The 458,998-nt window shown below is 70.3% G+C and carries 404 protein-coding genes, 2 tRNA genes, 9 pseudogenes and 6 riboswitches (1 of these 421 only partly in view); of the genes and pseudogenes, 179 read left to right on the forward strand and 236 right to left on the reverse strand.

Translation table 11 applies throughout. The features are described from left to right. The 3 genes from OG623_RS00985 to OG623_RS00995 all read right to left on the reverse strand — a co-directional run. Positions 1-774: the 5' portion of a phytoene/squalene synthase family protein gene (locus OG623_RS00985; RefSeq protein ID WP_406143387.1), read on the reverse strand. The gene continues 213 nt to the left of window position 1, outside the view; 774 of the gene's 987 nt are visible here — the first part of the coding sequence; the start codon lies at positions 772-774; the stop codon falls past the left edge of the window. Beyond that, positions 771-2,306: a phytoene desaturase family protein gene (gene crtI, locus OG623_RS00990; RefSeq protein WP_406143388.1), complete on the reverse strand. Its 1,536-nt coding sequence runs from the start codon at positions 2,304-2,306 to the stop codon at positions 771-773. Before crtI ends, OG623_RS00985 begins: the two co-directional genes overlap by 4 nt. An 88-nt stretch (positions 2,307-2,394) precedes the next feature. Next, positions 2,395-2,958 carry a TetR/AcrR family transcriptional regulator gene (locus tag OG623_RS00995; RefSeq protein WP_406143389.1) on the reverse strand — a complete coding sequence of 188 codons (564 nt, stop codon included), beginning with the start codon at positions 2,956-2,958 and terminating at the stop codon, positions 2,395-2,397. 105 nt (positions 2,959-3,063) lie between these two features. Here OG623_RS00995 and OG623_RS01000 point away from each other — a divergent pair, with 105 nt between their 5' ends. Then, positions 3,064-3,975: an NmrA/HSCARG family protein gene (locus OG623_RS01000; protein ID WP_406143390.1), complete on the forward strand. Its 912-nt coding sequence runs from the start codon at positions 3,064-3,066 to the stop codon at positions 3,973-3,975. 27 nt (positions 3,976-4,002) lie between these two features. Here the strand turns inward: OG623_RS01000 and OG623_RS01005 are convergent, their stop codons facing one another. Next, the gene (locus OG623_RS01005) at positions 4,003-5,577 is read right to left on the reverse strand and encodes a glycoside hydrolase family 43 protein (protein ID WP_406143392.1); all 1,575 of its coding nucleotides are present in this window, start codon (positions 5,575-5,577) and stop codon (positions 4,003-4,005) included. A 196-nt stretch (positions 5,578-5,773) separates the two neighbouring features. Here OG623_RS01005 and OG623_RS01010 point away from each other — a divergent pair, with 196 nt between their 5' ends. The 3 genes from OG623_RS01010 (at position 5,774) to OG623_RS01020 (ending at position 10,494) form a co-directional block, all read left to right on the forward strand. Next, the gene (locus OG623_RS01010; RefSeq protein WP_406143394.1) at positions 5,774-6,736 is read left to right on the forward strand and encodes a polysaccharide deacetylase family protein; all 963 of its coding nucleotides are present in this window, start codon (positions 5,774-5,776) and stop codon (positions 6,734-6,736) included. A gap of 13 nt (positions 6,737-6,749) precedes the next feature. Next, positions 6,750-6,941, forward strand: a riboswitch (cobalamin riboswitch). A gap of 175 nt (positions 6,942-7,116) precedes the next feature. Then, positions 7,117-9,435: a 5-methyltetrahydropteroyltriglutamate--homocysteine S-methyltransferase gene (gene metE, locus OG623_RS01015; RefSeq protein ID WP_406143395.1), complete on the forward strand. Its 2,319-nt coding sequence runs from the start codon at positions 7,117-7,119 to the stop codon at positions 9,433-9,435. 231 nt (positions 9,436-9,666) lie between these two features. After that, positions 9,667-10,494, forward strand: a complete 828-nt coding sequence (locus OG623_RS01020; RefSeq protein WP_406143396.1) for an aldo/keto reductase — start codon at positions 9,667-9,669, stop codon at positions 10,492-10,494. Positions 10,495-10,565: 71 nt separating this feature from the next. Here OG623_RS01020 and OG623_RS01025 read toward each other — a convergent pair whose 3' ends face one another. Next, the gene (locus OG623_RS01025) at positions 10,566-12,914 is read right to left on the reverse strand and encodes a GH92 family glycosyl hydrolase (RefSeq protein WP_406143397.1); all 2,349 of its coding nucleotides are present in this window, start codon (positions 12,912-12,914) and stop codon (positions 10,566-10,568) included. Between the two features lie 203 nt (positions 12,915-13,117). On the opposite strand from OG623_RS01025, the gene OG623_RS01030 reads away from it, so the two are divergent. Then, the gene (locus OG623_RS01030; protein WP_406143398.1) at positions 13,118-14,311 is read left to right on the forward strand and encodes a PP2C family protein-serine/threonine phosphatase; all 1,194 of its coding nucleotides are present in this window, start codon (positions 13,118-13,120) and stop codon (positions 14,309-14,311) included. A 12-nt stretch (positions 14,312-14,323) separates the two neighbouring features. On the opposite strand, the gene OG623_RS01035 is transcribed toward OG623_RS01030, so the two are convergent. The 5 genes from OG623_RS01035 to OG623_RS01055 form a co-directional block, all read right to left on the reverse strand. Further along, positions 14,324-14,941 (reverse strand): class F sortase, encoded by a 618-nt coding sequence (locus OG623_RS01035; RefSeq protein WP_406143400.1) that lies wholly within the window; start codon positions 14,939-14,941, stop codon positions 14,324-14,326. Between the two features lie 94 nt (positions 14,942-15,035). Then, positions 15,036-15,395, reverse strand: coding sequence for a hypothetical protein (locus OG623_RS01040; RefSeq protein ID WP_406151617.1), 360 nt, complete (start codon positions 15,393-15,395; stop codon positions 15,036-15,038). Between the two features lie 101 nt (positions 15,396-15,496). After that, positions 15,497-17,530 carry a sensor histidine kinase gene (locus tag OG623_RS01045; protein ID WP_406143401.1) on the reverse strand — a complete coding sequence of 678 codons (2,034 nt, stop codon included), beginning with the start codon at positions 17,528-17,530 and terminating at the stop codon, positions 15,497-15,499. Further along, positions 17,514-18,233, reverse strand: a complete 720-nt coding sequence (locus OG623_RS01050) for a response regulator transcription factor (protein WP_406143402.1) — start codon at positions 18,231-18,233, stop codon at positions 17,514-17,516. The genes OG623_RS01045 and OG623_RS01050 overlap by 17 nt, the downstream gene beginning before the upstream one ends. A gap of 46 nt (positions 18,234-18,279) precedes the next feature. Beyond that, on the reverse strand, positions 18,280-19,572 hold the full coding sequence (locus tag OG623_RS01055) for a YeeE/YedE family protein (protein WP_406143404.1): 1,293 nt from the start codon (positions 19,570-19,572) through the stop codon (positions 18,280-18,282). A 368-nt stretch (positions 19,573-19,940) separates the two neighbouring features. On the opposite strand from OG623_RS01055, the gene OG623_RS01060 reads away from it, so the two are divergent. The 8 genes from OG623_RS01060 (at position 19,941) to OG623_RS01095 (ending at position 28,135) form a co-directional block, all read left to right on the forward strand. Beyond that, complete coding sequence (locus tag OG623_RS01060) at positions 19,941-20,621, forward strand: hypothetical protein (RefSeq protein ID WP_406143406.1); 681 nt, start codon at positions 19,941-19,943, stop codon at positions 20,619-20,621. An 82-nt stretch (positions 20,622-20,703) separates the two neighbouring features. Then, on the forward strand, positions 20,704-21,660 hold the full coding sequence (locus tag OG623_RS01065; RefSeq protein ID WP_406143407.1) for a LysR family transcriptional regulator: 957 nt from the start codon (positions 20,704-20,706) through the stop codon (positions 21,658-21,660). 55 nt (positions 21,661-21,715) lie between these two features. Further along, complete coding sequence (locus OG623_RS01070) at positions 21,716-22,258, forward strand: DapH/DapD/GlmU-related protein (RefSeq protein ID WP_406143408.1); 543 nt, start codon at positions 21,716-21,718, stop codon at positions 22,256-22,258. A gap of 149 nt (positions 22,259-22,407) precedes the next feature. After that, a complete protein-coding gene (locus OG623_RS01075; RefSeq protein WP_406143409.1) occupies positions 22,408-23,940 on the forward strand; it encodes an ABC transporter substrate-binding protein in 1,533 nt (510 codons plus the stop codon). A gap of 1 nt (position 23,941) precedes the next feature. Next, entirely contained in the window at positions 23,942-24,886 is a 945-nt protein-coding gene (locus OG623_RS01080; RefSeq protein WP_406143411.1) for an ABC transporter permease, read from the forward strand. Then, positions 24,883-25,773: an ABC transporter permease gene (locus tag OG623_RS01085; RefSeq protein WP_406143413.1), complete on the forward strand. Its 891-nt coding sequence runs from the start codon at positions 24,883-24,885 to the stop codon at positions 25,771-25,773. The genes OG623_RS01080 and OG623_RS01085 overlap by 4 nt, the downstream gene beginning before the upstream one ends. Next, the gene (locus OG623_RS01090) at positions 25,761-27,356 is read left to right on the forward strand and encodes an ABC transporter ATP-binding protein (protein ID WP_406143415.1); all 1,596 of its coding nucleotides are present in this window, start codon (positions 25,761-25,763) and stop codon (positions 27,354-27,356) included. Before OG623_RS01085 ends, OG623_RS01090 begins: the two co-directional genes overlap by 13 nt. Beyond that, positions 27,353-28,135 carry a class I SAM-dependent methyltransferase gene (locus tag OG623_RS01095; RefSeq protein ID WP_406143416.1) on the forward strand — a complete coding sequence of 261 codons (783 nt, stop codon included), beginning with the start codon at positions 27,353-27,355 and terminating at the stop codon, positions 28,133-28,135. Before OG623_RS01090 ends, OG623_RS01095 begins: the two co-directional genes overlap by 4 nt. Before the next feature lie 15 nt (positions 28,136-28,150). Here OG623_RS01095 and OG623_RS01100 read toward each other — a convergent pair whose 3' ends face one another. Further along, on the reverse strand, positions 28,151-29,299 hold the full coding sequence (locus OG623_RS01100) for an FAD-dependent oxidoreductase (protein WP_406143418.1): 1,149 nt from the start codon (positions 29,297-29,299) through the stop codon (positions 28,151-28,153). Between the two features lie 142 nt (positions 29,300-29,441). Here OG623_RS01100 and OG623_RS01105 point away from each other — a divergent pair, with 142 nt between their 5' ends. Further along, on the forward strand, positions 29,442-30,053 hold the full coding sequence (locus tag OG623_RS01105) for a TetR/AcrR family transcriptional regulator (RefSeq protein ID WP_406143419.1): 612 nt from the start codon (positions 29,442-29,444) through the stop codon (positions 30,051-30,053). A gap of 66 nt (positions 30,054-30,119) precedes the next feature. Here OG623_RS01105 and OG623_RS01110 read toward each other — a convergent pair whose 3' ends face one another. Further along, a complete protein-coding gene (locus tag OG623_RS01110; protein WP_406143420.1) occupies positions 30,120-31,160 on the reverse strand; it encodes an NAD(P)-dependent alcohol dehydrogenase in 1,041 nt (346 codons plus the stop codon). Positions 31,161-31,330: 170 nt separating this feature from the next. Between OG623_RS01110 and OG623_RS01115 the strand changes: the two genes are divergently transcribed. Continuing rightward, entirely contained in the window at positions 31,331-32,323 is a 993-nt protein-coding gene (locus OG623_RS01115) for a helix-turn-helix domain-containing protein (RefSeq protein WP_406143421.1), read from the forward strand. A gap of 107 nt (positions 32,324-32,430) precedes the next feature. Here OG623_RS01115 and OG623_RS01120 read toward each other — a convergent pair whose 3' ends face one another. Then, positions 32,431-36,393 (reverse strand): glycoside hydrolase family 2 TIM barrel-domain containing protein, encoded by a 3,963-nt coding sequence (locus OG623_RS01120; RefSeq protein WP_406143423.1) that lies wholly within the window; start codon positions 36,391-36,393, stop codon positions 32,431-32,433. 268 nt (positions 36,394-36,661) lie between these two features. Between OG623_RS01120 and OG623_RS01125 the strand changes: the two genes are divergently transcribed. The 3 genes from OG623_RS01125 (at position 36,662) to OG623_RS01135 (ending at position 39,035) form a co-directional block, all read left to right on the forward strand. Continuing rightward, on the forward strand, positions 36,662-37,891 hold the full coding sequence (locus tag OG623_RS01125) for a WS/DGAT domain-containing protein (protein ID WP_406143425.1): 1,230 nt from the start codon (positions 36,662-36,664) through the stop codon (positions 37,889-37,891). Positions 37,892-37,968: 77 nt separating this feature from the next. Continuing rightward, a complete protein-coding gene (locus OG623_RS01130; protein WP_406143426.1) occupies positions 37,969-38,421 on the forward strand; it encodes a hypothetical protein in 453 nt (150 codons plus the stop codon). 11 nt (positions 38,422-38,432) lie between these two features. Next, entirely contained in the window at positions 38,433-39,035 is a 603-nt protein-coding gene (locus tag OG623_RS01135) for a histidine phosphatase family protein (RefSeq protein ID WP_406143427.1), read from the forward strand. A 59-nt stretch (positions 39,036-39,094) separates the two neighbouring features. Here the strand turns inward: OG623_RS01135 and OG623_RS01140 are convergent, their stop codons facing one another. The 4 genes from OG623_RS01140 to OG623_RS01155 all read right to left on the reverse strand — a co-directional run bounded on the left by OG623_RS01140 (position 39,095) and on the right by OG623_RS01155 (position 41,180). Next, positions 39,095-39,853: a CbtA family protein gene (locus OG623_RS01140; RefSeq protein WP_406143429.1), complete on the reverse strand. Its 759-nt coding sequence runs from the start codon at positions 39,851-39,853 to the stop codon at positions 39,095-39,097. A gap of 22 nt (positions 39,854-39,875) precedes the next feature. Beyond that, positions 39,876-40,097: a CbtB-domain containing protein gene (locus tag OG623_RS01145; RefSeq protein ID WP_406143431.1), complete on the reverse strand. Its 222-nt coding sequence runs from the start codon at positions 40,095-40,097 to the stop codon at positions 39,876-39,878. A 61-nt stretch (positions 40,098-40,158) separates the two neighbouring features. Further along, positions 40,159-40,236, reverse strand: a riboswitch (cobalamin riboswitch). 119 nt (positions 40,237-40,355) lie between these two features. Further along, positions 40,356-40,919 carry a CGNR zinc finger domain-containing protein gene (locus OG623_RS01150; RefSeq protein WP_406143433.1) on the reverse strand — a complete coding sequence of 188 codons (564 nt, stop codon included), beginning with the start codon at positions 40,917-40,919 and terminating at the stop codon, positions 40,356-40,358. A 60-nt stretch (positions 40,920-40,979) separates the two neighbouring features. Continuing rightward, complete coding sequence (locus OG623_RS01155) at positions 40,980-41,180, reverse strand: hypothetical protein (protein WP_406143435.1); 201 nt, start codon at positions 41,178-41,180, stop codon at positions 40,980-40,982. 233 nt (positions 41,181-41,413) lie between these two features. Between OG623_RS01155 and OG623_RS01160 the strand changes: the two genes are divergently transcribed. Next, complete coding sequence (locus tag OG623_RS01160; RefSeq protein ID WP_406143437.1) at positions 41,414-42,478, forward strand: alpha/beta fold hydrolase; 1,065 nt, start codon at positions 41,414-41,416, stop codon at positions 42,476-42,478. Between the two features lie 7 nt (positions 42,479-42,485). On the opposite strand, the gene OG623_RS01165 is transcribed toward OG623_RS01160, so the two are convergent. Continuing rightward, entirely contained in the window at positions 42,486-43,466 is a 981-nt protein-coding gene (locus OG623_RS01165) for a TIGR03557 family F420-dependent LLM class oxidoreductase (RefSeq protein WP_406143439.1), read from the reverse strand. Positions 43,467-43,588: 122 nt separating this feature from the next. Beyond that, positions 43,589-44,476, reverse strand: a complete 888-nt coding sequence (locus OG623_RS01170) for a helix-turn-helix domain-containing protein (RefSeq protein ID WP_406143441.1) — start codon at positions 44,474-44,476, stop codon at positions 43,589-43,591. Between the two features lie 154 nt (positions 44,477-44,630). Between OG623_RS01170 and OG623_RS01175 the strand changes: the two genes are divergently transcribed. Further along, complete coding sequence (locus OG623_RS01175; protein ID WP_406143442.1) at positions 44,631-46,400, forward strand: glycoside hydrolase family 35 protein; 1,770 nt, start codon at positions 44,631-44,633, stop codon at positions 46,398-46,400. A 92-nt stretch (positions 46,401-46,492) separates the two neighbouring features. Here the strand turns inward: OG623_RS01175 and OG623_RS01180 are convergent, their stop codons facing one another. Beyond that, the gene (locus OG623_RS01180) at positions 46,493-49,561 is read right to left on the reverse strand and encodes an endo-alpha-N-acetylgalactosaminidase family protein (RefSeq protein ID WP_406143443.1); all 3,069 of its coding nucleotides are present in this window, start codon (positions 49,559-49,561) and stop codon (positions 46,493-46,495) included. 206 nt (positions 49,562-49,767) lie between these two features. On the opposite strand from OG623_RS01180, the gene rpmF reads away from it, so the two are divergent. Further along, complete coding sequence (rpmF, locus tag OG623_RS01185; RefSeq protein ID WP_406143444.1) at positions 49,768-49,938, forward strand: 50S ribosomal protein L32; 171 nt, start codon at positions 49,768-49,770, stop codon at positions 49,936-49,938. Between the two features lie 83 nt (positions 49,939-50,021). Here the strand turns inward: rpmF and rpsN are convergent, their stop codons facing one another. Together rpsN and rpmB are read right to left on the reverse strand one after the other, a co-directional pair. Further along, the gene (gene rpsN / locus OG623_RS01190) at positions 50,022-50,327 is read right to left on the reverse strand and encodes a 30S ribosomal protein S14 (protein ID WP_406143446.1); all 306 of its coding nucleotides are present in this window, start codon (positions 50,325-50,327) and stop codon (positions 50,022-50,024) included. Further along, the gene (gene rpmB / locus OG623_RS01195) at positions 50,327-50,563 is read right to left on the reverse strand and encodes a 50S ribosomal protein L28 (protein WP_406143447.1); all 237 of its coding nucleotides are present in this window, start codon (positions 50,561-50,563) and stop codon (positions 50,327-50,329) included. Before rpmB ends, rpsN begins: the two co-directional genes overlap by 1 nt. 68 nt (positions 50,564-50,631) lie before the next feature. Here rpmB and rpmG point away from each other — a divergent pair, with 68 nt between their 5' ends. The 8 genes from rpmG to OG623_RS01235 all read left to right on the forward strand — a co-directional run bounded on the left by rpmG (position 50,632) and on the right by OG623_RS01235 (position 57,505). Continuing rightward, the gene (rpmG, locus tag OG623_RS01200; protein WP_203183923.1) at positions 50,632-50,796 is read left to right on the forward strand and encodes a 50S ribosomal protein L33; all 165 of its coding nucleotides are present in this window, start codon (positions 50,632-50,634) and stop codon (positions 50,794-50,796) included. A 40-nt stretch (positions 50,797-50,836) separates the two neighbouring features. Then, complete coding sequence (locus OG623_RS01205; protein ID WP_406143449.1) at positions 50,837-51,091, forward strand: type B 50S ribosomal protein L31; 255 nt, start codon at positions 50,837-50,839, stop codon at positions 51,089-51,091. Then, positions 51,091-52,245: a CobW family GTP-binding protein gene (locus tag OG623_RS01210; protein ID WP_406143450.1), complete on the forward strand. Its 1,155-nt coding sequence runs from the start codon at positions 51,091-51,093 to the stop codon at positions 52,243-52,245. The genes OG623_RS01205 and OG623_RS01210 overlap by 1 nt, the downstream gene beginning before the upstream one ends. An 18-nt stretch (positions 52,246-52,263) precedes the next feature. After that, on the forward strand, positions 52,264-52,509 hold the full coding sequence (gene rpsR / locus OG623_RS01215; RefSeq protein WP_406143452.1) for a 30S ribosomal protein S18: 246 nt from the start codon (positions 52,264-52,266) through the stop codon (positions 52,507-52,509). A gap of 144 nt (positions 52,510-52,653) precedes the next feature. After that, positions 52,654-54,141, forward strand: coding sequence for a Y4yA family PLP-dependent enzyme (locus tag OG623_RS01220; protein ID WP_406143454.1), 1,488 nt, complete (start codon positions 52,654-52,656; stop codon positions 54,139-54,141). Then, complete coding sequence (locus OG623_RS01225) at positions 54,131-55,450, forward strand: pyridoxal-phosphate dependent enzyme (protein WP_406143456.1); 1,320 nt, start codon at positions 54,131-54,133, stop codon at positions 55,448-55,450. The genes OG623_RS01220 and OG623_RS01225 overlap by 11 nt, the downstream gene beginning before the upstream one ends. Beyond that, positions 55,450-56,652, forward strand: a complete 1,203-nt coding sequence (locus tag OG623_RS01230; protein ID WP_406151619.1) for an aminotransferase class V-fold PLP-dependent enzyme — start codon at positions 55,450-55,452, stop codon at positions 56,650-56,652. The genes OG623_RS01225 and OG623_RS01230 overlap by 1 nt, the downstream gene beginning before the upstream one ends. Positions 56,653-56,749: 97 nt before the next feature. Then, a complete protein-coding gene (locus OG623_RS01235) occupies positions 56,750-57,505 on the forward strand; it encodes a class I SAM-dependent methyltransferase (RefSeq protein ID WP_406143457.1) in 756 nt (251 codons plus the stop codon). Between the two features lie 51 nt (positions 57,506-57,556). On the opposite strand, the gene OG623_RS01240 is transcribed toward OG623_RS01235, so the two are convergent. Genes OG623_RS01240 through OG623_RS01285 form a run of 10 tightly spaced genes read right to left on the reverse strand, consistent with a single transcriptional unit; the run spans position 57,557 to position 80,625 of the window. Continuing rightward, complete coding sequence (locus OG623_RS01240; RefSeq protein WP_406151620.1) at positions 57,557-58,960, reverse strand: salicylate synthase; 1,404 nt, start codon at positions 58,958-58,960, stop codon at positions 57,557-57,559. A 26-nt stretch (positions 58,961-58,986) separates the two neighbouring features. Beyond that, positions 58,987-60,744: an ABC transporter ATP-binding protein gene (locus tag OG623_RS01245; protein WP_406143459.1), complete on the reverse strand. Its 1,758-nt coding sequence runs from the start codon at positions 60,742-60,744 to the stop codon at positions 58,987-58,989. Continuing rightward, on the reverse strand, positions 60,741-62,552 hold the full coding sequence (locus OG623_RS01250; RefSeq protein ID WP_406143460.1) for an ABC transporter ATP-binding protein: 1,812 nt from the start codon (positions 62,550-62,552) through the stop codon (positions 60,741-60,743). Before OG623_RS01250 ends, OG623_RS01245 begins: the two co-directional genes overlap by 4 nt. Then, positions 62,549-63,277 (reverse strand): class I SAM-dependent methyltransferase, encoded by a 729-nt coding sequence (locus OG623_RS01255; RefSeq protein WP_406151622.1) that lies wholly within the window; start codon positions 63,275-63,277, stop codon positions 62,549-62,551. Before OG623_RS01255 ends, OG623_RS01250 begins: the two co-directional genes overlap by 4 nt. 52 nt (positions 63,278-63,329) lie before the next feature. After that, positions 63,330-64,109 (reverse strand): thioesterase II family protein, encoded by a 780-nt coding sequence (locus OG623_RS01260; protein WP_406143462.1) that lies wholly within the window; start codon positions 64,107-64,109, stop codon positions 63,330-63,332. After that, positions 64,106-65,299, reverse strand: a complete 1,194-nt coding sequence (locus tag OG623_RS01265) for a cytochrome P450 (RefSeq protein WP_406143464.1) — start codon at positions 65,297-65,299, stop codon at positions 64,106-64,108. The genes OG623_RS01260 and OG623_RS01265 overlap by 4 nt, the downstream gene beginning before the upstream one ends. After that, positions 65,296-67,308, reverse strand: coding sequence for a Gfo/Idh/MocA family oxidoreductase (locus OG623_RS01270; protein WP_406143465.1), 2,013 nt, complete (start codon positions 67,306-67,308; stop codon positions 65,296-65,298). Before OG623_RS01270 ends, OG623_RS01265 begins: the two co-directional genes overlap by 4 nt. Then, positions 67,305-68,462: a saccharopine dehydrogenase NADP-binding domain-containing protein gene (locus tag OG623_RS01275; RefSeq protein WP_406143466.1), complete on the reverse strand. Its 1,158-nt coding sequence runs from the start codon at positions 68,460-68,462 to the stop codon at positions 67,305-67,307. The genes OG623_RS01270 and OG623_RS01275 overlap by 4 nt, the downstream gene beginning before the upstream one ends. Beyond that, complete coding sequence (locus tag OG623_RS01280) at positions 68,459-73,957, reverse strand: amino acid adenylation domain-containing protein (RefSeq protein WP_406143468.1); 5,499 nt, start codon at positions 73,955-73,957, stop codon at positions 68,459-68,461. Before OG623_RS01280 ends, OG623_RS01275 begins: the two co-directional genes overlap by 4 nt. Next, entirely contained in the window at positions 73,954-80,625 is a 6,672-nt protein-coding gene (locus OG623_RS01285; RefSeq protein WP_406143470.1) for an amino acid adenylation domain-containing protein, read from the reverse strand. Before OG623_RS01285 ends, OG623_RS01280 begins: the two co-directional genes overlap by 4 nt. Before the next feature lie 146 nt (positions 80,626-80,771). Here OG623_RS01285 and OG623_RS01290 point away from each other — a divergent pair, with 146 nt between their 5' ends. Further along, entirely contained in the window at positions 80,772-82,406 is a 1,635-nt protein-coding gene (locus OG623_RS01290) for a (2,3-dihydroxybenzoyl)adenylate synthase (RefSeq protein WP_406143472.1), read from the forward strand. Positions 82,407-82,475: 69 nt separating this feature from the next. Here OG623_RS01290 and OG623_RS01295 read toward each other — a convergent pair whose 3' ends face one another. Beyond that, positions 82,476-83,369 carry an NADP-dependent oxidoreductase gene (locus OG623_RS01295; RefSeq protein WP_406143474.1) on the reverse strand — a complete coding sequence of 298 codons (894 nt, stop codon included), beginning with the start codon at positions 83,367-83,369 and terminating at the stop codon, positions 82,476-82,478. A 70-nt stretch (positions 83,370-83,439) separates the two neighbouring features. Between OG623_RS01295 and OG623_RS01300 the strand changes: the two genes are divergently transcribed. After that, on the forward strand, positions 83,440-84,027 hold the full coding sequence (locus tag OG623_RS01300) for a TetR/AcrR family transcriptional regulator (RefSeq protein ID WP_406143475.1): 588 nt from the start codon (positions 83,440-83,442) through the stop codon (positions 84,025-84,027). Here OG623_RS01300 and OG623_RS01305 read toward each other — a convergent pair. The 5 genes from OG623_RS01305 to OG623_RS01325 are packed head-to-tail and all read right to left on the reverse strand — an operon-like array spanning position 84,002 to position 89,231. Then, positions 84,002-85,549: an ABC transporter ATP-binding protein gene (locus tag OG623_RS01305; protein WP_406143477.1), complete on the reverse strand. Its 1,548-nt coding sequence runs from the start codon at positions 85,547-85,549 to the stop codon at positions 84,002-84,004. The genes OG623_RS01300 and OG623_RS01305 overlap by 26 nt on opposite strands. Continuing rightward, positions 85,546-86,400 carry an ABC transporter permease gene (locus OG623_RS01310; RefSeq protein ID WP_406143479.1) on the reverse strand — a complete coding sequence of 285 codons (855 nt, stop codon included), beginning with the start codon at positions 86,398-86,400 and terminating at the stop codon, positions 85,546-85,548. The genes OG623_RS01305 and OG623_RS01310 overlap by 4 nt, the downstream gene beginning before the upstream one ends. Then, positions 86,397-87,347 carry an ABC transporter permease gene (locus OG623_RS01315; RefSeq protein WP_406143481.1) on the reverse strand — a complete coding sequence of 317 codons (951 nt, stop codon included), beginning with the start codon at positions 87,345-87,347 and terminating at the stop codon, positions 86,397-86,399. Before OG623_RS01315 ends, OG623_RS01310 begins: the two co-directional genes overlap by 4 nt. Beyond that, positions 87,344-88,930 (reverse strand): ABC transporter substrate-binding protein, encoded by a 1,587-nt coding sequence (locus tag OG623_RS01320; protein ID WP_406143483.1) that lies wholly within the window; start codon positions 88,928-88,930, stop codon positions 87,344-87,346. Before OG623_RS01320 ends, OG623_RS01315 begins: the two co-directional genes overlap by 4 nt. Before the next feature lie 55 nt (positions 88,931-88,985). Next, positions 88,986-89,231, reverse strand: a complete 246-nt coding sequence (locus OG623_RS01325) for a ferredoxin (RefSeq protein WP_406143485.1) — start codon at positions 89,229-89,231, stop codon at positions 88,986-88,988. A 105-nt stretch (positions 89,232-89,336) separates the two neighbouring features. Here OG623_RS01325 and OG623_RS01330 point away from each other — a divergent pair, with 105 nt between their 5' ends. Beyond that, positions 89,337-89,957, forward strand: a complete 621-nt coding sequence (locus OG623_RS01330) for a YdcF family protein (RefSeq protein ID WP_406143487.1) — start codon at positions 89,337-89,339, stop codon at positions 89,955-89,957. Here OG623_RS01330 and OG623_RS01335 read toward each other — a convergent pair. The 3 genes from OG623_RS01335 to OG623_RS01345 form a co-directional block, all read right to left on the reverse strand. After that, complete coding sequence (locus OG623_RS01335) at positions 89,905-90,786, reverse strand: SDR family NAD(P)-dependent oxidoreductase (RefSeq protein WP_406151624.1); 882 nt, start codon at positions 90,784-90,786, stop codon at positions 89,905-89,907. The two genes, OG623_RS01330 and OG623_RS01335, sit on opposite strands and share 53 nt — an antisense overlap. Positions 90,787-90,911: 125 nt before the next feature. Continuing rightward, positions 90,912-91,484 carry a TetR/AcrR family transcriptional regulator gene (locus OG623_RS01340; protein WP_406143489.1) on the reverse strand — a complete coding sequence of 191 codons (573 nt, stop codon included), beginning with the start codon at positions 91,482-91,484 and terminating at the stop codon, positions 90,912-90,914. An 85-nt stretch (positions 91,485-91,569) separates the two neighbouring features. After that, complete coding sequence (locus tag OG623_RS01345) at positions 91,570-93,015, reverse strand: dihydrolipoyl dehydrogenase family protein (protein WP_406143491.1); 1,446 nt, start codon at positions 93,013-93,015, stop codon at positions 91,570-91,572. 115 nt (positions 93,016-93,130) lie between these two features. Between OG623_RS01345 and trxA the strand changes: the two genes are divergently transcribed. Continuing rightward, complete coding sequence (gene trxA, locus OG623_RS01350) at positions 93,131-93,526, forward strand: thioredoxin (protein WP_406143493.1); 396 nt, start codon at positions 93,131-93,133, stop codon at positions 93,524-93,526. Positions 93,527-93,607: 81 nt separating this feature from the next. Here trxA and OG623_RS01355 read toward each other — a convergent pair whose 3' ends face one another. Both OG623_RS01355 and OG623_RS01360 read right to left on the reverse strand, forming a co-directional pair. Next, on the reverse strand, positions 93,608-93,934 hold the full coding sequence (locus OG623_RS01355) for a hypothetical protein (RefSeq protein WP_406143495.1): 327 nt from the start codon (positions 93,932-93,934) through the stop codon (positions 93,608-93,610). Between the two features lie 62 nt (positions 93,935-93,996). After that, positions 93,997-95,025, reverse strand: coding sequence for a LacI family DNA-binding transcriptional regulator (locus tag OG623_RS01360; RefSeq protein WP_406143497.1), 1,029 nt, complete (start codon positions 95,023-95,025; stop codon positions 93,997-93,999). Positions 95,026-95,248: 223 nt separating this feature from the next. Between OG623_RS01360 and OG623_RS01365 the strand changes: the two genes are divergently transcribed. The 7 genes from OG623_RS01365 (at position 95,249) to egtD (ending at position 103,325) form a co-directional block, all read left to right on the forward strand. Continuing rightward, entirely contained in the window at positions 95,249-96,793 is a 1,545-nt protein-coding gene (locus OG623_RS01365; protein ID WP_406151626.1) for a Re/Si-specific NAD(P)(+) transhydrogenase subunit alpha, read from the forward strand. Between the two features lies 1 nt (position 96,794). Then, positions 96,795-98,216, forward strand: a complete 1,422-nt coding sequence (gene pntB / locus OG623_RS01370; protein WP_406143499.1) for a Re/Si-specific NAD(P)(+) transhydrogenase subunit beta — start codon at positions 96,795-96,797, stop codon at positions 98,214-98,216. A 90-nt stretch (positions 98,217-98,306) separates the two neighbouring features. Beyond that, positions 98,307-98,774 (forward strand): type II toxin-antitoxin system PemK/MazF family toxin, encoded by a 468-nt coding sequence (locus OG623_RS01375; protein ID WP_406143501.1) that lies wholly within the window; start codon positions 98,307-98,309, stop codon positions 98,772-98,774. Between the two features lie 201 nt (positions 98,775-98,975). Then, positions 98,976-100,274, forward strand: coding sequence for an ergothioneine biosynthesis glutamate--cysteine ligase EgtA (egtA, locus tag OG623_RS01380; RefSeq protein ID WP_406143503.1), 1,299 nt, complete (start codon positions 98,976-98,978; stop codon positions 100,272-100,274). Then, positions 100,271-101,611 carry an ergothioneine biosynthesis protein EgtB gene (egtB, locus tag OG623_RS01385; protein ID WP_406143505.1) on the forward strand — a complete coding sequence of 447 codons (1,341 nt, stop codon included), beginning with the start codon at positions 100,271-100,273 and terminating at the stop codon, positions 101,609-101,611. The genes egtA and egtB overlap by 4 nt, the downstream gene beginning before the upstream one ends. Continuing rightward, the gene (egtC, locus tag OG623_RS01390) at positions 101,611-102,366 is read left to right on the forward strand and encodes an ergothioneine biosynthesis protein EgtC (RefSeq protein WP_406143507.1); all 756 of its coding nucleotides are present in this window, start codon (positions 101,611-101,613) and stop codon (positions 102,364-102,366) included. The genes egtB and egtC overlap by 1 nt, the downstream gene beginning before the upstream one ends. Next, the gene (gene egtD, locus OG623_RS01395) at positions 102,363-103,325 is read left to right on the forward strand and encodes an L-histidine N(alpha)-methyltransferase (RefSeq protein ID WP_406143509.1); all 963 of its coding nucleotides are present in this window, start codon (positions 102,363-102,365) and stop codon (positions 103,323-103,325) included. Before egtC ends, egtD begins: the two co-directional genes overlap by 4 nt. On the opposite strand, the gene OG623_RS01400 is transcribed toward egtD, so the two are convergent. The 3 genes from OG623_RS01400 to OG623_RS01410 form a co-directional block, all read right to left on the reverse strand. Beyond that, complete coding sequence (locus tag OG623_RS01400) at positions 103,268-104,134, reverse strand: lysophospholipid acyltransferase family protein (protein ID WP_406143511.1); 867 nt, start codon at positions 104,132-104,134, stop codon at positions 103,268-103,270. The two genes, egtD and OG623_RS01400, sit on opposite strands and share 58 nt — an antisense overlap. After that, positions 104,131-104,955, reverse strand: a complete 825-nt coding sequence (locus tag OG623_RS01405) for a GNAT family N-acetyltransferase (RefSeq protein ID WP_406143513.1) — start codon at positions 104,953-104,955, stop codon at positions 104,131-104,133. The genes OG623_RS01400 and OG623_RS01405 overlap by 4 nt, the downstream gene beginning before the upstream one ends. Positions 104,956-105,158: 203 nt before the next feature. Further along, positions 105,159-106,412, reverse strand: a complete 1,254-nt coding sequence (locus tag OG623_RS01410) for an extracellular solute-binding protein (protein ID WP_406143515.1) — start codon at positions 106,410-106,412, stop codon at positions 105,159-105,161. Between the two features lie 204 nt (positions 106,413-106,616). On the opposite strand from OG623_RS01410, the gene OG623_RS01415 reads away from it, so the two are divergent. Beyond that, positions 106,617-106,832, forward strand: a complete 216-nt coding sequence (locus OG623_RS01415; protein ID WP_406143517.1) for a dodecin — start codon at positions 106,617-106,619, stop codon at positions 106,830-106,832. A gap of 18 nt (positions 106,833-106,850) precedes the next feature. On the opposite strand, the gene OG623_RS01420 is transcribed toward OG623_RS01415, so the two are convergent. Next, positions 106,851-107,339 (reverse strand): hypothetical protein, encoded by a 489-nt coding sequence (locus OG623_RS01420; protein ID WP_406143519.1) that lies wholly within the window; start codon positions 107,337-107,339, stop codon positions 106,851-106,853. A 61-nt stretch (positions 107,340-107,400) separates the two neighbouring features. Beyond that, positions 107,401-107,727 carry a plasmid stabilization protein gene (locus OG623_RS01425; RefSeq protein WP_406143521.1) on the reverse strand — a complete coding sequence of 109 codons (327 nt, stop codon included), beginning with the start codon at positions 107,725-107,727 and terminating at the stop codon, positions 107,401-107,403. A gap of 225 nt (positions 107,728-107,952) precedes the next feature. On the opposite strand from OG623_RS01425, the gene OG623_RS01430 reads away from it, so the two are divergent. After that, the gene (locus OG623_RS01430) at positions 107,953-108,144 is read left to right on the forward strand and encodes a DUF6381 family protein (RefSeq protein WP_362890968.1); all 192 of its coding nucleotides are present in this window, start codon (positions 107,953-107,955) and stop codon (positions 108,142-108,144) included. 94 nt (positions 108,145-108,238) lie between these two features. Then, complete coding sequence (locus OG623_RS01435) at positions 108,239-110,659, forward strand: ABC transporter (protein WP_406143523.1); 2,421 nt, start codon at positions 108,239-108,241, stop codon at positions 110,657-110,659. 46 nt (positions 110,660-110,705) lie between these two features. Here the strand turns inward: OG623_RS01435 and OG623_RS01440 are convergent, their stop codons facing one another. From OG623_RS01440 to OG623_RS01460, 5 genes are all read right to left on the reverse strand, one after another. After that, on the reverse strand, positions 110,706-111,821 hold the full coding sequence (locus tag OG623_RS01440; RefSeq protein ID WP_406143524.1) for an SPFH domain-containing protein: 1,116 nt from the start codon (positions 111,819-111,821) through the stop codon (positions 110,706-110,708). Positions 111,822-111,867: 46 nt separating this feature from the next. After that, positions 111,868-112,305 carry an NfeD family protein gene (locus OG623_RS01445; protein ID WP_406143526.1) on the reverse strand — a complete coding sequence of 146 codons (438 nt, stop codon included), beginning with the start codon at positions 112,303-112,305 and terminating at the stop codon, positions 111,868-111,870. 136 nt (positions 112,306-112,441) lie between these two features. After that, the gene (locus OG623_RS01450) at positions 112,442-113,227 is read right to left on the reverse strand and encodes a succinate dehydrogenase/fumarate reductase iron-sulfur subunit (RefSeq protein WP_406143528.1); all 786 of its coding nucleotides are present in this window, start codon (positions 113,225-113,227) and stop codon (positions 112,442-112,444) included. Beyond that, positions 113,224-115,173, reverse strand: coding sequence for a fumarate reductase/succinate dehydrogenase flavoprotein subunit (locus OG623_RS01455; RefSeq protein WP_406143530.1), 1,950 nt, complete (start codon positions 115,171-115,173; stop codon positions 113,224-113,226). Before OG623_RS01455 ends, OG623_RS01450 begins: the two co-directional genes overlap by 4 nt. Position 115,174: 1 nt before the next feature. Continuing rightward, positions 115,175-115,879 carry a succinate dehydrogenase gene (locus OG623_RS01460; RefSeq protein WP_406143532.1) on the reverse strand — a complete coding sequence of 235 codons (705 nt, stop codon included), beginning with the start codon at positions 115,877-115,879 and terminating at the stop codon, positions 115,175-115,177. Between the two features lie 95 nt (positions 115,880-115,974). Here OG623_RS01460 and OG623_RS01465 point away from each other — a divergent pair, with 95 nt between their 5' ends. Further along, a complete protein-coding gene (locus tag OG623_RS01465; protein ID WP_406143534.1) occupies positions 115,975-116,910 on the forward strand; it encodes a LysR family transcriptional regulator in 936 nt (311 codons plus the stop codon). Between the two features lie 10 nt (positions 116,911-116,920). On the opposite strand, the gene OG623_RS01470 is transcribed toward OG623_RS01465, so the two are convergent. Continuing rightward, a complete protein-coding gene (locus OG623_RS01470; RefSeq protein ID WP_406143535.1) occupies positions 116,921-119,095 on the reverse strand; it encodes a putative bifunctional diguanylate cyclase/phosphodiesterase in 2,175 nt (724 codons plus the stop codon). Further along, the gene (locus OG623_RS01475) at positions 119,092-119,910 is read right to left on the reverse strand and encodes an SAM-dependent methyltransferase (RefSeq protein WP_406143537.1); all 819 of its coding nucleotides are present in this window, start codon (positions 119,908-119,910) and stop codon (positions 119,092-119,094) included. Before OG623_RS01475 ends, OG623_RS01470 begins: the two co-directional genes overlap by 4 nt. A 452-nt stretch (positions 119,911-120,362) precedes the next feature. Here OG623_RS01475 and OG623_RS01480 point away from each other — a divergent pair, with 452 nt between their 5' ends. From OG623_RS01480 to OG623_RS01490, 3 genes are all read left to right on the forward strand, one after another. Next, a complete protein-coding gene (locus OG623_RS01480) occupies positions 120,363-120,884 on the forward strand; it encodes a hypothetical protein (protein WP_406143539.1) in 522 nt (173 codons plus the stop codon). Positions 120,885-120,900: 16 nt separating this feature from the next. Next, positions 120,901-121,668: a DUF4239 domain-containing protein gene (locus tag OG623_RS01485; RefSeq protein WP_406143541.1), complete on the forward strand. Its 768-nt coding sequence runs from the start codon at positions 120,901-120,903 to the stop codon at positions 121,666-121,668. Between the two features lie 183 nt (positions 121,669-121,851). Continuing rightward, positions 121,852-122,400, forward strand: a complete 549-nt coding sequence (locus tag OG623_RS01490) for a hypothetical protein (RefSeq protein WP_406143543.1) — start codon at positions 121,852-121,854, stop codon at positions 122,398-122,400. 98 nt (positions 122,401-122,498) lie between these two features. Here the strand turns inward: OG623_RS01490 and OG623_RS01495 are convergent, their stop codons facing one another. After that, complete coding sequence (locus tag OG623_RS01495) at positions 122,499-123,128, reverse strand: hypothetical protein (protein WP_406143545.1); 630 nt, start codon at positions 123,126-123,128, stop codon at positions 122,499-122,501. Positions 123,129-123,448: 320 nt separating this feature from the next. On the opposite strand from OG623_RS01495, the gene OG623_RS01500 reads away from it, so the two are divergent. Continuing rightward, positions 123,449-124,111 (forward strand): class F sortase, encoded by a 663-nt coding sequence (locus OG623_RS01500; RefSeq protein WP_406143547.1) that lies wholly within the window; start codon positions 123,449-123,451, stop codon positions 124,109-124,111. A gap of 17 nt (positions 124,112-124,128) precedes the next feature. Here the strand turns inward: OG623_RS01500 and OG623_RS01505 are convergent, their stop codons facing one another. After that, positions 124,129-124,974: a polysaccharide deacetylase family protein gene (locus OG623_RS01505; protein WP_406143548.1), complete on the reverse strand. Its 846-nt coding sequence runs from the start codon at positions 124,972-124,974 to the stop codon at positions 124,129-124,131. A gap of 154 nt (positions 124,975-125,128) precedes the next feature. Between OG623_RS01505 and OG623_RS01510 the strand changes: the two genes are divergently transcribed. After that, positions 125,129-125,590 carry a universal stress protein gene (locus OG623_RS01510; RefSeq protein WP_406143550.1) on the forward strand — a complete coding sequence of 154 codons (462 nt, stop codon included), beginning with the start codon at positions 125,129-125,131 and terminating at the stop codon, positions 125,588-125,590. Positions 125,591-125,602: 12 nt separating this feature from the next. Here OG623_RS01510 and OG623_RS01515 read toward each other — a convergent pair whose 3' ends face one another. Then, entirely contained in the window at positions 125,603-126,817 is a 1,215-nt protein-coding gene (locus OG623_RS01515) for a CapA family protein (RefSeq protein WP_406143551.1), read from the reverse strand. 256 nt (positions 126,818-127,073) lie between these two features. On the opposite strand from OG623_RS01515, the gene OG623_RS01520 reads away from it, so the two are divergent. Next, entirely contained in the window at positions 127,074-127,643 is a 570-nt protein-coding gene (locus OG623_RS01520) for a sigma-70 family RNA polymerase sigma factor (RefSeq protein ID WP_406143552.1), read from the forward strand. Here OG623_RS01520 and OG623_RS01525 read toward each other — a convergent pair. Beyond that, entirely contained in the window at positions 127,577-127,774 is a 198-nt protein-coding gene (locus tag OG623_RS01525; RefSeq protein WP_406143554.1) for a zf-HC2 domain-containing protein, read from the reverse strand. The two genes, OG623_RS01520 and OG623_RS01525, sit on opposite strands and share 67 nt — an antisense overlap. A 111-nt stretch (positions 127,775-127,885) precedes the next feature. On the opposite strand from OG623_RS01525, the gene OG623_RS01530 reads away from it, so the two are divergent. Next, positions 127,886-128,419 carry a hypothetical protein gene (locus OG623_RS01530; RefSeq protein ID WP_406143556.1) on the forward strand — a complete coding sequence of 178 codons (534 nt, stop codon included), beginning with the start codon at positions 127,886-127,888 and terminating at the stop codon, positions 128,417-128,419. Positions 128,420-128,438: 19 nt separating this feature from the next. Here the strand turns inward: OG623_RS01530 and OG623_RS01535 are convergent, their stop codons facing one another. The 9 genes from OG623_RS01535 to OG623_RS01575 form a co-directional block, all read right to left on the reverse strand. Beyond that, positions 128,439-129,662, reverse strand: a complete 1,224-nt coding sequence (locus OG623_RS01535) for a sensor histidine kinase (protein WP_406143557.1) — start codon at positions 129,660-129,662, stop codon at positions 128,439-128,441. Beyond that, positions 129,659-131,149 (reverse strand): cation acetate symporter, encoded by a 1,491-nt coding sequence (locus tag OG623_RS01540; RefSeq protein WP_406143558.1) that lies wholly within the window; start codon positions 131,147-131,149, stop codon positions 129,659-129,661. The genes OG623_RS01535 and OG623_RS01540 overlap by 4 nt, the downstream gene beginning before the upstream one ends. Continuing rightward, on the reverse strand, positions 131,146-131,508 hold the full coding sequence (locus OG623_RS01545) for a hypothetical protein (protein WP_362890931.1): 363 nt from the start codon (positions 131,506-131,508) through the stop codon (positions 131,146-131,148). Before OG623_RS01545 ends, OG623_RS01540 begins: the two co-directional genes overlap by 4 nt. 62 nt (positions 131,509-131,570) lie before the next feature. Next, positions 131,571-132,323, reverse strand: coding sequence for a LytR/AlgR family response regulator transcription factor (locus OG623_RS01550; RefSeq protein ID WP_406143560.1), 753 nt, complete (start codon positions 132,321-132,323; stop codon positions 131,571-131,573). Between the two features lie 60 nt (positions 132,324-132,383). Further along, complete coding sequence (locus OG623_RS01555; RefSeq protein ID WP_406143562.1) at positions 132,384-133,244, reverse strand: Fpg/Nei family DNA glycosylase; 861 nt, start codon at positions 133,242-133,244, stop codon at positions 132,384-132,386. A 54-nt stretch (positions 133,245-133,298) separates the two neighbouring features. Further along, positions 133,299-134,159: an amidohydrolase family protein gene (locus OG623_RS01560; protein ID WP_406143564.1), complete on the reverse strand. Its 861-nt coding sequence runs from the start codon at positions 134,157-134,159 to the stop codon at positions 133,299-133,301. Position 134,160: 1 nt separating this feature from the next. Next, a complete protein-coding gene (locus tag OG623_RS01565) occupies positions 134,161-135,129 on the reverse strand; it encodes an aldo/keto reductase (protein ID WP_406143566.1) in 969 nt (322 codons plus the stop codon). A gap of 93 nt (positions 135,130-135,222) precedes the next feature. Then, positions 135,223-136,581, reverse strand: a complete 1,359-nt coding sequence (locus OG623_RS01570; protein WP_406143568.1) for a wax ester/triacylglycerol synthase family O-acyltransferase — start codon at positions 136,579-136,581, stop codon at positions 135,223-135,225. A gap of 120 nt (positions 136,582-136,701) precedes the next feature. Further along, positions 136,702-138,768 carry a SpoIIE family protein phosphatase gene (locus OG623_RS01575; protein ID WP_406143570.1) on the reverse strand — a complete coding sequence of 689 codons (2,067 nt, stop codon included), beginning with the start codon at positions 138,766-138,768 and terminating at the stop codon, positions 136,702-136,704. A gap of 164 nt (positions 138,769-138,932) precedes the next feature. Between OG623_RS01575 and OG623_RS01580 the strand changes: the two genes are divergently transcribed. Then, positions 138,933-140,384: a lipase maturation factor family protein gene (locus OG623_RS01580; protein WP_406151628.1), complete on the forward strand. Its 1,452-nt coding sequence runs from the start codon at positions 138,933-138,935 to the stop codon at positions 140,382-140,384. Between the two features lie 27 nt (positions 140,385-140,411). Here the strand turns inward: OG623_RS01580 and OG623_RS01585 are convergent, their stop codons facing one another. Next, on the reverse strand, positions 140,412-140,585 hold the full coding sequence (locus OG623_RS01585; RefSeq protein WP_406143572.1) for a hypothetical protein: 174 nt from the start codon (positions 140,583-140,585) through the stop codon (positions 140,412-140,414). 284 nt (positions 140,586-140,869) lie between these two features. Further along, the gene (locus OG623_RS01590) at positions 140,870-142,360 is read right to left on the reverse strand and encodes an SDR family NAD(P)-dependent oxidoreductase (RefSeq protein WP_406143573.1); all 1,491 of its coding nucleotides are present in this window, start codon (positions 142,358-142,360) and stop codon (positions 140,870-140,872) included. A gap of 302 nt (positions 142,361-142,662) precedes the next feature. Here OG623_RS01590 and OG623_RS01595 point away from each other — a divergent pair, with 302 nt between their 5' ends. The 6 genes from OG623_RS01595 (at position 142,663) to OG623_RS01620 (ending at position 148,902) form a co-directional block, all read left to right on the forward strand. Continuing rightward, complete coding sequence (locus tag OG623_RS01595) at positions 142,663-143,559, forward strand: RNA polymerase sigma factor SigF (protein WP_406143574.1); 897 nt, start codon at positions 142,663-142,665, stop codon at positions 143,557-143,559. 121 nt (positions 143,560-143,680) lie between these two features. Then, complete coding sequence (locus OG623_RS01600; RefSeq protein WP_406143575.1) at positions 143,681-144,940, forward strand: PP2C family protein-serine/threonine phosphatase; 1,260 nt, start codon at positions 143,681-143,683, stop codon at positions 144,938-144,940. Continuing rightward, entirely contained in the window at positions 144,937-146,562 is a 1,626-nt protein-coding gene (locus OG623_RS01605) for an ATP-binding protein (RefSeq protein WP_406143576.1), read from the forward strand. The genes OG623_RS01600 and OG623_RS01605 overlap by 4 nt, the downstream gene beginning before the upstream one ends. Next, positions 146,559-147,002 carry a response regulator gene (locus OG623_RS01610; protein WP_406143578.1) on the forward strand — a complete coding sequence of 148 codons (444 nt, stop codon included), beginning with the start codon at positions 146,559-146,561 and terminating at the stop codon, positions 147,000-147,002. The genes OG623_RS01605 and OG623_RS01610 overlap by 4 nt, the downstream gene beginning before the upstream one ends. Before the next feature lie 99 nt (positions 147,003-147,101). Continuing rightward, positions 147,102-147,557, forward strand: a complete 456-nt coding sequence (locus tag OG623_RS01615; protein WP_406143580.1) for an ATP-binding protein — start codon at positions 147,102-147,104, stop codon at positions 147,555-147,557. A 202-nt stretch (positions 147,558-147,759) separates the two neighbouring features. After that, complete coding sequence (locus tag OG623_RS01620) at positions 147,760-148,902, forward strand: DMT family transporter (protein ID WP_406143582.1); 1,143 nt, start codon at positions 147,760-147,762, stop codon at positions 148,900-148,902. Here the strand turns inward: OG623_RS01620 and OG623_RS01625 are convergent. After that, on the reverse strand, positions 148,872-150,188 hold the full coding sequence (locus tag OG623_RS01625) for a transglycosylase family protein (protein ID WP_406143584.1): 1,317 nt from the start codon (positions 150,186-150,188) through the stop codon (positions 148,872-148,874). The genes OG623_RS01620 and OG623_RS01625 overlap by 31 nt on opposite strands. Positions 150,189-150,398: 210 nt before the next feature. Here OG623_RS01625 and OG623_RS01630 point away from each other — a divergent pair, with 210 nt between their 5' ends. Together OG623_RS01630 and OG623_RS01635 are read left to right on the forward strand one after the other, a co-directional pair. Next, complete coding sequence (locus tag OG623_RS01630) at positions 150,399-151,469, forward strand: LacI family DNA-binding transcriptional regulator (RefSeq protein ID WP_406143586.1); 1,071 nt, start codon at positions 150,399-150,401, stop codon at positions 151,467-151,469. Positions 151,470-151,557: 88 nt separating this feature from the next. Next, positions 151,558-151,935: a hypothetical protein gene (locus OG623_RS01635; RefSeq protein ID WP_406143588.1), complete on the forward strand. Its 378-nt coding sequence runs from the start codon at positions 151,558-151,560 to the stop codon at positions 151,933-151,935. Positions 151,936-152,154: 219 nt separating this feature from the next. Here OG623_RS01635 and OG623_RS01640 read toward each other — a convergent pair whose 3' ends face one another. The 4 genes from OG623_RS01640 to OG623_RS01655 all read right to left on the reverse strand — a co-directional run bounded on the left by OG623_RS01640 (position 152,155) and on the right by OG623_RS01655 (position 157,268). Further along, positions 152,155-153,921 carry a discoidin domain-containing protein gene (locus tag OG623_RS01640; protein ID WP_406143589.1) on the reverse strand — a complete coding sequence of 589 codons (1,767 nt, stop codon included), beginning with the start codon at positions 153,919-153,921 and terminating at the stop codon, positions 152,155-152,157. Between the two features lie 86 nt (positions 153,922-154,007). Further along, the gene (locus OG623_RS01645) at positions 154,008-155,135 is read right to left on the reverse strand and encodes a DUF1996 domain-containing protein (protein ID WP_406143590.1); all 1,128 of its coding nucleotides are present in this window, start codon (positions 155,133-155,135) and stop codon (positions 154,008-154,010) included. Positions 155,136-155,400: 265 nt separating this feature from the next. Continuing rightward, a complete protein-coding gene (locus OG623_RS01650; RefSeq protein WP_406143592.1) occupies positions 155,401-155,910 on the reverse strand; it encodes a hypothetical protein in 510 nt (169 codons plus the stop codon). A 209-nt stretch (positions 155,911-156,119) separates the two neighbouring features. Next, entirely contained in the window at positions 156,120-157,268 is a 1,149-nt protein-coding gene (locus tag OG623_RS01655; protein ID WP_406143594.1) for a S1 family peptidase, read from the reverse strand. A gap of 265 nt (positions 157,269-157,533) precedes the next feature. Here OG623_RS01655 and OG623_RS01660 point away from each other — a divergent pair, with 265 nt between their 5' ends. Both OG623_RS01660 and OG623_RS01665 read left to right on the forward strand, forming a co-directional pair. Beyond that, positions 157,534-158,181, forward strand: a complete 648-nt coding sequence (locus tag OG623_RS01660) for an HD domain-containing protein (protein ID WP_406143596.1) — start codon at positions 157,534-157,536, stop codon at positions 158,179-158,181. 101 nt (positions 158,182-158,282) lie between these two features. Next, positions 158,283-158,744 carry a DUF5709 domain-containing protein gene (locus tag OG623_RS01665; RefSeq protein ID WP_406143598.1) on the forward strand — a complete coding sequence of 154 codons (462 nt, stop codon included), beginning with the start codon at positions 158,283-158,285 and terminating at the stop codon, positions 158,742-158,744. 53 nt (positions 158,745-158,797) lie between these two features. Here OG623_RS01665 and OG623_RS01670 read toward each other — a convergent pair whose 3' ends face one another. The 3 genes from OG623_RS01670 to OG623_RS01680 all read right to left on the reverse strand — a co-directional run bounded on the left by OG623_RS01670 (position 158,798) and on the right by OG623_RS01680 (position 161,304). Beyond that, positions 158,798-159,352 (reverse strand): cysteine hydrolase family protein, encoded by a 555-nt coding sequence (locus tag OG623_RS01670; RefSeq protein WP_406143600.1) that lies wholly within the window; start codon positions 159,350-159,352, stop codon positions 158,798-158,800. 103 nt (positions 159,353-159,455) lie between these two features. Further along, positions 159,456-160,793 carry an MFS transporter gene (locus OG623_RS01675; RefSeq protein WP_406151630.1) on the reverse strand — a complete coding sequence of 446 codons (1,338 nt, stop codon included), beginning with the start codon at positions 160,791-160,793 and terminating at the stop codon, positions 159,456-159,458. A 64-nt stretch (positions 160,794-160,857) separates the two neighbouring features. Further along, positions 160,858-161,304, reverse strand: a complete 447-nt coding sequence (locus OG623_RS01680; RefSeq protein ID WP_406143601.1) for a MarR family winged helix-turn-helix transcriptional regulator — start codon at positions 161,302-161,304, stop codon at positions 160,858-160,860. A gap of 225 nt (positions 161,305-161,529) precedes the next feature. Between OG623_RS01680 and OG623_RS01685 the strand changes: the two genes are divergently transcribed. After that, entirely contained in the window at positions 161,530-163,362 is a 1,833-nt protein-coding gene (locus OG623_RS01685; protein ID WP_406143603.1) for an ABC transporter ATP-binding protein, read from the forward strand. A 293-nt stretch (positions 163,363-163,655) separates the two neighbouring features. Beyond that, the gene (gndA, locus tag OG623_RS01690) at positions 163,656-165,113 is read left to right on the forward strand and encodes an NADP-dependent phosphogluconate dehydrogenase (protein ID WP_406143605.1); all 1,458 of its coding nucleotides are present in this window, start codon (positions 163,656-163,658) and stop codon (positions 165,111-165,113) included. A 481-nt stretch (positions 165,114-165,594) separates the two neighbouring features. Here the strand turns inward: gndA and OG623_RS01695 are convergent. The 6 genes and pseudogenes from OG623_RS01695 to OG623_RS01720 form a co-directional block, all read right to left on the reverse strand. After that, positions 165,595-165,868, reverse strand: a pseudogene (locus OG623_RS01695) (glutamate-cysteine ligase family protein); the annotation flags it as partial. A gap of 99 nt (positions 165,869-165,967) precedes the next feature. Continuing rightward, positions 165,968-166,573, reverse strand: a complete 606-nt coding sequence (locus tag OG623_RS01700; protein ID WP_406143607.1) for a flavodoxin family protein — start codon at positions 166,571-166,573, stop codon at positions 165,968-165,970. 305 nt (positions 166,574-166,878) lie between these two features. Beyond that, entirely contained in the window at positions 166,879-167,850 is a 972-nt protein-coding gene (locus OG623_RS01705) for an iron-containing redox enzyme family protein (protein WP_406143609.1), read from the reverse strand. Positions 167,851-167,878: 28 nt separating this feature from the next. Further along, positions 167,879-168,157: a CDGSH iron-sulfur domain-containing protein gene (locus OG623_RS01710; protein ID WP_406143610.1), complete on the reverse strand. Its 279-nt coding sequence runs from the start codon at positions 168,155-168,157 to the stop codon at positions 167,879-167,881. Then, positions 168,141-168,827 (reverse strand): HemK2/MTQ2 family protein methyltransferase, encoded by a 687-nt coding sequence (locus tag OG623_RS01715; protein ID WP_406143611.1) that lies wholly within the window; start codon positions 168,825-168,827, stop codon positions 168,141-168,143. Before OG623_RS01715 ends, OG623_RS01710 begins: the two co-directional genes overlap by 17 nt. A 95-nt stretch (positions 168,828-168,922) precedes the next feature. Next, a complete protein-coding gene (locus OG623_RS01720; protein WP_406143613.1) occupies positions 168,923-169,459 on the reverse strand; it encodes an isochorismatase family cysteine hydrolase in 537 nt (178 codons plus the stop codon). 424 nt (positions 169,460-169,883) lie between these two features. Between OG623_RS01720 and OG623_RS01725 the strand changes: the two genes are divergently transcribed. After that, positions 169,884-170,363 carry an SRPBCC family protein gene (locus OG623_RS01725; RefSeq protein ID WP_406143614.1) on the forward strand — a complete coding sequence of 160 codons (480 nt, stop codon included), beginning with the start codon at positions 169,884-169,886 and terminating at the stop codon, positions 170,361-170,363. A gap of 94 nt (positions 170,364-170,457) precedes the next feature. Continuing rightward, complete coding sequence (locus tag OG623_RS01730) at positions 170,458-172,089, forward strand: phytoene desaturase family protein (RefSeq protein ID WP_406143615.1); 1,632 nt, start codon at positions 170,458-170,460, stop codon at positions 172,087-172,089. On the opposite strand, the pseudogene OG623_RS01735 reads toward OG623_RS01730, so the two are convergent. After that, positions 172,086-172,849 (reverse strand): annotated as a pseudogene (locus OG623_RS01735) (class II glutamine amidotransferase). The gene OG623_RS01730 and the pseudogene OG623_RS01735 overlap by 4 nt on opposite strands. Before the next feature lie 472 nt (positions 172,850-173,321). After that, a pseudogene (locus OG623_RS01740) lies at positions 173,322-174,068 on the reverse strand (glutamate-cysteine ligase family protein). Between the two features lie 616 nt (positions 174,069-174,684). On the opposite strand from OG623_RS01740, the gene OG623_RS01745 reads away from it, so the two are divergent. From OG623_RS01745 to OG623_RS01755, 3 genes are all read left to right on the forward strand, one after another. Then, a complete protein-coding gene (locus OG623_RS01745; protein ID WP_406143617.1) occupies positions 174,685-175,893 on the forward strand; it encodes an IS110 family transposase in 1,209 nt (402 codons plus the stop codon). A gap of 649 nt (positions 175,894-176,542) precedes the next feature. Next, the gene (locus OG623_RS01750) at positions 176,543-178,009 is read left to right on the forward strand and encodes an aminotransferase class I/II-fold pyridoxal phosphate-dependent enzyme (RefSeq protein WP_406143618.1); all 1,467 of its coding nucleotides are present in this window, start codon (positions 176,543-176,545) and stop codon (positions 178,007-178,009) included. A gap of 465 nt (positions 178,010-178,474) precedes the next feature. Beyond that, positions 178,475-180,748 carry a catalase gene (locus OG623_RS01755; RefSeq protein WP_406143620.1) on the forward strand — a complete coding sequence of 758 codons (2,274 nt, stop codon included), beginning with the start codon at positions 178,475-178,477 and terminating at the stop codon, positions 180,746-180,748. A gap of 120 nt (positions 180,749-180,868) precedes the next feature. Here OG623_RS01755 and OG623_RS01760 read toward each other — a convergent pair. Next, positions 180,869-181,367 (reverse strand): annotated as a pseudogene (locus tag OG623_RS01760) (hemerythrin domain-containing protein); the annotation flags it as partial. 670 nt (positions 181,368-182,037) lie between these two features. Between OG623_RS01760 and OG623_RS01765 the strand changes: the two are divergent. After that, positions 182,038-183,096, forward strand: a complete 1,059-nt coding sequence (locus OG623_RS01765) for an aromatic acid exporter family protein (protein WP_406143621.1) — start codon at positions 182,038-182,040, stop codon at positions 183,094-183,096. Between the two features lie 97 nt (positions 183,097-183,193). Here OG623_RS01765 and OG623_RS01770 read toward each other — a convergent pair whose 3' ends face one another. The 8 genes from OG623_RS01770 to OG623_RS01805 all read right to left on the reverse strand — a co-directional run bounded on the left by OG623_RS01770 (position 183,194) and on the right by OG623_RS01805 (position 189,257). Continuing rightward, on the reverse strand, positions 183,194-183,592 hold the full coding sequence (locus OG623_RS01770) for a VOC family protein (protein ID WP_406143623.1): 399 nt from the start codon (positions 183,590-183,592) through the stop codon (positions 183,194-183,196). A gap of 8 nt (positions 183,593-183,600) precedes the next feature. Next, positions 183,601-183,882 carry a hypothetical protein gene (locus OG623_RS01775; protein ID WP_406143625.1) on the reverse strand — a complete coding sequence of 94 codons (282 nt, stop codon included), beginning with the start codon at positions 183,880-183,882 and terminating at the stop codon, positions 183,601-183,603. A 782-nt stretch (positions 183,883-184,664) separates the two neighbouring features. Beyond that, on the reverse strand, positions 184,665-185,849 hold the full coding sequence (locus OG623_RS01780) for an alcohol dehydrogenase catalytic domain-containing protein (protein ID WP_406143626.1): 1,185 nt from the start codon (positions 185,847-185,849) through the stop codon (positions 184,665-184,667). A gap of 201 nt (positions 185,850-186,050) precedes the next feature. Further along, positions 186,051-186,443: a VOC family protein gene (locus tag OG623_RS01785; RefSeq protein ID WP_406143627.1), complete on the reverse strand. Its 393-nt coding sequence runs from the start codon at positions 186,441-186,443 to the stop codon at positions 186,051-186,053. 174 nt (positions 186,444-186,617) lie between these two features. Then, positions 186,618-187,598, reverse strand: coding sequence for a TIGR03557 family F420-dependent LLM class oxidoreductase (locus OG623_RS01790; RefSeq protein WP_406151632.1), 981 nt, complete (start codon positions 187,596-187,598; stop codon positions 186,618-186,620). 118 nt (positions 187,599-187,716) lie between these two features. Further along, entirely contained in the window at positions 187,717-188,406 is a 690-nt protein-coding gene (locus OG623_RS01795; protein WP_406143628.1) for an HAD family hydrolase, read from the reverse strand. Beyond that, positions 188,406-188,879, reverse strand: coding sequence for a DUF5709 domain-containing protein (locus tag OG623_RS01800; protein ID WP_406143629.1), 474 nt, complete (start codon positions 188,877-188,879; stop codon positions 188,406-188,408). Before OG623_RS01800 ends, OG623_RS01795 begins: the two co-directional genes overlap by 1 nt. 51 nt (positions 188,880-188,930) lie before the next feature. Further along, positions 188,931-189,257, reverse strand: coding sequence for a plasmid stabilization protein (locus OG623_RS01805; protein WP_406143630.1), 327 nt, complete (start codon positions 189,255-189,257; stop codon positions 188,931-188,933). Positions 189,258-189,748: 491 nt separating this feature from the next. Here OG623_RS01805 and OG623_RS01810 point away from each other — a divergent pair, with 491 nt between their 5' ends. After that, positions 189,749-190,483 carry an Lrp/AsnC family transcriptional regulator gene (locus OG623_RS01810; protein WP_406151634.1) on the forward strand — a complete coding sequence of 245 codons (735 nt, stop codon included), beginning with the start codon at positions 189,749-189,751 and terminating at the stop codon, positions 190,481-190,483. Then, entirely contained in the window at positions 190,387-190,941 is a 555-nt protein-coding gene (locus tag OG623_RS01815; protein WP_406143632.1) for a cupin domain-containing protein, read from the forward strand. Before OG623_RS01810 ends, OG623_RS01815 begins: the two co-directional genes overlap by 97 nt. 62 nt (positions 190,942-191,003) lie before the next feature. Here the strand turns inward: OG623_RS01815 and OG623_RS01820 are convergent, their stop codons facing one another. Further along, a complete protein-coding gene (locus OG623_RS01820) occupies positions 191,004-191,768 on the reverse strand; it encodes an SDR family oxidoreductase (RefSeq protein WP_406143633.1) in 765 nt (254 codons plus the stop codon). Between the two features lie 101 nt (positions 191,769-191,869). Here OG623_RS01820 and OG623_RS01825 point away from each other — a divergent pair, with 101 nt between their 5' ends. Then, positions 191,870-192,718 (forward strand): helix-turn-helix transcriptional regulator, encoded by an 849-nt coding sequence (locus tag OG623_RS01825; protein ID WP_406143635.1) that lies wholly within the window; start codon positions 191,870-191,872, stop codon positions 192,716-192,718. 57 nt (positions 192,719-192,775) lie between these two features. On the opposite strand, the gene OG623_RS01830 is transcribed toward OG623_RS01825, so the two are convergent. Further along, complete coding sequence (locus OG623_RS01830; protein ID WP_406143636.1) at positions 192,776-193,519, reverse strand: SDR family oxidoreductase; 744 nt, start codon at positions 193,517-193,519, stop codon at positions 192,776-192,778. Positions 193,520-193,707: 188 nt separating this feature from the next. On the opposite strand from OG623_RS01830, the gene OG623_RS01835 reads away from it, so the two are divergent. Continuing rightward, positions 193,708-194,634: a LysR family transcriptional regulator gene (locus OG623_RS01835; RefSeq protein ID WP_406143638.1), complete on the forward strand. Its 927-nt coding sequence runs from the start codon at positions 193,708-193,710 to the stop codon at positions 194,632-194,634. A gap of 202 nt (positions 194,635-194,836) precedes the next feature. On the opposite strand, the gene OG623_RS01840 is transcribed toward OG623_RS01835, so the two are convergent. After that, complete coding sequence (locus tag OG623_RS01840; RefSeq protein ID WP_406143640.1) at positions 194,837-195,442, reverse strand: TetR/AcrR family transcriptional regulator; 606 nt, start codon at positions 195,440-195,442, stop codon at positions 194,837-194,839. 171 nt (positions 195,443-195,613) lie between these two features. Between OG623_RS01840 and OG623_RS01845 the strand changes: the two genes are divergently transcribed. From OG623_RS01845 to OG623_RS01860, 4 genes are all read left to right on the forward strand, one after another. Continuing rightward, positions 195,614-196,672 (forward strand): SMP-30/gluconolactonase/LRE family protein, encoded by a 1,059-nt coding sequence (locus OG623_RS01845; protein WP_406143642.1) that lies wholly within the window; start codon positions 195,614-195,616, stop codon positions 196,670-196,672. A gap of 209 nt (positions 196,673-196,881) precedes the next feature. Further along, positions 196,882-197,502: a GPP34 family phosphoprotein gene (locus tag OG623_RS01850; RefSeq protein ID WP_406143643.1), complete on the forward strand. Its 621-nt coding sequence runs from the start codon at positions 196,882-196,884 to the stop codon at positions 197,500-197,502. Between the two features lie 142 nt (positions 197,503-197,644). Then, positions 197,645-198,205: a cysteine hydrolase family protein gene (locus tag OG623_RS01855; RefSeq protein WP_406143644.1), complete on the forward strand. Its 561-nt coding sequence runs from the start codon at positions 197,645-197,647 to the stop codon at positions 198,203-198,205. Between the two features lie 185 nt (positions 198,206-198,390). Next, entirely contained in the window at positions 198,391-199,509 is a 1,119-nt protein-coding gene (locus OG623_RS01860) for a cytochrome P450 (RefSeq protein WP_406151635.1), read from the forward strand. A 90-nt stretch (positions 199,510-199,599) separates the two neighbouring features. Here OG623_RS01860 and OG623_RS01865 read toward each other — a convergent pair. Then, positions 199,600-200,826, reverse strand: a pseudogene (locus OG623_RS01865) (glycoside hydrolase family 27 protein); the annotation flags it as partial. Between the two features lie 639 nt (positions 200,827-201,465). Here OG623_RS01865 and OG623_RS01870 point away from each other — a divergent pair. Then, complete coding sequence (locus tag OG623_RS01870) at positions 201,466-204,507, forward strand: TIM-barrel domain-containing protein (protein ID WP_406143646.1); 3,042 nt, start codon at positions 201,466-201,468, stop codon at positions 204,505-204,507. Between the two features lie 45 nt (positions 204,508-204,552). Here OG623_RS01870 and OG623_RS01875 read toward each other — a convergent pair whose 3' ends face one another. After that, positions 204,553-206,298 carry a CocE/NonD family hydrolase gene (locus OG623_RS01875; RefSeq protein WP_406143647.1) on the reverse strand — a complete coding sequence of 582 codons (1,746 nt, stop codon included), beginning with the start codon at positions 206,296-206,298 and terminating at the stop codon, positions 204,553-204,555. 122 nt (positions 206,299-206,420) lie between these two features. Here OG623_RS01875 and OG623_RS01880 point away from each other — a divergent pair, with 122 nt between their 5' ends. Further along, positions 206,421-207,056 (forward strand): TetR family transcriptional regulator, encoded by a 636-nt coding sequence (locus OG623_RS01880; protein WP_406143649.1) that lies wholly within the window; start codon positions 206,421-206,423, stop codon positions 207,054-207,056. Between the two features lie 7 nt (positions 207,057-207,063). Here the strand turns inward: OG623_RS01880 and OG623_RS01885 are convergent, their stop codons facing one another. After that, positions 207,064-207,741 (reverse strand): TetR/AcrR family transcriptional regulator, encoded by a 678-nt coding sequence (locus tag OG623_RS01885; RefSeq protein ID WP_406143651.1) that lies wholly within the window; start codon positions 207,739-207,741, stop codon positions 207,064-207,066. Positions 207,742-207,856: 115 nt separating this feature from the next. Between OG623_RS01885 and OG623_RS01890 the strand changes: the two genes are divergently transcribed. Continuing rightward, positions 207,857-208,555 carry a hypothetical protein gene (locus OG623_RS01890; protein WP_406143652.1) on the forward strand — a complete coding sequence of 233 codons (699 nt, stop codon included), beginning with the start codon at positions 207,857-207,859 and terminating at the stop codon, positions 208,553-208,555. Between the two features lie 216 nt (positions 208,556-208,771). Then, the gene (gene acs, locus OG623_RS01895; RefSeq protein ID WP_406143654.1) at positions 208,772-210,754 is read left to right on the forward strand and encodes an acetate--CoA ligase; all 1,983 of its coding nucleotides are present in this window, start codon (positions 208,772-208,774) and stop codon (positions 210,752-210,754) included. A gap of 9 nt (positions 210,755-210,763) precedes the next feature. Here the strand turns inward: acs and OG623_RS01900 are convergent, their stop codons facing one another. After that, positions 210,764-211,492, reverse strand: a complete 729-nt coding sequence (locus tag OG623_RS01900) for a GntR family transcriptional regulator (protein ID WP_406143656.1) — start codon at positions 211,490-211,492, stop codon at positions 210,764-210,766. Positions 211,493-211,736: 244 nt separating this feature from the next. On the opposite strand from OG623_RS01900, the gene OG623_RS01905 reads away from it, so the two are divergent. Then, entirely contained in the window at positions 211,737-213,521 is a 1,785-nt protein-coding gene (locus tag OG623_RS01905; protein WP_406143657.1) for a methylmalonyl-CoA mutase family protein, read from the forward strand. Next, complete coding sequence (gene scpA, locus OG623_RS01910) at positions 213,521-215,701, forward strand: methylmalonyl-CoA mutase (RefSeq protein WP_406143658.1); 2,181 nt, start codon at positions 213,521-213,523, stop codon at positions 215,699-215,701. Before OG623_RS01905 ends, scpA begins: the two co-directional genes overlap by 1 nt. Before the next feature lie 69 nt (positions 215,702-215,770). Here scpA and OG623_RS01915 read toward each other — a convergent pair whose 3' ends face one another. From OG623_RS01915 to OG623_RS01965, 11 genes and pseudogenes are all read right to left on the reverse strand, one after another. Continuing rightward, positions 215,771-216,133 carry a fibronectin type III-like domain-contianing protein gene (locus OG623_RS01915; protein WP_406143660.1) on the reverse strand — a complete coding sequence of 121 codons (363 nt, stop codon included), beginning with the start codon at positions 216,131-216,133 and terminating at the stop codon, positions 215,771-215,773. A gap of 28 nt (positions 216,134-216,161) precedes the next feature. Continuing rightward, positions 216,162-216,458: pseudogene (locus tag OG623_RS01920) on the reverse strand (glycoside hydrolase family 3 N-terminal domain-containing protein); the annotation flags it as partial. Between the two features lie 112 nt (positions 216,459-216,570). After that, positions 216,571-217,455 carry a fumarylacetoacetate hydrolase family protein gene (locus OG623_RS01925; protein WP_406143662.1) on the reverse strand — a complete coding sequence of 295 codons (885 nt, stop codon included), beginning with the start codon at positions 217,453-217,455 and terminating at the stop codon, positions 216,571-216,573. Positions 217,456-217,556: 101 nt separating this feature from the next. Beyond that, positions 217,557-218,696 (reverse strand): DUF3500 domain-containing protein, encoded by a 1,140-nt coding sequence (locus OG623_RS01930; RefSeq protein ID WP_406143663.1) that lies wholly within the window; start codon positions 218,694-218,696, stop codon positions 217,557-217,559. A gap of 85 nt (positions 218,697-218,781) precedes the next feature. Next, the gene (locus tag OG623_RS01935) at positions 218,782-220,026 is read right to left on the reverse strand and encodes an MFS transporter (protein ID WP_406143665.1); all 1,245 of its coding nucleotides are present in this window, start codon (positions 220,024-220,026) and stop codon (positions 218,782-218,784) included. A gap of 84 nt (positions 220,027-220,110) precedes the next feature. Continuing rightward, positions 220,111-221,796, reverse strand: coding sequence for a bifunctional 3-(3-hydroxy-phenyl)propionate/3-hydroxycinnamic acid hydroxylase (locus OG623_RS01940; RefSeq protein ID WP_406143666.1), 1,686 nt, complete (start codon positions 221,794-221,796; stop codon positions 220,111-220,113). Then, entirely contained in the window at positions 221,721-222,776 is a 1,056-nt protein-coding gene (locus OG623_RS01945) for a zinc-binding alcohol dehydrogenase family protein (RefSeq protein ID WP_406143668.1), read from the reverse strand. Before OG623_RS01945 ends, OG623_RS01940 begins: the two co-directional genes overlap by 76 nt. Positions 222,777-222,804: 28 nt before the next feature. Next, positions 222,805-224,085: an acyl-CoA dehydrogenase family protein gene (locus tag OG623_RS01950; RefSeq protein ID WP_406143670.1), complete on the reverse strand. Its 1,281-nt coding sequence runs from the start codon at positions 224,083-224,085 to the stop codon at positions 222,805-222,807. 45 nt (positions 224,086-224,130) lie between these two features. Then, positions 224,131-224,733: a flavin reductase family protein gene (locus OG623_RS01955; protein ID WP_406143672.1), complete on the reverse strand. Its 603-nt coding sequence runs from the start codon at positions 224,731-224,733 to the stop codon at positions 224,131-224,133. Between the two features lie 27 nt (positions 224,734-224,760). Next, complete coding sequence (locus OG623_RS01960; protein WP_406143674.1) at positions 224,761-225,945, reverse strand: CaiB/BaiF CoA transferase family protein; 1,185 nt, start codon at positions 225,943-225,945, stop codon at positions 224,761-224,763. Next, positions 225,942-226,319, reverse strand: coding sequence for a cupin domain-containing protein (locus OG623_RS01965; RefSeq protein WP_406143676.1), 378 nt, complete (start codon positions 226,317-226,319; stop codon positions 225,942-225,944). Before OG623_RS01965 ends, OG623_RS01960 begins: the two co-directional genes overlap by 4 nt. A 627-nt stretch (positions 226,320-226,946) precedes the next feature. On the opposite strand from OG623_RS01965, the gene OG623_RS01970 reads away from it, so the two are divergent. The 6 genes from OG623_RS01970 (at position 226,947) to OG623_RS01995 (ending at position 234,700) form a co-directional block, all read left to right on the forward strand. After that, entirely contained in the window at positions 226,947-227,468 is a 522-nt protein-coding gene (locus tag OG623_RS01970) for a nuclear transport factor 2 family protein (protein WP_406143677.1), read from the forward strand. Positions 227,469-227,619: 151 nt separating this feature from the next. Beyond that, the gene (locus OG623_RS01975) at positions 227,620-228,828 is read left to right on the forward strand and encodes an acyl-CoA dehydrogenase family protein (RefSeq protein WP_406143679.1); all 1,209 of its coding nucleotides are present in this window, start codon (positions 227,620-227,622) and stop codon (positions 228,826-228,828) included. 166 nt (positions 228,829-228,994) lie between these two features. Continuing rightward, positions 228,995-231,367, forward strand: coding sequence for a SpoIIE family protein phosphatase (locus OG623_RS01980; protein ID WP_406143681.1), 2,373 nt, complete (start codon positions 228,995-228,997; stop codon positions 231,365-231,367). Between the two features lie 106 nt (positions 231,368-231,473). Next, positions 231,474-231,842: a hypothetical protein gene (locus OG623_RS01985; RefSeq protein ID WP_406143683.1), complete on the forward strand. Its 369-nt coding sequence runs from the start codon at positions 231,474-231,476 to the stop codon at positions 231,840-231,842. Then, positions 231,839-233,458, forward strand: coding sequence for a sodium:solute symporter family transporter (locus tag OG623_RS01990; protein ID WP_406143685.1), 1,620 nt, complete (start codon positions 231,839-231,841; stop codon positions 233,456-233,458). Before OG623_RS01985 ends, OG623_RS01990 begins: the two co-directional genes overlap by 4 nt. A 189-nt stretch (positions 233,459-233,647) precedes the next feature. Next, positions 233,648-234,700, forward strand: coding sequence for a hypothetical protein (locus tag OG623_RS01995; protein WP_406143687.1), 1,053 nt, complete (start codon positions 233,648-233,650; stop codon positions 234,698-234,700). 112 nt (positions 234,701-234,812) lie between these two features. On the opposite strand, the gene OG623_RS02000 is transcribed toward OG623_RS01995, so the two are convergent. Both OG623_RS02000 and OG623_RS02005 read right to left on the reverse strand, forming a co-directional pair. After that, positions 234,813-235,679 carry a TetR/AcrR family transcriptional regulator gene (locus OG623_RS02000; RefSeq protein ID WP_406143689.1) on the reverse strand — a complete coding sequence of 289 codons (867 nt, stop codon included), beginning with the start codon at positions 235,677-235,679 and terminating at the stop codon, positions 234,813-234,815. A gap of 37 nt (positions 235,680-235,716) precedes the next feature. Continuing rightward, positions 235,717-236,118 (reverse strand): hypothetical protein, encoded by a 402-nt coding sequence (locus tag OG623_RS02005; RefSeq protein WP_406143691.1) that lies wholly within the window; start codon positions 236,116-236,118, stop codon positions 235,717-235,719. Between the two features lie 218 nt (positions 236,119-236,336). On the opposite strand from OG623_RS02005, the gene OG623_RS02010 reads away from it, so the two are divergent. Together OG623_RS02010 and OG623_RS02015 are read left to right on the forward strand one after the other, a co-directional pair. Further along, positions 236,337-237,539 (forward strand): PucR family transcriptional regulator, encoded by a 1,203-nt coding sequence (locus tag OG623_RS02010; RefSeq protein WP_406143693.1) that lies wholly within the window; start codon positions 236,337-236,339, stop codon positions 237,537-237,539. Between the two features lie 922 nt (positions 237,540-238,461). Beyond that, a complete protein-coding gene (locus tag OG623_RS02015; RefSeq protein ID WP_406143695.1) occupies positions 238,462-241,104 on the forward strand; it encodes a glycoside hydrolase family 97 catalytic domain-containing protein in 2,643 nt (880 codons plus the stop codon). Between the two features lie 79 nt (positions 241,105-241,183). Here OG623_RS02015 and OG623_RS02020 read toward each other — a convergent pair whose 3' ends face one another. Further along, positions 241,184-242,839 carry a glycoside hydrolase family 27 protein gene (locus OG623_RS02020; RefSeq protein ID WP_406143697.1) on the reverse strand — a complete coding sequence of 552 codons (1,656 nt, stop codon included), beginning with the start codon at positions 242,837-242,839 and terminating at the stop codon, positions 241,184-241,186. Here OG623_RS02020 and OG623_RS02025 point away from each other — a divergent pair. Next, positions 242,829-243,092, forward strand: coding sequence for a hypothetical protein (locus OG623_RS02025; protein ID WP_406143699.1), 264 nt, complete (start codon positions 242,829-242,831; stop codon positions 243,090-243,092). The genes OG623_RS02020 and OG623_RS02025 overlap by 11 nt on opposite strands. After that, positions 243,089-243,364: a MarR family winged helix-turn-helix transcriptional regulator gene (locus OG623_RS02030; RefSeq protein ID WP_406151637.1), complete on the forward strand. Its 276-nt coding sequence runs from the start codon at positions 243,089-243,091 to the stop codon at positions 243,362-243,364. Before OG623_RS02025 ends, OG623_RS02030 begins: the two co-directional genes overlap by 4 nt. On the opposite strand, the gene OG623_RS02035 is transcribed toward OG623_RS02030, so the two are convergent. Beyond that, positions 243,249-244,085 (reverse strand): IclR family transcriptional regulator, encoded by an 837-nt coding sequence (locus OG623_RS02035; RefSeq protein WP_406143701.1) that lies wholly within the window; start codon positions 244,083-244,085, stop codon positions 243,249-243,251. The two genes, OG623_RS02030 and OG623_RS02035, sit on opposite strands and share 116 nt — an antisense overlap. Positions 244,086-244,158: 73 nt before the next feature. Here OG623_RS02035 and OG623_RS02040 point away from each other — a divergent pair, with 73 nt between their 5' ends. Continuing rightward, a complete protein-coding gene (locus tag OG623_RS02040; RefSeq protein ID WP_406143703.1) occupies positions 244,159-245,121 on the forward strand; it encodes an amidohydrolase family protein in 963 nt (320 codons plus the stop codon). Between the two features lie 67 nt (positions 245,122-245,188). Further along, entirely contained in the window at positions 245,189-246,634 is a 1,446-nt protein-coding gene (locus OG623_RS02045) for an amidohydrolase family protein (protein ID WP_406143705.1), read from the forward strand. 426 nt (positions 246,635-247,060) lie between these two features. Here OG623_RS02045 and OG623_RS02050 read toward each other — a convergent pair whose 3' ends face one another. From OG623_RS02050 to OG623_RS02060, 3 genes are all read right to left on the reverse strand, one after another. After that, positions 247,061-247,417 carry a GNAT family N-acetyltransferase gene (locus OG623_RS02050; RefSeq protein ID WP_406143707.1) on the reverse strand — a complete coding sequence of 119 codons (357 nt, stop codon included), beginning with the start codon at positions 247,415-247,417 and terminating at the stop codon, positions 247,061-247,063. A gap of 38 nt (positions 247,418-247,455) precedes the next feature. Next, a complete protein-coding gene (gene panD / locus OG623_RS02055) occupies positions 247,456-247,881 on the reverse strand; it encodes an aspartate 1-decarboxylase (protein ID WP_406143709.1) in 426 nt (141 codons plus the stop codon). A 67-nt stretch (positions 247,882-247,948) separates the two neighbouring features. Next, positions 247,949-248,713 (reverse strand): DeoR/GlpR family DNA-binding transcription regulator, encoded by a 765-nt coding sequence (locus tag OG623_RS02060; RefSeq protein WP_406151639.1) that lies wholly within the window; start codon positions 248,711-248,713, stop codon positions 247,949-247,951. A gap of 305 nt (positions 248,714-249,018) precedes the next feature. On the opposite strand from OG623_RS02060, the gene OG623_RS02065 reads away from it, so the two are divergent. From OG623_RS02065 to OG623_RS02100, 8 genes are all read left to right on the forward strand, one after another. Continuing rightward, positions 249,019-250,101 carry a sugar ABC transporter substrate-binding protein gene (locus OG623_RS02065; protein ID WP_406143711.1) on the forward strand — a complete coding sequence of 361 codons (1,083 nt, stop codon included), beginning with the start codon at positions 249,019-249,021 and terminating at the stop codon, positions 250,099-250,101. 45 nt (positions 250,102-250,146) lie between these two features. Further along, a complete protein-coding gene (locus OG623_RS02070) occupies positions 250,147-251,385 on the forward strand; it encodes a sugar ABC transporter permease (protein ID WP_406143713.1) in 1,239 nt (412 codons plus the stop codon). Between the two features lie 4 nt (positions 251,386-251,389). Continuing rightward, positions 251,390-252,901: an FGGY family carbohydrate kinase gene (locus tag OG623_RS02075; protein WP_406143715.1), complete on the forward strand. Its 1,512-nt coding sequence runs from the start codon at positions 251,390-251,392 to the stop codon at positions 252,899-252,901. Beyond that, positions 252,898-254,397, forward strand: coding sequence for an FGGY-family carbohydrate kinase (locus OG623_RS02080; RefSeq protein WP_406143717.1), 1,500 nt, complete (start codon positions 252,898-252,900; stop codon positions 254,395-254,397). The genes OG623_RS02075 and OG623_RS02080 overlap by 4 nt, the downstream gene beginning before the upstream one ends. Beyond that, positions 254,394-255,017, forward strand: a complete 624-nt coding sequence (locus tag OG623_RS02085; RefSeq protein ID WP_406143719.1) for a histidine phosphatase family protein — start codon at positions 254,394-254,396, stop codon at positions 255,015-255,017. Before OG623_RS02080 ends, OG623_RS02085 begins: the two co-directional genes overlap by 4 nt. Continuing rightward, positions 255,014-256,057, forward strand: coding sequence for a 2-hydroxyacid dehydrogenase (locus tag OG623_RS02090; protein ID WP_406143721.1), 1,044 nt, complete (start codon positions 255,014-255,016; stop codon positions 256,055-256,057). The genes OG623_RS02085 and OG623_RS02090 overlap by 4 nt, the downstream gene beginning before the upstream one ends. A 96-nt stretch (positions 256,058-256,153) precedes the next feature. Further along, entirely contained in the window at positions 256,154-257,665 is a 1,512-nt protein-coding gene (locus OG623_RS02095; RefSeq protein ID WP_406143723.1) for an MFS transporter, read from the forward strand. Between the two features lie 31 nt (positions 257,666-257,696). Beyond that, complete coding sequence (locus tag OG623_RS02100) at positions 257,697-258,323, forward strand: TetR/AcrR family transcriptional regulator (RefSeq protein ID WP_406143725.1); 627 nt, start codon at positions 257,697-257,699, stop codon at positions 258,321-258,323. Between the two features lie 39 nt (positions 258,324-258,362). Here OG623_RS02100 and OG623_RS02105 read toward each other — a convergent pair whose 3' ends face one another. From OG623_RS02105 to OG623_RS02190, 18 genes are all read right to left on the reverse strand, one after another. After that, positions 258,363-259,211, reverse strand: a complete 849-nt coding sequence (locus OG623_RS02105) for an ABC transporter permease (protein ID WP_406143727.1) — start codon at positions 259,209-259,211, stop codon at positions 258,363-258,365. Positions 259,212-259,243: 32 nt separating this feature from the next. Continuing rightward, the gene (locus OG623_RS02110) at positions 259,244-260,302 is read right to left on the reverse strand and encodes an ABC transporter substrate-binding protein (RefSeq protein ID WP_406143729.1); all 1,059 of its coding nucleotides are present in this window, start codon (positions 260,300-260,302) and stop codon (positions 259,244-259,246) included. Between the two features lie 14 nt (positions 260,303-260,316). Then, positions 260,317-261,909, reverse strand: coding sequence for a carboxylesterase/lipase family protein (locus OG623_RS02115; RefSeq protein WP_406143731.1), 1,593 nt, complete (start codon positions 261,907-261,909; stop codon positions 260,317-260,319). 26 nt (positions 261,910-261,935) lie between these two features. Further along, positions 261,936-262,628 carry a GntR family transcriptional regulator gene (locus OG623_RS02120; RefSeq protein ID WP_406143733.1) on the reverse strand — a complete coding sequence of 231 codons (693 nt, stop codon included), beginning with the start codon at positions 262,626-262,628 and terminating at the stop codon, positions 261,936-261,938. A 66-nt stretch (positions 262,629-262,694) separates the two neighbouring features. Continuing rightward, the gene (locus OG623_RS02125) at positions 262,695-263,555 is read right to left on the reverse strand and encodes an amidohydrolase family protein (RefSeq protein WP_406143735.1); all 861 of its coding nucleotides are present in this window, start codon (positions 263,553-263,555) and stop codon (positions 262,695-262,697) included. A gap of 43 nt (positions 263,556-263,598) precedes the next feature. Next, the gene (locus tag OG623_RS02130; protein ID WP_406143737.1) at positions 263,599-264,582 is read right to left on the reverse strand and encodes an ABC transporter substrate-binding protein; all 984 of its coding nucleotides are present in this window, start codon (positions 264,580-264,582) and stop codon (positions 263,599-263,601) included. A gap of 39 nt (positions 264,583-264,621) precedes the next feature. After that, positions 264,622-265,500 (reverse strand): hypothetical protein, encoded by an 879-nt coding sequence (locus tag OG623_RS02135; RefSeq protein WP_406143739.1) that lies wholly within the window; start codon positions 265,498-265,500, stop codon positions 264,622-264,624. A 15-nt stretch (positions 265,501-265,515) separates the two neighbouring features. Beyond that, positions 265,516-266,697, reverse strand: a complete 1,182-nt coding sequence (locus OG623_RS02140; RefSeq protein WP_406143741.1) for a DUF3500 domain-containing protein — start codon at positions 266,695-266,697, stop codon at positions 265,516-265,518. Positions 266,698-266,766: 69 nt separating this feature from the next. Further along, positions 266,767-267,678, reverse strand: coding sequence for a hypothetical protein (locus OG623_RS02145; protein ID WP_406143743.1), 912 nt, complete (start codon positions 267,676-267,678; stop codon positions 266,767-266,769). Between the two features lie 5 nt (positions 267,679-267,683). Next, entirely contained in the window at positions 267,684-269,336 is a 1,653-nt protein-coding gene (locus OG623_RS02150; protein ID WP_406143745.1) for a thiamine pyrophosphate-binding protein, read from the reverse strand. Next, positions 269,333-270,403 carry an amidohydrolase family protein gene (locus OG623_RS02155; protein ID WP_406143747.1) on the reverse strand — a complete coding sequence of 357 codons (1,071 nt, stop codon included), beginning with the start codon at positions 270,401-270,403 and terminating at the stop codon, positions 269,333-269,335. Before OG623_RS02155 ends, OG623_RS02150 begins: the two co-directional genes overlap by 4 nt. Positions 270,404-270,462: 59 nt before the next feature. Further along, the gene (locus OG623_RS02160) at positions 270,463-271,323 is read right to left on the reverse strand and encodes an HpcH/HpaI aldolase/citrate lyase family protein (RefSeq protein ID WP_406143749.1); all 861 of its coding nucleotides are present in this window, start codon (positions 271,321-271,323) and stop codon (positions 270,463-270,465) included. Then, positions 271,320-272,012: an SRPBCC domain-containing protein gene (locus OG623_RS02165; protein WP_406143751.1), complete on the reverse strand. Its 693-nt coding sequence runs from the start codon at positions 272,010-272,012 to the stop codon at positions 271,320-271,322. The genes OG623_RS02160 and OG623_RS02165 overlap by 4 nt, the downstream gene beginning before the upstream one ends. 105 nt (positions 272,013-272,117) lie before the next feature. Beyond that, positions 272,118-272,912: an ABC transporter ATP-binding protein gene (locus OG623_RS02170; protein WP_406143753.1), complete on the reverse strand. Its 795-nt coding sequence runs from the start codon at positions 272,910-272,912 to the stop codon at positions 272,118-272,120. A gap of 205 nt (positions 272,913-273,117) precedes the next feature. Then, positions 273,118-274,455: an MFS transporter gene (locus OG623_RS02175; protein WP_406143755.1), complete on the reverse strand. Its 1,338-nt coding sequence runs from the start codon at positions 274,453-274,455 to the stop codon at positions 273,118-273,120. Then, on the reverse strand, positions 274,448-275,539 hold the full coding sequence (locus OG623_RS02180; protein ID WP_406143757.1) for an ABC transporter substrate-binding protein: 1,092 nt from the start codon (positions 275,537-275,539) through the stop codon (positions 274,448-274,450). The genes OG623_RS02175 and OG623_RS02180 overlap by 8 nt, the downstream gene beginning before the upstream one ends. Before the next feature lie 55 nt (positions 275,540-275,594). Next, complete coding sequence (locus tag OG623_RS02185) at positions 275,595-276,467, reverse strand: amidohydrolase family protein (RefSeq protein ID WP_406143759.1); 873 nt, start codon at positions 276,465-276,467, stop codon at positions 275,595-275,597. 53 nt (positions 276,468-276,520) lie between these two features. Further along, entirely contained in the window at positions 276,521-277,420 is a 900-nt protein-coding gene (locus OG623_RS02190; RefSeq protein WP_406143761.1) for a hypothetical protein, read from the reverse strand. A gap of 700 nt (positions 277,421-278,120) precedes the next feature. On the opposite strand from OG623_RS02190, the gene OG623_RS02195 reads away from it, so the two are divergent. The 3 genes from OG623_RS02195 (at position 278,121) to OG623_RS02205 (ending at position 282,181) form a co-directional block, all read left to right on the forward strand. Beyond that, positions 278,121-279,209, forward strand: a complete 1,089-nt coding sequence (locus OG623_RS02195; RefSeq protein WP_406143763.1) for an ABC transporter substrate-binding protein — start codon at positions 278,121-278,123, stop codon at positions 279,207-279,209. Between the two features lie 138 nt (positions 279,210-279,347). Further along, positions 279,348-281,027, forward strand: coding sequence for an ABC transporter permease (locus tag OG623_RS02200; RefSeq protein WP_406143765.1), 1,680 nt, complete (start codon positions 279,348-279,350; stop codon positions 281,025-281,027). A gap of 17 nt (positions 281,028-281,044) precedes the next feature. Continuing rightward, positions 281,045-282,181 carry an ABC transporter ATP-binding protein gene (locus OG623_RS02205; RefSeq protein WP_406143767.1) on the forward strand — a complete coding sequence of 379 codons (1,137 nt, stop codon included), beginning with the start codon at positions 281,045-281,047 and terminating at the stop codon, positions 282,179-282,181. Between the two features lie 54 nt (positions 282,182-282,235). Here OG623_RS02205 and OG623_RS02210 read toward each other — a convergent pair whose 3' ends face one another. Then, positions 282,236-282,892: a response regulator gene (locus tag OG623_RS02210; RefSeq protein ID WP_406143769.1), complete on the reverse strand. Its 657-nt coding sequence runs from the start codon at positions 282,890-282,892 to the stop codon at positions 282,236-282,238. Beyond that, positions 282,889-284,112 (reverse strand): sensor histidine kinase, encoded by a 1,224-nt coding sequence (locus tag OG623_RS02215; protein WP_406143771.1) that lies wholly within the window; start codon positions 284,110-284,112, stop codon positions 282,889-282,891. Before OG623_RS02215 ends, OG623_RS02210 begins: the two co-directional genes overlap by 4 nt. A gap of 198 nt (positions 284,113-284,310) precedes the next feature. Between OG623_RS02215 and OG623_RS02220 the strand changes: the two genes are divergently transcribed. Together OG623_RS02220 and OG623_RS02225 are read left to right on the forward strand one after the other, a co-directional pair. Next, positions 284,311-285,297 (forward strand): ABC transporter ATP-binding protein, encoded by a 987-nt coding sequence (locus OG623_RS02220; RefSeq protein WP_406151641.1) that lies wholly within the window; start codon positions 284,311-284,313, stop codon positions 285,295-285,297. Next, positions 285,294-286,316, forward strand: a complete 1,023-nt coding sequence (locus OG623_RS02225; RefSeq protein ID WP_406143773.1) for an ABC transporter permease subunit — start codon at positions 285,294-285,296, stop codon at positions 286,314-286,316. Before OG623_RS02220 ends, OG623_RS02225 begins: the two co-directional genes overlap by 4 nt. Before the next feature lie 131 nt (positions 286,317-286,447). On the opposite strand, the gene OG623_RS02230 is transcribed toward OG623_RS02225, so the two are convergent. Then, on the reverse strand, positions 286,448-288,070 hold the full coding sequence (locus OG623_RS02230) for a VWA domain-containing protein (RefSeq protein ID WP_406143775.1): 1,623 nt from the start codon (positions 288,068-288,070) through the stop codon (positions 286,448-286,450). 20 nt (positions 288,071-288,090) lie between these two features. Then, a complete protein-coding gene (locus OG623_RS02235; RefSeq protein WP_406151643.1) occupies positions 288,091-289,287 on the reverse strand; it encodes an AAA family ATPase in 1,197 nt (398 codons plus the stop codon). A 234-nt stretch (positions 289,288-289,521) separates the two neighbouring features. Here OG623_RS02235 and OG623_RS02240 point away from each other — a divergent pair, with 234 nt between their 5' ends. Next, the gene (locus OG623_RS02240; protein WP_406143777.1) at positions 289,522-289,905 is read left to right on the forward strand and encodes a hypothetical protein; all 384 of its coding nucleotides are present in this window, start codon (positions 289,522-289,524) and stop codon (positions 289,903-289,905) included. 143 nt (positions 289,906-290,048) lie between these two features. Further along, positions 290,049-291,536, forward strand: coding sequence for a SulP family inorganic anion transporter (locus OG623_RS02245; RefSeq protein WP_406143779.1), 1,488 nt, complete (start codon positions 290,049-290,051; stop codon positions 291,534-291,536). Between the two features lie 19 nt (positions 291,537-291,555). Here the strand turns inward: OG623_RS02245 and OG623_RS02250 are convergent, their stop codons facing one another. The 5 genes from OG623_RS02250 to OG623_RS02270 form a co-directional block, all read right to left on the reverse strand. Next, positions 291,556-292,596 (reverse strand): NAD(P)-dependent alcohol dehydrogenase, encoded by a 1,041-nt coding sequence (locus tag OG623_RS02250; protein ID WP_406143781.1) that lies wholly within the window; start codon positions 292,594-292,596, stop codon positions 291,556-291,558. A 64-nt stretch (positions 292,597-292,660) separates the two neighbouring features. Continuing rightward, the gene (locus OG623_RS02255; RefSeq protein ID WP_406143783.1) at positions 292,661-293,437 is read right to left on the reverse strand and encodes an SDR family NAD(P)-dependent oxidoreductase; all 777 of its coding nucleotides are present in this window, start codon (positions 293,435-293,437) and stop codon (positions 292,661-292,663) included. Then, entirely contained in the window at positions 293,434-294,105 is a 672-nt protein-coding gene (locus OG623_RS02260) for a TetR family transcriptional regulator (RefSeq protein ID WP_406143785.1), read from the reverse strand. The genes OG623_RS02255 and OG623_RS02260 overlap by 4 nt, the downstream gene beginning before the upstream one ends. Positions 294,106-294,122: 17 nt before the next feature. After that, a complete protein-coding gene (locus OG623_RS02265) occupies positions 294,123-296,276 on the reverse strand; it encodes an MMPL family transporter (protein ID WP_406143786.1) in 2,154 nt (717 codons plus the stop codon). Positions 296,277-296,379: 103 nt separating this feature from the next. Next, positions 296,380-296,874 (reverse strand): MarR family winged helix-turn-helix transcriptional regulator, encoded by a 495-nt coding sequence (locus tag OG623_RS02270; RefSeq protein ID WP_406143788.1) that lies wholly within the window; start codon positions 296,872-296,874, stop codon positions 296,380-296,382. A 61-nt stretch (positions 296,875-296,935) separates the two neighbouring features. Here OG623_RS02270 and OG623_RS02275 point away from each other — a divergent pair, with 61 nt between their 5' ends. From OG623_RS02275 to OG623_RS02285, 3 genes are all read left to right on the forward strand, one after another. Further along, positions 296,936-297,175: a twin-arginine translocase TatA/TatE family subunit gene (locus OG623_RS02275; protein WP_406143790.1), complete on the forward strand. Its 240-nt coding sequence runs from the start codon at positions 296,936-296,938 to the stop codon at positions 297,173-297,175. Between the two features lie 118 nt (positions 297,176-297,293). Further along, complete coding sequence (locus OG623_RS02280; RefSeq protein ID WP_406143792.1) at positions 297,294-298,805, forward strand: SDR family oxidoreductase; 1,512 nt, start codon at positions 297,294-297,296, stop codon at positions 298,803-298,805. Continuing rightward, entirely contained in the window at positions 298,802-300,181 is a 1,380-nt protein-coding gene (locus tag OG623_RS02285; RefSeq protein WP_406143794.1) for a cryptochrome/photolyase family protein, read from the forward strand. The genes OG623_RS02280 and OG623_RS02285 overlap by 4 nt, the downstream gene beginning before the upstream one ends. Before the next feature lie 34 nt (positions 300,182-300,215). Here the strand turns inward: OG623_RS02285 and OG623_RS02290 are convergent, their stop codons facing one another. Both OG623_RS02290 and OG623_RS02295 read right to left on the reverse strand, forming a co-directional pair. Then, a complete protein-coding gene (locus OG623_RS02290; RefSeq protein WP_406143796.1) occupies positions 300,216-301,058 on the reverse strand; it encodes a DUF1206 domain-containing protein in 843 nt (280 codons plus the stop codon). Positions 301,059-301,100: 42 nt separating this feature from the next. After that, positions 301,101-301,637 (reverse strand): DoxX family protein, encoded by a 537-nt coding sequence (locus OG623_RS02295; protein ID WP_406143798.1) that lies wholly within the window; start codon positions 301,635-301,637, stop codon positions 301,101-301,103. Positions 301,638-301,845: 208 nt separating this feature from the next. Here OG623_RS02295 and OG623_RS02300 point away from each other — a divergent pair, with 208 nt between their 5' ends. Both OG623_RS02300 and OG623_RS02305 read left to right on the forward strand, forming a co-directional pair. Then, entirely contained in the window at positions 301,846-303,861 is a 2,016-nt protein-coding gene (locus tag OG623_RS02300; RefSeq protein WP_406143800.1) for an FAD-dependent oxidoreductase, read from the forward strand. Positions 303,862-303,894: 33 nt separating this feature from the next. Beyond that, the gene (locus OG623_RS02305; RefSeq protein WP_406143802.1) at positions 303,895-304,428 is read left to right on the forward strand and encodes a PadR family transcriptional regulator; all 534 of its coding nucleotides are present in this window, start codon (positions 303,895-303,897) and stop codon (positions 304,426-304,428) included. Positions 304,429-304,464: 36 nt separating this feature from the next. Here OG623_RS02305 and OG623_RS02310 read toward each other — a convergent pair whose 3' ends face one another. Together OG623_RS02310 and OG623_RS02315 are read right to left on the reverse strand one after the other, a co-directional pair. Further along, positions 304,465-305,472: a DMT family transporter gene (locus OG623_RS02310; RefSeq protein ID WP_406143803.1), complete on the reverse strand. Its 1,008-nt coding sequence runs from the start codon at positions 305,470-305,472 to the stop codon at positions 304,465-304,467. Further along, positions 305,469-306,356 carry a phosphatase PAP2 family protein gene (locus tag OG623_RS02315; protein WP_406143805.1) on the reverse strand — a complete coding sequence of 296 codons (888 nt, stop codon included), beginning with the start codon at positions 306,354-306,356 and terminating at the stop codon, positions 305,469-305,471. Before OG623_RS02315 ends, OG623_RS02310 begins: the two co-directional genes overlap by 4 nt. Before the next feature lie 167 nt (positions 306,357-306,523). Here OG623_RS02315 and OG623_RS02320 point away from each other — a divergent pair, with 167 nt between their 5' ends. The 5 genes from OG623_RS02320 (at position 306,524) to OG623_RS02340 (ending at position 310,412) form a co-directional block, all read left to right on the forward strand. Further along, complete coding sequence (locus tag OG623_RS02320; RefSeq protein ID WP_406143806.1) at positions 306,524-307,168, forward strand: TetR/AcrR family transcriptional regulator; 645 nt, start codon at positions 306,524-306,526, stop codon at positions 307,166-307,168. Between the two features lie 209 nt (positions 307,169-307,377). Further along, a complete protein-coding gene (locus OG623_RS02325; RefSeq protein WP_406143807.1) occupies positions 307,378-308,391 on the forward strand; it encodes an SPFH domain-containing protein in 1,014 nt (337 codons plus the stop codon). Then, complete coding sequence (locus OG623_RS02330; protein WP_406143809.1) at positions 308,388-309,287, forward strand: hypothetical protein; 900 nt, start codon at positions 308,388-308,390, stop codon at positions 309,285-309,287. The genes OG623_RS02325 and OG623_RS02330 overlap by 4 nt, the downstream gene beginning before the upstream one ends. Before the next feature lie 67 nt (positions 309,288-309,354). Then, complete coding sequence (locus OG623_RS02335) at positions 309,355-309,867, forward strand: NUDIX hydrolase (protein ID WP_406143811.1); 513 nt, start codon at positions 309,355-309,357, stop codon at positions 309,865-309,867. A 50-nt stretch (positions 309,868-309,917) separates the two neighbouring features. Next, a complete protein-coding gene (locus OG623_RS02340) occupies positions 309,918-310,412 on the forward strand; it encodes an FBP domain-containing protein (RefSeq protein WP_406143813.1) in 495 nt (164 codons plus the stop codon). A gap of 24 nt (positions 310,413-310,436) precedes the next feature. On the opposite strand, the gene OG623_RS02345 is transcribed toward OG623_RS02340, so the two are convergent. Beyond that, positions 310,437-311,105, reverse strand: coding sequence for a GntR family transcriptional regulator (locus tag OG623_RS02345; protein WP_406143815.1), 669 nt, complete (start codon positions 311,103-311,105; stop codon positions 310,437-310,439). A gap of 413 nt (positions 311,106-311,518) precedes the next feature. Here OG623_RS02345 and OG623_RS02350 point away from each other — a divergent pair, with 413 nt between their 5' ends. Genes OG623_RS02350 through OG623_RS02375 form a run of 6 tightly spaced genes read left to right on the forward strand, consistent with a single transcriptional unit; the run spans position 311,519 to position 319,969 of the window. Beyond that, positions 311,519-312,307, forward strand: a complete 789-nt coding sequence (locus OG623_RS02350; protein WP_406143816.1) for a 2,3-dihydro-2,3-dihydroxybenzoate dehydrogenase — start codon at positions 311,519-311,521, stop codon at positions 312,305-312,307. A gap of 59 nt (positions 312,308-312,366) precedes the next feature. Continuing rightward, positions 312,367-313,566 carry an isochorismate synthase gene (locus tag OG623_RS02355; RefSeq protein WP_406143818.1) on the forward strand — a complete coding sequence of 400 codons (1,200 nt, stop codon included), beginning with the start codon at positions 312,367-312,369 and terminating at the stop codon, positions 313,564-313,566. Beyond that, entirely contained in the window at positions 313,563-315,209 is a 1,647-nt protein-coding gene (locus OG623_RS02360) for a (2,3-dihydroxybenzoyl)adenylate synthase (RefSeq protein ID WP_406143820.1), read from the forward strand. The genes OG623_RS02355 and OG623_RS02360 overlap by 4 nt, the downstream gene beginning before the upstream one ends. 47 nt (positions 315,210-315,256) lie before the next feature. Next, the gene (locus tag OG623_RS02365) at positions 315,257-315,889 is read left to right on the forward strand and encodes an isochorismatase family protein (RefSeq protein WP_406143821.1); all 633 of its coding nucleotides are present in this window, start codon (positions 315,257-315,259) and stop codon (positions 315,887-315,889) included. A gap of 4 nt (positions 315,890-315,893) precedes the next feature. Continuing rightward, the gene (locus OG623_RS02370; RefSeq protein ID WP_406143823.1) at positions 315,894-316,040 is read left to right on the forward strand and encodes a hypothetical protein; all 147 of its coding nucleotides are present in this window, start codon (positions 315,894-315,896) and stop codon (positions 316,038-316,040) included. Further along, complete coding sequence (locus OG623_RS02375; protein WP_406143825.1) at positions 316,037-319,969, forward strand: amino acid adenylation domain-containing protein; 3,933 nt, start codon at positions 316,037-316,039, stop codon at positions 319,967-319,969. Before OG623_RS02370 ends, OG623_RS02375 begins: the two co-directional genes overlap by 4 nt. A 119-nt stretch (positions 319,970-320,088) precedes the next feature. Here OG623_RS02375 and OG623_RS02380 read toward each other — a convergent pair whose 3' ends face one another. From OG623_RS02380 to OG623_RS02400, 5 genes are all read right to left on the reverse strand, one after another. Then, positions 320,089-321,171: an Ldh family oxidoreductase gene (locus OG623_RS02380; protein ID WP_406143827.1), complete on the reverse strand. Its 1,083-nt coding sequence runs from the start codon at positions 321,169-321,171 to the stop codon at positions 320,089-320,091. 20 nt (positions 321,172-321,191) lie between these two features. Further along, positions 321,192-322,901: a thiamine pyrophosphate-dependent enzyme gene (locus OG623_RS02385; RefSeq protein WP_406143829.1), complete on the reverse strand. Its 1,710-nt coding sequence runs from the start codon at positions 322,899-322,901 to the stop codon at positions 321,192-321,194. 13 nt (positions 322,902-322,914) lie between these two features. Continuing rightward, entirely contained in the window at positions 322,915-323,775 is an 861-nt protein-coding gene (locus tag OG623_RS02390; RefSeq protein ID WP_406143830.1) for an amidohydrolase family protein, read from the reverse strand. A 129-nt stretch (positions 323,776-323,904) separates the two neighbouring features. Continuing rightward, positions 323,905-325,116 (reverse strand): L-2-hydroxyglutarate oxidase, encoded by a 1,212-nt coding sequence (lhgO, locus tag OG623_RS02395; protein ID WP_406143832.1) that lies wholly within the window; start codon positions 325,114-325,116, stop codon positions 323,905-323,907. Between the two features lie 30 nt (positions 325,117-325,146). Then, positions 325,147-326,595: an aldehyde dehydrogenase family protein gene (locus tag OG623_RS02400; RefSeq protein ID WP_406143834.1), complete on the reverse strand. Its 1,449-nt coding sequence runs from the start codon at positions 326,593-326,595 to the stop codon at positions 325,147-325,149. A gap of 239 nt (positions 326,596-326,834) precedes the next feature. Between OG623_RS02400 and OG623_RS02405 the strand changes: the two genes are divergently transcribed. Continuing rightward, positions 326,835-327,122 (forward strand): putative quinol monooxygenase, encoded by a 288-nt coding sequence (locus OG623_RS02405; protein WP_406143835.1) that lies wholly within the window; start codon positions 326,835-326,837, stop codon positions 327,120-327,122. A gap of 97 nt (positions 327,123-327,219) precedes the next feature. Here the strand turns inward: OG623_RS02405 and OG623_RS02410 are convergent, their stop codons facing one another. The 12 genes from OG623_RS02410 to OG623_RS02465 all read right to left on the reverse strand — a co-directional run bounded on the left by OG623_RS02410 (position 327,220) and on the right by OG623_RS02465 (position 338,479). After that, on the reverse strand, positions 327,220-328,272 hold the full coding sequence (locus OG623_RS02410) for a methionine synthase II (cobalamin-independent)-like protein (RefSeq protein WP_406143837.1): 1,053 nt from the start codon (positions 328,270-328,272) through the stop codon (positions 327,220-327,222). Positions 328,273-328,275: 3 nt separating this feature from the next. After that, positions 328,276-328,746 carry a heme-binding protein gene (locus OG623_RS02415; protein ID WP_406143839.1) on the reverse strand — a complete coding sequence of 157 codons (471 nt, stop codon included), beginning with the start codon at positions 328,744-328,746 and terminating at the stop codon, positions 328,276-328,278. After that, positions 328,743-329,534, reverse strand: coding sequence for an alpha/beta fold hydrolase (locus OG623_RS02420; protein ID WP_406143841.1), 792 nt, complete (start codon positions 329,532-329,534; stop codon positions 328,743-328,745). The genes OG623_RS02415 and OG623_RS02420 overlap by 4 nt, the downstream gene beginning before the upstream one ends. A gap of 32 nt (positions 329,535-329,566) precedes the next feature. Further along, positions 329,567-329,938 (reverse strand): VOC family protein, encoded by a 372-nt coding sequence (locus OG623_RS02425; RefSeq protein ID WP_406143843.1) that lies wholly within the window; start codon positions 329,936-329,938, stop codon positions 329,567-329,569. Next, a complete protein-coding gene (locus OG623_RS02430) occupies positions 329,935-330,753 on the reverse strand; it encodes a fumarylacetoacetate hydrolase family protein (RefSeq protein WP_406143845.1) in 819 nt (272 codons plus the stop codon). Before OG623_RS02430 ends, OG623_RS02425 begins: the two co-directional genes overlap by 4 nt. Before the next feature lie 6 nt (positions 330,754-330,759). Further along, a complete protein-coding gene (locus OG623_RS02435; RefSeq protein WP_406143846.1) occupies positions 330,760-332,208 on the reverse strand; it encodes an NAD-dependent succinate-semialdehyde dehydrogenase in 1,449 nt (482 codons plus the stop codon). Between the two features lie 38 nt (positions 332,209-332,246). Beyond that, complete coding sequence (locus OG623_RS02440) at positions 332,247-333,170, reverse strand: VOC family protein (protein ID WP_406143847.1); 924 nt, start codon at positions 333,168-333,170, stop codon at positions 332,247-332,249. Between the two features lie 157 nt (positions 333,171-333,327). Continuing rightward, on the reverse strand, positions 333,328-334,239 hold the full coding sequence (locus OG623_RS02445; RefSeq protein WP_406143849.1) for a LysR family transcriptional regulator: 912 nt from the start codon (positions 334,237-334,239) through the stop codon (positions 333,328-333,330). A gap of 114 nt (positions 334,240-334,353) precedes the next feature. Beyond that, complete coding sequence (locus OG623_RS02450) at positions 334,354-335,313, reverse strand: sugar ABC transporter substrate-binding protein (protein ID WP_406143851.1); 960 nt, start codon at positions 335,311-335,313, stop codon at positions 334,354-334,356. Between the two features lie 33 nt (positions 335,314-335,346). Continuing rightward, a complete protein-coding gene (locus tag OG623_RS02455; protein ID WP_406143853.1) occupies positions 335,347-336,354 on the reverse strand; it encodes an ABC transporter permease in 1,008 nt (335 codons plus the stop codon). Further along, positions 336,351-337,889 carry a sugar ABC transporter ATP-binding protein gene (locus OG623_RS02460; RefSeq protein WP_406143855.1) on the reverse strand — a complete coding sequence of 513 codons (1,539 nt, stop codon included), beginning with the start codon at positions 337,887-337,889 and terminating at the stop codon, positions 336,351-336,353. The genes OG623_RS02455 and OG623_RS02460 overlap by 4 nt, the downstream gene beginning before the upstream one ends. After that, positions 337,886-338,479: a carboxymuconolactone decarboxylase family protein gene (locus OG623_RS02465; RefSeq protein ID WP_406143856.1), complete on the reverse strand. Its 594-nt coding sequence runs from the start codon at positions 338,477-338,479 to the stop codon at positions 337,886-337,888. The genes OG623_RS02460 and OG623_RS02465 overlap by 4 nt, the downstream gene beginning before the upstream one ends. Before the next feature lie 185 nt (positions 338,480-338,664). Here OG623_RS02465 and OG623_RS02470 point away from each other — a divergent pair, with 185 nt between their 5' ends. Further along, complete coding sequence (locus OG623_RS02470; RefSeq protein WP_406143858.1) at positions 338,665-339,069, forward strand: cupin domain-containing protein; 405 nt, start codon at positions 338,665-338,667, stop codon at positions 339,067-339,069. 23 nt (positions 339,070-339,092) lie between these two features. On the opposite strand, the gene OG623_RS02475 is transcribed toward OG623_RS02470, so the two are convergent. Beyond that, complete coding sequence (locus OG623_RS02475; protein ID WP_406143860.1) at positions 339,093-339,719, reverse strand: alpha-ketoglutarate-dependent dioxygenase AlkB; 627 nt, start codon at positions 339,717-339,719, stop codon at positions 339,093-339,095. A 151-nt stretch (positions 339,720-339,870) separates the two neighbouring features. On the opposite strand from OG623_RS02475, the gene OG623_RS02480 reads away from it, so the two are divergent. Beyond that, the gene (locus tag OG623_RS02480) at positions 339,871-340,332 is read left to right on the forward strand and encodes a DUF5709 domain-containing protein (protein WP_406143861.1); all 462 of its coding nucleotides are present in this window, start codon (positions 339,871-339,873) and stop codon (positions 340,330-340,332) included. A 42-nt stretch (positions 340,333-340,374) separates the two neighbouring features. Next, positions 340,375-340,941 (forward strand): type 1 glutamine amidotransferase domain-containing protein, encoded by a 567-nt coding sequence (locus OG623_RS02485; RefSeq protein ID WP_406143863.1) that lies wholly within the window; start codon positions 340,375-340,377, stop codon positions 340,939-340,941. Positions 340,942-340,973: 32 nt separating this feature from the next. Here OG623_RS02485 and OG623_RS02490 read toward each other — a convergent pair whose 3' ends face one another. From OG623_RS02490 to OG623_RS02505, 4 genes are read right to left on the reverse strand one after another with little or no spacing between them, the layout of a single operon-like run. Beyond that, entirely contained in the window at positions 340,974-342,578 is a 1,605-nt protein-coding gene (locus OG623_RS02490) for an ABC transporter ATP-binding protein (RefSeq protein WP_406143865.1), read from the reverse strand. Next, complete coding sequence (locus OG623_RS02495) at positions 342,575-343,408, reverse strand: ABC transporter permease (protein ID WP_406143867.1); 834 nt, start codon at positions 343,406-343,408, stop codon at positions 342,575-342,577. Before OG623_RS02495 ends, OG623_RS02490 begins: the two co-directional genes overlap by 4 nt. Next, positions 343,405-344,352, reverse strand: a complete 948-nt coding sequence (locus tag OG623_RS02500; protein ID WP_406143869.1) for an ABC transporter permease — start codon at positions 344,350-344,352, stop codon at positions 343,405-343,407. The genes OG623_RS02495 and OG623_RS02500 overlap by 4 nt, the downstream gene beginning before the upstream one ends. Before the next feature lies 1 nt (position 344,353). After that, complete coding sequence (locus OG623_RS02505; RefSeq protein ID WP_406143870.1) at positions 344,354-345,868, reverse strand: ABC transporter substrate-binding protein; 1,515 nt, start codon at positions 345,866-345,868, stop codon at positions 344,354-344,356. A gap of 106 nt (positions 345,869-345,974) precedes the next feature. Beyond that, a riboswitch (cobalamin riboswitch) is annotated at positions 345,975-346,161 on the reverse strand. Positions 346,162-346,676: 515 nt separating this feature from the next. On the opposite strand from OG623_RS02505, the gene OG623_RS02510 reads away from it, so the two are divergent. From OG623_RS02510 to OG623_RS02525, 4 genes are read left to right on the forward strand one after another with little or no spacing between them, the layout of a single operon-like run. Next, entirely contained in the window at positions 346,677-347,660 is a 984-nt protein-coding gene (locus OG623_RS02510) for an ABC transporter permease (protein WP_406143872.1), read from the forward strand. A gap of 1 nt (position 347,661) precedes the next feature. Then, positions 347,662-348,618: an ABC transporter permease gene (locus OG623_RS02515; RefSeq protein WP_406143874.1), complete on the forward strand. Its 957-nt coding sequence runs from the start codon at positions 347,662-347,664 to the stop codon at positions 348,616-348,618. Further along, entirely contained in the window at positions 348,615-350,750 is a 2,136-nt protein-coding gene (locus OG623_RS02520; protein ID WP_406143875.1) for a dipeptide ABC transporter ATP-binding protein, read from the forward strand. Before OG623_RS02515 ends, OG623_RS02520 begins: the two co-directional genes overlap by 4 nt. Positions 350,751-350,764: 14 nt before the next feature. Beyond that, entirely contained in the window at positions 350,765-352,471 is a 1,707-nt protein-coding gene (locus OG623_RS02525; protein ID WP_406143876.1) for an ABC transporter substrate-binding protein, read from the forward strand. Between the two features lie 164 nt (positions 352,472-352,635). On the opposite strand, the gene OG623_RS02530 is transcribed toward OG623_RS02525, so the two are convergent. Further along, complete coding sequence (locus tag OG623_RS02530) at positions 352,636-353,598, reverse strand: helix-turn-helix domain-containing protein (RefSeq protein WP_406143878.1); 963 nt, start codon at positions 353,596-353,598, stop codon at positions 352,636-352,638. Positions 353,599-353,922: 324 nt separating this feature from the next. Between OG623_RS02530 and OG623_RS02535 the strand changes: the two genes are divergently transcribed. Further along, positions 353,923-354,354 (forward strand): peptidoglycan-binding protein, encoded by a 432-nt coding sequence (locus tag OG623_RS02535; RefSeq protein WP_406143879.1) that lies wholly within the window; start codon positions 353,923-353,925, stop codon positions 354,352-354,354. A gap of 169 nt (positions 354,355-354,523) precedes the next feature. On the opposite strand, the gene OG623_RS02540 is transcribed toward OG623_RS02535, so the two are convergent. Continuing rightward, positions 354,524-354,597, reverse strand: a tRNA-Pro gene (locus OG623_RS02540). A 50-nt stretch (positions 354,598-354,647) separates the two neighbouring features. Further along, entirely contained in the window at positions 354,648-357,302 is a 2,655-nt protein-coding gene (locus OG623_RS02545; protein WP_406143881.1) for an ATP-binding protein, read from the reverse strand. 108 nt (positions 357,303-357,410) lie between these two features. On the opposite strand from OG623_RS02545, the gene OG623_RS02550 reads away from it, so the two are divergent. Continuing rightward, complete coding sequence (locus OG623_RS02550) at positions 357,411-357,974, forward strand: DUF309 domain-containing protein (RefSeq protein WP_406143883.1); 564 nt, start codon at positions 357,411-357,413, stop codon at positions 357,972-357,974. A gap of 75 nt (positions 357,975-358,049) precedes the next feature. Next, positions 358,050-358,562, forward strand: a complete 513-nt coding sequence (locus OG623_RS02555) for a hypothetical protein (protein WP_406143885.1) — start codon at positions 358,050-358,052, stop codon at positions 358,560-358,562. Between the two features lie 40 nt (positions 358,563-358,602). On the opposite strand, the gene OG623_RS02560 is transcribed toward OG623_RS02555, so the two are convergent. Next, the gene (locus tag OG623_RS02560; RefSeq protein ID WP_406143887.1) at positions 358,603-359,433 is read right to left on the reverse strand and encodes a sulfite exporter TauE/SafE family protein; all 831 of its coding nucleotides are present in this window, start codon (positions 359,431-359,433) and stop codon (positions 358,603-358,605) included. Between the two features lie 144 nt (positions 359,434-359,577). Between OG623_RS02560 and OG623_RS02565 the strand changes: the two genes are divergently transcribed. The 6 genes from OG623_RS02565 (at position 359,578) to OG623_RS02590 (ending at position 367,063) form a co-directional block, all read left to right on the forward strand. Next, on the forward strand, positions 359,578-360,699 hold the full coding sequence (locus tag OG623_RS02565; protein WP_406143889.1) for a substrate-binding domain-containing protein: 1,122 nt from the start codon (positions 359,578-359,580) through the stop codon (positions 360,697-360,699). A 102-nt stretch (positions 360,700-360,801) separates the two neighbouring features. After that, positions 360,802-362,172, forward strand: a complete 1,371-nt coding sequence (locus tag OG623_RS02570) for an ABC transporter substrate-binding protein (protein WP_406143891.1) — start codon at positions 360,802-360,804, stop codon at positions 362,170-362,172. Between the two features lie 44 nt (positions 362,173-362,216). Further along, positions 362,217-363,218, forward strand: coding sequence for a carbohydrate ABC transporter permease (locus OG623_RS02575; protein WP_406143893.1), 1,002 nt, complete (start codon positions 362,217-362,219; stop codon positions 363,216-363,218). Beyond that, complete coding sequence (locus OG623_RS02580) at positions 363,215-364,090, forward strand: carbohydrate ABC transporter permease (RefSeq protein WP_406143895.1); 876 nt, start codon at positions 363,215-363,217, stop codon at positions 364,088-364,090. The genes OG623_RS02575 and OG623_RS02580 overlap by 4 nt, the downstream gene beginning before the upstream one ends. Before the next feature lie 52 nt (positions 364,091-364,142). Then, the gene (locus OG623_RS02585) at positions 364,143-365,171 is read left to right on the forward strand and encodes a hydroxyacid dehydrogenase (RefSeq protein ID WP_406143896.1); all 1,029 of its coding nucleotides are present in this window, start codon (positions 364,143-364,145) and stop codon (positions 365,169-365,171) included. Beyond that, on the forward strand, positions 365,168-367,063 hold the full coding sequence (locus tag OG623_RS02590) for a DUF2264 domain-containing protein (protein ID WP_406143898.1): 1,896 nt from the start codon (positions 365,168-365,170) through the stop codon (positions 367,061-367,063). The genes OG623_RS02585 and OG623_RS02590 overlap by 4 nt, the downstream gene beginning before the upstream one ends. 57 nt (positions 367,064-367,120) lie before the next feature. Here the strand turns inward: OG623_RS02590 and OG623_RS02595 are convergent, their stop codons facing one another. From OG623_RS02595 to OG623_RS02615, 5 genes are all read right to left on the reverse strand, one after another. Continuing rightward, positions 367,121-367,756 (reverse strand): lactate utilization protein C, encoded by a 636-nt coding sequence (locus OG623_RS02595; RefSeq protein ID WP_406143899.1) that lies wholly within the window; start codon positions 367,754-367,756, stop codon positions 367,121-367,123. After that, complete coding sequence (locus OG623_RS02600) at positions 367,753-369,303, reverse strand: lactate utilization protein B (protein WP_406143901.1); 1,551 nt, start codon at positions 369,301-369,303, stop codon at positions 367,753-367,755. Before OG623_RS02600 ends, OG623_RS02595 begins: the two co-directional genes overlap by 4 nt. After that, positions 369,300-370,067, reverse strand: coding sequence for a (Fe-S)-binding protein (locus OG623_RS02605; protein WP_406143902.1), 768 nt, complete (start codon positions 370,065-370,067; stop codon positions 369,300-369,302). Before OG623_RS02605 ends, OG623_RS02600 begins: the two co-directional genes overlap by 4 nt. Positions 370,068-370,221: 154 nt before the next feature. Next, the gene (locus OG623_RS02610; protein WP_406143904.1) at positions 370,222-370,959 is read right to left on the reverse strand and encodes a FadR/GntR family transcriptional regulator; all 738 of its coding nucleotides are present in this window, start codon (positions 370,957-370,959) and stop codon (positions 370,222-370,224) included. A gap of 82 nt (positions 370,960-371,041) precedes the next feature. Continuing rightward, complete coding sequence (locus OG623_RS02615; protein ID WP_406143906.1) at positions 371,042-371,338, reverse strand: DUF3040 domain-containing protein; 297 nt, start codon at positions 371,336-371,338, stop codon at positions 371,042-371,044. 224 nt (positions 371,339-371,562) lie between these two features. Between OG623_RS02615 and OG623_RS02620 the strand changes: the two genes are divergently transcribed. The 4 genes from OG623_RS02620 (at position 371,563) to OG623_RS02635 (ending at position 374,990) form a co-directional block, all read left to right on the forward strand. After that, positions 371,563-372,516, forward strand: a complete 954-nt coding sequence (locus tag OG623_RS02620) for a HAMP domain-containing sensor histidine kinase (RefSeq protein ID WP_406143907.1) — start codon at positions 371,563-371,565, stop codon at positions 372,514-372,516. 2 nt (positions 372,517-372,518) lie between these two features. Then, entirely contained in the window at positions 372,519-373,190 is a 672-nt protein-coding gene (locus OG623_RS02625) for a response regulator (protein WP_406143909.1), read from the forward strand. Between the two features lie 69 nt (positions 373,191-373,259). Continuing rightward, the gene (locus OG623_RS02630; protein WP_406143911.1) at positions 373,260-374,171 is read left to right on the forward strand and encodes a DUF2510 domain-containing protein; all 912 of its coding nucleotides are present in this window, start codon (positions 373,260-373,262) and stop codon (positions 374,169-374,171) included. A 210-nt stretch (positions 374,172-374,381) separates the two neighbouring features. Then, positions 374,382-374,990, forward strand: a complete 609-nt coding sequence (locus OG623_RS02635; protein WP_406143912.1) for a hypothetical protein — start codon at positions 374,382-374,384, stop codon at positions 374,988-374,990. A 9-nt stretch (positions 374,991-374,999) separates the two neighbouring features. On the opposite strand, the gene OG623_RS02640 is transcribed toward OG623_RS02635, so the two are convergent. The 4 genes and pseudogenes from OG623_RS02640 to OG623_RS02655 form a co-directional block, all read right to left on the reverse strand. Further along, positions 375,000-375,428 (reverse strand): transposase, encoded by a 429-nt coding sequence (locus OG623_RS02640; protein ID WP_406143914.1) that lies wholly within the window; start codon positions 375,426-375,428, stop codon positions 375,000-375,002. Between the two features lie 104 nt (positions 375,429-375,532). Continuing rightward, positions 375,533-375,718 (reverse strand): annotated as a pseudogene (locus OG623_RS02645) (transposase); the annotation flags it as partial. Positions 375,719-375,765: 47 nt separating this feature from the next. Further along, entirely contained in the window at positions 375,766-376,254 is a 489-nt protein-coding gene (locus OG623_RS02650; protein ID WP_406143916.1) for a GNAT family N-acetyltransferase, read from the reverse strand. Positions 376,255-376,380: 126 nt separating this feature from the next. After that, positions 376,381-376,454: transfer RNA gene (locus tag OG623_RS02655), tRNA-Pro, on the reverse strand. Between the two features lie 129 nt (positions 376,455-376,583). On the opposite strand from OG623_RS02655, the gene OG623_RS02660 reads away from it, so the two are divergent. Together OG623_RS02660 and OG623_RS02665 are read left to right on the forward strand one after the other, a co-directional pair. Further along, entirely contained in the window at positions 376,584-377,297 is a 714-nt protein-coding gene (locus OG623_RS02660; RefSeq protein WP_406143918.1) for a transketolase, read from the forward strand. Positions 377,298-377,349: 52 nt separating this feature from the next. Then, on the forward strand, positions 377,350-378,249 hold the full coding sequence (locus OG623_RS02665; RefSeq protein WP_406143919.1) for a transketolase family protein: 900 nt from the start codon (positions 377,350-377,352) through the stop codon (positions 378,247-378,249). Positions 378,250-378,263: 14 nt separating this feature from the next. Here the strand turns inward: OG623_RS02665 and OG623_RS02670 are convergent, their stop codons facing one another. Next, positions 378,264-379,211, reverse strand: a complete 948-nt coding sequence (locus OG623_RS02670) for an NAD-dependent epimerase/dehydratase family protein (protein WP_406143921.1) — start codon at positions 379,209-379,211, stop codon at positions 378,264-378,266. Positions 379,212-379,372: 161 nt separating this feature from the next. Here OG623_RS02670 and OG623_RS02675 point away from each other — a divergent pair, with 161 nt between their 5' ends. Next, on the forward strand, positions 379,373-380,098 hold the full coding sequence (locus tag OG623_RS02675; RefSeq protein WP_406143922.1) for a TetR/AcrR family transcriptional regulator: 726 nt from the start codon (positions 379,373-379,375) through the stop codon (positions 380,096-380,098). A 20-nt stretch (positions 380,099-380,118) separates the two neighbouring features. Here the strand turns inward: OG623_RS02675 and OG623_RS02680 are convergent, their stop codons facing one another. From OG623_RS02680 to OG623_RS02705, 6 genes are all read right to left on the reverse strand, one after another. Further along, positions 380,119-380,700, reverse strand: coding sequence for a GAF domain-containing protein (locus tag OG623_RS02680; RefSeq protein ID WP_406143924.1), 582 nt, complete (start codon positions 380,698-380,700; stop codon positions 380,119-380,121). Beyond that, positions 380,697-381,317 carry an ATP/GTP-binding protein gene (locus OG623_RS02685; RefSeq protein WP_362895477.1) on the reverse strand — a complete coding sequence of 207 codons (621 nt, stop codon included), beginning with the start codon at positions 381,315-381,317 and terminating at the stop codon, positions 380,697-380,699. The genes OG623_RS02680 and OG623_RS02685 overlap by 4 nt, the downstream gene beginning before the upstream one ends. Beyond that, positions 381,295-381,666 (reverse strand): DUF742 domain-containing protein, encoded by a 372-nt coding sequence (locus OG623_RS02690; protein ID WP_406143926.1) that lies wholly within the window; start codon positions 381,664-381,666, stop codon positions 381,295-381,297. Before OG623_RS02690 ends, OG623_RS02685 begins: the two co-directional genes overlap by 23 nt. A 2-nt stretch (positions 381,667-381,668) precedes the next feature. Next, a complete protein-coding gene (locus OG623_RS02695) occupies positions 381,669-382,103 on the reverse strand; it encodes a roadblock/LC7 domain-containing protein (protein ID WP_406143927.1) in 435 nt (144 codons plus the stop codon). A 7-nt stretch (positions 382,104-382,110) separates the two neighbouring features. After that, positions 382,111-384,189 carry an ATP-binding protein gene (locus tag OG623_RS02700; RefSeq protein WP_406143928.1) on the reverse strand — a complete coding sequence of 693 codons (2,079 nt, stop codon included), beginning with the start codon at positions 384,187-384,189 and terminating at the stop codon, positions 382,111-382,113. A 296-nt stretch (positions 384,190-384,485) separates the two neighbouring features. After that, a complete protein-coding gene (locus OG623_RS02705) occupies positions 384,486-386,282 on the reverse strand; it encodes an ABC transporter ATP-binding protein (protein ID WP_406143929.1) in 1,797 nt (598 codons plus the stop codon). A 575-nt stretch (positions 386,283-386,857) separates the two neighbouring features. Here OG623_RS02705 and OG623_RS02710 point away from each other — a divergent pair. From OG623_RS02710 to OG623_RS02730, 5 genes are all read left to right on the forward strand, one after another. Beyond that, positions 386,858-387,703: an MIP/aquaporin family protein gene (locus tag OG623_RS02710; RefSeq protein ID WP_406143930.1), complete on the forward strand. Its 846-nt coding sequence runs from the start codon at positions 386,858-386,860 to the stop codon at positions 387,701-387,703. Between the two features lie 27 nt (positions 387,704-387,730). Then, complete coding sequence (glpK, locus tag OG623_RS02715; RefSeq protein WP_406143932.1) at positions 387,731-389,248, forward strand: glycerol kinase GlpK; 1,518 nt, start codon at positions 387,731-387,733, stop codon at positions 389,246-389,248. Between the two features lie 97 nt (positions 389,249-389,345). Further along, the gene (locus tag OG623_RS02720; RefSeq protein ID WP_406143933.1) at positions 389,346-389,816 is read left to right on the forward strand and encodes a hypothetical protein; all 471 of its coding nucleotides are present in this window, start codon (positions 389,346-389,348) and stop codon (positions 389,814-389,816) included. A 128-nt stretch (positions 389,817-389,944) separates the two neighbouring features. After that, positions 389,945-390,082 (forward strand): hypothetical protein, encoded by a 138-nt coding sequence (locus OG623_RS02725; RefSeq protein WP_406143935.1) that lies wholly within the window; start codon positions 389,945-389,947, stop codon positions 390,080-390,082. 94 nt (positions 390,083-390,176) lie between these two features. Further along, positions 390,177-391,322 (forward strand): glutathione-independent formaldehyde dehydrogenase, encoded by a 1,146-nt coding sequence (locus OG623_RS02730; protein WP_406151644.1) that lies wholly within the window; start codon positions 390,177-390,179, stop codon positions 391,320-391,322. Between the two features lie 167 nt (positions 391,323-391,489). Here OG623_RS02730 and OG623_RS02735 read toward each other — a convergent pair whose 3' ends face one another. Together OG623_RS02735 and OG623_RS02740 are read right to left on the reverse strand one after the other, a co-directional pair. After that, positions 391,490-392,143, reverse strand: a complete 654-nt coding sequence (locus OG623_RS02735) for a (2Fe-2S)-binding protein (RefSeq protein ID WP_406143936.1) — start codon at positions 392,141-392,143, stop codon at positions 391,490-391,492. Positions 392,144-392,172: 29 nt separating this feature from the next. After that, positions 392,173-392,523: a (2Fe-2S) ferredoxin domain-containing protein gene (locus OG623_RS02740; protein WP_406151646.1), complete on the reverse strand. Its 351-nt coding sequence runs from the start codon at positions 392,521-392,523 to the stop codon at positions 392,173-392,175. Between the two features lie 138 nt (positions 392,524-392,661). Beyond that, positions 392,662-392,785, reverse strand: a riboswitch (cobalamin riboswitch). Positions 392,786-393,044: 259 nt separating this feature from the next. Between OG623_RS02740 and OG623_RS02745 the strand changes: the two genes are divergently transcribed. Beyond that, entirely contained in the window at positions 393,045-394,598 is a 1,554-nt protein-coding gene (locus OG623_RS02745) for a hypothetical protein (protein ID WP_406143938.1), read from the forward strand. Here the strand turns inward: OG623_RS02745 and OG623_RS02750 are convergent. The 7 genes from OG623_RS02750 to OG623_RS02780 are packed head-to-tail and all read right to left on the reverse strand — an operon-like array spanning position 394,522 to position 402,917. Next, positions 394,522-395,001, reverse strand: a complete 480-nt coding sequence (locus OG623_RS02750) for an FAD-binding protein (RefSeq protein ID WP_406143940.1) — start codon at positions 394,999-395,001, stop codon at positions 394,522-394,524. The genes OG623_RS02745 and OG623_RS02750 overlap by 77 nt on opposite strands. A gap of 6 nt (positions 395,002-395,007) precedes the next feature. Then, positions 395,008-395,760: an ABC transporter ATP-binding protein gene (locus OG623_RS02755; RefSeq protein ID WP_406143942.1), complete on the reverse strand. Its 753-nt coding sequence runs from the start codon at positions 395,758-395,760 to the stop codon at positions 395,008-395,010. Then, positions 395,757-397,592 (reverse strand): ABC transporter permease subunit, encoded by a 1,836-nt coding sequence (locus OG623_RS02760; RefSeq protein ID WP_406143944.1) that lies wholly within the window; start codon positions 397,590-397,592, stop codon positions 395,757-395,759. The genes OG623_RS02755 and OG623_RS02760 overlap by 4 nt, the downstream gene beginning before the upstream one ends. Then, on the reverse strand, positions 397,589-398,458 hold the full coding sequence (locus tag OG623_RS02765) for a branched-chain amino acid ABC transporter permease (RefSeq protein WP_406143946.1): 870 nt from the start codon (positions 398,456-398,458) through the stop codon (positions 397,589-397,591). Before OG623_RS02765 ends, OG623_RS02760 begins: the two co-directional genes overlap by 4 nt. Positions 398,459-398,509: 51 nt before the next feature. Next, positions 398,510-399,664: an ABC transporter substrate-binding protein gene (locus OG623_RS02770; protein ID WP_406143948.1), complete on the reverse strand. Its 1,155-nt coding sequence runs from the start codon at positions 399,662-399,664 to the stop codon at positions 398,510-398,512. A gap of 5 nt (positions 399,665-399,669) precedes the next feature. Then, entirely contained in the window at positions 399,670-401,418 is a 1,749-nt protein-coding gene (locus OG623_RS02775) for a thiamine pyrophosphate-binding protein (RefSeq protein WP_406143950.1), read from the reverse strand. After that, positions 401,415-402,917, reverse strand: a complete 1,503-nt coding sequence (locus OG623_RS02780; RefSeq protein ID WP_406143952.1) for an aldehyde dehydrogenase family protein — start codon at positions 402,915-402,917, stop codon at positions 401,415-401,417. The genes OG623_RS02775 and OG623_RS02780 overlap by 4 nt, the downstream gene beginning before the upstream one ends. A 223-nt stretch (positions 402,918-403,140) precedes the next feature. On the opposite strand from OG623_RS02780, the gene OG623_RS02785 reads away from it, so the two are divergent. From OG623_RS02785 to pqqE, 10 genes are all read left to right on the forward strand, one after another. Next, positions 403,141-403,908, forward strand: coding sequence for an IclR family transcriptional regulator (locus OG623_RS02785; protein WP_406143953.1), 768 nt, complete (start codon positions 403,141-403,143; stop codon positions 403,906-403,908). Positions 403,909-403,962: 54 nt separating this feature from the next. Then, positions 403,963-405,168 carry a CaiB/BaiF CoA transferase family protein gene (locus OG623_RS02790; protein ID WP_406143955.1) on the forward strand — a complete coding sequence of 402 codons (1,206 nt, stop codon included), beginning with the start codon at positions 403,963-403,965 and terminating at the stop codon, positions 405,166-405,168. Continuing rightward, positions 405,165-406,013: a citryl-CoA lyase gene (locus tag OG623_RS02795; RefSeq protein WP_406143956.1), complete on the forward strand. Its 849-nt coding sequence runs from the start codon at positions 405,165-405,167 to the stop codon at positions 406,011-406,013. Before OG623_RS02790 ends, OG623_RS02795 begins: the two co-directional genes overlap by 4 nt. Positions 406,014-406,190: 177 nt before the next feature. Continuing rightward, positions 406,191-408,341: a PQQ-binding-like beta-propeller repeat protein gene (locus OG623_RS02800; protein ID WP_406143958.1), complete on the forward strand. Its 2,151-nt coding sequence runs from the start codon at positions 406,191-406,193 to the stop codon at positions 408,339-408,341. 49 nt (positions 408,342-408,390) lie between these two features. Next, positions 408,391-409,383, forward strand: coding sequence for a ThuA domain-containing protein (locus OG623_RS02805; RefSeq protein ID WP_406143960.1), 993 nt, complete (start codon positions 408,391-408,393; stop codon positions 409,381-409,383). Between the two features lie 272 nt (positions 409,384-409,655). Then, on the forward strand, positions 409,656-409,805 hold the full coding sequence (gene pqqA, locus OG623_RS02810; RefSeq protein ID WP_406143962.1) for a pyrroloquinoline quinone precursor peptide PqqA: 150 nt from the start codon (positions 409,656-409,658) through the stop codon (positions 409,803-409,805). Positions 409,806-409,816: 11 nt separating this feature from the next. Then, on the forward strand, positions 409,817-410,713 hold the full coding sequence (gene pqqB / locus OG623_RS02815) for a pyrroloquinoline quinone biosynthesis protein PqqB (protein WP_406143963.1): 897 nt from the start codon (positions 409,817-409,819) through the stop codon (positions 410,711-410,713). After that, positions 410,710-411,468: a pyrroloquinoline-quinone synthase PqqC gene (pqqC, locus tag OG623_RS02820; protein WP_406143965.1), complete on the forward strand. Its 759-nt coding sequence runs from the start codon at positions 410,710-410,712 to the stop codon at positions 411,466-411,468. The genes pqqB and pqqC overlap by 4 nt, the downstream gene beginning before the upstream one ends. Then, entirely contained in the window at positions 411,465-411,737 is a 273-nt protein-coding gene (pqqD, locus tag OG623_RS02825) for a pyrroloquinoline quinone biosynthesis peptide chaperone PqqD (RefSeq protein ID WP_406143966.1), read from the forward strand. The genes pqqC and pqqD overlap by 4 nt, the downstream gene beginning before the upstream one ends. Continuing rightward, entirely contained in the window at positions 411,734-412,840 is a 1,107-nt protein-coding gene (gene pqqE, locus OG623_RS02830) for a pyrroloquinoline quinone biosynthesis protein PqqE (RefSeq protein ID WP_406143968.1), read from the forward strand. Before pqqD ends, pqqE begins: the two co-directional genes overlap by 4 nt. Before the next feature lie 21 nt (positions 412,841-412,861). On the opposite strand, the gene OG623_RS02835 is transcribed toward pqqE, so the two are convergent. Then, complete coding sequence (locus tag OG623_RS02835; RefSeq protein ID WP_406143969.1) at positions 412,862-414,661, reverse strand: bifunctional sugar phosphate isomerase/epimerase/4-hydroxyphenylpyruvate dioxygenase family protein; 1,800 nt, start codon at positions 414,659-414,661, stop codon at positions 412,862-412,864. Positions 414,662-414,680: 19 nt separating this feature from the next. Continuing rightward, the gene (locus OG623_RS02840) at positions 414,681-415,556 is read right to left on the reverse strand and encodes a shikimate dehydrogenase (RefSeq protein ID WP_406151648.1); all 876 of its coding nucleotides are present in this window, start codon (positions 415,554-415,556) and stop codon (positions 414,681-414,683) included. A 139-nt stretch (positions 415,557-415,695) separates the two neighbouring features. Between OG623_RS02840 and OG623_RS02845 the strand changes: the two genes are divergently transcribed. Both OG623_RS02845 and OG623_RS02850 read left to right on the forward strand, forming a co-directional pair. Further along, entirely contained in the window at positions 415,696-416,382 is a 687-nt protein-coding gene (locus OG623_RS02845) for a TetR family transcriptional regulator (RefSeq protein WP_406143971.1), read from the forward strand. Positions 416,383-416,510: 128 nt separating this feature from the next. Then, positions 416,511-416,605, forward strand: a riboswitch (TPP riboswitch). After that, positions 416,596-417,996, forward strand: a complete 1,401-nt coding sequence (locus OG623_RS02850) for a purine-cytosine permease family protein (protein ID WP_406143973.1) — start codon at positions 416,596-416,598, stop codon at positions 417,994-417,996. Its footprint overlaps the riboswitch before it by 10 nt. Before the next feature lie 181 nt (positions 417,997-418,177). On the opposite strand, the gene OG623_RS02855 is transcribed toward OG623_RS02850, so the two are convergent. From OG623_RS02855 to OG623_RS02880, 6 genes are all read right to left on the reverse strand, one after another. Then, positions 418,178-419,515, reverse strand: coding sequence for a protein kinase domain-containing protein (locus OG623_RS02855; RefSeq protein WP_406143974.1), 1,338 nt, complete (start codon positions 419,513-419,515; stop codon positions 418,178-418,180). Then, positions 419,512-420,252 (reverse strand): FHA domain-containing protein, encoded by a 741-nt coding sequence (locus OG623_RS02860; protein WP_406151650.1) that lies wholly within the window; start codon positions 420,250-420,252, stop codon positions 419,512-419,514. Before OG623_RS02860 ends, OG623_RS02855 begins: the two co-directional genes overlap by 4 nt. 281 nt (positions 420,253-420,533) lie before the next feature. After that, positions 420,534-421,004 (reverse strand): MFS transporter, encoded by a 471-nt coding sequence (locus tag OG623_RS02865; RefSeq protein WP_406143975.1) that lies wholly within the window; start codon positions 421,002-421,004, stop codon positions 420,534-420,536. 20 nt (positions 421,005-421,024) lie between these two features. After that, positions 421,025-421,390, reverse strand: coding sequence for a hypothetical protein (locus tag OG623_RS02870; RefSeq protein ID WP_406143977.1), 366 nt, complete (start codon positions 421,388-421,390; stop codon positions 421,025-421,027). Between the two features lie 21 nt (positions 421,391-421,411). Beyond that, entirely contained in the window at positions 421,412-421,684 is a 273-nt protein-coding gene (locus tag OG623_RS02875) for an MFS transporter (protein ID WP_406143979.1), read from the reverse strand. 145 nt (positions 421,685-421,829) lie between these two features. Further along, positions 421,830-422,216, reverse strand: a complete 387-nt coding sequence (locus tag OG623_RS02880) for a hypothetical protein (RefSeq protein ID WP_406151651.1) — start codon at positions 422,214-422,216, stop codon at positions 421,830-421,832. Positions 422,217-422,289: 73 nt separating this feature from the next. On the opposite strand from OG623_RS02880, the pseudogene OG623_RS02885 reads away from it, so the two are divergent. Further along, positions 422,290-422,472, forward strand: a pseudogene (locus OG623_RS02885) (leucine zipper domain-containing protein); the annotation flags it as partial. Beyond that, positions 422,417-422,773: pseudogene (locus OG623_RS02890) on the forward strand (hypothetical protein); the annotation flags it as partial. The pseudogenes OG623_RS02885 and OG623_RS02890, both read left to right, overlap by 56 nt. 786 nt (positions 422,774-423,559) lie before the next feature. On the opposite strand, the gene OG623_RS02895 reads toward OG623_RS02890, so the two are convergent. Together OG623_RS02895 and OG623_RS02900 are read right to left on the reverse strand one after the other, a co-directional pair. Continuing rightward, on the reverse strand, positions 423,560-424,756 hold the full coding sequence (locus tag OG623_RS02895; RefSeq protein ID WP_406143981.1) for an MBL fold metallo-hydrolase: 1,197 nt from the start codon (positions 424,754-424,756) through the stop codon (positions 423,560-423,562). 122 nt (positions 424,757-424,878) lie between these two features. After that, entirely contained in the window at positions 424,879-425,313 is a 435-nt protein-coding gene (locus tag OG623_RS02900) for a PPOX class F420-dependent oxidoreductase (RefSeq protein ID WP_406143983.1), read from the reverse strand. 64 nt (positions 425,314-425,377) lie between these two features. Between OG623_RS02900 and OG623_RS02905 the strand changes: the two genes are divergently transcribed. Beyond that, the gene (locus OG623_RS02905) at positions 425,378-425,989 is read left to right on the forward strand and encodes a TetR/AcrR family transcriptional regulator (RefSeq protein ID WP_406143985.1); all 612 of its coding nucleotides are present in this window, start codon (positions 425,378-425,380) and stop codon (positions 425,987-425,989) included. Between the two features lie 53 nt (positions 425,990-426,042). Here OG623_RS02905 and OG623_RS02910 read toward each other — a convergent pair whose 3' ends face one another. After that, on the reverse strand, positions 426,043-427,044 hold the full coding sequence (locus OG623_RS02910; RefSeq protein ID WP_406143986.1) for a DUF6745 domain-containing protein: 1,002 nt from the start codon (positions 427,042-427,044) through the stop codon (positions 426,043-426,045). A 95-nt stretch (positions 427,045-427,139) separates the two neighbouring features. Next, positions 427,140-427,466 (reverse strand): hypothetical protein, encoded by a 327-nt coding sequence (locus OG623_RS02915; RefSeq protein ID WP_406143987.1) that lies wholly within the window; start codon positions 427,464-427,466, stop codon positions 427,140-427,142. 175 nt (positions 427,467-427,641) lie between these two features. Here OG623_RS02915 and OG623_RS02920 point away from each other — a divergent pair, with 175 nt between their 5' ends. From OG623_RS02920 to OG623_RS02940, 5 genes are read left to right on the forward strand one after another with little or no spacing between them, the layout of a single operon-like run. After that, positions 427,642-428,598: an STM4015 family protein gene (locus OG623_RS02920; RefSeq protein WP_406143988.1), complete on the forward strand. Its 957-nt coding sequence runs from the start codon at positions 427,642-427,644 to the stop codon at positions 428,596-428,598. Positions 428,599-428,630: 32 nt separating this feature from the next. Then, a complete protein-coding gene (locus tag OG623_RS02925; protein ID WP_406151652.1) occupies positions 428,631-429,821 on the forward strand; it encodes an STM4014 family protein in 1,191 nt (396 codons plus the stop codon). Between the two features lie 37 nt (positions 429,822-429,858). Then, on the forward strand, positions 429,859-430,671 hold the full coding sequence (locus OG623_RS02930; RefSeq protein ID WP_406151654.1) for an STM4013/SEN3800 family hydrolase: 813 nt from the start codon (positions 429,859-429,861) through the stop codon (positions 430,669-430,671). After that, entirely contained in the window at positions 430,668-432,035 is a 1,368-nt protein-coding gene (locus tag OG623_RS02935) for an STM4012 family radical SAM protein (RefSeq protein WP_406143990.1), read from the forward strand. The genes OG623_RS02930 and OG623_RS02935 overlap by 4 nt, the downstream gene beginning before the upstream one ends. 14 nt (positions 432,036-432,049) lie before the next feature. After that, the gene (locus OG623_RS02940) at positions 432,050-432,967 is read left to right on the forward strand and encodes an STM4011 family radical SAM protein (protein ID WP_406143992.1); all 918 of its coding nucleotides are present in this window, start codon (positions 432,050-432,052) and stop codon (positions 432,965-432,967) included. 39 nt (positions 432,968-433,006) lie between these two features. On the opposite strand, the gene OG623_RS02945 is transcribed toward OG623_RS02940, so the two are convergent. Then, positions 433,007-433,834: an SGNH/GDSL hydrolase family protein gene (locus tag OG623_RS02945; protein ID WP_406143994.1), complete on the reverse strand. Its 828-nt coding sequence runs from the start codon at positions 433,832-433,834 to the stop codon at positions 433,007-433,009. Positions 433,835-433,994: 160 nt separating this feature from the next. Further along, entirely contained in the window at positions 433,995-434,918 is a 924-nt protein-coding gene (locus OG623_RS02950) for a peptidoglycan DD-metalloendopeptidase family protein (RefSeq protein ID WP_406143996.1), read from the reverse strand. 5 nt (positions 434,919-434,923) lie between these two features. After that, a riboswitch (cyclic di-AMP (ydaO/yuaA leader) is annotated at positions 434,924-435,082 on the reverse strand. 412 nt (positions 435,083-435,494) lie between these two features. Here OG623_RS02950 and OG623_RS02955 point away from each other — a divergent pair. Continuing rightward, entirely contained in the window at positions 435,495-436,319 is an 825-nt protein-coding gene (locus tag OG623_RS02955) for a tyrosine-protein phosphatase (protein ID WP_406143997.1), read from the forward strand. 18 nt (positions 436,320-436,337) lie between these two features. On the opposite strand, the gene OG623_RS02960 is transcribed toward OG623_RS02955, so the two are convergent. The 19 genes from OG623_RS02960 to OG623_RS03050 all read right to left on the reverse strand — a co-directional run bounded on the left by OG623_RS02960 (position 436,338) and on the right by OG623_RS03050 (position 457,527). Next, positions 436,338-436,511: a DUF6126 family protein gene (locus OG623_RS02960; RefSeq protein WP_406143998.1), complete on the reverse strand. Its 174-nt coding sequence runs from the start codon at positions 436,509-436,511 to the stop codon at positions 436,338-436,340. A gap of 130 nt (positions 436,512-436,641) precedes the next feature. Beyond that, positions 436,642-437,262, reverse strand: coding sequence for a helix-turn-helix domain-containing protein (locus OG623_RS02965; RefSeq protein WP_406143999.1), 621 nt, complete (start codon positions 437,260-437,262; stop codon positions 436,642-436,644). A gap of 84 nt (positions 437,263-437,346) precedes the next feature. After that, a complete protein-coding gene (locus OG623_RS02970; RefSeq protein ID WP_406144001.1) occupies positions 437,347-438,741 on the reverse strand; it encodes an aspartate aminotransferase family protein in 1,395 nt (464 codons plus the stop codon). Then, a complete protein-coding gene (gene dxs, locus OG623_RS02975) occupies positions 438,738-440,651 on the reverse strand; it encodes a 1-deoxy-D-xylulose-5-phosphate synthase (protein WP_406144003.1) in 1,914 nt (637 codons plus the stop codon). The genes OG623_RS02970 and dxs overlap by 4 nt, the downstream gene beginning before the upstream one ends. Positions 440,652-440,676: 25 nt before the next feature. After that, the gene (gene ispG, locus OG623_RS02980; protein WP_406144005.1) at positions 440,677-441,846 is read right to left on the reverse strand and encodes a flavodoxin-dependent (E)-4-hydroxy-3-methylbut-2-enyl-diphosphate synthase; all 1,170 of its coding nucleotides are present in this window, start codon (positions 441,844-441,846) and stop codon (positions 440,677-440,679) included. A 4-nt stretch (positions 441,847-441,850) separates the two neighbouring features. Further along, positions 441,851-442,870: an adenosyl-hopene transferase HpnH gene (gene hpnH, locus OG623_RS02985; RefSeq protein ID WP_406144007.1), complete on the reverse strand. Its 1,020-nt coding sequence runs from the start codon at positions 442,868-442,870 to the stop codon at positions 441,851-441,853. 6 nt (positions 442,871-442,876) lie between these two features. Next, positions 442,877-443,536 carry a 1-hydroxy-2-methyl-2-butenyl 4-diphosphate reductase gene (locus OG623_RS02990; RefSeq protein ID WP_406144009.1) on the reverse strand — a complete coding sequence of 220 codons (660 nt, stop codon included), beginning with the start codon at positions 443,534-443,536 and terminating at the stop codon, positions 442,877-442,879. 4 nt (positions 443,537-443,540) lie between these two features. Beyond that, positions 443,541-445,553, reverse strand: a complete 2,013-nt coding sequence (shc, locus tag OG623_RS02995; RefSeq protein WP_406144011.1) for a squalene--hopene cyclase — start codon at positions 445,551-445,553, stop codon at positions 443,541-443,543. Positions 445,554-445,661: 108 nt separating this feature from the next. Next, positions 445,662-446,765, reverse strand: coding sequence for a polyprenyl synthetase family protein (locus OG623_RS03000; RefSeq protein WP_406144013.1), 1,104 nt, complete (start codon positions 446,763-446,765; stop codon positions 445,662-445,664). Then, positions 446,762-448,150 (reverse strand): hydroxysqualene dehydroxylase HpnE, encoded by a 1,389-nt coding sequence (gene hpnE, locus OG623_RS03005; RefSeq protein WP_406144015.1) that lies wholly within the window; start codon positions 448,148-448,150, stop codon positions 446,762-446,764. The genes OG623_RS03000 and hpnE overlap by 4 nt, the downstream gene beginning before the upstream one ends. Positions 448,151-448,241: 91 nt before the next feature. Further along, positions 448,242-449,195, reverse strand: a complete 954-nt coding sequence (hpnD, locus tag OG623_RS03010) for a presqualene diphosphate synthase HpnD (RefSeq protein ID WP_406144017.1) — start codon at positions 449,193-449,195, stop codon at positions 448,242-448,244. Beyond that, a complete protein-coding gene (gene hpnC / locus OG623_RS03015) occupies positions 449,192-450,112 on the reverse strand; it encodes a squalene synthase HpnC (protein ID WP_406144018.1) in 921 nt (306 codons plus the stop codon). Before hpnC ends, hpnD begins: the two co-directional genes overlap by 4 nt. Before the next feature lie 423 nt (positions 450,113-450,535). Continuing rightward, the gene (locus OG623_RS03020) at positions 450,536-451,321 is read right to left on the reverse strand and encodes an ABC transporter ATP-binding protein (protein ID WP_362894511.1); all 786 of its coding nucleotides are present in this window, start codon (positions 451,319-451,321) and stop codon (positions 450,536-450,538) included. Continuing rightward, on the reverse strand, positions 451,314-452,243 hold the full coding sequence (locus tag OG623_RS03025) for an ABC transporter permease (RefSeq protein WP_406144020.1): 930 nt from the start codon (positions 452,241-452,243) through the stop codon (positions 451,314-451,316). Before OG623_RS03025 ends, OG623_RS03020 begins: the two co-directional genes overlap by 8 nt. Before the next feature lie 108 nt (positions 452,244-452,351). Further along, positions 452,352-453,224 (reverse strand): glycosyltransferase family 2 protein, encoded by an 873-nt coding sequence (locus tag OG623_RS03030; protein ID WP_406144022.1) that lies wholly within the window; start codon positions 453,222-453,224, stop codon positions 452,352-452,354. Positions 453,225-453,232: 8 nt separating this feature from the next. Continuing rightward, positions 453,233-454,012, reverse strand: a complete 780-nt coding sequence (locus OG623_RS03035; protein WP_406144023.1) for a CDP-alcohol phosphatidyltransferase family protein — start codon at positions 454,010-454,012, stop codon at positions 453,233-453,235. Further along, positions 453,990-455,051 carry an iron-containing alcohol dehydrogenase family protein gene (locus OG623_RS03040; protein WP_406144025.1) on the reverse strand — a complete coding sequence of 354 codons (1,062 nt, stop codon included), beginning with the start codon at positions 455,049-455,051 and terminating at the stop codon, positions 453,990-453,992. The genes OG623_RS03035 and OG623_RS03040 overlap by 23 nt, the downstream gene beginning before the upstream one ends. After that, positions 455,039-455,776, reverse strand: a complete 738-nt coding sequence (locus tag OG623_RS03045; protein WP_406144027.1) for a sugar phosphate nucleotidyltransferase — start codon at positions 455,774-455,776, stop codon at positions 455,039-455,041. Before OG623_RS03045 ends, OG623_RS03040 begins: the two co-directional genes overlap by 13 nt. Next, entirely contained in the window at positions 455,773-457,527 is a 1,755-nt protein-coding gene (locus OG623_RS03050) for a DUF5941 domain-containing protein (RefSeq protein ID WP_406144029.1), read from the reverse strand. Before OG623_RS03050 ends, OG623_RS03045 begins: the two co-directional genes overlap by 4 nt. Positions 457,528-457,831: 304 nt before the next feature. Between OG623_RS03050 and galE the strand changes: the two genes are divergently transcribed. After that, the gene (gene galE / locus OG623_RS03055) at positions 457,832-458,818 is read left to right on the forward strand and encodes a UDP-glucose 4-epimerase GalE (protein WP_406144031.1); all 987 of its coding nucleotides are present in this window, start codon (positions 457,832-457,834) and stop codon (positions 458,816-458,818) included. The last annotated feature ends 180 nt before the right edge of the window (positions 458,819-458,998 follow it).

Genomic DNA, 458,998 nt, shown 5'->3' on the forward strand with positions numbered 1-458,998 from the left:
GCACGGCCGTACCCGTGGTTCCAGCAGGGCGATGCCCGGCTCCGCCTCGCGGTACACGGTCCGCACGAGCCGGTCGGCGTCGGCGAAGGCCGCCAGGAGACGCGGGTCGTGCCGTCCGGTGCGGCGGCTCCATTCGAGCAGGGAGCGGTCGACGCCATGGGCTCCGAGCAGGTCGGCGGGCAGGTAGACGCGCCCCCGGTCCAGGTCCTCGCCCACGTCGCGCAGGAAGTTGGTGAGCTGGAACGCCACGCCGAGCGCGGCGGCGTGCGGTGCCGCCTCCTCGCGGGCCACGACCGTCCCGAGTACGGGCAGCATCTGGAGCCCGATCACCGCTGCCGAACCGTGCATGTAGACCCGCAGATCCGCGTACGTCGGATAGTCGGTGACCGTCAGGTCGCTGCGCATGGACGCCAGGAAGTCGGCGAACAGGCTGTGGTCGATGGCATAGCGCTCCGCGGTGTCGGCGACGGCCCTGACCACCGGCTCCTCGGCGTCTCCCGTACGCAGGCCATGGGCCAGGTCGCTCTCCAGCAGACGCAGCAGACGGTCGCGTTCCGCGGGGGGCTGCCTGCGGTCCAGGTCGTCCACGATGTCGTCCGCCCACCGGGCGAAGCCGTAGAGCGCGTGCACGGCGCAGCGTCGTTCGACCGGGAGCAGCCGCGTGGCGAGGAAGTACGTGCGGCCGTGCTGCGCGTTCAGCTGTCGGCACCGGGCGTAGGCGGCGCGCAGAACGGGCCCGGTGATCCCGGCTGCGTCCAGCTCACGGGTGTTCATCGGCTGTGCCCTTCGAGGACGGGGGTACGGCGGTGCGCGCCTGTCGCGCCCGGACTGCCTGTGATGCGGGCGGCGGCGAGCTTGCCGCTCACGAGTACGGTCGGGACGCCCACCCCTGGTGTGGTTCCGCATCCGGCGAGGACGACGTTGTCGTATCCGCGGACGAGGTTGCGTGGCCGGAAGGGACCGGTCTGCGCGAAGGTGTGGGACACGGAGAACGGAGTGCCGGCCGCGTGGCCGTCGGCCGTCCAGTCCACCGGGGTGACCAGCAGCTCCCGGTCGACGGATGCCTCGAATCCGTCGAGCCCCCGGCGCTCCAGCTCGGCCAGCAGCCGGTCGCGGTAGCGCGGGCCGAGACCGCGCCAGGTGCCCGCCGATGGGCCGGTCGCGGTGTTGGGGCACGGGGCGAGTACGTAGTGCAGGTGTCTGCCTTCGGGGGCCAGCGTCGGATCGTGGGTCGTCGGCCGGGTGATCAGCAGTGAGGGGTCGCTCATGACTCGGCCTGTCCGGGTGAGTTCGTCGAAGGTGCGTTCCCAGGCGGCGCCGAAGGAGAGGGTGTGGTGCGCGAGGTCGGGCCAGGTGCGGTCCGTGCCGGCGTGCAGGACTACGGCCGACGGCGCGTGCCGCAGTCGCACGGGACGTCGCGGTGCCCGGCCCAGGAGCCGGTGGGCGACGGGCAGATCCGGTGTCAGGACGACCGCGTCGCAGGCGATGCGCTCCCCCGAAGCCAGCCGGACGGCTCGCACCCGCCCGGCGGTGGTCTCGAGCCGGGTCGCCTCGGCCGACCAGCGGAACTCTCCTCCGGCGTCGGCCGCCGCGTCCGCCATGGCCCGGGGCAGCGCGTACATGCCGCCCTTCGGGAACCAGACGCCCGCGACCGTGTCCATGTAGGCGATGACGGCGTAGGCGGCGAGCGCACGGGCCGGGGCGACTCCCGCGTACAGCGACTGGAAGGAGAACACCCGGCGCAGCCGCGGGTCGGACAGGAATCTGCCGATCTGCGGGTCGAGCCGGCCGAAGCCGCCCAGGGCCGCCAGCCGGGCGAGGTCGGGGTGCACGAGCTGGAAGGGCGAGTCGAAGTTGGTGTCGATGAAGCGGCGCATCTGCGCCCGGTACATCCGCTCCAGCCAGTGGCGCAGCCGCCGGTACCCCTCGGCCTCCGTGGCCCCGGCGAACCGGCGGACCTCGGCCTCCATGACGTCGCCGTCCGTGTGTACGTCCAGCCGGCTGCCGTCCGCGAAGCGGGCACGGTAGGCCGGGTGCAGGCCGACCAGCTCCACCCGCCGGTAAAGGCTGTCGCCGACGGCGGCGAAGGCCTCGTCGGCCAGGTGGGGCATGGTCAGGACCGTCGGCCCCGTGTCCACGCGGTAGCCGCCGAGTTCCAGCCGCCCCGCACGGCCTCCGGGTGCGGCGTCCCGCTCGACGACGGTCACCCGGCGGCCCGCGCCGAGCAGATGGAGGGTGGCGGCGAGGCCGGACAGGCCGGCGCCGACCACCACCACGTGGTCCGTGGGGCCGGACACGGTCCTCATGCGCGCTCCTCGTTCCGGGCGGTGACCACGGCGCAGGGCCGTTGATCCCCCTATGCCTGCCCGGCGACCTGCCTGGTCGGAGCGGAGTTCACCCGGACGGCGGACAGATGCCCCGCACGGTCAGGGCGAGCAGCCGGTCCGCCTCGGCGGCGGGGTCGGGGTGGTGCTCCGTGGCCAGCGCGATGCCCGTGACGAGTGTGATCAGGTCGGTGATGGTCACGTCCGGTGCCACCACGCCGGCCTCGGCGGCGCGCCGCAGCAGGGGGGCGGCCGCGCCGGTCAGCTTGGCCGAGCAGGCGTTCACATAGTCCGGGCCCTCCGTCTCCGCGTGGGTCAGCGTGTCGGCCAGGCCTCGTGCCGAGGTGGCGTAGGAGGTGAGCGCGCTCAGCCAGTCGAGGAGGGCGGACCTGGCGTCGGGGGCGTCGGCCAGCTCATCGGCACGGGTGCGCAGGGCCTCGATCCGCTCGCTGAACACGGCTTGGAGCAGGGCGCCCCGGTTGGGGAAGTGCCGGCGCACGGTGGCCGATCCGACTCCGGCGACCCGGGCGATCTGCTCCAGGGATGCCTCGGCGCCGTGCGCGGCGACCTCCTCCTCGGCCACGGCGAGGATGCGCGCGTAGTTGCGCCGGGCGTCCGCACGCTGGGCGGTCATCTGTCATCTCCTGGGCTTGCTAAGTGGCGGGGCCCTCCGTATCGTAACCGAACATAAGCGGCGGGCCCCGCCGCTTATCAGAGCGACACCTGCCCGAGGAACACCATGACTTCAGATTCCAAGCCTGTCCTGGTCGTCGGCTCCACCGGCCAGCAGGGCGGCGCCACCGCCCGGGCCCTGCTCGCGAAGGGGGTGCCGGTCCGGGCGCTGGTCCGTGACCCGGCCGGCGCCCGGGCGAAGGCCGTCGAGGCGCTCGGCGCCGAGCTGGTCGCCGGCGACCTGGACGACCGTGACTCCCTGACCCGGGCCGCCGAAGGAGCCCGAGCCGTCTTCTCCGTCCAGATGCCCGATCTGGACGGCCGCGGCTTCGAAGGCGAGCTCGACCAGGCCATCCGCCTGATCGAGAGCGCACGGGCCGCCGGCGTGCCTCAGTTCGTCCACACATCCGTCTCGGGCGCCGGGCAGCACACCAGCTGGGTCAAGGACCGCTGGAGCTGGATGGAGCCCTACTACACCGCGAAGGCCGGGGTCCAGGACCGGGTACGCGAGGCGGGCTTCACGCACTGGACGCTCATCAAGCCCGGCTACTTCATGGAGAACCTTCTCCCCTCCAAGGAGATCGTGTTTCCCCGCGGGGTGGAGGGCGGCCTGGTGACCCTGCTGAAGCCCACGACCCGGCTGTCCCTCGTCGCCGTCGACGACATCGGCAGGGCGGCGGCCGCCGCCGTCGCCGCACCGGAGCGTTTCCACGAGGTCGAGCTGGAGCTGGCGAGCGACTGCCTGCCCATGACGGACATCGCCGCGGTCCTCTCGCGCCGTCTCGGTGTCGAGCTGACAGCTCCCGACATGACAGCGGAGGAGGCGACCGCCGCGGGGATGCCCGACATGGGCTTCGGCCAGTCGGGCATGAACGAGCACCCCCAGCCCGCCCGCCCGGAATTCGCGCGGGAGCTCGGCATCCCCCTCACCTCCTTCGACGAGTGGGCCGAGGCCCACCTGCGGCCGGCCTCGTCCTGAGGCCTGTCCGGCGCCGGTGGCGCTCCGTCAGGCGGGCCGCAGGTCGAACCAGTCGAAGGCCGGGGCGCCACGGGTCGCGTACATGCCGACCACCCGGCCGGTGAAACCCCCCGCGACCTCGGTGGTGAGGTAGCGCCCGTCGAGTTCGGCGAGTACCTCGAAGTCCCCGTCGGCAGTCTCGTACCCCATGCGCAGGGTGTCGGGGCCGCCGACCCGGAGGCCGGAGGCCTCCACGGTGCCGTCACCCTCGGGACGCACGACGACGGTGGGCGGCAGTACATCTGTTGTGGTCACATCGATCCGCAGGACCAAGGGGCCGGTGGGTACCGTCCGTTCGGCCACGGTCCGACGCAACGGACCTATGCGCGCGACCGCACGCACCCTGCCGCCCTCGGCCTCCACCTCGTAGTGGTGGGCCTCGTCGAGCCGTACGGCCATCCCGCCCCTGCCTCCTTCACCAGGGTCGGCCAGCACCCGCGCGCTGCAGTCCGGATCACGCTGGCGCCTCCCGACGAACAGGGCGCCCGGCCGGTCCAGGCTGTCCGCGCGGGCGTGCAGCACCAGATGTCCGGGGCGCTCGTCGAGGCGTACGGCGCCCGGGTCCTGCCTGCGTGGCGACACCCAGCAGGGCGCGAGTACCGCGGAGTCGAAGTCGTCCCGGTACGGCTCCTCGGGCCAGGGGCGCGGGGGCAGCGCCGGAGCCTCGGCACGCAGCTCCAGCGGGCCGGGCAGGGGCCACTCGTCCACCCAGCGCACCGGCGCCAGGAACGTCTCCCGGCCCAGGCCGTGGTATCCGGGCGTGTCACCACGGGGCCTGGTGCCCAGCAGGACCATCCACCATGTTCCGTCGTGGGCCTCCACCAGATCCCCGTGACCGGTGTTCTGCACGGGGTGGCCTGTACTGCGGTGGGACAGCACGGGGTTGTCCGGGTGTGGTTCGAAGGGACCCGGCAGCGTCCGCGCCCTGGCCACCGACATCGCGTGCCCGCGTTCCGTCCCGCCCTCCGACAGGAGCAGATACCACCAGTCGCCGATCCGGTAGAGGTGCGGCCCCTCGGGATACTGGAGCCCGCTCCCCGACCACATGTCCACCGGCTCACCGAGCAGTTCACCCGTCTCCGGCTCGATGCGCACCCCACGGATGCCGTCGTGGGAGAACACGCACCAGCAGTTGCCCTCGTCGTCCCAGGCCAGATCGGGGTCGATGCCCGGGATGCCGACCGGCACGGGCTCCGACCACGGGCCTGCGGGGTCCTCTGCGGTCGCCAGGACGGTGCCCGCGCCTGCCACCACGGTCGTGATCATCCAGAAACGGCCGTCATGGTGGCGCAGCGTGGGCGCGTACACCCCGCAGGAGGACGGAGCCGTGTCGGCCAGCGCCAACCGCGAAGGGCGGTCAAGGGCATGTCCGATCAGCCGCCAGTGCACGAGATCCCTGCTGTGCCACAGCGGGACCCCGGGGACGTACTCGAAGCTGGACGTCGCCACGTAGTAGTCCTCGCCCACGCGGCAGACACTCGGATCCGGACTGAAGCCGGGTATCACGGGATTGTCGAAGAGCACCTGGACCGTCCTCGGGTCAGGCCCCGAGTCGCAGGGCATGATCGTTGAAGCGCTTCGAAGATGGCAGTCGTGCAGGTGGGTGTCAAGCGAGCGGGGCGGACCTTCGACAACCTGTGCGGGCGTGTGAGTTGGCCGTATTGAAGCGCTTCGACTCACCCTTGGCTCGGAGGAGAGTGGGTTCCTGCGGGTCCACAACCATGTGCGCGACCGTCGGGGTGGGGAGCAGACTGCGGGCATGGACCAAGAAGCTGTCGGATCTTCCGGTGTGAACCCTTCGGCGCGGTGGAACCGCGTGCTCGGGTTCCCGCCGGACGCCCGCCTGTTGATCGTCAACTGCGACGACTTCGGCATGTATCCCGCGATCAACACCGCGGTGATCGAATCGATCGAGCAGGGGATCGCGGGGTCGTGCAGCCTCATGACCGTGTGTCCAGCGGCGCAGGACGCCGTACGGCTGCTGCGGCGACGGCCGGACGTCCCGTTCGGGATCCATCTCACCCTGGTGTGTGAGATGCCCGGGCACCCGTGGGGTCCCCTGGCCGCGAAGGACAAGGTGCCCTCGCTGCTCGACCCCGCGGGCAACTTCTTCGCGCCGACGCCGGCAGGACGGACCGCCCTACTCGGCCGTGCCCGGCCCGACGAGGTCGAGACCGAGTTCCGCGCGCAGCTGGACGCCGTGACCGAGAAGGGGCTCACGCCCACCCATCTGGACTTCCACTGCCTGGCCGACGGAGGCCGCGACGACATCCTGGACCTGACCGTGGAACTGGCCCGGGAGTACGGCCTCGCCGTCCGCGTATGGCTGGAGCCGGGCCTTCGGGCGATGCGGCGGCGGGGGCTGCCCGTCGTCGACCACGACTTCCTGGACAGCTTCTCCCTGGCGACCGAGGACAAGGCGGCACGGTATGCCCGACTGCTCCAGGCGCTGCCGATCGGTCTCAGCGAATGGGCCGTGCATCCCGGTCTCGGCGACCGTGAGGCGACAACCGTCGACAGCGGATGGCGGGTGCGCCGTGCCGACCACGACTTCCTCACGTCACCCGAGGCCCGTGAGGCCGTGGAACGGGAGGGCATCACGGTGATCGACCACCGGGCCCTTCAGCGTGTCTGGGCACGCGACGCCGGGGCCACCGTGGGCCGCCGCCCCGGCCATCCGCATGCTGGACCTGGCGCACCGGACGCCCGGACGGACCCGTAGGCTGGCGGGTGCAGCTGGTTCGCCCCGTCCGCCAGACGGGATGCGTCGCAAGAGGGAACCCGGTGGAATTCCGGGACTGCCCCGCAGCGGTGAGCGGGAACGACCGCCGTCATACGCACTGGGTCCGACGTACCGGGCCTGGGAAGCGACGGCCATTAGGTGTCCTCCTTGAGGGCGTGCCCGCGAGTCCGAAGACCTGCCATCTGCCCGCGCGCGGACGAACCGTGCGCGGACCATCCCGGTGACCTCGTGGGCGGGTCGGCGTACATACCAGGCGGATCACCGCGTCGTCCGGCGCGCCTCCCGTCCGGTACGTCACCCCTTCGCGCTCTCGTCCCGTCTCCGGGATCTCAGGGATTCATCTCGCGAAGGAGATCTCCGTGACCACCGAGCACCCGACCGCGGCAGCGCGGTCCACCGTGTACGGCTACCCCCGGCAGGGACAGAACCGGGAACTGAAGAAGGCCGTCGAGGGCTACTGGAAGGGACGGGTCACCGCGGACGCCCTCCGCGCCACCGCGGCGGAGCTACGTCGTACCACCTGGCAGCAGCTGGGCGCCGACGGTATCGACGAGGTCCCGACCGGGGACTTCTCGTACTACGACCATGTGCTGGACACCACCGTCATGGTCGGTGCCGTCCCCGCACGCCATCGCGAGGCGGTCGCAGCCGACCCGCTCGACGGCTACTTCGCGATGGCGCGTGGCACGCAGGACGTCGCACCACTGGAGATGACCAAGTGGTTCGACACCAACTACCACTATCTGGTCCCGGAGCTGGGCCCGGACACGGTCTTCACGGCGAACTCGGCCAAGCAGGTGGCCGAGCTCAAGGAGGCGGTAGCCCTGGGGGCCACCGCCAGGCCGGTCCTGGTGGGTCCGGTGACGTATCTGCTCCTGGCCAAGCCCGCCCCGGGTGTCGCCGCGGACTTCGACACGCTCACGCTCCTGGACCGCCTGCTGCCGGTGTACGCCGAGGTGCTCGGCGACCTGCGTGCGGCCGGCGCCGAGTGGGTGCAGCTCGACGAGCCCGCACTCGTCCAGGACCGCGGCCAGGCCGAACTGGCCGCCGTCGAGCGCGCCTACCAGCTGCTGGGCACGCTCGCCGACCGGCCCAAGCTGCTGGTCGCCTCCTACTTCGGCCGGCTGGGCGAAGCCCTTCCCGTCCTCGCCAAGGCACCGGTGGACGGGCTCGCGCTGGACTTCACCGAGGCCGCCGCCGCGAATCTGGACGCTCTGGCCGCGGTCGGCGGGCTTCCCGGCAAGCGCCTGGTCGCGGGGGTCGTCAACGGGCGCAACATCTGGATCAACGACCTGGAGAAGTCGCTCTCCACGCTCGGCACCCTGCTCGGGCTCGCCGGACGCGTCGACGTGGCGCCCTCCTGCTCCCTGCTGCACGTCCCCCTGGACACCACGGCCGAACGCGACATCGACCCGCAGCTCCTGCGCTGGCTGGCCTTCGCCCGGCAGAAGACCGCCGAAGTCGTGACTCTGGCCCGGGGAATCACCCGGGGCACCGGCGCCATCACCGCCGAACTCGCCGCCAACCGGGCCGACCTTGCCTCCCGCACGCACTCCCCGGTCACCCGGGACCCCGCTGTCCGCACCAGGACAGCCGCGGTGACCGAGGGCGACGCCCGCCGCTCGCAGCCGTACAGCGAACGGGCCTCTGCCCAGCGTGCGCACCTCGGGCTGCCCCTGCTGCCGACGACCACCATCGGCTCGTTCCCGCAGACGGACGAACTGCGCACCGCCCGGGCCGACCTGCGCGCCGGACGTATCGACGCGGCCGGGTACGAGGAGCGCATCAAGGCCGAGATCCAGGAGGTCATCTCCTTCCAGGAGGAGACCGGGCTGGACGTCCTGGTGCACGGCGAGGCCGAACGCAATGACATGGTGCAGTACTTCGCGGAGCGGCTGACCGGGTACCTCGCCACCCAGCACGGCTGGGTCCAGTCCTACGGCACCCGCTATGTCCGTCCTCCGGTACTGGCGGGCGACATCTCCCGCCCCGAGCCGATGACGGTGGGCTGGACGACGTATGCCCAGTCGCTCACCGACCGTCCGGTCAAGGGCATGCTCACCGGGCCTGTCACCATGCTCGCCTGGTCCTTCGTCCGCGACGACCAGCCTCTCGGGGACACCGCCCGCCAGGTCGCGCTCGCTCTCCGGGACGAGGTGAACGATCTGGAGGCCGCGGGGACTTCGGTCATCCAGGTGGACGAGCCCGCACTGCGCGAGACACTGCCGCTGCGCGCCGCCGACCACCAGGAGTATCTCGCCTGGGCGACGGAGTCGTTCCGGCTCACCACCGGCGGGGTGCGACCGGACACCCAGATCCACACCCATATGTGCTATGCCGAGTTCGGTGACATCGTCCAGGCCATCGACGACCTCGACGCCGACGTCATCAGCCTGGAGGCCGCACGCTCCCACATGCAGGTCGCCCACGAGCTGGCGGACCACGGATACCCGCGTGAAGCGGGACCCGGCGTGTACGACATCCACTCGCCCCGTGTTCCGAGCGCCGATGAGGCCGCCGAGCTGCTGCGCACCGGACTGAAGGCGATCCCGGCCGGCCGGCTGTGGGTCAATCCGGACTGCGGGCTCAAGACCCGTGGCTGGCCGGAGACCCGCGTCTCGCTGGAGAACCTCGTGTCCGCGGCCCGTACGGTCCGCGGCGAGCTGCCGGCGTCCTGACCCTCAGGGCCGGCTCGGGGCGCCCCCGTGGCCCCCGGGCCGGTCCCACCAGGTCATATCCCCAGGCCACTGATTACCTGTTTCAACCTGTTTGCGGTGGTTGGTGTCGGGTACCCCACAGAGAGGGCGGAATGCAGCGTTCCGCTGCGGGGCCGTAAGGATCCACGGGCTGAGCCGTCACCCGTGGCCACCGGTGCCGCCGACCCGAACACCGACGAGAAGGAGTCATCCGTGTCCTCGGTACCCGCCATCACGCTCAACAACGGTGTGGAGATCCCCCAGCTCGGCTTCGGGACCTTCCAGATCCCGCCGGAAGAGACCCGCGAAACCACCCTGGCGGCCCTGGAGACCGGCTACCGGCACATCGACACGGCGCAGATGTACGGCAACGAACAGGAGGTCGGCCAGGCGGTCCGTGACTCGGGCCTCGACCGTTCCGACGTCTTCGTCACCAGCAAGCTGGACAACGACGCCCATCCGTACGACGACGCCCTCAAGGCGTTCGAGCGCACCATGGAGAGGCTCCAGCTCGGCCATCTCGACCTCTTCCTCATCCACTGGCCGCTGCCCGACAAGGGCGACTTCGTGGAGACCTGGAAGGCGCTGGAGGAGATCTACCGCTCAGGCCGTGTCAAGGCCATCGGCGTATCGAACTTCCAGCCGCACCACCTGCGCCGGCTGCTGGACGGCGGCACCGTGGTGCCCGCCGTCAACCAGATCGAGGTGCATCCCTACCTCACCCAGGACACCGTCAGGTCCTTCGACGCCGAACACGGCATCGCGACGGAGGCCTGGTCGCCGATCGCACAGGGCAAGGTGCTCGACGACCCCACGCTCGCGCGTATCGCGGAGCGGGTGGGCAAGTCGACGGCGCAGGTCACACTGCGCTGGCATCTGCAGCGCGGGGACATCGTGTTCCCCAAGTCGGTGACCCTGCGGCGTATCCAGCAGAACTTCGACCTCTTCGACTTCGAGCTCACCGAAGGGGACATGGGCGAGATCAGTGCCCTGAACCGCGACGAGCGCACCGGGTTCGACCCGGACCGGTTCAACGGCTGAACGTCTCCACGCAGCGCGGGACCCGCCCCTCGGCGAGAGGCGGGTCCCGCGGCACGGAGAGCTTCAGCGTGTCACTTCAGGGCGGGCGGTGCCGAGTCCGCCGATGTGCCCCATTGCGAGGGTTCCGTGCCGACCTCGAAGGACAGGTCGCGGGTGCGGCGGATGTCCTCGGTGGTCAGATACGTCTTCCCGTACGCGTCCCCGTCCGTCCGCGCCGACTGGATGTAGCGCGCGGAGTCGGAGGTGCCCGGGGCCTTCACGGTCAGGCTGCCCTTGGGGTAGTAACGCCGGTCGAGGGTCAGGTCCACCCTTTCGAAGACGGGGGTCGACAGGCCCCAGGTGTCGGTCCCCGGCTGGACCGGGAAGATCCCGATCGAGGAGAGGACGTTCCAGGCGGACATCGTCCCCAGGTCGTCGTTCCCCGTCATCCCGGTCGGGGTGTCCGTGAAGAGCGTGAGCGCGGCGTGCACCACGTCGGTCGTCTTCCAGGGCTGACCGGTGGAGAGGTAGGTGTACGGGGCGATCAGGTCGGGTTCGTTCTGCGGGTTGTACTTGTCCGCGTTGTAGTAGTCGTACGGTCCGTTCACCCACACCTCGGCGGCGGTCTTCGCCGGGTCCTCGAGCAGCTGCTCGTAGGCGAAGAAGGAGTCGAGCCGTTCGTTGGCGGACGCGGTGCCACCGATCAGGTCGACCATGCCGGGCAGGTCCTGCGGCACGAGCCACTGGTACTGCCAGGACGTGCCCTCGTGGAAGCCCTCGCTCTCCGCCGGGTCCACGGGTCCTGTGAAGTCACCGTTCTCGTCCCGGGCCCGGAAGAAGCCGGTGGAACTGTCGAAGATCTTGCGGTAGTTCTGCGCCCGCTCCGTGTACCGCGCCGCGTCGTCCTCGTGCCCCAGTTCCTTGGCCATCTGCCCGAGCATCGCGTCGGACAGCGCGTACTCCAGGGTCGCGGAGGCACCGTGGTCGTAGTCGGAGTCACCGGGCTTCACATGGGCGCGGTCCTTGATGTACGGCGCGAAGCCGTCGGCGAGGTACTCCTTGTTGGCCTCGCGGCCCACGGGAGCGGAGTCGGCGGGAGGCACACCGTCGGCGTTCTTCTTCAGCGCGCGGTAGGCCTGTTCCTCGTACCCCTTGAGCAGCCCCTGCTGGTAGGCGTTGGTGAGGAACGGCGTGACCGGGTCACCGGTCATGATGTTCGTCTCGACCGTGCCGTAGCCCCACTTGGGCAGCCAGCCGCTGTCCTCGTCGATCTTGATGACGGAGATGGCCATGTCACGGGACTCGTGCGGTGCGAGCAGCGACAGGAGCTGGGCCTGGGTCCGGTAGGTGTCCCAGAGCGACCAGTTCTGGTAGTAGGTGAATCCCTTGGCCCGGTGGGTCTTCTGGTCCCAGCCGGTGTAGCGGCCGTCGACGTCGCTGCCGATGTTCGGCGCGAGGAAGGACCGGTAGAGCGACGAGTAGAAGGTCCGCCGCAGGGTCTCGCTGCCGCCCTGCGCCCGGACGTCGCCGAGGCGGTCCTCCCAGGCGGCCCGCGCGGCGTGCGCGACACCGTCGTACGAACGGCCGCCTTCGGCGTGGAGGTTGCGTGCGGCACCCTCGGCGTCCACGTAGGAGATCGCGGTGGTCGCCTCGACCGTGCGGTCCTTGGACGTGTCGAACCGTACGAACGCGCCGTTTCGCTCGTCGTCCGCCGATGAGGACGTGGACCCGGTGGTGACCTTGTCACCCTTCCAGGTGCCGGATGTGGTGAACGGCCGGTCGAAGCGGGTGATGGTGTAGACCGTGTACGGCTTGGTGTCCTGGCAGAAGCCGCTGCCGGTGATGGCCGTACGCACGGTGCGGTTGTCGAGGATCTCGACGTCGGTGTTCTCGGTCTTGTGCAGCGACTGGCCGGCGTTGATGAGGACGTTGGCCTTGTCCGTGGCGGGGAAGGTGTAGCGCTGCACTCCGGTGCGCTCGGTGGCGCTCAGCTCCGCCTTGATGCCCGTCTTGAGGGCGACCTCGTAGGTGCCGGGGCTCGCCTTCTCGTCGTCATGGCTGAACTCGGCCTCGTACTGCGCGTTGTCCGTCGAGGTGATGTCACCGGTCGTCGGCAGCACCGGGAGGTCACCGCCGAGGCCGCAGCCCACACCGGAGATATGGACGGTGGAGAAGCCCCTGATGTGGTTCTCCGAGTAGTCGTAGCCCGTGTTGTGCCCGGTGTCGGGCGAGAACTGCACCATGCCGAAGGGCACCGCGGCGCCCGGGTAGGTGTTGCCCTCGTTCTCGGTGCCGATGAAGGGATTGACGAGATCGGTGAGCCGGGCACGCTCGGCGTGCCGCCCTCCGTCCGCCACGGCAGGTGCGGCGACGGCGCCGCCGATGAGGGCGGCCGTGGCGGCCACCGTCCCCGCACCGCGAATCCAGTGGGTCCATCTCATGGAATGAGCGCCTCTCGACCGTAGACAACGTTGTCAGCGCACTGCGCGATCATTCTTCGCCCGGCTGCGTGTACTCGTCAAGACTCGCGACGGACCGCGAACACCCGTTCCGCGTGCGGGAGCGGGCTCCCCGTACCAAGATCGAGCGAGAACGCACGGCCTGCCTTGCGGCGGCCTGCCCGTTTCACCCCGGAGGCGACCCCGTGAGCCCGTACCGCCGCGCGACAGGGCTGCCCTCGCACGCACCGCAGAACGAGAGCGACCTGCTCCCCCGGTGGACACCGTTCGCGCCGTTGGCGATGGTGGCGCTCGCGCTGGCGGTCGACCTGCCCACGCCGGGAGCGATCAGCGGGGACGTGTTCCTGATCCTCAGCTCCATGATCGCGGCCTGTGTGTACTCGATGCGGGCCGTGGTCGCGGTCGCCGCGCTCAACAGTCTGGCCGGTCTGGTGTTCCTCTTCGCGAGGCACCTGGCGTCCGACGGTGAGCACGCCGTGGTCGACTACATCGCCCTGCTGGTCCTCGCCTGGGCGTCCGTACCGCTGTGCGGGCTACGGCTGTCGGTGCAGCGCCGGCTGGTGGGCGCCGAGCGGGTGGCGGAGAGCGCCCAGCGCGCGGTGCTGCCACCCGTACGGGCGTGGTGGGGAAACACCTGGATCGCGGTGCGCTACGAGGCCGCGTCCGCCGCCGCGTCCGTCGGGGGCGACCTGTACGCGGCGGAGCACACTCCGCACGGTGTGCGCCTGCTCATCGGGGACGTACGCGGCAAGGGCCTGCACTCCATTCCCGACGTGGCGGCCCTGGTGGGCAGCTTCCACGAAGCCGCCCACCACACCCCGACCCTCGTCGAGCTGGCCCGCCGGCTCGACGAGGCGGTGGCCCGTCACACCCAGGAGACCGCCGCGGTCAGCGATGGCGGTGACCGCGACAGGAGCGGTGCGCACTTCGATGAGCACTTCATCACGGCCGCCATCGCGCAGATCTCGGACGACGGCACGGAGGTGCGCCTGATCAGCCGCGGACACTGTCCGGCCTATCTGGTGAGCGGGACCGCCCTGCGGGTCTGGGAGCCCGAACATCCAGGGCTTCCCCTGGGGCTGGGCGAATTCGACACAGGCCCGTGGATGGAGGAGTCACGTCCCTTCGGGCCGGGGAATCTGCTCCTGCTGTGCACCGACGGGCTCCTGGAGGCCCGCGACGCCGACGGGCGTTTCTACGCACCGGACGCGGACCTGCGGGAGTCGTGGCGCCGTGGACCACAGGCCGTCGTGGACAGGCTCGCCCTGGCGGTCCACGCCCATACGGACGGCGTGCTGGCCGATGATCTGGCCCTGGTCGCCGTCACCCGTGCGGAGCACGATCCGCCGCCCCGGCGGGCGGCTCCGCCGGGGCCGTGAGAGCCGCTCCCGTCAGCGCAGCCGCGCGTAGACGATGAGGTTGTCCACGGGGTGACCGTCGGGGTCGAAGTCTCCGTCGCAGGTGATCAGGCGCAGCACCGGCTCGCCCGTGGCGCCGTAGACCTTCTTCGTGGGGAAGGCCTGCTTGCTCACGCTCTCCGTGCCGGTGACCGTGAAATGAGCCTCCTTCCCTCCCCCGTCGGACACGGCGATGTCGGCACCCTTGGCGATCTTGTGCAGGTCGTGGAAGACGGCCTTGCCGAACCGTGTGTCGTTGTGGCCGATGAGCACCGCGGCACCGGGCTGACCGGGCACGGCACCGCCCGCGTACCAGCCGGCGGTCATGCCCTTGTCGGCCGGTGGGACCTCGACCGTGCCGTCGTCGTTGAGTCCCAGCCTCAGGAGCTCACTGTCTATCCCGAGCGACGGGACGGACAGCTGTGTGGGTGCCGCTGCCTTGGGCGCGTCGGGTGACGGCGGAGCCTCCGACGACTGGGCCGCGTGCGATGCCATCCGCCCGGACGGTTCGGGCGCGTCGGCCCCGCCGCAGCCGGTGACCGGGGCGAGCAGCAGAGCGGCTGCCGCGACGGACAGGACCGTCCGACGTGACGAGTGGGGTGTAAAGGGCATGAGCACTCCGGTGCGAGGGCGGGCGAAAAGCAGGGGGAGCCTGACGGCGGATGGCGCCGCTCCCCGGCGGGGAGCGGCGCCACCGTGCGGGATATCAGCCGTTGCGCTGTGCGGCGGACCGGCGGCGCATCACGAGGACGCCGGCGCCCGCGAGCAGCACCGCGCCGGCCGCGGAACCGTACAGCGCGGTGTCGTCGGCTCCTTGGGCCGGACGCTCCCCCGCGTCGACGCCGCCCCGCGGCACCGTGCCGGCCGGCACGGACTCGGCGGGGACGGCGGTCGGCTCCTCGCTGGGCTCGGCGCCCCTGGGGGCGGCGCTGGGGGACTCGCTGCGCTCGGCGGGCACCGCCTTGGGGGTGCTGTCGTCCGCGACGGCGGCGGCGGACGGGAGCAGCACAGCTCCGAGTCCGACAGCGGCGAGGACTGCGGTGCGCAGGGTCGGGCGAATGGACATGAAGAACTCCGATTCCAGCTCGGCGTTGGTGGTGCCCACGCACGGATGCGCGTCGGGCGCCGGGCATGCCCACAGCCTGGTGTGGAGTTGTGAGGAAGCTGTCAGACCGCTGTGTTCATCGGATCAGGGCCGGCCGACGGGAGCCGCAGCGTGAACACCGTCCCCTGGCCCACCGTGCTGACCACACCGGCCGTGCCGCCGTGCGCCTCGATGAGTTTGCGGACGATCGCCAGCCCGAGGCCGCTGCCTCCGGTACGGCGGCTGCGTGACTTCTCCGCGCGCCAGAACCGGTCGAAGACGTAGGGCAGGTCATCGGGTGCTATGCCGCTGCCGGTGTCGGCGACCTCGAGCACCACTTCCCGGTCGGCTCCGCCGGACCCGGTTTCGGACCCGGACCCTGCTCCGGTCCCGTAGGCGCGCAGCGTCACCCGCCCTCCCGGCGCGGTGTGGCGTACGGCGTTGGAGACCAGGTTGCCGATCGCCTGCCGCAGCCGGACCGGGTCGGCCGTGAGCTCGGGGGCAGGCTCGTCGCCGTCCGGGGCTGCCACGGCGAGCCCGACTCCGGCTGCCTCGGCCTGCGTCCGGTGGGCCGCCACCGCATGGCTGAGCAGGTCCTCGATCCGTACGGGTTCGGGGTGCAGACGCAGCGCGCCGGCGTCGGCCGCCGACAGGTCCTGGAGGTCGTCGATGATGTGCTGCAACTGCACCGCCTCCTCCAGGAGCGAGGAGATGAGCGTCGCGTCCACCTCGGCGATGCCGTCCTGGGCGCCCTCCAGCCACCCCCGGATGGTGCTCAGCGGGGTGCGCAGTTCGTGCGCGACGTCGCTGACCATCACCTTGCGCTGCTCCTCCAGCCTGGCGCGGTGTGCCGACATGTCGTTGAAGGCGGTGGCCAGGCGGCCGATCTCGTTGTCGGCGGCGACCACCACCTGCGAGGGATCCTCTCCGTCCCGCATGCGCTGGGCCGCACCCGTGAGCGCGTGCAGCGGCCGCACCAGCCGGATGCCCGCAAGGACCGACGCGCCGACGGTGAGCGCGAGGACGAGCGCCGCTGCCCCGATGATGTTGACGGTGTTCGCGGGGGACAGCTCGAAGCCGGGCACCGCGCCGCCGCCCGGGTCGCTGATGAACAGCAGCGCCGGCGAGGCCACGTAGGAACTGAGCTGCTCCTGACGGGCGATGGCGACGCATGAGGCGATGTCGCGGTCGTTCTCGCTGTCCAGGGAGGTGGGGGCCGCCGACGGCGATTCCCTCGGGACGCTGACGTCCGGACGCGCCGTCGGCACGGGCGACGCGACGGCCGGCTCCTCCGTGCCCGTGTTCCACGAGAGGTCGAGATCGAGCTGTACGGCTTCACGCCCCTGCCGGTCCAGGCAGGCATTGACCAACTCGTTGAGTGCGGTCAGCGCCTTGGTCTCCGTTCTGGTGGGGGTGTCCAGGGCATCCGTCGAACACAGGCTGCCGCGCACGCGGTCGGGGTCGTTGCCCACGACCTGGATACGGGGCCTGCCGCTCGGGCCCTCGACGACGTCCGAGGCGATCCCCGAACGGCTGAGGCAGCGCACCGCCTCCTCTGCGGTGCGCGTCAGCGACGTACGTTCCGCCTTCGGCAGCCTGAACGGTCCGACGGCCCGCGGGTCGACCCGGTCGCTGCCGGAGCGCTGCTCCCCGTCCGTGCCGGGCGCCGCTACGGTCACGGAACCCGAACCGGAATCCGCTCCCGAGGACGTGGCCGCCACGGACAGCGGATCCACGACCGCCGACGCCTCGGGCGGAAGCGCCGGGGGCGGGGGCGAGGAGGCGGCGGAGTCGGCGAGGATCTCGCGGCTCTGCGTCGTCAGCGTGATCCGCCGGTCGGACGAGTCGGCCAGCTCGGCCACCGTGTCGCCCACGCCGTCCCAGGAGGGGTGTTCGGCCGCGTAGCCGAGCAGGGCGTCGAGGACGCGGGTGTCGGCGGCGAGGTTGCGGCCCTGCTCCTGCTCGATCGCGCCGGATGTGGTCTGCACGGCCAGCCACGCGGTCGCGGCGACCGAACAGGCCGCGACGAGCGCGGACACCGCCAGGAGCCGGCCGAGGAGGCTCTTGCGCAGAGGGAGCCGCAGGCGCTTCCCGCCTCGCTCAGCGCGCCGGGACATGGGAGCCCTTCAACGGGTCCATGAGTTTGTAGCCCACTCCGAAGACGGTGAGCAGCCGTGTCGGGCGCCGGGGCTCGCGCTCGATCTTCTTGCGGAGGTTCATGATGTGCACATCGACGGTGCGGCTGCTGATGTACCGGTCGAATCCGTGGAGTTCGGCGAGCAGCTGCTCCCGGGTGAATACCCGTTCGGGCTCGGCGGCCATCGCCGAGAGGAGCCGGAACTCCCCCGGTGTGCACTCGACGCCCGTGCCTTCGACGGCCACCTCGTGACGAACGGGGTCGACGGCGAGTGAGCCCACCCGCAGCACATGCGTCTGTTCGGGGCCGCTGTCCCGCCGGGTGCGGCGCAGGAGCGTACGCACGCGCGCCATGAGCTCGCGCGGGCTGTAGGGCTTGGTCATGTAGTCGTCCGCCCCCAGGTCGAGCCCGAGCAGCAGATCGTCCTCCGTGGCACGGGCGGTCAGCATGAGGACCGCCAGCTCGCGTCCCTCGGCGCGCAGTACACGCACCACGTCGAGGCCGTCGGCGCGCGGCATCATCACGTCGAGCACGAGCAGGTCCGGCGCCCCCTGCCGCGCCTGTTCGAGGGCGGAGAGCCCGTCGGACACCAACGTGACGGCATGGCCCTCACGTTCGAGGTAGCGGCGGACCAGCTCGGCCTGTTTCGCGTCGTCTTCAGCGACTATGACGTTTGCGCACACGCGGACGATCGTAGAGGAGGCGCGGAGCGGCCCGGAGGGCCGGCGATCAGCAGACGCCGTCGCCCGGCTTGGGGTTGCCCAGGCCGAACAGGGGGCGCAGCTTGAGCCCGAGCCAGGTACCCACCAGTGCGACCGCGCCCCACAGCCAGCCGCTGAGGCTGCCCGAGGCGACACCCGCCAGGTAGGCGCCGATGTTGCAGCCTCCGGCCAGCCGTGCGCCCACGCCCATCAGCACTCCGCCGAGCACCGACGCGGCTGCCGTACGCCACGGGATGCCACGGTGCAGGGCCCAGGTGCCGCCGAGCGCCGCGGCGACCGCCGCGCCGATCATGATGCCGATGTCGGTGAGGCTGGTCTTGTCGGCCAGGACAGGGCCCGCCAGCATCTCCTTGTTGCCTGCCTGCTGCCACCAGCTCCAGTTCTCCGGGTGGCCGCCGAGTGCTCCCACGAGTTCCGAACCCCACAGGCTGAACGCGCTGGTGACACCCCATGCGCCGCCGGACACCAGCAGCACGCCGGCGCCGAGGACGGCCAGCACCAGGGCTCCCGCTGCGAGCGGCCAGGACCCACGGAAGGCGCGTACGGCGGCGGTGCGGGCGGAGGGTACGGCGCCGAGGGGAGGCGGGTTGCGGCGGGCCTGCACGCGCCGGGTGACCACGACCACCAGCAGCAGCGCGGCGATCGTCACCGCCCACGAGCCGAACCAGCCGATGTGGTCGGAGAGTACGACCGGTTCCCAAGCGGGAAGGTCCTTCCACAGGTCGAACTGCCAGGCGGCGAGCGTGGCACCCGCGATGAAGCCGCCGAGGGTCAGGAGCACCGACGTCTGTCCCGAGCCGACGGCGAACAGGGTGCCCGAGGCGCAGGCGCCGCCGAGTTGCATCCCGATGGCGAAGAGCAGGGATCCGACGACGAGACCGGCTCCGATCGATCCGGCTGAAGGCGCCGGCTGCGAGCCGAACAGCCCGGTACTCGTACCGATGATCAGCGCGAAGAGTGTGGCGGTGGTCCCGAGCAGCAGTGCGTGTGCCCGAAGCCCGGCACCGTTGCCTACGGCGATCAGCTGCCGCCAGGCGGAGGTGAAGCCGAACCGGGAGTGGAAGAGCGCCACGCCCAGGCCGAGGCCCAGCAGGAGCAGCACGCCCGGTGCGGCGCCGTGCGCGGACCACACGTACACGGTGAGAGCGACGGCGAGCAGGCCGGACACGACGAGCGGTGTCCTGCGCACCGGGGGCAGCGGCGGCGCCTCGGGGCGCGGTACCGAGGTGGGTGAAGGAACGAACAGGGCGGGCAGTGCGCGCGGCGGCGCGGCCGGCCCGGCAGGTGGCGCGGTGGTCACGAAGGTCTCCGGGGTGATGCTCGGCGGACGGCGGCAGATGGCTGTCGACGGCGCGGCACGGCGCCGCCGACGCGGGGTTCAGCCGCGACAGAGGCCGTCGTCGACGCACCATGCCGAGTGCGCGAACAGCGCGAGGCACAGGGGCAGGGCCGATGCAGACATGCGTACGAATATACGGATGGCGGGGCTCCGGATGCCTGGCTGTCTCGGCATGCGGAAGGTTCCTCGGACAGCTCCCTGCGCGCCTGGTCGGCTCGTACCGATGCAAGGGCGAGCTGCGAGGGCCATCGGACCAATCCGTGGGGCCTTCGGGACCGAATCTCTGAAGGCAGGGTCCGGCACGGTGACGCAGAGGGAGAAGTAGACGCATGGGCATGGTCGGGGCGGAAGCGAGCGAAATACGGGACGACGAGGGCGAGGCAGGCAGAGGCGGCCACCAGAGCACGGGCGGCGGGCCGGTGTTCGTCGACTCCACCGGGAGACGCAACCGGACCTGGCGCCGTGCGGGGACGGTCGCCGCGCTCTGCTGTGCCTGCTACGCCACGACCGTCGCGGTCGCCCTGGTCGGAGGTGATTCCAGCGCACCGTTCCTCCAACTGCCCCGGGCGATGGGCGCGGAACGCCAGCCGGAGGCACAGCCGTCCGCCGGCCCCACGCTCGGCACTCCGGGCTCGTCGGCACCTGCCCCTCCGGCGCAGCCGTCCGGGGCGGCTCCGTCCACCGTGCGGCTGCCACTCGCGCCATCTTCCGGTGCGTCTCCCGGGCCCACCGCACCCCCCTCCGGCGCCCGGACCTCCGCACCCACGTCCGGGGAGGCCGAGCTGACCGGTGCGGACGACGAGGCAGCCGAGACCACCCCTGCGAAGGAGCCCACCGCCCCCGCACCCGAGGACGGCAGCGGCACCGGATCCGAACCTCCGGCGGACGATGGTGAAGCCGGCCAGTCCTCGCCGGAGACCGGCGGAGACGCCGACACCTCGGGCGAGACCTCAGGAGGGCTGGGCGGTGTACTGGGAGGGCTGCTCGGAGGGTTGCTGGGCGGCACCTGACAGCTTGGGGGCGCGCGGGCGGCCGCGACAACCGGTCCCCGCCGAGCCACAACGATCAGTTGTGGCTGCCTAAGGTGGACCGGTGGACACAGAGGCACTGCGATCGTTCGTCCGGGCGGCCGAGCTCGGGCAGCTGGGACATGCCGCCGACGAGCTGGGCGTGACGCAGCAGGCGGTCTCGAAGCGTATCGCCGCCCTGGAGCGCGAGCTCGAAGTCCGCCTGTTCACGCGTACCCCCCGAGGGGTCGAGCTGACGCTCGACGGCCAGGCGTTCCTGCCGCACGCGCGGAGCGTCGTCGCGGGTGTCGAGCGCGCGGTCGCCGCGGTCAGCCCACGCTCACGAGCCCTGCGGATCGATGTCCTCGGCCTGCGGAGCGCGCAGGCCGTTGTTCTGCACGAGTACTGGCAGTCACGTCCCGGCACCGACCTCGATGTGGTGACCCTTCGGGTCGACGACCCACGCGTGGCGGTCGCCGCTGTCGAGGCGGGCGATGTCGACGCCTCGTTCCGCACGGTCACCGACCCGACGGAGCTGCCGCCCGAGGTACGGATGATCCACGCGTTCGACTCACCGCTGGAACTCCTCGTCGGTCCGGGGCATCCGCTCGCTTCGGCGCGCCGGCTGACACCGTCGCAGCTGCGCACGCACCGGATCTGGGTTCCTGGCATCGCACCCGGAAGCGAGTGGGCGGAGTTCTACGATCAGCTCGCCACCGACTTCGATCTGCGTATCGACGCGGCGGGCCCACACTTCGGGGACGAAGTACTCCTGGACGCCCTCGCGGCCTCCACGGATGTGGCCACCCTCGTCGGGGCGCGCGACCGGTACATCTGGCCGTCGCACCACGATCTGCGCCGTATCCCTGTCGTGAACCCGACGCTCGCCTACCCGCTCTCGCTGCTCCTGCGACGGACGCATCCCCATCCAGGGCTTCGCGGAGTGATCACCCATCTCGGAACCCTGCCCAGGCCCTCGGACCCGGTCTGGCTCCCGTCCTGGGCCACGACGCCACAGCACGGCAGGGCACGGCAGAAATGACCGGCCGGCGTGCTCCGTGCAGGCCGGCCACCCGTACACCGGAAAGGATCGTGGCATGTCCAGCGACCACCTGATGCGCATCCACAGCCCTGAGTTCCAGGCCATGGCCGAGAGGGTCCTGCGGGCCACCGAGCTCACTTCCCGTCTGAACGTCCTGCCTTTCGAGGACGAAGCCGGCAAGGCTGATCTGTTCGAACAGCTCCTCGGCAGGCCGATGCCGGCGAAGGCCACCGTCCACCCGCCCTTCTACACCGACCACGGACTCCATCTCGACCTCGCCGAGCGCGTGTTCATCAACCAGAACTGCACGTTCCTGGACTACGCGGGCATCCGCCTCGGCGAACGCGTGATGGTCGGGCCGAAGGCCACGTTCATCACCGTCGGCCATCCGGTCGACCCCGGGGAGCGGCGGGAATGGCTGAGCGGCGGGCCGATCGACGTGGCGGAGAACGTATGGATCGGAGCCGGTGCCACGATCCTGCCGGGCGTCACCATCGGCCGTGATGCCGTCGTGGCCGCCGGTGCGGTCGTGGCCGAGGACGTTCCACCGGCAAGTCTGGTGACCGGCAGCAAGGCGGCCGTGCGGCGTCAGTGGTGACGCGCCCGGTGCCCGGCCCGGACCAGGGGCAGAAGTGCCGGGCCGCGTCCGCACCGAGTGATCCATTCAACAGAAAGCACTGTTGCACATAGTTGGCAATAACCTATGAGACGCACATACTGTTCGAGTCGATCAGGAAGGTGCGCCCCATGCCGGTCACCCATACCCGCCGGAGTGTTCTCACCCTGGCTGCGACCGCCGGTGCCGGCCTGCTCGTCGGCTGCTCGTCCGGCGGCTCCGCGTCCTCGTCCCCCAAGAAGGGCGGGAGCCTGAGCGCGGCCTTCCCCGGCGGGGGTGTCAAGGAGACGATGGACCCGCACGCGCAACGGCAGTTCGTCGACATCGCGCGCCACAAGGCCGTCTTCGACAAGCTGGTCGACCTGGACATGGAGCTGCGTCCCGTCCCGCGGCTGGCCACGGAGTGGTCGAGTGACAAGTCGGCTCGCGTCTGGCGGTTCGACCTGCGGACAGCCCGGTTCCACGACGGGCACGTCCTCGATGCCGACGACGTGCTCTACAGCCTGTCGCGGATCCTCACCCCGAAGGCCGCCGACCACCTGGCGAAGAAGTCTCTCTCCGATGTGGACCTCGCCAACTGCCGTGCGGTGGGCAAGCGAAGCGTGGAGATCAGGCTCACCAGGCCCAACGCGGAGTTCCCCGCACTTCTGGCCATGACAGGGACCGCGATCGTCCGCGACGGCTGGGACGATCCGAAGCTGCCTGTCGGGACAGGGCCGTTCAAGTTCGTCTCCTTCACCGCGGGACGTTCCTTCACCGCCCGTCGCTTCGACGACCACTGGAACGGCGCTCCGCACCTGGACGAGGTGCGCATCCTGTCCGCCGAGAGCGAGGCACGGGCCGCCGCCGTGCGCAGCGGTGAGGTGCACTACGCGCACGAGATGACTCCCACCTTCGCCCGGACGGTCGAGCACGACAGCCGGGTACGGGTGGTGGCCACGGCGCGCAGCGGAGTTCAGGGCTTCGCCCTCAAGACGGACCGGGCACCGTTCGACGATCCGGACGCGGCGATGGCCGTCAAGCTGCTCGTCGACCGCAAGCAACTGGTGGACGTCGTCTGCGCCGGCCGCGCCGAGGTGGGCAACGACCTCTACGGCGAGGGGTACATGTACTACCCCGAAGGCCTGGAGCAGCGCGAGCGGGATGTGGCCGAAGCGAGGCGACTGCTGCGGCGGACCGGCCTGCTCAACAAGACGGTGTCGTTCTACACCTCGACCGCCGCGGACGGCTTCACGCAGGCTGCCCACCTCTTCGCGGAGCAGGCCGGTGAGGCGGGACTGCGGGTGAAGACAACCAACGGGCCTCCGGAGTCGTACTTCACCGATGCGCTGACCACGGGCACGGTGATCAACCACCGCTGCGGGTCCATGCCCATCCCCACCTACATCAGCGAACGGCTGCTGACCGAGTCGCCACAGAACGCCAGCGCCTGGAAACACCGTGACTTCGACGATGCCTTCGCCGCGGCTCAGACGGTCACGGACGACGAACGGCGCAATCAGCGGTACGGGGCCGTGCAGAAGACGATCCGGGACCGAGGGGGGCTGGTCCTGTGGGCGCACCCCGAGTGGCTGAACGCGATCTCCCACACCGTGCGGGGTGTGAAGGAGGCTCAGCCCAACACCGTGGACTGGGCCAGGTTCGACACGGTGTGGCTGGACTGAGGTGCTGCGCTACGCCCTGCGCCGGAGCGGCTGGACCGTTGTGCAGCTCGCCGTCCTCAGCGTCCTCGTCTTCCTCCTGACCAACCTGCTGCCGGGCGACGCGGCGACGGTCGACTTCAACGAGCAGGCCGGCCTTGACCAGGTCGCCCAGCTGCGCGAACAGATGGGGCTCGACCGGCCTCTGGTGGAACGCTTCGTCGACTGGGCGCAGGGCGTGTTCACCGGTGACCTGGGCACCTCGCTGGTCGGCGGCGGACAGGTCGCCGACCTGCTGTCCCGCTCCGTCGGGGCGACCGCCGCTCTCGCCGCCGTCACGATCCTGCTGCTCGTCCCCACGGCCGTCGTCATCGGTCTGGTGTCGGGCCTACGGGCCGGTGGTCGCACCGACCGTGCGCTGTCCGCCGTGACACTGACCCTGACGTCCGTGCCCGACTTCGTCCTTGCACTGCTGCTGGTGGCGTTGTTCTCGCTGCGCCTGGGCTGGCTGCCGTCCACCTGGGTGGGGGCCGATGACCTGTGGTGGCAGCGGCCCGAGCTGTTCGTCCTGCCGGTGGCGGTCCTGCTGGCCCGCACGGTGTGTGTGCTGTCCCGGCAGATCCGGGCCGGCACCGTCGCCTCGCTCGGCGCCGGCTACACCGTGCAGGCCCGTCGGCTGGGCGTGCCAGGGCTGCGGCTGGTGCTGCGGCACGTCCTTCCCAACGCCGCCGTTCCCGGGGTGCAGGAACTGGCCCGTACCGGTGACCAGTTGCTGGGTGGCGTCCTCGTGGTCGAGGCGGTGTTCGCCATCCCCGGCACCGCGACGGCGTTGGTGGAGGCCGTGCAGAACCGTGACGTACCCGTGGTCCAGGCACTCACCCTGACCCTGGCGGCCGTCGCGTGTCTGCTGAACCTGGCCGCGGACCTGGTCAGCCAGCGGCTGGCGCCCCGTACGGAGGTGTTGCGGTGAAGGCCGGGCGGCTCGTACGCGGCCGGCGGCGCGCGTGGGGCGGGGTGGTGCTGCTGCTCCTGCCGTGCACCGCTGCCGTGGCCGGCCCGTTCGTGGTGGACGCGGACATTCCGTCCGGCGGCATGCCGTACGCCGGCGGGGGGTCGGACGGGCACCCTCTCGGCACGGACGCGCTGGGCCGTGATGTCCTGGCCCTGATCCTGCGTGGGGGTACCAGCGCGTTGGGTGTGGCATGCGCCGCGGTGGCCCTGGCCATGCTGATCGGCGGCGCACTCGGTCTGACGGCTGCCGCGTCCCGCAGCCGTTGGCTCGACGATCTACTCATGCGGCCGGTCGAGTTGCTGCTGCCTCTCCCCTCGCTCCTGGTGATCAGTGTCATCGGTGTCGGCTGGCGCGGGCATCCGGTCGCTGTCGCGCTGGCGGTGGCCGCTCTCAATGTGCCGGCTGTGGCGCGTCTGCTGCGGGCTTCGGCTCTGGACGCGGCCAGCGGGCCGGTGGCGGAGGCCATGCGGCTGCAGGGCGAGTCGTCCGCGCGGATCCTGGTCACACACGTGGGGCGTGCGGTGCTGCCGGTGGCGGCGGCCGACGCCGGTACGCGGGTCGGAACGGCGGTCTTCACCGTGGCGGCCGCCAACTTCCTCGGGCTCGGCCTTGATCCGACGTCTCCGGACTGGGGTGTGGTGATCGCCGCGAGCAGGGAGGCACTGTTCGTGCAGCCGTGGGCGGTCTGCGCGCCCGCGTTGATGCTGGTGATGTTCACCGTCGGCGTCAACCTGTTGGCCGACGGCCTGCTGCCGCGCGCGGAACGCAAGGAACGCAAGGAACGCAAGGAACGACCCGACAGGACGGACAGCGCGCGCAGGAAGGCGACGGCATGGAACCGGTGATCGAGATCCGCGGGCTGTCCGCACGGGCAGGGGCGGTCGGCCTGCTGAACGGTGTCGACCTGACCGTCATACCCGGCGAGGTGACCGCTCTCGTGGGTCCGTCGGGCAGTGGGAAGACCACGGTCGCCCTGGCCCTGCTGGGCGAGTCGCCCCCCGGTGTCCGGCTCACCGGGTCGGTCGAGGTCGCGGGGACCGAGGTGGTGTCCGCCGAGGGGCCGGCGCCCGACGCGTCGGGCGTACGCAGCCGACTGGTCGCCTACATGCCGCAGCACCCGGCGCACGCCCTCAATCCGGCCCGGCGGACAGGGTCCGTACTCACCGAACTCGCCCGTCTCCACCGCCCGGAAGCCGACCGGCGTTCCACTGCCGTGGGGTACGCCGCCCAGGCGTTGCGCACCGCCGGGCTGGCGGACGACAGGGCAACGCTGCGCCGCTTTCCGCACCAGTTCTCCGGTGGGCAGCGGCAGCGGGTGGCACTGGCCCAGGTGCTGGCCTGCGGACCGCGTGTCGTGGTGCTCGACGAGCCCAGTACGGGCCTCGACACCGTGGCGCGCATGCGGCTGGCGGGTGAGCTGAACCGGCTGACCGACGAGGGGATCACCGTCCTGCTGCTCAGCCACGACCACGAACTGGTACGCGCTGTCGCCACCCGCACGGTGCTCCTGGACCGGGGGCGGGTGACCGCCGCCGGCCTGACCGCGGACCTCCTGCCCGCCCGGCCCCTCGCCGCTCCCCCACCCCGGCAGAGCGGCGCCTCCCCCGCCGTCAGAGCCGCGCTGGAGGTGGAGGGACTGTCGGCGTGGCTGCGACCGGGGCACAGGGGGCAGGTGCTCCATGACGTCACGGTGCGGGTTCCGGAAGGCGGTTGCACGGCGGTCGTGGGCCCGTCGGGCAGCGGCAAGACGGTCCTCGCCCGGTGTCTCGCCGGACTGCACGAACGCCGTACGGGCCACCTCGCCCTGTTCGGCGATCCCCTGCCGGTCCTACGGCACAGGACCCGGCGTCAGGTCCGGTCCGTGCAGTACGTATGGCAGGAGGTCCGGAACTCCTTCGACGAGCGGCGCACCGTCCTCGACCAGGTGGCCCGCACAGCGGTTCTGCTGCACGGACTGTCCCCGCGGGAGGCCGGACAGCGGGCGATGCTTCTCTGGGAGCGGCTCGGTCTGACCTCGGAACACGCGACGCGGCACGCCGGTTCGTTGTCCGGCGGGGAGTTGCAACGCGCGGCGCTCGCCCGGGCCCTGCTCGCCGAGCCCGACGTACTGATCTGCGACGAGATCACCACCGCGCTCGACGCGGTGAGCACCGAGCTGGTGACGTCGGAGATCATCAGGATCCGCCAGGAGAGCGGAACAGCTGTGCTGTGGATCAGTCACGATCTCCGACTGGTCGAGCAGCTGGCCGAGGACCTGGTGGTCCTCGACGCGGGCACCGTCGTGGAGCACGGCGACCGGGACGCGGTACTCGCCGCCCCGAGCGCACGCACCACCCGCCTGCTGCTCAGCGCCCGGCACCTGGGCGTCGGCTCCGCGGGCCCGTCAGCCCCGCACCTGGTACACGGAAGGGAACATCCTCACTCATGACAGTAACGGCCACCTCCGAATGGCAGCGTTGGCAGACCAGTTGGGACCGCCAGCAGGAGTGGTACATGCCGGACAGGGAGGAGCGCTTCCGGGTCATGCTCGACACGGTCGAGGCCGTCGCGGGCCCCACCCCTCGCGTCCTCGACCTGGCCTGCGGCACCGGCAGCATCTCCGACCGGCTGCTGCGGCGGCTGCCCGGAGCCCGCACCACCTGCCTCGACATCGACCCGACGCTGCTGACGATCGCGCGCGGTCACTTCGCCGACGACGACCGGGTCACCTTCGTGGAGGCGGACCTCACGGACCCCGCCTGGACCGGCCGTCTTCCCCACACGTCCTACGACGCCGTGGTGACGGCCACCGCCCTGCACTGGCTGGACACCGAGCCGCTGCGTCGTCTCTACGGTGCCCTTGCGGGTGTCCTGCGTGAGGGCGGCGTCTTCCTCAACGCCGACCACATGCGTGACGAGTCCGCTCCCCGCATCAACGCGGCCCTGGCTTCCCTGAACGCCGTCCGCCAGGAGCAGGCGCGCGGACAGGGTGCGGTGGACTGGGCGGACTGGTGGGACGCGGCGTCCCGTGACCCTCTCCTCGCCGATGCCACGGCCGAGCGCTTCGCGCTGCTGGGCGATCCACGGCAGCCGAAGTCGGACGGCACCCCGCGTGACCGCCCCACACTCACCGGCTGGCACATCGAGACGCTGCGGGAGGCGGGTTTCGGCGAGGCCCGGCAGGTCTGGTGCTCCGCGAGCGACGCGCTGGTGGCCGCGCTTCGCTGAGCGCGCGGAGCGCCGTCAGTACCGGCCCTGGCGGGACGGCTCCGCCTCGTCGGGGCCGGGGGCGGCCAGAAGGAACTCGGCGCCGCCTTCGAGCTTGCGGGCGATGTCCGCCGAACGCGGGAGCATCGACTTCTCGTACAGGTGCACGGCGTCGTCGACGGTGGAGGCGTCCGCGAGCGCCAGCGCGAGTTCGCTCGCGTCGAGCATGGCGAGGTTGACTCCAACACCCAGCGGCGGCATGAGGTGTGCGGCATCCCCCAGGAGTGCCACGGTGGGCGAGTGCTCCCATGTGTGGGGCACGGGCAGGGCGAGGATGGGACGGTCGACATAGGGGCCGTCGTTCTCGGTGATCAGGCGGAGCATCCGCGGCGACCAGGCCGCGTACGCGTCCAGCAGCTGTGCGCGGATGCCTTCGGTGTCATCGGGCCCGAGTCCGCTCGCGGCGAGCCAGTCGGCGGGGACGCGCCGCATGATGTAGACGCGCATGTGGCCGCCGCTGTTGCGCTGCGCGAAGAGGCCCCGCTCGCCGTCGCCGGCGTGGGCGCCCCCCTTGCCCACGAGTTCGCAGAGCTCGGGGTGGGCACTCTCCATGTCGTCGAACCACGCCTCCAGGAAGCTGACCCCGCTGTAGCGCGGTGTCGCGGAGGACACCGCACGGCGGACGCGGGAGAAGGCTCCGTCCGCGCCGATCACGAGATCGGTCTCGACGGTCGTCCCGTCGGTGAATGTCAGTGTGCGCGGCCCGTCGGACGGCCCGCCGACCGATTCGAGAGCACGTCCCCACCGGACCGTCCCCGCGTCGAGTGAGCGCACCAGGAGGTCACGGAGCTGTCCTCGGTCGATCTCGGGGCGGGCGGTCTCGCCCTCGTCCGGCAGATGGTGGGCGACGACGCGCCCCGACCGGTCCATGTCGCGCATTTCCTGCCCCTCGATCCGGGCGAGGGCGAAGAACTCCGCGAGCAGACCCGCTTCGCGGAGTGCGAGCTGGCCGTCCTCCTCGTGCAGGTCAAGGGAGCCTCCCTGATCACGGGCGGCGGCATCCGGATCCCGGTCGTACACCGTCACCGCGATGCCGTGCTTCTGGAGGATGCGTGCGCAGGTGAGGCCGCCGGGGCCGGCGCCGATGATGCTGATCCGCGCGTTCGCGGGCGTCGGAGAGTGCATGGCTGGTTCCGTTCGTCGATAGAGGTGACGGAGCTGATGGAGGTACCGGTGCGGTACCTGCACCCCAGCAAAGCAGAAACGAGTCAATAACTGAAACCATTCCAGTTTCTGGTTCGTTCCACTCATGCGCTACGGTGGTCCCATGCCCGAAACTCCGACCGTCGGCCGCCGCGAGCGCAAGAAGGCCGCGACGAGGCAGGCCATCGCCGACGCCGCCCTTGAGCTCTTCCTCGAGCACGGTTTCGACCACGTGAGCGTCCGCGACATCGCCGAGAGAGCCGACGTGTCGACGACCACGCTCTTCGCACACTTCCCTGGCAAGGAGTCACTGGTCTTCGACCGCGAGGCGGAGGTCGAGGCGGCCCTGGTCGCCGCCGTACGGGAACGGCCCCCGGGGCGGGATGTGATCGACGCGCTCCGCGCCCACGCGCTGAAATCCTGGGTGTCCCTCGCGTCGGATCCACGCCGGGACCGCTTCACGGCGCTGGTGGACGAGACACCGGCGCTCCGCGAGTACGGGGAGCGCATGTGGATGCGGCACGCGGGCGCTCTCGGCGCCGCGATCGCGGAGGAGACCGGCCGGGATGCGGATGATCTCGCCTGCTCGGCACTGGCCCGGTTCGTCCTGGAGATCCCGGCCCTGGCCAAGGGCGGGCACGATCCGCAGACGGTGGTGGACACGGTGTTCGACCTGCTGGTCAACGGCTGGCAGCCACAGCACGGATCGGGCGGGACGAGCCAGATGTTCATCTGAGCCGCATACCGGACAGCCGCGCCCCGGGACGATCCCGGGGCGCGGCTGTTGGGCGGTCGGTGAACCTCAGATGGTCGCGGCGTCGATCACGAACCGGTACCGCACATCGCTGTTCAGCACGCGCTCGTACGCCTCGTTGACCTCGGAGGCGCCGATCAGTTCGATCTCGGCGCCCAGTCCGTGCTCGGCGCAGAAGTCCAGCATGTCCTGGGTCTCCTGGATACCGCCGATGCCGGAACCCGACAGGGACTTACGGCCCCCGATCAGGGAGAAGAGATTGACGGATATGGGCTCCTCGGGCGCGCCGACGTTCACCAGAGCGCCGTCCGTCTTGAGGAGGGAGAGGTAGGCCCCGAAGTCCAGCGGCGCCGACACCGTGGACAGGATGATGTCGAACGTGCCGCGTAGATCCTCGAAGGTCTTCGGGTCGCTGGTGGCGTAGTAGTGGTCGGCTCCCAGCTTCAGCCCGTCCTCCTGCTTGCGCAGGGACTGCGAGAGTACGGTCACCTCCGCACCGAGGGCGTGCGCGATCTTGACGCCCATGTGTCCGAGGCCTCCCATGCCGAGGACGGCGACCTTCTTTCCGGGCCCAGCGTTCCAGTGCTTCAGCGGGGAGTAGGTGGTGATCCCGGCGCAGAGCAGCGGCGCGGCCTTGTCGAGCGACAGACCGTCGGGGATGCGCAGGGTGTAGTTCTCGTCCACGACGATGTGCGTGGAGTAGCCGCCGTAGGTGGGGGCGCCGCTCCTGTCGATGGCGTTGTACGTGCCGGTGTTGCCCTGTGCGCAGTACTGCTCCAGGCCGGCCTTGCAGTTGTCGCACTCACGGCAGGAGTCGACCATGCAGCCGACACCCACCCGGTCGCCCACGGCGAACTTGGTGACTCCGGAGCCGGTCTCGGTGACGATTCCGGCGATCTCGTGACCGGGGACCATCGGGAAGATGCCCTCTCCCCAGCCGTCGCGGGCCTGGTGGATGTCCGAGTGGCAGATACCGGCGAACTTGATGTCGATCAGGACGTCGAACTCACCGACCGCGCGTCGCTCGATGGTGGTGCGCTCCAGCGGAGCCTTCGCGGCAGGGGCGGCGTACGCAGCGACAGTGGTCATAACGGAATTCTCCTAAGGAGTGGTCTGCGCCCGGCAGCTTTCGGTCCGGGCACGCGGTCCACCGTCCTCCTTCCCACCACATTCGCCCAGGCCACGGTTCTGCCTACGTCCAGTGGTCCTACTACTGGCGGGGTCAGGACCGTGTGCGTACGACGGTGGATACTGGATGCATGGAGGAGCAGCCTGTACCCGAGCCGTGGTCCGACGGCGGTCCGGCCACCGACGCCGGTCCCGCCAGCGACGCCGGTGCCGCTGCGGACGCCCGATCCGGTGGCGGCACGGGGCGCGGCCTGGACCGGCGTGCCGAGCTCAGCGAGTTCCTGCGCAGCCGGCGTGCCCGGCTGAAGCCCGAGGACGTGGGCCTGCCCGACTTCGGACGGCACCGCAGGGTCCCGGGGCTGCGCCGCGAGGAGCTGGCACAGCTGGCCGGAGTGTCCGTGGCGTATTACACACGTCTTGAGCAGGGCAACGGACAGAACGTCTCCGCGGAGGTGCTGGGCGCCATCGCGACCGCGCTGAGGCTGACCAATGCCGAGCAGGCGCATCTCACACACCTCGCGAAGCCGAAGCAGCACAAGAAGAAGCCCTCGACGCGGCAGCAGCGGGTGCGTGCGCCGCTCAGTCAGCTGCTCGACACGATGGACGGCGTTCCCGCGTACGTCATCGGGCGGCGTTCGGAGATCCTGGCCTGGAACCGGATGGCCGCGGCGGTCTTCGGTGACTGGTCACAGCTGCCGCCGCAGGAGCGGAACTGGGCGCGGCTGACATTCCTGAAACCGGAGTACCGGGACCTGTTCGTGGAGTGGGACCAGAAGGCCTCCGACATCGTCAGCTACCTGCGGATGGACGCGGGCTGTCACCCCGACGACCCTCGGCTTTCCGCGCTCGTCGGTGAACTGTCCGTGAAGAGCGACGAGTTCCGGAAGCTGTGGGCCAGGCACGACGTCAAGGAGAAGAGCCACGGCGTCAAGCGGCTGCACCATCCACTGGTGGGTGAACTCACCCTCTCCTACGAGACGTTCGCTCTGCCCGACGACGCGGAACAGTCGATGATCGCGTATCACCCGGAGCCCGGCTCGGCGTCCGCCGACGCACTGCGCCTGCTGGCGAGCTGGGGCGCGGACGCGGCGCGGGCGGGCTCGTCCGTTCCCGGGATGCCCTGACCGGGGCGAAGGGCATCCCGTGCTCTGCGGCTTCGCCGCCGCACGCGGGACCGGCCACGACTGGTGACCGGTCCCGCGTGCGGACGGCGCTACGTTCGGAACACGCCCTACGCCGAGAGCTCCGTGGACGTCGGCCGGCGCGACGCCTCCATCGCTCCGTCGGGGTCGGTCAGCGGGCGCAGCCGGTAGGTGTAGGAGTAGTCCTGGTCGGCGAACAGCTTGAACTCGTCGTGGACAGGCGCACCCCAGCTGTCGTCACCGCCCACCCCCATCTGCCGGTGGTTCAGCCGTAGGACGACTTCGTCCCGTGGGGTCAGCTGGAAGTCGTGCCGGACGCCCGTCGACAGGTCCTCCGGGGTGTAGTGGGAGGCGCTGAACTCGATCAGCGGCTCGCCGGACGCGAGCAGCCCCTTGCCGCTGCTGTCCGTCAGCGCGACCCACCGCACATCGGTCCTGTTGCCGTGCTCCTGCGGACGCAGGTACGGAGTGCGGCTCCTGGGAACGGTGGCCGAGTGGAGCCCCGTCTGCGTGCCGTTGTTGCGGTCCCAGTAGTTCTCGTCCGGCCCGCGGCCGTAGTACCGCAGGTGCTCCAGGCGAGCGGGCAGGAGGAGCAGTGCGCCGACCTCCGGGATGTACGGGAGGTCCGCGGCGCCCGGGTGCAGGGTGTGGTCGACCTTGATCTCGCCGTTGCCGAAGACCGTGTACGTGGTGGTGTACGTGGACTCGGTCGTGGTGGGCAGGGTGCCGCTGACGGAGATCTCGACGGCCCGGTCCCCCATCTCGCGGACCTCGAATCCGGTCACCTCGCGCTCGCTGCCCGCGTAGCGCCAGGTGCCGTTCCGGGCCGGCTGGCCGTTGCCGACATCGTTGTCCGTGGGGGCGCGCCAGAAGTTCGGGGCCGGGCCCGAGCTGATCAGCTGGTCGCCACCCGCCTCGTAGGAGGTGATGACTCCGCTGCTCCTGTCGACGGTGACGGAGAAGTCCTCACCGGTGACCGTCACGGAGCCGTCGTCGTCCTGGTGGCTCAGCGCGGGCACGGAGTCCAGCGGTACGGGTGTCACGGCCGGGCTGCCCGCGTCGAGGGCGAGTTGCTGCCTGGCCACCTCGAATCCGGCCTTCGCCCACCGCGTGGGCTCCTTGGTGGTGAAGGACAGCTCGATGAAGTACTCGGCGCCGGGCGCCGGATCCTCGGGCAGCGTGAGGGGCACGGTGATCGTCTTGTGGGCCAGGGGCGCGATGTCCAGCTGCGCCCGGGTGAGCTTTCCGCGCTGTACCTCCTTGCCGTCGGCGACCAGGGCCCAGCTCCCGTTGAACTCACGCAGGTTGGTGAACAGGTACTCGTTGGTGACGGTGATCCGCCCGGCCGCCGCGTCGCCGTCGCCGACCGTCGCCTGGATCGCCTGGTAGATCTGCTTGATCTCCGTGGCCTTGCCGGTGTGCCCGCGGTCGGCGGTGACGATGCCGTCACCGGAGAAGTTGCCGTCGTTGGGGTTGTCGCCCCAGTCACCGCCGAAGGCGAAGAACGTCCGCTCGGCCGGCTTGCGCTCCTTGAAGCCGACGGTGGCGGCGTCGAACCAGAACCGCACGTCGTCGTCGCCCGGGCCCCGGGAGCTCGATGCCAACTCGGTGGCGCTCAGGGCGCGGGCGTAGACGCGCGCCCGCCGGACCGTGCCGCTGAACTCACGGGTCCAGGTGTCCGCGTCGGTGGCGATCGCCAGGGGTGCGGAGTTGCTGTCGGCAGGTTTGGAAGCGGCCCGGGTGGCCTTGACCTCGCCGTCGACGTAGAGAGTCAGTGTGCCCGCCTCGGCGTCGAAGACGCCCGCGATGTGGTGCTCGCTGCCGGTCCAGTCGTCCGGGAGCTCCCAGGTCGCGCTGACCCACTCGCCGTCGGAGTAGATGAAGAAGTCCAGTGCCGCATTGGTCTGCTTCAGGGCGTACTGGGTGTCGCCCTTGGCCAGAATCGGCTGATGACCGCCCAGCGCCTTCGATGTGGCCCAGGCTTCGAGCGTCAGCGATCCGGTGATGTCGAGGTCCTCGTCACGGTCGAAGACCGTACCCCCGTACACCCCCTTGTCCCGGTCGAAGGTGCCGCTGGGAGCGAGGATCTGGCCGCTCACGGCACCGGGCCCTGCCTCCGTGAAGAGTTTGCGTGTGGGGGTGGGCCAGGTGAGCGCCTGGTCGGCGAAGTCCCAGATCCAGCCGCCCTGCAGGACGTCGAAGCGGCGGATGAGGTCCCAGTACTTCTTGAAGTTTCCGTTCGAGTTGCCCATCGCGTGGGAGTACTCGATCAGGACGAACGGCCGGGTGTCGGCGGTGTCCTCGGCGCGCTCCCGGACCTGGGCGGGCCGGGTGTACATCTCCGAGCAGATGTCGCTGACCCCGGGGCTGTCGTCGCCCTCGTACTGGATGACACGCGTCGTGTCGTAGGAGCGGATCCAGTCGTGCATGGCGACGAAGGCGGAGCCGCTGCCCGCCTCGTTGCCGAGCGACCAGATGACGGCGGAGGCGTGGTTCTTGTCGCGGTGGACCATGTTCCTGGCGCGGGCCACACACACCTCCGTCCAGTCCGCGTGGTCTCCCGGGTAGCGGTCGTTGACGCCGTGGGTCTCGAGGTTGGTCTCGGCCACCAGGTACAGGCCGTACACGTCGGCCAGTTCCAGCCACAGCGGGTTGTTCGGGTAGTGCGAGGTGCGGACGGTGTTCATGTTGAGCCGCTTGACGGTCTCGATGTCCGTGACCATGTCCGCGCGGGTCAGCGCCATGCCCCGCTCGGGGTGCATCTCGTGCCGGTTGGTGCCGCGTAGGGAGACGGGTCTGCCGTTGATGCGCATCAGCCCGTCCACGAGGGCGAATTCGCGGAAGCCCACCCGGTGCGACAGCGTCTCGGTCACCCGGCCGGCGGGGTCGCGCAGCCGCAGGACGGCGGTGTAGAGATGCGGGTGCTCGGCCGACCACAGATCCGGCTTCGGCACGGCCTTGGCCGACTGTACGGTCACGTCCTTCCCGGCCGGCGCTGAACCGACATCGGCGGACTGCCGCAGCGGGCGGGACCAGACCGGGTGCCCGTCCGCGTCGTACAGCTGGGTCTCGACGGTGTACTTCCCGCTCCCGGAGGCCTCACCGTACGCGCGCACGGAGGCGGTGACGGACAGTTCGGCGGCCGTGTAACCGTCGCTGAGCGGGGTATCGAGCTTGAAGTCGCGCAGATGCACGGCAGGGGTGGAGAAGAGGTGGACCGAGCGGAAGATCCCGCTCAGCCGGATCATGTCCTGGTCCTCCATCCAGTCACCGTCGGAGAAACGGTAGACCTCCACGGCGATCTGGTTGCGGCCCTGTTGGAGATGCGGGGTGATGTCGTACTCGGCGGAGGTGTAGGAGTCCTCGCGGTAGCCCACGGGCTTGCCGTTGATCCATACGTAGTGGGCGGACTTCACGCCCTCGAAGTGCAGGAACACCTGTCGTCCGGCCCAGCCGCGCGGGACGGTGAAGGTGCGCCTGTACTGCCCGACGGGGTTGTAGCGGGTGGGGGCGAAGGGCGGTTGCGCGTCCTCGCCCAGGCCGTTGGCGCCCGCCCAGGGATAGGTGATGTTGGTGTAGATCGGGAAGTCGTGACCGTGCAGCTGCCAGCAGGACGGCACGGGGATGGTGCCCCAGGAGTGATCGTCGAGGTCGGTCCTGTGGAAGTCCGGGTCGCGGTCGTCAGGACGGTCGGCATAGGCGAACTTCCACGTCCCGTCGAGGTCGAGCCGCCACGGGGAACGTGTCCGGTCGCAGGCCAGGGCCTGGCCGACGTCCGCGTACGGCATGAGCGTGGTGTGGGGAGGCTCCGAACCGACGTCGAAGACCGTGAGGTTGTTGTTCCACTCCGGGTAGCCGTTGGCCGGCGGGTCGAAGGCGGCGGGGGCGGCGTCGGCACGTGCGACCGCGCCTGCGGAGAGGGCGGCGGGGAGAGCGGAGAGGGCGAGTGCGCCGAAACCGGCGGCTCCGCCCTCCAGAAGCCGGCGACGGCTGACGCTCCAGGGCCCGGGCCTGCTCCACTGTCCGCCGTCGTGCGTGCTGCTGGCTGTCATGTCGATGCGGCTCCTTGCGGGGGAAGTTGCCTCTTCGTCACGTTCGATATTTCGTTGGGCGTCCGAAATCCTGCCGTGACCGTAGTGACGGGTGGTGAGAGGTGTCAACGGTCGTGCCTGTCACCTACGCGAGTGATCTCGGCGGCGATCGTGCGCGGAGGGCGCCACCTCAAGGCCCCACGCCTGTTGTCCGGTTGGACACACAACCGGCTGAACAGACACCCGGCCGAACAGACAGCCGGTCGGGCAGACAGGACGTGACGGACTCATGCGGTCGAGGATTCCCCTTCCGGCTCAGCCGGGTGACGCGGCGCTCATGGACATGGCGCCGCTGACCCACGCGGCACAGATGTACCTCTCCACGGCACTGATCCTGGAGGGCGACGCACCGGACGCGGCGGAGGTGGCCGCCCACATCGCATCGCGTGCGGGGCGGGTTCCCGGCCTCGGGCACCGCTATGCCGAGCGCGCGGGACGCCCCGTCTGGCAGCCGCAGCGGGTACGCGTCGCCGAGCACATCGCGCGGCTCACGCTTGACGCCACGGCCGCGGACGCCGGTGTCGAAGGGCTGATGAGCGAGGCCCGACGACGACCGCCCGTTTCCCCCGCCGGAGCGCCGATGTGGGACGTTCTGATCGTCACAGGATTCGTGCCCCGGCGCTGGGCGCTCGTCTTTCGCTGCCATCACACGCAGATGGACGGCGGGGCCGTCTCTCACACCCTCGGCCTGCTGTTCGGCGACAGCCCGGTGGCCAGGCGCCGTCCCCTGATGAGCCGGGCGGTCGCCTCCGCTCTGCCGCGTCTTCCGTCCGCGGCCGCCGCCCTGCTTCGGGCGGCCCGGCCCACCGCCCCGTGGCCCGCACCGGCGACCGCACGCCTGGAGGGCGAGGCGACCTATGCGGTGACCGATCCCGTGGAGGTGGATGCCGTCAAGCAGCCAGGCGCCAAGCTCTCCCAGGTCTTCACCGCCTGCTTCGCGCTGGCCGCCGACTCCTGGTGGCCGCTTCCCGGTGACCGCCGGGTCCACGTCGTGGTTCCGATGGATCTCAGGGAGCCGGGCGAACACCGGACACTGGGCAACCACTTCGCGCCGATGCGTCTGGCGCTGCCCACCGGAGCCGCGGACCACGTCCTGCGTGAGACCGGTGCGCAGATGGCCACTTGGCAGACGTCCGGGTTCCGCACGGCACTCGACATGACGATGCGGCGGATCACACCCTTCCCCGTGGCGCACGGTCTGGGCAGGCGGATGGGGTCGGGGGCGTGCTGCAGGGGGGTGGTCTCCTCGGTGCGCTGTGTGAGCCCCCTGTCCTTCGGAGGCACTCCGGTCGTGGACCTGGTGGCCGCCATGCCCACGTTTCCTGGACATGCCCTGTCGTGCCTCCTCGTCTCGTACCAGGGGCGGGCCCGGATCTCCTTCGCCTCCCACACCTCTCTGCCGGCGGTCGGCACGCTGCCCCAGGCATGGGAGCAAGCACTCAAATCGATCAAGGCATGAGCACCGCCGGCCTCACCGGTATCCTGGCGGTCCGGCGTCAAGGCCGAATTGGCCGAGATCAAGGAGAAGGCACACCGATGAGCGAAGAATCCCGGACCGACATAGGCGCCACCGACCCCTCCGAACCCGAGGAGGCGCACGAGCAGGCCGAGCGGACCGCCGAAGCACTGGCGGCCGAGGCCGACATCAAGGCGCAGGCGAAGGAGAAGGCCGCCGCCGCGAGGGAACAGGCCACGGAACGGGTGGCCCTCGCGGCCGACCAGCTCCGCGGCAAGGCGGAGCAGGCCACCCAGCTCGTCAAGGGCAAGACGCCTGACCCCGTCCTGGAGAAGTCCGCCCAAGCCGCGGCCCAGGTACGGCAGACAGCGACCCGGGCGGGTCAGTACGCGGCCGACAAGGCCCCTGATCCGCTGGTGGAAACGGCCGGCCGGGCGGCGTCGTTCGCCCGCGCCAACCGCAATCAGCTTCTCGCGGGCGGCACACTGCTGGCCACCGTCCTGCTGGTGCGGCGTGCGCGGGGTCGCCGGTAGGTGGTCACGACGTGACCAGTCGCGTCACCCTGATCTCGCCGGCGATGAACGCGTCATTGCGCCGGGCCCGCTTCGACGACGGTGCCTCGATCGACGCGGAGGGGGCCGCACGGGCCCGCGCGGCGGCCGGCGCACTGCCCACATCGGTGCGTGTCGCCGTGTCGCCCGTGGTGCGGTGCCGGGAGACGGCGACCGCGCTCGGGCTCCACGGGGCCGAGCCGGCCGAGTTGGCCGGGCTGGACGTGGGCCGCTGGCGTGGCTCGGACCTCTCCGAGGTCAGCGCGGCGGAACCGGAGGCCGTCGCGCGATGGCTCGCGGATCCCGCGTCCGCTCCCCACGGGGGTGAGTCGGTCGAGAGCCTGTGCGGGCGGGTGGCGCTCTGGCTCGAAACGGCGCAGGACACCGAGGGCCGTACCCTCGCGGTCGTGGAACCGGAGGTCGTACGGGCCGCTGTCACGCTGGTGCTGGGCGCGCCCCCGGCGGCTTTCTGGCGGCTCGACGTCCCCCCACTGACCGCGACCACCCTCAGTGGGCGCGGTGGCCGTTGGAACCTGGGACTCGGGCGCCCGCTGGAATCGTCCGTGGCGGTCCCGGAGGACCGAGCGGTGATCTGACCCGTACGACGAGAGGGCCCCTGGAACAGTCCGGGGCCCTCTCGTCCGTGTCGGTCAGGTCACCGCGGGGCGGTCACCGCCGTGCCCGTGGACACCGCCGCGGGCTTCGGATCCAGAAGCCGCTCGGCCAGTTCGCCGAAGACGAGGCCGAATCCGCCCCACAGAGTGACCTGCATGGCCAGTGCGGACAGCCTGAACCGCCACAGCAACGTCGCGGGGAAGTCGTCCGGCACCTCGTTGATCACGGGCAGGGCCTCGTAGGCCAGCCCGGCCACCACGGCGAATCCGAGTACGGCGACGACGGTGGCGTACCAGGCGCCGAGTTTCGGCGCGAGTCGTTTGCCCACGATCACCGCGACGATCGTGAGCAGCACGCTCAGCAGCATCATCAGGACGTACAGGGTGGTCCGCTTCCCGATGGTGTCGGGGTCACCGACCGCGGGCGGGTTGGCGGGGTACTTCAGGAACGGCACCACGTACACGGCGAGCAGGGCGATTCCCGCGAGCAGCAGCGCCGTGGCCCGCGGGCCGAAGCGGCCCACCCGGCCGAGCGCGAAGCAGAAGGCGAGGGCGGCGATGCCGCCGAACGCCACTCCGTAGATCAGGATTCCGGTGGCGAGGCCCGCGGTGGACTGCAGGCTGCGGGAGACGAGTTCGACCTCGTGCTCGTGGGAGTGCGCGTGGGATTCCTCGAGGCCGATGGCGCTGTCCACGGAGGGTTCACCGAGGAAGTAGGCGACGATCAGGGCGATCACGCCGGCAGCGAGGCCGGCGAGCATGCCCCGCACGAGCAGATTTCTCACAGTTGCGGAGTTCATGAGGGTGCTGTGTCCGTCCTCGTCAGTGGCAGGGGAAGCCGAGGAGATGACGGGCATCGTGTACCCACTCGTGGACGCCCTCGCCCGAGACGACAGCTGTGGCGCCCTGCTCCGCGCCGACGAAGTACAGCAGGACAAGCATCAGGATGCCGAAGAAGACCGCCCAGGGGGCTATGTCCTTCAGGGGCAACTTCAGGGGCACGACAGGATCGGTGGCTGTCGGCTGAACGGCATGCTGGGCCATGGAGTGGCCTCCTCTGGGAGTTCGCGTCCCAACTCGGTGGTGCACAGGACGACGGCCCCGGGTCTGACTCGCGACGCTCTCCCCCGGAGGGCTGCGTCGTCCACAGTGGCGCGACCGTGCCGGATTCCCACCGGCTTCCATGATGCCGTCGTCGATATCAGAGCGACAGTACCGTGTGCCGCTCCGGCGGCCAATACCGCCTCACCTGGCGTGATCCAGGGCGATCCCACCGGTCGGGCCGGTCTCGCCGGGGGCGGTTCAGTGAGCGCGAGAGGCGGGCGCGCCCTTCTTGCGCGCGCGGTAGGCGGCCGCCTTGATCTTGTTGCCGCAGGAGTCCATGCCGCACCACTGCCGCCGCATGCCGTGGGAACGGTCGACGTAGACGCGGGTGCACTCGGGGTTGCCGCACTCCTTCATCAAGGGCACCTCGGGCCCGCTGAGCAGCTCGACCGCCAGCCGGGCGACGGTCGACAGGGCCTCGTCAGACGTCGCCTCGGTCCGCCGCCCGGTGCGGGTGAGCTGCGGTGTGGCGGAGGGCCTGCGCGCGGCCGCGTTGACGACGGCGAGCGCGTCCCCGCCGAACCTCTCCCCCAGGCGGCGGGCGGTGACCAGCTCGTAGATCGCCTCCCGCACGGCCCTCGCCTGCCGTACGTCGCTGTCGCGGGCAGGGGTGATCGCGTCGACGACGCCGGATTCCAGATACCAGGCGCCCAGCCGCTCCGGGGTCACGAACATCTCGAAGCGCGCCGAACGGCGGGCCCTGAGGGTCGCGGCGAAGTCGAGGGCCGGGTTTCCGCAGACGAAGACATGATCGAGATTCACATCACCATCCTGACAAGTGACGGCCCGAGGCCGCAAGGCACTCCCCCACGGCCGGATTCCTCACAGGCCGAGGTCCAGGGCCAGGCAGGAGAAGTAGTTCCACGAGCCCTCGGGGTTGTAACGCTCGCCGGGGCCGCGCTCCGGAGCTGCGGCCTTCTCCTCGATCAGGTGCTCGTGCCGGACGCGGTCGGGCAGTTTCCCGAAACGCGTCTGCCGCTCCATCGCCGCGGCGCGGTCGCCCTGCGCCTCTTCGCTCTTCACAGCCGGTCTCCACTCGTCCGGGTGGCGCGGTGCGCTGCGCCACGGCTCCCCGAGTACAGCCCCGGGTAGAGCCAGGATGCACTTGACTTCGTCACCGGTCAAGCCGGTGACGAAGGGCACCCGCCACACCGATCCACCTCGGCGTCACCTGCTTGACCGGTGACGCGGGCTGTGCCAGGGTCGGCGTGCGGCAGCGGCCGTCGGCAGCACTCGGCAGAGGAAGGGTCACTCGGATGATCAACAGGCGTGTGTTCGGCAGGGCGGTCGGTATCGGCACCGGCACGGCAGCCATGTCACTGGCCGGACTGCGGGGCGCGTCCGCCGCCGAACCGGCCGGCGCGCCCTCCCGGCGGTCCGGCCCCACCGCGCCCGCGGCTGCCGCAGGCGCCCACACCTCGTTCGCCGCCCTGAAGCAGGTGCGGGCGGGTGTGCTGGACGTCGGTTACGCCGAGGCGGGCCCTCAGCACGGCCCCGTGGTGATCTGTCTGCACGGCTGGCCCTACGACATCCACAGCTACGTCGATGTGGCGCCCCGCCTGGCCGAGCAGGGCTACCGGGTGATCGTCCCGTACCTCCGCGGTCACGGCACGACGCGCTTCCTGTCCTCGCGCACGGTCCGCAATGCCCAGCAGTCGGCGGTCGCGCTCGACATCATCGCCCTGATGGACGTCCTCAAGATCGAGAGGGCCGTGCTCGCCGGCTTCGACTGGGGATCGCGCACCGCCGACATCATCGCCGCCCTGTGGCCCGAGCGCGTCGCGGCTCTGGTCTCGGTGAGCGGTTACCTCATCACCGATGTCGAGGCGCAGAAGACACCGCTGCCCGCGAAGGCCGAGTACAGCTGGTGGTACCAGTACTACTTCTCCACCGAGCGGGGCCGCACCGCCATGGCGACGCCGGACGACCGCGACGCCCTGTGCCGGCTGGTCTGGGAGACCGTCTCGCCGACCTGGCAGTTCGACGACGCCACCTTCGAACGCACCGCCGCCGCCTTCACCAACCCCGACTACGCGGCCGTCGTCATCCACAACTACCGCTGGCGTCTGGGCCTCGCCGACGGCGAACCCCGCTACGACCGCTACGAGCGGCAGCTCGCGGCCCGCCCCCACATCCACACCCCGACCATCACCCTCGACGCGGAGCTCGACCCCTTCACCGTCCCCGACGACGGTGCCTCCTACCGAGACTTCTTCACCGGCCCCTATGACCACCGCACGCTCGCGGGCGTCGGCCACAACCTGCCCCAGGAGGCCCCGGACGCCTTCGCCCGGGCGGTCGTCGACGCCACCCGTCTCTGAACCCCGGTCAGGCGGCTCGGCCGTCGGGCTTCAGCTGTCGGAGGGGGCCGTCGAGTTCACTCCGGTAGAAGTCGATGAAGCCGTCGGGGTCGGGGCCGGCATTCTGCATGACCAGCCGGTCGAATCCCGCGTCGACGAACGTGCGGGCCACCTCGATGTATCGGGCGGGGTCGGCGCCACAGGCGAACTTCTTCAGCACGTCCTCCTCGCGCACGGTCGCTGTCGCGGCGTCGAAATTGACCGGGTTGGGCAGTTCACTCATGACCTTCCAGCCGGTCAGGGCCCACCGCGAGGTCGACAGGGCGGCCGCGGCCGCGGTGTGCTCGTCCGGGGCCCAGGCCATCGGCACCTCCGCGTAGCGCGGGCCGCTGCCGCCCGCGTCCCGGTAGTGCCGGACGATGTCCGGCTTGTTCTCGGTGGCGAAGAGACCGTCGCCGAGTTCCGCGGCGATACGTGTCGAGTCCCGGCCGCTCGCGGCCACCGCGATCAGCGGGAGCTGCTCAGGAAGATCGAACACCCGGGCGTCCCGCAGTTGCAGGTGCTTGCCCTCGTAGGACCGGTATCCGCCGCTCCAGAGCAAACGGATGATCTCCAGGGCTTCCCTGAGCAGCTCGTGCCGGGTGCTGACCGCGTCGGGGAAGCCACTGCCGACCACGTGCTCGTTGAGGCGCTCGCCGGAGCCCACCCCGAGGACGAAGCGCCCTTCCGACAGCAGAGCCAGAGTCGCGGCGGCCTGGGCGATGACCGCGGGGTGGTAGCGCACCGTCGGGCACGTCACCCCGGTCGCAAGACCGATCCGTGAGGTCTTCGCCGCGATGCTGCCCAGCACGGTCCAGGCGAACGGCGAGTGCCCCTGGTTGTCGAGCCAGGGATGGTAGTGGTCGCTGATCTCGACGAAGTCGAATCCTGCCCGCTCTGCGAGGACCGCCTGCCTCACCAGTTCCGCCGGGCCGAAGGCCTCTGCGGCCAGCTTGTACCCCACGTGCATGTGTTTCTCGTCTCCCGAAGCGTCAAGGGCGTTTTGTCCGCACAGAGGTACCCGTCGACGCAGGGACGTAACGCGTGTCCGGCCGATTGCCCTACCGGTGAACCGCTGCGTGATCCGCGCGACTACGGCGGCGGTGCCGCGATGGTCGGAGGGTGCTCGGGATCCGGTATCCGGTCGCTCCAGCCACCGGGGACCGCGCGGCCCTGCTGGTCGCGGAAGCGGACGGGGGCCATGCCGACGCGGCGGGTGAACAGGCGCGAGAAGTAGGCGGGGTCGTCGTAGCCGACGCGGCGGGCGACGGCGGCCACGGGGAGCTCGGTGGCCACCAGGAGTTCCTTGGCGCGCCCGAGGCGGATACCGAGGAGGTAGTCCTTGGGACTGCATCCGGCGCCCCGGCGCACGGCGGTGCGCAGCTCGGCCGGGGTCATCCCGTGGCGGGAGGCGTGTTCGGCGACGGACAGGGGCTGGAAGGCGTCGCGGGCAAGGGCGCCCAGCACGGAGTCTCCGTCCGCACCGACGTCCGCGCGGGCACGGCGAAGCGCGACGAGCAGTTCGTGCACGGCGGCGCCGGTCTCCACTTCGAGGAGGGGATTGCCGAGCCGGGCGGCGCGGGCGATGCGGCTCACGGCGGCGCGGGCGGACGCGGTGTCCGACAGGGGGACGACGGGACGGTCGTGTTCGATGTAGCCGAGCTCGGTGTACGGGGCGGTGGCCGGGCCCGTGAAGTCGACGAAGCTCTCGTCCCACCCGGTGGCCGGGTCCGGGCCGTAGTGGTGCGGGATGCCCGGAAGCAGCCAGATCAGCGCGGGGGCGGTCACCCGGGTGTGCTTGCCGTCGGGGCCGCGGTACCAGCCGCTGCCCGCATTGACGACGACGGCGACATGGTGGTCGAGGGTGCGGGGTCCGACGGCGGGCAGTGTGCCGTGCTGGAGGCCGACCCCGAGGCAGACGAGACCCAGCCTGTGGTGGGTGGGGCCGGGCGTGAAATAGCGCATCCAGGTGTGGTACATCCGCTTCCGCTTCCTCCCCGCCCGAACGGCCGACGTGCCGTTGTGTCCTGACAACGCCGATCGTTGTGTCCAAACAACGCTGATCTTTGTCCATGGACCCGCCCCGCCGCCAGGGGGTGAGGTGGGGTGGTGGAGGAACGAGAGGCGGCGGACCATGGCTGTGTTCACGATGGGTGAGCGGGATTTTGAGCTGGACGGGCGGCCCGTACGGCTGTTGTCGGGCGCACTGCACTATTTCCGGGTGCACGAGGGCCAGTGGGAGCACCGGCTTGCGATGCTGCGTGCCATGGGGCTGAACTGCGTCGAGACGTACGTCCCATGGAATCTGCACGAGCCGCGGGAGGGGACCTACCGCGATGTGGAGGCGCTGGGGCGCTTCCTCGACGCGGCGCACGCCGCGGGGCTGTGGGCGATCGTGCGGCCGGGGCCGTACATCTGCGCGGAGTGGGAGAACGGCGGTCTGCCGCACTGGCTGACGGGGGCGCTCGGCACCCGGGTGCGGACCCGGGACGCGGAGTACCTCGGGCAGGTGGAGCGCTGGTTCGGGCGGCTGCTGCCTCAGGTGGTGCGGCGGCAGACGGACCGGGGCGGTCCGGTGATCATGGTGCAGGTCGAGAACGAGTACGGCAGTTACGGGTCCGACCAGGTGTATCTGGGCCGTCTGACGGAGCTGCTGCGCGAGCTGGACGTCACCGTGCCGCTGTTCACCTCCGACGGGCCGGAGGATCACATGCTGACGGGCGGTTCGGTGCCGGGGGTGCTGGCGACGGCCAACTTCGGTTCGGCGGCCGGGGAGGGCTTCGCGACGCTGCGGCGGCACCGTCCGGACGGGCCGCTGATGTGCATGGAGTTCTGGTGCGGGTGGTTCGGGCACTGGGGTGCGGAGCCGGTGGTACGGGACCCCGCCGACGCGGCTGCCGCGCTGGAGGAGATCCTGCGGAGCGGCGCGTCCGTCAATATCTACATGGCGCACGGCGGTACGAATTTCGGCGGCTGGTCGGGGGCGAACCGTGCCGGGGCACTGCACAACGGCGAGCTCCAGCCGGTCATCACGTCGTACGACTACGACTCCCCCATCGACGAGTACGGCCGCCCCACGGAGAAGTTCTGGCTGTTCCGGGAGGTCCTCGCATCCCACCGGGAGGGCGATGCCCCGCTGCCGGACGTACCGAGGGCTCCCGCCGCTCTGGCCGGTCCGGCAGGCGCGGAGCTCATGGAGTGGGCACCGCTGGGTGAGGTCATGGACGCCCTGGGCGGTCCGGAGACCGAGCAGGCGGTTCCGCCGACGTTCGAGGAGCTGGGGGTGGACCGCGGGGTGGTCCGCTACCGGGTGGACGTGCCGGGCCCGCGTCAGCCGTATCCGCTGGGGGTGACCGGGCTGCGGGACCGTGCGGTGGTGTACGTCGACGGGGCGCGGGCCGGGTCGCTGGAGGGCGGACCGGGCGAGGCCGGCTCGTACACGGCGCTGGACGCACCGGTGGCCGGTCCGGCGGCGGTGGAGCTGTGGGTGGAGTCGCTGGGACGGGTCAACTACGGTCCGCGGCTCGCCGAGCCGAAGGGGATCACGGGCGGCATCCTGCACGAGCGGCAGTTCCTGCACGGGGTGCGGGCGCGGGGGCTGGCTCTGGACGCGTTCGAGGAGACGGACGCACTCGGGAAGGTGGCGTTCCGCTCCCCTGAGCCGGGCGCGGCCGGCCTGTTCCGGGGAACGTTCGACGTGCGCGGCGCGGGGGACGCCGGGCTCGCCCTGCCGGGGTGGGAGCGAGGCTTCGTCTGGGTGAACGGCTTCTGCCTGGGGCGCTACTGGAGTGTGGGGCCGCAGGACTCGCTGTATGTCCCCGGGCCTCTGCTGCACGAGGGTGTGAACGAGGTGTGGGTCCTGGAGCTGGAACGCTCGGGCGAGCGCCTGCTGACCTTCGGCTGAGGGGCAGGTCCGTAAGCCCCGGAGGGCCGGTCCCGTTCGCCGGGACCGGCCCTCCGGCTCGGTGCTCATGGCCTCATGGCCTCATGGTGCCGTCATGCCTCGCGCACTTCGAAGGAGTCGATGACGAACTCCGCCGTCCCGTCGTCGCCGGTCCTGCGCAGGCCGACCCACGTCTCGCCCTCGGCGGGCGCGGTGAATTCGTAGCTCAGCACGGCAGGTGAGGTGGCGACGGGAAGTTCCCTGCGGTCGAGTTCACGGGATGCCGGTGCGTCGACCCCGGTGATCCACGCGTACTGTCCCGCCTTCTCGTTCTCGTACCGGAAGGAGACCCGGTAGCGTTTGCCCGCCTCGAAGCGGACGGTGTGCTGCACCGTGCGGTGGACGAGACCGCTGTTCTCACCGCGTGACTTGAGCGACTGGGTGCCGTCGACCACGTCGTCGATCGCCTTGCCGTTCCAGCCGCGCCGGGTGAACGGGGCGTGCCGCTGAGCGATGTGGGTGCGCGGATCCGTCGAGCCGCCCGCGTCGCCCTTGACGAACACGCCCCAGCCCTGGGGAACGTGCTGGAAGTCCTCGAAGGCCACGGCGCCGGCCTTGGTGGTGCGCTGTGCGGCGACGATCCGTACATTGTCGAAGCGGACCCTGGCGTCCCCCGCCTCGGCCCGCAGGGTGAGGTCCACGGGGCCCGCACCGTCCGGCACGGTGAAATAGGTGAACATGCGCTGGAAGCGGGTGTCGTGCTTCCGGTCCGCCGCGACGAAGTTGACGGCGGTGGAGGTCTCCGTCCAGTTCTCGGCGATGGTTCCGTCGGCGGTACGGACGGTGAGCGCGGCCCGCCGCCGCTCGCCCGCCTCATGGCCCACCTCCACCTGCACGGACGCGGCATAGGTGCCCGGCGCGATACGGGAGAGCCGCTGTCCGACGGCGGCAGCGGCGCCGGATCCGATGACCAGTTCGTAGTCGCCGAGGTCGCTCAGCTCGACCGACGCCGGACCGCTGACCTTCCAGCCGTCCAGGGAACCCGAGTTGAAGCCGGGGTCGTGGAGCGGTGTCGCCTGTCCCCAGTCCGGGTCCGGGGTGGCGGGCATCCGGGTCCGGTGGACGACGTACGGCTGCTTCGCCTCGGCCTCGATGGTGACGCTGCCCGAGCGGACGGGCACCGCACCGACGTATTCACGTCCCTGGTCGGTGAGCCGGTGGACCGCGACCCGTGACCGGCCGGCCCAGCCGCGTGGCAGCTGCCAGGTGCTGCTGCCGCCCGTCGGGTTGTAGTGGTAGAGCCGGTCCGGGTCGGTCGCCTCGCGCGGCTCCCAGGGCAGCAGATAGCGTCCCCCTGCGTACACGAGACGCCCGTCCGTGGTGATGCGGCGGGTGCCGTCGGTGTCGTCCACGGATGTCTTCGTCGGGCCGGAGAAGGTGATCGTGTGGTCGCCCCAGGTGCTGACGGGGTACGCCTGGAGGTATTTGGCCGGCAGGCTGTCGGTCCAGATCTGCTGGTAGAAGGTGTTCCAGTCCGTCTTGTTGACCCAGCCCTCGAAGTTGCCGGTGCGCGGTATGCCGAGGAGCGTCGGCCACTTGTCGGCGAAGACGTCCTTCTGGTGGTTGCGGATGAATCGGATCAGCCGCGAGTTGATACCCCGGGACGTGTCGGCGCCGTAGTCGGTCTCGGTGGCCCAGTGGGACCACAGGGAGGAGCGTTCGAGTCCGTGGCCCCACTCCGTGGTGACCTGCCACCCCTGGTCCCGCAGGGCCCGCTGGAGTCGGTCGGAGTTCCAGCCCGACTCGCGGAACACATCGATGTAGAGCGTGTTCAGGGCGGGGTCCGTCTCGTCCCTGAGGTCCTTGAAGCGCTTGATGATGTCCCCGGACACGAGGTCACGGCGGGGGTCGATGCGGTAGCTCTGGTCCAGCCAGTCCCACTGTTCGTCGCTCTTGTCGACGAGAGTCTCGGAGAACGCGTTCGCGACTGGGTAGGACTCGGTGGCGTTCACATGGACGCCGAAGTCACTGCCCCAGCTGCGTCCCTCGCGTAGGAGCGTGTTGAGGTCCTTCAGGCCACCCGCGCGTTCGTTGTGGTTGCCCGCGTAGTCCGGGTGGGCCGAGTCGTGGCCCTCCGACTGGTAGCCCTTGAGGAGCGTGTACTGGCGCAGGCCGTCCGTCGCCAGGGAGATCCGCTTGACGTTGTCGAGCGTCACGAGGAACGGATTGGTGGCCTGGCTGGCGAAGTTGAACGGGATGTGCGGGACGACCCGTAGGTGCTGCTCGTCCGCGCCCAGCGGGTCGACCATGATGTCGCGGAAGGCGATGGCGGCGTCCTGCCAGTCCACCGCCCCGTCGCCGTTGCGGTCACCGGTGATGATCACGGTGGCGTACGGGAGAGGCTCGGTGGCGTCCAGGGGCGCGGTCGCCGCACGGTGCGTCCACTGCCCGCAGGCGAGCTGCGCCTTGACGTAGCCGTCCCTGCCGACGGTCTGACGCCACAGCCGCCCGTTCTCCCAGGTGGCACCGGGCGCGCTGTCGGGCTTGTCGTACGTCGTGTTGGTCTCCAGCGCGCCGCCAAGACCGTCGTGGGCGAGCACGGCGTACGCGCAGCCCGTCGGCGCGGCATCGGGCACGGTGTCGGGTGTGAGCTCGACCAGGGTGTCGCCGCTGCCGTCCTTGTCGAGGTCGATCCGTGCGGCGAGGAGCGCGGCGCCCGGCTGGTCGCTGCGTACCGAGAGGAACGCCAGCTTCGGGATCTGGAGTGTGCCGACGCGCAGGGCGGCGGTGTCGGCGATCCTGGTGATCCGCCAGTCGACCCGGCGGCCGGTGACACGGATCTCGGCCCGGATCTCGGTTCCGCCGTCGAAGACCAGGGTGTACGTCGCCCTGTCCCGGCCCGAGCGCGAGGTCACCCGCGGGGTGCGGTCGGTCCCGTCGATCAGCACGGAGGTGACCGTGTCCTCCTGCCCGTGGAGTACGGCGCCGGCGGCGCGGTCGGTGTACGAGATGATGCGCGGGAAGTCGGGATCGACGCGCACCTCGAGGTCATGGGAGCGCAGCACGGTCTCCCGCTGCGCCGCGAGCGCGGTGCCGGGGCCCGCGAGAGCCAGTCCGGCCCCCGCCAGCGCGGTGGCGGCCACCACACTCCTGCGGCTCGGTCCGGGATCTTGTGCGTGCATGCTCGCTCTCCTGACGCTTGGACGGCTTCCCTGCACGCCAAGATGCGTGGCCGGAGGTGAACGGCCCATGGACAAAGGCGGAGCGGGTGTTGGACTAACGCGTCAGGCCCTGCCCCGTCGGCCCTCCGGGGACCCCCCACCACCCCACTTGGTAGCGACTATCGTTTTCATGTAGCGTTTCGCCCCCGACGACAGAGGTGGTACCCATGGCAGTCCCGAAGCGGAAGATGTCCCGCAGCAACACCCGTCACCGTCGCGCCCAGTGGAAGGCCACGACGCCGCAGTTGGTATCCGTCACGGTCGACGGCACCGTCCACCAGGTGCCGCAGCGACTGGTGAAGGCCTACGAGCGTGGACTTCTGCTCCCCGAGGGCTGACCTCGCCCGCGCCCGGGGTGGACCCCGTCGACCGGACGCCGGTCGACGGGGTTCACCTGTTGGGCGTCATCGATGCCGGGGTGTCACCAGGAGGACTTGGTCACTCCGGGCAGGAATCCGGCGTGCGCCTGTTCGCGCATCCGCACCCGCGACAGCCCGAACTTCCGAAGGTGGCCGCGTGGCCGGCCGTCCACGCTGTCCCTGTTCCGCACCCGGGTGGCGCTGGCGTCACGCGGCTGACGGCGCAGCTCCCCGACCGCGGCCGCCCGCTCGGCCTCCGTGGTGCCCGGCCGACGAATGATCTCCTTCAGCTCCGCGCGCCGCGCGGCGTACCGCTCGACGGTCGCCTTGCGCTTCTCGTTCTGCGCGATCTTGCTCTTCCTGGCCATCAGACCTTCACTCCCCGCGCCCGAATGCGGGCGACGGCCGCCTCGATACCGATGACATCGACCGTCTTGATCGCCCGGGCGCTCAGCACCAGGCGCACATGCCGCCCCTCACTGGGCAGCCAGTAGCGCTTGCGCTGGATGTTCGGGTCGAACCGACGCGATGTGCGCCGGTGCGAGTGGGAGATGTTGTTGCCGAAGCCCGGCTGTGCGCCGGTCAGTTGACAGTGGGCGGACACGGGTTCCCTACCTCTCGTCGAGTCGGCCCCCATATTGAAAATGGAAACCATTGCCATATAGTAGCGGTATGGCACGCAACGAACTACGCCCGATCATCAAGCTCCGCTCCACCGCGGGAACGGGCTACACCTACGTCACCCGGAAGAACAGGCGGAACAACCCGGACCGCCTGGTGCTGCGCAAGTTCGACCCGCTGGTCCGTCGCCACGTCGACTTCCGCGAAGAGCGCTGACACCACACCACCCCACTCGCCCCACATCGAGGACACCGCGATGAAGCCCGGAATCCACCCCTCCTACGCTCCTGTCGTCTTCCGCGACAAGGCAGCCGACTTCGCCTTCCTGACCCGCTCCACCCTGACCAGCGAGCGCACGGTCGAGTGGGAGGACGGCAACACCTACCCCGTCGTCGAGGTGGAGATCTCCTCCGCGAGCCACCCCTTCTACACCGGCACCGCCCGCGTCCTGGACACCGCGGGCCGCGTGGAGCGCTTCGAGCGTCGCTACGGCCGACGTGAGGGCCGGTGATGGCGAGCGACCACACGCTTCCCGTCGTCATCGTCTGCGGTATGCACGCGGACGCGCGTCACGAGGTCGTGGAGGGACTGCTGAGGGATGTGCCCCACAGCGTCGCGCTGCACCACGACCTGGCGACGGCGCAGCGGGGGACGGTGCACCGGACCGTGCGGGACGCCTCAGGGGTGCTCTCCAGCGGCGATGCCCCCCTGGTGAACGACTGCGCCTGCTGCGCCCTGCGCGAGGATCTGATGCCCGAGCTGGAGCGTCTGGCGGCCGACGGAGTGACCAGAGCGGCCGTCGTGGAGCTCTGGGACTCCGTCGAGCCCGCAGCGATGGCCGAGGTGATCGCCGCGCACGGCGAGGGCCGGCTCCAGGTGCGCGGTGTCGTCACGGCCGTCGACCCCACCCTCGTGCTCCCCTGCCTCGCCAACGGCGACGACCTCGCCGAGGCGGGTCTGGCAGCCGCGACCAGGGACCGGCGCACCGTCGGGGACACCTGGGCCAGGCAGTTGGAGTACGCGTCGACGGTGGCCCTCGTGGACAACGACGCGGCGGACGAGGAGGACCACGCGCTGATCCGCCAGCTGCATCCGACGGCGCCGCGGGCAGCGGCCGGATCGCGGGAGCTGACGAAGCTGGCTCTCGCGGGGTTCGACGTCGAGGCGGCCGCGGCCGGCCAGCATCCGGCCTGCGCCCTGCTGCCCCAGGAGGCGGAGGAGGCGGGCGTCAGCACGCTCGTGTGGCGCGGGCACCGTCCGTTCCATCCGGAACGCCTGTACGACGCGCTGGAGGAGCTGAGCTGTGCGGCCGCACGCAGCCGGGGACGCTTCTGGCTCGCCGACCGCCCCGACACCCTGCTGTCGTGGGACGCGGCGGGCGGCGCGCTCTGCGTCGAGGACAACGGCCCCTGGCTCGCGTCCCTGCCGGACGCCGCCTGGGACCTGGTCCCGCCGGTCCGGCGAGCCGCCGCCGCACTGGACTGGCACCCGGAGAACGGCGACTGCTGCCAGCACCTGGTCTTCATCTCTCCCGGCCTCGACCGGGAGGGACTGATCGCCGTGCTCGACTCCTGCCTGCTGAGCGACGACGAGTACACAGCGGGCCGTGCGGCGTGGAAGACCCTGCCGGCCGCGTTCGACGCACTTCTCGACCCGGTCCACTGACCCCCGAAAGGAAGACCCGTGGCACGACGCCAGGAACCCCGCAAGCCGGCCACCCGGCCGAACCCGCTCGACGCGGCGAGGATCACGTACATCGATTACAAGGACACCGATCTGCTGCGGAGGTTCATCTCCGACCGCGGCAAGATCCGCAGCCGCAGGGTCACCCGGATCAGCGCACAGCAGCAACGGCAGATGGCCGCGGCCATCAAGAACGCACGCGAGATGGCGCTGCTGCCCTACTCCGGCTCCAGCACCAGCAGGTGACCGGAACGGCACCAGCGGGTATGACGGGCGCCGGTGCGGACCCCCGCACCGGCGCTCCTCGCTCTCCAACATCGGACAGCGGCCAGGCATAGAGGTCAGCCGGCCTGGACATTATGGATATGACAATCATCCCGATGAAGGCGAGTGCCGCTGTTGGCCGCCCCCTTGTTCCTCGACCCGAAGCTCGAACAACCCCTCACGTCCTTACTGACCTCCGACCGCTTCCTGCACGGCCTCGTGGACGGGCTGGGCTCGCCCCTCAACGTGGTCGTGCCGGACCGGATCGCGGAGAACGTCTCACGGTTCCGGTCCGTCTACCGCCGCCACCATCTGGAAGGGGAGATCAGTTTCGCCCACAAGGCCAACAGGTCGAGCGCGCTGGTACGCCGGCTGGCGACGACCGACGCGACGATGGATGTCGCCTCGCTCGACGAACTGCGGCACGCGCTGTCCTGCGGATTCACCCCGGACCGCATCGGTGCGACCGGGCCCAAGGAGCCCGAATTCCTCTGGCTGGCCGCACGCACCGGTGTCACGGTCAACGTCGAGGGGCAGGCCGAACTGGAGTCACTGGCCGCGCTGGTGCGCCGCCACGGACTGAGCCGTGTGCGTGTGCTGCTGAGACTCTCGGACTTCTCCGGCACCGCGGTGACGTTCCTGAGCCACCGCAGCAGATTCGGCTCCCCCGCGTCGGAGCTGGACGGTCTCCTGGACACCTGCGAGCGGCTCCACGACGCGGTGGAGGTCGTCGGTGTCTCCTACCACCTCGACACCACCAGCCTCGATGAGAAGGCCCTCGCACTGGAGGGCTGCGTACACGCCATGGACGCGTGCCGGGCCCGGGGGATGCGTCCGCGGGTGATCGACATCGGTGGCGGATTCGGGACCAGCTACCTCGCCGACGGGGCGCAGTGGGAGCGCTACACCAGCCAGCTGACCCTGGCGGCCATGGGCAGACGCGAGGCACTGGCCTGGCGCGATCACTCGTACGGGCTGAGCAGCGAGGGAGGCACCCTTCGCGGAAGCCTGGAGCTCTATCCCTCCCATCGCCCGGTCGCCGGGGCCGGCTACCTGGACGAGCTGCTGCGCGGCCCGGCCCCCGCACTCGGCCTCCCGCTGGCGACCCTGCTCCTGGAGAACCTGTACGACCTCTGTGTCGAGCCCGGCCGGGCGCTGCTTGACCAGTGCGGGCTCACTCTGGCGCGGGTGCTGGAGACACGGCGCGAGACGGACGGCACACACACGATTCGCCTGGCGATGAACGCCGACGACTGCGCCCTGGAGGAGCACGGCATCCTCATGGATCCGATCGTCCTGCACCGGGACCGGGCATGGGAGGCGACGGCGGCCTCCGCGGATTCCGCCGTCGGTGTCCATCTCCATGGAAACCTGTGCCTCGAATCCGACCTCATCACCCGCAGGCTCGTCTTCCTCCCCCGCCTTCCGGCGCCAGGTGACCTTCTGGCGTTCGTCAACACCGCCGGATACTGCATGGACTTCAACGCCCACCACGCGCAGCTACGACCACCGGCCCGCAAGGTGGCGGCCTATCGGAACGCCGACGGCTGGCAGTGGCGACTCGACGATCAGTACTGGCCCATACACTCCGCAGGGGACGTACATGAGGTATGACAGCATCATCGAAACAATCGGCGACACGCCCCTGGTGCGTATCGATCCTCACGTCCACGGTCTGCGGAACATCGATCTCTACGCGAAGCTCGAATTCTGCAATCCCTTCGGTTCGCTGAAGGACCGGGCCGCCTGGAACATGGTCCGGCCGGGTCTTTCCACGGTGGCCGAGCAGGGCGGGCAGATCGTCGAACTGTCCAGCGGGAACACGGCGAAGGCCCTCGCCGCGATAGCCGGAATGCACGGGGTCGGCTTCAGGAGCGTCACCAACCGGATGAAGATTCCGGAGATCAAGGAGCTGCTGCTCCTGCTGGGGGCCGAGATCGAGGAGCTTCCGGGGCAGAGCGAATGCCTCGATCCCACGAACTCGAACGACCCTCTGACGCTGTTCCACCGCAGCCTCGGCGAACCGGGAAGCACCCACCTCCACACCGATCAGTACTACAACGCGCGCAACCCGCAGGCCCATGAATCCGGCACCGGGCCCGAGATCGTGGCCGACCTGGACGGCCGCGCCCCTGACTGGTTCATCGCCGGGGTCGGCACAGCAGGTTCCTCCACCGGAGTGGCGCGGGCGTTACGGGAGAACAATCCGAAGGTCCAGGTCGTCGGACTCGTCGCGGACAAGTCGGATTTCATTCCGGGGATCAGGAACATCGACGAGGTGCAGGAAGTCGGGATCTTTGATCCGCTCACCTACGACACGCTGGAGAAGGTCACCTCGTCCGAGGCCATCGACGGAATGATGACGCTCGTCAGGAAATGCGGAATTCTGGCCGGCCCGACGGGCGGAGCGGCATACTTCGGCGCGGTGCGGCACCTTCGGGAGACGGCGCCGCAGCTCACCGGACCCGCGACCGCGGTCTTCATCGTGTGCGACCGTGTCGAGAGCTATCTCAGTTACATCAGGAAGCGTCGCCCGGAGCTTCTGGGGCAGCGGCCACGGAACAATTCGGCCGGGTCGGTCTCTGCCGATGAGCTGAGCGCCGCCACCGCGGTGGGCGTCGCCGAGGCCCGGAAATGGATGGCCGAGGAGAAGCCCCTCGTCGTGGACATGCGCAGCCCCTACGCCTATGCCGCTCTGCATATCGCGGGGTCGGTCAATATCGTCGACGAGCTGTTCGAGGACCTCGTGCGGGGCGGGCTGCCCTTCAGCAAGTCCCAGCCGGTACTGCTCGCGTGTCCCGTCGGCGAGAAGTCCTTGAAGTACGCGGCCCTTCTGACCCGGATGGGCCACCCCGATGTCCGCAGTCTCGCCGGGGGTGTCATCGCCTGGCGTGACGCGGGCGCGCCGCTGGTGCGGGAGTGATCCCGGTGGCACCCGAGCCGCAGGGGGAGGATCTGGCTGCCTGGAGCAGTGCCCTGCGCGCGCAGTTCCCGATCGTCGCCGGCAACCCCGGTCTGGCGTATCTGGACAGTGCGGCGACCGCGCAGAAGCCCCAGGCGGTCCTGGACGTGGTCCAGGAGTACCTGACGACCTCCAACGCGAACGCGGGGCGAGGTACCTACCCGTGGGCCAACAGGACCACAAGCCTGATCGAGGAGACCAGAGGGCGGGTCAAGGCGTTCCTCGACGACCCGGATCCGGACACCTCGACGGTGCATTTCGTCAGCGGCACCACCGAGGGGCTGCGCCGGGTGGCCCTGGACTGGCTCGTCCGTGAACTCCGCGAAGGGGACGAGATCATCGTCCCCTTCGCCGACCACGAGGCGAACGCCTCGCCCTGGCTGGAGGCGGTCGGCGCACTGGCCCGCCAGGGCACCCGCGTCACCGTCCTGGAGATGCCCTACCAGAGCGCGTCCCGCGACTACGACACGGAGCGGCTCGCGGAACTCGTCTCGCCGCGTACGCGGTTCGTGGCCGTCACCCACGTCCACCATGTCTACGGCGCTGACATGAACGTGCACCGGGTCCGCCGGGCGGTGGGCGACGACGTGGTTCTCTGCATGGACGCGGCCCAGAGTGTCGGCCATCTCCCCGTCTCCATGACGGCTCTGGACGTCGACTTCGCCGTGTTCTCCGGGCACAAGGCTCTGGCACTGCCCGGATCCGGGGTTGTCTGGTCCCGGGGGAAGCGCGGGGCCGCCTTCGCCCCGCTCGGCTGGAGCGGCACGCCGAACACCGTGGGCATCGCGAGCCTGGGGGCCGCACTCGACTGGCTGGACCGGGCCGGGCCTGAGCGCATCGAGCGCTGGACCGTGCGGCTGGCCGCACGGCTGACGGACGGGCTGCGCACACTGGCGCCGTACGAGGTGCTGGGGTGCCAACTGAGCCTGGCCGAGCAGTCGTCCGTGCAGCAGCGGCACGGCATCGTGACGTTCAGACACCGGGACATCGATGCGGCGGACCTCGGGTTCATCCTCTTCAGCCACGGCTTCATGGTGCGGGCCGACGGCCTCTGCCAGGGCCGGGGCGGTGAGACCCGCAGCTCCGTACGGGTCAGTCTGCACGCCTACAGCAGCCGGGAGGAGGTAGACCGGTTGTTGGAGGTGCTCGCGGGACTCGCCTAGGGCCGGACGAGAGACCCTAGGGCTGATGACAATCGTTTTCAAGTGTAGATTCGGGGTCGCCGCACGGAACCGAGCGCGTAGAGGGTGGTACAGCAGGATGAGCGTGAGCATGTCGACGGCCCAGTTGTGGGTGGACCGTTGGGAGCAGCAGCAACAGCGGTACGCGATCGATCGCGAAGAGCGCTTCACCGTGGTCGCGGATGTCGTGGAGCATGTGACGGCCGGCCGCGCGGTCCCCCGCGTGCTGGATCTGGGGTGCGGGCCCGGGTCGCTGCCCGCGCGCCTGATCGAGCGTCTGCCGGGGGCCGAGATCGTCGCCGTCGACATGGACCCGCTGTTGCTGGCCCTCGCCCGCGCCCGTCACCCCGACGCCGCCCGGTACGTCGAGGCCGTCATCGGCGAGAGGGGCTGGACGAACACGCTCGGTCTCCAGGGACCGGTCGACGCGGTCGTCTCCACCACGGCCCTCCACTATCTCCCCGAGGGGATACTGCGCAGCACCTACGCGGAGCTCACCGCACTGCTACGGCCCGGCGGCGTGCTGATCAACGCGGACCATCTGTCCCAGGACGGCGCCGGGTTCGCGGAGATCGCCGAGTTCGTCGGGGTGCGCAGGGCCGAGCGCCGGCACGCCTTCGACCACGAGGACTGGGAGGCGTGGTGGTCCGCCGTCGAGAACGAGCCCGAGCTGACGGAACTGTGCGCGGAGCGCCGTAAGCCGGGCTTCGTCCACGCGGACTGCGCCGTCACGCTCGGCCGGCACGTCGAGTTGCTGGCCGAGGCGGGCTTCGGACCCGCAAGCCCCGTCTGGCAGGTCGGCAACAGCTATGTCCTGGTGGCCATCCGGGAGTAGCGGCGGACGGACGGGGCGGGGGCGGCGCGGAATTCCGCGCCGCCCCCGCCCTCACCTCGCGTATCTGAGGTGAGGAGCGACGCTGCGCAGCTTCTCGCACGTCTCCTCGATCTCCCTCTCCGGCACGGACTGGCCGGTGACACCGGCGCCCGCACGGAGCCACGTCCTGTCCCCCTCGCCGAGCAGGGTGCGAAGGACCAGGGCGGCGTCCAGCGAACCGTCCGTGCTGCCCCGGAAGACCGCGCCGCCGTACAGGCCCCTGGGCCCCTCCTCGTACCGCGCGAGTGTGCCGAGGGCGGCACGCTTCCCCGAGCCCGTGGCGGTGATCGCGGGGAAGAGCGCGGCGAAGGCCGCCCAGGGCCCGGTGCCGGGCCTGAGCCGGCCCGTGACGCGCGAGGCGAGGTGCTGCACCGACCCGCGCGGCCTGACCGCCATGAACTCCTCGACCACGACGGAGCGCCGGCGGCAGACCGCCTCCATCTCGTCGCAGGCCAGGCGTACGGAGACGGCGTGCTCGTGGATCTCCTTCGGGTCGGTGAGCAGGTCCCTGCGCCTCCGGTCGTTCTCCACCGGATCGGCCCCCAGTGCGCGGGTTCCCGCCAGCGGCTGCGTGCTGACGCGGCCGTCGTGCCCGACCTCCAGCACCGTCTCCGGACTGAATCCGGCCGCCCTGCGTCCGCCGAGGTCGACGAGGAACGAGCGCGCGGGGGTGTTGGCCCGCCGGCCGGCCAGATAGGTCGCGGCGAAGTCGGCGACGGATCCCGTGGGCAGCACCACCGCCCGTGAGAGGACGGCCTTCTCCAACAGGCCCGCCCTGATGTCCGCGACGGTCCGGGCGACCGCGTCACCGTAGGCGTCGGTGGAGCGGGTGATGAGCTGTTCGGCCCGGTCCTCCCCCAGCTCGACAGGTCCTGGCCCGGGTGCGGGCGCAGGGAACTCCGTGAGCAGTTCGCCGGCCTTGCGGGCCCAGGCCTCGTCGACGGCCCGTATCCCGGCTCTGCCGGGGGTGAGGGACACCTCCACGCAGGGCACCAGCGCGTGCAGGAGGGGTCCGGTGCCGGCTGCCGCCGCCGGGTCGCCGTGCAGGAGGTGCGCGAGCTCGAAGGCGGACCAGCCGTAGAAGCCTCGGTCCCGGTGACCGGCCTCGGCCAGGGAGTCGAGCGCGGCGGCGAACACATCGAGCGGCCGCGTCGCCGCGTCGGCGGTCCAGGTCCGTCCGGCGGCCCTCGCGGTGACCCGGTCGGCGTCGGCGGTGAGCGTCACCGCGGAACCTGCCGCGAAGTACCAGGTGCCCTCCTGCTCGTAGACCGCGTACTGCTCGGCCAGGCCGGCCTTCGTGAGGTGTACGGCGGCGTCGGACGGGTCCTCGTAGGGGATGTCCAGGCCGTGGGCGCACCGGAGTGCGGGTACGGACCTCGCCCATTGCGCCCAGTCGTGCGGGGAGCCTGTCGTCATGCTCGGATGCCTCTCGTGTTCGGTGGTCATGACGCCGCCTCGATCCGCCGGCCGTGGGCGCGGGCGCGCTGCTCCCAGAAGGAGGCATAGGTGCCGCCCGCGGTGACCAGCTCGCTGTGGGTGCCGCGCTCGGTGATCCCGCCGTCCTCCAGGACGAGGATCTGGTCGGCGTGGACGACGGTGCCGATCCGGTGGGCGATGACCAGCAGTGTCTTCTCGGCGGCCAGCGCGCGGACCGTCTCGGCGAGCAGGGCCTCGTTCTCCTGGTCCAGCGCTGCGGTGGCCTCGTCGAGGATGAGGATCGGGGCGTCCTTGAGCAGGGCGCGGGCGATGGACACACGCTGGCGCTGACCGCCGGAGAGCGCGATGCCGCCCTCGCCCACCCTGGTGGCCCAGCCGTCGGGCAGTTCGTCCACCACACGGTCGAGACCGGAGAGTGCCGCGGCTTCGGCGAGCCGCTCACGGCCGGCGTCGGGGGAACCGATCCGGACGTTGTCCTCGATCGTGCCCTCGAAGAGATAGACGTCCTGGAAGACCACGGAGACTTGAGCGGCGAGTTCGTCCGGAGCGATGTGCCGCACGTCGACGCCCCCGATGCGTACCGTGCCGCGGGTGGTGTCCCAGAAGCGGGCGAGCAGTCCGGCGACGGTGGTCTTGCCCGCCCCGGAGGGGCCGACGAGAGCGGTCATGCCACGCTCGGGCAGACGGAAACTGATGTCGGTCAGGACGGGGCGCTGTGCTTCCCGCCGGTCCGCTTCCTTCTCCCCGTACCGGAACTCCACCCCGTCGAACTCCACCTCGGTCCCCCGGGGTGTCCGTGGCTCGGCGGGCTGCGGGAACGGCTGCGCGTCGAGGACGGCGCCGAGCCGTTCCAGGCTGTTGCGGGCGATACGCATCCCGGCGCCGACGTCGGCGGCCCCCGCGAGGCTGTCGATCAGCCGGGCCGCGAGGACCAGAAGTGCCAGCAGGGTGGGGGCGGTCAGCGAACCGTCCAGCTGCCAGGACACACCCAGGGCCAGCAGCAGGGCGAACACCACCCTGGCGGCGAACGCGAACGAGACCAGTCCTGGCAGTCCCCGCACGATGAGGCGGCGGTCCGCGTGTGCGTGGGCGGCCAGGGCGTCGTCCAGCGCGACGTAGCCTTCGGCCGTACGGCCGAAGGCCCGCAGGACGGGCTGGTTCCGCGCGAACTCCAGTACCCGGTCGGCGGCTTCACCGATCGCGGCGTCCCGGCCCGCGTCGAGTCGGCGCATGACGGCGGTGCTCACCATGTGTACGGCCAGCAGTACGGGGGCGCAGACCAGCAGCACCAGCGCGGTGCGGGGGTCGAAGAAGAAGGTGGCGATCACCAGGGTGACCGGGGTCAACAGGGAGCTGACGAAGGGCCGCAGCAGATGGGCGGGCATGTTCATCACCTGGATGACGTTCTGTCCGGCCAGTCTGCTGAACTCGGCGGCCCGTCCGGCGGTGAACCAGCCGAGCGGCAGGTCGTGTGCCCGGGTCGCGAGCCGGCGGTGCAGGACCCGGGAGAGCTGCGAGCCGACGGTGAACCCGCCCCTGAGCGCGGCACCCTGCACAACGGCGTGGCCGATCGAGCTCGCCACGAGTGCGCTCAGCCACGGCCAGGCATCGGCCGGGTGGTCGCCGAGCAGGGCGCGCAGCACGGGCACCAGCAGGGCGAAGGCGACGCCTTGCAGGACGGCGCCTGCGGCGAGGAGGGCGAGCAGGGCATTCAGCGGACGTGACCCCTCACGCCCCAGAACTCTGTAGAGACGGCGGATCATCGTGGGCTTCCCTCTCGGATGTCGTCCCGTGTGCGGGGTGCGGGGATCGCGTCGGCGCCGGACGGCGTGGCCGCCTGCTGGGCCTCCCACAGCCGGGTGTATCTGCCGCCCCGGCTCACCAGGTCCTCGTGCCGGCCCTGCTCCGTGACGCGTCCTGCTTCCAGGACCACGATCCGGTCGGCGCCACGGACGGTCGCCAGCCGATGCGCGACGACCAGCAGGGTGCGGCCCCGTGTCAGTTCGGACAACGCGTCCTGGATCAGTGCCTCGGAGTGCGGATCGGCGTACGCGGTGGCCTCGTCCAGGACGAGGACGGGGGTGTCGGCGAGCAGGGCCCGCGCGATGGACAGCCGCTGGGCCTCGCCACCGGAGAAGGTGACAGCGGTTCCGACCTCGGTCGCGTAACCGTCGGGGAGTTCCATGACACGGTCGTGGACACGGGCGGCGCGGGCGCACCGCTCGACCTCCGCGTCGGTGGCGTCGGGGCGGCCGAGGCGGATGTTGTCGGCGACGCTCGCCCGCAGCAGCCGTACGTCCTGGAGGACGAAGCCGATATGACGGTAGAGCTCGCCCGCGGGGATGTCCCTGATGTCGGCGCCGCCGACGGAGACCGTGCCGGCCGTGACGTCGTGGAACCTGGGCAGCAGCGAGGCCAGGGTCGACTTGCCGGACCCGGAGGGGCCGACGAGCGCGGTGACGGTGCCGGGGGTGAGGTCCAGGTCGATCTCGCTGAGGGCGTCGGTGCGGCCGTCGTAGGAGAAGGACACCCCGCGCAGCGAGACGGTGTGGCCCTGAGGGGTGCTCGGCGTCCCCGGCTCCGGCAGGACCGGCGTGTCCAGAGTCGCGGAGATGCGGACCGCCGCCGCCTGCCCGGCGCGGATCTGCTGGATGCGGGGGCCGACCACACCCATGGGGGCGGCGACGACCGGTCCGAGCAGCAGGAAGGGGACCAGTTCGGCCCCTGTCGTCCAGCCGTTGGTCACGGACACGGCTCCCACCACGGACAGCAGGAGCAGCACCACCACCGGGGAGACGACGAGCAGTGCGGCGGTCGAGACGGTGAGCGTCGCGCGGACCCAGCGGGCGAAGAAGTCGGCGAAGCCGTCGGTGGCGCTCAGGAAACGCTCGTACGCCGTGCGTCCGCGCCCGAAGGTCCTCAGGACGGCGATGCCGTTGGCGAACTCGACGGCCGCGGAGGAGATGCGGCTCAGCGCGCCTCCGTACTCGGCCATCTGCGCCGCGGCTCCGGACATGGCCCTGCTGAACAGGAACACCCCGAGTGCCAGTGGCAGGAGGCTGATCAGCGCCAGGCGCGGGTCGACGGTGAACAGGTAGACCAGGGCGAGCGCGGGGGCGGTCAGGACGGCGACGACATCGAGCAGTGTGTGGGCGACCAGGGTGTGCAGGGCATGCACGTCGTCCTGTACGGCCTGCTTGACCTCGCCGGTCCCCTTGGTCGTGATCCAGCCCAGCGGGAGGCGCCCGATGTGCTGGGCGAGCCGTCGGCGCAGCGCCAGCTGGAGGTCGTTGTCCGCCAGATGGCTGACAGCTCCGGCCGCCGCACCGCACACCAGGGCGACCAGGCCCGACACACAGGCGAGGGTGACCAGCGGCCAGAGGTCGTCGGCGTCGGCCCCGGAGGAACCGGTGAGACGGTTCGCGATCCGGGAGACCGCGATGAACGGGACGACTCCGGCGAGAGAGGCGACGGCCTGGAGGCCGGTCGCGAGGGCGAGTCGCCCCCTGACTCCCCGCAACAGGGCGTACAGCGCGGGGCGCGGGCGGCGGTCGGGCGGGGTCGGCTTCACTTGACCAGGACTCCGATCTCGGGGATGGCCTGTCCGCCGGCTTCGGTGATGCGGCGACTGGTCATCCCGGCCTCCGCGGCGAGCTGGGCGACGTCGAAGGTGTGCCAGACATAGCTGTCGCTCACCTCGCGTACGGTGCGGCCCTCGCGCAGCACCTTCCAGGTGGTGGTGAAGCGCATGGCGTCACCCTCGGTGGGTTCGCCGCCGATCCACCACTCGTACGTCTGGCGTCCGATGGTCTCCCTGAGGGACATCACCGGCGGGATGACACGGGGTGAGGAGACGCCCATCAGTTCCACGACGATGGGCGCGCCGGGAGGCAGGCGGGCGGCGAGCCGCTTCCACAGGGACACACGCTCGGGAGCCGTGAGATGGCCCGCGACGCCGAAGATGACCACGGCCGAGAGCTTCTCGGGGAGGGCCAGGTCCTGGGCGGAGCCGTCGACCACGGTGACCCTGCGGCGCAGATCGGCGTCACGGGCGACCCGTGAGGTGAGCACGGCACGCATCGTGGCGGAGGGCTCCGCCACGATGATCTCGGTGTGCGGCAGCGCGGCGGCGATGACCTCGGTGACGCGTCCGGTGCCGCCGCCGATCTCGAGCACCGGGCCGTAGGAGGTGTCGACACCGTCGAGTACACGGCTGAGCGGGGGCCCGCTGCTTGCGGTGTGCCGGGTGGCGACCAGTTCGTAGAACTCGGCCGAGACCGAGTAGAAGTCGATCAATGGAGTCTCCAGGAACACGGGGAGGGAGGGGCGGAAGGACACGTCGGCCGGCTCACGGGGTGCTCGGCCACGTCTGTCCGCCCGTGATCAGCGAGGGGTCCATCCGCCGCAGGACGGTGGCGACCACTTCGCGGCGCCGGGGTGTGAGGTAGAAGTGGTCGCCGGGGAAGGTGCGTACCTCGGTGCGGGCGGTCGTGAGGTCCGCCCAGCCGCCGGCCCTCTCCAGGACCCGCTCCCGGTCGAGTTCCGGGTCATCGGCGCCGGTGAGCACGTGCACGGGGCAGTCCAGCAGTGGACGGACGTCCGGCCGGTACGTCTCGATGAGCCGGTAGTCGTTGCGCACGATCCCCAGGACCAGGGAGCGCAGCCCAGGGTCGTCGAGGACCTCGCCGCTGGTGCCGCCGAGCCGGCGCAGTTCGGCGCAGAGCACGTCGTCGTCCCGGCGGTGTACGTCTCCGGCCACCGCGGTGTGCGGAGCGGCACGGCCCGAGACGAACATCCTGCGCGGCTGCGGTGCACCGCGTCGGCTCAGCTCGTGGGCCAGCTCCCAGGCGACGGCCGATCCCATGCTGTGCCCGAACAGGGCGTACGGCCGGTCGAGCAGGGGTGGCAGGGCGTCGGCGAGTGCGGTGACCAGCTCGCCCATCGTGTCGATCATGGGGTCCTGGAGGCGGTCCTCGCGGCCCGGGTACTGCACGCCGAGCAGTTCGGCCTCGGGGGGCAGCAGGGCCGCCCAGGGGCGGTAGAAGCTCGCGCTGCCGCCCGCGTGGGGAAGGCAGATCAGCCGGATCCGGGCACCTGCCCCGCTGTTCCAGCGCCTGATCCAGGTCACCAGGTCACCATCAGCTCTTCGAGGCCGAAGGTGGCCGAGTCGTGCTTGAAGCCGACCTGCTCGCGGTCGCAGGCGAGGCGCAGGGTCGGTACCCGGCGCAGGAGTGTCTCCAGGGCGATCTCCAGTTCCAGCCGGGCCAGATGCTGTCCGACGCACTGGTGGACGCCGTATCCGAAGGCGATGTGGTGGTTGTCCGGCCGGTGGAAGTCCACCCGCCCGGGGTGCTCGAAGCGTTCGGGGTCGTGGTTGGCACCGGCGAGGAGTCCGATGACGCCGTCGTCGGCGGGTATCACCCGGCCGGAGAGCTCGATGTCATCGGCGGCCACGCGCAGGGGGATGGAGTCGGCGATGGACAGGACGCGCAGGAGTTCGTCGACCGCACGGGGCATCAGCGAGGGCTCGGCCCGTAGTTCCTCCTTGAGGTCGGGACGGTCCAGGAGGAGCAGCGTGCTCAGGGCGATCATGTTGGTGCTGGTCTCGCGTCCGGCGTTGATGGTGATGCCGACGGTGGACAGCAGTTCGTCCAGTGTGATGGCGCCGGTGTTCAGGTGCTCGACGACGAGCTTGGACAGCAGGTCGTCGCCCGGGTTCTTCCGGCGCTCGGCCACCAGGTCGGCGATCAGCCCGAAGAGGCCGCCGAGCGCTTCGGAGACCTGTTCGGCGGTGCTGTGACGGGAGCCGGAGATCCGGGTCACGTCGCGGAAGAACTCGAGGTTCTCCCGTGGGATGCCGAGCAGTTCGCAGATCACCGATGTGGAGACGGCGTTGGCGTACACGGAGACGAAGTCGACCGGCTGCTCGGCGGCGAGCATGTCGTCCAGCAGTTCGTCCACCCGGGCCTGTACGGCGGGCCGCATGGTGCGGACCTGACGGACGGTGAACTCCGGGAGGAGCATGCGGCGGTAGCGGGTGTGCTCGGGGGCGTCGGTGCGGATGAAGGGGCGGAATCTTGCCCCCGCCTCCTGCTCCCCCTCACCGAGCGCGGGGAAGCCCGGCCGGCGGATGTCCGCGCTGACCCGTGGGTCGGCGAGCAGGGCGCGTACGTCGTCGTAGCGCGACACCACCCATGCCTCGCGCGCGGTCGGCAGCGTCACACGGGCCACCGGTTCTTCGGTGCGCAGGGCGTCGTACTCCTCGGGCGCGGCGAAGGGGCAGCCGCGCCGGATCGGGAAGTCGTGGGGCGTGTTCATCGGTGGTCCTCGGTGGGTCGTGACGGAGAGGGACGGCGTTCGGCGGCGGTCGCCGCCGTGCCGGGCTCGTGGGTGAGTACGGCCAGCGGCGGTGCGCCGGACCGGGTGGGCAGGGTGCGCACGCTCATGCCGGACTCGGCGGCGACGTCGTTCAGGCCGAAGGGTGTCCAGCGGTAGGAGTCGTGCACCTCGCGCACCACGTCCGGTGTGTCGTCCCGATGGACACGCCAGGTGCTGTACAGCCGCATCGCGGACGGGTCCGCCTCGTCCGGTGCTCCCGCGAACGACCAGGTGTAGCGGTGGTGTCCGGCACCGGCCGTGGCGAGCCTGGTCTCCGGGAGGGTCAGCGGCGTGTCGAATCCCATGAGCTCGACGACGACGAGGCCCCCGGGTGCCAGACGCTGTCTCAGCCTGGCCCAGAGCGTGCGGCGCTCCCCCGCGTCGAGGTGGCCGAGTACCCCGCTCAGGAGGACGGCGCCGATGCGGTCGGGGAGTTCGAGGTCCGGGGCGGCGTCCGCCGTGACGGTGACCCGGGTGCGCAGGTCGGGGTCGCTGAAGACCCGGCTGGTCAGTACGGCGCGCATGCCGACCGCGGGCTCGCAGGCGAGGATCTCCACGTCCGGCCTGGCGCGTGCGACGGCTTCGGTCAGGAGGCCGGTCCCCGCGCCGATGTCGAGCACCGGTCCTGCACCGAGGTCGGCGTCGGCGAACAGTGCGGCGACGGCCGAAGCACTCGCGGTCGCGGTGTGCCGTGCCGCGACGAGATCGAAGAACTCGGCGGAGGGGGTGTAGGGCGCCACTCCCCCGGTGGCGTCGGCCTGAGCGGACCCCTGCGGAGCGGGCGGGGCGGGCGGAGCGGGCGGAGCGGGCGGGTCGGGAGCCGCACAGGGCGTGGGATCCGGGAACAGGTCACCGGCCGCGAGCGGGCGCGGAGTCGCCGGCCGGACGATCTCGGGTGGCCCGAGCCGTGCCGCAAGGTCGGACCAGGTGCGGCACACGGCGAGGTCGTACTGGCCGGCTCGAAGGGCGTCGCCGTTGCGGACCGCCGCGTCGCGCAGGCCGTCGAGGGCGCTGCCGATCGCCTGCGGCCACAGCTCGGTGAACACATCGCGGAAGGTCCCGGTGTTCCCGACCACCGCGGTGGTCCCGAGGCCGAGCCCTCCGGTGCCGGGGCCGTCCAGGACGAACCTGCGGTCGGTGTCCCTGGTGATGTGCAGCCGCGGGCTCCACAGGACCGGTCCGTGCGTGTCGGCCAGGGCGAGGACACCGCCCTCGGTGCCGAGGGAGATCCGGTGCCAGTGCAGTGCGTGGTTGTCCCGGTCGGACGGATCGAGCTGGTGGTGTACCCGCACGGTGGCGGGTACACCGGCGATCATGCCCTGCAGTACGCGGAAGGGCTGCGGCCCGATGTCCGCGGGCAGGGCGGGCGGATCGGCGAAGCGCCAGGGCCGCAGGGATCCGAGCGCCTGCCCCAGGATGTCGACCATCGGGTGCATCAGATGGACGGGGGTGGCCGCGTCCACGAACAGCGGTTTCTGCAGACCGGTGAGCCTGCGGGCCGCGTCGATGAAGGCACGGACGGGACCGACGTGCGGATAGTGGGTGTTGACGCGGAACTGCACTCCTCGGCGGCGCGCGTGCTTCAGACTGCCGGTCAGTTCCGCGAGGTGTACGGGGTGTTCCTGGAGCACATGGATACCCCGGTCCATCAGGGCCCTGGCAAGACCGGTGCCCTCCCCTCCGGAGATCGAGGAGCTGACCGCCACACACGCGGCGTCGATGTCGTCGGGCAGCTGGTCGACGTCCGTCCAGCAGGGCACACCCGCGCTCTGCGCGTACGCCTGTGAGGCGGCGGAGCCCCGGCTCAGGATGCCGGCCAGTACGTATCCGGGCCGCCGCCGGACGGCATCGGCGTAGAAACGGCCGAAGTTGGTGCCGCAGACCAGGACGCGGAAGGGCGGTGCGGCGGTCTGCGCGGCGGGCGGTGCGGCGGGCGGTGCGGCGGTCACAGCACCCCCTCCTCGACCGCTCCGCTGTCCGCCGCCGCGGTGCCGGTGAGCCGTAGCTCGCCGGCGCCGCCCGCACGCAGGTGGCCGACCACGGTGTTCGGGTCGAGCACGTCGCACGCGAAGTGAATGCCCGGGGGCACGGCGGCGTTCAGGACGGCGTCCACGGCGAGTGCTCCGACGGCGGCCGTGAGCCGGTAGCTGCTCGCGGCGCGCAGTGTCAGTCCGGCGGTCGCGGGCCGTCCTGACGCGGTCCCCGCCAGCTCGAAGTCCATGACGTAGTAGGGCTTGCGGCCGGCCAGGTCGAGTTCGGCGGCGAGGATCAGCCGGCGTGCCAGGTCGTCGGGGTCCGCGCCTTCGGCGAGACGGCCCGGCAGGAGGCTGAGCAGGGCGCGCACCTGCGGGCCCGGGTGGACGTTGTACCAGTCGAGCCGTTCGAGGCCCAGTTCACCGGCGAGGCGTTCGCTCTCGCCGCTGAGGTAGGGCTGGAGGGCGACCCGGCCGGGGAACCCGTCCCGTCGTGCGTCCTCGGTGGTGCGCAGCGCGCGTGGGACGCGTCGGCCGCCCCGGACGGCCGCGAGCGGCTCGCCGTAGGCCGCGCCGTCCGCGCCCCCCGAGGTGAGCGAGAGCATGAGGTCCTGCGCCACCGTGGGCGAGCAGTTCTCCAGGCCGCCGCAGTGCGCGGTGAGCCCGGTGGGCCGGTCGATGCCCTGCCGGGCCAGCCAGCGCGGCAGCAGACTGGACAGCCCTGGCAGCGCGCCCGCCGAAAGGATCACGGTCCGGCCGTCGCGGACGGGGTCGCCGTGCCGGATGAGGTCCTCGGCCGCCGGGTCGTCCCCGGCCACGTCCACGCAGTGCGCACCCGCGGCGAGCGCGGCCGACGCCACGGTGGCCCGCAGCCGGTAGGTGGGGCCCACGCAGTTGAGGACGATGTCGCATCCGTCGGTGAAGGCGCGCAGACCGTCCGGCACGTCGGCGTCCGCCCGTACGGTCTCGTCGGGGTTGCAGGGGGCCGGATCGGCGATCGGGCGGAGCGCCGAAGGGTTACGTCCGCCCAGCCGCAGTCCGCCGTGCCCGAGGGCCCGCAGCTCGCGTACGGCCGCCCGGCCCACGGCTCCGGACGCGCCCAGGACACCGATGAGGGGTCTCTTCGTCATCGGGTGATCGCTCCCCGGGTCAGCTCGCTGAGGGTCTTGAGGATGCCGGGGGCGTGTTCGACCGAGAGACAGCTGTAGTGGTCGCCACCGATGTCGACGATGTCGAGGTCGCCCAGGGCCAGTTCGTGCCAGTAGGCGGTGACGGCGTCCTTGCTCCCCGGGAAGGGGTAGGCGCCGTCGTGACGCAGGAAGGTGATGTCGCCCGCGTACGGCTCTGCGTCGTAACGGGTGATGGCGAACACGCTCTGCCGGAAGGCGAGGAACAGACGTGTCATGTGGTCGGGTTCGTAGCTGCCCGCCGACGCCGGAACCGCCTCGCACATCCGGGCGATGCGCGTGGCGCGCGGCACATCGGCCAGGGCGCGGAAGCGGTGGGCGACGTCGTCGAACTCGGCGGGCAGCGCGGCGAGTCCGCCGTCGGGCAGGACCCCGGGGCTGCCGGCCAGGACCGCGTCGGCCGCGGCGGCCACCCGGTACTGGTCGCCGGGGAAGCCCAGCGCCTTGGGGTCGATGCCCATCATGACGGCGAAGGAGTACTCGGAGAGCAGTTCGTCGTCCAGCCTGAAGCGCGGACTGTGGCTGCTGATGACGGTGAGGCTCTCCACCTCGGCCCCGGACTCGGCCAGCTGGCGCGCCACCTCGGTGGCGATCAGTCCGCCCAGGCAGTAGCCCACGACATGGAAGCGGCTCCGGCCGCCTGCCCGCAGGGCGCGTGCGTAGTCGGCGGCCAGCCGTTCGATGAGTCCTTCCGGCGGGGCGGCGAGGAATCCGTTCAGATCCGGGACCTCCACGCCGACCACCTCGGCGAGTCCGGGGGAACGCCGTCTGATCTCGGTGATCAGCGCCCGGTACGGCATGATCGTGGCCGTCCCCGCGTGCACCAGCACCGTCGTCGGTTCGTCCGCCGACCTTGCGCCGTGCAGATGGATGACGGGGTCGGTGCGTATCGCGTTCGCGTCCCCCGGGTTCTCCTCCTCGTCCGAGAGCCCACGCAGGAAACCCGCGAGACCGGCCACGGTGGGGCGGCGGAGCATGTGCCGCAGGACCACTTCCCATTCGAGTGCGGCGGTCCGCGGTACGCGGTCGCGGAGCTGGGCCACCATGCGGGCGACCAGCAGCGAGTCCCCTCCCAGGGCGAAGAAGTCGTCGTTCCTGGTGACGCGTGGGGCCGACAGGAGTTCCGCCCAGAGCTGCGCCAGGCTGCTCTCCAGTTCGTCCATCGGCTGCTCGTCCACCACGGGCTGCTCGGTCTCCCCGGGGAGCCAGGTGCGCAGCAGTGCCCGGTCGGTCTTGCCGTTGGCAGTGCGGGGCAGGGCGTCGACGACCTGCCAGACCGTGGGGAGCATGTAGTCGGGCAGACGGTTGGCGGCGGCGCGTGCCAGCTCGCCCACGGGCACATGGTGCCGGTCGCCCTTCATGGTGGCGATGAACACCTCCTGCCCGGTGGCTGCCAGGGGGTCTCCGGGTTCCGGCAGGGAGACGGCATCCGTCGCCCCGTGCCGGCCGAGGAGCTCCCGCCACTGTGTGTGGGTCAGGAAGGACTGGCCGGTGTGCGCGCGTACGTCGGTCCAGGTGTGTCCGGCGACCTCCAGGAACTCCATCGAGACCAGCAGCGGACAGTTCTCGTCGCGGGTGTTCTCGACGAACACCAGCTGTCCGCCGGGGACCAGCAGTTCCCGCAGTCGGCCCACCGCCGCGTCGGCGTCAGCTGCGGCGTGCAGGGTGTTGGCGCACACCACGACGTCGAAGGTGTTGGGAAGGAGGCCCTGGGCGCGAGGGTCGTCGTCGACGTCGAAGCGCTGGTAGCGCATCCAGGTGTGGTCGGCGAAGCGTTCCCGTGCCTCGTTGAGGAAGAACGCCGACGGGTCGGTGAAGAGGTAGTCGACCCCGTACTCGGCGAGTGCGGGCGCCAGTTCGCCCGTGGTGCCGCCGACGCCCCCGCCCACCTCGAGGACGCGCAGCCGGTCCTCACCGGTGTGTGCGGCGGCGATCTCCCGCAGCGCGGTGACGACGGCGCGGTTGAGGTGACGGATGGCGAGGTTGTCGCGGTAGGCGGCGTCCGCGGCCTCCAGGGCGGCGCCGGGGAAGAGCAGTTCCCTGATGCCGGTGTCTCCCGCGATCAGCTCGGGCAGCCGCTCGGTACAGGTCCGCATGACGGTGAGCAGTTCGGTGCTCCACCCGACGTGGCGCTCCAGCTCGGCGGCGCGCTGCCGGGCGCGTTCCGCCTCGGCTGCGGTGACGGCGGTGAGGCCGCCGTAGGTGTCGTCGGCGTCGTGGTGCGTGAGCCTGCCCCGGCGGACCAGGGCGCGCAGCCAGCGCCGCACGATGTGCCGGTGGCGGGGGGTGGAACGCAGGGTGGTGCACACCTCGTCCGCTGTGTGCGCGGTGCCGTCGGCGAAGAGCCCTGCCGTCGTGAGCACGCGTGTCATCGCGGCGAGCGCGACCTCGTCCAGTGCGTCGAGGAACTCCGTCAGCCGGGTGGGGTCCACCGCGTCGGACGCCTCGCGCACGGCCTCGGCGGCCGCCTTGTGGACCTTGTCCGGGCGGGAGTGTGCCGGCGCGTCGCCGTCCCGGCGGGCCGTCTCCACGAAGGCGGCGAGGCGCCTTCCGCCGGAGGCGGAGTCGTCGACGACGACCGCGCCCGCGGCCACGTGCGGGTGTGCCTGCACGGCGGCTTCGACCTCGGCCAGTTCCACCCGGTAGCCGCGGATCTTCACCTGTGCGTCCTCGCGGCCGAGGAACTCGATGGTGCCGTCGGGGAGATAGCGTCCGAGGTCGCCCGTACGGTAGATGCGTTCGCCGTCGGCGGGGTGCTCGACGAACCGCTCCGCGGTGCGCTCCTCGTCGCCGAGGTAGCCGAGGGCGACCCCGGCTCCGGCGATGTACAGCTCGCCCGGCACCCATTCGGGGCACGGGCGCAGCTGCTTGTCGAGCACCGCGAACCTCTGGTTCGTCAGCGGCTTGCCGTAGGGGATGCTCGGGCGGGCGGTGTCCACATCGCCGACGGGGTGCGCGATGGACCAGATGGAGCCTTCGGTGGCGCCGCCGAGGGAGATGACCTCAAGGCCGGGCAGGACGGCACGGGCCTCGTCGGGCAGGGCGACCGGGACCCAGTCGCCGGAGATCAGGGCCAGCCTCGGGGTGCTGTCGTCGGCGGGAGGTTCCGCGCGGAGCCAGTCGCACAGCATGTGCAGTTGGCCGGGTACGGAGTTCCAGACCGTGACACCGAAGTCACGGATGAGTTCGGCCCAGTGGGACGGGTCGCCGCGCCGTTCGGCCTGGGGCAGGACGAGTGTCGCGCCGGCCGAGAGCGTACCGAACAGGTCGTAGACGGAGAGGTCGAAGCTGAGCCCCGCGATGCCGAGGACACGGTCCCGGTCGGTGACGCCGTAGCGGCGGTTGATGTCCTGGACGGTGTTGAGCGCGGCGCGGTGGCTGATCATCACGCCCTTGGGCGTGCCCGTGGAGCCCGATGTGTAGATGACGTAGGCGAGGTCGTCGGGGTCGCGGTGGGCGCGGGGGCGCCCCGACCCGACGCCCTCCGCCGGCGCGTCGACGGCGATGGACGACAGGTGTGCCGGAAGGTCGTCGGTCTCGGCGAGCCAGGACTGCGTCAGGACCGTACGCACTCCGGCGTCCGCCATGATCGTGTCCCGGCGGGCCGACGGCTGCGCCGTGTCGACGGGGAGGTACGCGCCGCCCGCGATGAGGACGCCGAGCACGGCGACGGCCTGCTCCCATCCCTTGTCCATCCAGACGGCCACCGGCTCGCCCGGCCGCAGCCCGGACTCCTCCAGCGCGTCGGCCAGGGCGTTCCCGCGGGCGACGAGTTGCCGGTACGAGAGGGCCAGTTCGGGTGTGCGGACCGCGACGGCGTCCGGTGCGGCCTCGGCCCTGGCGAGTACGGGTTCATGGAGCAGGGCGTCCGGCAGGGGGCCGTCGGTCGCGTTCGCCTCGGCCCTGCGGGCCACCTGGGTGGCCGGCAGCTCGATACGGGCCGGTTCGTCCCAGGCCGCCTCGCTCGCGGACCCTTCGCCCGCGAGCAGGCGTACCAGGCCGGTCCATGCGGCGAACATGTCCTGGGCGACCGAGTCGCTGAGCGCACCGTCGCGGATGTCCCAGGACAGGATCAGCGCGTCGCCGCGCCGCATGACCTGGCAGTCGAGCCATACCTGCGGTGTCCGGGTGAGGGCACAGGTCACCTCCGGGGGCACGCCGTCGGCGGTGGCTCCCGTGCCGAGCGCGCCGGTGAAGACGACCGGCATCAGGACCGGGGCTCCGGCCTTGCGGGAGAGCTCGGCCAGCACCTCCGATCCGGTGAACAGCGGGTGGCTCAGGTCCTCCAGGAGCTGGGCTCCGATGGCGGCGACCCGGTCGCGGAAGGCCGCGGGGGTGTCGAGGTCCACGGCCAGCAGTTCGAGTGAGGTGAAGTCACCGACGAGCCGGCCGATGTCCTCGTGCAGCGGGGGCCGGTCGACCGTCGGCACGTTGAGGGTGAACCGTGTGGTCCGCGACCAGCGGCCGACGGTCTCGGCGTACGCGGTGAGCAGGGCGGTCGAGACGGTCAGTCCACGGCGGGCGGCGCGCTCGGTGAAGCGTTCCCGGTCGGCGGAGGACAGCGGGCACTCCAGGCGGGAGAACGCCACGGTGCCGGCAGGCCCGGGCTCCCAGGCCTCCGCGAGGGGCAGCTCGGGTGCGGGCGGGAGCGTGTCGAGCCGCTCCGTCCAGTAGGCCCGGTCCCTGGAGTGGTCGGCGCTGTCGGCCAGGGCACGCCGGGCCAGTACGTAGTCGCGGAAGGAGATGCGGGGCTCCTGCGACAAAGCGGAGCCGCCGTAACGCGTCCGGAACTCGGCGAGCAGGATCCTCAGACTGGCGTGGTCGACGGTCAGCATGTCGAAGGACAGATGCAGGACGGCCCGCGAGGGCGTCAGGCTGACCTGCACCTCGAACAGCGGCCAGCGGTCGGTGGGCCGTCCGCCCGCGGACATCCGTGCCCTGGTGCGCTCGACGGCCGCTTCGGCCTCGCTCGCGTCGGTGAGCGAGGACAGGTCTTCGACCGTCACATCGAGGGCGGGTACCTCGGGCAGCACCTGCTGGTAGCCGTCGCCGTGGATGACTGCGCGCAGCATGTCGTGCCGCTGGACCAGCTCATCCCACACGGTGGCGACGCGTGCCACGTCGAGCTCGCCGTATTCCAGTTCGACGTAGGCATGGCAGCCGACACCGCCGTAGGCGTAGGCGTCGGTGCGGCCGATGAGGTACGCCGCCTGGATGTCGGTCAGCGGGAAGGGGTCGTGGCGGCCGGCCTCGTCGCTCCGCAGGACTGCCCGGTCCGCCTCCAGGTGCCGAAGGATCGCTTCCTTGTGTGTACGCAGCGCTGCCCGGAGTTCGTCCGTGAGCCGGCCCTGCGGTGCGCGGAAGCGGAGTTGTCCGTCCTGCGCCCACAGGTGCACGCCTTCGTCGGTGCAGCGGGCCAGCAGTTCAGTGGCTGTCACAGTTCTCCTGTTTCATAGGCGGTCGTGTCGGCGGCGAGGGTGCGGCTGATGTCCGCGCCGAGTGCGGCGATGGTCGGAGCGGCGTACAGGAGCCGTGCGGGCACGGCGACCCCGAGCCGTTTCTCGACCGCGCCGACCAGGCGGAGCGCGGAGAGGCTGTCCCCGCCGATCGTGAAGAAGTTGGCGTTGCGGTCCGGTGCGTGGCCGGGTGCGTACGTCTGCCAGAGGTCCGCGAGTACGGTCTCGACCTCGCCCCTGGGCGGTTCGGCGCCGGTGACGGCGGTCTCCTGCTCCGCCGTGCGGACCAGGGCGTTCCGGTCCACCTTGCCGTTGCCCGTGAGCGGCAGGGCGGGCAGTGACAGCACACGGGAGGGGACGGCGTAGGCCGCAAGACGTTCGGCCAGCCAGTCGGGGATGGACGGTGTGAATCCGTCGGCTGCGGCTTCGCGTGGTACGACGAAGCCGACGAGACGTCTCGCGGTGCGCTCGCCCACCGCGACCACGGCGGCGCGTGCGACGTCGGGGTGCGCTTCGATGGCGGTCTCGATCTCACCGGCCTCGATGCGGTGGCCGGCGATCTTCAGCTGGCTGTCGAGGCGGCCGAGGAATTCGAGTGTCCCGTCGTCCCGGTAGCGCCCGAGGTCGCCCGTGCGGTACCAACGGCGTCCGTCGCGCACGACGAACTTGTCGGCTGTGCGCCGAGGGTCCGACAGATAGCCACGGGCAAGACCGAGGCCGCCGATCCACAGCTCGCCGGGGGTCCAGTCCGGGCAGTCGCGCCCGGTCGGGTCGACCACCCGGTAGTGCTGTCCGGTCAGGGGCCGCCCGTACGGGATGGAGGCCCACTCGGGGTCCACCGTGTCGACCGTCAGGGTGTTCGACCAGACGGATGCCTCGGTGGCGCCGCCCATGGCGACGAACTCGCACGGACGCGCAGTCCGTTGCCTCAGGCGTCCGGGGAGATCGAGGCCGATCCAGTCCCCCGAGACAAGAGCGGTACGCAGGCCACGGATGGCGCCGCTGCCCGGTGCGGCCCGTTCGTCGGCGTCGAGCAGCAGTCCCAGCAGGGCGGGCACGGTGTTCCACACCGTCACGTCGTGTCGGTCCACCAGTCCTGGCCAGCGGGACGGTTCACGGCGCAGCTCCTCGGTGGGCAGCAGCAGCGAGCCGCCGGCGGAGAGCAGTCCGAAGATGTCGTAGACGGACAGGTCGAAGTCCAGCGCCGACAGGGCGAACACCCGGTCGTCGGCACAGACGCCGTGGCGGGCCGTGACATCGGCGACGGTGTTCCAGGCCGCGGCGTGGGTGATCTCGACGCCCTTGGGCTCACCCGTCGAACCCGATGTGAAGATCACATAGGCGAGTGCGTCGGGATGGGACTCCCTGGGGGCGGACAGCGGCGGGCTCTCCTGGGTCTCCGGGAACGACAGCGCGCGAGGCGCCGCCGGGCCGCCCGCACCGGGCCAGCCGCCCACCACGAGGCGGAACCCTGCCGTGGCCCGTACCCGCTCCAGCCGGGCGGCGGGCTGATCGGGGCCGAGCGGCACATAGGCGGCGCCGGCGGCGGCCACCCCCAGCACGGCGGCGATCTGTTCCGGGCCCTTGGGCAGGGTGACGGCGACCGGCTCGCCCGCACCCACTCCGGCTGCCACCAGAGCGGCGGCCGTACGCAGTGCCTGCCCGGCCAGCACCCCGTACCCGGTCGTCGCACCGTCCGCGGTGACCAGTGCCGTGCGGCCGGGGCTGTTCCGGGCGTGCGCGAAGAAGGCCTCGTGCAGCAGGGCGGGGACCGGCTGTTCGCGTCGGGACTCCAGCGCCGCGGCCTCGCGCCGCTCCCGCTGTGCGGCGGGCAGCAGGTCGGGCAGGGGGGCCGCCGCCCAGTCGCTCGTCACCAGATGGTGCAGCAGCCCGGTGTGGGCGTCGAACATGGCGTCCAGGACACCGGCGCCGAACAGTTCCTCCACCGCGTCCCAGGTGACGACGAGCGCCCCGGCCTCCTCGGTGACCTGGTTGTCGAGACAGACCTGCGGGGACTGCGAGATGCCCCAGACCTTCGCGGGGAAACCGCTGCCGGGATCCGACAGGGCCGCGTCACCGACGCCCACCGCGCTGGTGAACACGACGGGGGCGACGGACTCCACGGTCCCCGCACGGCGGCCGAACTCCCGCAGCAGCCAGTCGATCGGCACGTCCCTGTGGTCGAGATCCTCGGCCTGGCGCCGCTGCAGGGCGCGCGCGGACGCCAGCCAGCCCTCCTTGTCCCTGCGGTGACCCGCCAGCGACAGCGAGGTGAAGTCGCCCAGCACCCGGTGGATATGAGGGTGTGCGTCACGTCGGTTGAACAGGGTCAGCGTGACGGTGACGGCGTCCGTGCCGCTCCAGGCGGCCAGCACCTCGCAGTACAGCGCGAGCAGGACGGTGGAGGGTGTCAGCCCGTGGCGGGCGGCGCCTTCCTTCAGCACCTGCCAGTCCGCCGGCTCCAGCCGCAGCCGCCGCCGGGTGAAGGAGGGGGCTCCGAGCGTCGCGGGATCACGGGCGAAGGGCAGCGCGGGGCTCGGGGGCAGCTCGGCGAGCCTTCCCCGCCAGTGCGCGCGGGCGCGCTCGGCCGCGGCGGGATCCTTGGGCAGCTGGGTGAGGTAGTCGCGGAACGAGACGTCGATGGGCGGGAGTTGCCGGTCCGGGTCGGCGTAGAGGGCGTTGAGCTCGGCATAGAGCGTGGTGATGGACAGCGCGTCGAGGACGAGGTAGTCGAGGCCTATGCCGAGCCGGGTCCTGGTCGTGCCCGAGGCATCCGGGTGGCGCACCGCCTCGACCGCGAACAGGGGCCATTGCCCGGGGTCGCGCACCTGGTGGGCCAGGCGCTCGCGCAGCCGGGCCAGGGCCGCGGGGGCACCTTCGACGTCGGTGTGCTCGGTGGGGATGTGGAAGGCCGGGACCTCGGGGAGAACCCGCTGCTCCGCACCGGTGACGACGGCGCGCAGCATGCCGTGCCGGTTCACGAGCGCCTGCCAGGCCCGTTCCATCCGGTCGAGGTCGACATCTGTCCCGTCGAACTCGCTGTAGTGCCAGGTGCCGACGCCGCCGAGGGTGAAGCCGGGGTCCCGCCCGGTGTGGTAGGCGGCCTGGACGTCGGTCAGCGGGAACGGCTCATGGGCGTGGTCCGGGTCGGGGATCAGGACCTGCCGGGCCCCTCCGTCCCCTGTGTCCTCGTCGGCCGCCGACGCGGGCCGCAGCGTCGCGCAGAAGTCGCGCAGCACGGGGTGGGTGAACAGGGTGGCGACGCGTGCGCCGGTGAGACCGGCGGCGCGCAGCCGGCCGATCATGCGGGTGGCGACGAGCGAGTCACCGCCGAGGTGGAAGAAGCTGCTCTCCCGGCCGACGTCGTCGACTCCGAGCAGGGCCGACCACTCGGCGGCGACCGCGCTCTCCACCGGCCCTAGCGGTGCTCGTACCGGAACGGCCTCCTCGCCGGCGGTCTCCGTCAGCAGCTGGTGGATCGCACTTCGGTCGAGCTTGCCGTTGGCGGTGAGCGGCAGATCGGCCAGGACCACGATCCGGTCCGGAACCATGTAGGCCGGCAGCCGTTCGGCGGCGCGGGCGCGCACGGCGTCCGCCGAGGGGAGGGTGCCGTGCGCACGGACGGCAGCGGCGAGCCGCCTGACCGGGGTGTTGAGGACCGTGGCCACCGCGTACCGGACGGCGGGGTCGTCCTCGAGTGCCGACTCGACCTCGCCCAGTTCGATGCGGTGGCCGCCGATCTTGACCTGGTGGTCGGCGCGGCCGAGGAACTCGATGATGCCGTCGGGCCGGTAGCGTGCCAGGTCGCCGCTGCGGTACCAGCGCTCGCCGTCGTGCTCGACGAAGCGTTCCGCGGTGCGTTCGGGGTCCGCCCGGTAGCCGGTCGCGACACCTCGGCCGCCGACCCACAGTTCCCCCGGGACGTGGTCAGGACAGTCCCGTCCCCGGCCGTCGACCACGCGTGCCTTCGTGTTCCGCAGGGGCCGTCCGTACGGCACGGACCTCCACCCCGGCTCGGGTGCGTCCACCTCGAAGGCCGTCGAGTGCACCGCGGCTTCCGTCATGCCTCCGAGCGCGACGAACCGGCAGCCGGGCACGAGTGAGCGCAGACGGTCCGGCTGGTCGAGTCCGACCCAGTCACCGCCGAGCAGGACCATGCGCGGCGTGTCCCCGAGGCCCGCCTCCTCCCCGGCCGCCAACAGCAGGTCCAGCAGGGCCGGTACGCATTGCACGAGGGTCACCCCGTGGTCGCGGACCAGGCGTGCCCAGTGGTGGGCGTCCCTGCGGTGCTCCTGTCCGACCGCGACGACCTGCCCGCCGACGGAGAGAGGGGTGAAGATGTCCCAGGTGGCGAGGTCGAAGTCCAGGGCCGATATCGCCAGGGTGCGGTCGCCCGGACCGAATCCGAACTGCGCCTCCATCGCCTCGACGGTGTTGACGACGGCGCGGTGCGGGACTTCGACACCCTTGGGCAGTCCGGTGGAGCCGGAGGTGAACAGCACATAGGCAGTCAGTTCCGGGTCGGTCCCGGCGACCGGTCCCGGGGTCTCCTCCGCCGCGTCCTCCAGGAGAAGGACGGGCACATCCGCGCTCAGGTGGCGGTGGGCCCGGTCGGTGAGTACGGCCGACGGGCCGGCGACGGTGTGGATCCGCGCACGCCGGACAGCGGGCTGTTCCACCCCGACGGGTGCGTACGCGGCGCCGGCTGCCAGCACCCCGAGCACCGCGGTGATCTGGTCGGCGCCCTTGGGCAGCGTCACCGTCACGGTGTCGCCCTCGCGCACGCCGTGACGGCGCAGCAGGGCCGCCACCTGCCGTGCCTCGTGGGCGAGCCGGCCGTAGGTCAGGGTCGTGCCGTCCTCACGGACGACGGCGGTCCGTGAGGGTTCGGTCGCGGCGAGCCGGAAGAACCGGGAGTGCAGGGCGTGCTCGGGCCGCGGGGTGGGCGGCAGTGCCGCGACGGCGCGCCGGGGCAGCACCTCGGGGCCGAGCAGGTCTCCCACCGGCCGGGTCCAGGCGGAGGGTTCGGTGACGAGCCCGGTGACGAGACGGCGGTATGCGTCGAAGGCCGCTTCGGGGACGCCGGGCTCGAACAGGCCGTCGCGGACGTCCCAGTTGAGGAGGAAGCCGCCGTCGAGCTCGGTGACCTGTGCGTCCAGGAAGACCTGGGGACCCTGCGAGATGATCCAGACGGGCCGGCCGAAGGACTTCTGTACGTCCTGCTCGAAGATCTCGCCGAGTCCGATGGCACTGGTGTGGACGACGGGTGCGAGTACCGGGGCGCCTTCGACGCGTGCGAGGTCGCGTAGGACTTCCACTCCGCTGTACGAACCGTGGGCGATGCCGGCCTGGAGCCGTTCCTGTGTCTGCCCCGCCTGGCGGAAGAACGGCAGTGAGGCGCTCATGTCCGCGTCGAGCAGGACCGAGCTGCTGAAGTCGCCCACGAGTGAGCCGACTTCGGGAGCGAACATCTCCCGGTCGAAGAGCGGGAGATTGAGCAGGAACCTCGGGCTGCCGCTCCAGGCCGCGATGACTTCGGCGAAGGCGGTGGTGAGCGCGGCGGCGGGCGTGACCCCGTACCGGCGGGACCGGCTGATCAGCGCGGCCTTGGCCTCCGGGCCGAGCCAGTGGTGCAGGCGCCTTGAGTGGGTGAGCGAGGTGTCCCGCGCGTGGACGGGTGTGAGGGGATCGACGGTGGTCGGCAGGCGCGGTGCGCGCGGCAGTTCGCCCAGCCGTTCGCGCCACCAGGCCGCGTCCTGTTCCCGGCCGGGGCCCCGTCCGCGCTCGCGTTCGGCGAGGTACCGGCGGTAGTCGAGGCCGAGTGCGGCGGGCGCCGTGTCCGGGGACTCGTAGAGCTCCCGGAGGTCGTTCAGCAGGACCCGCAGGCTCAGGGCGTCCCCGGCCATCATGTCGAGGTCGAGCTGAAGTCGCGTGCCACCGCCCGGGAGCAGGCACAGGGCGGTCCGGAAGACATCGCCCGCGGCGAGGTCCGCGCGGGCGTGGGTGTTGCCCTCCCGCATACGCTCCAGCTCGGCCGCCGCCTCGTCCGCGCTCAGCGCACGGAGATCGTGGACCGTGAGTCCGGGGTGCGACGCGCCGAAGCTCTGGCGGCCCTCGTCGTCGAAGACGGCCCGCAGCATGCCGTGCCGGCCGACGAGCGCCTTCACCGCCGTGTCCAGACGGGCCGGGTCGATGGCGCCGCCGTCCAACTCGACGTAGAAGTGGGCGGCGACGCCGCCGAGGGGCTGTCCGTCCTGCCGGCCGATCCAGTAGGCGTGCTGCATCGTCGCCAGCGGGAACGGCTCCGTCTCCTCCGCCCGCCCGGAAGCGAGCGGCAGGGGGCGCCCGTCGGACGGTTCGCCGCCCCGGTTCTTCTCCGCGAGCAGGCGCGTCCAGGCGTCGAGAGTGGGCTCGCGGGTGAGGTCCTGGAACGTGACGGTGCTGCCGGCCCGGCGCCACGCACCGACAAGGGCCATCAGCGTCAGCGAGTCCAGACCCAGTTCGTAGAGGTCCCGGTCACCGGTCGGCTCCTGGGGTGCCGCCCGGAGCGCGCGTGCCACGGCTTCCCGAACGGCGCCCGGTGCGAAGACGTCGCGGTCGACGGAGCCACCTCGCGGGACCTGTGTGTCGAGGGCCGGTTCATCGCTCACTGATGGGTGTCCTTACGTGCGGAGGGGGTGGGTGAGGGAGGTGCGGAGACCTCAGTTAGAAATGATTATCATTTCTAAAACTGTACCTTAGCCATCGGAACCTCTGGGCGCCAGCACCTGACGCACAGTGACGAAAGGCGGACGTCATGAACGAGACACAACCCGGCTGGTCCGCAGCCGAGTCGGAGCGCTACCGCAAGGCCGGACACTGGGCGGGGGTGACGTTCGGCTCCTGGCTGCGCCGCTGGGCGGTGGCCAGGCCCACCGGCGTCGCACTGGTCGACGGGGACCGGCGCTGGACCTACGCGGAGCTGGACGCCGAGGCGGACCGCGTCGCGCACGGGCTGCGCGGACTCGGCCTGGGCAGGGGGGACAGGGTGGTGGTCCAGCTGCCCAACCGTGCGGAGTTCGTGCTGATCTGGTTCGGTCTTCAGCGGCTGGGCGCGGTCCCCGTCCACGCCATGCCCGGCCACCGCCGGGCCGAGATCGGCCACCTCGTACGCACCTCCGGGGCGGCGGCCTGCGTCATACCCGACCTGCACGCGCGGTTCGACCACCGCGAGCTGGTGCGGGACGTGCGCGCCGACCAGGGGGCAGGAGGCTCCCTGCGCAGCGTCGTCGTGGTCGGGGACCCCGGGCCGTACGAGGGTTTCGTCCGGTTCGACGAACTGTGCGCTGCGGGCGGCGAGGAGGGCCCCTTCCCCGACGACGCGGAGATCCAGGCGGGTGATGTCGCCCTGCTCCTCCTCTCCGGCGGAACGACAGGGCTGCCCAAGCTGATCCCACGCACCCATGACGACTACGCGTACAACGCGCGTGCGGGCGCCACTGTCTGTGCGTTCGGTACCGGCACGGTGTATCTGGCGGCCCTGCCGGTCGCCTTCAACTTCACCCTGGCGTGTCCCGGTGTGCTCGGCACCCTCTTCAGCGGCGGGACGGTGGTGGTGGCTCCCGACCCGAGTCCGCAGACCGCCTTCGCCCTCATCGAGCGTGAGGGGGTGACCGTCACCTCGCTGAGCCCGCCGCTCGTCCCGCACTGGATGGACGAGGCGGCCACAGGCCCGGCGGACATCAGCAGCCTCGCCGTGGTCCAGGTCGGCGGCGCCCGGTTGCCCGACGACCTCGCGCGCAGGCTCGGGCCCTCACTCGGTGTGACGGTGCAGCAGGTCTTCGGCATGGCGGAGGGGCTGGTCAATCTGACGCGCCTCGACGATCCGGAGGAGCTCGTCTGCACCACGCAGGGCCGGCCGCTCTCGCCCGACGACGAGATCCTCGTCGTGGACGCGGAGGGCGAGCCGGTACCGGCGGGAGCCCCCGGGGAGCTGCTGACCCGTGGGCCGTACACGCTGCGCGGCTACTACAGGGCCGAGGCACACAACCGGACGGCGTTCACCGAGGACGGCTACTACCGCACGGGAGACCTCGTGCGGCGCCTTCCCTCCGGGCACCTTGTCGTGGTCGGCCGGATCAAGGACCAGATAAACCGCGGAGGCGAGAAGATCGGTGCGACCGAGGTGGAGGAACTGCTGCTGACCCACCCCTCGATCACCTCCGCCGCGCTGATCGGCATGCCCGACGAGCGCTGGGGCGAACGTGCGGTCGCCTGTGTCACGTGCACGGGGAGCGCTCCGGGGCCGAGGGAGCTCGCCGTCCTCCTCAAGGAGCACGGCCTCGCGGACCACAAGGCCCCGGACGAGGTGGTCGAGGTCGGGCAGATGCCGCTGACCGCGGTGGGGAAGATCGACAAGGCGGCGCTGGCCAGGCGGCTGTCACAGGCGTGAACGTCCCGGGGGGGCGGGAAGAAGCACCCCGCCCTCCCCCGGGCCCGGTTCACGCGCGGGGGCGGCGGATCAGAGGATCACGACCCGGCGTCCGCGCGTGTGGCCTGCCTGGCTGTCGGCGTGGGCCACCGCAGCGTCGGCGAGTGCGTACGACTTCTCGACCGGGATGTGGAGCTTCCCCCGCGAGATGAGACCGGCCGCCTCGGCAAGCGCGTCCGGCACGCTCCCGGCCGTGCCGGAGAACCGGACACCGAGCGCGGGCGCGTCCAGATCGGCGATGGAGATCACCTTGTCCAGGTCCCCGGTCAGCTCGACGAGTTCCCGGATCACACCCGAGCCGGCCAGATCGAGAGCCGCGTCGACCGTCCCCAACTGCCGGACCCGCTCAGCCCAGCCCTCGCCGTACGTCGTGGCGAGGGCGCCCAGGCTCCGCAGATAGTCCTGGTTCGCGGCTCCCGCGGTCCCGATCACCGTGATGCCGCGTTCGCGGGCGATCTGCAGCACCGCCGACCCGACTCCCCCGGACGCGCCGCTGACCAGCAGTGTCTGTCCGGGCCGCACACCGACCTCGTGGATGACGCGCAGCGCGGTCTCCACCACGGAGGGATACCCGGCGGCCTCCTCGAACGTCAGCCCCTCGGGCATACGGGCCCAGGCCGACAGCACGGCGAACTCGGCGTAGGTGTCGGCCCCTTCGCCGAACACCTGGTCGCCGATCCCGACCCCTTCGACGCCCTCGCCGATCTCGTCCACCACCCCCGCCGCGTCCAGCCCCACTCCGGCGGGCAGCACCGTCGGATGGGCACCCAGGACCTGGCCCTCACGGATCCTCCAGTCGACGGGATTCACACCTGCCGCCCGCACGGCGATACGTATCCGGCCCGGCCCCGCGTGGGGCTCGTCGGCATCCAGGATCCGCAGAACGTCCGGACCGCCGAATTCGGCGAAGCTCACTTTTCTCATGCCGTGGACCGTAACACTAACGGTTAGTATTTTGGAACGGATACGGCTTCGTACCTGATAGCGTGAGGTCATGACCGTGCCGACCGGGCGCCGTGAGCGCAAGAAAGCCGCGACCCGCCAGAAGATCGCCGACACCGCCCTGCGGCTCTTCCTGGACCGCGGGTTCGACGCGGTGGGCATCCGCGAAGTGGCCGCCGAGGCCGATGTGGCCGTGACCACGCTCTTCTCCCACTTCGCCGCCAAAGAGGCGCTGGTGTTCGAGCAGGACGAGGACTTCGAGCAGCGCCTCACGCGGGCGGTCACCGGCCGGGCGCCTGACGAACCGCTCATCCCTCGGCTGCGCCAGGAGATCCAGGCCCTGGTACGGCACTGCACCGCGGCCGGTGCCGCCCCGACCTGGCATCTGATCGACGCCTCGCCCGCCCTGCGGAGGTACGAGGAGTCGATGAGGCTGCGTCACGCGGAGACACTGGCCGCGGCCATCGCGGCCGATCCCGGACTGGGCAGGACCGGGACGGCGAGCCGGTCGATCGCGAGGTTCGTGATCGATGCCTACGCGCTGGCGCGCGAGGCGGCCGATCCGGATGCCGCGGTGGACGAGATCTTCGGGATGATCGAGGCGGCCTGGGAGGTCACCGGCCCTGCTCCGGGTGTGTGAGGAGCCGCTCATCCGGGCCGGCCAGGAGCCTGTCGGAGCCGACCAGTTCGCGTGTCACCGGGTGCTCCGGGTGACCGAGGACGCGGTCAGCACGTCCTGACTCGACCACGCGCCCCGCGTCCAGGACGACGACGCGGTCGGCGCAGCGGGCGGCGGCGGCCAGGTCGTGGGTCACCATCACGAGGGTCAGCCCCAGCGTCCGCCGCAGGGTGTCGAGCAGCGCCAGGATGCCGCTCCCGGTGTCCCGGTCGAGCGCCGAGGTGATCTCGTCACACACCAGGACACGCGGCCCGGCGGCCAACGCCCTGGCCAGCGCCACCCGTTGACGCTGTCCACCCGACAGCTCGCCGGGCCGGCGCCCCAGCATCCGGGGCTCCAGACCGACCAGGCCGAGCAGTCCTGCGGCCTCGTCCGTCGCCTGCTCGCCACGCCGCATTCCCCGCAGCCCGGTCAGCGGCCGGGTCAGCGCCGTACGCACGGATTCGCGTGGGTTGAGCGCGCCCCGCGCGTCCTGGGCGACGAGCTGGACCGCGGCGCCGTCTCCCGTGTCCCGGGTGTCCTCCCGCCAGGAGACGCTCCCCTCGGTGGGGCGGTGCAGCCCGGCGAGACAGCGGGCGAGTGTGGTCTTGCCCGAGCCCGAGGGGCCGACCACAGCGGTGCAGCTGCCGCCTTCGACGCTCAGGGTGACCCCGTGCAGCACGGTCTCCCGTCCGTGGACGGCCAGCAGCCCCTCCACCGAGAGCAACCCCCCGGTCGGAGCGGCCGGGGGTGGGTCCGGTGCGGCCGGGGGCGCCGGTCGTGGCGATGAGGTGCGGGGCGTGACGATCAGGCCGTCCTCGATGCGGATCACATCGTCCGCGACGGAGGCGATCCAGGCCGGGTCGTGGCTGACCAGCACCGCGGCGCGCTCGCCGCCGCCGAGCACCTCGGCCAGCAGTCCGCGCATCCGCGCCGCCAGCGCCGTGTCGAGGCTGCTGGTGGGTTCGTCCAGGACCAGCAGGTCCGGAGAGCCCGCCAGAGCGAGGGCGAGAGCGACGCGTTGGGCCTGCCCGCCGGAGAGCTGATGCGGCAGCCGTCGCTGGAAGGCCCGGTCGGCGGGGAGTCGTACGGAGAGCAGCAGCGACTCGGTCTCCGTGACGACCGCTGCCCCGCCGGGCCTGCCGGCCCGCAGTCGCACGGCTTCGGCGATCTGTGTGCCGATCCGCAGCACGGGGTTGAGGGAGGAGGCGGGGTCCTGGCCGAGGAAGGACACCACGCGTCCCCGGAGCCGCCGGACACCCTGGCGGGTGAACGGGTCGAGTCCGGCCACCCTGACAGCCCCGTGGCGCCGCTCCAGACCGGGCCTGACATGTCCGAGCAGACCGAACGCCAGGCTGCTCTTGCCCGACCCCGACCTCCCCGTCACTCCGAGCACCTGCCCCCGCGCCACGGAGAGATGAGCGTCGAACAGCACGGGCGGTCCCCCGGCTGCCGGGCCGATGGTCAGCCCCTCGACCTCGACGAATGCCCCGGGGCCTGTCATGCCGCGCTCCTGCCTGCTTCGTCCGCCAGCCGTCCCGCCAGCAGCCCGACGCACACGGACAGCAGGACGAGCAGCAGAGCAGGTGCGAGGAAGGGGGCGAGCGCGAGGGTCGCCCCCGGGATGTTCTCGTTGACCATGCGCCCCCAGTCGGGCGCAGGACCGCCACGCCCGAGGCCGAGAAACCCCGCGGTGGCGGCGAGGTGCAGCGAGGCGACGAGGCGCACCGCGCTGTCCAGAAGGGCAGGTCCGGCGATGTTGGGCAGCACGTCGTGGCGCAGTACGGCGGACCTGCTGTCGCCGCGGGCCCGGGCGGCCTCGACGTATCCGCTGGTCAGGACGGAGTCCGCCGCGGCGCGCAGAACCCTGACGGAGAACGGCGCGGTGGCCAGTGCGACGGCCGCCACGAGTGCGGCGTCGCTGCCGGGGAATCCCGCGGCCAGCACCAGGATGAGCAGGAGGGGCGGCAGCACCGCCAGCGCGTCGACGGCACGGAGCACGAAGTCGCCGAAGCGGGGGCCGACCATCGCGGCCAGTACACCGGCGGTCACCCCGATGAGACCGGCGAGCACCGTCCCGGCCATGGCGATGAGCACGATCGTCCGGCCCCCGCTCAGCACCCGGCTGGCCACGTCCCGACCCAGGACGTCCGTACCGAGGAGGAAGTCACCTCCCGGCTGCTGGAAGGGCGCTCCCAGCTGCTCGGTCGGGGCGTACGGCGCCAACAGCGGCCCCAGCAGCGCGAGTACGAGCACGAGCAGTGCCGTCCCGCCCGCGAGGTACGGCGGTCGGCGTCGCAGCGCCCGGGTGCCGGCCGCACGGGGGCTCCGGCCCGTTGTCAGGACCGTGGTCATGCGTCGCTTCTCCCTTGTCCGCCGAGCAGCCGGGCGCAGAGGTCGCCCAGCAGGAGGATCGCCAGCATGACCGCGGCGAGCGCGGTGGCGATGCCCTGGACCATCGGTATGTCCCGTGCCGTCACGGCCAGTTGAAGTTCGCGTCCGATCCCCGGGTAGTCGAAGACGCTCTCCACCACCACCCCGGACCCGACCAGCGCCCCGGTGGTGAGGGTGAGCGCCTGGACGGCGGGACCCGCCGCGTTGGGAAGGATGTGCCGCACCGCGAGACGCACTCCGCGCACACCGTTCAGCCGGGCCGACTCGCCGTACGGTGTCGCCGCCACCTCCGCGACGGAGACGCGGAACAGCCTGGTGGCGACGGCCAGTCCGACCGCGCAGAGCGTCAGGACCGGCAGGACGAGCGCACGCGGCACATCGAGCGGCGTACCGCCCAGAGGGATGAGCGAGACGCGTGGCAGGACCGGGAACCGGACCGCGAGGACCGCGATCAGCAGGGACGCGAGGACGAACTCGGGCACACCGGCGACCGCGTGCATGGCCTTGGAGACCCAGCGGTCGGCGGCGCCGCCGCGCAGTCCGGTCCAGAGACCGAGCAGCGCGGCGAGCGGTGCGGTGACCGAGAGCGTCAGTCCCGCCAGCAACAGGCTGTTCGGCAGCCGCGTGGCGAGGACGTCGAGAACCGGCCGGTGACCGATGAAGCCGGTCCCGAGGTCTCCCCTGGCGGCGCCGGACGCCCAGGATGCGTACCGCTCGGCCAAAGACCTGTCCAGGCCGAGGCGTGTGCGGACCTCTGCGCGTTCCGCCGGGGAGGCGTCCACCCCTGCCACGGCGCTGACCGCGTCCCCCGGCAGCACCGCCGTGATCGTGAAGACCGCCGCCGACAGCAGGACCAGCAGGGCGGCCGCGCCCACGAGCCTGCGGGCGGCGAAGGAGAGCAGGCTCACGCCAACGACGCCTGGGCGAAGCCGGGGAACTGTTCGAAGAGGTCGTCCCGGATTCCGCTGACGCCCTTGGTCTGCGCGTCGAGGTTCGGCTTGAAGACGGGCAGCACCTGGTTCCCTTCGTCCCAGCGTATGCGCTGTGCCTGCGCGCCGAGCTTCCTGGCGGCGGTCCCGTCGCGCTCCGCGCGGGCCTTCGCCACCAGGGCGTCGACCTCGTCCTGCTTCCAGCCGAAGGCGGAGGGCGAGCCGCCCGCCGTGTTCATCTGGTAGGTCGACAGTGCGGGGATGGGCATCTGGTACGAGGCGGCGAGCTGCATACGGCTGTACGCCGTGAAGTCCGCGTAGAGCTGGCCCGCGGGCAGTTCACGGACGGAGGCCCGGACGCCCACCTTCTTCAGGTCCTCGACGAACAGCGTGGCCAGCTCCACCATCCCGGGTGTCTCGGGGCCCGTGGTCAGTACGACCTCCACCCCATCGGCCCCGGCCGCCTTGAGCAGCTTCCTGGCCCTTTCCGGGTCGTAGGCACGCTGGGGCACACTCTCCGCGTAGTCGGGGAAGCCGATGGACGGCAGGTCGTTGCCCACCACCGCGTCGCCGTCGAACACGGTCTTCACCATCGCCTCGCGGTTGGCCGCGAGCCTGAACGCCTCACGCACCCGCGGGTCGTCGAACGGTTCGACGCTCATGTTCATCTGGAACGACAGGCCGACCACGTACGGACTTCTCGTGGGGACGACCTCGACGTTCCCGTCGTCCGCGTGTGTGCGGGCGGTCACCGGCGAGAGGTCATGGGCGAAGTCGATCTCACCGCTGGTGAGAGCCCCGGCCCGGGCGGTCGAGTCCGCGATCGACCGGAGTTCCAGACCGTCGAGATGGGGCACATGGCCGTAGTGCTCGTCGTAGCGCGTGAACACGGAGCCCTGGCCCGGTGTGAACGCGTCGAGCCGGAACGGGCCACAGCTGGGCATTCCCTTGCCGAACCGGCGTGTCCCGTCCTTCACGATCAGGAAGTTGCCCTGACACAGGATCATGCGGCCGTCGGCGACGGGCCGGAGCGTGGGCAGGACGACCTTGAGGTCACCGTCCGCCCTGGCGGAGGGGAGGTCGAAGTTCGCGGCAGCCATCTTGTGGACGGGCAGCATGCTCTTGCCCGCGAGGACGGACAGCGAATGCAGGATGTCCGCCGAGGTCAGCTGCGAGCCGTCGGTGAAACGGACGCCCGGCCGCACGTGCAGGGTGTACGTGGACAGGTCGTCGGACATGTCGATCCCCTTCAGCACGCCGTACCGCACGCCGTCGGGGGCCGAGGGGTCGAGATTGCCGAGGGTGCCGTGCCACGCACGGGCGCGGACCAGGTCCAGGGCCGAGGGGCCGTTGAAGAAGTCGAGCGTCTCCGAGGCTCCGCCCCCGACGAAGGCCGCCCGCAGTGTGCCACCCGAGCGGGGTGAGGAGCCGCCGCCCGCCTTCGCCGACGCGGAGGTGTCATCGGTGGAGCACGCCGCCAGCAGGCCGGGCCCCACCGCCAGGGCCACAGCTCCCGTGGCGCCGCGGCGCAGGAAGGCACGGCGGTCGAACTGTCTGGACATGCTTCTCCTTGACGGAATGCTCGAATGCTGACCGGAGACGGAAGGGAACACGCGCTCAGGAATGGCCGGCCTGTGTATGGGGGCTCAGGGTGACGGCACCCGAGGGGCATGCCCACACCGCGTCGCGTACGGCAGGCAGTTCGGCGGCGGACGGCACGTCTTCCAGCACGAGCACCAGCCCGTCGTCGACGGCCTGGTCGAAGACGGCCGGCGCGGCGAGCACGCACTGTCCCGCACCCACGCACAGGTCCCGCCGGGCACTGACCCGCTCCGGCCCGCCCGGCCCGTTCGTCGCGCTCACGCGGACTCCTCCCCTGCGTCTCACGTGACGCCGGTGACGCCACCCTCCGCACAGTACTTGAGAACGATATTCATATTCAATACTGGGGTGCCCTAGAGTCACGGCATGCGACGAACGACAGGACTTGCGGTGGCCGGGGTCGCGGTCCTGGCCTGGGGCGAGTGGCTGAACCGGCGCTGGTCCCGGGCCCTGACGGGGAACGCGGGAGGCACCACCGAAGCGGTGGTGGTGCTGGGTTACCGGAACCCCGGAGCGACGGCGAACTTCATCAACCGCCGGCGCGTACGCATGGGGATCCGTTCCATCAGCGCCGACCGCGCGCGTGAGACCCGCCTGATCTTCAGCGGGGGCGCGGCCGCCGGCTCCATCGCGGAGGCCCGGTTGCTGGCCGACTACGCGAAGTCGGTGCTCGACTTCGACGGCACGGTGCTCATCGAGGACCGGTCCAGAACGACCTGGGAGAACATCACCAACGTGATCCCGCTGCTCGAGGACGTCGACCGCATCAAGATCGCCTCCCAGCCGGCCCACGCCCTCAAGGCCCGGGCGTACTTGCTACGACAGCGCCCCGACCTCGCCGAGAGACTCGTACGCGCGGACGACTACCGCCTCGGCGAATGGACCGTCGCCAAACCGCTGCTGGCCCTGTACGGGCTCCGGACACTGCGCGGCCTCACACGCGCCGGGCATCGTGATCCTCGCCCGTGGGAGCCAACTCCCGGCTGAGCCTGAGCACGTTCTCCGCGATCCGGGGATCCGCGGCACCGCGGAAGAGAGGGACGGGCCGGGCCTCGGACCCGATGACGAGGCCGGTCCGCCCGTCGAGCGAGACATCGGTGGCGGCGAAGACGGACGACCTGGCGGCCGTCGACGCGGAGCCGGAGGTGGAGCGTTCGAAGACTCGGCGGACCAGCGGCCACAGCAGGCGCAGCGGCGGGGAGACGATCTTCGGTGAGGTCATGGTGCCGTCCGTCATCCCGGTGGCGGCCCCGCCGGGATCGGCCGCGAAGACCGACACCCCGGTATCGCGGAGGCGTTCGGCCAGGTGCAGGGTGTAGGCCAGGTTGGCGAGCTTGGCCCTGCCGTACCGGTGGAAGCCGTAGTAGCCGCCCGGAGGTTCCACGGCGTCGAAGTCGCGCTTGGCGGCCCTGACCGCGGCTGAGGTGACATTGACGATCCGGCTCGGCGCGTCCGCCCGGAGCCGGTCGAGCAGCAGCTCGGTCAGCAGGTACGGCGAGAGGTGATTGACGGCGAACGACGCCTCGATACCCTCGACGGTTCGCTGTCGTTCGGCGAACATCGCACCGACGTTGTTGACCAGCACCCCCAGCGGCCCTTCGGCCGCCAGTCGCGCGGCCAGCGCACGGACATCGTCGAGCGATGCCAGGTCGGCGGCCACGAATCGCGGTGTGCCGCCGCGCGCGGACTCCGCGATCTCCCGGACGGCGCTCGCCCCTCGCTCGGGGTTACGTCCGACCACCGTGACGGCGTAGCCGTGGTGGGCGAGCCCCTTCGCGGTCTCCAGACCGATGCCCCCGGTACCTGCCGTCACTATCGCCCGTCGACTCACTTGGACCCGCCCCTTCGCCGCCACACAACCGGATAACTATCCGTTTCGATGCGGCACGCTAACACATACGGATAGCTATCCGGTTTGGGGTGGGTGACGGGATACCGCGGTCAGCGCGGCGGGCGCAGGCCTTCCAGCAGAACGTCGAGGTAGAGATCCCTGACGTCGCCGCTGCCGGAGCGCACCGCGTGTCCCACGCCGCACAGCAGACGGCGTACGTCCTCGGCCCCGACGGACCCCCGGACCGCTCCGGCCAGGCGGGCGCCGTCCAGCAGGCTCATGACCGTCCGGTCGAGCTCGGCCTTCATCTGCGAGGTCCGCACGTCGGCATCGCCCGCGGACTCCAGCACGGTCGCGAAGTCGGGGTCGTCCAGCATCCGGTCGAGCGTGAAGCGCAGCAGCCGGCGCAGGCCCGTCATCGGGTCCTCCACGGCTGCCGCCGCCTCTGCCTCTTCGAGCAGCTCCCGGAAGCGTTCCGCCGAGAGCGCCTCCACCAGCGCATGCCGATTGGGGAAGTGCCGGTAGACCGTCCCGACGCCCACTCCGGCGAGCCGGGCGACGGTGTTCAGCTGAAGCGAGTTGTCACCGGCGGTCAACTGCCCGCGGGCGACCTGGAGGATCCGGGCACGATTGCGCGCGGCATCGGCCCTCAGCTCCTTCTCCTGCCCCGCTCGCGGTGTCACCACCCCAGCATAGGCAGCCGCCGCACGGTCGATCACCGTCCCCGCTCCGCCCAAGGCCCGGCCGGCCAGGGCGGAGTGAGAAGCCCTAGCCTCGGTACCCCTCCAGCAGCCGCAGCCACACCTCGCTGATCGTCGGGTAGGCGGGCACCGCGTGCCACAGCCGCCCGATGGGGACCTCACCCGCGACGGCGATCGTCGCCGAGTGCAGGAGTTCACCGATGCCGGGGCCGACGAAGGTGACGCCGAGCAGGATCTCGCGGTCCAGGTCGACGACCATCCTGGCCCGCCCCTTGTAGCCCTGCGCGTACAGGCCGGAGCCCGCGACCGCGGCCAGGTCCTGGTCGACGGCGCGGACCCGGTGGCCCGCGGCTTCCGCCTCGGCGAGCGTGAGGCCGACCGACGCGGCCTCCGGGTCCGTGAAGACGACCTGGGGGACGGCGGCGTGGTCGGCGGTGGCCGCGTGCGCGCCCCAGGGGGCGGTCTCCAGCGGAGGGACGCCCTGCGCACGGGCCGCCATCGCGGCTCCCGCGATACGGGCCTGGTACTTGCCCTGGTGGGTGAGGAGAGCGCGGTGGTTGACGTCTCCGACCGCGTACAGCCAGTCGCTGCCCTCCACACGGCAGCTGTCGTCCACGTCGAGCCATGACCCGGGGCTGAGGCCCACCGTGTCGAGGCCGAGGTCGTCGGTGCGTGGGGCACGGCCGGTGGCGAAGAGGATCTCGTCGGTCTCCAGCCGTTGCCCGTCGTCCAGCTCGACGGTGACCGGCCCGTCGTGTCCCGCCCTGCTCACCCGGGTGGCCGAGACCCCGGTCAGGATCCGCGCCCCGGCCTCGGTCAGCGCCTCCGCGACCAGCTCACCCGCGAAGGGCTCCATCTTCGGGAGCAGCCTGCTGCCACGGATCAGCATCGTCACCTCGGCGCCGAGCCCCTGCCAGACGGTGGCCATCTCCACCCCGACGACTCCCCCGCCCACCACGACGAGCCGGTCCGGGACCTCCTTGGCGCTGGTCGCCTCGCGGCTGGTCCACGGCCGGACGTCGGCGACACCGGGCAGCGCGGGGACCACGGCCCGGCTCCCGGTGCAGACGGCGACGGCGTGCCGGGCGGTGAGGTGCCGTACGGATCCGTCGGCGGCCGTGACGGACACCTGCCGGACTCCCGTCAGCCGGCCCACGCCGCGGTAGATGTCCGCGCCGATACCGTCCAGCCACCCGACCTGGCCGTCGTCCTTCCAGTGCGAGGCCTCGTCGTCACGGTGGGCGAGCACGGCGTCCGCGTCGAGCGGTCCCTGCACCGCGCCGCTGAGACCGGGTACGCGGCGCGCGTCGGCGCGTGCGACGACCGGGCGGAGCAGGGCCTTGCTGGGCATGCACGCCCAGTACGAACACTCGCCGCCGATGAGCTCGGACTCGATCACCGCGGTGCTCAGCCCGGCGGCCCTGGCACGGTCCGCCACGTTCTCCCCCACGGGGCCCGCCCCGATGACCAGGACGTCGTACTCGCTTTCCCGCACACCATCATCATCAGTCATGCGAACAGTGTGCTCGTGGGTGTGCGCAGCGGCCACATGGGCAGGCGGAATAGCGCAAGTGACGTCACCGTTGTGCCCCACAGGTCCGAACGGTCCCAGGAAGAGGTATCAGAGTATGAGCACCGTAGAGCTCACCAAGGAAAACTTCGATCAGGTCGTGAGCGAGAACGAGTTTCTGCTGATCGACTTCTGGGCTTCCTGGTGTGGTCCGTGCAAGCAGTTCGCCCCGGTCTACGACTCGGCGTCCGAGCGCCACCCCGACCTGGTATTCGCCAAGGTCGACACGGAGGCGCAGCAGGAGCTGGCGGCTGCCTTCGAGATCCGGTCCATCCCGACGCTGATGATCGTCCGTGAAAACGTGGCGGTCTTCTCGCAGCCGGGGGCGCTCCCCGAGTCGGCGTTGGAGGATGTCATCGGTCAGGCGCGCAACCTGGACATGGACGAGGTACGCAAGTCCGTCGAGGAGCAGAAGCAGGCGCAGCAGGGCCAGGCACAGCAGGAGCAGCAGTAGTCCCTGTCCATGTGCGACAGACGGGATGAAGGCCCGGCCGTTCGAACGGCCGGGCCTTCGTCATGCGGCGGCGGAACCGGTTCAGCTGTCTGTGCCCGCCTGCCCCGGATCGGTCCGCTCCGCCCCGGCCTCCCGCTGCTCCGTCCCCCGGATCCGGTCGGCGATCCTGGCCGTCAGCCCGACGTCCAGCTCCGCGCCGTCCACCAGCAGCGCTTCCACCGTGTGCGAGGCGGGGTCGATGTCCGCCTCCATGCCGTTCCCGGTGTAGCGCGGATAGCCCGACGCCCCCGTGTCCCCGGTGGCCGCCACGACCGCTGAGCGGATGGCGGTGCCTGGCGCCGGCGCCTCGGGGACGGGCTCCTCCGGTTCCGGGAACAGCAGGATCTCGTAGCTCTGCGGATGGCTCATGCCGTCGACGCTAGACATCCGCGGCCACCCGCGCATGTCGCAACGCCGCCCGGCGCACCCGGTCAGCTGGATTCACGTGGCACAGCCGCGGCACGCAGCAGTTCGTGGCGCTCCGGCGCGCCACCGGGATTCCGTACCAGACGGTCGATCATCTCGGCCGGTGACTGCGCGGTCGCCAGTTCCAGGGTGACGCTGCTGAGCCGGGGCCGCAGAAGCCTGCCGAGCATCAGATCGTCGGCGCCGACCATCGCCGTCTCGACGGGTACGTCGATCCCGGCGTCCTGGAGTGCCCGCATCAGCAGCATCGCGTATTCGTCGTTGTACGCGAACACGGCGTCCAGACCCAGCGTCCGCCAGCGGGCTGCGAGCTCCTGGGCCGACTCCTCCGCGTACCGCAGGGGCAGCGGCCTGACCTGGGCGTCCGCATCGGACTCCTCCACCGCGCGCACCGCTCCGGCCAGCCGTGGTTCGGCGAACAGCGCGAGACCGGGCTCCTGGGGCATGACCACCCCGACCCTGCGCCGTCCGCGCGCGAGCAGATGCCGCACGGCGCAGCCGCCGACCTCGCGCTGGTCCATGACCAGGGCGTGCGCGCCCTCCACCGGTTGCGGGCCCAGCGTGATCACGGCCTTGGCCCCGGAGCGGGTGAGCACCCCTGTGCCGTACGCGGTGAGGGTGATGCTCCCGGGCGACACGACGGCGACGGGGCGCAGTTCCGCCCACGCCCTGGCCGCCTCGTCGGCGTCCAGGCCGGCGCTGCCGTACTGCACGACGGTGTAGTCGAGGCGGCGCAGACCCGACTCGAGCCCGGCGAAGAAGCGCTGGTAGGCGGGCCCCGCCTGGGCCTGCCCCGCGGGCAGCAGCACCATCCCGGTGTGCCCGGCCCGAAGGCTCCGGGCCGCCGCGTGCGGGACGTAGCCGAGGTCCGCGGCGGCCTCTCTGACCCGGCGGCGGGTGGATTCACTGATCCGCACGCTCGTGTTGTTGTTCAGTACGTAGGACACGGTGGCCCGGGACACTCCTGCGAGTCGCGCCACATCGGCGCTGGTCGGTACGGAGATGCCCGCGGGCTGCTCGGATAACTGGCTCATGGCGTCCGGCAGTCTTCCAGACCACGACGACGTGTCGACGGGCCGGGGGCGGCTGCCTGTGGTGGGCTCAACAATCCGCCCCTCCTGCACTGATCGCCTGCCTAATCGCGTGTGAGGCGTGAAACTGGTCTGGTGCAGGCCGAGTTGTGTTACCGACACAGAGACCGGCACAGAATTCTCCCCCGCACAGCTTCCATGCGTGAAGGACCTGAAGGAGTCGACGATGCTCATCGGAGTGCCCCGCGAACCGGCCGGGGAGACGCGGGCAGCCGCGACCCCCGCGACGGTCGGACAGCTGAAGGGCCTGGGCTACGAGGTGGTGGTCGCGGCCGGGGCAGGTGAGCTCTCCGCCTTCGGCGACACCGCGTACGCCGAGGCGGGGGCCCGGATCGGCACCGACGACGAGGCGTGGGCGGCCGAAGTCGTCCTCCGCGTCAACGGCCCCTCGCTCGACGAGATCACCCGGCCCAAGGACGGCGCCACGCTCGTCTCGACGCTGGCGCCGGCCGCCAACCCCGAACTGATCGACGCACTCGCCTCCCGCAAGGTCACGGTGCTCGCGATGGACGCGGTACCGCGCATCAGCCGCGCGCAGTCGCTCGACGTGCTCTCCTCGATGGCCAACATCGCCGGCTATCGCGCGGTCGTCGAGGCGGCCCACCAGTTCCGCCGCTTCTTCACCGGACAGGTGACGGCCGCGGGCAAGGTTCCGCCCGCGAAGGTGCTCGTCGCCGGTGCCGGGGTCGCGGGTCTGGCCGCGATCGGCGCCGCGTCGTCGCTGGGTGCGATCGTACGGGCCACCGACCCACGCCCCGAGGTCGCCGACCAGGTGGCATCGCTGGGCGGCGAGTATCTCCCCGTCGTCGTCGCGGAGGAGGCCCAGCAGTCGACGGACGGCTACGCGAAGGCGACGTCCGAGCGCTACAACGAGGCTGCCGCCCGGCTCTACACCGAGCAGGCCGCGGACGTCGACATCATCATCACCACCGCGCTGGTCCAGGGCCGTCCCGCGCCTCGGCTGATCACCGCGGCCGACGTGGCGTCGATGAAGCCGGGCAGCGTCATCGTCGACATGGCAGCGGGCATGGGCGGCAACGTCGAGGGGAGCGTCGCGGGCGAGAAGGTCGTCACCGCCGGCGGCGTCACGATCCTGGGTTACACCGATCTCGCCGGCCGTCTCCCCACCCAGGCGAGCCAGTTGTACGGCACCAACCTCGTCAACCTGATGAAGCTGCTGACCCCGGGCAAGGACGGCCGGCTCGTGCTCGACCTCGATGACGAGGTGCAGCGCGGGATCACCGTCGTACGCGAGGGTGAGAAGCTGTGGCCGCCGCCGCCCGTCCAGGTGTCGGCGGCGCCGGTGGCGGCCCCCACGACCGTGGCAGCCGTTCAGCCGGCCGCGCAGGAGACGAAGCACCTCTCCCGGGGCGCGAAGCTCGGTCTCGTCCTCGCCGGCCTGGCCGCCTTCTTCCTCGTCAACACCTTCGCCCCGGCGCCCTTACCCCAGCACTTCACCGTGCTGTCACTCGCGGTCGTCATCGGCTACTACGTCATCGGCAAGGTGGCTCACGCGCTGCACACCCCGCTGATGTCGGTCACCAACGCGATCTCCGGCGTCATCGTCGTCGGAGCGCTCCTCCAGGTCGGCATGGACCACACGCCGATCCAGATCATGGCCGGCATCGCCATCCTGCTCGCCTCCATCAACATCTTCGGCGGCTTCGCCGTCACCCGGCGCATGCTCGCCATGTTCTCGAAGGGTGCCTGACATGTCCGCCGGCTCGATCGCGACCGCGGCCTACCTGGTCGCGGCCCTCCTGTTCGTCCTCAGCCTCGCGGGGCTCTCCAAGAACGAGTCCGCCAGAGGGGGCCTGACCTACGGGGTGATCGGCATGGCCGTCGCCCTGGCCGCCACCATCGGTCTGTGCCTGCACGACTCGACCGCACGCGGCCGGGTCGTGGTGATCCTGGTGGCCGCCGTCGTCATCGGCGCGGCCATCGGTCTGTGGCGGGCCCGGGTCGTGCAGATGACCGGTATGCCCGAACTGATCGCGCTTCTCCACTCCTTCGTCGGTCTGGCGGCCGTGCTGGTCGGCTGGGCGTCGTACGTCGAGGTCGAACGCGAGGGCCTGGCGACCTTCACCGGGTCCCTGCTGCGCATCCATCACGCCGAGGTCCTCATCGGCATCTTCATCGGCGCGGTCACCTTCACCGGCTCGGTCGTCGCCTACCTCAAGCTGAGCGCGAAGATCAAGTCGGCGCCGCTCGTCCTGCCGGGCAAGAACGTCCTCAACCTGGGCGCGCTCGTCGCCTTCGCCGCGCTGACCGTGCGCTTCGTGATCTCCCCGGACGCGTGGCCGATCATCGCGGCCACCGCCGTCGCGCTGCTCTTCGGCTGGCACCTGGTCGCCTCCATCGGCGGCGGCGACATGCCGGTCGTGGTCTCGATGCTCAACAGCTACTCGGGCTGGGCGGCCGCGGCCTCGGGCTTCCTGCTCGACAACGACCTGCTGATCGTCACCGGTGCGCTCGTCGGCTCCAGCGGTGCGTATCTCTCGTACATCATGTGCCGGGCGATGAACCGCTCCTTCCTCTCGGTCATCGCCGGTGGCTTCGGCATCGAGGCCGGCCCTTCGGGCGACGTCGAGCAGGGCGAGCACCGTGAGATCACCGCGGAGGAGACCGCGGAGCTGCTGACCGCTGCCTCACGCGTCGTGATCACACCGGGCTACGGCATGGCCGTCGCGCAGGCGCAGTACCCGGTGGCCGACCTCACCCGCACCCTGCGCGAGCGGGGCGTCGACGTCCGCTTCGGCATCCACCCGGTCGCCGGCCGTCTGCCGGGCCACATGAACGTGCTCCTGGCCGAGGCGAAGGTGCCCTACGACATCGTGCTCGAGATGGACGAGATCAACGACGACCTGGCCGACACCGACGTCGTCCTGGTCATCGGCGCCAACGACACCGTGAACCCGGCCGCCCTGGAGGACCCGGGCAGCCCCATCGCCGGCATGCCGGTCCTGCGCGTGTGGGAGGCGCGGAAGGCCATCGTCTTCAAGCGGTCGATGGCCGTCGGTTACGCGGGCGTGCAGAACCCGCTCTTCTTCCGGGAGAACACGCAGATGCTCTTCGGTAACGCCAGGACGAAGGTCGAGGAAATCCTCCACGCGTTGCAGCGGGTGCCGGTCTGACGGTGTGTCGATCCCGTACGCCGGCCACCGCGCGGCACGTTCCGGCGACCCGCTCCACGGATCCGGCCGTACAGGTTCTACGGTATTGCGATGACGTTCCAGCACACCAATCACAGCAGCGACAGCACGACCGACTTCCCCGGCCGCAGCGGTCCGGCCGCCACCACGGAGGCCGAACCGCTCGAGGTGGGGCCCGTCCGCACCTCGTACGCCCCCGACCGCGACGGCGATCCCGACCCCGGCGAAATCGTCTGGACCTGGGTGCCGTTCGAGGAGAACGACGGCCGGGGCAAGGACCGGCCGGTTCTCGTCGTGGCCAGGGAGGAGCGTGGCACGCTCCTGGCGGTGCAGCTGTCCAGCAAGCAGCATGACGGAGACCACGAGTGGGTCTCCCTGGGCGCGGGGCCGTGGGACAGCTCGGGGCGGCCGTCCTGGGTGGACCTGGACCGGGTCCTTCGGCTGCACGAGGACGGGATGCGGCGCGAGGCCTGTGCGCTGGACCGGGGCAGGTTCGACCTGGTCGTGGGGCGGCTGCGGGAGCGCTACGGCTGGAACTGACCGCCGGCCGGGGAGGGCCGTGCCCCGGCGTGACGGCGCCCGGCCGGGCGCTCGTGCGGGTGCGCCCGTGTGGTGCATACGGGGCATGCTGGACGCCGTGACGGCATGGGCGCGACCGGTTCCGGGCGCGCAGGGGCACCCTTGTGCGAAATCCCGGTAAGGGTTTGGGTGGGAAGGAAGCACCCGAAGAGGAGGCCCAGCATGCCCCCGGAAACTCTCGGTCAGCACGGCCCGCCCGTCGAGGCGGCGCCGCTCGGTGAGGAAGAGGCGGAGGATCTGCTCCGCGGCATATGTTTCAAGACCGGGCCGCCCCGGACGGTCGGTGTGGAGCTCGAATGGCTCATCCACGACCGTGAACATCCCGAGGACGCCGTCTCCCCCGACCGGCTCCGCGCCGCGGCCGACGCCGTCCGCGCCACCCCGCTGGACGCCGCCCTGACCTTCGAGCCCGGGGGCCAGCTGGAGCTCAGCTCCCGGCCGGCGGAGTCCCTGATGGCGTGCGTCGACGCCGCGGCCACCGATCTGGCGTCCGTACGCGACACGCTCGACCAGGCCGGGCTGACCCTGGCCGGCCTGGGCGTGGACCCGTGGCATCCACCGCGCCGGCTGCTCAGGGAACCGCGCTACGACGCCATGGAGGCGGCGCTGGACCGCTCGGGCACCGAGGGCCGCGCCATGATGTGCACCTCCGCGTCCGTCCAGGTCTGCCTGGACGCCGGTGAGGAGGAGCCCGGCCCGCTGGGTTACGGGCGGCGCTGGCAGCTCGGTCATCTGCTGGGCGCGGTCCTGGTCGCCGCGTTCGCCAATTCGCCGTACCGGGAGGGCCGGCGCACCGGCTGGCGGTCCACGCGCCAGGCGCTGTGGGCCGGACTCGATCCGCACAGGACGCTCGCGCCGCAGGGCCGTCTCGCGCCCCGGGACGCCTGGACCACACATGTGCTCGCCACGCCGGTGATGTGCGTCCGGAACGACGACGGGCCCTGGGCCGTACCCGAGGGTCTGACGTTCCGGGACTGGATCAGGGGCGGTGGTCCGAGGCCGCCGGTGCGGGCCGATCTCGACTATCACCTCACCACGCTGTTCCCGCCGATGCGCCCGCGCGGCCACCTTGAACTGCGCATGATCGACGCCCAGTCCGGCACCGACGGCTGGCTCGTCCCGCTGGCCGTCACCACCGCTCTGTTCGACGACCCGGAGGCGGCGGAGACCGTGTACCGCACCGTGAAGCCTCTCGCCGAGACCGCGGGGCTGCCTGCCGCGCCCCGCAACCCGCTCTGGACGGCCGCCGCCCGTGACGGCCTCAGCGATCCGGAGCTGGCGGCCGCGGCGCTCGCCTGCTTCACGGCCGCGCTGGAGGCGCTGCCGAGGATCGGGGCGAGTGACCACGTCATCGCGACGGTTGCCGCCTTCCATGACCGCTATGTGGCCCGGGGCCGATGTCCGGCCGACGATTTCCCCGACCCGGCGCAGGTCCCGTACGGAAAGGGCTTGGTCCGATGACAGACACCTCTGCTCCGCACCCCGGCGGGGAACTCGACGCGGAGACGCTCCGCGAGCGGGCCCTGGCCGCGCTTCTCACCGCCCGCGAGCGCACCGCACTGCTCACCGACAGCGTCGACGACCACGATCTCACGGCGCAGCACTCCCCCCTGATGTCACCCCTGGTGTGGGACCTGGCGCACATCGGGAACCAGGAGGAGCTGTGGTTGCTGCGGGCCGTGGGAGGCCGCGACGCGATGCGCCCCGAGATCGACGGGCTGTACGACGCCTTCGAGCACTCCCGGGCCAGCCGGCCCTCACTGCCCCTGCTGGCACCCGCCGAGGCACGGACGTACGCCGCCGATGTGCGCGGCAGGGCACTGGACATCCTCGGTGGCGCGCCGCTGCACGGCGGGGGCCGCCCGCTGGAGCGGGCCGGGTTCGCCTTCGGCATGGTCGCCCAGCACGAACAGCAGCACGACGAAACGATGCTGATCACCCATCAGCTGCGTTCGGGGCCTGCGGTGCTCAACGCCCCCGAGCCCCCGGAGCCCGTCTCTCCCGTCCCGCTTCCCTCCGAAGTGCTGGTTCCTGGAGGTCCGTTCACCATGGGGACCTCCACCGAGCCCTGGGCCCTGGACAACGAACGTCCCGCGCACCGGCGCGAGGTGGCCGCGTTCCACATCGACACCGCCCCGGTCACCTGCGGTGCCTACCAGCGCTTCATCGAGGACGGCGGCTACACCGAGGAGCGCTGGTGGGCGCCCGAGGGCTGGGCCATGGTGCGTGAACACGAGCTGACCGCACCCCTGTTCTGGCACCGTGACGCCGGTCAGTGGCTGCGGCGGCGCTTCGGGGTGACCGAGCCCGTGCGGGCGGACGAGCCGGTGCTCCACGTCAGCTGGTACGAGGCGGACGCGTACGCCCGCTGGGCGGGCCGGCGTCTGCCGACCGAGCCGGAGTGGGAGAAGGCCGCCCGGCACGACCCCGCGTCGGGGCGTTCGCTGCGCTATCCGTGGGGCGACGAGGACCCGACACCCGAGCGGGCCAATCTGGGCCAGCGCCATCTGCGGCCCGCGGCGGCCGGAGCGTACCCGGGCGGCCGCTCGCCTGCGGGCGCCGGCCAGCTGATCGGGGACGTGTGGGAGTGGACGTCGAGCGACTTCCTGCCGTACCCGGGCTTCGCCGCGTTCCCGTACCGCGAGTACTCGGAGGTGTTCTTCGGTCCTGGGCACAAGGTGCTCCGCGGTGGTTCGTTCGCCGTCGACGCGGTGGCCTGCCGGGGCACCTTCCGCAACTGGGACCTTCCCGTCCGGCGGCAGATCTTCTCCGGTCTCCGTACGGCGAGGGACGCCTGATGTGCCGTCATATCGCTTATGTGGGGCCTCCGGTGGCACTGGGCGAGGTGCTGTCCTCGCCCTCCCACGGGCTGGTGCGCCAGTCCTGGGAGCCCCGGCGTCAGCGGTCGGGCACGGTCAACGCCGACGGGTTCGGTGTCGGCTGGTACGCGGACGGGGACCCGGTGCCCGGCCGCTACCGCCGTGCGGGACCGGTCTGGGGCGACGAGACCTTCGCCGATCTGGCCCGGGTGGTGCGCAGCACGGCGCTGCTCGCCGCGGTCCGTGACGCGACGTTCGCCGGGGCGGACGGGGAGGCCGCCGCGGCTCCCTTCGCGGACGGACGGCTGCTGTTCAGCCACAACGGCGCGGTGCGGGGCTGGCCCGGCTCGCTGGCGCCGCTGGCCGGGGAGCTGCCGCCCGAGAGGCTGCTGGCCCTGGCGGCGCGGAGCGACTCGGCGCTGATCTGGGCGCTGGTGCTCCACCGGGTGGCTCAGGGTGACGAGACGGCGCGGGCGGTCGCCGACACGGTGCGCGACATCGGCGCGGTCGCCCCCGGTTCACGACTCAATCTGCTGCTCACCGACGGCTCCAGGATCGTGGCGACCACCTGGGGCGACTCCCTCTGGTATCTCCACGAGGCGGGCCGCCGCACCGTGGTGGCCTCGGAGCCGTACGACGACGATCCGCACTGGCGCGAGGTCGCCGACCGCACTCTGCTGACCGCGACGCGCGACGACGTCCTGCTGACCCCGCTCAAGGAGCCCACCGCGTGAGTCCCTTCCTGCTGACCCGCACCCTGCCCGCCGACGCGACGGACGCGGCACTGCGCGCCGATGTGCTCGGCGGTCTGACGCGGCACCCGAAGACGCTGCCGCCCAAGTGGTTCTACGACGCGCGCGGCAGTGATCTGTTCGAGGAGATCACCCGGCTGGACGAGTACTACCCGACGCGTGCCGAGCGGGAGATCCTGATCGCCCGCGCCGGGGAGATCGCGGCGGCCTCCGGGGCGCGGACCCTGATCGAGCTGGGGTCGGGTTCGTCGGACAAGACGAGGCATCTGCTGGAAGCGCTGCCTGAGCTGGACACGTACGTACCGGTCGATGTCAGTGAGAGCGCGCTCGCCGGCGCGGCCGACGCACTGCTCGCCGAGCGTCCCGAGCTCTCCGTGCACGCACTCGTCGCGGACTTCACGCATGTCCTGGAGCTGCCCGAGAGCCCCGGGCCGCGGCTGGTGGTGTTCCTCGGCGGGACGCTGGGCAATCTGCTCCCGGCGGAGCGCGCGGAGTTCCTGCGGTCGGTACGCGCGCGGCTCGCGCCGGGTGACGGACTGCTGCTGGGCACGGACCTGGTCAAGGACGAGGCGACCCTCGTCGCGGCGTACGACGACGCGGCGGGGGTGACGGCCGCGTTCAACAAGAACGTGCTGGCCGTGGTGAACCGGGAGCTGGGGGCGGACTTCCCGCCCGACGACTTCGCCCATGTGGCGCTCTGGGATCCGGACAACGAGTGGATCGAGATGCGGCTGCGTGCCCGCAGGGCGCTGACGGTCAAGATCCGGGAGCTGGATCTGGTGGTGCGGTTCGACGAGGGTGAGGAGCTGCGCACGGAGGTCTCGGCGAAGTTCCGTGAGGACAGGGTGCGGGACGAGCTGGCGGCGGCCGGCCTGCGGCTGGATCAGTGGTGGACGGATGAGGCGGGCAGGTTCGCGCTGTCGCTGGCGACGGCCGACTGAGCCGCCCGTGCCAGGCCCCGCCGTCCGGTCCCGCCGCCGCCCCGGACGGCGGGGACGGCAGGGACGGCGGGGAGCTGAGGCAGGACATGGATCTCGGCGGTGAGCCCCGCGGCGGTCACCACGCGCCACAGCGATGCGGCCAGCGGATCGTCCCCGACGAACGCGGCGGCACCCGCCGCGTTCGCCGTCGCCGTGCGGTAACGGATGCGGACCGGGCGAACGGCGGAGCCGGCGTCGATCGCCGCCTGGAAGGCGGCGGCCCTGAACCGGCCGCCGCCGCTCCGGCCGCACCAGGTGCTGCCCTGCGGGAACACCGCGACCCGTGACCCGGACGCCAGCGCCCCGGCGAGGGCCCGCACCGCGTCCGGCAGGGCCCGCAGCCGGTCCCGCTCGATGAACAGGGTGCCGCCCAGGGCGGCGAGCGGCCCGAGCAGCGGCCAGGTCCTTATCTCGCTCTTGGCGACCATGCGGGCGGGGAACACCCCGGCCACGAGCGGGATGTCCAGCCACGAGACGTGGTTGGCGACGACGAGCTCGCCCGCCGGTGGCCGGCCCCGGCCCACGGGGAGCCCGGTGACCCGGACGCGTACGCCGAAGGCGCGCACCACCGCACGGGCCCACCGGCGGACCAGCAGGTCGCGCCAGGCCGGTCCCAGGAGCAGCACCGCCGGCACGCTCAGCACCCCGAGGAGGGTGAGGGAGCACCCGGCGACGAGCAGGGCGACGGCGTGCGGTGTCGGGCGCCGGGCGCCCTCGTGGTGTGCGCAGTCGCGCGGGGTGCAGGGGGCGACGGGCAGCCAGGCGCTCATCGCAGCGGGGCCAGGGACAGGAAGTGGCGCAGATAGCGCGGGTCCGTGCGGTGCATCGGGAGCAGGACGTAGAGGTCGGCGACGTCGAAGTCCGGGTCGTGGGCGGGCGCTCCGCAGACCCAGGCGCCGAGGCGGAGATAGCCGCGCAGCAGCGGCGGAAGTCCGGCGCGGCCGCCCGCCCCGCCGCCGGGGTGTCCCGTGGTGTCCCAGAGGCGGTGCGGGGTGACCCAGTACTCCTCGGGGGCGAGGTTGTGGGCCCGTACGGTGTCCCAGCTCCTCGCGGCCAGCGCCCCTCCGTCGGCCAGCGGTATGGAGCAGCAGCCGGCCAGCCAGCTGTGCCCGGTGCGCTCCATGTAGCGGGCCAGGCCCGCCCAGATCAGGGCGATGACGGCGCCGTCCCGGTGGGCGGGGTGGACGCAGGACCTGCCCACCTCGACGAGGTCGTCGCGGATCGGGGCGAGCCGGCCGAGGTCGAACTCGCCCTCCGCGTAGAGGCCGCCCGCCGGCTTGGCTCCTTCGGGCGGCAGCAGCCGGTAGGTGGCGACGACCTCTCCGGTGGCCACCTCGCGCACCAGCAGGTGGTCGCAGTACGCGTCGAAGGCGTCGATGTCCAGACCGGGTTCGGTGCTGTCGAGCCGGGCGCCCAGCTCACCTGCGAACACGAGGTGCCGCAGGCGCTGGGCGGCGCGTACGTCGTCCTCGCAGGTGGCCAGGGAGACCCGGTAGCCCGAGGGGGCGTCGGCGGTGGCCGGACGCTGAGCGGGCACATCGGCGGGAGTGAGGGGTGCGGGGGCTGAGGAGGTGAGCGGCAGCACGGTCATGGCGGTCTCCGGGGGACGGATCAGCGGGGGCCGGCTGCCGCCGCGGGGGTGCGACGGCCCGGCCCCCTACTTCTTCCGTGACCGGCTGGATTCGACATGACCGCCGTGGAGCGAGGGGATGTGCGACGGCTGAATCCCCGGGTCGCCGCGGATCGCAGGCGCCGGTCAGCCGTTCCGTTCAGCGGTTACGGTCACCGTTCCGTTCAGCCGGTGATCAGCTTGGAGGTGATGCTGTCGGACGCCTTCCTGGCTTCCTCCGCCGGATCTCCGCCCTCCAGCACCGCCGTCATGTACGGCTTGATCGGGTTGTCCTCCTCGACGGCCGGCCAGTAGGGCGAGTTGGGGGTGGCGCGGCCCTCGGTGGCGCCCCGCGCCATCGCCGCGGTCCCTTCCTGGCCTTCGACGGCCTTCGCGAGGGCGGGCTTGTTCGGTACGTAGCTCATGGCGCGGGCGAGTTCGGTCTGCCACTTCTCCCCCGCGAGTGCCTTCACCACGTCGATGCCCTCGCTCCGCCGGTCGGCGCCCTCGGGCACGATCAGGTCGGACCCTCCGGTGAAGACGGCGCCGGGCTTCCTGGTGCTCTTGCCGGGGATGGGGAAGTAGCCCAGTTTCCCTTTGAGTTCGGGGTTCTGCTGTGCGATGAGCGCGGCGCTGCCGGGCACGGCGATGATCTGGGCGACGTTCCCCTCCGCGAACACATCGGTCTCCGGGGGCGTCTGCTCGTCGGCGTCCTTGGGGCCGGCGCCGAGTGCCTGGAGCGTCGTGTAGAAGTCCATGCCGCGCAGGGCGGCCGGCGAGTCGAGCGCGCCCTCCCAGTCGCCGCCGCCCTCGTCGGCGAGCTCACCGCCCTCGTCCCAGATGAACCCGGCGAGCACGTACCAGTTCTGCCCGGCGAGATAGATGCCCTGCCGGCCCGCGGTGTTCAGCCGCTCGCTGATGTCCACCCACTCCGCGCGGGTCCTGGGGGGTTCGGTGATCCCGGCCTCCTCGAAGAGGTCCTTGTTGTAGATCACGACGCGGTTGGCCGCGTACCAGGGGATTCCGTACTGTCCGCCGTTGACCTTGCCCGGGTCGGCGAGTCCCGGCAGCCAGTCGTCGCCGCCCAGGTCGCGTATCGACTCCAGGGTGAGATCGCGCAGCTTGCCACTCTGCGCGTACTGGGCGACCTGGGTGTTGCCGACCTCGATGACGTCGGGTGCGTCATCGGACCCGAGCGCCTTGAGCACCTTCGGGCCGATGCCTCCCCACTCCTGGAGGGTGAACTCCAGTTCGATCGATGGGTGCTCGGACTCGTACGACTCCTTGAAGCGGTCGAGGAAGCTCTCGGAGGCGCTGCCCTTCATCAGCCACACCGTCACCGTGCTGCTGCCCGCGCCCGTGCCGGGCAGGTAGCCGCAGCCGCTCAGCGTGACGACGGAAACGAGCGCGACGGCTCCGGCCAGTTTGCGGATCTTCACGGGTGTCACCTTCTGCGGAACGGCACAACGACATGACAGGACCCGGGTGGGGGACTGCGGGCGGCGCTCGCACGGGCGTATGGAGCGGAGTTTGGTATGGACCAATGAGCAGGTCAAGCCCCGCCGGGCCTCGAATCGCGGGAGCGGACACCTCGCGCGCCACCACGGAGTGAGGCACCGTGGAACCACGAAAGGAGACATTAGATGTCTAATCACACCTACCGGGTCACCGAGATCGTAGGAACCTCCGAGGAGGGTCTGGACGCGGCGATCCGGAACGGCGTCGCACGAGCTTCCGAAACGTTGCACAATCTCGACTGGTTCGAGATGACGCAGGTCCGGGGCCATATCGAGGACGGGCGCATCGCCCACTACCAGGTGGGACTCAAGGTCGGCTTCCGGCTCGACGAGGACGCCTGACCCGTCCGGACGGTCCTGTCAGGTACGTCCCTCGCGCTCCTGCGCGTCCTTCAGTGAGGGAGAAGCCACGGCCCACCGGGCGCGGACGACCGTGAACCCGGCCTTCTCGGCCGCATCGCACACCAGCTCGTCGTCGTCGACGAGCACGCGCACCTCTCGCTTCCGGGCCAGCTGTTCAAGAATCTCCAGCTTGGTGCGGCGGGCCGGCCGCCGGTCGGCATCGCGCCGCATGTGCACACTGCCCCTCGGCAGCCCCTGCCGCTCCAGCCAGGCCAGGGTGTCCCTGCGGCACCGCTCCGGCCTGCCGGTCAGATAGACGACCTCGCACTCCTCGGCGCTCGCCAGGGCCAGGCTCACGCCCTCCTCCAGCGGAGGATCATGGGGTGCGGCCGAGAAGAACCCGTTCCAGTCGCGCCGCGAACCCTCGAGGAAGTGCTGCCGATGGCCGCTGTCGGCGAGCGTGCCGTCAAGGTCGAATACGGCCAGCGGCCGGGTGTCGTCACTCACGACACCCAGCTTACGAGCGCGGGTGAGCCCGTAGGGGAACGCGGAGGTCGCTGGAGGGCGTTCAGCGCCCCAGGGCCTTGCGCAGCTGCTCCTTGTTCATCGAGGAACGGCCCTCGATGTTGCGCTTCCTGGCCTCCTCGTACATCTGGTCCCTGGTCGGCCCCTGCGCTCCGCTGTGCGAGCGCATCCCACCGCGCTCGGAGGCCGACTTGGGGTCCTTGACCGATGTGCGGCTGGCGCTGCGGGACTCCCCCGAGCGGGCCCGCTCCTTGTTGACGGTGCGCGCCGCGATCTCCTCGGCCCGCTTCGTGGACGTGCCGCGCTTCTCGGCACCCTCCTTGACGTGCTCGTACTGGCGCTCGCGCTTGGGGCTTGATCCTGCGGGCATGGCACTTCTCCCTCATGGTCGGAGCCGCCGACGGACTCGTCGGCGGCCTCACCGGCGGACTCACCGGCGGACGACGGTGGTGACCCGCCGCACCCACCACCCCACACCTTCGCCCTCACGCCTGCCGGACGGGAGGTCCGAACGGGGCACGGCGCTCGAGATGCAGACGGGCCCCGCCGCTGTTTCGCTGAAGGGGTCCGCTCCCCCACAGATCCAGGAGTGATCATGAGCGTTGCAGGTGAGTCAGGCGGCCGTGCCCAGCAGCTGCGTGCCAAGGCCCAGGAACTCAACGAGGCCGCGGAGCGCGCCACCGATCCGGAGCAGCGCCGGCGCCTCCAGGACAAGGCCCGCCGTCTCCGGGAGCAGGGCGAGCAGGAGAGCTCCATGACGGACCGCGGCATGGACCCGATGGTGTAGGTCCGCCCCCGCGCTGCCGGTGGTGCTTCCGCGTGCGGGAGGATCGCCGGCAGAAGCATGTCCCCTCCACCGATCCCCACGGAGCCGCACGCCGATGTCCACCCCCCATGATCCGTACGTCCGGGTACGCGGTGCGCGTGAGCACAATCTGCGCGACGTGGACGTCGACATTCCACGCGACAGCCTCGTGGTCTTCACCGGGGTCTCCGGCTCGGGGAAGTCCTCCCTGGCGTTCGGGACGGTCTACGCGGAGGCCCAGCGCCGGTACTTCGAGTCCGTCGCGCCGTACGCCCGGCGGCTGATCCACCAGGTCGGCGCGCCCGACGTCGGGGAGATCACCGGCCTGCCTCCCGCCGTGTCCCTGGAACAGCGGCGCTCGGCGCCCGGGTCACGCTCCTCGGTGGGTACGGTCACCACCCTGTCCAACTCCCTGCGCATGCTCTTCTCGCGTGCCGGTGACTATTCGCCGGGCGCCGAACGCCTCGACTCGGACTCCTTCTCACCGAACACGGCTGCCGGCGCGTGCCCCGAGTGCCACGGCCTGGGGCTGATCCACCGCACCACCGAGGAACTGCTCGTCCCCGACCCGTCGTTGTCCGTCCGGGAGGGTGCGATCGCCGCCTGGCCCGGAGCCTGGCAGGGCAAGAATCTGCGCGATGTGCTGGACGCGCTCGGATACGACATCGAGCGGCCCTGGCGGGAGCTGGCGCCCGCGGACCGCGAGTGGATCCTGTTCACCGACGAGCAGCCGGTGGTGACGGTCCATCCGGTACGCGACGCGGGCCGCATCCAACGCCCGTACCAGGGTACGTACATGAGCGCGCGCCGCTATGTGATGCACACGTTCGCGGATTCCAGGAGCCGGGCGCTGCGGGCGAAGGCGGAGCGTTTCCTGACGAGCGCGCCGTGTCCGGTGTGCGGGGGTGGCCGGCTGCGGCCGGAGGCCATGGCGGTCACGTTCGCCGGCCGTACGATCGCCGACTTCGTCGCGCTGCCGCTCACCGCCCTGACCGAGGTGCTGCTGGAGGCGGGCGGCGCGAGTGACACGGCACGGGTGCTGACAGCTGACCTGCTGGCCAGGATCGGACCTGTCACCGAGCTGGGGCTCGGCTATCTCAGCCTCGACCGTACGGCCCCGACGCTGTCCTCGGGCGAACTGCAGAGGCTGCGGCTCGCCACCCAGCTGCGCTCGGGTCTGTTCGGCGTCGTCTACGTACTGGACGAGCCGTCGGCAGGCCTGCACCCGGCCGACACCGAGGCACTGCTCGGGGTGCTGGGCAGGCTCAGAGAGGCCGGCAACTCGGTGTTCGTGGTGGAGCACCAGATGGATGTGGTGCGGCAGGCCGACTGGCTGGTGGATGTGGGCCCACTGGCCGGTGAACACGGGGGCCGGGTCCTGCACAGCGGTCCTCCGGCGGAGCTCGCCGGGGTCGCCGGATCCGCCACGCGGCGCTTTCTCTTCGACGAGGACCCGGCGCCGGCGCGGGAGCCGCGCACCCCGTCGGGTTGGATCACGCTGCGCGGGGTCGACCTGCACAATGTGCACGGCATCGATGCCGCGTTCCCCCTCGGTGTGCTGACGGCGGTCACGGGTGTGTCGGGTTCCGGCAAGTCGACGCTGGTCGGCCAGGTGCTGGCGGGGGTGCTCGCCGACCGGCGGACGGCGGAGGCCGGGGAGGATCCTGCCGCGCCGGTGGTGCGGGGGTGCGCGTCCGCGGAGGGCCTGGACGCGGTGGACCGGCTCGTGCAGGTCGACCAGCGGCCCATCGGCCGTACACCCCGGTCCAACCTGGCCACCTACACCGGGCTGTTCGACGTCGTGCGGAAGCTGTTCGCCGAGACGGAGACGGCGCGGGGCCGGGGGTACCGGGCGGGCCGGTTCTCGTTCAATGTGGCGGGCGGTCGGTGCGAGACCTGCCAGGGCGAGGGGTTCGTCTCGGTCGAACTGCTCTTCCTGCCCAGTACGTACGCACCCTGCCCCGACTGTCACGGCGCGCGCTACAACCCGCGGACGCTGGACGTCACCCTGCGCGGGCTGACGATCGCCGAGGTGCTGGACCTGACCGTGGAGGCGGCGGCCGACTTCCTCGCCGGGACTCCGGCGGCCGAGCGCAGTCTGCGGGCGCTGCTGGACGTGGGGCTCGGCTATCTGCGTCTGGGCCAGCCCGCGACGGAACTCTCGGGCGGCGAGGCGCAGCGGATCAAGCTCGCCACGGAGCTCCAGCGTGCCCGGCGCGGTCACACGCTCTATCTGCTGGACGAGCCGACGACGGGGCTGCATCCGGCCGATGTGGAGGTGCTGACGCGGCAGTTGCACGGGCTGGTGGACGCGGGGAACACGGTGGTGGTCGTCGAGCACGACATGGCCGTGGTGGCCGGCGCCGACCGGGTGATCGACCTGGGCCCCGGGGGCGGTGACCGTGGCGGCCGGATCGTCGCCACCGGCACACCCCAGGAGGTCGCCCGCGCGGCGGGGAGCCGCACGGCCGGCTACCTGGCGAAGGCGCTCGGGTAGCCGGCCGGCGGGGGCGCGCCAGGACCGGCCGGCGCGGGGTGCGGGCTCAGTCGCCGGATGTCCGGCCCCGGCCCGGCAGCTGGGACGACTGTGCGGCCTGCGCCTCCGCCTTCGCGTCGTTCACCGCGGCGGCAGCCTGTTTCTTGGCCTCGTCGGTGGCCTTGGCCGCGTCGAGCGAGAGAGCCGACGGGGCGTTGAGTCCCGGCGTCCCGCCGGGGCCCGACACCTCCTCGGCCTCGTCGGCCTCGGTGAGCGCTTCGTCGGCCTGGGCGGCCGGCGACGTACCACCCTTCGACTCGTCGGTGAACGCGCTGGTGACCGTCCTGATCGCCTCGGTCAGTTCGCCCGGGATCACCCAGAAGGTGTTGTTGTCGCTGCTCGCCAGGTGAGGAAGCGTCTCGAGATACTTGTAGGCGAGGACCTTGGCGTCCGCGTTGTTGCGGTGGACGGACTGGAAGACGAGCTCCACGGCCTTCGCCTCGCCGTCCGCCCGTAGGATCGTGGCCTGCTGGGTGCCCTGGGCCTCCAGGATGTCCTTCTGCCTCGTGCCTTCCGCAGTGAGGATCTTGGCCTGCCGCTCCCCCTCCGCGTGCAGGATGGCCGCGCGCTTGTCGCGCTCGGCACGCATCTGCTTCTCCATCGCCTCCTTGATGGTGTTCGGCGGGTCGATGGCCTTGATCTCGACGCGGTTGACCCGGATGCCCCACTTGCCGGTGGCGTCGTCGAGGACGGCCCGGAGCCGGGCGTTGATCTCCTCACGCGAGGTGAGCGTGCCCTCCAGGTCCAAGGAGCCGATGACATTCCTCAGCGTGGTGACGGTGAGCTGATCGATCGCGTGCAGATAGTCGGCGACCTCGTAGGCCGCCGACCGCGGGTCGGTGATCTGGTAGTAGAGCACGGTGTCGATGTTCACCACGAGGTTGTCCTCGGTGATCACCGGCTTGGGCTCGGACGAGTAGACCTGCTCGCGCACGTCGAGTTTGGAATTGATGCGGTCCGCCACCGGCAGGACCAGGTTCAGGCCCGGCTGCAATGTCCTGCGGTACCGGCCGAACCGTTCGACGTTGTAGCGGCGCGCCTGCGGGACGATCCGCACGGTCGACGCCACGAGAAAGATGACGACGATGGCCGCCACGAGAATGGGGATGACAACGGGATCCACAATGCCTCCGTCGCTCTGCGTTCAGCGGGTCACTGCGTTCAGCCGGTCACGGGAGGAGCTCTCTGGGGTAGACGACAGCGGTGGCACCGTCGATCTCCATGACGTCGACCCGGGCGCCCACCGGGATCACGAGGTCCTCGTCGAAGGCGCGGGCGGACCACTCCTCACCGGCGAGTTTGATCAGGCCGTGGGTGCCGGTGACCTCCCGCACGACCTCCGCCTGCTTGCCGATCAGCGCGTCGCTGCCCTCACGTGTGAGCGGTTGCTGGGCCATATGGCGCAGTGCGACGGGGCGGACGAGGAGGAGCCCCAGCGCCGCGGCGCCCGCCAGGGCCACGAGCTGGCCCAGGAGCCCGACGCCGACACCGGCGACCACGGCGGCGACCAGCGCGGCGCCGGCGAGCAGCCCGAGTACCAGGGTCAGGGTGAAGAACTCCGCGGCACCCAGCGCCGCGGCGGCGAGCAGCCAGAGGAACCACGGCATCGGGTCACCCGCCCTCCTTCAGGGGCCTACCTTCCCTTCCAAAGTACCGTGCGGAACCCCGGGAAGGGTCGGGCAGGACGGGCCTGATTCCTGCGGTCCGGGGGATCCACCCGTACACGGAGCGATGGCGGGCGGGTCAGCGGCGCACCTTGCGGTTGGCGCGCAGCCACTCCTTGTTCATGGCTGTGATCGACGGCAGCGGGATGCCCTTGGGGCAGGCCGTGGCGCATTCGCCGGTCAGCGTGCAGCCGCCGAAGCCCTCGTCGTCCATGGTGGCGACCATGTCGAGCACCCTGGTCTCGCGCTCGGGCGCGCCCTGCGGGAGCACATTGAGGTGGTTGATCTTGGCGGAGGTGAAGAGCATCGCCGAGCCGTTCGGGCAGGCGGCGACGCAGGCGCCGCAGCCGATGCACTCGGCGTGCTCGAAGGCCGAGTCGGCGTCCGGCTTGGGCACCGGGGTGGCGTGCGCGTCAGGCGCGGTGCCGGTGGGCGCCGAGATGTAGCCGCCCGCCTGGATGATCCGGTCGAAGGAGGAGCGGTCGACGACGAGGTCCTTGACGACCGGGAAGGCCGAGGCGCGCCAGGGTTCGATGTCGATGGTGTCGCCGTCCTGGAAGGACCGCATGTGGAGCTGGCAGGTGGTCGTCCTTCCCCAAGCTCTCGAATCCGCTTGAGCAGGGGAGACCCCACTCGGGCCGTGGGCGTCGCCGTTGATGACGAGGCTGCAGGCACCGCAGATGCCCTCACGGCAGTCGTGGTCGAAGGCGACGGGCTCGTCCCCGCCGAGGATGAGCTCCTCGTTGAGGGTGTCGAGCATCTCCAGGAACGACATGTCCTGGGAGATGCCGTCGACTTCGTAGGTGGCCATGGCGCCGGGCGCCTCGGCGTTCTGCTGGCGCCAGACGCGCAGGGTGAGCTTCATGCGTAGCTCCGCTGAGTGGGGTGGACGTACTCGAAGACGAGGTCTTCCTTGTGCAGGACGGGGGCCTCGCCGGTGGCGCTGAACTCCCAGGCCGCCGCGTAGGAGAACTCCTCGTCGCGGCGGGCGGCCTCGCCGTCGGGGGTCTGGGACTCCTCACGGAAGTGGCCGCCGCAGGACTCGGCGCGGTGCAGGGCGTCGAGGCACATGAGCTCGGCGAGCTCCAGGTAGTCGACGACGCGGTTGGCCTTCTCCAGCGACTGGTTGAACTGTTCGCCGGTGCCGGGCACCTTGATGCGGCGCCAGAACTCCTCACGGATACGCGGGATCCGGTCGAGAGCCGTGCGCAGGCCCTCCTCGGTGCGGGCCATCCCGCAGAACTCCCACATGAGTTCGCCGATCTCCCGGTGGAAGGAGTCCGGGGTACGGTCCCCGTCGACCGCGAGGAGGAGGTTGAGCCGGTCCTCGGTCTCGGCGAGTGCCTCGGTGACCGCCGGGTGGCCGGCGTCGATCTCCTCGCTGTGCGGGTTGCGGGCGAGGTAGTCGTTGATGGTCGACGGCAGGACGAAGTAGCCGTCGGCGAGGCCCTGCATCAGTGCGGAGGCACCGAGTCGGTTGGCTCCGTGGTCGGAGAAGTTGGCCTCGCCCACGGCGAAGAGGCCGGGGATCGTGGTCTGCAGGTCGTAGTCGACCCAGAGGCCACCCATCGTGTAATGCACGGCGGGGTAGATGCGCATCGGCGTCTCGTACGGGTTCTCCGCCGTGATCCGCGCGTACATGTCGAAGAGGTTGCCGTACTTCTCCTCGACCGCCCTGCGGCCCATGCGCGCGATGGCCTCGGCGAAGTCGAGGTAGACGCCCTGGCCGCCGGGGCCGACGCCACGGCCCTCGTCGCAGACGTTCTTCGCGGCGCGCGAGGCGATGTCGCGGGGCACGAGGTTGCCGAAGGCCGGGTAGATCCGCTCCAGGTAGTAGTCCCGCTCGTCCTCCGGGATCTGGTTGGCGGGGCGGTCGTCGCCCTTGGCCTTCGGGACCCAGATGCGTCCGTCGTTGCGCAGCGACTCGCTCATCAGGGTGAGCTTCGACTGGTGGTCGCCGGTACGCGGGATGCAGGTGGGGTGGATCTGGGTGAAGCAGGGGTTCGCGAAGTACGCGCCGCGCCGGTGGGCGCGCCAGATCGCGGTGGCGTTGGAGTTCATGGCGTTCGTCGACAGGTAGAAGACGTTGCCGTAGCCACCACTGGCCAGGACGACCGCGTCGGCGAAGTAGGTGTCGGTCTTCCCGGTGACGAGGTCGCGGGCCACGATGCCGCGGGCCTTGCCGTCGACGACGATCAGGTCGAGCATCTCGGTGCGGGAGTGCAGTTCGACGTTGCCCGCGGCGATCTGGCGGGAGAGCGCCTGGTAGGCGCCGAGGAGCAGCTGCTGCCCCGTCTGGCCGCGGGCGTAGAAGGTGCGGGAGACCTGGACGCCGCCGAAGGAGCGGTTGTCGAGGAGACCGCCGTACTCGCGGGCGAAGGGGACGCCCTGGGCGACGCACTGGTCGATGATCTCCACCGAGATCTCGGCCAGCCGGTGGACGTTGGACTCCCGGGCGCGGAAGTCCCCGCCCTTGACGGTGTCGTAGAAGAGGCGGTGCACGGAGTCGCCGTCGTTGCGGTAGTTCTTGGCCGCGTTGATGCCGCCCTGCGCTGCGACGGAGTGGGCTCGCCTGGGCGAGTCCTGGAAGCAGAACTGGACGACGTGGTAGCCCTGTTCGGCGAGGGTCGCACCGGCCGAGCCGCCCGCTAGGCCGGTGCCGACGACGATGACGGTGTGCTTGCGGCGGTTGGCGGGGTTGACGAGCTTCGCCTCGAAGCGGCGGGTGTCCCAGCGGTCGGCGACGGGGCCCTCGGGCGCCTTGGTGTCGACGACGGGTTCGCCCGTGCGGTAGTTCGTGTAGTCGCTCATGTCAGCTCACCACTCCGGTCATCACGGCGACGGGCACGGAGACGAAACCCGCCGTCAGCACCACTGCGAAGACATTGGCGAGGGTCTTCAGGACACGGTCACGGGTCGCGCTGCCCACGCCGAGGGTCTGCGCCGCGCTCCAGAACCCGTGCTGGACGTGCAGACCGAGGGCGAGCACGGCGACGATGTAGATGACGTTGCCGTACCAGGTCGAGAAGGTGTCGAGGACGTTCTGGTAGGGGTGACCGGGCTGGAATCCGCTGTGCACGGTGCCGGTCGTGAGGTCCAGGAGGTGCCAGACGATGAACAGCGCGAGGATGACGCCGCCGTAGCGCATGGTCCGCGTGGCATAGCTGGAGCGCGCCTTCTTGTGGACGTACGCCGTCGGGCGTGCCCTGAGGTCGCGCCGGCTCAGCTGGTACGCCGAGACCGCGTGCAGGACGACGGCCGCGACGAGCACCACGCGGATGATCCACAGCGCCCACTCGTAGTGCAGGAAAGGCTCGCCGAGGGTCCTGAGCCAGTGCGCGTAGTGATTGAACTCGCCGGATCCGAAGAAGATCTTCAGGTTGCCCAGCATGTGGACGACCAGATAACCGAGCATGATCAGGCCGCTCACAGCCATGATCGTCTTCTTGCCGACGGACGAGTCCCAGAGCGTACGCGTCATGGACGGCCGTCGGTCCGTCCGCGTTGCCAATGCCATGGACACGACGCTAGGGCCGCAGGGCATCATCAGTCCAAGACATGAAATGACTCATCTCCATAGGTATTGGCTATGGACTCGTTATGCTCGGAGGTATGCACTTCCAGCAGCTCGCCTATTTCGTGGCCGTCGCCGAGGCACGGCACTTCACCCGGGCCGCCGAGGAGGTGCATGTGTCACAGCCCTCCCTCTCCCAGCAGATCAAGGCCCTGGAGAACGAGCTGGGCGCCGAGCTGTTCAGCCGGGCACGCGGCAACATCGCGCTGACCGACGCGGGTGAGGCACTTCTGCCGCTCGCCCGCAGGATCCTCGCGGACGCGGACACCGCCCGGCACGAGGTGCAGGAGCTCGTACAGCTGCGCCGGGGGCGGATCAGGCTCGGCGCCACCCCCAGCGTCTGCACGGGCCTGCTGCCCGAGGTGCTGCGCGCCTTCCACGGCACACACCCGGGGATCCAGCTCCTGATCGAGGAGGGCGGCTCCCACGACCTCGTACGGCAGCTGGCTCGGGGCGCCCTGGATCTCGCCCTGCTCGTGCTGCCGCTGCCCGCGGGCTCGCCCGCCCTCACCACGGTGGAGCTGCTCCACGAGGACCTGGTGGTGGTGTCGTCGGCGTCCCGGCCCGCGCCGGGACGGAAGGGGTCGGTGCACGTCGCCGACCTGGAGAACGAGCCCCTTGTGATGTTCCGGCACGGCTACGACCTGAGGGAGCTGACCGTCGCCGCGTGCCGGGCCGAGGGCTTCGAGCCGTCGTTCACGGTGGAGGGCGGCGAGATGGACGCCGTGCTCGGCTTCGTACGGGCGGGGCTGGGGATCGCCGTCGTGCCTCATATGGTCGCCGCGCGAGCGGGCCAGGGCCTGCGGACGACACCGCTGGCGTCTCCGGCTCTGCGGCGCACCATCGCGCTGGCGCACCGCAGCGACGTCGAGCCGCCGCGGGCGGCGCGTGAGCTCCAGCGGATGCTTCTGGGCGCGGGGCCGCCTGCCGCGTCCTCGGCCGCCGCCGGTGGGCCGGGTCCGGGCGGCGGCTGAGGACGGGGCGTCAGACCGCGTCGGCCAGCAGCAGCGAGTGGATCCGGTCCGGCGCTCCCGGACGCGCGTAGTACCAGCCCTGAGCGGTGTCGCAGCCGATCTTCCGCAGCTGTTCGGCCTGGGCACCGGTCTCGACCCCCTCCACCGTGACCGCGAGGTCCAGGCTGTGGGCGAGCGACACGATGCCTTCGACGATCTTCAGGTCGACCGGGTCGGCCGGATGCTGCTGCATTCCCTGGGTGAAGGAACGATCCAGCTTGAGGATGCTCACCGGCAGCCGGCGCAGGTTCGCCAGATTCGAGTAGCCGGTGCCGAAGTCGTCGAGCGCGATGTCGACGCCCATCTCCGCAAGCTGACGCAGCGGCTTGAGCAGGTCGTCGTCGGCGCCGATCAGGGCGGACTCGGTGACCTCGAGGCAGAGGGCGCCGGACTCCAGGCCGGAGCGCTCCAGCACGTCCACGATCTCGGCGACCAGTCCCGGGTGGTGCAGCTGGGTCGGCGAAAGGTTGACGTTGATCCGCAGGGGCCCGCCGTCGGTGTGACGTTCCTGCCAGAAGTTCGCCTGCTTGACGGACTCCTCCAGGACCCAGCGGCCGAGCGGAATGATGAGCCCGGTGTGCTCGGCGAGCGGGATGAACCGGTCGGGCCCCAGCACACCGTGCTGCGGATGGCACCAGCGCACCAGCGCCTCGGCGCCGTGCACGCTGCCGTCCCCGAGGTGCACCAGCGGCTGGTACTCGATGAAGAACTCGCCGCGGTCCAGCGCCGCCGGCAGCGCCGTGGTCAGCCCGTGCCGGGTGATGGCGCGGGCGTCGGCCTCGGCGTCGGCGAGCGCGAAGCGGTTCCCGCCGGCCGCCTTGGCCCGGTACATCGTGATGTCGGCGCTGCGGAGCACCTCGGCCGCGGTGCGTTCACCCGAGGGGCCTTCGACGATGCCGATGGATCCCCGTACGGTCAGCTCCCGGCCGTCGAGACGGACGGGTGTGGCCAGTGCCGACAGGATGCGCCCGGCCAGCTCGTGCACCTCCTCCTGGGTGCTCGGTCCGGTCGTGAGCGCCACGAACTCGTCACCGCCGAGCCGCGCGACCATCTCGCCGGGGGCGGTCGCACAGCTCTGCAGCCGGTCCGCGATCTCGACCAGGAGACGGTCCCCCGCCGCGTGGCCCAGACTGTCGTTGATCGCCTTGAAGCCGTCCAGATCGAGATAGCAGAGCCCGAAGCGCATGGACTCCCTGGGCGCGAGCGCCTTCTCCAGGCGCTCGAAGAACAGCGTCCTGTTGGGCAGGCCCGTGAGCGCGTCGTGGGTGGCCTCGTAACGCAGCCGCAGATTGAGCAGCCGCCGCTCGGTGGTGTCCTCCATGAGGGCGAGCTGGTACTCAGGCCTGCCCTCCGCGTCGCGCAGCAGCGACACGGTGAGGTTCGTCCACAGGACCGTGCCGTCGTTGCGGTAGTACGCCTTCTCGACGCTGTAGTGCTCGCGCTCGCCCCGCACCAGCTCCTCGTAGTACTTCCATACGTGCGGCGAGTCCTCGGGGTGCACCCATTCCGGCACCTTGTGGCTGCGGACATGGTTCTCCAGTCCGCCGAACATCCGGGTGAGCGTGTCGTTGATCTCCAGGATGTTGCCTTCGAGGTCGGCGATGCTGATCCCGATGGCGGCGTCCTTGAAGACCGCGCGGAACCGCGCCTCGGTGGCGTGGAGTGCCTGCTCGGCGTCCGTGCGGGCGGTGAGCGCGGAGCGGGCGATCGATTCCTGCTCGGCCAGGGTCCGTTCACGCAGCGCCTGGGTGAACCCGCCGGCCAGGGCATGCTGGATCCGCGCGGACCTGGCCCGGCTGTCCTCGGTCGACAGCTCCACCGGGCCGTTGCCGCCGCAGTAGAGGACCAGGTAGGAGTCGATGACACCGAGCGTGGAGCTCAGTGCGTCGGGGTCCGTGCAGTGCGCGGCGACCAGCGAGGCTCCGACGCCGTGCGCGGGCGTCGCGTCGAAGATCCGGGTGTGCAGGATGTCGTTGAGCTCCCGGGCGAGCGGCAGCAGATGTTCCTCGAATTCGGGGCGGGACATGGAGGTGGCCGTGGACGGGAAGATCGCCCGGCTCCAGATGGTGGCGAATCTCCGGAGCCGGCCCTCGGGGCCGTCGGGTTCCGAGTCCGGCGCGCCTGACGGCTGGGCGGGAATACTCACGCCTTGCGCCCAACCCCGGCGAAGCCCGAGAAGGCGAACGGGTCCTCCTGTGCGAGCGTTCCCGAGGACTCGGGTCGCCACTCGGGCATCGCGACGAGCCCGGGCTCGACCATCTCGTATCCGTCGAAGAAGCGGCTGATCTCCGCGGGTGAGCGCATGATCAGCGGATTGCGAATGGTGCGGTAGACACCGACCGTCCCGTCCGCCTCCTCCTGACTGAGCGGAATGCCCTCGTACGAGGCGTGGGTGAGGACCAGCAGGCTGCCGGGGGCCAGCGCGTCGCGCAGCTCGGCGACCGCGGCGTACGGGTCGTCGGCGTCCTCGATGAAGTGGAGCACCGCCACCAGGAGCAGCGCCACCGGCTTTGTCAGGTCGAGGAGTTCATTGATCTGCGGGTTCTCCAGGATCTCCTGGGGCTTGCGCAGATCCGCGGCGGCGATGACCGCCCGGTCGTTGCCCTCGAGCACCGCCTGGCTGTGTGCGACGGCGACCGAGTCGTGGTCGACGTAGACGATCCGTGCCTCGGGGTCGGCCGCCTGGGCGACTTCGTGGACATTGCCGAAGGTCGGTATGCCGGAACCTATGTCCAGGAACTGGTTGACGCCCGAAGTGGTGGCGTAGTGCACGGCGCGTCGCATAAAGGCCCTATTGGCCTGCATGGCCTTGGGCAGGCCCGGCATGAACTCCATGGCCTTGCGGGCCGCTTCCCTGTCCACCTCGAAATTGTGCGAACCGCCCAGATAGAAGTCGTACATGCGAGACACGCTCGGCACCGAGATGTCAATGCCTTGCGGTGCCCAGGCGGGACGCTCCATCGATGTCTCCAACAAGTCGCCACGGCGATCCGGCCATGTTCATGGTCAGTGTTGACCAGAGGCTACTGATCGACCGCCAAGAGAGCGAGTGGAAACGGAAATTAGAGATCCGTTATTGGTCACACACCGCAGGCATGTGCGGCCTCACCGTCGCTGCCTGTGCACATTCGGCGACGCAACGGCATCACGAAGGGTCGCTCGCGCGCGAATTCGGGGTGCGGCCGTCTTCGCGCCGACGGGCCCGGGTGTCATATGCCGCCGACGTCACGGCCGTTGGCCTCCGGGCTTCACCCTCCGGTGAATTGGTACGAGGTGTCCGGCGCCCGGATGTTCAACGGGCGTCCGGGAGTGTTCCGGCGGGCGCAAACGCGAATTGCCGAATGTCCCCTCCATCAGGCGAATCGACCCCTCACGCCGCGTGTCCAGTGGTTCGGAGGAACATGCTCCCGGGCGTGTACGGATCACGCATATGGCGGCTGACAGCCGCCACCCTGCTCCTGCTGCTCGCCGTCCCCCTGCCGGCGGCGACCGCGGACGACTGCGCGGTCGCCTCCATCGGCCAGGACGGCGGCTCGTCCGTCGCCGTGGCGGGCGAGGGGCGCTGCGGGGCGGTCGTCGCGGAGCCCGAGCCGGAGCCGGAACCCGCGCCACCTCCTCCTCCTCCTCCTCCTCCTCCACCACCGCCGCTCCCGCCACCTCCAGCTCCACCGCCTCCACCGCCCCCTCCGCCCCCTCCTACTCCCGCACCACCCGAGCCCAGCCCGACGCCGACCCCGACGCCGACGCCCACCCCCTCCCCGACGCCGACCGTCCGCCCCACGCCCACGGCCGCGGCTCGCGTCGCGCTGCCCTCCTACAGAAGGCCGGTCCGCAAGGAACCCAGGACCGGGCCGTCACTGGTCACGCTCACCCTTCTCATCACCGCGCCCGCCGTTTTCGCCGTGGCCGTGCTGCGGCCCCGCTCGTCCCGCTGACCGAAGAGGGGAACCCATGTCGGAATGGCTTGTTCTGACCATTGCGATGGCGTCGGCATGCGCTGTCGTCCTGACCACCGCCGTTCTCAGCAACCGCCGTATCCCCGAGGACGACGACCCGTCCGAGACCCCCGACGTCATCGAGTACATGACGATGATGATCGGCGTGGTGTACGCGATCGTCCTCGGCCTCGCCATCGCGGGCGTCTGGGAGGGCCGTAGCGCCGCCCAGGAGTCGGTGCGTCTTGAGGCCCAGGCCCTGCACGAGGTGAGCGCACGCTCGGCCGTCTATCCGGCCGAGGTACGCGACCGCATCCGGGCCGACGTCGACGCCTACGTGGCTCACGTCATCGGAGACGAATGGAAGTCGATGACGGACCACCAGCGCCTCACCGACGAGGGCACCACGCTCCTCGACCAGGTGCGGGCCGACGTGACGGAGTACGAGCCTCGGACGGACCACGAGGGGGAGGCGTACCAGCCGCTGGTGGACGAGGTGGCGGCCGTCGACGACGCACGGACGGCCCGCGCGCAGAACGCGGGCGCGACCATGCCGGGGGTCGTCTGGTTCGGCCTGATCACCGGGGCGGTGGTCACCGTGGGGCTGATCTTCACGCTCCAGATCCGCAGAACCTTCCGTGAACTGCTCCTGGCGGGCCTCTTCAGCGTGCTGATCGCCTTCCTCCTCTTCCTCATCTGGGACTTCGACGCCCCGTTCGGCCGGGGCATCTCGGCGACCACCGCTCCCTTCATCCATCTGTTCCCGCACGCCGCGGGTGGATAGGAGCACACCTTCTCGGGGCTCTCCCCCGGCCGGTGAGCCGGCCGGGGGACAAAGCTGCCCCATTCGCCTGACACCGATCGCGGGTGATATGCGGCACTTCTACGGTTTCGACCATCGAGGTGCATTTTCATGCCTCGCGGAAATCCGTTCCGCGGCTGCTCCTCGGGACCCGGAGGATTCACCATGCGCGCGATACGTGTCGCACCCGTCGCCCTGCTGGGCGCCGCCGCCTGCGTTCTGACGGCACCGGCCGCGTCGGCCGATGTGCTGGGCGGCGGCCCGTCCACCTCGTTCACACCGAGCATCACCCCGTCGAGCGTCGCGCCGGGGGGTCAGGTGACGCTCGGGGCCACGGGGTGCACCACCGATGCGACCGCGTTCTCGGGCGTGTTCGACACGACCACCATCCCGAGCGGAAGGTCGGCCACGGCCACGGTCGACTGGGATGCCAAACGGGGTGCGTCCTACGAGGTGACCTTCCGCTGCGGCACCGCCACCCGGACCGCGAATCTGACCATCACGAGCGGCGCCACCAGCTCCCCCACGGCCAGCCCCACCACGGCTCCCACGACCAGCTCCACGGCCTCACCCAGCGGTGTGCTGGGTGGTCTCGGCGGCAGCGTCGACACGATGGACCCCGCCGAGATCGCGGCCGGCTCCGCACTGGTTGCGGTCGCGTCGGCCGGCGCCTTCTACGTCCTGCGCAGGCGCCGTACCCACCGTCAGCACTGACAGCTCCTCACCGCACGCAGGCCGACGACAGTCGCCCCGGGTCCTGATCCAGGACTCGGGGCGACGGGCGTATCGGGCCGGACGGGACGTTCGACGCGTCAGATCGCCGCATTGTTCATCCGACGACGACGGACAATGAAGACAGCTCCACCGATGGCCGCCGCCGCGACGAGGCCACCGCCGACCTGCGTCTCGACGGAGCTGGGACCCATCGAGCCGCCGAGGCCGCCCTGCGAGCCCCGCGAGGGAAGCACGGTGAAGCGTGCCGTCGCGACCGGGTCGCCCTGGTCACCACGGCCACCGTTCCCACCCTGGCCGCCCTCGCCGCGCTGGTCCCCGTTGCCACCCTGGCCGCCGTTGCCGCCCTGGCCGCCGCCACCGTTGCCGCCGCCGAAGTTGTTGTCGCTGTCGTTGCACTTCACGGACAGGCTGTACTGACCGGGCGTCGCGTTGTTCCTGATGTGCGCGGTGGCGTAGCCGACCCGGCCCGGCGAGAGGTTCACCGTCGGGAAGGCGTTCGACCACACCTTTCCGCCGGAGTTGCCGCATCCCTCCGCGCTGACCTTCATCGTGGCGCCCTGGTGCACCGAGGACGGGTTGACCGTGACATTGGTCGGGACGTTGCTCGGGTTGCTGCCCGGCCCGCCTCCGGCGGCGGCCAGCGGGGCAGCGAGCCCGACCGCCGCGAAGGCGGTAGCGGTCACCGCGAGAGTGCGTGAAGCACGCATCTTTGAACCTCCAGCGGGAAGCGCCCCGGAGTCCTGCCCTCCGGGAGTCGATGAGAACGCATCCCATGACGAACCCTCACCAGATACCGGAGGAGTCGCATTTCGGCACTGCTCCACCCCGGTGATCCGACACGCCGTCAGTCGCGTGCGAGATCTGACGGAGCCGCAGGTCACGGACCGTCAGAACTTTTATCCGCTCATTACTCCGAAGTGAAGAAGTCGTCATGGCCGCACGATCGGCCTCCACCCGTTCGCTCGTCCCTGATCGCCGCCGCGCGTACCCGCGCCTAGCGTGACGATGTCGCGACGAAGGGAGAACCATGGGCCGGGACCAGTGGGGCGCCGGGCGGAGCAGACGCACACCGTGGGGCGCCATCGCCCTGGTGATGCTGACCGGACTCGCCCTCATGCGCAACGGCGTGGAGACGTCCCCCGGGCCGCCGCAGCCGGCCGCAGCGGCCTCCGTCGCCGGGCCCCGGGACACCCCGGCGTCCGCCCCGGCCGACGGCGACCCGGTGCAGCCGCTCGCCTACGCCCCCGCGGAACGCATCCAGATTCCGTCGATCGACGTGGACGCGCCCGTCGTCGATGTGAACCTGGACCCGGCCGGCTGGATCGAGGCCCCGCCCGCCCAGGACCCGAACCTCGCCGGCTGGTACCAGAACGGCATCTCCCCCGGCGAGCGCGGCACCTCCGTGGTGGTCGGGCACGTCGACAACCTGGCGGGTCCCGCGGTCTTCTACGGACTGGGCTCCCTGAGCAAGGGGCAGCAGATCGAGGTGTCCCGCTACGACAACCGGGTCGCGGTGTTCGAGATCTACGGCATCGAGGTCTTCGCCAAGAACGACTTCCCCGGGCCCCGGGTGTACGGCGACACCGGTCACGCCGAACTCCGGGTCATCACCTGCGGCGGGGGTTACTCGAAGGCCAACGGCTACGACGGGAACGTCGTGGTCTTCGCCCGGCTGGTCGAGACCCGCTAGCCGGGCGGCGCCCGCAGTCAGCTGCGGCGCGGGACGGTGGGGCGGTAGCCCCTCTCGATGAGCGCGGGCAGATACCGGCGCAGTGCGGCCACGCTCTGGGACCGGTTTCCGCCCGCGTCGTGCGACAGCACCACGACACCGGGCCCAGCGCCCTGCTCGACCCGGCGGACGATGGTGTCGGTGCCCGGGGTGGTCCAGTCCGTCGTGTCGAGGGTCCAGGCCATCGGTTCCATGCCCATCTCGGCGCCGATCTCGAAGGAATTGCGGTTCCAGGCGCCGTACGGAGCCCGGTACCAGAGCGGCGGGGCACCCAGCGTCTTCTCGATCACCTCGCTGGTGCTGCCCAGTTCGTCGCGGATGGCGCCACGGGAGAGCTTCGGGACGAGGGGGTGCGACCAGGAGTGGTTGCCGATCACATGCCCGTCGTCCGCCATCTCCCGGAGCAGGTCACGGTTGTGGGCCGCCATCTCCCCGCAGACGAAGAACATCGCCCGGACGTCGTATCCGCGCAGCGTAGCGAGGATGGCGGGGGTGTACACGGGGTCGGGGCCGTCGTCGAAGCTGAGCACCATGGCGTCGCTCCCCAGCTCGGGCAGCTCCTCGAAGGGCCGGGTGCGCACGGGCGGCGCGGCCGGCCGGAAGCGGGGCGGTGTGATCGCCGTCATGGGCCGCAGCCGGTAGGCGCTGGGGTTCGCCCGGGCCTGCGCAGGAGGTCCGGCGGCCGGGGCCGGTGGTGCACCGCCGGGGCGGGTGGGGGTCCCTGCGGGATCCGCCGCGATCGTGTGGACGGCGGTGGCGGCCCCCAGTGCGAGGGCGAGGCGCAGAAAGGTACGGCGTTCCGTCGGAATCTGATCATGTTTCATGACCAACTGCTTGCACGGAGCGACGTCACCGACTGCCGCCGACACCGGAGATGCGATGTTTTGCACCCGATGGATGGAGTGCGCGGGCGGGCAGCGACCGGGCTCCCCGGAGGCGCCCGGAGGGCGGCAGCCGGCAGCGGCTACCCTCGGGGCCGTGACTGACCAGCAACACCACCGCTTCGAGCGTGGCACCGACGGCCCCAAGGTGATCGTCGCGGGCATCGACGGGTCCGAGTCCTCGATGCGGTCCGCGGCGTACGCGGCGGGCCTCGCCCGTCGGCAGAACGCCATGCTCGCCCTTGTCTACGTCCAGCCCGTGCTGTCGGCCGGAGCCGCCATGGGAGCTCCGGTCGCCGACACGACCAGTGAGGTCGCCGAGGGGCTGGTGACCGAGATCAGGACATCGGCCGCGCGGCTCAGGGACATATGGAATGTCCGGTGGGAGTTCCACACGTTCCACGGGGATCCGTACAACGGGCTCGTGACGGCGGCCGACGAGCTGAAGGCGGACGCGGTGATCGTCGGCGCGTCCGAGTCCGCCGGGCACCGCTTCATCGGGTCGGTGGCGGTCCGGCTCGTCAAGGCGGGGCGCTGGCCGGTCACCGTCGTACCGTGACGCTCCGGGGTGTCACTTTCCGGCCACGAGTCCGTCCTTGGCCGCGCCACGGCTGAGGACGACGGACTGGATCCGGTCGTGGATCTCGCGCAGTCCGTCGCCGTTCTCCCCCGCCCTGCCTGACGCCTCGGGGTCGAGGTTCACGACGCGACCGGCCTCGGGGTCGAACCACCGCGGAATGAATTCGGCCTTCTTGACATCCCACCGCTGCCCCGGCTTCGCGGGCGGCTCGAAGGTGAAGCGGCCCATCGAGCTCTCGTTGCCGCGGGGGTCCTGCGCCCCCTCCTCGTTGACCATGGCTCCGGCGACCTGGTCGCCCATGCCGTAGACGATCCAGGTGCCGTTGACCTTCTCGTACGCCTGGGGGACATGGGCGTGGGTGCCGATGATCAGGTCGATGTCGGGGCGGTCGCCGGTGCTCGACGCGGTGAGTTCACGGCCGAGGCGGAGCTGGGTCTCGTCGGGGGCGTCCTGCCACTCGGTGCCCCAGTGCATGGAGACGACGACCACGTCGGCACCCGCCTTGCGGGCCCCACGGGCGTCCGCGACGATCCGGTCCTTGTCGATCAGACGGACCGCCCAGGGCTGCCCGTCGGGCAGCGGGATGTCGTTGGTGCCGTAGGTGTAGGCGAGGTGCGCGACCTTCGCCGCATCCTTGCCCTTGCCCGCCCTGAGCAGGGTGGGCCGGGACGCCTCGGCGGCCGAGCGCGCGGATCCGGCGTGCGCCACGCCGGCGCTGTCCAGCGCGTCGAGTGTGCGTCCGATCCCCTCGGCCCCGTCGTCCACGGTGTGGTTGGAGGCGGTGGAGCAGGAGTCGAAGCCGGTGGCGCGCAGTGCGTCGGCCACCTGGGGCGGTGACTTGAAGGACGGATAACCGGTGTAGGGGCCGCCGGCCCGGCCGTACACCGTCTCCATGTGGCAGATGGCGAGATCCGCGCCCGAGACTGCGGGCGCGGCACCCTTGAGCATCGGACGGAAGTCGAAGCCCTGTCCGTCGGCGTCGGCGGCGGCCCGGTCGATGACCGAGTCGTGCGGCAGGATGTCGCCCGAGGCCAGCAGCGTGAAGCCACGGGACTCCTGCGCTCCCCCGCCGCCCGCACCCCGCTCGCCGCCGAGGTGCCGGCCGGCGAAACCGGGGGTCGAGGACGGTCCGCCGCCGCAGGCCGTCGCGGTGGCGAGCAGACCGGCGACGGCGACCGCCGCGCCCAGTCGAATGCGCTTGGTCATCTGCACGACTCCCAGTTCGGATGATTTCGGCCATCCGAATACACATATATTCATACCGACGAGTCAAGAACAAAAGCGACTAAGTACCTGAATCAGCCGTATCGGTCCTGCCGACCGTTCACCGCACCACTCGCCGCTCCGTGCGACCGCTCGGCGCACACCTCGGTGCACCGGCTGTTCCCCCACGCCCCGATGCGTTCGTATACGCCAGGCGGGAGCGAGGCGTCAGGGGCCTCTTCGGGAAGGGACGTTCACGATGACCACGGCGACAACCGATGAGCGGGCCCTCGCCCAGCTCCAGCGGGAGCACGGGCCCGCGCTGCTCCACTTCCTGCTGGGGCTGACCTTCGGTGACCGGCAGCGGGCGGAGGACCTGTTGCAGGAGACGCTCGTACGCGCCTGGCAGCACCCGGAGGCGTTCGACGCCCCCTACGACTCGATGCGCCCCTGGCTCTTCACCGTCGCGCGGCGCCTGGCCATCGACGCCCGCAGGTCACGGCAGGCCCGCCCGGCCGAGGTCAGCGACGCGGTGCTGGAGAGCGCCCCAGCCCAGGACGACACCGCGGACACGGCGGTCCACGCCCTGGACGTGCGCGAGGCCGTGAGCACGCTCAGTCCCGAACACCGGGCGGTGCTCGTGCAGATCTACTTCCGGGGGCTCAGCGTGGGCGAGACCGCGCAGGTGCTCGGCATACCCGCGGGCACCGTCAAGTCGCGCTCGTACTACGCGCTACGGCTGCTGAGCCGCAATCTGCCCGGTTATTCCAGCAGGTCGTCCACGTTGAGCAGGGCCAGCAGGGACACCGCGTCCGCGACCTCCACATAGGCCTCGGCGCATGCCTCGCACCGCTGGAGATGCCGGGCGACCGACCGGCACTCGTCCGCTTCCAGAGCATCGAGTACATAGGCGCCCAGCAGCTGCCGTACATGCGGGTCGTCGCCGCGGTCGGCGGTCATCGCACCTCGAATCTCCGGACGGATCCTGCCCTTCTGCCCACGCGGGGCGCGCGTCCCCGGTTCAATGCTGCGTGTAGCCCGGTGCCGAGCCGAGAGAAGAGGCGAGACGGGATGCGTCCCGAACAACACGAAGGAACCAGCGGGGGCGGGCTGCTGGTTCCGATGGCATGGACGTACTCGGAGTACATCGCGGACGAGGTCCTGGTGACCGGCGACCTGATGGAGCCGACGACCCTGGAGTACCGCGCGGGGCGCGACGCGCTCGCGCTGACGATCTTCCTCTCCGACGGAGCGGGCGCCGACGAGCTCCCCGCGGCGCGGGTGGACGAGCTACGGCTGCTCACGGCCTACGGCGCGGCCTGGCGACGCTGGGTCTGCGCGCGCCTCGACGCGCTGGAGCGGCCGACCGTCCCCGCCCGGCTCCCGGATCCCGACCTCGCGCTGGCGCGGGCCGCCTGGCGGTGGCTGGAGGAGACGGAGCTGCTGGCCGCGGACCTCGACGCGATCGGCCCGCCCGCATGGGAGCCGGTCGACGAGGAGACGTACGACGCGGAGGCGCGGGACGAGGAGGCCGAGACACGGGTGTGGACGCCGGCGTGGCAGCTGGGGCTGCCACTGGGCCATCTGGCCGTCCATCTGTACTGAGCGGCGGCCGGGCGGCCCGTCATGAACCGTGGACGCCCGCACGGTACTTGGGGAGCCGCACAGTGATCTTCATGCCCGCTCCGACGCCCGTCTCGATGACGAGGCCGTAATCGTCCCCGTACACCTGGCGCAGCCGCTCGTCCACGTTGAGCAGCCCGATGCCGGTGGAGGTGCCGCCCGCACCGCGCAGGATCTCGCGGAGGCGTTCGGGCTCCATCCCGGTGCCGTCGTCCTCGATGACGACCTCCGCCTCGGCACCGGCGTCCAGCGCGCTGATCGTGATGCGGATCGGTGCGTCAGCAGGGGCGTTGCCCAGCGGCCTGGCCGGGGTGACGGCGCCTTCCAGACCGTGTTTGACGGCGTTCTCGACCAGGGGCTGGAGGCAGAGGAACGGGAGCGAGACGGGAAGCACCTCGGGTGCGACCTGGAGGGTCACGGAGAGCCGCTCACCGAAGCGCGCCCGCACGAGCGCCAGATACTGGTCGATCGAGTGGAGTTCATCGGCCAGCGTGGTGAACTCCCCGTGCCTGCGGAACGAGTAGCGGGTGAAGTCGGCGAATTCCAGCAGCAGTTCACGTGCCCGCTCCGGGTCGGTGCGGACGAACGACGCGATGGCCGCCAGTGAGTTGAAGATGAAGTGCGGGGAGATCTGCGCCCGCAGCGCCTTGATCTCGGCCTCGATGAGCTGCGTACGGGAGCGGTCGAGCTCGGCGAGCTCCAGCTGTACGCAGACCCAGCGGGCCACCTCTCCCGCCGCCCTGGCGAGCACCGCGGACTCCCTGGGGGCGTAGGCGACGAGCGTGCCGAGCACCCGGTGGTCGACCGTCAGCGGGACGGCGACGGCCCAGCGCAGCGGGCAGTCGAGGTCACCGCAGTCGCTGTGGAAGGCGGTGTCCCTGCCGCTGGCGAGCAGCCCCTCTACCTGGTGCATCACGTCCTCGCCGTGGTGGTCCCCCTCGCCGTCCCACACGAGCACCCGGTCGCGGTCGGTGAGGCACAGGGCGTCGGTGCCGAGCAGCGAGCGCAGACCGCGCGCCGACCTGCGCGCGCTCTCCTCGGTGAGCCCGGCGCGCAGCGGGGGCGCCGCGAGGGATGCCGTGTGCAGGGTCTCGAAGGTGGCGTGCTCGACGGGTGTACCCACATCGCTGGTGCGTACGGGACGGGCGGTGCGGCCCAGCAGGAAGCCGGTGCCGAACAGCAGCAGGGCGAGCACGGCGATGACGGCGATCCCGGCCCCGGTCATCGCACGCGCCCCGAGGTCAGCGCCTCCGGCAGATGGAAGCGGGTCATGGCCGCGTTGGTGCCCGGCGGTATCCGTCCCGGAGTGGCCAGGGACACCAGGATCATCGCGAGGAACCCGACCGGCACCGACCAGACGGCGGGCCAGGCCAGCAGGGCGTGCGGCCAGCCCGGCGGGCGCACCGCTCCGCTGACGGTGATGGCCACGGACAGCAGCGCGGACCCGCCGCCGAGCAGCAGCCCCGCGATGGCGCCGGGCGGGGTGAGCCGCCGCCACCAGATGCCGAGGACGAGCAAGGGGCAGAAGGACGAAGCGGAGACGGCGAAGGCCATGCCGACGGCGTCGGCCACCGGTACCCGGCTGACCACCAGCGAGCCGGCGAGCGGTACGGCGATGGCCAGGACGGTGGCGAGCCTGAACTGGCGTACGCCCCGTGAGGGCAGGACGTCCTGGGTGATCACTCCGGCGACGGCCATGGTGAGCCCGGAGGCCGTGGACAGGAACGCGGCGAAGGCACCGCCCGCGAGGAGCGCGCCGAGCAGATCACCGCCGAGGCCGCCGATCACCCGGGCGGGCAGCAGCAGTACGGCGGCGTCGGCGTCACCGCCGTGCATGAGTTCGGGCGCGTACAGGCGGCCGAGTGCCCCGTACACCGGGGGCAGCAGATAGAACAGGCCGACCAGGGCGAGCACCGCGACCGTGGTGCGGCGGGCGTCGCGGCCGTTGGGGCTGGTGTAGAAGCGGACCACCACATGGGGCAGGCCCATGGTGCCGAGGAAGGTCGCCACGATCAGGCCGTACGTCGCGTAGAGCGGATGGTCGGCGCGGAAGACGGAGAGCTGCTCGTCGAAGCTGACCCGGGGCCGTCCGTCGCCCTGCCAGGCCAGCACCAGGAAGATCGCGGGCACCAGCAGCGCGGTCAGCTTCAGCCAGTACTGGAACACCTGGACGAAGGTGATCGAGCGCATCCCGCCCGCGGCCACGGCGACCACCACGACGGAGGCGACGAGCACATCGCCGAGCCAGCCGGGCGCACCCGTGAGGATCTTCAGGGTGAGTCCCGCGCCCTGGAGCTGCGGCACCAGGTACACCCAGCCGGCGCCGACGACGAACACGCTGACAAGACGGCGCACCTGCCGTGACTCCAGCCGCCCCTCGGCGAAGTCGGGAAGGGTGTACGCCCCCGAGCGGCGCAGCGGAGCGGCGACGAACACCAGCAGCACAAGATATCCGGCGGTGTAGCCGACCGGATACCAGAGCATGTCGGGACCGTGCACCAGCACCAGACCCGCGATACCGAGGAAGGACGCCGCCGACAGGTACTCGCCGCTGATGGCCGCGGCGTTGAGCCTCGGCCGTACGGTGCGCGACGCCACGTAGAAGTCGGAGGTGGTGCGGGAGATCCGCAGCCCGAAGCCGCCGACGAGGACGGTGGCCAGGACGACGAGGGCGACCGCCGCCACCGCCGCGGGGTGGCCGGGTGCGCTCACGGTGCGGGGAGGCCTTCCACGAGTCGGGCGAAGTCACGCTCGTTGCGCTCGGCCCTGCGCACGTACCACCAGGCGGTCAGGGTGAGCGGCGGATAGGTGGCGAAGCCGAGCACCGCCCAGACCAGGGCGTTGCTGTGCAGTGCCTCGAAGACCAGGGGAAGGGTTCCGGCGACGAGGGCCAGGACGGCGAAGGCGGTGAGCCCGGCGCGGAGCTGACTGCGCATCAGCGAACGGACGTAGGCACCGCCCAGCGCGGTCTGCTCGTCGATCTCCGACTGGGCACGGTAACGGGGCAGTGGACGCACCCGCCGGGGCTCGCCCATGACCACTTCGCGCCGGGGCGTGCTCTCTGCGGACATGGGCCCGGAGTGTAGGCGGCAGAGGCCCGGGGTGGGAAGGGCCGGCCATGGGTCGAGCCAGGTCAGCGGCCGGTCTGGCGCATCAGGAGGTCGCGCAGCGCACGCGTGTGACGCCGGCTGACCGCGAGCTCCGCGGTCCCGATGCGGACGCTCATGCTGCCCGCGTCCAGCCTGAGTTCGTCGATGCGGTTCAGCGCCACGAGATGGCGGCGGTGGATGCGTACGAAGCCCCTGCTGCGCCAGCGCTCCTCCAGGGTGGTCAACGGGATCCGGACGAGATGGCTGCCGGTCGAGGTGTGCAGCCGGGCGTAGTCGCCCTGTGCCTCGGCGTAGGCGATGTCGTCGACCGGCACGAAGCGGATGACCCCGCCCAGCTCCACGGCGACCTGGTCGGCGGCCGCGTCGTGCAGGGACGCGGAGCGCTCGCCGACCTGCTCGGCGACCCGGCGGACGGCCTCGGCCAGACGCTCGCGGCGGACGGGCTTGAGTACGTAGTCGACGGCCTTGAGATCGAAGGCGTGCACGGCGAAGCCTTCGTGGGCGGTGACGAAGACGATCAGCGGGGGCGAGGCGAACCCGGCGAGGAGCTGGGCGACATCGAGGCCGGTGAGCCCCGCCATGTGGATGTCGAGGAACACGACATCGATCGCCGAGGCGTCCTCGGGCCCCGCGTCGACGGCGCTGCCGATCCGTCGCAGTGCCTCGGTGGCACCCGTGGCGCCCTCGGCGCTCCGGATGCGGGGATCGGCGCGCAGGAGGTAGAGGAGTTCCTCCAGGGCGGGTTCTTCGTCGTCGACGGCGAGTACGCGCAACATGAGGCCGGAGTTTAGGGGGTCGGGCGCCGGGGTGGCGGCGTCACGGGGCCTTTCCCCGGATCACTTGAGCAGGCGGGACAGGCGCCGGTCCGCGAGTGGCTTGCCCCCGGTCTGGCAGGTGGGGCAGTACTGCAACGACGAGTCGCTGAACGACACCTCGAGCACGGTGTCGCCGCAGACGGGACAGGGCTGACCTGTGCGGCCGTGGACGCGCATGCCGCTCTTCTTCTCGGCCTTGAGCCGGCCCGCCGCGACACCCCGGGAGCGTTCGACCGCGTCCTTCAGGGTGGTGCGCATGGCGTTGTACAGATGGGTGATGTCGTTCTCGCCGAGTGCGGTGGTGAGCTTGAAGGGCGACATCTTCGCGACGTGCAGGATCTCGTCGCTGTACGCGTTGCCGATGCCCGCGATCAGCGACTGGTCGCGCAGGGCGCCCTTGATCTGCCGGCGCACCCCGCCGAGCACCGTCGCGAACGCCTCCCGGTCGAAGGAGTCCGCCAGCGGATCGGGCCCCAGACGTGCCACCCCCGGCACATCGGCCGGATCGTGCACCAGATGGACGGCCAGGCGCTTGGTGGTGCCCATCTCGGTCAGATCGAAGCCGTCGCCGCCGGTGAGCACCGTCCGCAGGGCGAGCGGTCCCTTGCCGGGCCGCGGCGGGGTCGCGGGGAAGCTGTCCTTCCACCGGAGCCAGCCGGCCCGCGCGAGATGGATGAGCAGATGGAGCTGCCCGGCCGTGATGTCGAGGAACTTGCCGTGCCGCTCCACGGAGGTCACGGTGGCGCCTTCGAGCGCGGTGGGCGGTGGGTCGTACGTCTTCAGGACGCTGATCGCGAGCGGCAGGACGCGGGCGATCTCCTTGCCGACGAGTTGATCGTCGAGGAAGTCCCGCAGTGCTTCGACCTCGGGCAGTTCGGGCATGACTCCAGCCTGCCGCAACGGCCTCGTCCGTGCCCACCGGTGTACGGCACGCGTTCAGCCGGCGGGCAGCTTGTAGACCCGCTGCGCGGTGCCCGCGAAGACGGCCCGCCGCGCGTCGGGCCCGAGCGTGCCGGTCAGCTCGCGTGCCGCGTCCAGGACCTCGGTGTAGCCGGCGGCCAGCCGGCACACGGGCCAGTCCGAGCCGAACATCAGCCGGCCGGGTCCGAAGGCCTCGATGAGGATGTCCGTGTAGGGACGCAGGTCCTCGACGGTCCAGGACCTCGGGTCCGCCTCGGTGACCAGGCCGGAGAGCTTGCAGACGGTGTTGGGCAGCGCGGCGAGCGCCCGCAGACGGCCGGCCCATGGACGGGTCGCGTGCCGCGCCACGGGCGGTTTGCCCGCGTGGTCGAGTACGAAGGTGAGCTCGGGCAGCAGCGCGGCGGCGCGGGCTGCCGCGGGCAGTTGGTGGGGCAGGACGATCAGGTCGTAGACGAGTCCTGCGGCGGCGACGGCCCGCAGCCCACGCAGGACGTCGGGGCGCAGCAGCCACTCCGGGTCCTCCTCGCCCTGGACCTGGTGACGGATCCCGACGAGCCGCCCGCCGCCGGGCAGGGCGCGAAGGGCGGCGAGGGTGTCGGCGATGTCCGGCGCGGTGAGGTCGCTCCAGCCGACGACGCCCGCGACGAGCGTGCCGCGGTCGGCGAGCGCGAGGAGTTCGGGGGTCTCGTCGGCGACGGTGACCGTCTGGACGAGCACGGTGGCGACGACCCCGGCGGCCCGTGCCTCGGGCTCCAGGTCGGCGAGGGTGAAGGTGCGGCGGATGGGGGCGAGTTCCTCGCCGGTGATCCAGTCCTGGTCGCGCACCGAGAGGTCCCACACATGGTGGTGGGCGTCGACGACCGGCAGGGGTGTCATGTCACAGCAGCCCTTCCGCGCGCAGGTCGTCCCAGAGCGCGTCCGGTATCGGTGTGCGCAGCCGCGCCGCCGCGTCCCTCGCCTCGTCCGGCGAGCGCATCCCGACGAGGGCCCCGGCGACGGCGGGGTGGCGCAGCGGGAAGTGCAGGGCGGCGGCGCGCAGCGGAACGCCGTGCCCCTCGGTGACGGCCCTGATGCGTACGGCCCGCTCCAGGAGGGGCGCGGGGGCCGTCGCGTAGTCGTACATCGCGCCGGGGCGCGGGTCGACGAGCAGCCCGGAGTTGAAGACACCTCCGACCACGACGCTGCGGCCCCGGGCGAGAGCCTCGGGCAACAGGGTGTCGAGGGCGCTCCGGTCGAGCAGGGTGAAGCGGCCGGCGCAGAGAACGGCGTCCACGTCGGTCTCGCGCAGGAAGCGGGTGAGCATCGCGGTCTGGTTCATGCCGGCTCCGATGGCGCCGACCATGCCCTCGGCGCGGAGCCTCTCCAGCGCCGGGTAACCCTCGCGGAACGCGGCTTCCCCGTGGTCGTCGGGGTCGTGCAGATGGACGATGTCGACCCGGTCGAGGCCGAGGCGTTCGAGGCTGTCCTCGACGCTGCGGCGGATGCCGTCGGCGCTGAAGTCCCAGCGGCGCCCGTGGGTGTGCGGCACGGCGTATCCCTCGGACAGTCCGTGCAGGCCCGCCGCCTGGGCCGGGGGCAGCGGGTCGAGCAGGCGGCCCGCTTTCGTGGACACCGTGTAGGCGTCCCGGGGCCGGTCGCGCAGGGCCTCGCCGAGGCGTCGTTCGGAGAGTCCGAGGCCGTAGTGCGGCGCGGTGTCGAAGTGGCGGACGCCCTCGTCCCAGGCGGCGTCGACTGCGGCGGCGGCCTGCCCGGGATCGACCTCGGTGAAGAGATTGCCGATGGCCGCCGCGCCGAAGCCGAGTTCGGTGATCTCGACCGTGCTGGTTCCGAGTCTGGTGCGCCGCATGCCCTGCCGCCCTCGCCGGTGATCCCTGATGGTCCGTAAAGGGACTATTCATCGGATCAATCGACCGCGTCAACAGGTCGGACGGATCGGCGCTCACGCCGGTGCGGGCACCGTGGGGACGAGTGTGTGCAGGTCGTCCAGCTCCTCACGGACCGCGCGGGCCAACTGGTCCAGATCGGGCAACGCCTTACCGTCGGCCACCAGTCCGACCTGTACCCCTCCGCCGTACGTCGTCAGGGCGACCGCCAAGGACTGCCCGCGTGCCAGCGGCGCCATGGGGTAGAGGGCGCGCAGCGGGCAGCCGGCGAGCGAGAGCGCCGAGCGGGGCAGGGGCACGCTGGTGACCAGGACGTCGAAGAGCATCCGGGCCGCGTTCCCCGCCAGCGGCGCTCCGAACCGGTGGGCCAGCGCGGGCAGCTGGTCGGCCAGTACGGCGACGGCACCGGCCCCGCGCAGCGGTCCCGCCGCCTTGTTGCGGTCCATGCCCGTCCGTACGAGGCGCAGACGCTCCCGAGGGTCGGGTTCGCCGACGGGCAGCCCGAGCAGATACGCGGAGAGCCTGTTCCCGGTGGCGCCGCCGCCGGGACGCCGCCGGGAGACGGGGACCAGGGCACGGGGGTCGGCGCCGGGGAGCGGCTCGCCGCGTTCGAGCATCCAGCGGCGCAGCGCACCGGCGACCACGGCGAGCAGGACGTCGTTGGCCGTACCTCCCACGGTGCGCCGGATCCGCTGAACCGTTTCGGCGTCCAGCTCGGCGGTGGCCATCCTGCGTGTGCCGCTGGAGCGCGCGGTCAGCGCCGTGCCCGCGCGCAGGTCGAGGCGGCTGGCGCGTACGACGGAAGCACCGACCCCCAACGCCCGGCGCACCTCCCCGAGGCGGTCCATCGCCATCCCCGCGGCCTCGTAGGGTCCGGGCAGCCAGGACCGGGGCGGCACGGGCTTCCGGCGGCGCACCGTGCCACGGCCCGCGCCGGCGGAGGCGATCTGGTCGAAGATCCCGGCTCCGATGGCGACGGCCCGCATCCCGTCGGCGAGCGCGTGGTGCAGCTTCACGAGTACGGCGAACGGGCCGTCGCCCGGGCTGTCGAGGAGGAACATCTGCCAGGGCGGCAGGCCCCGCCCGAGCGGTCGCTCCATGAGCTCTCCGGCGAGCCGGGTCGCCTCCGTCATGAAGTCGCCCTCGGGGAGCACCACCCGTGTGACATGCCGCTGCACGTCGAAGTCCTTGTCGGTGAACCAGGCCGCACCGCCGACCGGCAGCAGTACGTCGCGCACCCGCATCCGCAGCCGGGGAATCGCCGCCGCGCGGGCTCCGAGCAGCTCCAGCAGGTCCTGCGGGACCACGCCGGGTACCGGGTCGAAGACGGCGAGCGCGCCGAGGTGCATCGGGTGGGCGTCTGATTCGAGGTGCCAGAACGCCAGATCAAGGGGTGCCAGGAGCTCGGTACTCAACGGGGCCTCGCGTCGTCGACAGCGGAACGGCGGGATCGCAGTCAATCCCGCACGGTCGGTTACGGTCAAGTACGGACATGTTACGTACTGTTACAGTCTCGCGCTGTCGCGGTGGCCGCGCTACCGGCGCTCCGGGATGCGGAACTCGCACCACACGCACTTGCCGTTGCCCCGGGACTCCACCCCCCAGATGTCGGCCATCCGGTCGACGAGCATGAGCCCGCGGCCCGATACGCCCGACTCCCCCGCGTCCCGGCGGCGCGGCAGCGCACTGGAGCGGTCCTCGACGTCGACCCTGAGGCGGCGATCGGGTCCGGTGAGCATCCGGATGGTGACGATGGCACCGCCGTCGGTGTGCATCAGCGCGTTGGTGATCAGCTCGTCGGCCGCGAGCTCGACCTCGTCCGCACGGCCCTTGGCGCCCCAGGCGCGCACCGCCGCCCTGATCATGTGGCGGGCGGACGTCAGCGCCTCCGGGTCGTTCTGCGCGACATGCTGCTGGAGCCGGCCGCCCGGATGCGGCGCGTGGGCCGCGTTGCGGCGCAGCAGCAGCAGCGCCATGTCGTCCCCGCCGCCACGCTCGTCGACGACCTCGCAGAGCCGGTCGGCCAGGTTCTGGAGGTCCTGCGGACCCTCGCGGACCGTGGAGGTCAGCAGCCGCATGCCTTCGTCGAGGTCGGTGCCGGGCAGCTCCACCATCCCGTCGGTGTAGAGGATCATCGTCTGGCCCGGGTCCAGGTCGACGGTGCTGACCGGGTATTCGAGCTGCCCGAACTCCGCGGAGAGGCCCAGCGGCATGCCACCGTCGACCGGGAGCTTGCGGCAGCTCCCGTCGACGTCCCGAAGGACCGGATCGACGTGCCCCGCCCTGACCAGCTGCACCACCCCGGTGGTCAGATCGGCTTCGGCGTAGGTACAGGTCGCGAAGCGGTCGGTGTCGAGCTCATGGAGGAAGACCGAGGCCCTGGCCATGACCGTGGGCGGGCTGTGCCCCTCGGCCGCGTAGGCGCGCAGCACGATCCGAAGCTGCCCCATGACGGCCGCCGCGTGCGTGTCGTGCCCCTGTACGTCGCCGATGACGGCGCCGACCCGGCCTCCGGGCAGCGGGATGATGTCGTACCAGTCGCCGCCGATGTCCTGTCCGAGCCGCGCCGAGCGGTAGCGGACGGCGACCTGCGCCCCGGCCACCTCCGGGATCCGGCGCGGCAGCATCGCCTGCTGGAGCCCTTCGGCGAGGTCGTGCTCCTGTTCGTAGAGCATGGCCCGCTGGAGGCTCTGGGCGATCGAGCTGCCGAGGGCGACCAGCAGGTTCCGCTCGTCCCCGGTGAAGCCGGCCTTGTTGCCGTAGAGGAGACCCAGCGCGCCGATCGGGCGCGCCTGGGCGATGAGCGGCATGTAGGCGGCTGCGGTGATGCCGAGGTGGCTGATGTGCGGCCACAGGATGGGGTACGAGGCCGCGAAGTCCTCGGGCGTCTCGATGAAACGGGGTGTGAGCGTACGGATGACCTCACTCATCGGGTAGGGCTCGTCCGTGCGGGTGTAGCGGGTGCCCTGCACGAACGCCCCCTCCGGCCCGTCCGCCACCAGATGGATGCGCCCGGACTCGAGGAGTCCCATGACGAGACTGGTGGCACCGAGGTCGGCCAGACCACGGGAGCTCTTCAGCACATCGGTGACGTCCTGGACCGTCCTGGCATGGGCCAGGGCCGCCGTGGTGCCCTCCACCAGGCTCGTACGACGCCGGCGCTCCTCGTCGACGGTCCGGCGGGCCGTGGACTCGGCCAGTTCCTGCGTGGCGTCACGGACGATCCCGATGATGCGGCGGGGCCGCCCGGTGCCGTCACGGCGGATGAACCCCTGGGTGTGGGTCCAGGACAGGGCGCCGTCGCGCTGCATCCTGCGGAAGTACGCGCCGTAGTTGCTGCGGCCGCTCTTGAGGGCCTGCGAGACCAGTGAGTCGAGCCGGGTCGCCTCGTCGGCGGGCACGCGCCGGGCGAGCCCCGCCGGCCGCCCGTCGTATTCGTCCGGGCGCAGATCGAACACTTCGAGCGCGGGCTCGTCCATGTGCATGAGGCCGCTGTCCAGATCCCAGTCGAAGCTGCCCATTCGGTTCAGGGCGAGGCTGAGGTCCGGGTGGGCGGGCCAGTCGTCCGGGAGTGACAGGGCACCCGCTACCCGATCATCCATGTGCCACACTCTGCCACCGTTTGTCCGATTCCTCGACCGAAATGCCCTTCATCTCCACCGTGAACACCGTCGAAGCGGCCCCTGGTACGCCCGACGGCTCGATCCTGCACCGCACCGGGCCGTGTCGGCCCTCCGCGGGCCCTGACCGGCGGATACTGGGAGCGATGGAGTGGTTCACCGCAGACGGCTACTGGCTGAGCAGGCTGGTCTTCCAGCGGGCGCTCGCCGGTGTCTATCTGGTGGCGTTCGTCGCCGCGGCGTTGCAGTTCAGGGCGCTGATCGGCTCCCACGGCATGCTCCCGGTGCCCGATCTCCTGCGGCGCACCCCGTGGCGGGCGGCGCCCGGCCTCTTCCGGCTGCACTACTCGGACCGCTTCTTCGCACTGGTCGCCTGGACGGGCATCGCGGTGTCGCTGGCGCTCCTGGCCGGCCTGGACGCCCATGTCCCGCTGGGGGCCGCGATGGCACTGTGGGCCGCCCCCTGGGTGCTGTACCTGTCGATCGTCCAGGTCGGCCAGGTCTGGTACGGCTTCGGCTGGGAGTCGCTCCTGCTGGAGACGGGCTTCCTCGCCGTGTTCCTCGGCAACGACAGCACGGGCGCCCCGGTACTGGTGCTGTGGCTGCTGCGCTGGCTGCTCTTCCGGGTGGAATTCGGCGCGGGACTCATCAAGATCCGCGGGGACGAGTGCTGGCGGCGGCTGACCTGTCTGGATTTCCACCATGAGACCCAGCCGATGCCGGGACCGCTGAGCTGGTTCTTCCACCGTCTCCCGAGGCCCGTGCACCGGGTGGAGACCGCCGCCAACCACGTCACCCAGCTCGCGGTGCCCTTCCTGCTGTTCACCCCGCAGCCGGTGGCGAGCGTCGCGGCCGGGCTGATGGTGCTCACCCAGCTGTGGCTGGTGCTGTCGGGGAACTTCGCCTGGCTGAACTGGCTGACGATCACCCTGGCCCTCGCCGCGGTCGACTGGTCACCGGTCGCAGGACCGCCACCCGCGCAGCAGGGGGCGCCCCTCTGGTACGAGGCGCTGGTCATCGCCGTCAGCGTCCTCGTCCTGGCCCTCAGCTACCGCCCGGCCCGCAATCTGGTCTCCCGCCGGCAGGCGATGAACCGCTCCTTCGACCCGCTGCACCTGGTCAACACCTACGGAGCCTTCGGGAGCATCAGCAGGATGCGGCTGGAGGTGGTCGTCGAGGGGACCGCCGATGCCGTGATCCACGAGGGGAGCCGCTGGCTCGAGTACGGCTTCCGGGGCAAGCCGGGTGATCCGCGCCGGCTGCCGCGCCAGTTCGCCCCGTACCATCTGCGGCTGGACTGGATGATGTGGTTCGCGGCGCTCTCCCCCGCCTACGCACGCTCCTGGTTCGAGCCGTTCGTCGAACGGCTGCTGCGGGGCGACCGCGACACCCTGCGGCTGTTGGGCCGCAACCCGTTTCCCGACGGCCCGCCCGCCCACATCAGGGCGAGGGTCTTCCACTACAGGTACACGGACCCGCAGGAGCTGCGAGCCACCGGATGCTGGTGGGACCGCACCTATGTACGGGATTTCATGAGGCCGGTGGCCAGGCCCGTGAACGCGTCGCCGCCCCCGTCCGGGGGCGGCGGCGGGAGCTGAGGCGCCGTTCGAACAGACAGGCCTGGATCAGTCGATTCCGGGCAGGATGTGCGGCTCGGCGAGGTCGTCCTCGTAGCCGGCCAGCCTGATCGGTGCCGACCTCGCCCAGACCTCGATGTTCCGGAGTTTCTCGGGCCCATGGCCCTGCTCTCCGGCCGGCTCGGTCCGGCGCGTCTCGGTCTTCGTCATGTCTGGTGTCACCGCGGACTCCTTAGTGTCGCGTAACCCCGGGGCGGTGGCGACGCTGCGGCTGATGAGAACCGTGTCGACCGCCCTCTGCGGGGCAGGGGCAGAAACAGTTCGGTCGCGGTGGCGCCGTTACGGGGTGGGACGGCAGACTGCTTACAGACCTGTCCCAGGACGGCCGAGGAAGCTTCGTGGATCCCTTGGTGGCGTCCGTTCACCTCAGACTAACCAAATGAGCGCTGTCCCGCTCGACAGAACGTGTGGCCTGGGTCACTTTCAGCCAACGGAAAGAGCCGCGGTCACCAGGCGGCGGGGGCGTAGTCCTTCAGGAAGCAGCCGTAGAGCTCCTCGCCCGCCTCGCCGCGGACGATCGGGTCGTAGACCCGGGCGGCGCCGTCGACGAGGTCCAGGGGAGCGTGAAAACCCTCCTCCGCGAGACGGATCTTGTCGGGGTGCGGACGCTCGTCGGTGATCCAGCCGGTGTCGACGGCCGTCATGAAGATGCGGTCCTTCTCGAACATCTCCTGGGCGCTGGTGCGGGTCAGCATGTTCAGCGCGGCCTTGGCCATGTTGGTGTGCGGGTGCCCCGCGCCCTTGTAACCGCGGCCGAACACGCCCTCCATCGCGGAGACGTTCACCACGTAGGCACGCTCGGACGCGGTCCTGGACATCGCGGGGCGCAGCCGGCTGATCAGGATGAAGGGTGCCGTGGAGTTGCAGAGCTGGACCTCGAGGAGCTCGATCGGCTCGACCTCCTCGACGGTCTGGATCCAGCTGTTCGTGTCGTGCAGGTCGGGGACGAGCCCGCCTGCGTCGATGGCGGTGCCCGCGGCGATACGGGCGGGCGAGGCGGACCCCGTCACCAGGGCGAGATCCGTGACGTCCTGAGCGCTCAGGCCCTGCCCCTCCTTGCGGGCGGCGGGCAGCGCGGCGACCCGGTCGACGGTGCCGCTGCCGAAGGTGCCGATGACCTCGGCCGCCGGGAGCTCACCCGCGGGCAGCGGGGAGGACTCGGCGGCGAGCAGCTCGCTGTAGGCCCCCGGCGAGCGGCGGACGGTCTGCGCGGCGTTGTTGATCAGGATGTCGAGCGGCCCCTCGGCGGCCACCGAATCGGCGAGCGCGACGACCTGGGCGGGGTCACGCAGGTCGATACCGACGATCTTCAGCCGGTGGATCCATTCGTCGCTGTCCGGCATCGCCTTGAAGCGGCGGATGGCGTCGTTGGGGAAGCGGGTGGTGATGGTGGTGTGCGCGCCGTCGCGCAGCAGCCTCAGCGCGATGTACATGCCGATCTTGGCGCGGCCGCCGGTGAGCAGGGCGCGGCGTCCGGTGAGGTCGGCGCGCGCCTCGCGGCGGCCGCGGTTCTCCTTGGCGCACGGCGGGCAGAGCTGGTGGTAGAAGGCGTCCACCTCGACGTAGCGGGTCTTGCAGATGTAGCAGGACCTGGGGCGCTGGAGTATGCCCGCGATCTCGGCGGCGGCCGACGAGGACGGGAGTACGCCCTGCGTCTCGTCGTCGATGCGCTCGGCCGAGCCGGTCGCCGTGGCTTCGGTGACGGCCTTGTCGTGCGCGGTCTTGGCGGCGCGGCGCTCCTGGCGACGGCGCTGCTTCACCGTGCGATAGATGCCCGCGGTGGCCCTGCGTACGGCGATGGCGTCGGGGTGGTCCACCTCGATGGTGTCCAGCTCGTCGAGCACGCTCAGGCAGACGGCAAGCCGCTCCGGGTCGATACCGGGACCGAACGCGTCGACACCGGGAGCGAACTCCTGGCTGTCCTCTGTCACCGTCATGTGCCGTTCCTCTGTCACTCGTCGCTCGTGCCGCCGCCGGGGCTTCGGTGGGCAGTGGTCCGGCCGGGAGCCGACGAGGGCGGGCGCGCACGGGCGGAACGCCCCGGTCAAGTCTGCCATGAGCCGGACGTCGTCCGGTTCGGCGACGGAAGGCATCCAAACCCTCACACACCGTCACATTCAAGGGTGTCATTCGGCCTTGTCTTGCGTTTCCGGGAAAATCTTCGGCCGTCGGTGGCATTACTTCCGGTACTCCGGGCATGCGCCCCGTCAGTGCATCGGACACCAGGGAGGGTGACACCATGACGACCATGTCAGTGCGGACCACCGAAGCGATCGGCACGGCGGACACGCGGTGCGACGAGGCGGGGGCGGTTCCCGACGTGGCGGCGCTTCCCTGGATCGAGGACGCGGGCAAGGTGGCCCCGCAGGACGCGCGGACCATGTCGAAGCTCTTCTTCGACCGGCTCCAGGTCCTCGAGGAGGGGACCCACGAGTACCAGTACGCGCGCAACACGCTGATCGAGATGAACCTCTCGCTGGTGCGCTTCGCCGCCTCACGGTTCCGTAACAGGGGCGGCGACGACACCGAGGACATCATCCAGGTGGGCACGATCGGCCTGATCAAGGCCATCGACCGGTTCGACCTGTCGCGCGAGGTCGAGTTCGCGACCTTCGCGGTGCCCTACATCGTCGGCGAGATCAAGCGGTTCTTCCGCGACACGACCTGGTCCGTGCATGTGCCGCGGCGCCTGCAGGAGCTGCGGGTCGAGCTGGCCAAGGCCAAGGAGCAGCTGTCCGCCGAACTGGACCGTGACCCGACGGTCGCGGAGCTGGCCGCGCACCTGGATCTCCCGGAGGAGGAGATCATCGAGGGCCTCGTCGCCGCCAACGGCTACTCGGCGGGCTCGCTGGACACCCCGAGCGCCGACAGCGAATCGGGCAGCGACCAGCGGGCGTACGCCGATCTCCTGGGCGATGACGACCCGGGCATGGAGAACGTCGAGAATCTGCACACCCTGGCTCCGCTGCTGCGGCAGCTTGACGACCGGGAGCGGAAGATCGTCCGTATGCGCTTCGGGCAGGAGATGACCCAGGCACAGATCGGCGAGGAGCTGGGTGTTTCGCAGATGCATGTGTCGCGTCTGCTCAGCAGGATCGTCCAGCGTCTGCGCACGGGTATGAGCGTCGAGGTCTGACCCACGGCGCACACACGGAATCTTGGGGGCCCGGCTGCGTGCCGGGCCTCAGCCGTGTCACATATGCTTCCTGCCGATACGGCCGTGGGTGTCCCGTGCCGTCCGTCAAAGGGGGTGGAGTGTGGCCGACGCGCCGTTGGGCACCTCTGCGCGTGCGAAGCAGCCCGGCGTGTTCCCGGAACAGCAGAGGCCACCGGCCGGTGCCGACGCCTCCGTCTGGGACGTCGACGCGGCCCTGCTTCTGGTCGAGGACGACTCCGGGGACGCGCTCCTGGTCGAGGAGATGCTCACCGACAGCGAGCTGGACGCCCCGCTCACCTGGTGCAAGACACTGGCCGAGGCGCGACGGTTCCTGCTGGAGGCCCGTACGTCGGTCTGCGTCCTGCTGGACCTGCACCTGCCCGATGTGAACGGCCTCGACGCCGTCCGCCAGCTCGTCGAGTCCGCCCCCGACGCGGCCGTCATCGTGCTGACGGGCCTCGACGAGTCCGAGACGGGGCTGTCTTCGGTGGCGCAGGGCGCCCAGGACTACCTCGTCAAGGGCCGGATAGATCCGCATGTGCTGGGCCGCGCGGTCCGTTACGCCCTCCAGCGCAAGCACGCCGAGCGGTCGGCGGCCGCGATGCGCACCAGCCGTCTGATCGCCCAGGAGAACGCCCGTCTGGAGCGCGCCCTGCTGCCGATTCCGCTGCTGCGGGACGACAGCTTCCAGGTCGCGGCGCGCTACGAGGCCGGGCGCGCCCACGGGTTGCTGAGCGGCGACTTCTACGACGTGGTGCAGACCGCCGACGGCGCGGTGCACGCGGTGATCGGCGATGTGTCCGGGCACGGCGCCGCCGAGGCCGCCCTGGGGGTCTGTCTGCGGGTCGCCTGGCGCACGGCTGTGCTGACCGGTGTCACACAGCTGGAGAAGATCGGCCTGCTGGAGGGGATACTCGTCGCCGAGCGCTCCGATCCCCATGTGTTCGCCACCCTGACCTCGCTCGTCTTCCCGCCCGGCCGGGACAAGGTGCTCATCGCACGGGCCGGGCACCCCGGGCTGCTGACCCGGCGCGGCACGGACGTCGCCTGGGTGGAACCGGACGCGGGCATGGCCCTCGGGCTGCTCCCCGGCACCGGCCGCTGGACGACCACGGAGCTGGAGCTCTTCCCCGACAGCGAACTCGTCCTGTTCACCGACGGTCTGTTCGAGGGGCGTACGGGGCCCAGCACGCGGCTCGGCGAGGACGGTCTGCTGGCGATGGCCGGCAAGTACGGCGGGCTGGGACGCCGCGCGTTCGTCGACGCGCTGGTCGCCGAGGCCACCGAGAGCGCCGCCCCGTACGGCGGGCTCGCCGACGACGTCGCCGTCCTGCACCTGGGCTGGAAGGCGCGGGCATGAGCCCGGAGGAACCATCGGCCGGACGGCCCGGCCCGATAGCCCGCCTCTCGGTGCAGAACTGGGTGCATCTGATCCTGGCCGGCTTCGTGCTGGTGGTCTGCGGATGCCTGGTCGTGGGCGGACTCGTCCTGTCCCGTATCTCCGACCGCACCACCGATCTGGTGGACCGCATCCAGCCCGCCCGCTCGGCGTCGTTCCAGCTGCAGAACGCCCTCCTCGACCAGGAGGGCGGGGTACGCGGCTTCGCGCTCACCGGCGACACCTCCTTCCTCGCGCCCTACGAGGAGGGCATGCGGACCGAGCGGGAGCGGCTGTCCCGGGTGCGCGCACTGGTCCGGGGCGAGGAGCCGTACACCGGTGACCTGGACCGGCTGGCGCGCGCGTCCGAGCAGTGGCGAAGGATCAGGGCCGAACCCCTGATCGCGGCGGTGCGCACCGGCGGGCCCACGGTCGACACCGCGGCCCCGGTCCTGCGGAGCAAGGCGGAGTTCGACGCGATGCGCGCCCTGTACAGGGCCCAACAGGACCATCTGGACGACGCGCGCGACACGGCGCGCGCCGATCTGGGTGAGGCACGTGTAACCCGCGACCGGGTCCTCATCGCCCTGGTGATCGGCTTCGTGCTGGCCGTCGTGTCGCTGAGTCTGCTGCTGCACCGCATGGTGGGCCGCCCCCTGGCCTCGCTGACCGCGGCGTCCAACAAGGTGCGGTCGGGCGCCTTCACCAGCAGGATCGAGGTCCGCGGCCCGTCGGACGTCAGAGCGGTGGCCGCTGCGGCCGAGGACATGCGCCGGCGCCTGGCCGCCGAGCTGGCCGAGTCGAAGGAGCGGGAGACGCTGCTGGCCGAGCAGACCGCGGAGCTGCGCCGTTCCAACTCCGAACTGGAACAGTTCGCCTACGTGGCCTCGCACGACCTCCAGGAACCGCTGCGGAAGGTGGCGTCCTTCTGCCGGCTGCTGGACAAGCGCTACAGCACGGAGCTGGACGAACGAGGACGGCAGTACATCGACTTCGCGGTCGACGGCGCCAAGCGGATGCAGGTGCTCATCAACGACCTGCTGACCTTCTCCCGGGTGGGCCGCGTGCAGCAGGTCTGGAAGCCCGTGGACCTCGGCGCCGCCCTGGACCGCGCCCTGTCCAACCTCACCCTGGTCGTCGAGGAGTCCGAGACCGTCGTCGTACGCGAGGACCCGCTGCCCGAGCTGCTCGGTGACTCGACGTCGCTGACCATGGTGTGGCAGAACCTGATCGGCAACGCGGTCAAGTTCCGCCGGCCCGATGTGCCCTGCCGGATCACCGTCGGGTGCGTACGGGAGGACGGCGACTGGCATCTCACGGTCGCCGACAACGGCATCGGGATCGCGCCGGAGTTCGCCGACAAGGTGTTCGTCATCTTCCAGCGCCTGCACGCCCGTGACGAGTACGAGGGAACCGGGATCGGGCTCTCCCTCTGCCGCAAGATCATCGAGTTCCACGGTGGCCTGATCTGGCTGGACCCCGAGCCGGCCGAGGGCACACTGATCCACTTCACCCTGCCCGTACTCCCCGAGGCCCCCACACACACCACGGCGGAGCTCCTCGCCCCCGCCCCGCTCACCCCCCGGTCGGGAGACCACCTGTGAACGACGTCGTCCAGCCCATAGAGGTCCTGCTCGTCGAGGACGATCCCGGCGACGAGCTGATGACCCGTGAGGCCTTCGCGGACAACAAGATCCGCAACACCCTCCATGTCGTCCGCGACGGCCAGGAGGCGCTGGACTTCCTCTACCGCAAGGGCGAGCACACCGAGGCGCCGCGGCCCGATCTGGTCCTTCTCGATCTGAATCTGCCGAAGTACGACGGCCGGCAGGTCCTGGAGCGCATCAAGACCGACCCGGAACTGGCTCTGATCCCGGTCGTGGTGCTCACCACGTCCTCGGCCGAGGAGGACATCCTGCGCAGCTACAAACTGCACGCCAACGCCTACGTCACCAAGCCCGTGGACCTGGAGCAGTTCATCGGCGCGGTGCGCCAGATCGACGACTTCTTCGTGAGCGTGGTCCGGCTGCCTCCGCGTGCGTAAGATCTGAGGAGATCTCCCGGAGTGGGATCTCTCGGCGCGGGTAGACGAACGGCGAGAAGAGGTCGACGACCTCCCCTGCGGCGCCCCTGGCTGGAGCACATGAACGAACAGGCCACCTCCCGGCCGGACGACTCCTTGCCCGAGTCCACGTCCACGGAGGTTCTGCTCACCGCCGAGGTGTTCGACGGCGAGCCCGGATGCATCGCGCAGGCCCGTGCCCTCGCCGACCGCTTCCTCGCCCGGCTGGTGGCGGAGTGGCTGGCGGTCCTCCGCGAGCACACCCGCAGCGATCTGATGCTGGCGGTCAGCGAGCTCATCACCAACGCGGACCGCTACAGCCACGGTCCGTATCTGCTGGAGCTGGAGGGCGACGCCCGGCGGATCAGCGTCACCGTCTACGACAGCAGCACGGCGCTCCCGGTGCTCTACTCCCCCGACCCCGCCCGCCTCGGCGGTCACGGCATGGAGATCGTGGTCGCGCTCTGCGACCGACTCACGGCCGAGCGGGTGCCCGTCGGCAAACGCATCCGCGCCGAGTTCATGCTCAGCACCTGAGCGGACCGTCCCTTTTCGGACACCCGGTGCGGTCGGGCGGCGGCATGGCGTCACCTCCCCGGCGAACTTCTGAGCCCTCGGGCGAGGAGGTCTACCGTCGGAAGAGGGACCCTGGAGGGATGGACGTACTACTGGAGCAGTACGCCGAATCGCCGCCTCAGGGACGACGACGCGGCGCCTCCGACGCGACATCGTGGTGTACATGAGTTCCCTTGCGCTTTCCGTGCTGCTGTCACTGGTCTCCGCGGTCGCCTACGCGGCCGGGGCGATCGTCCAGGAGCGCGTGGCCGCGGCCGGCGACAGCCGCCCGTACGCACCGCTGCGTAACGGCGTCTGGTGGGTGGCGGTGGCGCTGAACGGCGTGGGCGCGGTGCTCCACGTCGTGGCCCTGGCGTACGGGCCGCTCAGCCTCGTACAGCCGCTCGGGGCCCTGACGATCGTCTTCGCGCTGCCGATGGCGGCGCTGTTCGTGCGCCGCAGGGCGGGGCGGACGGCCTGGCGCGGCGCGCTGATGGCCACGGTCGGCCTCGCCGGACTGCTGGCGCTCACGGGGAACGCCGGCTCCCACACGCTTGCGGGGCCGGAGCAGCTGGTGCTGGCGACCGGGACCTTCGGTGGCGTGGCGGCCGTCCTGGTGCTCTCCAAGGGCCTTCACCGGCCGATGCTGCGGAGCGTGGTGCTGGCCACCGGCGCGGGTGGCGCCTTCGGCATGGCGTCGGTGTTCACCAAGACGGTGGCCGTGGAGTGGACCTCGGGCTCGGTGACCTCGGGGCTGCCGACCCTCCTGGTGATCGCGGCGCTGGCGGCCGCGGGGCTGCTGATCTCGCAGGCCGCGTACCGGGGCGCGGGGCTGACGGCGCCGCTCGCCACGGTCACCGTGGTCAACCCGGTGGTCGCGGCCGCCGTGGGCATCACGATGTTCGGGGAGCAGTTCCGCTACGGCCTGACGGGCACGCTGCTCGCCCTCGCCTGCGGAGCACTGGCGGCGGCCGGGCTCGTGCTGCTGACCACCGAGCGGGTGGGGGCGGAACGGCGCAGGGCGGAATCGGCCGATGGCGCCCCGGCGGACTCCGCCGGCGGCCCGCAGGGCCATCGCACGGTGGTGCTGCCCGAGCAGCCCGAGCCGGCGGCCGTCCCGAAGCCCGCGACCGTCCGGAGGGGGACGGTGTTGCCCGACCCTTTCCCGGCGCCCACGGGACTCTCCCTCCCGCTGACCCTGCCGCCGGACCACCGGGGCGGCCGGGTGGAGTTCGCCGGAAGGCTGCCCGCCGCCGGTTCTGCCCGCCGGGGTGACTTAGAGGCCGGTGCCGGTGTTCAGATGCTGACGCCGCCGGCCCTGAGGTAGGCCAGGGGGTCGATGTCGGATCCGTACCCGGGCCCTGTGCGGATCTCGAAGTGCAGGTGCGGACCGGTGCTGTTGCCCGTGGTTCCCGAGCGGGCGATCCGCTGGCCGCTGCTCACCTGCTGGCCGGCGCGCACATGGAGGGCGGAGAGATGGGCGTACTGGCTGTACTTCCCGTCGCTGTGCCGGATGACGACCTCGTAGCCGTACGCGCCCGCCCAGCCGGCCGAGACGACCTTCCCGGACGCCACGGCCTTGACCGAGGTGCCGGTGGGTACCGGGAAGTCGACCCCCGTGTGGTAGCCGCTGGACCAGGACCCGGCCTGGTGGTACGGGGTCCCGGTCCGGGCGGACACGGGCACGACGACGGTGGAGCGCGGCTTGGACGCCTTCTTCGCGGCCGGGGCGGCGGGCTTGGTGGTCTTCTTGGGTGCGGCGTGCTCCGTGGCCTTGGGAGTGGCCTTGGGAGCCGCCTTCTCCGTGGCCTTGGCCGCGGGCTTCGGGGTGGCCTTGGGGGTCGACTTCGGGGTGGCCTTGGGTGTGGCCTTCCGCTCGGCCTCCGGTGCGGCCTTCGGCTTCGGGGCGGTCTTCGTCGCCCTTGCCACGTCGAGGGTCAGCCGCTGGCCCGGGAGGATCAGATCGGGGTCGTCGCCCACCACGCCGCGGTTGGCCGTGTACAGCCGCTGCCAGCCGCCCTTGACCCGCTCTGCGGACGCGATCCCGGACAGGGAGTCGCCGCGTGCGACGGTGTACGACTCGCGCTTGCCCGGTACCCCCGTCGGTGACGCCTTCGCGGCAATGTTGCCCAGGGCCGTCTTCCCGGCCGTCCCCGACGTCGGTCGGGAGTCCGTCGCGCTGTCCCGCGCGGCCTTCGTGGCCGTGGACGGGTCGTCGACGGCGGGCGCGTCGCCGCCCTGCTTCAGCCCGGCCCGCACGGAGCACGTCGGCCAGGCTCCCGGCCCCTGCCCGTCGAGCACCTTCTCGGCGACCGCCATCTGCTGGTCCTTGGTCGCCAGGTCGGCCCGTGCCGCGTAGGCCGTGCCCCCGTAGGCGGCCCAGGTCGACCGGGTGAACTGCAGGCCCCCGTAGTAACCGTTGCCCGTGTTGATGTGCCAATTGCCCGTCGACTCGCAGGCGGCGACCTTCTCCCACACATCGGTCGACGCGGCACCCGCCGAGGCAGCGGTGAGCAGGGGAAGCGCGATCCCCGCGCCTCCCGCCGTCACCGTGAGCGAGGCACGGTTGATCCGGCTGGGCTGATATCTGCGGTGCCGTCCGTTAGCGGCCATGATCAGGCTCCCCCACTGGCAGTAGGACACGTCGCAAGCGGCCAACGTATGGGCAGACAAAGGGTGGTGACAAGTGAACAGTTGATACGCGCCACCCACGCGCCCGGCGCACCACCCCGGCGGGCCCGCTGGTGGCCGCTCGGCGATCTCCTGCGGCCGGGCTGGGAGAGCGCTCTATCCCGGCGCCTTCCTGATGCTATAAAGGCCCACATGACGGATGCTCTGCGACCAGCCGGCGCGACCCCCACCCTGGAGGACGTGGCCCGCGCGGCCGGTGTCTCGCGCGCGACGGTCTCCCGGGTCATCAACGGGATCCGCAACGTCGACCCGGCGATCCAGGAGGCCGTGCGGCAGGCGGTGTCGGTCACCGGCTACACGCCCAATCGCGCCGCCCGCTCGCTCGTCACCCGGCGCACGGACGCCATCGCGCTGGTGGTGTCGGGCGCGGGTGTGGAGCCGGACGGCGAGGGCCCCGCCGATGAGGGGGCCTTCACCGCCCAGGTCTTCGCCGACCCGTTCTTCGGCCGGGTGGTGACCGGCGTGGTCAACTTCCTCCGGCCTCGCGGAATGCATCCGGTGCTGATGTTCGCCGAGTCCTCCCGCGCCCGTGAGGACGTGGTGGCGTATCTGCGTCAGGGCAGCGCCGACGGTGCGCTGATCGTGTCGACCCATGCGCAGGACCCGCTGCCCGGCCTGCTCACGGAAGCCGGGCTGCCCGCCGTGCTGTACGCACGCCCCACCCGCCCCGTACGGATCAGTTATGTCGATCTGGCCCACCGGGACGGGGCGCGGCTCGCCGCGGACCATCTGCTGGCACGCGGCTGCCGCCGGATCACCACGATCAGCGGACCGCTGGACATACCCGCGGGGCAGGAGAGGCTCGCGGGGTTCCAGGCCGCGATGGAACGGCACGGGTACCCGGACGTCCCGGTCGCGGAGGGGCAGTTCACCCAGGAGAGCGGCGAGGCGGCGATGGAACGACTGCTCGCGGAACAACCCGGGCTTGACGGGGTGTTCGCGGGGAACGACCTGATGGCGACGGGTGCGTGCCATGTGCTGCGGGAGCACGGCAGGCGGGTGCCGGAGGACGTCGCGGTGATCGGATTCGACGACAGCAGCGCCGCGTCGGCCTGCCGTCCTCCGCTCACGACGGTGCGGCAGCCGGTGGAGGACATGTCGGCGGAGATGGCGGGCCTGCTGCTCGACAGGCTGGCCACGCCGACGAGGCCGGCGACGTCTGTGATCTTCGAACCGGTGCTGGTCGTCAGGGATTCCGCGTAGTACGCGCAGTTCCGGGGCCCGGGAGGACGGCGCCGGGCACCGCCGGAGGGCGATCCGACGTGGGAGGTCCGGCGCTTATGCTCGCCGTATGGATCAGAGCGAAGTCCTCAAGCGAGTGATCGGCATCCTCACGGAGGCGGGCGAGATGCAGCGCCAGGCCGAGGAGGACATCGATGGCGACCTGGACGCGGGCGAGAACATGGTGACGACCCTCCTCAACGAGACGATGCCGCACATCGCGATCCCCTCCGACGCCACCGTCGAGGAGATGGCCGCTCTGGTGGGACGCGAGGTCGGCGGCGCCGTCGAACAGCTGGTCGGAGCCTTCACTCTGGCCTTCATCGCACTGGCCCAGGTCCATGACTCCGGGCAGGAGGACGTGACCTCCACCGATGTGCTCCAGGATCTGGCCCTGCGGGCGGAGGAGCTGAGCTCGGGCGAGGAGGGGCCGGACGAGCCGCTCTAGGGTCTGTCTGACCATTCCCGCTTGCCTCGCGACGCCATGCACGCACTCTCGCCGCACCGCTCGACACACAGCGCGCTCCGTTCGCCGCGTACCGCGCACGTTCGACGGAGGGCGGAGACAGGTCCGCGGCGGGCCACGGGGTTGGTTCCGTGACCCGCCGCGGACTTTCGGTCGCACCGACGGCGGGGACCGGGACGGTGCGACGGATCCAGCGGGCGGTCAGCTCCGGTAGACACCGAATTCGTAGAGTGAGTAGCCCCACGGAGTGCCGCGCTCGGTGGCGTTCACCCGTACGTAACGCGCCTCGCCCGTGACGTCGATGTCGTCGATACCGCCGTTGCCGTCGGTGACGGTCTCGATGGTGGTCCAGTTCTCACCGTCGTCCGAGGTCTCCAGGGTGTACCCCTTGGCGTACGCGGCCTCCCAGGCAAGCTGCACATGGTCGAACGCGCTCTTCTCACCGAGGTCCACCTGCAGCCACTGCTGGTCATCCCAGTCGCTGGCCCACCGGGTGTCGAAGGATCCGTCGACCGCGTTGCCCGCGGGGCAGGGGCAGCCGGTGCTGTCCGGCTGGAAGGTGGACGCGGTCGCCTCCTTGCCCTCCGCCACGTTCGTGCCGCTGACCTCGGGCGCGATGACCCGGAAGGACTTCGTCTCGATCCCGACGTTGCCGTTGCCGTCCGAACTCTTGATGTAGACCTTCCACACACCGAGGCGGTCGGGGGCGGTGACCTCGAAGGTGCCGTCGCCGTTGTCCGTGAACTCCGCGTCCACGAGCTGCTCGTTCTCGTCCACGTACTTGCTGTTCAGCAGGACCTCGTTCGTGAGCGCGTCACCGTCGGGGTCGGAGATCGAGGCCTTGACGGTGAACGGCTTGCCCGCCTGGACGGCCGAGTCGTTGTCCACCGTCAGGTCGGTGATCACCGGCGGCGTGTTGTCGCCCGAGGTGTCGGCGCCGTACGCCTCCTTCACCGCGTAGTACGAGAGCCGCTTCTGGCCCGCGGGGAGCAGGTTGAACCAGACACCGCCGAAGTCGTACTCGGTGCCGTAGTGGAAGAGCGTCGCGCCGAGCGCCACTCCGGTGTGGTCCGTGACGCACTGCCACGCCTTGCCGTACCCCTCGGCCTTCGCGACATCGGTCGGCTCGTCCGGTATGCCGTTGCCGTCGTCGGGCACCTCCCACTCACCCGCGGGGCCGCCCTCCGTGACGATGTAGGGCTTGTCGAAGCCTCCCTCCTCCCAGGTCTGCTTGATGTCACAGACGGCGTCGTAGGAGTTCACGGCGTACAGGTCGAGGTCCGGCGCGTTCTTCTTGTAGTACGGCCAGGCCCCGGTCCACGCGTCGGTCGAGGTGACCGGGTGGTTGGGGTCCACCTCGTGGATCTTCTTGGTGATGTCGTTGACGAACGTCGTGTAGGCGTCGCGCTGCTGTTCGAGGACATCCCCGCTGTAACAGTTCTGCAGGCCGAGCACGGATTCGTTGCCCACGTTCCACATGAGGACGCCCGGGTGGTCCTTGTAGGCGTCCACCCACTTGGGGAACTCGGCGAGCATGTCGTTCTTGTAGTCGGTGTCGGTCAGATAGTCGACGCAGCCGCCGCTGCCGGGACCGCCGCCGGGCTGCAGCCAGAAGCCGGCGACGACCTTGATGCCGTTCTCGGCCGCGCTGTCGAGCAGTGGTTCCGTCGTGGCGTCGGTGCCCCAGGTCCGGATGGTGTTGACGCCCATCGACTTGACGTCGGGCATGTACTTCCCGGCGTCGGCGACGTCCGGACCCCAGGTGAGGCCCTTCACGGTGTACGGCGAACCGTCGACGGTCAGGCTCCAGGCGCCCTGCGAGCCCTCGACCTTCACCACACTGCCGGCCGCCTGCGCGGCGGGCAGGGGCAGGGCTGCCGCTCCCGCGGCGACGAGGGCGGCGACGGCGAGACGCGCCGTCGTACGTCTGCGGCCGTGGGCCGAGGGGGTGAGACGTGGCAATTTCATCAGGGGAGAGCTCCTCGTGGGGGAATGAGTAGGAGAGCGCTCTCCCTCATGAGCACGGTGCGCCCACGAGGGAGAGCGAGGGGCGGTCAGGGAAGTTCGTAGTTCTCGTCCAGGGCGGCCCCCTCGTCGGGGTTGGTCTCGTCGTAGCCCCGGGCGTCGCACTGGAGGCCGCCCACGATGCAGTGGCCGACCAGCGCGTCCAGGGTCGCGTCGTCCCAGGCGTTGAAGAAGTCGTAGTGGAAGGAGTGGCCCGTGCCGCTGGCCAGCCTCACCTGTGACATGTCACCGTTGACCGGCCAGGCCATCTTGAACTCGATCATCGGCAGGGCCACGGGGTGGCTCTCCGGGCAGACGTTCTGATTGGCACCCATCTGGATCGGATAGGCCATGTGGGCCTGGTGGTCCGGGGTGTCCAGATGCTGGCCGTCCCAGCAACTGGGCGCCTGCATACGGAGGTTCAACTGCGTGTCCTGGCTGGTCGGGCAGGTCTCCGGGAACTCGTAGTTGAAGTAGTCCTCACCGCACTCGTACCCCTCGACCATGCCCGGGTGGTTGCGGAACTCGTCGGCGGTCTGCATCGGGTTACCGACGACGAAGCGCAGCCCCTTGGGGAACGGCCGTACGGTGCGGTAGTCGGTGACGCCCGCCTTGTAGTAGATGGTCTGCGGGCCGATCGGGCGCACCTCGTCGTCCCCGTTGTACAGGGTCGGCATCCAGTACGCGGAGAGGTCGCCGGGCGCCTTGCAGGCCGTGCCACCCTCGCCGAGCGAGGCCGTGGTGCTGTTCTCGTCGGTGGAGTCGTTCCCCATGAACGTGTGGTTGTGGGACTTGTCGGTCGCACCGGGGAAGACGATCGGGTCGACCGAACCGGTGTGGGTGACCGAGCAGTTCGCCTGGAACTCGTGGAAGTACCGGTGGGGCGGGATCTCGGTGGACGGCTCCACCCCGGTGACCGGCGGATCTGCCGGAATGTACCCGTCGCCGTCGGGATCGTCTCCCGAAGGTACGGGGTCGGCCGCCGCCATGACGTGACCCTGCTGCATCCCCTTCATGACGTGTGACGCCGCGGCCGGCTCACCGGCCGCCTTCGTGGCAGCCTCGGCCGTCGGGACACCGGCGCGAGTGATCGCCGTGAGCCCCATGACGACCAGGGCGAGCGCTGTCGCCACGACGAGGGTGGACACCAGGGTGGTTCTGCTGAATCTTTCGGCCATGCGGACCTCCATGCCGCTCTGCGTCCGCACACATCGGGTGCGCGGTGGGGGGAGAGTGGAGCTGGATGGTGCGTTGTACGGAACTTTGGGAGAGCGCTCTCCCAAGGCGGTGCCAGTGTTACGCCGCAGCTGCGAACATGTCAAGAGTGCGTGAACGGTGCGCCGTGCAACGGAAGTTGCCGCGAAAGACATCAGGCCCTTGTCCCGAAGAGCTCTTCGGGACAAGGGCCTGATTGCCTCGACCGCGGTTCAGCGGTCATGCGGTTCAGGCGGGCGGGTCCTCCAGGTCACCGATGACGAGGTCCGCCGTGCGGACGGAGTACCAGACGTCCTGGGTCCCACCGGTCCCCCAGTTCTCGGTCAGCACCACGGTGGTGTGTCCGGCTCCGCTGCCCGCGTAACGCAGCGACCAGCTCGCCGGTACGTTCTGTGCGCGGAAGACGGGGTCCGCGCCGTGCTGGTCCGCCCATGCGTCCAGCCGTGTGTCCAGCTCGGGAGCGAGATACCGGGCGCGCACCTGCCCGGGACTCAGGTCCCCCTGGCCCAGTACCGCCTGACGGTAGGCATGGAAGAAGGCGTCGACCCGGGCCTCGGCGCGCGTTTCCCGGAGGAACGCGCCGCTGTCCGGCGGCGATGCGGCTTCATGGCCGGCCGCCTGCCCGGCGGGAGCGGCGACAAGGACGACGGCCGCGGCCGCGAGGTACGACACCAGACCCCGCGAGCCCGAGCCCGGCCTGATCGGAACGAAAGACCGTGGGGCGGAGCGCAGCTTCACGTGACTCTCCTGGAATGGGGAACACTTCCGCTGCCAGGCAACACGGCGGAGCCACCGCGCGGGCGTTACGACGCGGCCCTTCACCCGCACGGGGCCGCCGGGACGCCACACGCACGCGGACCCGGCGCCGCTGCGGCAGGGAGTGGCTCCCTGCCGCAGCGGACCGGTCACGCCCCGCCCGGGCGGACCGGAACCCGGAGGGTTCGCTGTCAGGCCGTGTGGAGGGTCAGCCCGTAGGTGTTGAGGATCTCGTTGATCGGCTGGTGCCAGGTCTCACCACCGCCGCTGCAGTCACCCCAGCCGCCCGAGGTGACGCCCTGCGCCTGGTCGCCGCTGATGAACGAGCCACCGGAGTCGCCCGGTTCGGCGCAGACGCTGGTCTTGGTCATCTCGTGGACGGCGCCCTCGCTGTAGTTCACGGTCTCGTTGGTGGCGAGGACGTTGCCGCAGTGCCAGCCGCTGGTGGAGCCCGAGCGGCAGATCGAGGCGCCGATCGGGGCCTCGGCCGAGCCGCGTACCAGCTGGTCGGAGACGGCTCCCCAGCCCAGGACCACGGGTTCCGTCCACCAGCCGTTGCCCACGCTCACCCAGGCGTAGTCGTTGCCGGGGAAGGACGAGCCCTGGAAGGTGCCGATGTCCGAACCGTCCCAGCCCCTGACCGCTCCGCCGGCCTGGCCGCAGTGGCCGGCCGTGACGAAGCCGCCCTGCACCGAGAAGCCTATGGAGCAGCGGACGTTGCCGGTGTAGTACGGGTCGCCGCCCACCGTTCCGGCGGCGAAGGTGCGGGGGGCCTCGGCGGTCTGCTTCACCGTGACGGGGCCGGCTTCGCGTGCCTTCGCGACAAATGCCCGGACATCGTTGTCAGCCTGTTCGGATGCGACGACGTTCACCACGACGCTGTTCGCCCGGGGGTCGACGTGCCAGCTGCTCACCCCGCCGGGTGCGGGCAGCGCGTCCAGCTGGTCCTTGACGGCGTCCAGCTCGCGCGCGGTGTGATCGACGATCCGGACCTCGGCGCCGGTCGCCCGGACGTCGTCGGCCTTGGCGCTGTCCGTGACGGCGACGGCCAGCCGGCCGCTGTCCTCGTCGTACCACGAGCCGCCGAACGACGTCCCGGCCGCGCCACGCGCCTTGCCCTGCAGAGCCGTTGCCGCGTTTTCCGAGGTGAGCCGCGCCTTGGCCTGACTCTGCGTCAGTCCGAGGTCGCGCTGCATGGCCGTGATCAGTCCTGCCGATGCCTGAGGCGCGGAGGAGGAGTCGGAGTCCGCCGCGGAGGCCTGGGTGAGGCCGGCGGTCGCACAGGTGCCGATGATGAGCAGTGCGGAAAGACCGGTCCGCACCAGCGTCGTCTGTCTCAAGGGAGTGCCCCTTCTGTTGTTCCAGCTTCGTGGGGGTGGAACAGAAAGCATCCGAGAGCGAGCTGAGAGCGCTCTCAGCTGTGCCACTACGGACTGTAGTCCAGTTCGATAGGCAGGTCCATGCCAATGACGATGCCCTCCGTCCGACACGTCGCCGAGGTGAATCAGTCGCGTCCACGGCCTGTCGGTCCGGCACAGGACCGCACGGCGCAGATCCTGGGCGTACCCTTCCCCGACCCCGTCGCACAGGAAGCTCGGTGAGAACATGACAGCGAACCCGTCCCCGGCAGCCGGCGTACACGTACCGGACACGAAGCTCGCGGCCGATGCCACCGCGCTCGTACGGGACACGACCGACGAACTCGTCTACCACCACTCGCACCGGGTCTTCCTCTTCGGCGCTCTGCAGGGGCGCCGGCGTGATCTCTCCTTCGATCCGGAACTCCTCTACATCGGCGCCCTGTTCCACGACCTGGGGCTGGGCGAACGCTTCCGTGACAGCGGCCGGCGCTTCGAGGTGGACAGTGCGGACGAGGCGCGTCGTTTCCTCCAGTCCCATGGGGTGCCGGAGGACAGCGTGCGGCGGGTGTGGACGGCCATCGCCCTGCACACCACCCCGGGCATCCCGCAGTTCATGGAACCCGAGGTGGCGCTGGTGACCGCCGGCGTGGAGTACGACGTGCTCGGCATCGGGTACGAGCATGTCTCCGACGCCGACAGGGCCGCGATCGTCGCGCTCCATCCACGGCCGGACTTCAAGCGGCGGATCCTCGCCTCGTTCACCGAGGGCATCAGCCCGAAACCGGAGACGACGTTCGGCAACGTCAAGGCCGATGTCCTCCAGCACTATGTTCCCGGCTTCGAGCGTAAGGACTTCGTGCGCACGATCCTCGAATCACCCTGGCCCGAGTGAGGTGCGGTGCCGGGCCCCCGGCCGGGGGCCCGCTTCCGTTGCGTACGTGGCCGGACCGGAGTGGAATTGCGTACAGGGGGACCCGGAGGAAGGGGTACGCCATGACCGACAGCGACCGGGGGGACGACGTCTACCAGCCGCAGGAGCCGGAGGCCTCCGACCCCGATGATCTGCTGGACATCGAGGACACCCTGGAGACGACCGGGATCACCGACGTCCTGGACGAGGGGTACTCCCCGCCGGAGCGGCCCTGGGCGGTCCAGGACAAGGGCACCACCGCCTCGGAGCAGCACACGGGCGAGTCCCTCGACAGCCGCTTGACCAGGGAGGTTCCCGAGGACACCGAGCCCGCGCAGGACGGCCCCGGGGATCTGGCGGACGGGGACGGGGAGCTGTATGACACCGAGGTGGGTACGGACCGCGCGGGCAGGCTCACCCAGGAGGGGGACGGGCATGTGCCGTCCACCCTCACCGCGCAGGACGTCGGTATCGACGGTGCGGCGGCGTCCGCCGAGGAGGCAGCGATGCACCTGGTCCCTGAGGAGCGGGACCTGTTCGGGTAGCGGCCACCGTGCGAGGCACCCCTGACGGCGGACGGCCGGGCCCGGGGTGCCGTTCAGGCGGCTTCGAGGCTGTCGCGCCACGCGTCGATGCTGCTGACCTCGACGCGCCGCGCGAGGACGTGGGTGATGAGGGTGTCGTGGAGCGCCGGGTCGGGGTCGACGCAGGCGTCCGACAGGACCGTGACCCGGTGGTCGAGGTCGGCGGCCTGGAGGGCGGTGGACAGGACCACACCCGCGGTGGAGATTCCGGCCAGGACGAGGTGGCTGATGTCCTGGGCGGCCAGGATCTGCTGGAGGTTGTTGCCGGCGAAGGCGCTCACGCGGTTCTTGTGGACGACGATCTCGCCCTCCGCGGGCGCGACGGCGGGGTGGATGGCGGCGCCGGGGTCGTCGGCCGTGAAGAGCTGCGCCGGAAGAGCGCCGAAGATCTTGTTGCGGGGGTGGGCGTCGGTGTGGCCTTCGCGGAATCGCAGGGCTATGTGGATGACCGGGACACCCGCGGCACGGGCCGTGTCCAGGGCACGCTCGGCACGGGACACGTAGTCGTCGGGCACCTGGGCGATATTGCTGTTCTGGAGGTCCATGAGCAGGAGTGCGGTACGGGACATGGTTCTGCCTTTCGTGTGCGTACAGCGTGTTCGGGAGTGGCAGCGTGTTGGGAAGTGGCAGCGTGTTCGGGAGTGACGGCGCGTTCGGAAGTGACGCACGGTCCTACTTCGCCGGGGGAATGCCCACGCGGCCGACCGTGCGGTCGAAGGCGGTCAACAGGAGGTAGAGCACGCCGGCGCCGAGCATGACCCAGGCGAGCTCGTGCATTCCGCCGGTGTCCGCGCGCTGCCCGAACGAGGCGGCGGCTGTGGCGGAGGCGACCATCGAGCCTATGTAGGCGAAGGTACGCAGCAGGCCGGCGGAGGAGGCGGTGCGTTCCGGATCGGACTGGAAGTAGACGGAGTTCTGAAGGGCCAGGTTGTTCAGCCCCTGCGGGACTCCGAAGATCAGGGCGACCAGGACCAGCATCCACACGGGGCTCTCGCCGGTGAGCGTCAGCATGACCACGCACGCGACGATCTGCCCGGCCGCGCCGACGAGCAGCTTGCCACGCACACCCTTGCGCCGCCCGGAGACGACCGAGACACCGATGGCCAGCAGGAACATGGGAATCTGCACGAGTCCTGCGTGGAAGGGTGAGAGCCCGAAGCCCTCCTCCGTCCACTGTGTGAACCCGTAGAGGAAGGAGTAGGCGACGACGTACGCGACCAGCGCACGGCCGTAGGTGATCAGCAGCGGTGTGTTGCCGCCCAGGACACGCAGGTCGATGAACGGGGTGGCGGCCCGCAGCTCCCGCACCGCGAAGGCGGCGCCCATGACGACGGCGATCACCAGCAGATACCAGTCGCGCAGATGCAGGTTCATCAGGAAGAGCAGCAGCGAGATGAGCATCACCGCGAACAGGCCCATGCCGGGCAGGTCGAGCTGGGCGCTCAGCCGTCCACGCCGGCGGGAAGCGCCCGTCCCCGCTGTCCTGGGCAGCCGCAGGAACCCCAGCAGCACGGCGGCGGCGGCCAGCGGCACATTCAGCGCGAAGGTGGTGCGCCAGCCGCCCAGCCCGATCAGGAGGCCGCCCAGCAGCGGGCCGACGACGGCGATGGTCTGGTTGGCGACCGCCAGGGCGGTCAGCACTCCCCCGGGGCTGTCCCGCCCGGTGCGCTCGGCCTCGCTCCGCACCAGCGCCATCGCGGCGGGATAGCCGGCGCAGGTGCCGAAACCGAGCAGGACGCGTGCCCCGATCAAGACCCCCAGATTCGGTGCCAGGGTGCCCACGACACCGGCGAGGCCGACGAGCCCGGTACTGAGGAGGAAGAGCCTGCGCGGCCCGAAGATGTCGATGAGCCGTCCCACGACCGGCTGCCCTATGGCGGTGGCGAGATAGAGGGCGGAGACCAGCCACGCGGTCTGCGAGACGGGCGCGCCCAGGGCCCTGCCGACGGGCACGAGGGCGACGGCGATGATCGTCGAGTTGATCGGGTTCAGGACCGAGCCCAGCATCATCGGCGGTAGAAGCCGCCGGTCGAATCCCGGCTTGTCCGACTCCTTGGCGTCCTGCGTCCTGGCGTCAGTCACGGGTCAGCCGCTCCAGTACGGACATGGCGGCGATCACGGTCCTGCGTTCCTCTTCCGTGCACTTGTCCTGCAACTGTCCGGCCAGCCATTCGGTCCTGGCCTGCCGTCCCTCCTCCACCCGCCGGCGTCCCTCCGCGGTCAGCGCGATCAGCAGGCGCCGCCCGTCCTCCGGATCGGGGCTCCGCTCCACCAGCCCCCTGGCGGCGAGCGAGGTGACCGTCGACGTCATCGACTGGTGGCGCACCCCCTCTGCGGAGGCCAGCGCACTGGCCGTGACGCCCTCCTTGCCCGACAGACGGGCCATGACGGACGCCTGGCCCAGGGTGATGTCCTCGACCTCGGAGGCGTTCAGGATGCGGCGCCGCAGGCGGCTGATGACCGCGCGGACCTCACGCGACGCCTGGATCGCCGAGGGTGGCAGGCCGGGATTCTCGCTCATGTCTCCACGCTAACTCCCACAGTCCCACTTGTACAGTTTCACCTGTACAGCATGTGCTGGATATTTCCCGGCCTCCGGCGAGCTCATCCGACCGGCCGAAAGCCGTCGCCGGGCCGCCCCGAGCCCCGAAAACGCTTGGACGCCGACAACCCGCCCACGGGAGACTCCTCTTCCCCCGGATCTCTCGCCCCGGAGCAACCGCCCGCGAAACGACATGAGGACGGCATGGGATCGCAGCAGTCTCACAGCACCGGACCGGGCAAGGGCCCGGTCCGGCTCGCACTCCGCCACTACCTTCGGGAGCTGTCCCGCCAGCGCCGGCTCTCCGTTCCCGCGCTCGCACTCCCCGCCCTCGGCAACATCGGCATCACCTACATCGCGCCCCTGGTCGTGGCCAAACTCGTCGGCCGGATCGCCGATGACGGGTCCATAGGCGTCCGCGAGGCGCTCCCCTACGTCGGCGTCTTCGCCGGAGTGCTGCTCCTGGCGGAAGCCATGTGGCGGGTGGGTCTGCACTGTCTCAACCGCGTCGACGCCCGAGGCATCGAGCACCTGTATGTGACCGGCATGGACGAACTGTTCGCCAAGGACGCCTCGTTCTACCAGGACAACTTCGCAGGATCGCTGACCAAGAGGGTGCTGAGCTTCGCCTCCCGCTTCGAGGAGTTCATCGACACCCTCACGTTCAACGTGGTCGGCAGCCTGGCACCGCTGCTGTTCGGCACGGTGATCCTCTGGAGCTACGATCCCCTGCTGGTGGCGGGCCTGCTGACGATGATCGCGCTGACCGCCGTGTGCGCCGCGCCGCTCATCCGACGCCGCCAGAGGCTGGTCAACCGGCGTGAGGAGGCAATCGCCCGGGTGTCGGGCCATGTGTCGGACGCGCTGATGAACATGGACACCGTGCGCGCGTTCGCGGCCGAGGAACGCGAGGCGGCCGAGCACCGGGCACGCGTCGCCGAGTCCCGGCGGCTGATGCTGCGCTCGTGGGACTACGGCAATCTCCGTATCGACACCCTCGTCGCGCCGATGTCCGTGCTCACCAACGGACTCGGCCTGCTTCTCGCCGTCGGGATCGGGGCAGGCACCGGCAGTGTGGAGGCGATCGTCGTCGCCTTCACGTACTACACGGGGTCGACCCGCATCATGTTCGAGTTCAACCAGATCTACCGTCGCATCGAGAGCTCGATGACCGAGGCGGCCCAGTTCACCGAGCTGCTCCTCGTCCCGCCCACCGTGCTCGACCCCGAGACGCCCGAGCCGTTGGCCCGGAAGGCCGCTGACGTCCGCTTCGAGAACGTCACCTTCGCCCACGACGGGGGCGAGCCGATCTTCGACGGACTGGAACTGGACGTGCACAGCGGGGCGAGAATCGGCCTCGTCGGGCGGTCAGGCGGTGGCAAGACCACGCTCACCCGGCTGCTGCTGCGGATGGCCGATGTCAGGTCGGGGCGGATCCTGATCGGGGGTCAGGACATCAGCAGGCTGCGCCAGTCCGACCTGCGGAGCCTGATCGCGTACGTCCCGCAGGACCCTGCCATGTTCCACCGCACCCTGCGCGAGAACATCCACTTCGCCCGCCCCGGAGCGACGGACGCCGAGATCCGCGCAGCCGCGGACGCCGCTCATGTCACCGAGTTCGCCGACCAGCTCCCGGCCGGCTTCGACACGATGGTCGGGGAACGCGGCGTCAAGCTCTCCGGCGGGCAGCGCCAACGGGTCGCTCTCGCGCGTGCGATCCTGCGCGACGCGCCGATCCTACTGTTGGACGAGGCGACCAGCGCGCTGGACTCCGAGAGCGAGACCCTCGTACAGCAGGCGCTGTGGCAGCTGATGGAGGGCCGGACCGCGCTGGTCGTGGCGCACCGCCTGAGTACGGTCGCCGCGATGGACCAGCTCATCGTGCTCGACCAGGGCCGCATCGTCGAACAGGGCACGCATCATGAGCTCCTGCTCACCGACGGCGCCTACGCCAAGCTGTGGCACCACCAGTCCGGCGGATTCCTCATGGACACCGCCAACGGGGCGGCGGCCGCCACGGCCGATCGGGCGGGGTGAGAGGACGACACCACGACCGGCTGGGGGTCCATCGAGTACTCGACGTTCCTCGCCCGCACGGCGGAGGCACACGGCTGGGGCGGCGCCCTGCTCGGTACCCGCCGGGGCCACCCCTCCCCCCTCCGGGAGGGGACACCCCGGCCCACTCCCCCGCGTCCGACGTCGTCACCCGTACCGGGCGTGCGAACATGACCGGGCTGCGTACGGATACCCGCCCGGGCGCCGCCCGTCCGTCCCCGGCTCGGGCCCCGCCCGGCGACAGAGCTCGTCGACCGCAAGGAGTGGACCACCGCATGCCCACCAGTCCTTCGTCCGGACCCACCGCACAGATCGGCGTCACCGGACTCGCCGTCATGGGCAGTAATCTCGCCCGCAACTTCGCCCGTCACGGCCACAGCGTGGCCGTCCACAACCGCACGGCGGCCCGCACCCGGGCTCTCGTCGACGCCCACGGCTCCGAGGGGGACTTCGTCCCCGCCGAGACCGCCGAGGAGTTCGTCGCCTCGCTCGAGAAGCCGCGCCGCATCGTGATCATGGTCAAGGCCGGTGAGCCGACCGACGCCGTCATCGAGGAGTTCGCCGCTCTGCTGGAGGACGGCGACGTCCTCATCGACGGCGGCAACGCCCACTTCCAGGACACACGGCGCCGTGAGAAGGCCATGCGGGAGCGAGGCATCCACTTCGTCGGCACCGGCATCTCCGGGGGTGAGGAGGGCGCGCTGAACGGGCCGAGCATGATGCCCGGCGGATCGGTGGAGTCCTACGCCTCGCTCGGGCCGCTCCTCGAAAGCATCGCCGCCAAGGCCGACGACGGAACGCCCTGCTGCACGCACATCGGCCCTGACGGCGCCGGACACTTCGTCAAGATGGTGCACAACGGCATCGAGTACGCGGACATGCAGCTCATCGCGGAGGCGTACCAGCTGCTCCGCGACGTGGCGGGCTACTCCCCCGCGCAGATCGCGGACATCTTCCGCACCTGGAACACCGGGCGCCTGGACTCCTACCTCATCGAGATCACCGCGGAGGTGCTCTCGCACGTCGACGAGGCGACCGGGAAGCCCTTCGTGGATGTGGTGCTCGACCAGGCGGAGCAGAAGGGCACAGGCCGCTGGACCGTGCAGATCGCCCTCGACCTGGGCGTACCGGTCTCCGGCATCGCCGAGGCCGTCTTCGCCCGCTCCGTCTCAGGCCACGCCGCCCTCCGCGAGGCCTCACGCCACCTCGCGGGACCGACCGCCCAGAAGCTCGGCAAGGACGAGGCGGCGGCCTTCGCCGACCAGGTCGAGCAGGCGCTGTACGCCTCGAAGATCGTCGCCTACACCCAGGGGTTCCACGAGATCGCGGCGGGCAGCGAGCAGTACGACTGGAACATCGACCTCGGCAAGGTCGCCGCGATCTGGCGCGGCGGATGCATCATCCGGGCCGCGTTCCTCGACAGGATCACCGAAGCCTACGGAGCCCAGCCGCAGCTTCCGAGCCTTCTCGCGGCCAAGGGGTTCGCCGAGGAGATCGCCGCCGCACAGGACGACTGGCGCACCGTGATCTCCACCGCCGTCACCAAGGGCGTCCCCACCCCGGCCTTCGCCGCCACCCTCGCGTACTACGACTCCCTGCGCGCCGAACGCCTCCCGGCCGCGCTCACCCAGGGCCAGCGCGACTACTTCGGTGCACACACCTACCACCGCACCGACCGCGACGGCAGCTTCCACACCCTCTGGGGTGGCGATCACTCAGAAGTCAACGCTTGATCCATCTCCTGACTCCACGCCAAGACAGCAGCCTCGAACGAACCCGAGGAGGGGGCCTTCAATGAGGCAACCGATACGTTGACGCGCCTGGTTCCACCGGTGGTCCGGCACGACTCCTGCCATGGCCCCGCCGACAGGTGATCGTGATCGTGGACGCCCTGCTGCGGTCAACGGCCGGACGTGGTATTCGGCTGAAAGTGGCAGCATCATCCGGATTCACGGGGCCGGGGCCACGGGCGGCCTGTGGCCGCCCTGCTTCAGCCCTGCGTTACCCCTGATCCTGGCGAGCCATGAGGCGGATGTCCGTTGGGGAGGGCCGGGCCGGTGGCGATGGCTCGCATGCTGTCCGCCAAGTCAGGTTGTTCGTAGCGGGTGATGATCTGAGCCAGACTCTCCTACATAGCCAACCTCCAAGTTCTGCAGGGCGTACGAAAGCGCGAGGCCAGGATGCTCAAGCTTGTCGAGTCCGGCGGGGAACCGGCCTGCCAGCCGCGGGCTGCCGATAGCCGCTGCAGGGGCTGTCCCGGCCTTGCCAGAACGGCGAATTCGGGCTGACGGCCGGGAGAGTCGGCAACCAGAGTCGCGCCGGTCAAGTACCGCGACGCCCTCTTCGTCCGGGTCGACCGATACATGCACATGGCACCCGGGCGTCAAGTTGCTCCTTTGCGACAAGACCGAACTGGCCCCGCCAGCCAGCGAAACCGGCTGCCCGCCAGCTGTGCAGTCGCCGGAGCAGCCACGGATGCGCCGGCTTCGCGCGTCGCCGAGCAACAGCTCCTCCTCGGCTCCGACCGTCCGTGCGCAGCATGAGCCCTCCCAGTTGTCGGCGTCACATACCCGTCCGGTGCCGGTGCCTACGAGCTGGGCGGCAACGGCGCGTCCGCGAGCACCCCGGCGAGGTGCGCCGCGTTGACGGCGAGGGTGTGTGTAGTGGCGGCGACCGCCTTGGGTGTCTGGTCCAGGTCCTGGTAGTCGGTTCCCTGCTGTGCTTCGCCGACCCAGTAGGTAACAGCACCCGGTGCCAAGGTGAAACCGAGGTCGTTGAGTCCCTGGAAGAGGTCGGCGCTGACCTTGTGCGCTCCGTCCTCGTTACCGACCACGGCAGCGATGCCGACCTTGCCGTAGGTCAGCTGGCGGCCTTTTTCGTCGGTTTCGGAAATGTCCGCGTTCAGTCGTTCCAGGACGCGCTGACACACGCTCGAGGGGTGTCCCAGCCAGATGGGAGTGGACACCAGCACGATGTCCGCGGCCAGCACCTTCTCGCGCAGTGCGGGCCACGCGTCTCCGTCTCCCATGTCCTGTGCGACTCCCGGACGCACGTCATGGTCGACGACACGCACGGTTTCTCCCTGGACACCCAGTGCGGAGAGCTCAGCCATGATCTGATCCGCCAGCAGGTGGCTGCTGGAACGCTTCGGCGACGGCGACAGGGTGCAGACGAGTGCCAGAGCACGCGACATGTCGATCAGCTCCTTCTGTGTGACGAATGGGGCGAGCGCCCCGTGTGTCCGGTCCGAACGCGGACGTAGGTCGATTCACTGCGTTGTCTCGGGATCGGGTCCGATGTCGGCCCCATGAATAGACATCGGCTTCGTGGCCATGATCGCAGCCGGCCGGCCGAGGTCAGCGGCAAAGCAGTGCCCGCCGCACTGCGGCGTCGGGAGCTTCACCTGCCTGGGCGTCCCAGGTCCGGCGATGCGAACCGGGTGACCGACGGACAGCCCTCGAAACGCGCGCTCTACGCAAAAAACGCCTCACTAGTGATTCAGAGCTGCTCGCTGAACAGCGCCGACCGACCCGTCTGCCAGTGGTTCAGGAGGTGAGATGCCAATCGGTTCTCCACATGCACGGTGGCGTCGGCTCCGAAAGCCACGTCCGAATCGAGATGCGGCTCATCAGCGAGGAGACCACCGATCACTTCTCGCCGTACGACCTGTTCATGTACGGCATCCGCCTCCACGTGCTCGTCATAGAAGCGCTCCGCCGCAGAGCCGGCGCCGGTGCGAACCATCGCCGCGGCGAGGCGACGTGAACCGGGCGACGAGGTGACCTCGACGCATGCGAAGTGGCCGACCAGCGCGCCGCGCAACGCCCGGTGCAACCCGAACAGTGTCATCACGTTCACGACAGCGAGGGCGGGGGCGGGGGCTGCCGCCAAGTAGTGGCCGTAGTTCGTGTTCAGGCCCAGGTCCGTCATCAGGTCGGCGAAGAGCTGGGCGTGGACGTTCTCGGCGCGTCCGGCACCGAACTCGTCGTATTCGATGGCGACCATGCCCGCCTTGGCCCGGCCACGGAGCCTCGGGATCACCCAGGCGTGTGGATCCGCCTCTTTGAGATGGTACAGAGAGCGCAGGGCGGCGTATTCGCGGATCTGCCACAATTCGCCCTCATGCTCAAGGTAGTGGGCGACGCTGCCCTGCTGATCGGTGGCCTCGATCAGCAGCTCACCGAACGCCTCGTCGGTCGAGCGGCCGGAGAGCACATCGGCCCGCAGAGCGCTGAGGAAGCGCCCCTCCAGGGCCTGGCGCAACGGCATGAGCACGGGGTCCCACTCACGGTCGTCGGCGACACCGGCGAAGCCGCGGTAGTGCAACTCGTAGAGCGCATAGAGGGCCAGCTGCAGGTCCTCCCCGTACGGGTCGGCGGCCGCGGCCACGTCCACCGTCGGCGGGGTCCGGCCCGACGAGCCGAGGGCAGCGAACAGACCGGCCGAAATCGGCCCCCTCGGGTAGGGCATGGCGGGATCGGTAGTGCTGTTGCTGTGATCAGTGGACGTCGCGGTCATGGGAACCCTTTGAGTCGCTGTCGGAGGACGGGGCGCAGCCTGCACGGCGGCCGGTGCCGGGATGTTTCCTGCGGCGGCGGTGGCTGGTGTCGCACCACGGGTACGCCCGGCTGCGACGACAGGTGCAGAGGGCGACGACGAACCGGTCGGAGGTGGCGATCGTGCCGTCCTCCCGGACGATCTCCACCGGCCCTTCGATCAGGATCGGGCCGTCCCGGACAACGGTCACGCGCCTGGCGCGGTCAGCTTCGTTCGGCACGGATGATCACCAGTTCCTCGGAGTCCTCGCCTGCGCCGATCAGCCCCTGGGCCCGCAGCCAGGGCAACCGCCGGGTGATCACGGGGCCGAAGGGTACGGAGGACCGGTCGGTCACTGAGCAGCGCAGACCGGTTCCGGTCAGTTGCCTGAGTGTTTCCTCCACGCCACAGAGCCCGGAGTGCACCAGGAGCAGTGCACCGCCCGGCCGGAGCACGTGCCGGGCCTGGGCGCAGATCCGGTCCAGGGTCTGCCGTCCGCCATGGCCGGCGTCCCAGGCAACCGCCGAGCCATGACTGCGGGAGCGACGTACCCCCGGGGTGGGCACGTACGGTGGGTTGCTCATCACCAGATCGAAGCGCTGCTCAGCGACCGGCGCGGTCAGGTCCCCGTGCAGCACCCGGATGCGATGGCCGTCGCGGGCAGCGTTCATCCGCGCGGTCAGCACCGCCCGCCAGGAGATGTCGGTCGCCGTCACTCGGGCACCCATGCCTGCGGCCAGCACGGCGAGCGCGCCGCTCCCCGTGCAGAGGTCGAGGACGTCCGTCCCCGCTCTGATCCCCTCGTCACGAAGAGCGTTGGCAAGCAGGTAGGTGTCCGACTGCGGAGCGTATACCCCGGGCAGTGTCCGCAGGTTCCCGATTCCGGTGGTCCGTGAGGTAGCAGTCGTCATCCGAATTCCTCCAGGTGAGAATTGACAGCTTCGGCTCTCTGCTCGCCCCGCCAGGTGCGTGTACCCAGCACACTGGCCCTGCGACCAGGCCCGGCTCACCACACGACTTCCGCGGCCTGGGTGATGTCGGCGTCCATGTTCCGCCCCATCATCGAGAGCGCAGCCTCCGCGAGTTCGGGGTGGATGGCTGCCACGGCGTCGGCGGGTACGGTCACGCCGAGATGACGGATGTGCGCGTCGAGCGCCGAGTAAAGGATGCACTGTTCCGTCACCTGGCCGGTCAGAACGAGTTGATGCACGCCCAGCTGTCCCAGCAGATATGTCAGGGGCGTCTCGTAGAAGATGGAGTGTCTGGCTTTGACGATGAACAGGGAGTCGGCGTCCGGGCGCAGTGGCTCCACGAGGGCAGCGTGCGGCTTCGACAGCGCGTGGTCGAGCAGCTCCCCGTGATGGGAGCGCCACTGGCCCCAGTTGTCGTTGGCGTAGATGACCGGGGCACCGGCCGCGCGTGCACGGTCGAGCAACGACACGATCCCGGGGAGCGCCGCCTCCGCGGCCGGCAGCAGGAGTTCCGCGTCCTGGTGCTCATAGGTGTTGATCATGTCGATGATGATGAGTGCCGAGCCCGTCATGCCAACACCATCTCCCTGTTCGTCGTACGTCGTGGCTCGCGGTTACCGGGACGGCACGAGTACCCTCAGCCTCCGTCGCGAATCGGTCTGCGGCAGGAATCCCTCAGCGGGCCGGTCGCAGCGATGCCGCCGTCGTTCTCCCACTGCCGCGCGAGCCGCGCCCACCCACTGCGTGGCGCAGACCGAGGCGTAACGTCGTCGGTCACGGCCCTCGTGCGGCCGGTCAGGGCACTCGCGGCGGACATAGCACCTCCACGCAGCCGACGGTCCAGCGTCTTCACCCAGGATGGCCCCCGCGCCGGGCGGCCGCGCTCCGACAGCCGACCGACGCTGCCGGCAGCTTCTCCCCGCGCGAAAACGCGCGCACGCGCCTAGCGTGGAATGGCGTGGAGAGCGACGCGACAGCTGGAGCAACGGAGGGGTCATGGCCGTCCGGCACCGATTGATCAGGACGTCTCCCGCCAACGTCTGGAGAACGCTGTCGGACGTCGAGCGGTACGGGGAGTGGGTGGTCGGTACCTCGCGGGCCGGACTGGACGAGGGGCGGTGGCCGGAGCTGGGAGCGGCTCTCCGCTACGAGATCAAGTTCGGACCGCTCGCCCTCCACAACCGGACCGTCGTGCGGCGCAGCGAACCGGACACCGCCCTCGAACTGGAGGTGGACAGCGGCGCGCTGGGGACCGCGAGGATCGCGATCGAGATCCGGCCCTGGGGGAAGGACACGCTGATCATCTTCGACGAACACCCGTTGCGCGGAGCGGGGGGTGCCCTGCACAACGGCCTCTTGGACGCGGCGCAGCAATTGCGGCACCGCGCGATGCTGGGCCGGCTCGCCCGGCTGTGCGAGGACAACGAGGGGCCGGTCCACCCTGCTCCCGGGCGGCCGCGACCGCGCCGGGCGTGAAACAAGGCGGGCCTGGACACCGGGAGTGTGCAACGGGACGGGCCTGCACGCAGCCGCTCCGCCGGGGGCGGCCCTACTGAGCCGGGAGCGACGCATGCCGGACGCCGTAGTGATCGGGGCGGGCCCCAATGGGCTGGTCGCAGCCAATCTCTTGGCCGAAGCGGGCTGGAGCGTCGAGGTGCTGGAGGCACAGGACGAGCCCGGAGGCGCGGTTCGGCACGACCGGGGGGCGGACCCCGAGTTCACCAGCGACCTCTTCAGCGCCTTCTATCCTCTGGCGGCCGCCTCCCCGGTCCTGGCCGGCCTGCACCTGGAGCGGGAAGGGCTGAGCTGGAGCCATGCCCCGAAGGTGCTCGCTCATCCCCTGCGGGATGGCCGCTGCGCCGTCCTCAGCCGCGACGTGGAGGAGACGGCCGCAAGTCTGGAGGCGTTCGCCCCGAGGGACGGTGCCGCGTGGAAGGAACTCGAAAGAGTCTGGGAGGCGCTGCGGCCCGACCTGCTGGACGCCCTGTTCACGGCGTTCCCGCCAGTCCGCGCCGGAGCCCGGCTGGCCTTCCGGCTGCGCGCTGCGGGCGGGCTTCGACTGGCCAGGACGATGGTGCTGCCGGTTCGGCGCCTGGGAGAGGAGGAGTTCCGCGGCGAGGGCGGCAGGCTTCTTCTCGCGGGCAACGCACTGCATGCGGACCTCGCGCCGGAGGCGGCCGGCAGCGGTGGTTTCGGCTGGCTCATGGCCATGCTCGGCCAGACCTACGGCTTTCCCGTTCCCACCGGCGGCTCCGGGGCCCTCACCGCCGCCCTCGTCAGCCGACTGGCACAGCACGGCGGCGCCGTCCGCTGCGGGGAAGAGGTCACCGAGGTCATCGTCCGCGGCAGCCGTGCCGTCGGCGTCCGCACTGCGAGCGGCGAGGCGGTCCCGGCCCGCAAGGCGGTCCTGGCCGATGTCTCCGCGCCCCAGCTCTACGGCCCCCTGGTGCCCGAACACCACCTCCCGGGACGGCTGCTCGCCGACCTGGAGCGCTTCCAGTGGGACTTCGCCACATTCAAGGTCGACTGGGCTCTGGACGGTTCAGTTCCCTGGACCTGCCCCGAGGCCGCGCAGGCTGGAACCGTCCACCTCGCGGACGGCATCGACGCCCTCACCCGCTTCGCCGCGCAGATCGCCATGGGCCGCATCCCTGACACGCCCTTCGCGCTCTTCGGCCAGATGACCACGACAGACCCCAGCCGCTCGCCCCGTGGCACCGAATCCGCTTGGGCCTATACCCATGTACCGCACCTGGTGAAGGGCGACGCCGGAGACGATGGGCTCACCGGCGCCTGGAACGCCCGCGAGCAAGAGATCATGGCTGACCGGATCGAGGCACAGGTCGAGCGGTACGCCCCTGGTTTCCGCAGCCACATCAGAGCCCGGCGCATCCTTGCCCCGCCCACGTTGGAGAGCCTGGACGCCAACCTGCACGGTGGCGCCATCAACGGCGGAACCACCGCCATGCACCAGCAACTGATCTTCCGCCCCTCCCCCGGCACCGGCCGCCCGGAGACCCCTGTCGCCGGCCTCTATCTCGCCTCCGCCTCCGCGCACCCCGGCGGAGGAGTCCACGGGGCCCCCGGAGCCAACGCCGCCCGGGCCGCGTTGCGGCGGCAGCGCACCGACGTCCTGTCACACCTCCAGATCCGACTGACCAACCGCGACCGCAAGGGGCAGCACGGGGAGCCGTTCAGTTAGGCGTGGCCGGGAGACCGCGCCCAGCCCTCCGGGCATCTGATGGTGCCGTTTGCGGGCCCATCACCCGGGAGCACGGGTACGAACGGCAGGAACTCGTCAGTGCCCGCCTGGACGAGTGCGTAGCTGCTTTCCGGCACCTCGTTCCAGACACCCGGCAGACCGCTCAGCGGCTCGGAGACCACCAGGCGGGTGTCGTCGGAGACCCGCCTCAGGAAATCCAGATCCGGTTGCAACGCCCGCACCGTGTCCGCCCGGTCGCTGCAGAACAGTGATCTGGAAGCCCGGCGGCTCGAATGGCGGAAGACCCACAGCTCTTCGCCGTCGGTCACCGCCACGGTCATCTGGAGTGGGTCCTCCACGCCTTCCTCGCGCCCCACATGTTCGATGAGCCCCGCCATACGTGCCACGGCACCCGGCACGTCCTGGTCGAGGCCGAAGGTGACCGCGAGGTAGAACATCACCTCCGAGTCAGTGGACCCTTCGACGGCGGAGAACAACGCCGGGTCGAGGGAGAGCGACAGCTCTCGCCGCAGGCGTGGGAAGTCCGCCACAGCCCCGTTGTGCATCCACATCCACCGGCCGTGCCGGAACGGATGGCAGTTGGTCTGCTGTACCGCCAGCCGACACCGCAGCCGTCTCCGTTGGTCGTCTCGACGCCCGGTCGGGAGTGCAGGCTATGGTCGATGAGCGAGTGCTCAGGTTCGTAAAGAAGGTCTCCGAGGACCACGCTCGTGCCGGAATAGGCCAACCATCTACACAGGAGGGCGTCTCCTTCCCAGCAGTGCTGAGCGGGACGGTTTCTGGCTGCGAGGCTGTGTCATCGGCCCGTGACCGTCCGACTGCTGTCGTGTTGACCACGCTACCGACTCCGCGAGCCGATCGCACAATTGCGAGCTGGCACACTCGCCCACGCGCCACGCGGGTCCGTGTGGAAGCGGGCTCTGTGGAGCACCGCCGCCGGACTATCCCCGAGTCGGCGCGTGCCGGACCTGACAGAAATCCGGACAGAGCGGGAAGGGCAGTGGCGATGGCACCCCCTGCGGAGAAAGCGAAGGGCTGGCCCCGGGCCGACAAGGCACCGGTTCTTCCCCGGTACAGGTCCAGCGTGCCGATCAGGGTGCCGTCCTGGCCGAGAGGTATCGAAAAAGAGCGCGCGCACCCCGAGTTCCACAACCGTTGCCACCGGTGACGAGACTGTCACCCGGGCCGTCGAAGAAGTGCCCTGCTCATCGTCAGCCCCGCGTTCTCGCCACGCATTCGACGACGGCGGCGCGCAGGCTCGCTGTCTTCGCCATCAGCCGACGCTGGACCCGAGCACCCGACCCGCGCGACGCCACGGCCCCCAATGCCGTGTTCACGGCGGCCAGGTCGCAGCTGTCCTCCAACGCGTCCCGGACATGAGCGAGCAAGGCGTCCACGACATCTTTGGACGGCTCGGGCCTCATGGTCAGGGGATGCAGCAAGCAGCCCTCCAGGCCGGAGCGGGCTGCTTGCCAGGCCGCCGTCCGAAGAAGGCTCACTGGCAGCGCGTCCGGCGGCTCGCCGGCTCGCCAGCTGCGAGCAGCCGTCTCCACGAGCCCGCGCACGAGGGTGGCGGGCAACGCGGTGTCTGCCGGGTCAAGGCACACGTCCGCGACTCTGATCTCAACGGTGGGATAGCGGTGCGAGAGCCTGGCGTCGATAGAAGGACTGACCGGCAGGGGTGACGTCGCCAGCGCCACGACGGCGGCGCCGAAACCCGCTGCGCTCTCGGCTGCCTCGGCTCGCCAGCGCAGGATCCTCTCCGCCAGTTCGGACATGTCCGAACGCGGCTGGGTAGCGAATTCCAGCTATTGGTGGTGGAGGTCGGGCTCGAAGGCCTGGTGCCCGTCGGCGTGACGGTCCGCAAACGCCAGAACCGCTGTGGAGAGAGCCTGCGGTTCGCCGCTCCGCGCGTCAACGAGCAGGAGTTCCTCTTCCACACCGACCGTTCTGGCCATCGTCTCCCTCTGCGCTTCGTCGGCCCTCGCTCAGGCGGCCCGTGCGGCAGTCGCTCGGGTCCGGGACCGCCTTGTTTCCCCGGGGCCGACCCCCGACAGCCTTCCGTGGACCGGCCCCGCAAGCTCGTTCGGTAGACCTTTCAAGGCTCCCGCATCGCGGAGCACACCGCACCACGACGCCCGTGACCGCGGCGCACGTCTTCGGGTGGCGGGGCACGCGTCCAAACCCGTCGCACTGCGCAGGCAGCAGATCATCCCCACCTGTCCATCCCCCAGCCTGTACGGCGTTTCCAAGCGGACAAGTACTGGGATCAGCGGTTGAGGGCGGCCAGGATCAGCGGCTGAGCCTGGCCCCCCTTATCCTTTTCGCGGTCCTGCAACGGGGCCGCTGGCCTCTGGGTCCGGCATGACTGTGTCCCCCTGTCGAAGTCGATGACCTGGGGGGTGGTGTCACCGGGCCCGGGGGTGTTCGTCGGAGACGCTGATCAGAGGTCCGGCCACCGTCCGGTCCGGCGCAATGCCGGGCAGTTCGCGGGCGGCAGGTCTGCATAACGTGGATGCGCGAGCACGACACCCGAGCCGAGGCCGGCACCGTCAAACCCCCTGGGCGGGCGCGATGTTCGAGATCGAAGACGTGGGCGTGTTCCTCGGCCTGGACGTCGGCAAGTCCGCCCACCACGGCCACGGGCTCACCCCGGCCGGGAAGAAGGTCTTCGACAAGCCGCTGCCCAACAGCGAGCCGAAGCTGCGGGCCGTGTTCGACAAGCTGACCGCGAAGTTCGGCACCGTCCTGGTCATCGTGGACCAGCCCGCCTCCATCGGCGCCCTGCCCCCGACGGTCGCCCGCGACGCGGGCTGCCAAGTGGCCTACCTGCCCGGCCTGGCCATGCGCCGCATCGCCGACCTCTACCCCGGAGAGGCCAAGACCGACGCGAAGGACGCGGCCGTCATCGCGGACGCCGCGCGAACCATGCCGCACACCCTGCGCTCGCTGGAACTGACCGACGAGATCACCGCCGAGCTGACCGTGCTGACCGGCTTCGACCAGGACCTCGCAGCCGAGGCCACCCGCACCAGCAACCGGATACGCGGCCTGCTCACCCAGTTCCACCCCAGCCTGGAACGCGTCCTGGGGCCCCACCTCGACCACCAGGCCGTCACCTGGCTCCTGGAGCGTTACGGATCCCCGGCCGCCCTGCACAAGGCCGGCCGCCGCCGGCTCATGGAACTGATCCGCCCGAAGGCCCCGCGCATGGCCGCGCGACTGATCGATGACGTCTTCGACGCGCTCGACGAGCAGACCGTTGTCGTCCCGGGCACCGGCACCCTGGACATCGTCGTGCCCTCCCTGGCCGCTTCCCTGACCGCCGTGCACACCCAGCGCAGGGCGATGGAAGCCCAGATCAACACCCTGCTGGAGGCCCACCCTCTTTCCCAGGTCCTGACCTCGATGCCCGGCGTCGGCGTCAGGACCGCCGCAGTCCTGCTGACCACCGTCGGCGACGGCACCAGCTTCCCCACCGCCGCCCACCTGGCCCCCTACGCCGGACTCGCACCAACGACGAAATCGTCCGGGACCTCGATCCACGGCGAACACGCACCCCGGGGCGGAAACCGGCAGCTCAAACGCGCCATGTTCCTCTCCGCCTTCGCCTGCATCAACGCCGACCCCGCATCCCGGACCTACTACGACCGTCAGCGAGCCCGCGGCCAAACCCACACCCAAGCCCTCCTCCGCCTACGCATCAGCGTCCTGTTCGCCATGCTCCGCGATGGCACCTTCTACGAATCCCTCACGCCCGCGGACATCGAACTCGCCGCATAACCCCAGCAACCTGAACCACCCCAAACCCGACAGGGCGCCTTGACGAACGGCATAGAGGCACCCCCCGCTGATCAGTCTGCCGTGGTGTCGACGAGGATCAGGTCGGTCACGGCCTTCAGGCCGCCTTTCGCGAGTGCCCTCCACTGACGGTCGGCGGGCGTTCCCTGCCGCAGGAGGCGCCCGCCTCTTCCAGCCGCTCGCTCACGGGCGTGGCCACCTCAATCTGCGTCTGCAGGAGCGCGGGGCTGCACCTCGTCCTCCCCGACGCTCACGGCCATTCCCGCGGCGGCTCTCACCTGCTCCCCTGCGGCGACCGGCAACCCGGTAATCGGGTCGAGCACACATGGTCTTCTTCCACGCCGATGGTGACCGGTTCCACCCGATCAGTCTCACTGCTCGGCCCACGCCATCGACGCAGGACACGAGAGCGTCGTGCGAACGTCTCCTCCTCGTTCGTGCCCGTATGCCAACGGTTCTGTCGGCCGGCCCCGCGTCCGGCCGCCGCGCCGTCACCTGCGGGGCGTCGGCCGGTCGGGGTGCGGTAGCCGATACGGCGCAGGGGCGCAGACGGCTCGTGACGGGCGGGGCCGGACGGGCGAAGACAGCCGCTTTCCTGTTTTCATCCCGGTCCACAGGGCACCGACGTCACATGGACCACTCGAAGGCACCGGTGCTGGAAGCACTTGAGGCTTACCACGCCGAGCAACAGACGCCGTTCACCCCGCCGGGCCACAAGCAGGGCCGGGGCGCCGACCCCAGAGTCCGTGCGGTTCTCGGGGACGCCGTCTTCCGCTCCGACGTACTCGCCATCAGTGGTCTCGACGACAGAACCTCCTCGCACGGCGTCCTCGCCGAGGCTCAAGCGCTGATGGCAGACGCCGTAGACGCCGAGCACACGTTCTTCTCCACTTGCGGGAGTTCGCTCTCCGTAAAGGCCGCGATGCTGTCGGTCGCGGGCCCGCACGAGACTCTGCTCGTCGGCCGGGACGCGCACAAGTCGGTGATCTCGGGGCTCATCCTCTCCGGCGTACGCCCCATCTGGGTCGATCCGCAGTGGGACGGCGACCGGCACCTCACGCATCCGCCCTCCAGCGAGTCCTTTCACGCGGCGTTCCGCGACCACCCAGAGGCCAAGGGTGCGCTGGTCACAAGCCCCACGCCCTACGGGACGTGCTCCGATCTCGCCGCCATCTCCGCCGTCTGTCACGGGTACGGCAAACCGCTGATCGCCGACGAGGCGTGGGGCGCACACCTGCCGTTCCACCCCGACCTCCCCACCTGGGGCATGGACGCGGGCGCGGACGTGTGCGTCACCTCGGTACACAAGATGGGCTCGGGGCTGGAACAGGGTTCCGTGTTCCATCTGCGGGGCGACCTGGTCGACCGGCACGTGCTCAGTTCGCGCGAGGACCTGCTCGGAACAACCAGTCCGTCCACTCTCATCTACGCGGCCCTGGACGGCTGGCGGCGGCAAATGGTCGAACACGGGCGAGACCTGTACGACAGGGCCCTGTCACTGGTCGCGGGCGTGCGGTCCCGTATCGAGGCGATCGACGGAATGCGTGTGCACGGCCGCGCCGATTTCTGCGGGCCGGGACGGGCCGCGGACATGGACCCCCTCCAGGTCATCGTGGACATCACCGGCCTGCACATCTCCGGGTACAGCGCGGCCGACTGGATTCGCGAGCACCACCGCGTCAATCTGCACCTCAGCGACCACCGCCGGATCAGCGCCCAGTTCTCCCACGCCGACGACGAGGAGTCCGCGGAACGGCTACTCACCGCCTTCGAGGACCTCGCGCGTCATGCCGAGGAACTGCGGCCGGCGCCCGAGATGCACGTCCCCGGGCCCGCCGAGCTACGACTGGAGCAGGTGGTGCTCCCCCGCGACGCCTTCTTCGGTCCCACCGAGCAGGTGCCCTGGCGGAAGGCGGCAGGCCGCGTCAGTGCCGAAATGCTCACCCCCTACCCGCCGGGGATTCCTGCGGCGCTGCCCGGCGAGCGGCTGACCAAGGAGGTGCTGGAGTACCTGCGCGGCGGAGTCGACGCCGGCATGGTGATCCCCGACACGGTGGACAGCGAGGTGCGGAGCGTACGTGTTGCCGTGGAAGAGTGAGCGGGCGCGCTGACGGCCCGTATCCAGCTGTGTACGGTCTTTCTGGGCTCGTCCGGCATCGGCAACGTGAGCACGACCGTTCCTTCCATCCACCCTTTCGTCGCCATCCTCGGGTCCGGGCATTCGGATCACACGCAGGAGTTCGCCGATGCCACGGCGGGCGAGGAGGCTCGTCGTGTGATGCCCGCCGCGGCGCGTCCTGCCTGCACCGCCGCAGACCTGACCGGGCAGGCCGATGATCCGGCTGTCGCGTCGATTGAGCACCCTGCCTTACGGGCCGGTGTTGCTCAGGAAGACGCGACCAGACGGACCAGCCTCGTCCGGCATCGGCAACGTGAGCACGACCGTCGACCTACTGCGCGGCCTGCCGGAGACGTCCGCCATTTTCCCCCGAGTGCACCGCTACGAAGTACCCGGAGCCGGGCACTGATGCGTAGACCCGCCCCCTCTCATCAGGAGAAGTCCATGAGCGACGACACGAATCCCCTTCAGTCAATGATCGACAAGGCCGCCGACGCCGTCCTCGGCGGCGATGGGCCGAAGGACGGCGTGCCGGGTGCGCCGAACAGCGCCGCCCCGTCCGTCGAGGAGCCGACGGAGCCACGTGACCCGCTGCCGCCCAAGCCCGACCAAGCCGGGCCGGAGACGGTCAGTCCCACGGGCCGGCCGACCGGAGCCGACCCGGGCCGTAACGCGCAGAGCGGCGCCTACCTGACCACAGCGCAGGGCACGCGGCTGTACGACACCGACCACTCCCTGAAGGCGGGTCCTCGCGGGCCGGTCCTGCTCCAGGACCACCACCTGCGGGAGAAGATCACCCACTTCGATCACGAGCGCATCCCGGAGCGCGTGGTCCACGCGCGTGGCGCAGCCGCCCACGGGGTGTTCCGCGCGTACGGTTCCGCGGCGAAGGTCTCCCGGGCCGCCTTCCTGGCCAAGGATGTCGAGACACCGGTCTTCGTGCGGTTCTCCACGGTGCTCGGCTCCCGCGGCTCGGCGGACACCGTGCGGGACACGCGGGGCTTCGCGACGAAGTTCTACACCGAGGAGGGTGTTTTCGACCTCGTCGGGAACAACATCCCGGTCTTCTTCATCCAGGACGCCATCAAGTTCCCCGACATCATCCACGCCGGCAAACCGCACCCCGACCGTGAGATCCCGCAGGCGCAGAGCGCGCACGACACGTTCTGGGACTTCGTGACGCTGCACTCCGAGGCAACCCACCACACCCTGTGGAATATGTCGGACCGGGGCATCCCACGCTCGTTCCGCATGATGGAGGGTTTTGGCGTCCACACCTTCCGGCTCGTCGACGCGGGGGGCGGCACCACGCTGGTCAAGTTCCACTGGAAACCCAAGCTCGGCAGTCACTCCCAGGTCTGGGAAGAAGCCCAGATCACCGGCGGTGTAGACCCCGACTTCCACCGCCGGGACCTCGCCGACGCCATTGAGGCAGGCGCCTTCCCCCAGTGGGAGCTGGGGGTGCAGACCTTCCCAGACAACCCCGAGCAGACGTTCCAGGGCATCGACCTGCTGGACCCCACGAAGATCGTTCCGGAGGAGCTGGCTCCCGTCCAGCCGATCGGCCTGATGACCCTCAACGCCAACCCGTCGAACTATTTCGCCGAGACGGAACAAGTCGCCTTCCACGTGGGCAACATGGTGCCGGGCATCGACCTCACCAACGACCCGCTGCTCCAGGGCCGGCTGTTCAGTTACGTCGACACCCAGCTCACCCGGCTCGGCGGCCCCAACTTCCCCCAACTGCCCATCAACCGGACCCACGCTCCGGTCAACGACATGCTGAGGGACGGCATGCACCAGACCGCGGTCCACCGGGGCGTCGCGCCCTACCGGCCCAACTCCCTCGACGGCGGGTGCCCGTTCCTCGCCGGCGCGGACACGGGTGCGTTCGTGGAGGTGCCCGCCGAGGTCGCCGCGAGCCGCAAGGTGCGCGAGGCCCCCGAGTCGTTCGACGACCACTTCAGCCAGCCTCGCCTGTTCTGGCTCAGCATGAGCCCGGTTGAGCGCGAACACATCATCGCGGCCTACACCTTCGAACTGGGCAAGTGCTACGAACAGCCCGTCAAGGAACGCGGGCTCAAGGTGCTCGCCCGGATCGACGGTGAGCTGTGCGCGCAGGTCGCCGCCGGGCTCGGTCTTCCCGCGCCGGAGGCCGACGGTCCCCTCGCCGAGCCGGAGCCCAGCCCGGCCCTGTCGCAGATCGGGCAGGTCTGGCCGGTGGACGGCCGCGTCATCGGGATCGTCGCAGACCAGGACGCCGACCTCGACGGTGTCCGCGCAGTCCGCGACGCCGTTCAGGACGCCGGCATGGTCGCGCTGGTCATCGCACCCTCCGGCGGTGTCCTGGACGCGGACGGTGACCCGGTCACCGTCCAGCGCACCTTCGCCGCCGCCCGGTCCGTCGAGTTCGACGCCGTCCTGCTCGCCGGCGCTCCCGGACGCGGCGACGACGCCATCGGCTCCCGTGACGCCAAGGCCGGCGACGGGCCCGACCCGGCCACAGACCCCCGGGTGCTGCTCCTGGTCAACGAGGCATACCGGCACGGTAAGGCCATCGGCGCGTGGAACAACGGGGAACAGGTCATCACAGCGGCCGGCTGCTCCCTCACCGCCCCCGGCATCGTCACCGGTCAGGCCGCTGCTCAGGTGCTGGACGACGTCACCACACTGCTCGGCTCCCACCGAGTCTGGGACCGGTTCCCAAGCACTGTCTGACGCGACCACTGCGCCGCCACGCAACCTCGCGGCGGAGCGGTGGTGAGGGACAACCTGCCCGCCGGTGTCGCCGAACTGCAGCAGGCTCCCCGCGACCGGCGGCAGCTGGCGGGCCGCCGGGCCCCTGCCCGGAGCCGGATCGGCCAGCCGCTCGGAAAGCCGCGCACCGGCCGAGGCAGACGGGACGCGGAGCCGTTACAGGAAGGCTGTAGTGTCCGGAGCGATGCGGGCGAGTGGGGGCTGTCTTCTTGGCCGTGCGGATCTTGTCGCCCAGCTCGTCCAGGGCTACGGGTGTCCAGGCCGCGGCGAGGAGGGGAAAGAGTCGGCCCTCTTCGTCACGCACGTGTTCGCTGACCTCGAACTTCAGCTTCGCCACCAGGTCATTGAACTGCGGATCTTCTGCGGCCAGGCCCTCCAAGTCCTTGAGGTGCTGTTCCACCTCCGCGTGATCGGAGAGTTCCTTGTCGGCGATTTCGTCACCGCCTTCTACGTGCTCGCGCACCGCGGGGTACAGGTGCATCTCCTCGGCGACGGAGTGGCGCACCAGCTCGATAGTCAGTTCGTCGACTTCGCGATGGTCGGTTGTCAGTTCCGCGATCACGCTCCCGCTGTGGCCCATCAGCAGATCCTCTCCACTCGTGTGGCGTGAGCCGAAGAAGGCTCGCCGTTCCACAGGGGTGCCCCCGAAACCGTTAAGCACGTACAGCTAAATGTCGCCCAGAGGGCGACCTGGCGTAATGGGGGCCCCGAACAGACCAGGCCCGCTGTCCAGTCGGGTGATCGACGGCATGAAGGCGTCCGACCAGATCGACCCGAAGCCCGCAGGCGCGTTCAGCCCTGCTCCGGGCCCGATGCGCCGACCGGGACGTCCGCCGCGAACCGTGCGAACAGCGGCATCGCGATGTCGAGCTGGCCGAGCGGATCAAGGAGATCCATGCGGACACGGGAAGCCAGGCAGATGATCTCCCTGGGGAGCCGCTCCCACTCGGGCACCTTGGAAAGGCCCCCCAACTGGGGGACCGGGCGTGCGTGCCGGAGTTCTTGGGGTACCGGCCTACTCAAAGGTCGGGGCAAGAGCCGGTGACGGCTGTAGTCACCCACGCAGCCGAAGACAGTCACGTCCGTCACGAATCAACTGAATTCACGCCAGAGGGCGATGAAAAGGCCTGATGGAATCGGGCGAGCATGGAGAAGGGAATGGGTTGACAGAAATCGTGAGGCCGACGTGGGCGCGGCGGTGGGTGAGTCAGGAGTGGGCGGAAGTCCGCCGGTCTGTCCGTAGCGCGTGTGTGGGGACTGGGCCGGAGCGGGAGACGCTCGTCCAGTCCCTGAAGGCAGCGGCGGCGGCGATAGCCGCGTGGGCGGTGAGCGGATGGTGGTTCCAGGCGCCGATGGCCCTGCTGGCTCCGTGGACGGCGATCGCGATGGTCGGCAGTACGGTCTACCAGTCGCTGCGTACGGGGATCCAGCAGTTCGCCATCATCGCCCTCGGCACCCTGTGGGCCTCCGCGGCGATGGCCTTCACACGTGACCAGACCATGGTCGCCATGCTGCTCACACTGCCGTTCATGATGCTGCTCGGCAACTACCGCCGCTTCGGAAGCCAGGGTATCTACGGTGCCACCACAGCGCTCTTCGTCATCACCGGTGGTGTGTCCAGCACGTCGACCGTGGGGCACCGGCTCCTCGAGACGCTGATCGGTGCGGTGATCGGGCTTCTGGTCAACGCGTTCGTCCTCCCGCCCGTTCATCTACGCAGTGTTCGTGACCGTCTCGTCCGTCTCGCGCGGGAGACGGCTGATGTACTCGGCACCATGGCGGAAGGACTCGGCGAGGAGGACGGGCTGGAGAAGTCCGAGAGCTGGCATCACTCGGCCGGCGGCCTCACAGTGTCGCTGCAGAACGTGAGCGAGGCCCGCCGCTGGGCCATGGAGGGTTCGCGCTGGAACCCCGGGGGCCGGCTGCGCCGCGCGGAACCAAAGCCCCCGCCGTTCGCCGAGGACACCCGGTGGGGCCGTGTCTGCACGCGAGTCCTGGCCCTCACCCGCACGCTCAAGGGGGTCAACGACGACGAGGAACTCGCCTCGCCGTCGCCGGACTTCTTCCAACACCTGTCCGAGGTGCTGGGCCAGGCCGGTCTCATCTGCGCCATCGAAACCGAACTGCTCTCCGGCTCCGGAACCGGAGCACTGCACGAACGCCGCGACGCAGCGTTCAAGGAAGCCTGGAGCACGCTCGACTCACTCACCGACATCTTCCACCGCCAGGAACCAGCGGCGGCGGCCGTCGGGGGCGAACTGCTACTGGAAACCCGCCGACTGATGACGGAACTCGCGCCCTCTGCCTGAGCCGCGGGCAGCCCGCCTCCCCCGTCACGTGGGGGGGTTCCGGACTGCTCGTTTGACAGACCCACCGGCATTGGCCTAGGCGGGAAGCCGGGTCTTGTCACGGAGCGGACTCTCCACCGCCGCTCGGAGCATGGCTCAGATCCACCACACAAAAGAGGTTGTCATCCGGGTCGGCCAGGACGACGAAGTCAGGCTCCTGCGGATAGAGGCTCCAATCGGCGGTGCGCGCGCCGAGGCCGACCAGTCGTCGGACCTCTCGACGTTGTTCCTCGGCCGTATCCGTGAAGAGATCGAGGTGGAGGCGGGGGCGGGGCTCGGGCGGGGAGGTGCTGTGCATCAGGCCGAGGGCTGGGCCCTTGCCGTCGCGGTGGCTGAGCGTGCGCCACGTTTCGCTGTGCCACTGTGGGGAGGCCTCCAAGTGCAGCGCTGCGGCCCAGAAGGCGGCCGCGCGGGCAACGTCTGTGACTCCCAGGACAGGAATGCCGATTCTCAGCATGGTGAAGCCTACGGTCGTTCGTTGGCTCGGCGGTTGCTTGCGGCTGCGCCCCGATGTGCCGGCCCCTGGTCGTCAGGCTGCCAGGCAGGGGCTGTCGGGCGAGGAGGCGGGCCAGAGAGACGGGTGGCGTTGGCCGCGAGGGTCTTGGTGGTGGAGGCAACGGCTTCGGGCGTCTCGTCCAGGTCCTGGTAGGCGGTGCCCTGCACAGCTTCGCCGGCCCAGTACGCGACCGCTCCGGGGGCGAGGGAGAAGTCGGCGTCGTTGAGTTCCCGGCGCACGGCCGTGCTCACCTTGCGCGCCTGGTCCTCGTTCCGACGACGGCAACGGCGACGACCTTGCCGCAGATGTGCGGGCGGCCCTGGTCGTCGGTCTCGGGAGAGCTCAGCGTTGAAGCGCTCCAGGACCCGCCGACGGACGATCGAGGGGCGGCCGAGCCAGACGGGTGTGGCGACCAGGAGGACGCCCCGCAGCGCCGGCCAGGCAACGCCGCGGCCCGTGTCCCCCGGCCCCGGGCGGACGTCGCGGTCGGTGACCCGGAAGACCTCGCCTCGTACGTCGTGGGCGTGCGAAGTCGGCCAGGACCTGCTTTGGCGAGGTGCCGGCTGAGGAGGCGGCGATGACGGACTTGGGAGCGTCCATGACCTGGCCGCGGTCAGGCGGCGGGGCCCCGAACGTCGCGGAGCACGGCCAGCCGGTAGACGTTGTCGGTGGGCAGGACCTGGAAGCGCAGCCAGCTCGACGGTGTCGAGCGCCCGTTCCAAATAGGCCTTCTCGTGGCAGTAGGCCGCGTCCGGCCAGCTGTCGGCGGGCCACCCCTCATCGACGCCTGGTTCGTCCTTGGGGCCCGGGGAGTAGGAGCCAACGGACGAGACGTGAACGAAGGCCTTGACGTCGCTGCATGCAAGGGCATCGAAGACCCGCCGGAGCCCCGGTGCGTTGCTTTGCCAGGTCACAACCGAGTCGTGGGTGGACGAAAAGCGCCGACCCACGTGCTTGTCGGGATGGCGGCCGTCGTTCTTCATGCCGGTTTTTCCTTCTCACATCGGGCGGTGGCGGCCCCTCTGTCCTCGGGTCAGGGGACGAGGAGGGTTTTGATCATGCCGTCGGCCTTCTTCTGAAACGTCTCGTAAGCCTTCGGGCCCTCCTCCAGTGACAGGTGGTGCGTCGCGAAGGAGTCAACGCCCAGCGGGTCGTCATCGACCAGCAGCGGCAGCAGGTCATCCACCCAGCGCTTGACGTTGGCCTGGCCCATGCGGAGCTGGATCTGCTTGTCGAACATGGTGAGCAGCGGCATCGGGTCGGCGGAGCCGCTGTATACGCCGGAGACGGAGAGTGTGCCGCCGCGGCGCACCAGGTCGATCGCCGCGTGCAGGGCGGTGAGACGGTCGATACCCGCTGTCTCCATCATGCGCTGGGCGATCGCGTCGGGGAGCAGGCCGACCGCGGCGTGAGCCGTCTTGGCCACGGGGGAGCCGTGGGCCTCCATGCCGACGGCGTCGATCACGGCGTCCGTCCCGCGTCCTTCGGTGAGGTCGCGGACGGCGTCGCCGAGGTTCTTGCCGTAGCGGCGCAGGTCAAGGCAGGTGGCGCCGTATCCGCTCACCCGGTCGAGGCGTTCGGGGACCAGGTCCACGCCGATGACGAGGCCGGCGCCCCGGTGCAGGGCGATCCGGGCGGCCATGGCGCCGATCGGGCCGAGGCCGAGCACGGTGACGCTGCCGCCGGGCGGGACAGCCGCGTATTCCACGGCCTGCCAGGCCGTGGGCAGGACATCGGAGAGATAGACGAATCGATCGTCCGAGGGACCGTGCGGGACCTTGATAGGCAGATCGTTACCGAAAGGCACCCGCATGAACTCGGCTTGGCCGCCGGGCATCTGTCCGTACAACTTGGTGTATCCGAACAGGGACGCACCGGTACCGCGCTCCCGCACCTGGGTGGTCTCGCACTGCGAGTGCAGCCCCTGCCCGCACATATAGCAGTGCCCGCAGGAGACGTTGAAGGGGATCACGACCCGGTCCCCCGGAGCGACGGCGGTTACCTCGCGGCCTACTTCCTCGACGATTCCCATGGGTTCGTGGCCCAGAATGTCGCCCGGATCGAGGTAGGGCCCGAGGATCTCGTAGAGGTGAAGGTCGGATCCGCAGATCCCGGTGGACGTGATCTTGACGATGATGTCCGTCGGATCCTGAATTCGCGGGTCCGGGACCGTCTCCACCCGGACATCCCGCTTTCCCTGATAGGTCAGTGCGCGCACGACCCGCTCCCTCCTCCGCGAGTATTTACGAGCGAGTGTGCCGGGTTCCCACCCTGACAATCGCGAAACACGCGGACAGGTCGTGGACCGGAACACGAGCGGCCCCTTCGCGATGACGGAGCCATGCGGAACGGTTCTCTCATCGTGGTCGACATGAGCAACACATATGGCGGAGAACGGACCGCACATGAACGGCAGAGGTCAGACGAGGTAGTGGGCGTGCCCCTGGTTATCAAGGCCAACGGAGCCGGAACTCTCAGGAATGACGCAGAACTCGTTGCCCTCGGGGTCGGCCATCACCAGAAAACCGCCGCTGGCGTAGTCCTCCAGGCGTCGCCCTCCGAGCGCCTCGACCCGCTGCTGCTCGGCAGCCGGGTCAGGGGAAGAGATGTCGAAGTGCATGCGGTTCTTCCCCCGCTTGGGCTCACCGGTCTGTTGGAAGCCCAGACCCAGGCCGTTCTCGCGCCGCAGCCAGACATAAGGGCCGGTACGGTCCACGACAGGCCGGGCGAGCAGCTCGGACCAGAAGGCGGCAAGCCGCTCGGGGCTGGCGGCGTCGACGATGAGGGCGTTGATCTGCGGGGGTGCTTTCATGCCTCGGCCCTTTGTCGCCGGTCGGTCCTGCAGAACACTTTGCGGACGCTGTCTCGAACGTTGGCTTGCCCCGCTCGCCGATCTTGGCTGTTCCGGCGAGCTTGACGCGCGCCGGAGGCTGCGGCAAGAAGACGGGGAACGGGCATCCGCTGCCGGAGCGCCTCATCGCACCTTTCAGGCTCGCGTGTTGTTCGGCCTGAGCTGCCGGACGAGCCCGTCGAGTTCGCGCTGGTAGAAGTCGATGAAGCCATCGGGGTCGGGGCCGGCGTTCTGCATGACCAGCCTGTCGAAGCCCGCGTCGACGTAGCTCTGGGCGACCTCGATGTAGCGTCCGGTGTCCGCTCCGCATGCGAACTTCTCCAGAATGTCGTCCTCGGTAACGGTGGTGGTCGCGGCATCGAAGTTGACCGGATTGGGCAGCTCGCTCATCACTTTCCACCCGGTCAGAGCCCACCGCGACGTCTTGAGCGCGGCGCGCGCGGCGGTATGCGCGTCGGGCGCCCAGGCCATCGGAACCTCGCCGTAACACGGGCCAGTTCCGCCGGCGTCACGGTAGTGCTGGACGATGCTCGGCTTGTCTTCCGTGGCAAAAAGGCCATCGCCCAGTTCGGCGGCGATGCGGGCCGACACAGGACCGCTGGCGGCCACGGCGATCAGAGGCAGCTCGTCGGGGAGGTCGAAGACCCGGGCGTCCTGCAGCCGCAGATACTTTCCCTCATAGGACCGGTAGCCCCCGCTCCACAGCAGCTGGATGATCTCCAGGGCCTCCGTGAGCATTTCGTGCCGGGGATGGACCGCGTCGGGGAATCCGGGACCGACGACGTGTTCGTTCAGCCGCTCTCCCGAGCCGACACCCAGGACAAAGCGGCCTTCCGAGAGCAGGGCGAGCGTCGCTGCTGCCTGAGCGATGATGGCGGGGTGGTAGCGCACGGTGGGGCACGTGACCCCGGTCGCCAGACCGATCCGCGACGTCTTGGCCGCGATGCTTCCCAGCACCGTCCAGGCGAACGGCGAGTGTTCCTGCTTGTCGAGCCAGGGGTGATAGTGGTCGCTGATCTCCACGAAGTCGAATCCCGCCTCCTCGGCGAGGACGGCCTGTCTGACCAGCTGCGCCGGGCCGAACGCTTCCGCTGCCAGCTTGTACCCCACCTGCATGTGATCCTCGTTTCGCACGCGTCATGGCCCCTTTGTCGCACAGACGTACCCCCCTGGTCTCTCTGCCTGGAACGTTCGCGGGAGCTCGGCACGCGGCAGGAGGTGCGAGGTCCGCACGTCAGTCAGGGCCGGGCCCGAAGGGGCTGCCGTCGAGGCGATCGAGCAGATCGGCGACATCCGGGTAGACGGCTACCGCTCCTGCCCGCTCGAGGTCGGCGCGAGGAATACCACCCGACAGGAGAGCCACCGCGGTCACCCCGGCCCGGACCGCCGCCTCCATATCCCAGACCGTGTCACCCACGAACACCGCCTGCCCCGCACTGACGCCGGCCAGTCGGCAGGCCAGCTCGACGGGCTCCGGGGAGGGCTTGCCCCGGCCGACGTCGTCCGAGCTCGCCGTGTCCAGGACAGCCTTGTCCGCGTCCACCGCCCGCCGCAGAGCAGCGAGCTCCGTGCCGCTCGCCGAGGTGGCGAGGACGACCCGCCAGCCGCGTTCGGCCAGGGCGCGAAGCAGGTCACCCGCGCCCCGGAAGGCCGGGAGGCGGTCGAAGTACGTCGCGTAGAGCACCGTATGCGCGGAGCTGATGGCCGCGTCCTGCCCGGGGTCACGGTCGGGCCCCAGCAGACGCTCGATCAGATCACTGGAGCCGAGGCCGACCGACCGGTGGATGGCCGGCATCGGCACGGTGTGCCCGGCCTGCCGGAAGGCTTCCCACCAGGCCACCACGTGGAGGTGATTGGTGTCGGTGAGAGTGCCGTCCACGTCGAAGATCGCCGCTCCTGGCGTGGTCTCTCCCCTCGTCGCCATCAGGCTTCACGCCCCTGGGTGTCCGCCTCGTCCGTGACACGGACGGCCGATTCCTCCGCAGACGCCGCGCCACCGTCGATGCCCACGTCCTTGGCGAAGGCATCGTTCTCCCGCCCGAACGAGTCGTCCGCCGCGCTGAGCCACCCTGCCCGGGGCCGGCGCTCGGCCGCTTCCCAGGGTTCGCCCTCTCCGTCGGCGAGGTCGCCGACGCCGTGACCGTCGGGCGGCTCCACATCGCCGGTTTCCCGGGCGGGCCTCTGATCCAGGGACTCACCGTGGCGCACCTCGGCCTCGGTCGTGCCGAACTTGTTCACGGCCAAGGGGCGCTCGGGAGGGGAGTAGCCCTCTCCCATCCAGTAGTCCAGATCCCGTTCGCCGAGCGTGTCCTCCAGGTCGAGCTCGTCGTTCGGCGGATCACCGGCGTCGTCGTCCTGCGGCTGGAACACATCGTTGCGGCGTGCGTCTGCGGGCATGTCCTGGTTCCTCCTTCGTGCGAAGGGCCGGTGCTCCGGGCCGCCGGCGCGTCAGCGTCCGAGGGCCTTGCGGAGCTGTTCCTTGTTCATGGAGGAGCGCCCGCCGATGTTCTTTTTCCTGGCCTCCGCGTAGAGCTGGTCCCTCGTAGGGCCCTGCGCGCCCTTGTGGGAGCGTTCGCCGCCGCGTTCGTAGGCGGACTTCCTGTCCTGCGTCGACGTCCTGCTCGCCGTCCTCGACTCGCCGGACCGGGCGCGTTGCTTGTTGACGGTCCGGGCCGCGACCTCCTCCGCTCGGCCCTTCGAGGCTCCCTGTTCCTCCTGGCTCTCCTTGATGTGCTCGTACTGCCGCTCACGCTTCTTACTGGATCCAGCCGGCATGACATGCTCCTCCACTTCCCTCTCGTGGGCGTCGGGACCGCAAAACGTCACGGACGCGCAGACGCCTACCGCGTTTCCCGTACGGTTCCCACTAAACAACGCCCACCGCGACAGTGCCCCCGGAGGAAGAATCAAGGAGTGCCGCGCCCCCGCAGCTGACGGGGCGGAGCCAAGGTTTGCGACGCGGGCACCGCCTGCGCGAGTGTGGTGGCCGTCGTCCACCAGCATCGGAGCTGGGCGCATCTGACCGCAGGATGTCGCCGGGATCGAGGTAGGGCCCCAGAACCTCAGGTGCAGGACAGACCGCAGAGACTCGTGGACGTAACCCGCGCGATAGGGTCGCTCGGATTCTTGAGTATGCGGACGCAACCGCAGGGGCCGGCGGGGAGGTTCTCTGCGGAGTACGCACCGCTTCCACAGCGCAAGGCGACCACCTGTTGCTCGAACAGCTCCGCCAGTCGGGACGAGTCACCGCCGTCACGGCTTGCGAGGTGCTCCACCATTTCCGCACGCCCGGCCATGCCGACTGGGAGGGCTCTCCCGGTCAGCTCACTGGCGAGCAGCGCAAGGGGATCCGTGCTGGTGCGCCGCACGCGGACGAACCATGCAGCGGCACCTCTTGGCTAAAGGATGAGGACCGTGCCCTGCTCACAGCGCTCAGTCAGGATGCGAGGCAGTCCTCCACTCGCCTCGCCGCTGCGACGGGACAGGCCGAATCGGCGGTACGACGACGCCTCGAGGCCCTATTGTCCTTCGGTGCGATCCATCTTGACCCAGTCCAGCTGGTCCACCCCATCGGCGCGACGCTGCACCTGGACGTCAGTCCCAGATATCTCCACGACGCCGGAGAAGAACTGGCCCAGCACGAACCAACCACATGCGTCGCCGCTGCCACCGGGCCGACCACGGCAATTGCCGCCAGTACGGTCCACGACCTGTACACCTATGCGCACTCCACACTGGCCGACGTCGAAGGCGTACTGCACATCGAAGCTGGGCCTGCCCGAGGTCCTCGCCCACGAGACCAACCGGCTGCTCAAGGCGTCCCTGTCCGGCGGGGCGGATGCATCATCCGGGGCCGTCTCCCTCGAACCGAACAGGCCCGTCCTTCCCCTGGAGGGGAACAGCAATGCCGAACAGCGGAAAAACCGATATCTCAGAGCTGGTCACCAGCGCCGACACAGCGCAGGGCTACTGGCAGTTGGGCATCCTGTGGACGCCCTTGATCTCCACCGAGCAGGCAAAGGGCCAGTACTCGCTGATGGAGCAGCTCATGCCGGCATCCGCGGGACCACCGCCGCACACCCACGAGCACAGCGACGAGGCGTTCTACATCCTCGACGGGGAAATGATGCTGCAGATTGGCGAGCAGACGGTGGTCGGGCGGGCCGGCCAACTGATCAGGGTTCCGGCCGGCACCACACACGCCTTCGTCGTGCGGAGCGAGACCGCCCGGGTGCTCAACTTCTACGCGCCGGCCGACCTGGACCTACAGGTCTCCATGCTGGCCACACCCGCGTCCGCGGCCGTTCTGCCGGCTGCCGACGCAGAGCACCCACCCACCCCTGAACAACAGCGGGCGTTCACGGAACGGCTTCACGAACTCGCGACGCAGAGAATGGATTCCTCTCCAAACCTACTCGCCGAATACCGCGGTGCACATACACAGGACCGGATGCCCTGAGAGCACGCAGGACGCGGCGGTGGCCCGGTCCGGATGGGCCGGCGGGACCATCGGCGCCGGGTCTACTTCTCCTGGGATGCGGCTCCGTTGAGCGCCTCCACGACCTGGTCGTAGTCACCGCGGGCCTCGCCGTAGCGCAGGAACTTCACGCGCTCGACCTGGATCTCCTTGGCGTCGGGCTGTGACTCGATCAGACCGACGGTCTCCGCGATGAACTCGTCGAGCGGCATGGCGAGTTCGCTGTCCTCCTGTCCGGGCAGCAGCGCCGTGCGGACGGCCGGCGGCTCGAGTTCCACGACCCGCACCGAGGTGTCGGCGAGCTGCAGCCTGATGGACTCGCTGAGCATGTGGATCGCGGCCTTCGACGCGTTGTAGCTCGGCGTGATCTTGAGCGGGGTGAAGGCCAGGCCCGAGGAGACGGTGACGATGGTGGCGTCCGGCTGTGCCCGCAGATGCTCCACGAACGCGGCGATGAGGCGGATCGGGCCGAGCACGTTCGTGATCACCGTGGACTCGGCCGAGGCGAGGAACGAGGCAGGACTACGCCAGTCCTCGGCGCGCATCACACCGGCCATGGTGACCAGGACATTGAGGTCCGGATGGTCGGCCAGCACCCGCTTCGCCGCGGAGTCGATACTCGTGGGGTCCGTGGTGTCGAGCTGCACGGTGTCGATGCCGGGGTGGTCCGCCGCGATCCGCTCCAGCAGTTCGGTGCGTCGGCCACCGACGATGACCGTGTTGCCCCTGGCCTTCAGTTCCAGGGCGAGGGCGAGACCGATGCCACTGGTGGAGCCGGGGATAAAGATGGTGTTTCCGGAGATGTTCATGTTCCGATCGTCACGCTTCCGCGGTCGCGGATGCAGAGACCGGTTATCGGGGGATCGGCGATCCCTGGCTCGCCCGCAGGCACCGGGCGATAATCGGCCGCATGGACCGTGCAGCACTGGCCAACTTCCTGCGCCGCCGCCGTGAGGCGCTTCAGCCGGAGGACGTGGCCCTTCCCTCGGGCGCACGTCGGCGGACCCGGGGTCTGCGGCGTGAGGAGGTCGCGTCGCTCGCCGTGATGTCGACCGACTACTACACGCGGCTGGAGCAGCAGCGCGGCCCGCAACCCAGCGAGCACATGCTGGCCTCACTCGCCCGGGCGCTGCGGCTGACGGGCGACGAGCGCGACTACCTCTTCCGGATCGCCGGCCACAACGCGCCGGCGTCGCTGTCGGCGTCGCAGCACGTCGCCCCCGCGCTGCTCAGGGTGCTGGACCACCTCGACGACACCCCGGCGCTCATCCTGACCGACCTCGGCGAGACGCTGGTGCAGAACAGGATGGCCACCGCCCTGTTCGGGGACACACCGGCGTACACGGGTCACGCCCGCAGCGCGATCTACCGCTGGTTCACCGATCCCGCGGAGCGGTCGATCTATCCCGAGGCCGACCGGGACCGGCAGAGCCGCGCCCAGGTCGCGAACCTGCGAGCCGCCCATGGGTTGCGCGGCCCGCGGTCGCAGGCCGGCGAGCTCGTGCGGGACCTGCGGAAAGCGAGCAGGGAGTTCGCCGAGCTGTGGTCCCGGCACGAGGTGGCGCAGCGGTTCGAGGACCACAAGACCCTCATCCACCCCGAACTCGGCCCGATCGAACTGGACTGCCAGGCACTGTTCACCGAGGACCAGTCACAGACCCTGCTCGTACTCACCGCTCCGCCGCGGACGGAGGGCTACGAGAAGCTGCGGTTGCTCGCCGTGCTCGGTCTCAACCGGTTCACATCGGCAGAGCATTAGGGCGGCGGGGCGGCAGGGCGTGTTCCCATGCCGCCCTGCCCGCTCGGCTTCGGGTCGTCAGAGCTGGGAGCCGCCGCCGTCGACCGCCAGCTCGGCGCCGTTGGTGTAGGTGGCGTCGAAGGCGAGGAACGCCACCGCCCTGGCGACCTCGGCGGGCGTGCCCATACGCAGCATGGGGTTGTCGGCGGCCATCTGCGCCTTGGTCTGCTCGGCCGCCTCCACGGGCATCGACTTCTCCAGAATTCCGGAATCGATCGGTCCGGGGCTGACCGCGTTGACGCGGATCCCGCGCGGGAGCAGCTCCCTGGCCAGGCTGCGGGTCATCGAGCGTACGGCCGCCTTGCCGGCCGCGTACGCACTGAGCATCGGGATTCCCAGCACGTTCGCCACCGAGGTGGTGAGCACCACGGAGCTGCCCTCCGTCAGCAGCGGAGCGAGCTTCTGCACCGTGAAGTAGGGGCCCTTGGCGTTGAGGGCCAGCAGCTGGTCGAAGAGTTCCTCTCCGGTCGCCTCGAACGGTGCGAAGCCGTTGACTCCCGCGTTGGCGAACAGGGCGTCGACCGTGCCGAATTCGGCCTTCACACGGTCGGCCAGCGCCTCGATGTCGGGCAGCGATCCGGCGTCGCTGCGGACCGCGATCGCGCGCTCGCCGAGCCGGTCGCGAGCGGAGTCCAGGGCAGCCTGGTTGCGCCCGGTGAGGAGCACACGTGCCCCTTCGTCGACGAACAGCTGCGCGGTGGCCAGGCCGAGGCCGCTGCTGCCTCCGGTGATCACCACGTGCTTGCCTTCGTACGTGCCCATGTCGAACACACTCCATCGGTGGAAAGGGGTAAGGGATGAGGTCCGTGCGGTCGAACCGCCCGGATGTCATCGAGTCAACAGCCGTCCCGAAGCTGCGTCCAAGACCCGTTTCGCACCCCGTCATGCGGTAACTGCATGACGGACAGCACGGCAGCCGGGGATGAGCGGGCAGCCCTTAGGCTGCCGGTATGCGCGAAGACACTCCGTCCCCCACGGTGCATCGCCCGGTACCCGACCTGGATCTGAGGCTGGTCCGGTACTTCACGGTCATCTCCGAACACCTCAACTTCGCCCGTGCTGCCGCCGCCCTGCACGTGGCCCAGCCCTCCCTGAGCCGTCAGATGCAGCGGCTCGAGGACGCCCTCGGTGTACGTCTGCTGGATCGCACCAGCCAGGGCAGCCGGCTCACCGCGGCCGGCGCCGCCTTCCTGCCGCAGGCGCGGGCTCTCCTGCACGCGGCCGACCGGGCGGTACTCGCCGCACAGGCCGCGGTACCGGCTCGTACGATCACCGTCGGATACGTCGAGGACCTTGTCGTCACCGCCGCCGTGCAGGACCTGCGCCGCCGTCACCCCGACGCCCACGTCCGAACGCGTCACCTGGACTGGGACGAGGCCGGTGCCCTGCCCGATCGTCAGGTCGACGCGCTCATCATCCGCACGCCGCTCCCCATTCCGAGCGACGGCCTGGACGTGACCGTCCTCTACGACGAACCCCGGGCGCTCCTCGTGCCCGCGCTCCACCGCCTCGCCGGCAAGGAGTCGGTCACCCCGGACGACTTCGCCGACGAACCACTCGTGGCCTGTGCGGGGATGGCCGAGCTCTGGACCGGCTTCTGGCGGCTCGAACCCCGCCCGGACGGCAACCCCGCTCCGCTCGGCCCCATGCTCGCCGACACCTTCGAGGACAAGCTCGAAGTGGTCGCCGACGGCCGTGCCATCGCCCTCGTGCCGGCCGACGACCGGCGCTGCGCACTCCGCGACGACCTGGTCACCATCCCGGTCGAGGGGGTCGAGCCCTGCCAGGTGGTGGTCGCCACCCGCTCCGCGGACGCCAACCCGCTCGTCGCGCACTTCCGTGAATCCGCGAAGAACCTGCTCGTGCGCGAGGCCTGAGGCGCCGGTCGGTCCTGGGAATTCTGAGGTGCCGATCGCTCCGGCAAAGCCTGAGCGCCGGTTCGGTCCGCGAAGGCGGCCACGTGCTGTACGCCCGTTCGTACATGAGGAGCCGCCGACCGGCCTCACTGTCGGGGAGTTCGTGTCCCGGGTCTGGGTCCAGCAGGCGACAGGTGTGCCCGTAACGGCGGGCCTACCGCGTTCAGGGCCGCGGGGTGAGGGCGTCCTCCAACGCTGCCCGCGCGCCGCGCAGAGCGAGACGGAGCTGGTCCGGTGTCCGGCGGATCTGGGCCAGCAGGAGGCCGCCCTGGATGGCGGCCATGGTGAGGTCGGCCAGCTCCGTCACATCGGTGTCCTGGCTCAGTTCACCGGACTCCTGCATCCGGTGCAGGCCCGCGATGAGGGGGGCCTCCCAGCGCGCGAAGGCGTCCACGAAGGCCTGTCGGGTGAGTTCGTCCCGGCCGCCGAGCTGGCTGGCCAACGAGCCGATCGCGCAGCCGCCGACCGCGTCCTGACGTGTCCCGTTGGCCACGATCGCGTCGAACCACCGGTCGATGCCGGCCAGCGAGTCGACATCCAGGAGCAGCGGTTCCTGCGCGGCCAACACCGTGTCCACGGTGGAATGGACCACCGAGCGGATGAGGTCGTCCCGGTCGTCGAAGTAGTGGTAGAGCTGGCTGCGGCCGACCCCCGCGGCGCGTTCGACGTCGTCCAGCGTCACCGCTGCGACGCCTCGCCGCTGGATGAGGTCTGCCGCCGAATCAAGGATGCGCGCCCGGGTCGCGCGACCCCGCGTGGTGGTCGGCATGTTCCCCAAGAAGCCTCCTCCGCCTTCTGTATTTCACAGTACAGAGGCTCTGTACTTGCTGATACAGTCTGCCGCAGATTTTCTGTACTGGGCGATACAGTCCAGTGGAAGGACGACCTGGCGCCCCCTCCTGTCCGGGGCCCTCCTCTGCGCACGGCCGAAAGGAATCCCGTGTTCCCTCAACGACCCACCGGGCTGCGGCGGCGCGCCGCCATGCTCGGCCTCACCACGTTGCTCGCCGCCGCGGTCCCGGCGGCCCTCACGGCGCCGGCTCAGGCCCGGGATCAGGCTGCGGCCGTCGCCCCTCCCGACACCACAGCGACGCAAGCCGATCCCGTCGCCTCCCCCACCGCCGGCGCCCACCTGGGCGACGTACGCGTCCTCGCCCACTTCGACCGGGCCGCGGGCCAGGTCGCCGAGAGCATGGCCCTGGAGCCCGATGGCAGCGTGATCGTCGGCATGATCCCCGCCCGCCAGGTGGTGCGGGTGGCGCCGGACGGGGCCGTCCAGGTGCTGGCCACCATGCCGCTGCCCCCGGACGGCGGCACCAGCACCCCGGTCGTCGGGAGTGCACAGGTCACCGGGGTGGCCCGGTCCGACAGCGGCGGCGTGTACTTCCTCTACCCCTCGGGGCAGGGCGGGCTGAACGGAATCTGGCAGCTCAGCCCCTCCGGTGAGACCCGGCTCGTCGTACCGCTGCCTGCCGACACCTTCCCGAACGCACTGGCCATCGACAGCGAGCGGGCCCGCTTCCTGGTCACCGACTCCGCCGGTGGGCGCATCTGGCAGGCACCGCTGCGCGGCGGTGCGGCGTCCGTATGGTCGGCGGACCCGGCCCTGGCGCCCGACGGCTTCTTCGGGGCCAACGGCATGAAGATCCATGACGGCGCCGTGTGGGCGAGCAACTCCGACCGCGGCACCGTCGTCCGCATCCCACTCATCAGGAACGGCGGCTCCGGCGGCGCCGAGATACGGGCCACGGGACTGGCGGGAATCGACGACTTCGACTTCACCGGCCGCGGCACCGAGATCCTCGCCGCGATCAACGAGAGCAGCAAGGTCGTGCGGGTGGGTGCGGACGGCGCCCACGAGACCCTGCTGGACTCCGAGGACGGGCTGCAAGGGACCACGGGCGTCACCGTTCGAGGGCATCGGGTCCATGTGACCAACGGCGCCAACCTGGCCGGAGACGATCCGACCCTGATGCTCGCGGACCTTCACCGGCGCTGACACACCCCGCTCGGGCTCGTCCGGACGCCCGGCCGGGTGACGCCGCGCCCACCGTCGAGCCTGTGCCCGGCCGGGTGGACGGGGCGATACTGGTCGTGACAGTCGCCCCGCCGCCGGGCCGGCATCGGGCGTGACGGGCCGGCATCGGGCGTGCCGGGCCGGCAGGGACCAGTGATCACACCTGTCGATGTTTCCGAGGGGAGCCGTTCATGACCACGGCGAAGGACCTGTTCATCATCGCCATGGACCCGGAGCGTTCCGTGGGACAGGGTGACCTGTCGCTCGCGCTCGCGGGAGCCGAGCTGATCGATCTGATCGGCGCGGGGGCGGTTGACCTGGACGGCGACCGCATCGTGCCGGGTGCAGCGGCGACGCCCGACGATCGGCTCATGCGCGAGGCCGCGTCAGGGCTGACCCGGCAGGCACCCTACGAGCGCATCGACGACTGGCTCTGGCGCCGGGGTACGGACCTCTCGTCCACGTATCAGGCCGCCCTGGAGCAGGACGGCGAGCTGACGCGGAAGCGAAGCGGCCGCTCGCCCTTCGGCTCCGAGCGCATGGAACCGGTCGATACACCCGCGCACCGCTCGGCTGTCGACCGTGGCAAGGAGGAACCCGTCCTGGCTGCTCTCGCCTCGGTCATGGGCATCGACGGCGAACGGTCCGACGGTGCCGATGACGCAGATGACGATGTCGAACCCGGCCTCGATGACGAGGCGGTGACGACCGTGGTGGCCGCGGTGCACGACGCGGTGATGGAGCTTGAGGCGGTACGGCAGCGGCGGTCCATCGAGAAGGCGGCCTTCGCCAACGTCTGGCGCGGGCCGTGAGCCCGGCCGGGGCAACGGCCCGAGGCTCCTTCCGGGCCGGGGCAACGGCCCGAGGCTCCTTCCGCCCCGTTGTCAGTGGGTGGGTCTAGCGTTCGTGGTGACAGGGTCCATCGGGGGTCCATCGCGAGCACAAGGGGAGACCGTGACCACACTCGAGAACCGGCCGAACACCGCACTCCTCGTCGTCGATGTACAGAAGGACGTCGTCGAGGGGGCCCACGAGCGCGACTCGGTCGTCGCGAACATCGGCAGCCTTGTCGAGAGAGCACGACGGGAAGGCGTGCCGGTCGTCTGGGTCCAGCACTCGGACGAGGGGCTCGCGCACGGCAGCGACGGCTGGCGGATCGTTCCTGAGCTGACTCCGGGCGACACCGAGACGCTCGTCGAGAAGAACTACGGCGACTCCTTCGAGGACACCGACCTCGAGACCGTACTGTCGGGCCTGGGAGTCGGGCGACTCGTCATCGCCGGAGCCGAGACCGATGCGTGCATCCGCTCGACCCTGCACGGCGCCTTCACCAGGGGGTACGACGCCACTCTGGTCAGCGATGCCCATACTGCGGGCGACAAGTCGGCATGGGGCGCACCGCCGGTGGAGCAGGTCATCGCGCACACCAACCTGTACTGGTCCCACCAGGCGGCGCCGGGGCGGACAGCCGGGGTGGACGCGACCAAGGAGGTCACATTCGGCGCCGCGTCCTGACGTCGGTGTGACCGGTACGCTGCGTCCGGTGCGACTCGGACGCGGCGTCCGGTGTGACGTGGACGCCGCGCGGGTACGGCGTGTCGCAGATGACGGCCTGCCACCCACAGTTGGAGCCTGACACGGTGAACGACGCCTCCAAGGAGGGCCCTACGGCCCGCGATCCCTATCCCGCGTACGCGGCCATGCGCTCCGAATGCCCCGTACAGGCCCTGGCTTCCAGTTCCGGCGGGCGCCACAGCTATCTGGTCACCGGATATGCGGAAGCCCGGCAGGCTCTCAACGACGGGCGGCTTTCCAAGGACACCGCCGCGTTCTTCGCCGGCAAGGACTCCAAGCGCCGGCTGCACCCCGCCGTCGCGCACACCATGCTGGCCTGTGACCCGCCCCAGCACACCCGGCTCCGCAAGCTGGTCACCGGTGCGTTCACGAGCGCCGCCGTCGCCGGGCTCCGTCCTTTCATCACGCGGCTGACCGGCGAACTGCTGGACCGGTGGCCGGCCGGCGGTCCGGTCGATCTCGTGGCCGGCCTCGCTGTTCCTCTGCCGGTCATGGTGATCTGCGAACTACTGGGTGTCCCCCAGGACGACCGGTCCCGGGTTCAGGGCTGGTCGGCCGCATTGTTCGCCGCCGGGGAGCCCGCCCGCACCGACGCCGCCTCGGGCGCCGTCGCTGAGTACATGACCGGGCTCATCGCGTCGAAGCGGCTGCACCCGGGCGATTCGCTCCTGGACCGTCTCATCTCGGCGAGCGGCGGCGAAGACCGCCTCAGCGAGGAGGAGTTGGTCTCCCTGGCCGTGCTGCTGCTCGTCGCCGGCCACGAGACCACGACCCACTTCCTGGGCAACGCCCTGCTGGCCCTGCTCCGGCATCCGGTCGAGCTGGAGCGCCTGCGCGACAACCCGGAGACCGTCCCGCACGCGCTGGACGAACTGCTGCGCTTCGACGCACCGGTCAGCACCTCCACCTTCCGGTTCACCACGGAGGCCATCACCCTGGGCGGGGCCGAGATCCCGGCGGGCGTCCCGGTCCTCGTCGCCCTCGGAGCGGCCAACCGCGACCCGCAACGCTTCCCGGCTCCGGACCGACTCGACCTGGACCGGGACGCGATCGGTCATCTCAGCTTCGGCCACGGCATCCACCGCTGCGTCGGCGCGCCCCTCGCGAAAGCCGAGGCCGACATCGCCCTTCGCGCGATCCTGGCCCGCTTCCCCGACATCCGGCTCGCCGTACCGGTGGACCAGCTGGAATGGCGCAGGACCCGGCTCGTCCGCGGGCTGGACTCTCTTCCCGTCCTGCTCTGAGCATCCGCCACCACGCCGGACCGCCGCCATCACGCCGGGCCGGCTCCATCACGCCGGACCGGCGCGACGGCTTCGGCGCGGGCGTGGTCAGTCGGCCGTGACCTTCAGGAGCACCGTGCCATGCGCAGGCACCGTCGCTTCGAGCGTGCCCGAACTTGTCCCGTCCTCCTGCTGCCACAGGTCCCGAGTCCGGTACGTATCAGCGTCAGGCACTCCCACCTCGTCGGCCGTCGTGCTGATGGTCTGCTCGTCGTCGCTCTCGTTGAACAGGGCCACCGCTCGGCTGCCGTCGGCGAGTTCCTTGCTGATGACCCAACGGCCGTCCTCCTCCGACACGACTTCGCCCTGCCGGCCGAGCGAGTCCTGGTCCACGGTGATGACCTCCTTGTTCTCGAGGATCTCCATCGTGGCGTCATCCGCCTCACGCAGGTCGGTTCCGATCAGCAGCGGGGCCGCCATGATCGACCAGAGCGAGAAGTGGGAGCGGTATTCGATGTCGGACATTCCTCCGTTGCCGACCTCCAGCATGTCGGGGTCGTTCCAGTGCCCGGGCTTGGCGTACTCGGCGAGGGGAAGGTTCTCCTTGAGATTCTCGGTCATCTTCTCCCAGGTGTCGTTGATGTCCCCCGTGGTCCGCCAGAGCTCGGCCATGTCGGGGGCCCACTTCCACGGCTGGTTCGACCCCCACTCACAGATGCTGTAGACGATGTCCCGTCCGGTCGCGTCGAGAGCGTCGCGCATGGTGGCGTACCGCTCCTGGGCGGGCCGGCCCTCGTTGTTGCAGTTGTCGTACTTCAGGTAGTCGACGCCCCAGTCGGCGAACTGCTGCGCATCGCTCTCCTCATGGTCGAGGGCGCCGGGTATCCCGACGTCGTCGCAGGTCCGGGTTCCCGCACTGGTGTAGATGCCGAGCTTGAGGCCCCTCTCGTGCACATAGTCGGCGACGGCTTTGATCCCTTCCGGGAACCGCTCCTTGTGCGGGACGAGCTTGCCGTCGTCGCCACGCTCGGGCTCGGCCCAGCAGTCGTCGAGGTTGATGTACTCGTACCCGGCGTCCTTGAGACCTCTCTCCACGAAGATGTCAGCCGTCTCCTTGACCATCTCCTCGTTGAACTCCGGTCCGCACCCTGTGGTGTTCCAGTTGTTGAATCCCATCGGCGGGGTGGGCGCGAGCCCCTCGCCAGGGGCCTGCCCGACCACGGGCGCGGCCTGGACCGCGGCCGCCGGGGCGGCGAATCCGGCGGTACAGAGCAGCCCGGCGGTGGTGATGCCGAGCAACCTCCGGCGGGCGGTGCGCTTTTGTGGACGATGCATCATCGCGTTCCTCCATCCTGTGTCGGCCCATCATCAAAGACGTACGGCAAAGCACTGACTGAACCATCCAGGGGCCGATGGAGCCCGCGGATGGCAGGAGGGGTGGGTGGTGGGTCCCATCTCGCTTCGCTGGCGCGAGGCACAACTGAGCTGCTGCGAGCGGTAGTTGACTGTCCTTCACCTGCACCCGACGGTCTTGGAGGCGCTCTTCGGTCGATGAAGTGACGTTGACCAGTGTGCTGTTGTGTTTCTTTTCGAGTCAAGACCCAAGATAAAGAAACAGTTCGACACACGCTCGACCCGAGCAACAACCCGCAGGCCGGACGCCTTTCACCCATGGAGAGAGGCACGAGCATTCATTCACATGAACGAACCGGCGAGACTCAGGCCGGTCCCGGTGACACCTTTCTGGAACGCGCACCAGGGTTGACCCCTGAATAGCTCTGGACCTAGCGTCATCATCTACACCAGTTCATATTGCAGTCCCTTGTTCATATACCTGACCAGCGCCGCGCACGTTCCGCCCTGGCGCGGCAGTCACCAGGGCGCCCCTGGGCCGCTTGTTCGACGACCCCTTTCCCGGCTCCCCGAATGCGCAAGGACGTTGCTCCGTTCCTCATGGCCCCACGCATTGGAGACACCATGAAACGCCAACAGATCAAGCGCAGAACCCTGCTCTCGACGGCCGCCGGCGTACTGGTGGCTGGCGCCGTCACCGCCGTACCCCGACGCGCACTCGCGGCGGAGGACGAACAGGAACAACTCGCCGACTACGACACACACTCCACCGAGGAGCACAGCACCACCGTCACCAGTGCGACCGGACAGCAACTGCGTCTCACGGCGTACGGGGACCACATGGTCAGGGTGTCCGCGACCCGCGCCGGGGAGAGCTTCTTCTCCGACACCCGCTACGAGATGGTGCGACCCGAGAACCACACCGCGCTGCGCGGCAGCCTGAGCGTCACGGACAGGGGGGACGTCCTCGAGTTCAGGACCGCCGCGGACGACGGGCTGCGCATCGTCCTGCACAAGACCCCGCTACGGCTGGAGTTCTTCGCCCGGGACACCGGCACCCTGCTGGCCAAGGAGGACGCCACCCACGGCATCACCTGGAGCGGCTCGGATCACTCCATCGCCACCGAGTCCTTCGTACCGCCGTCCTCCGAGGAGCGCTTCCTCAAGGCGGGGCACGGCGTACTGGGCCGCGTACCGCGCCTCGACCGTACGGGCGACACGGTCTCCCACAACTACGCCGACGCGGACGCCGCCGCCGACAACCCCAACAACCAGGCACCGGGAATCGTGCCGTTCTGCCTCTCCAGCAAGGGTTACGGGGTCTTCTTCAACACCACGTTCGACACGACCTTCAGCTTCGGCGGAGACAACGGGTACACGTTCTCCGCCGACGCGCACGATGCAGCCGGTGAACGCCCCCAGATGGACTACTTCCTGATCAACGGCCCCCGGTTCTCGCAGCTCATCGACCGCTACACAGAGCTCACCGGACGCCCGCGACTGCCTCAGCTGTCCATCTTCGGGCTCCATATGTCCGACAAGAGCTTCGCCGACGTCAGTGATCAGAACTGGTGGCGCGAGAAGATCACCCAGCACCGCGCCGCGGGCTTCCCCTTCGATCACCAGGTCAACGACAACCGCTGGCGCGCCGGTTCCGGCTCCTGGTCGGGGTCTTGGTTCGAGTTCAGCCCCGATCGTTGGCCCGACCCCGCCGGGTATCAGAAGTGGGCCGCCGACAGCGGTGTCACCGTGACCCTGGACTACAACCGCAACAACACCAATGAGATGGCGGACTGGGTCGGCGGCCCACCGCCCGGCTACAGCTTCGATGAGGCCGATCTCGAGAACGTCAAGGAGAGCAACGCCGTCCCCGACTGGAGCAACCCGGACGCCCGCGCCTGGGTGTGGAAGGTCTTCTGGGACAAGGCCCTCGACCCGGGCCTCGGGTTTCCCGGCGACGGGCTGTGGATCGACGAGACCGACGACCTCGGCGCGATCCCGTACACGGCGCGTACGGCCGACGGACGTACCTGGGCCGAGGACCGCAACGCCTACTTCCTCAATCTGCACAAGGGGGTCGGGGAGGAGGGCTGGGACCCCGACGGGGACGGGCACATCGGATCCGCCAAGCGGCCATGGACCTGGAGTCGCGGTGCCACCGCCGGCCAGCAGCGCTACGGGCACTACTGGACGGGCGACATCCGCCAGACCTACGACGAGATGCGGTCCCAGATCCGGGGCATGCAGACGGCCGGCCTCGGAGGCTTCCCCTTCGCCAACATCGACGGCGGTGGCTTCGGTGAGGGCGGCACCGTGTCCGACGCCTACTACCGCAACTGGCCCGTCGCCTGGTCCAGCCTGTCCCCGATCTGGCGCCCCCACACGACCGCGTCGACCAAGGACCACGGCAAGAAGGCATCGCGCTGGCCGCTCGACCAGAGCGCGCAGGCCCAGGCGGACTTCGCCAAGTACGGTCAGCTGCGGTACAGCCTGATGCCGTACATCTACACACTCGCCCATCAGGCCGCCGCCACCGGCATGCCCATGGCGAGGGCCATGGTGATCGACTACCAGGACCGGTCCCAGGCCTACAACCACGACCTGCAGTATCTGTGGGGCCCTTCGCTCCTCGTCGCCCCGTTGACCTCCGACGGGGGCGACGTCCAGAACATCTGGCTGCCCGCGGGAAGCGACTGGTACGACTTCTGGACGGACACCACGCACACCGGGTCCGACGCCCAGGACCTCGCCTACAGCACCCGTACTGGTGAGGCACCGTTGTTCGTCAGGGCCGGGGCGATTCTGCCCAGGTACCCGTACGCGCAGAGCACCGCCTACCTCACCAAGCGGCAGCTCGAGGCGGACGTCTACACAGGGGCCGACGGTGTCTTCGAGCTCGTCGAGGACGACGGGCTGACCGAGGCGTACCTGACCGGGTCGGGGACGAGCGTCACCCGCCTCACCTTCACCGATGCCTCCACCCGCGTCGTCATCGCACAGCCCGAAGGGACCTACGAGGGAGCGCCCGACGCACGCCGTTACCTCATCCGCTTCCACGGCCTGGACAGCCCGGTGGGCATGGGGGTCGACGGCGGCGCCACCCTGCCCGCCTTCACCAGTGAGGCGGCCGCTCTCCTCAGCGAGCAGGGCACCGGCTGTGTCTGGGACGCGGAGGCGAAGGTCCTCAGTGTCATCACCTCGGAGCTTCCCGTGACCGGGGGTGGTGGCGATGGGGCCACGGTCGAACCCAGCGGTGATCCCTTCCCCGAGGTCGGCGGCGGCACGGTGTACCAGGCCGAGAGCGCACGGCTCGACAGCGCCTTCGTCATCGACACCCGCCACCCCGGCTACACGGGATCCGGATACGCCGACTTCACCGGAACATCCGCCGAAGGGTCCACCCTCGCGTGGACGGTCACCGTCGCCACAGCCGGGACCAGGGACGTCCTCGTGCGCTATGCCAACGGAGGTGACACGGACCGACCCCTGGTCATCGATGTCGACGGCACGAAACGCGCCACCCTCGCCATGCCGCCCACAGGCGGCTGGGACACCTGGGCGACGACCTCGTTCAGCGCTGACCTCCCGCAGGGTGACGGCGTCTCCGTACGTGCGACCCTCTCTCAGCCCGGCAGCGCCAACATCGACAGCCTGACCCTGCTGTAGCCGACGCTGCCCCGGCCGGCCGGGCGGCGGGCCGGGGCGCCGGCGTTACGCGGTCCTGACGGGGAGCCGCAGGTACGACGCGTGGTCACCCCCCGTGTGGATGATGTGCTGTCCACTGTTGGCCGGGACGTACTCACGGTTTCCGGGCATCATCGTGCCCAGGAGCGAACGACTGCTGACGACGAAGCGGAGCTGTTCGCCCGGGTGGAAGGTGAGTCCGACCGGAAGCAGATCGACCTCGATGTCGACGACTTCGCCGGGTGAGAGCTTCTCGACCCGGTCGAAGCTGTGGGCGGGGACGTCCTCCGTGGACAGCGCCTTGTCCAGGTGTCGCAGCGAGACGCGCAGTCGTCCGTCAGAGCCCTTGTACCGCAGGATCGAGGCGCCGCGCTCGGTGACGTCCTGGATCAGTGCGCCCTGGTTGGGCACGGTGAACTGCTGCAGCGGTGTGCCGTACGCGTCGAGCTTCTGGACGAGGAGGAACAGGTCCATGTCGTCGGAGCCCTGGGCCTCGACCCAGAGGTGCGCCTTCGGGTATCCGACCAGCACGGTCTCCTGCTCGAAGCGCGTCACGAACGACACCGTGTCCGGGTTGGCACCGGCGGTGTAGGAGACCGTCGCATCGGCGGCGGGTGGCTCTGTCGACAGGGTCCGTGAGCGGCCGTCGAGATAGTAGTTCGCCGGGGTGACCTCGGCCGGCGGGAACGTGTCGGCCGGGATGTTCACCCGGTCGCCGCCTTCGAGGTCCAGCAGGGAGTAGCGCACGCGTGGCGTCTGCTCCCAGCCGTTGTCCTCGCCCTTGAGGAAGCGGTCGAAGAACCGGCGCAGATCCTCGGTGTTCGCCTCGTCGTAGTAGTCGGGCCACTCCTGGCTGTTGTGGACGCGGAGCCACTTCTGCTCGGACCCCATCCGGCGCCAGGCACGGAAGGTGCCGGCCGTGTGCAGCGTGTTGGAGTAGCTGGCGACGACGTACGCGGGCACGGTGATCCTGTCGAACCGCGGGATCTTGTTCTCCCACAGCTCACTGATCAGCGGGTGCTGCTCGGCCTCGGCGAGGATGTCCTCCTTCTTGCCGTTGCCCCAGAAGCTGCCCTCCTGGAGCTGCTGGGCGAACCCCGTGTCGGGCATGCCGCCACGCATCACCAGGTCACGGTAGACGTCGCTCACGCCCTCCCACGGGTTGATCGCGGCCAGGTGCGGCGGCTGCTCGGCCGCGGTGAACCACTGCGAAACCGCGAGGTAGGACGTTCCGCTCATCGCGACCTTGCCGGTGCACCAGTCCTGGACACCCAGCCACTCGATGAGGTCGTAGCAGTCCCGGCCCTCCTGGCGGTCCCAGAGCACGCTGTCGCCTTCGGAGTGGGCCACGCCCCGGATGTCCGGGTTGCAGATCGCGTAGCCCCGCGCACACCAGTACGCCGGGTCCGGCCCCTCGAACTTCTCCAGGCCCGAGACGATCTTGTTGTCAAGACCGACCATGCCGAAGATGCCCATCACACTTGCGGACGCTCCCTGGCCCTTTCCGTACGGGCTCCACGCCACGATGACCGGCACTTCCTCCGCCCCGACGGGACGGAAGACATCGACGTGAATGGTGACGCCGTCGCGCAGGGTGACCGGCACGTCCTTCTCGAAAACGATGTCGACGGGCAGCGGCTTGAACGCCGGAGCGATCTGGAAACCGGCCTCCAGCGTCCGGGTCCCGGGCTCGTACCCGCTCAGGACGCCGTATCGGGGGGAACTCGGCTCCATCGGCTGGGACGGCGTGAATACCTTCTGGTCATCGCTCATGGGTGCGCTCCTCGCATCGTGTTCGTCCACCGAACGTGCTCTGGCAACGATTCGAGCGTACGGCTGGGAATCCCATAACTCAACCTGCGTTGAGATTCGTGTCGACCAGGTAGTTTTGGACCATGACCGCGCACACGACTCCCGGACCCGGCGCACGCCGCGGACGCCGGCCGGGAACGAACACCACCCGGCAGGCCGTCCTCGACGCGGCCCGCACCCGATTCGCGACCGACGGCTTCACCGGGACCACGATCCGGCGCGTGGCAGCCGATGCCGGGGTGGACGCGTCGTTGGTCATGCAGTTCTTCCGGTCGAAGGACGAGCTGTTCGCCGCCGTCATGTCCGTCCCCGCGGACGCGTTGACGCGCTTCAGCGCGGCGTTCGAGGGGACCGACGACCTGCTCGGCGAGCGCGTGGTGCGCGCCTTCATCGAGGTGTGGGAGGTCGAAGCCCGGACTTCGGAGCCGCTCATGGCGATGCTCAGGGGCGCCATCGTCAACGATCAGGCGAACCAGCAGTTGCGCGAGTTCCTCCAGGAACGCCTGCTCGTCGACGCTATCGCGTCACGCGCCGTCGACGACGCGACGCTCCGGGCGGGCATCGTGTCGTCGATGCTCGTCGGGCTCATGGTGGGACGAGGCGTCGTCGGTGTCCCGACACTCACGGGGGCGGAGCGCGAGACGCTGGTCGCGCTCGTCGGACCCGCCGTGCAGAGCGTACTGGCGCCGACACCACCGGCCACCGACGGCCGGCCCTGAGCCTCCGTCACCGACGGGACGGCTCCGCCGACAGCTCGGGCGTGGACGGTGCGGGGCGGTCGCCGGCGAGGAGGTAGGCGAGCGCCATGGCGCCGAGCTCGTCCGCGTACCGGCTCAGGGCCGCGTCGCCGTCGGCCGGGTCGGGGCGCAGGAAGTTGTGGAAGCAGGCTCCGAGGACAGCGCGGGCCACAGTGTCCAGCGCCGCGTCGGGATCGGAGCGCCGGACCTCGTGAGCGTAGGGGGCGGCGGCTTCGAGCAGGAGGCGGTGGATCTCGGTGATGGTATGGGCTCCGCGGTCCGGAGCGCTGGTCCCTCGCACGCGCAGCAGCTCGGGGAAGAGGTTGCTGCCGTCGGCGAAGGACTCCAGCAACGCATGCGCATAGGCGTCGATCACTCCGGAGAGTGATGGCTCGGCCGCCCGCAGCCGCTCGGCGACGTACTCCTCGCGCCGCTCCAGCATCCGGTCCGTCAGCGCGGCGACCAGCTGTTCCTTGCCCTCGAAGCGGCGGTAGATCGAGCCGACCGCGACGCCGGCGCGCTTCGCGACACCGCTGATCGTCATCTCCTCCAGGCCGGCCGAGGAGGCGATCTCCTCGGCCGCCCGCAGTACGCGAGCCAGGGTCGCGGCGCTGCGTGCCTGCCGAGGCTCGCGGTAGTGCACGCTGCGGGTCGGCTCGTCAGTCATGCCCCGCATGCTATCGGCGACGCTCTTGGTCACTGCCCTTGACAAGCGTTGCTCCCCTCCCGGTAATCTCGAAGTGAACGTGAATTCACATTCGCATACTACCCGGAGGTCACCCATGACCGATGCCAAGACGCCCCAGCCTGTGACCGTGGCCCTGACCTCGGGACCCACAGGCCCCGGCAGCATCGACGACTTCGAGCTGTTCTACGCACGCCGCGCCCTGCACCGCTTCAGGACACGGCTGGGACGCCAGGGTCTGCTCGACCTCCTGGCCGCGGACATCGAGGAAGGCAACGCCTTCCTGCGGGACAGCGCGCTCGCCTCCGACGGCAGCTTCACGAGCGGCACGACGGTGCTGACGACCCAGGGGCTGACAGCGAGCGAGTTCCTGGCCTGGATGGACAAGGCGTTCGCGGCCGACGAGAACGAACTCCTCGCGGCGCACCCCGAGCACTACGTGATGGCCCCCGAGGCCGACGGTTCGTTCAACGTGGTGGAGAACATCGGCCCCCATGTCTGTTCCTTCTTCATGGGCGGCTGGGGCACGGAGGCGATGGCCTGGGCCACCGAGGCGAAGGAACTCCTCCCGGAGTCCGAGTTTCCGCACAAGATGTCCTCGAACCTCTTCCTCGCCGACGGCACGGTCGTCGGGCGGGCACTGACGCAGTTCGGTGACACCGCCGACGGCTTCACGGCGAGCCTCACGGTCTATGTGCCCACCTCCTGCCCCGGGGACGTCCTGGAGCACCACCTCCGGCACTACGCCGTCGAGTTCAGGAACTGGATCCTCGCCGCCGCGGCGGCTCGCGCCTGAGGTACCCGGAATTCCGCTGACCCCGGCAGCGCGGACATGGACGGCGCTACCGGGGTCGTCCGCACCCTGGGGCGAATCGGGGCGGCGAGCCTGCCCGCACCACCATCGCTGTACGGACACTCGATTACACAGTACATTAACAAGCGTGTCATGCCGCGGATGGTGTCCGCGGCCCGGAGGGCATCGGTCCGAGCGCATGAGGGAGAACGAGGGGACATGTCTGCATCACAGGACGGCGGAGCAGGCGGTGAGGGCCGGTCGATCGTGGGTCCCGCGAAGGAGGAGCGGCGCTTCGCTCCCCCGGCCGACATGGCCTCCGGAGCCAACGTCACGGCGGAGGCGTACGCACGGGCCGAGGCCGACCGGCCGGCCTTCTGGGCGGCGCAGGCCCGGCGGCTGACCTGGGCCAGGGAGCCCTCCCAGACCCTGGACCGGTCGAACCCGCCCTTCGCGAAGTGGTTCGCGGACGGCGAGCTGAACGTGGCGTACAACTGCGTCGACCGGCATGTCGAAGCCGGGCACGGGGACCGGATCGCGCTGTACTTCGAGGGCGAGCCGGGTGACAGCAGGGCGATCAGCTATGCCGAGCTGAAGGACGACGTCAGCAGGGCCGCCCATGCTCTGATCGAGCTGGGCGTGACCAAGGGCGACCGGGTCGCGGTGTACCTGCCCATGATCCCCGAGGCCGTGGTCGCGATGCTGGCCTGTGCCAGGATCGGCGCCGCTCACTCGGTGGTCTTCGGGGGATTCTCCGCCGATGCCGTCGCCTCTCGTATCGACGACGCGGACGCCAAAATCGTGATCACAGCGGACGGCGGCTACCGACGCGGCAAGCCGTCCGCGCTCAAGCCCACGGTCGATGAAGCGGTCGGTCGCACCCGGCGGATCGAGCACGTCCTGGTGGTGCGCCGCACCGGCCAGGATGTGGCCTGGACCGAGGGGCGCGACGTGTGGTGGCACGAGATCACCGAGCGGCAGTCCACCGAGCACACTCCCGAGGCCTTCGGCGCCGAACACCCGCTGTTCATCCTCTACACCTCGGGAACCACGGGGAAGCCGAAGGGCATCCTGCACACCTCCGGCGGATATCTGACCCAGACCGGCTACACCCATCACGCGGTGTTCGACCTGAAGCCCGAGACGGACGTCTACTGGTGCACGGCCGACATCGGCTGGATCACCGGCCACTCCTACATCGTCTACGGTCCGCTCTCCAACGGCGCCACCCAGGTGCTCTACGAGGGCACACCGGACACTCCGCACCAGGGCCGCTTCTGGGAGATCGTCCAGAAGTACGGGGTCACCAGCCTCTACACCGCGCCCACCGCGATCCGTACGTTCATGAAGTGGGGCGACGGCATCCCCGCGAAGTTCGACCTGAGCAGTCTGCGGGTGCTGGGCAGCGTCGGCGAGCCGATCAATCCCGAGGCATGGGTCTGGTACCGCGAGAACATCGGCGCCGGCAAGACCCCCGTCGTGGACACCTGGTGGCAGACCGAGACGGGCGCCATGATGATCAGCCCGCTGCCCGGTGTCACCGCGACGAAGCCCGGCTCCGCGCAGACCCCGCTACCCGGTATCGCGGCCACCGTGGTCGACGACGACGCCAACGAGGTGCCGAACGGCTCCGGCGGGTATCTGGTGCTGACCGAGCCCTGGCCGGCGATGCTCCGGACCGTCTGGGGCGATGACCAGCGTTATCTGGACACGTACTGGTCGCGCTTCCCGGGACGTTACTTCGCGGGTGACGGTGCGAGGAAGGACGAGGACGGGGATATCTGGCTGCTCGGGCGGGTGGACGACGTGATGCTCGTTTCCGGCCACAACATCTCCACCGCCGAGGTCGAATCCGCGCTCGTCTCGCACCCCGAGGTCGCCGAGTCGGCCGTCGTGGGTGCCGCCGACGCCACCACGGGGCAGGCCATCGTCGCCTTCGTCATCCTGCGCGACACCGCAGCGGACAGCGCCGAGCTGAGCGCGGAACTGCGCGACCATGTCGGCAGGACCCTCGGCCCGATCACCAAGCCCAAGCGGGTCATCGTCGTCTCCGAGCTGCCCAAGACCCGCTCAGGCAAGATCATGCGCCGTCTGCTGCGCGACATCGCCGAGAACCGCGAGGTGGGTGACGTCAGCACCCTCACCGACTCCTCGGTGATGGACCTGATCAGGGGCGGGCTGCCGACACCGGACCAGGATTGACGAAACGCCCTACGGACCGCATGCCGCGGCCAGCGCACTGCGCACCCGCACGGGTTCGTACATGGGCGAAGCCATCGAGAGCACCACGAGAGCGGTGCGGCCGAGATGGGCCGCGAGCGCGTGGGCTGCGGCGCTCGCGTCACGCGCCTTCACCGCCTCCGCGATGGTGCGGTGCTGCTCGCTCGTGCCCGCCTGCCACTCGAGCGGGTTCCACGACACGAAGGCCATGCGATAGCGCGTGGCGTGGTCCGACAGCAGGGAGAGCTCCCGCTCGAGGCGTGGGCCCGACGGGTGGACCAGGGCCCGATGGAACTTCTCGTGGGGACACTCCCACTGCTCCACGTCCCCGGTGCTCGCGGTGTCGTCCATCTCCTGGAGATACCGGTCGAGCCCTTGCAGATGCTCCTCGCTCATCCGTGGTACGGCGATGCCGATCGCGAGCGATTCCAGGCTGATGCGCATCGCGTAGAGCTCATCGAGGTCCTCGTCGCTGAAGGCCGCCACCCGGGCACGGTGCTGCGACTCCTGCTGGATGAAGCCTTCGCGCTGCAGGATCCTGAGCGCCTCACGCAGCGGGCCACGGCTCACCCCGAGCTGCCGGGCGAGCTCGACCTGCGACAACGGGTCACCGGCGCGCAGGTCACCGTGCATGATCGAGCGCCGCAGCGCATGGTGAGCTCTGCTCACCTCGTCGGGGTGGGCCACCTTGTCCGCCACCTCGGCCGGCTGTGCTGTCATCGGTGCTGACCTTTCGCGTCCTCGTTCGGCGTCCGGACCGTGCCCTGAGCGCCCGGGCGAGCTGCAGATACCACCGTAGCTGACGACAACCACCAGTCTGCAGACACTTTCGCAAACGTATCGGCACCGGCCGACGCCGCATACCCCACCGGACCGCTGATCTCAGCCCTTCGGTAAGGCCAGGAGCTCGCGCAGCGTAGGCAAAGTGTTGACATTTTCCAGATGGTCCCTACAGTGATGTGTCATGACCGTCGCCCCGGCAGCTCCATCCCCTCCCCCGGACCATGAACAGTGGCAGCGCCTCGCGGCGGATGTCCTGCGCAGGTCGGGGAGTGACCTCTCCGGCTCGGAAGCGGAGAGCGCCCTGTCCACCGCCTTGGAGGACGGGCTGCGCGTCCAGCCCCTGTACACCGCGTACGACACCGCGCCCGACGCCGGCCTTCCCGGTTTCGCGCCCTACGTCCGGGGCGGCCGCGCCGAGGGTGCCACCCTCGGCGGCTGGGACGTACGGCAGAGGCACACGACCGCCGACCCCGCCACGGTCCTCACCGACCTGGAGAACGGCGTGACCTCGCTCTGGCTGGTCCTGGGCGACCAGGGCATCCCGGTGTCATCACTGGGCCTGGCCCTCGACGGCGTCCATCTCGACCTCGCCCCCGTCACACTGGACGCCGGGCACGAGGCAGGGCCGGCGGCGGAGGCCTTGCTGCGGCTGTACGACGAACGGGGAGTCGACAGGGCGTCGGTGCGCGGCAACCTGGGAGCCGACCCGCTGGGTCACGAGGCCAGGACCGGGGAGCGCGTGGACTTCGCCCCCGTGGCCGGTCTCGCCCGGCGGTGCGCCGACGCGTATCCGGGGCTGCGGTCGTCGACCGTGGACGCACTGCCGTACCACGAGGCCGGCGGCTCGGCCGCCCAGGAGCTGGGGTGTTCGCTGGCGACCGGGGTCGCCACCCTGCGCGAGCTGACCACGGCCGGGCTGAGCGTCGAACAGGCCGTCGCGCAGCTGGAGTTCCGGTACGCGGCCACTGCGGACCAGTTCCTGACGATCGCCAAACTGCGGGCCGCGCGACGGCTGTGGGCGCGGGTGGCCGAGGTGTGCGGGGCGCCGGGCCGGCAGGTCCAGCATGTCGTCACCTCGCCGGTCATGATGTCGCGCCGTGATCCCTGGGTGAACATGCTGCGCACGACGGTCGCGACGCTGGCCGGGGGCGTGGGCGGCGCCGACGCCGTCACCGTGCTGCCCTTCGACCACGCACTCGGACTGCCGGACCCGTTCGCCCGCCGGATCGCTCGCAATACGTCGACGGTCCTGGTGGAGGAATCCCATCTGGCCAGGGTGATCGACCCGGCGGGCGGCTCCTGGTACGTGGAGCGGCTCACGGACGAACTCGCCCACGCGGGCTGGGAGTTCTTCCGTTGGATCGAAGGGGCCGGAGGGCAGGCGGCCGCTCTGAGGTCGGGGCGGCTCGGCCAGGCCCTCTCGGACACCTGGGCGGTGCGCTCCGCGAAGCTCGCCGAGCGGCACGAACCCATCACCGGGGTCAGCGAGTTCCCGAACCTCGCCGAGCCTCTCGTGGGGCGCGAGCCGGCTCCCGAGCCACCTTCCGGCGGGCTGCCGCGCGTGCGGCGTGACGACGCGTTCGAGGCTCTGCGCGCCCGCTCGGATCAGCATCTCGCGACGACCGGCTCCAGGCCACGGATCTTCCTCGCCGCCATCGGGCCCGCCTCCGCCCACACGGCTCGTCTCTCCTTCGCCTCGAACCTGTTCCAGGCGGGTGGCATCGAGCCCGTCAGCGTGGGTTCGTACGAGGACAGCGGCGCCACCGAGGCCTGTCTGTGTGCGAGTGACGCACTGTACGAGGAACAGGCCGCGTCGCTCGCGGAGAGCCTGAAGTCCGCCGGTGCGGAGCATGTGTTCCTCGCAGGCCGTTCAGGGCCCTACCCGGGTGTCGACGCATCCGTGTTCACAGGCTGCGACGTGGTCGCCGTACTCTCCACCACCCTCGATCGCATGGGAGTGTCCTGATGACGACGACAGGAATCCCCGACTTCTCGGAAGTTTGTCTGGGGACCCCGAAGGTCGAAGGCAGTAACGACGAGTGGCGCAGCGCCGCACAGAAGGCTGCCGACGGTGGTGAGTTGCTCTGGGAGACTCCGGAGGGTATCGAGGTCAAGCCGCTGTATACGGGGCGGGATGTGGAGGGGCTGGATTTCCTGGGGACGTATCCGGGGATCGCTCCGTATGTGCGTGGCCCGTATCCGACGATGTATGTGAATCAGCCGTGGACGATCCGGCAGTATGCGGGGTTTTCGACGGCGGAGGAGTCGAACGCGTTCTACCGGCGTAATCTCGCGGCCGGTCAGAAGGGTTTGTCGATCGCGTTCGACCTGCCCACGCACCGAGGGTACGACAGTGACCACCCCAGGGTGACCGGTGATGTCGGGATGGCGGGCGTGGCGATCGACTCGATCTACGACATGCGCCAGTTGTTCGACGGGATTCCGCTGGACCGGATGTCGGTGTCGATGACGATGAACGGTGCGGTGCTGCCGGTCCTGGCCCTGTACATCGTGGCCGCCGAGGAGCAGGGTGTGCCGGCCGAGAAGCTGGCCGGGACCATCCAGAACGACATCCTCAAGGAGTTCATGGTCCGCAACACCTATATCTATCCGCCAGGCCCGTCGATGCGGATCATCTCGGACATCTTCGCGTTCACCTCGCAGAAGATGCCCCGCTACAACTCCATCTCGATCTCCGGCTACCACATCCAGGAGGCCGGTGCGACGGCTGATCTGGAGCTCGCCTACACCCTGGCGGACGGGGTGGAGTACCTACGGGCGGGGCAGGCGGCGGGACTGGACGTCGACGCGTTCGCACCACGGCTGTCGTTCTTCTGGGCGATCGGTATGAACTTCTTCATGGAGATCGCGAAGCTGCGGGCGGCCCGGTTGCTGTGGGCGCGGCTGGTGCGGGAGTTCGGTCCGAAGAATCCCAAGTCGCTGTCGTTGCGTACGCATTCGCAGACCTCGGGGTGGTCGTTGACCGCGCAGGACGTGTTCAACAATGTGACCCGTACCTGTGTGGAGGCGATGGCGGCGACGCAGGGGCATACGCAGTCGCTGCACACCAATGCCCTGGACGAGGCGCTCGCCCTGCCCACCGACTTCTCCGCGCGTATTGCCCGCAACACGCAGCTGTTGCTGCAGCAGGAGTCGGGCACGACCCGGGTCATCGACCCCTGGGGTGGCAGCGCCTATGTCGAGAAGCTGACACACGATCTGGCGGAGCGGGCCTGGCAGCACATCGAGGAGGTCGAGGCAGCCGGCGGCATGGCCAAGGCCATCGACGCGGGCATCCCCAAGCTCCGCATCGAGGAAGCAGCGGCCCGCACCCAAGCCCGCATCGACGCCGGACGCCAGCCCGTCATCGGCGTCAACAAATACCGCGTCGAGACCGACGAGAAGATCGACGTACTCAAAGTCGACAACACCTCCGTCCGCACCCAGCAGATCGAAAAACTTGACCGGCTGCGCGCAGGGCGCGACGAAACAGCCTGCCAGGACGCACTCCACGCGCTGACCCGCGCCGCGAAGGGCACAGGCAACCTGCTGGCACTCGCGGTGGACGCGGCCCGGGCGATGGCCACGGTCGGTGAGATCTCCGACGCGCTGGAGAAGGTGTACGGCAGGCACGCGGGCCAGATCCGTACGATCTCCGGCGTCTACCGCAAAGAGGCAGGAGAGTCCCCCTCCGTGGACCGCACCCGCACACTCGTCGACGACTTCGAGGAAGCCGAAGGCCGCCGCCCACGCATCCTCGTCGCCAAGATGGGCCAGGACGGCCACGACCGCGGCCAGAAAGTCATCGCCACCGCCTTCGCCGACCTCGGCTTCGACGTCGACGTCGGCCCCCTCTTCCAGACACCGGGCGAAGTCGCCCGCCAAGCCGTCGAAGCAGACGTCCACATCGTCGGCGTCTCCTCACTCGCCGCCGGCCACCTCACCCTCGTACCCGCCCTACGCGAAGAACTCACCAAGGAAGGCCGCGAGGACATCATGATCGTGGTCGGCGGAGTCATCCCACCCCAGGACGTACCCACCCTCCTCGACATCGGAGCCGCCGCCGTCTTCCCGCCCGGCACCGTGATCCCGGACGCCGCCCACGACCTGGTCGCGCGGCTCGCCTCAGGGCTCGGGCACGGGTAGCTCCCGGGCGTCGGTCCCCAGCGGCCGTCATCCCCGTGCCGTGGGGATGACGGCCTTCACAGACCGAGGTCAGCTCTTGGGCGTGACCTCGCCGGTGAGCTGGATGTCCCGGGACGACGAACCGACCGAGGTGGTCTGCTCGCCTGGAGCCGTGGTCCAGCCGTCCTCCCAGTGCTGGAAGCTCCGTGCGTCCAAGGACGTGGTGACCGTCCTGGTCTCACCCGCCTTCAGCTCCGTCCGCTCGAACCCACGCAGGGACAGCGGCGGTTCGCCCGCGCTGTCGGGCTGCGTCACGTACACCTGGGAGACCTCGGCGCCGTCTCGGTCGCCCGAGTTGGTCACGTCGTAGGACGCGGCGACGTTCCCGTCGGCGTCGGGGGCCTTGACGTCGAGGCCGGAGCTTGCTCTGGATGCCGTCGATGTCGGTGGCACCGATCTGCCCGGCGAGATAGGGGTCCTCGCCGAAGGACTCGAAGGCACGGCCCCAACGCGGGTCGCGGACGATGTTGACCGTGGGTCCGAGTTCGACGTTGGCGCCCTTGTCCGCCTGCTCGGCGCAGAGCACCTCGCCGTACTCCTTCATCAGACCGGTGTCCCAGCTCGCGGCCCCCGAGACCGGGGATGCAAGCTGCATGACTCCCCTGAGGTGGCCGCCGACGCCCGCAGGGCCGTCGCGGAGGTGCAGGGGTGGGATGCCGAGCCTGTCGTTGCCGTCGACACAGCCGACGTAACCGCACGACTCCCCGCCGTGGACCATGTTGAGCTACTCCGCCTCCGTCTCCACTCCGTCCTTCTCGACGGTCCAGATGAGGATCGGGGCCGCCGGCCAAGCCGGCGGACCACGGACCACGGGAAAGAGGTGAGGGGGATCAGGAACGGTCGGCGCTGAGGGCGGACACCACTTCCGACCGGCAGTGGTTGCCCACCACCGCGCTGCGCAGTGTGCCAAGTCGTTCGACCTCGACCTCGACCGTGTCACCCGGCTGCAGCAGACGAGGAGGCTTACGGGCGTACCCGACGCCCGACGGCGTCCCGGTCGCGAGGAGGTCACCGGGTCGCAGGGTCAGGGTGTGGGAGATGTGTGACAGCGTCTCCCCGACCGGGTAGATCAGCTGATCGGTGGAACCGTCCTGCATGGTCTCGCCGTTGACACGGGTCCGCAGCCGCAGGCCGTCCCTGAGGTCTCCGACCTCGGTGGCGGGAACCATCGGACCGAGGGGTCCCGACCGGTCTCCGTTCTTGCCCAGGATCCACTGGGAGGTCAGCTTCTGCGCCCTGCGGGAGGTCAGGTCGTTGAATGTGGAGTAACCGATGACCGCGGCCAGCGCCTCCTCGGGCGAGGCGTCGACGAGCGGCGCTCCGACCCAGGCGACGACCTCGCCCTCCCAGTCAAGCCCCTCCTCGTTGGACGGTACGGGGACCTCGGCCCCGTCCACGGTGAGGGACTGGGTCCACCGGGCGAAGAGCGTGGGATACGGCGGCAGTTCCTGGTCGCGGTAGCTGCCCTCCGCCGCGTGCTGCGAATAGTTGAGCCCGATGCAGATGACGCGCGCCTCGGGAAGAACCGGGGGAACCTGCTCGACCGAGGCGGTGGCGAGTGTCGGCCCGGTGGGCGGCTTGGAGAGGTACCCCGCCGGGTCGGCCCAGAAGTCCCCCAGCGGAGCGATGACGGTGACTTCATCGCCCCGCTCGGCCAGGGAGGCGACCTCCACACCTGAGCCGATGTGCGGTTGCCTGACGCCCACTATTCTCACTTGATCTTCCTTTCGGTATCCGGGGCTCGGCCCCAGGACATATCGGGTGCACTGTGGCGGCGGACGACCTGCCGGTGGCCACAGGGGTACGGTCCGGGCGGTCAGTCGGCGCCGTCCGCACGCGAGCCCGTGTGGTCGTGGTCCAGGTGGTGCTGCATCAGCAGGTCCGCGCCGAAGTCGTTGGAGGGATCCCGCCAGACGCTGTGCACGTGGTTGGCGTCGTCCTCGGCGTTGTCGAACTCCACGAGCGTGACCGGGCCCTGGATACGGAAGTAGTGCGGCACGTCGACGGACCTGCCACCGGCCCAGGCGAAGCGCAGCTCGTCGACGCCGCCGGCGGCCGCGATGCGGTCCATCTCGAAGCCGACAAGGCCCGGCCGAGCACGCTCGACGAACCGGGCGAGCAGCTCGTCGAAGCGCCCGCGCTGGGTGGTGGAGAGATCGCCGACCCGGATGCCACGGGGATGGGCACGGAAGTAGGCCAGGGCCTTGCGGTCCTCGTCGGTGATCATCGCGTCGCGGCGGCCGACACCGTGGTAGGCGGGGTATTCGACCTCGCCGATGGCCTCGACCGTGCGGGTGACGAAGTCGGCCGGCGGCTTGTGGTGGATGATCGCCTCCTTCTGCTGGGGCCCGGCAAGGCTGTACAGCAGGTCGAAGGCCGTGTCCTCCTCCTCCCCCAGGATCCGGAACGGGCCGTGGCGGGCCGGCTCGGCACCGAGCAGGAAGGGGGTGGCGCTGATCAGGTCGCCGTCGACGACGGTGACGTTGATCGACAGGTGGTGGCCGACCAGCCTCCAGCCCCAGGTGGTGTCCGGCTGCGGCTGGCCGAAGAAGGTGAGGAAGTAGCCGCGCGCGTCGCGCAGGGTGGCCGCGACATGGCCGAACACGGGCAGATTGAGTTCGCGGAGCACATGCTCGTTGGACATCACCTGGACCACACGGGCGTACGCCGGGAGCGACATCGACTCGGCGATCAGCCGGTGCGCCAGTACCTCCTGGCGCCGGTCGAGCTCCCCGAGCGGCAGGCCGTGCCGACCGGACTCGGGCAGGAAGTTCCAGTGTGTACGCCCGGGGTCCGAGTGCGGCAGCAGCACCCGTGCGCGCTGGTCGGCGTCGAGGCCGTCGAACAGCCCCATCGCCGCGAACGTGACCGCTGTCGCGTCGAACGACCCGTCAGGACGCGGCCGGTGTGCCTTCGGAAGCTCACCGTCGGAGTGCTGGTGTGGTGTCGTCGTCATGGCGTTCCCTGCCTTTCTTCATGGTGGGTCTCTGTGCGGGGTGGTTCCGGCTCGTGCCCGGCGCCAGGACACCGGGTGGTCCTGTTCACGCGTGGGCCGCGTCGTAGCGGTAGGGGCCGAGGCACATGAACAGGCCGGCGCAGATCACACATACGACGGCCAGTGTGAGCATCGCCGGAGTGTAGGAGCCGAAGCTCTCCCGGCTCGCGCTCACCGCGGACGAGGCGATCGCCCCGCCGATCTGGAACGCCGAGAACGCGATGCCGTAGATCTTGCCGTAAGCCATACGTCCGAAATGCCGGGGGACGAGATAGCTGAGGACGTCGAACTCCGAGCCGATCAGCAGTCCGGCCAGCGCCGCGGCGATGAGTCCCGTCACCACGTTCGGTCCCGCGGCGAACAGCAGCACCGCGATGAGTCCGCCGGCGAGGTTGCAGGACATGACCACCGCAGCCTTGAAACGGTCGAGCAGCCAGCCGGTCACGACCCTGGCCACGATGAGCGCGAGCCCGAGAGCGACCGGCAGCAGATTGGCCACGTTCTCGTCGACGCCGGCGTCGAGCAGCAGGGGAATCTGATAGACGGTGATGGACGAGCCGACAAGGCCGAGCAGGAGGAACGCGCCCAGGATGAGCCAGAACGGCCGCCTCCTGGCGGAGACCTTCAGGGTGTCGCCACCCGTCCGGACATCCGTGGTGCGCGGGGTCGGTTCGGTGATGAGGAAGTAGGCGACCGGGAAGGCGATGAGCGCCACCGCGCCGAGCCCGAGGAAGGCCACCCGCCAGCCGAACGCCCCGATCAGCCACGCGGTGAGGATGGGGACGAGCACCGTGCCGATTCCTATGCCGGAGTTGGCGATCCCCAGGGCGAACCCGAGCTTGCGCTCGAACCAGCCGGCCGTGAGCCGGAGGTAGGAGACCGGCCAGAGCCCCAGGCCGCAGAGCGGGATGAGGGCCCAGGCCAGGTAGAACACGGACAGGTTGTCGGGCAGGAAGTACATCGACATCAGGGAGAGCCCGAAGACCGGGGAGCTCCACAGGATGAGGCGGCGTCCGCCCAACCGGTCGACGAGGTACCCCTGCAGGGGCGAGATGATCATGACCGTGATGCTGAGGAGGGAAGCGCCCAGACCGATGGCGGAGACACTCCAGCCGAACTCCCGGTGGAGCGGGGTGATGAACACACCGAACGACATGACCGCGAGCACGCTGGGGCCGACCGTGAGCCCCAGTGCGGACGCCATGGCCGTACGCCACCCTGTCGTTGCGTCACCGGTGCCGGTGGGTTCTTCGCTTTCCTGGATGAGCGTTGCGGACTTGTCCATGGTCATGCGGAATCCTCCTTGATTCCCCTTCACCCGGCAGTGGGAACCCTGGGGCTCGGCGGGTCGGGCGATCCGCGGGCCCCTCGTCGATCAGTCTTCTTGCGCCGCCGGCTGAAGCTTCCGGCGCAGCTGTGACACGAAGTGGGGGATGTCCGCGTGCTCACCGGCCGCGAACACGTAGAAGTCCGGACGGGCGAGGAACGCCTCGCATCCGTGCTCGGTGAACCAGCGCTCGTAGTCGCCGCGGCTGTCCTGGGCGGGGCCCTCACCCGACAGGTCGGCGACCGCGCCACCCAGTTCCTCGAACCAGGTCAGGTCGTCGTCGCTCAGAAGTGCGGCTGGGTCTCCCGTGCGGCTGATCAGCTGCCAGCCGCCGCCGACGATGTCGTCGAACAGTCCCAGCCTGTCGTCGAGACGGACCTGGCCCTGCGGTGCGAGCCGTCCGTCGGCCCCGTCGCTCGGGACCGTCAGCGAGGGTTCGCCAAGCCGGGGGTGCGGGGGCTCCTGCGCGGCGGCGTCGGGTTCGCGCAGCCGCTTCTTCATCTCCACGTCACGGGCGGCTGCCCGGACCAGGTCGAGTTCGCAGATGACACGGCCGGCGGCCACCGCCTCGTCGATGATCTCCCGGACGTGACCTGCGCGTTCAGGTCCGTAGGTGTCGAGCACATCCGGTGTCCCCGACCCCTGGTGCACCATGGCGAGCCGCCAGGTGAGTGCCCGGGCGTCCCGCAGTCCCGAGCACAGTCCCTGGCCGAGGAACGGGGGCATGAGGTGGGCGGCGTCACCCGCGAGGAACACGTTCCCCTCGCGCCAACTGTGCGCCCATCGCCCGCGGAACGTGTAGACGGCGTGCCGCTCCAGTTCGGCGTTCTCCGGTGTCACGCCCCAGGGGGCCATGAGGTGCCACGCCGTGCTGTCCATGCCGAGTTCCTCGACGGTCATGTCCGCGCGGCGCATGAACTCGAACCGTCGTCGTCCCGGGCCGCTGTTGACCGCGGTGGCCGGCTGTTCCGGGTCGCAGTACTGCATGACGAAGGCGCTCCAGTCCTCCTCCTCGAGCGGCCGGTAGTCCACCACCAGCCAGTCGGCCTGGAACCCTGAATCACCGACGTCGATGCCGAGCCGGGAGCGCACGGCGCTGTTGGCTCCGTCGGCGCCGATGAGCCACCGCGAGCGGAGCTCGGCGGTCTGATCCGGGTGTTCGGTGCGAGCCACCAGGCTGGAGACACCCTCCTGGTCCTGGGTGAAGCTCTGCAGGGTCCAGCCGCGGTGGACCTCCACGCCCGGTGTCGCGACCGCGAGGCCTTCGAGGGCTGCCTCGAGGTCGGGCTGGTAGAAGCCGTTGGTGTTGGCCCAGCCCGACTCGGCGGGCCTGTTCCAGTCGATGGCCTGCAGGAGTTCGCCCTCGCCGTTGCGGAACTCGTATCCGCCCCGTTCGCCCTGGGAGGGCTCGAACAGTTCTGCGTGCGTGTCCATGAGCCCAGCGGCCTGGAGTATGCGCAGGGACTCGTGGTCGATGGTGCAGGCCCGAGGCAGCGGATACCGGTCGGGCCACCGCTCGACCACGTCCACCCGCAGACCGGCCTGGCCGAGGAAGATCGCCGTCAGCAGGCCGACGGGGCCACCGCCGACGACCACGCAGTCGACCTCGGGCCTGAGGGCGGCGGAGGTGTTCGGCTCTGGTTGCTGGGGGCTGTCGGTCACGTCGTGTGCTCCGGTTGTTTCGGGGTGGTGGTACGTGCCCGGCCGGCGTCGTCCTGGGGAAGGACGACGCACTTGGCATGCGGTGAGACCGCCTGTGCCTGCCAGGCCGACGGCAGTTCCTCGAGCGGGAAGGTCCGGACCGGGACCCGCAGTTCGCCTTCGGCGAGGGCGGTCCACAGCCACGTCAATGCGGCGTGCTTGTCCCGCAAGGGGGTGTGCAGGCCGGCGAAGCCGGACAGGGTGAGCTGCTTTCCGCGGAGCAGCCCGGCCGGGACCTGCGCCGTCGTACCCGCGGGGTTGCCGATGTTGACCACCCGTGCCCGCGGTGCGCACACCCGCAGCGCCGCTTCCAGCGGTATCCCGTACAGGCCGTCGAGGACGACGTCCACCGGTCCCGCCGCGTCGAGGAGCCGCGCCGCGAGTTCCTCGCCGCCCTCATCGGCGCGCAGAGCGACGGCCGTGTCCGCCCCGAGGGCCGCCAGGCTCTCCAGTGCCACCCGGTCGCGGGCGACCGCGATGACGCGGCCGGCGCCGCTGCGGTGCGCCACCTGGATGGCGAGCCGGCCGACCGCTCCGGTGGCTCCCAGGACGAGAACCGTCTCGCCGGGGCGCAGGCCGGCGTCCTCGACCAGTGGCATGTAGGCCGCCGTACCGGAGTTGCCCACGGCTGCGGCGAGCACCGGGTCGAGGCCGGCAGGCAGCGGCAGCAGGTCCTCGTCCTTGATGAGTGCCTGGGTGGCGAAGGTGCCGGGGGTGGCCGGCGCTGCGTGGCACTCGCCGTAGACCCAGGAACCGGGCGGGTGGCGGTCGGAGTCGAGCACCACGCCCACGCATTCGCTGCCGGGGACGTACGGGGATTCATGGCGTGCCGAATGGAACGTCCCGGACGCGATGACCAGGTCCAGCGGGTTCAGCGGCGCCGCGACCACGGCCACCCGTGTGGTGTCGGCCGTCCGCTGCGGCAGGACGACGCTGCCCAGTCGCGGTTCACTGCCAGGGGCATCGACGATCGCCGCCGGGGTCCTGGTTTCCTGCGGGTGTGTGCTGGCCACCGTTCAACCTCGTTTCTCGGCCCTTGTCTCAGCGCGCCTGGTCGTTCTTCTTGAGCGGGGCGGGAGCGAAGCGGTCCAGTGTGGTGATGCCGTCGAACTTGTGCGGCTGGGTTCCGGCCATGAGCCGTCCGTAGTTCTCGGAGAGCGCTTCGAGGTTGAGGGCACCGTGCAGGGTGATGACACGGGCGTCGCGCCATGCCCGCTGGATGGGTTCGCTCTCCATGATCGCGGTGGAGCCGGAGTTCCTCTGGAGCAACTCGATCGCCTCGGCACACCATTTGGCGGCGTAGGCCGTCTCGACGAGCACCCGGGCACTGAAATTCTGCAGATACTCCGGATCCGCCGGAGTACCCGCCGCGGCGAGCTCACCGAGCCGGTCCGACTCGTCGGCGTTTGCCTGGGTCATCAGGGTCGCCGACTGGATCCTGGAGTGGACCTCGGCCAGCATCAGGTGCGTGAGCGGCGCTTCCAGCTGGTTCTTGTACGTGGTGCCCCGGAGCGGCCGGCCTGCGGAGCGCTCCAGGAAGCGGTCGAGGGCGCCCTGCGCGAGACCGATGGACATGCCCGCCATCAGGCTGAACGACCAGCCGAGCGATGGTGCCTTCCAGATGGATCCCTTGAGGCCGCTCTCCAGCTTCTGGCCGGTGACATCGCGGAAGTCGACGCCGCGGTGGTCCGGCACGAAGAGTGCGTCGCGCACGAGTGTGCTGGACACACTGCCCGTGCCACGCATGCCGGCGACGTGCCAGTCATCGAGGAACCTGAGTTCGTCGCGCGGCACCTGAACGCCCACCAGGTACGGGCCTTCACCGTCGTCGGCGATACAGCCGAGGTTGGTGAAGGGCGCCCAGAGCGAGTCACTTCCGAAGGTCCAGGGGCCACCGGAGATGGTCCAGCCGCCCTCCACCCGCCGCGCACGTCCCCGGGAAGCCGGGAAGTGGCTCGACGCGGCCACACGCGGACCGACCCATTCGGGGCCGTAGACCTCTTCGACGACACGGGCGCCCGACCCGGCGGGGATCCAGTTCGTCGAGGCTCCCACCCACACGGTCCAGGCGGCGGAGCCGTCCCATTTGGCGACCTCCGAGACCACGTCCAGCTGCTGCCGGACGGAGAGCTCGTCGCCGCCGAACTCGGCGGGGCTGCCGATGTTGAAGGCGCCCGTGGCATCCAGGTCGGCGATGGTCTCGTCCGAGAGCCGGCCTGCGCGCTCCGCCTCCAGCGCGCGCTCCCGCAGCGTGGGCCCGAGGGCGCGCACCTTCCCCAGGATCTCGGCGAGCCTCTCGGACGGATGAAGGGTTCCAGTCATCGGAATATCTCCTGTTGCGTTCATGCGGATCGAGGGGACGGCTGGTCAGATGCTGGCCAGGCGCCGGAACCTGCTTCCGTGGAAGACGAGCGGGGAAGTGTCCTGGGCGACGCTGAGTCCGTCGATGCGGAGCAGCACGATGTCGTGGTCCCCGCACGTGACCTCCTCACTGACCGCGCAGTCGAGCCACAGCGTGGCGTCCTCCACGAAGACGCTGCCGTCCTCGGAGGCGAACCAGTCCACTCCGGCGAAACGGTCACCCGTTCTGCTCGCCAGCCGTGCGCACACCTCGTCCTGGCCCTCGGCCAGCACGCTCAGTCCCAGTCGGGGCCGTTCCCGCAGCTTCGGCCATGTCGTCGAGGTGTGCTGTATGCATACCGACACCAGAGGGGGCTGCATCGATACGGAGGTGAAGGAACTCGCCGCTATGCCCACCGGCTCGCCGTCGACCCGGGCGCAGAGGGCGGTCACTCCGGATGGAAAACATCCGAACGCCCGCCGCAGCTGATCCGTGGCCGTCACTGGCTCGATGTCTCTCACTGCAACCTCCAATTTTCGGTCTGCTCCCGGCTCGTCCCGGCCGGGGCAGACGTACGTGCTCAGGTGTTGTCCGACGTGGCACGGCGCCGGGTCGGGCGTGTTCTTCACTGCGGACAGGGACTGCGGCGGCCAGGGCTACGGCGTACTGTCCAGCCAGTCGCGGATGGCGTCGCCGTCCGCGTCGAGGACGGGCGGGGGGCGATGGTCGACCCGGGTCGTCTCGGTCTCCGCGCCGGTGGTGTCCACGGCGAAGGTGCGGAGCGCCGAGCCGGGCAGGGTGATCTTCCCCAGGCTCTGGTGCTCGACATCGACGAGAAGCCGCTGCGAGCGGGTCTGCTCCCACGCGTAGACGTCGTCGAGCGTCCGAACCCGGCCGGCGGGGATACCGGCTGCGGCGAGCCGCTCCAGGAGCTCCCCGCGCTCGTAATCGGCGAACACGCCTTCGAGCAGCTCGGTGAGGCTGTCCCGATGTGCGACCCGGCCGGCGTTCGTCGCATAGAGGGCGTCGTCCGCTTCGATGGCGAACGCCGCGCAGAGCCGACCCCACATGGCGTCGTTGCCGCAGGCGATCTGCACACTGCCGTCCGCGCAGCGGAACAGTCCGTAAGGGGCGATGGCGGGGTGGTGGTTGCCCTGTGCGGAACCGACCTCACCGGCCACGGTCCAGCGGGTCCCCTGGAACGCGTGCGCCCCGACGACGGAGGCGAGAAGCGATGTGCGGACGATCTGCCCCCGACCGGTGCGGTCCCGTTCGCGCAGTGCCGCCAGCACGCCGAACGCACCGTTCATCCCGGCCAGCAGATCGGCGATGGGCACACCGACCCGCTGAGGGTGCGCCGCGTCCGCCCCGGTCAGGGACATCAGCCCGGCCTCGCCCTGAGCGATCTGGTCATACCCGGCGCGGCCGGCCTCAGGACCGTCGTGCCCGAAGCCGCTGATGGACAGCACCACCAGGTGCGGGTTGAGCTCCATCAGCCGTGCCGCCCCGAAGCCGAGCCGCTGCAGTGCGCCCGGCTTGTAGTTCTCCAGCAGGACGTCCGCCCGCCGGATGAGCCGGGCCAGCGACTCCGCGCCCTCCTCGCTCTTGAGGTCGAGCGCGATCGACTCCTTGTTGCGGTTGCAGGACAGGAAGTACGTCGCCACCGAGGTGCCGTCGTCGGCGGGGACGAACGGCGGCCCCCAGGACCGGGTGTCGTCCCCGGTGGGACTCTCCACCTTGATGACGCGGGCGCCCAGGTCCGCGAACATCATCGCGGCCTGTGGTCCCGCGAGTGCGCGGGTGAGGTCGACGACCAGCAGACCGTCCAGGGAACCGGTCATGACCGGGCCTCCGATGCGCCCGTCGCCCGGCCGGCCTGGTTCGGCCGGATCACCAGCATGCTCGCGGGCAGGTTCGTGGGGTTCTCGACGCCGCGCAGGGTCCCCTCCGTGAGCCTCGCCGAGTCGAGAGTGTTCAGCGTATGCGCGCTCCCGTCCTCGTCTGTGAGGACCAGGGTGCCGGACAGCACGACGTACAGCGTCTCGGCCGGGACGGGTGACAGGTCGGCCCGGCCGCCGGGCAGATAGTGCGACAGGGCCACCGTCACCGCGCCCTCGTAGCGCTCGCCTCCGAAGAGATGAACCGGTCCGACGCCGTCGTGGCCGACGGGCTGGAAGCGTTCGGCCTGTGTGAGCTCGGCGATTTCTATGGGCATGATCGTGGCACTCGATTCTTGCTGGGCGACGACTGGACGCTCGCGGCGGCCGATGCCGGTGTCGGGACGCGGACACGCTGCCGAGCGGAGCGTCGGAGCGGGCGTCGGAGGGCAGGAAGGCGGTCGCTGTCGCGGTCCTTCACGGTGCTGCCATCGCTGGGCCGTCATGGTCGGCGGAAGCGGTAGCGGCGATGGCCACCGTAAGAGGACACCCAGAAAGTGTCAACATTTTGACCCGATGGCTTGGTCTATTTTCTGACAAGACCCCAGCAGGACACCGGCGGGCCTTGGAAGCCGCAACTGAGTTGACCGTGCACTTCCCCTGTTGATCGAGCCATGAATGAACTCAACATGGCGCAAAGTGTTGACACCATTGCCATGGCTCCCAATGATGGTGCCCACGTCGGCCCCGTCCCGTCGGCTTCAGGCCGCCGTCAGGAGGGACGGGAGCCGACCTCGACGCCGGGCCGATGAGCGGCGCCCCAAGGCGTCGCGCTTCCGGGCCGCAGACCTGACTTACCCGGCGCCGCGGGCGAGCCGCTGACGGCGTGACGACGCGATCGACGATGGCGTCCACCGTTGGCAGGATCCTGCCCTTTTGGGACGACAAGGACGAGGAGTGCCATCATGATTGAACACGACAAAGCCGCCATCATCGAGGTTCTGAATCTCTACGGCTTCGCGCTGGACGCGCACCAATGGGACCTGTTCGACCGTGTCTTCACGGACGATGTGACGGCAGAATTCGGACCGGCCGGCTCCGCATGGCTGGGCCTTGCCAACTTCAAGCGCTCCTTCGCCGAGTTCCACGAGTCCCTGGACAGCCATCAGCACACGATGATGGGCCACCTGGTACATGTCGACGGCGACAAGGCCCACGCGTTCAGCTACGGAAACTGGCTTCTGGTGCGCGACGCCGCCGAGGGCGGCCCCACATGGCAGGGAACCGGCTGGTACGACGACGAACTCGTCCGGACCGATCAGGGGTGGCGTATCCGGCACCGGGTGTGCCGGCTGATGTCCTGGTCGGGTAACCCCTCGGTGCCCGAGCCGAACGCCGAGCACCACCCCGACATGAAGACGAATGTACTGCGCGAGCACTGCGAGGCGGGCAGGGTGGCGTTCCTGCAGGCGATCGCGAAGAGCTGAGCGCCGCACCGCGTATCCACTCCACGACGCGCATTGCCGTGCGTAGGTCGTGCCCGGCAGCCGGTCGCGCGGACGAGGCACTCGCGCGCACGACCAGCTGCCGGGTTCCGGCGGCCGCGCACACGAAAGCCAGCAGAGGGCGATGAAAGCCATGACGACGAACATCAGGACGCGTGCCGACCGGCCCCGGGCGCAGGAGGTCATCGGCCGCCTCCGGGAGTTGCGGCCCTGGTTGCGCGAGCAGCAGCCGGTCGCCGAGCAGCAGCGCCGCATTCCGCAGGAGAGCATCGGGCGCCTCGACGCGGCCGGCGTCTTCGGCCTGACCACGCCGAAGCGGTACGGCGGCGCGGACTACACGACGCGGGAACTGCATGACATCTATCGGGAGCTCGGGTCGGGATGCGGGGCGTCGGCCTGGGTGGTGTGGGCGGCCGCGGGGGGAAATCTGTGGAGTTTCTCCTTCCCCGAGGACGTCGTCGCGCCGGTGTACGAGTCGCCCTGGGTGGGGAACCGCACCTTCGCGGTGGGAGGCACGAGCCGGCGCATGTCCGGGACCGCCCGCAAGGTCGACGGGGGCTGGATGATCAAGGGTGCGTGGCCCTTCGCCACGGGCAGCGTCTACGCCTCCCACGGCTATCTCTCGGTCTTCTACGACGAGGCCGACGACGCCAAGGTCGGCATGGCCCTCGTGGCCAAGGAATCGCTGGTCGCCGGACACGACTGGGACCCGATGGGGATGGCCGCCACCGGCAGCCAGACCGTCTCGACGAACGGTGAGCTCTTCGTCCCCAACGAGCGCTTCAGCACTCCTGAGCGGCTCGCCGTACGGGTGGCCGAGCTCACCGAGCAGGGCCTGGGACCCCGGCGCGGCGGCCTCGCCAGGTCGCTCGTGACGGGTACGGGGGCCGCCCTCGGTATGGCCGACCACGCCATGGAGCTGTTTCTCGGCACGGTGGGCAAGCGCAGCATTCCCTACTCGCCCTACACCCGCCAGGTCGACGCCCCCCTCACTCATCTCACCGTCGGCCGTGCCCATTCCCTGATGCGGGCGGCGGGCCTGGTGGCCGACGCGGCGGTGGCCGAGCTCGACCGGTGCGAGCTCGACGGCCGCGACCCCTCCGAGCGTGAGGTGGTCCAGTTCCACACCGACGTCGCGTACGTCTGGGATGCGTGCAGCTCGGCGGTCGAGACGCTCTTCCGCGCATCCGGGGCATCGGCGATCGTCAAGCGGATGCCGCTGCAGCTGATCGCACGCAACTGCCGCGCGGGCAGCCTGCACGCGGCACACGGCATCGACACCTGGCTGGAGAACATCGGACGCGCGCTGTGCGGGGTCGAGTCCGCACCACGCCACCGATGAGCTCCGCGGATCTCCACCTGGACTGACACTCGGTTATTGCGTACATTAATAGGCATATCGGATATCATCCGGTCCTCGCGCCCTCCGCTGGCTGTACGCAACCAGCACAGACCATATGAATCCGCATACTTGGGATGGATAGGGCGTCGATGTTTGTGAGGCCGACATGGATTCCTGCACCGGGCACGACGATGACGGCTACGGCGCCCTGACGAACGTCGTGGCCGCTCTCATCGACGACCGTGGCACCGTCAGGCAATGGTCACGCGGTGCGTCGGAATTGCTGGGCAGGTCCGCCGATGAGGTGTGCGGCCTGCCGGTGTCAGGACTGTTCACCGACGCGGGTACGGATGGTGCTCCCCCGACGTGGCCCTCACCCGACGGGACCGCGTCCCTCCGTGACTCCCACGGCCGCGCCGTGGGAGTCCGATACCGGCTCCTGCCCCTTGAGGGCACCTCGCACCGGCTGCTGCTGGCCGTTCCCGCGGACCGGGCCGAGGAGTCGGAGCAGGGCGCCGTGCTGATGCGCGCCCTGCGCGCCCAGAGGCAGGTCGGGGTCATCCTGCGGGACACCGATCTCGCCGTCGTACGGTCCGATTTCGCTTCGCCCGGCCTGACGCCGCCCCCGTTGGGGAGCACCCTGGCGGACGTGATGGAAGCGCCGCAGGCCGCGGCCATCGAGAAGGCGCTGCGTCGTGTGCTGGAGACAGGGGTGCCGTTGGTCGACCACCCCCTCCGAGGCCGCTCCCGGTCCGATCCCGTCCGTGACTACTCGTTCTCCGTGACGGCACTGCGCACCCAGGACCTCCAGGGCCGCACCACAGGCGTCATGGTGCTGCTCACGGATGCCACGGAGCAGTGGCTCGCCGCCCGCCGACTGGAGATGCGGCACCAGGCGGCGGCCCGTATCGGCCGCTCCCTGGACGTACGCCGCACGGCCCAGGACATCGCCGAGGTGCTCGTACCGGACTTCTCGGACCTGGTGTCGGTCGACCTCGCCAACACCGTCCTGGCGGGCGACGAACCCCCCAGGACGTTCGGCGGCGGTGACCTCCATCTCCGCAGGATGGCGGTACGCCCGGCTCGCGACTGGCCCGAGGAACTGCTGCAGCTCGGGGACAGCTTTCCGCAGCTGCCGGATCAGCCCGCGATCCGCAGCCTCCAGGAGGGGCACACGATCCTCCTCGACCGGAAGACGATCGAACGGGCCATCAGCGAAGACCTCCTGGGCGGGCTGGTCATCCCGGAGAACTGCCGCTCCTTGGCCCTGGCACCGCTGTTCGCCCGCGGTCTGGTGCTCGGACTCATCAGCGCCTGGCGCACCCATGACGACAACCACTTCGATCAGCAGGACGCCGCTCTGTTGTCGGAGGTCGCCGCCCACACGGCCCTCAGCATCGACAACGCGCGCCGCTACACCCGTGAGCGCCGTGCCGCCGTCACCTTGCAGCGGCGTCTGCTGCCGGCGGGCACCACGCTCACCCCGGCGGTGGAGGCGGTGGGACGGTATGTGCCGGCCGCCGGCGGGGCGGAGATCGGAGGTGACTGGTTCGATGTGATCCCGCTCCCCTCTCTGCGGGTCGCCATGGTCGTCGGTGATGTGATCGGGCACGGGCTGCACGCGGCGGCCACCATGGGACGGCTGCGTACCGCCGTGCAGACGCTGGCCGACCTCGAACTGCCTCCGGACGAACTGCTCGGCAGGCTGGACGAGTTGGTCGGGCGCCTCGCCGCCGAGGCCGATCCCGCCGAACGCGACGCCGTGGGCGCCACATGCCTGGTGGCGCTCTACGACCCGGTCACGCAACTGTGCACGGTGGCCAGCGCCGGACATCCCCCGCCCATCCTGGCCGGACCGGAGGGCACAGCTCAGCTCCTGCCCGTCCGGCCGGGCCCGCCGCTGGGCGTCGGTGGCCTGCCGTTCGAGACGACCACCGCGCACCTCGCACCGGGCAGCTGGCTGGCCCTCTACAGCGACGGGCTGCTCGGCCGGCCCGCCGACGGTGTCGACGCCGCCGTGGGCCGACTCACCGACCGGGTGGCCGACCTGCATCGTGAGCGGTGCCCTCTGCAGATGGCCGGCCAGATGCTGACGGCCGAGCGCGCGGACCATCCCGCGGACGACGACATGGCCCTGCTGCTCGCGCTGGCCCGCCCCCTGGGGCGTGACGCCATCGCCGAGTGGGAGTTTCCGGCCGATCCCGCCACGGTCTCCGACGCCAGGGCGGCTGTCGCGGACAAGGTCGGCGCATGGGGACTCGCGGATCTCGGCTTCGCCGTCGAGTTGATCGTGAGCGAGCTGATCACCAACGCCGTCCGGTACGCGGGCGGTCCGATCGGACTTCGGCTCATCCACGACGACGTGCTGGTCTGCGAGGTCAGCGACCCCAGCAACACCCAGCCCAGACTGCGCCGGGCTTCCAGCAGTGACGAGGGCGGGCGCGGGTTGTTTCTCGTCGCTCAGCTGAGTGAGCGCTGGGGCAGCAGGTACAGGCAGTCGGGCAAGACCATCTGGGCCGAGCTCGCGTTGCCCAACTGACCACGCCGGGGCCCGACTTCGGCACCGGCTCGCTCCTTCTCTGCCACCGCCCCGGCTGGGCCACGCGGGCGGCAGGCTTCATCTGTGGGCCCGATCAGGAGACATCATGGAGTCACCCCGGCACTCGTACGTCGAGCCGAGGAGCGGCAGCGCGCAGCACCTCTTGCCACCGGACGGGGACGAGCACGGCCTCACCACCCTGCGCTCGGCCGTTGCCTCATCACGTAATCGCTTTCTCGTCGTCAACGCCGTCGCCTGGGCGGCGATCGTCGGTGTCCCGACGCTCGCCGGGATACCCCTGGGCACCGCCGTCGTCGGCCGACTCACCGTCGGCATGCTGCTGTTCGCCGTACTGGGGTGCCTGCTGCTCGGGACCGCGGTCCGTTTCGACCGGAGCCGCGGAGAGACGTACCGGGCATGGAACGGCGGCGGAGACGCGGCATCTCGCTCCGTGCGGGGAGGGGGCAGAGGATGACGGACGGATCCGGTCATGTTCTGGCCGCGCAGTCGTTCGGGGCCATACCCCTGGTGGCGTTTCTCGTGGTCGTCTGCTTCGTGGTGCTCATGTACCTGATGTACGGAGCAGACTCCGACGGCCCGGCCGACGTGTACGTGACCCGGGAGTCCGTCAGGCCGGTGAGCAACGCGCTCGCCCTGGCCGGGGATCACATCTCGGTCGTCACCCTGATGACCACCACGGGCACGGTGACACTCGCCGGTTACGACGGTATGGCCCTGGCGATCAGCACCGTGGGCTCCTTGGGTGTCCTCCTGTTGCTGTCCCAACCTCTGCACAACGTAGGCCGGTTCACCCTCGGGGACACCCTGGGCGCGCGTTTCCCCGGCAAGGCCGCGCGCAGCGCCGGCACCGTGGCGACGCTGTGCTTCTGTCTGCCGCTGACCGTGGTCCAGCTGGTGATCGCGGGTACCGCCGTGTCCTTCCTGATGGGGCCCTCCGAGACCGGCCCGGCGGCGCAGGTCTGCACCGCCCTCATCGGAGTGATCATGATCTGCGCGGCCTCCCTCAGCGGGATGCGCGGCAACAGTGTCCTCCAGACGGTCAAAACGGTCGTTCTGCTCGTCGCCATGGCGGTGCTCGCGGTCCTGGTGATGGACGCGTTCGGCTGGAACGTGAACAAGCTGCTCGACACCGCCGCGCACAACAGCCCCGACCCTTCGCACTACTACGACCCGAGCGCCGCCCGGGGCAACGGGTCCACCGGCGCCCTGTCCCGGTTCTCCATGCTGATCACGACGGTCCTCGGCGCAGCCGTGGGACCCCATCTGCTGATGCGTCTCAACGCCGCCGACCGGGGTGAGTCCGCGCGCCGCACGGTCACCTACGCCATGGGGCCCGTCGCCGTCTTCTGCGGACTGGCGGTACTTCTGGGCTTCGGCGCGACGGCGGTCGTCGGGTCCGACACCATCCGCGCCGCCGATCCGGAGGGTCTCGCTGCTCTTCCGCTTCTCGCCCTGCAACTGGCCGCCGACGGCAGCGCCGGCGGCATGATCATCGCCCTCACCGTGTCCATGTTCTTCCTGACCAGTCTCACGGTCGTGGCGGCGCTGACCCTTTCGTCGGCGGCCTCGCTGGCGCACGACGTATACGCCGGCGGAGTCGGGCGCGACCGGAGAGCGATCAGCGAGATGCGCGCCCTGCGCTGGTCTGCGGTGGCCGTCGGCACACTGGCTGTGCTGCTCGCGGTCGCGCTGCAGGGACAGGAGGTCACCTTCCTCGCGCAGTTCGCCCTCACAACCGCGGCGGCCGCCATCCTGCCCACGCTCGTGTTCGAGCTCTTCTGGTCGGGCTACACGCGGGCGGGCATGCTCTGGAGCATCTACGCAGGGCTCGGCGCCAGTCTGTTGCTGCAGGCGTTCGGCCCCGCCGTGTCGGGCTCTCCCGACTCCGTCCTGCCCGGAGTCGACTTCGCCTGGTTCCCCCTGGAGGCCACCGGTCTCGTGTCCGTACCGGTCGGCTTCCTCGCGGGGTGGGTCGCGAGCCGGATGACGGCGCGGCGGCCGGCGGACCGGGCGGCGTACGAGGAGATGGAAAGGCGAGCCTTGACAGGAAGGGTGGGGGGACTCCACTGATGTGACCGTGACACGCGACTTGATGTACCCTTGAATCATATTCCACCTCGGGGTGTCCGAGCACGGTGTCCGAGCGCCCGGAGGGACATGTGCGAGAGCTGCGCCGACGCCGCCTCGCCACCGGCCCTGCCCCCTCGTTCCCCGCGTCGCCCCGTCCTCGTACGGGCACGACCGGCAGAAAGAGTCACGATGTCCAAGCACGCCCTGCTCCCCGGCACGGGACGCAAGCTGCTGCTGGTCGTTCTCGGCCTGGCGGCCCTGATCACGACGATGCTGTTCGCCTTCGCGCTGCCCTCGCTCAACAGCGGTCCGCACCACGTACCCATAGGCGTCACCGGGTCCGAGCAGTCCGCCCAGGCCCTGCGGGACAACGCACCTGCCGACGCATGGGACGTCCGCACCTACGAGACACCCGCCGCCGTCCGGTCCGCCGTCGAGGACCTGGACGTCGCGGGCGGTCTCGCGATCACCGATGACGGCGTCGACGTCTACACCGCCACCGCCGGTGCCCCGTCCGCGACCGGCGCTCTCACCGCACTCGCGGAGGGCTTCGCCGAGCAGCGGGGCACCCAGGCGTCCGTCGAGGATCTGGTGCCGTTCACCGAGGACGACCCCCGTGGCGGCGGGCTGACGGCCGCGCTCATGCCCATGATCTTCGGAGGGATCTTCCCCGCCCTGATTCTGAGCAGCTTCTTCCCCGGACACCGTGGACTGCGGACCCGCCTCCTGGGAGCTCTGCTGTTCTCCGTGGCGGCGGGCGCGGCCGTGGCCGCCGTCCTCCAGTTCGCCGCCCACTCGGTCGACGGCACCTACGGGGTCACCGCACTCGGTGTCATCCTCGGCATGGCCGCGATGTCCACCACCATCCTGGGGCTGCAGGCACGCTTCGGGATGGCCGGCTTCGCACTGGGCGGCGCCCTCATGATGCTGCTGGGCAACCCGCTCTCGGGCCTGGCCACCGGGCCCCACTGGCTCCCCGACGGCTGGGCCGTCCTCGGGCAGCTGCTTCCCCCTGGCGCCGCCGGCAGCCTCCTGCGTTCCAACGCCTTCTTCGACAGCGCCGGTGCGGCCCTCCCCGCCCTGGTCCTGACGCTCTGGGTCGTCCTCGGCGCCACGCTCGCGCTCGCCGCCGATCGGCGCGGAAGGCGTTCCGCCCTCCCCCGCCCGGAGTCGGCCACGCCCGCCACGGACACGTCACAGGCGGCGGACCCGCACCTGGTGCAGGCCGACGCACGGCCTTGATGCACCTCCTCGCTCTCAGCGCAGGTGGCGGAGCCGGGCTTCGAGCGTGGATGCGCAGGCCCGGAGTGTGTCGTTGAGTTCGCTTCCGCCTTCTGACTCCGGCCTGCTGACGCTACGTCAGGTCGCTGGGTGCGGTCCCCCGCTCGTCCGTGGCCCCGTCCGCGTCCGGGGGCGGGGCCACGGCTCGCAGGAAGGCCTGGGTGAAGGTCTCGACGGCCTCTTCCCTGGTCGGCATCTCTGCCGCGATGACGTGACTGGTGACCGGGCGCACCAGGAAGTGCAGGAAGATCGGGCCGGTCATCAGCTGCGTGAGCAGCAGTGGCGGCAGATCACGGACACGTCCCGCGGCGGCCTCACCGGCGAGCCACGCTCCGAGACCGGCCAGCAGACGGGGAGTCAGGCTCTGGAAGGCGAGCCGAAGGTTCTCGTCACCGGGGCGGGCGAAGACCTCCGCGAGCAGGGCGGGCAGAACACGCGGCTCGCGTTCCAGCGCGTCGATCATCAGCCGGTGCAGGCTGCGCACCGTGTCCTCCAGGCTGCCGCGCGGCCCGGCCAGGAACGCCTCGACGTCGACCATGGGGGTGTAGCGGTCGAAGACGGCACGCAGCAGTTCGTCACGCCCACCGAAGGTCGCGTAGAGGCTGGGCACGGAGCATCCGGCTGCCGCCGCCACGCGTTCGAAGGTCACCGAGCCCAGTCCGTGCGCGCTGATCTGGGCGCCCGTGGCCTCGATGGCGCGTTCCCTCACCGGCTTCCGTCCGCCCGGTTCGATGCCGGCCGCGCGCAGTGCCTCGTCCAGGGAGTTCCGGGTGCCCCCCAGCCGACGGACCAACGTGCTGCGGGAGATTCCGGCTTCCAGGGCGACGTCCCGCAGGGTCACTTCGGCCACGGGGACGCTCAGCTTCTCCGCCGCGCGCAGGGTGGCCTGGACGATCTCCTGGGGGACTCCGGTATCCGCCGGGCGTTTGGTACTTGACATGTGTGTCAATCTACTATTGATGCGTGGTGCGGGCTACCTAGCGGTGGTTCACCGCTCCAGGGATCCGGTCCGTCCCGAGCGAGGGATCGACGAGGACCCTGGCATGGTGGTCGGGGTCGACCAGGGTGGTGAACGCGCCCGCGACGCCCTCCAGTCCCACCCGGCCGGTGACGAGACCACCGGACGGGCAGGACAGGTCGTACCGATCGCGTCCAGGGCGCGCCAGACCGTCCCACAGCACCGGGACCCGGGCCAGGCCTTCGACGGCGTCGATCTCCGCGTTGTACTCGTCGGGCATGGTGGCCGTGAAGCCGCGCCCGTCGCAGGCGCCGCCCCAGGGCGATTCGACGGCGGGGTCGACCACCACGGCGGCGCCGCACCTCTCGGCGGCGCCGCACTCGGGCTCGCGAACGCGCAGCACGAGTTCGCCGATGCCCACCCCCGACCCGCGAGGCGAAGAAACCCCCAGAAGCTGGTCAGCAGTCCGAGCACGTGACACTCCGACGTTGAAGAGTGCTCGATATGGCGGCAGGAACAAAGGGACCGCGAGCTCCGCCACAGTGTGGCCCCGTCATGCCCCGCCGGCTACGGAAATCGCATTGGCATCGTCTCGACAATTTTGTTCTCCGGCACAACACCCATGGATAGGCTGCCGCCATGGATCAGGAGACCCCCACCGCTTGGCCTGCGCGTCGGCGGATGCCGGACCTCGCCACCCTCGACGACCCGACGCGCTCCGCGGTGGTCGCCGCCGTCGCACGTCTGCGCACCCTGCACGATGTCTTCGCCGACCGGGTACTGACGCTGATCCGCCGGCATGTCCCGGGCTACGCGGCACTGCCCGACGAGGAGATCCGGGCCACCGCGCGGCGGTTCATGGACATCCTCGTGTCGGAGCTCTCGTCCATGCGTGTGCCTGACGCCGCCCTGCGCGAGATGCTCGGCGCCTTCGCGCTCGAACGCGCCGCCAAGGGCTTCTCCCTCGACGCGCTCGCCGTCGGCTACCAGCTGGGGTCCCGGGAGATGCTCACCCTGCTGGACGAGGTCGCCGCGGACGTCGGTCTGCCCCATGACCTGCTGCTCGCGGTGCACGACAGCACCTGGGAGTTCTCCAACGAGGCCTGCGCGGTGTTCGCCCGGGTCCAGCACGATCTCGCCCTGGAACGCGCCCACTTCGACGCGGAGCGCCGCTCGGCCTTCGCGGCGGGCGTGCTCAGCGGGACGCTCCCGGCCGAGCGTGTCCAGCGCGACGCCCATCTCTTCGGGCTCGCTCCTCAGGCACACCATGTGGCTCTCGCGGCGCGGGCCACGTCCCCGGAGGACACCGACGCGGTCCGTCGCGCCGTCGCCTCGGCCGTGCACGTGCCCGCCGACCGGCTTCTGCTCGCCCAGGTCGGGGCGGTCCTCGGCTTCATCGCGCCGAAGGCACCCGACGGCGTCGTGGAACACTTGGTGGCGGTCGGACCTCAGGTACCGCTCGATGAGCTGCACACCTCGTTCGAGGAGGCAGTGCTCGCGCTGGAGACGGCACGCAGGTTCGCCATGTCGGGTGTCGTGCGTCTGTCGGACCTCGGGCCACGGCCGCTCGTCCTGTCCGACACACGCGTGGCCGAAGGCCTGTCGGCGCGGCACCTGGGGACGCTCGACGCGGCGGGGCATGCGAGCGGTGAGATCGAGGAGACCGCACGCGCCTATCTCGAATGCGACCAGGACGTGCGGGCGGTCGCCCAGCGGCTCGCCGTGCACCCGAACACCGTCAGGTACCGGGTGAACCGGTTCCAGCGACTCACCGGCCTCGATCTGCGTCGTACCGAGGACATGGTGACCTCATGGTGGCTGCTGAACCGCCGACGCCGTTGAGGGAGTGCTCGAGGGGTGTCCCGGCCTGCCCGGGACACCCCTCTCACCACCAAGACAAAACCTAAATCCGGATATACGCACGGACCGTCACACCATCGACAACCTGCACATCCTCTTGGTTCTTCTCAGTACGACACACCCGCGCGGCGACGCTCCTGGTCCGACTCCTACTTCGCCGGGAGCTGCGGCGGACGAGACCACCTCTACCCCCGGCGTAAGCGTCGAAGCGCAGGCCAGCACAGGCCCAGATCAAGGTCGTCCCCACATGCCGCGAGCAGACCCCCGGCGGCCACCGTGAGACCGCCGGCACCCATACCTCTGAGAAGACTCCTCCCCGACATGATTCCTCCATGGAATTGATGAGTGGGCGGGAAGTGACAGCGGTCGGGAAGAGCGGACAGGCAGATATCGCCTGCACATTTCCAGCAGTTCCAACAAAACTCACCACGTTGCAACGCAATCGATCGCAGGCATAGTTCTACGCCCGTCCCATGAGCGTGGTCAACGTTCCCACCCACAAACCACCTTGGAAGCTCACACAGTCGGAAAATGGTCACACGAACCACTGCCGACCGAACACCAGTGACACCCAAGGCCCGCACCACTGCGCTTAGTTGACCAACGCCCCAGGTCAGCCAGGCACATCGGTCCACCATCGGTGCGGACACCGCACACCTACACCCGGAGGGAGAAAGGGCTTTCCACCCCTACGCCGCCGCCGTGACTCCGCCGCGCAGTCAGCGGGACCATGCGACAGGGAGCCAGGAACGCGACCGCGAGGGCCCTTCGAAGCCGACGGAGGGTGCCGAACGGTACGCGCCAAACTTGCCTTTTCTGTTCATTCTTGTGCGAACCATTGACGCCCAATCAAACACAACCCCACACTGTGGCGCACTACCCCCCATCGAAGGAATGGTGACGCATGCTCGGAGGGAAACTCAGAGCCGTCCCCCTGTTCACATCCGCGTTGATGGTCGCCCTGGCCGCCGTCGCACTCCCCACGGTTCCCACCCACGCGGCCGCGGATGCGGCCACCACCTGGACCGTCGAAGGCCCGAAGGCCGATTCGCCGGTCTCCGCAGAGGTCGGCCTCGACGAGGGCGCGTTAACGTTCGCCGTGTCCCGTCAGGGGGAGGACGTGCTGAGCCCGGCCCCCATCGGCATCGTGACCAGTGACGCCGACCTGACCAAGGATCTGGACTTCACCGGGCGTCAGGACCGGACGGTCACCGAGTCGTACACGATGACCACGGGAAAGAAGCGCGCGCAGGAAACCGACTACACCGAGACGACCCTGTCCTACACCGGCGCCGAGGGCGCCCGGCTGGACGTCGTGGTGCGGGTGTCGGACACCGGGGCCGCCTATCGCTACACCCTGCCCGGCTCGGGGAGCGTCACCGTCGAGCGGGAGGCGTCCTCCTGGGCGGTGCCCGCATCGTCGAACGCCTGGCTGGTTCCCGGCCACAGTGAGGACCAGGGGCAGTGGATCCGCACGACGGCCGGCGAGGCTCCGGTGAACGACGACGCCTACGCCGTACCGGCGCTCTTCCAGGTCGGATCGAACTACGCGCTGCTGGCCGAGACCGACCTCGACGGCCGTTACGCGGGCAGCCGCCTGACCCATGAGGCCGGCTCGGGGACCTACACCACGGCCCTCACCGACCCGGCCCCCACCGCCGACCTGCCCCTGTCCACCCCCTGGCGCACCGCCGCCGTCGGCGACCTGGCGACCGTCACGACCTCCACGCTCGTCGACGATCTCGCCCCGCCGTCCAAGGTGAGCGACACCTCCTGGATCGAGCCGGGGGCCTCCGCCTGGTCCTGGCTGACGGAGCACTCCAGCCCCTCCGACCCCGACCGGCAGCGCGACTACATCGACTTCGCCCAGCATCACGGCTGGGACTACGTCCTGGTGGACGAGGGGTGGGAGTCGAGCTGGATGCCCGAACTCGTGGAGTACGCCCGGAATCGTGGCGTCAAGGTGATCGCCTGGTTCAACTCCTCCGAGCTGCAGACGGAGGCGCAGCGCGACAGATGGCTGCCCCTCGTGAAGAGCTGGGGCGTCGCCGGTCTCAAGATCGACTTCAGTTACGAGTACACCCAGCCGACCTTGCAGTGGTACGACACCGTGCTCGCGCAGACCGCCGAGCTCGAACTGCTGGTGAACTTCCACGGCTCCGCCACCCCACGCGGCATGCAGCGCACCTGGCCGCACGTCATGACGGGCGAAGCGGTCTACGGTGCGGAACAGCAGAACAACCGCGCCGCGCGCAACACGATGCTCCCCTTCACCCGCAACGTCATCTCCAGCATGGACTTCACCCCCGTCGTGTTCAGCATGAGTAACCGGGACACCACCGACGCCCATGAGCTGGCGACGGCCGTCGTGTTCGAGTCCGGCTGGCAGCATTACGCGGACAACCCTGAGAGCTACCAGTCACGGCCCGAGGCCCTGCGCATACTCGACCAGCTCCCGACCGCCTGGGACGAGACCCGGCTCCTGGGCGGCGCGCCCGGCGAGGAGGCGTACCTGGCCCGCCGGGCGGGCGGCAGCTGGTACGTCGGTGGCATATCGGCCCTGGCCGCGAAGACGTTCGAGTCGCCGCTGGACTTCCTCGGCGACGGCCGGTGGCTCCTGGAGACCGTGCGTGATGGCTCGGGCCCCCTGGTCCGGGAGACACATGTGGTGTCCGCCGACGACACCCTCTCCGTGCCGATGCAGCGCAACGGCGGCTTCGCATCCGTGCTGTGCCCGTACACCGAGGGGCTGACGACGTGCGGCTCGTCCGACTACGACGGCGTGCTCAAGGGCCACGAATCCGGTCTGTGCGTCGGCGTACCCGACGGCACGCAGACCGACGGGACGGATGTCGCCCTCGCGGACTGCGACGGGCGCGGCAACCAGCTCTGGACCGCGACTCCGGATCAGCAGCTCACGGTGTTCGACGGCAAGTGCCTGGACGTCGACGGCGAGAGCTCGGCCGACGGGACGGCGGTGCAAATCTGGGGCTGCAACGACGGCGGTGCACAGCAATGGAGCGTGAACGATGACGGATCCGTGGTCAATTCCTCGTCCGGCAAGTGTCTGGAGGCCCAGGACCACGGCACGGAGGCCGGTACGGCGCTGGTGATCGCCGGCTGCGACGGCGGAGCCCAGCAGGGCTGGGCACGCGACGCGGTGGCCGGCCCCGCCAAGGGGCAGGGGTCCGACCGCTGCCTGGACGTACCGGACGGCAAGACGGACAACGGAACCCGGCCGGTGCTCTGGGACTGCAACGGCGGTGCCAACCAGACCTGGACCTCCACCGCTTCCAACCAGCTCAGGGTCTTCCCCACCGAGTGCCTCGACGTGAAGGACGAGGCGACCGCCGACGGCAGCGAAGTGATCATCACGGACTGCACCGGCTCATCGACTCAGGGGTGGCGCGTCCTGTCCAGCGGCTCGATCGTCAACGTCGCGTCCGGCAAGTGCCTCGACGCGTACGACGGCGGGACGGCCAACGGCACTCCGACGGTCATCTGGCCGTGCAACGGCGCCGCCAACCAGAAGTGGAGCCGCGGCTGATCCCTGTCCCTCCGTGCGCATGACGGTGCCCCGGTCGCCGGTGAGAGCGGCCGGGGCACCGTCATGCGTCACAGCGGCTTCAGCGGCCGGCCCACGACCACTTCTGGGCGTCGGTGCCGTTGCAGGTCCAGAGCTGCAGCTCCGTGCCGTTCCCGGTCTTCCCGCCCTTCACGTCGAGGCACAGGCCTGACTTCTGGCCGACGATGGTGCCGTCACTCTTCACGGTCCACTTCTGCGCCGTACCACCGTGGCAGTTCCACTGCGAGACCTTCGTTCCCGGGGTGGTCCCGTTCTCGAAGATGTCCAGGCATTCCGTGGCGCCCATCGTGCGCAGCTCACCGGAGGAGGTCGGCGTGATCAGCTGGTTGAGACCGCCGTCGCACTCCCAGATCTGCGCCGTGGTGCCGGGGAGATAGACGCTGCCGTCGATGTCGAGGCACGTGCCGGACTGGGCGCTGACCAGCGTGCCGGTTCCGCCCGTCCCTGAGGTGGGGACCGCCGAGATGAGGGCGACACCGCCGGGGGCCACGCTGGTGGTGTAGGTGCTGACGGTGCCCAGCGGCTTGTCGTCGTTGATCATGTCGGTGGTCTTCGCCGAGCCGCTGATCCCGAGCTGATCGAGCGGGACGCTGAAGGTGTGGCTGGAGGAGGTGTCGGTGTTGAACACACCGATGTACCAGGTGCCGTCCTTCTCACGTTTGGCGAAGACCTGCTGGTCACCGTCCTTGATCACCCGGGCGGCCGGTATGCCGTCCTGGTCGATGTCGATGAGCCTCTTGTTGGCCAGCAGCTCCTTGTCCGCCGGGTCGAGGTCCGTCAGATCGGCGCCCAGCATGTACTGGGAGCTGGCCAGCGCCCACAGTGCCATGTTCGTCTGTCGCTGCGGCGGGGTGATGCCGTCGTTCTCACCGTTGCCGACTCCGAACGAGGCCAAGTCGTTCCATCCTCCCTTCCTGGCGTACGGCTGGTACTTGGCCGCGTCATCGAAGCGCTTGGAGACGTTCTCCCAGCTGGTGAGCGGGAAGCTGTAACCCCTCGGGCTGGCGCCGATGTCACCGTCGATACGCCAGGAGTTCGACAGTTCCGACCAGGTGGAGGAGGCGGACAGGCTGGCGGAGAGGTTCAGCGCGATCGGCCGGCCTGTCTTCTCCAACGCCACGGACCAGGCCCTGACGTCGTCCGTCTTCGAGGGGCCGACCCCGTCCAGCTTCAGATAGTCCACTCCCCAGTCGGCGAACTGCTGGGCCCAGGAGTCGATGAACTCCTGTGCGCCCGGCTTGCTGAAGTCGATGTTCCGCATGCCCTTGCAGTTGAAGTTGCTCGCACTGCCGGAGGTGGCGATCTGGTCGGCGGTGTACGACGTACCCTCGATCTTCGTCTTCTTCTCCACCGCCTGGGCGGAGATGCCCGGTGTCACATACAGGCCGTACTTGAGCCCCTTGCCGTGCACATAGTCGCCGAGTACCTCCATGCCGTCCTTGGATCCGCTGCCGGGGAACAGCGATTCGTCGGTCACCCAGCGGCCGTTGGAGTCCACGTCGGGGCCCTGACTGCCGGGGCACTTGTACCAGAAGTCGTCCATGTTGGCGTAGTTGTAGCCGAGGTCCTTCAGTCCGCTCGACACGAGGGCGTCGACCTGAGCCTTGAACTTGTCCGCCGTGGGGTCCCGTTGCAGGAAACCCCACCCGCTCCAGCCCATCAGGGGCGAGTCCACGGCCAGCCCGTTGTCCAGCATCGGTGTCGCGTCCGCGGTGTGCGCCGTGGTCTGCGCCGCGGCCTGCGCGGCGAAAGCGGGCCGCCGCCGCCAGGAAGGCGTCGTCCGCCCCCCGTTCCCCGATGGTGACCCTCACACCGTCCTGGTGTTCGCCGACCCGTTCCATCAGTTCGGTGCACCGGTCGAGGGAGGCGAGCGCGTTCTCGCGACCCTGCGCTCGGTGGGCAGCCCTACCAGCAGCGACCGAAGGAGCTGGCGGCACGTCTGCTGCTGACGACCGGCGGAATGAGCAACGTCCTGCGCAGGCTCGATTCACGCGGGCTCGTGTCCCGCGTGCCCGACCCCTCGGACGGTCGACGCCACAACGTCCAGCTGACACCCGCGGGCGTCATCACCGGCCAGGGCTCTGTCACTCCGGGCACGAGTCGCTTCACACGGCCGCGTCCGGCCCTCCCAGCGGGATCGCCCGGCGGCCGTCGGCCGAGAGCTGGCGGGAGACCGCCCGGGCCGTGGCCCGTACCGCCGGACCGTAGCCCGAGTCCGTGAATCCGGTGCTGGGTGCCACCACCGACAGGGCCGCCACCACCGCGCTTCCCTCCCGTACGGGGGCGGCCACCGTGCTGACCGGCCAGGGGCTCCGCTGCCGTACGAAGGCGTGGTCCCCGCGCCGCACCTCCGCGAGCATCCGGCGCAGGTCGGCGGGCGTCACGATGCCGTCGTCGCCGTGTCCGGGCTCGTAGGTGGCGATGGCGTCGTCCTGGACGCTCTGCGGTGCGAAGGCCAGCAGGACGAGACCGACGCCGGTCCCCGTCAGTGGGAGGCGGCCTCCCACGCGGTAGCGCACCGGGTTCGCGTCGAGCGCCGAGAGCCGCTCGACCAGGAGTGCCTCCCCCTTGTCCCGCACGGCCAAAAGCACATGCTGTCGCGTGACGTGGAAGAGGTCCTCCATGAACGGCATCGCGACGGACCGCAGTCCGTGGCCACGCGGTGCCAGCGAGGCGATCTCCAGCAGCCGTAGCCCCACGATGAACCTGCCGTCATCCAGACGCTCGAGCGCGCCTACGTCGATGAGCATGCGGGCGAGCCGCAGAGTACTGCTGCGCGGGGTGCCGCTGCGCTGCGCGAGGTCAGCGAGTGTCTGCGCACGGTGCGTGCTGTCGAAGGCGCTGAGCAGGTCGAACGCCCGGTTGATCACCGGCCTGCCCTTGGCCGGGCGGCCTCCGCGACGCGGCCGGGGTCCATCGTCCTCGTCCGGCGTTTCATTCATCGGAATCACTGATGCCACTCTACGACCGGGTTCCTACGGTGGCATGCGTACGGACAAGCGACACGGAGGCCTCATGCCATCGACGACCGGGCTCATCGACGTCCACGCCCACTTCGTCACCGACAGCTACGTGGCCGCCGCCCGGTCCGCGGGCATCGAGCGGCCCGACGGGATGCCCGGCTGGCCCGCGTGGACCGTGGAGGACCATCTCGGGCTGATGGACCGCGGAGGAATCGAGAAGGCCTGTCTGTCGGTGTCGTCGCCCGGCGTGCACTTCGGGGACGACACCGCGGCCCGCGCCCTGGCCCGGGAGGTTAACGAGTTCGGTGCCGGCGTACGCGACGAGCACCCCCGGCGGTTCGGGCACTTCGCGTCGCTTCCGCTGCCCGACGTCGAGGGCTCGATCGCCGAGGCGGCCCACGCACTGGACACCCTGGTCGCGGACGGTGTGGCGGTGGAGAGCAACCATCATGGGCTCTATCTCGGCGATGCGCGGCTCGAACCGCTGTGGGAGGAGCTCGACCGCCGCGGCGCTCTCGTCTTCGTCCACCCGACGTCGCCACCCCACGCGGACAGCGTCGCCCTCGGCCGGCCGCGCCCGATGCTCGAATTCATCTTCGACACCGCGCGCACGGTGAGCGACCTGCTCTTCCGTGGCGTCCTCTCCCGGCACCCTCACATCCGATGGGTCCTGACCCACGGTGGTGGAGCCCTTCCGCTGCTGGCCGACCGGATGGAATTGTTCCGGGGGCTCCTGGGCGACGGGCCCGAGGATGCGGCCTCGGTCGTGGAGCAGCTCGGGCGCCTCTGGTACGACATGGCCGGGACGCCGTTCCCGCGTCAGATCCCCGCGCTCGACGCGGCCTTCGGCACCGGACACCTGCTGTACGGCAGCGACCACTGCTGGACCCCGGCCGACGGGGTGCTGGCGCAGATCAGGTCCGTCGACGCCGCCGCGCAGCCGTCGGCCACCGAGACATGGCGAGACCTCACCAGCCGCAACGCCCGCGCCCTCTTCTCCGCTTCCACGCGGTGAGCTTCGGCGCGGTGAGCTTCGGCGCGGTCGGGGACCAACTGTTGCAGCGATCACGGCAAGGAGCGACATGAGCAGGTATGTGGAACCGTCCTCGGTCGAGGGACGTGTGCGGCTGCGGGATGTCACCGTGGTCGACCCGCTGGACGGGACACACACCACCGGACAGGACGTGGTGGTCGAAGGTGGGCGGATCACGTCCGTGACGGCGACCGGCGGCCCGGTCACGGACGCGCACGTGGTGGAAGGGCGGGGCCGGTTCCTTGTACCGGCGTACCAGGACATGCACATGCACGCCCTGAACACCCCGGAGGACGTCGACGGCACCTATGCCCTGATGCTCGCCAACGGCGTCGTCGGTTTCCGCCAGATGTCCGGCAGCAGGGCGCTGCTGAAGTCCCGGCGCGAGGGCACACTGCCCCGGCCGACCGGTGCCCCGGCGCTCAGGGCGACCGCCGGCGACCTGCTGACCCCGCTGAACGCCGGCACTGTGGACGGCGCGGTTCAGGCTGTACGGGAGCAGCACAGGGACGGTGCCGACTTCGTCAAGGCGGGGATGACGACCGGCGAGACCTTCCTGGCAGCCCTGCAGGAGGCGAACCGGCTCGGCATCCTCCTGGGTGGCCACCTTCCGGCCGATCTCGATCCCCGGGAGGCGGCGCGCGGTGGGACCTGGTCGATCGAGCACCTCGGCCCCGGTGTCACCATGTTCGCGGCGGCCTCGTCCCAGGAGGGTGAGGTGCGTGCCAGGAACGCCACCCGCAAGCTCCCGCCGATCCCCAAGGTCAGGATCCCGGGCGCCGACAGGCTGGCGACGAAGCTGATCAAACGCATGGTCGTGAACCCCGCGACCAGCACCTCGGAGCTGGAGGCGCACGCCTACGAGCTCGCCGACGGCTCCTACGACCAGCGGAAGGCGGAGGAACTGGCCGCTCTGTTCGTCGCGCACACCACCTGGCAGTGCCCGACCCTGATCCGGGTCCACACCCAGCAGTTCGGCGACTCACCCCAGCACACGCAGGACCCCAGGCGTCGCTACATGGCTCCGGGCGAGCTGCGCGCCTGGGACAGGTCGTCGAGGAAGTTCGCCAGGCTCCCCGCCGTCACCCGCGACGCCCTGCACCACCACTGGGACGCGCAACTGCGGATGACCAGGACCTTCGCGGACGCCGGCGTCCCGATGGTCGCGGGCACCGACGCCTGCGGAGCCGCGGGCATCATCCCCGGCTTCGCCCTCCATGACGAGTTCGACCATCTCGCGGAAGCCGGGATCGACCCGTTGACCATCCTGCGGATGACGACGACCGAACCCGCCCGCTTCCTCGGCGACGAGGGCGCCTCGGGCCGGGTCCTCCCCGGGATGCCGGCCGACCTGGTGCTCCTGACCGAGGACCCCCTGGAGGACCACACCGCCCTGCGTCGGATCGCGGGCGTGATGAGGGCGGGTTCCTGGTGGTCCCGCGCCGACCTCGACGCCGTCCTGGAACGCGTCGCGGCCGATCCCGGCGCCCGCTGAACGGCTCCCTTCGCCCGGCCGGTCAAGGACTCGGCCCGCATCTGTGCGTTCGTCGAGGACATGGCGATCATCGACGGATACGCGGTGGCCCGCTCAGCCGGCCGGCTGGGGCGAGGGCTCGGGCTCAGGTACAGGTTCAGGGTTCGGGTTGGGCGGCTGCGGAATCGGGTCGGGCGCGGGGCCGGGCGGTACGGGGCCCGGCGGTGCGGGTGGCGGGGCGGGCACCGGCGTCGGCGGCCCCGGCGCGGGCGGGGGCGTCGGCGTGGGCACAGGGTCGGGACTGGGGTGCGTCATCTCGGTCCTCCAGGTGCGACGAACGGGACGCGATGGATCTCCTCTCCACCGTCTCCCGGTGCGGCTTCCCTCGCCCGCCGAGTCCATACGTACGCGCCGTGACTCCCGGCCGGGGTTCCCCCGACCGGGGGCTCAGAACAGCTCGGGATGGGACCCGAGCTGCCGCTCGGCCCGGCGCACCAGGTCTTCGGGCGCGGCGGGCGCCAGATCGGGGTGCCGCAGCGCCCACGCGGCGACGTACGGGCAGAGGGGGACGACGGGTACGCCCTGGCGGGCCGCCAGGGCGTAGAACTCCCGCGCGAGGGAGCCGGCGATGCCCTTGCCCTCGTGCTCGGGCTGGACGACGGTGTGCACGGCCACGAGCGCACCCGGTTCGGGATACATCGCAAAGTACGCGATGATTCCCGCGGCCGAGCCGTCCGCGTAGGCCACGAGCTTCCCGTTCTCGCGGTCGTCCCGGATCTCCGTTGCGGTGTTCTTCTCTGCCATGGCGAGCGCTCCCTCGCACGGTGGACGCGTGGGACGGATCAGCCTCGTGCGGGGACGGCCTGCGGGCTGCGCTCGGTGCGCGTGCCCGGCACGGGGGCCGAGGCGTCGGTGCCCAGGGCCACGATGCGGTTCTCCGCGTCGACGTGCACGACGCTCGGCACGAGGGCGCGTGCCTCGGCTTCGTCGACCTGGGCGTAGCTGATGAGAATGACCAGGTCACCGGGGTGCACGAGGTGGGCGGCGGCGCCGTTGATCCCGATGACGCCCGAGCCGCGCTCCCCCTCGATGACGTACGTCTCGAGCCGGGCGCCGTTGTCGATGTCCACGATGTGCACGAGCTCGCCGGGCAGCAGGTCGGCGGCGTCCATGAGGTCGGCATCGACCGTCACGGAGCCCACGTAGTGCAGGTCGGCCTGGGTCACGGTGGCCCGGTGGATCTTGGACTTGAACATGGTACGCATCATCGAGGTACTCCTGGTCCGAGGCTCCCTGCCTGCGTTTTTGCAGGTCAAGTGCTGTTTCTCTACCTTACTACGAGTCGTGTGCCGGACGCGGCTGCTCCGGGCGGGCCACGAGGACCTCGACGCCGTCGGCCTGGAGGGCGTCGAGGTCGAAGGCCGGGATCCCGGAGTCGACGACGACCAGGTCGAAGGCGGTCACGGGGGCCAGCTGGTAGAGGCCTCGGCGGCGGAACTTCGTGTGATCGACCAGGAGGATCTTGCGCGCACAGGCGTCCATCAGGGCACGCTTCACCGCCACCGTCTCCTGGGACTGGTGGTAGCAGTGGCCACGGGTGATGGCGGTCGTGGAGGCGAAGAGCGTGTCGGCGCTGAGACTGGCCACGGCGTCCACGGTGCGCAGGCCGAGGAAGGCGTCGTAGGCGGGGTAGTAGGTGCCGCCCAGCGAGATGAGTTCGATGCCCGGGCTGCCGGCCAGCGACTGGGTGACGGGGCCGAAGTTGGTGATCACGGTCAGCGGGGCGTGCCGGCCCAGGAGACGGGTGAGCGCCAGGGCCGTCGTGCTGTCGTCGATGACGACCGCTTGCCCGGGCTTGACCAGAGGCAGGGCGGCGCGGGCGATGGCTTCCTTGGCCGCCGCCATGGCGCGGGCGCGGTGGCGGACATCGCCGTGGAAGGCGGTCGAGGGCTGAGCCGTCGCGCCTCCTCGGACCTTCCTCAGCCAGCCTCTGTCCTGCAGGTGGTCGAGATCGCGTCGGATCGTCATGGCGGTCACGCCCAGCTCGTCCGCCAGCTGCTCGATCCGGACGAAACCGGTGTCCACGACTCGGGCCTTGATGCGCTCGCGCCGTTCACGGGGCTTCCTGCCACTTACTCCGGCCGGCTGTCGGTCCTCTGCTCCCACAAGCGCTCCTGTTCGTTTTCTGTGAAGTGAACATTCCCCGCCGACGCCCTCGCCGCGCTCCGGGACGAGGACCGACGGCCGGGCTCCGCATCCCGAATGCCGGGGCCCGGACGCCGAGGGAACATCGAATACGGGGGAAACGGCACGGCAATTGTTCAATTACTGCGGCCCGTTGACACAAATGAAACATCTGAGTTTCCTGAGCGTTGCCTTCAGCGTCCATGCGCAGGGAGTGGAACATGAGAAGACCTGCACATCTTGTTCTCACCGGCATCCTCGCCATGGGCGCCCTCGTGTCATGCGCGGAGGAACCCGGCACGGCCGGCTCCGACGGAAGCGGAAACGGCGGTGGGAGCGGCATGGGCAAGGTCGCGTTCCTGATGCCCGACCTGGCCTCCACCCGCTACGAGCAGTACGACGCCCCGCTCTTCAAGAAGCGCATGGGCACGCTCTGCCAGGAGTGCCAGGTCATCTATCAGAATGCCGACAGCGACGCGGCGTTGCAGCAGCAACAGGCCAACTCGGCGATGGCGCAGGGCGCCAAGGTCATCGTGCTGGACCCGGTCGACTCCGAATCGGCGTCCACCATCGTGCAGATGGCGCATTCCCAGAGCGTCAAGGTGATCGCCTACGACCGCCCGGTGTCGAAGAAGCCGGCGGACTTCTATGTCTCGTTCGACAACGAGGCGATCGGCGAGGCCATCGGCCGGTCGCTGGTCGGCCATCTCGAGAGGACGGGAGCGAAGGGCGGACTGCTCCAGGTCAACGGCTCTCCCACCGACGCCGCCGCCGGGCTGATCAAGAAGGGCATCCACAAGGCCGTGGACGACAGCGGGTTCGATCTGCTCGCCGAGTACGACACCCCCGACTGGTCGCCGGAGAAGGCGCAGCAGTGGGTGAGCGGGCAGATCGCCCAGCACCCGGGCCGGATCGCCGGTGTGGTGGCCGCCAACGACGGCACGGGGGGCGGCGCGATCGCGGCCTTCAAGGGAGCCGAGGTGAAGGTCCCTCCGGTCACCGGCAACGACGCCGAGCTGGCGGCGGTCCAGCGCGTCGTCTCGGGCGACCAGTACAACACCATCTCCAAGCCCATCAGGACGGTCGCCGAGGCGGCGGCGGTGGCCGCCCATCAGCTGATGAAGGGGGAGAAGCCCGAGGCGGACACGACACTCTTCGACACGCCTTCGCAGCTCTTCGAACCGACGGTGGTGACGCGGGACAACGTCGGGAAGGTCGTGCTCGGTCCCGGCCGGGTGTTCAAGGCGGCGGATGTCTGCACCCGTGTGTACGCGGACGACTGCCGGCGTCTGGGCATCGAGTAGCGGCGTGCCGTACCGGAGCGGGAGAGGGTACGTATGACGAGCTCCATGATCACGAGCGTTACGGGCCAGGAACCACCGGACGGACCTCCATCGGCACGGCACGGTTTCCGTGACAGCGTCCGCGACACGGTCCGCAGGGCCAGGGCAGGCGATCCGGGCATGCTGCCGGTCGTCGCCGGTGTCGTGGTGATCTGGACGATCTTCCAGTCCCTGAACCGGACGTTCCTCTCCAGCACCAACCTGGTGAACCTCGCCTTCGACATGGTGTCCCTGGGGGTGATCGCGCTCGGCGTGGTGTGCGTCCTGCTGGTCGGCCAGATCGACCTGTCGGTGGGCTCCGTGAGTGGTGTCGCCGCCGCCACCACGGGTGTGGTGATGGTCCGTCATGAGCAGTCGGTGTGGCTGGCGGTCCTGCTGGCGGCCGGTGTCGGTGCGGTGATCGGCTGGGTCTACGGGCAGATGCTCAACCGCTTCGGAGTGCCCAGCTTCGTCGTCACGCTCGGCGGCCTGCTGGCCTTCCTCGGTACCCAGCTGTGGCTCCTGCGCGGCCAGAACGCCATCAACCTGCCGTACGACTCCGGCCTGGTGCGGTTCGCCCAGGTGTGGTTCGTCCCCGAGGCACTGGCCTACGCCCTCACGCTCGTGGCGGCCGGAGGGTTCCTCGCCGTCGGTCTTGCGCGTGCCCGCGGCCGCCATCGCGCCGGACTGCCGTCCGACTCACCTCGGTGGCTGCTCGTGCGCTCACTCGTGCTGACGGCGGCGCTGCTGTTCGCGGTGTACTACCTGAACCGCACCCGTGGTGTGCCGTGGATGTTCGTGCTCTTCGTCGCGCTGGTCCTGGTCCTGCACCACGTCCTCACCCGGACGGGGTTCGGCCGGTCCCTGTACGCGGTGGGCGGTAACGCGGAGGCCGCCCGCAGGGCGGGTACCGACGTACGCGCCGTGTACACCGCGGCGTTCGTCATGTGTTCGACGCTCGCCGCGACCGGCGGGGTCCTGGCCGCGGCCCGTCTCGCGGCAGCGAACCAGAGCACGGGCACGTCGGACGTGAACCTCAACGCCATCGCGGCCGCGGTGATCGGCGGGACGAGCCTCTTCGGCGGCCGTGGCTCCGCCTTCGCCGCCCTGCTCGGCGTCCTCGTCATCCAGTCGATCTCCAGCGGGCTCACCCTGCTCAATCTCGACTCCTCGTACCGCTTCATCATCACGGGCTGCGTGCTGCTGGTCGCCGTCGCCCTGGACTCCGCCGCCCGCCGCTCGCGGCAGGCGCACGGAAGGGGCTGAGAGCATGACGTCGTTGGCCATCGACGCCGGCACCACCACGGTCAAGGTCGTCGGATACGGCTCCGACGGAAATGAACTGACGGTCAGTCACCGCTCGACCCGGGCGCTGAGGCCCGAGCCCGGCCGGGCCGAGCAGGACATGGACCAGGTCTGGACGGCGGTCGCCTCCGCGACCAGGGAAGTCGTGGCCGCGCTGCCCGAGCCGCCCGAGCTGGTCGCCGTCACCGGGCAGGGCGACGGGGCGTGGCTCGTCGACGGCCTGGGCCGCCCCACCGGGCCCGCCGTCCTGTGGAACGACGGCCGGGCCGCCGGGCTCGTCGCCGGCTGGGAGCGCGACGGCACCCTGGAGCAGGCCTTCAGGATCTGCGGTTCCCGGCTGTCCACCGGTATGCCCAACGCCGTACTGGCCTGGATGCGGGAGCACGACCCCGACCGGACACGCCGCTCACGCCACCTGCTGACCTGCGGCGGCTGGCTCTTCCTGAAGCTCACCGGAGAGGCGGCCGTGGACGAGTCCGAGGCGTCCGCGCCCTTCCTGGACATCGTGCGCCGCACCTGGTCCGACCGGCTGTTCGAGCTGTACGGCCTGGAGTGGGCCCGTGAGCTGCTGCCCGCGCTCAGGGACGACGACCACCGTGTGACGGCGCTCAGCACCACGGCCACCGAGGCGACCGGGCTGCCCGCCGGCATTCCGGTGGTGCTGGCGCCCTACGACATCTGCGCCACCGCCATCGGCTCCGGCGCCGTCAGCACCGGACGGGCCTGCACCGTGCTCGGCACCACACTGTCCACCGAGATCGTCAGCGACTCGGCCGGCGGTGTGCTCACCGACGACCCGGTGGGCATCACCGTCACCCTGGGCGTCCCCGGCCACTATCTCCGCGCCTTCCCCACCATGAGCGGCGGCGACATGCTGCTCTGGGGTGCACGGCTTCTCGGGCTGGACTCCGTCAGCGGCCTGATGGCCCTGGCCGAGCGCGGCTCCGACGGCACGGCCGGAGTGCGCTTCCTGCCCTATGTCTCATCGGCCGGGGAACGCGCCCCGTTCTTCGACCCGGGAGCCCGTGGTTCCCTCTCCGGCCTCTCCCTCGACAGCGGCCGGGAGGATGTGGCCCGCGCGGTGGTGGAGGGCGCCACCATGGCCATCCGCGACTGCCTCGCCGCCTCCGTGGCCGCCCCGGAGCTGCTGACCCTCAGCGGCGGCGGTGCCCGCAGCGCGTACTGGACGCGGCTGATCGCCGATGTCGTCGGCCTGCCCGTGGCGATCCCCGCCGACACGGAGACCGGGGCCCGCGGCGCCTGGCTGACCGGCATGGTCGCGACGGGCCGCGAGCCGGACTTCGCCACCGCTGCGGCACGGCACGTACGCATCTCCGCGACCTGTGAGCCGGACCCGGCCAAGGGCCGGGCCCTGGACGCTCGTTACGCGGAGTTCCTCCGGCTGCGGGAGCTGCACCGGCCGATCTGGGCGCTCGGGCGTGAGGGCTCGGGGCTCTCCGGCGGAGCGCGCCCATGACCGACGACAGGGGCCAGGACGTATGGCTGGGCGTCGACCTGGGCACGCAGGGGGTCCGCGCGGTCGCCGTGACCTCGGAGGGCCGGCTGCTCGGCACGGGGTCGTCGCCGCTGACCGGTGACCGGCGGGGCGAACGTCATGAGCAGGACCCGCAGCAGTGGTGGCGTGCGGTCTGCTCGGCCGTCGGACAGGTCTGCGCCGCGGGCGCCGACCCGCGCCGTGTCCGGGCGATGGCCGTCGACGCGACGTCCGGAACCATCGCTCTGACCGACCGGCACGGCAGGTGTGTCACCCCCGGGCTCATGTACGACGACGGCCGGGCCGGCGTGGAGGCCGAGCAGGTCAACGCGGTCGGTGAGCGGCAGTGGGCCAAGGCCGGCTACGGGCGGATGCAGCGTTCCTGGGGGCTGCCCAAGCTCCGCCGGCTGCTCGACCGGTATCCGCACGCGGTGGCGGACGGCTGGCGTCTCGCCCACCAGAGCGATGTGATCAACCGCAGGCTCGTCGGGCACGACGTACCCACCGACACCAGCAACGCACTCAAGTCGGGGGCCGACGCCGCCACGGTGACCTGGCCCGAACAGGTACTCGCCGAACTGGGTGTCCCCACCACGGCCCTTCCGGACCTGGTGCTGCCGGGCACCGTCATCGGAGAGGTCTGCGCCGATGCCGCGGCCGAGTGCGGGCTCGTCCCGGGGATCCCCGTGGTCGCGGGGATGACCGACGGCTGTGCGGCCCATCTGGGCTCCGGGGCGACCGCCGTCGGCAGCTGGAACTCGGTCCTGGGCACCACGCTCGTCCTCAAGGGTGTCACGGAGGACCTGCTGCACGATCCGAACGGTGTCGTCTACTCCCACCGCTCCCCCGCAGGCCACTGGCTGCCCGGCGGCGCTTCCAGCACCGGTGCGGGCCTGGTCGCCCGGGAGTTCCCCGGTGCGGACCTGGACCGGCTGAGCGAGGACGCCGCGCCGCTGCTGCCCACCGGGCTGCTGCGCTATCCGCTGGTCTCGCCCGGGGAGCGGTTCCCCTTCGTCGCCCCGGACGCCGTGGCGTTCCGCAGCCGTGAACCCGCGGGCGGCGCCGAGGACTTCGCCGCGCTGATGCAGGGCGTCGCCTACCTCGAACGCCTCTGTTTCGCCTCTGTGGATCTGCTCGGAGCCCCGACCGACGGGGCCGTCGTCCTCACCGGCGGCGCGACCCGGAACCTGGTGTGGAACCAGCTCCGCGCCGATGTGCTGGGCCGGCCCGTGTCGCTGCCCCGCCATGCCTCTCCCGCGCTCGGCATGGCCGTGCTCGCCGCCTCCGCCTTCGGGGGTCCGGGCGGTCTGGACCGTGCCGCGGCCTCGATGGTGCGGCCCGGCCGGACGCTCGAGCCACGGGCCTCGCGACGATCCGCGCATGACGAGGGCTACGGCCGGCTGCTCGATCTGCTCGTCGAGCGCGGCTGGCTGCCAGGGACCGTGGCGGCCCACGCACGGAAAGGGACCGCACCATGAGCCTGCATGTCTTCCTCGTACGGCACGGGGAGAGCGTCTGGCACGACGAGAACCGCTACGCCGGGGTCAGCGACATCGACCTCTCCGAGCGCGGCCGTGCCCAGGCCGCCCGGCTCGCCTCCTGGGCGGGGCGGGCGGAACTCACGGCGGTCTGGTCGTCACCGATGCGACGCTGCCGGCGGACCGCGGAGGGGAGCGCGGCCCACGCCGGTCTGCCGCTGCATCTCGAACCACGGCTGCGCGAAGTCGATTTCGGGATCGCCGAGGGGATGACCCGCGCAGAGATGCGGGAGAGTCTGCCGGGCACGCTCAAGGCCTTCGACACCGACCCGGTCGGCAGCCACTTCCCCGAGGGCGAGGATCCCGTCGCCGCCGGCGAACGCTACGCCGCCTTCCTCGCCGCTCTGCGGGCCGGCCACCCGGAGGGGCGCGTCCTCGTCGTGGCCCACTCGACCGCGATCCGGCTCGCCCTGTGCCGGCTGCTGGGTGTCCCGTTGCGTGACTACCGCCGTGTCCTCCCCTACCTGGCCAACTGCGCGTTGAACGAAATCGTCCTCGGCGAGGGCACCCCCTCGCTGCTGTCGCTGAACCAGCACGTGACCCCAGGAGTACCCGAGTGACCACGATCCTCGCGGCCGGCGACCACTTCGTCCGCAACTCCCTGCTCACCGAGCACATCAGGCCGGTGGCGCCCGAGGCCACCGTCCGCGAACTGACCCTGCCCTGGCCCGTCGAGCCCTTCGGCGCGGTGGCCGAGGTCGACGAGGCCTCCGGTACCGAGGACCAGCTCATCGAGGCGTTGGACGGTGTGGACATCTGCGTCACCCAGATGGCACCGCTGACGGAACGGGTCCTCGACGCGAGCCCGGGACTCCGGCTGTTCTGCGTCGGCCGGGGCGGCCCGGTCAACGCCAACCTCGCGGCCGCCACCCGGCACGGCGTCGCGGTCACCTTCGCCCCCGGCCGCAACGCCACGGCCACCGCCGAGCACACCGTCGCCCTGATGCTGGCCGCCACCCGCCGCGTCCCCGCCACGCACCAGGACCTCACCGCGGGTGTCTGGCGGGGCGACTACTACCGCTACGACAGCGTCGGCCCCGAGCTGGCGGGCAGCACGGTCGGCATCGTGGGTCACGGCGCCATCGGCTCCCGGGTGGCCCGCATCGTCCACGGCTTCGGTGCCCGTGTCCTGGTCGCCGACCCGTACGTCGACGGGGCCGGCCTGGCCCAGGCGGACCCGGTGGAGCTGGTTGGCCTCCCCGAGCTGATGCGCCGCTCCTCCTTCGTCACGGTGCACGCCAGGGCCACTGCCGGGACCGAGCGGCTGCTCTCCCGTGAACTGATCGGGCTCATGCCTCCCGGCGGCGTACTCGTCAACTGCGCCCGTGGCTCCCTGCTCGACTACGACGCCGTCTGCGACGCCCTGGACGAGGGCCGGCTCTTCGGCGCGGCCTTCGACGTCTACCCCGAGGAGCCGCTGCCGCCCGGCTCCCGGCTCCTGCGCACCCCCCACGTCGTCATGACCCCGCATCTGGCCGGCGCCAGCAGGCAGACCGCCCACAACGCGTGCGCGCTCGTGGCCGGTGAGGTCGGCCGGTTCCTGGCCGGCCGTGCCCCTGCCCACTGCGCCAACCCGGAGGTGCTGCGGACCGGGTCCTGACCGTGGGCCCACTTGGCCGGGCGGAACCGTCGAAGGTAGCTTTGTCATCCGTTGATGACATCAGTGGATGACATACCGCGCCCGGGAGAGCATCGAATGACCGGAATTCCCGTACGCTCCCGTCCCGGCAAGGGCCCGACGAGCGGTACCCGCAGCCGCATACTGCTGCCCTCGCTGATGTTCACGGCCATGTCGGTGTCCGTGATCAGCACGCTGGGGGCCCCGATGGTGCCGACCATCGCGCGCGAACAGCAGGTGAGCCTGAGCGCGGCGCAGTGGATCCTCACCGTGACCCTGCTGGCCGGAGCGGTGTCCGGACCGGTTCTCGGCAGGCTCGGGGACGGCCCCGGGCGGCGCGGGGCCATCCAGGGGGCGCTGGGCGGGGTGCTGGTGGGCAGTGTCCTGGCCGCGACCGCTCCCTTCTTCGGGCTGCTCATCGCCGGGCGGGCCCTGCAAGGTCTCGGGATGGGACTGATGCCCTTGGCCATCTCCGTCGCCAGGGAGCACCTGCCGCCGCAGCGCATGCGCACCGGGATCGCCTCGCTCTCCATCACCACATCGGTGGGGGCCGGCCTCGGCTATCCGGTCACCGGGATCATCGCCCAGCACCTCGACTACCGGGCGGGGTTCTGGTTCGCCGCGTGCCTGAGCGCCGTCGCCCTCGTCGTGGTCTCCCTGGTCGTGCCCGCCGGCTCCGCGGTCCCGCGACGTCCGCTCGACGTGACGGGTGCCGTGCTGCTCTGTTCCGGTCTCGCGCTGCTCCTGCTGGCCCTGAGCCAGGGAGTGGCCTGGGGCCCGGCCTCGCCCGCCACCCTCGGATGCCTGGGCGCGGGCGTCCTGGTGCTCGCCCTGTGGATGGTGCAGGCCTCGCGCGCCAGGCATCCGCTGGTGGACATCCGGCTGGTCCGCAACCGCGCGGTGCTGGCCGCCAACACCACGGCCCTGCTGATGGGCATCGGGATGTACGGGGTGCTGTCCCTGGTCAACCTCTTCACCCAGGTACCCGACGGGGCCGGGTACGGCTTCCATCTGTCCCTGACCGCCACCGGTCTCGTGCTGATGCCCCTGTCCCTGGGCAGCATCACGGCCAACCGTCTCGCCTCGGCCCTGGTGCTGCGGATCGGGCTCTACCGGGTGCTGCCGCTGGGCGCGCTGCTGGTCTGTGTGGACCTGATCATGCTCGCCCTGTGGCGGGACCACCTGAGTGTCCTCGTCCTGGGTACGTTCCTGCTCGGCAACGGCGTGGGGGCCGCGTACGCGGTCATGCCCCTGCTCATCGTGCGTCATGTCCCGCCGTCCGAGACCGGGAGCGCGACGAGCTTCAACCAGGTCCTGCGTACGGTCGGCGGTTCGGTGGGCAGCGCCGCCATCTCGGCGATCATGCTGGCCCACACCCCGGCCGGCGCCGCCTTCCCCACCGGTGACGCCTACACCACGGCGCTGCTGGCGACGGCGGCCGCGTCCTTCCTCGGTGTCGTCGCCGCCGTGGCCATGCCTCCGCGTCCGGCCGACGGCTCCACGGGGGAAACCGTGGGGGTGGCGAGCGGCGGGGGCATCGGTGCGCCGTCGGACGGAACCGGTTCGGGTATCGTCCGCCGTGGTTCCTGACCGGCGACGGAACCCACGGAAAGGACGGCCGATGGGCTCGGAGACGGATCGCCCGCGCGGCAGGAAGCGGGACTCCGACGCCACCAGGGCTGCCCTGCTCGACGCGGCCCGGGACCTGTTCGGCCGGCACGGGTACGAGGCGGTGACGCTGCGGGACATCGGTGAACGCGCCGGGGTCGACGCCTCCCTGATCGCGCGGTACTTCGGCGGCAAGGTCGCGGTCTACCGGTCGGCGGTCGCCGAGGACACCCGCGAGGTGAGCGCCTCGGCACAGACCCTGGACCTCGGCTCCTTCACCGCGTACGCCCTGCGCCGGGCGGACCGCAGAGGGGCGCCGGGTCCGCTCGTGCAGGCTCTGCTGTCGCAGAGCAGCGCCCCGGAGGTCCGCGCGTCGGCGGCGGACGAGATGCGCACCCGGCTCATCTCACCGCTGGCGAGCCGGCTGGCCGCGGAGGGCGCGGACGACCCGGAGGCGCGTGCCGAGGCGCTCATCTCGTGCCTCGTCGGTGTCATCGCGATGCGGTCCAGCGGGCTCTTCGACGGATTGTCCGCGATGCCTCCCGAGACGATAGGCGCCATTCTGGAGGCAGCTGTGCAGGCGCACACGCGGGGCGGCACCGCGCCGGGTGCCGACTCGGGGCACGCGGGCCCGGCATGACCCGCGCCGCGACGGCGGACAACGAGCTGGGGCAACCCGCTACGCCCGGCGGCGGGCGGCGAGACCCAGCCGCTTGAGGGCGTACGTGTCCAGGGCGGTCAGCACGCCGTTGAGGGCGAGCGTCAGCGCGACGAGGACGATCAGACCCGCGAACTCGGCGGCAGCGTCGAGGTTCTGCGCCGCCGTGAACAGTTCGTGGCCCACTCCCTCGGACGAGGCGATGAACTCACCGCCGATGACGCCGAGGATGGCGAGCGGCCCACCCGTCTTGAGCGCGGCGAAGAACGGAGCGGCCAGCGTCGGGATCGTCACATAGCCCAGGACGTGGTGCTTGCGCCCGCCCATCACCTGGACGACCTCGACGAGTTCGCGTTCCCTCAGCCGCAGCCCCAGATAGATGTTGTAGAAGACCACGAAGGCCACACCGGTCATGGCGATGGTGATCTTCGACCAGGATCCGATCCCGAAGAACAGCAGGAACAGCGGAGCCAGTGCGATCTTCGGGATGCCGTTGAGGGCGGCGACGAGCGGTTCGAGTACGCGCCCGAGCAGCGGGAACGAGCCCAGGACCAGGCCCATGACCGTACCGGCCGCGACACCGAGGCCGAAGCCCGCCAGCACCTCGACGGCCGTGACCTTGATGTCGGTCCAGCCGGTGGCCGAACCGAGCATCTCGGAGAGTGCCTGGGCCACGTCGGTGGGTTTACTGACCGCGTACTCGGGAACGACGGGGCCGCTCATCACCTGCCACAGGACGAGGGCGACCACGATGACCAGGAGACGCAGTGCGACGACGGTGGCGGTGCCGCGCCAGCGGGTGGGTGTCCTCCTGGGGGGTGGCGCCGCGTTCCTGGATTCGGTCACGGCCTTGCCGGTGACGGTTGCCATGGTCTGCTCCTTGCGCTCGGGGTCGGCCGGTGTCACGGCAGGTAGGTGTTGGTCCAGTCGTCGGTGGTGACCTCCGGGTCGTCCACCGCACCGATGTCCTTGACGAAGGCGACGGTCTTCTTCCAGCCGGCCTCGTCCTGCTCGGCGCTGCTCGGCCAGTCCACCTGTGCGACCGAGGCGCTCAGCACCGGGTCGGGCACGCCCGGCAGCGTCTTGCGCGCCGCTGCCAGCACCGCCTTGTCGGTGGGCTTGTGGGTGGCGAGGTAGGCGGTCGCCTGCTGTACGGCGGTGGCGAACCCCTTCACGGTGGCCTCGTTGGCCTTGGCGAAGCTCTTCTGCACCACGACCGCCTGGCCGTATCCGGCGTCGTCGTAGGACCACTGGGGCACCTTGAGCGGGTCGGCGACCACGACTCCGTCCCCCTCGTGCTGGACCTGGAGCGGGATCGGCTCGGAGGTGATGAACCAGTCGACCTCGCTCTTGGCGAGTGCGGCCTTGTCGGCGGCCGGGTTCGGCAGCGAGACCCACTTCAGCTTGTCCGGATCGACACCGTGGGCCTTGAGGAAGATGCCCGCCTCGGCCTTGGTGTTGGCGGAGCTGGCGCCGGCCGTCGAGTCGGCCAGGGCCTTGGCCACCTGGTCCGCCGGGGTGTCCGCGGTCAGGCCGTGCTTCTTGGCGAACGCGGAGCTGACGACCACACCGAGCGGGTTGCCCCCGCCGTTCGTGGCGACGGATATCTCCGGAAGGCCCTTGGAGAGTGCCGCCACATAGCTGGTGGGGCTGGAGTTGAGGACCTGCACCGATCCCGACTGCAGGGCCGAGGTTCCCGTCGATGCGCTCAGGGTGACGTATTTGATCTTGATGTCGTGCTGGTCGAAGTAGCCGTTCTCCTCCGCCACACGAATGGACAGGTCGAAGACGTTGCCGCTCACGCCCACCGACACGGTCGTCTTGCCGTCGGCGCCCACCGTGGCCGCCCCCTGATCGCCGCAGCCGGTCAGCAGGGCGGCGCCGAGTGTCACGGTCGAGGTCAGAGCGAGGACGCGGGGACGTGCGGGGCGACGTGTGTGGCGACGTGCGGGGTGTCGCATGGGAACTCCTTTGTTCACCAGGCCTGTTGAGTACGGAAGAAGCGGAGCCAGAAGTCGGTGCGATCCGGTTCGGCCACGGGGATGGGCCGGAAGTGCGCGCCTGTCTCCATGACGGAGCCGGCGTTGGGCGAGAACGCGGGCCAGTGGGGCAGGCCGGAGCCGTTGGGGTCGCCGGTGGCGACGAAGTTGATCCAGTAGGAGGAGAGGGTGCGGGCGATCTCGTGGTCCTCGTCGGTCCACGCCCCGGTACCGCCCGCGGGGTTGCCGAAGACGTAGTCGATCTCGGAGCCGTGGAAGGCCCCGCGGAGCCCGGAGCCCTGCGCGTCGGAGCGGTGGGTCCAGAAGTAGGTGTGCAGACTGCCGGTGGCGTGGCGGCTCCAGTCGACACCCCACAGGAAGGTGGAGAGCCGGGCGCTGTCGCGCGCCGCGGCGCTGCTCGCCGACGCCGCCTCGTCGTCCGTGGCCGCCGGGTAGAGGCGCAGGAACGCATCGGCCAGCGGGCCGAACTTCCTCTGTGCGGCGGCCAGATGCTGTTCGAGTGTGACATGGACGGGCGGCGAGCCCGGCCGGGTCACGCGTCGCCCGGCGCGCAGCGCGGCAACCAGTGTCTCCGGGACCGCACCGCTCTCGTCGAGGTTGCCGCCGGTGAGGTAGTCGACGTCGTTCTGGAGTCCCTTGGCGTATGTCTCGTCGTACCCGGCGGGGATCACCCACCCGTCGACGACCGGACGGAACAGGGGTGGCAGCCCCTCTCCCCCGGTCTCGACCCCGGTGTCGACCGGGTGGTGACCGTCGATCAGTTTGTGCCAGTGCAGCGTGCGCAGTTCGCGGACACCACGTGCGCCGTGCTCGCTCATGTACCGGGCGCCGGCCCTCTCCGCGTCGGCCGGCAGGCGGTAGGAGGTGGACAGGTAACGGAGTTCGGGGTCGTGTGCGTACCGGGCGTGGCTCTGTGCGACGGCCCGGTGGAAGAGGCCCGCCGCGAGCGGTGACATGGCCAGGAAGTTGACCATGCCGGCGCCCGCGGATTGACCGGCGATGGTGACACGGTCCGGGTCACCGCCGAAGTGGGCGATGTTGTCGCGCACCCAGCGCAGTGCGGCCACACAGTCGAGCAGCCCGTAGTTGCCCGATGTGCCGTGCTCCGACTCCTCGCTCAGCTCCGGTGTGGCGAGGAAACCGAAGGCGCCCAGGCGGTAGTTGAAGGTGATGACGACCAGGCCCTTCCCCGCCAGGTTCTCGCCGTCGTAGCGGGGGTGTGCCCCCGTGCCCTCGCGGAAGCTGCCGCCGTAGATCCATACGAGGACGGGGCGGAGGTCCGTGGAGGAGTCCGCGCCCGTCCAGATGTTGAGGCTCAGGCAGTCCTCGCTCATCGGCACGTCGACACCGGTGGCGGCGGCCTCGGTGGGTGCCTGCGGGCACATGGGGCCGAACCGGTCGGCCCGGAGGGTGCCCTCCCGGTGGGGCGGCGGCTGCGGTGGCCGCCACCGCAGGTCACCGACCGGCGCGGCGGCGTAGGGGACGCCGCGGAAGACGGTGACCGTGCGGTCCCGGCACGGGATGCCCTCGACGGGGCCCGCTTCGGTGTGCGCGGTGGGGCGGCGCATGAGGTCCTTTCCGCCCCGGCCGCCCGTCAGCCGACGGGCGGTTCTGGGGACGTGTCGAGCAGCAGCGCCCGGCGGGCGGAGCCGACGTGATGACGCATCGCCGCTGCCGCCGCGTCGGGGTTGCGGGTGACGATGGCGAGGAAGATGGCCTGGTGCTCGTCCAGCGACCCGGCCCTGGGGTGCCGCGCGGCGAGGTTGCGGTACTGGCGCATCACCAGGGGGTACAGCAACGTGTCGTGGGCGCGGGCGAGGGTCTGCTGGTGCGCGGCGAGCTTGATCTGCTGGTGCAGGCGCCGGTTGCCGCGCGAGTAGGCCTCCTGGTCGCCGCGGGACTGGGCCTCCTCCATCTCCTGGAGGGTGCTGCGCAGCTCCTCGATCTCCTCGGCCGTGGCCCGCTCCGCCGCCTTGCCGGCGAGTGCGGCCTCCAGGATCTCCCGTGCCTCCAGGATGTCCGCCGCCTCCTCCTCGGAGAAGCTGCGGGCCCGCACCCCGCGATTGACCTCGCTGGTGACGTACCCCTCCTGTGTCAGTCGCGCCAGCGCGGTGCGCATGGTGCTCCGCGACACGTCGAACATCCGGGTGAGGTCCGCCTCGGTCAGCCGCGTGCCGGGGGCGATGCTCCCCGACAGCAGCAGGGCTCGAAGCCCCTCGTAGGCATGGCTGTACCGGTTGCCCGACGCCTTCGCACCGGATTCGGCATCGATGCTGTCGCTGTCCACCTTGACCGCCCTTGTGTTCCGTGAGGATGAGACCCGAGGCGGGAACAGTAGCTGACGGCATCACGGTCAGCTCCCGTGCCCGCCCAGGGACGGGTACAGGCGCCGGGCCGTACCCGCGAAGATCTCCCGCCGGTCCTGCTCGGGCAGCCCTGCGAGGACCTTATGGGCCAGGGCGAGGAGTTCGGGCAGCGACTGCTCGGCCGCCGGGCAGTTGGACCCCCAGGCGATCCGCTCGGCACCGAACGCCTCGACGACCGGTCCGAGGAAGTCGGCCGCCGCGTCTCCGGCGTCGTCCAGCCGTTCGAGGTTGCGGTGGGTCAGCTTGAGGTGCAGGCCGGGATGGGCCGCGAGCTCCGCGACCTCGGCGCCGGCGCGTGCGGGCGAGCCGGCGATGTCGGGGTAGCCGATGTGGTCCAGGAGCACCTTGACCCCCGGGAAACGCTCCAGGAGTTCGGTGAGTTGGCCGGTGGCCGGTCCGAGGCGCATCTGGAGGCAGACCGGCAGGCCGAGGTCCCCGGCCCGCTCCCAGAAGGGGAACGTCTCGGGTGCGACGAACCACTCGCCCTGGGTGGGTACGGTGCTGCCGCTGGTGAAGAGGCGCACACCGGCCAGCCCGCCTTCGCCGACGGCGGCTTTGAGGTTCTCGGCTGCGTCCGGGCGCAGCGGGTCGACGGTGCCGACGGCGACGAAGCGGTCGGGCCACCGGCGGCTGCTGTCCAGGACGTAGGAGTTGTCGTAGCCGTAGTTGGTGGTGGCCTGTACCAGGACGGCCTGGTCGATGTCGGTGCCGTCCATGCGGCTGACCATGCCCTCGGCGGTCACGGGCCGGGTGGCGGCCCACGCCGACTGCTTACCCCCGATCGGGGCCTTGGGGTAGGCGGTCTGGTCCTCGGAGATGATGTGGCAGTGTGCGTCGACGACGTCCACGGTGGGTGCTCCCTTGTCTTCGGTGTGTTCCGGTGTGCCCGGTTCAGGCGTCCGGGTAGTCGCCCGCGGCGAACAGCGCCTTCAGGTCGGCGGGGAAGTCCGCGTCGAGCAGCCCCTGGTCCTTCCCGAACCGCACCATGGCGTTCAGGCTGGGCTCGTTGGCGGTGATGCCGTACGGGACGGGGTCTCCACCGATCGCGTGGCCCTGGCGGGCGAGGCGGGGCACGGCCGACCAGTCGGGGTGTGCGGCGAGGTGCCGGCGCTTGCTCTCGGCGAACGCCGCGTACAGCTTGGCCGGCAGGTCCGGGTCGTTCTTCACGAGTTCGGAGCGGATCGAGATCAGGGAGTGCAGCGGGTAGATGCCGGTGCGCAGGTAGTGGTCCGCGGCAAGCGTTCCGGCTTCGGGAAAGAGGGGGTAGGGGCCCTGGTCCGCGCCGGGTTCGGGTTCGGCCGTCGCCGTCCAGCCGGCCTTGGGGGCGCCGGCCCGTCCGGTCCCCGCGTTGCCGGTGAGGGCGGCGTCGATCTCTCCGGCGCGCAGCAGCTCGCCCAGTGAGCGGCCGTCGGTGACCCGCTCGACGTTGGACGGGACGCGGCCCTCGATGTGGTCGTCGTCGTCGACGACCCAGGTGATGGTGTCGATGTCCACGCCGTACTGGTCGCGCAGCACACCGCGCACCCACACACCGGTGCTCACGGAGTAGGCGCGTACGCCGATCCGGCGTCCTTCGAGGTCTCTCGGCACACGGATGCCGGAGTCGGCGGCGCACTGCACATCGCCGTGGTGGAAGCGCCGGTTGAGGAACACCGGGATCGCGGTCAGGGCGATGCCCTCCTGACGTGCCATCAGATAGGAGACGGGTGCCAGTTCGCACACGTCGAACTCCAGGTCCCGGATCATCCGCCGGTAGGCGCCGATGACCGGCTTGACCTCCACCGGCTCGACCACATATCCGTCGATCTCGGTGCCACTGTCCAGCAGCGCCTGCGCGTGCGGGTAGTCCCCGAGAACCACCGTGAGCTTGTCCATGTCCTGTCTCTCCCTAATCTTCTGTATGCACCGTTGTCTTCAGCCGCCGAGGCGGTCGGGTGTGACCCCGAGGGCCACGCAGGTGCGTTCGACGAGCTCGTCGTAGTCGACCGCGCGCGGGATCACGTCCTGTTCCAGGGCGTAGCCGGCGGCCTTGGTGAACGCGGCACGCAGTGCTTCGAAGCCCACCGGGTGCAGGGCGACCCGGCCGCCCTCCTCCTTGGCGGAGAGCACCGAGCGCATCGCGTCGTACGCGGCCAGGACGGCTGCGGGGTGCTCCGCGGCGGCGGCCTCGGACACGCCGACCACGTGGTTGACCGGGATGAACCCCTGATCCTTCGACCACTGGTCGGCGACCTCGTGGGCGTGGTCGACGGCCGTGTGGATACGGTCGTCGGAGGGCAGTTCGTTGCCCATGATCCCGAAGTCGACCCGGCCGTCGAGGAAGTCCGCCGGCAGCTTGGTCCCCTCCGGTGCCCGCTTCACCCAGGACGGGTCGACGGCGCCTTCGACGTGGTGGCCCTCGTACGTCGTCCACCGCGCCTTGCGCAGGTCGACGCCGTACTGCTCGGTGAGGAAGCCGCGCACCCACACACCGGTGGTCTGGCTCCAGGCGCGGACTCCGACGCTGTGCCCCTCCACATCGGCGACCGACAGTTTCCCCAGGGTCACCAGCGTCTGGTGCTGGTGGCGGCCCAGGGTGGTGACGGGCAGCAGCAGCACCGGCTTGCCGTGGGCGACGGCCTGCAGGACGGTCACGATCGCCAGTTCGCAGAGGTCCACGTCGGACCGGTTCACGAAGCCCCGGGAGGCCTTGTGGACCGGCTTGATGTCGACACGCTCCGGCTCCGAACCCGCTTCGCGGGCCGCCGACAGTGCGGCTGCCGCGAGGTCGTCACGGCCGAGCACCAACTTCATTTCTCTCTCCTCCTGCTAGGGGTTCCGGTGGGCCGTCGGACCCGCTGGTCCGTGGTGGTGCCGCTCGTGGTGGCGGCGCAGCAGGTCGATGCCGAAGTCGTTGCCGTTGGGGGTGCGGACGACCGTGTGGATGTGCCGGCGCGAGGGGTAGTCGTTGTCGAAGAGCACACCGGGCATGTGCTCGAACTCGACGAGGATCACGGGGCTGTGGAAGCGGTAGTAGAAGGTGCCGTCGGGGTCACCCACCCAGCCGAAGTGGGTGTCCCCCTCGTGGGTCAGCACCTCTTCCATGCGTACGCGGGCGTGTCGGTCGCCGGCCCGGTTCACGTACAGCCCGAGCAGCCGGCGCGCGGTCTCCCGCTGGCCCGGTGACATCTCGCTGAGCCGCAGCCCCCGCTGGTCGAGCTCGAAGTTGTCCCGGAAGGCGCCGCCGAACAGCTCCGACGGCAGGGTGTCCGCGATGACGGCCCGCTCCCGCTGCCCGCCGTCGAGCCGGGTGAACAGCTCGTGGCCGAGTGCCTCCTCGCCCCGGAAGGCCACCGTCCCGGCGTACTTCCCGGAACCCGCGACGACAGGCTCCGCACCGAGGAAGGTGGGGGTCAGGACCATCTGGTTCCCGACGAGGACGCAGTTGATGTTCACGTGGTGTCCGTCGAGCTGCCAGCCCCAGGGGCCGCCGTTCTCGGGGTCCCCGTAGAGGGAGAACCAGTACAGCCACTCGTTCAGCCCGTGCGTGTTGTCGCTCAGCTCACCGATGGTGAGGTTGAGACGCATCAGGTCGACCGCCTGGCGGTATCCCTCCGCGCTGAGGCTCTCCCGGATGACGGCCAGGGCACGCCGGCGCCCCGCGTCGTCGAACTCCTCCAGACAGATGCCGTGGCGCAGGAAGTAGCGGGCGCCGTTGTTCCAGTGGCGCCAGCTCACGTCGTCCATCGGGAACCGGCCGTCGGCGAGCTGTTTCTCCGTCAGCCCCGCCAGGTAGTCCTCCGCCGCCCGGTACACCGGACGCACGTCCGCGCCCGTGTCACGCAGCGGGAACAGCCCCGGCCGTATGCCGTCCGACGTGGCCACTCCCCTGAAGGGCTCGTCCGCCGCCTTCACCCGCCAGGCGACCTTTTCGAGCAGGTCGGGTGTCCATACCTCCGGTTCGCGCGTCGGCGGGTTGCCCCGCTTGCGCAGCCCCACGGGCTCTCCCATCGCTGCTCCTCCTCTCGGTGTTCCTCCGTGGGTACGCCGCCGGGCGGCGCACCCCTGTGGACGGGCTCCTCAGGCGTCGAGGAAGGCCGTACTCTCCGCGATGGCCCCGACGTCCACCGGCTTTTCGATGAGTTCCTGCTCCAGGGCGTAGCGTCCGGCGATGTGGAGGCAGGCGGTGAGTGCGTCGCTCCATCCGGTGGTGACGGCGCGTCCGGCGGGTGTGTCGTCGCGCTGGTCGGCGGTGTCCGCGACGGCCTGCTTCAGGGCCCCGTAGAAGGCCTGTACGGCGTCCCGGGAGTCGCGCAGGACGTCGTCGCGCACGACCAGGAGGTGGTTGGCGGGGATGGTGCCGTGCCGTTCGGTCCAGGCGAGGCCCGCGTTCTCGGCGTCGGTGACGAGCGGGACCAGTCCCGCGCCCTGTCCGCCGATGGCCTTCGGGCCGAGCACGGCGGCGGTGACGTCGTGGGAGTGCAGCAGGTCGGCGACCCGGCCGGCCTGGGACCGCTCGACGTTCGGGGGGTTGGTGTACTGGGCGACGTGGACGTCCTCGGTGGTCACCCAGGTGACGTCGGATGACGTGACCCCGTACTCCTCGTGGAGCCAGCCGCGCACCCACAGCCCCGTGGTCTGCCCGTAGGCGCGGACGCCCACGCGGTGGCCCGCGAGGTCCCCCGGGCGGATCTCCGGGCCGTCGGGCAGGCGGGTCAGGGAGCGGTGGTGGGTGCTTCCCACCAGCACCGCCGGCAGCAGGGTGAGGGGGATGCCGGCGTCGCGTGCCTGGAGGAAGGTGGCCATCGGCATCTCGCAGATGTCGTAGGCCAGATCGCGGACCATCCGGGCGAAGGCCGGCGGCAGCGGGGAGGACTCCGGGTACCGGCAGTCCACCCCGTCGACGGGGACGGTCCCGTCCTTCAGCGGGCGGGTGTGCGGATGGTTGCCCAGCATCACGTTCAGCGATGCCCGGGGAGTGGTGCTGCTCATGTGGCTCAGACGTCCTCTCCGTACTGGATGCGGCGGTACGGGGTGCTCAGTACCTCGCGGGTGATGCGCACGTCGATCACGGTGGGCCCGGGTGCCCGTACGTACGCGGCCAGCGCGTCGCTCAGCTCCTGCGCGGTGCGGACCGTGGCGCCGCCGCCGCCGAGTGCCTGGGCGACCGCGCCCAGTTCGGGTGTGGGGATCGTCGCGAGCTCCGGATCAAGTCCCTTGGCCTTCGCCTTGTGGTACTCGGCGCCCAGACCCTGGTCGTTCATCACGACGACCAGCAGCGGGATGTCGTAGCGCACCGCCGTCTCGAATTCGGAGAGGTGCATGATGAAGCTCGCGTCGCCCTCCACCACGAAGCCGGGCTTGTTGCCCTTGGCGACCATCTGGCCCAGGGCGATCAGCGGGGCCTGGCCGATGGCACCGAACATGCCGTAGTTGGAGAGCACGTCACGGGAGCGCTGGAAGAGCATGGTGCCGAAGTCGGTCTGATGACCGCTGCCCAGCACCAGCCCCATCTCGCCCGGGAGTTCGTGGTCCAGGATCCAGATCGCCTCGCGCGGGTCGAGCCGTCCGGGCTCGCGCACGTACTCCGGCTGATGGAGCCGGCCCGTCAGATGCCGGCGGACCGGGTCGGTGTGGTAGCCCTCCAGGTGGACGGACCGCTCGTCGAGCACCCGGGTCAGTTCACCGAGGGCGGTGACGGCGTCGGCCTGGAGGTAGCAGTCGGCTCGTTTGCCGTTGCCCATCACCAGGTGCGGGGCCGTGTCGATCTGGATGTACTTGGCCTCGGGGTAGAGGTAGCCGCTCTCGATCGTGTAGTGGTTCAGGCTGGCGCCCACCGCGATGACGCAGTCCGCCTCCTGGAGGAGTTCCATCGACAGCTTGTCGCCGAACAGACCCGAGAGGCCGACATGGAAGTCGGTGCGGTCGCACAGCCAGTTCTTCGCCTGGAGTGTGGTGGCCAGCAGGCCGCCGGTCCGCTCCTGGAGCGCGAGGATCTGTTCGCCGGAGTCCGCCGTGCGCGCACCGCGCCCTGCGATGATCACGACGCGCTTCGCGTCCTGGATCAGATCACAGGCGGCCCGGAGCCTGGACGGATCGGGCAGCAGCCTGGGCTTCTCGATCAGCGCGGTGGAGGGGACGTAGTCCTCTTCGTAGTCGTCCAGCTCGGCGACCTGGACGTCGAAGGGGGCGCTGATCATGACCGGCCTGGATTTCGTCCGTGCCAGGTAGAAGGCGTCCCGCACGGCTTCCTGGGCGTTCTCGGGCCTGGTCACCTGGATGAACTCGCACTCGATCGCGGCGGCGAAGCGGCGCTGGTCGAGATACTGGGTGGCGCCCTCGTCACCCAGCGGGGTCTCCCCGCAGAACGCGACCAGCGGGGTGCCGGCGCGGCTCGCGCAGAGCATCGAGGTGGCCAGCTGCGAGACACCGGGGCCGCTGGTCGTGGTGACCACGCCCGGCTGCCCCGCACCACGGGCCCAGCCGTCCGCCATGCCCAGACCTGAGCCCTCGTGCCGCACCTCGTACAGCCGCACTCCTCGGTCGGCGAGCGCGGCCATCCAGTGCATGTTGGCGTCGCCCATCATGCCGAAGACATCGCTGGTGCCTTCCTTGACGAACGCATCGGCCAGTGCTTCGTAGACCTTCACTTCTGGAACTCCTTCTCATGACCCGCGCCGGTCGCCCGGGCCTTCAGGACGCCTTCGAGCCGGGAGAAGACCCGCAGCGCGTTGCCCCCGTACACCGCCCGGCGGTCGGTGTCGCTCAGGCCTTCGATGGAGTCGAGGGTGTATTTGGTGTCGTCGAACCGCCGGCCGGTCTCCGGGTCCACGCTGCGGACGGCGCCGATCATCTCCGAGGCGAACAGCACGTTCCGCGCGGGGATGATGTCGAGCAGGAGCTCCATGCCACGCTTGTGGTACACGCAGGTGTCGAAGTGGACGTTGCGCAGGACCGACTCCTCCAGGGGCGGCCGGCCGCGGTCCTGCATCATCCCCCGGTAGCGGCCCCAGTGGTACGGGACGGCTCCGCCGCCGTGCGGCAGGATCAGCTTCAGCGTCGGGAAGTCCTTGAACAGGTCCGACTCGCACAGCTGCATGAACGCCGCCGTGTCACCCGCCAGGTAGTGGGCGCAGGTGCCCTGCATGGCCGGGTTCCTCGACATCGCGACATGGATCATCGCGGGGACGTCGAGCTCGACCATCTTCTCGTACAGCGGGTAGTAGACCCGGTCCGTCAGCGGCGGTGCCTGGTAGTAGCCGTCCGAGGGGTCCGGGTTCAGCAGACACCCGACGAAGCCCAACTGCTCGACGCAGCGCCCCAGTTCGGCGACGGAGTTGCGTACGGACGCGGGCAGTGCGTCGCCCGGGGACTGCGGGAGCTGGCACACTCCCACGAACCGCTCCGGGAAGAGACCACACACCCGTGCGATCAGGTCGTTGCTGACCCGCGACCAGTCGAGGCTGGTCCGCTCGTCACCGTAGTGGTGGGCCATCTTGCCCGCGCCCGGCGAGAAGATGGTCAGGTCGGTGCCGCGCTCGGTCTGCAGCTTCAGCTGCCCGTTACCGATCGCGCCACGGATCTCGTCGTCGCTGATGTGCAGTTGGTCGGGCGAGACGCGGGCGCCGGACTCCTCGAGCGCCTGGATCTGCTTCTCACGCCACTCCCCCAGCGCCGGGGGCGCCGTGGTGAAGTGACCATGACTGTCAATGATCATGTACTACTCCGGAATGTGGACGGTGCGGTGGTCACGTGTGTGAGGGGCCCCGGGCCACATCAGGCGCGGCCGGTCAGCTTCCTGGCCTTGTGCAGACCGGGATAGGTGCGCACCGGCGCCGACATCAGGAACCGGTAGCCGTCCTTGAGCGCCTGCTCGACGTTGTCGGCCGTCACATGCGGATGCCCCACGGCGACACCGCGTTCGTTGCAGATGTCGAGGATCCGCCGCTTGCACTCCAGCACCCGCGGATGCTCGTACTGGCGGGGGAAGCCGAGTTCCTGGCTCATGTCACCCTCGCCGATCAGGACCAGCCCGATGCCCGGCACCTGGTCGAGGATGTCCGGCAGATTCCTGATGCCGAGCTGGTCCTCGATCATGAGGCCCACCAGGATCTCCCCGTCCGGGGCGAGCGGCCACACATCGGCCCTGGCGTAGTACTCGATGTTCGAGATGCCCCAGTAGCGGGTGGCGGCGTGCGGGCCGTCCCCGCGCAGGCCGGCCGGCTCGTGGCGGGGGGCGTCGGGCAGCCGGGGGTAGCGGCAGGCGGCAACGGCGTTGCGGGCCTCCTCCACCGTGGAGATGTGTGGCCAGACGATGCCGAACGCACCCAGGTCAAGGGCCTGTTTGGCGTGCCACTGCGCCTTCTCCGCGCCGTTGGCGGGGATCCGTACGATGGGGGTCACATCGGGTGCGAGGCTCTCCGCCTCGAAGACCCGCCGCCTGTTCAGCAGGTACTGGAAACTGTCCTTCAGCGCGTTGATGTCCCACGGCTTGTGCTCCATCTCGAACACCACCGCGTCGTAGTCCGAGTTGCTCAGCTCGACCGCGGACGTGGGATCGGCCGCGGAGAACGTCGCGAGGACATGCTCACCCGCCTCCAGCGCGCCGATCACCTTGTTGAGCCTGGATGTTGTCATCGCCGACCTCCCTGGCCGATCGCTCCACCGGATGTGTTCCGCGAACCCCGCGAAGGCTGCCCCTGGCGTCCGGACCGCCGTCCTGCCCACCACGCCCGCAGACGGGCGAACAGCCCGGTGGGCCGTGGCCCCGGGGCCGGGTGCGGCTCGACGGGGGCCTCCGCCGGGGCGGGGGCGGGGACGGGGGTGACGGTCGCGGGCGACTCGACGGGTTCGGCCGCCGCGACCGGTTCGGCGGGGGTCGCGCATGTCTCGACGAGCTGCTCGGTGAACTCCTTGGTCATCCTGGAGACCACCATCCCGGCGCCCGACTCGATCAGCTTGGCGAGCTTGCCGTTGAGTTTGATCTCGCCGTCGCAGAAGACCCGTGAGGAGTCCGGGCTGTCCCCCTCGACGACCCGGAACGTGGCACTCGCACTGAAGCGGGTGGCACCCTGCCCGTCCGCGCCGCGGGCCGTGAGACGGCCCTCGTGTGCGGACTCGTCCAGGTCGAGGGAGATGCGGGCGGCGAACTTGACCCGGAGTCCGCCGAACCTGATGGCCAGGGTGCCGTCGAAGGACCCGTCGTCGTGCGAAGCCCCGAGCTCGGCTCCGCCGATGCAGGACACTACGGCCGACGGATCGGAGATGACCTCCCAGACACGTCCGGGCGGACTCGGTACGGGAATCTCTTCCGTGATCGATATCAAAGCGGTGAACCTCACTGGGAGGCAGGTGCGCCGGTCATGGGCGGGGAAGGGCATGACGGCACAGCCGGCAGGGCGGTTTGGGGTGCGACGGTGGGCACGACCGTGTTACGCGGCGGCCTTCCGCTCGGCGGCGAAGAGGCCCCAGAGGTCGTTGTAGAGCTCCGAGAACTCGGGTGACTCGACGAGCGAGCCGATCTGGCGCGGGCGTTCGAAGGGCACCTGGATGACACGGCGGATCGTGCCGGGCCCCTTCGACATCACGACGACCTCGTCGGCCAGGTAGATGGCCTCGTTGAGGTCATGCGTGACGAAGACGAGGGTTCCGTTCTGCTCCCGCCAGATGTTGAGCAGCTCCTGCTGGAGCTCCAGCCTGGTGATGGCGTCGAGCGGGCCGAACGGCTCGTCCATCAGCACGATGGACGGGTCGTAGATCAGCGCTCGCGCTATCGCGCAGCGCTTCTGCATCCCGCCCGACAACTCCCGGGGAAAGTGGTGCTCGAAGCCGGTCAGACCGACGAGTTCGACCCATCGGGCGATGCGCTCGTCGCGCTCCTCCTTGGGGACCTTGCGGAACTTCAGCGCCAGGCCGATGTTGGACCGGACACTCAGCCACGGCAGCAGGTGGGACTGCTGAGTCACGTATGCCGCATCGGAGTTGACGGCGGTGACCTGTTCGCCGGCGTAGTGGACCTCCCCCTCCGTGGGGGTGAGGAGTCCAGCGGCCAGGTTGAGGATGGTGCTCTTCCCGCATCCGCTGGGTCCGATCACGGCCACGACCCGGCCGCGGTCGACCTTGAACGACACATCCTCGATCGCGGGCCGGTGCGTGCCGGGGAACTGCAGAGTGACGTGGTCGAGGCGGAGTGCCTCGGGGTGGGAGTTGCTCTGTGTGGTCGACATATCTGCCTCCTCGGCCTCCTCCTCGCAAGAGATGAAGCGGGGCCGTGCGCTCGCGCCTTGGGCGGCGTTCATGGGTGGCTGTGCTGTGGCGGTGCTGCGTCCGAGCAATCTCGGTAATACTGAGCCCCACTGAGATTGTCCGACAACCAGTAATGCGAACGTAACACCAGCACTCCGGGTACACAAGAAGCTTGCAGGCACCTGCCTACTTCTCACAGGAATCACCTGAACCCAGCCTGGTTGACTGTCGGACAAACAAGGTCAGGGCCAGTACGACGACTCCAACGGCCGCCGCAGCGAGTCCGCCCACGAGCAGCGCGCTGCGCGCTCCCCATGACGCACCGGCGGCGCCGACGGCAGGGCCTCCGACGACCGTGCCCCCCTGCCAGCCCATCGCCCAGACCGACAGCACACGCCCCCGCATCTGCGGCACCGCGGTGAGCTGCATCAAGGTCTTGGCCGATGAGTTGAACGTGATCGAGGCGGAGCCCACGAACACGAGAGCGACCATGGCCAGCGGCAGACTCGGCGCCCGGGCCGCGGCGATGATCAGGGCGCCCCAGATCATCGCCGACACCGAGAGGGACCGGGTGCTGAGCCGGCGGCGGCGTACCGCGACAAGGCCGCCGAGCACTCCGCCCACGCTCATCACGGCCATCGCCGTGCCGTAACCCACCGGGCCCGCCCCGAACGCCGATGTGGTCAGCAGCGGCAGGCTCACCGGGAACTCCCAGGTGAGGATCCCCGTCACATACACCATGATCATCGGATACAGCAGTTCGGGCGTGCGGCGGATGTAGGCGAGACCGGCGCGGATCTGCCCCTTGGCGCGCACCTCACGCTCGGCCGGATACATCTCCTCCGTCCGCAGCCTGAGCAGACTGACGATGACGGCCAGGAAGGAGACGGTGTCCAGGGCGAAGCACGGGGCCACTCCCAGGGTGGCGATCACCGAGCCGGCGACGCCGGGACCTGCCAGTTTGGCCGTGTTGACGAAGGTGGAGTTGATCGCGATGGCGTTGGCCAGGTGCGCCCTGCCGACCAGCTCGCTGATCAGTTTCTGCCGTGCGGGGTTGTCGAAGACGCTGGTGACGCCGAGCACGAGCATCAGCCCGATGAGCAGCGGCAGCGTCACACTGTGGGTCCAGGACAGCACGGTGAGAAGTGCGGCCTGGACCGCGAAGCAGATCTGGGTGAGGAGCAGCAGCCTGCGGGTGTCATGGCGGTCGACCATGAGGCCGCCCCAGGCGCCGAGCAGCAGGATCGGCAGGTACCTGGCCGCGGTCACGATGCCGAGCATGGTGCCGCTGTGGGTGAGTTCGAGCGTCAGCCAGCCGACGGCGATGTTCTGCATCCAGTTGCCGGCCACGGACAAGGTCTGCCCGATCGAGAACCGGCGGTAGTTCCTGTTCCTGAGCGAGGCGAAGCTGCCCCGGTGCCCGGCGCCGCCGACCGCGGCCGCGGGCCCTGCCAGGGGCGGCGGGTCACGGCCGGCGTCGGGCGCGGGCGCGCCGGCGGGCAGGCCCGGTTCATGGTCAGCCAACGTTCGTGCCCAGCGCCTTCTCACCCTTCGGGAAGAAGGCGGTGAGCTGGTTGTACTCATCGAGCGTCGCGGTCGGGTACCACTTCAGACCCGCCTTGCAGATCGCTTCCAGGACGGGGACACCACTCGGGTCCGAGCAGTCGGTGCTCACGGGGATCCGGGAGTTGTACGTCTTGGCCAGTGCGCTCTGGGCCGTGTCGGACGACAGGAACGAGGTGAGCAGCACCGCGGCGGCGGGGTGGGGAGCGCCCTTGGGGACGTAGAGGTAGGACTCGTTGGCGTTCGTCGGGGAGAGCGGGGCCACCTCGACGGGTACGCCCTTGCCCTTCGCCTCCAGGACCAGGTTGATCAGGCTGGTGCCGATGCTCACCTGCCCCGACTCGATCGGTGCCTCCGACTGCGTCGTGTTGGGTGTGAAGTGCGGCTTCTGGGCGGCGAACTTCTTGGCCCAGGCCAGCGCCTTGGCCTCGCCCATGGAAGGACCGGCGTCCCACACGGTCAGGAACGACGCCCGCGACTCCGCCGAGATCTTGCCGCCCGACCACTTGGGGTCCAGCAGGTCGTCCCAGGTCTTCGGCACATCGGCCGCTTTCACCTTGTCGGTGTTGTAGGCCCACACCTTCGGGACCGCCCAGATGTAGACCATGCTCCGCTCGAAGATGTTCTCGGCGTCGATGCCGTACTTCGACCAGTCGATGTCGTCCGCCATGGCGGAGGAGGGGACCACGGTGAGTCCGCCGGCGTTGGCCACATCGACCGACACCTTGCGGGCCGCCTGTTCCATCTTGAGCTGGCTCACCTGGTCGGGAGCCTTGGTGTTGGTGTACTTGACCTTGATGCCGGGGTACTTCTTCTCGAAGAGGTCGATCGCCGGCTGCATCTGCTCCTGCGGCTTGGGTACCGACCAGTCGACCTCGCCCTCCTTCTTGGCCTGCTCGACCAGGGCGCTCATCGACGCCGGGAGGTCGGCGCTCTCGGCCTTCTTCCCGCAGCCGGTCATCCCGACCGCGGTGACCAGCACCGTGGCCGCGGCCAGGGCGAGCCGCCTGCGGCCCGGGGTCCTGCTCCTTCGTTCCTGTCGCATCGCCGTTCCGTCCTCATGTGGTGTCGTGTCCGCCGTTGTCCGCCGTCGCGGGTGCTCAGTGGCTGTCTGTTGTCACCGGTACGTGGTAGACACGGGCGGCGTTGCCGCCGAGGACGTTCGCCCGCTCGTCCGGCGCCAGCCAGGACAGCCGGCTCTCGATCGAGTCGCGCAGGTCCTGGAGGGTGCCGTCGGAGGCCGGGAAGTTCGATCCCCACATCAGGCGCCCGGTCCCGAAGGTGTCCGCCAGGCGTCGCAGTACCTCGGTGACGTCGGCGCCCGGTTCGGCCTCCAGCCGGCGCAGTGCCGGAGGGGTGATCTTGAGGTGGACCCCGGCGAAGCGGGCCAGCTGCCCGAGTTCACCGAGGCGCGGGTACGAAGGCCCGCCTCCGGCGTCGGGGCGCCCCGCGTGGTCGAGCAGCACGGTCAGGGCCGGGTGTGCGTCAAGTACCTGGACGAGCTTGCCGGTGTCCTTCGAGTGCATCTGGATGCACACGGGTACACCGCGGCTCTCCACGTAGTCCCACACCGCGCCCATCCGTCCGTCCGAAAGACCGGCGCCCGGAGTGGGAACCTTCGTGGTGCCGTCCGACACACGGATGCGGACACCGCTGAAGCCCCGCTCCTCGATCCAGTACCTGAGGTCGGGCACCGCCGTGTCGGAGAGGAAGTCGACGGCGCAGACGCCGACCAGCCGGTCCGGGTACTCGGCCAGCGCGTCGGCCGCGTACCGGTTGTCGAATCCGTACATGGTCGACGCGTGGACGAGTGCCGCGCGTTCGATACCCGCGGCGTCCAGGTGCCGGATCAGGCCGGAGACGTCGACCGGCCTGGTGCGGGACCACTCGGACTGGCGTCCGCCGAGCGGCCGGACCGGGTAGGCGTCCGTGTCGCTGGATATGGCGTGGGTGTGGGTGTCGAAATAGCGCATCGATTCTCCTTCGAACGGTGTCGCTGAGGCTTCGTACGGGGGCTTCCTGCGGGTCAGGGCCGGCCCACGTACCGGTGGAAGTCGGCGAAGAGATCCTCCGCGTCCAGGTCACCCGTGATGAGTTCCTGCTCGCGGGCGTAGCGGATGGCGGTCCGCAGGGTGGCCAGCAGGGGCTCGCTGACTCCGTGCCTGACCACGAGCTCGCGGGTCGTGCCGGTGGGTTCGGAGGGGCGAGCGGCGTCGATCCCGGCGCCGAGCGCCTCGTACACGGCGCGGACGAGGTCCGGCCGGGACTCGACGAGGTCCTTGCGCACGACGGCGAGATGGTTGACCGGAACCCAGCCGTGGTGCGCGAGGAAGTCCTCCTGCCGGGCCTTCCAGTCCTCGACGAGGGGGACCAGGCCGTCCACATGGTCGGCCGAGCGTGCGCCCATGACGACCGCGGCGAGATCGTCGTCGCGCAGGGCGTCCACCAGTCCGCGCGATGTGCGCTCGACGTTCGAGGGCTCGGGCGCGGCGAGGACGTGCGGCCCTTCCCTGGTCACCCAGGTCACGTCCTGGGCCCGCACCCCGTAGGTGTCGCTGAGCACGCCGCGGACCCAGAGGCCCGTCGTCTGGCTGTAGGAGCGCACGCCGACCCGTCGTCCGCGCAGGTACTCGGGGCGGAGCCGGTTCTCACCGCCCCACACGGAGATCGACCGGTGGTGGAAGTTGCCGTGGAGGACCACGGGCAGCGCGACGACGGGGACACCTGCCTCGACGGCCTGCAGCAGGGTGGCGACGGCGAGTTCGGACACGTCGTACCGCAGCTCACGGACCATGGGGGCGAACGCCCGGTGGATCGGTTCGATCTCGGGGAAGTCCAGCTCGCAGCCGGCGGCCGCGAGAGCGCCGTCGAGGAGCGGCTCGGTGTGGGGGTAACGACGCAGTGCCACCGTGAGATGCGTACTCATGTCAGCTCCTCGTCATGACTTTGTTGCACAATGCGAGGGAAGCTAACAGCCGTTTCCGCACAGACACAAGGATCGTGCACAAGAATCGTCAAACAATCTGACCTCTTGAAGCCGGTGCGGTTCAGCTCTCGGCGGGCCGGACGTTCCGGGGCGACGCACCTCTCGCGGAGGCGACGTGGCGTCGCACGGCCATCCGTCGGCGGATCGTGGCGAGCTTCCCGGTCTCCGAAGGTCGCCGCAGCCTCATTGTCCAACAACGGTTGATGCCAACACGGAAAGACAGGGCACCGGCCGTCGGCCTCCTACGCGGCGTTGCGCATGGCCGTACAGCCCCCCGTACAGGGGCAGGACAGGCTGAAATAGCGAGCGCACGGGAATTTCGTACGACAGGGTTCACGGCGGAGAGACCCGGTGCTACGGTCCATTTTGTTCAACAAAGCGCTTGAGCCGCGCATGGCTGTCATGCGGCAGTCGACCCACCGTCGTCCCCTCGCCGCAGCACAGCGCCCACCCACATCGACCGTAGTACGTGGGCGGCCACACCCACAGCCGTCGACGTGCGGATCACGTGTGCCCACGCGCCTCGTACTGATCGAGCCCTCCCGCAGCGTGGTGCGGACCTACCAAGTGTCGCTCGACGCGCGACGACGACCAGGTGCCCGGCAGCATGCCGGGCGCGAACCCCGAGGAGGGGATGGCGATGAGCCACACCGTGAAGAGCAAGGTGCTACGGCGGCGCGCCGCCATGGCGGCAGCGCTCGCGCTGCTGGCGACGGCCGCCGCCACAGGCTGCGGAGCGGGGGACGAGCAGCCCGGACTCCCCTCGTCCAAGGCCGACCTGGTGAAGCAGGCGAAGGAGGACGGCGAGGTCAACTGGGCGTCCTGGAACCCGGAAGCGCAGATGCAGCCGGCCATCGACCTGTTCGAGAAGACCTACCCGGGTATCAAGGTCAAGTACACCAACGTCAAGGCGCCCGACCAGGTCAGCCAGCTGAGGATCGAGCAGGCCGCCAAGAAGGTGTCGATCGACGTGGCGAACGCCGGCGGGCTCACCATGAGCCCCGCGGTGAAGCTGGCCGGTGATGTCGACTGGGCGAAGTACGGCATCGAGGCGGATGACATCTTCGCCGACAACTTCGTCTACGTCTGGGCCACACCCAAGGTCTGGGCCTACAACACCGACAAGGTGAAACCGGCCGATGTGCCGAAGACCTGGGACGATCTGCTCGACCCCAAGTGGTCCGGCGGCAAGATCTCGGCCGAGTCACGCGCCTCCTTCATGTCCGTATGGGACCTGGACGACGCGATGGGCGAGACCAAGGCGCTGGCGTGGGCCAAGAAGTTCGCCACCCAGGACCCGCACTACGCGCCGAACGTCACCCAGGCCGAAGCACCCGTCGAGTCCGGCGAGGTCAGCATCGGCACCAGCCTGGCCAGCCTGGCCCTCGCCGCGAAGGACAAGGGCGCGCCCGTCGCCATCGCACCGGTCTCACCGACCAGCGCGAGCGAGTCCTATCTGTACGTACCGAAGGGTGCCCCGCACCCCGCCGCCGCAGCACTTCTCACCTCGTTCCTGTCGTCCGACAAGGCCCAGAAGCTGCTCGGGGAGACCTACAACTCCCGGATACCCGTCGACACCGACTGTTCCGATCCGAGCGACACCGCCGTCCTTCAGGCCCTGTGCGACGCGAACCTGAAGTGGCACGGCACCAAGTCGCTCGAGAAGTACGAGACGCTCTCCGGCTTCTATCCCAAGGTGGAGAAGGAATTCGGGACCGATGTCGGCTAGTGGCAAGGACACCGTGTCCAGAATTGGAGGTCCATCATGGCCCTGAAGACTGAAGAGACACCACCGGCACCGACCCCCACGGAACCTCCGAGGACTCTGGACACCCGTTCCGCCTCGAAAAGGGCGAGGACTTCGTCGGTGGCGGGCTCGCTGCTGAACCTGGCCATGGTCGTCCTGGTGGGATACCTGGTCCTCGTCCCCCTCGCGATCCTCGTCTACAGCAGCCTCAAGCCGTCCACCACCGAGCTCCCCTTCGACGTTCCCGGCTTCTCGCTCGACAACTTCTCCGCGGTCTTCGAGTCCAGCCGGCTGGGGTCGGTGACGCTCAACACCCTGATCTATGTGGTCGGCTCGCTCGTCGTCGCCCTGGTGCTCAGCCTTTCCCTCGCCTATCTCTTCGAGAGGACCGACATTCCGGGGCGCCGGGTGCTGAGCCCACTGGCCCTGGCACCGATGGCGGTTCCGGTCACGGTGATGGCGATCGCGTGGGCTCTGGTCGCCAATCCCGCGAACGGCCCGTTGGCGATCCTCATCCACAAGGTCTTCGGCGTACAGATCGACATCTATTCCATACCCGGGATGGTTCTGGTGATGGGGATCTTCGGGGTCCCCAGCATGTACCTGATGATCGCCCCGGCCTTCGCGCGCCTCAATCCCGAGCTGGAGGAGGCGGCGGCGACGGTGGGTGCCTCGCTGTGGCGCCGTCTGCGGCTCATCGTGCTCCCCCTCGTCGCACCCGCCGTGTCCGCGTCCGGGATTCTCCTGGTCGTCGTGGCGCTGGAGGGGTTCGCCATTCCCGCGGTCCTCGGACTGCCGGACAAGATCTTCGTCTTCAGCAGTCTCATCCAGTACTCGTTGCAGCCGCCCGGTGGAGTCCCCAACTACGGCCAGGCCAGCACCTACGGTGTCCTGATCCTCGCGGTGTCGCTCGTCATGCTCGCCGTCTACCGACGCCGTGTCCGCGACACACACCGCTTCCGGGTCGTGGTCGGCAAGGGCTACCGTCAGACCAGGGTGAGCCTGGGACGCTGGCGGATCCCGGTCTTCGTCATCGTCTGCGTCTACATGTTCATCGGCATCGTCCTGCCCATCCTCGCCCTGCTGTGGACCAGCTTCTCGCCGTACACCCGGCCCATCACCTGGTCAGGGCTGCACTCGATGACGTTCGCGAACTACAGCCATCTGCTGGACATCCCGGACATCGGCAAGATCCTCGTCAACACGGCGGAGGTCGTCCTGGTCACCGCCACGGTGACCACCGCGATGTCGGTGTGGATCGCGGTGGCGGCGTCACGACGCTCGTTCCCGGGCAGCACGCTCCTGTTCGAGACGCAGTTCGCGGTCTTCGGGATTCCCAGCGTGGTGCTCGGCGCCTCCGTCCTGTTCCTCTACCTGTACGTCCCCATCCCGATCTACGGCACCGTGTGGATCATCGTCGTGGCGCTGGTGACCCGCTTCCTCCCGCGTGGGTCACGCATGGTGCAGACGGCGCTGGTGCAACTGGACGACGGACTCATCGAGGCCGCACGCGTCACCGGGGCGGGGCCGGCCACCGTCACCAGGACGGTGCTGCTGCCCCTGCTGCGACCGACGCTGTGGAAGACATGGCTCTGGGTCTTCGCCCACGCGCTGGGAGAGCTCCCCATCGCCCTGCTGTTGACCAGCTCGGACAACCGCACCCTGGTGGTGGTCCTGTGGGACACGTTCACCTCCAGTGTCGACAACCCGACGGCGAGCGCCCTGGCCGTGGTCCTCGTGGTGATCTCGACCGCCGCGGTGTGGCTGGTCAACCGGCGCAGCACAGTGGAAGAAGCATGAGAGAGAGGGTTGAAACGATGACCACGGATACCGTGAACTCGATCGTCATCACGGAGTTGCGCAAGTCCTACGAGCGGGTGACCGGCAGCGAGACGACGTACGCGGTCGACGGTGTCTCCTTCGACGTGCCGAAGGGGCAGTTCGTCACCCTGCTCGGCCCCAGTGGCTGCGGCAAGACGACGACCCTTCGCTGTGTCGCGGGTCTTGAGCGTGCCACCGGCGGCCGGATCGAGATGGGCGGGCAGGTGGTGTTCGATGTGCCGCAGAAGCGCTTCGTCCGTCCCGAGGACCGTCCGATCGCGATGGTTCCCCAGTCCTACGGCATCTGGCCCCATATGACCGTTCTCGACAACGCGGCCTTCCCGATGCGGCACGGCAGGAACCGCCGCAAGGGCCAGGACATCCGCAAGCGCGCCATGGAGATGCTCGAACAGGTGGGTCTCGCCCCCATGGCGGACCGTTGGGCCACCCAGCTGAGCGGCGGACAGCAGCAGCGTCTGGCCTTCGCGCGTGCCCTGCTCGGTGACCCCGAGGTCCTCCTCCTCGACGAGCCACTGTCGAACCTCGACGCGAAGCTGCGGGCCAAGCTCCGCCAGGAACTCAGGTCCTTCCAGGAACAGTTCGGGGTCACCGCGCTCTATGTCACCCACGACCAGGCCGAGGCGCTGGCGCTCTCGGACACGGTGGTCGTGATGAACCAGGGACATGTCGAGCAGATCGACCGGCCGGAACAGCTCTACGACCACCCCGGCTCGTCCTTCGTCGCGGACTTCATCGGGAGCGCCAACCTGCTTCCCGTGCAGGATGTCTCCTCGCGCGGCGACGGCGGCGTGGTCGCGAAGACCGATGTCGGCCCTGTCCTGTGCCTGCGCTCGTCGGCCGGCCGGGACCAGCACCGGGCAGGCACCACGGGCGGCTTCGTCTGCGTACGCCCTGAGGACGTCCAGGTGCGGGCCGTGTCACCGGCGCCGGCGGACGACGAGTTCACGGCCACCGTGGAGTCCTCGGAGTTCCTCGGCGACCGGCTCGAACTCGTCATCCGCGCCGCGGACATACCCATCACGGTCTCGGCGCGGGCGGGCCTCGGCTGCCGTCCGGGCGAGGACGTCGTGGTGAGGTTCGATCCGGCCACCGCCAGCTATCTGGCGAGTTGAGCGTACGGACGCGCGCCCCGGGCCCTGCCACGGTCCGGGGCTGCGCGGACGGTCTCAGCCCCGCCCGTCGACGAGGCCCGATTCCCAGGCCCAGGCGGCGATCTCCACACGGTTGCGGGCCGACAGCTTGGTCTGCACATTGCCGAGATGGGTCTTCACCGTGCCCACCGAGATCGACAGCTCGGCGGCGATCTCGGCGTTGGTCAGCCCTCTGGCCACCAGACGTACGAGGTCGTTCTCCCTCGCGGAGAGCGCGGTGTGCGGCTTTCGGGAGGCGGGCACCGGGCTGTTGAGCTGCTTCAGCAGCCGGACGGTGATGGCCGGGCTCACCAGCGCCTCGCCCGAGGCGGCCGCTCGGATGGCCTCGACCAGCAGGGCGGGGCCCGAGTCCTTGATCAGGAAGCCGGAGGCGCCCTCGCTCAGGGCGCGCTGGACGTACTCGTCGTCGTCGAACGTCGTGACGACGACGACCTTCGGCGGATTCAGGATGCCTGGGCGGGTCAGCCTGCGCAGCGCCTCAAGACCGTCCATCCGGGGCATCCGGATGTCCATCAGCACCACGTCGGGCCGGTGGCGCTCGGAGAGCTCCACCGCGTGCACCCCGTCCGTGGCCTCCGCCACGACCTCGATGTCGTCCTCCGCCGCGAGGATCATCGCGAAGCCGGCCCGGACCATGGCCTGGTCGTCGGCGATCAGTACCCGGATGCTCATGCGACGGTCACCGCCCCCGCGGACGCCGGGAGCGACGCCTCGACTCCCCAGCCGCCCGCCGTCACCGGGCCGGCCCGGACGCTCCCTCCGATCAGGCCGACCCGCTCGGACAGACCCTTGAGACCGAAGCCGCCGTGGGAGACAGGGCGCGACCGTCCGTCGTCACTGACCCGCACGGAGACCCGGTCTCCCGAGCGCTCCACGCGCACCCGCACCTCGGTACATCCCTGGGCGTGTTTGCGTACGTTGGTGAGCGCCTCCATCACCACCCGGTGCGCGGTGGTGGTCACCTCGACCGGCAGGCCGTCGAAGCTCCCCTCCAGATCGAGGTGCGCCCGTGCGCCGCCGACGGCCGAGAACTCCTCGACGAGCGAACGCACCTCGCTGATGCCGGCCAGCGGCGTCAGCGCCACCTCTCCGTCGGCGTCACGCAGCATCCCCACCATGTGGCGCATCGATGACAGCGCCTCCGAACCCGCCTGTTCGATCCGCTGGAGCGCGGGCGGCACCAGCTCCGGCCGGCGCCCCGCGATCACCTGGGCCCCCTGCGCCTGTACGACGATGCCGGTCACATGGTGGGCGACGAAGTCGTGCAGGTCCCTGGCGAACTCAGTCCGCTGTTCGAGCCTGAGAGCCGCCGCCTGCCGCCTCCGGTCCACCAGGAGCAGACGCGTCCCGAGGCCGATCCCCAGGGCCATGACGGCCACCAGCGCGAAGAACAGCGCCATGATGGTGGTGGTGTCCCGCACGGAGACCGACACCGGACGCAGCACGATCGCCATGAGCAGTACGGGCACGGCCACCGTCGCCCATGTCGGCTTCCCGCGTCGGGCGACGACCAGCAGGATCCATATCAGGGCGGCCGGTTCGGCGAACCCCAGCGCCAGCGAACCCACCGACGCTCCCAGGTGCAGCACCACCGAGAGACACAGTGACATGACCGCGGCTGCGCAGCCGGCCGCCGGCAACGCCCGGCTGCCCAGCCGGGGCGAAGCGACGACGAGAGCCACGCACAGCAGCGCGCCCACCATCTTGGCCGGGCCCAGCACGGCGGGGCCGGAGTCCAGGAACTCGTAGGAACCGCCGATCCGGTCCAGCACCACGAGGGTGACCAGGGCCCCGACCAGCAGCAACCGCGAGGCGACGGGCAGCACGCGCGCACGCCTCGCCTGTCTCAGGGCTGCCGATGGAGTCGCCGCGGCGGTCACCGTCTCGGTCATCTCTTTCACTGTCCTCCCGCCGACCGGCCGAAAGTCGGAGTCGGCCGCACATGATCTGTCTTTCGCCCGATCCGCCGCGGGACGCGGCGGAGAAGAGTGGTGTCCACCGGGCGGCGCTCACCTTGCGTCACCCGACGAGCATGTCATGATCACCGCCGAACCCTCGCCCTCGGGCCGGGGACAGGAGTCACACAGATGATGAACCCGGAGACGCACCACGGCAGCGGGGCGAGGTCCGCACGACCCGTCGGCGGCGGCTCGGCGATCGAGGCCCAGGGGCTGGGCAAGAAGTACCGGCGTGGCTGGGCGCTGCAGGATGTCTCCTTCCGGCTGCCGACCGGGCGGGTGTGCGGCCTCGTCGGCCCCAACGGCGCGGGCAAGAGCACGCTGATGGGTCTGGCCACGCACATGATCCGGCCCACGACCGGCGCGCTGCGGGTGTTCGGCGCGGAACCGGGGTCGACGGAGGCGGTGCTGCGGACCGCGTTCCTGACCCAGGAGAAGCCCCTGTTCCGGCGGTTCACCGTGGCCGAGACCCTGCGGCTCGGCCACGAGTTCAATCCCCGCTGGGACCAGGAGGTGGCCGAAGGCATCGTCCGTGCGGGCCAGGTGCCGTTGGAGGCGAAGGTCGGAACACTCTCCGGCGGACAGCGCACCCGCGTCGCCTTCGCCCTGGCCTTCGGAAAGCGACCGGATCTGCTCATCCTCGATGAGCCGATGGCCGACCTCGACCCCTTGGTCCGCCGTGAGCTCATGACCACTCTGAAGGCCGAGGCCGCCGAACACGGCACGACGGTGCTGGTGTCCTCACACATGCTCGCCGAGCTCGAGTACATCTGCGACTACCTCCTGGTCATCGCGAACGGCGGTCTGCGTCTCGCGGGTGAGGTGGACGAACTGCGCGCCGCGCACGCCGTGCTGGACCTCGCGGGCCACGGCTCGTCCCTCGCCGGAACACCGCACAGGGTCATCGACCCGGGCGGGCACGAGGGCCGGCCGGGAGCGCTGGTGCGTCTCGACGAACCGATCGAGTACGGAGGACCGGCCGAGCCTCCCACCCTGGAGGAGCTGCTGCTCGCCTATCTGCGCTCACCGGACGCGCCCGGGCTCATCGCTCCCAGCGCCCGGGCCGGCGACATCCACGACATCATCGTCCACGACCGTACGAAGGCTGTGACCGCATGACCACGCTCACCCATGACCCGGCCCGTACGGCGCCCGCCGGACCCGCACGGAGCGGCCGGGGCCCCCGGCTCGGCGGTCCGGTCTGGCTCGTCTGGCGCCAGCACCGTGCCGCGTTCTGGACGCTCATCGCCGTCACCGTCGTCGGTGTGCTCGTCATCGCCTTCCTGCGCGGCCGGATGATGGACTTCCTGGGCGCCCAGGACGCCGCCTCGCAGCGGTCCGGCGGCCTGCCGCCCGAGTTCGAGGCGTACGCCGACCGGCTGTTCCGCGTGGGGAGTTACCTCGGCTACATCCCTGTCCTTGCCGGTGTGTTCCTGGGTGCCCCACTCATCGCGGGCGATCTGGAATCCGGCACGGCGAAGCTGGTGACGTCGCAGTCCGTCAGCCGGCTGCGGTGGCTCACCGTGAAGCTCGCCGTTCCCGCCGTGATGCTCACCCTGTCCACCGCCGCCCTCACCACCGCCTTCACCTGGTGGTGGAACCCGGTCAAGGGGCGTTCCGACGGCCTCATCTGGACCTCGTTCTTCAGCGTCACGGGCGTGGTGCCGGTGGCCTACGCCCTGCTCACGTTCGCCGTGGGTGTGGCGGCCGGCCTGATCCTGCGCCGAACGCTCGTGTCGATGGTGGTCACGCTCGGCGTCGTGGTGGCGCTCGGCTTCGTCTGGGACCAGGTCTGGCGGAGTCTGGGGCACATCATGTCGGTCAGCACCGACAAGGGCGTCGGGCCCGGTGCCGTGCGGCCGGAGCTGCCCGCCCAGGCCGAGCAGCAGGGAGAGGGCACCTACTTCCTCGCCAGCTCCGGTGACCGCCTGGACTGGACCACCTGCCTCGATCAGATGGACAACACCCGGGCGCACACCGCCTGCCTGAAGTCCGAGCACGTGGTCGGCTGGTCCATCGACTACCTGCCCGTCTCCCAGATGCACACGATGCAGTGGCTCGGAGCCGGCGCCATGTCCGCCCTCACCGCCGGCATCGTCGCCTTCGTCGTCCTCCGGGGCCGCAAGCGGCTCCTGTGACCCACGTCCGACGGGCCCTCCGGTGGTGCACCGGGGGCCCGTCGGACGCGTACGCCCAGGAGCCCGGTGCACCACCGACACCACACCTACGAGCAGCAGAAGGGCATCGCGCCGACGGCCGCCCCGGAAGGTCAGATGACCCGGAAGAGATCGCCCGCCGCGTGCACGTCGGTCAGGTCCTCGATGCCGCGGAGGTTGTCGCACAGGGCGTCGAGGACCGTGCCGGGCCTGGCTGCCTCCGGGGCGCCGACGGCCACGCCGAAGCAGCGGAAGCCGAGTGTGCGCCTGGCGTCGTTCCAGCCGCGCATCCATCCTTCGGTGACGTCGCACTCCCCGTCCGTGATCATCACGATGTCCCCGCGCCGGCGTCCGTCGGTGTTGAACTCCTCCTCCAGCAGGCCGACGGCAGCCGAGAGCGGAGCCCGGTAGTTGGTGCCGCCTCCGTAGAAGTGCTCGGCGAAGTCGATGACGTCCGCGATGCCGACGGATCCGGAGGCCGGGAACCGGCACACCTTCACGGACTCGGCCGACGAGAACAGGATGCCGACGAAATCGCGCTTCGCCCGGCGGGCCTGGTCGAGCAGCGCGAGAGCGCATGCCTTGGACCACGCCTCTCCGGTGATCCCGCCGGGTCCTGGCCGGCTCATGGAGTTCGAGCAGTCGACGCACGCGATGACGGCGCCCTTCCCGGTGGTCTCCTCCCCTCGGCTGTCGTACAGCATCAGCCTCGACTCGGCGTACCTCGCGGCGAACACGCTCCTCATGGCCGGGACCCCGAGGTTGGCCAGCTCGGAGGGGATGACCCGGGAGAGGTCGTCGCCCAGGGTGATACCGACCAGCTCGCCCCTGGCGTGCTCGACCTTGCGGGCGCGTTCCCCGGCGGCCATCTGCCGGAACCTGCCGATCAGGTCGGCGAACCGCCCCAGCCGGCCCGAGCGCAGCCGCTCGGCCAGCTCGGCCCGTCGGCCGTACGGCATCCGCTCCAGCTCGCCCGGGCCCAGTCCCCAGGCGCGCATCAACTCGCTCTCCTCGCGGGACTGCTGGGCCGCCCCGGCCGTGGCGCTCCGCGCGGCCGCACGGATGCCGGGGGCCGCCGCGGCGAGTGCCTGCCGCGCTTCCTCGTCGGCCTGCCGAGCGGCGGCGTCAGCGGTCTCGGCCGCCTCGATCGCCCGTGCCAGGGTCTCGGCCGCGTCCTCGGGCACCGAGCCGTCCTCCGCCGCCTCAGCGGCAGCCTGCTGGAGCGCCCCGGCGACGTCGTCCGCAGCCCGCTCGGCGTCCTGCCCGGCCTCCTTCGCCCGACGGGCCCGCTCCGCCGCCCGGCCCGCCTGCTCCAGCATCGCGCGCAGGGCGTCGGCCCCGGCGAGCACGCTCATGGCCGCGGCGTACGGGTCGCCGGACGTCTCGCGACGCAGCTCGGCGAACTCGGGACTGCCCGTCACCGCGGTGACGACCTCGTGGTTGACCAGCCGCGAGGCGTCCATGTCGGCCCGCTCCCGCATCCGGGGGCTCACCTTGTAGGCGGCCAGGAACACGTCCGCGAGCAGGTCCTCGGTGTGGTCGTGGCGTTCGTTCAGTTCATGGGCGAGCCGGCGCAGCCCGGCGGCCTGGGCGTAGGTGTCGCGCCAGGCCATCGTGTCGAACCGATCGGCGGCCACCACCGTGGTCGCCTTCGGCCGCTCGGGGCCGGCGGAAGGGCCGAGCCACTTGCTCGCGTGGCCGGTCAGCTCCGCCAGCACCGTCGGGGCCTTGCCCATGTTGCGTCTCCCTCCGTCGCTCAGAGCTGGGCCTGCACGAGGCTCGCGTCCACACCGAGCGCTTCGGTCAGGACACGGGCGTGGACGGCGCGCCGGAGGATGATCACACGCTCGACGGTGGATGTGGACCGCCCGTCGCTGCCGGCCTCGCTGCGCAGCTTCTCCAGCTTCTTGGCGGCCATGTTGAGCTTGGTGATCGCCTCCCTGATCGCCCAGTCGCCCAGCGCCTCGCGGGACTGACCGGCCTTCGCGTCGAGTTCGGCCTCCAGCTCCTCGATGGCGTCGGCGAGGTCGAGTGCCTCCCGGGCGTCGGGGTTGACCAGGTGCAGGACCTCTCGCTCGACGGTCGGACGTTCGGCCGGCGAGTCCCACAGCACATGGGTGAGCACCGACAGATCGTTGCGTTCCACCGTGTCGCGGCCGTCCAGGAAGGCGCTGGCCTGGAGCAGCCGGACGGACTGCCGCCAGCGGCGGTCCGAGGCGATCAGCTCCTTACGGCGCAGGGCGGCCCGCAGCGTGCACACGGCGTCCACGATCGTGTCCGGGACGGCCACGGCGGGCACCGCCTCGTTCACGGCCTGCTGCAACTCCCCCAGCCGCACCGTCGTCCTGGCGGTGACGGCCGGCGCGGCGACGGCGGAGCGCACCAGCCCCGCGAAGTTGGAGGGGTCGGCGAGATAACCCACCTCGATCCGCACCAGCAGACGGTCGTAGATCGCGGCGCTGTCCTCCCCCGAGGGCAGTTCGTTGGACGCGGTGATCGCGCTGATCAGGGGGCAGTGGATCGGCTCGCCGCCGTTCTCCGGGTGGTAGACGCGCTCGTTGAGCAGCCCGAGGGTCTCGTTCAGAGCCGCCGTTGAGCACTTGAAGATCTCGTCGATGAACGCGATGTGCGCCGTCGTCGCACGGCCGTCGAAGATCTGCCGGTACTCGCCCCGGCTCAGCGCGCCCACGTCGATCGGCCCGAACATCCGGGTCGGCGCGGTGAACTTGCTGAGCAGGATCTCCCAGTAGTTCGCCTGCTCGACGCGGCCGGTCAGCTCGCGTGCCAGCTCCGACTTGGCGGTGCCGGGCGGGCCGAGCAGGAGCGCGTGCTGACCGGCGAGCATCGCCACGGTCAGTGTGCGTATGACGTCGTCCCGCTCGTAGAACCGATCCGACAGTTCACGGGTGATCGCCCGCAGTCGCTCTGCCGTGTCCGTCGCGCCCATCGCCATCTCCCTGCTCGACAACCCTGCTCGGGACGGAGGGTTACGGGGCCGGCCGGCCCGCGCCCTCATTATGCCGACTCGGCAGGTGTGCTTTTCACACGTAATTACTGACGGATAAACGCGCTCGACGGGCATTCAGGCAGCGACTTTCGGACTCTTCACTTGGGGCTGACTCCATAAGCGCCCCGGCCTGTTAGCGTCCCGAAGGGACCGGTGAAGTCCAGCGGGAGGAGGTGCGGGGTGCGAGCAGCGGCTGTCCGGCTCGTGCTCGCGATCCTGATGGGCCTTCTCCTGGCTCCCGCATCCGGCACGGCGACTGCCGATGCCCGGACCGCGTCCGCCCCGGCGATCCGGGCCGCCACCCTCCCGAACGCGACGGTGGGAGAGGCCCACGGGGAGTACGGCACATGCGGGACGCCCGATCGTGGGGGCGAGGCCAACGGCCTTCCCCGCCACCGGCATCGCTCCGCCACCGCCCCGGACGCGCCGTCGCGTTCCGCTGCGTCCGCGGCCCTCTGCGGCGTGTGCGCACCGGCGGCCGCAGCCGCGTCGGGCCACGCGCGTCACGCGCCCGGATCCCCGGCGGCGCGTTCCTCCTCCGCCCTCCAGGTGTTCCGCTGCTGAGCTGACCCGAGGCGCTCGACCGCCCTCTGCCCCGGTCCCGAGAGACCGTCGGCACGGCTTCCCATGCGTCGATCCGCCTTCAGGACCCAGTTCGTACGTATGCCGACGCGCCGCTTTTCGGCGCGCCAGGAGGAATCACCGGAATGCGAAACATCGTCGCCTCGTTTCCTCATCTGCGGCAGGATTTCGCCGCATCACTCGTTGTCTTCCTTGTCGCCCTGCCACTGTGCGTGGGCGTCGCCGTCGCCTCGGGGGTTCCGGCCGAACTCGGCCTGATCACCGGCATCGTGGGCGGTCTCGTCACCGGCTTCATGCGCGGCAGCAGTCTCCAGGTGTCGGGGCCCGCCGCCGGTCTCACCGTGCTCGTACTCGAAGCCGTACGGTCCTTCGGACTGCCGGCGCTCGGGGTGATCGTGCTGGCGGCCGGGGTGCTCCAGCTGGCCATGGGCGCGCTGCGGCTCGGCCGCTGGTTCCGGGCCATCTCGGTCTCGGTCGTCGAAGGCATGCTCGCAGGCATCGGTCTCGTCCTCATCGCGGGTCAGCTCTACGCCGCCGCGGGCGCCGAGGCACCGCTCTCCGGCACGGGCAAGCTGGCCGGCGTACCGGGACTGGTCGCCGACAGTGTGTCAAGTCCCACGGCTCTCGCCTCGATCGCGGTCGGCGCCTCGACCGTCGCCCTGGTGGTGGGATGGAACAGGATGCCGAAGCGGGTCCGTGCCGTTCCCGGGGCGCTCGCCGCGGTCGTCCTGGCCACCCTTGCCACGTCGGTGTTCGCCCTGCCGGTCAGTACGGTCCAGGTCCAGGGGCTGCTGGACGCGGTGCGGGTACCCGGGCTCTCCGACCTCGGCGGGCTCGCGACCCTGAGCCTGCTGGGAACGGTCGCGGCCTTCACCCTGATCGCCTCCGCCGAGAGTCTCTTCAGCGCGGCGGCTGTGGACCGGCTGCACGACGGCCCTCGTACCTCGTACGACAAGGAGCTGATGGCCCAGGGCGTGGGCAACACCGTGTGCGGTCTCCTGGGTGCGCTGCCGATGACGGCCGTCATCGTGCGCAGCGCGGCCAATGTGCGGGCGGGCGCGCGGACCCGGGCCTCCCGCGTGCTGCACGGGGTGTGGCTGCTCCTGTTCGCGGCACTCCTTCCGGCCACGCTGGGGTTCATCCCACTGCCCGCCCTCGCCGGCATCCTCATCCACGCCGGCTGGAAGCTGATCCCGCTGCGCGCGCTGGTGGTGCTGTGGCGTGAGCACCGGGGCGAGGCACTGATCCTCGTCGTCACGGCCGTGGCGATCGTCACGGTGAACATGTTCGAGGGCGTCCTGACCGGTCTGGCGCTGTCGGTGGCCAAGGCCGCGTGGGACGCCTCCCACGTGAGGCTAGAGGTGCTCGACAGCGGTCCCGGCCTGGTGCGGGCCCGGCTGTCGGGCAACGCGACCTTTCTGCGGCTGCCGAAAATACTAGACAGCCTGGAGGCCCTGCCCAAGGACCGGCCCGTCGCCCTGGATCTCTCCGGGCTGCACCACCTCGACCACGCCTGCCGCACGGCTCTGGAGAACTGGGCGCAGCGGCACAGTTCCACCGGGACGGAGCCGGTGCGGCTGACCCGGACGGACGTGGCGAAGGCCGCGCCCTGAGTGCGGTGCCGACGCTCGGTCAGCCGTTGGGCAGGATGACGGCGCGGCCGTTGATCTTCCCCGCGTGCAGCCGCTCGTAGGCGAGCGGTGCCTCGTCGATGGAGTACGTCTCCACATGGACGTCGACGGCCCCCACGTGGGCGAGCTCGATGACTTCCGCGAGCTCCCTGCGCGAGCCCCAGTACGGCGCGGAGACCGAGGTGGCGAACGGCAGGACACCGAATCCGACGGGCAGCACGCCGCCGCCGATCCCGACGATCGTGACGTCGCTGTCGACCGAGGCGGCCGCGCCGGCCGTCCTCACGGTCGGCTCGGCGCCGACGAAGTCGAGGACGACCTCGGCACCGGTGCCTCCGGTGAGTTCCCTGACCTTGGCGGCCGCCTTCTCGTCGGAGAGCACGGTCTCGTGGGCGCCCACGGCGCGGGCGAGTGCCAGCTTCTCCTCCGTGACGTCCAGCGCGATGACCCGTACGGCGGTCATGGCGCGCAGCAGCTGGATGGCGACATGGCCGAGGCCGCCGGTGCCGATGACCACGGCGGTGGCCCCGGGCGTCAGCTTCGGCAGCGAGCGCTTGATCGCGTGGTACGGGGTGAGGCCCGCGTCGGTGAGCGAGACCGTCTTGATCGGGTCCAGGTCGCCGATGGGCGTCAGATGCCGGGCGTCGTCGACGATCATGTACTCGGCCATGGCGCCCGGGTTGCCGAGACCGGGCGGGTTGATGCCGAGGTCGGCGGCGCGCAGGCAGTAGTTCTCCTTGCCCTCCGCGCAGTTCACGCAGGTGCCGCAGCCCCACGGGCCGTAGACGGCGACCGCGTCCCCGACCGAGACGCCCTCGGCGCCCTCGCCGAGCGCGGCGACCGTACCGACGCCCTCGTGGCCGAGGGTGAGCGGCAGCTCGTAGGGGAATCCTTCGGCCGGCCAGCTCATCACTGCGATGTCCGAGTGGCAGACACCGGCGGCGCTGACCTTCAGCAGGATCTGGCCGGGTCCCGCCACGGGCTCGGGTATCTCGACGACCTCGGGAGCGGCGCCGACGGTGCGGTACTGGACGGCTTTCATGGTTCTCCTTCGTTCTCCGTACTTCCTTTGTGACCCCCGTGGTGGCGGTGCGCCACTCGGGGGATCACGGAGCGGAGTAGCCGCCGTCCACCAGGTGGTAGCTGCCGTGGATGAAGGAGGCGCGGTCGGAGAGCAGGAAGGCGATGAGTTCGGCGACCTCCTCCGATGTGCCGAGGCGGCCCGCCGGGTGCAGGGAGATCAGGTGCTCGCGGGCGGGACCGTCGGTGTCGCGCAGGAGCGGGGTGTCGATGAAGCCGGGGCCGACCGCGTTGATCCGGATGTTCTGCGCCGCGTATTCGAGTGCGGCGGTCTTGGTGAGGCCGACGACGCCGTGCTTGGCTGCGACATAGGCCGGGGAGTTGGCGAAGCCGTTGGTGCCGAGGATCGACGAGACGTTGACGACGGCGCCGCCGCCCGCGGCCAGGAGGGCCGGGATCTCGAAGCGCAGGGAGTGGAAGACACCGCTGAGGTTGGTGGCGACGACCCTGTTCCAGTCGTCGATCCCGTACTCCCCGGTGGGCTGTGCGGGGCCGCCGATGCCCGCGTTGTTCACGGCGAGGTGCAGGGCGCCGAAGGTGTCGACGGCGAACCGCACGCCGGCCTCGACGGAGGCGGGGTCGGTGACGTCGAGGGCGACCGCGGCGGCGCGGGCTCCGGTGGCCTTCAGTTCGTCGGCGGCCTTGCGGGCGCTCTCCTCGTTGTAATCGGCGACGACGACACTCGCGCCGCTCGCGGCGAGCCGGCGGGAGACGGCGAGGCCGATGCCGGACGCTCCGCCGGTGACGAGGGCGACCTTGCCGGCGAACTCCGCCTCGGGGGCGGTGGGGAGGTTGGTGCTCATGATGTGCTTCCTTGCGTGGTGGTGCTGTGCGGCGCCGGCCCGTCCTGCCGGGAATCCAGCAGGTGCACGGAGAGGGCGTCGAAGGCATGTGCGACGAAGTCGGGCAGGGCGGCCGGCCGGCCACCCCGTACCCACGCCGTCTGGGCCGCCAGGAGCGCTCCGGCTCCCGCGGCGACGGCCACGGCGGGACGGAGGTCCTGTCGTGGGTCGACACCGAGCCGTTCCGCGAGAATCGCCACCGACTCCTCCTGGGCGTCCACCCGGATGTGGTGGAACGCCGCGTACAGAGTGGGTTCCTCCTCGGCCATGACCAGCAGGTCGAAGAAGCGTGGCCGCTTGTGCCAGGGCTCGGCCTCCGGATCGTCGAGCCAGTCGGTGACGGCCCGGCGGTAGGCGGTGAGCGGTGGCTCGGCCAGGGGGCGCTCGCGGAGCGCTCGGTTGATCCTTTCGCCGTCGCCCCGCACTGTGTCGAGGACGGCGGCCTCCTTGTTCGGGAAGTACCGGCTGAACGTGCGCCGGTCGACGTCGGCCGCCTGAGCGATCTCCTCGACCGTCACGCTCCGCAGACCGCGCTCGACCACCAGGTCGAACGCGCTCCGCGCCAGCGTGTCCCGGGTCCTGCGGGCCTTGCGCCCGCGCCTCTCCGGGGCCTTTCCTGTCCCGTTCATAGTTGCACCGTACACCTTTAAATGTCCCGGCGGGACACCTGTCCCTCCGGGACATCGGAGACCTCGGACACACCCCGGTCACCCCGGCTCAGCACGCCGGGCCACCAGGCGGTGGGTCCGATGTCCCTGACCAGAGCGGGCACCAGGAGGGAGCGCACGACGAGGGTGTCCAGCAGGACGCCGAACGCGACGATGAACGCGATCTGGACGAGGAAGGCCAGGGGGATGACCCCGAGGGCCGCGAAGGTGGCCGCCAGGACGACACCCGCCGAGGTGATGACCCCGCCCGTGGTGGTCAGTCCGCGCAGGACTCCTTGCCGGGTGCCATGGACCAGGGACTCCTCGCGGACCCGGGACATCAGGAAGATGTTGTAGTCCACGCCGAGGGCGACCAGGAAGACGAATCCGTACAGCGGCACGGAGGAGTCCGTACCGCTGAAGCCGAAGACGTGCTGGAAGACCAGCGACGAGATGCCCAGCGTGGCGAGGAAGTTGAGCGCGACCGTGGCCACCAGGAGCAGCGGCATCAGGATCGAGCGCAGCAGGCCGGTCAGGATGACCAGGATGATGACCAGCACCACCGGCACGATGATGTCGCGGTCGTGTTCGGCGGTCCTCTGGGTGTCGTACCGCTGCGCGGTGTAACCGCCGACGAGCGCGTGCGCGCCGGGCACCGCGTGGACCGCCTCGCGCAGCCGCGCGACCGTCTCCTTGGCGGCGTCGCTGTCCGCCCCGTCCGTCAGGGTGGCGTCGATACGGACCCGGCCGTCCACGACGAGCGGTTCACCACCGCCCGGGCGTCCCGATGCCGTCACGGCGAGGGCGTTCGCGACCCCGGGCACCTTCCCGGCCGCCGCGGTCACCTGCTTCGACCGGTCGGCGTCGGCGATGACGACGGCGGGGTTGCCCGAGCCGCCGGGGAAGTGCCGGCCCAGGGTCCGCTGCGCGGCGACGGACGGTGTGTCGTTGACGAAGATCTCCTCCAGGGGCACCCCCCTGGAGTTCAGCGTGGGCATGAAGGCCGCGCAGGCGATGAGGCCGACCAACGTGAGGGCCCACACCTTGCGCGGGGCGCGGTCGACCAGGGCCGCGACCCTCGACCAGATGCCCGTCGAACCCGAATCGGGAACGGTGCCGCCCTTCTTGGGCCCCGAGGGCCAGTACGCGGCCCTGCCGAGCAGCACCAGCACGGCGGGCAGGAAGGTGAGCGCGCTCAGGACGGAGCAGACGATGCCGATGGCACCCACGGGTCCGAGCGCGCGGTTGTTGGTCAGGTCGCTGAGCAGCAGGGCGAGCAGCCCCAGGGCCACGGTGGCGGCGCTGGCGGTGATGGGCCCGACGGACTCGCGCAGTGCGGCGCGCATGGCGGTCCACCGGTCGGGGCGGCGCCCCAGCTCCTCCCGGAACCGCGCGGTGAGCAGCAGCGCGTAGTCCGTGGCGGCTCCGATGACCAGGATCGACAGGATGCCCTGGACCTGCCCGTCGACCCGGACGATGTCGTGGTCCGCGAGTACGTAGACGATGGCGCAGGCCACACCGAGGGCGAAGACCGCGCCGATGATGATGATCAACGGGAGCAGGACGCTCCGGTAGACCAGCAGCAGGATGACGAGCACGGCCACCAGGGCGACGCCCAGCAGCAGCCCGTCGATGCCCGAGAAGGCGTCGGACAGATCGGCCTGGGAGGCCGCGGGGCCCGCGAGCCCGACGACCGTACCCGGCACCTCCTCCGCCGCGCTCCGGATGTGCGCGAGGGCGTCGGGGAGTTCGTCCCCCAGGTCGGGCCGCAACTGGACGACGCCTTCGAGCGCTTCGCGGTCCTCGGACAGCACCGCGGGGCTCACCCCGCCGACCGCTCCGGGGCCGTCCCCGGCCGAGGCCAGGGCCGCGGTCGCCGCCTTCTGCTGCTCGGCGCCGAGTTCCCCTCCGTCATCGGCCGATGTCCAGACCACGACGGCCGGCACGGTCTCGTTGCCGCTGAACGCCTTCTGGGCGTCGATGACCTTGGTGGACTCGGCGCTCTGCGGCAGGAACGAGGCCTGGTCGTTGGTGGAGACCTCGCCGAGCTTGCCGGCGTACGAGCCGAAGGAACCGCCGACGACGAGCCAGGCGATGAGGAGGAACAGGGGGACAAGAACCAACCGGCGGACCGGCCTCGATTCGGGTGACATGGCACTCCAGGGAACGCGAGGATCTCTCAATCATGATGTATCTCAATGATTGAGATTACATGCCGCCCGGCCGTCCCTTCCGCAGGCATCGCGGTTCAGCGGTTCAGCGCCGAGGAGCGTGCATCCGGCCGAGTTCACCGTTCATCCGGGCGATGAAGCGGCGCGCGGCCTCCAACTCCTGCGGCGCGGCCGCGGAACGCGCGCCGGCCGCCGCCTCCGCGAGAGGCATGAAGAACGAGCGCGCGGCGGCCTTGGCCCCGGGCTCGTAGTACAGATGCACGACACGGCGGTCGGAACTCTCCCGCGTGCGCCTGATGTGACCCGCGCGCTCCAGCCGGTCCAGGCACGCGGTGACCGCACCGGACGTCAGGCCGAGGCGTTCGCGCAGCCGCCCCGGGGTGAGTGGCGCCTCCGCGTCGAGGATCGCGCCGAGCGCCTGTACGTCCGTGGCGTGCAGGCCCTGCGCGTGGGCGAAGGCATGGACCAGCCGGTTGACCTCGCTGTTCATCCGGCGCAGCTCCACGGCGAGAGCCGTGAGCTCCGATACCCCGGCCACATCCGCGCCCGATCCGCCGCGAGGGTCGTCTGCACTGTTCACCGCCACATACTAGTTGGGGACACCCTCCCGCAGCCTTCTACAGTGCTGTAGATTTGGCGCCATGTTCGGAATCAGCGAGATCGCGATCTTCCTCATCATCGTCGTCCTGATCGTCGGCGCCAGGAAGCTCCCCGAACTCGCCCGCTCCCTGGGCAAGTCGGGCCGGATCCTGAAGAGCGAGGCGCGTGCCCTGAAGTCCGACGGCATCTCCCCCACCATCCCGGTCGATCCGCCGGCCGACGGAGCGCACGACCCCCGCGTCATCAGGGGCACGGCCACCGAGAAGCCCGAGTCTCGCTGAATCCTGCCCGCTCCACCACTCGGTGGGGTGGGCTTCGGCGTGTCCGGACCCCGCCAACGGGCCGGATCCCCCGCCCCGGTACACCGTGGCCCCAGGGAACGAGCCGGAGCGAGGATCGATGGACAGCAAGGACGACAGCGGCGGGCCGCGGTGCCTGGTGACGGGTGCGACGGGATACATCGGGGGCCGCCTGGTCCCCGAGCTCCTGGAGGCCGGTCACCGGGTGCGCTGCCTGGCGCGGACCCCGGAGAAGCTACGGGACCATCCGTGGGCGGGCGGGACCGAGGTGGTCAAGGGCGATGTGACCGACGCGGAGTCGGTGGCGGCGGCGATGCGCGACGTCGACATCGCCTACTACCTGGTCCACGCACTGGGCTCGGGGCCCGGTTTCGAGAGGACCGACCGCGACGCGGCACGGATCTTCGGCGAGCAGGCGGAAGCGGCCGGTGTCCGGCGCGTCGTCTATCTGGGCGGGCTGACCCCCGCCGACGTCCCCGAGCGGGAGCTCTCCCCTCATCTGCGCTCGCGCGCCGAGGTCGGAAGGATCCTGCTCGACTCGGGCGTGCCGACGACCGTGCTCCGCGCGGCCGTCATCATCGGTTCGGGTTCGGCGTCCTTCGAGATGCTGCGGTACCTCACCGAGCGGCTGCCGGTCATGGTCACCCCCAGCTGGGTGTCGACGCGGGTCCAGCCGATCGCCGTACGGGACGTCCTGCGCTACCTCGTGGGCAGTGCGCGCATGCCGGCCGACGTGAACCGCGCCTTCGACATCGGCGGACCCGACGTGATGACCTACCGCGACATGATGCAGGAGTACGCGCGTGTCGCCGGGCTGCCCCACAGGCTGGTCCTGCCGGTACCGATGCTGTCGCCTGGCCTTTCGAGCCACTGGGTCGGACTGGTCACGCCCGTGCCCGCGTCGATCGCCCGCCCGCTCGCCGAGTCGCTGCGCCATGAGGTCGTGTGCCACGAGCACGACATCAGGGAGCATGTCCCCGACGGTCCGGGACAGCCCTTCTCCTTCGCCACGGCGCTCTCGCTCTCGTTGCAGCGGGTGCGGGAGGCGAGAGTGACGACACGGTGGTCCTCCGCCTCCACCCCGGGCATTCCCAGCGATCCGCTTCCCACCGACCCGGACTGGGCGGGCGGGAGTCTCTACACGGATGTCCGCGAACGCGACGTGGATGCCTCCCCCGAGGCCCTGTGGCGGGTGATCGAGGGCATCGGCGGTGAGAACGGCTGGTACTCGCTGCCACCGGCCTGGGCGGTCAGGGGCTGGCTGGACCGGCTGGTGGGCGGCGTGGGCCTGCGCCGGGGCAGACGGGACGCCCAACGCCTGCGGGTCGGGGACTCGCTGGACTTCTGGCGGGTGGAGGAGATCGAACGCGGACGGCTGCTGCGCCTGCGCGCGGAGATGCGGCTTCCCGGCCTGGCGTGGCTGGAGATGTACGTGGAGGAGCGCGACGACGGCCGGTCGCGCTACCGGCAGCGGGCCGTCTTCCATCCGGCCGGTCTGCTCGGCCACGCGTACTGGTGGAGCGTGTCGCCCTTCCACGCCGTGGTCTTCGGCGGGATGGCGCGCAACATCGCGTCGGCGGCGGGCCGGGGGACGGCGGGTGACCTGGGATGACCGTGTCGATCGTCCTGTTCACCTCCGATCTGCGGCTGCACGACCATCCGCCGCTGCACTCGGCGCTCGCCTCGGCCGACGAGGTGGTGCCCCTCTTCGTGCTCGACGACGGCGTGCGGTCCGCCGGGTTCGACGCCCCGAACCGGCGCGCGTTCCTGGCGGACTGCCTCCGCGACCTGGACTCGGGCCTCCGCGAGCGCGGTGGGCGGCTGATCGTCCGTGAGGGCGATGTGGCCGACGAGGTCGCCGGAGTGGCCACCGCGACGGGGGCGAGCACGGTCCATGTGGCGGCGGGTGTCAGTGCGTACGCGCAGCGCCGTGAGGAGCGGCTGCGCGAGGTCCTCGCGTCCGTGGGCTGCCGGCTGAGTGTGCATGATGCCGTGATCACAGCGGTCGCACCGGGCACGGTGGTTCCCTCGGGGGCGGGCAGGGACCACTTCGCCGTCTTCACGCCGTACTTCCGCCGCTGGTCGGGGGAAGGGCTCCGCTCCCCGTTCCGGGCGCCGCGCACCGTGCGCGTACCGGCGGGGGTCGCCTCTGCCGCACTGCCGTCGCGGGCCTCCGTGCGCGGGCTTTCTCCGGGGCTGGCCGAGGGCGGGGAGGCGGAAGGCCGCAGGCTGTTCGCGGCCTGGCGCCGCCAGGGGCTCGCGGCGTACGAGGAGCGCCATGACGACCTCGCGGGCGACGCAACCTCACGACTCTCGCCCCACCTGCACTTCGGCACCCTGTCCCCCACCGAGCTGGTGCACCGCGCCCGCGCGGCGGGCGGACCGGGGGCGGACGCCTTCGTGCGGCAGGTGTGCTGGCGGGACTTCCACCACCAGGTACTGGCCGCCCGTCCGACCGCGGCCGGCTCCGACTACCGCACGCGCCGGGACCGTTGGCGGACCGGGCGGGCGGCGGCGGACGACACGGCCGCGTGGAAGGAGGGGCGTACGGGCTTTCCGGTGGTCGACGCCGCCATGCGCCAGCTGCTCCACGAGGGCTGGATGCACAACCGGGGACGGCTGCTGACGGCGAGTTTCCTCGCCAAGACGCTGTACGTGGACTGGCGTACGGGGGCGCGCCACTTCCTGGAGCTGCTCGTCGACGGTGACGTCGCGAACAACCAGCTCAACTGGCAGTGGGTGGCCGGGACCGGCACGGACAGCCGGCCGAACCGGGTGCTGAATCCGGTGACGCAGGCCAAGCGCTACGACCCGGAGGGCGCCTACGTACGCCGCTGGGTGCCCGAACTCGCGGGGATCCCGGGGCCCGCCGTGCACGAACCGTGGAAGCTGTCGGAGCGGGAGCGCGCCCGCTTCGCCTACCCGGACCCGGTCGTCGCGCTCCCGGAGGGGCTGGCCAGGTTCAAGGAGGCGCGGGGGCTGGACTGACCCCGGACGGGGCCGGGGGGGGGCGGGCCAGGGGTCAGATCGTGCGCCAGCGGGCGTTGGCCCAGGAGAAGAGGCCGAAGGCGGCCAGGCCGATGGCGATGAGGACGAGGAGCCAGGGCCCGGCGGGGGTCTCGGTGAAGGAGCGCAGGGTGTCGTCCATGCCCTTGGCGCGGCCCGGTTCGTGCCGGACGGCGGCCGCCACGGCGAACCCGCCCGCCGTCGCGAAGACCGCGCCCCGGACGGTACCGCCGAAGACGCCGACGGCATCGACGGCCTGACGGCTCCTCCGTGTCATCTCCCCCGTCTTCAGGTGCTTGTGGTACTTGCGGGTGAGGGCGCGGCAGGCCATCCAGAAGCCCGCGACGATCACGCCGACGCCCGCGAGCCCCACGATCCACTGGCCGCCGGTCCATTCGAGGGCCCGCGCCGTGACGTCGTCGGTCCGGCGGTCGCTCGATCCGCTGCCGCTGCCCTTGTCGCCTGCCGCGTAGGCGAGCACCGAGTACGTCACGAAGGCGTAGAAGACGAAGCGCGCCGCGGCCACGGCGCGCTTGCCCGCCTTGTCGCCGTCGGGGCCGGCCTGGCCGAAAGACGCCTCGGACAGCCGCCACAGCGCCATCCCCGCCAGGGCCACCCCGAGCACCCACAGCAGGACGCTCCCGAAGGGCTTCTCCGCTATCTCGGCGATCGCACCGCCCCGGTCGGCCTGCTGTCCGCCGCCGTCGGAGAAGGCGATGCGCAGGGCCAGGGTCCCCACCAGGAGGTAGATCACCCCGCGCGCCACGAAGCCCGCGCGGGCGCCCACGTCCACGGCCCGGCTGCGGGAGGCTCGTCTCGCCCGGCCGCGTGCATTCATCGACAGCGCGTTCGCATTCATGCACTGCCGGGTGCCCCTGAACCGACGATCAATGCGCGGACGTCACACGCCCTCGTCCGTCTGATCGGCCTGTGCCGCCTGCCCCTTGGCGCGTCGGCTGACGACGGAGGCCGCCGCGAGGGCGCTGCCCGCGAAGGCGAGGGCGACGACCCACGGCCGGTCGACGACATGCCCGGTCGCATGGTCCAGCGAGTAGCGGCCGGCCCCCGTCACCCCGATCGCGGCCGCGACGAAGCCGAGGAAGGCCGGGTATTCGTAGCCGCCGCCCATCGCGAAGAAGCCCGAGGGCGCGTGCACGGCGACGGCGCCCGCCATCGTGCCGGCCGCGGCGGCACCCGCCGCGGGGGTGGCGAGGCCGAGGGCCAGCAGGAGCCCGCCGCCCGCCTCGCCGAGTCCGGCCGCGAGGGCGCTGTGCTTCGGCGGGTGGAAGCCCATGGCCTCCATCGCGGCGGTGGTCTTCTCGATGCCCCCGCCGCCGAAGCACCCGCCCAGTTTCTGGCTGCCGTGCACCGCCAGGACCGCTCCCGTACCGGCCCTGAGTACGAGGAGTCCGATGTCACGTCGGTTGATACAGGCCATGGGAAGTCTCCTGTCGGCAGGGAGCGGCAGCGGCGGTACGCCCTACGGATCCACTGTCGTCCGGTCCGGTCGGCGGGGGCCGGTGGTGTTACGCCGTCCGAGGACCGGGCCTTGTGGGGACTGAGGTGTACGTCATTGTGCAACTAGTTGCATAATGACTTCGGGTGGTCTACAACTGGGCTCGACGACACCTGCGAGGAGCCCCCGGATGAGCCCGTACCCCACCCTGCTGAGCCCCCTCGACCTCGGATTCGCCACGCTCCCGAACCGGGTGCTGATGGGGTCGATGCACATCGGCCTGGAGGAGGCCGAGCACGGCTTCGAGCGGATGGCCGCCTTCTACGCGGAACGCGCACGCGGCGGGGTCGGCCTCATCGTCACCGGCGGGATCGCGCCCAGCGAGCGCGCGTGCGCCTTCCCCGGCGGGGCCAGGATGACCACCGAGGCCGAGGCGGCACAGCACGCCGTGATCACCGCGGCGGTGCACGCCGAGGGCGGCAGGATCGCGATGCAGATCCTGCACTCCGGGCGGTACGCCCATCACCCGGACCTGGTGGCGCCGAGCGCGCTCAAGGCCCCGATCAGCGGGTTCACCCCGCACGCGCTGACCGACGACGAGGTCGAGGAGACCATCGACGAGTTCGTCAGGGCAGCGGAGCTGGCACGGCACGCGGGCTACGACGGTGTCGAGATCATGGGCTCGGAGGGCTATCTGATCAACGAGTTCATCGTCGCGGCGACCAACCACCGCGAGGACCGTTGGGGCGGCTCGTACGAGAACCGCATCCGCTTCCCCGTCGAGATCGTGCGGCGTGTCCGTGAACGGGTGGGGCCCGACTTCATCCTGATCTACCGGCTGTCCATGCTGGACCTGGTGCCCGGCGGTTCCACGCTGGAGGAGGTCGTCCGTCTGGCCCGTGAGGTGGAGGCGGCCGGCGCCACCCTCATCAACACCGGTATCGGCTGGCACGAGGCCCGCATCCCGACGATCGCCACCTCCGTGCCGCGCGGCGCCTTCACCTGGGTCACGGAGAGGGTGCGGGGCGCGGTCTCCGTGCCGCTGGTGACCAGCAACCGCATCAACACCCCCGAGCTGGCCGAGGAGATCCTCGCCTCGGGCCGGGCGGACATGGTGTCGATGGCACGGCCCTTCCTCGCCGACCCCGACTTCGTCGCCAAGGCGGCCGAGGGGCGCGCCGATGCGATCAACACCTGCATCGGCTGCAACCAGGCCTGTCTGGACCACATCTTCAGCCTGCGGATCACCTCGTGCCTGGTGAATCCCCGCGCCTGCCACGAGACGGAGCTGGTGCTCTCACCGACCCGGGTACGCAAGCGCGTCGCCGTGGTCGGTGCCGGGCCCGCCGGACTGGCGTGCGCGGTCACGGCATCGGAGCGAGGGCACACGGTGACGCTGTTCGACGCGGCCGACGAGATCGGCGGTCAGCTGAACGTGGCGCGCCGGGTCCCGGGCAAGGAGGAGTTCGACGAGACGCTGCGCTACTTCCGCACCCGGCTCGCGGAGGAAGGGGTGGAGCTGCGGCTCGGCACCCGGGCCACGCCCGCCGCACTCGACGGCTTCGACGAGATCGTCCTGGCCACCGGTGTCGAGCCCCGCTCCCCCGCTATCCCCGGCGTCGGGCACCCCAGCGTCGTCAGCTATCTGGACGTCCTGCGGGACGGGGCCGACGTGGGCGAGCGGGTGGCGGTCGTGGGCGCGGGAGGCATCGGCTTCGACGTCGCGGAATTCCTCACCGACGGGGGCGAAGAGGCGAGCCTGGACCCGGAGGTCTTCTTCCGGCAGTGGGGTGTGGACACGGGCTACGCGGACCGGGGCGGGCTGCGCGCCCCGGAGCGCCCGAAGTCACCGCGTACGGTGCATCTGGTCCAGCGCAGGACGAGCAAGGTCGGCGCCGGGCTCGGGAAGACGACCGGCTGGATCCACCGCGCCGAACTGCGCCACCGCGGCGTGACGATGATCGCCGGCGCCTCCTACGACCTGATCGACGACGAGGGCCTGCACCTCACCGTGGACGGCGAGCAGCATCTGCTCCCGGTCGACACCGTGGTGCTGTGCGCGGGTCAGGAACCGCGGCGTGAGCTGTACGAGGAGCTGCGCGCCACGGGCCGCCCCGTCCATCTGATCGGCGGTGCGGATGTGGCCGCGGAGCTGGACGCCAAGCGTGCGATACGCCAGGGCACGGAGCTCGCCGCCGGGCTGTGACCTGCTGAGCTTCCCTTCCTTAGGATGCTCTCCATGTCACTGCGGCACGCGATCCTCACCGCCCTGCTGGAGAAGCCTTCGTCGGGGCTGGAGCTGACCCGTAGGTTCGACCGGTCGATCGGCTACTTCTGGCCGTCCACGCACCAGCAGATCTACCGCGAGCTGGGAAAGCTGGAACAGGCGGGTCATATCCGGGTCCTGCCGTCGGCGCAGCCGGCCCGAGGGCAGAAGAAGGAGTACGAGGTGCTGCCCGCGGGGCGCGGGGAGCTGATGACCTGGGTGTCACTCTCCGAGGATCCGCGCCCGGTGCGCGATCCGCTGCTGCTGAGGATGCGGGCGGCGGCCGTGGTGGGCGCCCCGGGGATGGCCGCGGAGCTGCGCAGGCATCTGGTGCTGCACCAGGAGCGGCTGGCGGAGTATCTGGAGATCGAGGAGCGGGACTTCCCGCCGGAGCGGACCGCGGACGAGGACCGGCTGCGTCATCTGGTGCTGCGTGGCGGGATCGATCTGGAAACGTTCTGGACGGGCTGGCTGTCCAGGGCGATCGACGAACTGGACGGCTCCTAGGGCTCCTGGGAATCCTGGGAATCCTGGGGACCGACCTCAGGGGCTGCCCGATGTCCCGACCGGTTCGGGAAGCGGCGTGCGTGACTCCGGGTGGCGTGGGGTGCCGGCGCGTGGGGCGGTGAGGGACGGGCCGTTGATGACGACACGGGACGAGGGTTCGACGGCGCCTGCCGGGCGGGCGGCGGCTGCCCCGGCCGCTGCCGGAACAGCCCCTGCCGCGCTCCGCGCCTGCGCGCGGCTGAGCAGGATCACCCCCTGTACGGCAGCCGCGGCTCCGACGAACGCGGGGATCAGGCCGAGCAGGCCGCCCTGGACCCGCTCGCCGAGCAGGATCAGGCCGATCGTCGCGGCGGCGACCGGGTTGGCGAGGGTGACCACGGCGAGCGGTGCGCCCAGTCCGCCGCGGTAGGCGGTCTGGGACAGCATCAGGCCGCCCAGGGCGAAGAAGGAGACCAGTACCGCCACGATCACCAGGCGCCAGCTCAGCAGCGGACCCGACTGGTCGGTCGCGGCGACCGTGAGGGTCTGGGTGAGGGCGGAGGCCACCCCGGACGTGATGCCGGAGGCGGCGGCGTGCCGGAGGCCTGGCCGGGTGCCCGGCCGGCCCAGCGTGGCGACGAGCACCATGGTGACGGCCCCGACCCCCAGCACCTCGGGAAGGCTCAGCGTGTCGTGCGGAGCGGTGCCGCCCGCAGCCAGCAGGAGCGCGGCGAGGCCGACCAGGGTGAGCAGAGTGCCACGCCATTCCGTACGGCCGACCCTTCGGCCGGCGGCACGTGCGCCGAGAGGTACGGCGGCGACGAGCGTGAGCGCGCCGAGCGGCTGCACCAGGGTGAGCGGTCCGTACTTCAGCGCGGCGACATGCAGCAGTGCGCCGCCGGCGTTCAGGCCGACCGCCGACCACCAGGCCCCGCGGCCCAGCATGCGCAGCGCTCCGGCGGAAGGGTCGGTCCGGCCGGCGAGCCGCGCCTGCGCCACCGCGGCGGCCGCGTAGGCGACGGCGGAGACGAGGGAGAGCAGGACGGCTATGACGGTGGCGTTCATCGACGCGCTCCGGACCGTGCGTACGCGGGTGTCGCGTAGTCGGGCGTGGCGTGGCTCGGGGCCGCGTGTCCGGCCGTGGCGTGGCTCGGGCCCGCGCGGTCGGGCGCCGCGCGCTTCTGGGCAGGGACCGTCGCGGGCCACGGCAGGTGCGGGGTGACCGCGGTGCCTGGCAGCCTCAGTGCGGCGAGGGCCACGGCGAGCAGCGCGGTGACCACGATCACGTCGAGCCAGTAGTGGTTGGCGGTGCCCACGACGACCAGCAGGGTGAGCAGCGGGTGCAGCAGCCACAGCAGGCGCCACCGTGAGCGCGAGGCGGCGATCAGCCCGACGGCGACCATCAGGGCCCAGCCGAAGTGCAGGGAGGGCATGGCCGCGAACTGGTTGGCCATCGAGTCGGTCGCGGGGGTCTGCCCGTACACCGAGGGGCCGTAGACCTGCCCGGTGTCGACGAGCCCGGCCGCGTGCAGCATGCGCGGCGGGGCGAGCGGAAAGAGCAGGTGCAGGGCGAGCGCGGCGCCGGTGAGTGCGGCCAGGACACGGCGTGACCAGACGTAGTGGCGCGGGCGGCGCCAGTACAGCCAGACCAGGAACGCCAGCGTGGCCGGGAAGTGCACGGTCGCGTAGTAGGTGTTCGCCACCTGCACGAGCGTGTGGCTGTGCAGCAGGACGCCCTGGACCGCTCCCTCGCCGGGAAGGCCGGCGGCCCGTTCGAAGCTCCAGACGTGTCGGGCGTTGTGGAAGGCCTCTTCGACATGGCCGTTCGCGGCCTGCCGGCCGAGTTTGTAGACCAGGAAGAGCCCTGCTGTCAGAAGCAGCTCGCGGACGAGGGGCGGTCGGGCTGAGGCGTCCGGCTCCCGCTCCGCAGACTCGCTGCGGGTGTACATCACCCCGTGCCCCTTTGCTGACGGTGCGCGTTACGACGTCGGCATGGCCAGTCCATGCCGTATCGATACGCCAGTGTACCGATACGCCTTCGTATCGGTACACTGGCGTATCGATACACTGGCGTATCGAGGGCACCCCAGCCGCAGAGTCGCAGAGAGGGAAGCAGATGCCGTCGCCCGGTTCAGTACAGGAGCCCGCACCCGCGTCACGCCGGTCGAAGATCACACCGGAGCGCGCCCAGGAGCTCTACGCCGCCGTGCTGGACCTCCTGCGCGAGAGCGGTTACGACTCGCTGACGATGGAGGGCGTCGCCTCACGCACCCGCTGCGGGAAGTCCACGCTCTACCGGCAGTGGGGCTCCAAGCCGGAGCTGGTCGTGGCGGCACTGCACGGCAGCAGGCGGACCCTGTTCTCGGACATCGACACCGGCACCCTGTGCGGGGATCTGCACGCGGTGGCAGAGGTGGTGGAGACGGCGTCCGGCCAGGACACCGTGCTGATGCACGCACTGAGCCACGCCGCTCTGCAGAATCCCGACCTGCACCTGGCACTGCGCACGACACTGATCGCACCGGCCATCGCCGCGATCGACGCGATGGTCGAGCGCGCCGTCCTGCGCGGCGAGATCGAGGCGCACAACCCGGCGGCCGACTATGTGGCCGCCCAGGTGCTCGGCGCGATGCGCGCCCGGTCGCTCCTCGGAGGGCGTTACCCCGAAGGCACCTTCCTCACGGGCTTCATCGACTGCGCCGTACTTCCCGCGCTCGGGATTCCCGCACCCCCGCCCGCCCCCGAGGTGAGCGAAACCTGATGAACGTGGACCGTCGCCCGAGCGGATGACGGCGGTCCACCCGTGCGCCGCACCGTGGGGACGGGGTCGGCGCGCCACCGCCCGGCCGGTGGTCTCCTCGGAGACCACCGGCCGGCCGCATGTCGGCCACCCCCACCCCTTCTCGTCCTCTTGACGATATGCGGCGGACACCATTACCGTCACCATGACGAGAAAGAGGGGGTCCTGAAATGGCCGACATCACCCGTCGCTTCGGCTGGCGGCACCTGCGCTCCGCGCCCACCGCGCATATCCGCCACCAGAAGCGCGGAAGACTCACGCACGACGGCCCGGGACTCAGCTTCTGGTACCGCTCGCTCACCGCGGCACTCTCCGAGATCCCGGTCGACGACCGCGAGCTGGCCATGGCGTTCCACGCGCGCACGGCCGACTTCCAGGACGTCACCGTGCAGGCGACGGTCACCTACCGGATCAGCGACCCCGCGGAGGCCGCCGCCCGGCTCGACTTCTCGCTGGACCCCGACACCGGGATCTGGCGCGGTGCACCGCTGGAGCAGATCGCCACCCTGCTCACCGAGACCGCACAGCAGCACACCTTGGACGTCCTGGCCCGCACCCCTCTGGCTGCCGCGCTCGTGGACGGCGTGGCCGCCGTACGGGACCGGGTCGCCACCGGACTCGCCGGTGAACCACGGCTGCCCGCCACCGGCATCGAGGTGGTCGCCGTACGCGTCGTCGCCATCCGCCCCGAGGCCGAGGTCGAGCGCGCCCTGCGGACCCCCGCCAGGGAGCAGATCCAGCAGGAGGCCGACCGGTCGGTGTACGAGCGGCGGGCGGTCGCCGTCGAGCGCGAGCGCACCATCGCCGAGAACGAGCTCGCCAGCAAGATCGAGCTGGCGCGCCGCGAGGAGCAGCTCGTCGACCAGCGCGGCACCAACGCGCGCAGGGAGGCCGAGGAGAAGTCGGCGGCCGACGGCGTGCGTACGGCGGCCGAGGCGGCCCGTACCGTGCGGCTGGCCCGCGCGGAGGCGGAGGCCGCCCGCGATGTCGGTGCGGCACGCGCCGAGGCGCAGGCGGCCTGGCTGCGGGCGCACGCGGAGGCCGACCCCGGGACGCTGCATGCCCTGGCCGCGACGCGGCTGGCCGAGAACCTGCCGCGGATCGACAGCCTCACCCTCTCCCCCGACGTCCTGACCGGCCTGCTCGCCCGGCTCGGCAGGCCGGAGCCGGGGGCGGGGGCGTGAGCCTGGCCCCGCGCGCGGTCCTGGTGCACCGCACGACGGAGTACGAGGAGCTCCTGGCCCGGCACGGGACGCACGGGCAGGCCGCGTTCGTGCTGGCGGGGCGCGGCCGGTCGCTCGACGAGGTGGCCGAGCGCCACCGGCTCGACAGCCAGGCGCTCACCGAGGTGGCCGCCGCCCTGCCGCTGCGGTGGCGCAGGAGCCGGGTGGAGCGTGCGGATCTCGACCGCTTCCTGTTCGGTCCTGAGGACGTGGTCGTCGTGGTCGGACAGGACGGCCTGGTCGCCAACGTCGCGAAGTACCTGTCGGGTCAGCCGGTGGTGGGCATCGACACGGAGCCGGGGCGTAACCCCGGAGTCCTCGTACGCCACCGGGCCCGTGATACCGCGGCGCTGTGCCGGGCCGCCGTCTCACCCGGTGTGCGGGTGGACGCGCTGACGATGACCGAGGCCGTCGCCGACGACACACAGCGGCTCCTGGCCCTCAACGAGATCTATCTCGGACCGCCCGGCCACCAGACCGCCCGCTACCGCATCGGCCCCGCCGGCGAGCCGTCATCCGGCGAGCCGCAGGCCTCTTCGGGCGTCCTGGTCGGCACGGGTACGGGCGCCACCGGCTGGCTGCGGTCCCTGTGGCGCGAGCGCGGCAGCACCCTGCGGCTGCCCGCCCCCTCCGATCCCCGGCTGATCTGGTTCGTGCGCGAGGCCTGGCCCTCACCGGCCACCGGGACCTCACTGGTCGCGGGCGAGCTGGGGCGCGGGGACGGCCTCGGGCTCACCGTCGAGTCGGACCGGATGGTGGTGTTCGGCGACGGGATGGAGTCCGACTCGCTGGAGCTGACGTGGGGTCAGTCGGTGCGCGTCGGCATCGCCGACACCACGCTCGATCTGGTGGTGTGACCGCGCGTGTGAGGATGACGAGGTACTCGGGGGAACCCGTCACCGACCACCGGGAGCAGTGCAGCACATGACAACGGATCCCGTGAACGTCCCTCCCAGGAACGCCCGTCCGCCGCTCGCCCAGGCCTCCCTCGGGGTGGGCGTCATCGTGCAGGACCCGGAGGGCAGGATCCTGCTGGGCAGGCATCGCGGCGGCACCTGGGAGCTGCCCGGCGGCAAGGTCGACCCGACGCACGAGTCCGTCGCCGCGGCCGCCGCCCGCGAGCTGCGCGAGGAGACCGGCCTGCGGGTGCCCGTGGACGCGGTGACCGTCTTCGCGATGGTGCACGACGTGGTGGCCGGCATCAACCGGATCAGCATGGGCGCATGGGTGAGGGCGGACTCGGCGGAGGCCCGGGTCACCGAACCGCATCTCATCAGCGCCTGGCGGTGGACGGCACCCGAGGAGCTGCCGGGTCCCCTGTTCGACCCCTCGGCGCAGATCCTGTCCGTCTGGCGCCCGGATCTCGGGATCACGCACCCGCCGGCCCATCACCTGCGGATCGCGCCGCAGGACCAGGAGACCACCGAAGGATCCTAGACCGATTAAACATTTGCCTAGGCTTCATAGGCAGCGTTAGCGTCCAGGACATGAGAGCCCTCAGCGAACAGGACATCCGAGCGTCCTTCATCAACTGCTCCAAGGGGGAGGCGAAGCGCCTGCCACTGCCCCGTGACCTCGACGAGCGCCGCTGGGACGATCTGGACTTCCTCGGCTGGCGCGACCTCTCGGCGCCGGACCGGAGCTACATCGTCACCGAGCTGCACGGCGAGCTCACCGGCGTCACGCTCCGCTTCCCGTCCCAGCAGCGCGGCCTCCTGCACCGCAGCATGTGCTCGGTCTGCCTGACCACGCACCCGGGCAGCGGGGTGTCGCTGATGACGGCCAGGAAGCGGGGGCAGGCGGGCCGGGACGGCAACTCCGTGGGGATCTATCTCTGCACCGACCTCGACTGCTCGCTGTACGTACGCGGCAGGAAGAAGCCCGGCCCCGGCGGACGCTTCGAGGAGTCGCTGACCGTCGAGCAGCAGATCGAGCGGACGCGGGGGAAGCTCGCCGCGTTCCTGGACCGGCTCTCGGCCTGAGAGCAGGTCCGGGGATCCGCCCGGTCAGCCGAGGCGGACCGGGACGGGGGTCTCCCGCAGCGCCTCGATGACGCTCTCGACGTGCGCCCGCGCCGCCGCCTCCGCCGCGTCGGGGTCACCGGAGACGACCGCGTCGATGATCGCCAGGTGCTGCGGCAGCGACCGCGCCGGCCGGCCGGGGCGCAGCGCGAGACGGAACTGGTAGCGCACCATCTGGCCGTTCATCCGCTCCAGCAGTGCCTGGGCGACCTTCTGGTCACTGACGTCACCGAGGCACTCGTGCAGCCCGCGGTTCAGCACCGAGTAGGCGTCCGGGTCACCGTCCTCCACCGCCCGGCTCATGGCCGTCCCGATGCCCTTGAGCTCCAGGCGTACCTCGTCGGAGGCGTACTCCGCCGCCCGCCTGGCACAGAGGCCCTCCAGCAGGGCCCGGCACTCGGTGATCTGGATCGCCTCGTCGACGGAGATCACCCGCACCCGCGCCCCGCGCCTCGGAATCAGCTCCACCAGGCCGTCGGCGGCCAGGTCCTGCAGCGCTTCCCGCACCGAGCTCCGTGTCGCCCGGAAGACCTCGGACAGCTCCTGCTCGACCAGGCGCTGGCCGGGCACCATGTCGCCCGCGGCGAGCGCCTCCCTGATGCCGTTGGAGACCGCGCTCCGGCCTGTCCTGCCGGTGGCCTGATTCGACGTCACCCCTCCGCCTTCCGTACATCGTCGGGACACCCCCGCGTCGCCGCGACCGCGCCCGGGACTTTCTCATCAGGCATATTGTAAACAATTTCATGGATGGCTGCCGTGACACCGAAGTCCCGTAACAGCCGGAGGGGTTGAGCGTCACCGCGGTGGGGGAGTTCGGAAGGGGGTGAGATCCGGCTGATCTTGCCCGACCCTCTTGCGCTATCGACCTAAGGTTAGCCTAACCTAAATGCACTCGTCCGGTTCTGGCGGGTGATGGGCAGACCTATGCCTTGAGCGCACCGCCGGAACGGGATTCGTCGATGTAAACGGAGAACCCTGGCCATGGCGCCGTATTCGCCCCCCTCGTCCCACGGGACCTCACGTGCCGTCATTTCGGCCACGGGCCGCGTCCGGGAGGCGACGGCCGCATGAGCACCGAACAGGAACTCTCCGGCCGGCTCGCCCTCGTGACGGGCGCGGGACGCGGCATAGGCGAGGCGGTCGTGCGGGCACTCGCAGACCGTGGTGCCCGCGTCGTCGCCACCGACCTGGACGCCGACGGCGTCGCCGCCCTGGAGAAGACCTACGACGGCCTGGTGACCGCGCGCACGCTCGACGTCACGGACCCCATGGCTGTCGAGGACCTCGTGGCACGCACGGAGGACACGCTCGGACCGCTGGACATCGCCGTCAACGTGGCCGGAATTCTCCTTGGTTCGCGGGTCGCGGACCTCACCGACGAGGAGTGGGCGGCCACCTTCGCCGTCAACACCAACGGCGTGTTCCATGTGTCGCGGTCCGTCTCCCGCCGGATGGCCGGGCGCGGTTCCGGCAGCATCGTCACCGTGGCCTCCAACGCGGCCGGCATTCCCCGTACGGAGATGGCGGCCTACGCGGCGTCCAAGGCCGCGGCCGTGATGTTCACCAAGTGTCTCGGCCTCGAAGTGGCCGCCGACGGGGTGCGGTGCAACACCGTGTCCCCCGGCTCGACCCTGACCGACATGCAGCGCGGCATGTGGGCGGCGGGCGACGAGGAAGCCGCCGCCCGCCGTGTCGTCGAGGGGGACTCCGCGACGTACCGCACCGGGATCCCGCTCGGCCGTATCGCCGACCCCTCGGACATCGCCGACGCCGTCGCCTTCCTGGTGTCCGACCGTGCCCGCCACATCACCATGCACGACCTGTACGTCGACGGCGGTGCCACCCTGCGGGCCTGATGCCCGCCCCACCCCCTGTCACCCCGCCGGCGCTCTAGCCCTCCCACTGGAGACCACCCATGTCTGCATCTCTGCGCGTCCCCACCGCCCCTCCCCCGCTCGACTCCCCGGGTGAGGCGACGACTCTGCTGGAGGCCTACCGGCCCGGCACCGACCGCTTCCTCGCGACACCCAGGCACACCCTCCTCGGCACCGGCACAGCGGCGCTGGTGGCGCACGACGCACGGCCGCTGTCCCTGCGCGTGCAGGAGGTCCTGGACGACGCCGTACGCGGGGGCGACCCCGCCCCCGTCGTCGTGGGCTCCGTGCCGTTCGCACCCGGCGGGGTGACCGCTCTCGCCGTCCCGGAGACCGTCCGCTGGGCGAGCGCCCTGCGCGCGGACCCGCTCATCGCGACGCACGGCCCGCAGGCCGCCCAGGACGACGCCTGGCGGATACGTGAGGTGCCGGCCGCCGAGGAGTACTCCGCCTCGGTCGCCGCCGCGGTCGAGCGGATGCGCGCCGGTGAGTTCGACAAGGTCGTCCTGGCCCGCACCCTGGAGCTGACCTCCGAACACGACCTCGACCTGCCCGGCATGCTGAGCCGTCTGGCGCGCCGTGACCCGGACGGTTACACCTTCGCCGTCCCCAGCGGCCCGAACCGCACGCTCGTGGGTGCGAGCCCCGAGCTCCTCGTGGCCCGCCGGGGCGGCCGGCTCGTCGCCAATCCGCTGGCGGGTTCGGCGCAGCGCAGCAGCGATCTGGCCGAGGACGTCCGCAGGGCGGCAGCGCTGCTGGACTCGCCGAAGGACCTCCACGAGCACGCGGTCGTCGTCGACGCCATCCGTGAGGCGCTCGCGCCCTTCTGCTCGCGTCTGGAGGTGCCCGACCGCCCCACCCTCGTGCGGACCGCCGCCATGTGGCACCTGTCCACCACCCTGACCGGGGAGCTGCGCGACCCCTCCTCCACCGCACTCGACCTGGCGTCGGCCCTGCACCCCACCCCCGCGGTGTGCGGCACGCCGACCGATGTGGCCCGGCGGGTCATCGCGGACTCTGAGCCCTTCGACCGCGGCGCGTACACCGGCATGGTCGGCTGGCAGAACGCGAACGGTGACGGCGACTGGGTCGTGACGATCCGCTGCGCCGAGGCCGAGGGCCGCACCCTGCGGCTGTTCGCCGGAGCGGGTGTCGTCGCCGAGTCCTCACCCGAGGCCGAGACGGCGGAGACCGGGGCCAAATTCCGGACCTTCCTGAGCGCCGTGGGAGCCGCCCTGTGACCGCCGTCGACGCACCCGACGCCCCGCTCTGGCCGGCCGACTTCGCCGAGCGCTACCGTGCGGCGGGCCACTGGCGCGGTGAGACCTTCGGCGGTGTGCTGCGCGAGCGCGCCGCCGCGCACCCGGACCGCGTCGCGGTGGTCGATCCGGCCTCCGGACGCCGCGCGTGGACGTACGGTGAACTGGACGAGCGCGCCTCGCGGATGGCCGCCGGGTTCGCGGCGCGCGGCATCGGTCCCGGCGACCGGGTCGTCGTCCAGCTGCCGAACATCGCCGAGTTCATCGAGGTCGTCTTCGCGCTCTTCCGGATCGGCGCGCTGCCGGTCTACGCGCTCCCCGCGCACCGGGAGACGGAGATCGAGTACTTCTGCTCGTTCACCGAGGCCGTCGCCTACGTGGTCCCCGACCGGCACGCCGGTTTCGACCATCTCGCGCTCGCGTCGAAGGTCAAGGAGCGTACGCCGGGCCTGAAGCACGTCTTCGTCGTCGGTTCGCCCGGCGAGCACACCGCCCTGTCCGATGTGCCGTGCGTGCCCACGGGCGCCACGTACGAGCCGCAGCCGCACGAGCTGGCGTTCCTCCAGCTGTCGGGCGGTACGACGGGCGTCCCCAAACTCATCCCGCGTACGCACGACGACTACATCTACTCGCTGCGCGGATCCAACGAGATCTGCGGCGTCGACGGTGACACCCGCTATCTGGTCGTGCTCCCCGCCGCGCACAACTTCCCGATGAGCTCCCCGGGCTGGCTCGGGACGCTGTACGCGGGAGGGACCGTCGTGCTGTGCCCCGCCCCCGATCCGGCGACGGCGTTCCCGCTCGTGGAGCGCGAAGGCGTCACGATGACCGGGATGGTGCCGCCCCTTGCGCTGATCTGGACGGAGGCCGCGCCCGCCTCGGCGCACGATCTCTCCAGCCTGGAGCTGATCCTCGTCGGCGGCGCCAAGTACAGCGAGGCGGCGGCCCGCCGGCTGGAACCGGCGCTGGGATGCCGGCTGATGCAGGTGTTCGGCATGGCCGAGGGGCTCGTCAACTACACGCGTCTGGACGACGACCCCGAGACCGTCGTCACCACACAGGGCAGGCCGATCTCCGAGGACGACGAGGTCCGTGTCGTCGACGACCGTGACGAGGACGTACCGGACGGGGACTTCGGGCACCTGCTGACCCGTGGGCCGTACACCATCCGCGGCTACTGGCGGGCACCCGAGCACAACAGGAAGTCCTTCACCGAGGACGGCTTCTACCGCACGGGTGACATCGTGCGCCGCACGCCGACGGGCCACCTGATCGTCGAGGGGCGCGCCAAGGACCAGATCAACCGGGGCGGTGAGAAGGTCGCGCCCGAGGAGATCGAGAACATCATCCTCGGTCATCCCTCGGTGCACGATGTCTCCGTCGTGGGGGTGGCCGACGCCTATCTGGGGGAACGCACCCTGGCCTACGTCATCCTGCGCGAGGGGGCCGAGCCGCTGAAGGCGCCCGCGATCAAACGTCTTGTGCGTGAACGCGGTGTCGCCGCGTACAAGATCCCCGACCTCGTCGAGTTCGTCGAGGCGTTCCCGCAGACCGGGATCGGCAAGGTCAGCAAGAAGGGGCTGCGCTCCGACGCGGTACCCGGCCGGACCGAGCCCGCTCACTGAGATCAGCACCGAGTACCGCCCAGCGCGGCACCGAAAGGTTCCACCCCATGGCTCTTCCCGCCATCGCTCCCTACGCCCTGCCGACCGAGGCCGAACTGCCCGCGAACCGCGTGGACTGGCGCGTCGACCCCGCGCGGGCCGTGCTCCTCGTCCACGACCTGCAGAACCACTTCCTCGGCGCGTTCCCGTCCGGCGAGCAGCCGCTCACCGGCATGCTCGACAACACCTCCCGGGTCATCGAGGCCTGTCGCAGGCTCGGTGTACCCGTCGTCTACTCGGTGCAGCGCGGCGGTCAGACGGCGGAGGAACGCGGTCTCCAGCTCGACTTCTGGGGGCCGGGCGCCGCCGACGACCCCGAGGCGCTGGCGATTCCCGGTGTCGTCGCGCCGGCGGACGGCGACACCGTCCTGACGAAATGGAAGTACAGCGCGTTCGTACGCACGGAACTCGAATCCCTGCTGCGCGAGTCGGGCCGCGACCAACTGGTGATCACGGGTGTGTACGCGCACATCGGGGTGCTCATGAGTGCCTGCGACGCGTGGATGCGCGACATCCAGGCCTTCCTGGCCGCCGACGCCGTGGCGGACTTCTCGCGTGAGGACCACGACATGGCGCTGCGCTGGGCCGCGGGCCGTTGTGCCTTCGTCACCTCGACCGACGCACTCCTGAAGGAGGTCTGACACCGTGGCGCTCACCCTTGAACTGATCCGCCACGACGTCGCCGACATCCTCGGTCGGAGCGCATCGGACATCCCTGTCGACGCGGACTTCGCGGACCTGGCCGAACAGCCCGCCATCGATGGATGGGCGCCGCTGCTGGAGGCCTCATGACCGTCCTGCTCACCGATCCCGACGGGACGGGACCGGCCCCTGACGCCTCGTCGGCCGTACTGCCGCTGACCGCCGCCCAGTCGGGCATGTGGTTCGCGCAGTCCATCGATCCGCTCAGTCCCGCGCAGAACACCGCGGAGTGTCTGGAGATCGACGGGACGCTCGACCCGCATCTGTTCGCGGCGGCGCTGCGCCGTGTGACCGCCGAGGCCGACGCCCTGCGGGTGACCGTCGCCGACTCCCCCGACGGCCCGCGCCAGCGGGTGCACCCCTCGGTCGGGCTGCCCCTGACGACGTTCGATCTGCGGGAGGCGTCCGACGCCGGCCGGCGGGCCGAGGAGTGGATGCGCGCGGACCTGTCCGAGCCCTTCGATCTGGCCTCGGGGCCGCTGTTCCGGCATGCCCTGTTCCGGGTGGGCGAGGAGCGGTGGCTGTGGTACCAGCGGATCCACCACCTGGTCATGGACGGCTACGGCTACTCCCTCCTCGTACGCAGGACCGCCGAGGTCTACACCGCGCTGGCCCGGGGCGAGGACCCCGGGCCTCGGGTGTTCGGGACGCTGGCCGACCTGGTCGACGAGGACGCGGCGTACCGGTCGTCCGAGGCCTTCACCGCCGACCGCGCCCACTGGAACCAGGCGTTCGCGGACCGCCCCGACGTGCCCCGGCTCGCCGGACGCGGGGCGCTGCCCTCCCGGACGTTCCTGCGCCGCACGGCCCATCTGGGCACCGAGGCCACCGAGGGTGTGCGGGACCTGGCCGACCGGCTGCGTGCCTCCTGGCCCGATGTCCTGATCGCCGCTCAGGCCCTGTACACCTCGCGGGCGACCGGCCGTCGTGAGGTCGTGCTCGGGCTGCCGATGATGGGACGGATGGGATCCGTCTCGCTGCGGGTGCCCGGCATGGTCATGAACGTGCTTCCGCTGCGGCTCCAGGTCTCCCCCGACGCCACCTTCGCCGAGCTGGTCCGCCAGGTGGTGCTCGGCATCCGCGAGGTCCGCCACCACCAGCGGTTCCGTTACGAGGACATACGCCGCGACCTGCGGCTGCTCGGGGAGAGCCGCGGTCTGGTCGGCCCCCTCGTCAATGCCATGCCCTTCGACTACGACGTGGAGTTCGCGGGCGCCCCCGCGCGGGCCAGGAACATGTCAGCGGGCCCGGTCGACGACCTGACGCTGAACATCTACGACAGGGCCGACGGGCGGGGCCTGCGCATCGACCACGACGGCAATCCCGCGCTGTACGGCGAGGGGGAGCTGGCGGCCCATCAGCAGCGCTTCCTGGAGCTGGTCGAGCGGCTGAGCCTGGCCGATCCGCACGTTCCGACGGCCACGCACACCATCGCCACCGAGGCCGAACTCGAACTGGTCCTCGACACGTTCAACGACACCGCCCGCACGCTGCCGCCCACCACGCTGATCGGCCCGATCGAGTCGCGCGCCGCCCGCACCCCTGAGGCGACGGCCCTGGTGTACGGCGACATCTCGCTCACCTACGAGGAGCTGAACACCCGCGCCAACCGGCTGGCCCGGCATCTGCGGACACTGGGCGCACGGCCCGGTGCGGTGGTGGCGGTCTCGGTGCCGCGCTCGGTGGAGCTCGTGGTGTCCCTGCTCGCCGTCCTGAAGGCGGGGGCCGCGTATCTGCCGCTGGACCCGGACTACCCGGAGCAGCGGCTCGCGTACATGCTGCGGGACGCGGCGCCCGTGTGCGCGGTGACCGACCGGGCCGGACGGCTCCCCGAGGACGCCGGCACGCCGCTGGTCGTCCTGGACGGCCTCGACGTCTCGGAGTACCTCTGGGTGAACCCGTCGCGGCCGCTCACCCCTTCCCATCCGGCGTACGTCATCTACACCTCGGGCTCGACGGGCCGTCCCAAGGGCGTCGTCGTGTCGCACGCGGCGATCGACAACCGGCTGCGCTGGATGCAGAGCGTCTACGGGCTGGCCTCGGACGACAGGGTGCTCCAGAAGACGCCGTCGTCGTTCGACGTGTCGGTGTGGGAGTTCTTCTGGCCGCTGCGCCAGGGCGCGGCACTCGTGATGGCCGAGCCCGGCGGCCACAGGGACCCCGACCGTCTGGCCCGGCTGATCCGCGAACAGTCCGTCACCACCTGCCACTTCGTGCCGTCGATGCTCCAGGTCTTCCTGGCGGGATCCGGGGCGGACGGCTGCGAAGGCCTGAGGAGGGTCTTCTCCAGCGGTGAGGCCCTGCCCCGGGAGACGGCGGACGCCTTCGCACGGGCGCTGCCCGGTGTCGAGCTGCACAATCTGTACGGCCCCACGGAGGCGGCCGTCGATGTCACCTTCCACCCCTGCGCGGCCGAGGCGCCCGGCCCCGTGCCGATCGGCCGGCCCGTCTGGAACACCCGCCTGTACGTGCTCGACGCGGCGCTTCAGCCCTGCCCGCCGGGAATACCCGGTGAGCTCTATCTGTCCGGGCGTCAGCTGGCCGCCCGGTATCTGAACCGCCCGGAGCTGACGGCGGCCCGCTTCGTCGCCGATCCGTTCGGCCGGCCCGCGGAGCGCATGTACCGCACGGGCGACCTGGCGCGCTGGACGGACGAGGGCGAGGTCGTCCACCTCGGCCGCACGGACGACCAGGTCAAGCTGCGCGGCCGGCGCATCGAGCTCGGCGAGATCGAGACGGCGCTGAGCGCACGGGACGGGGTGGACGCGGCCTGTGCCGTCGTACGGGAGGACTCCCCCGGCGAGCAGCGGCTGGTCGGCTATGTCACCGGCGGCGCCGATCCGGTGGCCGTACGCGCCTCGCTGGCGCGGGAGCTGCCGGAGCACATGGTGCCCTCGGCGGTGGTGGCGCTGGACGCCTTCCCGCTCAGTCCGAACGGCAAGCTGGACCGACGCGCCCTGCCCGCACCCGTGTTCGGCGGGAGCGCGGGTGCCAGGCGCCCGTCCGACGCGCGGGAGGAGGCGCTGACCCGGCTGTTCGCGCAGGTGCTCGACGTCGGCGATGTGGGTCCTGACGACGCGTTCTTCGACCTGGGCGGCACCTCGCTGCTCGCGGTGCGGCTGGTGGCCCTGGTACGCGAGGAGTTCGGCGCGGAGCTGACCATCGGATCGCTGTTCGAGTCCCCGACACCGGCCGCGCTCGCCGCACGTCTCGGCTCCACGGGGCCGGCGTCCGATGACGCGCTGGACGTCGTCCTGCGACTGCGCGGCGGCGACGGGCGTCCGCCGCTGTTCGCCATCCATCCGGCCGGCGGGATCGCGTGGTGCTACGCGGGCCTTTCGGTCCGGCTGGGCCCGGAACAGCCGGTGTACGGCATCCAGGCCCGCGGGCTGACCGGCGACGAGCCGCTGCCGCGCACCCTGCTGGAGGAGGCGTCCGACTACCTCCGGCACATCCGCGGGGTCCAGGAGCGCGGCCCCTACCGACTGCTGGGCTGGTCCGTCGGCGGGGTGCTGGCCCACACCGTGGCCGTGCTGCTCCAGGAGGCGGGCGAGGAGGTCGAACTGCTCGCGCTGCTCGACTCGTTCCCGTCCGAGCAGTGGCGGGAGCGGCCCGCGCCCGAGGAGGGCGACGCGCTGACCGCCGTGCTGGGGACGGCGGGCTTCGAGCGCACGCACGAGCAGAGCCGTGCGGACGTGCTGGAGACGCTGCGCCGGGCCGGTAGTCCGCTCGCCGGGATCGGCGACCGCGCGCTGTCGAAGATCGTCGACCTCGTACCCGAGCACGCCCGGATGATGCGGGAGCACCACCACCGGCGCTTCGACGGTGACCTCCTGTTCTTCACGGCCGCCGCTCCGCGTGCGGAGGACTGGCTCACCCGGGAGGCGTGGCGGGAGCATGTGTCGGGGACCATCGACAACCACGACATCGACTGCACCCACCCGCAGTTGATGCGGGACCGTCATCTGGACGACATCGCGGCCGTCCTGGCGGCCCGGCTGAAGGAGCTGGACGCGTGAGCGCGCCGTCGGGGTCCGGACCGTTCGACCCGGGCCCCGAGGGCCGCGCCACGCACCTCGTGCCGGCGAACGACCGGGGTCAACGGTGATCGGCGCTGCCCCGCGGGTCGGGGGAGCCGTCAGCCGGCGGCGGCCACCGGCTCCGGCGGTACGACGCCGAGTGCCTCCGCGCGCTCCAGGAGGTCACGCCACACCTTCGGTGCCACCGGCACACCGGAGTGTCCGCGCTCGTCGGACAGGGCGGCCGAGCGTTCGCCCGGATAGAAGACGCCCGGGGCGCCGTCCGCGGCCGGGAGGCCCTTGAGCGTGCTCAGGGTGGTGTCCACCGCATCGGCGAAGTCACCCGGGTCGCCGAAGGCCGCCGGGTCAACCGCGATGAGAAGGGCGTTCTGCCGGTGCTCGCGCCCCTGCGGGTCGTCCGAGTGGAAGGACGCGAAGATGGGTGCGCCGACGAGCACGCTGGTGAGCAGTTCGAAGGCCAGCGACATGCCCGAGCCCTTCGCGCCGCCCAGCGGCAGCGGCATGACCGCCTTCTCCGGATCGGTGGTCGGGGTGCCGTCCGCGGTGGCCGCTGCCCCCTCGGGCAGTGTCGTACCACTCGCCTTCGCCTGGCGGATCCGGCCGAGTGCGATGGTCGCCGTCGCCATGTCCAGGAGCAGCGGGGCGTGGCTTTCGGCGGGCACCGCGATGGCGAGCGGGCTGGTCGCCACCGCGGCGCCCTTCACCCCGGTGTAGCCCATGTTGGGCATGCCGGAGACGAAGCCGATGCCGATCAGGCCCTGTTCGGCGATCTTGGAGACGTAGTAGCCGATGGCGCCGGTGTGGACGGTGCGGCGTACGCCCACCGTGGCGACGCCGGTCGTCCTGGCCCGGCTCACCGCCTCCTTCGCCGCGGCCGTGAGAGCGACGGGGCCCGGTGCGCGGTCCGCGTCCAGGACGGCGGCGGCCGGGGTCGTGGACTCGGTCCGGATGTCGTGACCGGCGTTCGCCACCCCCTTGGACAGCAGGTCCAGATAGGCGGGAACACGCGCGGTGCCGTGCGAGTCGACTCCGCGCTGTGCGGCCCATACGAAGACGTCAGCGGTGGTGCGGGCGTCATCGGGGCTCAGGCCTCCCTTCTCGAGGAGTGCGGCGGCGAAGTCCAGCAGGTCGTCGACAGCGACCAGCGTCCTGCCCGGCTCGGCTGCGGGGGTGTCGGTCATGGTGGCTCGTGCCTCCTGGTTCAGCGGGTGACGAGGACGTCGACGATGGCGGTGGTGCCCTCCGCGACCGCCTTGAGCGCGCGTTCGAGTGCGGGGGCCAGGGCGTCGGACGTGTCGACGGTCTCGGTGTGCATCCCGAACGGCTCGGCGAACGCGGCGAGCCTGGGGAGCCGGTGCAGATCGGTGCCGAGCCACTCGCCCGTCTCCGCCGCCGCGCCTTCGGGGTAGAAGCGCCGGTGGTTGAGGTTCATCGACCTGTAGACACGGTTGTTGAAGACGACGATCAGCACGGGCAGTCCGTACGCGTGGGACGCGTCGTAGGACGGGATCACCGGGTTGTAGGTCAGGGCGCCGTCCCCGACGGTGAACACGACCGGACGGTCCCGGGCGGCGAGCTTGGCGCCGAGCGCGACGGCCATGCCCTGTCCGAGCCCGCCCTGCACGTAGAAGTACGAGTCGGGTGCGGAGGTCCGCAGGTGCCGCTTGACCACCCGGCTGTGCGTGATGGTCTCGTCGACGACGATCGGGTCCCTGCCGTCGAGCAGGGTGCGCAGCGTCGCGGCCAGGAGGACGGGGTCGATGTCCTCGGCCTGCTCCGCCCCGGTCTCGGCCGCGGCGATGGCGGCCTGCTCGGCGGCGTGGCGCTCCTCCTGTGCCGTGCGGCGCGGGGCCACGGCGTCCGCGTCGAGATCCTTCGCCCGCTTGGCCAGCTGGCGCAGGGTGTTGGCGACGTTGCCCTCCAGATAGGTGTCGGCGAACAGCACCTGGTAGACGATGTGTGGCCGCTGCGGCACCTCGTCGATGACGACGACCTTCGCCCTGGAAGGGCTCCGGCTCGGCGGGTAGAACGGGACACGACAGTTGACCAGGAGGATCAGGTCCGCCTCGTCCATCCACGGGCCGATGTCGCCGCCGGCGTGCAGCGGATGCTCCCTCGGGAAGTTGCCGCAGACCGCCGAGTCGGGCTCGACGACCGGGATGTTCCACGCCTCGGCGAAGGCGACGAGGGCCTCGAAGCCGCCGGCCTCGCGTCCTGCCGTCTCCGTGACGATCACCGGGTTCTCCGCTTCACGGATCATCGCGGCGACGGGGTCGACCTCTTCGGGCGAGCTGTGCCGTGAGCCGGGTGCCACGATCGGCTTGGCCTCGCGGCCGTCCCACTCCTCCAGGAGGATCTCCAGCGGGATGTTGAGGTAGGTGGGTCCGGCCGGCGCGCGCCGGGCCAGCTCGGCGGCCCTGGTGATCATGGTGGGCAGGGTGTGCACACTGGCGGCCTCGGTGGACCACTTGGTGAAGGGCTGGGCGACGCCGTGCGGGCCGCCCACGATGCTGAGGTTGCGGTACCACTGGCCGCCGGGGTCCTGTCCGGGGGCGTCGCCGTAGGTGCTCGACTCCGAGGAGCTGACCACCATGGGGACACCGGAGAGCAGCGCCCCGTGGATCGCCATCGAGCCCTGGAGCAGGCCGGGAGCCGCGTGCAGGAGGACGCCCTGCGGGCGGCGGGTGACCAGGCCGTAGCCGGTGGCCATGCCGACCGCGACGGTCTCGTGGGTGAGGTCGAGGTAGCCGGGGGCAGGTTCACCGTCGCGGTGGCGCCTGGCCAGGGACTCCCACACCGGGGCCCATTCGGACCCCGATGAGCAGAAGATGTAGTCGGCGCCGACGGCGTTGAAGGCGGACACGACGGCATCACCGCCGTCGATGCCCGGTGTGTTCTGGCTGTCCGTCATGTCAGGTGTTCCCTCAGCCCTCGACCGGCCAGTCCAGGACCTCGCTGACACCGCGGCCCATCATCCACTCGAGCTCCTCGGGGGTGAAGTCCCAGTGCTTGGTGAACTGCTCGATGGTGTCGGTGTAGGTGATGCCGTGGCCGAGCAGGCGGGTGATGTCGGTGCCGTAGAAGCAGCGCTCGGGGCCCATCCTGTCGACCATCTCGCGGACGTACTTCTCGATGTTCTTGTTCGGGAAGGCTTCCGTCGAGTATCCCGGCAGGGCGGAGAGCTTGACGTAGATGTTCGGGTGACCGTGCAGGTCGGCGGTCTCGGCGACCCAGTAGCCGATGGCGTCGTCGACGCAGCGGGCCATGATGCCCATGTGGTCGATGATGATCTTCAGGTTCGGGTGCTTGGCCGCGATCCCGCCGAGCTCCTTCTTCCAGATCGGCGCGTGCACCATCGTCGGGACGCGTAGCTCCTCGGCGACCGGCCAGTACCAGTCGTTGGTGCCGTCGATCATCCAGTTGCGGTCCTGCGGGCGGTGGAAGGTGAGGCGGGTGCCCTTGATGTGCGGGTTCTGCGCGAAGTCCCTCAGCATGGCCGTGCCCTCGACCTCGTTGTCCTGGGGGACTCGGGCCATGATGCCGAAGCGGTCCGGGTGGGCCTCGCACGCCTCCAGGGCGTAGTCGATGCGGTTGCCCTCCCAGGACGGCGGGAGGATCAGCGCCCGGTTGACGCCGGCCTCGTCCATCAGCTCCAGGGCCTCCTCGTACGAGAAGGCTTCCTCACGGTGGCCGTTGAGGCGGATCCGCTCGCGGGCTCCGGGGACCCAGGGGCGGTCCGGGGCCTCTTCCTTCCAGATGTGGATCTGGGTGTCGACCACGAACATGGTGTGCCTCTTTCGTTGCGGGGTGTCTCGGGGTGAGTGCTGCGCGTCAGACGTTAGAACCGGTGAGGGGTGCTTGCGCAGATCCGGGCGTGCAAGCAGTTGTTGCGCGAACGGGCAGGTGGCGCGAGGTCAGACCGTGCCGTCCGCGCCCGCGAACACCGCGTCGCGGATGTGCTCGGCGATGGCCATGGAGGCGGTCGCGGCCGGCGAGGGGGCGTTGCGTACGGCGGTGACGCGGCCCATCCGGTGGATGCGGAAGTCGTCCACGAGCGAGCCGTCGGGATCGAGGGCCTGGGCGCGTACCCCGGCCCCGCCCCGGACCACGTCCGCGGTGCCCACACCGGGCACGTAGTCGCCCGCTGCCTTCATGAAGGCCCGGGTGGAGAGCGAGCCGCGGTACTCCTTGATGCCCGTTCTCCAGTGCTGTGCGGCCATCTTCCAGACGCCCGGGTAGGCCGCGAGCCGTGCGAGGTCCTTCATGGACACGTCGGACAGCCTGTAGCCCTCCTTGGCGAGCGCCAGTACGGCGTTCGGGCCGACCTCCACCGAGCCGTCGACCCTGGGCGTGAAGTGCACCCCGAGGAAGGGGTAACGCGGGTCGGGCACGGGGTAGATCAGGCCGCGCACGAGGTCGGTCCTGTCCGGTTTGAGGAGCATGTACTCGCCCCGGAAGGGCACGATCCTGGGCTCCTTCGTGTCCTTGGCCAGACCGGCGACGGAGTCCGACTGGAGCCCCGCGCACAGGATCAGCCGGTCGACCCGGATCCGCTCGTCGCCCGAGGCCACCTCGATGCCGTCGGGCACGTCCGTGAGGGCGGTGACCGGGAAGCCGAGCCTCACCTCGCCGCCCGAGGACACGATGTCCGCGGCGAACTGCCGGGCGACGGCCGGGTAGTCGGTGATCGCCGTACGGGGCGAGTGGAGCGCCGCGACACCGCCGGCGTTGGGCTCGATCTCCCTGATCTCCTCCTTGGAGATCTTCCGCAGATCGGGCACGTGGTTGTTCCTGGCACGCTCGTAGAGATTCTCCATGCGGCCCAGTTCGTCCTCGCGCACGGCGACGACGAGTTTGCCGGTCTCCTGGTACGGCAGCTGCCGTTCCTGACAGTACTCGCGCAGCAGGGACACCCCCCGTACGCACAGGTCGGCCTTCAGGCTGCCCGGCGGGTAGTAGATCCCGGCGTGCACCACACCCGAGTTGTGTCCGGTCTGGTGGGCCGCGACCTGGTCCTCCTTGTCGAGGACCACCACCCGTGTACCCGGACGGCGCAGCGTGATCTCGCGGCCCGTGGCCAGACCCACGATGCCCGCGCCGACGATGCCGATCGTCTCTTCCTTCACCGGCATCCTCCTTTCCTGTGGACCCGCGTGTCAGTGACCGAAGTTGAAGGCGACGGTCTTGACGCGGGTGTAGAAGCGCAGGGCTTCGGTGCCCTGCTCCTTGAAGGCCGAGCCCGAGTCGCGGAACCCGCCGAAGGGGTGGTGCACGTCCCATCCCGTGGTCGCCGTGTTGACGGCGACCTGCCCGCAGTCCGCCTCGTCCGCGAAGCGGTGCGCGGCGCGCAGGTCGCGGGTGAAGAGGGCGGCGGCGAGCCCGAAGTCGGAGTCGTTGACCTCCTTGACGGCCTCGTCGAAGCTGTCGACGGGACGCACGACCACGACCGGCCCGAAGACCTCGTCGCGCCAGACTGCCATCTCCCGGGTGACGTCGCCCAGGACGGTCGGGCTGACGTAGCAGCCATGGGCGTGCTCCGCGTCCTGCGGGGCCGTGCCGCCCGTGAGGACGGTCGCACCCTCCCGCACGGCGCGCTCGATGTCCTTCAGTACGCTCTCACGCTGTCCGGTGCTGACGAGCGGGCCGACGCCTGTGGTGTCCGAGGCACCGGGCCCGAGACGCAGCCCGGCGACCGCGTCCAGGAGCAGACCGGTGAACTCCTCGTGGACCGCGCGTTCGACCAGGACACGGCTGGTGGCGGTGCACCGCTGGCCCGCCTGTCCGAAGCCGGCCACCATCAGCGCCTGCACGGCGGCCCCCAGGTCGGCGTCGGCGAGCACGACGGTGGCGTTCTTGCCGCCCAGCTCCCCCTGGAAGCGGACGTTGCGGTCGGCGAGCGACCTGCGGATCCCCTCGCCGACGGAGTTCGACCCGGTGAAGGTGACCGCGGCGACACGGACGTCATCGAGCAGGGGCGCGGAGATCGTGCCGCCACGCCCGGTGACGACGCCGAGTACACCGGCGGGCAGCCCCGCGTCGTGCAGTGCGCGGGCCAGGTGGAGGGCCGACATCGGGGTCTCGGAGGCCGGCTTGAGGACGACGGCGTTGCCGGTGGCCAGGGCGGGCGCCAGCTTGCGGGCCGGGGTGAGCAGCGGGTCGTTCCACGGCGTGACGGCCAGCACGATGCCGACCGGCTCGTGGTGGAAGCTCGTACGGGTGTCGGGGCGGGCGTCGTGGATCAGCGTGCCGTAGCCGCTGCGGGCGAGGCCGGCGTAGTACTCGAAGAAGTCGGCGGCCTTCTGGACCTCGCCGCTCGCCTCCTTCAGCGTCTTGCCGTTCTCGGCGACCACGTCCTGAGCGATCGTGGCGGCCCGCTCACGGAGCAGGCGGGCCGCCCCGTGGAAGATCCTGGCCCGCTCGAAGGGGTTGGTGCGCCGCCAGAGGGCGAAGCCCTTCTGCGCCTCGTCGTAGGCGCGGGCGACCTCCTGGGCGCCCAGTGCGGGCACTCGGGCGACGGGGGTACGGGTGTCGGACGGGTCGTGGACCTGCAGCCACTCGCCGGCCGCCACCCACTGTCCGCCGAGGAGGGTTTCCATGGTGCGCATCTGGATCATTTCTCCCGTTCGACCGCGGCGGGTCCGCGGTGTGCAGAGGGGACGACGTGTGGTCGACACGACAACACAGCACAACGGCTGGGGGGACCAGAGCCGCGGCGGCAGACATTGCTTGCACGTCACGCACGGCGCGGCGGGCGTGCGCTGTGCTGGAATCGGCACACACCCGACGCCCCGCGCACGCCGTACCCACGCCGTGCCGACGCCGTGTTCGACAAGGAGACCGACCCATGGCATTCGCCGTCATCGCCCACTACCTCTGCGACCCCGCGAACGAGGCCACCGTGCGCGCCGCACTGCTCAAGATGCGGGAGCACACGCTGACCGAGCCGGGAAACCTCGGGTACGAGGTGCACGCCGAGGTGAACCGTCCCGGCGCGTTCGTCCTCTACGAGCGCTACGCCGACCGGGCCGGCTTCGACGCCCACTCAGGTGCCGACTACTTCGACGAGCTCATCGTGGGCACGGTGCGGCCGCTGCTGACCGAACGGTCCGTCACCTTCGCCGACGTCCTGTAGAGCGCCGTGCGAGCGGCCCGGACCGGTCCTCCTGCGGGCCGGCCCGGGTCTCCGTGTGTCGTGTCTCGTCTGTGCCGTGCGTCCTGTGTGTCCTGTGTCAGAACTCGTTGCCCCAGCAGTAGCGGGCGAGTGTCTCCACCTGGACCAGCTTGCGGTTCTGGTCGTCGGCGCTCAGCAGCGGGCGTCCCGCGATGTCCGCGAACCCCCGGGTCGGCGCGAGCGCCATGTCCTCCAGGTCCTTGACCTCGGCCGCGGCGTCGATCCGCGCCATCACCGTGTCGATCTCCTCGATCTCCGGGTCGGTCGCGTCGACCGCTCCCAGACAGGCGTCACGGTCCTCGGGAAGGGCCCTCAGCAGGTCGAGCTCGGCGTCGTCGCCCTTGCCGTAGGGCAGGATCCACCGGTCGACGGGGACGGCGGCGTACAGCCGCTCGGCCCTGCCGCGGTCGACCGTCGCCGGGGCCTCCCAGCCGGGGGCCAGGCCGATCCTGACGCCTTCGGGACGCTCCCCCTCCGGTACGGCGAGGGCGTCGACAGCCAGGGCGTCCTCGAAGGAGAGCGCACCGGCACGGCCCGGCTCGGCGGCGGTGTGGGCGAGCAGCAGCGGATTGTTCAGCTGGACCAGGCGGACGCCCCGGGAGATCAGCAGCTGTATCTCCGCGTGGATGATCTCGGCCAGCGCCTCGCCGAGCTCGCGTGCCGAGGCGGGGCCGCCCCGGCCCGCCGCCTCCGCGTCGAAGCAGGTGGCGGCGAGGTAGGCGGGCGAGGGCAGGGACGCCTTGGGCGCGATCAGTGTGAGCTCGCTCAGCAGGGACACCTGGTCGGCGAGCAGCGGGCCGTTCGCCTTGGGCAGGGACTCGGCGACCCAGCGGGCCGGCCCGTCCGTCTCGTCGCCGGTGCGCCGGAAGCCGGTCACCCCTTCGAGCACCGCGCTGCGGAAGTCCTCGCGGGGCAGGTCGCCGTCGGTGACGACCGTGGAGCGCAGCCTGCGCTGGAGGACCACGGCTTCCTTGACCGCCGCGAGTTCGGCCTCACGCACCGCCCCGGGGTCCGCCTCTCCCCTGGCCGTCCGCTCGCGGGCTGCCAGGAGGGCGGCCGGGCGTACCAGGCTGCCGTGGTGGTCGATACGGAAGTTGAACGTGTCAGCCATGGCTCAGGCTTCCTTTCCTGCGGGCTTGCCCGAGACGCCCCAGGCGTCGAACTCCAGCTCGTAGCCGAGGGACTCCAGGACGTCGTCCGCGATCCTCTGGTCCTCGTCCGCGGTGCCGCCTGCGATGCCGAGTCCGCCGATGATCTCGCCGTCCCTCTTGATCGTGACGCTGCCGTCGGCCGCCATGATGGGCAGGGCGGCGCCGGGCAGCTGGGACAGCTGGGAGAAGAACACCGGCTGGCTCTCCTGCCACTGCTTCAGCATCCTGCCGGGGCGCTGCATGACGGCCGCGGTGTAGGCCTTGGCCCTGGCGATGTCCGGGGTGAGAGGGCGCGCCCCGTCGGGGCGGCGGATGGCCACGACGAAGCCTCCGGCATCCACCACGGCGACGCTCACCGCCTTCCCGAACGTCAGGGCACACTTGTGGGCGGCGTCGATGATCTCTTCGGCGGCGCCGAGGGTGATGTTGCTCATGCGGCTTCCTTCGGTGCGGTGAGGGTACGGCGCAGGTGGGCGACGGCGGCGTTGTACGCCCGTGGTGTCTCCCAGTACATGGAGTGCGGGGCGCCGGGGACGATCTCCAGGTGTGAGCCCTCCAGCAGCTCGTGGGCGCGGGTGACCGTCCTGACGCTCAGCACCGCGTCCTTCTCGCCGGCGAGGAAGGCGACCCTGACGCCGGATGCGCGGATCTCGTCCAGGCCGGGGCCGTCGGTGTCGAGGTTGCGGAGGTCCTGCATCGTGGCGACGTTGAACGTGCCCATCTGCCGGAACAGGAAGGTGAGGTCCGCCCGCTCCTGCTGGAACGGGCGCGTGAGCAGCCGGTCGATGACGGGCAGCTTGACCGCATCGGCGCGGTCGGCCGCCGCCAGCTCCTTGAGCTCGGGATGGCTGATCCCGCCGAGTGAGTGGCCGAGTACCACCGATGCGACGCGCTCGGGGCGCACCAGGCCGGCGCGCAGCGCGGCGACCGAGCCGATGGACTGGCCGACCAGCATGGCGTCGGTCAGGTCCTCCTGGTCGAGGACGGCGACGACATCGCCGTGGAAGGCCTGGCCGTCGAACTCGCTCTGCGGCGCCGACAGCTCGGTCTTCCCGAAGCCGCGCAGATCGAGGGTGACGACGGTGAACTCGTCCCGCAGCGCGGCGACCTGCTGCCACCATGCCGCGTGGTGTCCCCCCGAGCCGTGCACGAACACGATGGCGGGGCCGTCGCCGTGCCGTTCGTAGTAGATGGACGCGCCGTCGGAATCGACGTAGGGCATGAAAACGATCTCCTTAGCGAGCGCTGGGGGCTCTAGTTGGGGCGCCTGCCGTGGAAGACCAGCTCGATCATGGTGTGGTCGGGGTCGTGGATGTAGCAGAACTTCGACTGGTTCTCGGGGCGTTCGATGGGGCGGGTGTGGCGGATGCCCAGTTCCTTGAGGTGCGCCAGGAACTCGTCCCAGTCGTCGACCTCGACGGCGAAGTGGTAGGGCGCCATCCGGTCCATCTCCTCGACCGGCGTGAAGTGCAGGTCGAAGTTGCCGCGGGTCATCAGCACGACGCGGGTGTTGGACTTCGGCATGATCCTCTTCATGCCGAAGACCTTGGTGTACCACTCGGCGGTGCGGTCGCTGTCGGTCGTGGGGAAGTTGACGTGGTGGATGTAGCGGGGTTCCTTGCTCATCGCGTGCTGCCTTCCGGGTGGGGTGGCTGAGGGCGGGCGGTCTCCGCCCTGACGGGGTTGGACAGGACACCGATGCCGCTGATCTCGACGTCGACGGTGTCGCCCGGCTCGATCTGGCAGGTGGACTCGGCGCCCATCCACAGCACGTCACCGGGGTTCAGGGTGAGGTGCCCGGTCATCTCGACCAGGTAGTCGAAGGGGTCGAAGACCATGTCGCCGGTCGGGAACGAGGCGCGTACATCGCCGTTGACCCGCAGGGTGGTGGTCTGGTCGAGGGCATCGACTTCGGTCTCGATCCAGGGGCCCATCGGCTTGAAGGTGTCGCTGTTCTTGCTGCGCCAGAACGAGCGGTCCGCGTGCTGCCAGACACGGGCGCTGACGTCGTTGCCGATGGTCCAGCCGACGACGGCGTCCCGCGCCTCCTGGTACGTGGCGTGCTTCAGCGTCCGGCCGATGACCGCGACGAGCTCGGGCTCGGCCTCGAACCTGCCCTGGACACCGGCGGGTTTCACGATCGCCGTGCCATGGCCGGTGAGCGCGTTGTTCGCCCGGTAGCCGGGCTCGGGCCGCTCCGGCACGACCCCGGCCTTGTCGCCCCGCAGACGTGCGTGCTCGATGTGGCGGGGGTAGTTCATGCCGACGGCGTAGAAGACGGGCGGCACGACCGGTGGCAGCCAGACCGCGTCGGCGACCGGGACCGTGCCGATGACCGTGGGATCGCTCTCCAGCGGCGAGTCGGACAGCAGGCGCACGGCGTCGTCCTCGACGCGGCCCCATACCGCCCGGCCGCCCATGGAGACTCTGGTGTAGCGCACGGCCGTTCAGCCGGCCAGCAGGTGGGAGACGCGCTTGGTGACGAGGTAGGCGTCGAGGCCCTCGGGGCCGCCTTCGCGGCCGTAGCCGCTGGCCTTGACTCCCCCGGACGGTGCCTCGTGGACCGACCCTCCGCAGTGGTTGATGGAGAGGATGCCGGCCTCGAACTCGCGGGTGAGGCGCTCGGCGGTGGCCGTGGAGCGGGTGAAGCCGTACGCGGCGAGGCCGTACGGGAGCGCGTTGGCGATGCGCAGGGCGTCGTCGAGTCCGGTGAAGCCGACGATCGGTGCGATGGGGCCGAAGGGTTCCTCGGACATCAGGGCCGCGTCGTCGGGCACGCCGGTGAGGACGGTGGGTGCGAAGAAGTACCCCGGGCGGTCGAGGCGCTCACCGCCGGTGCGTACCTCGGCGCCCCCGGCCACCGCGTCGGCCGTCAGGGCCTCGACGGCCTTCAGCCTGCGCGCGTTGGCGAGCGGGCCCATGGTGACGCCGGCGTCGAGGCCGTCGCCGACGACGACCGCGTCGGCCGCTCGGACGAACTCCGCGGTGAACTCCTCCAGGAGGCTCTCGTGCACCAGGAAGCGGCTGGGCGAGGTGCAGACCTGGCCGGCGTTGGCGAACTTCGCGGCGGCGGCACGGCGGGCGGCGGCGACGGGGTCGGCGTCCTCGCACACGATGACCGGCGCGTGTCCGCCCAGCTCCATGAGGGACGGCTTCATCTCGGCGCCGGCGGCGGCCGACAGGAGCTTGCCGACGGGCACGGACCCGGTGAAGGCGATCAGCCGGGTCGCCGGGTGCTTGATGAGGTGGTCCGAGACCTCGGCGGGTTCACCGAACACCAGGTTGAGGACTCCCGCGGGCACACCCGCGTCCTCGAAGCAGCGGATCAGCTGCACGACGGTGCCCGGGGTCTCCTCGGAGGCCTTGATGACGATGGAGCAGCCGGCCGAGAGCGCCGCGGCGATCTTGCGCATCGGCCCGCCGGCGGGGAAGTTCCAGGGGGTGAAGGCGGCGACCGGCCCGATCGGGTGGCGGCGCACGGTGAGCAGGGTGCCCTGCTCGGAGGGGATCACCCGGCCGTAGGCGCGGCGGGCGTCGTCGGCGTCCCAGCGCAGGGTCCCGGCGACCCGCTCGGCCTCGCCGCTCGCCTCGCGCAGGGGCTTGCCCTGTTCCAGGGTCATGATCCGGCCGACCTCGGCGCTGCGGGAGGTCAGCAGGTCGGCGGCCTTGTGGAGGATCGCCGTGCGCTCGGCGACCGGGGTGTCGCGCCAGGTCACGAAGCCGGCCTCGGCGGCATCGGCGGCGCGGTCGAGGTCCGCGGGGGTGGCGAGCGGTACGTGTCCGATCACGTCCTCGGTGGCCGGGTTCAGTACCGGCGCGGTCTGCCCGGTCTCTCCCTCGCACCACTCACCTGCGATGAACATACGGATGTCGGGGTATGCGTGGTTCGTCGTCATGGGTGCGTGTGCCCTCTCACGCTCGGCGGACGGGGGTGTCAGGAGGCGGGGTTCCCGGGTGTGTCACGGGAACTGCGCAGGGTCCAGATGTGGTGCGGCGGTGTGGTCTCGTGCACGCGTGTCCCGTAGGAGTCGTCGACCCGGTCCATGTCCGCCGCGTACTCCACGCGGCCTCCGCAGGGTGCGTGGACGAACCGGAAGACATTGGAGCCGACGGTGTGCCGGCCGAGCCTGCGTGCCTCCGTCCAGCCCTGGGCGATCATGTGGTTGCCGCCCTCGATGACGTCGTCGAAGCCGGGGACCTCGTAGGACACATGGTTCACGCCGGCCCGGTCGGGGCGGTGGCACAGCAGGAAGTTGTGCTGGTCGTCGTCGCCCTCGCACTGCATGAAGGTGCCCATGGGCTTGACGATGTCGGTGGGCCTGAAGCCGAGGCGGTCGACGTAGAACGCGACAGCCCGTTCCTGGCCTGCCTTGGGGATGTTGAGTGCGACATGGCACATGCGCAACGGGCGCACCCGGCCCACGGGCCCGAGCGACTCGTTCCAGCGGCGCACGTTGCCCGACACATTGGGACCGCGTGTCCCGGGCGCGGGCAGTGCGCGCGGTTTCGCGAGGGTGAGGCCGAGGCCGAAGCCCGTCTCGTCGACGCTGTGGTGGGTGCCGTCGGCGGTGGTGGTGACCTCGCGGTCCTCGGCGACCGCGGCCACGAGTGTCTTCAGTTGCCCGGGTGTGTCGACGCCCCAGACGACCTCCCGGATGGTCGGGGTGTCTTCCAGCGGCGCCGGCAACGACGGGTCGGGGGTGGTGTCGAGGTGGAGTGTCTGGCCCGCGAGTGTCTCGAACGTGGCGCGTTCGCCGGAACGGTCCACGAGCGCGAGGCCGAAATCCTCGAAGAAGCGCACGCACTGATCGAGATCTTCGACGCCGTAGGTCACCGATTCGATTCTCTGGATTCCCATGAACTCCTCTTTCCAGGAACGCGTTCGTGGGCCTGCACGGACGCCGGTTCAGCTGATCGTAATTTTCCGTCCCCGCTGCCTCAACGGTCCTGCGCCGCTCATGCCGCAATCGCTGCTTGCACGCCCGGTCGCATTCCGGGGGACGGCCGTTCTCCGTTCACCTGGTGATGGCTGCGATGGGATTGCTGGAGAACCACCGGGTGAGGAAGTCGAGGAAGACGGTCACCTTGCGCGGGGTGTCCTGGCCCGGTCCGTAGATCGCGAAGAGGGGCCTGTCGGGCACGGCCAGCTCGGGGAGCAGGACCTGGAGCGCGCCGGAGAGGAGGTCGTCGTACGCCGAGCGCTGCGGGAGCAGGGCGATCCCGCGGCTGTGCACGGCCGCCTTCTGCAGGGCGATGTAGGAGTTCGACAGGAAGGCGACGTTCCTGATCTTGTGCAGGGTGCTCGCGTGTCCGTGGCCGATCCGCCAGACCGGGTCGTTCACATGGACCAGGCAGTCGTGCGCGGCGATGTCGTTCGGATGACCGAGCGTGCCGTGCCGCTTCACGTACTCCTGGGAGGCGCAGAGCACGAACGGCAGCGAGGAGACCTTCTTCAGGCGGACGCTGGAGTCGCGCAGATCTCTGGTGTGAAAGGCGACGTCGAATCCGCTGTCGAGGAAATCGTAGGTACGGTCCGACATTCCGCCGAGCTCGAAACGCACGACTATTTTCGGATGTGCGGCGGAGAAAGCGGCGATGGCGTCGCCCAGGTCCAGGCTTCCTATCCATTTGGGACAGATGATGCTGAGCGAACCCTCCGCCCTGTCGTGCCGCTGCGCGATGGTGGAGTCCTCCGCCTCGATCTCGTCGAGTATGCGGGAGGAGAACTCCGCGTACCGCCGGCCGGGTTCCGTGAGGCTCACGGAGCGCGCGGTGCGATTGACCAGGCGGACGCCTATCTGCCGCTCCAGTTCGGCCACATGGCGTGAGACGAGCGATCCGGACGAGCTCAGCAGTTTGGCGGCCCCACTGAAGCTGCCCACGTTGGCGACGGTCACGAAGCTTCGCATGAGAAGCAGACGGTCCATGTTCTCCTCCGGCCCCGTCACGGCCGGAGGCGCCCCCGGCCGTGTCAGGTGTGATGGGTGTGCGGTCGAGCGTGGGGGCGAGGTTCCTGCATCAGGGGCGTGGGGGCCGGTGGGTCAGGGCTTCTTCTTCTCCTCGACGGAGCAGTACTGGGGGGCGTTGTTCACGTTGTCGGCGGTGATGAGGCTGATCGGGCTCATGGCGATCTTGTCGGTCTTCTTGTCGTCGAGCAGTGAGACGGTGTTGGTGATGGCGATCCTTCCGGTGGTCAGGGCGGAGTTCGCGACGGTCGCCGCGAAGCGTCCGTCCTTGACCGCGGCCAGCCCCTGGTCGGTGCCGTTCACCGTCACGATCTTCACATCCGCCTCGGCCGCCGTGAAGGCCTTGAGCGCCGCCAGGGCCATCTCCTCGTTCGCGACGAAGGCGTAGTCCATGTCCGGGTGGGCCTGGATCATGTTCTCGGCGACGTCCTGCGCCTTGGCCGCGTTGAACATGCCCGGCTGGTTCGCCACGACTTTCGCGTTGGCCGGCAGTGCCTTGGTGAAGCCGTTGACCAGCAGGTCGGAGGCGGCGCCGGGCGCTCCGGCGATCACACCGACCTGGACGTTCCTGCCTGCGGCCTGCTTCTCGATGTACTCGGCGTCCAGCTCGCCCACCTGCTTGAGGTCGACCACCACGGCTCCGAGGATCTCGGAGGGGTCGTCGGTCACCACGGAGGTCAGGAAGATGGGTATGTTCGCGCCCTTCGCCTTCGCGATGTCGCCCTTCAGCGCGTCGACGTTGACCGTCTGCACGATGAGCGCGTCGACGTTGCGCGAGATCATGTCCTCGATGTTGGACAGCTCCGTACCCGGGTTCTGGTGGGAGTTGGCCGTGTAGAGCTTGGCGTTCTTCGCGTGGGCGGTGTCCTCGATGGACGCCTGGAGACAGGTGTGGAACTCGGTGTCACCGCCGTTGACGAATCCCAGGGTGACCGACCCGTCGTCGGAAGCACCGGCACCGCAACCGCTCAGCAGGAGAGCGAGTCCGGCGACGGAGGCGGCAGTGGCTCTGTGTGTACGAACAGAAAGGGTCACAGGAGGGGCCTTTCGAAGCGTGCGGGCGTGCGTTCAGTGGTGTGAGGACTTCTTGTGGAGCTGGTTGGCGACGGCGGCGACGAGCAGCACCGCGCCCACGGATATCTGTTGGAAGTAGCTGGACACCTGGAGGAGGTTCAGCGCGTTGGCCACGACTCCGAGCAACACCACACCCAGGCAGGTGCCGATGATCGTTCCGTGCCCGCCGACGAGCATGGTGCCGCCGATCACGACCGAGGCCACCGCGGTGAGCTGGAGCTGGAGACCGCCCGTCCCCGGGCTGCTCGCGCCGAGCCGGGACAGCAGCATCAGCCCGGCCAGGCCCGCGAGCGCGCCGGCGAGGGCGTAGAGCACCAGCTTCTGCCGGTTGACGTTGATGCCGCTGAGCCGGGCGACGTGTTCGTTGCCGCCGATCGCGAAGGCGTCCCGCCCGAAGACCGTGAACCTCATGACCAGGCCGACCACGGCCAGCACCAGGACGGCCACGATCAGCAGGTTCGGCAGGCCGAGCGTCTTGTCGGAGCCCAGCGTGGACAGGTGCTCGCCGATGGAGACACTGAGCCCGTCGAGGACCAGCAGTGCGACACCGTCCAGGAGTGTGGCGGTGGCCAGGGTGGCGACGAACGGTGCCACCCTGGTGTAGGTCACGACCAGGCCGTTGACGAGCCCGATCACGGTGGCCAGCAGGAGCGACACGACCACGGTGAAGGTGGTCGACCTGCCGTCGGCGAGGAACTGCGCGGCTACGGCGGTGGTGACCGCCGCGTTGCTGCCCATCGAGAAGTCCATGCCGCCGGCCGTCATCAGCAGCGTGAGTCCCGCGGCGATGACCGCCACGACGCTGACCTGCCTGAGGACGTTCACGAGGTTCACCGACGTGGCGAACGAGTCGGTCTCGACGCCGGCGAACACGACGACGAGGATCAGCACGACGATCAGACCGATGTGCGGGACGCCGCTCAGCCTACGGAAGTGCCCTGACTTCCTGGTGTGCTTCGTGGTCCTGGTACCGGGTGTCTCCGGCGGAGCTGTGATGCTCATCGGGGTTGTCCTCCGAGGGCGGTGGCGACGAGTTCGTCGTGAGTGATGGCGTTGACGTCGTGCTCGGCGACCACACGGCCCGCGCTGACGACGATCACACGGTCGGAGAGGCGCATGACCTCCTCGGCCGACGAGGAGGCGAGCAGGACGGCCACCCCCCGGGAGGCGAGTTCGTCGATGAGTACGTGGATGTCGGCGATGGCTGCCACGTCGACACCGTTGGTGGGGTCCTCCAGGAAGCAGGCGACGGGCGAGGTCTCCAGCCACTTGGCCAGCAGGACCTTCTGCTGGTTGCCGCCGGAGAGACTGCCGACCGCCGGATTGCGGGTCAGCGAGACGACGCCGTAGCTCTCGCGGCGCGGGGCCGCGCGGCGGGTCATGTCGGCCCAGCGCTGGAGCCTGCGCCCGCCCAGCCGGTCGGTGGCGAGCATCAGGTTCTCGTCCACCGAGAGCCCCGGTATCAGTCCCAGTGCGCGGCGGTCCCCGGTGACGCAGCGGAGGCCGCCGGCCAGGGAGCGCCCGACACGGCCGAAGGGCACGGGCGCCCCTCCCACCTCCATCTCACCGGAATCGGGACGCAGTCGGCCGGACAGCAGGTCGAACAGCCGTGACTGCGCGTCCCCGGCCGGGCCGAGCACGCCGACGATCTCGCCCCTGCGCACCTGGACGCCGAAGTCGGCGATGCTCCGGCCGTGGGAGAGGCCCCGTACGGTCAGCGCCACCGACTGCGAGGGGGCCGGGCGTTCGGGACGCCGGGACACCACGTCGCGGCCGGCCATGTGGCGGACGAGGCCGGCCGGGTCGGTGTCCGACGCGGGTCCGCCGTGCACCACGGATCCGTCGCGGAGCACGGTGATGTGGTCCGCGAGCGCGAGGACCTCGTCGATGTAGTGCGAGATGTAGACGACGGCGACGCCCTCGTCCCGCAGGGTCCGCACCAGACTCCTGATCTGGTCCGCGGCCGCGGCTCCCAGGCAGGCGGTCGGCTCGTCAAGGATGAGGACCTTGCCGCCGCGCCGCACCTCACGGGCGACCTCCACCATCGTCTGCTCGGCGACGGTGAGTTCTCCCGCCGTCCGCTTCACATCGATGTCGATGTCCAGGTCGAGCAGGGCCTGGCGGGCCTCGCGTTCCACGGACCGCCACGACACCACGGAGCGCGAGGCGGGCAGGTCACCGAGCAGGATGTTCTCGGCGACGGTCAGCGCCGTCACCAGTTCACGGCGCTGCGGGACCGTCGATATGCCGAGCTGACGGGCCTTGCGCGGGGTGAGTCCGGAGTGACTCGTGCCGCCGATCTCGATGGTGCCGCCGTCCCCGTGGTGCGCCCCCGAGAGGAGCTGGACGAGGGTGGACTTGCCCGCGCCGTTCACGCCCATCAGGGCGTGGATCTCACCGGGGCGGATGTCAAGCGAGACACCCCGGAGCGCGACGGCGCCGCCGAAGCTCTTGGCGAGGTCTCGGATGCGGACCACCGGCTGCGCGGGGGCCGGTCGGTCCACGGTGCTGATGGCCGGCTCGGGGCGGGCTGTCATGGCTGGGACCGGTCCCCGCCGCCGGTGACGCGGCCGAAGCCGCGGATGTCGGGGAAGGGGGGCTCACGGTCGGCCTGGAGATCGACCTGGAAGGCGTTGAGACACATGCCGAGCATCGTGAAGTTGCCCAGCGAGCCGATGGCGTCGACCAGTGCCTGTGAGCCGAAGTGCTTGTGGGCCCGGGCGAAGGTGTCGTCGGAGACGAAGTGGGTCTCCAGCAGTTCCTGGCAGAAGGCGTGGAAGGCGGCGTCCGCCTCGTCGGCGAACACCGGCTCCCCGCGCTCCGCGATGGCCTCGACGGCCTCCGCGGGGATACCGGCCTCCACGGCCGCGGCCACATGTGCGTTCCAGGAGTACTGCGCGTCGAAGTGGCGCGCGGCCACCAGCAGGGTGAGTTCCCGCAGGTGCTTCGGCAGGCTCGAATCGAACCGTACGAACGCACCGAGCGACTCCACCCGCTCGCACAGACCGGGGCTCTGCAACCACACCCGGAAAGGCCCGCGGACACCACCGCGGCGTGCCGTGATCCTGGCATGGAGTTCCCGTTGTTGTTCGTTCATTTCTTCGGCGGCGAGTACGGGAAGACGCATGGGTGTTGTCTGCCTTTCATCGGTGACAGAGGCGAATCGACCGTGTGACGGGAGCCGACCGTACCCCTGAGCCGCTGATGCTCACCCTCCTCGGAATGCAAGGTAAAGCTGCACGCCGGATGCCTCTCATGAAGAGGACAGGCGCCTAACGTCGCACGAGGCACCGACCTTGAGAGGGATTCCGCATGACCGTCATCATCAAGACCGCTTCCGTCCGTCTGCTGGACCGGGGAGGTGCGGTCGTGACGACTCCTCTGGTCACGACCCCCTCGTCCGACGGCGAGAATCTGATCACCAGCGGGATGAGCGTCTATCCGGTGGGATCAGGGGCGCCGATGCACTCGCACAACTGCGACGAGCACGTGACGATCCTGGAGGGCGAGGCCGAGGTGCTGGTGGAGGGGGAGGCGACCCGCCTCGAACGCTTCGACACCACGTACATCCCGTCCCCGATACCCCACCTCTTCCGGAACGTCGGCGACACACCGCTGCGCATCCTGTGGGTCTACACCTCGGGGACGGTCACCCGGACGTTCACCGAGACCGGTGTGACGGTGGAACACCTCTCGGCCGCCGACCTGATGGGCTGATCACCGCGCCCGACGCCACCGGGTCAGCGCACTCCGCGGGGGCGGTACTGAACGCTGATCCGCGGCCCCTTGGCGTGCGCGGTCTTGGGAATGGCGTGCTGCCAGGTCCGCTGGCAGGAGCCGCCCATGACGATCAGGTCGCCGTGACCCAGCGGGCGGCGCACGATGTCCCCGCCGTCACGGGGACGCAGCAGCAGATCGCGCGGGGCCCCGAGGGAGAGGATCGCCACCATGGTGTCCCGGTACCGGCTGCGCCCGGACAGATCGCCGTGCCAGGCGACGCTGTCGCGGCCGTCACGGTAGTAACAGAGGCCGGCCGTGGTGAAGGGCTCGCCCAGCTCGTCGGCGTAGTGGCAGGACAGTGCCTCACGTGCCTCGTACAGCACAGGGTCAGGAAGTGTGTCCTGGGCGGCATAGTGGGCGAGCAGCCGGGGCACGGCGACCATACGGTCGTACATCTGCCACTGCTCGGCCTGCCACGGCACCGCCTTCACGAGCTCGGCGAAGAGGTCGTCCGCGCCGCTCAGCCAGCCCGGCAGCAGGTCGATCCACGCCCCGTCGCCGAGGACCGTCCTGCGCAGCCCGGCGAGCGGACCCAGCTGCGGGCGGTCTGCCTGGTCGAACAGTGAACCCTGGAGATGAACGGACATGGAAACAAGTCTAGCCGAGCATTAGAACAAGCGTTCCTATCTCGGCGAGACTCGGCGAGCCGCCCCGGCCGCTCGGGTGCCTCCCCCGCCCCGGTCGCAGCGGCCGGGGATCGGTCATAAGCTGCCGGGGCCGACGGGAAGGAGCGCCCCGATGTCGGAACAAGGACGCGGCGACGACGTCTACCAGCCGGAAGGCTCGGACGCGGACAACCGGCCCGATGACGGACTCGACCCGGAGAACGTGATCGACGAGCCCGACCTCGACGACATGCTGGACACGGGGTACTCCCCTCCGGAGAAGCCGCTGGGCGTGTCGAAGTACGGCACGACAGGCGAGGAGCAGCGGGAGGGCGAGTCCCTCGACCGGCGTCTCGCGCAGGAGGTGCCCGAGGACGATCCTCTCCCGGCCGACCGGGCCGCCGACGGGCCGGAGGACAACGGTCCCGAGGAGGACGACGCGGGGGACGAGCGCGCGGGGCGCGTCGCCGTCACCGACGAGGAGCCCGGGGCCGAACGCAACAACAGGGTGCTGGGCCGGGACGTCGGCATCGACGGGGGCGCGGCCTCCGCCGAGGAGGCGGCGGTCCACATCCAGGACGACGACGGGGCCTGAGCGACACGGACCCGTGTTCCGGGCCAGGAAAGGCGGATACCGATGACGGACAACGGTGTGAAGCAGCGCAGGGTACTGGCCGTGGTCACCAACTACGGCGTGGAGCAGGACGAGCTGGTGGTGCCGGTCGAGCGCCTCCGCGGTGCGGGGGCACAGGTCGATGTCGCGGCCGTGTCGATGGACGACATCGTGACGCTGGTCGGTGACAAGGACCCGGGGAAGAGGGTCAGGCCCGATCTGACACTGGACGACGCCGACCCCACGGAATACGACCTGCTGCTCGTCCCGGGCGGCACGCTCAACGCCGACTCCCTCCGGCTCCGGAGCGCCACCACAGGGATCGTCCGTTCCTTCACGGACTCCGGCCGCTCGGTCGCGGCCATCTGCCACGGCCCCTGGGCGCTGGTCGAGGCGGATGTCGTCATGGGCAAGCGGATGACGTCCTACCCGTCACTGCGGACCGACATCCGCAACGCGGGGGGCGAGTGGACCGACGAACCGGTCGTGACGGACGGTTCCGGCGGCTGGACACTGATCACCTCGCGTGACCCGGGTGACCTGGAACCGTTCGTGGGGGAGATCCGCACGGCACTCGCGGCGCGGTCCTGAGAGCCTCCCTCGCGGGGCGTCCCTCGCGAGGGTCAGGTCCCGGCCGACCGCAGGGCGTCCTCGACGTGGCGTGCGGGCAGCACCTCGTCGAGGGGCCCGCGCCGGGCGCACCGGCCGTCCTCGAACAGCACGGCATCGTCCGTCAGCGCCCGCACGGCCGGCACGTCATGGCTGATGAACAGCAGGGCGGTCCGGGCCGGGGCGAGCAGACGGGGCAGCGCGTCCAGGACACGCTGCCGGGAGACGGTGTCCAGCGCCGACGTCACCTCGTCGCACACCAGCAGCGCCGGCCGCGCTGTCAGCGCCCGGACCAGCGCACAGCGCTGGAGCTGGCCGCCGGAGAGCCTGCCGGGAATCCGGTGCAGCAGCTCCTCATCGAGTCCCAGCGCGCCGGCGACGGTGATCGCCTCGGCAGCCGCCTCGCTCTCCCCCAGCCCCCGCAGCAGCCGTGCCGTGTCGGCGACCTGTCCGAGTACCGGGCGGTGCTCCTCGAAGGAGTCGGCGCTGCTCTGGTGCACGTACTGGACGACACGGCACAGGGCAGGCGTGCGCCGGTCGACCCGTCGGGGCAGCGTCCTTCCGTCGAACCGCACCTCGCCCCGGGAGGGTGTGGTCAGCCCGGCCAGGACCCGCGCGAAGGTCGTCTTGCCCGAGCCCGACGGTCCGAGCAGCGCGGTCCTGCTGCCGGGCGGGAAGTCCATCGACACCGGCCCGGCGAGCGGATCGCCCGACCGGCGGCGTACGACGATACCCGAGGCGGCGACCCCGGGCCCGTCCTCCGGAGCCGGGTCCGCGGTGTCCTGGCCCTGTGCTCCGGCCGCGCCCTCGCCGTGTTCCGCTGCCAGCAGTTCCCTGGTGGCCCGGTGGCGGCCCGCCGGCGCCGCGCCGCTCACGGGGAGGACGCCGGTGCCGAGGACGTCCGCCGTCGGGCCGTCTTCCACGGCACGGCCCTCGTCCAGCACGATGACCCGGTCGGCCGTCTCCCGCACCAGCCGCAGGTCATGGCTGAGCAGAAGTACGCCGGCGCCGCCGTCCGCCAGCGCCCGCACCGTACGGCCCAGGGCCTGCGCGAGCGCGGGGTCCAGGCCGCTCGTCGGCTCGTCCAGCACGAGCAGCCCGGCCCCCGTCACCAGCGCGGACGCGAGAGCAAGACGCTGCTGCTGACCGCCGGAGAGCTGGTGCGGGAAACGGCGGCGTACGGTCCCCCAGTCCAGCCCCGCCAGCGCCAGCGCCCGGCGCGCCGCGGGCTTTCGCGCGGCCCGTTCCGGATGCCCGAGAGCGGCCAGCTCCGTGAGCGCGCCGCCGGCCCTGCGGACCGGATCCAGCACGGTCTCCGGGTGCTGGGGCAGATGCGCTGCCCGGCCGGCCCGTGCCGCCGGGCGCCTGCCGGGCTCCAGGAGCAGCAGGTCCGTACCCCCGAGCAGGGCCCGTCCGGTCAGCCGCACGCCGTCGCGCGAGGTACCGAGCACCGCCAGGCCGAGCGTGGTCTTCCCGCTGCCCGACGGTCCGACGACCGCGGTGACACCGCCCGCCACGACGGTCAGCGCTACCCGGTCCAGCAGGGGGCGCCGTGCCCCGTCCGCATGGGCGGAGACCTCCGGGACGTCCAGCAGCGGCGTGCGGGCGGAGCCGGTCATCGGCCTCTCCTCCTTCGTGCGAGGGCCCGGTCCACCAGCAGGTTGCCGCCGACGCACAGCGCCGTCAGCAGACCCGCGGGCACCAGTACTGCGGCGGGCTGGGTGAACAGGGCATCGCTGTTGCGCTCGATGAGCACCGCCCAGTCCGGGGACGAGGCGGGCAGCCCGAGGCCGAGGAAGTTGGCGGACGCCAGCAGGTAGAGCACCACGGCGAAGCGTCCGCCCGCGTCGGTGGCCAGCGGGGCGGCCAGCTCCCGTGCCAGGTGCCGGAGATGGATGTACGCCCAGCCGTGCCCCTGCATCCACAGCGCCTCGACGACGGTCCGGGAGGCGGGTGCGAGCGCGGCCCCGCGTACCAGGCGGGCGACGGCCGGGATCTGGAGGATTCCGGCGACCGTCAGCAGCCAGTACCGGTCGCGATGCCCCGTCGCGGCCAGCGTCATCAGCACCAGCAGGCCTGGGAAGGCCAGCAGCAGATCGAGCCCGCGCATCACCGTCTCGTCGAATCCACGCCGCCGGCCCGCGGCCAGCAGCCCCAGCGGCACTCCCACGGCCATGCCGACCAGCAACGCGCCCAGGGCGCTGCCCAGCACCGAGACACCGCCATGCAGCACCAGCCACAGCACATCGCGGCCCAGGACGTCCGTGCCGAGCGGGTGGCCGGCGCCGGGCGGCTGCGAGGGCAGGGTTCCATCGGTGGACGGCGCGTCCCCCGCCACCCACGGTCCCAGCAGGGCAGCGAGCACCGGCACGGCGAGCAGCAGCGTCGCGATCCACGGACGGCGCGGCAGCCGTGCACCCCGGGGCCGGGTCTTCTCCCGTACGGTCATGCCGTCACCTCCCGGCGGGGTGCCAGCCGGTGGGCGACCAGGTCTCCGACGAGGTTCACGACGACTGCGGTGCCGGCGAACAGCAGTGCGTACGTCTGTACCTGGGGCAGGTCCCTGTTCTGCACCGCCTCGACGAAGCCGCCGCCCAGTCCGCGGAAGCCGAACACCGCCTCCACCAGCACGGCGCCGCCCAGCAGCCCCTCCACACAGCGCGCGAACTGCTGCGCGGCGGGGCCGAGGGCACCCGGCAGGACATGGCGCAGCACGACCGTCCGTTCCCGCATTCCCAGCAGCCGCAGATGCTCGGCGACAGGACCGTGCCGCCCCGCCGCCACACCGGCGCGTACCTGCCGTGCCAGATCGCACAGATGCCTCGCCGTGAGCACGATGACGGGCAGCACCAGTACGGCCGGCTGCGCGAGCAGGTCGGTCGTGTCCATGCCGATGGCGGTGGCCGGCAGCAGTCCCGCTGCCAGCGATACCGAGGCGACCAACAGCAGGCCGAGGACGAACTCCGGCACCGCGTGCAGCACCACGGCGGCCGTGTTCAGCACCCGGTCGACGCGGCTGCCCTCCCGCAGCCCGGACACCGTGCCCAGCAGTGGTCCAAGCACCGTGACCAGTACGAGGGCGGGCACACCCAGCAGCAGTGTCACGCCGACGCGGTGGCCGATCTCGTCGCCCACCGGCAGTCCGGTCGTCAGGGAATTGCCGAAGTGACCGGTGAGCAGGTGGCCGAGCCAGTGCCCGAAGCGGGTCAGGGCAGGCTCGTCGAGACCGAGCTGTGTGCGCAGCGCCGCCACCTGTTCGGGCGTGCCGAGTTCGCCGCGGAGCACATCGGCCGTGTCACCGGGCAGCAGTGAACCGACGGCGAACACGGCGACCAGCACCACGAGGCACTGCACGACTGCCAGCAGGGAACGCCGAAGGAGATAGGCCCGCACGTCAGCCGACGCGGACCCGGTCGAACCGGGCCCAGTCGTGCGAGTTCGGAGGCGCGGCGCGCAGCCCGGTGACCGAGGGCCCGATGGCGTCGGTGGCGTCGGTGGCGTCGGAGAACGCCCACACCAGCAGCCCCGACCCGTCCCGCGCGATCTTCTGGGCCCGTGTGAGCAGCGCCAGCCGGTCCTGCTCGTCGCGGGTGGTGCGGGCGCGGTCGAGCAGGGCGTCGAACTCCTTCGACACGTACTGCGTCTGGTTGCGGGCCGCGCCGCCCCGGACGCGCTGCTGAAGGAAGTCGGAGACAGGCAGCGTGGAGGTGGTGTTGAAGGCGGCGACGCCCTTCGTCCTGATCTCGCTGAAGTACGTACTGGAGGCACGGGTGTTGGCGCTCAGTTCAAGACCGACCTCGTGCAGCTGCCGCGCCATCAGGTCAGCGGCCGGCTCCCACGCGGCGTCGACGGAGCTGGTCTCCACGGTGATGCGCAGCCCGTCGGCGCCTGCCTCCTTCACCAGCTTCCGAGCCTCGGCGACATCCCGCTCGCGGGGCTTCAGATCCTCCGGGTAGCCGCGCAGGCCCATCCCGAAGAGGTCGTTGCCCACCTCGCCGTGCCCGGCGAGCGCGACCCGGACCAGCGCCTCGCGGTCGATCCCGAGCTGTACGGCCCGTATCAGCCGCGGGTCGTCGAACGGCTTACGGCCGGTACGCAGCAGCAGTTGCTGCGCCGTGGCCCGCCGGGCGGTCAGCAGGCGCGTCGAGCCGCTCTTCTTCAGCCGCTCCACGGAGGCACCGGCCATGTCCGCGGCGTAGTGGACCTGACCCGACAGCAGTGCGTTGAGCCGCGCGGACTCCTCGTTCGCGGGGACGATCTCCAGCTCGGCGATGTGCGGGGCGCCGTCCCAGTGGCCGTCCCAGCTGCGGTAGCGGGCGGTGCCGCCGGGAGTGAAGGACACATGCGTGAAGGGGCCGGAGCCTATGGGCTCGTGGAAGTCCTTCGTGCCGTCGGGGATGATCTCGGTGCCGGGTCCTGCGAAGACCGTGGGGAACTCGAAGTTCGGCGCCTTCAGCACGAGGACGACGGACCGCTCGCCGTCGGCCCTGCTCGCGTCGAAGTCGATCGCCGAGAGCAGCACCTGCGAGGGCGATCCGGTGGCGGGGTCGGCGGCGCGGCGGTAGCTGTACAGGACGTCCTTCGCGGTGACCGGCTTCCCGTCGTGGAACTCCGCCTTGCGCAGCCGGACACGCCACCGGGTGCCGGAGGCGTCGCTCTGCCAGGACTCGGCGAGCCGCTCGCGGACGGACATGTCGTCCGCGTAGGTGCCGAGCGTGTCGTACAGGGCCTTGGCGCGGGCCTGGTCGACGAAGTTCGGAGCGACATGGGGGTCGAGGGTCTCCTGAGACCCGCCCGATGTGAAGGCCGCGCGGAACCGGTCGCCGCCTCCCCCGTCCTTGGTGTCCGCGCCGCAGCCTGCGAGCAGTCCTGAGGCAGCCAGTGCCAGGCCACTCCCGGCAGCCAGCACGCTCCGCCTGCCGGGCGCCGGGCGATTGTCCGACGGTCGCCGGTGTCCCGACTCCGTCCGGGCATGCAGCGTCACAGCCGATCCTTTCCGGGGTGTCCTCGCCCCTGCAGTTGGACCGGCGACAGGTCAGTCTCCTGGCTCCCGGATCATCGCTCCCCTCCGCCTTCCCGCCCGCTGCCGCGGACAGTGACATACAGGAGGACCGCTCCCCGGTCACAGTGGCGGGACCGCGCCGGACTCTCACCGGCTTCCTGATCCCCGTCGCCTCGTGCACTCATTGTGAACCACGCGGCGGCGAGGACCTGCCCCAGGCCCGTGCACACCGTCGTGCCGGGGGTCGGGGCCGACCGAGGAGGACGACGCCACGGATCACGAGTACGTTGCGCGCCTTATGCGCCTTTTGCGGCACCGATGATCCCGCCGTTCAACGCGCGTCCACCGTGACGTTGAAAACTTAAGCGAAGAATATCCGTTATGTGAATTCGACTTGACCGGATCGCTACCTGATCAATCTTGACGTGCCCACGGGCAATTGAAATCGTCAGCAGCGGTGCGGCCGAATCGGGCGGCCGCCCTGAACTTCCCTGTTTTGTTACGGGGTTGCTGCCCCATGCCCGATGCGTGCCACTCCCCCACCATGAGACTCCCACACTGAACGATTTCGCTCCAGTCATTTTCTGGCCCCCGAGAGTCCGCGCGTCCTGTCCGAGCAATCGCGACCCGGTGCCCGGTCAATGCGGCCAAGCGATCCAGTCACTCACCGGACCTGCGGGCCGATACGTCCCAGAGCAAGAAAGGCCGACTCACAGTGCTGCGTTACATCGCCCGCAAAGCAGTCGGCTGGTTTTTGATGATCGCCATCGCGACAAATCTCACGTACTTCCTCGCTAACGCCTTCCTCAAACCTGCGTCGAACTACACCGCGCTGCGACCGCCTCGAACTCCAGCCCAGATCAACCGCTCGCTGGCGCTTTACAACCTCAATCCGGACAAACCGCTCATGGATCGGTGGTGGCACTGGATCACCCGGATCGTGACCCACTTCGACTGGGGCAGTTCGCCGACCGGAGGCAGCGTCAACGACCAGGTCGGCTACCGGATCTTCGTCAGCGGCCAACTGGTCCTGGCCTCGACCGTCCTGGCCATCGTCATCGGGGTCGGGCTGGGCGTCTACACCGCGTCGCGCCAGTACAAGGCCGCCGACCGGGTGTGGCAGGGAATCTCCGTGCTCTCCTTCAACACGCCCTCCGCGGTGGCCTCCCTCGGGGTGGTGCTCGCCGCCATCGCGCTGAACCAGGCCGTGGGCAGCACCCTGCTGCCGGTGGCGGGAGCGCAGAGCCCCGACGTCGTCGGGTTCTGGCCGGTCTTCGGGTCCAGAGTGATGCACGCCATCCTGCCCACGATCTCGCTCACGTTCATCTCCTACGCCGGATACCACCTGTTGCAGCGGTCGCTGCTGCTGGACCACATCAACTCCGACTACGTCCGTACGGCACGGTCGAAGGGACTGACGCGGAAGCAGGCCATCTACCGGCACGGGCTGAGGACGTCGATCATTCCCGTCGCCACCCAGGTCGCGTTCGCGATGCCGGCGCTGTTCACCGGCGCGGTGATCACGGAGACGGTCTTCGCCTGGCACGGCATGGGCGAGTACTTCACCAAAACCATCAGCACGAACGACGTGCACGGTGTCGTCGCCGTCGCAGCCTTCGGTGCCCTCATGACGGCCATCGGCGCGATCCTCGCCGACCTCGTCGTCGTGGCCCTCGACCCCAGGATCAGGGTGAGCTGACATGGCCATCAACATGCCCGGTGTCGGGCCCGCCGCCGAAGAGGCGCACCCCGAGGAAACCGCAGCCGGAGGACCGGGGAAGACCGGCCCCGGTGGCAAGCGCCTCTCCCCGTCCAGGCTCTACATACGGCGCTTCGCGCGCAACAAGGCGGCCCTGGGCGGTCTGGTCCTCTTCGCCCTCCTCGTGTTCTTCTCGCTGTTCGGCCGGTATCTGACCCACTGGGACCACACGGAGGCGGACTTCACCGCACTCACCGTCTCCCCCGGGGTCGGCGGCCATCTGCTGGGTACCAACGGCGCGGGCAACGACGTCTACGCCCAGCTCGTGCACGGCCTCGGCAGATCACTGATCATCGCCGTCGCGGTGTCGCTGCTGACCACCGCCATAGCCGGACTGTTCGGTACCACTGCCGCCTACTTCGGCGGCAAGGTCGAGCGGGCGATGCTCGGTCTCGTGCACTTCCTGCTCATCCTGCCCTCGTTCCTCATCATCGCCCTGGTCGGTACGCACTACCGCGGTGAGTGGCAGGTTCTGGTGGTCGTCCTCACACTGTTCGGCTGGATGCTCACAGCCAGAGTGATCTGGTCCCTGGCCACCTCCCTGCGGGAGCGCGAGTACGTGACGGCCGCCCGCTTCATGGGCGTCAGTCCGATCCGTACCATCGTCCGCCACCTGGTACCCAACATCGGGTCCTTGCTGATCGTGACGTTCACCCTCGGTGTCGCCGCGACCGTGCAGGCCGAGACGGCGCTCTCGTTCATCGGTTTCGGCGTCAAGCAGCCCGACGTGTCGCTGGGTTCGATGCTCGCCGACGGGCAGAACACACTGTCCACCGCCCCCTGGCTGTTCTACCTGCCCGCAGCCATGGTGGTGCTGCTCACCGTGGCGATGGCGCTCATCGGTGACGGTCTGCGCGACGCCCTCGACCCCACATCGCAGTCTGGAGGCCGCGCATGATCGAGCAGCGCGCTGTCACGACCGAGCCCGGCGCCCAGCAGGCCCAGCAGGCCCTGCTGTCCGTGCGTGATCTGAAAGTGGCCTTCCCGTCGGAAGCGGGCCGGGTGGACGCCGTGCGCGGTGTCTCCTTCGACCTGCACCGCGGCAGGACCCTGGGCATCGTGGGCGAATCGGGGTCGGGCAAGTCCGTCACGTCCATGGCCGTCATGGGGCTGCTCCCCGACTACGCCTCGGTCACCGGGGACATCACGCTCGACGGGAAGAACCTCCTCGACCTCGACGACCGTCGGATGTCGAAGGTCCGCGGCCGGCACATCGGCATGATCTTCCAGGACCCGCTCTCGTCACTCACTCCGATCTTCAGCATCGGAGCCCAGATCGTCGAGTCCCTCCAGACCCACCAGGACATCTCGTCCTCGGTCGCCTGGAAACGCGCCGTCGAACTGCTGGACCTGGTCGGCATCCCCAACCCCGACCGCCGCGCCAAGGGGTTCCCGCACGAGTTCTCGGGCGGCATGCGGCAGCGGGCCGTCATCGCCATGGCCATCGCGAACGACCCCGACCTGATCATCGCCGACGAGCCGACGACCGCTCTCGACGTCACCGTGCAGGCGCAGATCCTCGATGTCCTCAAGACAGCCCAGCGTGAGACCGGGGCCGCGGTCATCCTGATCACCCACGACCTCGGGGTGGTGGCCGGCTCCGCCGACGACGTCATGGTGATGTACGCGGGCCGCCCGGTCGAGCGTGCCGGGGTGGACGAGCTCTTCTCGCAGCCCCGCATGCCGTACACCATCGGCCTGATGGGCGCGATCCCCCGCCTGGACGACCGTGCCAGGCAGGCGCTCACCCCGGTCCCGGGCACTCCGCCGCTCCTGGTGGACCTTCCCGACGCCTGCCCCTTCGCGGACCGTTGCCCCGTCGTGCAGGACGCCTGCCGGGAGGCCGAACCACCCCTGTCGGCGATCGCCGGGGCCGACACCGTCGACGAGCACTCGACCGCGTGCCGGCGTGCCACCGAGATCGACGACGGTGCCATCGGCGGTGAGCCGATCTACCCCGTCCCGGCCGACAGGGAGCACGGGGGTGCGGAGGTCCCCCGCGAGGACCGGCCGAAGGTCCTGGAACTGACCGATGTCACCAAGACCTTCCCGCTCACCAAGGGCGGCCTGCTCAAACGCAAGGTGGGCACGGTCTTCGCCGTCAACGGCATCGACCTGGACATCCGCGAGGGCGAGACGCTCGGGCTCGTCGGCGAGTCGGGGTGCGGAAAGACCACCACCCTGCTGGAGATCATGGAGCTGAAGCCGCCCGAGCGGGGCAGCATCACCGTCTGCGGCCGGGACACGGCGGACCTGAAGCGGAAGCGGGACATCAGCTCCGTCCGCCGCGACATCCAGATGGTGTTCCAGGACCCCATGGGGGCGCTGGACCCCCGTATGACGGTCTACGACATCCTCGCCGAACCCCTCCGCGCGGTCGGTGAGCGCGACAAGAAGACCCTCAGCACCCAGGTGACGGAGCTCATGGAGCTGGTGGGACTCGACTCCGAGCACCGCGACCGCTTCCCCGCGGCCTTCTCGGGCGGGCAGCGGCAGCGCATCGGTATCGCCCGGGCGCTCGCCACGAAGCCGCAGCTGCTGGTTCTCGACGAGCCGGTCTCGGCTCTCGACGTCTCGGTGCAGGCCGGTGTCATCAACCTGCTCAACGACCTCAAGGCCGAGCTGGGCCTGTCCTACCTCTTCGTCGCCCACGACCTGTCGGTGGTGCGCCACATCTCCGACCGGGTGGCGGTGATGTACCTCGGCCGGATCGTCGAGACCGGCACCATCGACTCCGTCTTCGACGACCCCCGACACCCCTACACGCAGGCGCTTCTCTCCGCGATCCCGCTGCCCGATCCGGTCGCGGAACGCACTCGGGAACGTGTCCTCCTCAAGGGCGACCTTCCCAGTCCGACCGACGATCAGCCGGGCTGCCGGTTCGTGACCAGGTGCCCGCTCCACCTGACGCTGACCGACCCGCAGAAGGACCAGTGCCGCGGAGTCACTCCGCAACTCACGGGGAGGGGAGGCCTGGACCACCGCGACGCATGCCATTTCGCGGGCACGACCACGTCTGTCGACAACTGAGCTGGAAGGCCGTCATGAGAAGAATCCACCTGAGCGGGCTGGCGATCGCCGCCACCGCGTCCCTCGTACTCTCCGGGTGCAGCGGCAGTGACACCGACGACGACTCCGGGCAGGAGAAGTCCAAGGGCGCCACTTCGGCGAACGAGGTGCTGACCTCGTACAATCCCCAGCCTGCGAGCAACCTGAAGCAGGGGGGCAAGATGACGCTCCCCATCGTGGAGATCCCCGATCAGCTGAACCCCTTCAACGGCAACGGGTCGCTGTACACGTCGAAGATCGCCTGGTTCTACCAGCCGCAGCTGTCCTTCAACGACCCCAAGGGCAACGTCACCTTCAACAAGGACTACCTCACCGACGTCAAGCAGACGACGGTGGACGGCAACACCCAGGTCACCTACGACATCAACCCGAAGGCCAAGTGGAACGACGGCCAGGACATCGACTGGACGTCGTTCCGTGACACCTGGAGCGCGGTCAACGGGAAGGACAAGGAGTACGTCGTCAGCGCCACCGATGGCTACTCCAGCATCACCTCGGTCAAGAAGGGCAAGGACGCCAAGCAGGCGGTCGTCACCTACGACGGCTCGTTCGTGTACTGGAAGTCGCTCTTCTACTCGGTCATCAACCCGCACATCGCCAAGGCCGACGCCTTCAACAAGGCGTATGTGAGCAACCCGCACGCGGAATGGGGTGCCGGACCGTACACCATCTCCAAGTTCGACGCCAAGGGCGGCACGGTCTCCTACAAGCCCAACCCCAAGTGGTGGGGTGCCAAGCCGCATCTGGACGAACTCACCTACGTACAGATGGAGGAGAGCGCCTCGATCAACGCCTTCAAGAACGGCCAGATCGACGCGACGGATGTGCACGAGGCCGAGCAGCTCAACCAGGTCAAGTCGGTGAAGGGGACCGATCTTCGCCGCGGCACGACCACCTCCAACAACATCCTGGTCTTCAACAGCACCTCGCCGCAGTTGAAGGACCCTGCGGTGCGCAAGGCGCTGATGGAGGGAATCGACCGTTCGCTGCTCGCGAAGATCAAGTTCCAGGGGCTCGGCTACACCGAGCCCCTGCCCGGATCCCTTTCTCTCTTCCCCTTCCAGAAGGGGTACCAGGACAACTTCGGCAAGCTCGTGAAGTTCGACGCCGACACGGCGAAGAAGGAACTGGACGCCGCGGGCTGGAAGGCCGGTCCGGACGGTGTGCGCGCCAAGGGCGGTCAGAAGCTGGAACTGACCTTCCCCACCATCGGTGACAGGTCCACCGTCAAAGCCAGTGCCACGGCCCTCGCGCAGATGATGAAGAACATCGGCGTCAAGCTGGACATCAAGGCGCACCCCTCCTCCGACTTCAACAAGGTGTTCACCGAGCGCGCCTTCGACATGTTCGCGATGGGCTTCATTGCGAGCGACCCGAACGGAATGCTCTACATCTGCCAGACCTACTGCTCCGACTCCACGCTCAACGGCTCCCGCTCGGTGCCCGAGAGCCTGGACAAGGAGATCAAGGCCGTCACCAACCTGCCGAGCCTGGACGAGCAACTGGAGGCCGGCAACAAGGCGGAGGTGAAGGCCATGGAGACCTACGGCATCATGCCGACCCACAACGGCCCCACCATCTGGGCCGTCAAGAAGGGCCTCGCCAACTACGGATCAGCCCAGTTCTACGGCAACTACGGCGTCACGGGGCCGCCCGAGCTGATCGGCTGGCAGAAGAAGTAGGCCGCACGGCCGGGGGCTCCGTCGCATCCTGAATGCGGCAGGGTCCCCGGCCCGAAGCACGGGCCCCACATGCTGGGACGCCGCCCCGGCCGACGACTCCCACCGAGCCGGGGCCGGCAGCGCCTTCATCACCGCGTCGAACTCCGCTGCGTGAAACGGCCGGCTCAACCATGGGGGCGGCTCCCGTCGCGCCAATCGCGAGGCGTGACCCCGTATGCCTGCTTGAACACCTTGCTGAAGTGACTCGCGTTCATGAAGCCCCACCTCCGGCCTACCGCCGCGACGGCCCGCGGCCGCCCGCCGGGGTCGGCCAACTCGCGCCTGCATTCGGCCAGGCGGCGTGCACGGATCCAGTCTCCGAGGCTGATTCCCGACCTCGACAGCACCGCGTAGAGGTGGCGTACGGAGATGTTCTGCGCGGCGGCGATCCCCGCCGGCGACAGGTCCGGGTCGGCCAGATGTTCTCGGACGTACTGAGTGATGCGCAGGCTGAGCGTGGCCTCCATCGGTTCTTTGACCAGGCTGGAGTTGTTGTACCGGGACGTCAGGACGGCACGGAGCAGCTCCACGCTCGGTTCGAAGACGGCGCCGGTGCGGGCACCCTGGTGCAACGCGTCGCTGGCGGCCAGCTGGGAGAAGTAGGTGAAGGCGAGACGAGTCAAGGGGTCGCCGGATCCCAGGCCGAGCGTGGAGGTCTCTCGTAGGAGCCGGTCGGGGAGCGCGAGCGCCGCGCGGGGGAACCGCAGGAAGTGGTGGTCGACTCCCTTGTCGAAGAGAAGCGTGTAGGGCTTGATCGATTCGTAGACGGCGAATTCTCCCGGCCGCAGCACACACTCACGGCCGTTCTGTGCCACCAGACTTGTGCCGCTCACCTGGAGGCCGAGGAAGACGGCCGGCTCCTCGTCCTTCCGGGCCAGTCGCTCGGTCCGACGGATCGTGACCGCCGTCGCACGCGCCGAGCAGATCGTGAGGGGCCCAACGGCGCCGAGTCCCATACGAACGGACATGTCCTCGGCGGGAGGACCGTGGTCGATGTCGACCGCCACCACGGATTCCCACACCGCGTGCCGGACCGCTTCCTCCCGGTCCTGCGGCGCAATGAGCGTGGTGTCCAGGACCGGGCTCATGAGGCAGACCTCCGTCTGTGCCGGTTGCGGAACCGCCCCCGCAGCACTTCGGCCCGTACCGTCACACCTCGCCTCTCGACGTCAGCGGTCCCCGACAGCAGTGTGGCCGGATCCCACCTGCTCCGCAACGGGGTCTCGACGGGCACGCCCGGACTCTCCCAGGTACCGCCGGAGCGGTGCACCACCGGCACAGTGCCCAGCGCGAACGACACAGTCCGAGATCCGCCATTTCCCTATGCTTCATGGGTGTTGCCCGGAGTGTTGGAGGCGACGGGCCGTGGTGGACACATATGTAATTTCGCTTCTTGGAAGGAAGTAGCAGGCATGCGCAAGACAGGTGGGAGCAAGGCGTTTCTCGCGACCGGGACCATGCTGGCGGGTCTGTTGGCAGGGGTCGTCACCGCTGCCCCGGCCCACGCGGCGGACGGCGTGTGCACGGGATCCTACACGTCCCAGAACGGGTCGTCCGGTCTGCACTTCGTATTCCCGTACAACGTCGCGAACAACTCGCTGTACTGCTATCTGCAGTACGGGCACACCGGCGCCGGGGTCAGAGCCCTGCAGAAGAACCTGAACAACTGCTACGGCCGGAACCTCGCAGTTGACGGCGTCTACGGAACGGACACCAGGAGCGCTGTTCGATACGTCCAGGGCAGGATCGGCGCCAAGGTCGACGGCATCTACGGCCGCGAGACCGCGGCCATGAAGTGGGCCCGCTACAGCAACGAGACCGGCGCGAAGTACGACTGCCGCTGAGGACCCGCGGTCCTCGGCGCCACACCGCTCGGCGTTCCTGTCGGAAGCTCTCCGTCTGCGTCTCGATGCCGGGGCGGAGGACGCCGGACCTCCATCCGGTCCCCAAGAATGATCAAGGGCCGGTTTCGGATTGTTCCGAAACCGGCCCTTCATCTGCGACTGTCACCAGTCGGGACGACAGGATTTGAACCTGCGACCCCTTGACCCCCAGTCAAGTGCGCTACCAAGCTGCGCCACGTCCCGATGCGGTTCCTCCCGGTCTGCCCGGGTGGTCGCGCAGGACAAACATTACCTCACTCCGAGGACCGGATCGACGCGCCTACCTGCTGGGCGCGGGTCGCCAGCCCTTCGGCGCCGCAGGCGACGGCGAGCTTCTCGGCCCGGGCGATCTCCTGGCGGGAGCGGATCGCGGTGCCGTACTCCAGACGGGCCACCGCGTGCTCGTAGGCGGAGGAGGATGCCTCGAGGTGGCGTACGGACTCGGCCAGCAGGTGGGTGGACTCCTCTTCGGGCACGAACAGGGCGACGCAGCGCAGGGCCTCACCGATCGCCGTGTCCGTGCCGAAGCGTTCGGCGTGGACGCGCGCCCTGGTGGCCAGTTGGGCGGCCCTGACCGGGTCGGTGCCTGCGAGCGCGCGGGCGAGGTCGCCTGCCCAGGGCGCCCAGACCCCGTTGAAACGGCCCCGTGGCTCCAGGGCCGCTCCCGCTGCCTCCAGCTCGGCCACGGCCTCCTGTGTGCGCCCCTCGGCCAGCAGCAGCCGTCCGCGTACGCACGGGGCGTCCGGCAGGACCATCGCGCTGGGGTAGGGCGGCCCGAAGCCGTAGCGGTCGGCGACCAGCCTGGCCTCCGCCGTACGGCCGCGGGCGAGCAGGGTGTCGACGAGGAGACAGGTGGCGTCCCAGTGGACGGGCAGTCCGCTGCCGGCCCGGTCAGCGAGGCGCAGTCCTTCGCGCAGGAAGCCCTCGGCCTCGGCGAGACGGCCGCGTCGTCGGTGCACGAGGCCGAGAAGGGTGTGCGCGAAGGCGAGGTGCGCACCGCTCCAGCCGGAGATCTCGAAGGCGCGCACGGCCTCGCCGAAGAGGGTTTCCGCCCGGTCGAGCTGGTCGGTGAAGGCGTAGGTGATACCCGCCATCGTGGGGAGCTCGAAGCCCCATTCGGAGTCGGTCCAGCCGAGCCCGCGCGCGGGCCGCCCCTCGACGAGCGCACGCTCGCAGAGGTCCACGACGAGCTGGGCGTTCTCGCCGCGGAGCATCGCGTCGAAGGCCCGCAGGGTGAGCAGGGCGCGCTCCGCGTTGTCCCGGCCCTTGAGGTGGTCCGCGTTGCGGGCGAGACGGGCCGACCGCGCGGGGCCGTCGTCCTCGGCGGCCTGCATGCCCTCCCACAGGAAGTGCGCGGCCTGGAGGCGCATCAGGCCGGGTCCCGGGGCGGTTCGCGACGCCTCGGCCGCCAGCGAGAGCGCCGCGTCCTTGAGCTGGTTGTTGTGGGACAGGGCGGAGGCAAGCCTGAAGGTGGCGTCGATCCGGAGCGTCGCGTCGAGACCGGGCGTGTCGAGCGCGGACCGCAGGTGCTGCACGGTGGTGGCGGGCGAGGAGAGCAGCGTGGCGCAGCCGAGTTCGTACTGGAGCGCCGCTCGGTCGCGGGGGCGTGGCGGCTCGTCCAGTGCGCGTTCGAGACAGCGTCTGGCCGCTTCGGGGGCGCCGACCGCGAGGTGCTGCCGTGCCGCTTCGCGCAGCTGGGTGACGAGCTCCTGGTCGTCGTCCGGGTGCACTTCGAGCAGATGGCGCGAGGCCGCCGCCGACCCGAGTCCTGCCTGGGTGATCGCCCAGGCCGCGCGCCCGTGCATGGCGGTACGGGTCGCCGGCGGGATCGAGCGGTAGACGGCGGTGGCGATGAGCGGGTGGACGAACTCCAGCGGGTCGAAGCCGCTGACGATACGGGCGTCGCGCAGACGTGCCGTGCAGTCGGCTGCCTCCGCCGAGCTCATTCCGGCGAGTGTCGCGGCGAGTTCCTGGGAGATCTCGGTGCCGAGCACGGCCGCCGCCCAGGCGAAGCGGTTGGCGTTGGTACCCAGGCGTTCGAGGCGGGCGACGAGTCCGCTGCCCCTGGCCGAGGCCCCGAGTTCACGCAGCAGGGCGGCGGATGCCTCGACCGGTGCGAGTTCGCGGTCCTGCGCCTTGGCGACGAGTTCGACCGCTTCGTACGGATTGCCTCCGGTGACGGCCCAGACCTCCCGGCAGAAGGGGTCGTCCGCGTGGTCGCCCAGGCCGGCGCGGACCAGGTCGGCCGTGGCATCGGGGGTGAGCGCGCGTAACGCCACGCGGGTCAGCGCCGGATGGCCGGGGGTGCTGCGCTCCGGGGCACGGGAGATGGCCCAGTCGGCGTTGCGGTCGGCGAGCTCCTGGGGGCGGTGCGCCTGCACGACCAGGACGGGCAGTTCGGAGAGCCGCGCGGTGAAACCGGCGAGCCAGGCGAGGGATTCGCCGTCCGCCCAGTGCGCGTCGTCCACTATGAGCAGCAGCGGACGGTGGCTGAGCCGTGAGGCGAGCCGGGACACGACGTGGTCGAGGCCGTCCCTGACACCCTGCGGGTCGGGCTGCGGACCGCAGGGATCCGCGAGGCCCAACGCGGGTGCGGCGATGTCGAACCAGTCACCGAACAGGGCGCGGGTCTCGTCGGCGGGGAGCCGGACCAGCGCGGGCTGGAGCAGTTGGCGTACGACGTGGAAGGGCACCGAGGTGACCGTCTCGCCGCCCCGGGCCGACCAGATGGTGCAGCGGTCGGCGGCCATGGCCTGTATCTCGCCGAGCAACGCGGTCTTGCCGATACCGGCCTCGCCGCTGAAGACCAGCAGCCCTCCGGCAGCCTGTGCGCCGCAGAGGGCGTCCAGCGCCTGTGCGGCTGCGGCGAGTTCGGGTTCGCGCTCGTACAACGGCCGGGACGGCTTCATGCCTCCCCTTCCCAGGGTGGTTGCGAGGAGCACAGAGCCTAACTGTGCGCGGGTGCGCCGGGACAGGGGTTACTGCGGTTCTTCGCAGGTGCGAGGCACAATCGGGGGGTGGACGAATCTCGCAGGGACCGCGACGAGGAAGGGCGGGCGCGCAACGCGCGCCCCAGGGACGGGCTGGGACGCCCCCTGCCGTACGGCGCCGCGGGGGTGGAGCGGCAGCCCGAGGGCGTGGTCCGCTCCCCCGGCGAGACGGTGCGCGAGGCCCAGCGGCTGCTGGACGCCGGGATGCCGTTCCACGCCCACGAGGTGTTCGAGGACGCCTGGAAGTCGGGTCCCGACGAGGAGCGCGAGCTGTGGCGGGGCCTCGCGCAGATGGCGGTCGGGCTGACCCATGCCGCTCGGGGCAACACAGCGGGCGGGGCACGGCTGTTGAGGCGGGGCGCCGCGGCCGTGGACAGGTTCGGGGCGTCGGATCCGCACGGGATCGGTGTGGACGGGCTGATCGGCTGGGCGCGGGAGCTGGCGGACCGCGTCGACACCTCCGGACCGGAGGACGCGGAGGGCGGCACCGGGCCGACCGGGGATTCCGGGCGCACGCGGGTCGTGGACGCCGCCTCGGAGGCACCACGCCTGCGTCGGGGGGACGTCGGACCGGGGCGGGCCGGTGGCTGAGCGGGCCGGTGGCTGAGCGCCCCGGATCCCGGGTCCGGCGAACATGACGGTGCACAGCCATTACGATCCCGCCTCATGAGCACTTCTGACCAGGACCAGGACCAGGACAAGAGCCAGAGCCAGGGCCAGGACGAGGACCACCGGAACGAGCCGGGCCACCGGAACGAGCAGGACCGGGATCCGGGCGGGAGCCCTGCGGCGACACCGGAGACCACCACGCCGGAGACCAGGACGCCGAAGGCCGCAGCCCCGGAGACCGCGACGCCCGAGACTGCGGCCCCGAAGACCGCAGCCCCTGAGACCGCCGCGCCGGAGGCCCCCGCCCCGGGGGGAAGACTCACGCCACGTCAGGCGCGGCAGCTGCGGATCGTTCTCTCCTCGATCGGCATGGCGGTGATGGCCCTTGTCCTGGCACTGCGCATAGCCAGCCGTTCGTCGGTCCTGGTCGTCGGGGTCTACGGGCTCGCGCTCATCCTGTGCGGTGTGGTGATCGAGCTCAGCAGGAACGGCCGTACGCGGCTCGGCAGCTGGCTGCTGGGCGCGGGGCTGATCGCGGCCGTCGGCGCGGACTGGCTGCTCATTCCGTGACCGGGCCCGGCCTGACCGGCCGGCCTCGCGCGGGTGGTCTTCAGCGGAGCAGCAGCTGGAGGCCGCCCAGGACGGTGGCCGCGATCACGATCCGGTCGAAGAGCTTCTGATTGATGCGGCCGACGCAGGCGCGACCGAGATAGGCACCCGGGATGACGAAGAGCACCAGGGCCGCGTCCAGCATCAGCGACTGCGCGTCGATGAGGCCGAGTCCCACGCTGAAGGGCACCTTGGACGTGTTGACGATGAGGAAGAACCACGCCGACGTCCCTAGGAAGCCGAGCTTCCGGAATCCCGCGGAGAGCAGGTAGAGCGACATGACGGGGCCGCCCGCGTTGGCGACCATCGTCGTGAAGCCGCCGAGCACCCCGTAGGACCGGGCTTTGAGACGCCCGGCGCGCAGGGACGGCTCCTCCTGCGCGCCCTCCTCCTGTGCGCCCTCCGCCTGCGCACCTTCCTCCCGTGCGCCGTCCTCCCGTGCGCCCTCCCCCGGGGCCGGCTGGGGCCGCGCGCGCCTGCGCCAGAGGGTGACTCCCGCCATGAAGAGCAGGATCGCCCCGATCGAGCGGGCCACGGCCTCGTCGTCGGCCCACAGCATGAAGACGGCCCCCGCCACCACGCCCACGGCGACCGCGGGGAAGAGCCGCAGCAGCGTGGGCCAGTGCGCGTGCCGGCGGTAGACCAGCACGGCGAGGGTGTCGCCCACGATCAGGATCGGAAGCAGCACTCCGGTCGATTCACGGGCCGGCAGTACGGCCGCGAAGACCGCGAGGCTGATCGTGTTGGCACCGCTGACGGCGGTCTTGGAGAAGCCGACGAGCAGGGATGCCGCCGCGAGCGCGGCCAGTTGCCAGAGTGTGATGGTGTCCATTGCGGATCAGATGCTAGACACATCTTCACTTCGGCGGATGATCGTTCCATCCTCTGACCGCTCGGACGTCCACCCTCGCTATGCTGCGATCACTCAGGCAAACGTTCAAACGAACATCGCACAGCGGTAGGCAAGGGGGCCAGCATGCGGGAGCCGGTTGAGCTGAGGCGCAAACGCATTCTCGCGGTGGTGCACGCGCGGGGCGCCGTGAAGGTGAGCTCGCTCGCCGCCGAGCTGGACGTCTCGGCGGTCACGCTGCGGCGGGACGTGGAGGAGCTGGCCAGAACGGGGATGCTGCGGCGCGGGCACGGAGTGGTCCGGCCGGTGGCGGACGACGTGCCGGCCATGACGGTGCCGGCGGCCAGGACCGGGCAGCCGGCCGGCGAAGGGGCCGCCATCGCCCTGGTCGTCCCGGAGCGGCACTCATACCTCTACGAGACCCTGCACGGCGCCAGGACGGCGCTCGAGGAGGCGGGTGCGCGGATCACCCTGCACATCGCCCCGCAGGCGGCCGGGGCCGAACGGCCGCAGGTGGCGCGGGCGCTGGCGGCCGGGGCACGCGGTCTGCTGATCGCCCCCAGGTGGCGGAGCGCCGCCGGTGAGGAGGCGGATTACGGCTGGCTCTCCGAGGTGGGGGTGCCGACGGTCCTGATGGAGCGGCGACCCCGGCCAGGCAGCGCTCTGCACCCCCTGGACTCGGTCTGCTCCGACCACTGGTACGGGATCCATCTGGCCGTGGACCATCTGATCGCCCTCGGCCACCGCCGGCTCGTCCTGGCCGCAAGGAACGACAGTCCGACAGCCCGCTCCATCCGGTCGGCGTTCGCGGAGATCGCGGCTTCCCGGCCGGAGGTGGAGGACTGGACCGTGGTGCTCAGCTCTTCCAACGCGGGCCCCGGGGAACCCGGCACACGGGAGCCGGTCCCGGATCTCACCACGCTGCTGCGGGAGCGCGGTGCGACCGGCGCCGTCCTGCACGGCGACGAGGACGCCCTGATGCTGGTCCAGCGGCTGGCGGAGAACGGGGTCCGGGTGCCGCGGGACTGCTCCGTGGTGGCGTACGACGACGTCGTGGCCGCGCTGGGCACCACGGCTCTCACCGCGGTCGCCCCGCCCAGGGCGGAGATCGGACGGGCGGCGGCCGAGCTGCTCCTGCAACGGCTGGCGCACCCGGCCGGCACCACCGGGCCGGTGCGCCGGGTGGAGCTGCTCCCCCGCCTCGAAGTGCGCGGATCGACACGGAGGTTGCCCCACTCCGACATCTGATCGTTTGAACACTTCAAGCTTCCTTTGATCGATCTATTGACCACTATCGATCAGGCGATCAGTATTCCCCGTGTCTCGAATCAGGAGCCGCGGGAGGCGCACATGCCTGGTCGACAGAGCCGTCGATCCGTGCTCGCCACGATCGCCGCACTGCCTCTCACAGGCGCGCTCAGCGCCTGTGAGAGTGGTGGCGGAGACACACGATCGGGCGACACCAGCAGTACCGGCAGGACCGTGAGCAGCGGGCACAACAGGAAGAAGACACGCATCACCTTCTGGTCGGCCCTGCGGGGCAGTCAGGAGGTCGTGGACGCGTTCAACCGCGGCCATGACACCATCGAGGTCGTTTTCCAGCAGATCCCCTCGGGCGGGCAGGGCGGATACGCCAAGCTGAGCAACGCGGCACGGGCCGGCAACGCCCCGGACGTCGCCACCCTGGAGTACCCCCAGGTGCCGGGCTTCGCCATCGACGGGGTCTGCCGCGACCTCACGGACCTGGTGAGCGAGGAGCTGCGGTCGAAGCTGCTGCCGCAGGCGCTGGGGCTGACCACCTTCGAGAAGCGGGTGTTCAGCGTCCCGCTCGACATAGAGCCGGTGGTGCTGCACTACCGCACCGATCTCTTCGAGCGGTACGGGCTGACCGTCCCGCGCACCTGGGACGACTTCGAGGACACCGCGAGGACCGTACGCGAGAAGACCGGGAACCGCCGGATGGCGCTGTTCCCGACGGACGGTGACACCCATCTCGCCGCCTTCGCGTGGCAGGCGGGTGCCCAGTGGTTCGACACGGCGGGCGGCGCCTGGAACGTCTCGCTCGCCGACGCGCCCACCCGTCGCGTGGCGGCCTTCTGGCAGCGGCTCACCGATCAGGACCTGGTGTTCATGAACCCGGTGGAGAGCCGGCAGAGCGACGTCCAGATCAGCGACGGCCTGGTCCTCAGCAGGCTCAGCGGTGCGTGGGACGCGGGCGCCCAGATGCAGGCCAGGCCGGGACAGAAGGGCCGGTGGGCCATCGCGCCGTCCCCCCAGTGGGATCCGGCCGACCCCGGTGTCGGCACCCATGGCGGCTCGACCTTCACGGTCACCAGGGACAGTGGCCACCCGGAGGCCGCGATGGAGTTCATCGAGTGGCAGGTCTCGCACCCGGACGCGCTGCGGGCCCGGCTCTCCAGCGGCTCCAGCAGTCAGTACCCCGCGGCGCCCGGCCTCGTGGACGTGGGCCGCAAGGCCTTCGACCGTGCCTACTACGGCGGGCAGGACATCTACACCCTCTTCGAGCAGGAGGCCCACAAGATCCGCCCCGGCTGGACCTGGGGCCCCCGGATGACGGCCACCGGACGGATCATGAAGGACGGACTCGCACGGGCGAGCGGGGGCCAGGGCTCCATCCTCGGAGCGGTCCGGGCCGCGCAGGAGGGCACCATGCCGGATCTCAAGGCGCTCGGTCTCTCCACCACCCAGCGCTCCACCTGACCGGCGATCCCTATCCCTCCCAGCAGCAGAGGCAGGTGACACCCATGACCAGCGCCACCCCCGTGTCCGCAACCGCGGACGCCCCCGCTCGGCCGTCGCCGGAGAGTCCGGCCGCCACCCCGACGGCGCCGCCGGGCCGCAGGACCGCCCGGCGGCGTGAACTCGGCGCCTGCGGCGCCCTGATGGCCCCGTTCTTCGTCCTCCTGGTGACCGTCTTCCTGATCCCGGTCGCCACCGCCGTCCGTCTGAGCTTCTTCAGCGACGACCAGCCCGGGCTCGGCTTCGGTCCCGAGCGGACGGTCTTCGCCGGGCTCCGCAACTACACCGCCGTACTGACGGACCCGACCTTCCTGAACAGTCTCGGCACCGTCGCGCTGTACTGCGTGGTCTACATCCCGCTGATGGTGATCGGCGCTCTCGCGCTGGCACTGCTGCTGGATTCCGGAGTGGTCCGCCTGCGGGGCACGGTCCAGCTCGCCCTGTTCCTGCCGCACGCGGTGCCGGGCATCATCGCGGCCCTGATCTGGCTGTATCTGTACACCCCCGGGATCAGTCCGGTCATCGGCCTGCTCGGCAGGGCCGACATCACCGTGGACTTCCTCGGGGTGCACATGGTGCTCCCGTCCATCGTGAACATCGCGCTGTGGAGCAACCTCGGCTACAACATGGTCGTGTTCTACGCCGCGTTGCAGGCGGTCCCCCGCGAGGTGATCGAGGCGTCGGTCGTCGACGGTGCCGGCCCCGTCCGCACGGCTCTCCAGGTCAAGGCGCCGCTGGTGCGGTCGTCGATCGTCATGGTCGCGATGTTCACGCTCATCTTCGCGCTCCAGCTCTTCACCGAGCCGATGCTGCTCAGCCAGTCGACCCCGATGATCAGCTCACGCTTCTCACCCAGCATGTACATCTACGACGCCGCCTTCACCCGCAACAACTACGGCCTGGCGGCGGCCGCTTCCGTCATCCTGCTGCTGTGCACGATCGCCCTCTCCTACGGCGTCACCCGCTGGACCAACCGCGCGAACGCAGCCGAGGAGGGCGCCCGATGAGTGCGTCGACCGCAACCCGCACCGCCGCGCCCCTGCGCCCCCGGCTCCTCGGGCGCTCGGTCGTCAATCTGGTGGTCCTCGTCTCCGCGCTGTACACGCTGCTGCCGGTGCTGTGGCTGGTGCTCGCCTCGACCAAGAACAGGGACGCCCTGTTCAGCAGCAACATCCTGTCGCTGACCGACTTCTCGTTCGTCCAGAACCTCAAGGACCTGTTCGCCATGGACGGCGGTCTCTACGGCCGCTGGTACGCCAACAGCCTGCTGTACGCGGTGCTCGGCGCGGCCCTGGGCGCGCTGATCAGCGTCGCCTGCGGCTACGCGTTCGACAAGTACCGGTTCGCCCACAAGGAGAAGCTGTTCGGTCTGGTGCTCGCCGCTGTCATGGTGCCGCAGACCGTGCTCGCCCTGCCGCTCTATCTGATGGCCTCGGGCGCCGGTCTGGTGAACACCTTCTGGGCGGTGTTCATCCCCGTCCTGTTCAATCCGTTCGGGGTCTATCTCGGCCGGATCTTCAGCCAGGGATACGTACCCGACGAGGTCCTGGAGGCCGCGCGGATGGACGGCGCCGGTGAACTGGCCGCCTACTTCCGGGTGGCGCTGCGCATGCTGGGGCCGGGGCTGGTCACCGTGTTCCTCTTCCAGCTCACGGCGATCTGGAACAACTTCTTCCTGCCCATGGTGATGCTCTCCGACCAGAATCTGTATCCGGTCAGTCTCGGCCTGTACTCGTGGAACAGCGCGGCGTCCGTGTCGCCCGAGTACTACCCCGTCGTCATCATGGGCTCGTTGCTCGCGGTGCTGCCCCTGATCCTCGCCTTCGCCCTGCTCCAGCGTTTCTGGCGGTCGGGGCTGACGGCGGGTTCCGTCAAGTAGCCCCGCCGCCCCGCCCGGACCACCCCGGTCCGGACCACCGCACAGGAGAAACATGCCCAGCACTCCCCCCGCACACCGCAGGCCGCGCGCCGCGTTCGCCATGGGAGCGGACGCCGCGGCCGCGGTGCTCGCCCCCGACTCCCTCGCGGCGCTGGCCGAGGTCTGTGACCTCGCGCCGCTGCCCGCGCTCGACGACTTCTCGACCGATGCGGCGCGGACCGTACTCGCGGACACGGAGGTCCTGATCACCGGCTGGGGCTGCCCGCCGATCCACGCGGGTGTCCTGTCCGCCGCCCCCGCGCTGCGGGCCGTCGTCCACACGGCGGGCACGGTGCGCGGCCATGTCACCGACGCGTGCTGGGACAGGGGCATCGAGGTGTCATCGGCCGCGGCGGCCAACGCGCTGCCGGTCGCCGAGTACACCGTCGCGATGATCCTGCTGTCCGGCAAGCGGGTCCTGGAGCGGGCCCGGGACTTCAAGGCCGCCCGTAGGCGCGACGCCTGGCTGGCCGCACCGCCCCAGGTGGGCAACTACGGCCGGGCGGTGGGCATCCTGTCCGCCTCCCTGATCGGCCGGCGGGTGATCGAGCTGCTCCGCCCGTACGACCTGGAGGTGCTCCTGCACGACCCCTACGTCACGGACGAGGAGGCCGCCGGACTCGGCGTCCGCCCCGTCACCTTGGCCGGCCTGTTCGACGAGAGCGACGTCGTCAGTGTCCACACCCCGCTGCTGCCGCAGACCACGGGTCTTGTCAGCCGCGAACTCCTGGGCTCGATGCGGCCCGACGCCGTGCTGATCAACACCTCCCGGGGCGCCGTCGTCGATCAGGACGCCCTCACCGATGTCCTGCGGGCAAACCGGATCCGGGCGGTGCTCGACGTCACCGATCCCGATCCGCTGCCGGCCGGCCATCCGCTGTGGGACTGCGACAACGCGACCATCACCCCTCATCTCGCGGGTTCCCAGGGCAACGAGCTGCGCCGGCTGGCAGATCTGGCCGTCGGCGAGGTCGCCCGCTGGGCCGCGGGTGACGGCTTCGCCCATCCCGTACGACGCGAAAGGCTGGCATTCCTCGCATGACGTCTTCTTCTCCTTTCCGGCTCCCCGCCGACGACCGCACGCGGAGTCCGTACACCGGCTTCACCAGGGCCCACTGGGAGGCGGCGGCGGACGGCCTGCTGGACGCCGCATGGAAGTGGGCCACCCCCGGCCGGGCCCTGCTCGACCTGCCGGGCCGCCCCTCACGCTCGGGGGTCAGGTCCGACGGCCTGGAGGGCTACGCTCGTACGTTCCTCACCGCCGCGTTCCGGGTGGCAGGCGCCGGGGGCGAGGACCCGCACGGCTGGCTGGAGCGGTACGCCGACGGGATCGCCGCCGGGACCCTCTCGCCCGGGCGGGACGACGCCGAGTCCTGGCCGCTGATCCTCGATCACACCGTCTTCGGCCAGCCGATGGTGGAGTCGGCCTCGGTGGCGATCGGGCTGCGGCTGACCCGCCCCTGGCTGTGGGACCGGCTCGACGGCGCCACGCGGGACCGCGCGGAGGAGTGGCTGCGCGGCGCCCTGCGGCACACCCCCGCGCCCAACAACTGGTATCTCTTCCCCTTCTCCGTCGCCGGTTTCCTGGAGTCGGTCGGCCGGGGCGACGCGGAGACGGCACGGGCCAGGCAGCGGGCGCTCGACCTGCTGGAGGGCTGGTACCGCGGCGACGGCTGGTACGCCGACGGGGACGGGCGCGCCTTTGACCACTACAACGGCTGGGCGCTGCACCTGTATCCGGTGCTCGACGCGTATCTGTCGGGCGACGCGGAACTGTCCGCGCTCCACGGCACGCGGCTGAGCGAGCATCTGGAGAGCTTCTCGCTGATGTTCGGCGCGGACGGCGCTCCGCTGCACTTCGGCAGGTCCCTCACCTATCGGTTCGCGGCGGGCGCCGCCGTCGGGATGGGCGCGGTGTCCGGGCACACCCCGCTGGCTCCCGGCGTCTCGCGCCGGCTGATCAGCGGCTCGCTGCGGTACTTCCTGGAGCGCGGTTCGGCCGGGGACGACGGTCTGCTGAGCCTGGGCTGGCACGGCCCGCACGACGCGACGCTCCAGGAGTACTCCGGTCCTTCGTCGCCCTACTGGGCGTCGAAGGCCTTCGTCGGCCTGCTCGCCCCCGCGGAGCACCCGCTCTGGACGGCGGACGAGGAACCCGCCCCGAGCGAGAGCAGGGACCGGGTGCTTTCGCTGCCGTCGCCGGGACTGCTGGTGCAGTCGACACGGACGGACGGCATCGTGCGGCTGCACAACCACGGCAGCGACCACATCAGGCCGCACGAGGGTGAGACCGCGGATCTGTCCGACCCGCTCTACGCACGCCTGGCGTATTCGACGGCCACCGGCCCCACCGCGTCGGCGAACACCGCGGACAACCATCTGTCGGTACGGGTCGCGGGCTCCCGCAGCAGCCGGGTCCGGATCCACCCGCTGGGCGCCGGGCACGGGGACGGCTGGGGATGGGCCGCGTCCTGGCACACACCGGTCTTCGACCGGGGTGCGCCGACGGTGCCGGGGCTGCGCGTGGAGAGCGTCACGGTCGTCCGGGGCGGGTACGAGCTACGGGTGCACCGGATCCTGGGCGCGCCCGCCGGGGCTCGGGCCGAGCTGACGGGCTGGGCGACGGACCCCGGGGGTGCGGTGCGTTCCGCGCTGCACGGGCTGCACGGCTGGCCCGACCAGGAGGACGTACGGGCCCCGCAGGGCACGGCGTTCACCCGGTGGGCGGTGCTGCCCCGGCTGGGTGCCGATGTGGAGGGGACCGAGGTGCTGGTGGCACTGGCCTCGCTCACCGCCGATGCGGACTCAGGGCCGCTCGACGCGGCGGTGAGCGCGGTGGATGTGAACGCGGAGCGTGTCGCGGTGCGCTGGGCCGAGGACGGTGCGACGACCCGTGTCGGCTTCGGGCCGCTGGAGGTCACCCACGCGTCCTGACGACGGCGTGTACCCGGGCTGACGAAGAACGGCGTGAGTCGGAACCACAGGCCGGGGTCAGGCGTCGGTACGGATCACCACGACGAGGGTGCGGGGGCCGTGGACGCCTTCCACCCGCTCCAGTTCGATGTCGGACGTGGCCGAAGGCCCGCTGATCAGGGTCGTCGGCCTCTCCGGCACCAGCCGTGCGACGGCCTCCGGGACACCCGGCACGACCGAGGACAGGTCGACGACACACACATGCAGGTCGGGGACGAGGGACAGCGCACGCCTGCCCTGGTCGGGAGATCCGTCCAGGAAGATCGTGCCGGTCTCCGCGCAGCTGACGGCGGAGGCCGTCACCACACCGTCCAGCGCGTCGAGGCCGGGTGCGGGGATGTCCGCGGAGTCCCGCTGGACCTCGCCGTCGTAGGCGGTGAGCCACTGCTCGTCCAGACCGTCCGGAACCCCGATCCGCCGGGCGCCGCGCTCGCGCAGGATGTCGGCGACCACCTCGGCCGTGCGGCCACGGGTGCAGGTCCTGACCTGTGCCTTGTAGTCGACGAGCCGGTCGGTCAGGAGCGTGAGGAGTTCATCGTCCGGAAGGGTCCGGCCCGTGCGGTAGTCGCGGGGGATCTCGCCGCCGGGGGTGGGCGCGAGGGCCAGGGCGTCCCTGATCCTGCCCAGCACCGTGTCGCGTGCGGTGGTCGTCACTGCTCCTCCTGCTGGTCGTCGGCGCGCCGGGCGGCGCCATCCGCCGCGGCTTCGCGCAGGGTGTTCCTGCCGTCGGCCGAGGCCAGCCAGGCGCGGAAGGACTGCTTGGGCGGTGCGGCCGTGTCGCGGCTGTCGCTCCAGCCGTCGAACGGTGCGGGCAGACGCGAGAGGGTGCGGTCGCGTCCGCCGACACCGACGGAGCGGCTGAGGGATGCGGCCTTCTGCGCGGCCGTGTAGATCCTGGGCGACTTCATCACGGTGGCCGCGGCCTTCATGGCGAGCTTCTCCGCCGTGGTTCCGGACTGTTCGGTGTGCTGGTGGCGCAGCTCGACGAGCATCGAGGGGATGTCGATCTTCACGGGGCAGGCGTCGAAGCAGGCGCCGCAGAGGCTGGAGGCGTACGGCAGCGAGCTGTTGGGGTCGCCCTTGGCCGCGTCCATCCCGGCGAGCTGCGGGGTGAGCACCGCGCCGATCGGCCCGGGGTACGTCGATCCGTACGCGTGCCCGCCGGCCCGTTCGTACACGGGACAGACATTGAGACAGGCCGAGCAGCGGATGCAGTTCAGCGCCTCGCGGCCGATCGTGTCGGCGAGCGCGGCGGTGCGGCCGTTGTCGAGGAGGACCAGGTGGAAGTCCTGCGGCCCGTCGCCCGGGGTCACACCGGTCCACAGCGAGGTGTACGGGTTCATCCGCTCGCCGGTCGACGAGCGGGGCAGCAACTGGAGGAAGACCTCCAGGTCCTGATAGCGCGGCAGGACCTTCTCGATGCCCATCACGGTGATGAGGGTGTCGGGCAGCGTCAGGCACATCCGGCCGTTGCCCTCCGACTCGACCACGGTGAGGGTGCCGGTCTCCGCGATGCCGAAGTTGGCACCCGAGACCGCCACCTTGGTGGTCATGAACTTCTCGCGCAGATAGGCGCGTGCCGCTGCGGCCAGGTGTGCGGGCACATTGTCGAGATCCGGGTCGATGTCGGGGATCTCGTCGAGGAAGATCTGCCGGATCTCGTCACGGTTGCGGTGGATCGCGGGCACGAGGATGTGCGAGGGCTTGTCGTCGGCGAGCTGCACGATGAGCTCGGCCAGGTCGGTCTCGTACGGGGTGATGCCTTCCGCTTCGAGATGCTCGTTGAGCCCGATCTCCTGCGTGGCCATCGACTTGACCTTGATGACGTCGCTGCTGCCGGTGTCCTTGATCAGCCGGGTGACGATCTCGTTGGCCTCGACGCCGTCGCGCGCCCAGTGGACGGTGCCGCCGCGCTCGGTGACCTTCTCCTCGAGCTGTTCCAGCAGCTCGGGCAGGCGGTTCATGGTGTCGGTCTTGATGGCGGAGCCGGCGTCCCGCAGCCGTTCCCAGTCGGGGAGTTCACCGGTGACGTTGATGCGCTTGGCGCGGATGGTGCGGGTGGCACGCCCGAGGTTGCGGCGCAGTTGCTCGTTGCGTAGCTCGTCGTGGGCGGCCTCGGGGAACGTGCGCTCCCCTCGCAGGTTCCCGGTTCCGTACGGGGAGCGGGGCGGGGCTGCGGGCATGCCGAGGAACGTGCTCATCGGGCGGCCTCCATCAGGGCGTACGGCGCGGTGCGGGTGGAGCCGAGGATCTGGGCGAGATGCAGGGTGCGGGTACCGGACCTGATCCGGGAGAGCCCGCCACCGATGTGCATCAGACAGGAGGAGTCACCGGCGGAGCACACATCGGCCTTGGTGTCCGCGATGTTGCGCATCTTGTCCTGGAGCATCGCGGTGGAGGTCTCGGCGTTCTTCACGGCGAAGGTTCCGCCGAAGCCGCAGCAGGAGTCCGCCTCGGGCAGCTCCACGAGGTCGATCCCCTCGACGGCGCGCAGCAGCCGCAGCGGCTTGTCACCGACGCGCAGCATCCGCAGGGAGTGACAGGTGGGGTGGTAGGTGACGCGGTGCGGGAAGTACGCGCCGACCTGGGTGACACCGAGGACGTCGACCAGCAGCTCGGAGAGCTCGTACGTCTTGGCCTTGACGGTGGCGACCCCGGCGCGCAGCGCGGCGTCCCCGTACCGCTCGGCGACGATCTCGTGCTGGTGGCGGACCGATCCCGCACAGGAGCCCGACGGCATGACGACGGCGTCGATCGAGGCGTCGCCGAACTGTTCGGCGAAGTTCCGCACGAGCGGGACGGGTTCGCGCTGGTAGCCGGTGTTGACGTGCATCTGGCCGCAGCAGGTCTGACCCGGCGGGAAGACCACCTGATGGCCCAGGCGGGCCAGCAGCACCGCGGTGGATTTCACCGCCTCGGGGAAGAGGGTGTCTCCCAGACAGGTGGCGAAGAGTCCGATACGCATGGGACCTCCCCGGTCGCTTATGGTCCGACCATACTAGCCTCGGTCCGAGCGGGGAAGTCGCCGGACGCGCCCGGCGGCACAACAAAGCGGAACGGGAGCGGGGACGGTGCACACGCACCGTCCCCGCCCCCGCTTCCGTTCCACCCCTGTCCCGCTACGTGGTGGTGTCGTCGCTCTCCTCGACCAGCGTGCCGTGCAGCCCTCTGATGTGTTCCTCGACCAGGTCCGCCGCCTCGCCACCCCGGCCTTCACGCACGAGGTGCAGCAGCCGTGTGTGCTGCGCGTTGAGGGCGCCCGCCGTCTCCGGCCAGTCCTCAGTCCGCTCCAGGGCCCGGAGGATCAGCGGGCGGACGGACTCCCGCACGGCCGAGGTGAGCGTGGAGGTGAGCGCGTTGCCCGAACTTCCGGCGATCAGCACATGGAAGCGGGTGTCGAGGTCGTTGAACTCGGCGACTCCCACATCGGGCTCCCCCATCCGCCGGACGAGCTCCCCCGCGGCGTCGAGGTCCTCGTCCCTGGCGTGCCGGGCCGCGACCTCCCAGCTCGACCGCTCCAGCACGACACGCGCTTCGAGCACGTCGTGCAGGCTGTAGCTGCCGAGCGCGAAGTGCAGGCGCAGCAGCCGGCCGAGCGCGTCGTCCGGGTTGCGCACGATGCGCGCTCCGGAGTCCGGGCCGCGGCCGGGCTGGGCGACCAGGACACCGATGGTCTCCAGCACCCTGAGCGCCTCGCGCAGCGCGGACCGGCTGACGCCGAGCACGGGCGCCAGCTCCCGCTCGGGCGGCAGCCGGTCGCCCGCCCTCAGCTCTCCGGCGAAGACCCGTTCCTCGATGCTCTGGAGCACCAGCTCGTGGGTGCGGGACTGCCGTACGGGTTGCCACTCGACGGGCATCCGCTACTCCCTGCTCCGGGCGATACTCATGATCCGACTATGTCACACAGCACGTGTGGTCGGACCAAAGCCCGAAGGCACCTCAATGGAGACGCGGCACCCCGCCCCGTGGCCCCCGACGCCTGGGTTCGACGGACCTGCGCTGGGGGTCGAGGAGCTGTGCGGCCATCCCCGCCACCACCAGGCCGGCCGCGATGAGCAGCCCGTGGCCGATGAAGATGCCGGCCACCAGACCGATGACTCCGGCGGCGAGCCACAGCAGCGTGCGGCTGGAGCGGAAGCGGCGCGGAGCGCCCCGGCCCGGGGCGTCGGCGCGTTCGGGGTGGTCGGCGCGGAGCCCGTCCTCGATGGCGCGCAGCCGCTCGTCGTAGTGGGGCATGGTGACTCCCTCCCGGATCGGAACCCCGTAGGGTCCGACTCCATCGTCGGTCCGGGCCGGGTGCGGGGAACATCGGGACTGACACCCATCTTCGAGGGGGTCGGCCATGCAGATGGGCCATGGAGGGGCCCACGGCGACGAGCGAGACCGTGCGCGGCCTCCCGACCGGCGATAGTAGAGGAAGGTCACCCACCCGCGTACCGTCCGAAGGAGGCCGTGCGGTCTTGTCCCTGTTCTGGCGCATCTTCCTGCTCAACGCCGCGGTGCTGGTCGCCGCCGGGGCCTTGCTGCTGCTCGGCCCGATCACGGTGTCCGCCCCTGTGGTGCTGACCGAGGCCCTCATCATGGCCGGCGGCATGACCCTGATGCTGGGTGCGAACGCCCTGCTCCTGCGCCTGGGACTCGCCCCGCTGCAACGGGTCACCAGGGCGATGACGACCATCGATCTGCTGAGCCCGCGGCCCCGCCCCGAGGTCGCGGGCGAGGGGGAGGTCGCCGCCCTGATCGAGACGTTCAACAGCATGCTCGACCGGCTGGAGGCGGAGCGCGCGACGAGCAGCGCCCGGGCCCTCAACGCCCAGGAGGCCGAACGCCGCCGGGTCGCACAGGAGTTGCACGACGAGGTGGGCCAGACCCTGACCGCGGTGCTGCTGGAGCTGAAACGGGTCACGGGCCACGCCCCGGAGCCGCTGCGCGATGAGCTCACCCACGTCCAGGAGATCACCCGGGGCAGCCTCGACGAGATCCGCCGGATCGCGCGGCGGCTGCGCCCCGGGGTGCTGGAGGAGCTCGGTCTGGTCAGCGCCCTGACGGCACTGACCACCGAGACGCCGACGCCGAAGGGGCTGACGATCAGACGCCGGACGGAGAAGGATCTGCCCCCGCTCGGCGAGGAGGCGGAGCTCGTCGTCTACCGCATCGCCCAGGAAGCGGTCACGAACACCGTCCGGCATGCCGGAGCCACCCTGCTCGAAGTCTCCCTGCGCCGCAGCCCCGGCGGGGTGGAGCTGCGCATCCGCGACGACGGCCGGGGCCTCGGGGACGCCCCGGAGGGCGCGGGCCTGCGCGGGATGCGTGAACGCGCCCTGCTCATCGGTGCCACACTCACTCTTGGTGCCGGTGCGACGGGCGGCACGGACGTACGCCTCGATGTGCCCGTACGGAACGGAAGCGCCTGACCATGTCTCACACTCCCACCGGCTCCGGGAAGACCCGCATCCTGCTCGCGGACGACCACGCCCTGGTCCGCCGGGGCGTGCGGCTGATCCTCGACGGCGAACCCGACCTCCAGGTCGTCGCCGAGGCGGGCGACGGCGCCGAGGCCATCGAGATGGCGCGCGCGGAGCGGCCCGACCTGGCCGTCCTGGACATCGCCATGCCCCGGCTGACCGGCCTCCAGGCGGCCCGCGAGCTGTCCCGGGTCATGCCGGAGCTGCGCATCCTGATGCTCACCATGTACGACAACGAGCAGTACTTCTTCGAGGCGCTGAAGGCCGGCGCCTCCGGTTTCGTGCTGAAGTCCGTCGCCGACCGTGATCTCGTCGAGGCGTGCCGCGCCGCCATGCGTGACGAGCCGTTCCTCTACCCGGGTGCGGTCACCGCCCTCATCCGGAACTATCTGGACCGGGCCAGGGACGGCGGCGACGTTCCGGACCGGGCGATCACCGAGCGCGAGGAGGAGATCCTCAAGCTGGTCGCCGAGGGCCACTCGTCGAAGGAGATCGCGGGGATGCTCGTGATCAGCGTCAAGACCGTCGAGCGGCACCGGGCCAATCTGCTGCAGAAACTGGGGCTGCGCGACCGCCTGGAACTCACCCGGTACGCGATCCGGGCCGGCCTGATCGAACCGTAGGGCCGGGGCCCCGCACATCGATGCTGTGCGTTTCATAGGATTCTCACCCAGTTCGCTTACGGTGCTCTGGTGACCCAGACGACCCCGCCCGGCTGGCATCCAGACCCCGGGCACTCAGGAAACGGCCCCGTCCAGGAACGCTGGTGGGACGGGAGCCACTGGACCGACCAGCTCCGGATATCTCCCGCGACGGTCAGACGCCGTCGCATACGCATCGGCGCGGGTATCGCCGCCGCCGTCGTCGTGCTCGCGGCCGTCGGTGGCGGCGGCTATCTGCTGGGCGACAACGGGGACGACACGAACGGCTCCGCGGCCACGGCGCCCGACCCATCGGGGAGCCCTCGCCTCCCCGGCGCCCCGGACAACGGCGGCCAGGGCGACGGCGGCCAGGACGGCGGCGGGGGCGGGGAGCAGAGCCCCGACCAGCAGCTGCCGCAGACGGAGGAGGGGTACGCCACCGACGCGGCCAGCGGGATCAGCATCCCCGTACCCGACGGCTGGACCGGCAGGTCGGGCGCGGTCGGCGCGGGCCTGACGACCGGCGAGTACGCCTGCCCGGGCGACGAGTCCCAGACGTGTGTGCTCGGCGGGGTGTCCTCCGCGCCCGCCCAGGCTCTGGAGATCGAGGCGACGACGGCCAAGGCCGCGGCGACTGCCGACATCAAGGTCAACGCCGAGCAGTCGTACGGCGACAAGGTCTACGGCGGCATCACCTCGCACGAGCAGCTCAAGTCCGAGGCCGTCACGGTCGCCGGGCAGAAGGGCTATGTGGTGCGCTGGAAGGTGGTGACGAAGAACGGCGACGACGGTTACGTCGAGTCGCTCGCGTTCCCCTCCCCCAACATCAAGAGCATGCTGGTGGTCGTCCGCTCCGGCTTCGACATCAACGCCAAGGCACCGAAGCTCTCGGTCCTGGACGACATCACCAAGGGCATCAAGGAAGCGAAGGGGTCGGGCTCCGGTACCGGCGAGACCGCCTGACGTCCCCGACACCGCCCGAGGCCGTACCGGAGATTCCCGGTGCGGCCTCCGCTCGGGCCGTCCGACAGCTTCACATCGTGCCCGCATCAACTCGTGGCGCGAGCGGCGGCCGATCCTGGGCCGTGTATTGAAAGTGGTCGGTAGCGACCTGTGGGGCATGTTCGAGAACCCTGTAGCTGCGCGTATCGCGGACCTGCGATGGTGTCCGTCATGGATTTCGAGCCGCGCACTGATCTCGCTCGTCACTATGACTCAGGGGGCTGGTTGACTCGGTTCGCGGGTCGGATGCTTGTGGTCTGTCCGCGATGCGAGGGCCGTGCTCTCGTGATCCCTCGGCCTGGCCTTCCTGATCCCAAATACTTCAGCGAGCTCCTGTTCCAGCCGCGTCGTCTGGTTTGTGGGGGGTGCGGTGCCGTCGCCGACTGGAAGCCTGAGGTGCAGGGGGCCGGTCTGGTCGGCGTGGTGCTGGGTGGTAGTGAGGATCCGTTCTTCCAGCGGCCTCTGTGGCTGCAGACCCGTTGCGCCGGTCACATCTTGTGGGCCTACAACGAGGAGCACGCCGACGAGCTGTCCGCCTATGTCGGGGCGCGCTTGCGAGAGCGTGCCGACGTGCGCCCGACGATGTCGATGTTCGCTCGGCTGCCGGCGTGGATGAAGGTGTCGGACAATCGCGCGGAGGTGCTGGCCGGTCTGGAGACGCTGCGGACGCTGGCCGAACGCATGGCGCCTGCCGACCGCTCCGATGCCGCGCACGGGCGCGGTGACCGTCCCCGGGCGCACAGGAGTATGTACTTCCGGGGCGGCCCGTATGAGTCTTGAAAGCCCTGGCTACGGCCATTCGTTGATGGCTGCGACCAGCACGGTTGCTTCGTAGCGGACCGCGAGCTTGTCGTACCGCGTGGCGGCAGCACGGTGTCTCTTGAGCCGGTTGATCCCACACTCGACCGCATGGCGCTCGCGGTGGTCGACCGGGTCGAAGTACGGCGGCCGGCCGCCGCGGGAGCCGAGCTTCTGGCGGTCGCGCGCCTGGTCGGCCTTGTCCGGGATGGTGCAGTGGATCCCCCGGCGCCGCAGATAGGCGCGGTTCTTGCGGGAGGCGTACGCCTTGTCCGCGCGGACCCGGTTGGGGCGGACTCGTGGCCGGCCCGGACCGATGCGGGGCACGCGGACCTTCTCCAGCACCGGTTCGAACTGCGGCGAGTCCCCGCGCTGCCCCGCTGTGACCACGATCGACTTGACTCGACGCTCAGGTCCCACGTGATCTCTCCCTTCGCGTCGACCAGGGCCTGGAGTTGGGTGAGGATCCGGTGCCGAGTGCCGTTCCGCTGCCATCGGCGGAACAGGTCGTAGACCCGGCCCCACGGCCCGTACTCGACGGGTACGTCCCACCACGGAACACCGGTCCGGACCCGGAGCCGTATGCCGTCGATCAACTGCCGCCGAGGCCAGACACGCGGCGCCCCGCCTTCATCCCCTTCGGCAACAACGGCTGCAAAACCGCCCACTGCTCGTCCGTGAGATCTCCCCGACCCATGAACCGTGATCATTCACAGCTCAAGATCCAATTTCGATACACGGCCTAAGGGCTGTCCCGTCAGGACAGGTCCTTCCGCATCAGGGTGCACATCGTTTCGTGGCGGCGCAACGACCCGTCCGGAGCGCGCTCGTCCCACGAATCCGGCTGACGGTCGAACGCGACATAGCCCAGCCGTTCGTAGAGCGCCCGAGCCCGGGGGTTGCTCTCCTCCACACCCAGCTCGGCCCGCCACAGACCCCGGTCCCTGATGCGCTGCTCCGCGGCGCCGACCAGGAACGTCCCGATCCCGCACGACTGCAATGCGGGATGGACCGCAAGCTGCCAGAGAGTGCCGACGCCTTCCTTGACCCGGTAGTCGACCCCGCCTTTCGCCACGGGAATGCCCGTCGGAGGGCAGACCGCGAGGTAGTCGACCTCTCCCAGCCGTACACGCTTCAACTGCTCCGCGACGCCGGCCACGTGGTGTTCGGACCCCGACCACCCGCAGGACGGCAGATCCTCCTGCGCCAGATCGCGCGCGTACAGCTTCAGCTCAACGTTGATCATCTCCACCGCCTCCGGCCGGCCAGCATCCACGCCGGCCGCACGGGACGCAACGCAGTTTCCCCGGAAACGGCTCAGGGCCGGTTTCGGATCTCTCCGAAACCGGCCCTGAGCTGCGACTGTCTCCAGTCGGGACGACAGGATTTGAACCTGCGACCCCTTGACCCCCAGTCAAGTGCGCTACCAAGCTGCGCTACGTCCCGCTGCCCGCCTGACCTGGGGTTTCCCCCTGGCTGAACGCGCATGAGAACAATACCGCACTTGCACCGGTGCTCACGAACCCATTGTCCTGCGCTTGACCTCAACCACACTTGATGTCGAACGCTGAGTGCATGACGAACCACCTGACCGACACGGTTCCCCCGTCCCTCCACGGCTACGACGCGCTCGACCGGCTGATGAGCCTCATGACCGGTGACGAGAAGCACGGCCCGGCCGCGACCTCCACACTCGACGCCCTCTGGGTGCTCTACGACCGGGTCCTGCGGATCTCGCCCGCCACCGTCCACTCCCCCGGCCGCGACCGGTTCCTGCTCTCGAAGGGGCACGGCCCCATGGCGTACTACGCCGTGCTGGCCGCACGCGGCTTCTTCGGCGAGGAGCTGCTCACCGGCTTCGGTTCGTACGAATCGCCGCTCGGGCACCACCCCGACAGGATGCTGGTCCCCGGTACCGAGATCGGCAGCGGTTCCTTGGGGCACGGACTCCCGCTCGCCGTGGGGAGTGTGCTGGGGCTGCGGGCCCAGGGGCTGACGGACCCCCGCGTATGGGTACTGACCGGCGACGCCGAGCTCGACGAGGGCAGCAACCACGAGGCCATCGCCTACGCGGGTCCGGCCGGGCTCGGACAACTGCACACCGTGGTGATCGACAACGCCTCGGCGACGTACGCCAGGCCCGGCGGCATCGCGGCCAGGTTCGAAGCCGCGGGATGGTCCGCCCTGACCGTGGACGGCCGTGACCACGAGGCGCTGCACGCCGCCTTCACCGCGCCGCACCCCGGCCGCCCGCACGCCGTGGTCGCCCGCGTGGCCCCCAAGCGCTGACCGGCCCACCACCGCCCGACACCCGCACCCGAACAGGACAGAGGACGCATCCATGGACACCATGCGCGACCGTTTCATCTCCACCACCACCCGCCTGCTGGACACCGACCCCCGCGTCGCGCTGGTCCTCGCGGAGATCAGCCGCGACGGTTTCGACCGGGCCGAGCAGGCCCACCCCGACCGGGTGGTCAATGTCGGGATCAGGGAGCAGCTGCTCATCGGCGCCGGCGCCGGGATGGCACTGACCGGGCTGCGACCGGTGATGCACACCTTCGCGAGCTTCCTCGTGGAGCGCCCCTTCGAACAGGTGAAGCTGGACCTGGGGCACCAGGGGGTGGGTGGGGTCCTGGTCAGCGCCGGGGGCTCGTACGACTGGCCGGCCGGGGGCTTCACCCATATGTCGCCGGGCGATGTGGCGCTCCTCGACACCCTCGACGGCTGGACCGTGCACGTGCCGGGGCACCCGGACGAGGCCGAGGCCCTGCTGCGGCAAGCCGTCGCAGGCGACGACCGGGTCTATGTGAGGCTCTCGCTCCAGTCGAACGGCGTGGGCCGCCCGGTCACCGGGCGCGGGTTCAGCGTCGAGCGCGAGGGGACGGGCGGGGTGGTCGTCGCCGTCGGGCCGATGCTCGACAACGTCCTCGCGGCGACCGAGGGGCTGGACACGACCGTGCTGTACGCGACGACCGTGCGCCCCTTCGACGCCGTGGGTCTCCGCCGCGCGGCCGGTGCGGGCGGCGCGGCGGACGTCGTGATCGTCGAGCCGTACCTGGCGGGCACGTCGACGGCTGCGGCGGGTGACGCGCTGGCCGACCTGCCGCACCGGGTCCTGGGTCTGGGGGTGGGCCGAGCGGAGCTGCGCAGGTACGGGCAGATGGAGGACCACCTCGTGGCGCACGGCCTGGACGCGCGCTCGCTGCGGCAGCGGATCACCGGCTTCCTGCACCACTGAGACCCACCGCTTCCTCAGCTCCCGGCCAGGAACTCGCCGTACCAGGCGAGGGTGGCGTCCAGCGCGTCGGAGACCGGGGTGGGCGCCAGGCCGTAGGCCTTCTCGATGGCGGAGGAGTCGACGGTCTGGCCTTCGGTGTGCTGGTAGAACATCTCGGCGTACTCGGCCATGAACACCTCGTCGAAAGGCCCGAACGGACGGGGCTCGGCGACGACCGTGAGATTCAGGGGGCGGCCGACGCGCTCCTCGATCATCGCGAAGATCTGCCGCGTGGTGAGCGCGGGAGCCGTCGGCAGGTGCCAGACGCGTCCGTCGCCGTCCGGGTTCTCGCCGAGTGTGGCGAGCCCGGCAGCGACATCACCGATGTACGTGTAGCTGTGCGGCAGATCGATGTCACCGAGGGCCGGGATTTCTCCCCCGGCGAGCGCCGCGGGAAAGACCGCACCGCCCAGCGTGGAGCTGAGCACCCCGGGCCCGACGAAGTCGGCGGAGCGGCCCAGCACGACACGGACACGCCCTTCGGCGTGTGCGGTGAGGTAGCGGGTGTCCAGCTCCGCACGCATCACACCTTTGCGGCTGGTCGCGTTCCACGGGCTGTCCTCGGTCATCACGGCGCCGTGGGTCTCGCCGTACGGGTAGAGCGTGTCGAGGACGACCAGACGGGCGCCGGATTCCTCGACCGCCGCGAGGACCGCCTCCTGGATGCGGGGCATGACCTCGACCTGGAGGTGATAGGCGACGTTGACGCAGTGGTGGACGACAGCCGCCCCCTCCACGGCCGCGCGGGCGCCTTCGGGGGTGGCCACGTCGGCCGCGAAACGGTCGACCCCCTCGATCGCGGGGCCCTGCCCCTTCCGGTCGACGAGCCGGACCCGATGGCCCCGGGTGACGAGTTCGCGGGCGAGGGCGGTGCCGGCCGGTCCGGCGCCGAGGACTGCGTGGAGAGCGGGTGCGGTGGTCATGGTGTGTCCCTTCGAGTCACGGAGGCGAAAGCTATGCACTATCGCGTTCGTTAGATACCGTAACTCCCGCGTCAGCGTCTCGCAATAGCTTGCATTAGACTCCGTAACTAAAGTGAGCATGCCTAGCTCGGGGTGCCGGTCCAGCAGAGGGAGAGTCCGGGATGGTCCAGGGACAGGAAGGCCCGCGTGCCCGGTACCGGGAGCAGACCCGGTCGGAGATCAAGGCCACGGCGCTGCGGCAGCTGGCCGAATCCGGGGTCGGCGCGCTCGCCCTGACCCGCATCGCCAAGGAGATGGGGCTCTCGGGCCCGGCGCTCTACCGGTACTTCGCCAGCCGCGACGATCTGCTGAGCGCGCTGATCAGGGACGCCTACGACGGCGCGGCCTCGGCGGTCGCCGGCGCGGCCGCCGAGGCCGGGGCGGCGGGCCAGGGCCCGCGCGCACGGCTGCACACACTGGGCGAGGCCTATCGGGCCTGGGCGGTGGCTGAGCCCCACCGCTATCTGCTGATCCAGGGCGCGCCCGTACCCGGCTATGTGGCTCCCGCCGACACGCTGGACCGCGCCCGCGCGGTGCTCGGCCCGTTCCTGCCGCTCTTCGCGGACGGTTCACCGGGGGCGGGCCTGGCCACGCTCGTGGCGGAGATGGAGGCGTGGCTCGCGTCCGACGCACCGGTCGGCGCCTGGGTCGCCGGGTACGCGCCCGACACGGCGCTCGACACACGGCGCGCCGCACACGGGCTGGCGGGCGCCGTGCTCGTATGGGCACAGCTGCACGGCTCGGTGGGGCTCGAGGCGGTGGGACAGTTCGCCGGGACGGGCCACCGCGGCGACACCCTGCTCACCACACAACTGGGCCTGCTCGCAGACGCGTTCGCCCTGGACTGAGCGCGCGACGGCCCCCAGGTTCAGGGTCCGGGTGACCTCCGGCGCTCGATCTGCGCGACGCATTCGCGGGCCAGCAGCTTGATGGTGTCCAGCCCTGCCCGGCCCCAGGCACGCGGCACCGTGTCCACCGCGCAGACAGTGCCGAGCGCGACGCCCGTACGATCGATGAGCGGGGCCCCGAGGTAGGAGCGGATCCCCATGCCGTCGACCACGGGGTTGCCCGCGAAGCGCGGGTAGTCGCAGACGTCCTCGAGCACCAGCGCCCTGCGCCGCACCAGCACATGCGGGCAGTACCCGTGGTCCCGGGCCAGATGGCGGCTTCCGCTGCCTCCGGCCGCTGCGACCGCGCCGAGCCCGGTTCCGCCGCTGATACCGACGGGGGTGTGCAGCCCGGCGAAGAACTGCCGGTTCTCGTCGATGAAGTTGACTATCGAGTAGGGCGTCGCGGTCACCTCGGCCACCCGGTCGGCGAGGGCGTCGAAGCTGTCGAACGAGGCGTCGGGGCGCACTCCGAGGCCCAGCCTCCGCAGCTGTGCGCCCCGGCGGGACCCGTCACGGTCCACGGGGGTGAGCAGCGGCCTGTCCGTCCCGTACGGGATCACGGATGGGCTCCGAAACCCGAGAGCGGCGCCGGTGCGGTGGCGTTGATGAGGTGCTGGACGAGCGTGACCAGCGCCCCGGTGCCCGAGCTGGCGATCCTCGCGTCACAGAGGACGACCGGCACCGCGGGCCCGAGATCGAGCGCCGCCCTCACCTCTTCCGGCTCGTAGCGGTAGGCGCCGTCGAACTCGTTGACGGCGACGACGAATCCGATGCCACGGCGCTCGAAGAAGTCGACGGCGGGGAAGCACTCGGCCAGCCGGCGCGTGTCCGCCAGCACGATCGCCCCCAGGGCGCCCTTCGACAACTCGTCCCACATGAACCAGAAGCGCTCCTGGCCCGGGGTGCCGAAGAGGTAGAGCACATGCTCATCGGACAGCGTGATCCGGCCGAAGTCCATGGCCACAGTGGTCGCCGACTTGGATTCGATGCCTTCGAGGCTGTCGGTCGCCGCACTGACCTGCGTCAGGAGCTCCTCCGTACTCAGCGGTGCGATCTCGCTGACGGCCCCCACGAACGTCGTTTTACCGACGCCGAAACCACCCGCGACCAGGATCTTGAGGGCCACGGGGAAGAATTCGGAGCTTCCGGAGCTGTCAGAGCTGTCGTCGTAGACCATCGAGCACTGCCTCCAGCAGGGATCGGTCGGTTGGCATGTCATGGAACGCGGGGGCGTGCGCGGTGACCGCCCCGCAGTCGACCAGGTCGGACAGAAGGACCTTGGTGATGACGGCGGGCAGCCGGAGATGGGCGGCGATCTCCGCCACGGACGTGGGTCCTCCGCAGAGCTCCAGGGCCACGGTGTGTTCCGGGCCGAGATGGCCCTGGGGCTCGCTCCCCGTGGCCATCACCAGGGAGAGCAGGTCGAGCACGGTGGTCGGCCTCGTCCGGCCGTTGCTCACGGTGTACGGGCGGATGAGCCGGCCGGCCGCGTCGTCGAGCAACGGCCCGTCCTGCGGGGCCGGCATCCTCACAGCCCCGGGGTGAACGGCGCTCCGGCCGGCTGCCGGAGCGGCGTCATCAGGTAGGGGCGCACGCTCTTGACCAGCATGGCCATCTCGTAGCCCAGGACGGCGGCGTCCGCCTCGCGGCCCGCGAGGACGGCGAGACAGGTGCCGGAGCCGGCGGTCGAGACGAACAGGAGCGTCGAGTCGAGCTCGACCACGACCTGGCGTACGTCTCCGTTGTCACCGAATCTGGCGCCGGCGCTGCGGCCGAGCGAGTACAGGCCGGCGGCCAGGGCCGCCATGTGGTCGGCGCTGTCGGGGTCCAGGCCATGGACGGATTTCACCAGGCCGTCCGCCGAGAGAAGGACGGCGCTGCGCGTGTAGGGCACGCGTTGGACCAGGCCACTGAGCAGCCAGTCGAGGTCCGAGACCTGACCGGACGGCATATCGCTCGTCATGGTGCATCTACTCCTTGAACATGTTCTCGGTTCGTTGATCCGGTTCGGGCTGCTGCGGTTCCCTGTGCTCCGGTTCCGCCCGCTCCGCGCCGGCTGTCGTACCGGTCGCGGGGGAACGGAACGGCAGCGGCGCCAGGCCGTGGGCCCGCTGCGCCCCGATGGTCGGAGTGGAGCCGGGGGCGGTGACCACGGGCCCGGCATCCGGAGCGCCGTAGGCGTTCACCGCCTCCGGTGCGCTGTAGGCGTCCGCGGTGTCCGGCTCATCGGCGGTCTGTGCCTCGGCGAGGTCGACCCCGCGCCGGAAGGCCGCCATCAGACCGGGGTCGTGCAGGGCGTTCTCGTCCTCGGTGCGCGGGACGGGGGCCTCCCTGAGCTGGGGCACCAGGTGTTCCTGGTTGCTGCGCCTGGGGAGCTGGGGGCGCTCGGGACCGGCGGCTGCGGCCGGGGGCGCTTCGACGATGACGCCGCTGTCCACGGTGGACCGGACGAACGCGACGGCCCCGGCGGCGGGTCCTGGTCCGGCGGAGGGAGCGGGCTCGACGGAGGGCGCGGACCCTGCCGAGGAGACGGTTCCGGCCGAGGGGATGACTCCGGCCGACGGGACGGTTCCTGCCGGGGGGATACTTCCGGCCGACGGGCCCGGCTCGCCCGGTGTGCCGGTCTCGGCCGATCTGACCTCCGGCGGGGGCGCGGCGAGGTTCGGCCGGTCGACCCGCTCGGCACGCAGCGGCGGCGGCACCTCCTGGGGCCGGTCCCCCGGGGGCCGGCCCTCCTGCGGCGGGGCCGAGGGCGATGCGTCATGGGCCCCGGGCGGCATGACCTGCGCCGTACCGGCTTCCGCGGTGGCGTCGATGTCGATGCCCAGGAGGATCTCGGGCAGTACGAGCACCGCCTGCGTGCCTCCGTAGATATTGCTCTGCAGGCGCACGGCGATGCCGTGTCTGCGGGCCAGCGAGGCGACCACGAACAGCCCGATCCGCCCGTCCTGCAGCAGATGGGCGACGTTCACCTGGTCGGGGTCGGCGAGCAGGGTGTTCATGCGCTTCTGCTCGGGTCCCGGCATACCGAGCCCCCGGTCCTCCACCTCGAGAGCGAGCCCGGCGGTGACCCGCTGCGCGCGCAACAGGACCTGGGTGTGCGGGGCGGAGAACACCGTGGCGTTCTCGACGAGTTCGGCGAGGAGGTGGATCACGTCGGCGACGGCGTGGCCGCGCAGGGTGCCGTCGATCGGCGGGACCAGCTTGACCCGTGGGTACTGCTCGACCTCGGCGATCGCCGAGCGCAGCACCTCGGTCACCGTCACGGGGTTGCTCCACTGCCGCCGTGAGACCGCACCGCCGAGCACGGCGAGATTCTCGGCGTGCCTGCGGATCCGGGTGGCCAGATGGTCCACGTGGAAGAGGCCCTTGAGCAGGTCGGGATCCTCGACCTCGTGCTCCAGCTCGTCGAGGATCTGGATCTCGCGGTGCACGAGGGACTGAAGTCGACGGGCCAGGTTGACGAAGACCTCGACCTTCTGCTCGTTGCCGTTGCTGCGGAACAGCTGCGAGGCCTGGACAACGGCCGCCACCGCGTCGTCCTGCGAGCGGCCCATCTCCTGGGCGAGAAGCTCGAAGACGTCCGCGTCGTCGGCGGCGGCAGGCGTGGGCCGGCGGGCGGGCAGCGGGTCGCCGTCGCGGAGCTGTTCCACGACGCCCTGGAGCTCGGCGTGGTGCTGGGCGAGGGTCCGCCGCAGTGCCAGGGCGCGCTCCTGTACCCCGGAGGCGACCCGGCCCGCGCCCATGAAGGCCGCCGCGACGGCTGCCACCGCCAGCGCTCCGGATCCGCCGAGCGCCGCCAGCAGACTGCCGGACGGGCGCACCCCGGAGGCCCTGACGGTGAAGATGACGGCCGCGGCTCCGCTGAGCAGGGCCGCCACGGTCGGCAGGAGGGCGGTGCGCAGCAGCTGTGGTCGCAGCCGACTGTCGGGAGCGGGCTGCGCGGCGCGCGGCCGGCTCGCGGCCGAGTGTGAACGGCCACCCGGACGGCCGTGCCGCCCGCCTTCGCGGCGTTCCGGTCGCGCGGTGGGTGCGCGAAGTTGAGACATCATCGTCCTCGGTACGTGGGGCACCAGGAATCGGCATTCGTGTGGTGACACCTACGGTGGTCGGTCAGGCCCGGGTCAACGGCTGGGCAGGCTCGACCGATAGGAGCCCACCGTTGATCGCCGGACACACACGGTAGTCGTCAATCGCCTGCGACCGGCGTGCAGTTGTCGAAGTTGCCCGCCAGGCGTCCCGCTCTGGTATGACGCGTCGCACGGACAGCCGAATCCACCCGTCCCCCACTCCGCACGGGCGGCCGGACATCGATCTCACATACGAATCGGGCGGGTCGGCCGCCTCACCTCGGACGGGCCGGCTGGAGCCCCGCGTACACGCCGTCCGTGTTCAGCAGCTCCTCGTGCGTGCCCACCTCGGAGATCCTGCCGCCCTCCATCGCCACGATGCGGTCCGCCCCCTGGATCGTGGAGAGACGGTGGGCGACGACGAAGACCGTCCGTCCGTGCACAAGTCTGCCGAGCGCCTCCTGCACGAGCGCCTCGGAACGGTTGTCGAGCGCGGAGGTGGCCTCGTCGAGCACCAGTACCCTCGGATCACGGATCAGCGCCCTGGCGATGGCCAGACGTTGTTTCTGACCGCCCGACAGCTGCGCGCCGCGTTCCCCGATGACCGTGTCGAGACCGCGCGGCAGGCCGTTCACGAACTCCAGCGCGTTGGCGTCCCGCAGAGCGCGCATCAGCGTCTCCTCGTCCGTGTCCCCCATGCCGTAGGTGACGTTCTCGCGGATGCTGCCCTCGAAGAGGATCGACTCCTGGGGCACCACCGAGAGGAAGCGCCGATAGGTCCGCAGATCGAGCCCCGCCATGTCGGTCCCGTCGAGCAGGATGCGGCCCGAGGTGGGCCTGATGAACCCGATGAGCAGGTTGAGCACCGTCGACTTGCCCGCACCCGAGGCCCCGACCAGCGCGATGGTCTCGCCCGGGCGTGCGGACAGAGTGAACGCCTCGACGGCCGGCTCCCCCTCCTCGTAGGCGAACCCGACCTCCTCGAAGTCGATGCGACCGACAACGCTCTCGACCCGCGCCTTGCCCGCGTTGTTCTCCAGGTCGGGTGCCTGTAGCACCTCACCCGCCGAACGCACCGACTCCAAACCCTTGGTGAGGAGGGGAGCCAGGCCCAGCAGGGTCGTCACGGAGCCGGTCAGTACGGTGAAGAAGGAGCTGAGCATCACCACGTCGCCGGCGGTGACGGGCATCCAGCCGTGGTAGGCGACCAGGGCGGAACCCGAAAGGCACAGCACTCCCAGTGTGTTGAGGATGACCCAGGCCAGGGAACCGAAGCGGCCGTTGATCATGTCCAGGCGCAGCCCGGCCGCGAAGACCTGGCGCAGCGACCCGTCGACCCGGCCGAGCGCGGTCCGCTCCAGACCGTGGGCCCGGGTGATGGGAATGAGGGTGGTCATCTCCCCGACGCGGGAGGAGAGATGTTCGACCTCGCGACGGAAGGACTCGTTGTGGGTGCGCAGTCGGCTGCGCAGCTTCATCACGAGGAATCCGGCGGCGGGCACCACGACCAGGAAGAGGGGCAGGAACTCGGGTACCCGCACTCCGATGACGACGAGCCCGCCCACCAGCGTGACGACGGCGCCGAGGCCCATGTCCGAGCTCTGCTGGACCATTTGCTCCACGGTCTCGACATCGCGGACCACCTTGGCCTGGAGAACGCTCGAACTGACCCGCGCGTGATAGCCGATGGAGAGCTGCTGCATACGGCGGCAGAGTGCCGAGCGCAGGGTCGTGCCGGTTCGCCGGATGCTGCCGCCGAGCAACCGGACGTACCACTGGTGGAGCGGGTAGTTGATCACGAGGATGAACAGCAGGACACCGGTGGCCTTCCATATCCCCGATTCGGGACCGTGCTGGACGACCACGTCGAGGACGGTGGCGGTGATCAGTGGCAGCAGCCAGATCGGGCTGTGCTTCACGACGAAGACGGCGACCGCGACGGCCAGCCGGCCGCGGTCGGGGCGGAACAGATGCGCGAGGGTGCGGAGCGGGTTCTCGCCCCGGTAGCGGTGATCGAGGTGGTCGAAGGGCGCCAGGGGTTCGGCGGAGGACTGAGAAAGCGCTTTCTCCATGGGAGTATCCCACCCCGCTCACACCCCCGCCGACAACCCGGTCTCACGGGAGGAGACCGGGAATCACCCCCGCCCCGGCACCGGGACGCACACCCCGGACGGAGCACAGGGACGCGCGCCCCGGACCGCACACAGAGGCGCACCCCGGACGGCCTCACGGTCCGCCCGTGACGACCACGATCGAGTGACGTTTTCCGCCCCGGTACCGCGGATCGGCCAGTACCCACGGGCACAGCGACCGACCCCCGGTCACACCAGGCTGACGGATGGGCGAGGCGGCCCGCCGGACGGTGGCAGACTCGGAGCACATCGAAGCCCCGTTGGGCGAAGGAGACTTGGGAAGGTCACCTGCACAACGGGGCTTCGTTGCGTACACCGCACGCATACCCGGACACCGTGGTGGTCACGGGTGCGGACGCGGCCCTCGCCTCCCCGGGCGGGCGGGACGTCAACGGCGCGATAACCCGACTGCCATGGAGGATGCATCCTGATATGCGCACTTTCGTGAGCCGTCCTAGCCTACTGACATTGCTGGGTAGTCGAGGGCCGGTTCAGCCGGCGGAGAGTGAGCTCCCATGGCTGGGCGAATCGCCAAGCACGGGCTGATCGGCGAGCTGTCGGCAGAGTTCGTGGGCACGATGATCCTCATCCTCTTCGGATGCGGTGTCGTGGCGCAGGTGAACGCGGGCGGGGCCCTGACCGACCCGGCGGGTGGACTCGGGGACCACGACAGCATCGCCTGGGCGTGGGGGCTGGGCGTCACCCTGGGCGTCTACGTGGCGGCGCGGCTGAGCGGCGCCCATCTCAACCCCGCGGTGACCCTCGGGCTCGCCGCGTTCAAGGGCTTCCCCTGGCGGAAGGTCGCTCCGTACGCGGTGGCCCAGACGGCCGGGGCGTTCGTCGCCGCCCTGCTGGTCCGCTGGAACTACAGCGAGGCGCTGGCGAAGGCCGACCCCGGGCACACGTTCAAGACACAGACGGTGTTCTCCACCCTCCCGGCCAACGGCAACACGGCACTGCCGGTGCACGAGTGGGGCGCGTTCCGCGACCAGGTGATCGGCACCGCCATCCTGCTGCTGCTGATCCTGGCCATCACCGACATGCTCAACACGCCGCCGGGCGCGAACCTGGGCGCGTTCATCATCGGGCTGGTCGTGGTCGCTATCGGTATGGCGTGGGGGACCAACGCGGGCTACGCGATCAACCCGGCCCGTGACTTCGGCCCCCGGCTGGCGAGCTTCATCACCGGGTACAACGGGGCCTGGCGCGATCAGTACGGAAATCTGTACTTCTGGGTGCCCATCCTCGGCCCACTGGTCGGCGGTGTGCTGGGCGCGGGACTGTACAAGGGAATGATCAGCCGGTTCCTGCCCGACGCGGAACCCGAGCCGCCGGGCCGCGTCCCGGCCTCCCAGGAATGACGACACCGACCGGAGAGGTGGCACATCATGGCAGACTTCATCGGCGCGGTGGATCAAGGAACCACCAGCACCCGATTCATGGTCTTCGACCACGGCGGCAACGAGGTCGCCAAGCACCAACTGGAGCACGCCCAGGTCCTCCCCCGCTCAGGCTGGGTGGAGCACGACCCTGTGGAGATCTGGGAGCGCACCAACTCGGTGATGCAGAACGCCCTTCGCTTCGGCGGTCTGACGGCGGACGACCTGGCGGCCATCGGTATCACCAACCAGCGTGAGACCACGGTGGTCTGGGATCCGCGCAACGGACGGCCGTACTACAACGCCATCGTGTGGCAGGACACCAGGACCGACGCGATCGCGGCGAACCTCGAACGTACGGGGCAGGGCGACATCATCCGGCGCAAGGCCGGGCTGCCGCCCGCGACCTACTTCTCCGGGGGCAAGATCCAGTGGATCCTGGAGAACGTCGACGGGGTACGGGAAGCGGCGGAGGCCGGCCACGCCATCTTCGGCAACACGGACGCCTGGGTGCTGTGGAACCTGACCGGTGGTCCCGACGGCGGCATCCACGCCACCGACGTGACCAACGCCAGCCGCACCATGCTGATGGATCTGGAGACCCTCGACTGGGACGAGGAGCTCCTCGGGATCTTCGGCATCCCCCGGGCCATGCTCCCCACCATCAATCCCTCGTCGCACCCCGAAGCCTTCGGCTCGACACGCACCTCCCGGCCGCTGCGCGGCGCCGTGCCCATCACCGGGGTACTCGGCGACCAGCACGCGGCCACCGTCGGCCAGGTCTGTTTCGCGCCCGGAGAGGCGAAGAACACCTACGGCACCGGCAACTTCCTGGTGCTGAACACCGGCACCGAGCTGGTCCGCTCCCAGCACGGCCTCCTCACCACCGTGGCCTACCAGTTCGGCGACAGCCCCGCGGTGTACGCGCTGGAGGGCTCCATCGCCGTGACCGGGTCCGCGGTGCAGTGGCTGCGTGACCAGATGAAGATCATCAAGTCCGCACCGGAGAGCGAGGAGCTCGCCCGTACGGTCGAGGACAACGGCGGCATGTACTTCGTCCCCGCGTTCTCGGGCCTGTTCGCCCCGTACTGGCGCTCCGACGCCCGCGGAGCCATCGTCGGCCTGGCCAGGTACAACGACAACGCCCATCTGGCGCGGGCGACGCTGGAGTCCATCTGCTACCAGAGCCGCGATGTCGTCGAGGCCATGGAGCAGGACTCGGGTGTGCACCTGGACGTGCTCAAGGTCGACGGCGGCGTCACCGCCAACGACCTCTGCATGCAGATCCAGGCGGACGTCATCGGCGTTCCGGTCAGCCGCCCCGTGGTCGCCGAGACGACGGCTCTCGGCGCCGCCTACGCGGCGGGGCTGGCGGTCGGGTTCTGGCGGGACACCGACGAACTGCGCACCCACTGGCAGGAATCCAAGCGGTGGTCGCCCGAGTGGACCGAGGAGCAGCGCGCGGAGGGCTACGCGGGCTGGAAGCGGGCCGTGGAACGCACGCTCGACTGGGTGCAGGTCCCCTGACCGCCGTGTCAGGACAACGTCCTCGCCTCTCATGTGTGCCCCGGCTCCGGCCGGCCGTGCGCGACGAGGGGTTGCCGAACAGATCTCTGGAGGTTCGATGACCAAGGTGTTCGAGCCACGTGATGTGGCCCCACGCCTCGCTACCGGCGCGTTCATCCTGAATTCCGGCCTGACCAAGCTGAAGGCGGACGAAGGCACCGCGCAGGGACTGCACGGAATGGCCTGTACGGCGTATCCGTTCCTGGAGAAGCTCGAACCCGGGCGCTTCACCCGGTTGCTCGCCTGTACGGAGATCGCCGTCGGAGGGGCGCTCCTCGCCCCGTTCGTACCGACCCGGCTGGCCGGGCTGGCGCTGACCGGCTTCTCCGGGGCGCTCGTCGGCCTGTATCTACGGGTCCCGGGCATGCGGGAGGAGGGCGGCCTGCGCCCCACGCAGGACGGTGTGCCGCTGGCCAAGGACACCTGGATGCTCGGCATCGGGCTCGGCTTCCTGAGCGCGGGGCCGCCCCGCACGGGCATGGCGGTGTCCCGGTGCTCCCACCGCCGCCGACGCAGGTGCCGGCGCTGATCTCTCGGCTTCGACCGGCCCCACACACGATGGCCCACACGGTGGCCCACTCCGCACGGCTCAGGCCGTGACGACGGAGTGGGCCACCGGCCGTCTCCGTCACGACGTCCGGAGGGATGTGTGGCACGGTGGGAGAGAAGTCGAGTCCTCGAAAGGTCGCGCGGATCGAGGTCGAGCGAACCGAGGTCAAGCGGATCGAGGTCAAGCGGATCGAGGTCGCGCAGATGGTCCGCCGGGACGAGAGCCGCCCGGTGTCGACCCCTTGAAGCGAAGTGTCCGGCCATTGGCCGGCCGATCGGCTGAGCTGGTGGGACGGCGGGAACCTCGCGTCGCTGCCGACTCGGTGGAGAGGAGCGCATGGTGAAGGCCGTCGTCTACAAGGAACCGTACGAAGTCGCCGTCGAAGAGGTCGACGACCCCCGCATCCTGGACCCCAACGACGCCCTGGTCCGGGTCACGTCGACCGCTATCTGCGGCTCCGACCTGCACATGTACGAGGGTCGGACCGCGGCGGAGGCCGGGATCGTCTTCGGGCACGAGAACATGGGGATCGTCGAGGAGGTCGGACCGGGCGTTGCCGGTGTCAAGCCGGGTGACCGGGTGAGCATGCCGTTCAATGTCGCCTGCGGCTTCTGCAGGAACTGTCTGGCCGGCCGCACCGCCTTCTGTCTGACCGTCAACCCCGGCTTCGCCGGGGGCGCCTACGGCTATGTGTCGATGGGCCCGTACACCGGCGGGCAGGCGGAGTACCTGCGTGTGCCGTTCGCCGACTTCAACTGCCTGCGACTGCCGCCCGGCACCGAGCACGAGGACGACTTCGCGATGCTCGCCGACATCTTCCCCACCGGGTACCACGCCACGGAGCTGGCGCAGGTCAGCCCGGGCGAGACGGTGGTGGTCTCCGGCGCCGGTCCCGTCGGGCTGATGGCCGCCTACTCCGCGGTTCTGCGAGGGGCGTCGAAGGTGTTCAGCGTCGACAAGGTGCCGAGCCGCCTGGCACTGGCCGAGCAGATCGGCGCGGTGCCCGTCGACTACAGCAAGGTCGACGCGGCCGAGCAGATCATCGAGCTGACCGACGGGGCCGGTGCCGACAAGGGCATCGACGCCGTCGGATACCAGGCCACCGTGCAGGAGGGCGAGGAACAGCCGGCGGTCGTGCTCAACACCCTCGTCCAGAGCGTCCGGGCCACCGGGATGCTCGGGGTGGTCGGCCTCTACGTGCCCTCCGATCCCGGCGCGCCGAACGAGGACGCCGCGCACGGCCGACTGCTGTTCAACGTCGGCAAGTTCTGGGAGAAGGGGCTGCGGATGGCGACCGGCCAGGCGAACGTCAAGGCCTACAACCAGCAGCTGCGCGACCTCATCGTCGCCGGCCGCGCCGAGCCGAGCTTCGTCGTCTCCAAGCGGCTGCCGCTGGAGGATGCCCAGGACGCCTACCAGCGGTTCGACAAGCGCGAGGACGGGTACTCGAAGGTCGTGCTCAAGCCCGGCCTGAAGGCCGCCTGATCCCGACCCCCGATGCGCCGAGCCGGTGCACGGCCGACGTCCCGCGATGCAGGCCGTGCACACCGGCCCTCGGCCGGGGCCGGGGACGGCCGGCGCGGGAGGCGGCAGATGTGAAAGCGACCTTCGGGACGGAGAGCGCCACCCCCGAGGGGGTGCCCCGTCTCGTCTCAGCCCGCGAAACAGCAGTCCCCGCATGTCGTGCCGCTCGGAGTGCGGTAGTAGAGGCAGCAGCTGCGACGGCGGAAAGCCAGGTCCGGCCCGGTCAACTGCCCCGTACCGGCGAGCTGTCCCCTGCCGAGCAGATCCGTGAGGAGTTCGCCGAGCGGAGCACGCAGATGTGGGTGGGCGGAGAGCAGCACGCCGCCTGATCCGGCCAACGCGGACGCGGCGTTCCCGTACAGCAGGCGCGGAGCGACCTTGACGTGCAAGCCGGCGCGCAGGCCGTCGAGGTGCCGCATCACCTCGGCGTACAGGCTGCCCGTACGGTCGGACAGCGAGTCGGCATACCAGCCGGCGGGCTCGGGCAGCCTGAGTTCCGAGCTGTCGTCGGCGCGCTGCAACGCTCTCAGGTCCGGCACGATTCCGTGCAGCAGCACGCAGGCCAGCACGGGCGACCAGAGACGGGCGGCGTACCCCAGGTGCGCGATGGAGACTCCGACGCGGAGCTCGGTGGTGCGGTATCGGGCGGCAACGGCGGTGGACAGGTCGGCGAAGCCATGGCTGTAGAAGTGGTCCACGGGACACCAGCCCTCGTCATCCCCTCCGACGCGCAGGGCGAAGAAGCCCCCGATGGCCGCCACATCGTCCAGGGCCTCTGCCACGACCGCCCCGGGTGCCCGAACGGAATCCTTCACGGGACTCTCGGAGACCGCGCGGCGCCGGGCGGCAGGCAGGCGTACAGGTCGAGAATCTCGGGCTTGGGGGCGATGCCAGGACCGCCGGCGCGCACCCAGTCCACTATGTCCTCGGTGGCTCGGGGATCGTTGACGAGCCCCAGCCACACCGGCCTGGCGCCGGCTGCCCGGCCGGCGGAGGAGGGTTGCACCACGACAACGTTGGCTTGGTCGCACACGTCGAGGCATTCGGAGACACGTACGGGTGCCTCGGAGCGTAGACGTGCCGTCTGCGCGGCGTGATCGATTCCGCTCACCTTGGCGGTGCCGCAGCAACAGTCACGGCACACGACGATCCGGCACGGCACCTGGCCGGCCGCCGCCCCTGTCCCCTCGGCCTCGGCCTCGGCCTCGGCCAAGGTTCCTTCGTCCGGCTTCTCAGGCACGCTGAACCGCCCTCTCTCCGGGGAGATCCGCCCCGGCGTCCATCGAGGAGGCGACCGCGTGAGTCTCCTGGCTCTCGGGTCACCACTCGTCCCGTCCTTCCCGCCCCTGCGGGGTGGTGGAGTTGCCGGGATCCGCTCGCCGATCACAGTGGCGGGACCGCGCCGGATTCTCACCGGCTTCCTCGGACCGCCGTCGCCCTGTCGCAGCCATCATCGCATCCTGCCGGTGCCGGGCCCGCCGGTCGACGGCATCCACAAAGTGGGCGCCAGGGTCTTGCACTCCATGTCGGCCACTGCGAGCCTGACCACCAAACAGCAGACATCTTACGTCTGCTGTCCGGTTCAATGAGTTTGTGCCAAGCCGAGGAGAGCGCATGAGCGACGAACCCTTCAGCGGAGTCACCAGGCGGGGCGTAGTGGTCGGAGGCCTGGCCACGACGGCGATGGGCGCCGCGGGCATCCTCGCCGCGGCGGAACCGGCGACGGCGAGTCCGTCGGCCGCCCCCACGGCCGGCAGATCACGACCGGCCGATCCGACGAGCCGGCCGCACAAGTACTTCGCCTTCGACACCGGCCTCTGGAACGGTCACCAGGGAATGGCGAACTGCCGGATCGAGATGGGCGGTTTCGTCAAGGACGAGAAGCACAACCCCCTGTTCAGGGAAGGGATATTCGAGCATCCCAGGTTGCCGTGGGAGCCGCGCTTCGACAATGGATACCCGAACGTCTTCTGGGATGCCGATCACAAGAAGTTCCGCTGCTACTACACACTCTTCCTCCGCGACCCCGCATCACTCAACACTCCTCCGGAGAAAAGACGCGGACAGGACTACGTCATCGCCGACAGAAAAACCGGGTGTTGTTACGCGGAGTCCATTGACGGTGTGCACTGGACGAAGCCCATGTTGGGCCTGGTCGGTTTCGAAGGCAGCAAGGACAACAACATCCTGTTCGAAAACGTTCAGGGCACATCCGTCCTCCATGACCCCGCAGACCCCGACCCCACCCGTCGGTACAAGCTGATCACGCTGCGCGAAGCCGGCGGAACCTCGCTGTGCGTGGCATTCTCGTCCGACGGCATTCACTTCAGCGATTTGAAGCCCTGGCCTGCCAACAGCCCTTCTCCAGGAGCGGACTGCCACAACCTGGTCTTCCGCGACTCGCGTACAGATGAGTACGTCCTGATCACACGCCTGTGGGACAGCAATATCCGGGTATCCGCCATGTCGCGGTCCAAGGATTTCATCAACTGGTCGAAACCGGTCGAGGTCCACCGGGGCAACGGGTTCGACTCGCAGATCTACTCGATGCCGGTCTTCGAGTACGGCGACCTCTACCTCGGGCTCGCCTCGCTGTACCGGGACGGCGACACCACTCTTCCGTACCACGACACCGTCGACCTGGCACTGCAGTGGTCCACCAACCTCACCGAGTGGAACGACGTCGCTCTCGATGACAGCACGTTCATCCCACACGGCAAGGGCATGGGGAAGTACCCGCGCGGAGACTTCGACAGCAGCGTCATCTTCTCCTCGACCCCCGTGGAAATCGACGACAAGATGTACTTCTACTACATGGGCGGAAAGGGCCCACACACCGGTTGGCGCGAGTCCGCACTCGGCCGGGGATACATCAGGAAGGACAAGTTCGCCTGCTACGGGAGCCGTAGCGGAAACGCGCCGTCCTCGCTCACCACACAGGGACTCAATTTCTTCGGCGAGAACATCGAGTTGCTCATCGACATCGAAGACGGCGGGTGGCTCGATGTGGACCTGATGGACCAGGCAGGGACCGTGATCCAACGCGGCTTCGAAGCCGACAGCAGCCGGCTCCGTGAGCTCAGCAACGGATGGCATCAGCTTACGTGGGAGAAATCATCCGTGATGAACCTCGATCGCGATTCCTTCTACGCGCTGAGGATCACGATGCGCAAGGCGAAGCTCTGGGCCATCCAGGGCGACCTGTACGTGCGCCCACTGAAGTACGCCAAGCCGTGACCCGGGTGACGGTCACTCGGGCCGGGTGAGCGAGCGCGGCCGCGAGACGGCGCACGGACGTGCCGGTGCGCAGGTAGCCGGATCGCAGATGCCGTTCGAGTAGGAAGCGTGGAGTGTGTGGGCGGACCACGCCGAGTCCGTACGCGGCCAGCGTTCGCGCGTCGGTGACCAGCCACGCCGGGATCGTCGGTACGGATGCGTGCTCGGCATACATGGCCCGAACGAAGCGGTCGTAGGAGACCGGCTCGTCCACGAACCGGCGTCCCGCGGCGTTGACAGCGACGATGCCCGGCTTGGCCCGGTCCCAGATGTGGGGGAAGACCACGGTGGAACCGTCCCGGCGACGGCCGACGGAGCTCGGGAACCACAGGGCGTCGTCGCCGCCGGACGGCCTGACGTACATCTGTGCTCACAGTCCGAGGTAGATCTGCCGGACCCGCTCGTCGTGGGCGAGCTCCTCGGACGTGCCCGCCATGGCGATGGAGCCGTTCTCCATGACGAGGCAGTGGCTGGTCACTCCGAACGTCAGCTTGGCGTTCTGCTCGACCAGGAGGATCCCGAGCCCCTCGCCACGCAGGCGTACAAGGATCTCCAGTACGTTCTCGATGAGTTTCGGCGAGAGGCCCATCGAGGGTTCGTCGAGCAGCAGGAGCCTGGGCCTGGACATGAGTGCCCGGCCGATGGCCAGCATCTGCTGCTGGCCGCCGGAGAGGTCCCCGGCCGCACGGTTACGGAAGTCCCGCAGGATGGGGAAGAGGTCGTACACATGGGCGAGGGTGTCCTGGGTCTCGCCCTTCCACGACCGGTGGTAGGCGCCGAGCAGGAGGTTCTTCTCGACGGAGAGCCCGGAGAACACATGGCGGCCCTCCGGCACGTAGCCCACGCCGTGACGGACCATGTCACGGGCTCGTACGGTGCTGAGGTCGGTGGCGCCGAGGGTGATCCGGCCGCTCGTGCGCGGGATGTGCCCCATGAGCGCCTTGAGGGTGGATGTCTTGCCGGCGCCGTTGGAGCCGATGATGCCCATGGATTCACCGGGTGCGACGCTCAGGGCCACCGACCTGACAGCGCAGACTCCGCCGTAGTGGACGGTCAGGTCGGTCACGGCCAGGTGATCGGTGTCGGATTCGGGTGCGGCGGGCCCGCCGGTCTTCGTCGTCATCGCGGTATCTCCTGTGCGGTGGGAACGGGGATGTCGGCCGATGCGGAGTCGCCGAGGTACGCCTCGATGACCTCAGGGGTCGCCGCCACTTCGGCCGGTGTCCCCTCCGCGATCACAGCGCCTGCGGCCAGCACGGTGATCCGTTCGCACAGGGACATGACGAGTCCCATGTTGTGTTCGATGAGCACGACTGTGACGCCCTGGTCGCGGATGGAGCGCACGATCGCCGAGAGCTGGCCGACCTCCTCACCGTTCAGGCCGGCCGCCGGCTCGTCCAGGAGAAGCAGGCGAGGCCTTCCCGCCATGGCCCTCGCGATCTCGATCCGCCGCTGGATGCCGTACGGGAGCGACTGCGGGTGGGCGTCAGCGAAGGAGGTGAGCCCGTACGCCTTCAGGATGCGGTCCGCCGCCGCGTGCAGGCGGCGTTCCTCGGTGAGGACACCGACGGGCCACAGGGCGTACTGCCAGACCGTGGTGGTGCGGGACCGGTCGAGGACGACGAGGATGTTCTCGCGGACCGTCATCTGGGAGAACAGGCGCAGGTTCTGGAACGTCCGCGCCATCCCCCAGAGGGAGAGCCGGTATGGCCGTGCCCTGCTGACGTCCCGGCCCGATGCCACCACGCGGCCGTCGGTGGGCCGGTAGAGGCCGCTGATGACGTTGAACAGAGTCGTCTTGCCCGAACCGTTCGGACCGACGATGCCCCGGATCTCGCCGTGCCGCACGGTGAGGGTGACGTCGTCGAGCGCTGCCAGCGCCCCGAACCGCTTGGTGACGTGGCTGATCTCCAGGGCAGGACCGTCGTCCGCCTCGCTGTCGTGCGTCCGGTCGCCGGGAGCGGCGTCAGGCAGATAGGGTCCGAGCTCGGCGGCCCGTATCTCGTCGTTCTTCCTGCGCCGGCGGACGGCCTGCCGGATCCGCTCCGGGACACCGGCCAGGCCGGTGGGGGCGAAGACCACCATGAGGACGACGACGATGCCGTAGCCGAGCTGCGCGTAGACCGCGAAGTCGACGAGTGCCTCACGGATCAGTACAAGGCCCACGGCGCCCACGACACAGCCGATGAGGCTGCGTCGGCCCCCGATGATGACCATGGCCAGCAGGAGGAACATGTTGGTGAGACTGAAGGTCTCGGGGGCGACGTAGCGGATGAGACCGGCGTAGAGAATGCCGGCCACGCCTCCGTACACGCTGGCGAGCAGGAAGGCGGTCATCCGGAGGAGGGGGATCTCCGCACCCATGGCACCTGCCGCCAGGGCGTCGTCCCGCATGGCACGGAGTCTGCGTCCGAGACGGGTCCGCACGACGAAGGTACCGAAGGCGAGCGCGAGTCCGAAGACCACGATCTCCAGGTAGTAGTAGAGGTACTCGTCGGCGAGATCGATCCCGAGGAGCGGCGGCACGGGGATGCCGGAGATGCCGTCCGCTCCCCCGGTGATCTCCGCATTGGTGATCCAGTTGACGAATCCCAGTGCCAGGCCGAGCGTGACGATGCCGAGGTAGTGCGACTGCATGCGCAACGCCGGCAGCCCCACCAGCAGTCCTACCAGGACCGTGGCCGCGAGCCCGAGGATCGCGGCGGCCCAGAAGCCGTAGCCGGAGTGGGTGGTGAGGATGGCCGTGGTGTACGCGCCGACGCCGAAGAAGGCGACCTGGGCCAGGTTGATCTGGCCCGCGACGCCCATCACGAGGCCCATGCCGATGGCGAGGAGGGCGAAGATGATCGCGATGTCCACCACGTGCATCGAGTAGCCGTTCAGGCCGTAGGGCAGTGCGTAGGCGGCGACACATGCCAACAGGATGAGCGTCGGCTTGGACTTGAGGACGTTCACGCCCGGCTCACCGTCCTTTCGCCGAAGATTCCGGTCGGGCGGATCATGATGGCCACGGTGAAGACCAGGAAGGTGACCAGGACGGAGTAGCCCTGGAAGTGGTCGCCGGCGTAGGAGTCGAGGACGCCGATGGCCAGGCCGCCCACCACCGCTCCGGGAATGCTGCCGAAACCGCCGAGCATGGCCGCCGCGAAGCCCTTCACGCCGAGGGCGCCTCCCAGGGCGGCGTCGACATAGAGCATGGGGCCGGCGAGACTGCCGGCCAGGGCGGCGATACCCGCGCCGATCGCGAAGGCGAGGGCGTTGCTGCGGCCCACGTGGATGCCGACCGCCGTGGCGGCCTCGTGGTCCATGGCCACCGCCTGCATGGCGGCTCCGGGCTTGGTGCGCTGGAGGAACAGGGTGAGCAGGACCACGGCCACCGCGGTCACCGCTATGACCATCAGGTCGTACGTGCGGATGCGGACCCCCATGACCACGATGGGTCCTGAGGTGATCGGAGAGGGCATGGCCCGCCCGGTGGTGCCCCAGATGAGCGTGGCGGCGGCCTGGAGGACCGTCCCGAAGCCGATGGTGCCGATCAGCATCAGGTCGAAGTCCTTGTTCTCCAGCGGGCGCAGGACCCGCTCGATGACCAGACCGATGATGCCGGTGACGACGATGGAGATGACAGCGGCGGCGATGAACGGCACGTGTGTCGTGAGGTAGAAGGTCGAGGCGGCGTAGGCGCCGATCATCGCGACGTCCGCGTGGGCGAAGTTGACCAGGCCCATGGTGCGGTAGACGACGGAGAATCCGACAGCGATCAGTGCGTAGATCGCCCCGAGGCTGAGACCTCCGACGAGGGTCTGCAGGGTGACTTGCATGGTGGCTCCCTGGTGCCGGTGCGGAGCCCGGCTCTCGGCTCGACGGGCTGGTTACTCAGCTGCGGAGAGCTTTCCGTTCTTGATGATTCCGATGGTGGTCCTGAAGATTCCGACACCGGTCTCGTCGAAGGCGAAGTCACCCAGCAGTCCGGCGTACTCGGTGGCCCGGATCTCGTCGGCGAGCTTCTTGCCCCGGGCCACGTCGCTGTTCTTCAGCGCGGTGAGCACGATGTTGGTGCCGTCGTACGCCTTGGCTCCGTGCAGTTCCGCTTCCTTGCCGTACTTGGCCTTGTACGCCTTGGCGAACGTACGGCCGGCGTCGCTGATCTCGTTGCTCAGATAGGGGGAGCTGACGATGGTGCCCTCGACGTTCGCGACGCCGGCGGTGTCGATGAAGACCGGGGTGCCCTGCGGGGCCGCGCCCGCGAAGGGGGCGGTGATGCCGAGGTCTCGGGCCTGCTTCACGATGAGGCCGGCCTCCACCTCCTCGGAGCCGATGAAGACGGCGTCGGGCTTGGCCTGGCGGATGCGCGACAGGGCGGCGCTGAAGTCCTTCTGGTCGGTGGTGACGACCTGGTCGGTGACCGGTTCGACACCCGCGTCCTTGAGTATCCCGGAGAAGGCGTCGTGCTCGCCCTTCCCGTAGGACCCGTTGTTCGAGATCATCGCGATCTTCTTGAACTTCTTGGTCTTGATCAGGTAATCGGCCAGTGTGGCGTCATAGGTGGTGCTGGTGGGGCCGTTGAGGAAGAGGAAGGGGCTCTTCACATCGACGAGGGCGGTGGCCTGGCCCGAGGCGATGTTGGGGATCTCCGCCTGCCTGAGGATCGGCGCCATGGCGACCGTGACGGCGCTCTCGGCCGTGCCGATCATCGCGGTGTAGTTCCCGCTGTCCAGCTTGCGGGCGATGTTGGTGCCGGTGGTCGGGTCACCCTGGTCGTCGAAGACCGTCAGCTTGATCTTGCGGCCGTCGATGCCGCCCTTCTTGTTCCATTCCTCGATCGCGAGCTTGGCGCCCTTGGCCTCCCAGTCGCCGAGCGAGGCGAGCTGGCCGCTCTGGGCGTTCACCACGGCGATCTTGATGGGTCCGCTGTCACCGGCGTCGTCGGATCCGGAGTCGCCGGGGGCACTGCACGCGGACGCGGCGATGAGCACGCCGAGCGCCGCCGCCGGGATGCTGAGGGTGCTTCGGGTCCTTGCGCGCATGGGATTCATCCTTCGTCGGGGAAGTTGCCGCGGTAGATGTCGTTGATGTTCCAGTGGCCGGGTGTGGGGACCGGTTCGTTGACCATGGGGATGTCGATGACGGCGGGCCGTCGGCGTTCCACCGCGGTGGCGAGTACCTTTGCCAGCTCCTCGGCGGTGGACACCTCGTAGCCGTCGGCGCCGCAGGACCTGCCGTACGCGGCGAAGTCGGGGCTGTAGGGCCGGCCGTCAGGTCCGGTGAAGTCGCATCCGTAGCCCCGGCCGTAGTTGGAGCGCTGGAGATCGGAGATGGTGCCGTGGGCACGGTTGTTCATCACGGCGAAGATGACGGGCAGGCCCTGCTCCACCGCCATCGGGACGGAGGGCAGCTGGGCGCTCATCCCACCGTCCCCGATGAGGGCGACGACGGTGCGCTGCGGCTGTGCCATCTGTACGCCGACGGCGGCAGCGGGGCCGAAGCCCATGGTGGACGCTCCGCCGGGGGTGATGAAGCGGCCCTCGGGCGGGAGATCGTAGGACTGGGCGACACCGTTCTTGTTCCATCCGACGTCGGTGACCAGGATCGCGTCGGCCGGCAGGCTCGACCGCAGGTCCGCCAGGATGCGCTGGGGCCGCAGCGGGAAGGCGGTGCTCGCACCCGTTTCGGCCGCGGCGTCGAAGAGTTCGCCGCGGGTGACGGCGATGGTCTCGCGCAGTCCGGGCCGGCGCGCGGGTTCGTGCCGCAGAGCGCGCACGGCGGCTTCGATGGCGCGCACGGAGTGGCCGACGTCGGCCACCACCCCGATCTCCACCGGGTAGTTGCGGCCGATCTCCGCCGGGTCGATGTCGATCTGGATCAGCTTGCTCGGCGGGAAGTTCCACGTGTAGGCGGGCTCCCAGGAGCTGGCGTCGGTCTCGGCGAAGCGTGTGGCCAGGGCCAGCACCAGGTCGGCGTCCTTGGTGTGGGCATGGGTCGAGTCGAGTCCCCAGAATCCGGGCATGCCCAGGAGCAGCGGATGCCTGTCGGGGACGGTGCCCTTGCCCATGAGGGAGTGGGCAAGTGGGATGTCGAGGTGCTCGGCCAGGCCGAGCAGTGCCTCCTTGGCCTCCGCCGTGCGCAGTCCGCCGCCGAAGTAGATCAGCGGCCGCTCCGCGTCCACGAGGCTCCGGGCTATGCGCCGGGCTGCCTCCTCGGTGATGCCGGGGAGGGAGCTGTCGGGCAGGGCGTGCGCCCCGGGGGCGTACGGCTCGACCTGCCGGGAGAAGAGGTCCATCGGTACGTTGACCAGCACGGCGCCCGGGCGCCCTGACGTCGCCGTCCAGAAGGCGCGTTCCAGGGTCCTGTGCAGGTCCGCGGTGCGCTGTACGGGCCAGGCGCGCTTGCAGAAGGGCCGGTAGATCGCGGTCTGGTCGGCGTCCGCGTGGAGGTTGACCTCCTGGTGCGGGTGGCGCCCGTAGTAGTAGGAGGGGATGTCACCGGAGATGACCACGAGGGGCACCGAGTCCATGGCGGCGGTGGCGACACCGGTGACCGCGTTCATCATGCCCGGGCCGACATGGGTGAGCAGCACGCCGGGCTTTCCCGAGGCGCGGGCGTAGCCGTCGGCGGCATGGGCCGCCGCCTGTTCGTGGCGGGCGATCACGAAGTGGATGGGGCTGGGGCCGAGTGCGTCGAGCAGCGCGATGTTGGTGTGCCCGCATGTCCCGAACACATACTCGACGCCGTACGACTCCAACTGCGTGACGAGGGCTTCAGCTGCGGTAACGGTGGTCACTGGCTCTCTTTCGTAAGGTCGTGGCGATCGCCCCAGATGGACAGGCCGCGGAGCATCAGGGTCTTGACGACCGTGTAGTCGTCGATCAGCCAGCGCGGCGACTCACGCCCGAATCCCGAGTCCTTGACCCCGCCGAACGGAACGTGGTCCAGGCGGTGGTTCGAGGTGCCGTTGACGATGAGCCCGCCCACCTCCAGACGGCGCCAGGCGAGGAAGACGCGGTTGATGTCATGGGTGAAGAGGCCTGCCTGCAGCCCGTACCGACTGGCGTTGCACTCGTCGATGACGGTGTCGAAGTCGTCGTACGGCATGACCGCGACGAGCGCTCCGAAGACCTCGTGGACGACGACCGAGGCGTCCGCCGGCGGTCCGGCGATGATCGTCGGGGCTGCGGTGGCGCCGTCACGTGTGCCGCCCCGCAGGACCGTGGCGCCGAGTCCCTCGGCCTCGGCGGACCAGCGCACCACGCGTTCGGCGGCGTTCTCGTCGACCATGGATCCGATGTCCGTCGACGGGTCCATCGGGTCACCGACGACCAGGGTGTCGACCGCGGCGGTGAAGGCGTCGAGGAAGTCCGCGTAGCGGCTGCGGTGTACGTACACCCGCTGGACGGAGATGCAGCTCTGTCCCGAGTTGCTGTAACCGGTCCTGGCGGATGCCTTCGCCGCCGCCTCGATGTCGGCGTCCTGACAGACGATGGTGGCCGCGTTCCCTCCGAGTTCGAGGGCGAGACGCTTGGCCCCGGCGGCGCGGGCGACGGCTGCTCCCGTGGCAGCGCTTCCGGTGAAGCTGATGACGTCGACCTCGGTGGCCGCGCAGAGGGCGGAACCTACGTCGCCGCCGCCGTGCAGCAGTTGTACCGCCTGGTGGGGCAGTCCGCTGTCCAGCAGCAGGGCCACCAGGGCCGCCGAGATGCCGGGCGCCTGCGGCGGGGCCTTCACGAGCGTGGTGTTGCCCGCGGCGAACGAGGCTCCGAGCTTGTGTGCCAGCAGGTTCGCGGGAGCGTTGAAGGGAGTGATCGCGAGGGCCACTCCGGCGGGCGCCCGGTAGGTGAAGGCGCTGTTGCCGACACCCGTGTTCCAGCCCGCGACCGGCAGTGTCTCCCCGTCGATGCGACGGGCCTCGGCCGCGCAGACCTCGAAGGTCGAGGCGACCCGCTCGATCTCGACGCGGCTGTCCTTGACCGGCTTCCCGAGTTCCAGGGCCAGCAGTTGGGCGAGCCGGTCGCGGTGGGTCAGCGCGGCCGTCGATGCGCGTTGCAGGATCTCGGCGCGTGCCGCCGGTGCGAGCGTGGCCACCTGCGGGGCGTATCGGCGGGCGTCCGCGACGGCCCGGTCGATCTCGGCCGGCAGAGAGGTGGGAGCCCTGCTGACGGTGCGTCGTAGATAGGGTCCGGTCCGCTCCGCGACCGGTCCGCCACCGGACCATGAGCCCGCCAGGAAGGGCAGTGTGTCGACGACATCCGCGTCGGCGACGGATTTGAGGATGACTTCCAGCATCACGTCTCCAGACAAGCCATCTAGCGGTTTTCATAGACCGCCTTGTGGACTGGCGTGTAACGTACGGGCGCCGGTTGGGCTTGGCAATAGCCCGAACGAAAGAAGTTGAATTCTCAGCTTTCGCACCGAATCGGTGCGACACCGCGCAGAGTGACGTCGTCCTGGTGTGCCCCTCACGGGCACCCAGCCGTAATTCCCCAGCAGTACCCACGGAGGAGAAACCATGGATTCCGAGCAAGGATCGGGCGGCGTGCGCAGCGTGCGCAGGGCCCTGGACATTCTGTCGCTGCTGACCGAGGACCAGCCCGTCGTCTCCCTCAAGACGATGGTGGAGGCGACAGGGCTGGCGAAGACCACCGTGGTCAGGCTGGTGCAGACGCTGGAGGGATACGGACTGCTGTGGTCCACGGACGCGGGCTACACGGCAGGCCCTGGCCTGTGGCGCTGGGCGCATCTCGCCCACCAGGGCTGGGAGTTGCCGCAGGAGACGGCCAAGCTGCTGCGCGCGCTGGTGGACCGGCGCGGCGAGACGGCCAATGTGATGATCCGGCGCGACGTGCACCGTGTCTGTGTCGCGCAGCAGGAGAGCCCCCAGCCGCTGCGCCATGTGGTGCGGGTGGGCGATGAGCTCCCGCTCTGGGCCGGCGCTTCGTCCAAGGTGCTGCTGAGCGGTGCGAGCGACGCACTGCTTCAGCGGATCGCGCTGGCGTCACCCCACGGGAAACCACACGTAGAGCGTCTTCGGGAGTCTGCGGATCAGGCCACGAGGCAGGGTTACGCGGTGAGCCACGGCGAGCGCGACGTCGGCCTCACCGCCGTGGCCGTGCCGCTCATCACCTCGTCCGGTGCGGTCGTCGCCTCCCTCTCGCTCAGCGGCCCGAGCGCGCGCATCACCCAGGACGCGATCGACGAGTTCGCCCAGGACCTGATGCAGGTGGCCGCGCAGATCATGTCGCAAGGATTCGACCACCCCCTGGGACCGCGGGGCTGACCACGTTCCGGAGAGCGGTGCCGTCCGACGGCGCCGCGGGAGGAGACATCGTCCATGGATGTGCGACCGCTCGACGACATACGAGTTCTGGACCTGACGAACGTCCTGGCAGGGCCGTACTGCAGTTACCACCTCATGCTTCTCGGGGCCGAGGTCATCAAGATCGAGCGCCCGGGGCAAGGTGATCTGGCCCGCAACCTCGGCCCTGACGCCGGCCTGAACCGTGCCGGGATCGGGGCCTCCTTCCTGGCGCAGAACGCCGGCAAGAAATCCGTGGAGCTCGACCTCAAGGACCCCGCCGACCGAGAGGTCTTCGAGGAGATGCTCGCCGGTGCCGACGTGCTCCTGGAGAACTTCCGCGCGGGGGTGCTCTCCCGGATGGGGTACGACCAGGAGCGGCTCGACCGGATCAACCCCAGGCTGATCTGCTGTTCCATCTCCGGCTTCGGTCAGAGCGGGCCGATGAGCGACGCACCGGCGTACGACCAGATCATCCAGGGACTTTCCGGGATGATGAGTGTGACCGGCACCGCGGACACCGCCCCACTACGGGTCGGCTTTCCGGTGTGCGACACCACCGGAGGACTGTCGGCGGCCCTCGCGGTCAGCGCCGCACTGCTCCACCGGGAACGCACGGGCCAGGGCAGCCGGCTGGATGTCTCCATGCTGGAGACGTCGCTGTCGGCCATGGGTTGGGCCGTCTCGAACTACATGGTCAGCGGGGTGCCCCCGGAGCCGATGGGGGACCAGAACGCGACCGCCGCTCCCTCCGGCACCTTCCGGACGGCGGACGCACCGCTGAACATCGCCGCCAACCAGCAGCGCCAGTTCGAGGCCCTGTGCCGGCTGGTCGGCGCCCCCGAGCTCGTCACCGATCCCCGCTTCGGCGAACGGGAGAGCCGTAAAGCCCATCGCGAGGAGCTCAACAACGCTCTCAACCAGGCGCTCTCACAACGCCCGGCGGCGGAGTGGGAGCAGTTGCTGAACGCCGCCGGAGTCCCCGCGGCACGCGTCCTCACCGTCCCCCAGGCCCTTTCCCAACCCCAGTTGCGACACCGCGGGTTCATCGCCGAACTCCGCAGGCCCGACGCGTCGGGCACCGCCCTGCCCGTGCTGGGGAGCGGAGTGCTCTTCGACGGAGAGGCCTTCCTCCCCCGGACGCCGCCCCCACTGCTGGGTGAGCACAACGACGAACGGGACGAGCTCGCAGCGCGCTGGTCCGATACCGCCGGCGCCGCGAAGGAGGCGACAAGCTCATGAGTACGCCCACGTCCGCATCCGCCCACGACGAGGCCGCACAGTGGTGGGCCACCGCTGTCAGCCACATCGAACCCGGCTCCATCGAGCTGCGGGAACGGCCCGTGGAGGGCCTGATCGGGTCGGTCGGCCTGGTGGACACACTGTGGCTCCTGCTGCGCGGAGACCTTCCCTCGCCACAGCAGTCCGCCCTGCTGGAAGCGGCACTGGTGGCAGGGGTGGATCACGGGCCCCAGGCACCCTCGATCGCTGCCGCGCGCATGGCGGCGACCTGCGGGGTGGGACTCAACAACGCCGTCGCCACCGGCGTCAACATGCTCGGCGACGTACACGGCGGAGCGGGCCAGCAGTGCGTGGACATGCTCGACGAGATCCGCACCCGGCGCATGGAGGGCCGGGACTGGGACACGGCGGCCACCGAGGTCATGGCGCTGCGTCAGGCCCACTCCCGCTATCTCCCCGGCTTCGGCCACCGCTTCCATCCCGTCGACCCACGCCGTGACCCGCTCCTGAGGCTGACGGAAGAGGCGGTGGCCGCCGGAGTGGTGGCGGGTGATCACCTGCAGGCGGCTCTGGCCGTCGAACGCGCCCTGCGGCGGCGCCGCGCCGGTGCCCGTCCCGTACCGATGAACATCGACGGTGCCACAGCCGTCATCTACGCCGAGCTCGGCTTCCCCGCGCCGCTGGCCAGAGGCTTGTTCGTCATCAGCCGGTCGGTCGGCATCCTGGCCCATGCCTGGGAGGAGACCGGGCAGGGACGGCGCAACAAGGGCCCCATCCCTCGATCCGTCCTGCCCGCCCGCCTGAACGCTGCCGAACCGCGGGCCGACGAGGAATCCGCGTCATGACCCTTGTCAGGCCGCTGCCACGTCCTTAACGTATGGAAGCGCCTCTCGGCGACCACCATGCGGGTCTTGCAAACCGCACAGCGGACCAAGATCGGTTTTCCGCTCTCTCTCACCCTCGCCGCCCATCGGGCCGTCGCGCACCGAACTTCGGCAGGGTCATGTCACGGAAGAGGGTTCATGGACAGACGCAGTTTTCTCACCACGGCCGCGGCCGGCACGACCGCGGGCATCACACTCCTCAACTCCCCCGCCCAAGCGGCCGAATCACGCACGGGCACGTCGGCCACGCCCGTTCCCAGGCAGGCGTTCGAAGCGACGGCGAAGAACTTCCCCAAGGCGGGTGGCAACCTCGCCAATCAGAACTACTCGTCCCTCAAGAAGATCACCCCGCGCAACGTGAAGCAGCTCGGCGGGGCCTGGCACATCAATCTGGAGGACGGCGACACCGGCCGCGCGCAACAGTGTGCCGTCGTCGCACAGGACGGTGTGCTCTACGTCGCCACCACCCAGCAGAACATCTTCGCCGTCAACGGCCGTACGGGCAAAGTCACATGGAAGACAAGCGTCGGCACCGAGACCACCAATATGCGTGGGGTCGCACTCGGCCAGGGGCTGGCGTTCACCATCTCCGGTGCGAACATCGTCCACGCCCTGGACCAGCGCACCGGCGCGGTCGTCTGGACCAGGGAGATGCTCATCGACGACCAGGGCGACCCCGACTGCGACCCGGCCAGCGGACAGTGCGGTGGCAGCAAGGGAAGCCTGGCCGGGGCGGTCGTCTACTGGGACGGCCTGATCTACGTCGGCACACAGGGCAGCACCGCGGGCGCACGCGGACGCGGATACGCCCTGGACGCCGCGACCGGCGAGGTCGTCTGGACGTTCTGGGGCGCTCCGGGACCCGGGGAGTTCGGCCATGACACCTGGGAGGGCGACACCTGGAAGACGGGTGGCGCGGTCTGCTGGATCCACCCGGCCGTCGACCCCGACCTCGGCCTCGTCTACTGGACGTTCGGCAACCCGTATCCGCGCACCGACGGCTCCACCCGCGGCGGGGACAACCTCTTCGCCAACTGCCTGGTGGCCATCGACGCCAAGACGGGGAAGCGGCGCTGGCACTTCCAGTCCGTGCACCACGACATCTGGGACTACGACGGCGTCATGTCACCCGTGCTCGCGGACATCCGGATCAAGGGACGCACACACAAGGTCGTCGTGTACGGCAGCAAGACCGGGATGTACTACATCCTCGACCGCGCGACCGGCGACCCGGTGCACGGCATGGAGGAGCGGCCGGTGCCGCAGCACGCGGCGCAGAAGACCTCACCCACCCAGCCCTTCCCAGGTGGTGAGCCCTTCGTCGAGACCGAGCCGCGGATCGACAAGGCCACCCGGCCGGTGCCGTTCTACGCCACAGGCGGCCTGTTCGAGGTGCACTGGGACCGTCCCACCATCCTCTATCCGGGGGCGGGTGGCGGCGCGGACTGGTCGTCCCCGTCCTTCAGCCACCGCACGGGCCTTGTCTACGTCGGCTACGGGCTGATCAACTCCGCCTACTCCAACACCCACGACGGCCGGGTCAACACCGCCCGCCCGCTCGGTGAGTACTTCGCCGGAGGAGTCGTGGCGGTCGACCCCCGCACCAACACGGTCGCGTGGCGCCAGGAGGGCGACTGGTCGCTCGCCCACGGCAACGGCGTCCTCAGCACCGCGAGCGGCGTGCTCTTCCAGGGGCGCCCCGACGGCGTGCTGACCGCCCTGGACGACTCCGACGGCAAGGAGCTGTGGACCTGGCAGTGCGGCGCGGGCGTCAACACGAGCCCCATGACGTACGAGGTCGACGGTGAGCAGTACGTGGCCGTGCTGGCCGGCGGCAACGGGCTGCCCTACCCGGACATCCCGCGCGGTGACCATCTGTGGGCCTTCAAGGTCGGCGGCAAGGTCGGCCCGGCCACCGCACCCACTCCCCCGTCCAAGCGCAACCAGATCCGCACGGCTGCCGTCAGCGGCGCGACCGCCGACCACACGATCACGCTGGGGCGGATCTGGGACAGCGAGAAGAAGGCGCCCGGGACCACCGAGAACCTGGTGTCGCAGAACGCCATGTCCCCACAGCACCTCACCGTCTCCCGCGGCACCACGGTGACCTTCACCAACCCGGCGTCCAACAGGTCCGCCCATGGCGCGGTCGCCTTCTTCGAGGCCGAGTTCGACACCGGACTGCTGATGCCTGGCGAGTCGTACACCCACACCTTCGACACCCCCGGCGAGTTCTTCTACAACGACCCGGTCTCCCCGCAGAGCACGGGCAAGGTCGTCGTCTCCTAGGGCCGTGCCACCCACCCGGCCCGCCTTCGCCAAGAGAAGGGAACCCACCATGTCAGGAAGAACACTGCGCGCGAGAGCCCTGAGCACACGCTCGGCCGTCCTCGCCACACTGGGGCTGACCGTCGCCATGGTCGTGGCACTCATCGCCAGCGGCACTCTCAGCATCGCCCACGGGCGGACAGGGACCGGCGCCAAGGAGCTGGGCGATCCGGACTACGGCGTCTGCCGCGGTCTCGACCCCGACTGCTACCACGACTGGGGCAACTTCGATCCGGCCGAGGGCTACAGGATCCTGCTGTACACCCGTACGCCGGGCCCGCGCCACGCCAATCTGGGGCCCGCCCTGGACAGCGGCCTGAACCCGCCGCTCGCCGAAGCGAACGTGGTCCAGAAGGCCATGATCAAGCTGGGTGAGACCGGAGGCTTCCAGGTGGACTACACCGAAGACGTAGCCCAACTTGCCTCCCCCGCCAACCTGTTCAAGTACAACGCGGTGGTGTTCTTCTCCACCAGCCGGGACGCGCTGGACGACGCCGCACAGACCTCACTGCGGCAGTACGTCCGCGGGGGCGGCGGCTTCGTCGGCATACACAACGCCTTCGGCACCGAGTACAACTGGCCCTGGTACGAAGGGCTGCTGGGCAACGCCAACTTCTACGACCACGGCGCCGCCCAGACCGGCACCGTACAGACCGTCGAGCGCAGGGACGTCTCCACCAAGAAGCTCCCGGCCCGGTGGAACTTCACCGACGAGTGGTACAACCTGGTGCCGGCCCCGACCAAGGTCCGTGTGCTCGCCAAGGTCGACGAGAGCACTCTCGCCAAGGGTGTGGCCGGCAACTACAACCACCCCGGACACGGCGACAACCACCCGGTGGCCTGGTGCCAGTACTACGACGGCGGCAGATCCTGGGTCACCACGCTGGGCCACGACGCAAAGGAATTCACCACGGACGGCTCGTTCGCCGGCGCGGCCGAGTTCCAGAAGCTGATCGTGGGCGGCATCCAGTCGGCTTCCGGCATGAAGCCCTTCTGCAAGTAGCACCGGCTTCCGGGGACCGCGTCACGTCCGGCCGTACTCACGTGGATCCGCGCCTGCCCGCCTCTTGCCACTGCTCCCCCACCGTGTCTAGCGTAGAGAGCGATCCACCTGACGGCTCACCAGAACCGCACAGCGGATTGCCGAGGGTCCTCAGCCGCACCGCGCAAGGCCCCTCCCCGCCCCTGCCGACAGCCGTCGTTCGGCCTGGCACGGCGCCTTCACTCCCAGCTCCCCTCATTACCGATCTCGCCTCGTCCGAAGGGATTTCGACCATGCTTGAATCCGCCGCACCCACGCCCGCACCCGCCCCGCAGGACCGGGCGACCACCGGCACCACGACCGTGACCACCTGGTCCGCTCCGGACTTCACGGTCATCGAGACCGGCATGGAAGTCACGGCCTACTACCTCAACGACCTTTAGCAGACGCCCCCATGCTGCTGCTCACGCTGGGGACGGCTGCCGGTGGAGGAGTTCCGCAGTGGAACTGCGCGTGCCCCGGATGCTCCGGGGCACGCGCCCACCCCGACCGGCGCCGCAGCCACGACTCCCTCGCCGTTCTCGCTGACGACCGGTCCTCCTGGTTCCTCGTCAACGCCGGTCCCGACATCACGGAACATCTGGAGGCGCACGCCGAACTGCGCCCCGGAGCGGGCTGCGAGCGCACCCCCGTGGTCCGGATCCTGCTCACCGATGCCGAACTCGACCACACCCTGGGCCTTCTGAGGCTTCGTGAGGCCCACCACCTGGAGATCTTCGCCACCGCACCCGTGCGCCGGGCACTGCGCGAACGGCTAACCCTCGACACCGTACTCACGCCCTACACCACCATCACCTGGCACGAGCTGCCGACAGCCGGGCAGGCCCCCGCGGTGGCCGCCGGAATCGAGGTGTCCGCCGTTCCCCTGTCCACCAAGCGCCCCCGGTACGCCGCCGATGCCCAGGAGGACGACACCTGGGTCGTCGCCGCCCGGCTCCATGATCCCGCCCGCGGTACGACGGCGCTCTACGCGCCGGCGCTCGCAGCCAGGACCGAGGGATTCACGAAGGAGGCGGCCGAGGCCGACTGCGTCTTCGTCGACGGCACGTTCTGGGATGACGAGGAACCGCGAAGGCTGGGCATCTCCGCACGCACATCCACCGGGATGGGGCACCTGCCCATCGACGGCCCCGACGGCACGGCCAGCTGGCTGGCGCAGTTGCCGGCCCGCTGCGTCTACACCCACCTCAACAACACGAACCCCCTCGTCGACCCCTCCGCCCCGCAACACAGCACTCTCACCGGGCAGGGACTCGAAGTGGCACAGGACGGCATGGTGATCGAGCTATGACAACCGCACCCGTACGTCCGGCCCGGGACGCTGCACTCGCCGCACGGCCGGGCAACGCCCCACTGCCACCTGCCGAGTTCGAGCAGGAACTGCGGGAGCTCGCGAGGAGCCGCTACCACGACACCCACCCGTTCAACGTGCGGATGCACCAGGGCGGGCTCGGCCGCACCGAGCTCCGTACCTGGGTGGCCAACCGGTTCCACTACCAACGGAGCATCCCGGTGAAGGACGCGCTGATCCTCGCCAAGCTGCCCGAACCCGCCATGCGACGCTCCTGGCTGCGCAGGATCCAGGACCACGACGGCCTCACCGATGGCGAAGGCGGCATCGAGCGCTGGCTGAGGCTCGGGGAGGCGGTCGGCATCGACCGGGCTGACATGGAATCGGGCGAGTCCGTCCTGCCCGGGGTGCGCCTCGCGGTCGACGGCTATGTGAACTACTGCCGGCTGAGCCCCGCCCTGGAAGCCGTGGCGTCCTCGCTCACGGAACTGTGCGCGCCGAACATCATGCTGACCCGTCTGGAGACCTTCCCCCGCCACTACCCCTGGATCGAGGAAGAGGGTCTCTCCTACTTCCGCGGCAGGGTTCCGCAGGGGCGCCGCGACGGGGTGGAGGCACTGGCCTGGGTCACCGACTGGGCGCGTACCCGCTCCGAACAACTGGCGGCCCTGTCGGCCCTCTCCTTCAAATGCGACGTCCTGTGGTCGCTGCTCGATGCCGTGGAGCACGGGAGCAGCCCGGGAAGCGCACGATGACCACCCCCGACCCCGACCGCTGGTGCCCGCGCCCGGCACCCGCCGTCGTCCTGCGCCACGACCGGGCGCGCGGTCAGCACGTCCTGCTGATGCCGGAGCGCGTCGTCGTACTGAAGGGCAGCGCCCGTCATGTGATGGAACTGTGCGACGGCACACGAACGCTCGCCCGGATCACCGAGGAGCTGCGGGCCCGTTTCCCCGAAGCCCCCGTCGACGCGGAAGTGGGTCCGTTCGTGGAACGGATACGCGAGGAAGGCTGGATCCGGTGACCACGATCGCACCCCCCTGGGGTCTCCTGGCAGAGCTGACACACGCCTGCCCGCTGCACTGCGGCTACTGTTCCAACCCCCTTGAGCTGACACGCCGCTCCCACGAGCTGACCGCCGAGCACTGGGTGGACGTGTTCCGCCAGGCGGCGGAGCTCGGCGTTCTGCAGACCCATCTCTCCGGCGGCGAGCCGCTGCTTCGCAAGGACCTCGAAACCATCGTCACCGGTGCGGAGGAATCCGGTGTCTACACCCAGCTGGTCACCAGCGGTTCAGGGCTCACCGAAGATCGTCTACGCTCCTTGGCCCGTGCGGGACTGCGCAGCGTCCAGCTCTCCGTCCAGCACGCGGACCCCGGCGCCTCGGACCGTATCGCGGGGAGCCGGGCGTTCGCCGCCAAGGAGACCGCGGCGGCACTCGTCACCGCGGCCCGGCTGCCCCTGGGCGTCAACGCCGTACTGCACCGGCACAATCTGGATGCCGTCGACGGTCTCGTGGAGCTCGCCCTGCGCTGGGGTGCGGACCGCATCGAGCTGGCCAACACCCAGTTCTACGGCTGGGGACTGCTCAACAGGGCGGCGCTGATGCCCGGCCGCGATCAGCTCGCCCGTGCGGCGGAGTCCGTCGTCAGATGGCGGGAACGGCTGGAGGGACGGCTGGAAATCGTCTGGGTCGCACCTGACTACTTCGACGGGGTGGCCAAACCCTGCATGGGAGGGTGGGGTGCCGTCTCCCTCACCGTCACCCCTGACGGCACGGTCCTGCCCTGCCCTGCGGCAGGTACCCTGCCGGGGCTCGAACCGGTCAACGTCAAGGACCGCTCCCTGCGCTGGATATGGGAGGAGTCGAAGAGCTTCAACCTCTACCGAGGAACCGAGTGGATGCCCTCACCGTGCCGGACCTGTGACCGGCGCGAGCAGGACTTCGGCGGCTGCCGGTGTCAGGCGTTCGCCCTGACCGGCGACGCCGCACGCACCGACCCGGCCTGTTCCCTCTCCCCCGACCACAGCGCACTGACGGCTCTCACTCGCTCCGCCCCCGGTGAGGTGACCGATCTTGTCCCCCGCCGTCCGACCACAGGCACTCGGTCCGCGTCCCGCCTCTGACCTCCTTGTCGGACGGCCGGCTCAGGAGCGTCCACGCGAACCGCTGCGTGCGTGCTGGGTGGTCAGGCGGACATGGGCGCTCTGCTCGCCGAATCCGGCATAGCCGTCGTCACGCTGGACGATCTCGAAGAAGACGTCCCCGACGGTCGTGGTGTAGAAGTGGCGGAACTGGCCGCGTTCGTCGCAGTCGTAGAGGATGCCCAGCTCGCGATAGGTCCGGAGTTCGCCGGGGCCGAACACATGGCGCGCGGCCAGGTCGTCGTAGTAGTTGTCGGGGACCGGGAGGACATGTCCCGCGTCGCCGATCCGCCGCGCGGCACCGACGATGTCGTCGGTGGCCAGGGCGATGTGCTGGGAAGCGCGGTGGGAGGCGCCGGGCGCGGGATCGATGCTCAGCGCGATGCGCACCGAATGGTCCCCGTTGCTGACGGCTCGGCCGCGCCGCAGGCCGTACGGGTCGGGAACATCGATGCCACCGTGCGGCCTGAGCCCGATCACACTGCGGTAGAAGAGGAGGGCTTCGTCGTACTGGTGCCACGGCTGGGTGAGCGCGACATGATCGACGCCCGTGACCGGCCCGCTGTGCGACGGGGGATCCGCGACGGCGGCGAAGTCGTCCAGCCAGTCGGGCAGGTCCTGCCGGCCGGACGCGCAGAAGAACAGCTCGGTCCCGTCCGGTGCGGCAACCGTCTCCAGCAGGACGTCCGTGCGGGCGCGACGGCGCGGGAGGACCGGCGCCCCGAGCGACTCGGCCCGCTTGGCCGCAGCCCCGGGGTCGGGTGACTCCAGGCCGACGGCCGCGAGATGTGGCCCGCTGCCGCCGGTGGCGGGCTCGGTGTTCACCAGAACACGTGCGGCGCCCTGCTCCCAGAGGTCGACGGGCTTGGAGAGGTGCTTTCCGGTGCGGGAGAATCCCAGCGCCCTGAGCATCAGGGTGACCGGCTCCGTGTCCATGGTGACCAGTTCGACGAATGCAATACCGGTGGGCGCGATTGCTGCGGGAAGTTCACGTACCCCGGCGGCCTCCTGCAAGGCGATGAGGGAACGCATCGCGTCGATGGCCGTGCGGCCGGAGTCGGCCTGGCGGAAGACATCGTTGAACACTTCCAGCGAGAGCGGGCCGTCGTACCCGGACCGCACCACGGACCGGACGAATTTCGCGAGGTCGAAGTCACCCTGGCCGGGGAAGCACCGGTGGTGCCGGCTCCACTGCAGGATGTCCATGCCCATGAGCGGGGCATCGGCGAGCTGGACGAAGAAGATCTTCTCCCCGGGGATCGCGGCGAAGCCCGCGGGGTCGCAGCCGCGGGCCAGGATGTGGAAGCTGTCCAGACAGACGCCGAGAGCGGGGTGGTCGGCTGCCTCGACGATGCGCCAGGCGTGCTCGTACGTGTTGACGTGGCGCCCCCACGCAAGTGCCTCGTAGGCGACGCGGATCCCGTACTCCTCCGCCAGCTCGGCCAGTTCGCGCAGGTGAGCCGCGGCAAGGGCATCGTCGTCGCAGGCCTGTGGGGAGACGTTGGAGCAGACGAGCACGGTGTCGGTGCCGAGCCGGCGCATGACACGGAACTTGTGCTCGGCCCGGCGCATGCTCCGGGCGAATGCCTCGGCCGGCAGTCCTTCGACGTCTCTCATCGGCTGGTAGAGGAAGAGTTCGAGGCCCAGGTCCGTGGCCCGCGCCCTGATCTGCTCGGGCGTGAGCGGACTGGCCAGCAGGTCCTGCTCGAAGATCTCCACACCGTCGAACCCGGCACGGGCCACGGCGTTGAGCTTCTCGGTCAGCGTTCCGCTGACGCAGACGGTGGCGATGGACGTACGCATCGTGTTCCTTCTTCTGGCTTCAGCTGCGTGGGTCCGGGACATTTACGAGGTCGGCGACATCGGCGAGCATGCGTTCCACATCGGGTTCGCGTCGGGTGAAGAACCGGAAGGCGTCCGCGGCCTGAAGAGCGACCATTCCCGATCCGTCCAGCGTGGTGCAGCCCAGTGCACGTGCCTCGGCGAGCAGCCGCGTCTCCAACGGCCGGTAGACGACTTCGGCCAGCCACATCCGTGGACGGAGGAGTTCGGGCGCGAACGGAATACCGGGATGCGTACTCATCCCGGTCGGGGTGGCGTGCACCAGCCCGTCACAGCGGGCCAGTTCCCCGGCGAGGTCCGACGGGCCGCCGGCAACCACCCGTTTCGCGGGGAAGCCGGCCTTCAGCGAGGCTGCGAGCGACCGGGCCCGCGGCTCGTCGGTATCGATCAGGGTCAGGCGTCGGCACCCGAGGGCGAGCATGGCGTGGCCGACGGCCGCCCCGGCGCCACCCGCTCCCAGCTGGACCACGTGCGAGGTGGACGCACCGGGCAGTCCGCGGGAGAACGCGGCGCCGAAGCCGGTGACGTCGGTGTTGTGCCCGATGGCCCGCCCGTGCCGGAAGACGATGGTGTTCACGGCGCCGAGCGACTCCGCCTGCGGATCGAGGGCGTCCAGGTACGGGATGACCGTCTGCTTGCAGGGGTGGGTGATGTTGAGCCCGTCGTACCCGAGGTCGCGGGCCGCGTGCACGAGGTCGCCCACCCTTTCGGGGCCGGTACCAAGGGCATCCAGGTCCAGGAGCCTGTACAGGTACCGCAGTCCCTGCCGGTCCGCCTCACGTTCGTGCAGAGCGGGGCTGAGCGACGTGGTGATGCCCGCGCCGATCAGCCCGACCAGATACGCACCTGCGGTCACCTGCACCTCCGTAATGTACGAACTAGTACGTTACTTATAGCAAGAGCGGGCCGAGTCGAGAAGCCCTCGCGCCGAAAGATCCAGGCACGGCCCGCTCCTACAATCACGGGACACTCACCACGCACCGGAGGAGCAGGACATGTCCAGCGCCCAGGAGTCAGCGCCGCCCGCGGAGCGTCAGCGCGACGCGGCCCGCACCAGGGCGGAGATCCTCGCGGTGGCGACCAGGGAGTTCGCCCGGGACGGCTACGCGGGCGCACGGGTGGACAAGATCGCCGCCCTCACGCGCACGACGAAGCGGATGATCTACTACTACTTCGGCGGCAAGGAACAGCTCTTCACCGCGGTGCTGGAAGCGGCCTACTCGGAGATCCGTCAGCTGGAGGGCGAGCTGGACGTCGAGCACCTGGATCCCGTCGCCGCCACCCGCCGACTGGTCGAGCTGACATTCGACCACCACGAGGCGCACCCCGACTTCATCCGGCTCGTCAGCATCGAGAACATCCACGAAGCGGAACACATAATCGGCTCCGAGAAGTTGAGCCGACTCGGCTCCCCCGCGGCCGGGGTGCTGCAGAGCATCCTGAAGTCCGGTCGGGAAGCGGGGCTGTTCCACGCGGATGTCGACGCCATCGACGTACACGCGGTGATCAGCTCGTTCTGCTTCTTCCGCGTATCGAACCGGCACACGTTCGGCGCGCTGTTCGGCCGCGACCTGGTGGCCCCTGACAGCCGGGACCACTACCGGAACATGCTCGCAGACATGATCATCGCTTACCTCACCGCCCCGTCCACACCCCGCGGCCCCGTGACCGTCACCCCATGACCGTCACCCCTTGCCCTTGACCCGGGACCTCTGAAGCTGCACCGGGCCACGGCGGCTTCCGGTGCGCGCTCATCGTCCCGCCCGCCCCCCTCATCGCGCTCCACGCGCACCCGGCTATTCTGGCCGCCGCACCGGACACGGGGTGCCCCGCACAGGGGCTGAGAACACACCCGTCGAACCTGAACCAGTTAGCACTGGCGGAGGGATGTCTTCATGTCATTGCCGTACACCCAGGACGAGCGCGCGGCCACGGAGCCGCAGCACCCTTTCGACGGGCGCATGCCCACCGCCCCAGGTGATCTGCGTATCGAGGCGCACGGGATAGCCCCGGTTCCCGAGGACCGTCGCTACGGCGGGCCCGGACGGCTGTTCACCGTGTGGTTCGCCCCCAACCTGACGATGACCGGCGTCTTCACCGGCACCGTCGGTATCGCACTGGGCCTGGACTTCACCACGGCGCTCATTGCCGTCGTGCTCGGCACCCTCGTGGGCGCCGTGCCCACCGCGTATCTGGGTACCTGGGGAAGCCAGACCGGCTCCGGGCAACTTCCGCTGTCACGGCTGGCGTTCGGCCGTGGTGTGGTGCTGCCGGGCACACTCCAGTGGCTGTCGTCGATCGCCTGGGACGCGCTGATCGGCCTGTTCGGCGGGGACGCGCTGGCCCAGCTGTGCGGCTGGCCGTTCTGGCTCGGGGTGCTGGTCATGATGGCCGCCCAGGGTGCCCTCGGCGTCCTGGGGTACGAGGTGATCCACCGGCTCCAGACCGTCATGACCTTCGCCCTCGCGGCCGCCTTCGCGGTCCTGTCCACGAAGCTGCTGGACGGTGTCCGTCCCGTCGCCACCGGCACCGTGCACGGCGCGGACCGGGCGGGGGCGTTCGTCCTGACGTGCACCATCGCCCTGAGCCTGGCGCTGTCCTGGGCCCCGTACGCCAGCGACTTCAGCCGCTATCTGCCGCGCACCGCGTCCCGGCCGCGCATGTTCTGGTGCACGCTGCTCGGGGTCAGCACCTCCTTCGTGGCCGTCCAGGCCCTCGGTCTGTGGGGCGCGTCCGTCTTCACCGACCAGACGGCGCGCGGCATCGACACCCTGCTGGGCGGGGGCGCGCTCGGAGCGTTCGGGCTGCTCGCCGTGGCGCTGGCCGCGCTGTGCAGCAATGCCATGAACGACTACAGCGGATCGCTGGCGCTGCAGACCATGGGCGTCCGCCTGCCTCGCCCCGTCGCCGCGGCACTCGCCGCAGCGCTCGGCTTCCCGCTCGTGCTGTGGATGCACGCGGCCGACACCACGACACGCTTCCAGAACGTGCTTCTTCTCGTCGGCTACTGGATCCCCGGGTTCGTGGCGATCGTCGCCGTGGACTGGCTCGTCCGGGCGAGGGACCGCGGCCACTCCCCCATCGACCTGGCCGCCGAGAGCATCCACCGACAGCCGTGGTGGCCGGCGCTCACCGCCTTCGCCGTAGCCTTCGCGGCGGCGGTGCCGTTCATGAGCACCAGCCTGTACGTGGGCCCGGTCGCCGAGGCGCTGCACGGGGCGGACGTCGCCTACGGGGTGGCGTTCCTCGTGGCTCTGACGGTGTACACCCCGCTGCGACTGCGCCACCGTGGCTGACGGCCGGAAGGTGATCGCCGCAGCTGCCGTCAGGTCGACGACGTTCTTGCGGCTGGGTCGCCGCGAGCGCGGCCACGCGTACACCTTCGGCTCGACTTCCACCTTCGTGAAGAACGGCATCGGCTCCAACACATGGGTCAACTGCTCCTGGCCGGGCCGCCACCCGGCCAGGAGCGGTCCCTCAGACCTTCTCGGACTTCCGCAGCGCCTGCCACGTCGTCCGCCCCACGATCCCGTTCGCATCCAGTCCCGCCCGCTTCTGGAAGGTGACGACGGCCCCGTGGGTCAGGGGGCCGAAGTCGCCGTCCACCTCGCCGACTTCGGTGATGTCGTGCAGGTACCTCAGCAGGCACTGGAGCTCGCGTACCTGGCTGCCGCCGTCGCCCTTCCTGACGGTGAAGTCCCACGTGCCGCTCCAGCCCGCCGTGTAGCCGCGGCCGTGGGTGTCGTCCTCGTACACGGCGGGCTTCTCACACGTGGGTGGAACCGCGGACGCCGGGGGCGAGTCCCGCAGGGTGTACGTCATCGTCGTCGCCGTGCCCAGCGCGACCACCACCAGCGCCGCGCCCAGGGCCGGCCGAACCCACCGCCGGGGGCGCAGTCGCGGCAGCCGGGCCGAACGGGCGGCACCGGCCGCCTGTTCCACCTGTCGCAGCAGGGCCTCGGTGCCGATGCGTTCGGCGTGGGTGCGGGCGAGGCAGTCGGTGATGATATGCCGCCAGCCGTCCGGGAGTTCGGGGGACAGTCGCAGTTCCTCGGTGCCGCGCGCGTAGCGCGTGGCCGCGTCACAGCGAGCCTCCGTCGTGCTTCCGGGCAGCGGAAAGGTACCGGTCAGGACGGTGTGGGCGAGGACACCGAAGGCCCAGACGTCGGCGGAGGGCCGGATCTGCGTGCCCCGCTCGTCGACCTCCGGCCAGAGGAGCTCGGGCGGTGTGTAGTCCGGGGTCGCGAAGGCGGGCGCGTAGGCGTGGGTGCCCTCCAGCTCGGCGGCCATGTTGAAGTCGGCGAGCCGCACCGAACCGCCCTTGAGCAACAGCACGTTGGCGGGTTTGAGGTCCCCGTGCACCCAGCCCGCATGGTGCAGCTGGTGCAGGCCCTCGCAGATCTGGGCGAGCAGCCCGGGACCCGCCTTCGGCTTCGGCTCGTGTTCCAGTGCGGCGCCCAGAGAGCCCTCGGCGCGTTCGAGTACGAGGACCGTGGCGCCGTCGAGGTCCGGGTGGCTGGGGTCGTCGATCGTCAGGGTGTCGTACATCCGGATCAGGCGGGGTGCGTGCAGCTTGCCCAGCAACTCCACTTCCCGCTCGGCCAGTTTGCGCAGATGGTGCAGCTGGCGTGGGGTGCGGGTGCCCGTGGGCATGAACTTCAGGGCGGCCTGGCGGGGCAGGCCGGGCTGGTCGTCGCCGACGAGTCTGCCCGCGTGGACGGTGGCGAACGCACCGGAGGCGAGGTGTTCGCGGACCTCCCAGGGTCCGACCCGGTAGCCCTGCGGGACGGGGATGGCGTACGGCTGCCCCGTCATCGGAACACCTCACTCGGGGGTGGGACGAGTACGGCCAGGTCGTCCTCGCGGACCAGGTCGAACCGGAGCGCCAGCGAGACCAGTGACTCCTTCTTCCCGTTGACCCGTTGGCCGGGCTCCGCCGTGTCCGGTCCCGGCCTCAGGCGCAGTTTGACGGTGAGGTAGTCGACGTTCCAGTAGACGGCCGAGCGGTTGACTGTCGGCCAGACCGGCCGCAGGCGGTCCACCAGTTGTTCGACCGCCGGCAGCGGGGCGTGGGGTTCGCCGCGCAGGCGCGGTTCGCACAGGGCGGTCAGGACAGCGAAGTACCGCTTGGTGCGGTCGAGGGTGAACGCGGGTGTTGTCAGGGCTCCGGAGAGGCCGTGGCGGGCGACGCTCCCGAAGGCGTGGCGCGGCGCCCACACGTCGAAGGTGAGCAGGTCGCCCGCGGCGGGCAGGACCACGCGCGAAAACTCGAAGGGGACGGGGGCACCGAGGCGGCCGGGTGCGATCTTGATGTGTTCGCCCGCGCCTTCCGGGTTCTCCACGACGTAGGTCTGGTGCTCGCTGAGATTGCTCAGCAGCCAGAAGTTCCGGTGGGCCGTAAGCTCGCCGGCGATCCGGGGCACCCCCTCATGCACGATGGTGAGGCCGTCGTCCGCCTCTGCTCTGCCGAACGCGAGCCGCTCACCAGCGGCGATCTTGAGTTGCCTGTCCGTGCCGCCGTGCGGCGGTGGTACCACGATGACGCTGTACACGGAGTCGTCCCCCTTCTCCGACGCCATGGGGGCGCACCCCCAGTCCGACGAGGGGCAGAGTAAGGGATGCCTTACCGACTAGGCGAAGCTTTGTGCGCGCAACGGCGAGTCTGTGAAGGGGGGCATGGTGAATCCGCTGCTGTCGGCTGCGGGTCCGCCCCTTCCCCGTCATGGTGACCTGGTCCGGATATGGCCTGCCGGAGTACCAGGATGCGCCGCCGCAGGTCGGAAGTATCGACAACCCCCGCGCCGGGGGCGTACGTGTTTCCTGGTACCTCGTGTCAGAGAGAGGAGCCTGGTGCCTCGGGGAATTCCCGGACGCGGGGCAATCCGGACGCGACGACCCACAGCGCGCTCAGTACGGCGCTCACCGTGCCGATCCACAGGGTTGGCCGCAGGCCGAGCGCGGTGCCCAGCGTGCCGGCCAGCACCGCGCCGATCGGGCGCACTCCGAAGTTGGCTGTCTGAACCACGCCCATCACGCGGGAGCGAAGTGTCTCCGGAATGACGGCGACCAGATAACTGTTGGCCGAGATGTCCAGGACCGCAACCCCGCAGCCGGCGCCGAGCTGCGCGGCAACCAACGCCGCGATCACCAACGGCCCCGGCCCCTGGGCCAGCGGCACCAGCAGCAGGGGCAGGCCGAACCCCAGGAAGCCGGTGACGACGCTCGGGCCGATGCCGATCCGGCGCACCACGCACAGCGCGGCATACGCACCGGCCGGCCCGCCGAGCCCGAACGCGGCGACCACCGCCCCCAAGGCCCCGGCTGTCAGCCCCAGCTCGTCCTCCCGTACAGCACGAACAGCGTCCCCAGGAACGTGTGGCACAGGCTCAGCATGGAGACACCTGCCAGCAGTAGCCCCGGGGTGCGGTTCGCTGTCACCCACCGCAGCCCGGCCGTCAGCCCACCCCCCTCACGCGGTGCGGGCGGCGCCTCCTTCGCCCTGATACGTCCCAGGCACACCGCCGACACCAGATAGGTCATGGCGTCCATCAGCAAGGCGAACGGCGCCGACAGCGCCTGCACCAACGCTCCGCCCGCGCCCGGCCCGGCGACCGCGGCCGCCGACCTGCTCCCCGAGCGCAGCGCGTTGCCGTCCACGTACCTGTCGGCGGCGACCACTGACGCGTACACCTGGTGATTGCAGACCCGGAACTACACGGTCAGTGCCCCGACGACGAACTCCGTCACGTACAGGTGAGCCAGCGTCAGTGACCTGCACGCGTACGCCAGCGGAACCGAGGCAATCGCGGCAAACCACCCGATGCCCGCGACGATCATCGCCCTGCGCCGATCCGTCCGCCGATCCGCCCAGGCCCCGCCCGGTATCGACAGCAGCAACGAGGGCAGCATTGCCGCCGCTGTGAGCCACCCCATCTCCGTCGCGCCCGCGTCCAGCAACACCACGGCGGCCAGCGGAATCGCCAAGAAGTTGATCTCGTCCCCGACCAGCGAAACACTCTGCGCACTCCAGTGAAGCGGGTTGCGGAACTGCCGCGAACACAGGCAGCGGCAGCCCCGCATTCTCGGCCGGCTGCCAGCGGCCGACCTGGTGACTCAGGGAGGCGAGTCCCTAGGCTGGTCGGCCTCCGGCACGTTCCCACTGGGCCTCGTCCCATTCCACATATTCGATCTGGACGCCGCCTGGCAGCTTGGCAGTCAGGTTCCGGCCAGTGGGAACGGCTTGCGGACCGCGTACGATCTGCGCTCCGGTCCGCTTGAGCAGCGCCCTGCACTCGTCGAGGTCATCGATGATGAGCGTGGCCACTGTCGCTCTGTAAGGCTCCAGTACTCGCTCATCGCCCGCCACCACCAGGACTCGGCCGACGGTGGCCAACTCCAAGCCGTTCGGCATCGTGAAGCGGGTGCTGATCGGCTCACTCGTAACCGTGGTGAGCGGAGCCAGCACCGCATCCAGATCGTCGGCGTAGACGCGGGCGTACGTACGGAAGATGTGCATGATCACCAACAAGGTGTCAAGAGGCGCAGATATTCCCCTAGCCATCGAGACGAGGACGTGAGTCTCCGATGACATCAGAGCGCGTAGCTCTCCCACCCCTCTTAAGTCCCGCCCGACCGACCACGTGGCCGCAGGGGACGGGATCTCACGAGCGTGCGCGTCAGAGTGGGTGACCCGGTTCCGCCGCTACGGTGAACTCGGCCTCCAGGACCGCTCCTCCGCGCCTAGCCACCAACCGACAGCCACCCCGGGTGACCTCGCGGGTGCGCCGTTGGCTCGACCTTGGAGAGATCCCACGCGATCCCGTACCGCAACTGCTCGCCGCCCTGTTCACCGAGCGTCTCGGTCGTGTAGTGACCACCGAGGACCTCGGCTTGACCCGTCCCGCAAGCGTGGGGGCACGCCGCAACAGTGCGGAGCAGCGACACCCCGATGGGCTGCCATAGGCGCCCGAGCGGACCGCCGTGGTGCTCACGGAATTCGCGGGCATGGACCTCATGCTCAATAGCCGCGGCTTCGTAAGCGAGAACGCCTCGCTCCCAGCCGATCGATCGATTCCACTGTCAGGGAACGTCTTGACAAGGACAGTCCCGCCGGATGCCGGGCCGGGAGTGTCAGAGATCTGAGTTCCAGCTCGCCTCGGCCCTCGACTCGCCGCCGAAGCCGCCAACCATGCACGAGCTCGTTGCTACTGAGCATGATCGGGTGGTGTCGGACGGTTTACCAAACAGCGTCAAGGTGGCCTTGGTAGGCCTTGTGCGGTGAGTTATTCGCAGGGCGGCTTGACCGACGTCGAAAGAGCCGCGCGGGAGCGGGTCCGGCGTCAGGCCGCGACTGGCTTCGAGGCGGGCGGGAAGGACCGGAGTTCCCACGCTGCGGATCTCGGAGCGGTCGGTGGAACGTTGGCAACGCCATTGACGCGAGGGCGGCCCTGCATAAGGTGGCCTCCAAGGGGTCACCTGGTCGACCCCGACTATCTGACGCGCAGATGGTTAGGTTGGAGCGCGGCCCGCTGGCCCACGGGTGAAGCAGAAATCCGGCGCCGCCGGGCCGTGGGGACAACGAGGTTCTCCCTTCCCCGCGCCGTGTAGATCGGCTTGTCCCTGCCAGCCCGGCGCAACGAACTTCGCCAGCCAACGAAACGCCGCGACTCAAACGATGCGAGTCTTGACCAGCATGGGCGATGAACCATGCGCGGAGGGCAACGGTGTGGACTGTCCCGGGGCTACCGACCGTCCCTCTCGGAAGGGACCGTCGATAGTCGTCCACAGGCGGTCCCGCTCCTCGCGCGGCAGGTCGCCAACCAACCGAGCGAGCTGCTCGAGATCCCTCTCGCTACTCCGTCACCGCTCTCCCGCGAGGTCGACTTCTTCCCGGTGTACCGGTGCCGGATCCGCCGTCTCCGGACGACGCCACGGGTGCTCGATGGGCGCCGACACCGCGCGCCACCACGCGTCCGTGGGGAGCTCCCCCGCCGGTTCGAACGGTTCCCCCGCACGGGGGAACGCCACTGCCTGGTCGGCCTCCTCAGCCACGTCCTTCAGCCACTCCCCCGGCTCCGACCACGGGTGCGGGGCGAGATTGAAGGTGCCCCAGTGGATGGGCAGCAGCGCGCCGTGGGGCCTGCCGCCCTGGAGGTCCAGATGCGCGCGCAGGCCCTCGGTCGGGGTCATGTGGATGTCGGGCCAGTACTCCGAGTAGGCGCCGACCTGGATCATCGTCACGTCGAAGGGGCCGTGCTCGGCGCCGATGTCCTGGAAGCCGGAGAAATAGCCGGTGTCGCCGCTGTGGTAGACCCGGTGCTCCGGGCCTGCGACGGCCCACGACGCCCAGAGCGTGTGCTGCTGGTTGCGCAGACCCCGGCCGCAGAAGTGCCGGGCGGGGGTGGCGGTCAGGCTGATGTCCGCGATCCGCGTGGTCTCGTTCCAGTCGAGCTCGTGGATACGGTCCAGCGGCACACCCCAGCGCTCCAGGTGCGCGCCGACGCCCAGCGGTACGGCGAAGACCGTGTCCGTCCCGGCCAGGGCCTTGATCGTGGGCAGGTCGAGGTGGTCGTAGTGGTCGTGGGAGATCACGACGGCGTCGACGGTCCCGAGCGTGGCGAGCGGCACCGGTGCGGGATGCAGTCGCTTGGGCCCCGCGAAGGCGAACGGCGAGCAGCGCTCGCCCCAGACCGGGTCGAACAGCACCCGGCGGCCGTCGATCTCGACGAGCACGCTGGAGTGGCCCAGCCAGGTCACCCGCAGGCCGGACACCGGCGGCGCGGCGAGGTCGGCCAGAGTCGTGGCGTGGACGGGCACGGTGCCGAGCGGGGACCGGCGGGCCCGCTGCTCCTTCTGGAAGTACACCTTGGCGAACTCGAGCATGGAGCCGGACGGCCTGGTCCGCGCGCCCTCCGGGTTCTGGAACACTCCGTCGGCGAAGTTGGGCGAGCGGCGGATCCGCTCCATCCGGGTCCCCGACGGGTCCGCCCCGAAGGCGTCGGGGCGCAGCGAGCGGAGTCTGGTACGAAGCGAAGGCTGGTTGTCGGCGCCGGTCACTACATCTCCTGAGGGAGTCGGTGTCGTCTCATTATGGTCGGCAGGCAGGACAGAGCGAGGGCTCGGCGGTGAACGGAGCATCATCGCGCCGTCCGCCGGACCGTCTCCCCGGGAGGGCCACGTCAGGCACGCGGCTGGCCGTAGACGTGCTCGATCCGCAGGGTCAGGACGACTCTGCGGTCCTGGACCATCACCCTGCGGTAGTCGTCCCAGTCAGGGTGTTCTCCCCGGACGTCCCGGTAGAGCGTGACCAGCTGCTCCACGGTCGCGTCCTGGGGGTCGGCCGCGGGCGGGGTCAGCTCGGCTGTGGCATCGGCGACGGTCCACGCCCACCGGTCGTCGCTGGTCACGTGGTAGCTCGCCCGCGGGTCCCTGCGGAGGTTACGGGTCTTCGCCCTGTCCTCCGTGATGGAGACCCGGATGACGCCTTCGTCGGGGTAGTAGGCGTGGTTCACGTTGGACAGCTGGGGCCTGCCGTCACGCTTCAGGGTGACCAGCACCCCGCCGTCGTGCTCCCCGAGCAGTCGGAGCAGTGCCTCGCGCACAGGTTCTGTCATGCCGACTCCAACGTCCGGGCCCTCCGTAGGATTCCTCATCCGGGACAGCGCTTAGGGTGACCGGATGGTGAGAGTACGGCTGAGTGTGGCGGAGCGGCGTGAGGAGCTCCTGCGTGCCACTGTCGAGCAGATCGAGGTCCGGGGTGTGTCCTCGGTCCGTATTGCCGATGTGGCGGCCGTTCTCGGGGTGAGCAACGCGCTGGTGCTCTACCACTTCTCGTCCAAGGAGAAGTTGGTGGGCGCCGCGTTCGCATACGCGGCGGAGGCCGATCTCGCCCATCTGCGCATGCTGCTGACCCGGCGCACCAGTGCGCTCAGGCGGCTCCGCGCCGCCGTGCGCTGGTACGCGCCGACCGGGCAGGCCAAGGGCTGGCGGCTGTGGATCGAGGGCTGGGCCTCCTCCCTGCGTGATCCGGTGCTGCGCGAGGTGGCCGGAGATCTCGACCAGCAGTGGAAGGCGGAGCTGGCCGAGGTGATCGAGGAGGGGGCCGCGGCGGGAGAGTTCCACTGCGACGATCCGATGTCCGTGGCCTGGCGGCTGACGGCCCTCCTGGACGGGCTGGCCGTCCAGATGACGTCGTACGCGGGTCCGCTCTCCCCCGCCACCATGCTGCGGTGGACCGAGGAGGCGCTCGCCCGCGAACTCGGCATCGACCACGCGGTCCTGACCGCCTGAGCCTCGGCTGCGGCTGCCAGGGCTGCGGTGCGGCTGCCGTCGCGACCGTCCCGTCAGGTCTGGCGCACCGGTGCGTAAGCCTCTCCCTGGAGCCCGAAGGTCCAGGCGACGCCCTCCTTCGCCGTCCGGGTCCTGGGTGGTACCCGAAGCCAGTAGGTGCGGTGTGTGCCGTCCGGCTCGGGGGTGGAGTTGACGACTTCGACCATCACGACGTCCTCGTCCCCCTCCATCGCGATGCGCCAGAGGATGCCGGTCTCGTCACGGTGCACCGGCTGCGCGCCGGACTCCGAGAGGTAGCGGTCGTAGCCGTAGAACTCCAGCATCACGCGGCGCAGCTCCGCGTTCTCCTCGGCGCGTATCCGCTCCGGGGTCAGGCTTGCCAGACTGTCGAGGAATTCGACCGGCACGGGCATTCCACGCCAGGCGTACAGGGCGAAGCCGTCCGGGTAGGCCAGGGCGGGGCCATCACCGCGGTCCAGCCGTCCCGCCTCGTCCCGGTGGAGCTCCTCGGGACGCTCGCTGATCACCACAGCGTGCTCGTAGGGCCACCACCAGCCGGTGTTCCTGGCGACCTCGGCCAGTCCGGTCAGCCGGTCGCCACGGCCGTCGAAAGCCGAGAGCCAGGCGGCGTCGTGCTGGCCGAGGACCGCGTCGAGCAGCATCAGACGGACGGCGGACTCCTCCTCGGGCGTGGCGGCGAGCTCGGCGACGACTCCTGTCCTTATCCGCTCGGCCAGCGCGGCCGTGGTCTCCCACAGCTGGGCGCCGGTGGCGGACCACAGCGCGGACCAGCCGGCCGGGCCCAACTCGTCGTACATCCGGCGTCGTTCCTCCGCCCAGGGGCGGGTGCGGATGTCCTCGCGCACCGAGCGTCCCGCGCCGGACAGCTTCTCCACCACCGCGACGGCCGCTCTCGGCGAGTCCGCCCAGATGATGCGCTCCGGCTCCGCGAGCCCCGCGCCGCGGTAGGCGAGCCGCACCCCGTCCTCGGCCGCGCCACGGTCGGCCCTGCCGGTCGCCGCCGCCACGGCCCGCCACGCGTTCACGTACTGCATCGGAATTCCCCGTCCCCTGTTTCCTGTGTTCCCGTGCTTCTGTGTTTCTGCTGTTCCTGACCGCACCTCACCGGACAACCGCGCGCCGGGAACGGTCAGTCGGCGACGACGCGGACCGCGCCCGGGGCGTACTCACGCTGACGCACGACGCGGAACCAGCCCGTCGGCAGCGCTATCGCGGCGTGCTCCTCATGCACCACGCGTCCGCCCTCGGGGAGATGGAGCAGCATCGGGCCGAACGGCCCCGCCTCCCGCATCAGCCGGCCAGGTCCCTGCACCGCGTGCGCGTGGCCGGTGACCTCTCCGAGCGCCAGGACCAGCCGCCCCCGCCCGTCGCGCCGTTCGCCCGGTGCGTCCAGGAAGTGCGCGGGCACCTCGGACTCCTCGATCGCCACCATCAACACGTCACCCTGCCGGTACACAGACGTCTCCCCTCCGCTCCGGCACCCGCTGTGCCGGTCACAGGTAAAACGCTACGAGGAGGGTCTGACATCGGGCCCTGACCACCGGATGGCCAGGGCCCGGCCGTCCCGTTGTCAGTGGCGCTTGATAGACCTTGCGAACATCAGTCGTCCCCAGTATCAGGAGATCGGTGCCATGTCCGAAGCGGACCGTCTGCACGAGTTGCTCGGCCTTCCCGCCGTCGATTTCCGGCGCGAGACCGAGGGGACACCCCGCCCCGCGGCCGGCGACGTGGCCTGGCGCGTCAGCGTCGACCCGTTCGGCGACGACGAGGAGGTCACCTGGGAGGAGGAGTTCGGCGCCTTCCTCGACGCCGTCGATCCTTCAGAGGTCAAGGCCCTGATCATCGGGCAGTGGGGCGAGTCGTACGAGGAGAATTCCACCTACCCCATAGGTCTCGTCACGGACGCGGCCGACCGGCTGACCTCGCTCAAGGCCGTGTTCGTCGGGGATCTGACGGCCGAGGAGGCCGAGATCTCCTGGATCGAGCAGTCCGATGTCACGGTTCTGCTCACCGCCTTCCCCGCCCTCACCCATCTCGGGGTGCGCGGCGGCACGGATCTGGTGTTCTCGCCCGTCAAGCACGGGGCCCTGCGTGAGCTCACCTTCGAGACCGGTGGCCTGCCCGCCCAGGCGCTGCGCGGAGTCCTGGACAGCGAGTTGCCCGCCCTGGAGCACCTGGACCTCTGGCTCGGTGTCTCCGCCTACGGGGGCGATGCGACCGTCCCGGACCTGGCACCGCTGCTCGCCGGTGGCCGTTTCCCCCTGCTGCGCCATCTGGGCCTGCGCAACAGCGAGTTGCAGAGCGAGATCGCCGCCGCGCTCGCTTCGGCGCCGGTCGTCGCGCAGCTCCGCACGCTCGATCTGTCCAACGGCACGCTGGGGGACGAGGGCGCGGCGGCACTGCTCGACGGCCAGCCGCTCACCCATCTCACCTCCCTCGACCTGCACCACCACTTCCTGACCGAGCCGATGGAGCGCCGCGTCAAGGAGGCCTTGGAGCCGCACGGGGTGTCGGTCGATCTGTCGGGGCGCTCCGAGCCGTGGGACAACCTCGGTCCCGAGGGCCGCTACACCGCGGTCGCAGAGTGAGGACGGTGACCCCGAGTACGACGAGGCAGGCTGTGCCGCCGTCCACGAGCAGCGGGGCGCCACGCCTCGCGGTCGTCGGAATTCCCGCCGGCCGAAGGGTCGCCCTCTTCCAGGACGCCGTGCGCGCCGCCGGCCTGCCCGCCGCGCGCACGGTGTCCTGGCCGGACGTACTGCGGGGCGATGCGGCTTTCGTTCCGGGGGAGACCGTGCGCATCGATTCGCCCGGCGAGGACGCCGAGGTGGACCGGCTGCTGCGCGGGGGCACCGATCCGACCAGGGTCGAGGGTTCGGCCCGCTGGTACGCGCGCTTCACGTCGGCCGTGCGGGAGGTGGCTCGGGCGGCCACAGCCGCGGGTTCGGTGCTGCTGGACGACCCCGAGGACATCGCGGTGCTGTTCGACAAGCGGCTCTGTCACGGCGTCCTCGACGCCGCCGGGGTGCCCGTGCCGTACTCCCCCACCTCGGGGCCTGACGCCGGCCCCGTGCGGGGGTGGGCCGATGTGCGCCGGCTGCTGACGGACCACCGGATGCCGAGGGTGTTCGTGAAGCCCGCGCACGGCTCCTCCGCCTCCGGGGTGATGGCTCTGGAGACGGCGGGCCCCGGGAGGATCCGGGCGACCACCTCCGTGGAGCAGGACGAGGAGGGCCGGCTGTTCAACTCCCTGCGGGTGCGCCACCGCACGACGGAGCGTGAGGTCGCGGCCCTCGTCGACGCTCTGGCCCCCGACGGGCTGCACATCGAGCGCTGGGTGCCCAAGGCGACCCAGCGGCGGCGGGCCGCCGACCTCAGGGTCGTGGTGGTCGCCGGACGGGCTACCCACGCGGTCGTACGGACCAGCCGCTCCCCCATGACCAATCTCCACCTGGGCGGCGCACGCGGTGATCTGCACGCGGTGCGGGCCGCCATCGAGGCGGCGGGCGGCAGTTGGGACGCCGCCCTGGCCCTGTGCGAGCGGGCGGCGGCCTGCTTCCCGGACACGCTGTGCGTGGGCGTCGATCTGCTGCCGACGACCGGGTGGCGCCACTTCTCCGTCGGCGAGGTGAATGCCTTCGGAGATCTCCTGCCGCGCCTGACCGGCCTGCCGGGCAGCGGCGCGGAGGGCCTCGACACCTACGGGGCGCAGATCGCCGCCGTGGCGGGCACCGCCCCGGATGCCGTGCCGGACACCGCTCCGGCGAGCAACGACCGAGCAAGGAACGACCGTGTCACCGATGTCCCCTGATTCCACCCACCGCGGCGCGCCGACCGCGAACCCCGACATGAACGCGATCGTGGGCAGCCACGATCTCCTGCTCGTCACCCTGGACACCCTGCGCTTCGACGTGGCGCAGGAGCTGGCCGCGGCCGGGCGCATCCCGAATCTCGTGCGGCAGCTGCCCGGCGGCGTCTGGGAGAAGAGGCATGCGCCGGGCAGCTTCACCTACGCCTCCCATCAGGCGATCTTCGCGGGCTTCCTGCCGACGCCCGCCGCGCCGGGCCCTCACCCACGGCTGTTCGCCGCCCGTTTCGCGGGCAGTGAGTCGACCTCGGACGGCACCTTCGTCCATGAGACCCCCGACGTCCTGTCCGGCCTGGCAGCCGTGGGCTATCGCACGGTGTGCGTCGGCGGTGTGGGGTTCTTCAACCGCCGCCCGCCGCTCGGCTCGGTGCTGCCCGGCATGTTCCAGGAGAGCCACTGGGAGCCCGAGTTCGGTGTCGCATCCCCGACGTCGTTCGAGTCACAGGTCGAGCGCGCCGAGCAGGTCGTCGCCGAACTCCCCGCAGACCAGCGGCTGTTCCTCTTCGTCAATGTGTCGGCGCTGCACCAGCCCAACTGGTTCCACCTGTCGGGTGCCACGGCGGACGCGGGTGACTCCAGGGCCACACACGCCGCGGCCCTGGAGTATGTGGACCAGCACATCGGGCGGCTCTTCGCTGCGGCGAGCAGCCGTCGCCGATGTTTCGCGATCGTCTGCTCCGATCACGGCACGGCGTACGGCGACGACGGCTACACCGGCCACCGGATCGGTCACGAGGCCGTCTGGACGGTGCCCTATGCCCACTTCTTCCTCGAACCGGAGGTGATCCGATGACCGGCACAAGGCACGGCACCGGTCCGTACCGCAGCTACGTCTACGCCTACCCGCACAAGACGGCCTACCGTCCGCTCGAAGGCCACCCCGGCGGACGGCCGTCGCTGCGTGAGCTCTGGGCGGCGGAGCGCAAGGACGCGCTCTCCCTCTACCTCCACATACCTTTCTGCGAGGTCCGCTGCGGCTTCTGCAATCTGTTCACCCGGATCGGTGCGCCGGAGGAGCTGACGACGCGTTACCTCGACGCGCTCGACCGGCAGGCCACCGCCGTCCGGGACGCGCTGGGGGACGAGGAGCGGGTGCGTTTCGCCGCTGCCGCGTTCGGTGGCGGCACCCCCACCTTCCTCACTGCGGGCGAGCTGGAGCGCCTCTGCGACATCGCGGAGAAGCGGATGGGCGCCGATCTGAGGGCGGTGCCCCTCTCGGTCGAGACCTCGCCCTCGACGGCGACCGCGGACCGGCTGGCCGTCCTGGCCGACCGGGGCGCCACCCGGATCAGCATCGGTGTGCAGAGCTTCGTCGACGCCGAGGCGCGGGCTGCGGTCCGGCCGCAGCACCGCTCCGAGGTGGAGGCCGCCCTCGCCCGGATACGCGACGCCCGTGTCCCGGTCCTCAACATCGACCTGATCTACGGCATCGACGGCCAGACGGAGGCGAGCTGGCGCACCTCGCTGGACGCGGCCCTGGCCTGGCGCCCGGAGGAGCTGTACCTCTATCCGCTGTACGTGCGCCCGCTGACCGGTCTCGGACGCCTGGCCGACGGGGCCGAGCCACCGCAAGGACCGGACACCGCCTGGGACGAACAGCGGCTGGGGCTCTACCGCGCGGGCCGCGACCATCTGCTGGCCCACGGCTACGAGCAGGTGTCGATGCGGATGTTCCGCCGCGCGGACGCACCGCAGGCGGGCCCCGAGGACTACGCCTGCCAGACCGACGGCATGATCGGGCTCGGCTGCGGGGCCCGCTCCTACACCTCGTCCCTGCACTACTCCTTCGACTACGCGGTAGAGACGCGGGAGGTCCGGGGCATCATCGACGGCTTCACCGCCACCGAGGACTTCTCCCGGGCGGAGGTCGGCAGGTACGTCGACGAGGACGAGGCGCGCCGACGCCACCTCCTGCAGTCGCTGCTCCAGGCCGAGGGCATGCGGCCCGCCGGGTACCGCGAGCGCTTCGGCACCGATCCGTACGAGGACTTCCCCGCGGAGCTGGAGCTGTTCGCCGCGCGCGGCTGGCTGGACGAGGCCGCGGGCCCCTCCCTGCTGCGTCTCTCCCCCGAGGGCCTGGCCCATTCCGACGCGCTGGGCCCCGAGCTGTTCTCCCCTGCCGTGCGGGCCGCGATGGCCGCGTACGAGGCGAAGTGAGCGGAGCGATGGGCATGGACCTGACGATCCTCTACCGGGGCCCGCTGGCCTCCTGCGACTACGACTGCCCCTACTGCCCTTTCGCCAAGCAGCGGGACAGCGTGGAGCAGCTCCGGTCCGATCGTGCGGCGCTGGAGCGGTTCACCGCGTGGGCCGCCGGGCAGACGGAGGACCGGCTGAATGTGCTGTTCACCCCGTGGGGCGAGGGCCTGGTGCGGTCCTGGTACCGGAAGGCGCTCGTCGAGCTGTCGCAGCTGGAGCACATCGGCCGGGTCGCGATCCAGACCAACCTCAGCGGCCGTACCGGCTGGCTGGCCGGGGCGGACCGCGACAAGGTGGCTCTGTGGTGCACGTACCACCCGGGCCAGACGCCGTACGAGCGTTTTCTCGGGCGGTGCCGGGAGCTGACGGCCCTCGGGGTGCGTCACAGCGTCGGGATCGTCGGCCTCGACGAGCATCTGGAGGAGGCCCGCCGGCTCCGCTCCGCGCTGCCGCCCGAGGTGTACCTCTGGGTCAACGCGGCCGAGGGCCACACCTACACGGACGAGCAGGCGGAGCGCTGGACCGCTCTGGACCCGCTGTTCGCCTACAGCAGGCATCCGCACCGCTCGGCCGGGCTGCCGTGCAGGACCGGCGAGTCCGTCGTGTCGGTGGACGGTGACGGGACGGTGCGCCGCTGCCACTTCGTCCCTGCCGAGCTGGGCAATCTCTACGACGGCAGCTACCGGAGCTCGCTCGGTCCGCGCGGCTGCCCGCTCGATGTGTGCGACTGCCACATCGGCTATGTGCACCTGGAGACACTGCCGTTGTACGACGTCTTCGCGGGCGGCGTGCTGGAGCGGATACCGGCCCGTCCGACGGCGCCCCCCGTCCCGGACGGGTTCGTGTCCCCTGGCCCGTCCCGGCGTCCGCTCCCCCTGGTCGGCCGCTGACCGGAGTCCGGCGGGCCTGCCAGGGGCGCCGCGCGGGCGTCAGAGCGGCAGCAGGTCGGGGCGCTTTGCCTCGACGTGGTCCCCCGAGGACTCCCCGCGCAGCCTGCGGCCGATCCACGGGACGAGGTACTCACGCGCCCAGTTGATGTCGTCCCGCCGGACCTCGAGCGCTCCACGCTGCGCCTGCGGGGGCCACACCTGGTCGGGGTCGGCCGGCACCTCGATGCCGAGCACCTGGGCGGCGCGCAGCGCGACGCGCGTATGACCCTCCGCCGAGAGGTGCAGCCGGTCGTTGTCCCAGGCCCGCCTGTCCTGCACGGACCGCAGCGACCACAGGTCGAGGACCGGGCAGTCGTAGCGGTCGGCGATGGACCTGACATGTGCGGTGTACGTCGCGATCTTGCCCCGCAGGTGCTTGAGCACGGGGACGCCACGGGTGTCGAAGCCCGTGGTGACCATGACGGTGCCGACGGCCTGTGTCAGATCGGCGACCGCGCGCTCGAAGCGCTCCGCCACATCGTCCGGGTCGGAACCCGGACGGAGGATGTCGTTTCCACCCGCACAGAAGCTCACCAGGTCGGGGGCGAGTTCCTTGGCGCGGGGTACCTGCTCCTCGACTATCTGGTCGAGGAGGCGTCCGCGTACGGCGAGATTGGCGTACCGGAAATTCCCGTGCGTGTCGTCCTCGGGGCCGCCCGCCGCATCAGGGGCCGGGAGCTGGTCCGCGAGGAGCACCGCGAATCGGTCCGCCCAGCCGACGAGCGTTCCATCGGGGCCGGGGTCACCGACGCCCTCGGTGAAGCTGTCGCCAATCGCTGCGTACGACCCGATGATGCCTCGTTGTTTGTTTCTCGAATCGTCTGCCACAAGCGCTTATCCTGCACCTTCTAATGTGACCTACGCGACCGTAATGAGGGGTTGACGGGTGGTGAGAAAGACCACCTGGTCAGTTTTTGGTAAAGCAGGAATAAGGAGCGGGGCGGTGCGCCGTAGCGCACCGCCCCGCTCCTTCGCCCTCGGGGGTGCCTCAGATGGAGACGCCGTGCGAACGCAGGTAGGCGATCGGGTCGACGTCCGAGCCGTAGCTCGGGCCGGTCCTGACCTCGAAGTGGAGGTGCGGGCCGGTGGAGTTGCCGGTGGTGCCGGAGAGGCCGATCTGCTGTCCGCCGGTGACGGTCTGGCCGGCCGAGACCTCGAGCGAGGACAGGTGCGCGTACTGGGAGTACATGCCGTCCTCGTGCTGGATGACGATCTCGTTGCCGTACGAACCGCTCCAGCCCGCGGAGACCACGGTGCCCTGGCCTATGGCCCGGACGCTGGTGCCGGAGGCCGCCTGGAAGTCGGAACCGGTGTGGTAGCCGCTGGACCAGCTGGCGCCCGATGCGCGGTACTGGGTGGTGACGTTGGGGTTCTCGACCGGGGCGCTCCAGCCGGAGCTGTCGCTCTCCGACGCACCGGAGTCGGCGGTCTTCGCGGCCGTGTCCTCAGCCGGAGCAGCCGTCTCCTTCGCCGGAGCAGCCGTCTTCTCGGCCGGGGCGGCCTTCTTCGCCGCCGACGGGGCGGACGTGGAGGGCGCGGTCTGCGCGGAGCCGGAGGCCTTGGCGCCGAGGGTCAGCTTCATGCCCGGCAGGATCAGGCTCGGGTTCTCGCCGACGACGTCACGGTTGTCCTGGTACAGCTTCTGCCAGCCGCCCTTGATCTTCTTCTCGGACGCGATCTTCGCCAGGTAGTCGCCGGAGACCACGGAGTAGGTCTTCGACGCGCTCTTCGCCGCCGGGGCGGGAGTGCTCTGGGCAGCGGACTTCGCGGCCGGCGCGGACTGCTCGGCCGCGTGGGCGCCGGTGGCGCCGATCAGCGGAAGGGCGAGAACGGCGCCACCGGTTCCCGCGGCAAGGACGCCTCGGGAGATCGGGCCGGTCTTCGTACGACGGTGCTTGCCTTTTGCGGGCATGGGGGGTTTCCTCTCCGGCGCCTGCGAGGTGAGCTGTCGGGTTCGGACTGGAGATGCCCGGCCGCATGGTGCGCGACTTGACCCCGAGCCGTACCGGATCTCTCCGGCAGGCGACTTACCTGGTTCCCCCGCTCCTGCCACACGTGAGTCGGTGCGGATTCCGGGCGGCGGCAGGATTAGGCGTTCCGTCCGGATTGACCGTGACCGTAAGCGAGCCGGGTTGCCGTGAACAAGCGTCGGATCGCGAACCGGAATCCGCGCTTCATTCCCGTCGCGGAATTCCCGTCACACTCCGTGGATTACGGATCTTGGCTTTCCGCACGGCGTCCGGAATACCCTTCGGCATCTCCACCACGCACCGTCACGGATATGATCCCACTCACTCACCGTCCCCCATCTCCCGTACAAGCGGGGCATGTTCCACTAAATACATCAATACGGACATCGCGCGATCATCGCCCCTCGGGAGGCCGAGGTCACCACGACCGAGACGGTTGCCCGATGCACCCATGTCGTATCGTCGCGGGCGTGCCCCGTCGGCGAGCGGCGCCGACGCCCGACACCCCAGGAGCCCTTGTGACGCAGCTGCCAGAGGTCCCGCCGACCGGTCCCGAGCCGACGGACGTCGAGCTCACCGGTGTCCGTAACTTCCGCGACGTCGGCGGGCTGCCGACCGTCGACGGCAGCACCGTGCGATACGGGCGCCTCTACCGCAGCGGTCACCTCGCCCACGCCACCGAGACCGACACCGCCTTCCTCGCCGGGCTCGGACTGCACACGGTCTTCGACTTCCGTAACGCCGCCGACCACAAGCTCGACGGTCTCGACGTGGAGCTGCCAGGCGTCCGGAATGTCAGCATTCCGCTCTCCGACCCCGCGGACGGCGCGGAGTTCTGGCGACTGGTGCGCGACGGCGACCTCCAGCAGCTGCGCTCGATCCTGGCGGACGGCAAGGGAGCGGAGAGGATGATCAACTCCTACCGCTCGATCATCAAGGACCGGACCGCCGAACACAGCCGCGTGCTCCACGCGCTGGCCGAGGACAGTGTGCCGGCGCTGATGCACTGCGCGGCGGGCAAGGACCGCGCGGGCCTCTCCATCGCGGTCACGCTGCTCGCTGTCGGCGTCGAGAAGGAAGCCGTCGAGGCCGACTACCTCAAGTCGAACGACGCGCACCGCCGCTACAAGGTCCGCCGCAGCGACTCCTCCCCTGCGGGCATGTCCGACGAGGTGATGGAACTGCTCAGCCCCCTCTTCGGCGCCCACGCGGACTACCTGGCCGCTGCGTTCGACACGATCGAAGAGACCTGGGGCGGAACCGACCGCTACCTCACCGAGGGCCTGAAGATCAGCACCGACACCCGCGCGAAGCTGCGCGAGCGGCTCGTCGAGGGCGCCTGAGGCCGGGGCCGGCCGGAGTCAGCCCTTGCCGGCCACGTTGAACAGGAGATAGAGGAAGCCCGCGATGACGTGCCCGGCGACCAGGTAGGCGATGAGCCGGATCACGACACCGCGGGGCATCCGCCGCTCCTGGGTGTCCGAGCTCTTCGGCCGGCGCGGGCTGAGCGGGTCGTAGTACTCCGAATCGGACATGGCGAGTCCTCTCTGCCGGCTGTTCGGGCCGGGATGACAAAGGGTGCGCACGGACGGTACGCACGGACGGTGCGGGCGGTCGGGGCGTACGGACGGTGCGGTCGGGGCGGGGTCGGGGCGTACAGGCCGCTCAGAGCCGGTGGATCCCGCTCCCCAGACACAGCTCGGCCGCCGGGCTCTGCAGCAGCGTGTGGACGAAGAGCAGACGTACGCCGTCGGCGTCGAGTGCTGCGATCCGGTGCGGGGTGAGCGAGTCGAAGTGGACGCTGTCGCCCGGATCGAGATCGTGCACGGTCTCCCCGAGCACCACCCGCAGCCTGCCGTCCAGGACGTACAGCCACTCCTCCCCCGGGTGGACGCGCACGAGGTCGCCCTCGGTGCCGTACGGGACCCGGACGTGAAGGGCCTGCATGGCGCGGCCGCGTCCGCCCGCCTGCCGGTACTGCCAGCCGCCGGGCTCGGTGCCGCGCCTGCTTCCTTCGGCCGGACCGCCGCGGACGATCGCGTCACGTTCGGGTGGGATCTCGCCCAGGAGCTCGGAGACGGTCGTACCGTAGACCCGGGCGAGACCGAGCAGCATCGGCAGCGAAGGCTGTCTACGGCCCGTTTCGAGCCGGGAGAGGTGGGCCGGCGAGAGCCCCGCACGGCCGGCCGCGCCCTCCAGGGTGAGGCCGCGGTTACGCCGCAGGTCGCGCAGGCGTGGCGCGATCCCCGGAAGGTCGTCGGCCACCCCTCCGTCAGGAGGATTCATGCCTTCCATTGGGCCAGGATCTTTCCCCTGAGGCAAATAACTTGCCTCAGGGGCAAAAAACGAAGCGCCGACCCGGGCGGACCCTCAGCGGTTGGCGACGGCCTGTTTCACCAGGGTCCTGCCGAAGTCCCACATCAGCCCGCCTCCGCTGTGCGCGTCGTCCATGACGGCGGTGAAGGCCGTGACGAAGCGGTCGACCTCGGGCTCGCCGATGATCAGCGGCGGAATCAGCTTGATCACCTCCAGGTGATCACCGGAGACCTGGGTGAGGATCCGGTGCTTCTGCAACAGCGGCACCACCACCATCTGTGCGAAGAGACCCTTGCGGGCCGCCTGCAGCATCGTCCAGCGGCTGCGGAGCTTCAGGGAGGACGGCCGGCCGAACTCGATGCCGATCATCAGTCCCCGGCCCCGCACCTCGTGCAGCAGCTCGTAGCGGTCGACGAGGGCGGCGAGCCGCTCGCGCAGCAGATCACCGGTGCGGCGGGCGTTCGCGACGATCTGATCCTGCTCCATCACCGTGAGGACGGCGAGCCCGGCCGCCATGGCCTGGGCGTTGGACCCGAAGCTCGCGGAGTGGACCAGGACCCGGTCCATCGAGGAGTAGACGCGCCTGAAGATCCGTTCCGTGCCGAGCGTCGCGCTGACGGGGACGTACCCGCCGGAGAGCGCCTTGGCGACACAGAGCAGATCGGGTTCGACGCCTTCCTCGTGCTGGTAGGCGTAGAAGTCACCGGTCCTGCCGAGCCCGGTCTGCACCTCGTCCACGATCAGCAGGGCCTTGTGCTGGTGCAGCAGCTCCTGGGCCTCTTTGAGGAAGCCGGGCGGTGTGGCGTGGACGCCCTTGCCCTGGATCGGCTCGACGACGAGGCCGGCCACGTCGCCGCGCTTCAGCTCACGGTGCAGCGCGTCGAGGTCGCCGAGCCGGATGGCCGTGTCGGGCAGCAGGGGCGCGAACCCGTCGCGGAAGCCCTTCTCGCCGTTGACGGAGAGCGAGCCGGTCGTCAGTCCGTGGAAGGCGTGCTCGCAGTAGAGGATCCGCGGCTTGCCGGTGGCGTACCGGGCGAACTTCAGCGCGGTCTCGACCGCCTCGGTACCGCTGTTGCCGAAGAACACCCGGTCCAGGTGAGGGCTGTGCGCCAGCAGCTTCTCGGCGAGCAGCCCGGGCAGCGGCTGGCAGTCGAAGCGGGTGAGGTCGGCGAGCGAGGCGTCCAGCACGTCGTGCAGCGCCTTGCGTACGACGGGGTGGTGCCTGCCGAGGCCCATCACTCCGAAGCCGGCGAGCATGTCGAGGTAGTCGTTGCCCTCGGCGTCCCAGAAGTGCGCGCCCTCGGCCCGCTCGTAGACCTTGTCGAATCCGAGGGTGTGAAGCATCCGCGGCAACTGGTGGTTGAGGTGCCGGGTGTGCAGCTCGTAGCGTTCGGAGCCGCGCTCCGCGAGGAGCCGCGCCAGATCGAAACCCGGCTGTTCGTCCTTCATACCCCGTTCTCCTTCGACATGTTCCGCTCTCCCACGCCCGTGCGGCGGCGCTCCAGCGCCGCACCGACGCGGCCGGCGATCTCCACCGGCGTGAGCCCGATCTCGGCGAGCACCTCACCGCGCCCGGCGTGTGCGAGGAACTGCTCGGGGATGCCGAACGTCCGCAGCGGTACGTCGACATCCGCGTCCCGCAGCGCCTGCCCGACGGCCCAGCCGACGCCGCCCGACCTGCTGTTGTCCTCGACGACCGCCACCAGCTCGTGCTGTGCGGCGAGCGCGGGCAGCTGCTCGTCGACCGGTTTGACCCAGCGCGGGTCGACGACCGTGCAGCGGATTCCCGCCCCGGCGAGCAGGTCGGCGGCCTGCAGACAGACCGGGGCGAGCACCCCGACGGCCACGAGCAGCACCTCGGGGTCCTGGGACCGGTGCAGGACGTCCATCCCGCCGATCCTCCCGACGGCGGCGACCGGCTCCCCCACCGACTCCTTGGGGAACCGGATCACCGTCGGTGCGTCGTCGACGTCGACGGCCTCGCGCAGTTCCTCGCGCAGGCGGTCGGCGTCGCGCGGTGCCGCGATCCGCAGCCCAGGGACGACCTGGAGCAGGGACATGTCCCACATGCCGTTGTGCGAGGGCCCGTCGGGCCCGGTGACACCGGCCCGGTCCAGCACGAAGGTCACCCCCGAGCGGTGCAGGGCGACGTCCATCAGCAGCTGGTCGAACGCCCGGTTGAGGAAGGTGGCGTAGACGGCGACGACCGGATGCAGTCCGCCGGTGGCGAGCCCGGCGGCGGAGACCGTCGCGTGCTGCTCGGCGATCCCGACGTCCCAGATCCGGTCGGGGAACTTCTCCGCGAACCGTGTCAGCCCGACCGGGTGCAGCATCGCCGCGGTGATCGCGACGACGTCCGGGCGCTCGGCTCCGATGTCCGCGATCTCCTCGCCGAACACAGAGGTCCAGGACGGCGCGGCGGGCACGACCAGCGGTTCACAGGTCAGCGGGTCCATCTTGCCGACGGTGTGGAAGCGGTCGGCGTCGTCGGCCAGGGCGGGCGCGAAGCCACGGCCCTTCTCGGTGATGCAGTGCACCAGCACCGGGCCGTGGAAACGCTTGGCCCGGTGCAGTGCGGCCTCGACCGCGGCGGTGTCGTGCCCGTCGACCGGGCCGACGTACTTGAGGCCCAGGTCCTCGAACATGCCCTGCGGGGCGAAGGTGTCCTTGAAGCCCTTCTTCGCGCCGTGGAGCGATCCGTACAGCGGCTGCCCGATGACCGGTGTCTGCTGGAGCACTCCCTTGGCCCAGGACAGGAAGCGCTCGTAGCCGTCGGTCGTGCGGAGGGTGGCGAGGTGGGTGGCGAGCCCCCCGATGGTCGGGGCGTACGAGCGCTCGTTGTCGTTGACCACGATGATCAGCGGACGGTCACGGGCAGCGGCGATGTTGTTGAGCGCCTCCCAGGCCATCCCGCCGGTGAGGGCCCCGTCGCCGATGACCGCCACGACATGACGCCGCCGCTCCAGCACCTCGTCGGACTTGGCGAGGCCGTCGGCCCAGCCGAGCACGGTGGAGGCGTGGGAGTTCTCGATGACGTCGTGCTCGGACTCCTCCCGGGATGGGTAGCCGGAGAGGCCGCCCTTGCTGCGCAGTTTGGAGAAGTCCTGGCGCCCGGTCAGCAGCTTGTGCACATAACTCTGGTGCCCGGTGTCCCACAGGATGCGGTCCACGGGTGAGTCGAAGACCCGGTGCAGGGCGATGGTGAGTTCGACCACGCCGAGGTTGGGGCCGAGATGACCGCCCGTCCTCGCCACCGCCCGGATGAGAAACGCCCTGATCTCCTCGGCGAGCTCGCCGAGTTCCGGTCGGCTCAGTGCCTTGAGATCCTGCGGCCCCTTGATGGATTCCAGCATCGTCACGCCCGGGCCCCTCTCTCTGCTCCTGTTATCGGCTCACGGTCACGGCGGGAACCCCGGTGGGTGTCCCCGCCTCCTCCATACCCTCCGCGATCTTCGTTGCCTCCTCGATGAGGGTCTCCACGATCTTCGACTCGGGGACGGTCTTGATGACCTCACCCTTCACGAAGATCTGCCCCTTGCCATTGCCCGAGGCCACACCCAGATCGGCCTCACGCGCCTCACCGGGACCGTTGACGACACAGCCCATCACCGCGACACGCAGCGGGACCTCCATACCCTCAAGACCCGCACTCACCTGGTCCGCGAGCTTGTACACATCCACCTGCGCACGCCCGCACGACGGACACGACACGATCTCCAGACGACGCTGCTTCAGATTCAACGACTCCAGAATCTGAAGCCCGACCTTGACCTCCTCCGCCGGCGGAGCCGACAACGAGACCCGGATCGTGTCCCCGATCCCCTCCGAAAGCAACGCCCCGAACGCCACAGCGGACTTGATCGTCCCCTGGAACGCCGGACCCGCCTCCGTCACACCCAGATGCAACGGATAATCCGACTGCGCAGCCAGCTGCCGGTACGCGTTCACCATCACGACCGGATCATTGTGCTTCACCGAGATCTTGATGTCCCGGAACCCGTGCTCCTCGAACAACGACGCCTCCCACAGCGCCGACTCCACCAGAGCCTCCGGCGTCGCCTTCCCGTACTTCTTCAGCAACCGCGCATCCAGCGAACCCGCGTTCACCCCGATACGGATCGGCGTACCCGCATCACTCGCCGCCCTGGCGATCTCCTTGACCTTGTCGTCGAACTGCTTGATGTTCCCCGGATTCACCCGGACCGCCGCACACCCCGCGTCGATCGCCGCGAACACATACTTCGGCTGGAAATGAATATCCGCGATCACCGGAATCTGCGACTTCTTCGCGATCGTCGCCAACGCGTCCGCGTCATCCTGCGTAGGACACGCCACCCGCACGATCTGACAGCCCGACGCCGTCAACTCAGCGATCTGCTGCAACGTCGCACCGATGTCCGACGTACGCGTCGTCGTCATCGACTGCACCGACACAGGGGCGTCACCACCGACCGCCACCGACCCGACCTGGATGCGCCGCGAGGGGCGGCGCACCGCGAGAGGCCGGGCCGGCAGCTCGGGGAGACCCAGTGCGACAGGTTCTCCCGCGCTCATGACGTCACCGGTTCCCGCCGATCGTCTCCCGTGCCGCTCGCAGGGATTCCTTAAGCGATCCCATGGTGGCGAGCACGGCGGTGGGCTCGTAGCCGCAGTGCGCCATGCAGTTGGCGCACCGTGGGTCCTTGCCACGGCCGTACTTCTCCCAGTCGGTCTCCTCGACGAGCTGCCGGTAGGTCGGCACGTAACCGTCGCTCATCAGATAGCAGGGCCGCTGCCAGCCGAAGAGCGAGTAGTTGGGGATCGCCCAGGCCGTGCAGGGGAAATCGGCCTTGCCCTCGAGGAAGTCCAGGAAGAGCGGCGAGTGGTTGAGCCGCCAGCGTCGCCGGTTGCCGCCCGAGAAGGCCTTCTTGAACAGCTCACGGGTCTGCTCGACACCCAGGAAGTGCTCCTGGTCGGGTGCCTTCTCGTAGGCGTAGGCGGGCGAGATCATCATCTCGTCGACCTTCATCTCGTCATTGAGGAAGTTCAGTACCTCGATGACGTTCTGCGGGGTGTCGGTGTTGAAGAAGGTGGAGTTGGTGGTGACCCGGAAGCCGCGTCGCTTGGCCTCCTTCATCGCCTCCACGGCCTCGTCGAAGACACCTTCCTTGGCGACCGACTCGTCGTGCCGCTCGCGCAGCCCGTCGATGTGCACGGCGAAGGCGAAGTAGGGCGACGGGGTGAATTTGTCGAGCTTCTTACGCATGAGCATGGCATTGGTGCAGAGGAAGACGTACTTCTTCTTCGCCACCAACTGACGCACGATCTCGTGGATCTGCGGGTGCATCAGCGGTTCTCCACCGGCGATGGAGACCATCGGGGCGCCTGATTCCAGCACTGCCCCGACCGCCTGGGCGACCGGCATGCGCTGCTTGAGCACTCCGGCCGGGTGCTGGATCTTCCCACAGCCCTCGCACGCGAGGTTGCAGGCGAACAAGGGCTCCAGTTCGACGATCAGTGGGAACTTGTCCCGCTTGCGGAGCTTCTGTTCGGCGAGATACGTCGCAACCTTGACGGTCTGACGAAGCGGCATGGCCATCTGGGCTCACCTCCTGGGGAGCAGCAAAGATCGGTGCCATTCATGGAAAGCTGGAAGGACGGCACGAAGTACGCGGAATGCCGATATTCCACCGCGCACCGTGCCGATACGGACGAGCTCATGCTCTGGAGCATCCACGATCACCCGTACGGCGGCAACCGGGCGTGGCCCGGTCCGCAGGGCGGTGCGGAGGGTGGCGGCGGACTCCATGTCCACCGCGATGGCGCCGGTGGCCCGCAGCCCGGCGCGCTCCGGGCCCCGGACGACATGTCCGGAGCCGTTCAGCGGGCCGGTGTGGACCGTGCGTCCTGGCACCGCCCTGACCAGTGCGTCGACCAGCACGCCTGTGCCCGTGCAGGCCGTGGTGCCACCGGCGTCCCGGGTCTCCTCGGCCACCACGAGGTCACCCGGGTGCATGCCGGGTTCGAGCCCGGCGCAGAAGCCGGAGGCGATGACGGCGGTGCCTCCGGCTCCGTGCTGTCCGAGCGCGAGCCGGACGGCGTCCTCCGCGGCCCGGGGTCCCATCCCGGACCTGATGATGGTCACGGGGCCGGGGCCCTGGTCGCCGCCCCTTCTCCCGGTGCGCAGGGCGAAGCGCTCGATGCCGAGCGCGCAGGCGATCAGCAGCGGCGTGACGGGACCAGGTGGCTCCGGCGCAGCGCCCATCGGCTCAGGCCTCCTTCCCGGTGTCCGCGCCCGCCCCGGCGGTGGTGGCGAAGGGGTCCCCGTACACGTACCGGCCGAGTGCGGTGAGAGGGAAGACCTGCCGGTACAGGTGGTAGTTGATGGAGAAGTCCCAGGGGAATCCGGTCCCGGTGAAGTGCGGCTCGTCCCAGGAGCCGTCCGCCTGCTGGGTCTGGGCCAGCCAGGCGACGCCCCGCTCCACGGACCTGCTCTCCCGCTCCCCCGCCGCGAGGAGGGCGAGCAGCGCCCACGCGGTCTGGGAGGCGGTCGAGCTGCCGTGGCCGATCCACTTCTCCTCGCGGTAGGAGCGCAGGTCCTCTCCCCAGCCCCCGTCGTCGTTCTGGACGGACCGCAGCCATTCGACGGCCCGCCGCACCGAGGGGTGCGTGGCCGGCAGCCCGGCCGCGATCAGGGCGGGCACCACGGAGCCCGTGCCGTAGATGTAGTTGACACCCCAGCGGCCGAACCAGGCGCCGCTCGCCTCCTGTTCGGCGAGCAGCCACTGGATGCCCCGGCGGGTGCCGGGGTCCTGCGCCCGTCCCTCGACGGCGAGCATCTCGACCACGTGTCCGGTGACATCGGCCGACGGCGGGTCGATGACCTCGCCGAAGTCACAGAATGGCAGCCGGTTGGGGAACGGGCTCGTGTTGTCCGCGTCGAAGGCTCCCCATGCGCCGTTGCGTGACTGCATCCCGAGGTTCCAGGCCACTCCGCGCCCGATGGCGGCTTCGAGTCTGGCGGGGTCGGGGTGCTTCACGCGGCGCAGCGCCAGGACGACTTCGGCGGTGTCGTCGATGTCGGGGTAGTTGTCGTTGTGGAATTCGAACGCCCAGCCGCCCGGGGGCAGTTCGGGCTTGCGTACGGACCAGTCACCGGGCCGTGCGATCTCCTCGCCGAGCATCCAGTCGGCCGCCCTCACGAGCGCCGGGTGGTCGGGCCTCACCCCCGCGTCGGCGAGGGCGATGGTGGCGAGGCAGGTGTCCCAGACCGGGGACTGGCACGCCTCGATCATGCGGGCGCCGTCCTCACGCCAGACGGCGAACCGGTCGAGCGAGGCGAGCCCCGCCCGCATGACCGGGTGGTCGAGGTCGTAACCCAGCAGGTGCAGGGCGATGACGGAGTACACTGCGGGGGGCTGAATGCCGCCCCAGCAGCCGTCGTTCTCCTGGCGTTCGATGATCCAGCGGGCCGCGGCGTTCATGGCGGTCCGGCGCAGCTTGCGCGGTGCCACCTTGTGGTAGAGGCGCAGCCCCTTGTCGAGCCGCTGGAAGACGCCGTCCCAACTGAGGGCGGGGGCCGCGGATCTGGCCGGGTTGGGGTGCGCCGGGTCGGTGTGCAGCTCGTCCAGGGCGAACGGAGCGGGCCGTACGGGCCGCTTCGCGGACACGATGGTGAGCGGCACGATGGTCTGCCGGGCCCAGCAGCCGAAGTCGTAGATGTTGAGCGGGATCCACTTCGGGAAGAACATCAGCTCGGGCGGGAGTTCCGGCAGGTCGTCCCACTTCCACCAGCCGAAGAGCGCGAGCCAGATCCGGGTGAAGACCCGGGACTCCGCGATGCCGCCCTGTTCCCTGACCCAGCCCGCCGCGCGGATCATGTGCGGGTCGTCCGGCCGGTCTCCTGCCAGCCGCAGCGCCACATACGCCTCGATGGTGGCGGAGAGGTCGGCCGGTCCTTCGTAGAAGGTGTTCCAGGTGCCGTCGCCGAGCTGCTCGCCCCGGATGAAGCGGGCCGCCGCCTTGACGGTGTCCGGGTCCTGGATTCCCAGGAACTGACGGAGCAGCAGGTCTTCCGCGTCCATCGTGACGTTGGTGGCGAGGTCGCCCTTCCACCAGCCCTGTTCGTCCTGCCTGCCGAGCAGATGCTCCACCGAGCGTTCGGCTGCCTGCCGCGCGACGGCCGAGATGTCGTCCGCGGCAATGGTTGGTTCGGTCGGATCGCCGGCCGGGACTGCGCGGAGGTTCGCGGCCCCGGGGCTTCCGTCGGTCGTCGCTGTCATGGCTTCCCCTTCGTGCAGTTCGGTCCTCTGCTGTGCTGGGGTCTCCGTCGGCGGGCACCCCCGTGCGGGGGCGCCCGTCGGCGACTGCGAGTCATATCTGAATGGTGATCATCTCTTTCGTACGACCACGAAGTCGGCGAGCTCGGTGAGCTGCGCGCGCACTCGTTCCGGCATGTCGACGCCGTGCAGCGCCTCGATGGCTACCGCGTGCTGACGGCGGGCTTCCTGGGCGGTCCACTCACGGCCGCCCGCCTCCTCGATGAGTGCCGCACGTGCGGCGAACTCCTCTTCGGAGAAGCTGTCGAAGTCGCTGCTCTTGGCGTCGGCGGCGAGCAGCTCGCCCAGACGCTCGGAGGCCGGTCCGCCCGCGGCGAGCGCGGCCACGACGGGCAGGGACTTCTTGCGCTGGCGCAGATCGCTCCAGGTCTGCTTGCCCGTGGCCTCCGGGTCGCCCCAGATCCCGAGCAGGTCGTCGACCGCCTGGAACGCGAGGCCGAGGTGGTGGCCGTAGGACTCCAGGATGTCGGCGGTACGGTCGTCGGCTCCGCCGAGCACGGCGCCGATGGAGACGGCGCAGGCGAGCAGGGCGCCCGTCTTGTTGCCCTCCATCTCCAGGCACTCCTCGACGGTGACCCGCTCGCGGTGCTCGTAGGAGATGTCCTGGGCCTGACCGTCGATCAGCTTGCGGCTGGCCGTGGTCAGCCGGCGGGCCGCCCTTCCGGCCTCGACGGTGCCGAGCTCCAGCAGGACCTCGTTGGCCAGCGCGAAGAGCGCGTCTCCCACGAGGATCGCCTGGGCGGGGCCGTGCACCTTCCATACGGTGTCGCGGTGACGGCGCTGTTCGTCGCCGTCCATCAGGTCGTCGTGCAACAGCGAGAAGTTGTGCACGAGTTCGACGGCCACGGCTCCGGGGATCCCGGCCTCCGCCGGGGCGCCGGCCGCTTCCGCGGACAGCAGGGCGAGCGCGGGACGCACGGCCTTGCCTCCGTCGCCGTCGGCCGGCCGGCCCTGGGCGTCGATCCAGCCGAAGTGATAGGCCGCGACGGTGTCCATGGGCGGCGCCAGCCGGTCCACGGCAGCTCGCAGTACCGGCGCTGACAGGGCCCTTCCGCGCTCCAGAAGCGCGTTGACGTCCGCGGTGTCCGCCACGGTGTCGTAAGCCGGATTCGCCGGGGTCACAGACTCTCCTCTTGTTCCGGTGATACTCCTCATGCCGCCTCCTGCAGCGGATGTTCGTGGGGCCGGCCGAGAGCCTGGAGCGCGGCGTCCGCGGCACTGAAGCCACTGCGGACGGCGCCCTCCATCGTGGCGGGCCAGCCGGTGGCGGTCCATGCTCCCGCCAGGTGCAGCCCGGGGGCCTTGGTGTGCGCGCCCGGCCGCAGACGGCCCACACCCGGCGTGGGCGCGAAGGTCGCGGTGCGCTCCCGGGTGACGAAGAAGTCGCGGATGCCGGCCCCGCGCGTCGCGGGGAGGAGCCGCTCCAGCTCGGGCAGGTAGCGCTTGCGCAGTTCGGCGACGGGCAGATCGATCTCGTCCTGCGCCGCGGACTGGGACACCGCGAGGTACTGCCCCGGTCCCTGGAGGCCTGAGGACGCCGTGCGGTCGAAGACCCACTGCACGGGTGAGCCGAGCGCGGCGAAGAACGGTTGGCGCAGCACCTTGCGGTCGTAGACGACGTGGACGTTGAGGATCGGCGCGTCGGTGAGGTCGAGCAGCCGGCCGGGGTCGTCGAGCGCGCCCTCGGGCAGCAGCCGGTGGGTCTCGCCCTGCGGCACGGCGAGGACGACGGTGTCCGCCTCGAAAGTGTCGGCGTCGGACCCGACGGCCCAGCGGCCGTCCTCGGTGCGGGTGAGGGAGGTGACCCGGGCGCGCGTACGGATCTCCACGCCCGCCGATTCGAGCGCCTTACGGGCGAGGGTGTCGTGGAGGTCCCCGAGCGGCACGGCCGCCCAGCCGATGTCGGCAGCGCCCGGCTCGGAGAGGAGTCCGGTCTTGAAGACCATCGCGGCGAGTGCCATGGAGGCGTTGGGCGCGGTGGCGTTGAGCGTGGCGACGCCCACGAGGTCCCAGAGGGCTTCGATGGCGCGGGCCGACTGCCCCTGGCGGCGGAGCCAGGTGGCGAAGTCGACGCCGTCGAGCGCGGGATCGGCGGGGTCGAGACGGCCGAGCGCCAGTGCGGCGCGGGCCACCTGCGCCTTGTCCGTGAGCGAGAGATGGGGGTAGGCCGCGAGCCCGCCGGCCAGGTGCAGCGGTACGGGCAGCCCGGTGCGGCGCAGCCGTCCGAGCCTCGGCCGGCCCGGCCGGTCCACGTCGAGCACGGGCACGTCGAGGCGGTCCTGGAGCGGGGCGAGGTGGGCCCCTTCGATCCGGTCGAGGAACCAGCGGTAGCCCGTGCAGCAACGCAGGTACACATGCTGGCCGTTGTCGACGGACAGATCGCCGCGCCGGAAGGAGAAGGCGAGCCCGCCGAGCCGGGGGCGGCCTTCGAGCAGGGTCACGGCGAGGCCCGCGTCGGCGAGGCGCAGTGCCGCGGTGACGCCCGCGAGGCCGCCGCCGACGACCACCGCCCGGGAGGACCCAGGGTCTTGGCCGGTCATCCCCGCTCCCTTCGCCGTGCCGTCGTCGCACACAGGGACGCGCCCCTGTGCCCGTGGGTTGCCCGCTCCTGAGGTCGGACCGGACCCGCCATCAGACCCTCCCCCTGGCCGTCCTGCGTGACACATGACGCGCGTCAAGTCCCGACAGTCCGCGCACCGCAACGTACGCCTTTTCGTGGCCGGGCAGCGAGACCCTGCCGCGCAGGACGGCCTCGGGGTCGCGCTCGATCCGGTCGAGGAGCCGGCGGTAGATCCCGGCCATCGCGGCCACGCAGGCGCCGCTGCGCCGGTCCAGCATCGGCAGCAGCCGGTAGCCCTCGGCGAACAGCGCGCGGGCGCGCCTGACCTCGAAGTGCACCAGGCCGGCGAAGTCGGACCCCGGAGGCGGGGTGGCCCGGTGGAATCCGGCGGAACAGCCGAACTTGGCGAGGTCGTCGACCGGCAGATACGTACGCCCGTTGCCCGCGTCCTCGCGGACGTCCCGCAGGATGTTGGTGAGCTGGAGCGCGAGGCCGAGGGTGTCGGCGTACTCCGGGGCCCGTTCCACGCCGGGTGCGCCCGGCTGGGTCCCGAAGAAGCCCAGGCTGAGGCGCCCGATGGCACCCGCGACGCACCGGCAGTACGTCTTGAGGTCGTCCCAGGTCTCGTAGGTCTCGCCGCGCACGTCCATCAGGACGCCGTCGATGAGCTCGTCGAGGCCGCCGAGCGGCAGCGGGAACCGGTGCGCGGCGTCGGCCAGCGCGACGGCGACCGGGTCGGTGTCGTCCTCGTCGACCGCGTCGTCCCTGATCCGGCCGAGCAGCACCCGCGTGTCCTCCAGCCGGGTGCGCTTCGTCTCCGGATCCAGCTCGCCGTCGCCGATGTCGTCGACCCGACGGGAGAAGGCGTACAGCGCCGACATGGCCTGCCGCTTCTCGTACGGCAGCAGTCGGATGCCGTACGCGAAGTTGCGGGCCTGCTGTCCGGTCACGGCCTCGCAGTAGCTGTATGCGGCCTGTACCGGTGCCGACATGTACGTCGCCTGTCCCTCCACGGTCCTTCTCATCCCTCTCTGTGCGCTCTTCGCAGGACATCTCCCACTTCGCGCAGCAGTCTGGGCGCGGTGGGTTTGGGCGGTCCGGGCAGTACGTCGAAACCGGCGGCCGAGACCGCCCCCAGCGCGGCCCGCCCTCCGCCGACGAATCCGGCGAGCAGCAGCTTGAGCCGGCCGTGGACGCTGCCCACCAGGGGCGTGCCCTCGTCCAGCAGGTCACGGGCACGCTGGGCCTCGAACGCGATCAGGGATCGGACCGCCGCACCTGCGGACGGTACCGCCAGGTCCGCTTCGCCGACATGGAAACGGGCCATGTCATCGGCGGGCAGATAGACACGGTCGCGGGCGAGGTCCTCGGCGACGTCCTGGAGGTGCTCGGCGATCTGCAGCGCGGTGCAGACGGCGTCGGAGCGGCGGATCCGTTCGGGGCTCGCGGTGCCGGTGATCTGCAGGACGAGGCGGCCGACGGGGTTGGCCGAGAGCTCGCAGTAGGCGAGCAGGTCCGCGTAGGTCCCGTAGCGGCGGACCTTCTGGTCCTGCCGGTTGGCCTCGACGAGCCCGAGGAAGGGTTCGGGGGTGAGCGCGCAGCGCCGCACGGTGGGGCGCAGCGCACGCATCAGGGGGTGTCGCGGGTCTTCGCCGGTGGTCAGGAAGACACGGTGCAGATCGGCTTCGAGTGCGTCCAGCACGGCGAGCCGGTCGTCGGCCTGTCCTGGTTCGAGTCCGAGCCGGCGGGCGTCGGCGCCGCCGGGGGCCAGATCGCCGTCACCGATGTCGTCGACGAGACGGGCGAAGCCGTAGACCGCCATCAGGTCGGCGCGCCAGGCCCGGGGCAGGAAGAAGGGGGCCACGGGGAAGTTCTCGTGGGCGGCCTTGTCGAGCGTGGCGGTGGCGGTGGCGTCGACGGGCGCCTGCTGGGTACGGGTCACCACGTACCGCCCGACGCGGGGACGGCGAAACCACGTCGGAGCTGGAGATTTCCCATCATTGCCGTCATATCTCCCGTTCTACACTGCTGACCCAAAACATCCCTTTTCGGACACGCCGCTCGTCCGGCCGAGTGCGACATGCACACAACGGGTGATGCACCGGGGGCGTATCACCCCACATTGCCGCGAATCAGCACCGGCACAGCTTACGTTGTACAGCTCACACACCTGCGCCGGGGTGCGCCATGCCCTTGTGCAACACACCGACCGCCGTCAACCTTCCCCGGATCCGTGGCAATTGACGTCATCCGTCGGGAGGAGATCCACAGCGGCTTCCTACAGCCCCTGCGGGCCCTGACCTCGACCCCGGGCACCACGGAGCCCCCGCCGCTGCGCTCCGGCGGGGGCCGCATCCGGCGAGGACTACTTGCCCGTCTCCCGCTCGTAGGCCTTCAGCACCTCTTCGGTGGGACCGTCCATCAGGAGTTCGCCCTTCTCCAGCCACAGCACCCGGTCGCAGGTGTCCCTGATGGTCTTGTTGTTGTGGCTGACCAGGAAGACGGTGCCCGCCTCCTTGCGCAGCTCCCGGATCCGCTCCTCGGAGCGCACCCGGAACTTGCGGTCACCGGTGGCCAGCGCCTCGTCGATCATGAGGACGTCGTGGTTCTTGGCCGCCGCGATCGAGAAACGCAGCCTGGCCGCCATGCCGGACGAGTACGTCCGCATGGGCAGCGTGATGAAGTCGCCCTTCTCGTTGATGCCGGAGAAGTCCACGATGCTCTGGTAGCGCTCACGGATCTCCTCACGGCTCATGCCCATCGCGAGGCCGCCGAGCACGACGTTGCGCTCCCCGGTCAGGTCGCTCATCAGGGCCGCGTTGACCCCGAGCAGCGACGGCTGGCCGTCGGTGTACACCTTGCCGTGCTCCGTCGGCAGCAGTCCTGCGATGGCCCGCAGCAGGGTGGACTTGCCCGAACCGTTGGTGCCGATGAGCCCGATGGCCTGACCCCGGTAGGCGGTGAAGGAGACACCCCGCACCGCGTGCACCTTGCGCACGCCGCGTGGTTCGCCCTTGCCGCGTCGCATGATCCGGCTCAGCGCCGCGGTGGCGCTGCCCTTGCCGCCGCCCGTGCCGTTGACGCGGTACACGATGTGCACGTCGTCCGCGATCACGGTGGGGATGTGTCCCTGGGACGTTTCCTCAGCCACGGCCGTACCGTTCCTCTGCCTTCCAGAAGTACACGAAGCCCAGGACCCCGACCACGAGCGCCCAGACGAGCCCGACGGCCCAGACGTGCTGGGGCAGGTTCTCCGAGCCGTAGCCGTCGATCAGACCGAAGCGGATCAGGTCCATGTAGATGGCCGCCGGGTTGTACTGAAGCACATCCGCGATCCACCCCGGCTTGTCGGCCAGCATCACGGGGATGGAGAACATCACGCCCGAGGCGTACATCCAGGTACGCATGACGAACGGCATCAGCTGGGCGAGGTCGGGTGTCTTGCTGCCGAGCCGGGCCATCACGAGGGCCAGGCCGGTGTTGAACAGGAACTGCATGGCCAGCGCCGGGAGGACCAGCAGCCAGGAGAGCGACGGATAGCTCCCGAAGCCCACCGCGACCGCCAGCAGCACGACCATCGAGTACAGCAGCTGCTGGAGCTGCTGGAGCGAGAACGAGACCGGCAGGGAGGCCCGGGGGAAGTGCAGCGCCCTGACCAGGCCGAGGTTGCCGGAGATGGAGCGCACCCCCGCCATGACCGAGCTCTGGGTGAAGGTGAAGACGAAGACACCCGTCACCAGGAACGGGATGAAGACGTCCTGGGTCATCCCACGCCGGGTGCCCAGGATCAGGCCGAAGATCAGGAAGTAGACCGCCGCGTTCAGCAGGGGTGTGGCCACCTGCCACAGCTGGCCCAGCTTGGCCTGGCTGTACTGCGAGGTCAGCTTCGCCCTGGAGAACGCCAGGATGAAATGCCGACGGCCCCAGAGTTGCCCGATGTACGCGAACAGCCCGGGGCGGGCGCCGCTCACCGTCAAGCCGTACTTGTCGGCCAACCGGGACGCGCTCAGTCCCTCGTCGGCGGACGGCGGGCTGCTCAGCGCAATCCCGCCGTCGTGGGTCGTGTCACTCACAGTTAAGAACTCTCGTCTTCACAATGCGCAGCCGGTCGCGGGCGCGGCCAGGGCGGACAGGTTCCCCGTACGGAATGAATACGGCTCATGGTCTCAGAGGAGAGCCTCTCAGATCACCGGCGGCCGACCCAGTCTGGTCAGCCGCCATACCGTACGCCACCTCATGGGGCGCCGGGGTCCGCAGGGCGTGGTCCAGCCTTCCCTGAACCCTCCGAACCATGCTTTGAGAGCCGGCACGGAGGGCCTGCGGACCAGGGTGAGGAGCAGCCAGACGCCCAGATAGAGGGGAACCAGCGGTGCGGGCAGATTCCGGCGGGCGAGCCAGACGCGGTTGCGGGCCACCATGCGGTGGTAGACCGCGTGCCGCGAGGGGGCGGTGGTGGGGTGGTTCAGCACCATGTCCGACCGGTACTCGATCAGCCAGCCGGCGTCCAGGGCCCGCCAGGCGAGGTCGGTCTCCTCGTGGGCGTAGAAGAACTCGCCTGGAAGCGGGCCCGCCTCGGCGATCACCTGGCTCCGTACGGCGTTCGCGCCGCCCAGGAACGTCGTGACGCGGGAGGAGCGCATCGGGTCGGAGGCACGCAGCCGCGGCACGTGCCGCCGCTGGGTGACCCCGGTGTCCGGGTCCGCGATGCGGAAGGTCACGATGCCGAGCTTCGGGTCCGCCTCGAACGCCTGCCGGCAGAGCTCGGCGGTGTCGGTGTTCGGCAGGTGCCCGTCGTCGTCGAGGAAGAGCAGGGCGTCCACATCGGCTCCGGAGGGGCCGAACGCCTCGATGCCGACGTTGCGGCCGCCCGGGATCCCCAGGTTCTCGGGCAGCTCGACGGTCCGTACGCCCGGGGGGACGTCGGGGACCGGGGCGCCGTTGCCGACGACGACCACCTCGATCCGGTCGCCGTCCTGCTTGGCGACCGAGTCGAGAAGGGCACGCAGTTCGTCGGGGCGGTTGCCCATGGTGATGATGACCGCGCCGAGTTTCATGGGGGAGCTCACTTCAGCCTGCTGGACGCCAGGATCGACACCAGGTGCAGGACGGTCTGGAGAAGGGCGATGCCGGCCATGACGGCGACCGCGAGGCGGCTGAAGAAGAGGTCGTCCCTGACCGTGTCGAGTACGGCGACCACCACGATGATCAGCGAGGCCTCGATGCCGAGGATCAGCCGGTGGAACTTGAGCGCCCCGGCCGCGCGGCGGGCGAGCGCCATGCCGGAGGAGCGGGGCTCGGACGCGGCCTCCTTGACCGGCGGCAGCCCGCCCTGGTGGCGTGCGACGCCGACGAGGTCGGTCTCCGCCTTGATCATGATGGCGCCCAGCGCGGCGAGCGTGCCGAGGAAGGCCCACAGCCAGTCGATGCGTCCGGGGCCCCACAGATCGGCGGCACGCAGGCCGAAGCCGACCAGCACCGCCGCGTCGCACAGATAGGCGGCGACCCGGTCCAGGTACACCCCGCCCAGCGAGTACTGCTTCTTCCAGCGGGCCACCTCGCCGTCGACGCAGTCGAACAGCAGGTAGAGCTGGACCGCGACCACGCCGAGCAGGGCACCGGGGATGCCCGGGACCAGCAGGGCGGGAGCCGCGAGCACGCCGGCGACGGTCATCACGTAGGTCAGCTGGTTCGGCGTGATCCTCGTGGTCACCAGGCGCCGGGTGATGCGCAGCGAGACCTCGCGCATGTAGAGACGCCCCGCCCAGTGCTCGCCACTGCGCCGGTCCTTCACGCCCGGGGGGTGCACGACCGGACGGAGTTCAGCTATGGATGGCTTTTGCATAGTCGGCGTACGCGTCCCTGATCTGGTCGGTGGACAGGTTGAGGTGTTCCAGGATCGTGAAGCGTCCCGGGCGCGTCTGCGGGGCGTAGTCGGCGGCCCGTACGAACTCGTCGGCGGTGAAGCCGATTTCGTCGGGCAGCACCGGAAGCCCGTGACGGCGCAGTACGGACGCCATGTGCAGCGACTCCTCGTGCGCGCCCCGCAGGTGCATGGCGAAGCAGGCGCCGAGGCCGACCTGCTCGCCGTGGCTGGCCGCGCGCTTCGGGTACAGCAGGTCGAAGGCGTGGTTGATCTCGTGGCAGGCGCCCGACGCGGGGCGGGAGTCCCCGGCGATCGACATCGAGATGCCGGTCAGCACGAGGCCCTCGGCGAGCACCTTGAGGAAGGCGTCGTCACCGATCCCCCCGGGGTGGCGCAGCACGGCCTCGCCGGCCTGCCTGGCCATGGCGGCCGCGAGGCCGTCGATGTCCTCGCCCTGGATCTCGTGGGCGAGCTCCCAGTCGGCGACGCACGAGATGTTGGAGACCGCGTCGCCGATGCCCGAGCGCACGTAGCGTGCGGGCGCCGCGCGGACGACGTCGAGGTCGATGACGACGGCGATCGGGGTGGGGACCCCGTAGGAGCCCCGTCCGTTGTCGTTGTCCAGGGTCGCGACCGGTGAGCAGAGCCCGTCGTGGGAGAGGTTCGTCGCGACGGCGACCATGGGCATGCCCACGCGCGCCGCCGCGTACTTCGCCACGTCGATGATCTTGCCGCCGCCGAGACCGACGACGGCGTCGTAGCGGTTGCCCTTGATGCCGTCGGCGAGGCGCACCGCGGAGTCGATCGTGCCGTCGGCGACCGGGTACCAGTCGGCGCCCGGCAGCACCGGGGCGAGCCGCTCGCGCAGGGCGCGCCCCGAGCCACCGCTGATCGCGATGGCGAGCTTGCCCGATGCGGAGATCCGCTGGTCGGCAAGGAGACCGGCCAGATCGTCCATCGCGCCACGCCGGATGTCGACGACGACGGGGGACGGGATGAGCCGGGTCAGTACAGGCACGCGATCTCCCTGCCCCGGGCGAGGTCGTCGTGGTTGTCGATCTCGACCCAGGTCACCTCGCCGATGGGTGCCACGTCGACCGTGAAGCCGCGGTTGACCAGCTCCTGGTAGCCGTCCTCGTAGTAGAGGTCGGGGTCGCGCTCGAAGGTGGTCCGCAGGGCGTCGGCGAGTTCCTCGGCGGCCTCGGGCTCGATCAGGGTGACGCCGATGTACTCGCCGGTCGCGGTGGCCGGGTCCATCAGCTTGGTGATCCGCCGGACGCCCTTGCCGTCCTCGGTGATCACCTTCATCTCCTCGTCGGCGAGGTTCTTCACCGTGTCGAGGGCGAGGATGATCTTCTGGCCCTTGCCGCGCGCGTCCAGGAGGGTCTTCTCGACGGAGACCGGGTGCACGGTGTCGCCGTTGGCGAGGATGACGCCCTTCTTCAGGACCTCACGCGCGCACCAGAGGGAGTAGGCGTTGTTCCACTCCTCGGCCTTGTCGTTGTCGATGAGCGTCAGCGTCACGCCGTACGTCGCCTCGAACTCGGCCTTGCGGGCGTAGACGGCTTCCTTGCGGTAGCCGACGACGACCGCGACCTCGGTGAGTCCGACCTCCGCGAAGTTGGACAGCGCGATGTCCAGGACCGTCTTCTCGCCGTCCACCGGCACCAGGGCCTTGGGCAGGGTGTCCGTGTACGGACGCAGACGGCGTCCTGCACCGGCAGCCAGTACGAGGCCGATCATGCGAGTTCTCCTTCGTCGTGTACGGCGGGGGCCGAGGAGGACACCCAGAAGCGGATGGACTCCACGAGCACCACCAGAGCCACGGCGGCCGCGAGGGCGGTCAGAGCCGTGGTGAAACCTGAGCCGTGGGTCAGCGCGGCGGCGAGGACGGCCACGACCAGGGTCCGGCCCTCGTGCCCGCCGATGGTGCGCACCAGCCACTGCGGCGGTGCTCCGGTGCCGCCCCTGATGCGGTACACCGTGTCGTAGTGATGGTAGGCGACGGCCGAAACCAGGCCGAATGCCGCGGGAACGGCGTGCGGGACGTCGCTGCGCGCTGCCAGCACCAGGACCGTGCAGTACTCCGCGGCCCGGAAGACCGGAGGGACGAGCCAGTCGAGCGCGCCCTTGAGCGGACGTGAGACGGCGAGCCCGGAGAGGACCGCGTACACCACGGCCGCGCCGACGGTCAGCCAGCCGCCGTACGGGGCGAACAGCGCGGCGGCGACCATGACCAGTGCCCCGGCGAACGCCAGGAGCGGGGCGGTGAAGCCGCCGCCGGGACGCCTGAGCAGACCGGCGACGCCCTGGGCGAGCGGCCCCGAGTCGGCCAGGTCGGCCAGGGCACGGGCCGCGCGGTCGGTGCGCCGCGCCTTACGGGTGAGCGAGCGCAGCAGCCGGCCCGCGGTGGTGTAGCAGGCGGCCAGGGCGCAGCCGATGAGCAGGGCGTAGAAGACGATCCGGGGCGTGGTCACCGCGGTGAGTACGGCGATCATCGCCCAGCGTTCCCCGATGGGCAGGACTATCATCCGGCGCAGCCAGACCGTCCAGCCGACGCTGTCGAGCTTGTCCGAGAGCGCGGCGGTGGGGCTCGTGTTGGACACCGCGTCGTGGTTGGCCTCGTTGAACGAGAAGTCCACGACATGGCGGCAGGCCTGGAGCACCATCGCGCCGAGCGCCAGGACCCATACGTCGGCGCCGCCCCGGGCGGCGCCGAGGGCGAGGCCCGCGTAGTAGGCGTACTCCTTGGCCCGGTCGAAGGTCGCGTCCAGCCAGGCGCCCATCGTCGAGTACTGGAGCGAGTAGCGGGCGAGCTGCCCGTCGGTGCAGTCCAGGACGAAGGAGAAGAGCAGGAGCAGTCCGGCCGCGATGTAGCCGCCGCGGGTGCCCGTCGCCGCGCTGCCCGCCGCGATCAGCGCGGTGATCAGCGAGGCGGTGGTGACCTGGTTCGGGGTGAGGCCCCGGCGGGCGCACCAGCGGGCGATGTAGCGGGAGTACGGGCTGATGAAGAACGTGGTGAAGAAGCCGTCGTGGGCCTTGACCGCGCTGCGCAGCCGTACGGCCTCGTCGTCGACGGCGGCCACGGCGGACTCGGCGGCGCCGCGCTCATCGGACGTTCCGGGCACCGCGGCCATGAGCGAGCCCAGCTCGGGGCGCTGCACGGCGGTGCCCTCCGCGTCCAGTGCCACGGCCAGCCGGCCGGGCACGGTGCGCTCCTCGGTGACGGGTCCGTCGCCGGGGGGTGCGACGGGGCTTCCCGCACCGACGGCGGCCACGGCCCGTCGCAGGGCACGGAGCAGCGCGGGGCGGGCCTCGGGCTGCGCGGTGAGCGCTCCGGGGATCGACGCGGCGGCGAAGCGGGGGTCGGTGAGTCCGAGCCTGAGCGCGTGGACATGGCCGACGAAACGGGGGTCCACGAGCGCGACACGCCTGCTCGCGGGGACTGCGGCGAGCAGCTCGGCGGCCTCGGAGGCGTCGGCTGCGGCAGTCACGTCGAAACCGAGTGACCGCAGATCGTCCTCGAGCGACGATCCGGGTACCGGTGCACCGGTGAGGATGGCGGTCGACAGACGAACTCACTCCTTGGTGCTGACGGGAACGGCGCGCGACAGGTGGCCCGGAGATGGACCGGCGGCACGTCGGCTGAGGCTATCGGATGAACGGAAGACCGAGTTCACCGCCCGTTTATGCTCCGTTCGGGCGAATCGGCCATCATGCGGCGCCGTTCGCGATCATCATCGTCGATCAATGCCTCGCGCCACAAACCGCGTCCGGACAGCGCATAGGCTGGGGGCCATGACGTGGTTGATCACAGGCGGGGCCGGTTACATCGGGGCACATGTGGCGAAGGCCATGACGGGGGCCGGGGAGCGGGTCGTCGTCCTCGACGACATCTCGTCCGGCATCGAGGAGCGGCTGACCTCGGACGTCACGCTGGTGCGGGGCTCGGCCTCCGACCGTGAGGTGCTCGACCGGGTCCTGGCGGAGCACGCCGTCACCGGTGTGGTGCATCTCGCGGCGAAGAAGCAGGTCGGTGAGTCCGTCGAGAAGCCGCTGCTCTACTACCGGGAGAACGTGAGCGGGCTCGGCGTGCTGCTGGAGGCCGTGGTCGCTGCCGGGGTGCGGCGCTTCCTCTTCTCCTCGTCCGCGGCGGTCTACGGGGTGCCGGACGTGGACCTCATCACGGAGGAGACGCCGTGCGCGCCGATCAATCCGTACGGCGAGACCAAGCTCGCCGGGGAGTGGCTGGTGCGTGCGACGGGACGGGCCCACGGCATCTCGACGGCCTGCCTGCGCTATTTCAACGTCGCGGGTTCCGCGGCCCCCGCCCTCGCCGACCTGGGCGTCTTCAATGTCGTACCGATGTTCTTCGAGCGGCTGACGCGGGGTGAGGCGCCGCGGATCTTCGGTGACGACTACCCGACGCCGGACGGCACCTGTGTGCGCGACTACATCCATGTCGCCGACCTGGCGGACGCGCACCTCGCCGTCGCCTCGCACCTGGGCAAGGGCTCGGACGGCGGGGACCTCACCGTGAACATCGGCCGGGGCGAGGGCGTATCGGTGCGCGAGCTCGCCGACCTGGTGGGTGAGGTCACCGGTCTGCGTACGGAGCCGGTGGTCGAGGCGCGCAGGCCGGGCGACGCGGCGAGGGCCGTCGCCTCGGCCTCCCGGATGACCGGGAAACTGGGCTGGACGGCGCGCCGTGACATGCGCGAGATGGTGGAGTCGGCCTGGGAGGGTTGGTGCCTGCGCCACCCGGAGGCTCGCGCCGCGCAGTGAGCACCCACGTGTCGGCGATGCTCTGACCTGGGATCGCTTCCGTAGGAAGTTTCCGCAGGTCAGAGCACATGACAACGGTGTTCAGTGCCGTGTTGCCCGCTACCCCGCCCCCGTAGTTCACTGGCCGCGGCGGGCGAGGTGCGCTGCGCCCGGACTGTCCGATGGATACGACGGATTGCG

This window comes from Streptomyces sp. NBC_01012 (assembly GCF_045162755.1).
Classification (GTDB): domain Bacteria; phylum Actinomycetota; class Actinomycetes; order Streptomycetales; family Streptomycetaceae; genus Streptomyces.

Coding starts and splice junctions, on each gene's coding strand:
- OG623_RS02605 (WP_406143902.1), bottom strand. CDS start 370,067: ATGCGTATCGGACTCTTCGCCACCTGTCTGGGAGACACCCTCTTCCCC.
- OG623_RS01830 (WP_406143636.1), bottom strand. CDS start 193,519: ATGGGCACGTACGAAGGCAAGCACGTGGTGATCACCGGAGGCAGCAGC.
- OG623_RS01345 (WP_406143491.1), bottom strand. CDS start 93,015: ATGACTGATGATGATGGTGTGCGGGAAAGCGAGTACGACGTCCTGGTC.
- OG623_RS01930 (WP_406143663.1), bottom strand. CDS start 218,696: ATGACGACGACACCACACCAGCACTCCGACGGTGAGCTTCCGAAGGCA.
- OG623_RS02470 (WP_406143858.1), top strand. CDS start 338,665: ATGACCGTCATCATCAAGACCGCTTCCGTCCGTCTGCTGGACCGGGGA.
- OG623_RS02745 (WP_406143938.1), top strand. CDS start 393,045: ATGGGCGCCGCGGGCATCCTCGCCGCGGCGGAACCGGCGACGGCGAGT.
- OG623_RS02455 (WP_406143853.1), bottom strand. CDS start 336,354: ATGAGCATCACAGCTCCGCCGGAGACACCCGGTACCAGGACCACGAAG.
- OG623_RS01445 (WP_406143526.1), bottom strand. CDS start 112,305: ATGCCGTGGTTCCTCTGGCTGCTCGCCGCCGCGGCGCTGGGTGCCGCG.
- OG623_RS01880 (WP_406143649.1), top strand. CDS start 206,421: ATGACCGCGCACACGACTCCCGGACCCGGCGCACGCCGCGGACGCCGG.
- OG623_RS01210 (WP_406143450.1), top strand. CDS start 51,091: ATGGCGAGCGACCACACGCTTCCCGTCGTCATCGTCTGCGGTATGCAC.
- OG623_RS01660 (WP_406143596.1), top strand. CDS start 157,534: ATGACAGCGAACCCGTCCCCGGCAGCCGGCGTACACGTACCGGACACG.
- OG623_RS01965 (WP_406143676.1), bottom strand. CDS start 226,319: ATGCCCATAGAAATCGCCGAGCTCACACAGGCCGAACGCTTCCAGCCC.
- OG623_RS01840 (WP_406143640.1), bottom strand. CDS start 195,442: ATGCCGACCACCACGCGGGGTCGCGCGACCCGGGCGCGCATCCTTGAT.
- OG623_RS02100 (WP_406143725.1), top strand. CDS start 257,697: ATGGGCTCGGAGACGGATCGCCCGCGCGGCAGGAAGCGGGACTCCGAC.
- OG623_RS01635 (WP_406143588.1), top strand. CDS start 151,558: ATGGATCAGAGCGAAGTCCTCAAGCGAGTGATCGGCATCCTCACGGAG.
- rpmF (WP_406143444.1), top strand. CDS start 49,768: ATGGCAGTCCCGAAGCGGAAGATGTCCCGCAGCAACACCCGTCACCGT.
- OG623_RS02525 (WP_406143876.1), top strand. CDS start 350,765: ATGAGAAGAATCCACCTGAGCGGGCTGGCGATCGCCGCCACCGCGTCC.
- OG623_RS02965 (WP_406143999.1), bottom strand. CDS start 437,262: ATGAATCCTCCTGACGGAGGGGTGGCCGACGACCTTCCGGGGATCGCG.
- OG623_RS02440 (WP_406143847.1), bottom strand. CDS start 333,170: ATGGGAATCCAGAGAATCGAATCGGTGACCTACGGCGTCGAAGATCTC.
- OG623_RS01265 (WP_406143464.1), bottom strand. CDS start 65,299: ATGAACACGCCCCACGACTTCCCGATCCGGCGCGGCTGCCCCTTCGCC.
- OG623_RS02335 (WP_406143811.1), top strand. CDS start 309,355: ATGACAACGGATCCCGTGAACGTCCCTCCCAGGAACGCCCGTCCGCCG.
- OG623_RS02585 (WP_406143896.1), top strand. CDS start 364,143: ATGCCCAGCACTCCCCCCGCACACCGCAGGCCGCGCGCCGCGTTCGCC.
- OG623_RS01075 (WP_406143409.1), top strand. CDS start 22,408: ATGCCGGTCACCCATACCCGCCGGAGTGTTCTCACCCTGGCTGCGACC.
- OG623_RS01130 (WP_406143426.1), top strand. CDS start 37,969: ATGAGCGAAGAATCCCGGACCGACATAGGCGCCACCGACCCCTCCGAA.
- OG623_RS01330 (WP_406143487.1), top strand. CDS start 89,337: ATGCGACGAACGACAGGACTTGCGGTGGCCGGGGTCGCGGTCCTGGCC.
- OG623_RS01460 (WP_406143532.1), bottom strand. CDS start 115,879: ATGGCATTGGCAACGCGGACGGACCGACGGCCGTCCATGACGCGTACG.
- OG623_RS02905 (WP_406143985.1), top strand. CDS start 425,378: ATGGTGAGAGTACGGCTGAGTGTGGCGGAGCGGCGTGAGGAGCTCCTG.
- OG623_RS02245 (WP_406143779.1), top strand. CDS start 290,049: ATGCGAAACATCGTCGCCTCGTTTCCTCATCTGCGGCAGGATTTCGCC.
- OG623_RS02700 (WP_406143928.1), bottom strand. CDS start 384,189: ATGTCTCAACTTCGCGCACCCACCGCGCGACCGGAACGCCGCGAAGGC.
- OG623_RS01995 (WP_406143687.1), top strand. CDS start 233,648: ATGTCCAAGCACGCCCTGCTCCCCGGCACGGGACGCAAGCTGCTGCTG.
- OG623_RS00995 (WP_406143389.1), bottom strand. CDS start 2,958: ATGACCGCCCAGCGTGCGGACGCCCGGCGCAACTACGCGCGCATCCTC.
- OG623_RS02400 (WP_406143834.1), bottom strand. CDS start 326,595: ATGCGCACCATGGAAACCCTCCTCGGCGGACAGTGGGTGGCGGCCGGC.
- OG623_RS02235 (WP_406151643.1), bottom strand. CDS start 289,287: ATGGCGATGGGCGCGACGGACACGGCAGAGCGACTGCGGGCGATCACC.
- OG623_RS02690 (WP_406143926.1), bottom strand. CDS start 381,666: ATGCCGGCCCCGCAGGACGGGCCGTTGCTCGACGACGCGGCCGGCCGG.
- OG623_RS01850 (WP_406143643.1), top strand. CDS start 196,882: ATGACCACGGCGAAGGACCTGTTCATCATCGCCATGGACCCGGAGCGT.
- OG623_RS02765 (WP_406143946.1), bottom strand. CDS start 398,458: ATGCAAGTCACCCTGCAGACCCTCGTCGGAGGTCTCAGCCTCGGGGCG.
- OG623_RS02695 (WP_406143927.1), bottom strand. CDS start 382,103: ATGACGAGCGATATGCCGTCCGGTCAGGTCTCGGACCTCGACTGGCTG.
- OG623_RS02170 (WP_406143753.1), bottom strand. CDS start 272,912: ATGTCGACCACACAGAGCAACTCCCACCCCGAGGCACTCCGCCTCGAC.
- OG623_RS01640 (WP_406143589.1), bottom strand. CDS start 153,921: ATGAAATTGCCACGTCTCACCCCCTCGGCCCACGGCCGCAGACGTACG.
- OG623_RS01615 (WP_406143580.1), top strand. CDS start 147,102: ATGAACGAACAGGCCACCTCCCGGCCGGACGACTCCTTGCCCGAGTCC.
- OG623_RS01555 (WP_406143562.1), bottom strand. CDS start 133,244: ATGCCCGAACTGCCCGAGGTCGAAGCACTGCGGGACTTCCTCGACGAT.
- OG623_RS01575 (WP_406143570.1), bottom strand. CDS start 138,768: ATGGATGATCGGGTAGCGGGTGCCCTGTCACTCCCGGACGACTGGCCC.
- OG623_RS01670 (WP_406143600.1), bottom strand. CDS start 159,352: ATGTCCCGTACCGCACTCCTGCTCATGGACCTCCAGAACAGCAATATC.
- OG623_RS01300 (WP_406143475.1), top strand. CDS start 83,440: ATGACCGTGCCGACCGGGCGCCGTGAGCGCAAGAAAGCCGCGACCCGC.
- OG623_RS02920 (WP_406143988.1), top strand. CDS start 427,642: ATGTCCGAAGCGGACCGTCTGCACGAGTTGCTCGGCCTTCCCGCCGTC.
- OG623_RS01835 (WP_406143638.1), top strand. CDS start 193,708: ATGCGCGAAGACACTCCGTCCCCCACGGTGCATCGCCCGGTACCCGAC.
- OG623_RS01545 (WP_362890931.1), bottom strand. CDS start 131,508: ATGTCCGCAGAGAGCACGCCCCGGCGCGAAGTGGTCATGGGCGAGCCC.
- OG623_RS01785 (WP_406143627.1), bottom strand. CDS start 186,443: ATGAAAGCACCCCCGCAGATCAACGCCCTCATCGTCGACGCCGCCAGC.
- OG623_RS02300 (WP_406143800.1), top strand. CDS start 301,846: ATGAGCCCGTACCCCACCCTGCTGAGCCCCCTCGACCTCGGATTCGCC.
- OG623_RS02780 (WP_406143952.1), bottom strand. CDS start 402,917: ATGCTGGAAGTCATCCTCAAATCCGTCGCCGACGCGGATGTCGTCGAC.
- OG623_RS02180 (WP_406143757.1), bottom strand. CDS start 275,539: ATGCGACAGGAACGAAGGAGCAGGACCCCGGGCCGCAGGCGGCTCGCC.
- OG623_RS01730 (WP_406143615.1), top strand. CDS start 170,458: ATGCCGGACGCCGTAGTGATCGGGGCGGGCCCCAATGGGCTGGTCGCA.
- OG623_RS02250 (WP_406143781.1), bottom strand. CDS start 292,596: ATGAAAGCCGTCCAGTACCGCACCGTCGGCGCCGCTCCCGAGGTCGTC.
- OG623_RS01045 (WP_406143401.1), bottom strand. CDS start 17,530: ATGTCCCGGCGCGCTGAGCGAGGCGGGAAGCGCCTGCGGCTCCCTCTG.
- OG623_RS01665 (WP_406143598.1), top strand. CDS start 158,283: ATGACCGACAGCGACCGGGGGGACGACGTCTACCAGCCGCAGGAGCCG.
- OG623_RS01815 (WP_406143632.1), top strand. CDS start 190,387: ATGCCGAACAGCGGAAAAACCGATATCTCAGAGCTGGTCACCAGCGCC.
- OG623_RS02970 (WP_406144001.1), bottom strand. CDS start 438,741: ATGAAGGACGAACAGCCGGGTTTCGATCTGGCGCGGCTCCTCGCGGAG.
- OG623_RS01025 (WP_406143397.1), bottom strand. CDS start 12,914: ATGAGATGGACCCACTGGATTCGCGGTGCGGGGACGGTGGCCGCCACG.
- OG623_RS02050 (WP_406143707.1), bottom strand. CDS start 247,417: ATGGCAGAGAAGAACACCGCAACGGAGATCCGGGACGACCGCGAGAAC.
- OG623_RS02000 (WP_406143689.1), bottom strand. CDS start 235,679: ATGTCAAGTACCAAACGCCCGGCGGATACCGGAGTCCCCCAGGAGATC.
- OG623_RS01310 (WP_406143479.1), bottom strand. CDS start 86,400: ATGACCACGGTCCTGACAACGGGCCGGAGCCCCCGTGCGGCCGGCACC.
- OG623_RS01935 (WP_406143665.1), bottom strand. CDS start 220,026: ATGACCATGGACAAGTCCGCAACGCTCATCCAGGAAAGCGAAGAACCC.
- trxA (WP_406143493.1), top strand. CDS start 93,131: ATGAGCACCGTAGAGCTCACCAAGGAAAACTTCGATCAGGTCGTGAGC.
- OG623_RS01590 (WP_406143573.1), bottom strand. CDS start 142,360: ATGACGGTGACAGAGGACAGCCAGGAGTTCGCTCCCGGTGTCGACGCG.
- OG623_RS01430 (WP_362890968.1), top strand. CDS start 107,953: ATGAGCGTTGCAGGTGAGTCAGGCGGCCGTGCCCAGCAGCTGCGTGCC.
- OG623_RS02355 (WP_406143818.1), top strand. CDS start 312,367: ATGTCTGCATCTCTGCGCGTCCCCACCGCCCCTCCCCCGCTCGACTCC.
- OG623_RS02790 (WP_406143955.1), top strand. CDS start 403,963: ATGGATGTGCGACCGCTCGACGACATACGAGTTCTGGACCTGACGAAC.
- OG623_RS01205 (WP_406143449.1), top strand. CDS start 50,837: ATGAAGCCCGGAATCCACCCCTCCTACGCTCCTGTCGTCTTCCGCGAC.
- OG623_RS02040 (WP_406143703.1), top strand. CDS start 244,159: ATGCCATCGACGACCGGGCTCATCGACGTCCACGCCCACTTCGTCACC.
- OG623_RS01400 (WP_406143511.1), bottom strand. CDS start 104,134: ATGAGCGCCTGGCTGCCCGTCGCCCCCTGCACCCCGCGCGACTGCGCA.
- OG623_RS01100 (WP_406143418.1), bottom strand. CDS start 29,299: ATGCACTCTCCGACGCCCGCGAACGCGCGGATCAGCATCATCGGCGCC.
- OG623_RS01970 (WP_406143677.1), top strand. CDS start 226,947: ATGATTGAACACGACAAAGCCGCCATCATCGAGGTTCTGAATCTCTAC.
- OG623_RS01435 (WP_406143523.1), top strand. CDS start 108,239: ATGTCCACCCCCCATGATCCGTACGTCCGGGTACGCGGTGCGCGTGAG.
- OG623_RS02420 (WP_406143841.1), bottom strand. CDS start 329,534: ATGCCCTACGTCGATTCCGACGGCGCGTCCATCTACTACGAACGGCAC.
- OG623_RS01520 (WP_406143552.1), top strand. CDS start 127,074: ATGACCACGGCGACAACCGATGAGCGGGCCCTCGCCCAGCTCCAGCGG.
- OG623_RS02425 (WP_406143843.1), bottom strand. CDS start 329,938: ATGAGCAAGGAACCCCGCTACATCCACCACGTCAACTTCCCCACGACC.
- OG623_RS01560 (WP_406143564.1), bottom strand. CDS start 134,159: ATGACACCCCTGCCGGTCGTCGACGCCCACCACCATGTGTGGGACCTC.
- scpA (WP_406143658.1), top strand. CDS start 213,521: ATGACGACGACAGGAATCCCCGACTTCTCGGAAGTTTGTCTGGGGACC.
- OG623_RS03035 (WP_406144023.1), bottom strand. CDS start 454,012: ATGCAAAAGCCATCCATAGCTGAACTCCGTCCGGTCGTGCACCCCCCG.
- OG623_RS02530 (WP_406143878.1), bottom strand. CDS start 353,598: ATGAGCCCGGTCCTGGACACCACGCTCATTGCGCCGCAGGACCGGGAG.
- OG623_RS02280 (WP_406143792.1), top strand. CDS start 297,294: ATGGACAGCAAGGACGACAGCGGCGGGCCGCGGTGCCTGGTGACGGGT.
- OG623_RS01905 (WP_406143657.1), top strand. CDS start 211,737: ATGACCGTCGCCCCGGCAGCTCCATCCCCTCCCCCGGACCATGAACAG.
- OG623_RS02415 (WP_406143839.1), bottom strand. CDS start 328,746: ATGAGCAACATCACCCTCGGCGCCGCCGAAGAGATCATCGACGCCGCC.
- egtB (WP_406143505.1), top strand. CDS start 100,271: ATGACAGACACCTCTGCTCCGCACCCCGGCGGGGAACTCGACGCGGAG.
- OG623_RS02295 (WP_406143798.1), bottom strand. CDS start 301,637: ATGGCCTGTATCAACCGACGTGACATCGGACTCCTCGTACTCAGGGCC.
- pqqC (WP_406143965.1), top strand. CDS start 410,710: ATGACAACCGCACCCGTACGTCCGGCCCGGGACGCTGCACTCGCCGCA.
- crtI (WP_406143388.1), bottom strand. CDS start 2,306: ATGAGGACCGTGTCCGGCCCCACGGACCACGTGGTGGTGGTCGGCGCC.
- OG623_RS02315 (WP_406143805.1), bottom strand. CDS start 306,356: ATGTACACCCGCAGCGAGTCTGCGGAGCGGGAGCCGGACGCCTCAGCC.
- OG623_RS01535 (WP_406143557.1), bottom strand. CDS start 129,662: ATGACCGGGGCCGGGATCGCCGTCATCGCCGTGCTCGCCCTGCTGCTG.
- OG623_RS02045 (WP_406143705.1), top strand. CDS start 245,189: ATGAGCAGGTATGTGGAACCGTCCTCGGTCGAGGGACGTGTGCGGCTG.
- OG623_RS02940 (WP_406143992.1), top strand. CDS start 432,050: ATGGACCTGACGATCCTCTACCGGGGCCCGCTGGCCTCCTGCGACTAC.
- OG623_RS01145 (WP_406143431.1), bottom strand. CDS start 40,097: ATGGCCCAGCATGCCGTTCAGCCGACAGCCACCGATCCTGTCGTGCCC.
- OG623_RS03045 (WP_406144027.1), bottom strand. CDS start 455,776: ATGATCGGCCTCGTACTGGCTGCCGGTGCAGGACGCCGTCTGCGTCCG.
- OG623_RS02135 (WP_406143739.1), bottom strand. CDS start 265,500: ATGAAGTTGGTGCTCGGCCGTGACGACCTCGCGGCAGCCGCACTGTCG.
- OG623_RS01550 (WP_406143560.1), bottom strand. CDS start 132,323: ATGTTGCGCGTACTCGCCGTCGACGACGAAGAACCCGCCCTGGAGGAA.
- OG623_RS02260 (WP_406143785.1), bottom strand. CDS start 294,105: ATGAACGGGACAGGAAAGGCCCCGGAGAGGCGCGGGCGCAAGGCCCGC.
- OG623_RS01115 (WP_406143421.1), top strand. CDS start 31,331: ATGGAGGAGCAGCCTGTACCCGAGCCGTGGTCCGACGGCGGTCCGGCC.
- OG623_RS01060 (WP_406143406.1), top strand. CDS start 19,941: ATGGGCATGGTCGGGGCGGAAGCGAGCGAAATACGGGACGACGAGGGC.
- OG623_RS02750 (WP_406143940.1), bottom strand. CDS start 395,001: ATGTACGTCAGGCCGTCCGGCGGCGACGACGCCCTGTGGTTCCCGAGC.
- OG623_RS01425 (WP_406143521.1), bottom strand. CDS start 107,727: ATGCCCGCAGGATCAAGCCCCAAGCGCGAGCGCCAGTACGAGCACGTC.
- OG623_RS01355 (WP_406143495.1), bottom strand. CDS start 93,934: ATGAGCCATCCGCAGAGCTACGAGATCCTGCTGTTCCCGGAACCGGAG.
- OG623_RS02535 (WP_406143879.1), top strand. CDS start 353,923: ATGCGCAAGACAGGTGGGAGCAAGGCGTTTCTCGCGACCGGGACCATG.
- OG623_RS01505 (WP_406143548.1), bottom strand. CDS start 124,974: ATGAAACATGATCAGATTCCGACGGAACGCCGTACCTTTCTGCGCCTC.
- OG623_RS01860 (WP_406151635.1), top strand. CDS start 198,391: ATGCGCTCCGAATGCCCCGTACAGGCCCTGGCTTCCAGTTCCGGCGGG.
- OG623_RS02275 (WP_406143790.1), top strand. CDS start 296,936: ATGTTCGGAATCAGCGAGATCGCGATCTTCCTCATCATCGTCGTCCTG.
- OG623_RS02435 (WP_406143846.1), bottom strand. CDS start 332,208: ATGACGACGAACCACGCATACCCCGACATCCGTATGTTCATCGCAGGT.
- OG623_RS01900 (WP_406143656.1), bottom strand. CDS start 211,492: ATGACAGCACAGCCGGCCGAGGTGGCGGACAAGGTGGCCCACCCCGAC.
- OG623_RS02015 (WP_406143695.1), top strand. CDS start 238,462: ATGCTCGGAGGGAAACTCAGAGCCGTCCCCCTGTTCACATCCGCGTTG.
- OG623_RS02490 (WP_406143865.1), bottom strand. CDS start 342,578: ATGACCGGCTCCGCCCGCACGCCGCTGCTGGACGTCCCGGAGGTCTCC.
- OG623_RS02935 (WP_406143990.1), top strand. CDS start 430,668: ATGACCGGCACAAGGCACGGCACCGGTCCGTACCGCAGCTACGTCTAC.
- OG623_RS01095 (WP_406143416.1), top strand. CDS start 27,353: ATGACAGTAACGGCCACCTCCGAATGGCAGCGTTGGCAGACCAGTTGG.
- OG623_RS01415 (WP_406143517.1), top strand. CDS start 106,617: ATGTCTAATCACACCTACCGGGTCACCGAGATCGTAGGAACCTCCGAG.
- OG623_RS02515 (WP_406143874.1), top strand. CDS start 347,662: ATGGCCATCAACATGCCCGGTGTCGGGCCCGCCGCCGAAGAGGCGCAC.
- hpnD (WP_406144017.1), bottom strand. CDS start 449,195: ATGAGAAGGACCGTGGAGGGACAGGCGACGTACATGTCGGCACCGGTA.
- OG623_RS02155 (WP_406143747.1), bottom strand. CDS start 270,403: ATGATCATTGACAGTCATGGTCACTTCACCACGGCGCCCCCGGCGCTG.
- OG623_RS02070 (WP_406143713.1), top strand. CDS start 250,147: ATGATCACGAGCGTTACGGGCCAGGAACCACCGGACGGACCTCCATCG.
- OG623_RS02615 (WP_406143906.1), bottom strand. CDS start 371,338: ATGCCCCACTACGACGAGCGGCTGCGCGCCATCGAGGACGGGCTCCGC.
- OG623_RS02405 (WP_406143835.1), top strand. CDS start 326,835: ATGGCATTCGCCGTCATCGCCCACTACCTCTGCGACCCCGCGAACGAG.
- OG623_RS02950 (WP_406143996.1), bottom strand. CDS start 434,918: ATGCCCGCAAAAGGCAAGCACCGTCGTACGAAGACCGGCCCGATCTCC.
- OG623_RS02845 (WP_406143971.1), top strand. CDS start 415,696: ATGTCCAGCGCCCAGGAGTCAGCGCCGCCCGCGGAGCGTCAGCGCGAC.
- OG623_RS01450 (WP_406143528.1), bottom strand. CDS start 113,227: ATGAAGCTCACCCTGCGCGTCTGGCGCCAGCAGAACGCCGAGGCGCCC.
- OG623_RS02105 (WP_406143727.1), bottom strand. CDS start 259,211: ATGGCAACCGTCACCGGCAAGGCCGTGACCGAATCCAGGAACGCGGCG.
- OG623_RS02130 (WP_406143737.1), bottom strand. CDS start 264,582: ATGGACAAGCTCACGGTGGTTCTCGGGGACTACCCGCACGCGCAGGCG.
- OG623_RS01035 (WP_406143400.1), bottom strand. CDS start 14,941: ATGCCCTTTACACCCCACTCGTCACGTCGGACGGTCCTGTCCGTCGCG.
- OG623_RS02800 (WP_406143958.1), top strand. CDS start 406,191: ATGGACAGACGCAGTTTTCTCACCACGGCCGCGGCCGGCACGACCGCG.
- OG623_RS01705 (WP_406143609.1), bottom strand. CDS start 167,850: ATGCCCTACCCGAGGGGGCCGATTTCGGCCGGTCTGTTCGCTGCCCTC.
- OG623_RS01685 (WP_406143603.1), top strand. CDS start 161,530: ATGGGATCGCAGCAGTCTCACAGCACCGGACCGGGCAAGGGCCCGGTC.
- OG623_RS02600 (WP_406143901.1), bottom strand. CDS start 369,303: ATGAGCACGTTCCTCGGCATGCCCGCAGCCCCGCCCCGCTCCCCGTAC.
- OG623_RS01490 (WP_406143543.1), top strand. CDS start 121,852: ATGCGCGCGATACGTGTCGCACCCGTCGCCCTGCTGGGCGCCGCCGCC.
- OG623_RS01290 (WP_406143472.1), top strand. CDS start 80,772: ATGAACGAGACACAACCCGGCTGGTCCGCAGCCGAGTCGGAGCGCTAC.
- OG623_RS02670 (WP_406143921.1), bottom strand. CDS start 379,211: ATGACCACCGCACCCGCTCTCCACGCAGTCCTCGGCGCCGGACCGGCC.
- OG623_RS02705 (WP_406143929.1), bottom strand. CDS start 386,282: ATGGAGAAAGCGCTTTCTCAGTCCTCCGCCGAACCCCTGGCGCCCTTC.
- OG623_RS01750 (WP_406143618.1), top strand. CDS start 176,543: ATGGACCACTCGAAGGCACCGGTGCTGGAAGCACTTGAGGCTTACCAC.
- OG623_RS02910 (WP_406143986.1), bottom strand. CDS start 427,044: ATGCAGTACGTGAACGCGTGGCGGGCCGTGGCGGCGGCGACCGGCAGG.
- gndA (WP_406143605.1), top strand. CDS start 163,656: ATGCCCACCAGTCCTTCGTCCGGACCCACCGCACAGATCGGCGTCACC.
- OG623_RS02065 (WP_406143711.1), top strand. CDS start 249,019: ATGAGAAGACCTGCACATCTTGTTCTCACCGGCATCCTCGCCATGGGC.
- OG623_RS02960 (WP_406143998.1), bottom strand. CDS start 436,511: ATGTCCGATTCGGAGTACTACGACCCGCTCAGCCCGCGCCGGCCGAAG.
- shc (WP_406144011.1), bottom strand. CDS start 445,553: ATGACAGCGACGACCGACGGAAGCCCCGGGGCCGCGAACCTCCGCGCA.
- OG623_RS01105 (WP_406143419.1), top strand. CDS start 29,442: ATGCCCGAAACTCCGACCGTCGGCCGCCGCGAGCGCAAGAAGGCCGCG.
- OG623_RS01495 (WP_406143545.1), bottom strand. CDS start 123,128: ATGCGTGCTTCACGCACTCTCGCGGTGACCGCTACCGCCTTCGCGGCG.
- OG623_RS02115 (WP_406143731.1), bottom strand. CDS start 261,909: ATGCGCCGCCCCACCGCGCACACCGAAGCGGGCCCCGTCGAGGGCATC.
- OG623_RS01645 (WP_406143590.1), bottom strand. CDS start 155,135: ATGGCCGAAAGATTCAGCAGAACCACCCTGGTGTCCACCCTCGTCGTG.
- OG623_RS02215 (WP_406143771.1), bottom strand. CDS start 284,112: ATGACCGAGACGGTGACCGCCGCGGCGACTCCATCGGCAGCCCTGAGA.
- OG623_RS01680 (WP_406143601.1), bottom strand. CDS start 161,304: ATGAGCGAGAATCCCGGCCTGCCACCCTCGGCGATCCAGGCGTCGCGT.
- OG623_RS01040 (WP_406151617.1), bottom strand. CDS start 15,395: ATGTCCATTCGCCCGACCCTGCGCACCGCAGTCCTCGCCGCTGTCGGA.
- OG623_RS02375 (WP_406143825.1), top strand. CDS start 316,037: ATGACCGTCCTGCTCACCGATCCCGACGGGACGGGACCGGCCCCTGAC.
- OG623_RS01985 (WP_406143683.1), top strand. CDS start 231,474: ATGGAGTCACCCCGGCACTCGTACGTCGAGCCGAGGAGCGGCAGCGCG.
- hpnE (WP_406144015.1), bottom strand. CDS start 448,150: ATGACCGGCCAAGACCCTGGGTCCTCCCGGGCGGTGGTCGTCGGCGGC.
- OG623_RS02255 (WP_406143783.1), bottom strand. CDS start 293,437: ATGAGCACCAACCTCCCCACCGCCCCCGAGGCGGAGTTCGCCGGCAAG.
- OG623_RS02185 (WP_406143759.1), bottom strand. CDS start 276,467: ATGCGCTATTTCGACACCCACACCCACGCCATATCCAGCGACACGGAC.
- OG623_RS02795 (WP_406143956.1), top strand. CDS start 405,165: ATGAGTACGCCCACGTCCGCATCCGCCCACGACGAGGCCGCACAGTGG.
- egtC (WP_406143507.1), top strand. CDS start 101,611: ATGTGCCGTCATATCGCTTATGTGGGGCCTCCGGTGGCACTGGGCGAG.
- OG623_RS01790 (WP_406151632.1), bottom strand. CDS start 187,598: ATGCAGGTGGGGTACAAGCTGGCAGCGGAAGCGTTCGGCCCGGCGCAG.
- OG623_RS01885 (WP_406143651.1), bottom strand. CDS start 207,741: ATGACTGACGAGCCGACCCGCAGCGTGCACTACCGCGAGCCTCGGCAG.
- OG623_RS01320 (WP_406143483.1), bottom strand. CDS start 88,930: ATGTCCAGACAGTTCGACCGCCGTGCCTTCCTGCGCCGCGGCGCCACG.
- OG623_RS02475 (WP_406143860.1), bottom strand. CDS start 339,719: ATGTCCGTTCATCTCCAGGGTTCACTGTTCGACCAGGCAGACCGCCCG.
- OG623_RS01525 (WP_406143554.1), bottom strand. CDS start 127,774: ATGACCGCCGACCGCGGCGACGACCCGCATGTACGGCAGCTGCTGGGC.
- OG623_RS01125 (WP_406143425.1), top strand. CDS start 36,662: ATGCGGTCGAGGATTCCCCTTCCGGCTCAGCCGGGTGACGCGGCGCTC.
- OG623_RS02365 (WP_406143821.1), top strand. CDS start 315,257: ATGGCTCTTCCCGCCATCGCTCCCTACGCCCTGCCGACCGAGGCCGAA.
- OG623_RS02580 (WP_406143895.1), top strand. CDS start 363,215: ATGAGTGCGTCGACCGCAACCCGCACCGCCGCGCCCCTGCGCCCCCGG.
- OG623_RS01235 (WP_406143457.1), top strand. CDS start 56,750: ATGAGCGTGAGCATGTCGACGGCCCAGTTGTGGGTGGACCGTTGGGAG.
- hpnH (WP_406144007.1), bottom strand. CDS start 442,870: ATGGCCATGCCGCTTCGTCAGACCGTCAAGGTTGCGACGTATCTCGCC.
- OG623_RS01825 (WP_406143635.1), top strand. CDS start 191,870: ATGGACCGTGCAGCACTGGCCAACTTCCTGCGCCGCCGCCGTGAGGCG.
- OG623_RS02385 (WP_406143829.1), bottom strand. CDS start 322,901: ATGACGGACAGCCAGAACACACCGGGCATCGACGGCGGTGATGCCGTC.
- OG623_RS01745 (WP_406143617.1), top strand. CDS start 174,685: ATGTTCGAGATCGAAGACGTGGGCGTGTTCCTCGGCCTGGACGTCGGC.
- OG623_RS01820 (WP_406143633.1), bottom strand. CDS start 191,768: ATGAACATCTCCGGAAACACCATCTTTATCCCCGGCTCCACCAGTGGC.
- OG623_RS01770 (WP_406143623.1), bottom strand. CDS start 183,592: ATGCTGAGAATCGGCATTCCTGTCCTGGGAGTCACAGACGTTGCCCGC.
- OG623_RS01455 (WP_406143530.1), bottom strand. CDS start 115,173: ATGAGCGACTACACGAACTACCGCACGGGCGAACCCGTCGTCGACACC.
- OG623_RS02835 (WP_406143969.1), bottom strand. CDS start 414,661: ATGCGTACGTCCATCGCCACCGTCTGCGTCAGCGGAACGCTGACCGAG.
- OG623_RS01010 (WP_406143394.1), top strand. CDS start 5,774: ATGGACCAAGAAGCTGTCGGATCTTCCGGTGTGAACCCTTCGGCGCGG.
- OG623_RS02325 (WP_406143807.1), top strand. CDS start 307,378: ATGGCCGACATCACCCGTCGCTTCGGCTGGCGGCACCTGCGCTCCGCG.
- OG623_RS02220 (WP_406151641.1), top strand. CDS start 284,311: ATGAACCCGGAGACGCACCACGGCAGCGGGGCGAGGTCCGCACGACCC.
- OG623_RS01805 (WP_406143630.1), bottom strand. CDS start 189,257: ATGCCGGCTGGATCCAGTAAGAAGCGTGAGCGGCAGTACGAGCACATC.
- pqqD (WP_406143966.1), top strand. CDS start 411,465: ATGACCACCCCCGACCCCGACCGCTGGTGCCCGCGCCCGGCACCCGCC.
- OG623_RS01715 (WP_406143611.1), bottom strand. CDS start 168,827: ATGACGACTGCTACCTCACGGACCACCGGAATCGGGAACCTGCGGACA.
- OG623_RS02900 (WP_406143983.1), bottom strand. CDS start 425,313: ATGACAGAACCTGTGCGCGAGGCACTGCTCCGACTGCTCGGGGAGCAC.
- OG623_RS01005 (WP_406143392.1), bottom strand. CDS start 5,577: ATGCCCTGCGACTCGGGGCCTGACCCGAGGACGGTCCAGGTGCTCTTC.
- OG623_RS02770 (WP_406143948.1), bottom strand. CDS start 399,664: ATGCGCGCAAGGACCCGAAGCACCCTCAGCATCCCGGCGGCGGCGCTC.
- pqqB (WP_406143963.1), top strand. CDS start 409,817: ATGCTGCTGCTCACGCTGGGGACGGCTGCCGGTGGAGGAGTTCCGCAG.
- OG623_RS02205 (WP_406143767.1), top strand. CDS start 281,045: ATGACCACGGATACCGTGAACTCGATCGTCATCACGGAGTTGCGCAAG.
- OG623_RS01375 (WP_406143501.1), top strand. CDS start 98,307: ATGACGTTCCAGCACACCAATCACAGCAGCGACAGCACGACCGACTTC.
- OG623_RS02660 (WP_406143918.1), top strand. CDS start 376,584: ATGACGAACCACCTGACCGACACGGTTCCCCCGTCCCTCCACGGCTAC.
- OG623_RS02610 (WP_406143904.1), bottom strand. CDS start 370,959: ATGCCCGTCGAGTGGCAACCCGTACGGCAGTCCCGCACCCACGAGCTG.
- OG623_RS02305 (WP_406143802.1), top strand. CDS start 303,895: ATGTCACTGCGGCACGCGATCCTCACCGCCCTGCTGGAGAAGCCTTCG.
- OG623_RS02675 (WP_406143922.1), top strand. CDS start 379,373: ATGGTCCAGGGACAGGAAGGCCCGCGTGCCCGGTACCGGGAGCAGACC.
- OG623_RS02095 (WP_406143723.1), top strand. CDS start 256,154: ATGACCGGAATTCCCGTACGCTCCCGTCCCGGCAAGGGCCCGACGAGC.
- OG623_RS02785 (WP_406143953.1), top strand. CDS start 403,141: ATGGATTCCGAGCAAGGATCGGGCGGCGTGCGCAGCGTGCGCAGGGCC.
- OG623_RS01800 (WP_406143629.1), bottom strand. CDS start 188,879: ATGCCCGCAGACGCACGCCGCAACGATGTGTTCCAGCCGCAGGACGAC.
- OG623_RS01755 (WP_406143620.1), top strand. CDS start 178,475: ATGAGCGACGACACGAATCCCCTTCAGTCAATGATCGACAAGGCCGCC.
- OG623_RS01120 (WP_406143423.1), bottom strand. CDS start 36,393: ATGACAGCCAGCAGCACGCACGACGGCGGACAGTGGAGCAGGCCCGGG.
- OG623_RS02720 (WP_406143933.1), top strand. CDS start 389,346: ATGACCAAGGTGTTCGAGCCACGTGATGTGGCCCCACGCCTCGCTACC.
- OG623_RS01720 (WP_406143613.1), bottom strand. CDS start 169,459: ATGACGGGCTCGGCACTCATCATCATCGACATGATCAACACCTATGAG.
- OG623_RS02930 (WP_406151654.1), top strand. CDS start 429,859: ATGAACGCGATCGTGGGCAGCCACGATCTCCTGCTCGTCACCCTGGAC.
- OG623_RS02140 (WP_406143741.1), bottom strand. CDS start 266,697: ATGGGAGAGCCCGTGGGGCTGCGCAAGCGGGGCAACCCGCCGACGCGC.
- OG623_RS01875 (WP_406143647.1), bottom strand. CDS start 206,298: ATGAGCGATGACCAGAAGGTATTCACGCCGTCCCAGCCGATGGAGCCG.
- OG623_RS02145 (WP_406143743.1), bottom strand. CDS start 267,678: ATGAGCAGCACCACTCCCCGGGCATCGCTGAACGTGATGCTGGGCAAC.
- OG623_RS01700 (WP_406143607.1), bottom strand. CDS start 166,573: ATGTCGCGTGCTCTGGCACTCGTCTGCACCCTGTCGCCGTCGCCGAAG.
- OG623_RS02210 (WP_406143769.1), bottom strand. CDS start 282,892: ATGAGCATCCGGGTACTGATCGCCGACGACCAGGCCATGGTCCGGGCC.
- pqqA (WP_406143962.1), top strand. CDS start 409,656: ATGCTTGAATCCGCCGCACCCACGCCCGCACCCGCCCCGCAGGACCGG.
- OG623_RS02410 (WP_406143837.1), bottom strand. CDS start 328,272: ATGGCTGACACGTTCAACTTCCGTATCGACCACCACGGCAGCCTGGTA.
- OG623_RS01475 (WP_406143537.1), bottom strand. CDS start 119,910: ATGGAGCGTCCCGCCTGGGCACCGCAAGGCATTGACATCTCGGTGCCG.
- OG623_RS01465 (WP_406143534.1), top strand. CDS start 115,975: ATGCACTTCCAGCAGCTCGCCTATTTCGTGGCCGTCGCCGAGGCACGG.
- OG623_RS01165 (WP_406143439.1), bottom strand. CDS start 43,466: ATGCACGTGGGGTACAAGCTGGCCGCAGAGGCCTTCGGCCCGGCGGAA.
- OG623_RS02480 (WP_406143861.1), top strand. CDS start 339,871: ATGTCGGAACAAGGACGCGGCGACGACGTCTACCAGCCGGAAGGCTCG.
- OG623_RS01360 (WP_406143497.1), bottom strand. CDS start 95,025: ATGAGCCAGTTATCCGAGCAGCCCGCGGGCATCTCCGTACCGACCAGC.
- OG623_RS01225 (WP_406143456.1), top strand. CDS start 54,131: ATGAGGTATGACAGCATCATCGAAACAATCGGCGACACGCCCCTGGTG.
- OG623_RS02230 (WP_406143775.1), bottom strand. CDS start 288,070: ATGGGCAAGGCCCCGACGGTGCTGGCGGAGCTGACCGGCCACGCGAGC.
- OG623_RS01630 (WP_406143586.1), top strand. CDS start 150,399: ATGACGGATGCTCTGCGACCAGCCGGCGCGACCCCCACCCTGGAGGAC.
- OG623_RS01890 (WP_406143652.1), top strand. CDS start 207,857: ATGACCGATGCCAAGACGCCCCAGCCTGTGACCGTGGCCCTGACCTCG.
- OG623_RS02520 (WP_406143875.1), top strand. CDS start 348,615: ATGATCGAGCAGCGCGCTGTCACGACCGAGCCCGGCGCCCAGCAGGCC.
- OG623_RS02160 (WP_406143749.1), bottom strand. CDS start 271,323: ATGACAACATCCAGGCTCAACAAGGTGATCGGCGCGCTGGAGGCGGGT.
- OG623_RS02635 (WP_406143912.1), top strand. CDS start 374,382: ATGGATTTCGAGCCGCGCACTGATCTCGCTCGTCACTATGACTCAGGG.
- OG623_RS01625 (WP_406143584.1), bottom strand. CDS start 150,188: ATGGCCGCTAACGGACGGCACCGCAGATATCAGCCCAGCCGGATCAAC.
- OG623_RS02805 (WP_406143960.1), top strand. CDS start 408,391: ATGTCAGGAAGAACACTGCGCGCGAGAGCCCTGAGCACACGCTCGGCC.
- OG623_RS01485 (WP_406143541.1), top strand. CDS start 120,901: ATGTCGGAATGGCTTGTTCTGACCATTGCGATGGCGTCGGCATGCGCT.
- panD (WP_406143709.1), bottom strand. CDS start 247,881: ATGATGCGTACCATGTTCAAGTCCAAGATCCACCGGGCCACCGTGACC.
- OG623_RS01975 (WP_406143679.1), top strand. CDS start 227,620: ATGACGACGAACATCAGGACGCGTGCCGACCGGCCCCGGGCGCAGGAG.
- OG623_RS02225 (WP_406143773.1), top strand. CDS start 285,294: ATGACCACGCTCACCCATGACCCGGCCCGTACGGCGCCCGCCGGACCC.
- OG623_RS01870 (WP_406143646.1), top strand. CDS start 201,466: ATGAAACGCCAACAGATCAAGCGCAGAACCCTGCTCTCGACGGCCGCC.
- OG623_RS01140 (WP_406143429.1), bottom strand. CDS start 39,853: ATGAACTCCGCAACTGTGAGAAATCTGCTCGTGCGGGGCATGCTCGCC.
- galE (WP_406144031.1), top strand. CDS start 457,832: ATGACGTGGTTGATCACAGGCGGGGCCGGTTACATCGGGGCACATGTG.
- OG623_RS01240 (WP_406151620.1), bottom strand. CDS start 58,960: ATGACGACAGGCTCCCCGCACGACTGGGCGCAATGGGCGAGGTCCGTA.
- OG623_RS01990 (WP_406143685.1), top strand. CDS start 231,839: ATGACGGACGGATCCGGTCATGTTCTGGCCGCGCAGTCGTTCGGGGCC.
- OG623_RS02085 (WP_406143719.1), top strand. CDS start 254,394: ATGAGCCTGCATGTCTTCCTCGTACGGCACGGGGAGAGCGTCTGGCAC.
- OG623_RS01605 (WP_406143576.1), top strand. CDS start 144,937: ATGAGCCCGGAGGAACCATCGGCCGGACGGCCCGGCCCGATAGCCCGC.
- OG623_RS01530 (WP_406143556.1), top strand. CDS start 127,886: ATGCGTCCCGAACAACACGAAGGAACCAGCGGGGGCGGGCTGCTGGTT.
- OG623_RS01295 (WP_406143474.1), bottom strand. CDS start 83,369: ATGAGAAAAGTGAGCTTCGCCGAATTCGGCGGTCCGGACGTTCTGCGG.
- OG623_RS02390 (WP_406143830.1), bottom strand. CDS start 323,775: ATGTTCGTGGTCGACACCCAGATCCACATCTGGAAGGAAGAGGCCCCG.
- glpK (WP_406143932.1), top strand. CDS start 387,731: ATGGCAGACTTCATCGGCGCGGTGGATCAAGGAACCACCAGCACCCGA.
- OG623_RS02755 (WP_406143942.1), bottom strand. CDS start 395,760: ATGACGACGAAGACCGGCGGGCCCGCCGCACCCGAATCCGACACCGAT.
- OG623_RS03000 (WP_406144013.1), bottom strand. CDS start 446,765: ATGAGGAGTATCACCGGAACAAGAGGAGAGTCTGTGACCCCGGCGAAT.
- OG623_RS01275 (WP_406143466.1), bottom strand. CDS start 68,462: ATGACGAAGAGACCCCTCATCGGTGTCCTGGGCGCGTCCGGAGCCGTG.
- OG623_RS01565 (WP_406143566.1), bottom strand. CDS start 135,129: ATGCGGCGCACCAGACTCGGAACCAGCACGGTCGAGATCACCGAACTC.
- OG623_RS02485 (WP_406143863.1), top strand. CDS start 340,375: ATGACGGACAACGGTGTGAAGCAGCGCAGGGTACTGGCCGTGGTCACC.
- OG623_RS02340 (WP_406143813.1), top strand. CDS start 309,918: ATGAGAGCCCTCAGCGAACAGGACATCCGAGCGTCCTTCATCAACTGC.
- OG623_RS02590 (WP_406143898.1), top strand. CDS start 365,168: ATGACGTCTTCTTCTCCTTTCCGGCTCCCCGCCGACGACCGCACGCGG.
- OG623_RS02190 (WP_406143761.1), bottom strand. CDS start 277,420: ATGAGTACGCATCTCACGGTGGCACTGCGTCGTTACCCCCACACCGAG.
- OG623_RS01620 (WP_406143582.1), top strand. CDS start 147,760: ATGAGTTCCCTTGCGCTTTCCGTGCTGCTGTCACTGGTCTCCGCGGTC.
- OG623_RS02110 (WP_406143729.1), bottom strand. CDS start 260,302: ATGCGACACCCCGCACGTCGCCACACACGTCGCCCCGCACGTCCCCGC.
- OG623_RS01170 (WP_406143441.1), bottom strand. CDS start 44,476: ATGTACCACACCTGGATGCGCTATTTCACGCCCGGCCCCACCCACCAC.
- OG623_RS02290 (WP_406143796.1), bottom strand. CDS start 301,058: ATGAATGCGAACGCGCTGTCGATGAATGCACGCGGCCGGGCGAGACGA.
- ispG (WP_406144005.1), bottom strand. CDS start 441,846: ATGAGCGCGGGAGAACCTGTCGCACTGGGTCTCCCCGAGCTGCCGGCC.
- OG623_RS01000 (WP_406143390.1), top strand. CDS start 3,064: ATGACTTCAGATTCCAAGCCTGTCCTGGTCGTCGGCTCCACCGGCCAG.
- OG623_RS01175 (WP_406143442.1), top strand. CDS start 44,631: ATGGCTGTGTTCACGATGGGTGAGCGGGATTTTGAGCTGGACGGGCGG.
- OG623_RS02080 (WP_406143717.1), top strand. CDS start 252,898: ATGACCGACGACAGGGGCCAGGACGTATGGCTGGGCGTCGACCTGGGC.
- OG623_RS01950 (WP_406143670.1), bottom strand. CDS start 224,085: ATGACTGGAACCCTTCATCCGTCCGAGAGGCTCGCCGAGATCCTGGGG.
- OG623_RS02665 (WP_406143919.1), top strand. CDS start 377,350: ATGGACACCATGCGCGACCGTTTCATCTCCACCACCACCCGCCTGCTG.
- OG623_RS01980 (WP_406143681.1), top strand. CDS start 228,995: ATGGATTCCTGCACCGGGCACGACGATGACGGCTACGGCGCCCTGACG.
- OG623_RS01500 (WP_406143547.1), top strand. CDS start 123,449: ATGGGCCGGGACCAGTGGGGCGCCGGGCGGAGCAGACGCACACCGTGG.
- rpsN (WP_406143446.1), bottom strand. CDS start 50,327: ATGGCCAGGAAGAGCAAGATCGCGCAGAACGAGAAGCGCAAGGCGACC.
- OG623_RS02465 (WP_406143856.1), bottom strand. CDS start 338,479: ATGCGTCTTCCCGTACTCGCCGCCGAAGAAATGAACGAACAACAACGG.
- OG623_RS02380 (WP_406143827.1), bottom strand. CDS start 321,171: ATGACCGACACCCCCGCAGCCGAGCCGGGCAGGACGCTGGTCGCTGTC.
- OG623_RS01365 (WP_406151626.1), top strand. CDS start 95,249: ATGCTCATCGGAGTGCCCCGCGAACCGGCCGGGGAGACGCGGGCAGCC.
- egtA (WP_406143503.1), top strand. CDS start 98,976: ATGCCCCCGGAAACTCTCGGTCAGCACGGCCCGCCCGTCGAGGCGGCG.
- OG623_RS01160 (WP_406143437.1), top strand. CDS start 41,414: ATGATCAACAGGCGTGTGTTCGGCAGGGCGGTCGGTATCGGCACCGGC.
- acs (WP_406143654.1), top strand. CDS start 208,772: ATGTCTGCATCACAGGACGGCGGAGCAGGCGGTGAGGGCCGGTCGATC.
- OG623_RS02350 (WP_406143816.1), top strand. CDS start 311,519: ATGAGCACCGAACAGGAACTCTCCGGCCGGCTCGCCCTCGTGACGGGC.
- OG623_RS02555 (WP_406143885.1), top strand. CDS start 358,050: ATGAGCACTTCTGACCAGGACCAGGACCAGGACAAGAGCCAGAGCCAG.
- OG623_RS01725 (WP_406143614.1), top strand. CDS start 169,884: ATGGCCGTCCGGCACCGATTGATCAGGACGTCTCCCGCCAACGTCTGG.
- OG623_RS01180 (WP_406143443.1), bottom strand. CDS start 49,561: ATGCACGCACAAGATCCCGGACCGAGCCGCAGGAGTGTGGTGGCCGCC.
- OG623_RS02990 (WP_406144009.1), bottom strand. CDS start 443,536: ATGGGCGCTGCGCCGGAGCCACCTGGTCCCGTCACGCCGCTGCTGATC.
- OG623_RS02570 (WP_406143891.1), top strand. CDS start 360,802: ATGCCTGGTCGACAGAGCCGTCGATCCGTGCTCGCCACGATCGCCGCA.
- OG623_RS02545 (WP_406143881.1), bottom strand. CDS start 357,302: ATGAAGCCGTCCCGGCCGTTGTACGAGCGCGAACCCGAACTCGCCGCA.
- OG623_RS01675 (WP_406151630.1), bottom strand. CDS start 160,793: ATGATGCTGGGCTCGGTCCTGAACCCGATCAACTCGACGATCATCGCC.
- OG623_RS02575 (WP_406143893.1), top strand. CDS start 362,217: ATGACCAGCGCCACCCCCGTGTCCGCAACCGCGGACGCCCCCGCTCGG.
- OG623_RS02075 (WP_406143715.1), top strand. CDS start 251,390: ATGACGTCGTTGGCCATCGACGCCGGCACCACCACGGTCAAGGTCGTC.
- OG623_RS01305 (WP_406143477.1), bottom strand. CDS start 85,549: ATGACAGGCCCCGGGGCATTCGTCGAGGTCGAGGGGCTGACCATCGGC.
- OG623_RS02195 (WP_406143763.1), top strand. CDS start 278,121: ATGAGCCACACCGTGAAGAGCAAGGTGCTACGGCGGCGCGCCGCCATG.
- OG623_RS02020 (WP_406143697.1), bottom strand. CDS start 242,839: ATGCTGGACAACGGGCTGGCCGTGGACTCGCCCCTGATGGGCTGGAGC.
- OG623_RS02320 (WP_406143806.1), top strand. CDS start 306,524: ATGCCGTCGCCCGGTTCAGTACAGGAGCCCGCACCCGCGTCACGCCGG.
- OG623_RS02495 (WP_406143867.1), bottom strand. CDS start 343,408: ATGACCGTACGGGAGAAGACCCGGCCCCGGGGTGCACGGCTGCCGCGC.
- OG623_RS02880 (WP_406151651.1), bottom strand. CDS start 422,216: ATGCACATCTTCCGTACGTACGCCCGCGTCTACGCCGACGATCTGGAT.
- OG623_RS01960 (WP_406143674.1), bottom strand. CDS start 225,945: ATGACCGGTTCCCTGGACGGTCTGCTGGTCGTCGACCTCACCCGCGCA.
- OG623_RS02285 (WP_406143794.1), top strand. CDS start 298,802: ATGACCGTGTCGATCGTCCTGTTCACCTCCGATCTGCGGCTGCACGAC.
- pntB (WP_406143499.1), top strand. CDS start 96,795: ATGTCCGCCGGCTCGATCGCGACCGCGGCCTACCTGGTCGCGGCCCTC.
- OG623_RS02565 (WP_406143889.1), top strand. CDS start 359,578: ATGCGGGAGCCGGTTGAGCTGAGGCGCAAACGCATTCTCGCGGTGGTG.
- OG623_RS02710 (WP_406143930.1), top strand. CDS start 386,858: ATGGCTGGGCGAATCGCCAAGCACGGGCTGATCGGCGAGCTGTCGGCA.
- OG623_RS02855 (WP_406143974.1), bottom strand. CDS start 419,515: ATGACGGGGCAGCCGTACGCCATCCCCGTCCCGCAGGGCTACCGGGTC.
- OG623_RS01515 (WP_406143551.1), bottom strand. CDS start 126,817: ATGACCAAGCGCATTCGACTGGGCGCGGCGGTCGCCGTCGCCGGTCTG.
- OG623_RS01795 (WP_406143628.1), bottom strand. CDS start 188,406: ATGGCGACGAGGGGAGAGACCACGCCAGGAGCGGCGATCTTCGACGTG.
- OG623_RS02560 (WP_406143887.1), bottom strand. CDS start 359,433: ATGGACACCATCACACTCTGGCAACTGGCCGCGCTCGCGGCGGCATCC.
- OG623_RS02310 (WP_406143803.1), bottom strand. CDS start 305,472: ATGAACGCCACCGTCATAGCCGTCCTGCTCTCCCTCGTCTCCGCCGTC.
- OG623_RS02010 (WP_406143693.1), top strand. CDS start 236,337: ATGGATCAGGAGACCCCCACCGCTTGGCCTGCGCGTCGGCGGATGCCG.
- OG623_RS01580 (WP_406151628.1), top strand. CDS start 138,933: ATGGAGTGGTTCACCGCAGACGGCTACTGGCTGAGCAGGCTGGTCTTC.
- OG623_RS01070 (WP_406143408.1), top strand. CDS start 21,716: ATGTCCAGCGACCACCTGATGCGCATCCACAGCCCTGAGTTCCAGGCC.
- OG623_RS02265 (WP_406143786.1), bottom strand. CDS start 296,276: ATGTCACCCGAATCGAGGCCGGTCCGCCGGTTGGTTCTTGTCCCCCTG.
- OG623_RS02850 (WP_406143973.1), top strand. CDS start 416,596: ATGTCATTGCCGTACACCCAGGACGAGCGCGCGGCCACGGAGCCGCAG.
- OG623_RS03030 (WP_406144022.1), bottom strand. CDS start 453,224: ATGAAACTCGGCGCGGTCATCATCACCATGGGCAACCGCCCCGACGAA.
- OG623_RS02685 (WP_362895477.1), bottom strand. CDS start 381,317: ATGGTCTACGACGACAGCTCTGACAGCTCCGGAAGCTCCGAATTCTTC.
- OG623_RS02650 (WP_406143916.1), bottom strand. CDS start 376,254: ATGATCAACGTTGAGCTGAAGCTGTACGCGCGCGATCTGGCGCAGGAG.
- OG623_RS02460 (WP_406143855.1), bottom strand. CDS start 337,889: ATGACAGCCCGCCCCGAGCCGGCCATCAGCACCGTGGACCGACCGGCC.
- rpmG (WP_203183923.1), top strand. CDS start 50,632: ATGGCACGCAACGAACTACGCCCGATCATCAAGCTCCGCTCCACCGCG.
- OG623_RS01405 (WP_406143513.1), bottom strand. CDS start 104,955: ATGACCGTGCTGCCGCTCACCTCCTCAGCCCCCGCACCCCTCACTCCC.
- OG623_RS01245 (WP_406143459.1), bottom strand. CDS start 60,744: ATGATCCGCCGTCTCTACAGAGTTCTGGGGCGTGAGGGGTCACGTCCG.
- OG623_RS02625 (WP_406143909.1), top strand. CDS start 372,519: ATGTCTCACACTCCCACCGGCTCCGGGAAGACCCGCATCCTGCTCGCG.
- OG623_RS01595 (WP_406143574.1), top strand. CDS start 142,663: ATGACGACCATGTCAGTGCGGACCACCGAAGCGATCGGCACGGCGGAC.
- OG623_RS02445 (WP_406143849.1), bottom strand. CDS start 334,239: ATGGACCGTCTGCTTCTCATGCGAAGCTTCGTGACCGTCGCCAACGTG.
- OG623_RS01090 (WP_406143415.1), top strand. CDS start 25,761: ATGGAACCGGTGATCGAGATCCGCGGGCTGTCCGCACGGGCAGGGGCG.
- OG623_RS01110 (WP_406143420.1), bottom strand. CDS start 31,160: ATGACCACTGTCGCTGCGTACGCCGCCCCTGCCGCGAAGGCTCCGCTG.
- OG623_RS02035 (WP_406143701.1), bottom strand. CDS start 244,085: ATGAATGAAACGCCGGACGAGGACGATGGACCCCGGCCGCGTCGCGGA.